Here is a 456,869-nt window from a genome sequence, read left to right as displayed (position 1 = left end):
TGGGTCAAGAAACACGGCGCGCTCGCCGACAAGGCAGCCACCGGCCTGCAGCCGATCTGGTCGATGCCGCATTCCAAGCCGGTCGCGTTCGCGGATGTCCGCGCCAAATCCGAGGAGCGGATTGGCCAGATACTCGGCGAACTCGGCCTCAAGCGCTGAAACAGGAGAATTTGTCATGTCACTAGCAGCACGCGACGCAACGCATTCCAACATCTTCAAGGCGATGAAGGACATCACCTTCGAGCAGACGATTTCGCATCAGTGCGGCGTCACCATGAACGACTCGGTCGAGGCTCGCGCCATCGCCGAATTCATGGGCCAGAAGCCGGGGGTGACCATCACCTACCAGCCGGCACTGATCCGCATCGACGGTGACGGCAAGCTGATCTTCAAGATGGACGCGATCGGCGAATATCTCGGCCGCGAGATCTCGGCCGAGACCTTCGAGGTCAACACCTCCACCCATTACGGCCGCATGGTCCGCGTCGACGACAACACCGTGATCCTGTTCGGCAACATGGACGAGATGTTCGAATACATCGAATAGCCGCCCCAAAAAATCTGGCGCGCCGCTGGGTGCGGCGCGCCGACCGATCAACGCGATTGCTGCGGAGGCAACCATGTACAGAACACCGGAAGGCAAGGACATTTTCGTGGTCGACGGCCACACCCATTTCTGGGACGGCAGCCCGGAAAACCAGAAGAATATCCACGGCAAGCAGTTCATCGAATGCTTCTATGCCTATCACACCGGCTTGAGCCCGAAGGACCAGCTGTGGGAGAAGAGCAAGTTCGAGAAATACAGCGCCGACGATCTCTATCGCGACCTGTTCATCGACGGTCCCGATGATGTGGCGATCGTCCAGTCGACCTACCTCAAGGACTTCTACAAGAACGGCTTCAACACGATCGAGCGCAACGCCGAGGTGGCCAAGCGCTATCCGGAGCGGTTCATCGTCAACGGTGCCTTCGATCCGCGCGACGGCGAGAAGGCGCTGGAATACATCCACTTCCTCAAGGAGACCTACAACGTCAAGGGCGTGAAGATGTACACGGCCGAATGGAACGGCGCTTCCAAGGGCTGGAAGCTCACCGATCCCGATGCCTACAAATGTTTCGAACTCTGCGACAAGCTCGGCATCAGGAACATCCACGTCCACAAGGGTCCGACGATCATCCCGCTCAACAAGGACGCCTTCGACGTCCATGACGTCGACCACGCGGCGACGGATTTCCAGAACCTCAACTGGATTGTCGAGCATTGCGGCCTGCCGCGTCTCGACGATTTCTGCTGGATCGCGACGCAGGAAACCAATGTCTATGGCGGCTTGGCGGTGGCGCTGCCGTTCATCCACGCGCGCCCGCGCTATTTCGGCGAGGTCATCGCCGAGCTCTTGTTCTGGCTCGGGCCGGAGAAGATCCTGTTCGGTTCCGACTACGCGATCTGGACGCCGCGCTGGCTGGTCGAGAAATTCTGGGCCTACCAGATTCCCGAGGACATCGCCGCGGAACGGGGTGTGCAGCTGACCGACGAGATCAAGGAAAAGATCCTCGGCCTCAACGCCGCGCGTCTCTACAATATCGATATCGAAGCCAAGAAGAAGGCGCTCGCCAGTTCGCCCTTCAGCATCGCGGCGGAGTAGGGGCCATGGCAACCGCCAGCATTTCCGGCAGCCGCGAGAAGGAACTCTGGCGGCGCCTTGGTGAGGTCAACGACCCGGAACTCGACGAACCCATCACCGAGATGGGCTTCGTGGAGCGGGGCGAGGTGACGAGCGACGGCAGCGTGGAGATAGATTTCCGCCTGCCGACCTACTGGTGCTCGCCCAACTTCGCGTTCCTGATGCTGGACGGCGTCCGCAAGGCGCTCGACCAGCTTTCCTGGGCGCCGGCCTACCGCGTCAAGCTGCACGACCACATGTTCGCGGAGGAGGTCAATCGCGGCATGGAAGCCGGCAAGAATTTCGGCGACATCTTCGCCGTGCTTGCCGAAGAGCAGGATCTCGGCGGCTTGCGTGAAACCTTCGCAATGAAGGCCTTCAAGCGTCGCCAGGAGGCGGTCCTGCGCGGCCTCCGGCAGCACGGCCTGACCGATGGGGAAATCCTCGGCATGGACCTCCCGGCATACGACGTCGCCCGGTTCGAAGCTGGCGAAGCCGCCAAACAGAAGCCGAGATACAGGGCGGCTCTGCTCGAGCGTTTCCCTGACCGGCGGGCGGCCGATCCTGTGTTCGTGACCTGGGAGGGGCAGAGAATACCGCCTGGCGCGCTCGGTGCCCATCTCGCCGAGCTGCGCGGTGTGCGCATCAACATGGAGTTCAACGGCGCGCTGTGCCGAGGGCTCAAGCAGACCAGATACAAGGAACTGGATGTGGTCGACGGCGAACCGACGCTGGTCGATTTCATTCTGGATCGCGTGCCGGCACGAGCCGCGCCGCCCGCCTGAAGCAGAGCCGACAGCAACGGCCTCCCTCGCACGAGGCCCCCAACCAACAACCCGCCCGTAAGGCGGAAGGAGGAATCATGCCCAAGATAATGCTTCACAATTCCGAGGCCCGCCGTGCTCTCGCCCGCGGTGTCTTCCGGCTTGCCGCCGCCGTCGAGCCGACGCTCGGCCCCAAGGGCATGAACGCCATGATCGACCGGCCGATCGGCACGCCGATGGTGACCCGCGACGGTGTCAGCATCGCCTCCGAGATCGAGCTGCACGACCGTTTCGAAAACATGGGCGCACAGGTCGTCCGCGAGGTGTCGATGCAGACCAACGAGATCGCCGGCGATGGCACCACGACGGCCATCGTGCTCGCCAACGCACTCATCCAGGGCGGCGTCGAGGCCAATGAGCGCGGCGTGAAATCCGTTGATCTGTGCAAGGGCATCGACCTTGCCGTGGCAGCGGTGGTGGCCGCGCTCAAGGCTTCGGCCAAGCCCGCCAAAGGCAACGGCATCCTCGCGTCGGTCGCCAACATCGCGGCGACCAACACCAAGCTTGGCGCGCTGGTGGCGGAAGCGCATCAGCGGGTGGGCGCCGAAGGCGTCATCACCACCGACTTCAGCGTCACCACCGAGACCACGCTCGATGTCGTCGAGGGCATGTCGTTCGAACGTGGCTACCTCTCGCACCACATGGTGACCGACCAGGAGAAGATGGAGGCGGTTCTCGAACGGCCCTACATCCTGATGACCGACCTCAAGATCAAGGACCCCGGGCAGCTCGATGCGGTTCGCCGCATCGCCGACGAGGCCGGCCGGCCGCTGCTGATCGTGTCCGAGGAAATGTCGCCGGAGGTGGTGGTGACGCTGCTCGGCAAGCAGGGACCGGGACGATACCTCGTCGTCCATCCACCGGAATATGGCCACTGGCGCAAGGCGATGATGGAGGATCTGGCCATCATCACCGGCGGCAAGGTGATCGCGCGCGATCTCGGCGGCCGGCTCGAGGATGTCACCGCCGAGGATCTCGGCACGGCCGACCGGGTGAAGACCAGTTCGTCCTACACCTCGATCATTCGTGGCGGCGGTGACCATGCGGCAATCGCCTCGCGCCGCGCCCAGGTGCAGCGGCAGTACGAAGCCTCGCCGCCCAACATCGACCAGGACAAGCTGCGCGAACGCCTGGCCAAGCTCTCCGGCGGCACCGCGATCCTCTATGCCGGCGGTGTCACGCCGGTCGAGCAGAAGCGGACCATCCAGCTGATCGAGGATTCCTTGAATGCGGTGCGCGCCGCATCCGAAGAGGGCGTCGTCGCCGGCGGCGGCTCGGCACTCGCCCAGATCGCGCCACTGCTCGACAAGGTGGCGGCCGGCGTCGACGGTGATGTCGCCGAGGGCGTGCGCCTCGTGCGCTCGGTGCTGTCGCGGCCGTTGTGGCGCATCGCTGCCAATGCCGGCGCCGACCCCGAAGCGGTGGTGATTGAGGTCACCCGCATCAATGGCGGCTATGGCTACAACGCGTCGACTGGTGCGTACCAGAACATGTTCGAGGCAGGCATCATCGATCCGGTCCGTGTCACCTACACCGCGCTCGCCAACGCGGCTTCCGTGGCGACGCTGATCCTGACCACCGAAACGTTGATTGGCGATCTCGCCGAGGACGAGGATCCGACGGCTGGACCGGCGCGTGGCGGCGGCTCCGAAAAGCTCGGCCGCGCCTGAAGCTACCCAGACATATCGAAAGGACACAGCCATGAAAGCTGCCAGACTCTACGAATACGACCCGAAGATGAACGTCCAGCTCAGGATCGAGGAGGTCAAGGCGCCGACGATCACCGCTCCCGATGAGGTGATCGTGCGGGTCGGGGCCGCCGGCCTCTGCCGCACCGACCTGCACATCATCGAGGGTGTGTGGAAACCGACGATGGACCCCGAAGGCACGCTGTTGCCCTACATCATGGGCCACGAGAATGCCGGCTGGGTCGAGGAGGTCGGCAGCGGCGTCAGGTCGGTCAAGCGCGGCGACGCGGTCATCTGCCATCCCTTCCGTTCGTGTGGCATCTGCCTCAACTGCCGCCATGGCGAGGACATGTATTGCGACAACGGCCAATTCCCCGGCCTTGGCATGAATGGCGGTTTCGCCGAGTACTTCATCACCAGCGAGCGCTCGCTGATCAAGCTGAACGCCAACATCACGCCGATCGAGGTGGCGCCACTGGCCGATGCCGGCATCACCGCCTACCGCGCCGCCAAGCGTGCCGCAAAGCTCCTGCGGCCGGGGAGCTACTGCGTGCTGCTGGGCATTGGCGGGCTCGGCCACATCGCGCTGCAATCACTGCACGCGATCTCCGGCTGCCGCATCATCGCAGTCGATCGCGAACCGGCGGCGCGGGTGCTGGCCAAGGACCTGGGTGCCGACTTCATCCTCGATGGCGGGCCGAACGTCGTTGAGGAAGTTAGCCAGATCACCGGCGGCGGCGCGCATGTGGTGATCGACTTCGTCGGCGAACTTGGTGTCGAGAACATCTGCTGGAAGATGGTGCGCAAGGGTGGGCAACTGTTCGTCGTCGGCTATGGCGGCAACATCAACGTGCCGACCGCGCATCTCGTCATCGAGGAGATCAACATCGGCGGCAGCCTGGTCGGCAATTTCACCGAGCTTGTCGAACTGATGGAGCTCAACGCCGACGGTAAGGTGAAGATGCACTACACCGAATACAATCTCGCCAGCATCAACACCGCGCTCGACGATTTCAAGAACCGCCGGTTCACCGGCCGCGGCGTCATCGTGCCCTGAAAACCTTGCACCGCACGCGGCATGGAACGGGTGTCGCGGGCGGTTCGATCTGGCTGCTTGCCGGACCCGGCAAGCATTCCTTTGAGCGCCATGGCTGATGCCATGGCATTTCCGTGCCGGGACGTCGGCGAAGCGCGATCCCGCACGAGTTTCCTTGCTTCGTTAAAACGGGAGGACAACATGGATCTTGTTACAGGGCTGGCCGTCGTCATCGGCATTATGGGTGGCATTGCGACATGGGCGGCGATCACGATCGGCAATCCTTATCTGCTGATCTGGGCGGTGTTTGTCGGCTGGGGAAGTTTCTATCACTGTGGCGGCAAGGAAGCCGGGTTCAAGAACTCGGCGGTTGCGAACCTGTGGGGCGCGATCTGCGCGGCCGGCGCCTTGATCGCGCTGACGTCGATTGGCGTTACCGCGATCATGGCCGGTATTTGCGTCGGCATTTCAATCATAGTCCTGATCCTCGCCGCCAAGCTGCCATTGCTGAGCGCCATTCCGTCAGCGGTCTATGGCTACGCAACGACCGCAGCGCTTTTTCTGCTTGCTGCCGCCGCCTATGGCGAAGGTGCCGGCGGCATCATCAAGGTCGCTGCCGCCGTGGTGATCTCGCTGATCATCGGCAACATCCTCGGCTACGTCTCGGAGAAAGTGACCGGTGCCGTCGTGAAGGCCTGATCATGTCCGCGACCGCTGCCTGAAGGCAATTTCGGTTGACGAATTTCCCCAACCCCGCGGCGCGAATGCCGCGGGTTTTTTGTTGCGAAGGAGCTGGGCCTGGTTCGCGGAACCCCGCAGACGCGGGATTTCCGCTGAGCGCCAATGGACTTGGCTATTGTCGGTACGGGCCCATTCTTTCACATCCTCAAATACTCCATTTCGGAATTCGTCATTCATTCGCGGGACGGGCAGACATATCCATGTCCAGTGACCAACGGCATTCACTCTCAGATCCACCAGGGATTGATGAGCGCCCGTTCTGGTCTTTCTCGTGAGGCGGCAGCGACCTTCGCTTCGTTTCAACGAAACAAGGTCGCATGACCAACGAAAGGTTTCAAAAATGTCTATGTCAAAATGGGCCGCCACCGCTGCGGCCATTGGCTTTCTCTCGGTTGCCACCTCCGCATTTGCCAGCGACGCTGATGTTTACGGTCCCGACATCAGTCTGTCGCAGGCCAAGCAGGTTGCCGCCGGCGCTGTCAAGGAATGCGCAGCCAACAAGTGGCTCATGGCCATCGCCGTCGTCGATACGCACGGCGCCCTGGTCTACTACGAAAAGGCTGACAACACCGAGGTGGCGAGCGCCCAGATCGCCTTGGACAAGGCAGCTTCGGCAGCCGTCTACAAGCGTCCGACGCGCGACTTCTTCGACGTCACGGCCAAGATGGGTCCATTCATGCTGAATATGGACCACGTCATCGCAGCGCCTGGCGGTATTCCGGTCATGAAGGACGGCAAGATCATCGGTGCGGTCTCGGCCAGTGGCGGCACGGGCGCGCAGGACGAGCAGTGCGCCAAGGCTGGTCTCGCCGGCTTTTGATCCTCTTTCTAGCGACGCTCCCGACGGAGCCGCCGCACTCCAAAGGAACTATTGAAATGATGAATCTCAAATCGCTGGGCAGCCGTCTTGCCGCGGCCGCCGCGCTGTCCGTTGCGTTTGCATTGCCATCTCTCGCAAACGCCGCCGAGCTTTACAGCGGAAGCAATTCCGATGTCCGCACGGTTCTCTACTACAAGGCTTCGACGGCTGCTCTCTCCAAATTCCTGCCAGCGGGCTGGGAGCTCAGCCCGTTTGCAACAGCACCTTCCGCCGGCGCCAACCTCCAGGTTGAATTTGTGGACCAGCTTTATGCGGTGGATCCCAAGGGTACCGTCGGGGCTCCGTACCGCTACGTGCTTTTCGGCATCCCTGTTCACAAGACGGGAAGCAGTGAGAACGTGCTGATGTTGTTCGATGGCCTTTCGCGAGGTGGGGCCGGTCCCTACGGCATTGCCGAGACCGCTGCCGACGACGTCAATCGCGGGGTCCATTACAGCTCGAGCCCGACGGCGGTGAGCGAGGCCTGGAACTTCGAAGGGGGTGGTGAGAAGGTTTCACTGGAAACGGAATTCGAACGTGGCCCGGTGACCCTGGAGAAGGGCGACAGTCACGTCCACTCGCAGCTCAAGCCTGAATTCTCGCGCATCTATCGCTACAATGAGGCTGCTGACGTTGTGAAGTCCGGCGCCGCAAACCATGTCCGCAGCCTGTCCTTGAAGGCCGAAGGTGGAAAGTTGACCGCGATGTTCGACGGCAGCGAGAGCCTTGTCGCGGTCGTATCGTTGCCTGTCTATTCCCGCGACATCTTTGTTCCGCAGCCCTGAGCATCGCGTTCCTTGAAGGGTGGCGGCCACCCAAAAGGGTGCTGCTGCCCTCCAAGTTTCCACCGCGCCTGTGACCGTCTCGTTTCAGGCACGTGTTGGCGCGGGCCTGTTCTGCTTCATGAACGCTATGAAGGCAGAAAGGGCTGCAGGAAGCTGCCGGCGGCTGGGATAGTACAAGTAGATCCCAGAGATCTGTGAACCCCACCCGTCGAGGACAGGAACGACGCGCCCCGACCGAAGCTCATCCTGCAGAAGAACGGCTGGCACCAAGCCGATTCCGGCGCCTCCGGCAATCGCACTGGCAACCGCACGAAGATCGTTGGCCACAACTTGCGTGCCGGCGACGGGTTCGGCCTTCTCAGCCCCCTTGTGCAGGGTCCAGGGTCGGATTGTGCCGTCCCACGGGGATCGAAGGCGAACGCACCAGTGATCTGCCAGCGCGCTGGGCGTGCTGGGCTCGCCATGAGCCAGCAGGTAGTCTTTCGTGGCAAGAAGAACTTCGTTGAAGGGATCGGCGATCCGAACGGCGATCATATCCTTCTCGATGCGTTCTCCGACCTGGATGCCCGCGTCGATGCGGTGTTCCACCAGATCGAGGTGAAGATCATCGACGAGGATTTCGAGCTCTATTTCGGGGTGCTTTGTCAGGAAGCGGCCGATCAGAGGGGCAATCAGGACGGTTGTTGCCGTCCGTGAACCTAGAATTCTAAGCCTTCCGCCCGTAGCGTTGCGGAACTTGTTCAATCCGTCGAGGACGCTGTCCAGTCCGCTCAATATCGGGCCTATGTTGGTAAGGAGCTCTTCGCCCGCCGCGGTCAACGACACGCTGCGGGTGGTTCGTGTTAGCAGTCTCACGCCGAGCTTCTCTTCCAGACCCCTCAGCGTCTGGCTGAAGCTGGGTAGCGACACCCCCAGTGCGGCGGCGGCCCTGGTAAAGTTCAACTGCCGAGCAGCCTCCGCGAAGGCGATGAGCTCCCGCAATTCAGGCTTGTGCATTTGTCCTCCTCGCTGGGGCTGCCCGGTTGTGCGTCGCAGGCCGAGCCTTCTGCCCAGGCCGCTTCGGAATGGCAAGGTTGGGCACGACATTGTTTGGTGGGCCCAAAGGGCCCATTCCGCAATCGATAATTCTAACGGCTCATACGTTCAGCTACCTCCTGTGCGAGACGAAGGCGCTCGGGCAACTCCAGGTCGGTGCCCAACCGCGACCAAGGAGCTTCCCGATGAAGACGAAACTGCTGGTTTCCGCTGCGATGATCGGTCTGGCACTTAATCTTGCGCCTGCACTCGCCCAGGAGGGCACGTGGCAGATGGGAACGCCGATGCCAGAGCCTCAGAGCGAGAACTCCAGCGCAGTGGTGGGCAGCCAGTGGTTCGTCATTGGCGGCATCGACGTGCCGGAGGTCATGCCCGTCGGCACGGTCGTGATGTACGACGAAAATAGCAGGACCTGGTCGAAGAGAGCGGCAATGCCCGAGCCGGCCCATCACACGGCAACTGTGGCTTGCGGCGGCAAGGTGTACGTGTTCGGTGGTTTCGTCGGAGCGCCGGGCACCAAGGAATGGCAACCGACGGAAGATGCTTTTGTCTACGATCCGAAGACCGACAGCTGGTCCAAGCTTCCACCCATGCCAACTGCCCGCGGAGCGGCAGCGGCCGTGGTGCTGGACGGAAAGATCTACGTCGTCGGCGGGGCGCATGCCCATGAGGATGGCCGCGACATGAAGGAGCCCCTTTGGGCCGACGTTCCCAACATCGTCGGCAGAACTGTCGAGGCCTACGACCCCGCGTCCAACACCTGGACAAGCCGGGCTCCCATGCAGACCGGCCGCAATCACTTTCTCGCTGCTGCTGTCGGTGGGAAGATTTATGCGATCGACGGTCGAATTGGTCTGCCCTTCGTGACCAAGAGCGACGTCACCGATCTGGTCGAGGAATACGATCCCAAATCCGATTTCTGGACCTACAAGGGCCGCTCCCCCACGCCGCGGGGCGGGGTGTCGGGCAGTGCCTATGGCGGGAAGATCTATGTGACGGGCGGCGAGGGCAAGCGCACATTCTGGGCCTTTGAGGCCTACGATCCCGCAACCGACACGTGGCAGACCCTACCGCACATGCAGATTGCCCGCCACGGCTTCGTAGCCGGTTTCATAGGCAGCGAGTTCCATGTCGCCGGCGGCTCCTTCCAGTCCGACGGCATGCCGGGGATCAATGCTCAGATGAACACCCACGAGTTCTACACCGTCCCCAAGTAGTTCAATTTGATGCCGATGCCGGTCGTGTTCGGGAGTGGTTTGCGCTTTGGTCCCGGCAAGCAGCAGGTCTGACCGCACACAGCTGCTCGCCAGGCAGCGCAACAACTCTGGCGGCATTGCAGGCTAGAGGAAGCCGCGCCGGATCCCGTATTGGCCGAGCTTGCGATACAGCGTCGGCCGTGAAATGCCGAGCCGCAGCGCGACCTTGCTGAGATTGCCGCCCTCCGCGACAAGCGCATTCTTGATCGCCTGGCGTTCCGCATCCTCGAACGAGCACACCGGCGCTTCGAGCATGGCTGCGGGATGGTCGCCGTGTACGGCGTTGCGATCGCCCGCGCTGATTTCTCCGGGAAGGTCCCGCAGTTCGATCGCGCCGCCGCGCGACATTATGTGCAGGCGCTCCACAAGGTTCTTCAATTCGCGCACGTTGCCCGGCCAGCGATAGGCCAGCAGCGCGTCGAGCGCATCGTTCGAAAACGCCAGCGGGTCATTGCCTGCCTGCTTAGCAATCTGCCGGTTGAAATGTTCGATCAGCAGCAGCACGTCGTCGCCGCGCTCGCGCAGGGCCGGGACATGAATCGAGACGGCGCCGATGCGGTAATAGAGATCGCTGCGGAAGCGCCCGGCCGCGACCTCCTGCTTGAGGTCGCGATTGGTCGAGGCGACGAGGCGCACGTCCACCGGTCGACCCCTCGAGTCACCGATGCGGTGGACCACGCGCTCCTCCAGGACACGCAACAGGAAGGGCTGGATTTCGAGCGGCAATTCGCCGATTTCGTCAAGGCTGAGTACGCCGCCATTGGCCTGTTCGAAGATGCCCGGCTTGCCGTCACGCGAAGCTCCGGTAAAGGCGCCGGCGACGTGGCCGAACAATTCGCTGCCGAACAATTCCTTGGTGATCGCGCCGCAGTTCATGGCGATGAACGGATCATTTTCGGTGCGCCGGCTACCGGCATGGACAAGCCGCGCAAACAGCTCTTTTCCGACACCCGTTTCACCTTCTATCAGCAACGAGGTGACACCGTTCGATCCGGCCACTCGGGAGGCGACATCGACGGCAGCAAGCAGTTTCTCGCTTTCGCCGACGATCATCGCCGCGGCTGCCTGCAGGTGCTTGTTCACCTGCCTGCCTGTTACCGTCATGCTGGAGACGGCAGGGACCGAGGGGAACACCAGGGCCGCGCCACGCAGGTCGCCATCGAGCTTCAGCGGCGTGACATGGCAGGATCGCAGATGCGCCGGCAGCGCGTTGGCGAGATCGGTGTCCGAGCCCGAGGCCGGCAGGTTCATGAGCCAGCGACCGCGGCCCGGTTCCATCGGGCCGTCCATCATCTCCGTCGTGTCGCCATTGGGCACGTTGTTGCAGAAGATCGCGCGGCCACGATGGTCGACGATCACCAACCCGTCCTTGCGGCGGTAGCTCGGTGCCGAGGAAATGAAGGCTTCGAGCAGGCGCGTGCGCTGCTCCTGCTGCTGCTCGGCCAGTGCCTTTTCGATTTGCCTGGCGGTGGCGGCGACGAGCGCCGTGTTGTGCGGCCGGAAGATCGGCGAATAGCCCGAAAGGTCGACAACGCCGATGATCTTGCCGTCCAGCGGATCGCGGATCGGCGCGCCGGCGCAGGTCCAGGATTTGATGCCGGCGCAGAAATGTTCGGCCGCGTGGACGAAGATCGGTTCGCCGGTCCACAGCGCGGTGCCGATGCCGTTGGTTCCGACGGCGTCCTCGTTCCATTTGCCGCCGATGCCCAGATGAATGTCCATGCCGTCATGCAAGGTCTTCTTGTCGCCGATGGCGTCGACCAGCACGCCGTCGCTGTCGGCGAGCACCAGCATCGCTCCCGTGCCTTCCAGCAACTGGCCGAGCGACGCGAACGATCGCCGCGCCGCTGAAAGCAGCTCGGCGTTGGCGCGGGTCAGGTATTCGATCTCGTCGCGGTCGCTGCTCAGCGGCGCTTCGATGCCTTGCGCGTTGATGCCGCCGGTGGCGCTGCGATACCAGGAATCGTGGATCAGCGAGCGGACGTGGACCGGATCGCGGGCGCTTGTCGGCTCGTCGGAAAGAAAGCTTTCCCAGGCGCGCATGGTGGCGCGCTCGTCATAATCGATCTTGTCTAGAACCAGCTGTCCGGTGGCCATCGAGGCACGCGTCGGAAGAGCATGGGTTTTCATCTGATCGGGGCCGCTCGCGTGTCTCATTCAGTCATCACAGTACCTTTGAGGTATGCCATTTCTGTATGCTGTCGCGGATTGGACGTGCAAACGTCCGAATGCCGGTCGTCAGTCGATGCCGAGTTTGGCACCGATGTCGGCGGCAAGCTGCTCTTCGGTATAGGTTTCGGTCAGCCGGGACCCATCCAGTTCGGCAAGTGCCTCGGCGATGGTTTCGTCGACCGGCGAGAAAAAGCCGTTCTGCTTCGTCGCCAGGACGAAGACCTGGTCCCCATTCCGGTTGCGGACATCGCCGATATGGTGAAGCTGGCGGCCGGTGTTCTGGTCCTTGGAGATCACGCGGCCATTCATGGTGACGCGGATCGACGGGCTCGCCTCAGTGGCGGACGCCGCGCCGCCGCCGACATGGATGATCAGGCCTTCCGCCTTGGGTTGCTGGCGTGGCTGCCTGGAGGCCGAGTAGCCGCCGCCGCTGATCTGGTCGGCCAGGCGGACGATGGTCGAGCGGTTCTGCTCGATCAGTCGCTTGACCTGCACATCCTCGCGCCGCGGGCCGTCCCGCTTGGAGATGATCTCGACCATGAATCCTCCCAGATTCGCCCGGCGGTGCCGGGGGTGCGGCTCAATCTTCTTTTGTGCGAAGCCTACACCGCCTTTTGCGGGTTCGCCATCCCTGATGGATAGCACCAGAATTCACATTGCTGGTAGCAGGGGGCTGCTACATCCTGCTATGGCACCCCCCAGGAAAACGCACCGGGATGCGATGGCCTTCGATCACCAGCGCTGGTGCACATGGGGCTTGATGTCCTGGTCGTAGATGTCCCGGATCTTGCCCATGAGTTCAGCCGACAGGGGCGGAAGCTCGGCGGCTTCGGCATTGGAACGGGCCTGTGCAGGATTGCGGGCGCCCGGAATGACCACCGTGACCGCGTTGAACATCAGGATCCAGCGCAGCGCGAATTTCGCCATCGTCGTGTCGCCCAAGACAAGCGGTCGGATGCGTTCGACCGCCGCCAGTCCGACCTCATAGGGCACGCCGGAAAAAGTCTCGCCGACATCGAAGGCCTCGCCGTTGCGGTTGAACAGGCGATGGTCCGTTGTCTCGAACTTGGTGTCTGCCTTGAACTTGCCCGACAGCAGACCGCTGGCCAGCGGGACGCGGGCGATGACAGCTACATCGTTCTTTTTCGCCAGGTCGAAGAACAGCTCGGCCGGCCGCTGCCGGAAGGCGTTGAAGATGATCTGCACGCTGACGACGCCGGGGTACTGCATCGCCTTCAGCGCCTCCTCGACGCGCTCGACGCTGACCCCGTAATTGCGGATTTTGCCTTGCTCGACGAGCCGGTCGAGGCGCTCGAACACTTCCGGGTGATAATAGAGGTCGGTCAGCGGGCAATGCAGTTGCACGAGATCGAGCGTGTCGGCCTCGAGATATTTCAGGCTGCGGTCGATCCAGTCGGTGAGGTTCTTCTGGCTGAACCCCTCGACCGTCTGCGCCGGCAGGCGCTTTCCGGCCTTGGTGGCAATGAACGGCCGCTCGCCGCCACGCTCCTTCATCACCCTGGCGATCAGTTTTTCGGAACGGCCGTCGCCATAGACGTCGGCGGTGTCGATGAAGGTGACGCCGGCATCGAGGGCCGCGTGCAGGGCGGCCACCGCGTCGTCGTCATTGACCTCACCCCAGGCAGCGCCGATCGCCCATGAGCCAAAGCCGATCTCGCTGACGTCGCGGCCGGTACGGCCGAATTTCCGTGACTGCATGTCCTGTTCCTAACTGCGGCTTGGTGGTGATTCCTGATCTGCGGGTCGCCTTTTATCGCATGGCAACGCGATTGACATCCCGGTTCGTTGGATTTACCAGATAACAGGGTTGTATGACAACCCGGTAAGACTGCAATGATCTGGAGTCGGGAGGATCTCAAGTTGAAAACCGTTCTGAAAATGGGCGCGTCGGCGGCACTGTGCCTTGGCGCGCTTGCTCATCCGGCATTGGCCGAGGACAACATCGTCAAGATCGGTGTCGTCGCGGCGGAGTCGGGCTCGTTCGTTTCCGCCGGCCATACCTTGCCGGCGGGCGTCGGGCTTGCCGTGAAACAGATCAACGACGCCGGCGGCATCAAGGTCGGCGGCAAGACCTACAAGCTGGAAATGGTCAAGCGCGACGACCGCACCGACATCGCGACCGCAATAGCCGCCACCCAGGAACTGGTGCGCGACGTGAAGGTGCAGGCGATCTTCGGGTCGGAAACGCATGACTTCACGCTGGCCATGGCCAAGATCACCCAGCCGGCAAAGATCATCCATTTCGCCGGCAATTCGACGCTGGCGAAAATATTGACGCCGGACTCGGTCAAGCCGGGCGGCGAGGATCACTATCTGTTCCAGTCCGAGCCGCAGGAGTTCCAGCGGTCCGGATCGACCGCGCGTGGCGTGCTCACCCTTCTCGAGCCGCTGCTCGGCTACAAGCCGAAAAAATCGGTCATGATCGTCGGCAACGACGCTACCGGCCAGTTCCTGTCGTCCTACTATTACAAGGCGCTGAAGGCCGAGGGGCAGGATGTTCCAGACATCATCTTCTATCCGCCTGACACGACCGACTTCTCGCCGTTCCTGACCCGCGCCAAGAGCCTCAATCCGGATATCATCCACTTCTGGTACAATGGCGATTCAACGCTGACGGCACTGCCGCAGGCGCTCGAACTGGGAGCAGCCAAGAGCTACTTCCTGTTCGGCGTCGACCCCGGCATCTGGAAGGAGAAGCAGCTTTCGGCCGATGTGCCGGTGGCGATGAGCTGCGTTCCGGTCTGCTGGGGCGAGTTGTCCAACCCGAAAGCCAAGGCCTATTTCGACGCATACTTTGCAGCGGGCGCGCCGCACGGCGTGACCTCGTCGGTGTCGCTGCTCTACCACGACTATGTCCACTTCCTCGCCGAAGCCTGGGAGAAGGCCGGCAGCTTCGATCCGGACAAGACGGTCGAGGCGCTGCTGACACTCCATCATCAGGGCGTGGTCTCGGATGACCTGACTTTTAATCCGACCCACCAGGTCACCCATGCCACCGAGGTCTGCGCCGCGGCACCCGGCGGCGCGATCTCCTGCTCGATGCAGCAGCCACCGGCTGAAGCGCCGAAAAGCTGATCTGGGAAGCGACCCTTGAGTTGGCGGCGTCACCTGCCGCCAACTCATCCATCTTGAACACCGCCGGGTCGCCACCACGTCAACAGCACCCACCACGTCAACAGCGGAAGCGAGCCGTGGATATTTTCATACAGCAGATCCTCAACGGGCTTTCGATCGCCAGCGTCATCACGTTGATCGCCATTGGCGTGACCCTGATCTTCGGCCTGACCGGCATCATCAACTTCGCCCATGGCGAATTCCTGATGATCGGCGGCATCGTCACCTGGCTTGCCGTCAGCGCCGGCCTTGGCTTCCCGCTGGCGGTGGTGCTGGCGATCCTGGCGGTCGGGCTGATGGGCTACATCCTCGAGCGCGGCCTTTTCCGGTTTACGCTGGAGCGGCCGACCAACGGCTTCATCGTTTCGCTCGGCCTCATCGTCGTGCTGCAGCATGTCGTCGTGCTGTTCTGGAATCCCAACCAGAAGAGCATTCCTCGCCCGCTGACCACGGTCTGGGAGGTCGGCGGCGTGCGCATCGCTTCGGTTCGCGTCATGGTCATCCTGATCACCATCGCGGTGGTGGCGCTGAGCTTCCGGATGATCACCGCAAGCCGCTACGGCCGCGCCTTGCGCGCCAGCGTCGAGGACCGCGATACGGCAGCCCTGATGGGCATTCCGGTGCGCCGCTACATCACCGGCGTGTTCGTGCTCGGCAGTGCGCTGGCCGGGCTCGGCGGCGCGCTGCTGATCGCGCTGTTCCCGATCACGCCGTTCACCGGCGGCACCATGGTCATGAAGGGGTTCGCCGTGGCATTGATCGGCGGGCTCGGCAACATCTACGGCGCCGTCGCCGCCGGTCTCATCCTCGGCATCGTCGAGGGCTTCAGCGCCGGCTACGGCTTCTCGCAATGGACGGATGCGTACTCCTTCGCCCTGATGATCTTGGTGCTGATCGTTCGCCCGCACGGCCTGTTCGGCGGCACCAGCGGACCCAGGATGGCATCATGAAGGAGGGCCTCGACCAGGATCGCGCCGGTTCCAGCCTCAAGGCCTTGCGATCCCTGCTGCCGGTGCTGGTCATCCTGGCGCTGATCGCGCTTGTGCCTTTGTTCTCGCCGAGCAACCGCTTCCTGTCGCTGGCGATCTCGGCCGGCATCAACGTCATCGCGCTCTACGGCCTGTCGGTGCTGTTCGGCCAGACCGGCATCCTGTCGATGGGTCACGCGGCGCTGGTCGGCGTCGGCGCCTATGCGGCGGCGATCCTGGCGCGGGACTTTGGCGTCGGGTTCTGGCTGGCGCTGCCGGCGGCAGCCCTGGCGAGCGCCGTGTTCGCGATGATCGTCGGCATTCCGTCGCTGCGCGTCGGCGGCCATCACTTCGTCATCATGACCTTTGCCTTCGGCCAATTGCTGGCTATCGTGCTCACCAATGGCGGCGACTATACCGGTGCGGCGACGGGGCTCGACCTGGCCGGCCCGGTGACCCTGTTCGGCGCCGACATGAGCGACCTGACGCGCTACTATCTGATGGTGGTGGCTTTCGTGACGGTCGCGGCAATCGCGAGCTGGGCGATCATCAACTCGTCCTACGGCCGCACGCTGCGCGCCATCCGGGAGAACGAGAAACTTGCCGCCTCGCTCGGCATCAATGTCGGCCGCCACAAGATCGGCGCCTTCGTCGTCAGCGGCATCTTTGCCGGCATCTCCGGCGTGCTGCTGGCCTATTTTCTCGGCCACATCTCGCCGTCGCAGTTCTCCTCCTTCCCCAGCATCTATTTGGCGCTGATGGTCATGATCGGCGGCGCCCGCCTGATCGAGGGTCCGCTCGCCGGCGGCATCCTGGTCGCCTTCCTGCCGGAGGTGCTCAACCTCGATCCGGTGCAGTCGCGCATCGTCTACGGCGTCTGCCTGATCGCGGTGATCATGCTGCTGCCCGACGGCCTGATCGGCGGCATCGTGCGTGCGCTTCGCGCGGCGTTTTCCGGCAAGCCGAAACAGGCGGCGGAACAGCGCGACGCGGCGGAGGCGCGGCGATGAGCCCGATCCTGGCGATCAATGGCCTGAGCAAGCAGTTCGGCGGCGTCACGGCATTGGCAGGCGTCGACCTCGCCATCGAAGAGGGAGAAATCCTCGGCGTCGTCGGTCCGAACGGCTCGGGCAAGACGACGCTGTTTAATGTCGTCACCGGCGTCCACAGGCCGAGCGGCGGCAATGTGGTGTTTCGCGGGCAAGACATCACCGGCCTGGCGCCGCATGCCATATCGCGGGCCGGCATCGGCTACACCTTCCAGCAGGCGATGGCCTTTGCCGGCCTTGGCGTGCTGGAGAATGTCCAGATCGCCGGCGAGCATGTCCGGGCGAGGGCGGACGGCACCGCCAATCCGTGGCCGACAGCGCAGGCGCTGCTCGACTTCGTCGGCTTGAAGCCACTTGCGGTTGAAAAAGCAGGCGTCCTGCCATTCGGCAGCCTGCGCCTGCTCGGCCTTGCCTTGGCTCTCGCCACGCGGCCGTCGCTGCTCTTGCTCGACGAACCCGCCGCCGGCCTCAACGACCGCGAGACCACGGCCCTGGTCGGGCTTGTCCGCCAGCTCCCCGGCCACGGCATATCCGTTTGCGTCATCGATCATGACATGAAGCTGATGCAGATGCTGTGCCGGCGCCTCGCGGTGCTCGACTTCGGCTCCAAGATCGCCGACGGGCCGACCGAGGCGGTGCTCGCCGATCCCAAGGTGCTGGAAGTCTATCTGGGGGGCGATCTGTGAACCTGCTCGCCGTTTGCGATGTCGTCACCGGCTACGGGCCGACGATCGTCAACCGCGGCGTCTCGCTCACGCTGGGCGAAGGCGAGATCGTCACCATCCTCGGCCCCAACGGCGCCGGCAAGTCGACGCTGCTCAAGGCGATCGCCGGGCTGATCCGGCCGCGCGCCGGCAGCATCTCCTTCGATGGCGCCGAGGTGACCGGGCTTACCGCCGATGTCATGGCCAGGCGCGGCGTCGTGCTGGTGCCGGAAGGGCGCAAGATCTTCGTCGACATGACGGTCGAGGAGAATTTGCGTCTCGGTGCCTATGCGCGCCGCGACGATGCCGCCGTGGAAACCGATTTCGCAACCATGCTGGCCTTCTTCCCGATCCTGGCCACCAAGCGGCGCGACAAGGGCGGCTCGCTGAGTGGCGGCCAGCAGCAGATGCTGGCCATCGCACGCGGGCTGATGACGCGGCCGCGCGTGTTGTTGCTCGACGAGCCGTCGCTCGGCCTGTCGCCACTGCTGGTCAAGGAGATCAAGGCAATCATCCTCGGCATCGGCGAACGCTTTGGCACCTCCGTGCTGCTGGTCGAGCAGAATGCCGGCCTGGCGCTCTCCGTCGCCTCGCGCGGCTACCTCATGCAGAACGGCCGCATCGTCGTCTCAGGCGCAATCGCCGAATTGCGCGACATGTCGCTGATGCGGGAGCTCTATCTCGGCGGCGTGGCGGGAGCCACGGCATGAGCAAGCGCTCAGTCGTGGCTTGCCCTGTCGCGCAACTCCTCGAAGCGGGCATAGCTCTTGGTCAGATGGCTGCGCATGGCGCGCCGCGCCGCGTTGGCATCCCTGGCCTCAATTGCGGCGAGAATGGCGCGGTGCTCGCGCTGCATCCGGGCCAGATATTTCTCCCGCTCCGGAACGGTCATCCGGTCGAGCCGCGTCCACTGGCGCGGGATCATGGCGCTGCCGAACGTGTCGAACAGCCGGGTGAAATTGGCGTTCCGCGTCGCAGCCAAAATGGCGCGATGGAAACCGAAATCCTCTTCCGAGCCCGACCCGCCGGCGCGCACCGCCGCCTCCAGCGCGTCAAGCCGCGAGCTCATCTGCTCGAGCGCTGCGTCGCTGCGCCTCTCGGCGGCAAGCCCGGTCGCCTCGACCTCGATGCCCATGCGCAGTTCCAGCACGCGCAGCACCTCGTCGATCGATTCGAGGTCGTCCGGCAGGATGGAAAAGGTCCTCGGCAGCGGATCCTTGGCGACGAAGGCGCCGAGACCCTGGCGCGTGGTGATCAGGCCACGGGCGCGCAGCGCGGCAAGCGCCTCGCGCACGACGGTGCGGCTGACGCCGGTGGCAGCGACGATCTCCTGCTCGGTGGGCAGCCGCTGGCCCGGCGCCAGATCGCCGGATTCGATCTGCGCGATCAGGGTGTTGACCAGCCCGGTCCGCAGATTGGGCGCTTGCGGTATGGCGTCGAAAGACATGGGCTCCGCCATCGGGGCACTCCGGTCCGATTCTCCCGCAAGGATTGCATCGACAGGTGCCCGCCGCAAGGTGAGGAAATGTGGTCCGCCGTGCGCGGGCCACGGTTGTTGGAGGCCAGGGTTTGTTGGAGGATGGCATGAAAGAACGCATAGGCTTCATCGGTTTGGGCAGCATGGGTGCCGGCATGGCCGACAATCTGCTGCGCAAGGGTTGGCCGCTGACGGTCTGCGTGCATCGCAGCCGCACTGCCGCCGACCGGTTGATCGCAGCCGGCGCCACCGAGGCGGCAAGCCCGCGCCAGCTCGCCGCCGCCTGCGATGTCGTCATCCTGTGCGTCACCGGCTCGCGTGAGGTCGAAATGCTGATCAACGGGCCGGATGGACTGGCCGCGGCCGGAACGCCGCTGCTGATCATCGACTGCTCGACCTCCAACCCGTCATCGACGACCGCACTTGCAGCCAAACTCGCAGCACTTGGCGTGATGCTGATCGATGCACCGCTGGCGCGCACCCCCAAGGAAGCGACTGAGGGCAAGCTCGACGTCATGGTCGGCGGCCCGGCCGAAGCCGTCGCCCGCGCACGACCAGTACTTGAAGCCTTCGCGGCGCGAGTGATCCACACCGGCCCGACCGGCAGCGGCCACACCATGAAGCTGCTCAACAATTTCGTCTCGATGGGCTACTCGGCGATCTATTCGGAGGCGCTGACGCTCGGCGCCAAGGCCGGGCTGACGCCGCAGGTCTTCAACAGCGTCATCTCGGGCAGCCGCATGGATTGCGGCTTCTACCAGGCCTTTTTCGATTTCGTGCTGACCCGCAACGAGAACGCCCAGCGTTTTGCCATCGTCAATGCGCTCAAGGACATGACCTATCTTGCCTCTTTCGCTCAAGCGGCCGGTGTCGCCAACCCGATCGGCGCGGCGGTGCGCAACGGCTTTGCCACCGCGGTCGCCACTGGCCATGGCGAGAAGTTCGTGCCGGCGCTGTCAGACATCATCGCCGGCCTGAACGGCGTCTCGCTGGTCGAGCCGCCACGGGAAGTGAATCCGGACTGAGCCTATCTTTCCGGCATGGACCTCAAGCCAGCACACCAGGGCGCGTGGACGAATTGGCCTGTGACGGATCAATGAAACTGCGAGAAGAGGTTTCTCTGGGCTGGCGAACGGCCGCCATTAGGGTCAAATCCAGTCACGCTGAACGACCGAGTTCGACCCCATAGCTGCCATCCGAACTTACACGTCTCTGGCAATGTCGTTCTCATTCTGCCGATCTTGTCTATGATCGGGGATGGACGCAAGTTTCAAAGTCTTTGCCAAAGCAACACTTTTGACAGTCATCCTTGCCGTTGGCGGACCGGCGGTCCCGAGTGAACTGACCGCGACGGCTTCCAAGCGGATTTCCATATGCCACGGCTACGGTTGCAACTATCGCACCATGCTTGTGCTTGGCTCCGGCGACTACATTCGTTTGCGCTCTATCCTGCATACGGGCGCGGGTTCAGCCCGTGCCGAACGTTCCGCCATTTCGAAGGCTGTCCGCTATTTCGACCAGCGCATTTTCCGGGCCACCGGTGTCCGCGACTTGCCGCAGTCGGAATTCGGTGCATCGCGTATCAGGGGCCAGATGGATTGTGTCGACGAATCGACCAATACGCATACGCTGCTGATCTATCTTGCCGAGCGAAAACTGCTCACGTTTCACAAGGTCGAGGACAATGCTTCGCGCGGCCTGTTTGTCGACGGACGCTATCCCCATTGGACGGCGGTGATAAGTGATCGCGGCGGGACCGAATGGGTGGTGGACTCCTGGTATGCGGCCATGGGCGGCGCACCGGACATTTTTCCACTGAGCCAGTGGAAGGAACGGGGCGTGCTGAAAAGTGGTGCGCTGGAGTGACGATGCCCCTTAGATGGGAAATCAGTTAGCGGGCGTGCCGAGTGCATTGCCGTGAGCTCATGAATGCTGAAAAAATGACCGAGAAGGGGTGGACAACGGCCTGTCCGCTGCTGGTGATCAGCAGGAACCAGCCGCTCTCCAGCGGCACTATTTCAGCGGCAGGAACAGCTCCGCGACCGTCTCATGCTCCGGCACCTCCGGGAAGAAGGCGAGGCGTTGGCAGTAGAGAGGGAAATCCCTTGCTTCCTCGCCGCTGGCCGGCAGCCAGTCGCGATAAAGGTAGAGCGCGGCGGGCTCCAGATTGTGGGTGTTGCCGACGACGCGCAGCACCGCGCAGCGTCCGCCAGGGATCTCGCCGGCCTTGATCTGCTCGCCGTTCGCCTCGATCGGTTGGTCGGTCCCGACACAAAGGTCCACGCTGTAATCGGCAGGCGACGCAGGACGTCGCTCGGAACGCCAGACATTGAACGTCGGATTTGTCTTGGGCGACAGGCCAGCGGCCTTGCGCCACGCGATGAACCGCTGGATGGTGGCGCCGAGCGTCGCCGGGTCGCCCCGATGCTCCACGATCGCCACAGGCGTCGGGGGCACATCGCGGATCGTCACGTCGTCAGTGGTAAAAGTCTTCTGCATGAGCTTGCTCCTGGCGTTGTCGAGAGGCCCGAAGGCCGCAAGCCACGGCTCCCAGTCGGGAGACTTCCGGAACGACGAAGGCGATTGCCCGAACCGTTGCCGAAAGGCGCGGGCGAAGGCATCCGGTGCGTCGTAACCGGCATCCATCGCTATGTCCGTGACGCTTTGGGTGTCTTGGTAGGCCAGCCGGTACGAAGCGCGCTTCATGCGGGCAAGCTGGACATAGCGATGCACGGACAACCCGAAGGTGGACATGAACTGCCGGTGGAAATGGTATTTCGAGAACGCCGCGACGGCGCTCAACGCTTCCAGGCCCAGATCGTCGTCCAGATGCTGGTCTATGTGGTCCAGCACCCGCTGCATTCGGGCATGGTAATTTGCACGTGCCGTCTTCACCGTCTCTTCCTCCGTGGCGACACCAGCTAGGCCCTTCCGGATGTGTCGCGCTCGACCGATCTTGCGATTTGGCATGGATCGACAGGTGCCTGCCAGCGCCGTTGCATTGGCGCCGCCTCAGGTCGAAAATGCCCCGATGGAAGCAGTCCGATTTCCCAAGCTCACGACACCAAGGCTCGTGCTTCGGGCGCCGAGGAAACGGGATATCCCAGCATGGTTTGCGCGCGCGACGGATGTCGAAGCCGCCTCCCTTGCCGGCGATCCCGTTCCCGACGACACAAGCGCAGGCGAGCGATGGTTCGCCCGTTCGCGTCAGCGGTTCGCTGACGGCAAGGCGATCCAGTGGTCCATAGACCAGGCAGGAGTATCGGACGCGATCGGGTCGATAACCCTGTCCTTCGGCGCAACCGACGCCAAGGCAGCCGCATTGGGATTTGTGCTGGCGCGTGCGCATTGGGGGCACGGACTGGGCAGCGAGGCGGCGCGCGAAGTCCTCCGCTACGCCTTTGAATCTCTGGCGCTTGAACAGGTGACGGCCGAGGCGGCGGCGCGCAATTTCGCGTCGCTGCGGGTATTGGCGAAGCTCGGCTTCAAACATAGCGAGAGCTTCATCGATGAGTCCGACGGCGAGCGCTGCGAGCGTTTTGCGCTCGACCGAGACATCGGATCGTCACTGCTGGCGAGCACGCGATGCCAGCCGATATGACCTGACCGACTTCAATGGTGCAAATGACGCGTTGTAGCGTTCATCTCCGAATCGTCGCAGCGCCCTATCAAGTAGCCGGCATTTTCTATCGACATCCCATGGATGACATCGAGTAGCATGGGCTCGAAATTCCCATGCCCATCAGATCGGGCAGCTTGTGCTTGTCCGTTGCGGGCTCTGTAACGTCAAACGCTGGTATCAGCCGAGTGATCTGAGGGAAATCTTTGGGGACATCGAGGCCGAGCTAGTGGGGGCAACAATGAGGTGCCAACGGTGCGGTAAGAACGGGTACATGCATGCCGAGACACGAAATCCACCGGCGCGGGAACGGCAGGACATTCGGGTTACGCGGCTTGCCGAAATGAGGGTCCGGCGCGTGATCTGGAGGGATGAGAATTGAGAGGCGGCTTTCGACCCTGAACGAAAGTTCGAGAGGCAGCTCACGGGAAATACGATGGCCCTCCAGCGCGAACCCAATGTAATTCTAACATGCGTTCAGGCGTCGAGGGGACGAAGAGAGGCTTCGTGAAAGCGTCAGGGATCTCAATTTCACAACGATCTGCCCCGTCGTCGTAGACAAGCGCCCCTTGCGAAATCCGTAGCGCAATATTCGTAACGCGTCGTGGCTCATTGGACCACCTATCCAGAGCAGCCATACTGTCTGGCATGGCAAGCCCTTGAAACTCTTGCATCGCGCGGATGAGACGTTGCGCTCGTCGCGTTTCAAAAAAGATCAATCTCGGAAGGACGAAAACTGAAAGATCATTTTTGCTTTCCAAGTCTTCAGTATCACCACCCATCAAGCCCATTCGCAGGAGGGTCATCATGCAACTCTGCAATATACGGTGGAAATTTGTGGGCCACGGCGAGAAAAGGAGATGTCCGGGCAGCGTATAGCGCATATTGCCCTTTTTTGTTCGCCGCCACGGCCGAGGACACTCATCGCTGGGGTCAGTTGATTGAACGAGGAGCATGCCTTTTGTTTCGCGGATGACCGGCCAGAAATTTCTCATGGGCGAGCGACGAATTGATTTGTGAAGTTGGGCGATAGCAACAGCAACTGAAGCTGCATTGACCAACTTTTCGATGGCTGCCGACACGTGTTGGCTTTCCTGGCGCATATATTCTTCCGCCAGGCGGCGATTTATGCTTCGGAGATGATCGCGATAGGCCCACATATGCGCTTCATATGTGGCGGTCGTCCGATTAAGTGCCAATCATCCACCTTCCCCCGACCGATTAATGGCGCATGCGACGAATAATCGTCACCGCCACAATCGCAAAAAACAGGGCAAGCGTAAACCACGGTGCGATATCGAATAGTATTCGAAGTCCACCCCACATCTGTGCTTGATCCTTTGGTTATGTCGAGAACCCTAGAGGATTACCATTGGCGACCTTGCCTCTCGCACGACGAATGGCGGCTTAGTTCAACAGTCGTCTGCCAATACTAGGCGCTACCGAAGGCCAGCCATCTAGAACAACGGGCCTTGGCCCGGCAGTGGTGTTAATCCTGCACCGCGACATCTCCTAGGACGACATGGAGTCTCAGGCAACCCGGGATCGAATCGAGCGCGAAACCAGTTGGTTTGCCGGGGCATTTCTTCTGCCGCGCGTCCATATTCCGTGAGTTCTATTCTACCAGGGCGAGCCATTTGAAGGGGCTCAAACAGCGCTGGTTGGTGTCAATGCAGGCGATTGCCCATCGCGCGCGCGACATAGGCGCTATTGATGAAAACCAATACGTTTCCTTCCGCATTCAAATGACCAAAACAAAGCAAAAAGCTCAGGGTCAAATTTCAAACTGATGCACGACCTATCCCGCGGCCTGCTTGCGGACAGCCTTCCGCAACCTTGTGTGCCGCGGCGAAGGCGCTGCCTCTGCCTCACCACCATCGTGCAGTCCAACGCGCAGGGCGGCGCCCGCCAGATGGTCGCGCATGGCCGTCTGTGCCGCCTCAACATCGCCGGCGCGGATGGCGGCCAGGATGCGCTCGTGTTCGCCCAGCGTGATGCGGGCCATGTCGTCCGATTTCTGCTGGTTGCCGGCGGCGAGAATGCTCTCGCGGACCCGCTCGGACACAAACACCAGGAACTGGCCCATGTAATTGTTGCGCGTCGCGTCGGCGACGGTGCGGTGGAATTCGAGGTCGCTGCGCAGCCAGGCGACGCTGCCATAGGGGGCCGCGCGCATGCCGGCCAGCGCATCGCCCATCGCGGTGAGATCGGCTTCGGTGCGCCGCTTTGCGGCAAAGGCCGCCGCCTGCACCTCGAGGATACCGCGCAGTTCGAACAGGTTGCGGAAGGAGTCGGCGCGCTGCAGCGCCTCGTAGTCGATGGTCAGCACCGTCGGGTTGGTGCTCTCCACCACGAAGGCGCCGCGCCCCTGCTGCGACCAGATGCGGCCTTCCGAGCGCAGCCGCGCGATTGCCTCGCGCACCACGTTGCGGCTGACGCCGAATGTCGTCGCCAGCGCCTGCTCGGTCGGCAGCTGATCGCCGGGCTTCAGGCGCCCCTGCGCGATCTCGCGCGAGATCGAACTCGCAACCAGGGTGGAGAGGTGTGGTCCGCGATTGACCTTGTCGAGCTTCAGCGTCATCGCTCACCTATAGACCATGATTGGCCTTGCTTGCCAGAATGCGACCATTGCTCAGGATATGGCGCGGATCGAAGGCTTGCTTGATGCCGGCCGCCAGATCAAGCGTCACCGGGTCGATCCGTTCGAGAAACGCCTTCTGCTTGACCCGGCCGATGCCGTGCTCGGCGCTGATCGAGCCGCCATAGCGGTCGACGACGGCAAAGATCTCGGCCTCCGCCTCTTCGAACAGATGCTCGACCGCGCGCGGTTCCATGCCTTCCGGCGGCACCACGTTGAGATGGATGTTGCCGTCGCCGACATGGCCATAGGTGACGGCCAGCGCGTCCGGTCGCGATTCCGCCAGCGCCGCCAGCGCGTCGGTGACGAAATCGGCGAGTTTGGAGATCGGCACCGAGACGTCGGTGCGCAGATAGCGGCCGCCGCGTCCCTGCCGTTCGACCATGATCTCGCGGTAGAGCCACAGCCGCTCGGCCTGTGCCCGCGTCGATGCCACGATGCCGTCCTCGACGATGTCGGCGACGCCGCCGAGAAAACCCAGCAGCATGGCCGACAGGTCGATCAACCCGCCGGAGGAAACCTCGATCAGCACATAGGCCGGATAGGCTTTGGTCAGCGGATCGGGAAAGTCCACGCCCTCGCGCATGGTGATCTCGATGCCCTGGCGCAGGATCAGTTCGAAGGCGGTAAGAAGATCGCTGCAGTCACGCCGCGCCCGCGCGTAGAGCGCCATGGCGTCCTCGACCGAACGCAAGCCCACCAGCGCCGTCTCGATCTGCGTTGGCTTGGGAAAGAGTTTCAGCGCCGCGGCGGTGACGATGCCGAGCGTGCCTTCCGAGCCGATGAAGATCTGCTTGAGGTCGTAGCCGCGATTGTCCTTGCGCAGCACCTTCAGCCCGTTCCAGATCCGGCCATCGGCCAGCACCACTTCGAGGCCGAGCACCAGGTCGCGCGTCATGCCGTAGCGCAGCACGTTGAAGCCGCCGGCATTGGTGGCGACGTTGCCGCCGATGCGGCAGCTTCCCTGCGCCCCGAAGGTGATCGGCAGCAGGCAGTCGCTCTCTTCGGCGGCGCGCTTGGCATCCTCGAGGATACAGCCTGCCTCGACCACCATGGCGAAGTCGATCGGGCTGATCGAGCGGATCCTGTTCATGCGTTCCAGCGAGATGACGATCTCGCCGCCATCCGCGGCGACCGCAGCACCGACGAGCCCGGTCAGGCCGCCTTGCGGCACGACTGGAATACGCTCCGCATGGCAGTGCCGCATCAGCGCCGACATCTCCTCGACCGAGGCCGGACGCGCGACCGCCAGCGGACGTCCGAAATGGTCGCCGGACCAATCGCGGCTGTAGCGCGCCAGGTCTTGCGTCTCGGTCAGCAGCCCGCCATTCGGCAGCACGCCGGCAAGGGCCGAGATCAGCGATGCTGAGGTGGGTGGCACGACATTCATGACCTGGCTCTGGACCCTCTGGGAAAACGACTGGACAACCACCGTTCTTGTCGTGTTATCATACAACCCTGATTCAGTACATCAAGCATTCCCGCCAACCGTTTGATGTGGATGGTCAGACCAGCAAATCACCTGACGCGGAGGACTTTCCCAATGAGCGACGCCCCGGGCTTTCGCTATATGCACACCATGATCCGGGTTCTCGACCTCGACAGGTCGATTGCCTTCTACACCGAGGTTCTCGGCATGACCTTGCTGCGCCGGGACGACTACCCCGGCGGCAAGTTCACCAACGCCTTTGTCGGCTACGGGCCGGAGGACAAGGAGGCAGTCGTCGAGCTGACGCTGAACTGGGGCAGGGAAGAGCCCTACGAGATCGGCACCGGCTTCGGCCATCTGGCGCTCGGCGTCAACGACATCTACGCCGTCTGCGCCGAACTCGAGAAGCGCGGCGCCAAGATTCCGCGCAAGCCCGGGCCGATGCAGCACGGCACCACCCACATCGCTTTCGTCGAGGACCCGGACGGCTACAAGATCGAGTTGATCGGTCTCGACACGATGTAACGACCTGATCAGGCGGGGCCGCATCGAGCCTTTGATGCGACCCCGTCCGGTCCGCGCTTGCTTGGGAGGCGGTGCGGAGCGTTCTGTCACTTGATGACCGCGATCTTGCTGCGGTCGATGGTGATGGCGACGGCGGCGATGAGCACCGCGCCGAACACCATGTTTTCCAGGAAAATATTGACGCCGACGAAGGTCATCCCGATGCGCACGATCGAGATGATCAGCGCACCGACCGCCGTGCGGGCAACGCCACCCAGCCCGCCGGTGATGGCGGTGCCGCCGACGATGACGGCGGCAATGGCCGGCAGCAGCAGCTGGTTGGCGAGAACGGGCGAGCCGCTCGACAGCCGCGCCGCCAGCACCACGCCGGCGATGGCGGCCAGCATGCCAGAGGCGGCGAAGGCGATGATCTTGGTGCGGTCGACATTGATGCCCGCCGCCCATGCGGCCGGCTCGCCGGCGCCCACCGCGATCGCCTGGCGGCCAAAGCGCGTGTAGCGCAGCGCCAGAAAGCTGGCGATGCCGATGACCGCCGAAATCAGCACCACCACCGGCAGGCCGGCGACCGTGGCGTTGATCCAGGCGGTGTTTTCGCGGCCGCCTTCCTCGATGGTGATGGCGCGGCCGTCGGAGACCCACAGCGCAATGCCGGTGACCACGCCGCCGGTGGCGAGCGTCGCCACGAAGGACGGCACCCGCAGCTTGACATGGACGATGCCGCTCAACGTGCCGAAGGCGAGACCGGACAGGATCGCCACCGGAAAGGCGGCCAGCCCAAGCGAGGGCAGCAACTGCGCCAGGATGACGCTGGCCAGCGAAGCGACCGCCTGGATCGACAGGTCGATGCCGCCGAGCAGGATGGCGAAGGTGACGCCGGTCGCCAGGATGAACAGCACGGCGGTGTTGGCGAACAAGAGCGCAACGGTCTCGCCGGTGAGAAAGCCGGGCGCGGCGATCTCGATGATCAGCAGCAGGGCGACGAGCAGGACCAGCGGAATGGCGCCCTGCGTCCACTTGCCTTCGAAGATGCGCCTGAGGGAGAAATCGTCATTCATCGGCTCACACCATTGCCCGCAGAAGGTCGACCTGGTTCGGCTTGTTGCCCGGGCTGGCGTCGAAGCGCGCGGTGATCTCGCCGTCGCGCATCACCAGCACCTGGTGCGAAAGGCCGATGGTTTCTTCCAGCGTGTCGGAAATCAAAAGGATCGCCACGCCCTGCGCGGAGAGATCGCGCACCAGTTCGTAGACCTCCTCCTTGGCGCCGACATCGAGGCCGCGCGTCGGATGGTCGAGCACAAGGATGCGCGAGCCCGCCGTCATCCAGCGCGCCAGCACCACCTTCTGCTGGTTGCCGCCGCTGAGCTTGCGGCAGGCGGCATCGGGGCCGGGCGCCTTGATGCGCAGCCGCTTGATCCAGTCGGCGGCGAGCCGGCGCTCCTTGCCATAGTCGATGGCGCCATGGCGCATGACGCTCGACAGGTCGGCCAGCGAAATGTTTTCGGCGATCGACAGGAACATCACCAGCCCCTCGAGCCTTCGCTCGCGCGGCACATAGCCGATACCCCTGCGCACCGCCGGTTCCGGCGAGCCGAAACGCACCGCGTCGCCGGCGATCTTCATTTCACCGGCATCGTGCTGGAGGAACCCGCCGATGGTGCGCGTGACCTCTTCGCGGCCGGAGCCGACGACGCCGGCAATGCCGACGATCTCGCCGGCCCTGATCTTGAGATCGACGCCGTGATAGGCGCCGCCCGCGCCCAGCCCTTTTGCCTCGACCATGACCGTCTCGCGCGGTGCCTGCTGGCGGGCCTCGCGGTAATATTCTGCCTGCAGCCCGCGCCCGACCATGATCTCGTGCAGCTCCGGCGCGGTGACATCAGCCGCGCGGTGCTCGGCGACGACCGCGCCGTCCTTCATCGTGTAGACGCGGTCGGAGATTGCCAGCACCTCGTCGAGACGGTGCGAGACGAAGACGAAGCTGGCGCGCGATTTGAGCGACCGCACGCGCGCGAACAGCACCTCGATATCGGCGGCGTTGAGCACCGAGGTCGGCTCGTCGAGCAGGATGAGCAGCTGTCGCTCGACCACTTCTTCCAGGGTCAGCGCCTTGGCCAGTTCGACCATCTGGCGCGCGGCGAAGGTAAGCTCGGAGGTGCGCGCCGTGACGTCGATATCGATGCCGATCTTGGCCAGCTGGCGGCGCGCCGCCGCGTTCATGGCGCGCCAATTGACGATGCCGAAGCGGGTGAAACGATCTTCCTCGCCGAGATAGATGTTTTCAGCGACCGTCAAATTGAGCACCAGCGACTGTTCCTGGAACACCATGCCGATGCCTTGCGGTGCCGCGTCGCGCGGACTGCGCATGCGCAGCTGCTCGCCGTCGAGGGTGAGGCTGCCGCCATCCGGCCGGTAGCTGCCAGCCAGCACCCGCATCAGCGTCGACTTGCCGGCGCCGTTCTCGCCGATCAGCCCGACCACTTCGTTGGGCCGGACCTCGATACTGACGTCGCGCAGAGCCTGGACGCCGGGAAAATTCTTGATGATGCCGGAAGCGCGCAGCATGGCGGTCACTTGACTATTCTGAGGCGGACGCGGTCGAGCGACAGCGCCACCGCGGCGATGATCATCAGGCCCTGCACCGTTTGCTGGATGTAGGGCGAAATGCCGAGCAGGATCATGCCGTTGGCGAGCACGGTGACGATCAGAACGCCGATCAGCGTGTTGACGACGCCACCTTCGCCGCCGGTCAGCGCCGTGCCGCCGACGACGACAGCGGTGACCGCGGCAAACAGCCTGCCATCGCCGATGACGGCATGCGACTGGCCGAGTTGGGCTGCGGCAAGCACGCCGGCAATGCCGAAGAAGAAGCCGGCCAGCGCGAAGGCGGTGACGCGCACGCGCACCACGTTGACGCCGGAGAGCTTGGCGACGTCCTCGTCACCGCCGATGGCCAGGATGTGGCGGCCGAGCTTGGTGTGATACTGGATGATGGCGGCAAGCAGGAACGCGCCGGTGGCGACCCACACCGCCAGCGGCAGGCCAAGGAAGCGGGTCAGCGCCAGATCGCGGATCGAGGCGTCGTTGAGACGGATCGCCGAGCCGCCGAGCATATAGACCGACAGGCCAAGGCCGATGAACCACATGCCGAGCGTCGCCATGAAGGAAGGGATCCGCAGCATGGTCTGGACGAGACCGCTGACGAACCCCATCGCGGTGCCGGCGACGACCGCGGCCAGCACTGCCCACCAGCCATAATCGTTGCCATTGCCGTCATTGGCGGCGAGCAGCACCACCACCATCGCCGCCACCGACAGCGTGCCTTCGACGGAGAGGTCGATGCTGCCCATCAGGATGATGAAGGTCAGCCCCATCGCCAAAGTCAGCGGCACGGCGGCCGAGTTGGCGAGGCGCACCAGGTTGCGCAGCTCGATGAAATTGGGATTGGCGATGGCGATCAGCACGCACAGCACGATCAGCACCGCCAGCGGCGCCAGGCTGCGCCAGCGCCTGCCGCCGAACACGGTGGCGATGCGGCCGGGGATCCCGGGGGTCAGTGTCATAAGCGTCGTCCGCTCGATGTCCGAAACGGACTTCAGGGGTTCTGTATGGATTGTCAAGAAACCGCTTCCCGTCTGCTGATGACAGTGGCCGATGCAATGCACGACGACGATAAAGGGAGCGGGCCGCCAGGGAGCAGCAGCCCGCCCCGGTGGTCAGGTCCGGATGGCTCCAGTCACCCGACCCCACAGATCGTTCCAGTCGATCTCCGGCTTCGCGTCGACATTGGTCTTGTAGTATTCCTCGACATTGTCGTGCGAGATCAGCACCGCCTTGCCGTAGAATTCGCGGTGTTCCGGCGGCTCCTTGACCGGGTCGAACTTGCCGATCTTGGCGTTGTAGCCGATGGCCAGTCCCATGCCGCCCTGCCAGAACGGATCCGAGGTCACGGTGCAGGCGAACTCGCCGGTGCGCACCGCGTCGACCGCCGTCTTGATGCCGTCGACGCCGACGATCGGCACCTTGCCGGCGAGGTTTTCGGCGCGCAGCGCCTCGAGCGCGCCGGAGCCCATGTCGTCATTGGCGGCCCAGATACCCTTAATGTCGTCGCCGAAGCGGGTGAGCAGGTTGCCCATCAGGTCGAAGGCTTCGGTCGATTTCCAGTTGGCGACCTGGAAGTCGAGCAGCTTGATGTCGGGATTGGCGGCAAGGGCCGCGTCGAGACCCTTCTTGCGCTCGATCGCCGCCGTGGTCGAGATCAGGCCGCCGAGGGCGACGATGCCGCCCTTGCCGCCGATGGTCTTGAACAGGATCTCGGCGATGGTCTTGCCGCTCTCGATGCCGTCGAACTCGATGTGGGAAACATAGTTCGGGTTGAAGTCCTTGGGGTGCAGATCCCCGGGCTTGTTCCATTGCGTCACCACATAGGCGCCGGCCTTGGCGCAGGCCTCGACGATCGGGCGTGCATCAGGCGTGTCGTTGGGATCGGAATTGAGCACCATGTTGCCGCCGGTCTTGGCCAGCATCGCCTTGATGTCGGCGATGCCTTTCTCGCTGTTGCCTTCCGAAACCAGCGTCACGTGTTCGAGACCGGCCCATTTGGCGTAGGCCTCGGCGCCGGTCTTCCACACCGCGTGATAGGGGTTGGACAACGAGCGGATCGACGTCACCAAAGTCGGCTTTTCCTGCGCGCGCAAAACTTTTGGCATGGCGAGCGCCGCCATTCCGACGGTGGCGCCCATCATCAGCGTCCGGCGGCTGACTGCGCCGGAAAGCGTTAAACCTGTCCTGTCCTTCATTTGTCGAACCTCCCGATTGAATTCTGTTTCCCGCCCGGCGGCTTGCGCGGGGAGCGCGGCCGGGCCTCCGATCGAGGGATTGCCAAGTTCCTCCACTTGTACGACAACCCTTCAACACGGCAACCATACCCTTTCTCTTGACGCGGCACAAGGGACTTGAGATCGTCGCGCACATGAGGCTGCCGTAATCTGTGGCCGTGGCATCGGAGGAAAAATGCCGGATTTCATCATTGTCGGCGGCGGCTCGGCCGGCTGCATTCTGGCCGCCAGGCTGAGCGAGGATCCGGATATCTCCGTCGTCCTGCTCGAGGCCGGACCGCGCGACACCGACCGCTACATCCATCTGCCGGTCGGCTTCTTCAAGATGACGGCAGGGCCGCTGATCTGGGGCTATGACACGGCGCCCGGCAAGGCGATCGACGGCCGCACCATGGTCTATCCGCAGGCGCGCGTGCTCGGCGGCGGCTCCTCGATCAACGCCCAGGTGTTCACCCGCGGCTGCCCGCAGGATTACGACGGTTGGGCTGTCGACGATGGCTGTGCGGGCTGGAGCTACGCCGAGGTGCTGCCGTATTTCCGCCGCTCCGAGGGCAACGACACCTTCGCCGGCCCGCAGCACGGCATCGATGGCCCGCTCGGCGTTTCCAGCGGTGCGCCGCATCCGCTGACCCAGGTCTTCGTCAAGGCGGCGCAGCAGGCCGGTCTTCCGTTCCGGGCCGATTTCAATGCCGGCCAGCAGGAAGGCACCGGATTCTACCAGACGACGACGCGTCAGGGGAAACGCAGCAGCACGGCGGTCGCCTATCTCAGGCCGGCGCTTGGCCGCAGGAACCTGACGTTGCGCACCGACGCCACGGTCAGCCGCATCGTTGTCGAGAACGGCCGCGCCATCGGCGTCGAGATCATCGTCAATGGCCGCACCGAGCTGCTGCGCGCCGAGCGCGAGGTGATCGTCACCGCCGGCGCCATCGGTTCGCCCAAACTCTTGATGCTGTCAGGCATCGGCCCGGCCGCCCATCTCGACACACACGGCATCGAGGTGATCCACGATCTGCCCGGCGTCGGCCAGAACCTGCATGACCACATGGATGTCGACGTCGTCGCCGAACTCAACGGGCCGCACGGCATCGACCGCTACAAGAAGAAGCGCTGGCAGGCGGTCGCCGGCCTCGAATACGCGCTGTTCGGCAAGGGGCCGGTGGCGTCCAACATCGTCGAAGCCGGCGGCTTCTGGTGGGGCGACCGGGCGGAGAAGACGCCGGATATCCAGTTTCATTTCCTGCCCGGTGCCGGCGTCGAGGAAGGCATCGGCTCGGTTCCCGGCGGCAATGGTTGCACGCTGAATTCCTACCATGTCCGCCCCCGTTCGCGCGGCAGCGTCACGCTCGGATCAGGCGATCTGCGCGATCCGCCCATCATCGATCCCAACCCGTTCGCCGAACGCTACGACCTCGAGCGCGCCGTCGACGGCATCGAGATCAGCCGCGAGATCCTGTCTCAGCCGGCCTTCGCCAGATACATCAGCCGGGAACACCTTCCGGGTGCGGCAACGAAGGGACGCGCGGCACTCGAAGCCTTCGCCCGCGAGCACGGCCGCAGCGCCTACCACCCTGTCGGCACCTGCCGGATGGGCGGCGATGCACAAAGCGTCGTCGATCCCGAACTTCGTCTGCGCGGGCTGCAGGGCCTGCGCGTCTGCGACAGTTCGGTGATGCCAAGCATCGTGTCGTCAAACACCAATGCAGCGGTGATCATGATCGCCGAAAAGGCAGCCGACATGATCGCCGGGCGGAGCCCATTGCCGGCGTAGATAAATCATTCGTCCGGGAACATGGAGCGCGGCGGGAAGTCGGCGCGGCTGTAGTCGACAACGATGAACTTGCCGCCTTGGTATCGCTCGACGACCGGATTGTCCGTCACCTTGCCACGGACGCGCTCGGCCTGGCTGTCGGAACTGTCGAGCGGCGTCCAGCCGATCTTGTGCCTGGCATCGTGCCGCCAGAAGCCACGGCTGTTGTTGGACTGCCCCCAGATCACCGAGCAGCCGACGTGCTCGGCCTCGGCGCAACGCTCGATCAGCCTGACAAAGTCGCCATGCGATATCCAGGTCGACAGGATCCTTTCGTCCGCAACCTCCGGCAGCACCGAGCCGATGCGGATCAGCACGCTTTCGACCGCATGCTTGTCCCAGTACAGTCTAGCCAGCATCTCGCCATATGCCTTCGACAGGCCGTAATAGCCATCCGGTCGCAACAGGCAGTCCTGGTCGAGAATCTCTGTCCGCTCGTAAAGGCCGACGGCGTGCACCGAGGAAGGAAAAACCACGCGTGCCTTCTGGCTGCGCGCCGCCTCGTAGATATGGAAGCTGCCGCGCAGATTGGGGCCAAGCACCGTCTCGAAGGATTGTTCGGTGGATATGCCGCCGAAATGCAGGATCAGCCCGCAGCCCTGGGCGAGATCGTTCACCGTCTGCTGATCCTCGAGATCGGCAATGTCGAAACTTGCCTTGTCCGGCAGCGGGATCGGCAGAGGCACCACATCGGTGAGCCGCAAGGTCCAGCCGAGCGCCGCCAGCCTGGCCGAGAGCAGGCGTCCGATCGTGCCGGAGGCTCCGGTCAACAGGACCGGTTTGTCGCAGAGTGCCAATCCCTGTCCTTTCATGATAGGGAAATCGGGAGACATGTTCGCGCCGGCTTGGCAAGGCGAACGGAGATTGAGCGCGTCATGCGCCCCGTAAATGTCATCATATCACCATACAAATAATGGGTTGCCAAGAACAGCGGTTCGTTTATTGCTTGGTGGCGATGAAACGTTCCTTTGGCCTTCCCCCTCAGATCAGCCGCACGGCGCAGGTGGCCGACTGGTTTGCGCGCGAAATACGCGCCGGCCATCTGACCAGTGGCGAGAAATTGCCGACCGAGCAGGAACTGATCGCGCAATTCGGGGTCAGCCGGACGGTGATTCGCGAGGCGATGGCTTCGCTGCGCTCGGAAGGGCTGGTGGTCAGCCGACAGGGTTCCGGCGTGTTCGTCGCCGACCACGAGGCCAACACCACATTTCGCATCGTCTCCGACGAGCTTCACTCGCTGACCGAAGTCCAGAACGTGCTGCAGCTGCGGCTCGCCGTCGAACTCGAAGCGGCCGGCATCGCCGCCGAGAAGCGCAGCGACGACGACCTTGCCCGCATGCGTGATTGCCTCGATGCCATCGACGCGTCGATCGCCGCCGGCGAGAGCGCGATCGAACCGGACTTTGCCTTCCACCGGGCGATCGCCTCGGCCACCGGCAATCCCTATTTCGAGCGCTTCATGCATTTTCTCGGGCCGGTCATCATTCCGCGCCAGTCGATCCGCCCGCGGACTGAGACGCCGGAGCAGCGGCGGCTCTACCTCGAACAGGTCCAGATGGAGCACCGCCGCATCTATCAGGCCATCGAGCGGCAGAATGTCGAAGCCGCCCGCTTCACCTTGCGCGAGCATCTGGAGGCGGGCCGCGAGCGCTATCGCCGCATGGTCGACGGTTCGGCCAGGTCGTAACACGGCGTCAAACCTGACCTTCGATCCGTTTGCCCAGCCCATCCGATCTCACGCCAGCTCCCCGACCGGCATGCGGCAGGACTGCATGAGGGCCGCGAGCTGCCGCTCCTCATCTATTGTCAGGTCCAGAAGCGGTGACCGCACCGGCCCGCAGTCGATCCCGGCGATGCGGGCGCCGGCCTTGACGATGGAGACGGCATAGCCGGCGCGACGGTTGCGGATGGCGAGATAGGGCAGGAAGAAGCTGCGGATGATGTCGCCGACTTCCGCCGTGCGCCCGGCCCGCAGCGCGTTGAAGAAACGCAGCGCCATCTCGGGCGCGAAATTGTAGATCGCCGACGAATAGGTGGTCATGCCGATGGCCGCGGCGGCACTGGCATGGACTTCGGCCGTCGGCATGCCGCCGATGAAGATCAGGCGGTCGTCCATGCGGTAGCGCAAGGCGGTAAGCAACTCGATGTCGCCGACGCCATCCTTGAGGCCGACCAGATTCGGGCAGTCCTGAGCCAACCGGTCGAGCGTCTCGGGCGTCAGCACCGCATTGTCCCTGTTGTAGGCGATCACGCCGATGCCGACCGAGCGGCAGATGGCGGTCAGATGCCGGCGCAGGCCTTCCTGCTCGGACTTGACCAGATAGGGCGGCAGCACCAGCAGGCCGTCGGCGCCATTGGCCTCGGCGGCCTTGGCGAACTCGACCGCCATATGCGTGCCGTAGCCGACGCCGGCCAGCAGCGGCAGGTGATCGGGAACTTCATCCGACGCAGCGCGGACGACGCGCTTGTATTCCTCGAGCGTCAGCGAGAAGAACTCGCCGGTGCCGCCGGCCGCGAAAAGCCCGCTTGCTCCGGCAGCGCCCTGTTGCGCGACATGGGCGCGATAGCCGTCTTCGTTGAAGGCGCCGTCGTCGTCGAAGAAGGTCAGCGGAAAGGACAGCAGCCCGCGGCCAAGGGATTTGGTCAGCTCGGTGGGTGAGAACGTCAAAACGAATACTCCGTGTATGGGGCCGGCAAATGGATGGTCGGGCCGGCAAAGGTTTTTGCGGCCGTGGCGTTGGGTGGGCTCATAGGATGCCGGGCCGGACTTCGGCGGCGGCGGCGTCGATCGCCTTGCGGCCAAGGCCCGACTTGACGATGCGGATCAATTCCTCCTCGCTGGTGTCGGCAGTGGACGCGTCCAGCGCGACCTCGCCGGAATGCAGGAAGTTGATGCGGTCGCAGACTTCGAAGATCTGGTTGTAGTTGTGGACGATCAGGATCACCGAGACCTGGCGCTGCTGGCGCAGGTTCTGGATCAGGCCCAGGACATGCGCGCTCTCGCGCACACCCAGTGCCGCCAGCGGTTCATCGAGGACCAGGATCTTGGGCGACGAATAGATCGAGCGGGCAACGGCGATGCACTGGCGCTGTCCGCCCGAGAGTAGGTCGACCGTGCTGTTGACGCTGGGGATCGAGATGCCCAGCGTGTCGAGGTAGATCTGCGCCTGTTCGCGCATCTTCCTGTTGTCGAGCAGGTTCAGCCCAAGAATGCGCTTATGGTATTCGCGGCCGAGGAACATGTTGTGGAAGACGCTGAGGTCGCCGATCAGGGCGAGGTCCTGGTAGACGGTCTCGATGCCCTCGGCGCGCGCATCGCGCGGCGAGGCGAAACGCACCTCCTTGCCTTGCGAGACGATCGTGCCGGTGTCGGGCTGGTGAAAGCCTGACAGGATCTTGATCAGCGTCGACTTGCCCGCGCCATTGTCGCCGACCAGGGCCAGAACCTCGCCCTGGCGCAGCTTGATCGAGACGTCGACAAGTGCTGTGACGGCGCCGAAACTCTTGGAGATGTTGGACATTTCCAGCACCACGGGCGCGTCGGGTGCGAGCGGCGGAATGGTCTGCGTGTTCATAGGCGCCTCCTTGTGCGCAGCCGGTCGACCTGGATGCTCAGGATCATCGCCGCGATGATGGCGGCGCCCAGATAGATGTCAGACACGGTGGCCTGGGCGCCGATCATCACCAGGCCATTGTTGAGCGAGGCGACCACGAACGCGCCGATCAGGGCGCCGATGACGGTGCCGGAGCCGCCCAGCAGCGAGGTGCCGCCGATGACTGCCGCGGCGATCGCCTGCAAGGTGAGGAACGGGCTGCCGGCCTGCGGGTCGGCGGATGTGAACTGGGCCGTGTTGATGATGCCGGCAAACGCCGCGCAGCCGCCGGCGATCATGAAGTTGTAGATCTTCATCCGGTCGGTGCGCACACCGATCTCGCGGGCGCCGATGATGTTGCTTCCCGTCGCGATCGTGTGCAGGCCGAAGGTGGTGCGGTTCAGCGCCAGGGCCAGCGCCAGCACGATCAGCACCGTCCACAGGAACGGCGTGAACGCCGTTACGCCGTGCCAGGACAGCAGCGCGTCCGACGGCTGGTAGAGGCTCTGCCCGAAGATCGCGTTGAAGGGCTGTTCGACCGGCGCCACGATCGGCTGGCTGTTGTAGATCGAGACGACGATGCCTTGCAGGAAGAACAGCATGCCGACCGTGGTGATCAGCGACGGCACGCGGAAGCGAACCGTGATGATGCCGTTGATGGCGCCGACCAGCACCCCGATCAACACGCCGATCACCGCGCCGACGGCCAGAGGCACGCCCCAGGTGACCGACAACAGCGCCATGACATAGGGCGCGATCGAGAAGATGGCGCTCAGCGAAAGATCGATCTCGCCGGTGATCATCAGCATGACCTCGGCGGCGGCGATCAGGCCGAGCCGGCCGGTGTCGCGCAGCACGACGCTCATGAACTGCGGCGACAGGAACCCGCCATCGCTGCCGACCTGGAAATAGATCACCAGCACGATGGCGACGACGGCGATGCTGGCCTCGCGATAGCGGGAAAGCAGGATAAGCAGCCTTTCCGTCATCGTGTGCGGAACCTTGACGCCAACGGCGCTCTTTCCGGCTTTTAGGAGTTCGATTGGCGGCACTCTTGTCTTCCTGATTTCGAATTCTGGGCGACGGGACGGATCGGCGGCGGGCGAGCCGGTCGCATGGGCTTGCAGCCGGCGATGTCCCGCCACGTCATCGGAAAATGACGTGGCGGGGTAGGCGTTTCGCTTGGCTGAGTGTCAGGTCGGCTCGACGTCGCTGCGGCCTTCGAAGCGGGACTTGCCGACATAGGCGTCGACATTGTCCTTGGTCACATAGGCCTGGCTGGTGTCGCTGTTGGCCGGGCCGACGAGACCGCCCGACAGCTTATAGAGATACATCTGCTGGACCGGCAGGAAGCCCTGCAGATAGGCCTGCTGGTCGGTGGTGAAGTTGACGTCGCCCGACTTGATGAAGTCCAGCGTCTGCGGGAACAGGTCGAAGCCGGCCACGGCGCCGCCGGCTTTCACCAGCCCATATTTGTTGGAGATGAAGCCGCAGGCATAGGTGTCGGAACCGCCGGTGCCGAACATGCCCTTCACGTCCTTGTGGCTGAGATAATAGCTCTCGACGCGCGAGATTTCCGTTGCCGGATCGGGGCCGGTGTTGACGACATCGTAAGTGACGCCGCTGCCGCTGTCCTTGATCGCCTGGATGTAGCCATCGAGGCGCGGCTGCGTGTTGAGCGAGCCGGGAACGCCGATCGACAGCATGACGTGGCCGCCCTTGGGGATCAGCTTCAGCCACTTCAGCGCCGAGTTGTAGCCCGACTGATAGAGCGGCTGGCCAACATAGGACAGCCGCTTGTTGGGACTGCCGACCGGCACGTCGGCATTGAAGGCGACGACCGGAATGCCGGCCTTGGCGGCCATGTCGGTGGCGGCGTCGAAGGCCGTCGGATCGACCAGGCAGACGGCAATGCCGTCCGATTTCTGCGCGATCGCCGTCTGCATGGCGCTGACCATCTCGGAGACGACGTTCTTCTGCGAACCCGTCCACTGATAGCTGCACCCGAAGGCGGCGCAGGCGTCCTGGATGCCGTAGACCGTCGGCGTGAAGAACTGGTCCAGCGTCACATGGCAGACGAAGTGGAACTTGTAGGGCTTCTTCGGCAGTCCAGCCGATGAATCCGCCGCCTTGGCGGCGCTGATGCCGCCGGCCAGTCCTGCGCCTGCCAGTCCGCTGGCCAGGCCGGCGGCACCGAGACCGAGTTTCCCGGCCAGTGCGAAGGCACTTCGCCGGCTGATGGCGGCATTCACCATCTCCATCTGATTTTTCGTTTCGTCGTCCACTTGGTTCCTCCCTCTTCGTTTTGCGGGCTTGCCCACATTTGTCGTCTGGTTACATTGTTATATGACAACTTTTGTGTCAATGCTTTTTCGACACCGGTTTCACGACGGGCTTTTTGCGATCGCAACACGGTGCGGAAAGGCTGCCGCTTGGCCGGCACGATGGACAGGGATGACAGGAAGAGAAAATGGCTGAAATCGAATTCAGGGCTGTCGCGAAGAACGGCCTGAAGGTGACGACGATCGGGCTCGGCGGCACCGGGCTGGGCAACATGTACCGCGCCGTCGACACCGACGCTGCGGTCAAGACGGTGCACGCGGCCTATGACAATGGCATCCGCTATTTCGATACCGCGCCGGTCTATGGCTTTGGCGTCAGCGAGATCCGGCTTGGGCTGGCGGTCAAGTCGCTGCCGCGCGCCGACATCGTCATCTCGTCGAAGATTGGTTACGACCTCGTCCCGATCCCGCCAGAGGACCTTCAGCCGGCGCTGTGGGACCAGCCCGGATCATTCCGTGCCGAGTTCGACTATTCGCGTGACGCCGTGATGCGCTCGCTCGAGGGAACGCTGAAGCGCCTCGACACCGACTATGTCGACATGGTCTCGATCCATGATCCGGACGAAGCCATTCACTTCGGTCCCGGCGAGGATCCCTATGCCAGAAGCCGTTTCAGGGAAGCCATGGATGGCGCCTATCCGGCGCTCGACGACTTGCGTTCGCAAGGCGTCATCAAGGCGGTCGGCGTCGGCATCAACCAATGGCAGATGCTGTCTGACTTCGTCGTGGCGGGCGCGTTCGACTATTTCCTGCTTGCCGGCCGCTACACCTTGCTCGAGCAGGAGCCGCTGGCGACCTTGCTGCCGCTATGCGAGCAGCGCGGCACCAGGATCATCATCGGCGGGCCCTATAATTCCGGCATCCTGGCGACGGGCGCCGTCAACGGCGCGACCTTCAACACCAGGCCGGCGCCGGAACCGGTGCTTGAGCGCGTCCGCCGCATCGAGGCGATCTGCGCCAGCCACAAAGTATCGTTGCCGGCGGCCGCCCTGCAATTCCCTTTGGGGCATCCGATCGTGTCGAGCGTCATTCCGGGGGCGCGATCGGTCGAGGAACTGAAACAGAATCTGGACTATCTGCGGGAAGATATTCCCTCGGCTTTGTGGGCTGATCTCAGGCAGGCCCAGCTGATTGAAATCGATGCACCCGTACCTGGGGCGTGAGGGCAAACTGGCGGCCGATCGACGCCTGAGGCTTACCGGATCGGCGTCTCGCCGCGAAACAGCGGCTGGTGCGCCCGCATCACGGCGGCAATCCGGTCGGCGACTTTTCGTACCGGCGGGGAGTGACGTTCCTCGTGATGAGTGACGATCCATTGGTCGGTTTCGAGTTCGGGGATAGGCTGGGCGACGCGAACCAGCCGCGGATCGCTGTCGCCGACGAAGCACGGAAAGATTGAAAGACCGGCGCCGGCGGCGACCAGTTCGCGCACCGAATGGCTGTTGTTGCCGCGCACGGCGATGCGGTCGCCGTGATGGGCCTGCAGCCAGCGCGCCGAAGCAATGTTTGCCCCTTCGCCGGTGACGCCGACGAACAAGCCGGCGGCGATGCCGTTGATCAGGTGGCGTCCGGAATAGATGGCGTGGGCGACCTTGCCGCTCTGACGGCCGGCCAGCCACTGCTCGGTCGGTCGCTCGCTGCGGATGCCGATATCGGCGGCACGGCGTCCGATGTCGACCCTGTCGGTGGTGGTGACGAACTCCACCCTGATGCCATCATCGACCGTCCAGATCTCGCCGATGTGGGCGGAAACGAAGGCCGAGGTCCATGGCCCGGCCGAGACGCGGACAATGCGGTCGGGCAGGCTCCCCTCGCGCCAGCGGGTCAGGGACTGCATGGCTGCCTCGACGTCTTCGGCGCGCCGCAGCAGTTCTTCACCGACCGGGGTCAGCCGGTAGCCGGTCTGCTGACGCACGAACAGCGGTTCGCCGATCTGCTTTTCGAGCGCGGTGACGCGTCGCCCAAGGGTGGCAGCGCTGAGCCGCGTGGTTCCCGTCGCCGCGCTCAGGCCACCCAGCCGCGCAACGTCGAGAAACAACCGCAGATCGTCCCAGCCGATATCCATTTTGCAGAAATGAAAAACTCCTTGCGACCGTGGCTGTAGCGCGAAGCGGGCATCACGCGCAAGTATGCAGGCCTTGGAGACGTTGGACAGTCCGGCCTGGCGGGACGGTGACAGGCGCCTCGGCTGGCCAGGAAGCCAGTGCAATCCTTTCGATCGCGCCTGCGCTTTGTCCAGATGCTTTGCGCTTTCGATCAACCCAGGCGCGGGCCTTCTGCGCGCCAAAGGAGACGATCATGTTGGATGAACTTCGACGCCGTTTCGCCTGCTGGCGTGCCTATCGCCAGACACTTGCAAGCTTGAGGCATGTCCCGGACAGCACGCTGGCGGATGCCGGCATTTCTCGCGAAGAGATCCGCAAGCGTGCCCGCCACGCCAGCCTGCATCGTTGAGACCATGGAGGCGGGCATGCAGATGATGGAGCTCTGGGATGGCCGCCCGGTGCCGCGCATCGGGATCGGCACCTGGGCGGCGGGCGGCGCCGCGCGCTGGGGGGATGCGGCGACTATCTATGGCGAAGTGGACGACATCAGATCGCAAGCCGCGCTGGCGATGGCCTATGACATCGGCGCGCGGGTGTTCGACACGGCTGCTGCCTATGGGGCGGGCAATGCCGAGCTGATCCTCGGGCGGGCGTTGAAGGGCAGGGATGAGGCCGTCATCGTCACCAAGGTCGGCTATTTCGGCGATCCCGAAACGCGCAAGATCGCTCCCGAGGATGCCTCTGCCGCGGCGATCCGGACATCGATCGACAAGTCGCGGCAGCGCCTGCAGCGCGATTGTATCGACGTCGCGTTGCTGCATATCAACGAGTATCCGATCGAGCGCGCCGGCGAGGCGTTCGATACGCTCGGCCAACTGCACCAGGAGGGCAAGATCGGTGGCTTCGGCTGGAGCACCGATCACCGCGAACGGCTTGCCGCCTTCGCGGCGCGCGAGGGTTTCGTCGCCGTGGAGAACGACTTCAATGTGTTTACCCCGGCGAACGAGCTGATGGCCGTTGCGGCGCGCGAAAACCTCGTCTCGTTCAGCCGGCTGCCGTTGGCAATGGGCCTGCTCACCGGCAAATACACGCCGGCCATGAAGCTGCCCGCCGACGACGTGCGTGGCGGCAATGCAAAATGGATGGTGTTCTTCAGGGATGGCGCCGCCAACCCGCAATATCTGTCAAGGCTCGCGGCGATCCGCGACCTGCTCACCTCGGGCGGACGCACGCTTGCGCAGGGCGCGCTGGGCTGGATCCTCGCCAAATCGGCGATCGCCTTGCCGGTGCCCGGCTTCACGCGGCCCGAGCAGGTCGAGGACAATCTCGGTGCGCTCGAAAAGGGGCCGCTGCCGGCAGCGGTGATGGCCGAGATCGACGCCGTGCTGAACAGTGCCGAGACCGCCTGCTAAGACCGCGAGGAGTCGTTCTCCGCTTCCATCTCCGCAACATCCTGAAACCTGTCGGCGATGCGGGCGTGCACCCGTCCGCCATTGGCTGCTCCAATGGCAACCAGCACTTCGTCGGCACCCGGCGCGTCGGCGATCTGGAAGTTTGCGGTGAGGAAATGCGAACGCCTGCCATTCTCGCTCTTGTGCATCATCGGCAGTGACATCAGCGCGCCGGCGGCGTTTCTTGTGTTGCAGAATTCGAGATAGGTGGTGCCGCCAACGGCGTCACGGAACAGATTGCCGAACCGCAGCGTGTGGATCAGCGCCGAGGCATGTTCGATCTCGCCGTTGACGCCGACCGCCGCGGCCTTGCCGTAGGATTCGATCTCGCCCGGCGGCATCAGGGCGATCAGGCGCTGCGTAAGTTCGGCACCGACCTTGGGGGCGACGTCGAGGATTTCGGGGCGAAGGTTCTCGACGAAGCCGCGCCCCGCCCACGGGTTCTTCAACACCGCCGCGACGACGATGATGGTGACCGGCTTGCCCGCAGCCTTTCCACCTTCGATCAGAACCTCTTCGATGAAGGTGCAGATTTTCCTGATTTCCATTCGCTTCAACGGCCTTTCCTGCGCAGAATTCTGGTGTCAGGCTAGGAAGCGTCTGGTCGTGCGTCTTCCTCCGCTTCGGAGGAAAATCTGGATGTCTCGCTGTCGGAAGCCGTGTAGCTTCGCAAGGCTGCGAATTGCTTATATCCAGCCTCGATGGATCAGCAGGAACAGATCGGCCCACAGGATCGAGAAGTGAACCACCAGTCGCAAATCCTGTCCTTGCGGGATGCCGCCAGCCTGATCAATTCCGGCGGCGATCTCAGCACCGTGCTGCGCGATCTGGTGTTGGCCGCCTGCCGGCATGCCAAGTGGACGATGGGCTCGATCATGAGCATCGACGCGCCGCATGGCCATGCCTATGTCATCGTTCGTCACGATCCGACCTTGATCCAGCGTCCGCTGCCCGACCGCTGGGAACTCGCCACCAGCCCATCGATCATCGCCCTGCAGCGCAACGAACCGGTCTATATCCGCGATGCGCGGGTTTCGGAGGAATTTTCCGGCTATCGCCGCGAGGCCTTCGAACGCGACTACCGCAGCGTTCTCGTGATGCCGATGAACTGCGTCGACGAGGACGGCCGGCCGATGGTGCTCAGCGTCGTCTCGCGCGAGATCATGGATGTCAGTGCCGACGATCTCGCCTTCATAGGCATGATCGTCCATCTCGGCGAGATCGCCGTCGAGAAACAGCACAAGCTGCGTGCGGAAAAGCGCGCGGCGGAACGGCTCCAGCAGGCGCTGCAGGCCCATACCTCCCTGCTGCAGCAGGCCCTGGCGGAAAGCTCGGTTTCCTCGCTTGCCGGCAAGATCAGCGCGCTTGTCCCCAACCCGGTGGTCGTGGTCGATTTCACGGCGAACCTGATCGTTGCCAGCCGCTCGCCGAGCGAGAAGCATTTCGACGACGCGGCCTGGCAGCTTGCCGCCAACACGACCTTGCACCGGCAGATCATGAAGGCCGCGCGGTCGGCGGTGGATCTGCCGCAGACTGAGCCCCACACTTTCTTTCTCGACGACGGCACGCGCCGTCTGCGCGTCACCGCGAAAATCGAACCGCTGAGCGTCGACGCGGAGGCTGTTGGCGCCCTGGTCATCTTCACCATGCAGCAGCCGTTCAGCCAGCTCGACCTGCTGTTGCTCGACAGCGCCAAGTTCGCGCTCAGCGTCCAGATGATGCGCAGTTTCATCCGCTTCCGTTTCGAAACGCGCACGCTGACGGAGCTGTTCATGGAGGTCGTCGAGCATCGTTGGCACGACGCCGCGGATGTCATGCAGCGGGCGCAGCGGCTGGGCATCGGCCTCGCGTCACCGCAGCAGATGATCGTCATCGACCTGCCTGAAGCCGCGAAAAGCAACGCCGGACGTTCGGTCGACCCGCATCATGCCGTGATCCGGCTGCTGCAGCAGAGTTCGGTCGCGGCAGGCATCATCGTCGTCGACAACGGCCTTGTCTGTCTGATCCCGCCCGAACTGGGTGACGACAAGGAGCGTGTCAACAAACTGCTGCGCAAGATCGCCGAGGAACTCGGCCGCTATTTCGGTCAGGAGCCTTTCGTCGTTCTGTCCGGCCTCTGCGTGAAACTCTCGGACTACCCGGCGGCATGGGACCGCTGCCGACGCATGATCGGCATCGGCCGCTCGTTCGGCCGCACCGGCGTCTTTTCCAGCCAGGATTTCGGCCCCTTGCCGATGCTGGTCGCGGCCGCCGATGTCGAGGACGTTCGCGGCTTCGTGCAGGACAGCGTCGGCGCGATCGCCGACCACGACCGCCAGCATGGAACGCCCTATATGGAGACGCTGTTCGCCTATCTACGCGAGGGCTGCCGCAGCCAGGCCTGTGCCGACGCGATGGGCCTGCACGTGACCACCTTGCGATACCGGCTGGCGCGCATCCAGGAACTGTTCGGCGTCAATCTCGATACGCCCGAGCGGCGCTTTGCCTTTGAACTCGCCATTCGCTTGCGCGAGGTCATCGACAGCCGCGGCTCCACGGAAAAATAACCTCAGTCCAGGCTCCGCCGAGCGGACCGTTTCCGGCTTGGGAACACGACCTCTGCTGACCGGATCGCGCCTTCCCCTCTTGCTCGCAAACACAGCAGGATCTCCGCCGCCTGTTCCTCTCAACAGGAGGAAGAACGGCTGCGAATGAGCGGCTAACGTTTCGTGCAATCCGAAAGGGACCACGAGGCCAGATGCTGACCACCCCGCAACCGACGATCGATCCGATCGCCCTCAGAAGGGCTTTCGGAACCTTCGTGACCGGCGTGACGGTCATCACCACGCGCGACGGCGATGGCACGCCGCGCGGCATGACGGCGAACTCCTTCACCTCCGTCTCGCTTGATCCGCCGCTTCTCCTGGTTTGCGTCGGCAAGGCGGCGGCGAGCTATGCGGCGTTCAACGCCTCCAATTCGTTCGCCGTCAATTTGCTGCACGAGGGGCAGGCCGACGTCTCGACGGTCTTCGCCTCGAAGGCTCACGACAAGTTCGGGTCCGTCAGGCATGACCGTGTCCACACCGGCGCGCCGATCCTCAACGAGTGCCTAACTTGGTTCGACTGCACCGTGCACGACCGCGTCGATGCCGGCGATCATGTTGTGCTCATCGGCGCGGTGCAGGCGTTCGGCACCAGTCCATCGGCGCCGCTCGGCTTCTGCCGGGGCCGCTATGCGTCCGTCAAGGATCCGCTGCCGCCGGGCTGGCTTGCCTCCCACAGCATGATCGTCGGCTACCTGATCGAAGCCGACGGAAACATCCTGCTGCGCTCCGACGGCAAGGGGGGCTGGGTGCTACCCAGCGCCAAGAGCCGGAAAGCGGAAAACGAACTCAAGCTCGAAGGCGGCGATGCGCTGACGCTGCTGCCTGACGAGACGTTCCTCTATTCGGTCTTCGATGTCGCCGACAGCGATCCTGGCTACCTTATCTATCGCGCACGTCTCTCCGGCACCTCGGCCGCCTTCACCATGCCCGCGGGGTTCCGGTTCTTCTCCCTGGCTGATCTTCCATACGAGGACATCCCAGCCGGCGAGATCCGCGCGCTGCTGCGCCGCTACAGCCGCGAGCGGCGCGACGATTCCTTCAGCATCTACATGGATTCGGGCGATGGCGGCCGCCTCGCCAGGATCGAAGGCGCCTCACAGCCATGGTCGCATGGCCCCCGGGACGCGGAACAGGAAAAGCCATGAAAACGACCGTCAAATCGCTCGAGAACTCGCGCCAGGCGCTTTTCATCGGCGGCAGCTTCGTTGCCCCGAAAAGCGGGCAGTACATTGCGAGTTATGATCCGACGACCGGCGAGCCCTGGTATGAACTGGCCGAGGCCGACGCATCCGATATCGATGCGGCCGTAGCCGCCGCGCGAGCAGCCTTTGCCGATCCGGCATGGCGCCGGATGACCCAGACCGACCGCGGCAAGCTTGTGCACCGGCTGGCGCAACTCGTGCTGGACCATGCCGACGAACTGGCGCTGATCGAGACGCGCGACAATGGCAAGCTCATCAAGGAAATGCGGGCGCAGATGCGCGCCATGCCGGATTCCTACAGCTATTTCGCCGGCATGGCCGACAAGCTGCTGGGCGACACCATACCCGTCAACAAGCTCGACATGCTGAACTTCAACCTGCGCGAGCCGCTTGGCGTCGTCGGCATGATCACGCCGTGGAATTCGCCGCTGATGCTTCTGACCGGGACCTTGGCGCCTTGCCTTGCGCTCGGCAACACCGTCGTCATCAAGCCTTCCGAGCATGCCACGGCCTCGACGCTCACGCTGGCCGAGCTGATCATGGAAGCCGGTTTTCCGGCAGGCGTCGTCAATGTCGTGACCGGCACCGGAGCCAGCGCCGGCGAGGCGCTGACACGTCACCCCGGCGTCGCCAAGATCGTCTTCACCGGCAGCACCGCCACCGGCCGGCGCATTGCCACCAACGCTGCGGCCAACCTGGTTCCCTGCCAGATGGAGCTTGGCGGCAAATCACCGCATGTCGTCTTCGCCGACGTGGACATCGAACATGCCGTCAACGGCGTCGTGTCGGGCATCTTCGCGGCGGCCGGTCAAAGCTGCGTCGCCGGATCGCGCTGCTTTGTCGAAGCCAGCGCCTATGACCGCTTCGTGGATGCGCTGGTCGAGCGCACCAGGCGGGTCAGGGTCGGCCATCCCATGGATGATGATACCGACATTGGCCCGCTGGCGCTGTCGGCACAGCTTGCCAAGGTCGAAGCCTATGTCGCGTCGGGCGTCCGCCAGGGCGCCAGGATCGCGGCCGGCGGCCGGCGGCCGCAATCGGCGGACCTTGGTGGCGGCTGGTATTTCGAACCGACCGTCATGGTCGATGCCCGCAACGACATGGAGTTCATGCAGGACGAGATTTTCGGACCGGTGGTCGGCGTCATCCCGTTTTCTTCGGAGGAGGAGATGACCGCGCTTGCCAACGACACGCGCTATGGGCTGGCTTCCGGAATCTGGACCAAGGACATCGATCGGGCGCTGCGTTTTGCCCGCAACATCGATGCCGGAACCGTCTGGATCAACACCTATCGCGCGTCTTCCTTCATGTCGGCGAATGGCGGCTTCAAGGAAAGCGGCTACGGCCGCCGCGGCGGCTTTGACGTGATGCAGGAATTCTCGCGGCTGAAGAACGTGGTCATCGATTACTCCGGGGCCATGCAGGACCCGTTCGTCATCCGCCTGCGCTGAGCCCCATCAAGCCAAAACATCTAACGGGACAAGAACATGAAATTCGCAGTGTCGCTGACCATGGAGCGCTTCTCGCCGGAGACATCGATGGCGACGGTGAAGAACAACCTGCTCGAACTGGCTGTCATGGCCGACGAGGGCGGCTTCGAAACGTTGTGGACGGCGGAGCATCACACGATCGAGTGCACCATTTCGCCCAACCCGCTGATGACGCTGACATGGCTGGCGCAGCACACCCAGCAGATCAGGCTCGGTACCTCGACGCTCGTGGCGCCGTACTGGAGCCCGATCCGGTTGGCCGGCGAAGCCGCGCTTTGTGACCATTTGACCTGCGGCCGGCTGGAGTTCGGCATCGCGCGCGGATCCTACCAGTATGAATTCGACCGCATGGCCGAAGGCATGCCGCAGCAGGAAGGCGTCGCCTATCTGAAGGAACTGGTGCCGGCGGTGAAGAAACTATGGGCCGAGGACTACGCGCATCAGGGCCACTACTGGAATTTTCCGCTTGCCGCCGGCGTGCCCAAGCCGCTGCAGCAGCCGCATCCGCCGATCTGGGTCGCGGCACGTGATCCCGGCACGTTCGACTGGGCTGTCGGCATCGGCGCCAACATCCTGTCGACGCCGCTTTCCGCCCCCGCCGCTGAAATCGCCGTGCTTGGCGAAAAATTCCGCAAGGCGGTCGCCGATCACCCGGAGGTGCGGCGCCCGCGTCTGATGATGCAGCGCCGCACCTGCGTCTATGAAAGGCCGGAGGAATGGGAAGTCGCCGTCCGCCACGCCATTGATTACGGGCGCGCCTTCGAGAACCTGTTCCAGAACATCGGCACGGTGAAGAACGGTTTTCCCGAAGCCGTCCCGTACGAAAGCGTCAAGGGCAAGGACAATTACAACCCCGAGAGCATCCGCAGGAACCTGATGTTCGGCACGCCCGACGAGATCATCGAGAAGCTTGAGGATTACGAGGCCGCGGGCGTCGATCAGTTTTGCCTTGGGCTCACCTTCAACCTGCCGTTCGAGCTGCAGAAGAAGACGATCCGGCTGTTCGTCGACGAGGTCATGCCGCATTTCGCTGCTCGGGATCGTGCCAAGGCCGTCGCGGTGGGGCGCTGACGGCAATGGCGGCCAATTCCTTCGTCCATGGCGACGTCACGCTCAACTACCGTGTCGACGGAAACGGCCCGCAGAAACTGGTCTGCATCCATGGCGTCGGCTCCTATCTGGAAGCGTGGGGCGGCGTGGCCGCCCGCCTGCCGGATCAGTTCACGGTGCTGACATCAGATCTGCGCGGCCACGGCCGGTCGACGCGCATCAAGGGCCGCTACGAGATCGACGACTTCGTCCATGACACGCTGGCCTTGGCCGATCATGTCGGCTTCGCAAGTTTCCACCTGGCCGGCTTTTCGCTGGGCGGCCTGATTGCCCAGCGCCTCGCCCTGACCCATCCCCACCGGTTGCGCCGGCTCGTGCTGCTGGCAACCATCGCCGGACGTCTGCCGGAAGAACGCCAGGCCGTTCTCGGTCGTCTTGCCGCCCTGGCCGCCAGCCAGCCGAGTGCGCACCATGCCGCGTCGCTGTCGCGCTGGCTGACCGAGGAATTTCAGCAGCGCAATCCGGATATGATTGCCGAGCTGCGCCGGCGCGATGCCGAAAACGATCCGGCATGCTACGCCGCCGCCTACCGGGTGCTGGCCGAGACCGACTTTGGCGGCATCCTCGACCAGATCAGGGCGCCGACGCTGATCGTCACCGGCGAGGACGATCAGGGATCCAATCCGCGCATGGCGCGCCACATGCACGATCAGATCCGCGGCTCGCGGCTCGAGATCCTGCCTGGATTGCGGCATTCGATCCTGGTCGAGGCGCCGGCGCAGGTGGCCGGCCTGATGGCGGATTTCCTGACCGAACACGCTGAGCAAGCGGGGGCAGCCAGCCATGGATAGCGACTTCCAGAAAGCCGGCGAAACGGTCCGGCGTACGGTTCTCGGCGACGATTATGTCGACCGGGCGATCGGCAATGCCGACGACCTCTCACGGCCGTTCCAGGAGATCCTCAACGAGTATTGCTGGGGCACATGCTGGACGGACGAGGCGTTCGACCTCAAGCAGCGCAGCCTGCTCAATCTCGGCATGCTCGCGGCGCTGGGGCGGATGCATGAATTCGGCGTGCATTTCCGGGGTGCGATGCGAAACGGTCTCAGCGACGACGAACTCCGCGCCGCTTTGATCCAGATATCAGTCTATTGCGGCATTCCGGCCGGCGTCGAGAGCTTTCGGGTGGCGCGCTCGGTGCGCGACGAGATCAAGGCGCAAACGCGATGATCGGGGCAGGTGGAATGCGTCCTAGCCGGAAGCTCAAGGACAGAGGCCGGCTTACCATCCTTCCGAGCAACCACCACGAAAAACCTCCTCTGGCTCGCCGGAAGACGGTGCCAGACGGCTCGTCTCTAAATTAGCAAACAACAAGGGGAACTGAACATATGAAAACATCTCTCAGATTGACGACGCTGGCGGCCTCGCTGGCCTTGGCTATCGCAGCGCTTCCCGCGCACGCCGGCGCGGTGCTGGACCGCGTGATGGCGGCAGGCACCCTCAAAGTCGCCACCGATGCCAATTGGGCGCCGCAGTCCTTCCTCAACGCCAACAACGAGCTGGACGGCTTTGACGTCGACGTCGCCAAGGAAATCGGCAAGCGCATCGGCGTCAAGGTAGAGTTCGTGACGCCAGGCTGGGACATCATCACGGCCGGCAACTGGGTCGGCCGCTGGGACATGCATGTCGGCTCGATGACGCCGACCAAGAAGCGGGCCGAGATTTTCGATTTTCCCGCTGTTTACTACTACACCCCGGCCGCTGTTGCCGTGCACAAGGACAGCAAGGCCGCGTCGTTGAGCGATCTCGACGGCAAGGTCGTCGGCGCGACGACGACATCGACTTTCGAGGCCTATGCCAAGAAGGATCTGACGCTCGACGCCGCCGGCGCACCGCCTTTCGAGTACAAGCTCAATCCGAAAGAGGTGCACTCCTACGAGAACTCCACCACCGCCTTCGACGATCTGCGGATTGGTGATGGCGTTCGGCTGGACGCTGTCGTGTCGTCGCTGCCCAGTATCCTCGATGCGGTGAAGGCAGGCTATCCGATCAAGCAGATCGGCGATCCGGTGTTCTATGAACCGCTGGCTGTCGCCATCGAACATGGCGATCCCGAATTCTCGGCCAAGATCGCCGATGCGGTGAAGGCCATGAAGGCAGACGGCACGCTCAGCACACTGTCCAAGAAGTGGTACGGGGTCGATTATTCCATCGTAAAATAATCTCGACTTTCGCTGGCGGTCTGCCGTGGGCAGGCCGCCAAATCATCCAAGGGACAGACGATGCTCTATCCGGATACCGTCGAAGCTGAAATTCTCGTGCACAAGCCGTGGTTTATCGCGACGATGTTTGGCGTCGTCTTTGCGATCTTCCTTGCCTTCAACCTGACATCGACCGGCTTTGGCGAATTGATGCGCCCGGTCATCGGTGAGCCGTCCCAGAGTGGTCTCTACGGCAGGTTTGCCATTGCCTTCATCATAGCACTTCTCTTCATCTTCAACGTCGTGTTGATCGGCTTCGCCTCGCTGCGCGTCCAGATAGCCATCGTCTGGGCGGAGCTGCTGCTGCTCTTTCTGGCCTTCTTCCAGACCTTCCATCTCAGTCTGCCCTTCATCTGGCAAAAGCTGCCGTTCCTGATTTCCCAGGGCGTCGTCACGACGCTTTATGTTTCGGCGATCTCCATCATCATCGCCTCGCTGATCGCAATCCTGGGTGCGGTCGCCAAACTGTCCACCAACGGCTTTGCCTATGCCATCGCCAGCTTCTACACCTCGTTCTTTCGCGGCCTGCCGCTTTTGATGCAGGTCTATCTGATTTATCTCGGCCTGCCGCAGCTCGGCTTCGTGGTCGGCGCCGTGCCGGCCGGCATCCTGGCGCTGTCGCTATGCTACGGCGCCTACATGACTGAGATTTTCCGCTCGGGCATCCAGAGCATCGATCGCGGCCAGTGGGAGGCGTCGCGCTCGATGGGCTTCGGCTTTTCGCTGACCATGCGAAGGATCATCCTGCCGCAGGCGCTTCCCGTGATCATTCCGCCGACCGGCAACCAGTTCATCTCGATGCTCAAGGACAGTTCGCTGGTGTCGGTCATCGGCGTCTGGGAATTGATGTTCCTCGCCCGCACGCTCGGCCAGAAGACCTTCCAGCACATGGAGATGCTGATTTCGGCCTCGGTCATCTACTGGATGCTGTCGATCTGCCTCGAACTGATCCAGTCCCGCATCGAACGGCACTACGCCAGGAGCAAGGTGCGATGAGCGCTGCGCCGATCATCGAAGCCAAAGCCGTATCCAAATGGTACGGCAAATTCCATGCGCTGAAGGACATCAACCTGACGGTCCAAAAGGGCGAGCGCATCGTCATCTGCGGGCCGTCCGGTTCCGGCAAGTCGACGCTGATCCGCTGCTTCAATCGCCTCGAAGCGCATCAGGCCGGCGACATCACCGTGAACGGCGTGCACCTCCACCCAGGGATGAAGAACGTCGCCGATGTGCGCAGCAATGTCGGCATGGTGTTCCAGCACTTCAACCTGTTTCCGCACATGACGGTGCTGATGAACTGCATGGCGGGTCCGATGTGGGTCAAGGGTGTCCCGGCAGCCGAAGCGCGCAAGACCGCGCTTCAGTTTCTCGAACGCGTGCGCATCCCCGAACAGGCGAACAAATTCCCGGTCCAGCTGTCCGGCGGCCAGCAGCAGCGCGTCGCGATCGCGCGCAGCCTGTGCATGAAGCCGGCGGTGATGCTGTTCGACGAGCCGACGTCGGCACTCGACCCCGAAATGGTGTCGGAAGTGCTCGACACCATGACCGGCCTTGCCCGCGATGGCATGACCATGGTTTGCGTCACCCATGAAATGGGCTTTGCGCGTGCGGTGGCCGACCGCGTGATCTTCATGGACGCCGGCCAGATCGTCGAGGAAGGCAAGCCGGACAGCTTCTTCGGCAGTCCCCAACATGCCCGCACGAAACTGTTTCTGAGCCAGATACTAAAACACTAGCGCTGCCGGCAGTTCTGATATCACTCTCGCAATCGACTATGCAGCTGCCGTCAGGTTTGGCGCCCGACGGCGAAATTGAAAGCCCCAAGCTGTTCTGCCGGCCAGCTGGCCGTCCGGTCCCGGCAGCAGCGTTCATGAGTTCAGCTTGTCGGCGAACTGAGCCCATCAATGGCGTTCGCCGATCGAATGAACGACCCGAATGGGATATTTCAGGAACGAAAAAATTCAACTGAATCATAGAGTTTGAAAATTTCGTATCTTTGATCACGCTCGATTTCAACGGCGCGGGCGTCATTGTCTCACATATTGACGTTAAATTAACATCGCGATATGGTTCGTTCAGTCCGCAAGGTACCCGCCGCTTTGTATCGCCGTTGCCCCTCGCTTGTTGTTATGTCTGTCGCCCTTGCCCCAGCCTGCAGGATTGTCGTGCAGTGCGCATCGCCAGTTGCTGAAAGAGGCGGTGATCATGCCCAGTTTGCTTGGAATCGATAACGGTCTCACGGTTACCAAGGCGGTGATCTTCGATGCCGATGGCACGCAGTTGTCGGTGGCGCGTCGCCGGGTGCCGCAGTCGATGCCCCATGCGCGCTGGGTGGAGCGCGACATGGCGGGCCTCTGGCAAGCGACCGCCGATGCAATCAAGGAAGCGATCGCCCTGTGTGGCCGGCCTGCGGACGACATCAAGGCGGTGGCGGCGACCGCGCATGGCGACGGTCTCTATCTGCTCGACAAGGATCGCCGGCCGCTAGGGCCAGGCATCCTGTCGCTCGACAGCCGCGCCGGCGAGATTGTCGAAAGATGGTCGGCGGATACGGTCTTCGACGAAGCGCTCGCGCGCACGGGCCAGGCGCCGCATGTCTCGGCGCCATCGGCGCTGCTTGCATGGATCAAGCAGAACGATCCCGATCGCTATGGTCGCATCGGCCACGTGCTGGCCTGCAAGGACTGGCTTCGCTTTTGCCTGACCGGCACGATCGGTACCGACCGTACGGAGGCGAGCACGTCGTTCACCGATTACCGCACCCAGGCTTACGCGCCGGAAGCGATGCAGGTCTTCGGGTTGGCCGACCTTTTCGGCGCGCTGCCGCCGGTTGCGCATTCGGCCGACATCGTCGGTCACGTCACCGCCGATGCCGCCGAAATGACTGGCCTTCGCCAGGGAACACCGGTCGCGTGCGGCCTGCACGACGTGACCGCCTCAGCACTGGGCATGGGCGGCCATGAGGAGGGCGTGCTCGCCATCGTCGCCGGGACCTATTCCATCAACGAAGTCGTCTCTTCAAAACCGCGCGTCGACCGGCGTTGGTTCTGTCGTAACGCCATCGATGCAGGGAGCTGGAACAACATGGCGATCTCGCCGGCCTCGACCGCGAACTACGACTGGTTTCTCGACACGTTCTGCCGCTCGGAACAGGACAGGACAAACGCGGATGGCGGCTCGATCCACGAACTGCTGGCGAGCGAGATCGACGCGGCGCTTAAGAAGCCTTCGACCATCCTGTTTCATCCCTATCTGTTCGGCTCCCCCCATGGTGACGTGGCCAGCGGCAGTTTTGTCGGCCTGCACGGCTGGCACAATCGCGGCGACATGCTGAAGGCGGTTCTGGAAGGCATAGTCTTCAATCATCGCACCCATGTCGAAGCCTTGCGCGAGGGCTTCGCCGTTCGCGAGATCCGCCTGACCGGCGGCGGTTCGCGCAACCCGGCCTTCGTCCAGATGTTTGCCGACGTGCTGGACGCTCCGGTCACCATCACCTCGACCGACGAGGCCGCCGCCTTGGGTGCCGCCCTTTGCGCCGGCGCCGCGGTCGGCATCTTCGCGACGCCGCAGCAGGGCGCCAGGCAGGTCAGCATGACGGCGCGCCAGTATCAGCCGGTGCCCGCCTCCAGTGCTGTGTTCAACGAGCGCTTTTCCCTCTATTGCCGCATCGCCGAGCAGCTGAAGTCGCAATGGCCTGACATCGAAAGGCTGGCGCGGCCGGACACCAGGGGGACCGCATGATCAAGGCCGACGAACGACGCGAAGAGATCGCCGACTATGTGATCAAGCTCGGCCAGGTGCGCATCGACGATCTGGTCGAGCATTTCGGCGTATCGCGCATGACCATCCACCGGCATATCGACCGGCTGGCGCAGCAGGGCGTGCTGCGCAAGCTGCACGGTGCGGTGACGGTTCAGCCTTCCGGTCTCTACGAAAGTGCCTTTCGTTATCGCGTGACGGTCAACAGAGCCGAGAAGGATACGCTGGCGCGGGCGGCACTGGATTATGTCGAAGCCGGACAGGTGGTCATGCTGGACAATTCGTCGACCGCGAACGCCGTCGCCACGCTGCTGCTCGACATCAAGCCGCTGACCGTCATCACCAACAGCGTAGCGACGGCTTCGCTGTTGACCAATGTCGACGACATCGACTTCATCTGTCTCGGCGGCAAGTACCACGGCACCTACAATGCCTATATCGGCATCGTCTGCGAGAACGCCGTGGCGCAGCTTCGCGCCAATGTGCTGATCTGTTCGGCATCGGCCATCACTGGCACCACCGCTTTCATCCAGGATCCCAATGTGGTGCGGGTCAAGCAGGCGATGATGGCCGCATCGGTGAAACGCATCCTGCTGGTCGACCATGCGAAATTCGATCGGATCGCGCTGCATGTCTTCGACGATCTGACCAGTTTCGATGCCGTGCTGACGACCGGGGGGCTGGGCGACGCACAGGCGCAGAGCCTTGAACGGGCCGGCGTGAAGCTGCGCGTCATCGAGACAAAGGCACAATGAGTCCAGCCGACGCAGCAGGTGCGGAAAACCCGGCCAGGCGGCTCGCGGCCATGGCCGGGACCGGCGAGGTCGACGTCGTCATTCTTGGCGCTGGCATCAACGGAGCGGGGCTGTTTCGCGACCTGTGCGCGCAAGGCGTCAGCTGCCTGATCGTCGACAAGGCGGATTTCGGCTCGGGCACCAGTGCCGCGCCGTCGCGGCTCATCCATGGCGGCCTGAAATATCTCGAAACCGGCGAGTTCGGGCTGGTGGCGCAGTCGACGCTCGAACGCAACCTGCTTTTGCAGAACGCGCCGCACTATGTCAGCCCGCTGCCGACCGTCATCCCGATCTTCTCCTGGAGCAAGGGCATGCTGGCGGCGCTGCGAACGCTGTTCGGCTCGACCAGCGCGCCGCGCAGCCGCGGCGCCATTCTGATCAAGATCGGCCTGATGATCTACGATTTCTATGGCTCGCGAAACCAGGTCATGCCGCGCCACCGCATGGTCGGGCGGCGGCAGGCGCTCGGTGAGATGCCGGCGCTCAACCCTTCGATCGTCGCCACCGGCACGTACTACGATGCCAAGATAAGCCATCCCGAAAGGCTGGTGCTCGAACTGATCCTCGATGGGCTGCAGGCCAATGCAGCCTCGGCCAGCGCGAACTACACGGCGCTGGTGAACTCAACCAATGGCGTGCTGACCTTTCAGCCGGAAAGCGGCGCCGCATTTTCGGTTCGGCCGAAGCTGGTGGTGAATGCCGCCGGTCCCTGGATCGACGATGTCAACGCCTTGCTTGGCGCGCCGTCGAAGATGATCGGCGGCACCAAGGGCTCGCACATCCTGCTGAAGCATGACGACCTGGTAAAAAGCCTGGCCGGCCGCATGCTCTACTTCGAGGCCGATGACGGCCGCATCTGCCTTGTCTACGACTATCTCGGCCTGGCGCTGGTCGGCTCGACCGACATCAAGGCCGACAACCCGGACGAGGTCCGCTGCGAACCGGACGAAGTCGAGTATCTGCTCGAGAGTGTGCGGGCCCTGCTGCCGGGCATGGCGTTCGAACGTGACCAGATCGTCTATGCCTATAGCGGCATCAGGCCACTGCCGGCGTCGGAGACATCGGTGCCCGGCCTGATAAGCCGCGACCATTCGGCCCCGGTCGCCGAGCCGAACCGGGACAGGCCCTTCGCGGTCATCTCGCTGGTCGGCGGCAAATGGACGACATTTCGCGGCTTCGCCGAGGAAGTCGCCAACACGATATTCGACCGCCTGCAACGCAGCCGCAAGGTGACGACGCAATCCATGCCGATCGGTGGCGGCAAGGACTTCCCAGCCAATGCCGCAGCGCGCACGGACTGGCTGGCTCGGGCGCGGTCGCAAACGGGCATCGGGGAACGACGTCTCGACCAATTGCTGTCCCGCTACGGAACCCGAGCCCTGGAGATCGCCAGGTACGGGCCGGATGGTGAGGGCCATCTGCCGGACTCCGGCGGCTACGGCAAATCGGAGATCGACTACATCGTCCGCAACGAGTTCGTCGAACATCTGGCCGATATCGTCATGCGCCGCAGCACGCTCGCCATAGGCGGCACCCTGACATGCCGGGACCTGCAGGAGATTGCCGTGATCGCCGGGCGGGCGCTGGGCTGGAGCGCTGAGCGCATTGCGCAGGAAGTCGAGGCCGCCGTTGTGGAGCTCGAAGGCAGGAACCTGATGCGGCTGGACTGATCCCGCCATCGACAGTGCCAATGCCCCTTTCTTGAGGCAATCCGACTGGTTTGCCCATGGCGCCGTCGCATCCGCAAAGCGTCCCAACTCACAGCCGGATTGGGATTTTTATCCCGTTGGGTATATCTGATTAAAAGCAGACACTTAGTGGATAATTCGGCGGCGATGATCTTTGCGTGGCCACCGGCGATGGCATTAAATAACATCGATTGACGTTAAATTAACATCGCCATATGATCAACTAACATGCCGACCTGCTAATGGGCGGAGGTCGCCGATGCGCCGGCAGGAGGATCGGGAGGGCGCGGCTTGTGAATTCCCGCGGCGGCTTGGAAGCCGATCCGCAGAGGGATTGACAGCGATGCAGGGATGTGAAAATTTTTGCACACAAAGATAATAATATCATCTCAGGGAGGAGATGGCTTGAAATCCGGCGGAACCGCTAACCGCGACCACGAGTCCAGTCTCGCCACGCGCGCGGCCTGGCTTCACTATGCGGGCGGTCTCACGCAGGCCCAGGTGGCCAAGCGGCTTGGCCTGACCAGCCTCAAGGCACATCGGCTCATCACCAAGGCCAACCAGGAAGGTCTGGTCAGGGTCTTCATCGACGGCGACGTCGCCGAGTGCGTGGAGTTGGAGCAGCGCCTGACCGCTGCATACGGGCTCGACTATTGCGAGGTGGTTCCGGATCTGGATCAGGAAGACCTGCCGCTCAGGGGTCTGGGCATCGCCGGCGCGCAGTTTCTGAAGCGCGAGATTGATCGCGGCGAAGACATGCTGATCGGCGTCGGTCATGGCCGTACCCTTGCAGCGAGCGTCGAATATCTGACGCGCACCGCCGCCGCCCACATCCGTTTCGTCTCGCTGCTTGGCGGGGTGACGCGAAAATTCGCGGCCAACCCGCACGACGTCATGCATCGGCTGGCGGAGCGGACGGGCGCGCAGGCCTATGTGATGCCGGTACCCTTCGTCGCCAACACCGCCGAGGACCGTGAGGTGCTGCTTGGCCAGCGCGGCATCAGCGATGTCTTCGCTCTCGCAAGCCGGTCCGACCTGATGTTCGTCGGAATCGGGACTGCCGAGCGGGAAGCCTCGCTGGTCGCAACCGGCATGATCGAGCATTCCGAAATCGATGAGGTCAAACGTGATGGCGGCGTCGGCGAGCTGCTCGCCCACTTCTTCGACGACAACGGGCGCCCGGTGGAAACGGCGCTGTCGGACAAAATCCTGGCGCTCCCGCGTGACCAGTTGAAAGGCCGCAGGATCGTCGCCGTCGCCGGCGGCAAGGTGAAAGTGCGGGCGATCAAAGCGGTGCTCGAAAGCCGTTACCTGAGCGGCCTGATCACCGATGAATGCACCGCCCGTGCGCTTGTCGAACAAAGCCAATCCAATGCGGCGTACGGCGCGGCGAAGCACCATGTGAACGGAGGATCGTCAAATGCGTAACAACGGCAAATCCGCTTCACCGGCGGTTGCGTCATGAGCGCGAAGGCCACCACGGCACCAACCCGTCAGACCTCGCCTGGCCTGCGGCGGACCATCGCTGCCGCCGCGGTCCTGGTTCTGCTCGGCGCCATGGCGCTCGACACCAAGGTCGTCAGGATCGGATCCGCGGGCGACGTTCGCAGCGCCGTCTTTTCCGCGGCAGACTATGGCAAGTCGGAGTTTCCCAAGGTGCAGGCCGATGTCGAAGCACGCGCCGCCGACGCGGTGACGGTGGCGACGGCGATCGCCAAGGACAGGGCGACGGCCGAAAAGGAATACGGCGTGCCCGCCGGCGTCGGACCGGTCATCTCGGTCAAGTTCAGCGGCGTCGTCGGCGAGGGAAAATCGGGCATCTACAAGGTCGCCGTCGAAGGCGTGCCGGACACGTTGCAGGTTCGCGTGCAGACGGGCCCGGCGATTAACGGCACCGAACTGCGCGACGCCACCGGCAAGATCACGTTTGGCCAGTTCACCAATCAGATCGAATACCAGGACGCTGGCTCGGCGCTGAACAACGAGATGAAGAAGGAAGTCCTGGCAAAGGTCGATACCAGCGCCCTGACCGGCAAGACCATATCGGTGGTCGGCGCGTTCAAGCTGGTCAATCCGAAGAGCTGGCTGGTCACTCCGGTGAGGCTGGAGGTGCAATGAAACCGGCTGCCGACACCGGGCCCGCGACTGGAGACGCCGTGCTTTCGGCGCGCAACATCGTCATGTCGTATGGCGGCGTTCATGCGCTCAAGGGCGTCAATTTCGACATCCATCGCGGCAAGGTCACCACGCTTTTTGGAGAGAACGGCGCTGGCAAGTCGACGCTGATGAAGATCCTGTCCGGTGTCGTCACGCCGACATCCGGCGACATCGTGCTCGACGGCAATCTCGTCAGTTTTTCCTCGTCCTCGGACGCGCGCGATCGCGGCATCTCGATCATCCACCAGGAACTCAGCCTGGCGCCCAATCTCAGCGTTCGCGACAACATCTTCATGGGCCGCGAACTGCGCACCAGGACCGGCCTCGACTTCGTCGAGGAGTCGCGCCAGGCGCGCGCGCTGATGGCCGACCTCGAGGAGGACATCGACCCGATGACCCTCGTCGAGGATCTGCGCCTCGGCCAGCAGCAGATCGTCGAGATCGCGCGGGCGCTCTCGGTCAACTCGCGCATCCTCATCATGGACGAACCGACATCGGCACTCAGCGCGACCGAGGTGGAAGTGCTGTTCAGGGTGATCCGCGATCTGACCAGCCGCGGCGTATCCATCGTCTACATTTCGCATCACCTCGAAGAGGCGCTGCAGATCACCGATTACGCCGTTGTCCTGCGCGACGGCGCGATAACGGCGACGGCTGAAGCCGGGGACATCGATCTCGAGTGGATCGTCCGCAACATGGTCGGCGAGAATTTCGATCTCGGCTCGCCGCCGACCGGCCATGAATTCGGCGAGGTCGCGCTGTCGATCGAGGATGTCAGCGTCATAGACACTTCGGGCTCGGGCTATTCGGTCGTCGATCACCTGTCGCTGGACGTCAGGGCGGGCGAGATCGTCTGCATCTATGGGCTGATGGGCGCCGGGCGCACGGAATTGCTGGAGGCCGTCGCCGGACGGGTGCCGATGGCGGGCGGCCGTGCGCTGCTGGAAGGCGAGGACGTCTCGGGGCTGAGCATTGCCCAGCGCATCGCCAGAGGCCTTGTTCTGGTCCCCGAGGATCGCCAGCGCGATGGGCTGGTGCAGACGATGACCGTCGGCCGCAATCTTTCGCTTGCCAGCATCGAGGCGTTTGCGAAAGGCCTGTTTCTGTCCCGCTCCAGGGAGCGAGAGCTGGTCGAAGAGTCGATCCGCAAGGTGACCGTCAAGACCGCGGGCGGCAACGCCATGATCGGATCGCTGTCCGGCGGCAACCAGCAGAAGGTCGTCATCGGCAAGATGCTGACGACCAACCCAAAAGTCATCCTCCTCGACGAGCCGAGCCGCGGCATCGATGTCGGCGCCAAGGCCGAGGTCTTCCGCTTGCTGAGCGAGCGTGCCGCGCAAGGCCTGGCGGTCGTCTTCTCGACTTCCGAGGTCAACGAGTGCCTCAGCATTGCGCACCGGATCGTCGTCATGCGCCGGGGCAGGATTTCAGCAGAGTTCGGCGCCAACGCCACCAAAGAGCAGATCATGGCCGCCTCCGGCGAAGCCGTGGTCGCCTGATCACCAGGAATTTCGGAGCCCCGACCATGACCGACGTCAGCCAGGCCAGAAAACAGTCCAGTCCAAGCGCGCGCGGCGAAGGCTTCGATCTCGCCAAGCTGCTGCTCGAGGGCCGGGCTTTCTTTGCCCTGATCGTCATCATCGTCGTCTTCTCGATCCTGTCGCCCTACTACCTCTCGGTGGCGAATTTCCTCACCATGGCCTCGCATGTCGCCATCTTCGGAATTCTCGCGGTCGGCATGCTGCTCGTCATCCTCAATGGCGGCATCGATCTGTCGGTGGGGTCGACGCTCGGCTTGGCCGGCGTGGTTGCCGGCTTCCTGATGCAAGGCGTGACGCTGACCTGGCTGGGCGTCGTTCTCTATCCGCCGGTCTGGGTGGTCGCGGTGATTGCCTGCATGCTCGGCGCCGGCGTCGGGCTGATCAACGGTGTGCTCATCGCGCGCTTTAAGGTTCCGGCTTTCGTCGCCACGCTGGGCGTCATGTACATGGCCCGCGGTCTGGCGCTGCTGATGACCAGCGGCCTGACCTACAACAATCTCGGCGGCAAGCCGGAGCTCGGAAACACCGGCTTCGATGCGCTCGGCTTCAACCGCCTGTTGGGCGTGCCGACCGGCGTGGTGGTTCTCGCGGTCATCGCGCTCATCGGCAGCATCGTCTTGAACCGCACCGCCTTCGGGCGCTGGCTCTACGCATCAGGCGGCAACGAGCGCGCGGCCGAACTGTCCGGCGTTCCGGTCAAGACGGTGCAGGTTTCCGTCTATGTGCTGTCAGGCATCTGTGCCGCCATTGCCGGCCTGATCCTGTCCTCGCAGCTGACCTCGGCTGGACCGACCGCCGGCACCACCTACGAACTGACGGCCATCGCGGCCGTCGTCATCGGCGGTGCGGCGCTGACCGGCGGGCGCGGCAACATCCGCGGAACCCTGCTTGGCGCCTTCGTCATCGGCTTCCTTTCCGACGGTCTGGTGATCATCGGCATCTCGTCCTACTGGCAGACAGTGTTCACCGGCGCGGTCATCGTGCTCGCCGTGCTCCTCAATGCCGTTCAGTATCGCCGCCGCAGCAAGCTCCCAAGCTCGACAGGTGGCCAACCGACTTCTCAGCAACGGGGGAAGGCCGAGCCGGCCAATCCTGCCCAAGGGAAGACTGCCATGTGAACTGGCAGCAATACCGCGTAAATCATTTGGAGGAATGTACATGAAAACAATGCTGAAAAGTCTGCTTGCAGCCGCGATGGTCGTCGGGTTTACGGCCGCCGCGTCGGCCGCAGGCCTGATCTCGATCATCGTCAACGATCCGGCCAACCCCTACTGGCTGACCGAAGGCAACGTCGCCAAGGCCGAGGCCGAGAAGCTCGGCTATACGGCCAACGTCGCCGCCCACAAGGGCGACACCAACACGGAAAGCAACCTGATCGACACCGCTATCACCAACAAGTCCGTTGCGATCATCCTCGACCCGGCCAACGCCGACGGCTCTGTCGGTGCGGTGAAGAAGGCGATTGCCGCCAACATCCCGGTCTTCCTCGTCAACGCCGAGATCAACCAGGAAGGCCTCGCCAAGGGGCAGCTTGTCTCCAACAATGCTCAGGGTGCTGCTCTGGGTGCCCAGCAATGGGTGCAGGCAGTTGGCGAAAAGGGCAAATATGTCGAACTCCTCGGCGCCCCGTCAGACAACAACGCCGCCACACGCTCGAACGGTTACGCGACCGTGCTGAGCCAATATCCGGACCTGGAGAAGGCCGCCTCGCAGGTCGCCGACTGGGATCGTACCAAGGGCCACGACAAGATGCAGAGCATGCTGCAGGCCAATCCCGACATCATCGCCGTGATCAGCGGCAATGACGAAATGGCGCTCGGCGCGGTTGCTGCTCTGAAGGAAGCCGGCAAGCTTTCCGGCATCAAGGTCGGCGGCTTCGACGGCTCTCCGGACGCGGTTGCGGCGATCAAGTCCGGCGAACTGCAGTACACCGTGCTTCAGCCAGTCGCCATCTTCTCGGCCAAGGCCGTGCAGCAGGCGAACTCGTTCATCAAGAGCGGTGCCACCGGTGCCGCGACCGAGAAGCAGCTGTTCGATTGCCTTCTCATCACCAAGGACAATGTCGACAAGTACACCGCACCCTTCGTGCTGTCGGAATGAAACCTGCACAGGGGGTGTCCTTGCGGACACTCCCTGCCTCTTCTACGGCTTGAGACGACACGATTGTGCTTGTCAATTGCCTTCGTAACCAACCGGAATTTGCGGCATGAAAGATCTGCTGATCGGGATCGACGCGGGAACGTCGGTGATAAAATCGGTCGCTTTCGATCTGTCCGGGCGGCAGCTCGCCATGACGTCGGTGACCAACAGCTTCGTCACGCTGGAAGGTGGCGGCGCCGAGCAGGACCTGGATCAGACCTGGCGCGACATGGCACAGACGGTTCGCGACCTGGCGACCAAAATTCCCGACCTCGCGCAACGAACCGCGGCAGTTGCCATCACCGGGCAGGGCGACGGAACCTGGCTGATCGATGGCGACGGCTTGCCTGTCTCGCGCGCCTGGCTGTGGCTTGACGCCCGCGCCGGACATCTGGTGGACGAGATGCGCGCCGATCCCCGCGATCGCACGCGGTTTGACCTGACCGGCACGGGGCTCAATTCCTGCCAGCAGGGCGCCCAGCTTGCCTTTATGAAAAAGAACAATCCGGACATGCTGGAGCGGGCGGCGACCGCACTGCATTGCAAGGATTGGCTCTACTTCAAGATGACGGGCGAACGCGCCACCGATCCGTCCGAAGGAACTTTCACCTTCGGCGATTTTCGCTCGCGCAGCTATTCCGACGAAGTCTTCGACATCCTGGGTCTGACGACGCATCGCCGCCTGTTGCCTCCGATGCTCGAAGGCACCACCGACCATCATCCGCTATCGCGCTCGGCAGCGGGAGAGACCGGCCTGCTTGAAGGTACGCCTGTTGTCCTGGGCTACGTGGATATGGTCATGACAGCGCTCGGAGCCGGGCTCTATGATCCCTCAGGCAATGTCGGCTGTACGGTCATCGGCTCGACCGGCATACACACCCGCTTCGCCCGCACACCCGGTGATGTCGTGCTCAACGACGATGGGTCCGGCTATACGATCGCCATGCCCGTTCCGGGTGCCTTTGCACAGCTGCAGTCCAACATGGCGGCGACGCTCAACATAGACTGGCTGCTTGGCCTTGCGCGCGACGTGCTCACTGCCGGCGGCGCCGAGCTCTCGCGTGACGAATTGCTGAAGGCGCTAGACGTCTGGGTGGAGGGATCGGAACCGGGATCGCTGGTCTACCAGCCTTACATATCGCTCGCCGGCGAACGCGGACCGTTCGTCGACCCTAACGCGCGCGCGGGCTTCATCGGTCTTTCGGTCAAGCACGGCTTCGGTGATCTGGCGCGCGCCGTCCTTGAGGGGTTGGCCTTCGCCGCCCGTGATTGCTACCAGGCGATGGGCGCCGTGCCGAGCGAGATCCGGCTGTCGGGGGGTGCTGCGCGCAGCCCGTCTCTGCGTCGCATCATTGCAGCCGCGACCCGGGCCCAAGTGCGAACGAGCAGCCGCCAGGAAGCAGGTGCGGCGGGTGCCGCGATGATGGCCGCCGTCGGCCTTGGCATCTATGGCTCCATGGAAGACTGCGCTGCCGAGTGGGTGACGCCGCTTCTCGGCGACTGCGATGCCTATGACGAGGCGCTTTCGCAAACCTACGATGCGCTCTTTCCTTCCTTCGTCGCGGCGCACCAGGCGCTTCGGCCGGTGTGGAAGGGCATGGCGCGCCGCACAGGAGCAAAGTCTTGAGCAATACAACAGATGTCGTCGATCTCTTCGTGATTGGCGGCGGTGTCAACGGAGCCGGCATAGCGCGCGATGCGGCAGGTCGCGGGCTGTCCGTCATCCTGTGCGAAAAGGATGATCTCGCGCAGGGAACCAGCTCGCGCTCGGGCAAGCTTGTGCATGGTGGCCTGCGCTATCTGGAGTACTATGAATTCCGGCTGGTTCGCGAAGCGCTGATCGAACGCGAGGTGCTGCTCGAGGCGGCGCCGCACATCATCTGGCCGATGCGCTTCGTGCTTCCGCACAGCCCGGAAGACAGGCCGGCATGGCTGGTCCGGCTCGGGCTGTTTCTCTACGACCACCTTGGCGGCCGCAAACGGCTGCCGGGAACCAGGACGCTCAATCTGGGAACAGCGCCGGAAGGGGCGCCGATCAAGGACGAATTCAAGCGCGGTTTCGAATACTCCGACTGCTGGGTCGACGATGCGCGCCTGGTGCTGCTCAACGCCTTGGACGCCAGGCAGCGCGGCGCCAGGGTGCTCACGCGCACCGCCTGTGTCGCGGCGCGCCGCGAAGGCGGACTGTGGTCGATCGACATGCAGGATGGCCGCACGGGTGCGGTCACGAAAGTCCGCGCGCGGGCGCTGGTCAATGCGGCAGGGCCATGGGTCAACGACATCGTAAGCCGCGTCGCCGGGCAAAATTCCACCCGCAACGTTCGGCTGGTAAAGGGCAGCCATATCGTCGTGCCCAAGTTCTGGGACGGACGGCAGGCCTATCTCATCCAGAACAGCGACAAGCGGGTGATCTTCGTCAACCCCTACGAGAATGATCTGGCGCTGATCGGCACGACCGACATTCCCTACGAAGGCAGGCCCGAGGAAGTGGCAGCCGAGGCAAGCGAAGTCGAGTATCTGATCAAGGTGGTCAATCGCTATTTCAAGCGGCAGCTGACACCAAAGGACGTGGTCCATAGTTTCTCGGGCGTGCGTCCGCTCTATGACGACAATGCCGACAATCCAAGTGCTGTGACGCGCGACTATATTTTCGAACTCGACGCTCCGAATGGCGGCGCGCCGCTGCTTTCGGTATTCGGCGGCAAGATCACCACCTTCCGCAAGCTGTCCGAGCATGCGCTGGAAAAAATCCAGCCGTTCTTTCCGACGATGCAGAAGGCATGGACGGCGACTGCCGCCTTGCCGGGAGGCGACCTGCCGAACGCAGACTTCGAACAGTTCCTGAGCGACCTGCACACCGAGTTTTCGTGGCTCGGCCCGTCGCTGGTGAAGCACTACGCTCGAAGCTACGGCACCCGTGCCAGACAATTGCTCGCCGGGGCACTTGGCGAGGCCGATCTCGGCCGCCGCTTCGGCCCCGATTTTTATGAACGCGAGGCAAAGTTCCTGGTCGCGACCGAATGGGCGGGCACATCAGCCGATATCCTGGAACGTCGTACCAAACATGGCCTGCATATCAATGCAGCCGAGCGGAAGACATTCGAAGACTGGTTCGGTAACATCATGGCGACGGCAGACTGATGGCCTTCACGCTTTCCCTCAACACCAACCCGCTGGTCAACCGCTTTGCCGATCCCGACGACCTGATCGACGCGATTGCCTATGGCATCGGCATCCGCGACGTGCAGCTGACGCACGAATTCGTCAACCCGGGCTGGCCGGCGGCGACGATTGCCAAATTCCTGCGCCGGTTCAACAGCGCGCTTTTGCGGACCGGTGTCAGGATCACCTCCGGCATGACCGGACCCTATGGCCGGCTCAACCATTTCGGCCATCCGGACGCGGATGTCCGGCGCTACTATGTCGATTGGTTCAAGACCTTCGCCGACATTTCCGCCGAACTCGGCGCTTCGGGCATGGGCACGCAGTTCGCCATATTCACCTACAAGGATTACGACGATCCGCAACGGCGGGAAGTGCTTCTCGACATCGCGCTCGAATGCTGGCGCGAGGTTGCCGAACACGCCAGGGCGGCGGGGCTGACATACCTGTTCTGGGAGCCGATGTCGGTGGGCCGCGAGTTCGGCCACAGGATCGAGAGCTGCGTTGCCCTGCAGCGCGCCATCGATGCGGCGAAGCTGCCCATACCGATGAAGATGATGGTGGACATCGACCATGGCGACGTCACTTCGCCCGATCCTGCCGATACCGATCCCTATGCCTGGGCGAAAGCGTTTCCATTGCAATCGCCGATCATCCACATCAAGCAGTCGTCGATGAACAAGGGCGGGCATTGGCCGTTCACGGCCGCCTACAACAAGGATGGCCGCATAATTCCGCAGAAGCTGCTCGACACGGTGCGGCAGGGCGGCGGAACCGACAATGAAATTTGCCTTGAACTTTCCTTCAGGGAGAGGGAACCGGTCGATCATCAGGTGATCGAGATGATCCGTGAGTCGGTGGATTTCTGGGCGCCTTACATCGACAGTGGCCGTGACAGTCTCAAGCCACGGGCTGAATGAATCAAGCGCCGTCCGAATCTCGGATCTAAGGAGAAAAGAATGACCCCATATTGGGTCGGCACGAGCTGGAAGATGAACAAGACGCTGACGGAAGCGCTGGAGTTTGCCGATGCGCTGGCGGCGTTCGTGCCCGGTTTCGATCAGGCGATACAACCTTTCGTCATTCCGCCGTTCACCGCCGTGCGCGAGGTCAAGGCGGCGCTGGCCGCGACCCGCGTGAAAGTCGGCGCCCAGAACATGCATTGGGCTGACGCCGGTGCCTGGACGGGGGAGGTTTCGCCGGTGATGCTCAGGGATTGCGGGCTCGACCTGATCGAACTCGGCCATAGCGAGCGCCGCGAGCATTTCGGCGAAACGGATGCGACTGTCGGATTGAAGACTGCGGCCGCAGTCAGGCACGGTTTCGTGCCGCTGATCTGCGTTGGAGAGACGCTGGCCGAGCGCGAAGACGGCCGCGCCGATGACATTTTGACTGCCCAGGTTCTCGGGGCGCTACACGGTCTGAAGGACGATGAATTGTCGGCAGAAATCCTCTTTGCCTACGAGCCGGTCTGGGCGATCGGCGAGAAGGGTATCCCGGCAAGCGCCGGCTATGCCGACAAGCAGCAGGCGCTGATCAAGCAGGTCGCTGCAAGCCGGTTGCCGGCTGCCCCGCTCGTGCTCTACGGCGGCAGCGTCAATCCTGGCAACGCGGCCGAATTGATCGGCCAGCCGCATATCGATGGCCTGTTCATCGGTCGCTCGGCATGGCAAGCGGAAGGCTATATCGACATTCTGAAAAAGGCGTCGGCCGCCATCGGGCGCTGACCGTCAGAGCAATTCCAGGAAGAGTGTGAAACGGTTTTCCATCCGGACTTGCGTCAACCACTCTACGACAAGAAAGCAAAGGAGTTCATCGCCATGAAAATCGCACTCGGAGCCGACAGCGCCGGCAAGCCGCTGCTCGATGTCATCGCCAAGCATCTCGCCACGAAGCCGGAGCTGCAGGTCGTTGATCTCAGCCAGGCCGGATACTACGCCGATATCGCCGCCAAGGTCGGCCACGAAATTCTGGACGGCAGCTACGACCGGGCCATCCTGTTCTGCGGTACCGGCATTGGCGTCAGCATATCCGCCAACAAGGTCCCAGGTATTCGCGCCGCGTTGACCCACGATACCTATTCCGCCGAGCGCGCCGCCAAGTCCAACAACGCCCAGATCATCACCATGGGCGCCCGCGTCATCGGTCCCGAACTGGCGAAATCGATCGCCGACGCGTGGCTCGCTTCGGAGTTTGATCCGAACGGTCCGTCCGCCGCAAACGTTCAGGCCATCGACAAGCTCGACAGCAAGCGCTGAAGGCGTCGGGACTGACTGGTTGAACTAGACGGTCAAGGCGTCCCGCATCGCCTCGATCATGGTTACGGCGGACGCGGCGCCTGGATCCATATGGCCAAGCGAGCGTTCGCCGAGGCGGGAGGCCCGGCCCTTGGTGGCGATCATCGCCTTCGTCGCTTCCGCGCCTGCCTTTGCCGCCTGCGCGGCAGCCTCGAGACTGCCGGCCAGACCCTTGCCGGAGGCCAGCGCCTCGCCCGCCGCCTGCGCTGCCGGCGCCCATGCATCCATCATCGTCTTTTCGCCTGGCTCGGCCTTGCCGCGATCTTGAATGCCCTTGGCCATGGCCTGGAACATTGCAACTGCGTCGGCGTCGTCGAGCGTTGCCTTGCCCTTGACGGCTGCCGCGCCGCGCATGAACGCGGTGGCATAGAGCGGACCCGAGGAGGCGCCGACGGCACTCAGGAACGATTTTGCCGCCGTGTTGAGCAATGTGGTCGGATCGGTGGACCCGGTATCCAGCGCCGCGACCGCATCGCGTGCCGCTGAAAATCCGAGCTCCATCGCAATGCCGTGGTCGGCGTCGCCGATGATGCCGTCAAGCGCGCACAACCGGTCCCTGTCGGCTGACATGGCGTCTGCAATGGCCGCGAACATGCTGGCAAGCCGGGCAGTGTCGATTGTCGTCATGTTCTTGTCCCTTGCCGCAGAGCAGGTTTAGCCAGCGCGAAACATGGCGCAGTCGCAAGGATGGTCCAGCATCGTCTGCAACTCACCGTCGAGTTGGTGCAGCGTGATCGAGGCGCCGGCCATTTCGAGCGAGGTGCAGTAGTTGCCGACCCACGTCGCATGAATCGACACACCGATATCATCGAGCCTCTGCTTCACCCGCCGGTTCATGATGTAGAGCTCCATCAGCGGCGTCGAGCCGAGCGAGTTGACGAGCACGGCGACCTTGTCGCCACGCGCCGGCGCCATCTCGTCGAGGATCTTGTCCAGCATCTCATCGGTGATCTCGTCGGCCGTCTTCAGCTTTTCGCGGGCGATGCCGGGCTCGCCATGGATGCCCATGCCGATCTCCATCTCGTCCGGCCCGATCTCGAAATTGGGCCGGCGGGTCTGCGGCAGCGAACAGGGCGACAGCGCCACGCCCATGGTGAAGGTGTGGTCGTTGGCCTTCCCCGCGATGCGCTCGCATTCGTCGAATGACAGCATCCGGTCGCAGGCGGCACCGGCCGCCTTGAAGATGAAGAAATTGCCGGCGACGCCGCGCCGCTTGTGCCGCTGGTCACGCGGTGCCGAGGCGACATCGTCGGTGCTCAGCACCGTGCGCACCTCGATGTCGTCCATCGCCGCCATCTCGGCGGCCATGTCGAAATTCATCACGTCGCCGGCATAGTTCCCGTACATGAACAGCACGCCGGAGCCGCCGCTGACCGCCTTGGCGCATTCGAGGATCGGATCGGGTGGCGGCGAGGCGAAGACGTTGCCGATTGCCGCCGCATCGGCCAGCCCCTTGCCGACGAAACCGAGGAAGCTCGGCTCGTGGCCCGAGCCGCCGCCAATGACGAGGCCTACCTTGCCCTGGCGCGGTCCGTCGCGGACGACGATCGAGCGTCGGCTGCCGTCCAGGCTTTTGAGATGGCGGGGATGCGCGGCCAGGATGCCTTCCAGCATCTCGTCTACGGCGCGGTTGCCGTCATTGATGATCTTCTTGGTCTGCACCGGCAGCCTCCCGATTTCGATATTTTTGCAGATGATACCGGGTGTTATCGGGATTTCCACCCGGCTGCGAGCATTTCACGCGCTGAGGTGTCCTCGCGCCGCCACCGTTGACGAGCCATGCCTGGACGGACGCGTCTAGTCGGGTTTCGCCAGACCCGAATTGAACTTGCGCCGGGTGGCGGGTCAAGAATTGGCCGGTCCTTGCGATTGTCTCGGAAAAGTCCCGGCGGTCAACCCGGACCGCGGCCCGAGGACCTGCCTGTCCGCGAAAACGACGTGCGGAGGCGATAGCGGTCGCCGGCATATCGGATCGTTGAGGAGAGCAGCGGCCGGCCGGCCGCATCGACGATGAGCTGGCGCATCACCAGGGTCGATTTGCCCACGTCGATGTCGAGATGGCGCGCCAGTACAGGATCCGCGCCGCGCGCCTCGATCGTCGTTTCGGCGCGGGCCAGGTCGACGCCTGCATCGATCAGCAAGCCGAACAGCGACGCGGTTCGAAAATCGACCCCGCTGAGGTCGGGAACAAGAGCGAGGGCGAAGAACGAGGTGTCGACGGCGACCGGAACCTGGTCGAGGCGCCGGATCCTCTCCAGGTGGAAGAGCGTGGCGCCGGGGGCGATCGAAAGCTCCTCGGCCTCGTCCAGCGAAGCAGGCGCTTCCGCGGCGCGCAACACGTCGGAGGAGGGTGTCAGGCCGAGGCGCTTCGCGGTTTCGCTGAAGGATTCCAGCGTGTTTGGAAACTCCTTCGGCACCTTGGCCGAGACGTACCAGCCGCGCCCGTGTGAAGGCGTCAGCACACCTTCCTCGACAAGGCTTTGCAACGCCCTGCGTAAGGTCACCCTGCTGATCGACATGCGCGTGAACAGATCGCGCTCGGCCGGCAGGCGCGCCCCCGAGGCAAGTTTGCCGGTGGCGATCTCCTGCCGGATCGCATCGGCCGCTTGCCGCCAGAGCGGTTCGGGTCCGTCCGACTGCAGTGGCGAGCCCTCCATCTCAGTCACCCATCCGCCTTCACCTTCTCCCAGACGCCGGTTCGCATCGAACGGTAGCAGGCGTCAATCACCTGGTTGACGATGACGCCGTCCTCGAAGGTTTCCAGTGGCGTTGTCCCCGCCGCGAAGTGTTCCACAAAATGCCGCATCTGTTGTGAAAAACCGTAGGCCCGGGTCTCCTCGGGCACCGGATAGACCCAGCCAGTCTCGGAATCGGCCTTTTCAACCAGATAGCCCACCGGCTTTTCGATAAAGCCCCAGACCGGACCGACCGAAGTGTCGGTGACGATGCGGCCGGCCGAGCCGACCAGTTCGTGGCGAAGCTGCATGCCGCCTTTCTCGATCCATGACGATTCGATCGTGGCGAGCTGGCCGCCGGTGAATTTCAACAGCGCGATCGCGGTGTCTTCTCCTGTCGTCTTGTCGCCATGGACCAGCGTTGCGCCCCACGCCATCACCTCGGTGATCAGATTGTCCTTGCCAAAGAAGTGGCGCGCGCTTTCGACGGTGTGGCAGCCCATGTCGAGCAGGGCGCCGCCGCCTGCGAGCTCGGCGTTCCAGAAATGCGGCGCATGCGGCCCCGAATGCGCTTCGCGGGCGCGCATGGTGAGGAGATTGCCGATGCCCCCCGCCTGTATCATCTGGTGGGCCTTGGCGATGTTGGGGGAGAACACGGCGCATTCAGCATAGCCGTGCCAGATGCCGGCGCGCTGGACGATGTCGAGGATTTCCTGCGCTTCCTTGCCCGTGCGCGCCAACGGCTTGGTGCAGATGACGGCCTTGCCGTGCCCGGCGGCAATCCTGACGGCTTCGAGATGGATCTCGTTGGGCAGAGCGATCACCACGAGCTCGACAGCCGGATCGGCGCAAAGGGCGTCGATATCCCTGTGGGCGGTAACCTTTGGACCCCATTTTTTCGCGAAGGCTTCCGCACGCTCGAAACTGCGCGACGAGCAGGCCACGAGCTCGGCGTTGCGCACGTCGAGCAGCGAGTCCGCATAGGTCTCGGCGATGAAACCCGAGCCTAGAATTCCAACTCCAATCATCAAGTCCTCCCAAATCCAGACCGTGTGCCCTGTCTGTTTGCCGTGCCCGGTCGGGGCACGAGGCCATTCAACAGGAAAAGACAACACAATACCACTTGTCACAACATGTATCAGTAGGTATGGTCCCAGGCAACAGTGCAAAATCGTGAATCCACACGAGGCACCATCTTGAGGGAGAGCAGGAAAATGCGTTCCATGCGTGTATCGATCCCGCTGGCGGCAACGCTTGGCGTGATGTTTTCAGGCGGCGTCGGCGCCGCTTTTGCAGACCCTGTCACCATCACCTTGAACAGCTGGCGCACCGAGGACATCGCGGTCTGGCAGGACACCATCCTGCCCGCCTTCGAAGCCAAGCATCCCGACATCAAGGTCGAGTTCGCGCCGATCAACACCAATGAATACAACGCCGCCGTCCAGTCGCAGATCGAAGGCGGCGCCGGCGGCGACCTGATCACCTGCCGCCCCTTCGACGTGAACCGCGAATGGATCAAGCGCGGCTATTTCGAACCGCTGGAAGGGCTGCCGGGCCTGGAAAACTTCGACAAGACGTCCCGCGCAGCGTGGTCGGGCGCCGACGACAAGGCCTACTGTCTGCCCGTCGCCGCCGTGCTCGCCGGCTTCTACTACAACGCCGACATCTTCAAGGAACTGGGCCTCAAGGTGCCGACCACCAACGCCGAGTTCATCGATGTCCTACAGGCGATCAAGAAGGACGGCCGTTATACGCCACTGGCTTACGGCTCGGCCGAATCCTGGCAACTCGCCTATAATGGTCTCTACAGCATCGGCCCCGCCTACTGGAAAGGCGAGGAGGGCCGGCTCGGCCTGATCGACGGCAAGAAGAAACTGACTGACCCCGAATTCGTCGATGCTATTGCAGCTTTCGAAGCCTGGAAGCCGTTCCTGCCTGCCGGACAGGAGAGCCTGAACTATGCCGACATGACGCAGCTGTTCACGCTCGGTAAGGCGGCCATCCTCCCGGACGGTTCGTGGGACATCAACCAAGCGACCTCGACCGGCCTCAACGTCGGTGTGTTCGGTCCGCCGGTGCCGAAGGCAGGCGACCAGCGCTACCTGCAGGAGATGCCGGACATGGGCATCGGCATCAACGCCAAGAGCACGCACAAGGACGCGGCCAAGACCTTCCTCGACTGGGTTGCCGGTCCTGAATTCCAGGAACTCTACGTCAATGCCGCGCCTGGCTTCTTTGCCATGAGCAGCAAGCCGGTCACTTACAAGAACAAGCTGGCGCAGGATTTCGCCGACCTGAAGAAAGGTGCTGAGCTGACGCCGCGGCTGGCGCTGGATCGCCTGAGCGCCGGCACGCCGCCGCTCGACGACGAGACCTGGCGCTTGCTGCAGGTGATGTTCACCAAGCCGGACGTCACCCCGCAGCAGGTCGCGACCGAGCTTCAGGCCGGACTCGCCTCCTGGTACGGGCCGCAGAAGAAGTAACCTGGGAACGCCTCGCGCATGCCTTGCCAGCCGGCGAGGCATGCGCGAAGCCTCCGGGCACGCCGCGCACCATGCCGGCGTGAACATGAGGTCTTGAGTTGATATCTCCCGCTGCCGCCCACAGAAACCTGTTGCTGTTCGTGCTGCCGGCCCTGGCCGTCTATCTGGTCTTCGCAGTGCTGCCGCTGGCGACCTCGATCGTGATGAGCTTCTTCCAGACCAATGGCGCCTCCGGTGACACCTTTGTCGGCCTCGCCAATTACCAGCGCCTGTTCACTCATCCGACAATCAGCGCCCGCTTCTGGAATGCGCTTCTGAACAACATGCAGTATTTCGCCATCCATCTGATTGTCGAAGTGCCGATGGGACTGCTGCTGGCGGCGTTGCTGACGTCGGGAAAACTGGCGCGGTCGGAAGGCATCTACCGCACGCTGCTGTTCATACCGGCGACGCTGTCGGTGGTCATCGTCGGCTTCGTCTGGCGCCTGATCATCAATCCGCTGTGGGGGCTGGTCGGCTTTCCGCTGCTGGGTACGGAATCGACCGCGCTCACCACCATCTCGCTGATGTCGGTCTGGCAATATTTCGGCATCCCGATGGTCTTCCTCTACAGCGCCCTGCTGGCGGTGCCCAACGAGCTTGTCGAAGCCGCCAACATCGATGGCGCCGGTGGCTGGACGACCTTCTGGAAGATCAAGTTCCCGCTGATCGCGCCGCAGTTCGGCCTGATCGCGATCCTGACCTACATCTGGACGTTCAACGGCTTCGATCTCGTGTTCGCGCTCAACGGATCGGCACCCGGGCCGAACTACAGCACCGATATCCTCGGCACCTATTTCTACCGCACCTTCTTCGGTTCGAGCGGGCAGCTTGCCGATCTCGACCTTGGTGCTGCGGTCGCAACGGTCATCTTCCTCACGGTTCTGTTGGTGACAGCAGCCTATTTCTGGCTGATCCAGCGCCGCCTGAAATCCTACTCGGTCTAGGAGCGGATATGAGCGCCCCGGACCTCACCATTCCCGTTGCCCGCCGTCGCCAGGATCGCGAACCCTGGACGGTCGAGCGCATCATCGTGCACGCGCTGCTGATCCTCTTCGTTGTCCTTGCCATCGGACCGGTGCTGATCGTCATCATCAATTCGCTGAAGACGACGCCGGCGATCTTCGGCGGCCCGTTCGACCTGCCGACGGCCAAGACGTTCAGCCTCGAGGGCTACAGGCGGGTCTTCACCCGTGGCAATTTCATCGTCAATTACCGCAACAGCCTGATCGTCACGGTAACCACGATCGTGCTGACGGTGGTCCTGTCGACGCTCGCCGCCTTCGCCCTGGTCGAATACCGTGTCCGGGTCGCATCGCTGCTCGGCGGCCTGTTCGTGCTTGGCATCATGTTGCCGATCAGGCTCGGCACCATCCCGCTCATCCAGATGATGCTCGCCTGGAAGCTGATGGATACGCTGGCGGCCCTCATCCTCGTCTACACCGCCATGAGCATCCCGATCGCGGTGACGCTGATGGTCACCTATTTCCGCACGGTGCCTACCGATCTCAAGGAGGCGGCCCGCATGGATGGCGCGAGCGAGTTGCGCACCTTCTGGATCGTGCTGCCTTTGGTCAGGCCGGGCCTCGCCGCGGTGGCCGCGCTGACGATGCTGCCGGTCTGGAACGACCTCTGGTTCCCGCTGATCCTGGCTCCAAGCCGGCAGAACCAGACGGTGACGCTCGGCGTGCAGCAATTCGTCGGCCAGTTCATGAACGACTATCCGGCACTTCTCGCCGCGCTGACGCTTGGCGCGGTGCCGCTCGTCCTGCTGTTCACCCTGTTCTCGCGGCAATTCATCAGCGGCCTCAGCAAGGGCTACAGCAAATAGCCAGACGTCCCGAGGAACAGATTTTCGCAAGACTCCAATTTCGAACTGATGGAACATCAAGATGCAGATAGGCAAATACATCCGCCGGCAGCCTTCGACCCTGACCGGTCTGCCCGCCGCCATCGGCGCGGATCTCGACCGGTTCGCCAGCCTGCGCCAGAAGCCGGAGCGGATCGTTCTGCTCGGCACCGGCTCCTCGATGAATGCGTTGCTGGCCGGCGCCGAGGCGCTCGAGGAAGGGACGGGCGCGTCGGTGATCGCCAAGGAGCCGGAAGCTTTCCTGCGCCTGCCGCCCAGGGCATCGGACCAGCCTACACTGGTGCTGGCCGCCTCGCAGTCCGGCATGAGCATCACCACAATCGAAGCGGTGCGCCTGTCCGTGGCGCGCGGTTTTCCGACGCTGGTCATTACCGGTGAGGAGGGCAGCCTCATTACCGAGGCCGGTGCCGAGGTAATCGTCATGCCGATCGGCCCGGAGACGGTCGGCCCCAAGACCATGGGCTATACGGCCACCGTCATCTCGGTGCTGGCGGTTGCCGCCAAGCTCGCCAACAAGACGGTCGATCTGTCCGGACTGCTCGCGCAGCTGGAGCAGACAGCGGAAACCGGTCTGGCCGCGGCGAAGGATCTGATCGCCCGCTTCGGCGTCCCCGATTACATACTTGTCGCCGGACAGGCGACGCATCTCGGCACCGCACTTGAGGCGTCCCTCAAGATTGCCGAGATCAGCGGCGTGCCGACCGCCGCCTTCGACACGGAAGAAGCCCTGCACGGTCATGTCTATGGCACGACGGACAACAGCCTCGTGATTGCCATCGCGCAGACCGACACCGAGGCGAAGGTCGCCGCCAATCTCGGCGAGGCGCTGGCCGAACTGGGGCCGCGAGCGGTCGTCCTCAATCTCTCGGGCCACCCGACCCGTTTCGATCTCGATGTCAGCTGGCCGACGGCGCCGGAACAGCAATGGCTCGCCGGTTGCTGGGCACCAATGCCGCTGCAATGGTATGGCTGCGAACTGGCGATCGCGCGCGGCATCGATCCCGACAAGATGATCTATCCCAACCTCGGGCGCCGGCTCAACGTGCGCATCCGCAAGGAGGCCTGATGGTAACCGCGATCGGAATCGACATTGGCGGCAGCCTGGTCAAGCTCGGCGCCGTCGACGGTTCGGGCAAGGTGCTGGCGCGCGGCACTGTCCCAGTGCATCGGGACATCGAGTTCCCGGATTTCGTCCATCAGGTCACCAAGGCCACCGAGGACCTGACGCGGCAGTTTCCGGACATCGCGGCCATCGGCATTGGTGTGCCGGGCACCCCAAATCCCGAGACAGGCATGCTGAACGGCCGCTGCCCGGCCATCCCCGCGCTGCTGAAGGGTTCGCTGTCAAAGCTGTTCGGTATTCGCTTCGGCGTCCCGGCCATCGTCCGCAACGATGCCGTCTGCGCCACGCATGGCGAGATGCGGCACGGTGCCGGACGTCCCTTCTCCCGCTTTGCGCTGCTGACGCTCGGCACCGGCATCGGCGGCGCCATGGTCATCGACCGCAAGGTCATCGACGGTCCGGACGGTCTGCCGCCGCAGCTCGGCTGCATCTCGCTCGATCCGGCCCGCACCGACATTGCTGATCCGGTGCCGGGCATGGTCGAGAATCTGGCCAGCGCCCGCGCGCTCGTCAACCGCTATCGCCAGCTCAAGCCGGACACCGACGCCACCAACGCCGAGGCGGTCTGCGATCTCGCCAAGCAGGGCGAGCCGATCGCGCTGCAGGTTGTCGATGAGGTCGCGCGCTGGCTCGGCCAGATGATCGGCATCATGTCGAACATGCTCAACATCGAGGCGGCGATCATCGGCGGCGGTCTGGCGCTGGCCGGTCCCTTCTTCACCGACCGCATTGCCCGCAATGTCAGGGATTTCGTGCTGCTCAAGCCCGGCCGCCCGCCGGTGATCGTGGCGGTGGAGCATGGCAACGACGCCGGCGTGATCGGTGCTGCGGCGCTCGCGCTCGACATGTTCGCGCCGACGGCAAAGGAATAGCGCCATGGCGGATGTCGAACTGAGGCAGGTTTCCAAGAGCTTCCAGAATCTGAAGGTCGTGCACGATATCGATCTCGAGATCGCCGAGGGCGAATTCGTTGTCCTCGTCGGACCGTCGGGCTGCGGCAAGTCGACGACGCTGCGCATGGTGGCGGGACTGGACAGGCCGAGCGGCGGCGAGATCCATATCGGCGGCCGGCTGGTCAACAACGTCCAGGCCAGGGATCGCGACATCGCGATGGTCTTCCAGAGCTACGCACTCTATCCACAGATGACCGTCGCGCAGAACATGGCTTTCGGCCTGCGCATCCGCAAAGTGCCGGACGGCGAGGTGACGCAGCGCATCGCCCGTGTCGCCGACATCCTCGATCTCAGCGAACTGCTGCAGCGCAAGCCGCACCAGCTGTCCGGCGGCCAGCGCCAGCGCGTCGCGATGGGCCGCGCCATGGTGCGCCAGCCGAAAGTGTTCCTGTTCGACGAGCCGCTCTCCAACCTCGATGCCAAGCTAAGGGTGAAGATGCGCGCCGAGATCAAGAAGCTGCACCAGATGGTCGCCACCACGACGGTCTACGTCACCCATGACCAGGTCGAGGCGATGACGCTGGCCGACCGTGTCGTGGTGATGAACAAGGGGCGCATCGAGCAGATCGGCCCGCCCAACGATCTCTACCATGAGCCGGCCAGCCGCTTCGTCGCCGGCTTCATCGGCAGTCCCGGCATGAACTTCTTCAAATGCCGCCTGGAAGCGCGCGGCGACCGGCTCGCAGTGGTGCTGACGGATGACACGGCGCTCGCCGTCCCGGCTGCCCGTACCGCACGCTATGCCAGCCATGTCGGACGCGAACTCGAATTCGGCCTGCGTCCCGAACACATCACCGAGCAGCGCGAGCGGCCCGACGTCGTCGACATCAGGGCGCCCGTCGAGGTTGTCGAGCCGATGGGCATGGAGACGCTGCTGCATGTGCTGATCGCCGGCGCGGAGGCGACGGCGCGCATCGATCCGGCTTCGACACCGAAGCCCGGCGAGGTGGCGACGCTCTCGCTCGGCATGGCCCACATGCACCTGCTCGATCCCGACAGCGGCAAGGTGCTCTGAACGCCACCGGCGTATCGCCACGACATGCGAAGGCGTCGGCGCGGCGGATAGCCGGGTCCCTGCCACACTTTCGCGTGTCAAAAAGCAAAAACAATATATTATTTGTTGACAAATATAATTTTGGAGCGAATTTTTAGGCGCGGTTCCGAACAGCCGCGATGGCCTTCGACACGCCCGGCCATCTCACCGCAGTCCCAGGAATTGCCGGTCATGATCGACATCCAAAGCGTGTCAAAATCCTTCGTGACCAGGGACGCCGATCCGGTTCACGCGCTGAACGAGGTCAGCCTCGAAATCTATGACAATGAGTTCTTCACGCTGCTCGGTCCGTCCGGCTGTGGCAAGACGACCCTGCTGCGCCTGATTGCCGGCTTCGAGGCGCCGAGCTCGGGCGCCATCCGCATCGCCGGCAGCGACGTCGCCGCTCTGCCGCCGCAGAAGCGGCCGGTCAACACGGTGTTCCAGAGCTACGCGCTGTTCCCGCATATGAGCGTTGCCGAGAATGTCGCGTTCGGTCTGGAGATGCAGAACGCGCCGAAATCGCTGATCGACGAACGGGTCCGGGAAGCGCTGGAAATGGTGCGGCTCGAGGGCTTCGCCGCGCGCCGCCCGGCGCAATTGTCGGGCGGCCAGCAGCAGCGCGTCGCGGTGGCACGCGCGCTGGCTCCGAAGCCGAGCGTGCTTCTGCTCGACGAACCGCTGTCGGCCCTCGACCTCAAATTGCGCAAGGGCATGCAGAGCGAGTTGAAACGGCTGCAGCGCGAGACCGGCATCACCTTCGTACTGGTCACCCACGACCAGGAGGAGGCGCTGGCCATGTCGGACCGGATCGCAGTGATGCGCAGCGGCGACGTGCTGCAGGTCGGTACGCCGCGGGACATCTACGACAATCCGCAGGATCGCTTCGTCGCCGACTTCATCGGCGAGTCCAACCTGCTGCCGGGCGCAGCCCTTGGCCGCGACCCGGCGAAGACGATCGTCGTGCGTCCCGAACACATCGTTGTGTCGCCGGCTTTGGATGGCGTCAGGGGCCATGCCAGGGGAGCGGTTTCCGCCATCACCTTCCTCGGCTCCGACACACTCTATGAGGTTGTCCTGGAAGAGGGAGCACGGCTGCATTCGCGCTCGCGCGGCGGTTCGGCGCTGGCGACAGGCGACAGGGTCGTCGTCGACTGGGCCCGCGACGTCGAACGCGAACTGGCGAACTGAGGCGGCGATGGGTCCGAACCGCACCTATCTGCTGATTGCCCCCGCCATGTTGGTCATCGGCATCTTCATGGTGCTGCCGCTCTTTCTGGCGGTCGCCTATTCCTTCATGACCGCCAATCCCTATGGCGGCGTCACCGCCCCTGCAACATTCGACGCCTATCTCCAGTTTCTCTATCAGCGCGACTTCGACGACAGCCTGGTGTTTTCCCCGAGCTATGCCCTGATCATCCTGCGCTCGATCTACCTGGCCATTGCCACGACCGGCATCTGCCTTGTGCTCGGCCTGCCGGTTGCCTGGTACATTGTCTGCCAGACGCCGGAGCGCCGGCGGGTCCTGCTGTTCGCCGTGACGCTGCCGTTCTGGATCAACACGCTGATCCGCACCTATTGCTGGATCCTCATCCTGCGTGACGAAGGGCTGGCGAACGGCGCGCTGCGCCATGCCGGCATCATCTCCGATCCGCTGCCGCTGCTATACAATGACGGGTCGATCCTGCTCGGCCTCGTCTACACCTTCCTGCCCTTCATGGTGCTGCCGATCTATTCGACGCTGGAGCGCATAGACCCCAGGCTGATCGAGGCCGCGCACGATCTCTACGCCAGCCGCGCCGCCGTCTTCCGGCGCATCGTCTGGCCGCTGGCGAGACCCGGCGCGCTGGCCGGCGCCACGCTTGTGTTTGCGCCGGCGCTCGGTTCGTTCCTGGCCCCCGACCTGCTTGGCGGCGGCAAGAAGCTTTTGATCGGCAGCCTGATCCAGATGCAGTTCACCTCGTCGCGCAACTGGCCGTTTGGGGCCGCGCTGTCGACCGTGGTGACGGTGGTCGTGCTGACCGTCTTCGTCATCCGTTCGCGCAAGACCCAGGAGGAGCGGCGATGATTGGCGCGAAACCCTTTGACTGGCGGCACACGCCCGGCCTGTCGGCCTACACCGCGCTGATATTCGTGTTCTTCTACGCGCCGCTGCTGATCCTGGTGATCTACGCCTTCAATTCGAGCCGGCTTGTCACCGTATGGGCCGGCTTCAGCTTCAAATGGTTCGTGGCGGTCGCCAACAACGGCTCGATCCGCGACGCCGCCTTCAACAGCGTCATCATCGCGATCGTCGCCACCATTGCCTCGACAGCCATCGCCACTGCCGGCGCGCTGGCGCTGGAACGCGGCCGGCTGCGCTTCGGACGCAGCGCCGCAACGGCGCTGATCGCAATGCCGCTGGTGGTGCCGGAGATCGTCGTGGCAATCACCACGCTGATCTTCTTTTCCGGTGTCGGCATGCATCACGGGCTCATCAACCTGATGATCGCCCACACCGTCTTCTGCATCCCGTTCGCGCTGCTGCCGGTCCAGGCGCGGCTGCGCGACATGGGCGGCACGCTGGAGGAGGCCGGCCGTGACCTCTACGCCGACGAGTGGCGGCTGTTTCGCCGCGTCACGCTGCCCTTGCTGCTGCCGGCGATCTCGGCCGGCGCCATCATGGCCTTCGTCGTCTCGCTCGATGATTTCCTGATCTCGATGATGGTGTCGAGCGCCGGCTCGACCACCTTGCCGGTCTACATCTACGGCATGATGCGGCTTGGCGTGACGCCGGAAGTCAACGCCATCTCCACCATCCTTCTTGCCGTTTCGATCGTCTTCGTCGCGGCGGCCCTGCTCGTCGGGCGGCGCAACAGATTTGCCTGACCATGATCCCGAAACGTGGAAGCCGGTTTTCGGAAAGGATCACGGTCACAACAAGAAAACAAAACCAGAGGAGAACGACCGTGACCAAATGGAAAGAAGGACTTTCGGGAATAGCCCTGGCCGCCGCCATCATGGGGGCGATCACCACCACCGCGCTTGCCGACGCCGGCGAGCTGCACATCTACAACTGGACCGACTACACGTCGGACGAAATGATCAAGAAGTTCGAGGAGGAGACCGGCATCAAGGTCACCATCGACACCTACGATTCGAACGAGACCGCGCTCGCCAAGCTGAGCTCGGGCGCTGCCGGCTACGATGTGATGATCATCAGCAACGACTTCGTGCCGATCTTCGTCAAGCAGAAGCTGTTCCAGGAAGTCGACGCTGCGGCGATGCCGAATTTCAAGAACGTCGATCCAAAATGGCAGCACCGGCCCTGGGACCCGGATTCGAAATACACCGTGCCATGGGTGTGGGGCACCACGTCCTATTCGGTCGACACCGCTGTCTACAAGGGTCCGACCGACAGCCTGAAGCCGCTCTTCGATCCTCCGGCGGAACTCAAGGGCAAGGTCGGTATGTTCGGGTCGCCGACCGAGGTAATGTCGCTGGCGCTCGTCTATCTCGGCAAGGATCAGTGCAACAGCAATCCGGCGGACTTGAAGGAACTCGACGCCTTGCTCGAGGCGCAAAAGCCCTTCGTCAAGGTTTACAATTCCGACGGCATCGTCGAACGCCAGGTCGCGGGCGAGACGGTCATGCACGAGCAGTGGTCGGGCAAGGCGCTGGCGACACGCCAGCAGAAGTCGACTGTCAAATACGTCTATCCCAAGGAAGGCGTTGTCGGCTGGATGGACAATGTCGCCGTTCCCTCTACCGCGCCCAATGTCGACAATGCCAAGAAGTTCCTCAACTTCCTGATGGATCCCGAAAACATCGCGTTGCAGCAGAAATACACCGGCTACCAGAGTGCGATCGCTGGATCGAACAAATATCTGGCGGCGGATATTGGCGGCTCGCCGGAGTTCAACCCGCCGGCCGACCTGAAAATCTCGTTTGCACCGTCATGCGACGAGAAGGCGATCCGCGCCTATGACCGGATCTGGACCAATCTGCGCCAGTAAGACCTGTGACGCAAAACGCCGCCCGTTGTACGGGCGGCGTTTTTACATCCTGTCCGAGGAACTCGAAAATGAAACGCTATGCCCGCACAATTGTCTTGCGCGCCGGCAGGTCGTCGGCTTCGGCGGCCAGCAGGATGTCGGTGGTCACCGCCAGATGTGCCGCCAGCAGTTCGGCTGCCTTCTCGGCGTTGCGGTCGAGCACGGCATTGGCGAGGTCCTGATGTTCCTTGCTGATGTTGCGGGCATTGGGCGCCAACGAGACCGAACGGCGGCGGTAGCGCTCGCTCTGGTCATAAAGCTGGTCGCGCAGCCGCAGCAGCCAGCGGCTATCGCAGCCGCCGACCAGCGCCTTGTGGAAGGCCGCATGCGCGGTCGCCCATTCGTCGCTCGAATGCACCGGATCGTCCGGCGTATGCTCGGGCGTTCGCGACAGCCGGTGCAGGGCCGCGACCAGCTGCGATTCCCAGGCGACATCGCCCACCTCGATGGCGCGGCGGATGCACAGCGTCTCGATCTGGATGCGTGTCTTGGTGAGGTCGAGCAGGTCCTCGGCCGAGATCGGCGCGGCGCGGAAGCCGCGCTGCGGTTCGGCCACGACGAGACCCTCGGAAGTCAGCCGCGACAGTGCCTCGCGGATGGCGCCGAGGCTGACGGACAGCCTGTCGCACAGCTCCTGCACCTTGAGCCGGCTGCCCGGCGCGATCCGGCACGACAGAAGCTCGGCGCGCAGATCCTCATACGCGCCCTGGGTGAGATTGATCGAGCCTTCCCTAGCCATTGGTTCGCCCGCGGCCGAATCTGTCCATCGAATGCCCTCCATACATCATCTCAGGCAGGAATCAGAATGCAAAATAATATATTCTATGTTGACAGATATATAATTTCTGCACAAAGTCCAGCCTTCACAAGCGAGGATGTGGCCAGTGCGATTTGCAGCCTATAAATCGCCGCGGGGACCCGGACTGGCAATCGCATTGCCAGAAGGTGAGTTCCGCGGCATCGACGAAAGCGATGCGATGTTTCCCGGACGATTGGAGGACCTGATCGCCGAAGGCGCGCAGGCGCTGCAGGCGGCGGGCGAGCGGCTGGCCAGCGGACGACGGATCGATCGTCAATCGGTCGAATGGCTGCCGCCGATATCGGCGCCGGGCAAGATCATCTGCGTCGGCCTCAACTATGTCGACCATTCGATCGAGAGCGGCTTCGTGCCGCCGACCTATCCGACTTTGTTCGCCCGCTTCTCGACCAGCCTGATCGGGCATGGCGCGGCCATCCGCCGTCCGGAGGCCTCGATCCAGCTCGACTACGAGGGCGAGATGGTCGCGATCATCGGCAAGGCTGGCCGCCACATCGCCCCCGCCCAGGCGCTGAGCCACGTCGCCGGCTACTCCATCTTCAACGACGCCTCGATCCGCGACTTCCAGACCAAGTCGCCGCAGTGGACCGTCGGCAAGAATTTTGACGGCACCGGCTCCTTCGGGCCGATCTTCGTGACGGCGGACGAATTGCCGCCGGGCGGCAAGGGGCTGCGCATCCAGACACGCCTCAACGGCCAGGTCGTCCAGAACGCCTCGACCAGCGACATGATCTTCGACGTCGCGTCACTGATCTCGATCATCAGCGAGGCGATCACGCTCGAGCCGGGCGACATCCTCGTCACCGGCACGCCGTCCGGTGTCGGCATGGCGCGCAAGCCGCAGCTGTTCATGAAGCATGGCGACGTCTGCGAAGTGGAGCTGGAAGACGTCGGCATCCTGTCCAATGTCGTTGCCGACGACGTCATATCGGCACAAGCCGTCAACCAATAACCCCGCCAACTCCGAAAGGACGATGTCATGACAAGAGTGATGTTTCGAAATGCCATGATCTGGGACGGCACCGGCGCCGATGCCTTTCCAGCCGATCTGCTGGTCGAGAATGGCCGCATCAGCAGCATCGCCCGCACGCCCGGGCAATTGTCCGGCGACGGTGCGACCACCGTCGAGTGCCGCGGCATGACGCTGATGCCGGGTCTTGTCGAAGGCCATGCCCACATCTCCTTCGGCGGCGCGATCAAGGATTCCGATCTCGGCCTGATCCCGCCCGAGGAGCATCTCCTGCTGACCATGCGCAATGCCAAGACGTTGCTCGACCACGGCTTCACCAGCGCCTACAGCGCCGCGACCTCGAAGCTCAGGCTCGACATCGTCATCCGCAACGAGATCAATGCCGGCCGCCTGCCGGGACCGCGCATGCGCGCCGGCAGCCCGGAAATCACGGTGACCGGCGGCCTCGGCGACGAGCGCCAGCAGCATATGTATCACGAGAGCTTCGGCATGATCGCCGACGGCGTCGAGGAAATCACCAAGGCGGTGCGCCTGTGCTGCCGCGAAGGCGCCGACAACATCAAGATCAACATTTCCGGCGACGATCTGAGCCCGGCGGCGCATGGCGGCCTCACCGTGATGAGCGAAGCCGAAGTGATGACGGCGGTCTCGGTCGCGCGCGACTTCGGCAAGAAGATCAACTGCCATGCCCGCGCCGCCGGTTCGGTGAAGCGGGCGGTGAAGTGCGGCGTCGACGTCATCTACCACTGCGAATCCGCCGACGAGGAAGCGCTCGACGCGCTGGAATCGGCCAAGGATCGCATCTTCGTCGGCCCGGCCATCGGCATCATCTACGGCACGCTCTACGAGGGCGAGCCCTTCGGTTTCACCCACGAGATGGCGGTCAAGTTCGGCATGCAGCGCATCCTCGACGACAGCCGCAAGGTCTACACAGAACTGCGCAAGCGCGGCGTGCGTGCGCTGATCGGCGGCGACTATGGTTTCGCGCAGACGCCGCAAGGCACCAACGCGCGCGACCTCAAGCACTTCGTTGACCTGCTCGGCTATTCGCCGAGCGAGGCGCTGCAATGCGGCACGCGGCTCGGCGGCCAGGTGATGGGCCTCGGCGACGAGCTCGGCATGGTCAAGGAAGGCTTCATCGCCGACCTGCTGCTGGTCAATGGCGACCCGCTGAAGGACCTCGATATGATGGTGCACGAGAAGAACCTCGTCGTCATCATGAAGGACGGCGAGCTCTACAAGGACCAGTCGGCGTCGGTCGCCGCGCAGCGTCAGGCGGCCTAGGCATCATGCAGCCCGCGGTGCCGATCGATGTCGACGAGACGAGCGGCATCTGGCGGACGGACGGGCTGCCCATGGTCTACCTGCCCAGGCACTTTCTGGTGAACAACCATCTCGCGGTCGAGGCAGCGCTTGGCCGCGACGCCTACCGCGCCATTCTGCGCGTGGCGACGGCGAAATCCGCGATCGAATGGTGCGAGGCGCAGGTGCAGGGCAAGGGCCTCGATCCCGAGGCGACGTTCCGCTACTATTTCCAGCGCCTGTCGCAACGCGGTTGGGGCCAGTTCTCGATCGACATGCTCGCTGGCCGTCGCGGCAGCATCAGCCTGCGGAATTCGATCTTTGCCCTGGAGGCCAGGCAGGGGCCTGGTCAGCGCGTCTGCTACATGTTCGAGGGCTTTGTCACCGGCGCCTCCTCGTTCCTGCGCGGTCTTGCCGCACCGACGGAAGTCGAATGCGAGGAGACACATTGCGCCTGTGATGGCCGGCACGACCATTGCCGGTTCGACTTCGCGGCGAGGTCCTAACCGACCACCGCTAGAGACCGTGGGGGCCGCAGAATCCAAGCGTCCACTGGATGGTTCCGCAATAGTCGCCCGTGTAGCCGTCGTAACTGCCGTAACCATTATAGTAGCCGTCTACCCAGCCACTATCTCCGCTCCATTCGTCGCCAGTCCAACCGCCGCCGACCCAACCGCCGCGGCGCTCATGTCCGCCGCGAACAGCCTGTCGATGCGCGCCACCGTGATGGGACGCGGCGTGGTGGACAATATGGTGCCTGACGATCGCGGCATCGGCGGTGGTGGTCAATGATGTCGCGCTCGTGGCCAACGCCAGCACGATGGAGCCGATGAATACGATTTGCCTTTTCATGAGGATGTCTCCTGTTGATGCGAGACATAGATGGGGAAGAAAACGACCTCTTGCTCGACACGTTCCTTCACGAAATCGGGACGGCATTCGCCGAAACGCAAATGCACCGGAAATGCACGGTGTAGTCGGGCGAGGGCGGTCCCGACGCCCGACAGGTCACGGTCAAGATTTGTTGACCGCCAACAAGGCAGAAATGGCTACCGCTTCCCGGTTTGGCGGATCATAAGACAGGCCGCGCGATCAGGTCGCGACTGACCGGTCGGATGAGATAATCGTTGCTTCAAAGCGGATGTGCCGACGTTCGCCAAAGCACATAAGCCGCCTGCATGACGGAATTGGCCACAGCATTGGAACAGCCTCAATTTGCCACCGAGCGCGACCCGAGGCTGAGACTGATCATTCCGATAATCGTCGCCATCGCCTTTCTGATGGAGCAGCTCGATTCCACCATCATCACCACCGCGATCCCGGCCATCGCGCGCAGCCTCGACACGACGCCGGTCAGGCTGAACCTGGCGATCACCACCTACATCCTGACGCTGGCCGTGTTCATCCCCGTCAGCGGCTGGTTCGCGGACAGGTTCGGCGCACGACGCGTGTTCGCGCTGGCGCTTTTCACCTTCACTCTTGGCTCCGCGCTGTGCGGCATGGCCAACAGTTTCGGCATGCTGCTGGCGATGCGCGCGCTGCAGGGGTTGGGCGGCGCGATGATGACGCCTGTCGGGCGGCTGATCCTGCTGCGCAGCTTTCCTCGCAGCGGGCTGATCACCGCCATGACCTACATGACCTTGCCCGCCATCATGGGGCCTGTCATCGGGCCGCTGCTCGGCGGCCTGTTGACCACCTATGCCTCGTGGCGCTGGATATTCTACGTCAACGTGCCGTTCGGCTGCCTCGGCATTGTGGCCGCGCTGCGCTTCGTCGACGATTTGCATGAGGAAGCGGTGCAACGTTTCGACTTCGCCGGATTCCTGATGGTGGGATGCGGCGTCGCGCTGCTGCAATTCGGGCTGGAGAGCATCGGCCGGCCGATCATCCCGGTCTCGGCGACGGTGCTGGTGCTGGCCGCAGCGGTCCTGCTGCTGCTCGCCTTCGGTCGCTACGCACGCCGGGTCGTCGCGCCGGCAGTCGACCTGACGCTGTTTCGGTTTCGCTCGTTCTGGGTCGGCACGCTTGCCGGCGGCCTGTGCCGTGTCGGCCTCAACGGCGTGCCGTTCCTGTTGCCGCTGATGCTGCAGGTCGGCTTTGGCATGAGCCCGGTCACCTCCGGCTCGCTGACATTCGTCGGCAGTTTCGGCGCCTTGCTCATCCGGCCACTGCTGTCGCCGCTGTTGCGGCGCTTCGGCTTCAATGTCGTGCTGATCGGCAGCGCGCTGGTCGGGGCCGCCGCTGTGGCCGGCTTCGCCCTGATCGGCGCCGATACGCCGCACTGGATGATCGGCCTCTACGTCTTTGTGTTCGGCATCATCCGGTCGGCGCAGTTCATGACCTCGAACACGCTGTCCTACGCCGACCTGCCAGCGGATAAGCTCAGCCGCGCCACCAGTCTCGGCGGCGTCCTGCAACAGCTCAGCGTTTCCCTCGGCGTTTCAATCGCCGCCATGGTGCTGGGTCTGGTTGCAGGGGAAACACACGTCGTGACACCGGAGCGATTTCACCAGGTGTTCCTGCTGACCGCCATCATCCCACTGCTGTCCATTCCCGGCTTCCTGTATCTGCGCGCCGAGGACGGCGTACAGGTCAGCGGCCACGTTAGGGCAGGCAACTCCCGCAAATGAGGCGGTGACAGGTTTCGACGTGAGGTACTCACTTCGGCCGCGTATACGAGCATACTTATATCCATGCCGGGTGCCTTCGGTTAGGCTGAGCGACGCGTGAAATGGGGAGCACCGGTTGCGAGGATTTGCGGAAAGCGTGATGCAGGGCCCCCGGACCGTGGCCGAGCAGGTCGCCAATGTCCTGCGCGAGGCGATTGCCAATGGCACCATAAAGGCGGGCACTCCGCTTCGCCAGGACGAGCTGGCCGAGCAGTTCGGCTTCAGCCGGATGCCCATTCGCGATGCCCTTCGTCAGCTGGAAGCCGAGGGTATCGTTTCCATTCACCCGACAAAGGGCGCCCATGTCGCCCGGATGGACAGCGCCGAGATCGGTGAAATCTACGCGCTGCGCGAGCTGCTCGAAAGCGAGGCGCTCCGGCTCTCGGTACCCGGCCTCGCCGGCACGAAGCTCGATGAGGCGGAACAGGTGCTCGACCAGATCGACGCGGAGCGCAATGTCGGCCGATGGGGCGCGCTGAACCGGGCCTTTCATCTGGCTCTATACGATGCCTGCGGCAACCGGCGATTGCTCGGCCTGATCGAGGCGCATCACAACGCGGCCGATCGCTATGTCCGTATCCTGTTGTCGAACCTGGACCATCGCAACCGCTCGCAGACGGAGCACCGCGACCTGCTGGCCGCCTGCCGGCGGCGCGACGGCGGCAGGGCCGTAAGCATTCTGACGCAGCATCTTCGCGAAGGAGGCGAGACGCTCGTCAGCGCGATAGAGGGAGATGGCCTGTCGAGAAAATCCTAGGCTGTGTTGAAGGTCCATTGGCGGTGCTGCACTCGCCATGATCCTGGTGGCGGCGATACTGCTACTGCTGCTCGGGATGGAGCGCATCACCGCGCGCGCCACCGGCTCATGGGAATTGGCTGAGTTTCAGCTCTGTGTCGGCTTGCGCTCGACGATGTAGATGTGGTCGGCCGCCAGCACCACCTCGCCGCGCTGGTTGATCACCTCGCAGCGCTCGATCACCCGCCCTGAGTCCGGCCGCTTGGGATCGTCTTCCTTGGCCGCGATGGTGGTGCGCGTGCGGATCGTGTCGCCGATGAACACCGGCTTGATGAAGCGCAGCCGGTCGTAGCCATAGGAAAAGGCGACAGGATTGATGATCGTCGCCGTCAGTCCGACGCCGACCGAGAACACCAGCGTGCCATGCGCGATGCGCTGGCCGAACGGCGTCGTCTTCATGAACTCGGCGTCCATGTGATGCGGGAAGAAATCGCCGGTGTGGCCGGCATGGACGACGAAGTCGGTTTCGGTGATCGTGCGGCCGCTGGTGATGCGCGAGGCGCCGATCTCGTAGTCCTCGAAATACTGGATCTGTTCCATCAGGGTCTTTCCGCGATCGGCGTCGCCGGTGCCGCGCTCGACTGATAGGCGGCTTCGACCAGCGCCATGGTGTACCACGCATCCGCGACCGGACTGATCAGCATTGCGTCTTCTCCGGCCGCAAAACGTTGGACATTGGCCATGCGACCGACAAAGGCGTCGGGAAACCATTCGCCGGCCAACGGCACCGCAATCCAATCGGTCCCGCCTTTCGGATAAATTTCCAGTACATCCGGCTCGCCACGCGGATAGTCGAGATTGAGGCCGAGCTTGAGATAGGCCGCTCCCTCGGTGCCGCAGATGCGGAACTCGCAGGCCTGGTGCCGGCGGCCGAACTTGTGGTCGTGGTTGATCGACAGCGCGCAGCGCAGGGTGTCGCCATAGTCGAGAATGGCGCTGGTACGCGTCTGCGCCACCTTGTGGTTGGGATGGCCGAGCGTCTTGGCGTGCACGCCCTGCGGGTCGCCGAGCAATTGCCGGATCAGGTCGAGATAATGAATCGAATGCATGGCGATCTCGACGCGTGGCGCCTTGAGCAGGAACTCCCACAGCTCCCACGGCGTCGCCAAAGCCAGCCAGGCATCGAAGTCGACGATCTCGCCCAGCCAGCCCTTGCCGATGGCGTCCTTCAGCGCCAGCATCATCGGCGCGAAGCGCAGCTGGAAATTCACCGCCGCTTGCAGTTTTTTGGCACGGCAGAGTTCAAGGATCGCTGTTGCCTCGGTGAGGTTGCTGCCCATCGGCTTCTGGATCAGCGCCACCGCGCCGTCGGGCAATGCGTCAAGCACATCGGCATGGCGCGACGGCGGCGTCGCAAGGTCGAAGATCGCGCCCTCGACGGCGGCAGCCTCCTCGGCCGTGCGATAGGCTGTCACACCCCATTGGTTGGCCAGCTTTTCAGCGCGAGCATGATCGGGATCATAAAGCCCGGCGACCGGAAAGCCTGCCTTCCTGTAGGCCGGGAAATGCGCATCGCCGACGATCGACCCGGCGCCGAAGGTGACGATCGGCCGGGGCGTTGTGGGTCTGGGCCATGACTGGGCGAGTGAGGCTGGGTCGAAGCCGCCGTCAATCATGATGGAAGACCTCGTCCATGGCTGCCCACCATTCGCCCTCCTTGCGTGTCGCCAGCGGCTCCTGGCAAGGCATGCAGACCGCCCACCATTCCTGCGTCCTGGGGTCGGCCGCCATTCTGGCCATGTCGGCCGCATAGTCGGTGCCGTGGTATTCGAAGGTGCTGAACAGCAGGTTCTCCGGCCGCTGCAGGTAGATCGAGTAGTTCTTGATGTTGCAGGCCGAGATCATGGTCAGCACGTCAGGCCAGACGTCGGCATGCAGGCGAACATACTCCTCGACCTTTTCCGGCTTCAGCCCCAGAACCATCCCCATCCGCTGCATGCCGTCTCCTATCTGGTGATCGCCGTGGTGAATTCGGCGATGCTCATGGCCTTGACCGCATCCCAGTCCCAATCGATGCCGATGCCCGGTTCGTCAGGCGCCAGCGCTTGGCCATCCTCGATGCGCATATGCTTGCCGGTCAACTGGTCGAGCTGCGGAATGTACTCGACATAGCGGCCGTTCTGAACAGCGCAGGTCAGGCTGACATGCAGTTCCATCAGGAAATGCGGGCAGACCGGGATGTCGAAGGCTTCCGCCGCGTGGGCGATCTTCAGCCAGGGCGTGATGCCGCCGATGCGGCCGACATCGACCTGCACGATCGAGCAGGCACCTTTCTGCATGTATTCGCGGAAATGGCGGATGGAGTAGAGCGACTCGCCGATGGCGATCGGCGTCGTCGTCGAGTTCGACAGCCGCACATGCCCGTCGATATCGTCGGCCGGCAGCGGCTCCTCGATCCAGGCGAGATCGAGCTCGCGCAGCCTTGCCGTTCGTCGGATCGCCTCGTCGACTGAGAACCCCTGATTGGCGTCGGTCATGATCTCGTAGCCGTCGCCGACTGCCTTGCGCACCGCCGACAGGCGGGCGAGGTCCTCTGACCCGTGCGACTTGCCGATCTTAACCTTCGAGCCGCGAAAACCCTTCGCCTTGGCGGCCAGCGCATCGTCGACCAGCGCCTGCGTCTCGATGTGCAGCCAGCCGCCTTCGGTCGTGTAGAGCGGGCAGCGGTCCTTGGCGCCGCCGGCCAGTTTCCACAGCGGCAGGTTCTGTTTCTTCGCCCGCAGATCCCACAGCGCGATGTCGATCGCCGCGATCGCGATGGCTGTGATCGCACCGATCGTCGTGGCATGCGTGGCGAATTCGAGATCGTGCCAGATCGCCTCGATCATGTCGGCGTCGCGACCGATCAGGCGCGGCGCCAGATGGTCGGACAGCAGCCGCATCACCGACGAGCCGCCGGTGCCGATCGTGTAGCTGTAACCGGTGCCGATCGCGCCGTCGGAATCGGTGATCGTCACGATCGGCGTTTCCTGGCTAACGAAACTCTGGATCGCATCGGTACGCTTGACCTTGGGGACAAGCTCCACCATCCGCAGTTCGACTTTCTCGATTCTGGCCATGTCCGTCAGCTCCGCAATGTCTTCCCGGTGTCGGCGGCAAACAGATGTGCCTGCGACATGTCGAGGCTCATCCCGATACGCTCGCCCGACCGCAGCTGCCTTGGGTTCAGCATGCGCGACACCCAGTCAGTGTCGTTGAACTCTACGAAGACGAGCGTCTCGTTGCCGAGCGGTTCGGTCACTGTGATCGGCAGTTCGATCTGGTGGACGTCAGCAACGCCACCGGAACTGATGCCATGTCCGGTCGGATAGATGTCATCTGGCCGCAGCCCGAACACCACTCTGTCGCCGGTGGCGACATTGGCCTTGAACTGGCCAGGCAGAGGCAGTTTTTCGCCGCTGGCGAAAACCATTTGGCTGTCGTCGATCGTGGCCTCATGCAGGTTCATCGGCGGCGAGCCGATGAAGCCTGCAACAAAACGCGTCGCCGGCCGCCGGAAAACCTCGTCGGGGGTGCCGACCTGTTCGATGTAACCGTCGCGCATGATGACGATGCGGTCGGCAAGCGTCATCGCTTCGACCTGGTCATGCGTGACGTAGATCACCGTCGACTGCACCTTGGCATGCAGTTTCTTGATCTCGGTGCGCATCTGCGTGCGCAGTTTGGCATCGAGGTTGGAAAGCGGCTCGTCGAACAGGAAGACGTCGGGATCGCGCACGATGGCGCGGCCCATGGCGACGCGCTGGCGCTGGCCGCCGGACAGTTGCGAGGGGCGGCGGTCGAGCAGCGTGTCGAGGCCGAGGATGGCCGAGGCTTCGGCGACGCGGCGATCCATGTCCTCCTTGGCTGCGCCGGCGATCTTCAGCGAGAAACCGAGATTCTCGCGCACCGTCATATGCGGATAGAGCGCGTAGGACTGGAACACCATCGAGATGTTGCGCGAGCGCGGTGGCAGGTCGTTGACGACGCGGCCGCCGATCTCGATCGAGCCGGCGCTGATCTCTTCCAGTCCGGCGATCATACGCAGCGTCGTCGACTTGCCGCAGCCGGAAGGGCCGACCAGCGCGATGAACTCGCGGTCGGCAATGTCGAGATCGATGCCGTGCACGATCTCGATATTGCCGTAGCGCTTGGTGAGCTTGGTGAGGGAAACCGGTGCCATTTGATCAGCCTTTCACCGCGCCGGAGGTCAGGCCGCCGACAAGGTGTTTCTGGACGATGTAGGTGAGGGTGAGCGCCGGAATGATCATCACCACGGCGAGCGCGCACATGCCGCGCCAGTCGATGGTGAACTCGGCCGTATAGTCGAGCAGGCCGACCGGCAGCGTCTTGGCGCTCACCGAGCGGGTCAGTTGCGAGGCCAGTGCGAATTCGTTCCAGCAGGTCAGGAAGGCGAAGATGGCGGCGGATGCGATGCCCGGCCCTGCGAGCGGGAACTCGACCTGCCAGAACGCCTGCCAGCGCGTGCAGCCGTCGATCTGCGCTGCTTCCGCGAGGTCCTTCGGCACCTGGCGGAAGAAGCCGTCGATCAGCCAGATCGTGAACGGCACGTTGAGCGCGACATAGGCAAGGATCAGCCCGAAATGCGTATCGATGATGCCGAGCCGCACATAGAGGAAGAACAGCGGCAGCGACAGCGCGATGCCCGGCACCGTGCGCGTCAGCATCAGGCCGAGGAAGACGCTCGATTTGCCGCGGAAGCGGTAGCGCGCAAAGGCGTAGCCGCCGGCCATGCCGATGGCCACCGCGATGATCGTCGATGTCACCGAGATGATCAGAGAGTTGCGGAAATACTCGATCACCGGGATGCCGCCCTTGCCGATGCCGCTGAACATCGCGACATAGGCGTCGAACGAAATCTCCTGCGGGATCCACACCGGCGGCTTGGCCATGATCTCGACCGTTGGCCGCAGCGACGAGAGGACGATCCACAGGCCAGGCAGGCAGATCGTCAGCATCGCCAGGAACAGGCCGATGCGATAGACAATGCCCGTGAGCCGGCGCTTCAGGCGGGCGGAGGAATTCTCGTCCATTCTCACCACTCAGCACCGATCTGCGTGCGCGCCGCGGCGAGCTTGTTGAAGAAATAGACGGTGAAGGCGATCGACAGCAGGATCGAGAAATAGGCCATGGCGTTGGCCATGCCCATGCGCCCATCGCTATAGGCGGTGCGCGCCACCAGCGTCCAAAGCAGCTCGGTACGGCCCGCCGGTCCGCCATCGGTCATGATCTTGACGATGTCGTAGGCGCGCGCGACGTCGAGCGAGCGGATGGTCATGGCGATATAGGCGAAAGGCATGACGAACGGCCACGTCACATAGCGGAATGTCTGCCATGGCGTGCAGCCATCGACACGCGCCGCCTCGATCGGCTCCTTGGGCATGGCCAGCAGGCCGGCGAGGATCAGGATGGCGAAGATCGCCGTCGACGACCAGATTTCGGCGATCGAGATGGCAATGAAGGCGAGGTGGCTTTCGATCAGCCACGGTATCGCATCCTGGGTGATGCCGAGCGACTGCAGGGCATTGTTCACCAGGCCGATATTGTCGTTGAACATGAACTTGAACTGGAAGCCGACGAGGATCGGCGAGAACATCATCGGGAACATCATCAGCGTGCGCAGGATGCGCTGGCCGCGCGTCGCCTTCTCGACCAGCATGGCCAGGCCGAGGCCGAGCAGCATCTCGAGATTGAGCGCGATGGTCAGCAGCAGCACCGTGCGGCCGAACGCCCACCAGAAATCCGTGTTCGACAGGATCGAAAGATAGTTCCTGATGCCGATGAAGACGTAAAATGTCTCGGGCCGAGTCAGACGGAACGGCGTGAAACTGGAATAGAGCGACAAAAGCAGCGGCACGACGACCACCGCTGCCAGCACGATCATTGCCGGAAGCAGCAGCAGGAATGGCGCGGATGGCTTGAAGCCCTTCATCGGGATCCTGTGAGATGTTGCATTCGACTATCGGTGCCTCTTCTTCGTTGAGGCCCGTGCCGGAGAGCGGAACGGCTGTCGTGGATCGACCAAGCGCTCCCGCCCCGGCAAGGCGCGATCGCCTCCCCCATTGCTGATGGGGGAGGCCGTCTAGGGAGCCGCTTCTAGAGCTTGCCGGCGTCTTGGAGGATCTGCGTCGCCTTGGCGGCGGCTTCGTCCAGTGCCTGCTTGGAGGTCTTGTCGCCGAGGATCGCCGCCTGCAGCTCGGGGTAGACGGCGTTCGAGATTTCGATCCATTCAGGCGTCTGCGGCACGGCGAAGGCGTGCTTGGCCTCTTCCTGGAAAGCCGCAAGAACCTCCTTCTTGTAAGGGTCGTTTGCTGCTTGCTGGAGATCCCAGTCCCACACCGCGGTGCGGGTCGGCAGCGGACCTGCGGCGGCCTCGAGCTTCTGGCTGTCCTCGTTGGTCAGCCACCACACCAGGGAAGCCGCGGCCTCCTTGTTGGGGCAGTTCTCGGTCACCGAGAAGCCATGGAAGCCGGACCAACCGGTGCGCTTGCCGGAAGAACCCTTCGGCGCAACCTTGACGCCGACATTGCCGGCGACCTTCGACGATTTCGGATCGTTGAAGAAGCCGGCCCAGCCCGGCCAGTCGAGATTGATGGCGACGGTGCCGGAAGCAAAGCCCTGACCGAGATCGTCCCACAAATAGTTGGTCGTCCCGGCCGGCACTGCCTTGGCCTTGTAGAGGTTGACGAACCAGTCGAGCGCCCGGATGCCGGCCTCGGAGTTGAAGACCGGCTTGCCGTCCTTGTCGAGATATTCGCCGCCTTCGGCGACCACCATCTCGTAGAAGCGGCCGTTGATCGCCTCTTCCTTGCCGGCGAACTGCGTGCCGTAGAAATTGGGCGGGTTGGCGAAGAATTCTGCCTGGTCGGTGACTTCCTTCCAGGTGTCCGGCGGCACCAGGTCGTAGCCGTATTTCGCCTTGAACTTGGTCTTGTTGTCGGCGTTCTCGTACAGGCTCTTCTGGTAGTAGAGCGCCGAAACGTCGAACTGCGCGCGAGGCAGCATCTCCAGCTTGCCGTCGATGGTCGCCGCCTTGATCGTCGAAGGCACGAAGGCGTCGATCTCTTCCTTGGGCAACAGCTTGCTGAGATCGGTGTAGAGGCTCGTATACTGCGGCGCGAACGACGAATGGTTCCAGCCGACGCACCAGTTGGTGCTGCCCGAAGCGATGTCGGACTTGAGCTCCTTGTCGATGTCGAAGCCGTTCTTCTTGGTCAGGATGTTGACCTTGGCGCCGGTCAACTTCTCCCATTCGGGGATGCGCTCGTAGAGTTTTTCATATTGCTGGCCACCGATCAGCTTGGCGTCGATGGTGACGCCTTCGAACTTGCCGGGCAGGTCGCCGGCAAGGGCAGTGCCTGCACCGAATGCAAGCAACAATGCGCCGGCGGACACGCCGGAAAGCAGTCTGTTCATTGGTATCCTCCCTTGGTGCGCCTCAGCGGCGACCGCAACTCGTCTGATGACAAGAAGTGCTACATTCATATACAAACAAAACATTTATGGATACGTCAAGGCGAAATTTGTTTCCGTCGGCAGCATTCCTGCGTATATGAAGAATCGAATTCACTGGAGAGATGACCCATGGACGACAGCGAAGACGAGCGCTATCGCGCGCCTGCGCTCGACAAGGGGCTCGACATCCTCGAACTGCTGGCGGGCGTCGACGGTGGCCTGACGCAGGCCGAGATCGCCAAGAAACTCGACCGTAGTCCCAACGAATTCTACCGCATGCTGGACCGGCTGGTGCGGCGCGGCTACGTCACCAGGCTGGATGGCGACCGCTATTCGCTGACGCTGAAGCTGTTCGGCCTGGCGCAACTGCACGCCCCGGTGCGGCGGCTGGTTTCCTATGCCACGCCGCTGATGCGTGAACTCGCCGAAACGTCTCAGCAGGCCAACCAACTCGTTGTTTTTGATCGCGGTTCCGCCGTCGTGATCGGCCAGCAGGAGGCGCCGAATTACTGGGGTATCTCGATCCGGGTCGGCTCCCACATCAGCCTGTTCGACACCGGGTCGGGTCATGTGCTGCTCGCCTTCCGTTCGCAGGAAGAGCGGCAGATGATGATTTCCGAACATGTCCGCAGCACCGACAAGACGGCGCAATCGGCCGAGTTCTTCGCCCGGCTCGACCAGATCCGCGACCGTGGCTACGAGATGATGGCCTCGATGCAGACCGCCGGTGTCTTCAACCTGTCGGCGCCGGTGCGCAGTTCCGACGGCAAGGCGATCGCGGCGCTGTCGATTCCCTACATCACCGTCGTCAACGCGCCTTCTGCGCCAGACATCACCAGGACCATCGAGTTGCTGCTGGTCACGGCCGAAAAGCTGTCGCACCTGGCCGGATCGGCCGTCGGCTCATCTACGTAAATTCTTATTTGAATGAAGAATTCCTCTGTGAGATGATTTGAAAAAGCCCGGAGGAGGGGCCACCATGATCATCGACACCCATCTGCATCTCATCGATCGTTCGGTGCTGCGCTATCCCTGGCTTGCTGGGGTGCCGGCGCTCAACCGCGATTTTTCCTACGACGAATACGTCGTGGAAGCCCACCGCGTCGGCGTCGAACGCGTGCTGCATATGGAGGTCGATGTCGATCCCGCCGACATCGAGGCCGAGACCGCTCGTGTCGAAGGATTGTCGCGTCAGCCCGGCAGCATGCTGGCCGGAGTGATCGCGTCTTGCCGGCCGGAAGAGGCGGATTTTGCAACCTATCTCGAACGGCAGCGAACAAATCCCTTCGTCAAAGGGTTCCGCCGTGTCCTCCATGTCGTGCCCGACGATCTCTCGGAAGGCGCGCTGTTTCGTGACAACATCAAGCGGCTTGGCGGCACCGGCCTGACCTTCGATCTTGTCGTGCTGCCGCACCAGATTCCCAAGGCGATCACGCTTGCCGACCTGGCGCCCGACGTCCAGTTCGTCCTCGACCATTGCGGCGTCCCCGACATCAAGGGCAATGGCGAGCATCCATGGCGCGAACACATAAGCGAGATTGCGCGGCGTCCGAACGTGATCGCCAAGGTTTCCGGTGTCGTCGCCTATGCCGACCCCGGCAGCTGGACGGCCGAGACGCTGCGGCCTTATGTCGAACATACCATCGGTGCGTTCGGCTGGGACCGCGTCGTCTGGGGCAGCGACTGGCCGGTCTGCACGCTCGGCGGCGGCCTGTCGACCTGGGTGGCGGCGACCCATGCGCTGCTTGCCGGTTCCAGCGTCGATGAACGCGACAGGCTGTTGTCCGCGAATGCCCGCAAGCTGTGGCGGCTCGACTAGTCGGGCCCGTTTACGTTCCACCAGCAGCACCGGGCGCCGGAAAGCTCTCCCGGAACAGGCGATTGAGGTCTGCAACGACCTGGGCGGCCTGATGCCCGGAGGTCATGCCGGAAAGGATGCGGTCGGACGCCGCCTGCTGGAACGCCATATAGCCGTCGTGGCGCGGCCGCACCCATGCGCCCTCCAGCGTCGCACGCGTGTCCCTGTAGAAATCGCCGGTCCCGGCGTTGACGGTCTGATCCTCCCAGGCCTCGGCATGGCCTGGCTGACCGCCCGCGGCGGCATAGGTGCTGCGCTGCACGTCGCCGGTGGCGACCCAATAGGCGAAGTCGGTCGCGGCATCTTTCGCCTTGGAAAAGGCTGACACCGCGATGCCGGTGCCACCAAGCGCCGAACCGACAGGGCCGGTGGAACCGATCATCGGAATATCGGTGAAGGCCAGGCGATGCGCGCGAAATCCCGCTACCGCATAGGAGACGTAGCCATAGATCAGCGGCGTGCAGACGATCCTGGAATCCGGCTCTGCCATGCGTTCCGAGACGGCGATCGGATCCATGTCGAAGCAGGCCGGCTCGACCAGTGCCGCGATCTCGCGCATCGTTTCGAAGACTTCGCATCCGGTCCCGATGTCAATGAGATCGCGGGACGGATCGGTGGCGCAGGGATGGCCGAGATTGCCGGCCAACGTGTAAAAGGTCATCAGTGAATGGGGCGGCCGCAACGGCAACAGCACGCGTCCTTGCCGCGCGAGTTCGAGCACGTCGCTCCAATGCGATGGCGGTGCACCGAGCGCATCCGGTCGCCATGCCTGGACTTGGCTGGCCGCATCGATCGGGAAGGCCCATTGCCGACCTTGCCAACTGTAGCTCGGATAGGATTGGCCGACGCTGCCCGAGGCAAGCGCCGCGCGCTCCGCTTCGCGGCCGGCGACATCCAGCGGCTCAAGGCAGCCCTCCGCCGTGATCTGGCCGACATGCGGATGGTCGATGACGATAAGGTCATAGGCCCGCGCCAGTTCCTCGACCGGGAAGGACTCGAAATCCTGCAGCGAGCGCTTGTCCCATTCGATCGCAACGCCGGTCATCTGCTTCCATAGGGACGAGCAGGCGACCATCGGATCGTAGCCGCGCGGATGGCTCCAGGTCATGCCCCTGAGGGTGGGCTTGAGCGGGCCCACGCTCACAGCCCGAACTCCTCGCGGATTGCCGCACTGTGCTCGCCGATGCGCGGTGCTGCCCGGTCGACCTTGGCCCTGATACCATCGACCCTGAGCGGCGAGCTGGTGGTCAGGATCGACACGTTGTCCTCGCGCGTCACCGTCTGCAGCATGTCGAGCGACTGAAACCCCTCGCTTGCCAGCATTTCCGGCCAGGTCAGCACCTTGGCGCACCAGATGTCGGCCGGCTCGAGGATTTCAAGCCACTCGTCAATGGTCTTCGTGGCGATCCTTTGCGCGATGATCGCCTTGATGTCGTCGCGCGCGGTGAACCAGGATGCCGGTTTGTCGCGATAGGGCGCCAGTTCGCTGAGCGCCAGCAGGTCGGCCAGTTTGGGGATCGGCGTCATGGCGATAGCGAGATAGCCGTCCTTGGCCGGATAGACGCCATAGGGCGCCGACAGATAGGCGTGCGCGCTGCGGAAGTTGGAGCGCCTGGGCAAGCGGCGGCCATCGTTGAGATGCGTCGTCAGCACCTCGAACTGGAAATCGACCAGCGCTTCCAGCAGGCTGGTCTCGATATGGCTTCCCTGGCCGGTGATGCCGCGCCGCACCAGCGCCGCCAGGATGCCTTGCGCGCAGGCGGCACCCGCCAGCATGTCGCCGATGGCAAGGCCGAACGGCACCGGCCCCTGGTCCTCGTCGCCGTTCAGCCACATCACGCCGGAGCGCGACTGGGCAAGCAGATCCTGGCCCGGCCGCTTGACCCATGGGCCGTCCTCGCCATAACCGCTGATCGAGGCATAGACGAGCCGCGGGTTGATCTTGCGGACCGCCTCGTAGTCGAGCCCCAGCCGTTCGATGACGCCCGGCCGGAAATTCTGGATCAGCACGTCGGTCTTGGCCAGAAGAGCTCGCAGCGCCTTGAGGTCGGCCTCGTTCTTGAGGTCGATAGCAAAACTTTCCTTGGCCCGGTTGATGGCATGGAAGATGGTGGAATCGCCGCCGATCTCGGTATCGCTGAGGTAGAGCCGGCGCGACAGGTCGCCGCCATCCGGACGCTCGATCTTGATGACGCGGGCGCCGAGATCAAGCAGCCTGAGCGAGCAGTAAGGCCCGGACAGGAACTGGCTCAGGTCGACGACGACGAGACCGGCTAGCGGCAATTCGGCTGCTGCCGGCATCGCTATTTCTCCGTCTTGCCGACAAAGTCGGCCGGGTTGCGGTATTTCACCGTCTGCAGATGTTCGCAATAGAGAACGAGTTCGCCTTCGCCCTTGAACACCTCGTAGCTGGCGCGAACCAGCCCCATCTCCTTATAGCGGGGCTTCTTGTCGAGGTTGGAGCGGATCGAATAGATCGTGTCACCAATGAAGACAGGCTTTATGAAACGGAGTTTATCGTAGCCATAGGAAAAGGCGTTGATGCAATTGGTGGCGACCAGCCCGAGACCGGCCGAAAAGACGAAGGCACCGGCGATCAGCCGCTTGCCGAAAATGCCTTCGGTCTCGGCAAACATCTGGTCCTGCACATAGGGGTGGATGTCGAGCACCAGCGTGTTGAAAAGGTGGCTGTCGCCTTCCGCCATAGTGCGCCGCAGCGAGCGGATTTTCTGGCCGACGGGCCAGTCCTCGTAGAACCAGTTTTCGGCGTTCCACACCGGCAGGGCGGCGTGTTCTTCAGGCATATTGTTGGGATACGTCGAGGCGACGCCGACAGTGGGCGCGAAGTCGGTCATGGCTGGATCCGCCAGCCGTGCGCGAGGTACGGCACGACTGTCTGAACACGCATCAAAGCGCCTGAATGCACGACGTCTCCTCCCGTCAATCTTCTTTTGTAAATAGTATTTTCACATATGGGGTTGCGTTGCAAGCGTGAACAGGTGAAATTTTGGCGGCTCCCGCGCACCCAAGCGCTGGCGGGCAGGGAGGAAACATGGGTGACACCTGTCTGGTCTTTGTCGGCAGCCTGAACCGTGAGGCGCCCTATTTTCAGGGCGCGCGCGGCGTCGGTCTCGGTGTCTACAGCGTCGATGAAACGACGCTTGAAGTGCAAAAACTGGCCGAGACCAATGACGTCGACAATCCGACATTCCTGTCGGTGACGCCAGATGGCACACACGTCTATGCCAATTCGGAAGTCTTCACCTGGCGCGAGGGAACCGTCTCCGCCTACAGCTTCGATCGTGCTTCGGCCACGCTTACCTATTTGAACAAGCAGCCTTCGCTGGGCAGCATCACCGCGCACAACACCATCACCCGCGACGGGACGAAGCTGCTGGTCGCCAATTACGGCATGGGCGAGGGCGGCCAGGACCGCGCGGTGGCGATCTATGGCTTCGAGAAGAACGGCGCACTGTCAGCGCCGCTGGCCAGCGTTTCGCATAAAGGCGCAGGCCCCAACGCGGCACGTCAGGAACGTTCGCACGCCCACAGCGTCACCGAAACCATCGCTGGGGGAACAGCCATCGTCGCCGACCTCGGCATCGACCGGCTGGTGTCCTACCGGATCGGGCGCGATGGCAGCTTGAGCAAATCAGCCGAATCCGCTTTGCCACCAGGCTCTGGTCCGCGCCATCTCGCCCTGCACCCGAACGGTCGCTTCGTCTTTGTCATGAACGAGCTGGATTCGACGGTGCTGTCGATGGCGCTGGACGAAGCGAGCGGCAAGCTCACGATCATCGATGCCAAGCCGGCGGTGCCGGCGCAGGCGCGCGACAGCAACCACTGCGCCGATATCCAGATCTCGCCGGACGGCCGTTTTGTCTACGGCTCCAACCGTGGCCATGACAGCGTGGTCATCATGGCGGTCGACCAGCAGACCGGTACGCTGAGCCTGGTCGGCCATGTGCCTTGCGGTGGTGCGACACCGCGCAACCTGGCGCTGACGCCGTCAGGTGGCCATCTGTTCTCGGCCAACCAGAATGCCGACCGCATCTCGATCTTTGCCCGCGACGCCGAAAGCGGCATGCTGACCGACACCGGACAGGCCATCGAGATCGGCACGCCGATGTGCGTCAAGATCGTGCGTTGAGCGCGCGCAACTGATCTGCATCGAAGCCTCGGACAAAACCGACCAGGGCTCAAGCCTGTTGTATTGCCGACAGCTTCCAGTTCGAGCCATTCTCACGCATGAATGTCCACAGCTCGGTCGTCTCTGTCGGATGATCATCGTCGCCCTCGACGACCTTGCCGCTGGCCCGTTCGCGCGTCACGTCACGAGACTCGTAGCGCAATGCGGCCGTGGCGTAGTCGCGGTCATCCTCGCGCCAGCTTTCCGCGATGTCGGCCTGCAGCAAGGTGACGTCCGTTACCTCGTTCCTGAGACCTTTCTGGGCATTTTCGGCCAGCTCTTCGGACAGATAGGACACCATCTCGGGGGTCACCGCCCGGCGCAGAGCGGCATGGTCTTCGCGCCCGAATGCTTCCTGGACATCAGTCAACAGCTGCTGGAATGCATCGAGGTCGGTCTGGGCCAGCGTGATCTCCTCAGAACCGGTGGCCGGGGAGCCTCCATCCGAACTGCCGCCGAAGCCGGGAATTGTGAAGGAGCGTTGAGTGTCAGTCTGCGGCTCTGCCGTTGCGCGGTTCTCAAATCTCGAAACTTGGGCATTGGAAGCTTGGGCATTGCCGGCACCGGCGAGGGCAGGACCACCCGCGGATTGCGACCGGAAGAAGCGAATAGCCAGCATGATTGCGCCACCTATGAGTAGGGCCTGAAGCAAGAAACCGAACATGCCGGCCAGGCCGCCGAAGCCCTGGCCCACGAGCAGGCCGATCAGGCCGCCGAGCAGCAGGCCGCGCATCATTGTTCCACCGAAGCCGCTCATGAAGCCGGGCCTCTGCAGGCCGGCCTGCGGTTGCCGGGCCGCTGTGTTCACGCCGGTGTTGGGCGTCATCGAACGCTCGACCGGAGCGGTCGGCGCTGGTGCGGTTCTGGTCGGTGGTGCCGATTGGAACGTCCGCGTGCCACGGCTGCCGAAACTGCCGCCGCGGCGAGCCTCGGCATGATCCATCGCGACCATCGAGAATGCAAGGAACAGGCCTGCAAAGAGGACGGCAAATCGGCTCGTGCGAGAAATCATCGGGGATGAACCTTTATCGATGTAGTTTCGGAAAATTTCAGCAATCGCCGCCCCGGGTAACCGGGCGTCATGCTGTCAATCGAACAACTCTTCGAAAAATGATTTCTTCCGCTTCGGATAGCGGTGACCCTGCGAACGGGAATAATCGTCGCCGCCGCCCTGGCCATGTTGCGGCTGGGCGAATGCTGCCGGGTGTGGCTGCGGCGCGGGCGCCGCTTCCCTGCCGGAACGCTCAATTATCTTGTCGAGTTCGCCTCGATCAAGCCAGACGCCGCGGCACTGCGGACAGTAATCGATCTCGATACCCTGGCGTTCGCTCATCACGAGCGCGACGCGGCAGGAGGGGCAAACCATACCAAGGAGGGAAGATGTCATGCGGGGCTCCGAACCAAAAAGGAATGAGCCCGCTTGACCGAAAAGGATGGAAACGGGCCCGTTATAGCGGTCCGACATCACAATCGCCAAAAGCGACAGTCAGAGGGGCCCGGCCCGCACCAGACAATTAAGAACGCAGAGCCGCGCCTTCAAGGGTGATGTTGCCTGCAAGAATGATTTGTTGCCATCGCAGGCTTTGGTCATGTCTGAGCGTGGCGGTCCGGTGCCTGAACTGATGACGGGGATTGCTCAGACCGTAACGACGATCTTGCCGAACTGCTCGTTCGATTCCAGGAAGCGATGCGCCTCGACGATCTGCTCGAAGGGGAAGGTTCTGTCGATGATCGGCTTCAGCGCTCCGGCCTCCAGGCCTTCGAGGATGAATGCCTTTGCGGCTTCCAGTTTCGCAGGATCGCCGGTGATCTCGTGAACCAGGTAGCCGCGCAGCGTCAGTGTCTTGGTCAGTACGGCGGGCAGTGGGAATGGCGTCGGCTCGCGGCTCAAGCCACCATACTCGATGAGAATGCCGCCCCGTGACATCCCCGCCGTCAGCGGCTCGAAGATCGGCCCGCCGATCGGATCGAACACGACGCGCACGCCCTGCGGCCCGGCGAACTCGTTCAGCCGTGCCGTAAGATCCTCCTCCGCTGAGGCCACGACAAAAGCCGCGCCGGCATCAATCAGGGGCTGCCTCTTAGCCGATGTCCGCGTCACCGCAATCGCGGTCGCACCAACCCTGTTGGCGATCTGGATCGCGGCAAGCCCGACACTGCTCGATGCAGCGGTGATGACGACAGCATCTCCGGCATGCAGATTTGCGATATCGATCAGCGCGCCATAGGCGGTGAGATATTGCATCCATACGGCGGCCGCCATTGGCCAGTCGAGCGACGAAGGGTGCTTGACCACGAGCCCGGCGGGATAGGTGGCAATCTCGCCATAGGCGGGCCAGCGGACCATCGACTGCGGCGGGATGACACTGACGCAGTCGCCTGGCGCGAAATCCTTCACACCGTCGCCCACCGCCTCGACGATACCAGCCGCTTCCAGGCCAAGCCCAGAGGGCAGCGTCGGCGTCTCGATATAGGCGCCCGCACGCAGCAGCGCCTCGGCGCGATTGAGGCCGAGCGCCTTGACTCGGATTTGAACTTCGCCCGGTCCGGGTCGAGCAAGCCTAACATCCTCGATACCGAGAACCTCGGGGCCACCATGCTGGTGAAAGCGAACTACACGTGCCATTCGGAAACTCCAAATTATCTGTACCGAATGAGCTATGCAGCCAAGGTTCTCAGCGATAAATTGCTGTACAGATAGAACAGTAGAAATCAGGAGTTCCGAATTATGGATCGGCTCGAGAGCATGGCGGTGTTCGTCAGGGCGGTCGACCTCGGCTCGTTCGCGGCCACGGCGATCGCGCTCGATCTGTCCGGACCGATGGTCGGCAAGCATGTCCGGTTTCTCGAGGAACGGCTGGGCGTACGGTTGCTCAACCGCACCACGCGCCGGCAGAACCTGACCGACTTCGGACGTGCCTACTATGAACGCTGCCGCATCGTGCTGGCCGAAGCCGATGCCGCCGACGCGCTCGCCGCCGACCAGTTTTCAGAACCACGAGGGAAACTGCGCGTCACCATGCCGGCGCATTTCGGCCGCCACTGCGTGACCCCCGTGCTGCTGCGATTGGCACGGCAACATCCGATGCTGGAACTCGACCTGTCGCTCAGCGACCGCTTCGCCGATCTCGCCGAGGACGGCTACGATCTTGCCATCCGCACCGGTGTCCTGGACGACAAGGCCGGGGTGATCGCGCGCCGCGTCGCCCGGCAGGGCATGGTCGTCTGCGCGGCGCCCACCTATCTCCAACGCCACGGCGAACCGCGACGGATCGGGGATCTCGCCGACCACCATGCCATCGTCTACCGCCGGCTTGGCCAAATCGTTCAGCCGTGGCTGTTTGCGCGCGAGGGACAACGCGTGCAGGAGATCACGCCAACCGGCCGGCTGCGGCTCGACGATCTCGATGCCATCGCCGATGCCGCCGCCGAAGGCGTGGGTCTTGCCTGGCTGCCCTACTGGCTGGTCCGCGAGCGCATCCAGGCTGGCGCGCTGGTGGCGCTGCTGCCGGATGAGCCGCGATATCTCTACGACTGTTATGCACTTTGGCTGCAGACGCCGCATCTGCCTTTGAAGGTGCGGCTGGCCGTCGATGCATTGGCGGCTGCCTTGCCGAAATCGATGGGCTGACGGCAAGCGTCGCCATCGGACGTCTGCGCGGCTCAGGCTTTTTCCGCTACAGTTTGCAGTAAGGTGTTACCGGTGCGATGACGCCGAAATCCCTAGCGATCTCATAGCCGATGCCGTCGGCTATTCTCTCGACCATTGCAATCCGGAGTAGATGCTCGTGTCTCAGTCCTCGCCTGCAAATGCCTTTGCCGATGCCAGCACTTCGTCACAGCAGCACGCCCTGCTCGAGCGCCGCGCCAGGCTGCTTGGGCCGACCTATCGCGCCTTCTACCGCAACCCGATCCATCTGGTGCGCGGCAGCGGCGTCTGGCTCTACGATGCCCAGGGCCGGAAATTCCTCGACGCCTACAACAATGTCGCCTCGATCGGCCACTGCCATCCGCGCGTCGTAGAGGCGCTGTCGGGGCAGGCTGCGACGCTCAACACGCATACACGCTATCTCAGCGAGATCATCCTCGACTATGCAGAGAAACTTCTCGGCACCTGTCCGCCCCATCTCGGCCACGCCCTGTTCACCTGTACCGGCAGCGAGGCCAATGACCTCGCCATTCGCATCGCCCAGCATTCCAGCGGTGGCACCGGGGTGATCATCACCGACTTCGCCTATCACGGCGCTACGATCGCGACGGCGCAATTGTCGCCGGCCGCGGTTGGGACGAAAGCCGTGCCCGCACACCACCGCACTGTCGCAGCGCCGGACACGTTCCGCGACCGTGGCCGCGCCGCGCGCGATTTTGCCAAGAATGTCGCCGCCGCCATTGAAGACATGCGGGCGGGAAATATCCGTCCGGCGGCTCTGCTTCTCGACTCGGCCTTTTCCAGCGACGGCATTTTCTTTCCCGATGCGGCGGTGATGCGCGAGGCGACGGATCACGTCAAAAAGGCAGGCGGCATCGTCATTGCCGATGAGGTCCAGTCCGGCTTTGGCCGGCTCGGCCAGGGCATGTGGGGTTTCGCCAATTATGGCATCGAGCCTGACATCATCACGATGGGCAAGCCGATCGGGGATGGGCATCCGATGGGCGCGGTGATCGTGCGGCCGCAGCTTGTCGCCTCCTTCGGCTCGAACACCGGCTATTTCAACACGTTTGGCGGCAATCCGGTTGCGGCCGCCGTCGGCATCGCCGTTCTCGAGGTGATCGAGGGCGAGGGGCTGATCGAGAATGCACGCATGGTCGGCGCCTATACGGCTGACCTGCTGCGCACTCTGAAGACACGGCACGGCATGGTTGCCGATGTCAGGCACAACGGCCTTTATTTCGGCGTCGAGTTGATGGCGGGGGGCGACGAGGCACTGGCCGCCACCAAGACATCGGCGGTTGTTGAAGCCATGCGCGAAGACGGTGTGCTAATCTCGTCGTGCGGTCCACGCCGCAATGTGCTGAAGATCAGGCCGCCTCTGCCCTTTGCCAGGGACAATGCCGAGCAACTGGCCGAGACGCTCGATCGCGCACTGTCCCTGCACGACCAGTCGTAATTGACCTATCTCGTCTCGTCCAACCAGTCGCGCAGCATGCTCCAGCCGAGCAGCATGTTGGGCGCATGCCGAAGCAAGCCATGGAACGGGATCTGTGCCGGCAGCGCGAACGGTAGCGGCAAATCACGGGCATCGGCTCCAGAGGCCCAGTCGGCCAGCACCTTGCCCATCGCCGTCGTCATGGCAATGCCGCGCCCGTTGCAGGCGCGACCGGCGATGAGCCCGGGCCCAAGGTCCAGGAGGTGCGGCAGGAAATCCGGCTCGACCGCGGCCATTCCCGACCAGCTATGGGCAAGCGGCGGCAACTCGGGCAGGTCGAGATGCCGGCCAAGCCGTCGCCAGATCGCCTGCGGTACGCGCGTGTCGGCGCCGGCGCCAAGGATATGCATGCCGCCGCTGATCAGCCGGTTTCCGGCGTCGAAGCGGAAGGTGAAGAGATTGCGCCTGGTGTCGCCGACGCCTTGCCCACCGGGCAAGAGACGCGTGCGGATTTCGCGCGGCAGTGGCGCGGTGGCGATCTGGAAAACCTTGAGCGGAATATAAGTTCGATGCAGCAACGGATTGAGCGACACGCCATAGGCGTTGGTGGCGATCAGCACCTTACCGGCGCGCACCGAGCCTGATGGCGTCTCCAGCGTCCAGCCATCCGCCGTGCGATCGACCGATGTGACCCGCGTCTGCTCGAAGATGCGCGCGCCGGCCTTCTCGGCCGCATCGGCCAGCCCGCGGGCGTATTCGACTGGATTGAGCACGCCGCCAGAACGATCCATCCAGCCGCCGACATAGCCCTTGGCGCCCGTCAGTGCTTCGACCTCCTGCCGGTCCAAGGTGACGGCCGGGCGGCCGCGCTGCGCCCATTGCCCGGCGCGGGATTTGACCTTCTCGAACGCGGCGAGCGAATGCGCCGGCTGGATCCAGCCGCTCTGCACTGCGTCGCAATCGATGCCGTGCCGGCGGATCAGACCGAAGACCAGATCGGCGCTGCTCGCGGCGAAATCGATCAGCCTTTCGCCACGCTCGGGTCCGAGATGGGCCAGTATGTTGACCGGGTCCATCCTGGCAAAGTTCGGCACGACGAAGCCGGCATTCCTGCCGGTCGCACCCCAGGCGATGACTTCGGCCTCGAGAACGGCAACGGAAAGCCCTTTGCCGGTGGCGTGCAGCGCTGTCGATAGGCCGGAAAAGCCCCCGCCGACTATGGCGAGGTCGACATCGAGCCCGCCTTGCAGCGCCGGCCGGTCACGGTGGTTGCGGCTGACAGCACGCCAGAGCGAAGCGTCATGCGCTTCCTGCCGGACCACCGCATTCATAACTGGGAATTGCTCTTGGTCGCAACGATCTTCGCCCGCTTGCCATACCATGGCCGCCGCGGCCGGTCGCCGAACAGGCCGTTCGGTCGGATCAGCAGGATCACGCACAGCATGACGCCGATGGCGGCGATCTGCAGGGCGGCGGCGCGGGCCTGTTGTTCCGGCGGAAACAGCACGCTGGTCAACGTGCCAGATCCGGCCCATATCGCCCAGACCAGGATGCTGCCGATGACGGCGCCGAGATTGCTGCCCGAGCCGCCAACGATCAGCATCACCCAGACCTGGAAGGTCAGGATCGGCAGATAATTGTCCGGTGCGATGAAGCCGGTGAAATGCGCTTGCAGCGCGCCGGCCAGCGCCATGATGGCGCCGCCGACGGCAAAGGCCTGGACGCGATAGAAACGCGCGCTCTTGCCCAGCGAGATCGCCGCCCGCTCGTCCTCGCGCAGCGCCTTCAGCACGCGCCCCCAAGGGCTGCGCGACAGGTGCTCCAAGGCGAGATAGGCAACCATCGTCACCACCGAGACGACGGCAAGGTTGGACAAGTTGAACAGCAGGGGTGTCTCGGCGAGGCTGCCGAAGGGGCGCGGGATGAAGCCGATGCCGAACGGGCCACCGGTCAGCCTCTGCGCGTTGAGCGCGACCAGTTGCACGACGACGGCGACGCCGAAGGTGGTGATTGCCAGATAGTCGGATCGCAGACGCAGCGTCGCCATGCCGGTAAGTGCTGCGGCGATGCCGCCGACGACCATGGCACCGAGCCAGCCGATAACGATCGGCAGGCCGAAGCCGCCGAGCCGCGCGGCATCGTCAGGGGTGGTCAGCAGGGCCGAGGTGTAGGCGCCGATGGCGACGAAGCCGGCGAGGCCGACATTGAACAGGCCGGTCAGTCCCCATTGCAGATTGAGCCCCAGCGTGACCAGCGAAAAGATCAGCGCGGTGGTCAGGAAAAAGGCGCCGTAGCCGAGCAGATCCATCAGCGTTCCCTCACACCAAACAGGCCGATCGGCCGCACGAACAGCACCGCCATCAAGATGATGAAGGAGACGGCGGCGCGCCATTCGGCGCCGATCATCTGTACTGCGCCGGCTTCGGCGAGCCCGATGATCAGGCCGCCGAGCACGGCGCCGGGAATGCTGCCGATGCCGCCGAGAATGGCTGCGGCGAACATCGGCAGCAGCATGTCGAAGCCCATGAACGGGCGGATCTGCACCAGAATGCCGATCATCACGCCGGCGACGCAGGCCAGAGCGCCGCCGATGATCCAGGTGACGCGCACCACGCTGGCGACGTCGATACCGACGATGCGGGCCAGTGCCGCGTTCTGGCTCAAGGCCTGCATCGAGCGGCCGGTCTGCGTCCGCGTCATCAACAGATGCACACCGAGCACCAGCACAGCAGTCAGCAGCAACAAGGCGATCTGGTCGGGCGTGATGCGGATGCCAAAGCCGACCGGCATGGCGATCTGGATCGCCCGGCTGAAATAGGTCGGCCGCGAGGTGAAGGTGAATTCGAGCAGGCTTCTGAGCGCCATCGAGGCACCGAAGCTCGCCATAACCACGATGATCGCCTGGCCCTGCGAGCGCAGCCGCGCGAACAGCACCTTGTCGAGCAGCAGCGCCAAGAGGGCGGTGAATGCCATGCCGACGACCAGTGCGACAATGAGCGGCCAGCCGAAGGACAGCGGAGCGATCGGCGCCACTTTGCCGAAGGTAGCGCCGATGGCGCTGACGACGGCCAGCGTCGCATAGGTGCCCCAGGCCATGAAGTCGCCATGGGCGAAGTTGGAGAACCGCAGGATCGAATAGGTGAGCGTCACGCCGATGGCGCCAAGGCCGATCATCGAACCGGTCAGCAGTCCGTCGACGACGAATTGCAGGCTCATGCCGCGCCTCCTTTCCCGGTCTGCGACGTCTTTTCTGCCTTGAGGGGGCGCTGGCCGAGATAGAGTTCGGCGACGACCGGGTCGTTCCACAGTTCGGAGGCAATGCCCTCGTGCCGGTCTTTGCCTTCAACCAGCACATAGGCGCGGTCGCCGATGGCAAGCGCTGCCTTGGCGTTCTGTTCGACCAGCAGGATGGTGACGCCGGACTTGCGGATGCCGGCCAGCATCTCGAACACCATCGACACGAATTTCGGCGACAGGCCGGCCGACGGCTCGTCCAGCACCAGCACCTTGGGATGGACGATCAGCGCCCGCGCGACGGCGAGCATCTGCCGCTGTCCGCCCGACAGATTGCCGGCGGCGGTGCGGCGCTGACGGAAGAGGTCGGGGAAGGCACCATACATCTCCTCGATGCGGGCAGGGATTTCACGCCGCTCGAGGATGCCGCAGGCAACCTTGAGATTGTCTTCGACCGACATCAGCGGGAAGATGTTTTCGGTCTGCGGCACGAAGGCAAGACCGAGACGCACCATGGTGTGGGCCGGTGCGGCAGTGATGTCCTTGCCGTCCAGGAACACCTTGCCGCCGGTGATCGGGACGAGGCCGGCAATCGCCTTGATGAAGCTCGACTTGCCGGCGCCATTGGGGCCGAGCACGACGACGATCTCGCCCTTGCTTACGGTGATCGAGGCGCCGCGCACGATCGGCACGCCGGGCTCGTAGCCGGCCTCGAGACTGCGGACATCGAGGACGATATCATTCATGCCGTGCCTCCGAGATAGGCCTCGATGACTCGCGGATCACGGGCGACCTGTTCCGCCGTGCCTTCGCTGAGCAACTGGCCGCTCGCCATGACGAGGACGCGATGGCAGAGCCGCGTCACCATGTCGATGTTGTGCTCGATCAGCAGGAAGGTGATGCCGCGCGCGTTGATGTCGCGGATGCGGTCGATGATGACTTCGAGCAGCGTTGCGTTGACGCCCGCCGCCGGTTCGTCGAGCAAAATGATCGCCGGGTCGGCCATCATGACGCGGGCGAGTTCGAGCAACTTGCGCTGGCCGCCGGAAAGCACGCGCGCCGGCTCATGCGCAAGGTGGGTGAGGGTGACGAGTTCCAGCAATTCGAGCGCCTTGGTCCTGGCGGCTCTCTCCTGCGCCGCCACCCGCCATGGCGTGACGAAGTTGGCGAGCAGTCTTTCGCCGGCCTGACCCTGCGCCGCCAGCATGATGTTTTCGATCAGTGTCAGATTGGGCAGCGGGCGCGGGATCTGAAAGGTGCGGCCAAGGCCGCGGCCGATGCGCAGATGTGCGGCTTCGCCCGAAACGCGCGTGCCGTTGAGAAGGATCTCGCCGCTGGTCGGCAGGATGCTGCCGGCGAGCAGATCGAACATCGTCGTCTTGCCGGCGCCGTTCGGCCCGATCAGGCCGAGGATTTCTCCCGCCCTGACATCAAACGAGACATCGTTGACGGCGACGAGGCCGCCGAACCGCCTGACGACGTTGCTTGCCGTCAGAACCGCCGCATGGGTCTCCTGCCCCTGCTGTTCCGCTGCCTCGCTCATCAAACCCTCTGGCCGAAGACGATCGTTGCCGTCTCCTGATTTTTGATTTGTGATCACACTTGCTTTGATCACGCTATTCGGCTTTAATTTCCTCTGCAAGCCGAAAACCGCCAAGAACGGAAATCCATGCAAAAGGCTGCCATCGAAAAGAACAACGAGGCGATCGCGGCGCAGCTTGCGCCGGTCGGCCGCGAAACCGTGCAGGATCGCGTCTATTCGGAGCTACGCCGCGCCCTGATCGGCGGCCTGTTCGAGCCGAGCCAGGTGCTGACCATTCGTGGGCTCGCCGATGCGCTGGTCACGTCGACCATGCCGGTGCGCGAGGCGCTCGGCCGGCTGATCACGGAAAAGGCGCTGGAGGCGCTGCCTAACCGTTCGGTGCGGGTGCCGCCGATCACTCTGGAACGCCTCGACGATCTCTTGCGTGCTCGCATCCTGATCGAGGGCGAGGCCATCGCGCTGGCCGCCGCCCGCATGGGGCCGCGCCAGATAGCCACCATCGAAACCATTCTCGGCGAATGGGATGAGATGCGGGCGCTGAAACACAAGAAGGATGTCGATCGAGAAGTGACGCTCAACCAGAGCTTTCACTTCGAGATCTACCGCTCCTGCGGCTCGGCCGTGCTGATCCCGATGATCGAGAGCCTGTGGCTGCAATCGGGCCCCTGCATTCGTGTCGCCATCTACGCCTTCTCGGAAGCCGGCGAGGTCGACACAGCCCAGTATCACCGGCGCATCGTCACCGCGCTGGCCAGGCAGGATGCGCAGGCGGCACGGGAATCGCTGGTTGCCGACATCAGCCGGCCCTTCACCTTCCTGCGCAGCAAGCTGCAATCCGCCGCCGCGAAAGACCAGACATGACCGCCATCAGGATCACCGAGCCGCGCTCAAAGCTATCCGTGACGGCGCTGTTGCTGCCGGAGAAGGCGCCGGAAAACGCGGCCTTCCTCTCGGCATATCTCGGCTCCCCACGCGTCGTCCCGGGCATCCATGCGATGTGGACAGGGCCGGAAATCTCCTGTCCGGTTCCCGCCGCCGATCTCGAGGGGCAGGCCTATGCCAGGCCCTTGCCGGCCGAGAACGCGACGCTGACGCCGCAGCCGGGCGACATCGTGCTGTCCTATGTGCCGCCGCGCATGTGGGGCGGCAATCCCAATGCGATCTTCGACATCGGTCTCTACTACGGGCAGGGCGCGCGGCTCTTGTTTCCGATCGGCTGGCTCGCCGGCAGCGTGGTGGCGCAAGTGCGCGCCGAAGAGCGCGACCGGTTCGCCGCCGCTTGCGGTGTCATCCGCCGCAATGGCGCCTGCGACGTCACCTTCAGCCTGGTGGAGGTCTGAAATGGCCGGCGACGGTTTCGAACTCTTCGATCTTCGCGTCGAGGCGGTCATTCCGGAGGGCAAGCCGATCTATTGCGGCGCCAAAGCCGGCGACTATTTCGAGCTGAAGGGCGAGATGCTGTCGATGCCGGCCGGCCAGGGTTTTTCGATCTATTCGATATCGGCCGTGTTGCCGCTGCTGGCCGCCAAGCAGCGCCCCACCCACCCCAATGACTGGATGACATCGGACGCCGAGATCGCTTGTCCCGATCCCAATTGCGCCAGCCGGCTGAGGATCGTCAGGGGGGCCAAGCGGCGGTTCAGCCATGCCGAGACCACGGCCGTGCCGCTGCCGAAGGAGAATGACGACAAATGAGTGCCAAGACCTTCGAACTCGGCCCCGGCTACACGATCTCGCGTGTCATTCGCGGCGGCTGGCAACTGGCCGGCGGGCATGGTGCCATCGACCGCCAGCAGGCGGTGGCCGACCTGATCGCCACCTTCGATGCCGGCATCTGGACCTATGATTGCGCCGACATCTACACCGGCGTCGAGGAACTGATCGGGGCCGCGCGCCTGCGGCTGGCCGGCGAGCGCGGCCTCGACACCGCCGCCAGGATGAAAGTGCACACCAAGCTGGTGCCCGACCTCGAACGGCTAGCCGGCATCAGCCGCGACTACATCAGGGCCATCGTCGACCAGTCGCTGCGCCGACTGAAGACCGAGCGGCTCGATCTCGTGCAGTTCCACTGGTGGGATTATGCGCAGCCTCGCTATGTCGAGGCGATGGGCTGGCTCAACGAGCTTCGGCTTGAGGGTAAGGTGCGCAATCTCGGCACCACCAATTTCGACACGCCGCGGCTCGCCGAAATCCTCGCTGCCGGCATCCCGCTGGTCAGCCAGCAACTGCAATATTCCGTGCTCGACCAGCGGCCGGGCAACAGCCTTGCCGCACTCGCCGCGAAAAACGGCGTCTCCTTCCTCTGCTATGGATCCGTCGCCGGCGGCTTCCTCAGCGACAGATGGCTAGGTGTGGCCGAGCCTGCCACGCCGCTCGAAAACCGCTCGCTGGTCAAATACAAGCTGATCATCGATGACTTTGGCGGCTGGGACCTGTTCCAGCAACTGCTCCAAGTCCTGAAGGCCGTCGGCGACCGCCACGGCGTCGATATCGCCACCATCGCCAGTGCCTGGGTGCTTGAACAGCCGCAAGTGGCGGCCGTCATCGTCGGCGCCCGCAACCAGGCGCATGCGCTGGCCAACGCCGGCATCATGGACGTTGCGCTCGATGCCGAGGACCGGGCGCGGATTGCGGCCGTCATTGCACAAGGCTCCGGCCTCGAGGGTGATGTCTACACGCTGGAGCGCGACCGCCATGGCCGCCACGGTTCGATCATGCATTACAACCTCAATGCGGGGAAGCAATGAGCGGCGAACCCTCCCTGTTTTCACGCGCAAGCGCCGAAGTCGTCGACCTGCATCGCTTCTTCGTCGACTGGTTCGTCGCCGCGCGGGCCAACACAGTGGACTTCACTCGCTTCGAGCGTGTCATGGGCGAAGGCTTCGCCATGGTCGCGCCGGACGGCCAGATCCTCGATCGCGACGCGGTCGTCGATCATGTCCGCACCAGCCGCGCGACTTGCGACGACGGCTTCTCCATTTCGATCGACGACATCCGGCCTGGCTGGCAGGATGCCGACACGATCGTCATCCTCTACGTCGAGGCGCAGCTGCGGGGCGGCCAGCACAGCCGCCGCCAATCCAGTGCCGTTTTCACCACCAGTTCATCGGCGCCCAACGGCGTCCTATGGCGACATCTGCATGAAACCTGGCTGCAGGTGCCGGAACGCTGAACAGGCCAGAGCATCGGACCAAAAAGTGCGAAGCGGTTTCTGGGCAAAATCCGATGCTTGAACAAAGACACATGTAATCCAGTTCGTGTAGCTCAAAGGGGAACAACAATGAGAAAGACGATACTCCAACTCACCACCGCGCTCGCTCTCGTGACGATGGCAGGTGCCGCACAAGCCGCCGACTGCAAGATCACCGTCGGCCTCGTCATGGAATTGACCGGCCCGGCAGGCGAATACGGCCAGGCCGGCGCCAAATCGGTCGAGATGGCCTTCCGTGACATCAACGCCGCCGGCGGCGTGCGCGGCTGCGACCTGGCGACCGACACGCGCGACAGCCAGAGCCAGGGCAACATCGCGGTCGATGCAGCCACCCAGCTGGTTCAGGTCAAGAAGGTGCCGGTGATCATCGGCGGCATCATCTCGTCTGTGTCGATCCCGATCCTGACCTCGGTCACGGCACCGGCCAAGATCGTCCAGGTGTCGCCGGCATCATCCTCGCCGACGCTGACCGCTCTCGGTCGCGACGGCAAGACCAACGGCATCTTCTTCCGCACCATCACCTCGGATGCGCTGCAGGGCGTCGCCGCCGCCAAATATGCCATCGACAAGGGCTTCAAGAAACTGTCGATCATCCATGTCAACAACGACTTCGGCGTCAACATGGTCGCCGAATTCTCGCGTGCCTACAAAGCGCTCGGCGGGACAATCATCTCCGACACGCCCTACAACGAAAAGCAGTCGAGCTATGCTTCTGAGGTGACGGCGGCGATGGCCGGCGAGCCGGACGGGCTCTACCTCGTCAGCACCCCGGTCGACGGCGCAACGGTTGCCCGCACCTGGATCTCGCAGGGCGGCGTGCAGAAATTCCTGCTCAATGACGGCATGAACAGCCCGGACTTCATCGAGTCCGTCGGCGCCGATTATCTGAAGGAAGCCTATGGCACGTCGTCCGGCACCAGCCCGACCGCCTCGACGGAGTATTTTACCAAGAACTACAAGGAATTCTCCGGCATCGAGCCATCCAATCCGGCGGCCGACCGTTCCTATGATGCCGGCGCCATCGTCGGGCTGGCCATCGCCATTGCCGGCTCCGAGGACCCGGCCAAGATCAAGGATGCGATGTACAAGGCGGTCGACCCGGCCGGCACGCCGATCTTTGCCGGCAAGGAAGAGTTCGCCAAGGCACTCGGGTTGATCAAGGACGGCAAGCCGATCCGCTACGAAGGCGTCATCGGCCCGGTCGCCTTCGACAAGTATGGCGACATCACCGGCCCGTTCCGGTTGTGGAAAATCGTCGACGGCAAGGTGACGACCGACGGTGAAATGACCACCGACGACGTCAACGCGCTGCAGGCCAAACTTCAGTAAGACGGCCCTATTGTCCGGCGTCGATCCATCGTGATCGACGCCGGGCGGCCGCCTGTCCCGCATTGTCCAAGGAGGATCATGCGGACGATGTCGCTTGCATGGAGGATTTGACCGGCAGGCGATCGTGATTAGGATTGGCCGATGTCGCCTGAAACCCAAAAGCTTCTAACTGCTCTCGACGGTCGGCTGGGCGCGGGCAGTGTGCTCGCTGGCTCCGACGTTGACCAGCGTTATCGCGACGATCCCGACGGCAAGTTCGGTGCTCTCCCGGAAGTGGTGCTGCGCCCGCGTGACACCGACGGTGTCGCGGCAGCACTCGCCGCATGCAACCGCCTCGGCCAGCCGATTGTCGTGCAGGGCGGGCGCACCGGGCTGACCGGCGCCGCGCGTGTGCAGCCGGGCGAGGTCGTGCTGTCGCTGGAGCGCATGACCGGCCTTGCCGTTCCGGATCGCCAGGCTGCCAGCATCGTCGCCGAAGCGGGCGCAACGCTGCAGGCGGTGCAGGAAGCAGCCGACGGCGCCGGGCTGATGTTCGGCGTCGATATCGGCGCGCGGGGATCGGCCACGGTTGGCGGCAATGTTGCCACCAATGCCGGCGGTATCCGCGTGCTGCGCTACGGCATGTACCGGGCGCAGGTGCTCGGTCTGGAAGCCGTGCTTGCCGATGGCAGCGTGCTGACATCGCTAAAAGGTCTGCCCAAGGACAATTCCGGCTACGACCTCAGCCAGCTCTTCATCGGCTCGGAAGGGACTCTTGGCGTCGTCACACGTGCCGCGCTCCGGCTGCATCCGAAGCCGGTGTCCGAGGTGAACGCCTTCTGCGCCCTCTCTTCGCTCGATGCGGCGATTGCCCTGCTTGGGCTGCTACGGCAAAAGCTCGGCCCACTCCTGTCCGCCTATGAGGTCAACTTCGCCCCGCTCTATGACGCCATGGTCGCCAGCATGGACATGCCGGCACCGCTGCCGGCGGGCTCATCCGTCTACGTGCTGGCCGAGATCCAGGGCAGCGAACCCGAACGTGACGGCGAGCGCTTCGCCGAGGTCTTGATGCAGGCGGTCGAGGATGGCGTGGTCGACGACGTCGTCCTCTCGCAGTCGCCGCGCGAAGTCCGGACGCTGTGGGCCGTGCGCGAGGACGCCAATCGCGTCCTGTTTTCGATCAAGGGCTTGGTCGGGGTAGACATCAGCATCCCGCTGGCGCGGATGGGAGCTTTCCTGCGGAACGCGGATGCTGCCATCCATGCCATGGATTCCGGCGCCGACATCTATGTCTTCGGTCATCTCGGCGACGGCAACCTGCACTACCAGGTTCGCACGGCGGATCCGGCGGCGGCATACGACATCGTCTATCGCGCCGTGGCGGCTGCCGGCGGCGGCGTTTCGGCCGAACATGGCATCGGCCTCGACAAGAAGAAGTGGCTGCATCTGGTCCGCAGCGACGCCGAGATCGCCACGATGCGGCGACTGAAGGCAGCCCTTGACCCCAGGAACATCCTCAATCCGGGGCGGGTCTTCGACCTCAGCCCTCCGGGTCAGAACGGATAATGCTGGCCCGGATCCTCGATCGTTACCCAGCGCAAATCGGTGAACTCGGCGATCGATGCCTTGCCGCCGAAGCGGCCGTAGCCCGAGCCCTTGACGCCGCCGAACGGCATCTGTGCCTCGTCGCCGACGGTCGGGCCGTTGATGTGGCAGATGCCGGCTTCGATGCGCGCTGCCACCGCCATGGCGCGCTTGATGTCGCGGCTGAAGATGGCTGACGACAGGCCGTATTCGGTGTCGTTGGCGACACGCACGGCCTCGTCCTCACCCTTTACCCGGATCACCGGCTTGACCGGCCCGAAGGATTCTTCGGCATAGACGCGCATCGCCGGCGTGACATGGTCGAGCAACGTCGCTTCCACCACGGTACCGCTGCGCTTGCCACCCGCGACCAGTTTGGCACCCTTGGCGACAGCATCGGCGATGAGTTCCTCCATCTTGTCGGCCGCCTGGCTGCTGATCAGCGATCCCAGCACGACATGGCCGCGCGGATCGCCCGCCGGCAGCTTGGAGGCGCGAGCCGCGAGTTTTGTCACGAACTCGTCGGCGACCTTGTCGTCGACGATCAGCCGTTCGGTCGACATGCAGATCTGGCCCTGATGCATGAAGGCGCCGAAGATGGCGGCGTTGACCGCCGCATCGATGTCGGCGTCGTTTAGCACCAGCAACGGCGCCTTGCCGCCGAGTTCGAGCAGCGCCGGCTTCAGGTGCCGGCCGGCGAGTTCGGCGATGATCCTGCCGACCTTGGTCGAGCCGGTGAAGTTGACGCGTTTGACCCAGGGATGCGCGACCAGTGCCTCGACGATGCCGGCGGCATCCTTGGGATCGTTGGTGACGACATTGATGACGCCCTTCGGCAGGCCGGCCTCGACCAGCACCTGCCCGATCAGCCGGTGCGTGCCCGGGCACATTTCGGATGCCTTCAGCACCACCGTGTTGCCGCAAGCGATCGGCATCGCGATGGCGCGGGTGCCGAGAATGACCGGCGCATTCCATGGCGCGATGCCGAGGCACACACCGGCCGGCTGGCGGATCGCCATGGCCAGCGTACCCGGCTTGTCCGAGGGGATGATCTCGCCCGAAATCTGTGTCGTCATCGCCGCCGCTTCGCGCAGCATGTTGGCCGCCAGCATGACGTTGAAGCCGGCCCAGGGTCCGGTTGCGCCGGTTTCTTCCATCATCAGCCTGGTGAACTCGCCGACTTTCGAGGCCATGACATCAGCCGCCTTGCTCAGCAAGGCGCGGCGCTCACCCGGCCCGGTCTTCGACCACGCCGGAAAGGCGGCTGCTGCGGCTTCGACCGCGGCATTGGCATCGGCAACGCTGGCCGCTGCCGCGCGGGTCGCCAGCCTGCCGGTGAACGGGTCCATGCGCTCGTAGGAGGCCGAGCCGGACGCATCCCTTTTATCGCCGTCGATTAGAAGTCCGATATCCATGACTGTCTCCCTCGCTCCGTTCGGAGCGTCCTCGTTGGTTTAGAATCCGAACATTTCGGCATTGATCGAGGCTTCGAGGCCACCATCGACAGGCACGTTGGCGCCGTTGATCCAGCGCGCGCCGTCCGAGCACAGGAACAGCACAACCGGCGCGATGTCGCCTGATGTGCCGGCGCGTCCGACCCTGGCAATGTCGCTGTCGACGCGGGCATCGCCGAGCACGGTGCGGAACTGTTTCAGGATCGGTGTTTCGACCGGGCCGGGGCTCACCGCGTTGACGCGGATGCCGCGGCGCTTGAACAGGTCCTGGTGCGCCGCGCGGAAAGTCCACAAGAGCAGCAGTTCCTTGGAGACGGGATAGCCTTCCTCGTTCCTGACGGCGTGGTCGCAGACCACCTCGGCGACATCCGGAAAACCTTCGATGCCGACCATCGAGGCGGCGCGGTTGAGATTGGCGCGCCAGCCATAGCCGGCGATCGAGGCGACGTTGACGATGGCGCCGCCTTCGCGAAGTCTGGTGGCGAGACCTTCCGAAAGCGCCCGCAGCCCGAAGAAGTTGACGGCCAGCGTCGATGCCGCGCCGGTGCTGCCGGAGAGGCCGGCGACATTGCAGAGCGCGTCGATGCGCTGCGGCAGGCGCGCGATGAGATCATCGACGCCGGCCTTGGTGGAGATGTCGGCCTTGACGAAACTGCCAACCGCCGCAGCCGGCTCGCGCACATCGACGCCGATCACATCGGCGCCGAGCTGGCCGGCGAGTTCCGCCGTGCGCGCGCCGATGCCGGAGGCGACACCGGTGATGAGGATGGTCTTGCCGAAAAGCATGGTCATGCCTTCTCCCGAAATGTTGTGGCTTGCTGTGGCGAAGACGTCGCGTCGCCATCGGTGGGATCCGTGGGAAGCCTGACGCGGTAGCCGACCGGCAGCAGGCGCAGGCCAAAACGCTCTTCGATCGTCCCCCACAGGCCGCGCGGCAGGAAGAGCGAGAACAGCACGGCCGTGGCGCCAAGGCCGACCAGATACCAGACGCCGGTGCCGCCGAACCACGTCTCGATGAGGAAGAACACCAGCGCGCCGAGTATGGCACCCTCGAAAGTGCCGATGCCGCCGACCAGCACCATGAAGATCATGTAGGCGGTCCATTGGACGTTGAAGTAGGTTTTCGGCTGGAAGGTGATCGAGGTCGCCAGCCACAACGCGCCGGCAATGCCGATGCCGAAGGCGGCAAGCACGAACAGCAGCCGCTTGGTACCGGTGACGCGCACGCCGACCGAGGCGGCGGCGTCCTCATTGTCGCGGATCGCGCGGATCGCGGCACCGGTGCTGCCGCGCAGCAGGCCAAACAGGATGGCCAGCAGCGCGGTCATCGACGCCAGCGCCAGCCAGTAGATCGTTGCCCGCCTCGTGCCGGCATCGTAGACATTGAGCGAGATCAGCGAGGTGCCGGTTTCGCCCTGCACCAGCCGGTCGAGATTGACCAGCAGATGCGTCAGTGCCGCGATCACCCACATGCCGATGGCGAACTCGCCGTTTCTGAGCCGCAGCATGAACAGCGACAGCGGGATGGACACCATGCCGACGACAATTCCCGAGGCGAACAGCGCCAGGAACGGGTTGAGGCCTGCATCGGCAAGCCGGATGGCGAAATAGGCGCCGAGCCCGAAGAACACCTGCTGGCCGACCGAGACCAGGCCGCCGAAGCCGGCCAGTGCGTTCCACATCGCCGCCAGGATCACATAGATGAACAGCGCCGTCATCCGGTCGACCGCGCCGGCCGACAGGACCTGCGGTGCGATCGCAAGCAGCGCGATGATGACGGCGACGGCAATCGCAGCGATCCGCGACGTCGCGGTGCCGCGCTCGATGATAGGCATGGGGACGGAAGCGCTCATGGCGTCTTCCCGGATGGCAGGCGCAACAGCCCGCGCAAGCCGATGCCGGACGCGGACAGCCGCACGAACAGCACGACGAGGAAGACAGCGTGGCCGCCGATCAGAAACCCTTGCGGATGCACTTGCGCGCCGAGCGTCTGCGCCAGCGCCAGCACGATGCCGCCGATCAAGGTTCCCCACAGCGAACCGGCGCCGCCGATCACCGCCGCCTCGAAGGCGAACAGCAATTGCGGCGTGCCGGCATAGGGATCGAAGGTGGCGCGCATGCCCAGGAACGCGCCGGCAAGACCAACCGTGACCATGGCGATGGCGGCGGCAATGGCGTTGGCACGGCGCGCATCGACACCAACCAGGCCGGCGGTGTCAGGGTCTTCCGACGTGGCGCGGATCGAGCGGCCAAGCCGGGTGCGGGTAAGGAACAGCTGCAACCCGCCAAGCAGGATCACGGCGGTAGCGAACATGATCACGGCGAGCTTGCCGACATAGATGCTGCCCGGCCATTCCCAGGAATCATAGGACAGGCTGCCGATATAGGGCGCCAGCGAACGGGTGTCGGCGCCGAACTGTTCGAACAGCAGATTGTCGATGACGATGGCGAGGCCGAATGTCGTCAGGATCGGCAGCAGGGCACCACCGCGCGCGCTGCGGTCGAGCAGGAAGCGCTGCAGCGCCCAACCGATCGCCGCCATCAGCGGCAGGACGATGAGCAGGCCGACAAAGGGCGAGATGTGAAACCGCGAGGCCAGCCACCACAGCGCATAGGCCGCGAACACCGCAAGGCTGCCATGGGCGAGGTTGATGATGCGCATCACCGAAAACATGAACGACAGGCCGCAAGCGATCAGCGCATAATAGCCGCCGAGAAGGATGCCCTGGATGATCTGGTTGCTCATGCCGGAACGCTCCCGGTGCTTTTCCGGTGCAGGCCGAAATAGGCTTTCGTCACCTCGTCGCGCGAAACCTCCATGCTCGGCCCTTCGAGCGCGACACGCCCTTCGAGCATGCAGATGACCCTGTCGGATACCGCAAGCGCCCGATTGAGGTCCTGTTCGACCAGGATGATCGTGGTGCCCGAAGCCATCAACCCTTGCAGCGCCGCATAGACACGATCGACGATCAGCGGCGACAGGCCGAGCGAAACCTCGTCGAGCAGCAGCACGTCCGGATTGCTCATCAGAGCGCGGCCGATCGCCGTCGCCTGCTGCTCGCCTCCCGAGAGGTGGCCCGTCCTGGCATGGCGGCGCGGCTTCAAATTGGGGAACATCTCCAGCACCTTGTCGACGCTCCAGTCGCCCGGCCGGCCGGCGGTCTTGCCGAGCAGAAGGTTCTCCTCGACCGTCATCTGCACGAACAGTTTTCGCCCTTCCGGCACCAGCGCGATACCCATGCCGACACGTCGGTGCGACGGCACGCTGGTGAGATCGGCGCCGTCCAGCAGCACGCGGCCAGCCGCCGGCTGATGCGCGCCGGCGATCGCCCGGAGCAGCGTCGTCTTGCCGGCGCCATTGGCGCCGACCAGCGCCAGCGTTTCGCCGCGTTCGATGCTGAAGCTGACGCCACGCACCGCCTGCAGCAGGCCGTGTCGGACAACCAGGTTCTCGACCGACAGCAGGCTCATTTCGGGCCTCCGCCAAGATAGGCGCGAACGACCTCGGGGTCGGCCATCACCGTCTGCGGCTCGCCGTCGGCGATGATCTTGCCGGCGTCCATGCAGATCAGCCGCTCGGCCACCTGCAGCAAGATATGCACGATGTGCTCGATCCAGACGATGCCGATCTTGCGCCGGCGCAATTCCTTGATCGTGTCGACCAGTTCGCCGGCTTCGCCATCGGTCAATCCGCCGCCGATCTCGTCCAGCAGCAGCAGCGTCGGTCTTGCAGCGAGCGCCCGCGCCAGTTCCAGCCGTTTGCGGTCAAGCAGCCCGAGCGTCTCGGCGCGCCGGTTGGCGACGCCCAGCATGCCGCACAGTTTCAGCGAGCCGAGTGCTTCCTCATAGGCCTGGTCGCGGCCGAGGCCGGCGCCATGCGAGGCGGCGACGAAGACATTCTCGAAGGTGGTCATGCCGCTGAACGGTTTTGGCACCTGGTGCGTGCGCACCAGCCCGAGCCGGCAGCGCTGCGTCGCCGATAGCGGCGTGACATCGCCGCCCTTGAAGCTGACCGTGCCTGAGCTTGGTGGAAAGGCCCCGGCCAGCACGCTGAGCAGCGTCGTCTTGCCGGCGCCGTTGGGGCCGACGATGCCGACCGCCTCGTCAGCCGCCATGGTGAAATCGACAGCATCCAGCACAACGAGTGCGCCGAAGCGCTTGTGGATACCGGCGGCCGCGAGGATCGCCTGTTGTTTCGGATGGGTCACCAGGCGATCCTCGTCAGCGGTCCATCAGCCGTTGTAAGGCAGAAGCTTGGCTTCGACGGGCACTTTCGGGTCCGTGGCGTTTTCGGTCACGACATAGTCGAGCGGGAACTTGCTGCCTTCCTTGGCGGCCACCCATTGGGTGCCGATGATCGGGCCAGGCGAGACGTTGGCCACCGGGCCGCTGGTGAAGTCGACCTTGCCGATCATCGTCTCGGTCTTGAGCTGGCTCAGCGCCTTTGCCACTGCCGCCTTGTCCTTGGCGTCGCTGCTTGCCTTCAGAGCCTCGAAGCCGGCGTCGAGCAACGACATCGAGGCGCCGAGCTGCTGCGTCCATTGTTTACCGCTCGCCGCCTCATAGCCGTCGGCCAGTTCGGTGCCCAAAACGCCGGTCAGCGGCGACTTGTACGGGAAGGCCTTGTGCCAGTAGGCGGCGCTCGAAATCTTCATGCCGAGATCGCCGAGCGCCTCGATGTCAGACGGGAACAGCCCGGTCTTGGCGACCTGGCAGATCTTGATCTGCTTGATCAGGCCTTGCTGTGCCGCCTGGCGCCAGAACGCGGCGAAATCCGGCGGGATCGGGAAGGAATTGAAGATCTCGACGCCTTCCTGCTTGAACAGCGCGATCTGTGAGGAATAGTCGGTGGTGCCGGTCTCATAGGCGCCGGGATCGACGATGGTGAAGCCTTGCTTGGCCAGCAGCGGCGCCAGGTTGGCGCGGATGGCGTTGCCGTCGGCGTCGTTTGGATACATGACGCCGACCTTCTTGTTGGTCTCGATCAGATTCCATTGCGAGATGTAGGTCTTGAAGAACTCGCCGACGCCGAAGCCGAAATGATAGGTCCATTTGAACGGCGAGGGCGCGCCGGGCTTGGCGCCACGGCCGAAATACCATGCCTCCCAGGGCATGACTGTCGACAGGCACGGCACGCCGGCGGCTTCGCAGGCGTCGGCCACCGGATTGATCACCTCGGGCGTCGACACCGCCAGCATCAGGTCGATGGCCTGGTTGTTGATCAGGTCCTTGGCCAACTGACCGGCGCGTGACGGATCGGACTGCGTGTCCTGGTCGAGGATTTCGACGCTGTATTTCTTGCCGCCGATGTCGAGGCCGCCGCCCAGCGCCTTGCGGGCCAGATCGAGCACATAGCCGTCGGTCTGGCCGAAACCGGCGAGCGGACCGGTGCGCGGGCTGACGAAGCCGACCTTGAGCGTGTCGCCGGCCTGCGCAAAGGCACTGCGGCTGCCAAGCGTGAGCGCCGCGCCGCCGGCGATCGATGTAGCGATGAACTGGCGTCGCGACATGCCTGGAATGGTGGCTCTGCTGGCGTGGGTCATCTGTTCCTCCCTCTGTGGTGGCGCATTGCGGCAACCACCGGTTCGTTCAACGCTTGAGACGGTGATCCACCGCCACCTTTCCCTGCCATGCATCGATGGCCGCATGGCAGTTCGCCCCGATCTGGCAAGGCTGCAGCGCTGTGTGGCCGATGGCGACGAATGGCACGATTTTTGATCCTCCATCGTCACAGTGCACTACGGGTTTGGTTCGGTAAAATGATATTTTGCGGTGTTTCATTAACCTCTGGGTTAGGAAACCGCGCAGCTGAAACGACGTCCGGTTGGAAGTTTCGCGTCGTCAGCTGCCTTGCCTTGCCGCCTCGCGGATGGTCTGCAGCAGGATGGAGAAGGCCGGCGAGGGTGCCGTGTCCGTCCTCATCGTCAGGCCGACCGGCCCTTTGGTCTCCTCGGTGTTGACCGGCAACGCGACGAAGGCGCCACTGCCGAGTTCGTTGGCAACGACACCGGCCGAAATGATCCAGATGGCGTTGCTCTGTCGCAGAAAGGCACGGCCGAAGGAGTCCGAGACGGTTTCGATCTCGGTTGCCGGTGCCGTCATGCCGTTGGTGATGAACAGCCGGTCGACGAAGGGACGGATGACCGATTCCCGCGTCGGCATGAGCATCGGGAATTCGTCGAGCCGCGCGAACACATCCTGCTCCGGATCAAGCAGCGGATGTCCCGACCGCACCACGAACAGCACCTGTTCGGAATAGAGGTGCTCGAAGAAGAAACCGGTCATGTTCTCGGGCGCTGCCAGCCGCCCGACAACGAGATCGAGTGCGCCGGTGCGCAATTGTTCGAGCAGCACCGCGTTCTCGCCGGTGACGATCTTGATCGCTGCACCGGTGCCCTCCTTGAGGAACAGGGTCATGGCAAGCGGCATCACCCGCGCCGAGACCGTCGGCAGCGCGCCGATCCGGATCGGGTGACGGTTGATCGCCCCGTCCTGCCTGACGGAATCGACCCCTTGCTTGAGCGCCGTGATCGCCGTGCCGGCATGGCGAAGGAAGATCTCGCCGATGCGCGTCAGCCTGATGCCGCGGCCATCGCGTTCGACCACCGCCACGCCGAGCGCCTCTTCCAGCTCCCGCAACGTCTTGGTCACCGCCGGTGGGCTGACATGCAGAAGATCGGCCGCTCTCGCCACGCTTCCCTGCCGCGCAACTTCCAGGAATGCCTGCAGGTGACGGAAGCGGATGCGGCTCTCGGACACGGTTTTGATAACCCCTGAGTTAATGAAATGGCGCAAAATATCATTTTACCGAACCAAATGCCTTGTGCAATGTGGAGATGGAGGACCGAAATCGTGCCATTTGTCACCATCGGCGGCATGACGCTGCACCACCGTCGCATCGAGGCGAACGGCAGTGCTCGCCCGGTCGTGTTCATCAATTCGCTCGGCACCGACTTCCGGATCTGGGACCAGGTCCTGTCGATTCTGGGCGGAGAAATGCCTCTGCTGGTCTACGACAAGCGCGGCCACGGGCTCTCCGATATCGGCGACATCAGGTCGATCGACGATCATGTCGATGATCTCTGCGCGCTCATCGATCATTTCGGGCTGGGCAAGGTCGTGCTGTGCGGCCTGTCGGTCGGCGGCATGATCGCGCAAGGATTTTATAACAGGCGCCCTGAAATGGTCGAAGGCCTGATCCTGTGCGACACAGCCCACAAGATCGGCACGACGGACAGCTGGAACACACGCATCGCGACGGTCGAAAGCAAGGGCATCCAGGCCATTGCCGATGGCGTGCTCAAGGTGTGGTTCACCCCCGCCTTCCACTCGGCGCGGCTGGCCGAGTTGGACGGCTATTGGAACATGATGACCCGGCAAGCGCTTGCCGGTTACATCGGGACCTGCACGGCAGTGCGCGACGCGGATTTCACTGACGCAGCACGCCGCATCGCGGTGCCGACGCTTTGCATTGCCGGCGATCAGGACGGCTCGACGCCTCCTGACCTTGTCCGCTCGCTGGCGGCTCTCATTCCCGGCGCGCGCTTCGAGATCATCCGCGACGCCGGACACATTCCTTGTGTCGAACAGCCCGAAGCGCTGGTCGCCCTGATCCGCAATTTTATCGCATCGCTTGCCCCTGGAGCAGAAACCCATGGATGAAGTCCCCGGCAACGCCGCCAGATATCGCACGGGCCTCGCGGTGCGGCGGTCCGTGCTCGGCGACCAGCATGTCGACCGGGCCGAGATTGCCGCCACCGATTTCGACCAGCCTTTCCAGGAACTGATCACCGAGGCCGCCTGGGGAACGGTGTGGGCACGGCCGGCCTTCACCAAGCGCGAACGCTCGATCGTCACGCTGGCGCTGCTGGCCGCACTCGGCCATGATGAGGAGGTCGCCATGCATGTGCGCGCCACCGTCAACACCGGTGCCTCGCGCGACGATATCTGCGAAGCGTTCCTGCATGTCGCCATCTATGCCGGGGTGCCGGCCGCCAACCGTGCCTTCAAGATCGCCAAGGACGTGTTTTCGGAAATGGACGGAGCCAGGAATGCCCGCTGAGTCCGGCTCGAACCGGAGGCCCGAGACCGGCGCCTTCTTCCAGCGCGACCGGACCTGGCATCCGCCGGCGCTGACGCCGAACTACAAGACCTCCGTGCTGCGCTCGCCGCAGAAGGCGCCGCTCGCCTTCGACAACACGCTGTCGGAAATATCCGGCCCGGTCTTCGGTCACGCCATGCTCGGCGAACTCGACGCCGACCTGATCCACAATTTCGCCAGACCCGGCGAGAGCGCCCTCGGCGAGCGCATCATCGTCTATGGACGGGTGCTCGACGAACGCGGTGTAGGCGTGCCTGGCGCGCTGCTCGAATTCTGGCAGGCCAATGCCGGCGGCCGCTACCGCCACAAGAAGGACGGCTATCTCGCGCCGCTCGACCCGAATTTCGGCGGCTGCGGCCGCGCCATCACCGGTGAGGATGGCGGCTATGCCTTTCGCACCGTCAAGCCCGGTCCTTATCCCTGGCCGAACGGGCCGAACGACTGGCGGCCCTCGCACATCCATTTCTCGGTCTTCGGCCACGGCTTTGCCCAGCGGCTGATCACGCAGATGTATTTCGAGGGCGACCCGCTGATCTGGCACTGTCCGATCGCGCGCGGCATCCCCGACAGGGCGGCCATCGAAACGCTGATCGCCACGCTCGACATGCAGGCGACGATCCCCTTCGACGCGCGTGCCTACAAGTTCGACATCGTGCTGCGCGGGCGCCGCTCGTCGCTGTTCGAAAACAGGCTGGAGGGCAATTAATGGCCCAGTCGCTCGACCGGCTCAGGGAAAGCCCTTCGCAGACCGCCGGACCCTACGTTCATATCGGGCTCACGCCCAATTTCTGCGGCATCGGCGGCGTCTATGCGAGCGATCTTGGTGCGGCCATGGTCAACGACAAGACCAGGGGCGAGCGCATCGGCCTGCGCATCCGGGTGCTAGACGGCACCGGCACGCCGCTGAAGGACGCGCTGATCGAGATCTGGCAGGCGGACGCGGACGGGCTTTACAATTCGCCGGCGGAACTGCGCGGCACGGCCGATCCGAACTTTTTCGGCTGGGCCCGCTGCCCGACCGACATGGACACCGGTCTGTGCGCGTTCGACACGATCAAGCCGGGCCGCGTTCCGTTTAGGGATGGCCGCCTGATGGCGCCGCACATCACGCTCTGGATCGTCGCCCGCGGCATCAATCTCGGCCTGCACACAAGGCTCTATTTTTCCGACGAGGCAGAGGCCAATGCCGAGGATCCGATCCTGGCGCGCATCGAGCACCGCATTCGCGTGCCGACGCTGATCGCCGAGCGCACCGGCGATATTTATGTCTTCGACATCCATCTCCAGGGGGAGAAGGAAACGGTCTTCTTCGACAGCTGATGCTCAGGAGACACAAGATATGACCGTATCGCCCTTCGACCATCCATTGCTCTCCGCTCTTCTCGGCGACGAGGAAGCGAGCCGGCATTTTTCCGTCGAGGCGGAAATCGAAGCGATGCTGGCCTTCGAGCGTGCGCTGGCCGAAGTGGAGGCGGAAAACGGGATCATCACCAAAGTTGCGGCGGCAGCGATCGTGGCGGGGCTTGGCACGTTCCGGCCCGACACCGCTTTGCTGCGGGCCGGTGTGGCCAGGGACGGCGTCATCGTGCCGGAGCTGGTGCGCCAGATCAGGGCGGCGGTCGGCGAACCGCATGGCGCCTCCGTTCATTTCGGCGCGACCAGCCAGGATGTCATCGATACGGGCCTGATGCTTCGGCTGAAATCCGTCGTCGAGCATCTCGGCCTGCTGCTGACCGAGACCGTCATGCGCCTCGCCTCGATCGAAGAGCGCTTCGGGGGCAGGGCGCTAATGGCGATGACGCGGATGCAGCCGGCGATCCCGATCACGGTGGCGGATCGCATTGCCGCATGGCGGGCGCCGCTACAGCGCCATCAATCGCGATTGGCAGAGCAGTCCCGGCGATTGCTCGTCGTGCAGTTCGGCGGTGCGGCCGGCACGCTCGAAAAACTCGGCGACAAGGCGCCAGCCGTCCGTGCGGCGCTTGCCTTCAGGCTCAGCCTCGGCAATGCGCCGCAATGGCAGAGCCAGCGCGATGCGCTCGCCGATTTTGCCGGCTGGCTGTCGCTGGTAACGGGTAGCCTCGGCAAGTTCGGCCAGGACATTGCGCTGATGGCGCAAGGCGCAACCGACATCGCGCTTTCGGGCGGCGGCGGCTCGTCGGCCATGCCGCACAAGCAGAACCCGGTGAAGGCCGAGGCGCTGGCGGCGCTGGCCCGCTTCAACGCCACGCAGCTTTCCGGCATGCATCAGGCGCTGGTGCATGAGCAGGAGCGGTCGGGCGCCGCCTGGACGCTGGAATGGCTGCTGCTGCCGCAGATGGTGGTGGCGACAGCCGCATCGCTGCGGCTTGCCGCCGAACTGGCCGGACAGATCGAAAGTCTCGGGCACTGATGCGCACACAGGTTCTCATTGTCGGGTCCGGACCGTCCGGCCTGCTGCTCGGCCAGCTTCTCAGCACGATCGGCGTCGAGACTGTCATTCTGGAACGCTCGAGCCGCGACCACGTGCTTGGCCGCGTGCGCGCCGGCGTGCTCGAACAAGGCACCGTCGAACTGCTGGAGGAAGCGGGTGTCGCTGCACGGCTGCACGCCGAGGGGCTGCCGCATTCCGGCATCTCGCTCGCCTTCGACGGACGCCTGCACCGCATCGACCTCGAGGCGCTGACGGGAAGGCACGTCACTGTCTATGGCCAGACCGAAGTGACGCATGATTTGATGGACAAGCGCGCTGCGGCAGGACTGACCACGATCTACGAGGCGGCGAACGTTACGCTGCACGATTTCGACGGCGAGGCGCCTTTTGCCACCTATGACGAGGACGGCGTCACGCATCGCATCGACTGCGACTTCATCGCCGGCTGCGATGGCTACCACGGCGTCAGCCGCAGATCGGTACCCGAACCTGCGCTGAAAACCTTCGAGCGCCACTATCCGTTCGGCTGGCTCGGCGTGCTGGCTGAAGTGCCGCCTGCCGATCACGAACTGGTCTACGCCAATCATGAGCGGGGTTTTGCGCTGTGCTCGATGCGTTCGACGCACCGCAGCCGCTACTATGTGCAGTGCCCCGAGGGCGACCGTGTCGAGGCGTGGTCCGACGGCCGCTTCTGGGACGAATTGCGCCGCCGCCTGCCGGAGCAGACGGCAGCAGGCGTCGTCACCGGTCCATCCTTCGAAAAATCGATTGCGCCGCTGCGCTCCTTCGTGGCCGAGCCGTTGCGTTTCGGCAGGTTGTTCCTGGTCGGGGACGCCGCCCATATCGTGCCGCCGACCGGCGCCAAGGGCCTCAATCTCGCCGCCAGCGATGTGCGTTATCTCTTCACCGGTTTGCGCGATTTCTACGTTGAGAAATCGCGTGCCGGCATCGACGCCTATTCAGGCAAGGCGCTGGCGCGGGTCTGGAAGGCGGTCCGCTTTTCCTGGTGGATGACGACGATGCTGCATCGCTTTCCCGACACCGGCGATTTCGGTCAGCGCATCCAGGAAGCCGAGCTCGACTACCTCGTGCACTCGCGTGCAGCGTCGACTGCGCTGGCCGAGAACTATGTCGGCCTGCCTTACTAGTTTTTCGTATAGTCAGGCCCAAACCGTGTCGGCAGGCCGTCGGCGAGTTTCAACCAAGGGAGCTTCTCCTCAAAAGCGACATGCAGCGTGGGCGCAAATTTTTCCGGCTCCTCCATCGCTGCGGCAAAAAAATGTATGACACCGGACATGTTCTTTGAGCGGAAGGACAGCGGCGAGCCACATTTATCGCAAAATGTTCTTTCCACACCGGGAGAAGAGTTGAATACCTTCGGTGACTTGCCCAGCCATCGCCATTGGCTGTCCAAGACGCCAATGTAGGTGGTCATCGGCGCAGAACATTGCCGCCGACAACTTTCACAATGACAGCTCACGCATGCTTGTGCCGGGCCATCGACTTCAAAAGCAATAGCGCCACATAAGCAATGACCACGCATGCAAATTCTCCATGAGTCAACTGACCTGACCAATACTTTGTACCGGGAGTAGTGAGAGAGTCGCCATGAGATGCGCCGAGCTGGCGCTCAATTGCGACATTCGGCGCTAGCGATTGTTCTCGCGTGCGAGAGGAGTTGTTTCTAAGCTGCATTTACTACCGCCTTGGTGGCAATATTGAAATGCTCGTAGAGTTTCTCCGCCGGGCCGCTGGCGCCAAGGCCCGTCATACCGATGAAAGGGCCGGCGGCGCCTTCTTGTCGAGCACGGCCTTGGCGGCCATCAGATTGTCGCTTCGCTTTTATGAGTTGCAGCCTAATGCATGTCGCCCAAAAAGTGGTCCCGGTTTTGGGGCAACGAAATGCAAAAAACGAAACCTTAAGGCGCGGCGCGCTTTAAGGGCCGCACCGCCGCGATCATCATTCAGCGTCATCCTGCCTGGCAAGATCCGACAGAATCGGCCGCTGCCCCTTGAGGATTTTGACCTCAGCCTCGGGCAAGGTGAACCATCCGGCTCTGTCGACTTCCGGGAATTCCTTCATCGATCCCGACCTTGGCGGCCATTCCATGGTGAAAGTGTTGCTCCTGATGGTGGCCACGTCGATGTCGATACGCGCCTCGACGGACCAGGCCGTGACGATCTTTCCGCCCGGTTGCTTGTAGTCGCCGAGCCGCGCGAAGGGGCCATCGACCTTGACGCCGAGCTCTTCCTCGGTCTCGCGTTGCGCTGCCGCCAACGCGTCCTCGTTCTCACCGACGAGACCCTTCGGTATCGACCACGCGCCGTCGTCCTTCTTCGCCCAGAACGGTCCGCCTGGATGAACCAGCAGCACCTGAAGACTGCCGTCGCCTTGACGGTAGATCAGCAACCCCGCACTGCGTTTTGCCATTTTTTAATGTCCGTTTGTGAATCTGGTTGCGAAGGCGGCGGTCTACCGATTCTCCTGGATCATGGCTGCCGACCTTGCGCCAGATGATTGCGACGCTATGTCAGGTGCGGCTGCATTGCTCCTCGTCCGCGAGTCCGGCAATCTGACACCATCGCTTGTTTGGCGGCTCGAAGGCTAGATAGGGCGTGACGATGCAACTCGGTCTTATTGGCTACTATAGCGACTTCGTGGTGTATCCACTGGTGATCGCCGTGCTGGCAGTGGTCGGGTTGTTCGAGGCCGGCGAAGAGAGTGCGCCAGGCTGGATAGGCACGGTCCTCGCCTGTCTCGGCCTCTGGACGCTGACCGAATACCTCTTGCACAGGTTCGTCCTTCACCACATTCCCTACATCAAGGACCTGCATGATCGTCACCATGTCGAGGAGCGCAGTTCGGTGGGTACGCCGACCTGGCTCAGCCTCGGAGTGCATGCCCTGGTCGCGTTTGTGCCCGTTTGGGTGGTCTCGGACTTCGCAACCGCGAGCGCGGTAAGCTGCGGGCTGATGCTGGGATATCTCTGGTACATCAGTGTCCATCACATGATTCATCACTGGCATCCCACCCATCCGAGCTATCTCTACACGCTCAAGCGCCGCCACGCCGTGCACCACCATGTCGACGAAAACGCCAATTTCGGCGTGACGTCGATATTCTGGGATCGGGTTTTCGGCACGGCGCGGCTCTGAGAGCCCGTTTGGAAATTGAGGTGGCGGTTGGCCGAGTCGAGTTCATACTGTCGATGATGAGGCCGGTCGCGTGGAATGGTCGAATTGGTCAACGCCGGAGGATGGATGGAGGGTGGATGCCTTTGCGGCGCGGTGCGCTATATCGTTGAGAGCGAACCGATCAGCAGCGGCATCTGCCATTGCGAGACCTGTCGGCGCGCTGCATCGGCGCCCCGGCGCCCCTTCATTGGTGTGCCATCGGCAGGTTTTCGCTACACCCGCGGTGCGCCGGTCGACTACGCCTCTTCACCCGGCGTCACCCGCGGCTTCTGCGGCCGATGCGGGTCACCTCTGACCTATCGCCGGGACGACTCACCCGACGAACTCGACGTAATGACAGTCAGTTTGGACAACCCGAGCGCGATCCCTCCAACCTTCCATGTCTGGACGAGCGAGGCTCTCGACTGGGACCTGTTGACGGGAGATCTCACGAGCTACTCGCGATCACGCAACGGCTAAAGGCCGGGGTGGCGTGCCTCAGCCCTTCAACGCCTCTTGCCGCGGCCGCCGGGAGTTTTGGCTCCGCGAGGGCCGCTCTGAACCGGCGTGTTGTTCTGGTTTTCGTCGGACAGTTTTCGCCAGCGGGCAAGACGTTCCGGATCGAGCGTACCGGCCTTCAAGGCAGCCTGCACCGCACAGCCCGGCTCATGCACATGCGTGCAGTCACGGAACTTGCAGAGCGGCGCGAGCTCGGTGATTTCGGCAAACAGCGTGTCGATGCCGTAGGCGACGTCGCTGACCTGCAGCGTTCGCATTCCCGGCGTGTCGATCACCCAGCCGCCACCGGCGATGGCGTGCAACGATCGGGACGTGGTGGTGTGGCGTCCTTTGGCGTCGTGTTCGCGGATGTCTCCGGTCTGTTGCGGCAATTGCTGTGCCGATCCGGCCAGCGTGTTGACCAGCGTCGATTTGCCGACGCCGGAAGAGCCGACCAGCGCGACCGTCTGGCCCGCGCCGCACCAGGCAGCCAAGGCGGTTGCCGCATCTGATGTGCGGGGGTTCAGCGTCACGACCGCCAATCCACGCTGCAGCGCCGCAGCCTGCCTCTCATACATCTCGGCGTCAGCGACGGTATCGGCTTTGGTCAGCAGGATCACCGGCGTCGTTCCAGCCTCGTTGGCCAGCGCCAGATAGCGCTCGAGCCGGGCGGGATTGAAGTCGGCATTGCAGGAGGTGACGATGAACAGCGTGTCGACATTGGCCGCGGCAAGTTGCGGCACCCTGCCACCCTGGGTGCGGCGTTCCAGCACGGTCTTGCGCGTCAGGCGGCGCTGCACAAGGCTGTCATGCGCATCGACGAGCACCCAGTCGCCGACGGCATAGTCACCGGTGTTCGCCTGCGCCGGCAGCGTCAGGTCGATTGGTCCTGCCTGAGACAGGCCGGTCAGGCGGTCGCGATGGACTGTGGCGATCCGCGTCGGGACGAGATTGGCTTCGCCGGGCTCGAGCTGGTCGCCGAAAAAATCCGTCCAGCCCAGACTGGCAAGCGATGGCGTTGAGCGCTCCGTCACGGCTTTGACCAAGGGTACGGCGTCGCAGACATCGGACAGTATCCCTGGCGGGTGGGCGCGAATGGGGTGGGGCGGATTGCCCCGCCCGTGTATGGGCGGCATGGCGGCATTTGGCAAGCCGGGCCGTGGCCACAGGCGAGCAGGAAGCTTCTGCTCGGCACCTATCCCGATCCTGGCTGCTACCGCCCCAGCAGATTGCGCTCGACGGTTCTCAGATGCGCCAGCATTGCCTGGCTGGCGCTCTCGGGATCGCGCCGCAGCAGCGCATCGAGAACCATCTGGTGCTCGCTGCAATAGACGCTGCGCCGCTCTTCCGAAAACGATCGCTTCTTCATTTCGAACCATGGCGCCTGATTGCGCAGGATGCGCATCAGATTGTGGATCTCCTTGAGGAAGTCGTTGCGCGAGCAAGCGAAGATGCGGTGGTGGAACTCGGCATCCCAGTGCTCGAATGTCGGCATGTCCTGGGATTCGGAGGCGATCTTGTGCGCTTCGCGCACAGCGTTGAGTTCGGTGGCGCTGGCATTGGTGGCGGCGAACGATGCTGCCGCCGGCTCCAGCAATTGCCTGATCTCCATCATGTCGGCCGGGCTGGTGCCTTCCATCCGCCCGACGGTGGCCGCCATCGAGCCCGGATTGGTGGCGGTCAGGAAGGTTCCGCGCCCGACATGCCGCACCACCGTGCCATCATCCTCGAGGAAGGAAACGGCGCGCCGCACGGTGTTGCGCGCGACGCCGAATTCGCTCGCCAGATCGCGCTCCGGCGGCATACGGCCATTCTCGATCCATTCGCCTGAAGAGATGCGTTTCTTCAGGGCAGTGGCGATATCGTTGGCGACGAGCTTTGGCATATTTGGCTGCTTTTATCTGATCCGGTATTGAACCATAGATATCAGCTTCCGAAGCCTTCGTCCATTCGGCCGGATTGCCGGCATCCCCGCAGAAGTCCATTGGCTTGCCAACGAATGCGTTTGGTCAGACCAAGTCAGATTCCGCTTGCGGCCTAAACCAATCGGCGATAGCGTGTAACGAAAGAGCGAAAAATTGGCTCAGTATTGGTTCAGGGAGGATGCGGATGCGGGTCGCGACTTTTTCGATCGCCGGCGAACGTCGCGTGGGTCTTGTCGACCTTGATGCCCAGACCGTCGCGCCTTTCGATTTTGCCGTCGATCAGGCCAAGGCCGGCATCCTGGCCTTGATCGAGGGCAATGGCGCCGGCATGCCACGCACCCTGTCGCCGATCCCGCTGGCGCAGGTCGAGATCGAGGCGCCGATCCCGCAGCCGCGCCGCAACATTTTCTGCGTCGGCAAGAACTATCACGAGCATGCGCAGGAGTTCGCGCGCAGCGGCTTCGATTCCAGCGCCGGCGCCGGCGCGATCCCGAAACACCCGATCATCTTTTCCAAGGTTCCGGAATCGGTCGTCGCCAACCATGCCAGTGTGCTGATCGATTCCTCCGTCTCGACGGCGATCGACTACGAGGCCGAACTCGCCGTCATCATCGGCAAGGGCGGGCGCGGCATCTCGAAGGCGGATGCGCTCGACCACGTCTGGGGCTACACCATCGTCAACGACGTCACCGCCCGTGACCTGCAAGGCAAATACAGCCAGTGGCTGATCGGAAAGTCGCAGGACACGTTCTGTCCGATGGGGCCGTGGGCCGTGACCAGGGATGAGCTCGACCTGGCGACCGCCGGCATCCGCTGCTTCGTCAACGGGGATCTGCGCCAGGATTCCCGGATATCGCTGCTCATCTTCGACATTCCGACCATCATCACCACGCTGTCGCAGGGCATCACGCTGAAGTCCGGCGACATCATCGCCACCGGCACGCCGGTCGGCGTCGGCATCGGCTTCGATCCGCCGAAATATCTCAAGGCCGGCGACGTCGTGCGCATCGAGATAGACGGCATCGGCACGCTGGAAAACCGCTTCGCGGAGTATGCGCAATGACGACGGTGACAGTTGGCCCGGTCGTTGCGGAAGTTGTCGGCGAGGGCGCTGCCGTTGTGATGATCCATGGCCTCGGCGGCACCTCGAACATGTTCCAGCCGCAGATGGCGGCGCTTTCCGGCTACCGCGTTATCCGGCTCGACCTGCCGGGCTCCGGCCGTTCGCCGCGCCCGATCGAACCGTTGACCATCGAACTGATGAGCGAGGCCGTGGTCCGCGCAATGGCCGGCATGGGCGTCACTACAGCGCATTTCGTCGGCCATTCGATGGGCACCATCGTCTGCCAGCAGATTGCGGCAACGCAGCCCTCGCTGGTCGCCTCGCTGGCGCTGTTTGGCGCCCTTGCCGAGCCGGCGGAAGCAACGCGACAAGGTCTTGCCAACCGGGCACGGCTGGCGCGCTCGGGCGGCATTGCTGATATCGCCGACCAGATCGTCGCCAATGCGATCTCGGCGCACACCAGGGAAACCTCGCCTGCCGCTGTCGCCTTCGTGCGGGAATCGATCACCGGCCAGGATCCAGAATCCTACGCCCGCACCTGTGAGGCCTTGGCCAAGGTGAGCGCGGTCGATGCGCGGCGGATCTCGGCGCCGACGCTGCTCGTCACCGGCGACGCCGACACGGTCAATCCGGCGGGTGTCGGCCAGGCGCTTGCCGACAAGATCAAGGGCGCCGTATTCTCGTCACTGGATCGGTGCGGGCACTGGGCCACGGTGGAAAGCCCGCGCGAAAGCAGCCAGAAGCTCGCCGATTTTTTGAGACGGGTTGATAGGTGACGATTTTGGATCGGGCGTAGAACTACGCGCTCGGCAAGTTGGGAGGCTTGTGATGGCAGACGACAGCTGGAACGGCAACGGTTCGAGCAGCACGCTCTTCACCAATGTGCGCGTGCTCGACGCCACCGGTGAATATCCCTACACCGGCGAGGTGCTGGTGCAGGGCAACCGCATCAAGCAGATCACCAAGGGCTCGTCACGCTTCGGCTCGTCCTCGTCGTCTTCCTACAGCGGCGGTGCACCAGGGGGCGTCACGACGATCGACGGCATGGGCGCGACGCTGATGCCCGGCATGATCGACGCGCATCTGCATCTATCCTGGAACAATGCGCCGGGCATCGATCCCATCCAGATGATGGAGATCGAAGAGCACATGCTGGTCACCATGGAAATGGCCAAACTTGTGCTCGATGCCGGCTTCACCGCCGGCCGGGGTGCGGCCGCCGCCAAGCCGCGTCTCGATGTCGTCGCCAAAAAATTCATCAACCAGGGCCGCTTTCCCGGCCCGCGCTATCTCGCCGCGGGTCCTGAGATCACCACGGTCGGCGGCCTCGGCGATTCCGCGCCGTCGCACATTCCGCACGAAGGCCTCAATCTCGGCATCGTCGTTTCTGGCCCCGAGGAAATCCGTCGCACCGTGCGCCAGTTGATCAAATACGGCGTCGATTCCATCAAGCTGAACCTGTCCGGCGAGAGCATCACCGGCATGGGCGCCGAGGAGACGCCGATGTCGGAAGAGGAGGTTGCCATGGCGGCCTCCGAGGCGCGCTGCCGCAACAAAGTGCTGTCGGCGCATGCGCGCTCGTCCGGCTCAGTCAAGCAGTGCGTCCGCCATGGCATCCAGAACATCTACCATGCCTCCTTCGCCGACGAGGAAGCGCTCGACATGCTCGAGGCGGTCAAGGACAAGCACTTCGTCGCGCCCGGCATTGCCTGGCTGATCAACACCGCACGCCATGCCGAGCAATGGGGCATCAAGCCGGGCTCGCCGCTGTCGCTCGAATATGAGCGCGAACTCGAAATGTGCATCGAGACGATGAAGAAGATGCACAGGCGCGGCATCCGCGTCTGCATCGGCGGCGACTACGGCTTTGCCTGGACACCGCAGGGCACCAACGCCAAGGACATCCAGACCTTCGTCGAGATGCTCGGCTTCTCGCCGATGGAAGCCATCCAGGCCGGCACCAAATATGGCGGCCAGATCATGAACATGGGCGACGAACTCGGCCTGATCAAGGAAGGCTATCTCGCCGACATCCTGCTGGTCGACGGTGATCCGATCGCCGACGTGCGCATCCTGCAGGACAAGAACCGCATCCTTGCCATCATGAAGGACGGCAAGTTCCACAAGGCGCCGCGCATGAACGAGCAGCGCCGGCGGCTGACTGCATGAGCCTGCTCGACCAGCCATCCTCGTCGCCGCTTGCCGGCAGCGGCATGACCGGGCGGCAGGCCCGGGGTCTCGTCGGCCTGCTTGCCGCCGCCGTCATCGCATGGCTGGTCTTTGCCGTGTGGCCGGACTGGCTGAACGCGATCCTGATCTCGAAGAAGGCTTTCGTCAGCGCCATCCTCAACGGCATCACGCTGGCCGGCCTGTATTTCCTTGTCGCCAGCGGTTTCACACTGATCTTCGGCCTGATGCGCAACGTCAATCTGGCGCATGGCTCGCTCTATCTGCTCGGCGCCTATATCGGCTACGAGGTCACCAACCGCACCGGCTACTGGCTGCTTGGCGTCGCCGCCGGCTTCGCCGTGCTGGCCCTCGTCGGGGTCGTCATGCAGGTCTTCGTCTTCCGCCGCCTGGAGGGTGACGACCTGCGCCAGACCCTGGTCAGCATCGGCATCTCGATCGTCGCCGCCGACCTGATGCTGGCAGTCTGGGCTGGCGGCACCTATCAGATCACCACGCCCGAATGGCTCGACGGCGCCCTGACGCTCCCGATCATCACCGCGGTGCGCTCCAACGGTGCCTCGGTCTTTCTCACCTATCCGCTCTACCGTGTCGTCGTGCTGGCGGCGGCCATCGTCATCGGCGTCGGCCTCTGGCTGATGCTGCACCGGACACGCGTCGGCATGATGATCCGCGCCGGCGTCGACGATCGCGCCATGCTGCAGGCGTCCGGCGTCAATGTGCATGCGGTGTTCGCCATCGTCTTTGCCGTCGGCGCCGGGCTTGCCGGCTTTGCCGGTGTCGTCGGGGGTTCAGCGCTTTCCGTCGCGCCCGGCGAGGATGTCCGCTACCTCCTGGCCTCGCTGGTTGTCGTCATCGTCGGCGGCATGGGCTCGATTTCAGGGGCCGCGATCGGCGCGCTGCTGATCGGCCTCGCCGAACAGATCGGCCTCGTCTACTTCCCGACCTACGGCATCGTGCTCACCTTCGTCATCATGGTGGTGACGCTGGCGGTCCGGCCGCAAGGCATCATGGGGAAGGCGAGATGAGCCTGGCCATCGCCACCGGCAGCGCGACGCAACAGAACTGGCTGGAGAAGCTCGGCGCCGGCCACATAATCCTTGCCGCAGCACTTGTGCTTTACCCGCTGGTGGCGTCGGACTTCTTCCTGACCCAGATCGGCGGGTATTCCCTGGTCTTCGGCATGCTGGGTCTGTCGCTGATGCTGCTCGCCGGCTATGGCGGCATGGTCAGCCTGGCGCAGATCACGGTCGCCGGCATTGCCGCCTACGCCATCGCCATCCTCGGCAACAACAATTCCAACGTCCTGGGCTTCGGCTGGCCGTGGTGGCTCGCAGTGCCCTTCGCGGTTGTTGCGGCGGCACTGGCCTCAGCGCTGATCGGCTGGATCTCGGTGCGCACCGAGGGCATCTACACCATCATGATCACGCTGGCGATCGCCACCGCGACTTACTATTTCGCCCAGCAGAACTACGCCATCTTCAACGGCCATTCCGGCTACGCCGGCATCCGCGCCCCGGCGTTCTGGGGCCTCAACTGGCGCGATCCCCGGCCTTTCTACTACCTTTGCCTCGGTCTGGCGGTGCTGTCCTACGCAGCCGTGCTCTACGGTTCGCGCTCAACCTTCGGCATGACCTTGCAGGCGATCCGCGACAATCCGCGCCGCATGCGCGCGCTTGGCTATCACGTCACCGCGCACAAGGTCTTCGCCTGGCTGCTGGCCGGCGTCATCGCCGGACTGGCGGGCGTGCTGCTGGTCTGGTTCAACGGCCGCGTCTCGCCGGGCACCATCGGCGTCGATGCCGCGATCGACGTGCTGATCATTGCCGTCATCGGCGGCCTTCGCCATCCGATCGGGCCATTTCTCGGCGCGATCGTCGTCGTCCTGATGCAGACCTTCGCCATCGACATCGTCGGTGCCGAGCGTTTCAACACGCTGATCGGCATGGTGTTCCTGGTGATCGTCTTCGTCTCACCGGATGGAATTCTTGGGTTGTGGGGGAGGATCAAGCCACATCTTGCCCAGGAGTCCTTGCGTCCCGGCTCGTAGCGGCCGGAACGGATGAACCACTGCAAAACGAAATCAACGGGAGGAAAAATCATGAGGATGCATAGACGTACAATGCTGGCCCTGGCGGTGTTCACCGGGCTGACCGCCTCTTCGATGGCGCTCGCCGCCGACGACACCATCAAGATCGGCCTGCTCGCCACCTTCGAGGGACCGTTCACGGTGCTCGGCGAGGACGGTGAGCGCGGCGCCATGACGGCGGTTGCCGAGATGAACGGCACCGTCGCCGGCAAGAAGATCGAGATCGTCAAGGGCTCGTCCGACGCGTCGCCCGACAGCGCCGTGCGCGCCGCGCGCAAGCTGGTCGAGCAGGACGGCGTCAAGGTGCTGGTCGGTCCGCTTTCGGGCGACGAAGGCCTCGCGGTCAAGGACTACGCCAAGACGCAGCCGAACGTGACCTTCATCAACGGCACCTCGGCCGCACAGGACACCACGCTGCGCGATCCGGCGGAAAATTTCTTCCGCTTCTCGACCGATGGCGCCCAGTGGATGGCCGGCCTCGGCACCTATGCCTTCAAGGACAAGGGCTACAAGAAGGTCGCCACCGTCGCCGAGGATTATTCCTTCCCCTACACGCAGGTGTTCGGCTTCATGGCCGAGTTCTGCAAGGCCGGCGGCCACGTGCCGTCGAAGTCCTGGGTGCCGATCGGCAACAAGGACTTTTCTTCGGTCATCGCGGCGATCCCGGAAGACGTCGATGCGATCTACGTCGCGCTCGGCGGCGCCGACGCCGTCAACTTCCTGACCCAGTACCAGCAGGGCGGCGGCTCCGCACCGCTGATCGGCGGTTCGATTACCGTTGACCAGACAGTGCTGACCTCGAAAGGCAAGCTGCGCGACGTGCTGAAGGGCACACCCTCGGCCGGGCCGACGGCAGACACCAATGACGCGCCGGCCTGGAAGACGTTCGTCGAGGCCTACAAGAAGCAGCCAGGCGCGTTTCCCTCGCCCTCGCTCTTCGCCCATGGCTACTATGTCAACATGAAGGCGACGCTGCTCGGCCTCGACCAGGTCGGCGGCGATGTCTCCGATGGTGGCAAGAAGCTGCGCGATGCGCTGTCGAAACTGTCCTTCGACACGCCGACCGGCAAGGTGTCGCTCGACAAGAACCGCAACGCCATTGCCGACATCTTCCTGACCGAAGTCACTGAAGGTGCCGACGGCAATCTCCTCAACAAGCTGGTCAAGGTCGTGCCGCAGGTCAACCAGACGCTCGGCATTCCCGAAGACGAGTTCATGAAACTCGGTGCGGTCAACCGCGACAATCCGAGCTGCCCGTAACACATCGGAATTCGAGTGTAGCGCCAGTGACCGAAAGCTTCTCAGCAAACCGTCTCCAGAGCACCGGCGCCTATGCGCTGGAGCTCGATGGCGTGGCGCGGCATTTCGGGGCGCTGGTGGCGCTCTCGGGCATCACTATGAGGATCGCGGCCGGTGAACGGCGCGCGGTCCTCGGCTCCAACGGCGCCGGCAAGACGACCCTGTTCAATGCCGTGACCGGCGATTTCCTGCCGACGGCAGGGCGCATCCGCTTCTTCGGCGAGGACATCACCGATCTGCCGCCGCATGAGCGCATCCGCCGCGGACTGCGGCGCACCTATCAGATTTCGCAATTGTTCAAAGGCCTGTCGGTCCTCGATTCCATCTTTCTCGCTTGCCGTGGCGTCTCGCGCCGGCGGTTTTCGCTGCTGCGCCCGACGGTCACCGACGTCAACATGGTGCAGGCGGAATCGATCCTCAACGCCGTGCATCTCGAAGCCTATCGCGACACTCTGGTGGCGACGCTGAGCCATGGCCAGCAACGCCAGCTGGAGATCGCGCTGGCGTTGGCCGGTGCACCGCGCTTCATCTTGTTCGACGAGCCGGCGGCCGGCCTTTCGCCGACCGAACGCCGCGACCTCGTCGCCATCCTCAACGCGCTGCCGAAACACATCGGCTACATCATCATCGAACACGATCTCGACGTTGCCCTGCGCGTGTCGGAATATGTGTCGATGATGCACAATGGCCGGCTGTTCAAGGAAGGCACGCCGCAGGAGATCGAGGCCGATCCCGAGGTCCAGGAGATCTATCTCGGGGGCAAGCATGGCTGAGCGCCAGACCGCCTCCGGCAAACCGGCCAAGGCTATCCTCAGGATAGACGACCTGCAGGTCTTCTACGGCGAAAGCCATGCGTTGCAGGGCGTTTCGCTGACGCTGGAAAGCGGCGTGCTATCGGTGGTCGGCCGCAACGGCATGGGCAAGTCCACGCTCTGCAACACCATCGTCGGCTTGAAGCGCGCGAAGTCCGGTTCGATCCGTTTTGACGGCCGCGAGATCACCGCTTTCGAGCCGCATGAGATCCACCGCCTCGGCGTCGGCTATGTGCCGCAAGGCCGCCGCGTCTGGCCGAGCCTGACCGTCGACGAACATCTGCGGCTTGCTGGTGGTATCAGGCGCGATGCCAGCTGGACGGTCGAGCGTGTCTACCAGACTTTTCCGCGCCTGGCCGAACGCCGGACAAACGGCGGCTCGCAATTGTCAGGCGGTGAACAGCAGATGCTGGCGATCTCCCGCGCGCTGCTCAGTGACCCGAAGCTGCTGGTCATGGATGAGCCGACCGAGGGGCTGGCGCCGATCATCGTCGACCAGGTCGAACAGATGCTGGTCGATCTCGCCGCCGAGGGCGAGATGGCGGTTCTGGTCATTGAACAGAACATCGGCGTCGCGACCGCGGTGTCGAACCAGGTCGCCATCATGGTCAACGGCCGCATCAACCGGCTGATGGACGCCAGGGCACTCGCCGCCGACCGTGAATTGCAGCAGCGGCTGCTTGGTGTCGGCCGCCATGCCGAGGAAACGCCCGTCACGCCGGCCGAAGCCGCCCAGGCAAAGCAACAACTGGCGGAGGTCTATCGTGTCGACCGCACTGGCGCCGGCTCGGCCGAACCGATGCCGCAGAGCGGCGTCTATCGTCCGGTCACCGACTTGCCCAACCGCTGGAACGTGCCGGTCACCGAGATGCGTCAGGCGGCGGTCGACAAGGCAGCGCCGCAGGTCGATTTGAAGAAGGTCTTCGCCATTCCCTTTGCCGAGCGCATCGGCCGCACAGTGCTGGTCGTCGGCACCTTCGACACCAAGGGCAAGGAATTGCGCTTCGTCGCCGACCGGCTGAAGTCGCTGGGCATCCCGGTGCGCACCGTCGATCTGTCGACATCGGGCAAGCCGACCAGCGCCGACGTGCCCGCCATGCAGGTGGCCGGCATGCACCCACGCGGCTCGTCCGCCGTTTTCACCAACGATCGCGGCGGCTCGGTCAGCGCCATGGCGGACGCCTTCGCCCGCTGGATCGAGCGTGAGCCGCGCATCGGCGGCGTCATCTCCGCCGGCGGCTCCGGCGGCACCACGCTGGCCACATCAGGCATGCGTGTGCTGCCGGTCGGCATCCCCAAGCTGATGGTCTCGACGGTGGCGGCCGGCGATGTCGCCAAATATGTCGGCGGCGCCGACATCATGATGTTCCATTCGGTCGCCGATGTTCAGGGGCTGAACTCGATCACCGAACAGGTGCTGTCCAATGCCGCGCATGCGATGGCCGGCATGGTCGCCCAACTGCCCAGTGCCGAGGCGTGGGAAGCAAAGCGCAAACTGGCGCGGCCGGCTGTCGGCATCACCATGTTCGGCGTCACCACGCTCGCCGTGCAAGCGGTGACCAAGCGGCTTGAAGCCGACTATGACTGCCTCGTCTTCCATGCCACCGGCATCGGCGGACGCGCCATGGAAAATCTCGGCGATTCCAGGCTGCTTTCGGCCTTTCTCGACCTGACCACCACGGAAGTGGCCGACATGATCGTCGGCGGCGTGTTCCCGGCGACCGAGGATCGCTTCGGCGCTGCGATCCGCACCGGACTGCCCTATGTCGGCTCGACCGGTGCGCTCGACATGGTCAATTTCGGCCCGCGCGACAGCGTGCCGGAGAAATTCCGCAGCCGCAAATTCGTCATCCACAATCCGAACGTCACGCTGATGCGCACCACGCGCGACGAGAACCGCGCCTTCGGCGAATGGATCGGCGCGCGGCTCAACGCCATGAATGGCCCGGTGCGCTTCCTGCTGCCCGAAGGCGGCGTCTCGATGCTCGATGCGCCCGGTCAGCCTTTTCACGATCCCGAGGCCGACAACGCGCTGTTCGAGGCCATCGAGAAGACGGTTCGCCGCACACCTTTGCGCCATGTCGAACGGGTGCGGGCGAACATCAACGATACGCCTTTCGTCGACGCGGTGCTCTCTGCGTTCCATGCGATCACGCCGAAGCTGCAGAGGCGGGCATGAAGAATTGGACTTCGCCACCGTGCGGGTGGATGTTTGAAAACACTGCCGGTCGCCCCGTGCCGACCGTATTGTCTTGGGGAGGATAGATCATGGACGCGCAAACCTTTGGCGCTTTCCTGTTGTGGCTGATCATTGCCGCAGTCGTCGTGGTGATCGCCGTCTACATCTTGCGCTGGCTCTATCGCCGCTCGACCAAGGAGACGGCGTTCGTGCGCACCGGCTTCATGGGCGAGAAGGTGGTGGTGAATGGCGGCGCCTTCGTCATTCCTGTGCTGCACGAGATCACCCCGGTCAACATGAATGTGCTGCGCATCGAGGTGCGCCGCGAGGATGGTTTTGCGCTGATCACCAAAAACCGCATGCGCGTCGACCTGATCGCCGAGTTCTTCGTCCGTGTCGGCGCCAGCCGCGAACTGGTCGCCGCTGCCGCGCAGACGCTTGGCCGCCGTACGCTGCAGCCCGACAGTTTGCGCGAACTGCTGGAGGGCAAGTTTGCCGGCGCCCTGCGCACCGTCGCGGCCCAGATGACGCTGGAAGAGATGCACGAACTGCGCGGCGACTATGCCGCGAAGGTGCGCGGCCTCGCCTCGGAATCGCTCGCCGCCAACGGGCTTGAGCTGGAGAGCGTCGCCATCGTCGATCTCGACCAGACCAGCCTTGAATATTTCGATCCGTCCAACGCTTTCGATGCCGAAGGCCTGACGCAACTGACGGAATCGATCGAGACCCGTCGCCGGATGCGCAACGAGATCGAGCAGCGCACGCTGGTCGACATCCGCAACCAGAATCTCGACACCCAGCGCAAGGTGCTGGAGATCGACCGCGACAGCGAATATGCGCGCCTCGAACAGGAGCGCGAAGTCGAGATCCGCCGTGCCGCGCAACGCTCCGAGCTCGCCATCGATCGCGCGCTGCGCGACCAGGAATCCGAGCAGGCACAGCTTTCGTCGCGCGAAGCCGTCGAGAAATCGCGTCTCAACCAGGAGCGCAACATCACCGAGGAGCGCATCAAGAGCGAGGAAGACACGCAGCGCCGCGAGATCGCGCGCCGCCGTTCGCTCGACGAGACCGAGATGAAGATGCGCGAGCTGACCGAGCGCGAGCAGATCGCGCTCGAACTGTCGCTGGAGAAGGCCCGGATCGAGCGAGAGGGCACGCAAAGCCAGCTCGAGATCGAGCGCAGGAAGCGGCTTGAGGTCGCCGAACTGGAGCGCCAGATAGCGCTCGCCGAAAAGGCGCTTGAGGTGACCAGGGCAGAGGCGGAAAAGCGCCGCGCCGAGATCGTCGAGAACCAGGCGACCGAGACGGCGCGGATCGCGCAGGAGCGTGTCGTCGACGAGGTGCGGATTGAACGGGAGCGGCATCTCGAAGCGCTGCAGATCGCCAAGCGCCAGGCCTTCGAGGAGGCCGAGATTTCAGCCGGCGAAGAGGTCGAGCGCGCCCGCATCACCACCGAGCGCGGCATCGAGGAAGCGCGCCTGATCAAGGATCGCGACATTCGCCAGCTTGGCGTCGATCGCGACCAGACGATCGAGATTGCCGAAATCCAGAAGGCCATCGACGTCGCCAAGAAGACGCAGGAGCGTTCGTCGGCGATCGCGGCTTCCGAAGCGGTTCGCGCCAAGGCCATCCAGGCCGAGGAACAGGCCTTCACGGCCCGTGAGCGCGAGATCGCCGAGCGCCGCAAGCTGACCGATCTGATCGGCGCGCAACGCGAAGCCGAGCGTGACGCCCTGCGCATAGTCTCAGCCGCGGATGCCGAGATGAAGGCGGCGAAGAGCCTCGCTGAAGCGCAGAAAATCGCAGCCGTGGCCTCGGCCGAGTCTGAGAAGATCCACGCCCTTGCCGCGGCCCAGCGCTACGAGGTCGACGCGGCCGGTCATCGTCAGCTCAACGAGGCCGAGAACATCCTTTCCGAAGGCGCGCGGGCAGGGCGCCTGCGCGGCAAGCTGCTCGACCACATGGAGGGCATCATCCGTGAGAGCGTCAAGCCGATGGAGAAGATCGAAGGCATCAAGATCCTGCATGTCGACGGCATCAACGGCGGCCAGGGCAGCAACCGCAACGTCACGGACGAAGTCATCGACTCGGCGCTGCGCTACCGCGTGCAGGCGCCGATGATCGACAATCTGATGAAGGAGATCGGCATCGAGGGCGGCTCGCTCGGCCGCATGACCGACGTGCTGCGCGACGCCAAGGACATTGCGAGCCTGACCCGCGACAAGAAGGGCAAAGGCAAGGCCTCCAAGGACGACGATGACGACCGCGACCACTGACCAGATGATCGTACGTTTGCAGATGCGTTGCGGCAGACGGTTCTCGATGATGCCGGCGGCTGCCTGACATGACCAAGGTCTATGTCTCCTCGGTCATCCCCGCGCCGGCGGCGGACGTCTGGAAGGTCGTGCGCAACTTCAATGGTTTACCGGGCTGGGCGCCGTTCGTTGCCGAGAGCCGCATCGAGCAGAACGCACAAGCCGACCAGATCGGCTGCATCAGAAGTTTCACGCTCAGGGATGGCGGGCGCATTCGCGAAAGGCTGCTGGCGCTGTCGGATTACGATTTGTCCTGCAGCTACGCCATCCTGGAAAGCCCGATGGCGGTGGAGAACTATGTCGCCACCCTGTCGCTGACGCCGATCACCGATGGCAATTTGACGCTCGCCGAATGGCAAGCGGAGTTCGACTGTGCGCCTGATCGGGAGGCGGCCCTTATGCACCAGATCGGCACCGGCGTGTTCCAGACGGCCTTGACCGCGTTGAAACACCGGTTCGGGCGCTGACATCAGCCAATGGTCAGGGTTTGCCAGAGCACGATCATCGACGCACCGATCGACGAAGTCTGGGCGATCCTGCGCGATTTCAACGGCCATGACCGCTGGCACCCGGCAATTTCCTTCAGTGAGATCGAGGGCGGTGAGCCGGTCGATGCGGTAGGCTCGGTGCGTCACTTCCGGCTCGCCGACGGCGGCGAGTTGCGCGAACAATTGCTGGCGCTGTCCGACAAGGACCGAAGGCTGAGCTATTGCCTGCTCGAAGCGCCGCTGCCGCTGATGGGCTATGTCGCCTCGGTGCGGCTGAAGCCGGTGACCGACGGGAACGCGACCTTCTGGGAATGGCGTTCCGAGTTCAACCCGCCCGCGCATCGTCGCGACGAGCTGGTCAGGTTGGTCACCGAAGGCATCTATCAGGCTGGCTTCGCGGCCGTGCGCGATCTCCTGCGGCGCAGAAATGTCGGCTCGCCGGTCGATGCGAGACCACCTCGGGCGGTTGCCGCGCCGATACCGTCGGCAAGCCTGCCGCGTGGCACGTCAACGCTTGCTCCGGGCCAGGCCGCGACAACCGGGGCGATCGTCGTCGAGCGCTATGGCGGACCGGAGGAGTTGCAGCTGAAGGAAATCGGCCTGCCGCCGCCAGCGCCGAACGAGGTCCGGATCCGCCACACGGTGATCGGCGTCAATTTCATCGATGTCTATTGCCGCACCGGTTTTTTCGATCTGTTGCAGCCGCCTGGCGTGCCGGGCATGGAGGCAGCCGGCGTTATCGAACAGGTTGGCTCTGCGGTGTCTGGCTTCGCCGTCGGCGACCGCGTCGCCTACGCCTGTCCTCCGGTTGGCGCCTATTGTGAGCGGCGCAACATGGCGCCCGAATTGCTGATCCATCTCTCCGACGATATTTCGGACGAGATCGCCGCCGCCGGCCTGCTCAAGGGGGTTTCCGCCAGTTTTCTGTTGCACGATGTCCATGTCGTGAAGCGCGGCGACATCGTTCTCATTCATGCGGCGGCAGGAGGCATCGGCCAATTGCTGGTGCAATGGGCGCGCCACCTCGGCGCGACGGTGATCGCAACGGTGTCCAACGACGACAAGGCGCACATCGTCGAGCGCCTTGGCGCGCACCACGTCATCGTCTATTCTCGCGAGAATTTCGCTGAAGCCGTCATGCGGCTGACCAATGGCGCCGGTGCCGATATCGCTTACGACGCGGTCGGCAACGACACCTTTGCCGGTTCGATTGCGGCCCTTGCCGTGCGCGGCCATCTCGTCAGTTTCGGCCAGGCCTCGGGGCCGGTCGGCAATTGGGACATCGGCCGCTTCGCCACCAAGTCGCTGACCATTTCGCGGCCCAACTACGCCCACTACACCGACACGCCGGAAAAGCTCACGCCACACGTCACCAGGTTTTTCGGCGCACTTCGCCAAGGCATCGTCGGGGTTGAATCGCCGACGCACTACGATCTTGCCAACGCCGCCGACGCGCACCGCGATCTGGAATCCCGCCGCACGACGGGAGCCTTGGTTCTGCTGCCGCAGCCTTGATTGAGGGTCGCCAATTTCAGGGCGTCAATAAAGAATTTGACGCTCGTAATGTTTTTGGGTTGTATTGGAAACTGTGAAGATTTGACTGGATAAGTTCGGCCAAGCATTGCCGCTCCCGGACAAGGGCCGCATGACTGGTGACAGCCGATCGTTTCGGTCGGCGATCGCTGCAAGAGGATCGGGAAGTCGATGGCGGAGAAGACGCACCGCACGATGGATGACTTCGCCCGGGCATGTGGTGTGTCCCGGCCGACGCTGTCGAAATATTTTGACGATCCGGCGAGCGTCAAGCCGGGGACACGCGCCCGTATCGAAGCGGCGTTGCGTTCCTCGGACTATCAGCCAAACCTGTTCGCCCGCAATCTCAACCGCAAACGCACGCGCAACATCGGCATCGTCGTGCCGACGATCACCGATCCGTTCTATGCCGAGATGGTCAGCCGCATTGAATTTCGCTGCCGCGACGAGGGCTATTGGCCGATCGTCATTTCCTCGCATGGCTCGCAGAAGCTGGAGGCGGAGTCGGTCAGGACGCTGCTGTCACTGAAGGTCGCCGGCGCGATCATCGCTCCGCTGGGCCTGGCCTCCGATCGGAGTGTTTTCGACAAACTCGGACAGGACATTCCGATCGTCTATTTCGACACCTATATCGAGGACGACACGCCTTTCGTCGGTAACGACAACCACCAGAGCACGTCGACCATGGTCGACTATCTCAACCGGTCCGGAGAACCGCCTGTCTATGTCGACATTCCGCATGTCAACCACAATTCGGGCGAGCGGTTGCAAAGCTACATCGCGACGATGCAAGCCGCCGGTTTGGAACCTGTCGTCATCGACGCGGCGCGTGACTATACCTGGGACTTCGAGCGCATCGGCCATGAATGGATGGAAAGGACGCTCGATGTTGGCGGTCTGCCCGGCCGCACGATCCTGTGTGCCAATGATCGTCTCGCCTTTGGCGTGATGGCGGCCGCGTTCTCGCGCGGACTGAAGATCGGCCGCAGGCCCGACAGCGATCTGCGTGTTGCCGCGCATGACGATCATCCATTGAGCCGCTACACTTGTCCGGCACTGACCACCATGGCGCAGGATTTCGCCGCCATGGCCGGCCGCAGCGTCGAGATCCTTCTGGCCCTGCTGGACGAGGCCAACCCGCCAAAGAAGGACTTGGCGCGCACGGTCAAGCTCGGCGCGACCCTGGTGATGCGTCAGTCGGCCTGAGCAGCCACCGTCAGCGACCCTTCTCGAATCGGCGCCAGGCCGCCACCGCCTCGGCAACCGCTTGCCGCGCGGCGGGGGTATGGCGTCCCATCGAGACGAAACCATGGATCTGACCCGGCCATCGCCGCAAGATCAGCGGGACGCCTGCGGCTTGCAGCCGCGCTGCATAGGCCGCGCCTTCGTCGGCAAGGATGTCGCAGCCGGCAAGTGCTACGAAAGCCGGCGCTACGCCGGCGAGATCGGGCGCCAGCAAAGGCGAGACGCGCCAGTCGACGATGTCGTCCGGCGTTCGCACATAGTGGTCGCGGAACCAGGCCATGGTTGTTGCCGTAAGCCCGAAGCCGTCGCCGAAGCGTTGGTAGCTGTTGGCCATCTGCCGCGCATCGGTGTTCGGATAGATCAGGATCTGCGCGGCAAGCGACGGCGCCAGTCCATCGCGGGTAAGCAGCGCCAGCACGGCGGCGAGATTGCCGCCGGCGCTGTCGCCGGCAACGCCGAGGCGGGACGGGTGGATGCCGAGCTCGGCGGCGTTCTCCGCCATGAAGCGCAGTGCCGCCAGACAATCCTCCAGCCCAGCGGGAAATCTATGGTCAGGTGCCAGGCGATAGTCGGGACAGACAATGACGGCGCCACCGAGATTGGCCAGCCAGCGGCAGATCTCGTCATGCGAATCGAGATTGCCGACGACCCAGCCGCCGCCATGCAGATAGAGCAGCGCCGGGGCTCCGCTTTGCGGCGCACTGACGCCGCGATGGACGCGGATCGTCACGGGCCCGTTCGGCCCGTCGATCTGCAATTCCGAGGTCGCAGCGGTCGGCTCCTGCTCGCCTTGTAGCGTCGGGAACGAAGCGTTGTAGGCGGCGCGCGCCGCCGCCACGCTGTCGGTCTCGAACGGCTCGCCACCGGCCGTACGGCCGATTTCGAGGACGCGCAGCGCCTCCTGGTCAAGCGTCATCGTCATATCCTCAGGCCAGCAGGTCGCTCGCCTCTTCCTCTGTCAGCAGGGCAGGCTGGGTGACATCCCCCGCGACCGCGACCGAGCCCCGTCTCTCCCCGGAATGCAGGACAGCCTCCATGATTTCCAGCACGTGCAGGGCGAGGGTGCCTGAGGCGCGTGGCGCGTTGCCGGTTTGAAGCGAGCGCACAAGATCGGCGACGCCAAGCATGCGGTAATTGGCGCGATCGGGCGCCGCATAAGGCCAGTTGCGGGCGCCGTAGAGGTCGCCTTCGCTGGCGAAATCCTTCCAGTCGGCGCCGCGTTCGGACAGCGACACGGTTCCGCCGAACGTATCGGGATCGGGCAGGCGCAGCGAGCCTTCGGTGCCGTGTAGTTCGATCGGGTGGTTGGAGTGGCGGAAGACATCCCACGAGGCGCCGAAAGTGACCGTCGCGCCTGAGCGGAATTCAAGCAGCGACAGCACGTTGGTCGGCGTGCCGACCTTGAATGTGGTGTTCTTGAACGGCCCGTCGGCGGTGATCAGCCGTTCCTCCTGGCCACGCGTCGCCATCGCCATGATGCGCTCGACCGGACCGAGCAGGTTGACCAGCATGGTCAGATAGTAGGGGCCCATGTCGAACACCGGGCCACCGCCTGGCTGGTAGTAGAATTGCGGATTGGGGTGCCAGTGCTCCATGCCGCGGCCCATCATGAAGGCGGTGCCGGTGACCGGTCGGCCGATGGCGCCGGCGTCCATCAGTCGGCGCGCCCGGCGACCGGCGGCACCCAGGAAAGTGTCGGGCGCCGAGCCGAGCAGCAGGCCGCGCGACTTCGCCTCGCTGACCAGAAGCTGCCCGTCGGCAGCCAAAGTGGCGAGCGGCTTTTCGGTGAAGACGTGCTTGCCGGCCGAAAGCGCCGACATCGTGACGTCGAAATGCACAGCGGGGATGGTGAGGTTGAGAACGAGGCCGATTTCGGGATCGGCAAGCAGGGCATCGACGCCCATGGCCCGGATGCCGTATTCCCGCGCCCGCAGGGCGGCCGCGTCCGCCGAGATGTCGGCGCAGGCCTTCAATTCCACGCCGCCAAAAAGTGCTGCGTTGCGCATGTAGGTCATGGCGATGTTGCCGCAGCCTATGACCCCTACACCAAGCTTTTCCATTATTCCTCCAGTCGGCCGCCGTCCGTCATTCTCCATGCCGGATCGGCGATTCTTCGTCCACGTGGCGATACTTCGCACACGGCATGAGCACATTGATGCGCCATTATGCAGTTTAATTCTTGACGCGCGACAATTTTTTATAAATCATGTGCGAAGTTGGACGGGCGGGAATGGCTGCCGTCAACTCTGGGAGGACTACAAATGAACGAGTCAAGGAAGGGGCCGCGCAGCGGCTCCAAGTCGATTGGGCATGTCACCATTGCCGATCGCCGGCAATTTCTCATCGGTTCCGCCGGCCTTCTCGGCGCGGCGGCGCTCGGAGCGGGAACCTCGCTCGGCATTGGCCGGGCTCGGGCACAGAGCCGGGCCGAAATCTCGTTTGCCAGCGCCGCCTTCTTCGGCAAGGAGACCTTCGGCGACCTGATCAAGGCTTTCAACGAATCGCAGGACCGTATCCTGGTCAAGAACATCGAACTGCCGCCGCCGAGCTCCTCGACCGAGGTCTACCAGGGTCTGGTCCAGCAGCTCGCCCGCCGCACCGGCACGCCTGACGTCTTCAGCCAGGACGTGATCTGGATCGCCGGCTTTGCCGCCGCCGGATGGGCGCTGCCTCTGGACGAGTATTTCCCGGCCGACAAGCGCAGCGCATACTTCACCGGAACCCTCAACGCCTGTACCTATGGCGGCAAGCTTACCGCCCTTCCCTGGTTCATGGATTCGGGCATGTTCTATTACCGCAAGGATGTGCTGGAAAAGCATGGCGGCAAGGTTCCGGAAACCTGGGCCGATATGGCAACCATTGCCGCCGCCGCGCAGAAGGCCGGCGATATCGATTTCGGCTATCTCTGGCAGGGCAAGCAGGCCGAGGTTCTGGTCTGCGACGCGGTCGAGATCATCACCTCCAACAACGGCGCCATCCTGGCGCCCGACGGCAAGTCGTCGCTGATTAATGAGAAGGGCGCGGTGGAGGCGATCCAGTTCCTGCACGACACGATCGTCACCAACAAGATCAGCCCGCAGGATGTGCTATCCTGGGATGAGGAACCGTCGCGTCAGCCCTTCACCTCGGGCAAGGGGTTGTTCATGCGCAACTGGTCCTATGTCTATCCGATCGCCCAGGACGCCAAGGCTTCCCAGGTGGTCGACAAGGTCGGTGTCGCGCCGCTGCCGTCGTTCCCCGGCGGCAAGAGCTCGGCCTGCCTCGGCGGCTACCAGCTGGGCGTCAATGCCAACTCGAAGCAGCGCGAAGCCGCGATCGAACTCTTGACCTGGCTATCGTCGACCGAGACCCAGCACCGCATCGCACTGAACTTCGGCCTCGCACCAACGCGGCCGGCGCTGTTCCAGGACGCACAGATCAAGAAGGAACAGCCATTCATGGCCAGCCTCGAGAAAGTGTTCACCGGCGCCACGGCGCGGCCGATCACGCCCGAATACGCGAAAGTGACGCTGGCCCTGCAGTCCGGCATCTCCAAGGCGCTGGTCTCGGGCAACGTCCAGGCCGAGATGGACGCGACGGCGGCGCAAATCAACAAGATCGTAGGCTGAACCAATGTCCGCGGCGGCCACCATTCCTGGCATCGGCCGGCCGCGGCGCTCTGGCAAGGCGCTTCCGGGCGCCTTGTGGGCCTTGCTGCTGCTGACGCCGGCCTTCGTGTCGCTGGCGTCGGTTTCCTTCTACCCGATCGTCAACGGCCTCTACCTGTCGCTCACCAACACCTCGCTGATCACGCAGGAACAGGATTTCACCGGCTTCTCCAACTACGTGGAACTGTGGGGCGACCCGCAGTTCTGGAATGCCTGGTGGCACACGATGTGGTTCACCGCCGCCTCGACCGTGCTGGAGACGGTGATCGGGCTCGGCATGGCGCTCATCCTGTGCGAAGCCTTCAAGGGGCGCGGCCTCGTCCGCGCGGCCATGCTGGTGCCGTGGGCGATGCCCACCGTCGTCACCTCCAAGATGTTCGGCTGGCTGTTCGACGGCCAGAACGGCATCGTCAATTACATCCTTCTGCATGCCGGGCTGATCGACCAGAATGTCAACTGGTACGGCTCCACCGACACGGCGATGATCACCATCATCATCGCCGATGTCTGGAAGACGACGCCGTTCATGGCGCTGCTGCTACTGACCGGGTTGCAGACCGTGCCCAATTCACTGATCGAGGCGGCGCGCATGGATGGCGCCAAGGGCTGGATCACCTTCTGGTATATCCGTCTGCCGCTCCTGATGCCGACCTTGCTGATCGCCGGCCTGTTTCGCGCGCTCGATGCCTTCCGCGTCTTCGATCTCGTCTATGTGCTGACCGGCGGCGGCCCGGCCGATTCAACCGAAACGCTGTCGACGCTGTCCTACAAGGTGCTCTTCTCGACGCTGCAGTTCGGCTACGGCTCGGCCGTCTCCACGGCGATGTTTGTCACCGAGGGCATCATCGCGCTGGTGTTCTGCCTGTACCTCATCCGCCAGATCAGGAGGGCGCAATGAACGACACGCGCTCGCCGCTGCAAACAGTCATCATCTATCTCGGCGCCTTGCTGATTCTCGTCTGGTCGGGCGGTCCGTTCATCTGGCAGTTCTCGACCTCGTTCCAGCTCGACAAGGCATTGACGTCAGGCTCGCCGTCGCTGATCCCGCATCCCTTCACGCTGGAGCACTACTACAACGCCTTCGTCGAGAAACAGCTTCACCGCTATGTCTGGAACTCGCTCGTGGTCTCGCTGGCGACGACCTTCCTGTGCCTGTTCGTCGGTTCGCTGGCCGCCTTCGCGCTGTCGCGGCTCAACATCAAGGGCCGCTTCGGCATCCTCATGGTCATCCTTTCTGTATCGATGTTCCCGCAGATCGCGCTCGTCGGACCGCTCTATCTGGTCGCCACCAATCTCGGTCTGCTCGACACCTACACGGCGCTGATCATCACCTACCTGGCGCTCGGCCTGCCACTGGTGACCTGGGTGCTGTTCGGTTATTTCGAGACGCTGCCGCGCGAGATCGACGAGGCGGCGCGCATGGACGGCGTCAGCGTGCCCGGCCTGCTCTGGCGCATCATCCTGCCGATGTCGCTGCCGAGCCTGGTGACCACCGGCCTGCTTGCCTTCATCACCGCGTGGAACGAATTCCTGTTCGCGCTCGCCTTCACCTCCAACATCGACCGGCAGACGATCCCGGTCGGCATCGCCAACTTCACCAACCTCTATTACGTCCCCTGGGGCGATATCGCCGCGGCCTCCGCCGTCGTGACCGTGCCCTTGATCCTTCTGGTGCTGTTCTTCCAGCGTCACATCATCGAAGGCCTGACCCAGGGCGGCGTCAAGGAATGAACGACATGACGAAGACGAAGCTCAAGGTCGGCTGCCAGACCTTCACCTGGGAAATGCTGGGCAAGGCCTGGACCGGCGGCCCCGATGACCTGTTGAAAGCGATAGAGGATGGCGGCTACGCTGGCATCGAAATCACCGACACCATGATCGGCCGCTATGCCGACAAGCCCGTCGAATTCGCTGCCGCGCTCGGCGCCCGGGATCTCGCCCTCGTCTCCTTCGCCTTTGGCTCGAAGAGCGGTTTCACGCTGAAGGAGGCGCTGGAAAGTGACCTCGAAGCCGCCCGGCGCTGGACAGGCTTTGCCGCGAACTTTCCCGGCGCGCTGGTCTCGATCGGTTCGGCGACAGTCGTTTCCGAGGGCCCTCGCACCGACAAGGTCGCGATCGCTGCCGAATTCTACAACCGCGCCGCCGAGATCGGCCGCAAGGCCGGTGTCGACGTCGCCGTGCATCCGAGTTCGCACCACAACACGCTGCTGTTCGACCGCGCCGACTACGACGCGATCTTTGCCTTGCTCGACCCCGACCTTGTCGGCTGGGTGCCGGATACCGGCCACATCCTGCGCGGTCACAAGGACATTTCAGACACGCTACGCACCTACCGCGATCGCATCCGCTACATTCACCTCAAGGATGTCGACGCCAAGGGCACATGGGCGATGCTCGGCAAGGGCGTCTGCGACACCCCGGCGGTCATCGAGATCGCCGGCACGGCGCCGCACTTCACCGGCTGGCTGGTGCTCGAAGAGGAGTCCGACACGGCCGCCGCCGATCCCGCCGGCGCGGTCAAGACCAACCGCCAGACAATGCGCTCTTACGGCGCCTGAAGAACGAGACGATGATCAAGAAACAGGACAGACGCCTCAGGGTCGGCGTGCTCGGCTGCGGCCCCATCGCGCAGTTCGCGCATCTGCAATCCTGCGTGAAGGCCAGCAATGCCGACCTCTACGCCATCTGCGATGCGGCACCCGACCTGCTCGCCCGCATGGGTGCCACCTACGAGCCGCGGAAAATGTATGCCGACTATGAAGCGATGCTCGCCGATCCGGAGCTGGAGGCGGTGATCGTCGCCACGTCGGACGCCTATCACGTCCCGATGTCGATCAAGGCGCTCGATGCCGGCAAGCATGTCTTGTGCGAAAAGCCGATCGGCACCTCAGTCGAGGAAGGCGAGGCGCTCGCCGCGGCGGTCAGGCGCTCGGGCAAGGTGCTGCAGGTCGGCCATATGAAGCGCTTCGACCCGGCGCTGCAGGCGGCGCGCGACTTCGTCCGCGACGAGATCGGCGACGTGCTGGCGCTGAAGGCGTGGTACTGCGATTCCACCCATCGCTACACCAACACCGATGCCATCCAGCCGCTGCCCGTCACCAGCAAACTGGCGAGGAAACCGAGCGGCAATCCGAAGGCCGATCTCAGGCAGTATTTCATGCTGGCGCACGGCTCGCATCTCGTCGACACGGCGCGCTTCCTGTGCGGCGATATCGTCGCCGTGCGCGCCCGCCTCAACGAGCGTTTCGGCGCCTATTGCTGGTTCGTCGAGACCGAGTTCGCCAGCGGCGCGCTCGGCCATCTCGATCTCACCGTCGCCGTACGGATGGACTGGCACGAAGGTTTCCAGCTCTACGGCGAGAACGGCTCCGTCATCGCCAAGACCTTTAACCCCTGGTACTTCCGCGCCAGCGAAGTCGAGATCTTTCACGAGAAGACCGCCACCGCCCATAAGCCACTCGGCGCCGATGGCCACTTCTTCCGCCGCCAGCTCGAAGGTCTTGCCGAAACGGTGCTGGACGGCGCGCCGATGCGCGGCGCCAATGTCGAGGATGGCATCGCGTCGATCCGCGCCATGGTCGCCATTGCCCGCTCGGTGGAGACCGGCGAGCGGGTGGAACTCGCCTCGGTTTCGGGGGCGGTCTGATGCGTCTCGGCATTTTCGCCAAGACATTTGCCGGCACCGACCCGGCCGCCGTGCTGGCGGCCGTGCGGCATGCGGGCTATGAGACCACGCAGTTCAATCTCGCTTGCGCCGGCCTGCCGTCGATGCCGGATGTCGTGCCGGCGAACGCCGTCGCGGCGATCCGTGCCGCCGCGCAATCGGCCGCTGTTTCACTCGCAGCGCTATCGGGCACCTACAACATGGCGCATCCCGACAAGGCCGTCCGCGACGACGGCCTCAGGCGCCTCGCCGTCGTCATCGAGGCGGCTGCCATCTTGGATATTCCCCTGGTCACGCTCTGCACCGGCTCGCGCAACGCCGCCGATCAATGGGCGTACCATCCGGAAAATGCTACTCAGGCCGCCTGGTCCGACATGGCCACCGAGATGGAGAAGGCGTTGGCACTGGCCGAAGCCGCCGGCGTCGATCTCGGCATCGAGCCCGAGCAAGCCAACATCGTCACCTCGGCGAGGGATGCGACCCGGCTGATCGCCGAGATGGGGTCGCGGCATCTGAAGATCGTGCTTGATCCGGCAAACCTGTTCGAGCACGCGACGCCCGACGAAGCGCGCGCCGTCGTCGCCGCCGCGATCGACGAGGCGGCCGGCCACATCGCCATGGCACATGCCAAGGATCGCCATGGTGACGGCCGCTTTGCCACCGCCGGGCAAGGCATCGTCGACTTCCCGGATTTCGTCGGCCGGCTGAAGGCGGTCGGCTTCGACGGGCCGCTGGTTACGCACGGGCTGTCTGCAGACGAAGCTCCTGGTGTCGCCGCCTTCCTGCGGAAGCTCCTCTGATGGGTGCTGCGCCAACGATCATGCTTCGCGACGATGCATCACTTCGTGTCTTCGATACGGGGCAGGGCAGGCTTCCCGTCGTTTTCCAGCATGGTCTCGGCGGCGATGCCACCCAGGTGGCGCAGAACTTTCCCGACAGCTCGTCCTATCGCCGGCTGACCGTCGAGTGTCGCGCACAAGGTGGCTCTGGCGCCGGCGGCAGGCGGCCCTTTTCGATCGCCATGTTTGCCGACGACGTGCTGGCCGCCGCCGACGCGGCCGGGCTCGACCGTTTCATCGCCGGCGGCATCTCTATGGGGGCGGCAATTGCCTTGCAGCTTGCTGCCCGGCACCCGGATCGTGTCACCGGTATCGTGCTTGTGCGCCCTGCCTGGGCGTTCGATGCGTCGCCGCGAAACATGCACCCTTACGCGGAAGCCGCGGAGCTCATCCGCGACCGTCCGCTGGACGAGGCGCGCAACGTCTTTGCAACCTCCGCGACAGCGGACCGCTTTCGCAGGGAAGCGCCGGACAATCTTGCTTCCCTGCTCGGCTTCTTCGAGCGCGAGAATGCGACTGTCTTCGCCGAGGTGATGCAGGCGATCGCAAACGATGGGCCTGGCGTCACGCGGGCAGCGGCCGCCGCCATCGCGATCCCGACGCTCGTCGTCGGCAGCGGCATCGATCTCGTCCATCCGCTGGCGACTGCCCAGGAGCTTGCCGAAACCATCCCCAACGCGGTCTTCAGCGAGGTGACGCCGAAGGCCACCCACAAGGATCGCCATTTCGCCGAGGTCCGCGCGGCTATCGCGGGCTTCCTCGATGCAAATTTCAACAACCAGGACCAGTCATGATCTCGAAACCTCTCTCCGGACCGGCCGCCATCGCCGCACTGCCGCGCGATCGCATGATCGCTGAATTCTCGCTGTGGTCCGCCGACCTCGTCAATTTCGAGAGCGACCTGAGGCGCATCGAGCCCTATGTCGATCTTCACCACATCGATGTGGCGGACGGTCATTTCGCCCCGTCCTTCTTGTTCTTTCCCGATCTCGTCGCCCGCATTGCCAGGCTGACGGCCAAACCCATCCATGTCCATTTGATGGTCGATGCGGAGATAGTCGAGGCGCAGACGCGCCAGTTCATCGAGGCCGGCGCCGACATGATAAGCGTCCATGCCGAGAACGGCGAGGCGGGATTGCGCGCCGTTCGGCTGGCGCGGGAACTCGGTGCCGAGGCCGGCGTCGTGCTCAGGCTGGAGACGCCGGTCGAGACGGTGGCGCCTTTCATCTCCGAGGTCGCTTTCGTCACGCTTCTTGGAACGGCAATCGGCGTCAAGGGCCAGAGCCTGTCCGACAAGGCTTGTGAAAGGTTGGGCGCTGCCCGCGCGATCCTGAGAGAGGCCGGCCGCGAGGCGGCCGTGGTTCTTGCCGCCGATGGTGGCATCCGCCACGAGACCGTGCCGTTGCTGCGTGCCGCCGGCGCCGAAACCGTGGTTCTCGGTTCGCTCGCCTTTGGCGACAAGGATCTGGCCGGCCGCATCGGCTGGCTGCATGGCCTGAAGGTCGCGGCATGAGCAACGAAGCCGCTCTCGCGATCGATCTTGGCGGCACCGAGCTTCGTGCCGCCCTGGTCGACCGTGACGGCAAGATTCTGGCGTTCGCCGCGGTGCCGACGCAGGCGCAGGCTGGCCCGGATGTGGTGATCGGCCAGATCGAGGCGCTGGCCGCGACCGTCCATGCCGAGGCACCGGCGCTCTCAATCCTCGGCGTCGGCGTCGGCGCACCGGGACCGCTCGATCCGCTGGCCGGCATCGCCGTCGGACCGCCGACGCTCGCCGGCTGGCTCGACGTGCCGCTTGCCGACATCCTCGAGCGGCGGCTCGGCCTGCCGGTGCGGCTGGAAAACGACGCCAACGCCGCGGCACTCGGCGAATGGCGTTTCGGCGCCGGTCATGGCGCCCGCTCGCTGGTCTTCGTCACGGTTTCCACCGGCATCGGCGGCGGTGTCGTCGTCGACGGGCGCATCCTGCATGGCCGCCGCGGCCTCGCCGCCGAGATCGGCCACATGACCATCACCAATGAAGGCGAGCGTTGCGTGTGCGGCGTCGTCGGCTGCTTCGAAGCCATCGCCTCGGGCACGGCACTTGGCCGCCGCGCCAATGCCGCGACAGCTCCATCGGATGGCTCGACGCTACGGCGCCTCTCGGACAACGGTGACGTGACAGGCCGTCACGTGGTCGAAGCGGCGCGGCTGCAGGATGACCTTGCCTTGGCCCTGCTTGACGAGGAAGCACGCTGGCTGGGCATCGGCTTCACCAATCTGCTGCATCTCTATTCGCCCGACGTCCTGGTCGTTGGCGGCGGCATTGCCAATGGCCTCGACCTCATGGCGCCTGCCATCGAGGCGACCATCAGGCAGCGGGCCATGCGAGCCTATCGCGACGTTCCGGTCGTTCAGGCCCAGCTTGGCCGCCACGCCGGGCTGGTCGGCGCGGCCAGCCTTGTCCTGTTCGATGATGGCGGTACGTTGGCGGCACGCATGCCTGTGGGCCCAAGCACATTTCCGGACACGAGGAGGGACTTCAATGGCTGAGCTCAAGCTGCGCGGCGTGCGCAAGTCCTATGGCAATGCGGAGGTGATCAAGGGCGTCGACCTCGATGTCGGCGACCGCGAGTTCGTCGTCTTCGTCGGCCCATCCGGCTGCGGTAAGTCGACGCTGCTGCGCATGATCGCCGGCCTCGAGAAGATCACCTCCGGCGAGCTGATGCTTGATGGTGCGCGCATCAACGACGTCGATCCCTCCGAGCGCGGCCTCGCCATGGTTTTCCAGTCCTATGCGCTCTATCCGCACATGACGGTCGCCGAGAATATGGGCTTTGCGCTGAAGATCGCCGGCCTGCCGGTGACCGAACGCGACGCCAAGGTCAAGGCGGCGGCCGAGGTGCTGCAGCTGTCGCATCTGCTCGAGCGGCGGCCGAAGGAGCTGTCCGGCGGCCAGCGCCAGCGCGTCGCCATCGGCCGCGCGATCGTGCGCCAGCCGAAGGTCTTCCTGTTCGACGAACCGCTGTCGAACCTAGACGCCGCACTGCGCGTCAACATGCGGCTGGAGCTGATGCAACTGCATGAACGGCTCGCCGCCACCATCGTCTACGTCACCCACGACCAGACCGAGGCCATGACCATGGCCGACAAGATCGTCGTCCTCAATGGCGGCACCATCGAGCAGGTCGGAACACCGCTCGACCTCTATGCCAGGCCAGCCAATGTCTTCGTCGCCGGCTTCATCGGTTCGCCGAAGATGAACATGCTGCCGGTGCGGGTTCTCTCAGCCAACAGGGATGGCGTTGCCGTCGCCCTGCCGGGCGGATCCAGCCTGGTCGTTCCGGTCGAGGCGGGCGCGCTTGCACAAAACAGCGAGCTGCTGCTCGGCATCCGGCCGGAGCATATCCGCATCGCCAATGCCGGCCAGTTCAAGGGCGAGGCAGTGCTGGCCGAGCGGCTTGGCGGCCTGACCATCCTGCATGCCGACATCGGCGAGAAGACAAGGCTGGTCGTGCAGACCGAGGGCATCGACACGACGCCGCTGCACAGCCCCATCGCCATGCAGGCCGACCCCTCCCGCTGCCATCTCTTCGCCGCCGACGGCAAGGCGCTGGCACCTCTGGGCAAAACCGGCACCGCCTGACATCGTCGTGACCTGAACGGCAACGGCCGGAGGCTGTGAGCCTCCGGCCGTTGGTTTGGCATTGACGCGCGCAGTTTACTCGGCGGGAACGATATCAGCAGGCAGGCTGTCGTCGGCCGTGCCCGCCAGTGCCCTGGCCAACTTGGCTTCGTCGAGTTCGCCTTCCCAGCGTGCCACCACCAGCGTGGCGACGGCGTTGCCGACGAAGTTGGTCAGCGCCCGGCATTCCGACATGAAGCGGTCGACGCCGAGGATCAGCGCCATGCCGGCGACCGGCACCGCCGGAACGACCGACAGCGTCGCGGCAAGGGTGATGAATCCGGCCCCGGTGATGCCGGCGGCACCCTTGGAGGAAAGCATGGCAACCAGCAGCAGCAGGATCTGGTCGCCGATCGACAGATGGGTGTTCGTCGCCTGCGCGATGAACAGCGCCGCCAGCGTCATGTAGATGTTGGTGCCGTCGAGGTTGAAGGAATAGCCGGTCGGGATGACCAGGCCGACCACCGAGCGCTTGGCGCCGGCCTTCTCCATCTTTTCCATCAGCGAGGGCAGGGCGGCTTCCGACGAGGAGGTTCCCAGGACGAGCAGCAGCTCTTCCTTGATGTAGCGGATCAGCGACAGGATGGAGAAACCATTGTAGCGGCAGACGGCGCCCAGCACGACGAACACGAACAGCAGCGACGTCACGTAGAAGGTGCCGACCAGCATGGCGAGGTTGATGACCGCGCCGATGCCGTATTTGCCGATGGTGAACGCCATGGCGCCGAAGGCACCTATAGGGGCTGCCTTCATCAGCACGCTGACCAGCTTGAAGATAGGTGTCGTCAGCGCCTGCAGGAAATTGAGGACGGGCGTGCCCTTGTCGCCGACCAGCGCCAGCGAAATGCCGAACAGCACCGAGAAGAACAGCACCTGCAGGATGTCGCCGTCGGCGAAGGCGCCGACGATGGTCGACGGGATGATGTTCATCAGGAACCCGGTGACCGACTGATCATGCGCCTTGGCGGCGTAGGTGTTGACGGTCGAGGCGTCGAGCGTCGCCGGATCGATGTTGAAGCCGGCACCCGGCTGCACGACATTGGCCACGACAAGGCCGATGATCAGAGCCAGCGTCGAGAAGGTGAGGAAGTAGAGCATCGCCTTGCCGGCGACACGCCCGACCTTCTGCAGGTCGCTCATGCCGGCGATGCCGGTCGCCACGGTCAGGAAGATGACCGGGGCGATGATCATCTTGACCAGCTTGATGAAGGCGTCGCCGAGCGGCTTCATGCTCTCGCCGACCGACGGATAGAAGTGACCGAGCAGGATGCCGACGGTGATCGCGACGAGCACCTGCACGTAGAGTTGGGCATAGAAAGGCTTGCGCTGCGCGGCGAGCGCGCCTGATTGGTCTGCGATGTGCATCGAACTCTCCCTGCCGGATGGGGCGGAAATGCACCGCCCTGCGTGACTTCTCCCATCGCGGCGCTCCGGTCGCACGCCGCTGCAAGGACTTTTGCAAGCGCTGTGCCAGATCGGTGAAAGGCCGGAATCCCGGGATTTCGGCGGTTGTCCGGTGCTTTGCGGCAAATGCTTGTGCGGATTTCCGCACAGGCAACGTTTGCCTGGGCGGAATTTCGCATTACACTGGCCGCAAGGCCGCGAAGAAAAGGGGCCGCGAGGAAAGAGGGAGAGGGCAGACGTCGCAAGCAGGCACCAATAGCGGATCCACGGGGTTTGCCGGCCGTGAACTGCTGCGCGAGGCGGTGGCCCGGCTGCGCGATGGCCGCTGGCTTGTCGTGCTTGTCGCCCTGGCGATTCTGGCAGGTGCGATCGCCATTGCCGGGCGCATCGCATCCGGCCAGGCGGCCGACAATCTGCGCGACACAGCACTTGCCGCCTTGCCGCTGGCGGCGGGAACCCTGACCGGCGAAATCGAAAAGCAGCGCCTGGTTCCATTGGTGCTGGCCCGCGACGATGCCGTGCGCGGCGCGCTGCGCCGGGCCGGAAAGATGGAAGAGGCGGCGCTCAACGACAAGCTCAAGGCGATTGCCGGCGATGCATCGGCGTCCGCCATCTACGTCATCGACACAGCCGGCATTGCGATCGCCGCCAGCAACGCCGGCGAGCCGACGAGCTTTGTCGGCATCGACTATAATTTTCGTCACTATTTCAAGGAGGCAATGGCCGACGGCGCCGCCAGCCAATATGGCCTCGGCACGATCAGCGGCCGGCCGGGTCTTTACCTCGCGAGCCGCGTCGACGATGGCGCCAAGCCGCTTGGCGTTGCTGTCCTGAAGGTCGAACTGGATCGCGTCGAGACCAATTGGCGCTCCAGCGGCTTTCTTGTTTTCGTCACCGACGAACGCGGCGTGGTGCTGGCCACAAGTCAGCCAGAATGGCGGTTTCGTGCCCTGGCGCCCCTCTCGGCGCAGGACGCCGCAATTGCCCACGAACAGCTTCAGCTGGCCGATGCCGGCTTCGAACCGCTGCCTCTGCGGCGTGGCGCTGGCGACGGCCTGGCGACGATCGACAGTTCTGGAAAGCCGCGCCAGTTCGTCGAAGTGGTGCAGGACCTGCCCGGCGCGGTGCCCGGCTGGCGTCTGTGGCTGCTCACCCCCGCCGACGCTGCCCTGTCGTCCGCTGCCAACACGGCGCGACTGACCACGCTGCTCGGATTGCTGCTTATGGGCCTGATTGCCTTCGTGCTCACCCGGCGCCGGCGCGCCCGCCGGCTGAGGCAGGAGGCATTGGCGCGCATGAATGCCGAACTGGAGAGCCGGGTCAGCACGCGCACGGCAGAGTTGACACGTTCCAACACAGCACTCGCCGGGGAAATCGCCGAGCGCGAGAATGCCGAAGCCAAGGTGCGCCGGCTGCGTGATGATCTCGCCCAGGCCAACCGGCTTTCCATCCTCGGCCAGATCGCCGCCGGCGTGGCGCATGAGATCAACCAGCCGGTCGCCGCCATCCGGACCTATGCCGAGAATGCGGGCCGCTTTCTCGACACTGGCAAGACCGAGCCGGCCACCGGCAATCTGACATCGATCATTTCAATGACCGAACGCATCGGCGCGATCACCAGCACCTTGCGCACCTTCGCCCGCCGGCCGGGCGTCGCCGCTTCGCCATTGCCGGTGCGCGAGGCGATCGACGGCGCGCTGTCGCTTTTGTCCGGCCGCATCCGCGATTCCGGCGTGACCATCGTCAAGCCGCGCGGCACCGCCTCGCCGGTGGTCATGGCCAGCCGCATCCGGCTCGAGCAGATCCTGGTCAACCTGTTGCAGAACACGCTGGACGCGATGAAGGACCAGCCAGATCCCCGTGTCGAGATCGATATCGCCGAGCGCGACGACAGGGTGCTGATTTCGGTGCGCGACAACGGCCCCGGCCTCGGTCCGGAGGCGGCCGGAAATCTGTTCATGCCGTTCCAGACCACCAAGGAGAAGGGGCTTGGCCTCGGGCTGGTGATCTCGCAGGAGATCGCCCAGGAATTGGGCGGCACGCTGCGTCTCGATCCCGGCAGCGCCAGCGCCTCCGGCAGCACCGGCGGCGCATCCTTCACCATCGACTTGAGGCGAATCGAATGACAGAGGCATCAGGGCTGGTGGCGCTCGTCGACGACGATGCGGATCTGCTTCACGCCACCACGCAACTGCTTGAGCTGGCCGGCTTCAGGGTGGTTGCGCTCGACGCCGCCGAGGCCGCGCTTGCCGTCGTCGACAGGAATTTCGAGGGCGTGGTCGTCAGCGACATCCGCATGCCGGGCATGAACGGGCTGCAGCTGTTCGATCGCATCAAGGCGATCGACCCAGACATACCGGTGATCCTGGTCACCGGGCATGGCGACGTCGATCTCGCGGTGGCCGCGCTCAAGGATGGCGTCTACGATTTCATCCCGAAACCCTATGCCGGCGATCGCCTCGTCGAGGCGTTGAGACGGGCTTCGGAGAAGCGGCGGCTGGTGATGGAGAACCGGCGGTTGCGCGAGGCCGCGGCGCAGGCTGCCGACGGTCTGCCGCTGATCGGCGAGGCGCCCGCCATCAGACGGCTGCGTGAGACCTTGCGCCAGATCGCCGACATGGATGTCGATGTGCTGGTGGAAGGGGAGACGGGGACCGGCAAGGAAGTGGTGGCGGACCTCCTGCACAAATGGGGCCGGCGTTGCGCCAAGCCCCTTGTGGCGCTGAATTGCGGTGCCCTGCCGGAGACCGTCATAGAAAGCGAGCTGTTCGGTCACGAGGCCGGCGCGTTCACCGGCGCGCAGCGGCGACGGATCGGCCGCATCGAGCATTCCAGCGGCGGCACGCTGTTTCTCGACGAGATCGAATCCATGCCGCCGGCCCTCCAGGTCAAGCTGCTGCGCGTGCTCGAAACGCGCAGCGTCACCCCGCTTGGCTCGAACGAGACCCGGCGTGTCGACCTGAGAGTCGTCGCGGCGACCAAGGTCGATCTCGGCCGACAGGATCTGCGCGGCGATTTTCGCGAGGATCTCTATTTTCGCCTCAATGTGGTGACGTTGCGCATCCCGCCGCTGCGGGAACGGCGCAGTGACATCCCGATGCTGTTCGGCCATTTCCTCGGCAAGGCCTCGGAACGGTTCGGCCGGCCGGTCGCAAAGGTGAACGCTGCTGTCAGCGACCATCTCCAGTCGCATGCCTGGCCGGGCAATGTGCGCGAACTTGCGCATTTTGCTGATCGCGTCGCGCTTGGTCTTGGTCCGGATGACGACACGAGGGCGGTTCACGCGCACTTGCCGGAGCTTGAGGCCTCACTGCCCGAACGGGTCGGCCGCTACGAGGCGCAACTCATCCGCGACGCGTTGCGCGATCACGGTGGTGATGTGCGCAGCGCCATCGACGCGCTCGGCGTGCCGCGCAAGACCTTCTACGACAAGCTCAAGCGCTACGGCATTGCCGCATCCGAGTTTCGCAATGGTGGCGATCCGGATCCGCACCCTGTTCGGAGCCAGATATAGACATTGCGCGGGGCAACGCCTTTTCGTAACGCGTCGTTCGTATCCAACTGCACATCTCGGAAAAAGCCATGAACACGACACTAGAATCGACGGCAAATCCCTTGCCGGAAGACCTCACCTTTCTCGCCGAACGCTTGACGGCGTTCAACGACGGCGATGTCGGCGCGTCCGAAAGGAAGGCCCTGGCTGTGTTCGTGCGCGACGAGCATGGCGCGGTCGTCGCGGGCATCTCCGGCTACACCGCCTGGGGCTGGCTCTATGTGCAGTGGCTGTGGGTCGATGAACGACTGCGCGGCCAGCACATGGCCGGCAGCATGCTGGACGCGGCCGAACAGGAAGCCGTGGGGCGCGGCTGTCGGAATGCCTGGATCGATACCTTCAATCCCAATGCCGCCAAGGTCTATCAGCGCCAGGGCTATCGGCCCTTCGGCACGCTTGCCGATTTCCCTGTCGGCCGCAGCCGCATCTTCCTGCAGAAGACGCTGTCGCCAGCTTGATCAGCCCGCAAGGCGTCCGCCGCGCATCGGCTGCGGCGCGCCAGTCGTGCTCGGGAAGCTGATCGGCAGGCCCCTCAGCACGCGAACCGCGAGGAAGGCAAAACACTCCGCCTCCACCGCGTCGCCGCTCCAGCCAAGGCTTTCGGCCTGCACCACCTCGACACCGGCGCGGCTGGCCAGCATCGCCATCATCGTCGGGTTGTGGCGGCCGCCGCCGCTGACCACGAGTGTTTTCGGCCGGCTTGGCAAGAGGTCGAGCGCCTTGCCGACAGCTGCGGCGGTGAAGGCAGTGAGCAGGGCCGCACCATCCTCGGCATTCAGGCCGTCCGCCATCGCGGCGCCGAAGTCGAAGCGGTCCAGCGATTTCGGATAGGGCTTGGTCAGATAAGGATGCTGCAACAGCCTGGCGAGCCGTGCCTCGTCGACCATTCCCGCGCGGCCAAGCGCGCCGTCGCGGTCCATTTCTCCCAACCCTTTCGACTTGATGAAATCGTTCAGCGGAGCGTTCGCCGGCCCGGTGTCGAAGGCGACGACATTGTCGGCGCCATCCCACCAGGTGATGTTGGCGACGCCGCCGAGATTGAGCACGGCCACCTCGCCGCTGGCGCCGGCGCTGCGCATCAGTGCGGTGTGATAGGCAGCCGCCAATGGCGCGCCTTGCCCGCCGGCACGCATGTCGGCCGAGCGGAAATCGTAGGCGACCTTGGTGCCGAGGATTGTATGCATGAGTTCGCCATCGCCGAGCTGCCGGGTCTGGCCGAGCCGGCCTACCTGTGGTGCGCGATGCAGCACGGTCTGGCCATGAAAGCCGACGACGCCGATGTCGGCTATCGTCATGCCATAACCTTCGACGAGTTCCTTGACCGCAGCCGACTGGGCACGTGTCAGGGCCTCTTCCGCCTTGCGAAAGATCGCCGGCTCCGGTCCGGTGAAATTCCAGGCCCTTGCCGCGGTCAGCGTCTCTTCCAGCAGCGAGCGGATCGATTGCGGGTAAGGCATCAGCCGATAGGTGCCGAAATCGTCGATGCGCTCGCCATCGGTCTTGATCAGTGCGACGTCGATATTGCCGTCAAGCACGGTGCCGGTCATCAGGCCGACGGCCCAGATTGGTTCCATCATCTAGCTCCTAAAGTCCATTGACGAGATCGCCGACCGCCTGTCGCAGCGAAGCGATGCCGCTGTCGAAATGACGTGTCGGATGGATCCGGTTGGTGAGCAAGGTCCACGCCTTGCCTCTGTCGAAGTCGATCCACAGTCCCGTGCCGGTAAAGCCGGTGTGGCCAATGGTTCCCGGACTGCACAACGTCCCGCCGGACCAGCCCTCGTAGGGGCGCTCCCAGCCATGGGTACGGGTGGCGGACAAGGGCGTTCGCATCAGCGCGATCGAACGCCCGGAAGCGCCGGTGCCATCCAATAGCCCCTGCGCGAAATCGAGGACGGAAGCGGCCGTTCCGAACAGGCCGGCGTGACCCGCGCCTTGCAGCGCCGAGCAATTGTCGTCATGGACCTCGCCGGACAGCACGCGATGGCGCCAGGTGCAGTCCTCGGTCGCGGCTGACGCATCCGGTTCGGCGGAGAAAGCAAAACCGGGGCCGGGATCCATGTCCCGGATCGTCTTTCCCGTCAGCCGCTCAAGCGCAAAGCCGAGCAGGATGAAGTTGATGTCGGAATAGACCGGGTCGCGGGCGCGCCATTCGCGCTGCAGGATGAAGGCACGCAGCAGTTCGGGGTCACGCCCATAGGTGTAGATCGGCTCGACGGCGGGAAACGGCGTCTGGTGGCCGAGGCACTGGCGGAACGTCGCTTTCCGCTCCCAAGCCTCTTGATCATACTGGCGAAGGTCCGGCAGGACCGAGATCACCGGCGCATCGAGATCGATAACAGCGTCTTCCGCCAGCGCCAGGATGCGCGGCGTCGTGAAGATCACCTTGGTCAAGGACGCCAGGTCGAACCAGGTTTGGTCGTGCATAGGGCGCGGCTTCGGCACCAACTGCGCGGAGCCGACCGATCGGACTACGCGTTCGCCATTTCTGTCGACAATGCCGAGCACGCCGCCGGGGATCCGCCCGGCGGCCACTGCGGCTTCCAACGGTGCGAAGGCGCGGTCGACGAGCTGGGCGAGGTCGCTCAATGCCGGGCTCCGTCTGAAAAGTAGCGCTGTGTCCCGCCAGCCATCACGCCTCCGCCCTCGCGCGATGATCAGGCCCAAACTGCTCCCATCTCGCCGGCGCCGGCTCAAACCCCTGCGGGCGCACCAGCGAGGGAACCTGGCGCGTGTCGAGTTCGAAATGTTCGTGGCGGCGGTCGATGGTCGGAACGGCGGCGATGAGCTTCTTCGTATAGGAATGCTTCGGCTTCGACAGCACCGAGGCCGCGTCGCCGATCTCGACGATCTGGCCGGCATAGATGACGGCGATGCGATGAGCGATCCGTTCGACGACAGCCATGTCGTGCGAGATGAATAGGTAGGCGAGGCCAAACTCGCGCTGCAGGTCGACCAGCAACTCCAGCACCTTGGCCTGCACCGAGACATCGAGCGCGGACACCGCTTCGTCGAGAACCACGACGGACGGGTTGAGCATCAGCGCGCGGGCAATGCACAGCCTTTGCCGTTGGCCGCCGGAGAATTCGTGCGGATAGCGCTCCAGACTGTTCTTTGGCAGGCCGACGCGTTCCAGCAGGCTCACCATCCTGGCTCGCGTTTCAGCCTTCACCCGGCCACCGGTGGCGATCACCGGTTCGGCCAGAATGCTCTCGATGGTCAGCCTTGGATTGAGCGAGGCATAGGGGTTCTGGAACACCATCTGCACGGGCAGGGCGCTCTGCTCGGCCGAAGCCTTTCGCACGCCGACCGAGAAGCTGCCGCGTGTCGACCGCACCAGCCCCAGGACGGCGCGCGCTGTGGTTGATTTGCCCGAACCGCTCTCGCCGACGATGGCCAGTGTTTCACCTGGCATCAGGTCGAAGTCGATGCCATCCACGGCATGCACCGCGCCGGTGGCGCGGCTGAAGAAACTGCTCTTGAGGGGAAATCGTACAACCAGGTTATCGACCTTCAGGGCCGGTTCCGTGCTTGCGTCCTTGTCGCGCTGCCCGTCCGCGCGCGTCGCGCTGCCGTTGGCGAAATGCGGCACGGCATGCAGCAGATGCTGCGTATAGGGATGCTGCGGAGTGTCGAGGATCTGGTTCAGTTCACCTTGCTCCACGGCCTGGCCGTTCTGCATCACCATCACCTTGTCGGCGATACCGGCAACCAGGCCGATGTCGTGGGTGATGAAAATCATCGACATGCCGGTTTCCCGCTTCAGCTCGGCCAGCAGCGCCATGATCTGCGCCTGCACCGTCACGTCGAGCGCCGTCGTCGGCTCGTCGGCGATGAGCAGGCGTGGATTGCAGGCCAGCGCAATGGCGATCATCACCCGCTGCAGCATGCCGCCTGACAGCTGGTTGGGTGTGTATTTCAGTCGCCGCGCGGCATCGGGAATGCGCACGCGGTCGAGCGCATCCCTGGCCGCTGCGGTTGCTTGTCTTCCGGTCAGCCCACGGTGCAGGCGAAACGATTCCTCGATCTGCCTGCCGATGGTCAGCACCGGGTTGAGCGAGGTCATCGGCTCCTGGAAGATCATGCCGATCTCGGCGCCGCGAATGCCGGTCAGCTGCGGCTCGGTCGCGGTCATCAGGTCGAAGACGCTGCCGTCGGCCCGTTTCAGCTTCATGGTGCCACCGGTGATGCGACCACCGCCAAAATCGATGAGGCGGTTGATCGACAGTGCGGTGACGGATTTGCCCGAGCCGCTCTCGCCAACGATGGCCAGCGTCTCGCCGTCGGCGAGGTCGAAGCTGACGCCGCGCACCACCTCATTGGCTTGCGGATTGCGGCCGAAGCCGACGCGCAGATCCGCAACGGACAGCAGCGGGGTCATGCCGGCGCCCTCCGCATCTTCGGGTCGAGGATATCGCGCAAGGCGTCACCAAGCAGATTGAAGCCGAGGATGCTGATCATGATCGCCAGACCCGGGGAGATCATCAGCCAGGGCGCCGTCTCCATCAGATTGCGGCTGTCGCTCAGCATCAGGCCGAGCGAGGCGGCGGGCGGCTGCGTGCCGAGCCCCAGGAAGCTCAGGCCCGCTTCCGTCAGTAGCGCCCAGGCCAGCGCCAGCGTCACCTGGACGGTCAATGGCGCCACCAGATTGAGCAGCAGATGCCGCGTCACGATGTAGCTCGAACTGCTGCCGAAGGTGCGCGCGGCGTCGACGAATTCGCGCGCCTTGAGCGACAAAGCAGGGCCACGCACCACGCGGGTGAAGATCGGCGTATAGACGATGCCGATGGCAACGACGCTGGTCCAGGTGCCCGGCCCGGCGACGGTGACGATGAGCAGCGCCAGAAGGATTGCCGGGAAGGCCAGCAGCACATCCATGATCCGCATCACAACGCCGTCCCAGCGGCGTCCGAGCCAGGCGGCGGCCAGCCCCAGCACGGTGCCGGCAAGCGTCGCGAAGGCCACCGAGAAGAAGGCAACGGTGAAGGATTGGCCGACGCCCGCCATCAGCCGGCTGGCCACGTCGCGGCCGAACAGGTCGGTGCCCATCCAGTAAGCGCCGTTGGGTGCATGCAGCCTGTCGACCCTGTATTGCGTGATGGGATTGTGCGGCGTCAGCCCCAGCATGCCGAGGATGGCGATCAACAGATAGGCGCCGACGATGATGCCGCCGATGCGGCCGCTGCCGTGGCCGAAGATGGCGCGCAGGATGCGCATCATGGCTCTCCCAGACGGATGCGCGGATCGAGCGCGACATAGGCGAGGTCGACCAGGAGATTGACGATCATGAAGTTGAAGGCGATGAACAGCACGCTGCCTTGCACCAGCGCGTAATCGCGCTGCAGGATTGCGTCGAGCACCATGCGTCCAAGCCCCGGCAGGGCGTAGATCTGCTCGACGATGACGGCGCCGCCCAGCAGGTAGCCGAATTCTATGCCGCTGAGGGTCACGACAGGGATCAGCGCATTGGGCAGGGCGTGCCGCCAGATGACACTGCGCGCCGAGGCGCCCTTGCTGCGCGCGGTGCGGACATAGTCGTCGCTCAGCACGTCGAGCATTGCCGAGCGCGAGATGCGGGTGACCGACGCGGCGAAGGCGAAGCCGAGCGTGATGGCGGGCAGGATAAGCTGGCTGAGATTGCGCAAGGGAGCCTGCCACAGCGGCGCGAATTCACCCATCGCCGGCAGCACGCCGAAGCCGGCCGACAGCGCGTAGATGATCAGCAGGCCAAGCACGAAGCTCGGCGTCGACTGGCCGATCATCGCGGCGATGCGCACGCCGAGATCCGATAGTTTCTCATTGTGCGTGGCGGCAAAGATCCCCGCCGGCATGCCCACGGCAAGCGCGATGATCATCGACAGGATGGCCAGTTCGAGCGTCAGCGGGAAGCGCTCGAGGATGACGTCGAGCACCGGCCGGCCATAGGTGACCGAGATGCCGAGATTGCCGTGCAGGATGCCGCCTATCCAGCGCCAGTACTGGACGAACCAGGGCTGGTCGATGCCGAAGTAGGCGGCGAGCGAGTCGCGTTGCGCCGGCGTCAGCAGGCCGGCTTCGGTCCCCAGCATTGCCGTGATCGAATCGCCCGGCACCATCCGGATCGCAACGAAGACCAGGATGGACACGCCAAGCAGGACGAGAGGAAACGTCGCCAGTCGTCGCATCAGATAATTCACGCGAAGAGTACCTCTCGTCCAATGCCGGCGGCTACTGCTGGATGGTCACCTTGCTCAGGCTGAACAGCGTGCCCGTCGGCGTCGGCACGAACCCCGCAATGTTCTTCTGCTGCGCCGTATAGCTGTACGAGGTGTAGAGCCAGATCCATGGCGACATCTCGGCGAGATGCTTCTCGAACTCGGCGAAGATCACCTTGCGTTTTGCCGGGTCGGTCTCGGCGCGGCCTTTCTGCATCAGGCTGTCGAGCGTGTCGTCGATGTAGTTCGCCACCTTCTGCAAATTGCCTGATTTGGTCCAGTAGCGGTTGTACATGGTGTAGGGGTCGGCGCGGCCGCCGTTGAGCGCGATGGCCATGTCGAAGTCGCCCTTCAGCCAGGCGTCGACATAGACGTTGAGCTCCATCATCTTGATGTCGAGCTTGACGCCGATTTCGGCCAGCTGCGACTGGATGACCTGGGCTTCCGCCGCCGCCGTCGGCGGCTCGCCGGTGGCGCCGATCACCGTCGCCGCAAAGCCGTCGGCATAACCGGCCTCGGACATCAGCTTCTTGGCCTTTTCGACGTCGCGCTTGTAGCAGAACAGCTGGCTCGGATCGGTCGCCAGCGCCGGGATGGTCAGCGGCCCGGTGACCTTGCCTTCGCCGAGTGAAGCGGTGTCCAGCACCTCCTGCCGGTCGATGGCGCAGGAGATGGCCTGGCGCACCTTGAGCTCGGTCATCGGTTTGCGCGACGGATTGAGCTGCAGCACGTGGTAGGACAGAACCGGCACCCGGTTCAGTTGCAGGCTGGCTTCCTTCGGCACCAGCGTGGCGACGAGCGGGTCGTTGAGCAGCGCGAAATCGATCTGCTTGGTGCGCATGGCGGCCAGGATCGCGGCTTCGTCGGGAAGCACGCTGATCTCGATGCCGTCGACGCCGGTCGCGCCGCCCGCCCAGTCCTTGTTGGCGCTCAGCACCTCCTTGGCATTGGGGTCCCATTTGTCGAGCTTGAAGGGTCCTGAGCCGACCGCCTTGGTGCCGATCGAGCCGGCCTTGATTTCGCTTGCCGGTACGATGGCTGCGTTGACGTCGCTCATCGCCGTCAGGATCGGCGCATCCGGCTGCGACAGATGAAACACGACGGTCGTCGCATCGGGCGTGTCGATGCTGGCGATCGACAGGAAGTTGGCGCGCGCGGCCGCGCCCGTCTTCTCGTCGAGGATGCGCTCGAACGATGCCTTGACGTCGGCCGGGGTCACAGCCGTGCCGTCCTGGAATTTCGCCTTGGGATCGAGCTTGAAGGTCAGCTCCTTGCCATCCTTGGAGAATTCCCAGGAGGTGGCGATGGCCGGGATGATCTGCAGGCTGGCGTCGACCCGCACCAACGGCTCATAGATCAGCTCGAGCAGCCGCAGCGACGAAAAGGCCGTCTGCTTGTGCGGGTCGAGCCCGGTCGCGTCCTGCGACCAGGCCATATGCAGCGTCGCAGCATTCGCCTGCGTTGAAACCGCGGCCAGGCCGAGCATCGCGGCCAGCGTGATGCCTGACAGCAGCTTTCTTGTGAGGTGAACCATTCTCGTCTCCCATCTGATTGAACTTGATGCCTTGCAGTTTCTGCGGACCGCTTCCAGACACACATGGTTTGGAGTATCGGCCCAGTCTATGCGGCTTCACGCCGTCTTGTCTCAAGCGGCTTTGCCGTCTTGTCCCATACGGCCCTGCCGTCGTGTTCATGCAGCTTCATGCTGTCGCGTTGCTGATTGCCTTTCGCAGGAAGCCTCCGGCCCTGCCGAGAGCCGCTCGCGCCTCCTCGACGCCCATGCCGGTGATCGTCACCAGGATCGCCAGCTTCACATCATTGCCGGTCTTGCCGAGCACGTGTTTTGCCTGCTGTGCCGTGCAGCCGGTCGTCTGCATGACTATCCGGATCGCCCTGGCGACGAGCTTCTTGTTTGAGGGGTTAAGGTCGACCATCAGGTTCTGGTAGCTCTTGCCGATGCGGACCATGCTGGCGGTGGTCAGCATGTTGAGCACCAGCTTCTGCGCGGTTCCCGACTTCAGCCGGGTCGAGCCGGTGAGCACTTCCGGACCGACAACCGGCGAGATGGCAATGTCGGCGATGCCGGCAATGGTCGAGGAGGGATTGCAGGATAGGGCGACCGTCGTTGCGCCCACTTGCCTGGCATAGTTCAGCCCGCCGATGACATAGGGTGTGCGCCCACTGACGGCGATGCCGACCACCACATCGTCTGACGTAAGCCCGATCTCCTGCAGCGCCTTCGCGCCCATTTTCGGATCGTCCTCGGCGCCTTCCGTCGACCGCACCAGGGCGTCGGGCCCGCCGGCGATCAGGCCGACGACCATGCCTTCGGGCACGCCGAACGTCGGCGGACACTCCGAAGCGTCGAGAACCCCGAGCCGGCCGCTGGTGCCGGCGCCCATATAGATCAGCCGCGCGCCATTCTGGAAGGCAAGCACGATGCGGTCCACCGCGGCCGCGATTTCCGGCACGACCTTCTTGACCGCCGCCGGGACAGCCCTGTCTTCGTCGTTGATCTTGCGCAGCACGTCGATGGTCGGCAGCAGGTCGATGTCCATCGTCCTTGGGTTCCGGCCTTCGGAAACCAGCCGGTCCAGCTCGGACATCAACCCTTGTTCGGTCATCTCTTGCTTTCAAATCATGCTGCACGGCCGGCGTCGAGCATGGCTCCTTGACCGGCACCTGCGCGCACGGACCTGGGTCCGTTCTCGCTACCTGTTTCTTTTGTTAACTTTTTAGAATTGATTATTCGCATCGTCAACAGACATATGGAATATATTATTCCTATGTGGACAGAGCGCTATCGCCCGCCGCAGGACCGTTTTGCGAGGATGATCGCGCCCGAGACGGCGTCGCCGTCAGCCGGCTTCAGGCGGCGCCTCACATCGGGGGCGAGCCATGGCTCGAGCGGGCTGGACAGGCCGCCCAGCAAGGTCACGCGCGGCGCGCCCTGCTCGAACAGCACCCGCACCAGCGTGTCGATCTGCTCGGCCGCACTTTGCACGATGCGCCGCCCGATCGGATCGCCCTGGTCGGCATGGCGCATCACCATCGGCGCGAGGACCGCGTAGTCCGTGGCGCTGGCGCGGTCCATCCAGGCGACCGCTTCCATCGGGTCGCCTTCGAAGCGCTGCATCACCTCGGCCAGCAACGCTGTCCGCTCGTGCCGGCCGTCATGGGCGCGCAAGGCCAGTTGCACGGCCCTCAATCCAAGATCGGCGCCGCTGCCTTCGTCGGAGATCGGAAACCCGTAGCCGCCGACGCGCAGGTCGCGGCCGTCGACAAAGCCGAGGCCGATCGAGCCGGTGCCGGCAATGACGATGGCGCCGTCCTGGCCGGAATGGGCGCCAAGGCAGGCACCGACGCCGTCGCTGACGAAATCGATGCTGGCAAATGGATGCGCAATCGCCCGCAACACTTCCAGCGCGCCCTTGCGGCCGATGCCGGCAAGGCCAATGCCGGCGCTGATGCGGGCGGTCTCGGCGGGTCCGAACCCTGCCTCTTCGATCGCCGTCCCGAAAGCTTTCGCAATCGAGGCCCAGGCAGCGTCGATGCCGAGCCGGGTTGTCGCCGGGCCCGACAGGCCCTGTCCCAGCACGTTTCCCTGGGCATCCTCGATGCGCGCCCGGCAGCCGGTGCCGCCGCCGTCGACACCGAGAAAATAATGATCCGCGCCACTCATGCGCTCAGCCGCTCGATGTCGGCGCCGCACAGGCGGAGCTTGCGATCCAACTGCTCATAGCCACGGTCGAGGTGATAGACCCGGTTGATGGTCGTCTCGCCCTCGCACACCAGCGCCGCCAGCACCAGCGACACCGAAGCACGCAGGTCGGTGGCCATCACCGGAGCGCCATGCAGTTTCTCGCCACCACGCACCAGCGCCGTGGTGCCCTGCAGCTTGATGTTGGCGCCGAGCCGCATCAGTTCGGGAACATGCATGAAGCGGTTTTCGAAGATCGTTTCACGCAACAGCGACGCGCCGTCGGCGCAACACATCAGCGCCATGAACTGCGCCTGCAGATCGGTCGGAAACCCCGGATAGGGTTCCGTCGTGAGGTCGACCGCCTTGAGCGGCCGGTCGCGGGACACGATGAGCCCGCGGTCGCCCGGCCAGACGCTGACACCGGTGGCCTCCAGCAGTTGCACCACCGAGGCCATATGTTCGAGCCGGGCATGCGTCAGTTCGAGCTGTCCGCCGGTAATCGCCGCGGCGATGGCATAGGTGCCGGCCTCGATCCGGTCCGGGATAATGTCGTGCCTGGCAGCCTGCCAGGTCGTGTCGCCAGCGATCAGGATGCGGTGCGTGCCGGCGCCTTCGATGCGCGCGCCCATGGTGTTGAGACACGCGGCGAGATCGGCCACTTCGGGCTCGCGCGACGCGTTGAGGATTTCGGTTTCGCCCTTGGCCATGGTCGCCGCCATCATGGCAGTTTCCGTTGCCCCGACCGACGGCGAGCTCAAGACGATGCGCGTGCCGGTCAGCCCGTTCGGCACTGACGCGACGATCGAGCCGTTTTCGATGGCTATCCTGGCGCCCAGTGCTGCGAGCGCCGCGACATGCATGTCGACCGGCCGCGCGCCGATCGCGCAGCCGCCCGGCAGCGAAACCCGCGCATGGCCGAACCGGGCCAGCAGTGGCGCCAGCACGAGCACCGTCGCCCGCATTTTTCGCACCGTGTCGTAGGACGTCTCCTTGGAAACGGCGGAGCTGGTGTCGATCGTCGCGGCATGGGCCGAGCGCGTCACTTCGGCGCCGTGCAGCCGCACCACGCCGAGCATGTTTTCGATATCGGTCACATCGGGCAGGTTGGTCAGTTCGAGCGGGTAGGGGCTGAGCAGGGCCGCCGCGATCTGCGGCAGGGCGGCGTTCTTGGCGCCGGATATGGTGACCGCGCCTTCCAGTCTTTGTCCGCCGACGATCCGCAGTCTGTCCATGGGCTGAAACCTTGTGCGCGGAGCCGGGCCGCCGTCTCGCTCCGGAGTCCTGCTCCGAATCCTGGATTGGCTTGGGTCCAGGTCGAGAATTAATTGTGCGTTCTTGGCTGTCAATCAGAATTGGAATATTTTATTCCTATCGTGGCACGCGGTCAGCCCGGGTTGACTGTGCGGCTTGCCGGCCTGAAACGCGTATAGGGAATCCCGTGTCCGTTCTGAACAGGATCAATGCGAAGCTCGACGGCATGGCGCCTGGCGATCGTGAGATCGGCCAGTACATCGTCGACAATCCCGACCAGATGCTGCGTTTGTCGACGGCGGCACTTGCGGCCGAGATTGGACGCAGCCAGTCGAGCGTCGTCAAGTTCAGCCAGAAGCTCGGCTATGCCAGCTACCAGGAGCTCAAGCTCGCCGTCAGCGAGGCCAAGGCGCAGGAATGGCAAGTGCCGGCCGGCGTGATCCACGGTTCGATCGAGGTCGGCGACAGCTACCAGGTTATTCTGAAAAAGCTGGTCGGCAGCAAGCTTCTGTCGATACAGCGGACCGTCGCCGCCAACACCGAGCGGATCATTTCCAGGGCGCTGGAACTATTGGATGGCGCGCGCCGCATCCATCTGGTCGGTGTCGGCGCCTCCTCGCTGGTGGCGCGCGATTTCTCCTACAAGCTGATGAAGCTCGGCCGCAATGTGCTGCATGACAGCGACAGCCACGTCCAGATGGCCAATGTCTCGACGCTCGGGCCTGGCGATGTGCTGTTTGCACTCTCCTATTCCGGCGCCAGCATCGAAACCTTGCGCATCGCCGAGCTTGCCCGCAAGCGCGGCACGACGGTGATCGCTGTCACCGGCCTGCACGACAATCCGCTGAGCCGGGTTGCCGACATCTGCCTCTACACCATCGCCGACGAGGAGCGTGCGCGCTCCTCATCGATCACCGCGCGCGACGCGCAGCTGACGCTGACCGACCTGCTGTTCATCCTGCTGGTGCAGAAGCAGCCGGACGCCAACGAGTATGTTCACAACAGCGAAGTGGCGGTCTCGGTGCTGAAGGCCGATCGGTCTTCGTAGTTTGCTCAGGACGGAGGGCATTCCCGCCGTCATCTTGAATTGAGCCTGCCTCTCCCGCGATCTGCCTGAGGCTTGCACGTGCGGCTTTTGGTATCCACATCCACCTGACACCAAAATCGCAGCAAAGGCTTTTCTTGCCTCTTGTCGCCGAAGGCGCGACGTTGCGAAACACCGGAGGAAAAAATCATGACATCCGATGTGGCCGTCATTGCAGGTGCGGGCGCTGGCCTGAGCGCCTCGCTTGCGCGTCTTCTCACGAGAGAGGGCTTCCGTGTGGTTCTGGCGGCCCGCGACGTCGAGAAGCTCCGCGCCCTGGTCGACGAGACCGGCGCACTGGCCGTCAAGACGGACGTCGCCGATCCAGCTTCCGTTGCAAATTTGTTCGACGCCGCCGACAAGGCCGGTCCGCTTGCACTTGCGGTGTTCAACGCCAGCGGGCGCACGCGCGGCCCGATCGCCGATCTCGATCCCGATGCGGTCAGGCAGGCGCTGTTGGTCGGCGCTTATGGCGGCTTCCTGGTCGGCCAGCAGGCGGCTCGGCGGCTGCTGGCGCGGGGCTCGGGATCGATGCTGTTCACCGGTGCCACCGCCAGCCTCAAGGGGTTTTCCGGCTCGGCCGGCTTTGCCATGCCGAAATTCGGCCTGCGCGGACTGGCGCAATCCATGGCCCGCGAGCTTGCGCCCAAAAACATTCATGTCGCGCATTTCATCATTGACGGTCAGATCGAGCCGCCCGGACAGGCAGCCGGTCCCGACAGGCCGGACCACCGCCTGTCGCCAGACGCGATCGCCGAGGCCTATCTCGCGGTCCATCGTCAGCACCGCAGCGCTTGGAGCTTCGAAGTCGAGCTCAGGCCGTGGGTTGAGGCGTTCTAGTCGAACCTAGACGCTTTCGAGATATGTCTCGATCTCGAAATCGCTGACATTGAGGGCGAACGTATTCAACTCCTGGCGTTTGCAGGCGATGAAAGAGTCGCGCAGGATTGCCGGAAAGATCTCAGCCACATGTGTCCCGCTTTCAAAGGCCGCAATTGCCGACGCCCAGTCGGGCGGCAGCTTGGCCGGCACAATCCCTTGCCCGTCGCTGCCGGTCGGGTCGCCGGGCGACATCTGTCTTTCAATGCCGATCAGCGCGGCGCCCAATATGGCGGCAAGCACCAGATAGGGATTGGCATCCGCGCCCGAAACGCGATGCTCGATGCGACGCGCACCCGTCGGACCGCCGGGAATGCGGATCGCGACCATGCGGTTCTCATAGCCCCAGGCCACGGCGGTCGGCGCGTAGGATCTCGGACGCAGCCTGCGGTATGAATTGAAGTGCGGTGCGAACACCAGCGTGCTCTCGGCCATCGCCGCGAGAAGGCCGCCGACCGCATGGCGCATGATTTCCGAGCCCTGATCCGTGCCGTCGTCAAAAACGTTGCGCCCCTCGGCGTCGACCAGGCTGAAATGGACGTGAAAGCCGTTGCCGGCGCGGTCGCCATAGGGCTTGGCCATGAAACAGGCGGCAAAGCCGTGCTTGCGGGCGATGCCCTTCACCGTGCGCTTGAACAACACGGCATCGTCAGCCGCCCGCAGCGCGTCGGCGACGTGGTTCAGGTTGATCTCGAACTGGCCGACGCCATTTTCCGCAATGGCCGTGTCGACGGGAATGCCTTGCGTTCTGCAGGCTTCGTAGACGTCGTGGATGAAGGATTCGAAGTCGTCGATCTCATCGATCGACAACGCGGCGTCGGAATCGAGACGGCGCCCGGTCACCGGTGAGACCGGCCCGACCGGCCGCTGCGACTGCGGATCGACCAGATAGAATTCGAGTTCCGTCGCCGCGACCGGGGTCAATCCCAGGGCCTTGTAGCGGTCGAGAATGCGGGCCAGCGCCCGCCGCGGATCGCCAAGATATGGCGCTCCGGTTTCATCGGCGAGCCAGAGTGGGACAAGCGCGGTGGGATGCGCCGTCCAGGCCACCGGCAGAATGCCGCGCCCCGTCCATTGGCAAAGTCCGTCGGCGTCGCCGGTCGAGAAAACCAGCGTGTTGCCTTCGATGTCCTCGCCCCAGATGTCGAGGCCGATCAGGGAATAAGGCATGCGCAGCTTGCCTTCGAGCGCCTTGCGCGCCTGCTCGACCGGGATGCGCTTGCCGCGCATGACGCCGTTGAGGTCGCACACAGCCGCCCTCAGGCTCTGGATGTCGTTTCGGGTTTCAAGCCAGTTCAAAACGTCCGCAATTGCATCGCTCAATTTCTAACCTCTGGTTTCGAAGGTGCCGTAACCTTCCCGGCTACGCAGTCCCTGGTAAAGATGGCTTGTGAGTTCTTGAAAACCAAAATCCGACCGCCGCCGGAGGTTTTCTTATCTTTTCAAGTCACTAGCCGGGATGTCGGGAGGCATTTCAAAACCAATTGCGCGATCTGCGATCGCAATATAGAGGCAAGGGTATGGAAAGCCAAGTGGCATTTGAACGGTGCGTATTACCAGGTGCAACCCGGCCACTTGATAAGCACGCTGTGCCCGTAGGCAGCCTCCTTATCGTCAAATGATTTGACGACCGACCATACCGGATTGCCGTTGTCGTCGGTTTCGTTGTTCACCATGACCGAAACGATATGGTCCGGATACTTCGCGCTCTCGACCGCCGTCAACCTGTCGCGAACGCGCGTCTTTTCCTCGTCGGTCAGATGTCGTTTCATGGAAGAAACCTCCACCACTTTCCGCCGAGCATACAGGAGTTCGGCCCGCCATGCGACAGCAGGCGAGCTTCGACGACGTGCCTCCATATACGGCTGGATGCTCTCGGTCGAAAGTGATCAAAGCGGGCAATTATGTGCTAGTCTCGCGCGCTATTAAATGGATGGTGGGTGGTGGCAATGCTGGAAGCGGACAAGGTGTTCACGGGCTCGATTCCGGAAAACTACGACCGCTATATGGTGCCGTTGATTTTCGAGCCGTTCGCCGCGGATCTTGCGCGAAGGGCGGCGTCCTTGTCGCCAAATGCCGTTTTGGAAATCGCCGCCGGCACCGGGGTGGTCACCCGCGCATTGGCGCCAAAACTGTCCGGTGGCGCAAGCTATGTCGTAACCGACCTCAACCAGCCGATGCTCGACTACGCCGCGTCGCGACAAGCTCCCGACAGTCGCATCACATGGCGCCAGGCGGACGCCCTGGCACTGCCCTTTGAAAATGCGGTCTTCGACCTCGTTTGTTGTCAGTTCGGCGCGATGTTCTTTCCCGACCGCTCATCTGGCTACCGCGAAGCAAAGCGGGTCCTGAAGCCCGGAGGCCATTTTTTGTTCAACGTCTGGGATCGCATTGAGGAGAATGTATTCGCCAATGATGTGACGAATGCGCTCGCAGAGATTTTCCCGAACGATCCGCCGCGTTTTCTGGCCCGCACGCCACACGGCTATCACGATACGGCACAGATCCACAGCGACCTGGAGGACGCGGGCTTCGCCCAGGTGGCGATCGAAACGAGAGCCGAACAAAGCCGCGCATCCTCGCCGCGCGTTCCGGCCGTTGCCTATTGTCAGGGAACTGTTCTTCGCAGCGAAATCGAGGCCAGGGACGCGGGAGGACTGGAAACTGCAACCGACTACGCCGCAGCCACGATTGCAAACAGACATGGCCGCGGCGAGGTTGCCGCCAAAATTCAGGCCCACGTCATCATGGCTGTGGCCTAGTTTCTGGCTTTCGGAAACCTGGCCTGCTGAAGGATATGTGTCGCGCCTTCGCCGATGTCCCGAACGATGGCCGCGCGCGCACGCTCGCCGTCCTGGGCCTCGAGCGCCGCGACGACTTCCTCATGGTAGTCGATGTCGAGAATGGAGGCGAGATCGTCCTCGAAACCCATGGCCAGGTTTCTCAGAAACGGGCCGACCTGCATCCAGACGGTCTCGATCAGGAAGATCATCTGCTCATTGCCGCAATGGCGGTAGATCGAGAATTTGAAGTCGTGGTTCTTCCGCAGATAGTCGTCGATATCGCCCTTGCGGGCAGCCAAAGTCAGGTCTGTGCAGTGGCGTCGGATCGTCCGTAGATTGTTGCCGTTGATGAGCTTTGTCGCAAGTTCAGTCGCCGAGCCTTCGAGGATCGTCCGCACAGCGGTCAACTGTGAAAACCGTTCGGCTGAAATGACAGGCACTTCGACGCTGCCGTTCGGCATCGGGCTGAGCGCCCGCAGCGCCTGCAGCCGCATGAAGGCGCTGCGCACCGGCATGTCGCTGGTGCCGAGTTCCTTGGCGAGCTTGCGTGAGGTCAGCTTCTGGCCAGGCAGGAACTGGCCGGACATCAAGGCCCTGACAAGCTCCAGATAGACTTTCTCGTGCAAGGGGACGGTGTCGACGGCGATCAACCCGAATTGTGTTCTGTCGGCCATTGGCGGGGGCGCTACTTCATTCGTTCTGAAATTGACCCTGACGACATCAGCCGCAGACAATCTGGTTGGCCGAACGCGGCACGAACGCCGAAGTCAGCGATTTATCAAGCACATGATAGCCGCTTCGATCATTGCGCGGCAAGCCGTGTTGGCAAAGCCGGCCACGGCGTCCGGCGTCTGTGCCACGGTGTGCAAAACCGTCATCACAAATCTTGACCGTTCCCGCACTTGCACCTCTGGCCGCTCTCTGGCTTTTTGAGGTACCCATCCGAACGGACTGATTCGCGTCATGCCGCTCGATTGCAATGTCCCAAGGCAGTCTGCGGGTGGGTCGTGAAGCGCGCGCGATTGGCGAAGGAGAAACAGGCATGGCCGAGTTCAAGAAGCCCGAAATCTCCGAGATGAGACCCAAGATCACCGTTATCGGCGTCGGCGGCGGCGGCGGCAATGCCGTCAACAACATGATCGCGGAGCAGCTTCAGGGGACCGAATTCATCGCCGCCAACACCGACGCTCAGGCGCTGACCATGTCGAAGGCCACGCGGCTGATCCAGCTTGGCGCTCATGTCACCGAAGGATTGGGCGCCGGGTCGCTTCCCGAGATCGGCCGCGCCGCGGCCGAGGAATCGCTCGACGAGATCATGGACCATCTGGCCGGCACGCATATGTGTTTCGTCACCGCCGGAATGGGCGGCGGCACCGGAACCGGCGCTGCTCCGATCATTGCCCAGGCGGCGCGCAAGGCCGGCATCCTGACCGTGGGCGTCGTCACCAAGCCTTTCGCCTTCGAGGGCCGGCGCCGCATGCAGATGGCCGAAGAAGGCATCGAGCGGCTGCGCGAGAGCGCCGACACGGTGATCGTCATCCCGAACCAGAACCTGTTCCGGATCGCCGACGCCAAGACCACCTTCGCCGATGCGTTCGTCATTGCCGACCGCGTGCTCTATTCCGGCGTCAGCTGCATCACCGACCTCATCGTCAAGGAAGGCCTGATCAATCTCGACTTCGCCGATGTGAAATCGGTGATGCGCGACATGGGCCGCGCCATGATGGGAACCGGCGAGGCCTCCGGCGAGGGCCGGGCGATGAAAGCGGCGGAAGCGGCGATCGCCAACCCGTTGCTCGACGAAGTGTCGATGAAGGGCGCCAAGGGCGTACTGGTCTCGATCTCGGGCGGCAGGGACATGACCTTGTTCGAGGTCGACGAGGCCGCCACCCGCATCCGCGAAGAGGTCTACGAGGACGCCGACATCATCGTCGGCGCGATTTTCGACAAGAGCATGGAAGGCCGCTTCAGGGTCTCGGTGGTGGCGACGGGGCTCGACCGTTCGTATGGGGCCGAGGATGCCGATGCCGGCATAGCCCGCGACCACGTCGGCCAGCCGCCAGCGCGGACGCTCCAGTAGGGCGTACCTCGCATCATATCCTCGCCAGGCATACCTTTTCGAGGGGCGTTCGCCGAACGGCAGCGCCCATTGCCCGCAGATCAGCTTGGCGACGCAAATTAACGTGGCCAGCTGTATCGATCTCTAGCAGACTGCTGCTACAAGAATCCTTCACAGACGGCCATCTATACTGGCAACCGGCATTCGTTCGAGCGACGAGAGGCGCGGCTTGGAATTTGACTTGAAAACCATCGAGGCGCTTGCGCCCGACCAGGCGTCGTTGAGCGCCGCTTCCAAATTGACCAAGCAATCGAACTGGCCACGACTCGAAAAGAACGAACAGCTCGCTCTCATCTGGGGGGAATGCCAGGGTTCCGGCTCCAATCCCTACCGTGTGGTCGTCGACACCGGCGACCATGGCTACAAATGCACCTGCCCGTCGCGGAAATTTCCCTGCAAACACACCTTGGCGCTGATGTGGATCGCCGCCACCGCGCCAGCCGGTTTTGCCGCCGCTGGGTCGACGCCGGAATGGGTGAACGATTGGCTGGGCCGCCGCAGGAAGGCCGCGTCGCAACCTGTGGAACCGACACAAGGTGTGGGCGGCAAAAGCATCGGCGAAGCCGCGCGCGACGAAAGCGCCGTTGTCGAAGATGCGACAGCGATTGAACGCCGCGAGGCAGCGCAGCGCAAGCGGGCAGAAGACACGCGATCTTCCGTGTCGGCGGCGCTGGATGAACTCGATCAGTGGATCGCCGACCAGTTGCGGCTTGGCCTTGCCGGTTTTGTCGACAACAGCAGCGATCGTTGCCGCCGGATCGCCGCGCGGCTGGTCGACATGAAGGCGACGGCACTTGCCAGCCGCATCGACGAGATACCGTCACGGTTGATGGCGTTGCGCAGCGAGGAACGGCCGGACGTGGCGATCCGCGAACTCGGCAAGCTTGTGCTGCTGGCCAAGGCCTGGCGATCGGCACCTGATGACCCGGAACTGAGGCGGCTCGTATCGACCTCCGAGAGCCGCGAACAGGTGCTAGCGAATCCCGATGCGATCGAGGTCGAAAGCGTCTGGGAGGTGCTCGGCGAGAAGATCGAGTCGCGCCGTGACGGTCTTGTCAGCCATTCGACCTGGCTGCTCGACCTGAACAGCGCCACCTCGCAATTTGCCCTCCTGCTCGACTATTTTCCGGCGTCGGCCGGTCGCCGGTCGAACGCGTTCACGCCAGGTGACCGTTTCGATGCCCGGTTGGTCTTCTATCCGGCGCGTCAGCCGCTACGGGCGTTGGTGGCGGATCGCAAGGGCGACGTCCCGTCCGGCGAGTGGCCGGATTTCAGCCTTGGCGCATCGGATCCGCTCGCGGCTCACATTGCTCGCCAGGACGAAGCGCCCTGGCTCACCGACTGTCCTGTCATGCTGCCACCCGGCGCGATCCTGCTGGACGATCGGGGTGCCGCCTGGTGGCAGGCCGCCGGCGATCCGCACGGCATCGCCTTGCCGATCGCCGACACTGTCAATCCAACGCTGCTTGGGCTGGACCTCAAGGCAACGGCCGCGCTTTGGAACGGCAGCCGGCTTGACCTGCTGGCGGCGCAAAGTGGGTTCGGGAGGCTTGATCTGTCATGAATGAGAGCGAGCAGACCGGCCTGGCGACCATGCGCGATTGTTGGATCACCGGCGGCACCACCTTCGATTTGGCTCCGGCCGCATGGAAGGAGATCGCCGGCAGCGCAAACCCCGACGAGCGCGAACGCCGGTTGCTGGCAATCGCCGCGCAGGCCCTCGAAATTGCCTTGCGGCCGGCCGCTCCGAAGACGCTGAAGCGTCGCCCGCCACTGCCTGAACTTGGCCTACCGATGCTGCCGGAGCGGCTGCGGCCGCTTTTGCGAGCCGCGCTGAAACACGCCAGCGACACAAGAGGCAAGACGCGCGTCGTGGCGCTCGTCGCCAGCCGCGGCTTCGTGCTGCATCCGATGGACTGGATGCCTGCCGCCTCGGATCACAACAGTCCGGACGTCTATGCGCCCTGGATCGACTGGCAGTCAGGCGTGGACGGCGAAAAACATACAAGCCAGGAGCAACTGACGGCGGAAAACTGGGACGACTTCTATCCCGCCGCGCGCCGTACCGCGCTGGCCGACATGCGTCGCACCGCACCGGCTTCGGCCCGGATGCTGATCGAGACCAAGGGACCTGGCGAGCCGGCGGAGGTCAGGCTCGCGCTCATCGAACTGATGCGCTTCGGCCTCGGCACCGATGACGTGCCGTTCCTGCAGAGCCTCTCCACCGATCGTTCCGGCAAGGTGCGCGAACTGGCCGGCCGGCTGCTGGCAAGGCTGGGAGAGCACGGCCAGCCTGGTGATGGCGGGCCGGAAGATCCGACCGCCGAACTCGCCGCCTTCATCGCAGAAGGCAAATCCGGCTTCATCCGCCGCCGCACCACCTACGCGCCGGCAAAACTCAAATCGCCGGCACAGGAGCGGCGCCGCGCCGAACTGTTCGAAAGCTGCAACCTGGTTGATCTTGCCGCGCGCTTCGGCGTCACCGAATCCGATTTCATCGGGGCGTGGCAATTCGGCGCCGACAACAATGCCGATATCCTTGTCGCGCGAATGGTTGCCGCCTCAGGCAGCGACGCTGCGGTGACGCATATGGCCGATACGCTTGTCGCCGAAGGCGGCAAGCCGGCGCTTTTCGTCCTCCACCTCATGCCGCGTCTGGACAGCCGCAGGAAGCGTGTCCTGGTCAGGCTGATCCTGAAAGACACGCAATATCTTGGTGCGCTCAACCTGGCCGAGGGCCTCGAAGCAAGCTGGCTGGAATGGGCCGACCTGACAAACGGCCAGACGCTCCCGGCGCTGCGCTCCGCTGTTGCGGGAAACGATGACGCCGTGAAGCGAGGCGTCGACCAGCTGCTGGAAACGATGGGCCATCTCGCCACGGCGGCAGCGGCGGAAAAATTGATCGGGGACGTTGTTGCAGCCGGTATGGCTCCGGCGGCGCCTTCGCTCGGTCTTCTGCGTCTCAACGCATCACTGGCCGGGCCTGGAACCGACACATGATCAATCCGGAGAACAGCAAATGAACGCAGCCATCCGTCTCCCGGTCGAGCAGGCCTACGCCGCCGAATTGCAAGCGCTCGCACGCAATGACGACCGGCAGAGACCTGCCGGGTGGAGCCTCTCGCCGAAGGCCGTGTTGACTTACCTGCTCGGCGGCAAGGCTGACGACGGGACGCTGATAACGCCGAAATATGTCGGGCGGCGCCGGCTGATGGAGACCGCCGTGGCGACGCTCGCCACCGATCGCGCGCTGTTGCTGCTCGGTGTTCCCGGCACGGCGAAATCCTGGGTGTCGGAGCATCTCGCCGCCGCCATCATGGGCGACTCGACGCTGATCGTGCAGTGCACCGCCGGCACCGATGAGAACCAGATCCGCTATGGCTGGAACTATGCGCAGCTTCTAGCCAAAGGCCCGAGCCAGGAGGCGCTGGTGCCGACACCGCTCTACCGCGCCATGCAGGACGGCAAGCTGTGCCGCCTCGAGGAACTGACGCGCATGGGCTCCGATGTGCAGGACACGCTGATCACCGTGCTTTCCGAAAAGATGATGCCGATCCCGGAACTCAACACGTCGATCTACGCGCAGCGCGGTTTCAACATTATCGCCACCGCCAACAACCGCGACAAGGGCGTCAACGAATTGTCATCGGCACTGAAGCGCCGCTTCAATGTCGTCGTGTTGCCATTGCCCGAGGACATGGCGGAAGAAGTGGCGATCGTCTCCAAGCGGGTCGGCGAAATGGCTGGCGGTCTCGACCTGCCGGTGCCGAAGAATGTCGGCGAGGAGATCGCCCGCGTGCTGACCATCTTCCGCGAATTGCGCTCCGGTGCGACATCGGACGGCAAGGTCACGCTGAAGACGCCATCCGGTTCGCTGTCCACGGCCGAGGCGATCGCCACAATGGTTGGCGGCCTCAGCCAGGCGGCCTGGTTCGACAGCGGCAAGCTCGGCGCCGAAGGCCTGGCGGCCAGCCTTGTCGGCGCGATCATAAAGGATCCGGTGCAGGACAAACTGGTGCTGGAAGAATATCTGGAAACGGTCCTCAAGAAGCGGCCGGACTATGCCGGTTATTACGCCGCCTTGAACGCGGCGATCTGAGGCCATGGCGCTGAGCGACGTTTCCTATTTCGGCATACGCCATCACGGGCCCGGCTCCGCCGACAGCCTTGTGCAGGCGTTGCAGGAGTTGAAACCGGTCGCCGTGCTGATCGAAGGGCCGGCTGACGCCTCCGCGCTGCTGCCACTGCTTGCCCGCCCCGAAATGCAGCCACCGGTGGCGCTGCTCTGCTATCCGGAAGACGATCCGGCCTCGACGAGCTTCTGGCCTTTCGCCGAATTCTCACCGGAATACCAAGCGGCCCTGTGGGCTGTCGGCAACAACGCGGCATTGCGGTTCATCGACCTGCCTTCATCGGCCCGGATTGCGCCTGTCGACGACGCGGAAAATGCCGATGCCGCTGAAGCGGAACCCGACGTCGACAACGAGACGGCGCCGCATGTGCGCGACCCGATCGGGACGCTGGCGCAGGCTGCCGGCTATGAGGATGGCGAGAGCTGGTGGTCTGACATCATCGAGCAGAATCCGCAACCGGGCCCCATCTTCGCTGCGATATCCGACGCCATGACGACGCTGCGCGACGGCGAAGGTCCGCTTGCCGCCTTCGAGGCCAGGCGGGAAGCGCATATGCGGCTTGAAATCACCGCCGCGCGCAAGGAATTCGATGGGCCGATCGCTGTCGTTTGCGGCGCCTGGCATGTGCCGGCGTTGCAAGCGACGCGATCGCAGAAGGAGGACCAGGCGCTTCTCAAGGGGCTCGCCCGGCGCAAGAGCATGATGACCTGGGCGCCATGGACGGGGCCGCGTCTGGCGCTCGGTTTCGGCTATGGCGCCGGCGTCGTCGCGCCCGGCTGGTGCAAGCATCTGTGGCGCACGCGAGGCCGGCACGACGCGGCGACGCTGTGGCTCGCGATGATCGCGGCGGTGCTGAGAGCGAAGGGGCATATGGTCTCCACCGCCTCGCTGATCGAAGCCGAACGGCTGGCCCGCACGCTGGCCGCAATCCGTGAGCGGCCAAAGCCTGGTTTCGAGGAATTGCGCGACGCCGCGATCGCCGCCCTGTTCAACGGCGAAGCGCTGCTGTGGGCGCTGGTCGAAGCCGAACTGCTGCTGGGCGCGGATGTCGGTGAAATTCCACCCGACACGCCACTGGCGCCGCTGATCGAGGACCTGCAGCGCAACCAGAAGACGGCGCGGCTGAAGCCCGAGGCGCTGGAGCGCGAACTGTCGGTCGACTTGCGCAGCGAAAGCGGGCTGTTTCGTTCGACATTGCTGCACCGGCTGAACGTGCTTGGCGTGCACTGGGGTAAATTGACCGACAGCGGCGGCAGCCGCGGCACGTTTCGCGAGCGGTGGATGCTGTCGTGGGAGCCGGAATATGCCGTTCGCCTGGTCGAGAACCTGGTCTATGGCCCGACCATTGAAAAGGCCGCCAACGGCCGGCTGATCCAGATGATCGGCGCGGCGACGTCTCTCGATGCGATGGCCGCACTGGTTCAGGGCGCCATCACGGCAAACCTGTCGGAAGCGTCGGCGGCCGGCCTCGTGGCCTTGGAGGAACGGGCGGCGCGCAGCAGCGAATGCCTGGAAATCCTGGCATCGGTGCCGCCGCTCGCCGACATCATCCGCTATGGCGAGGCGCGCAAGACGCAAACGGCTCGCCTTTCCGGTCTGCTGGAGCGGCTGATCATCGAAGGCGGGATCGCGCTTGCCTATGCTGCTCGCGACCTCGATGCGCAGGCTTCCACGACACTGGTCGGCGCCATGCGCAAGGCCGACGAGGCGATCAAGCTGGTCGAGCCTGGACAGGACGTGCTGGACGCCTGGCGCAATGGACTGGCTGCGGTGCTGGATGGATCGCGATCGACGGCATTGGTAGCTGGCTGTGCCGCGCATCTTCTCTACGAAGCCGGCCATCTGTCGGCCGACGCAGCAGCGGGTCTGATCGCACGGCGCCTGTCGCCGGGAACGCCGGTCGCCGAGGCGGCAGGATTCTTCGAAGGGTTCTTCAGCACCGCCGGTCAACGGCTCATCTATGATGAAGGCCTGCGCGGCGCGGTCGATGCCTGGCTCGTATCCCTCGACGAGGACGCCTTCATCGCTCATCTGCCGCTGCTGCGCCGGGTCTTTTCGCATCTGGACTCCATGGAACGGCGGCGGTTGATCGAGGCGGTGCTCGGCCGCGCCAGGCGCCTACCTGCGGGCCTTACACCGACGCCGGATGGTGGCGAGGCGTGGCGCCGTCACCTGCAACGGCTTGGACCCTTGCTGATGGGCGGGAATGGCGATGGATGACGAGGCCGAGATAGGCGAAGCGTCGACCGATGACGGACGGGAGCGCCGCTGGCGACTGGCGATCGGCGCCGATGACGAGAAATCGCCTTCTCTTTCCGACACTGACAAGCGGCTTTCGGCGGCACTCGATGCACTCTATGGCGATGGCGCCGGCGATGCCGCCGCCGATCCGCGCAAGCGGCGCGGCGGGCTCGGCCGCTCGGCGCCGCGGGTGGCGCAGTGGATGGGCGATATCAGATCGTTCTTTCCCGCGCAGGTCGTGCAGATCGTCCAGAAGGATGCCTTCGAGCGCCTCAACCTGAAGCAGATGCTGATGGAGCCGGAGTTCCTCAAGGCGATCGAGGCGGACGTCAATCTCGTTGCCGACCTGATTTCGCTGCGCTCGGTTATGCCGGCCAAGACCAAGGACATCGCGCGTACGATCATCGCCGATATCGTCGCCAAGCTGATGCAGCGGCTGGAGCAGAAGACGGCCGAGGCGATCCGCGGTGCGGTCGACCGGTCGCAGCGCACCAACCGGCCCCGCCAGCGCGACATCGACTGGCCGCGCACCATCTCGGCCAACCTCCGCCACTACCAGCCCGAGCACAAAACCATCGTGCCTGAGAAGCTGGTCGGCTTCTTGCGCAAGCAGCGCCGGCTGGTCGATCTGGACGAGGTCGTGCTGTGCGTCGACCAGTCAGGATCGATGGCAAGCTCGGTGATCTACGCCTCGATATTCGCCGCGGTGCTGGCCTCGTTACCCGTCGTGCGGACCAGGCTCGTCTGCTTCGACACGACCATCGTCGATCTCACAGATGAGCTCAGCGATCCCGTCGAAGTCCTGTTCGGCGTTCAGCTTGGCGGCGGAACCGACATCAATCAGGCCATCGCTTATTGCGCGGATCGCATCGAACGGCCGACCAAGTCGCACATGGTGCTGATCACCGACCTTTATGAAGGCGGCAACGGTCAGGAATTGCTGCAGCGGCTTGCCGCGCTGGTTCGTTCCGGCGTCAATGTCGTGGTGCTTCTGGCGCTGACCGACCAGGGCAGACCCGGTTACGACCCAAAGATGGCGGGTTCGGTGGCCGCGCTCGGCATTCCGGTCTTTGCCTGCACGCCGGATCTGTTTCCAGACATGATGGCGGCGGCATTGCGGCGCGAGGATATTGGCGCATGGGCGGCCGGCGCCGACATCAAGCTGGTCCGCGCCGAGACCGAGACGCCGGAGTGAAACAGCCGGCACCAGGGTTGCCAGGATGATCCTGGCAACTCTGGGAGAGGTTCGTCCGGCTCAGCCGAACTTCGGGTCGAGGCTGCCCGATTTGTAGCGCTTGGCCATTTCGGCGACCGGCAGCGGCTTGATCTTCTGCGCGTTGCCGGCGGTGCCGAACTGCTCGAAGCGCTCCTTGCAGAGCTTCCTCATCGCCGCCATTGCCGGCGTCAGATATTTGCGCGGGTCGAACTCGCTCGGGTTCTCGGTCAGCACCTTGCGGATCGCGCCGGTCAGCGCCATGCGGTTGTCGGTGTCGATGTTGATCTTGCGCACGCCATGCTTGATGCCGCGCTGGATCTCCTCGACCGGCACGCCCCAGGTCGGCTTCATCTGGCCGCCATATTTGTTGATGATCTCCTGCAGATCCTCCGGCACCGAGGACGAGCCGTGCATGACCAGATGCATGTTCGGCAGCCGGCGATGGATTTCCTCGATGACGTTCATGGCCAGCACTGCGCCGTCCGGCTTGCGCGAGAATTTGTAGGCGCCGTGGCTGGTGCCCATGGCAACCGCCAGCGCGTCGACATGGGTGTCTTTGACGAACTCGACAGCCTGCACGGGGTCGGTCAGAAGTTGGTCGTGGCTGATCGCGCCTTCGACGCCGTGGCCGTCTTCCTGCTCGCCGCCACCGCTCTCCAGTGAGCCGAGCACGCCGATCTCGCCTTCGACGGAAACGCCGCCCCAATGCGCCATGTCGACGACACGGCGGGTGATGCCGGAATTGTAGGCGTAGTCGGCCGGCGTCTTGCCATCTTCCTTCAGCGACCCGTCCATCATCACAGAGGTGAAGCCGTACTGGATCGCGGTGACGCAGGTGGCTTCGTTGTTGCCATGGTCGAGATGCATGCAGACCGGGATGTCAGGGTGGATTTCGACCAGCGCATCGATAAGCTTGGCCAGCACCACGTCATTGGCATAGGCGCGGGCGCCACGGCTCGCCTGCAGGATGACCGGTGACTTGGTCTCTTCGGCGGCCTCCATGATGGCGAGGCCCTGTTCCATATTGTTCATGTTGAAAGCGGGCACGCCGTAGCCGTATTCGGCGGCGTGGTCGAGCAATTGTCTTAGTGTTATGCGAGCCACCCAATAGTCTCCCGTATCTGGTTTCAAGCGCAACGTCGCGGGCCGACCGGTCGCCGGTCGGCCCTGATGCTTCTGGCCGGATTTCAGGGCAACCGCAACCATAAGAGGCCTCGTCGACCGCAATTCTTGTTGCAGGGCTGAAATCCGGCTTCTTTTGGTGATCTCAGGCCGCGATCAATTCCCGCGCGGCCAGGATCTGCACGCAGGCATTGGCCGCTTCCTTGCCCTTGACGGTGAAGTGCTCGAAGAAGAAGCGGTGATGCTCGGCGCTGTCATGGTAGTTGTGCGGGGTGAGCACCGCCGACAGCACCGGCACGCCGGTCGACAATTGCACGTTCATCATGCCGTCGATGACGGCACTGGCGACGAATTCATGCCGGTAGATGCCGCCATTGACGACGAAGGCGGTGCCGAGGATCGCGGCATAGCGGCCGGTCTCCGCCAGGGTCTTGGCGTGCAGCGGAATTTCGTAGGCGCCGGGCACGTCGAAGACATCGACGGCGAAGCGCTCGCCTGCGATCTCCGCCAGTTCCGCCTCGAAGGCCAGCACGCACTGGTCGACGATGTCGGCATGCCAGCGCGCGCGAATGACGGCGATGCGGGTCGTTTCATAGTCTTTATGGGTATGCTGATTCATGGGTCCATCCTTCCGTTTCGAACCAGAATCAGGACGCACGATACGAAATCCGGCCCGCCGAGGCGGTCCGTCTTCCGTTCGTTCTCTTCCATCCGGACTGTAACCGTCGGCTCCGGAATCACACCGGAATCTGCTGACCTCTCCGATAAGTGGAGAGCGCTCGCGGGCTTGGCCGAAACCCTTACCGCCGGTGGGGACTCTCACCCCGCCCTGAGAACATTAACGCCGTTTGTATGGAAGGGCAGGGCGCCGCTGTCAATCGCGTGAAGGGCTGATAGCCGATACAGTCTGTCAATTAGTCGTGCGCCATGCAGCCGCCGCAGCGGCAACCAGCATGAGCAGTGCGGCAACCATCGCACAGATGGCAAAACCGAAAGTCGAGTAGAGCGGGCCGAAGCCAGTGGTGCCGACAAACACCGCCAGATAGGTCACTGCGCTGTTCAGTCCCATGATCGTGCCGCGCCGCGTGGGATCGAGCGCCGACAGGCGCATCACCAGGACGTTCAGGCCGAAGTGGTTGGCCAGTCCCCATACCGCCACAATGGCGATGGTCAGGCCGAAGCTGCCGCTGGCCGCGGCAATCGCGACGTAGACGGTGGCGACCAGAAGATAGGCGAACGGCATGACGCGACGCGCACCCAGCCGATCGATGACACCGTCGAGGAGGGCGGCCGTGCCGAAGCCGATGCCATAGGCAAGTGCTGCCCAGCCGTTGGCACTCACCGGTCTCCCCAATCCGCTGTGCAGGTGATCGCCGAGATAGCCATAGACGCCATAGAAGGCGGTCATGAAGGCGGCGCAGGCGACCAGAAGCGGTACGATGCCGGGAATGCCGAGCGCCTCCAGCGGCGTCGGCGCCGGGCCGCTCTTCCTGGCGTCGCTCAGCGACGTCATTGTGAGACCGGCCAAGGCAAGCATTGCAAGCAGTGCGACCGCTGCGAAAACGGCACGCCAATGCACGAGATCGGCAAGCACGGCCGACAGCGAAACGCCGGCGACCATGCTCAAGGTCCAGCCGGTCAGCACGACACCGATCGTGCCGCTTTCGCGGCCCGGCGGCGCGATGGCCGCCGCACTGGCATAGATTGCCGGCATGGCGATACCGGCGGCGATGCCGGCGACAGACTGGGCCACGACCAGCGCCGCGACCGTCGGTGCCGCGGCACTGGCGACCAGTGCAATCGCCAGCAACAACAATGCGCCCTGCAACATCCGGCGTGCGCCAACCCGGTCGATATAGCGCGCCAGGAACAGGGCGCTTGCGGAGGTGCCGAGGCCGAACGCGGCCGCCGCAATCATCACGACCGGCACGCTTGTCGCAAACGACGAGGCCACGGCCGGTGCGATCGGGCCCAGCACAAGCGAATTCGAGCCGATCACCGCGATGCAGCCAGTCAGGAGATAGGCGAGAGCCGGGATCGGCGCCCGGGCGTTTGTAGCCAATGATGCAACTTGATCAGCGTTCGACATAAGACCATAGTGACCGCATTGAATTCTGTAGCAACCGGGAATTTCAACATGGATGAAGAAACAGATGGCATTCTGCAGAACAGGTCTGCGGCCCGTGACCTCGACGCAATCGACCGAAAAATATTAGGCGTCCTCGTCGACGACGCGACGGTCAGCTACGCCGAGCTCGGCGATCGTGTGGGGCTTTCACCGCCGGCCGCGCATGAGCGGGTCAAGCGCCTGCGGCGCAGCGGCGCCATCCGCAGCACAGCCGCCATCATCGATCCCAAGGCGGTGAAAAAGCCGTTGCTCGCCTTTGTCCATATCGACACCAGAGGCTGGGGAAAGACCCCGGAACTGATGGCGGTTTCGCAGTATCCGGAAGTCGAGGAAATCCATACCGTCGCCGGTGATACATGCATGCTGCTGAAGGTCCGCACCGAAGACACCAGAGCGCTCGAAGGACTTCTGGCACGCCTCTACGAGACGCCGGGTGTCACGTCGACGCGCAGCTATGTGGTGCTGTCGACCTATCTCGAGCGGCCGGTACAGCCGGGCGTGACCGCGACGTGGCCGACGCCCAAGCACATGGCCGAGCCACTGTACTAGGAGGGCGGGACCGAAACTCGCGGCGTTTGGTGCTACACGCGCTCGGGGAACATCGCCTTCAAGCCTTCCCGCGACGCCTTGGCGACACCGCGTTCGGTGATCAGGCCGGTGACCAGCCGCGCCGGCGTCACGTCGAAGGCCGGGTTCGCCGCGGGCGTCGCCTCGGGCGAGATGCGCACCTGGGCGATCTCGCCGGCGGCGGTCTTGCCCCAGACCAGCGAGACCTCGTCGGCCGAGCGCTGCTCGATCGGGATTTCAGCAAGCCCATCATGCACCGTCCAGTCGATGGTCGGTGACGGCAAGGCGACATAGAACGGCACGTCATTGTCGGCGGCGGCAAGTGCTTTGAGATAGGTGCCGATCTTGTTGCAGACATCGCCGTCGGCGGTGGTGCGGTCGGTGCCGACGATGACCATGTCGATCTCGCCGCGTTGCATCAGATGGCCGCCGGCATTGTCGACGATCAGCGTGTGCGGCACGCCGTGGCCGGCCATTTCCCAGGCGGTCAGTTGGGCGCCCTGGTTGCGCGGCCGTGTCTCGTCGACATAGACGTGGACGGGAATGCCGGCCTCTGTGGCCAGATAGATCGGCGCGGTCGCGGTGCCGTAGTCGACGGTCGCCAGCCAGCCGGCATTGCAGTGGGTCAGGATGTTGACCGGTTCGCCCTTCGGCTTGCGCGCCGCGATGGCCTTGATGATGGCGAGGCCGTTCTCGCCGATGGCGCGGTTGAGGCCGACATCCTCGTCGGCGATTTCGCCGGCGCGGTGGTAGGCGGCCTTGGCGCGTTGCTCTGTTGGCAGCGGCTTGAGGAAGCGCCGCATCTCGTCCAGCGCCCAGCGCAGGTTGATCGCGGTCGGGCGCGTCTCGTGCAAGGTTTCCCAGACGGCGTCGAGCGCTGCATCGGACGGATCGTCCGCCATCTGCATGGCGACGCCATAGGCGGCAGTGACGCCGATCAGAGGCGCGCCGCGCACCCACATGTCGCGGATCGCGGTGGCGATGCCGGCCACGCTGCCGATCCTCTCGACGCGGAAATCATGCGGCAGCCAGCGCTGGTCGATGATCTCCACCGAACGCCCGTCGTCGCTCAGCCAGATGGTGCGATAGTGGCGGTCGCCGACGTTCAAATGCTGCTCTCCTGTTCGATCAGCGCGGCCAGAGTGTTGACCTCGTCGATGCTGTGGATCTGGCGCCGGTTGACGGCGAGGTGGCGGCCGAATTTCAGCGCCTTCGCCTCACAACTGGCGCGCAAATCCTCGTCGGCAATGGTCTCGAAGTCGGCATTGTGGGCGAGGCCGAGGATGCGCCGGTGGACCTCGATGCCGGCAAAGCCCAGGAGGTCGGTCCAGATCTGATGCAGCACATGGTCGAGCGCCTGTTCCGCGCCGAGCCTGTCGCCCTGATCTTCGAACAGGCTCTTCTGGTAGAGCATGCCGGTGCGCTCGGTGCGCCACAGATGCGAGAACTCGGCGCGGAACACCGCCCATGTCTCGACCGTCACCTCGAGTAGATAGGCGCGCATGGCGTCGCGCTTGCCGTTCTGCTCGTGTCCACGCTGCGAGAAGAAGGACATCCAGAAATTGGCGAGCAGCATGCCGACATCGAACGCCATTGGACCGTAGAAGGCGAACTCCGGATCGATCATCCGCGTTTGGCTGTCGGTGACCATGATCGATCCGGAATGCAGGTCGCCATGCAGCAGTGTTTCGGCATTGGCGGCGAAGATATGCTTCAGCCGCTGCGCCTCGACCTTGAGGTCGCGGTCGGCGCGCAGTTCGGCGACGAGAGCGTCCAATTGCGGGCTCGTATGCCGGTTCATCCTGGCGTCGAAATAGGGATCGGAGAACACCAGGTTCTCGGTGATGTCGCAGAGTTCGACATTGTCGGCGAACAGCGCCAGATCGGCCTTGCGGTCCTTGGCTGCCATATGCAGGTCGGAGCCGCGAAACAGGGTGCGCGCCATGAACAGGCCGATATCCCTGGCAATGTTTGGCAATTGCCGGCCTTCGATCAGTGCCCGCCGCAGGATGATGTGCGGCGACAGATACTCCATGATGATGAGCGCCTGGCCTTCATCGAAATGATGGATCGCCGGCACCGAGCCCGGCGCGCGCGCCTCTTGCCGGGTCAGCGCGTGGTATTCGAAGAAGGAGCGCTTGAGCGGCAGCGGCCAGCTGTCGCCGACCAGGCGGACATAGGGCAGGGCCTGCTTGACCACCGCTGCACCGCTGGCGCCCTCGACGATGAAGACGAGGTTCAGATTGCCGTCGCCGACCTCGCGGACCTTCCAGGCGCTGGAGTCCTTGCCGATCCGCGCGCGCAACGCCTCGTTGTCGCCAAGGCGGGTTGGCAGCGTCTCGACCGACAGTGCTTCGAACGGCAATTTCCCAGTCATCGTCATCCTCCCGCTTATGCGCCCCGAACATAACGGAGGCATGGCGGCCGGGCCAAGCTAGGAAGCGATCTGGCAATTGTCAATCGTGTTGACAATTGCCGATGTTGCCCATAGCGTCATGTCAGGGAGGAACGCATGGTCGGCAATGCCGTGTTCCGCGCAGAGGGGCTGAGGAAATCCTTTGGCCAGAACGAGGTGCTTGGCGGCGTCTCGCTGGAGCTGCACGCCGGTGAAGTGACCGTGCTGATGGGCGCCAACGGCGCCGGCAAGTCCACCCTCGTCAAGATCATCAGCGGCGTCTATGAGCGCGGCGACGGCACCATGGGCCTCGCCGGACAGGCCTTCGCGCCGAGCACGCCGGCGGAGGCGATCCGCGCCGGCGTCGTCACCGTTCACCAGAACATCAATGACGGCGTCGTCGCCGATCTCGATGTCGCCACCAATTTGACCCTCGACCGCCTGAGTGGCAGCGGCGCCCCGTTTCTGTTCAATCCGGCTCGCGTGCGTCGCGAGGCGAGGGCCGTTGCCGACCGCATGGGGCTGGCCATCGACCTCAAGGCGCGCGTCACCGATCTTTCGCTGGCCGATCGCCAGATGGTTGCGATCGCCCGCGCGCTCGCGCATCAGCCGAAAGTGCTGATCCTCGACGAGCCGACCTCCTCTCTGTCCAGCGCCGAGGCTGACCGGCTGTTTGCGCTGATCGACAGACTGCGCGAGCAGGGCGTCGCGATCCTCTACATCTCGCACCGCATGTCTGACATCAGGCGGCTTGCCGACCGCATCGTCTCGATGCGCGACGGCATCATCTCAGGCGTCTTCGACAAGAAACCGCTCGATTATGAAGGCGCGGTCAACGACATGCTCGGCCGCAAGATCCAGCTTGACCAGATCGTCGTCAGGGATTCGGCCAAGATTGTTCTCAAGATCGATGGTTTGCGCATAGCGCAAGGCACCAGGCCGATCTCGCTGACGCTCGGCGATGGCGAGGTCGTCGCCATCACCGGCCTCGTCGGCGTCGGCAAGACGGCGCTGGCCGAGACGCTGTTTGGCGTGCGCAAGCCGCTCGCCGGCACCATGATGCTGAACGGCAAACCCTATGCGCCGCAATCGACGGGCGAGGCGATCGCCGCCGGCGTCTTCCTCGTCGCCAAGGACCGCGGCGAGAACGGCATCGTCGGCGGCTTCAACATCCAGGAAAATATCAGCCTGCCGTTTCACAAGCGCATGTCGCGTCTCAGTGTTCTCAGGCGCCGTCTGGAACGCGCCACCGCGCGCCGGCAGATCGAGGACCTGGGCATTGTCTGCCGCTCCGAGAAGGACGAGATGTCGGCGCTGTCCGGCGGCAACCAGCAGAAAGTGATGGTCGCCCGCTGGATGGCGCAGGAGGCAGGGCTGTTCATTCTGGACGAGCCGTTTCAGGGCGTCGACATTTCCGCCCGGCGCGACATTGCCGCCAAGCTCAGGGCGAGTGCAAACGGCCGCGCCACGCTGCTGTTCGTCACCGAACTCGACGAGGCGCTGGAGACCGCCGATCGCATCCTGGTGATGTCGGAGCAGACCATCGTCGGCGAACACCGCAACGCCGATGTCGATCTCGATCGCCTGCTGGCCGAGGTCGCCGGCGGACCGCTGCACAGCGCCGCCTGAGCGCGGCGGCAAATAGGAATTGGAATGGAGAGACCATGGGTTCGAGTTGGGTAAAAATCGCAGCGGCGTTGGGGAGCGCTGAATGACGCTGCGCGACCATGCCATCCGCTACGGCTTCATCGTGCTCTTGTTCGGGCTCGTCGCCTATTTCGCGATCGCCGCCGACGGTTTCGTTTCGCCGCAAAGTGCCGTCTTCATCTTCCAGTCGGTCGCCATCACCGGCGTGCTGGCGCTCGGCGTCACCGCCACGCTCGTCGTCGGCGGCTTTGATCTGTCGATCGGTTCGGTTGCCACTTCAGCCATGATGGCGGCGGCTTATGTCATGGTGGTGCTGGAGCAGAACGCTCTCGTCGCGGTCGTCGCCTGCCTGCTGATCGGCGCCATTGTCGGCCTGATCAATGGCTGGCTGATCGTCTACATGCGGGTGCCGGATCTCCTGGCGACGCTCGGCATGATGTTCCTGCTCGTCGGCCTGCAGCGCATCCCGACCGAGGGCCGTTCGATCGCCACCGGCATGACCATGCCGGATGGTTCGGTCGCCAATGGCAAGTTCAGCGACGCTTTCCTGGCGCTCGGCCGCCACCGCTTCGATTTCTTCATCCCGAACCTCATTCCGGTGTCGGTGGTGGTGCTGCTCGTGCTCGCCGTGCTGATCTGGTTCTTCCTCGAATACACGCGTTTCGGGCGCATGATGTATGCGGTCGGCAGCAACGAGCGTGCTGCCGAACTCGCCGGCGCGCCTGTCAAGGCATACAAAATCTGGGCCTACGTTATTTCAGGAGTTTTTGCCTCGATCGGCGGCATTTTGCTCGCCGCCCGGCTTGGACGCGGTGACATCGCCTCGGGTAATAATCTGCTGCTCGACGCTGTCGCCGCGGCGCTCATCGGCTACGCGGTGCTTGGCGCCGCCAAGCCGAACGCCTTCGGTACTGCCGTCGGCGCGCTGTTCGTCGGCATCTTGCTGCAAGGCCTGACGATGATGAACGCGCCTTACTACACGCAGGATTTCGTCAAGGGCGTGGTTCTGGTCGTCGCCCTTGTCTTCACCTTTGCCCTTTCGGGCAGGGGCGGGAGATAGCATCCGGCCGGATAGGATTTTGAGTTCAACAAGAGTGGAGGAAACAAGGTGAACATCACAAGAAGACTTCTGGGAAAGGCAGCGCTCGGGCTGGCCGGCGCAACCATGCTGATGCAGTTCCCGGCGCTGGCCGCGGACAAGCCGGCGCCTTTCGACAAGCCCGGTGTCAAGATCGCGCTGGTGCGCTATCTCTCGACCGGCGACTTCTTCCAGGCCTATCTCAGCGGCGTCGAGGCACAGGCCAAGGCACTCGGCGTCGACCTGCGCGTGCTCGACAGCCGCCAGGACGCCGCCCTTCAGTCCGACATGGTCGACCAGGCCATCGCGCTTGGCGTGCAGGGCATCATCATCCAGCACGGCCTGACGGAATCGATGAAGGACGCCGCGCAGCGCGCGGTCGACGCGGGCATCAAGGTGGTCGCCTTCGACGTCAATGTCGAGAACCCCAAGATCCCGCAGATCGAGCAATCCGACCGCGACCTGGCCCGCCTCGCGCTCGAGCAGGCGGTGAAGGACAATGGCGAGAGCTGGAAGGCCGGCTATGTCTATGTCGCCGGCATCGCGCCGCTCGACCGCCGCAACGAGACCTGGGTCGACGTCAAGAAGAAGTATGCCGGCATCAGCGAAGTCGCGATGTTCGGCACGCTCGACAACCCGATCGCCAATTCCGTCGCCAACCAGGCGCGTTCGGTGCTGTCGGCTCACCCCGACATCAAGGTGATGTTCGCCCCCTATGACGAATTCGCCAAGGGCGTGAAGATCGCCGTCGACGAAGCGGGCTTGAACAAGGGCATCAAGATCTACTCGGCCGATATCTCGACGTCCGACATCGCGGCGATGCGCGAGCCCGACAGCGCCTGGGCGGCAACCGCCGCGACCAACCCGGCCGTCGTCGGCCAGGTCTCGGTGCGTGCGCTGGCACAGCTGCTCGCCGGTGAAGACCCCGGCCACAACGTCGTCGTGCCACCGACGCTGATCACCCAGAAGGACCTCATCGACAAGGACATCAAGAACATGGAAGACCTGTCGGCCAAGCTGCCGCAGTTCGCCCATGCCGATGTCGCGATGCCGGCATGGATGCCGAACCCGAACGCCAAGTAGGTTTCGCTACCGAAGGCCGCTTGCCGGAGCTTGTTGCAGGCGGCCTTTTTGCCGAATATTGCAGAGCCGGATTGCAGATACCGGCTTTAAGGTTCGGTTCGTAGATGGAAGCACAGGCGGTAGTCGAGGAAACCCTGTCCGGCGCCGTCGCCGGAAAATTGTTTCGATGCCCGCAGGCCACCACCGGCGTCGTGGTGCTGGGTGGATCGAGTGGCCGTGTCGATGTTGGGCGCGCGAGGCTCTTTGCAAACGCGGGGTCATCGGCCTTGGCGCTGCAGTGGTTTGGCGGTGAGGGCCAGGTCCCCGGCATCTGTGAGATCCCCCTCGAAACGTTCTTCGCGGCAACCGATTGTCTCCTTGAAACAGGATGCCGCCGCATCGTCTATGTCGGCACCTCCAAGGGCGCCGAGGCCGCATTGCTCGCGGCAGTCCATGACCAGCGGATCAACGCTGTGGTCGCAATCAGCCCATCATCCGTGGTTTGGGGAAATATCGGTGCGGGCCGGGACGGTGTCAGCTGGCCTGAACGATCCTCATGGTCGCTCAACGGTATTCCCCTGCCGTTTGTGCCGACAGATCCAGACTGGACACCAGAGTATGTCGATGGCCTGGTCGCTTACAGGGGGCTTTTCGAACGCTGCTTGAAAACCTTCAAGCGCCAAGCAAATTCGGCGACCATCTCCGTGGAAACCGCATCGGCCGAGATTCTGCTGGTCGCGGGTGGCGACGATGCACTGTGGCCTTCCCTATCGTTCGCGACAGATATTGTTCACCGGCGCAGTCAGGCAGGCAAGGTCACAGATCTCGTTTCGTCGCCAGATGCGGGTCACCGCATTCTCTTGCCAGGCGAAAATACACCACGCTCCGCATTGCATGCACACGGAGGCAATGACGAAGCCGATTCGAGGCTGGGCAGAAAGGCTTGGGAAGGCATCCGGGAACTGCTGTAGCTGCAGCTCTCGAAAGCCCTTCGCGCCTGTCTCGGCAGGTTTGCCTACCGCAACGCCGCGGCGATGTTGCCGCCGTCCACCGTCGTCACATCGGCGGTGGTCCGGTCGGCCAGCGCGTGGTGCAGGAACGCCTGCGCCACGTCCTGCGCCGTCACTTCCTGGCCGAGCAGATTGCCGGACATGTACTCCTTCTCCGAGACGCCACGCGCGCCCGATCGGCTGGCGATCATGGCGTCGGTCAAAAGACCCGAGCGGATGCGGTCGGCGTTGACGGCGTTCGAGCGGATGCCGTGCGCGCCATAGTCGAGCGCGTATTGCCTGGACAGGAACAGCGTCGCTGCCTTCGGCACGCCATAGGCGCCGAACTTCGGCCCGGGATTGACCGCCTGCTTTGAGGTGTTGAACAGGAGCACGCCGCCGGTGCCCTGTTCTAGCATGATGCGCACCGCATTCTGCGCCACCGACTGGTGGGCGAAGAAATTGAGCTCGAAACTCCTGCGCAAAAGCGCATCGTCGAGTTCGCCGATCCGCCCTTCCCAGGCAGCACCCGCATTGGAGACCAGGATGTCGACGCCGCCGAACACGGCAACCGCCCTGTCGAAGGCGGCACGCACCTGCGCCGGATTGGTGATGTCAGCGGCAACGCCGATCGAGTTGTTGCCGGCCTTCTTGGCGGCGTCGGCGGCCTTTTCGGCATCGAGATCGACAACGACGGCATGGGCGCCATTGTCGGCGAACAGCTTGGCCGTCGCCGCACCAATCGCACCGGCGCCGCCGGTGATCAGCACCACCTGGCCAGTCAGCGGCTTCGGCTTGTTGGAAGCGAGCTTGGCCTGTTCCAGCGACCAGTATTCGAGCGGAAACAGGTCGGCCTTGGAGAGCGGATGGAAACGGCCAATCGCTTCGGCGCCGCGCACCGCCTCGATCCACATCTCGCCGACATCCGACGCGATCTTTGCGTCCTTCAGCGTGCGGCCGTGGCCGAACATGCCGAGGCCCGGCACCAGCGTCAGCCGCGGCATCTGGTCGAGCATGGTGCGCTTGACGTCGTCGAGGGCATCGTTGGTTTCGAAATAGGCTCGGTAGTCCCTGGCGAAGACCTCGACGTGATCCTTGATCACGGCCTTGTAGTCGCCGACCTTGTCGGCATCGGGCGCCGGCAGCGCCATCGGTCCGGTCTTGATGCGGATTGACAGATCGGGCGTCGAAACGCCGCGTCCGGCCAAGTCGGCGATCTCAGCCGAATTGATGAAATCGACGATCGCGTCCGAGGTGCGGAAGTCGCTGATCATGCGGTCGAAGCGGCCTTCGCCACGTGCCACGGCGACGGCGCCGCGCAGTGTCGGCGCGATGGTGGCCGGCGTCGCGAGCTTTGCCGGCAATGCTGGCTTCGCCGCTTGCGGCTTGGCGTTTTTGGCGACGTAGTCCTCGGCGACGTTCACATAGTGGATCATCCGGTCGTAGGCCTGCCTGGCATCGTCGCCGAAGGTGAAGATGCCATGCTTGTCGAGAATCAGGCCCTCGACGGTTGGATCGGCGTCGAAGATGTCGGCGGCCGCCTTGGCGAGGTCGAAACCGGGCATGATGTAGGGCACATAGCCCATCTTCGCGCCGAACACCGTCTTCACCAGCGGCTTGCTGTCTTCCTGGTCGACGATGGCCAGAATGGCGGTCGAGTGCGTGTGATCGACGAATTTGTGCGGCAGGAAGGCGTGCAGCAGCGTCTCGACCGACGGGTTGGGCGAGGACGGGTCGATGAGATTGGCGCGTTGCAGGGCAACCATGTCCTCGTCGGCCAATTTGTTTAGCGAGCGCGCCTTGAGCAGCGGCTTGAGCTTGACCGCCGGCAGGCCCTGCGGCTCGATGACGCCCATGTCCCAGCCGCTGCCCTTGACGCACAACACGTCCCACTGGTCGCCGACAAGATCGGTGGCAGTCGTCTTGCAGGAGGTGTTGCCGCCGCCATGCAGGACCAGCCGCGGCTCGCCGCCCAGCAGCCGCGTCGTGTAGACGCGCAACGCCAGGTCGCGCTCGACACCCTTCCTTGCATAGTCGGCAACGAGTTTCTCGGCTGCGTCGTCATTCCACAGGTTCTTCATGTTCGCTTCGTCCGATTGCTGTCTTGGATGGTGAAACAGGAATGCCGCGACGCTGTGATGACAATGCGCCGGCGGCGGAGATGGTGGTTTCCTAGGAGGCCTTTTCTGTCGTGGCAGCCGCATGGTCCAGCAGCCGCTGCGCCATGCGTGCGCCGACCACCAGATGCGTGCAAAGTCCGCCAGCGATTGCCGCGAGAAGCGGTTCGAATTTGCTGTCCTCCTGCACGACCATCAGGCGCCTGGCGATCGCACGCAACGAGGCAAGTTCGGCGGAGATCACCCGGCGGTTGTAGCTGCAGTCGAGCACCTTGCCCTCGGCGTCGATGATCTGCCCGGCAATGACGCCGGCAGCGCCTCGGCTGCGCAGCTCCGCCATCTCGCCTGATGTCAGCGCGCCGCATTTGACCAGATGGCTGTCGGCGTCGACCGCGCCGACCGAGTACAGCGCCAGATCGCATTCGCCGACGCCGGACAATTGCTCCCGGATCACCGGCTCGGCGCGCAGCGCGCGCGCCAGCTCTTCCGTCGACAGCACCAGCGGCGCGTAGAAATTGAGCCCCTTGGCGTTGAGCCGCCGCGCGATCTCCATCGTGCACTGGTCGGGCCGGTAGGAATAGGGCGCGCCGAGATTGCCGCACAGCTGCACCACGGTGACATCCTGCAGGTCGGCATAGGACATGATGTCGGCGATCGTGTAGACGGTGCGGCCCCAGGCGACGCCGATGCGATCGCCCTTCTTGACCAGCTCGAGAAAGACGCTTGCCGCCAGCACGGCGATTTCCGTCGACGGATCGGCGATATGGTCGTTTTCCGGCGCGATCCAGACGGCGTCGAGGCTCAGCGCATCCTCGACCTTGCGCGCCAGCACATCGTCGGTGAAAAGCTGGGTCGAGGTCGAGATGTTGACGATGCCGGTCTCGCGCGCCTTGCGCAGATACATGGCGACCGAGGCGCGGGAAATGTTAAGCTGGCTCGCCACCTGGTCCTGCCGCAGGCCATGGGCGTAGTAGAGCCAGGCGGCCTTGTGGATAAGCTGTTCTGCCGGTCGGATCGCCATGCCGTCTCCTCGGCTGACATTATTCACGGCCATCGACAAAAGTCAAACAAGGCCAAGGCATACGATGCCCTTTCGCGCGCTGAATCTAGATCATCATTGTGCCAAATGCGCTCTATCGTGGCATCGTTGGTGGTGACGCGGCCCGAGCCTGTTATTAGAAGGTCTCGAAGAAGAAACTCGGGGAGGACGGGATGGGCAATCCTTACGAACAGGATCTCGACAAGAACGCGGCCAACCACCAGCCGCTGACGCCGCTCACCTATCTGGAGCGCGCGGCAAAGACCTATCCCGACCATGTCGCCATCATCCATGGCCGCCAGCGCATAGACTATCGCACGTTCTGGCGCCGGTCGCTGAAACTTGCCTCGGCGCTGCACAAACGCGGCATCGGCAAGGGCGACACCGTCACTGTCATGCTGTCCAACACGCCGCCGATGCTGGAGGCGCATTTCGGCGTGCCGATGACCAAGGCGGTGCTGCATTCGCTCAACACCCGCCTGGATGCCGCCGTCATCGCCTTCCAGCTCGATCATGCCGAGACCAGGATCCTGATCGTCGATCGCGAGTTCTCCGGCGTCGTCAAGCAGGCCCTGGAGCTGGCCAAAGTCAAGCCGCTGGTCATCGACTACGACGATCCCGACTACGCCACCGACGCGCCCTATCCCAAAGGCGAGCGCTTAGGCGCGCTCGACTATGAGGACTTCGTTGCTGGCGGCGACGAGGATTTCGCCTGGTCGATGCCCGACGATGAGTGGGACGCGATCTCGCTCAACTACACCTCCGGCACCACAGGCAATCCGAAGGGCGTCGTCTACCACCATCGCGGTGCGGCCCTCATGGCCTACACCAACACCATCCATGCCGGTATGGCCAAGCATGCCGTCTATCTGTGGACGCTGCCGATGTTCCACTGCAATGGCTGGTGCTTTCCATGGACGCTCGCCGTCCAGGCCGGCACCCATGTCTGCCTGCGCTGGGTGCGGCCGAAGCCGATCTACGATGCGATTGCCGACCATGGCGTCACCCATCTGTGCGGCGCGCCGGTCGTCATGTCGGTGCTGATCAATGCGAAGGACGAGGACAAGCGCGAATTCCCGCAGACCGTCACCTTCAACACGGCCGCTGCTCCGCCGCCGGAGGCCGTGCTGTCGGGCATGGCCGATGCCGGCTTTGCCGTCACCCATCTGTACGGCCTGACCGAGACCTATGGTCCGGCGGTCGTCAACGAATGGCATGGCGCCTGGGACGATCTTGAAAAGGCCGAGCGCAGCGCCAAAAAGGCACGACAGGGCGTGCGCTATGCAGCGCTCGAGGGCCTGACCGTCATGGATCCCGAGACGATGCGGACGACCCCGGCGGATGGCGAGACCATCGGCGAGGTCATGTTCCGCGGCAACATCGTCATGAAGGGCTATCTGAAGAACCGCAAGGCCAGCGACGAGGCCTTCGCCGGCGGCTGGTTCCATTCCGGCGATCTCGGCGTCATGCATGCCGATGGCTACATTCAGCTCAAGGACCGCTCCAAGGACATCATCATCTCGGGTGGCGAGAACATCTCGTCGATCGAGGTCGAGGATGCGCTCTACAAGCACCCCTCGGTTGCCTCCTGTGGCGTCGTCGCCAGGGCCGACGACAAATGGGGCGAGGTGCCGGTCGCTTATGTCGAACTGAAACTGGGCAAGGTGGCGACCGAGGCCGAGATCATCGAACACTGCCGTGCGCTGCTTGCCCGTTTCAAAGTGCCGAAGGCAGTGATCTTCGCAGAAATCCCGAAGACCTCGACGGGCAAGATCCAGAAGTTCCGGCTGCGGGAAATGGCCAAGGTCGCATGAAGTCTCCGATAGCCTCTCGCGAAAATATTTCCTGTCGCCCCGCATCCTCGGGCCGCTTCGTGACGTCTGTTGGATGTCACCAGCTGTCACCAATCGTACAGGTACGTCGAAATCGCATTGACAGGTCGCCCATTTCGATTTACGAGTGACGAAAATCGAAATTCGTCACTCGTAAAGCAACAGGGACCCATGTCCGAAGCCGCCAACATAGTTTCCGACGTCGCCCGACAGGAAAATGTGACGCGCATTCTCGACTGCGCCGAGCGCCTGTTCCGGCACTATGGCTACGGCAAGACCAATGTCGCCGACATCGCGCGCGAACTCGGCATGTCGCCGGCCAACATCTACCGGTTCTTCGCCTCCAAGGTCGAAATCCACCAGGCCGTCTGCGGCCGGATGCTCGGCGCCAGCTACAAGATGGCCTACGAGATTTCGCGCCTGCCGATCAGCGCCGAGGAGAGGCTTCGGCGCTACGTGCATGCACAATACAAGATGACGCTGGAGGTCATGCTCGACGAGCAGAAGGTCCATGAAATGGTCATCATCGCGCTCGAACGGGACTGGGGCGTGATCGACAAGCATGTCGACAGCGTTCACGATCTGTTCGCCGAGATTATCCGCGATGGCATCGAGGCCGGTGAGTTCAGGGAACAGGATCCGGTGATCGCGTCGCGATGCTTCGGCGCCGCCACTGTCATCCTGTGCCATCCGCAGATGGTGGCGCAGTGCCTTGCCAAGACCAATCGGGCGATGCCCGACGACCTCATCGACTATGCAATCAAGGCCTTGAGATAGCCCTGCACGCGGGTGCCGGTATCGACCATTCATCTCCAGTTGGAGTACCAAGATGTCTTTGTCCCGTTCCATCCTTCGCAAGCTGCCAGTCGCCGGCCTGATCGTCGCGGCGCTCGGGCTTGCCGGCTGCTCGCAGGAGAAAGCCGAAGTCAAGGACATCATCCGTCCCGTCAAGGTCGTCGAGATTGCCCAGGCGCATGACACCCGCACGCTCTCCTATTCCGGGTCGGTGCGAGCCCGCACCGAAAGCGCCCTGGCATTCCGCGTCAACGGCAAGATCACGGAGCGCCTTGTCGACATTGGTCAGCATGTGGCCTCGGGCGATGTGCTCGCCCGCATCGATCCCATTGATTACGACCTTTCGGTCAAAAGTGCCCAGGCCGCCCTCGATGCCGCCGAGCGGCAGGTCGAGACGGTCGAACTTGCCCGCAAGCGCGCCGAGCAGCTTTTTGCCAAGAACTTTGCGCCGAAATCGCAGCTCGAACAGGCCACGCTCACCTATGACCAGGCGGTTGCCACGCGCGACTCCGCCCGCTCGTCGCTTGACCAGGCCAAGAACCAGGCCGGCTACACCGACCTCAAGGCCGACAGGGACGGCATCGTCACCGCGGTCAATGCTGATGTCGGCCAGGTGGTCGGCTCCGGCACGCCGGTGGTCACCGTTGCCGTCGACGGCGAAAAGGAAGTTCTGATCGCCGTGCCGGAGATGGAGATCGCCGAGTTCAAGCCGGGCAAGGTCGTCAAGGCGGGCTTCTGGTCCGACGACAGACTGGCGCTCGAGGGCAAGGTGCGCGAAGTCGCCGGCAGCGCCGATCCGCAGTCACGCACCTTCGCTGTACGCGTCAGCCTGCCTGGGGATTCGCGCGTGCTTCTCGGCATGACCGCCAACATCGAAGCGTCGGCGGCCAACGAACGGCAGCTCGTTTCGATCCCGCTGAGCGCACTGGCCGAGCAAGGCAGCCAGTCGATTGTCTGGACCGTCGATCGTGGCGCCGACACCGTTCATGCCCGTCCGGTCAAGGTCGCCGAATTCGCCGCCGATGGCGTACGGGTTGCAGAAGGTTTGAAGCCCGGCGATGTCGTGGTCGCTGCCGGCACGCAGTTCATGACCGAAAACCTGAAGGTGAAACTCGCCGGCGACACTGTGCTGCAATCTGCTTCCGTGGCCGGCGATGGCAGCGACGCCAGGCAGGTGCGCTGACGACAGACAACCGGCTGCACGTTCCCGCAGCCGCTGGTTTCCGGGCGGCAAGCGCCCTGACCGAGACGCTCGATTGATGTGACCCCCCGCGCATCAAGCCTCGCGTCCCACTGCGACGAGTGTTTCTCCGCTCGGAGCCTTGCCGCCCGGAAGCCACTACCGAACCTCGATCTTGTTGAAATAGATGGACCAGCATCGATGACCAATTCCACGGACGAGAAGCGGCCCTTCAACCTGTCGCGCTGGGCAATCGGCCATCCCGCCATTGCGCGGTTCCTGTTCGGCCTGATCATCATTTCCGGCGCGCTCGGCTTGATGCGGATGGGCCAGAAGGAAGATCCCGATTTCACCTTCCGGGTGATGGTCGTCCAGGCGGTCTGGCCGGGCTCCTCGATCCAGGAGATGGAAGACCAGGTCGTCAACAAGATCGAACGCAAGCTGCAGGAAACGCCGCATCTCGACTTCGTGCGCTCGTTTACCCGAGCCGGCAGCGCCATCATCACGGTCCAGATCAAGGGTGACACCAACGCCGCCGAGGTGACGGACGCCTTCTACCAGGTACGCAAGAAGGTCGGCGATATCGCCGGCGACCTGCCGCAAGGCCTGCTCGGCCCCTATTTCAACGACGAGTTCGGCGACACCTTCATCACCCTGCATTCGATCAGTGGTGACGGCTTCAGCTATCCCGAGCTGAAGAAGTTCGCGATCCAGGCTCGCGACATGCTGCTGACCACGCCAGGCGTCGAGAAGGCCGTCATCATCGGCGACCAGCCGGAAAAGCTCTACATTGACGTCTCGTCCAAGGCGCTCGCCGAACGCGGCCTGACGCTGACCGATCTGCAGAACGCGATCAAGGGACAGAACAATGTCGACCCCGCCGGCTCCGTCGACACCGGCACCAATTCGGTGCGCATCTCCGTCGAGGGCGATGTCAGCAAGGTCGAGGACATCCGCAACCTGCGCCTGCGCGCCGGCGGCCAGGTCACCCGGCTCGGCGACATCGCCACGGTGACGTCGGGGCTGGAAGATCCCTACCAGCGCAAATACCGCTTCAACGGCCATGAGAGCGTGCAGCTCGGTGTCGTCATGGCCAAGGGCTTCAATGTCAGAGACGTCGGCAAGGATGTCGAGGCAACCTACAAGCGCTTCGAGGAAGCACTGCCCTATGGCGTTGCGGTCGACCAGATTTCCGACCAGCCCGAGGTCGTCAAGGATGCCGTGAACGAGTTCATGGAGGCGCTCGGCGAAGCGCTGCTGATCGTGCTCGTCGTCTCGTTCCTGTCGATCGGCTGGCGTTCCGGCCTGGTTATTGCCATCGCCATTCCGCTGGTCCTGGCCGCCACTTTCGCCATCATGTACGAAATCGGCATCGATCTGCAGCGCATCTCGCTCGGCGCGCTGATCATTGCGCTCGGGCTGCTCGTCGACGACGCGATGATCGTCGTCGAGATGATGGAGCGCAAGCTGGAGGAGGGGCTGGTCAAGATCGAGGCGGCGAGTTTCGCCTATTCCTCGACCGCCTTCCCCATGCTGACCGGCACGCTGATCACCACCGCCGGCTTCATCCCGGTCGGCTTCGCCGCCTCCACGGCCGGCGAATATGTGCGCACGCTGTTCTATGTCGTCGGCATCGCGCTGATCGTGTCCTGGTTCGTCGCGGTCTATTTCACGCCGTGGCTCGGCAACATGATCCTGAAGCAGCGCAAGCATGCCGGCAGCCATCACGATGTCTTCGACACGCGTTTCTACCGCCGGCTTCGCTCGACCGTCGGCTGGGCGGTGCGCCATCGCATCATCGTCTTGGTGATGACGCTGGTTACCTTCGGCACCAGCCTGTGGGCGTTCCAGTTCATCCCGCAGAACTTCTTCCCGCAATCGTCGCGGCCGGAAATCCTCGTCGACCTCTGGCTGCCGGAAGGCACCAGCATCAAGGAAGTCGAGGCGCAGGCCAAGGCGCTCGAAACCAAGATGATGGACGACAAGGACAAGCGTTTCATCGCCACCTATATCGGCGAAGGCGCGCCGCGCTTCTTCCTGCCGCTTGACCAGCAGCTGACCAATCCGAACTTCGCCCAGCTTCTGGTGATGGCCAATGACGAGCCGGCCCGCGAACGGCTGATCGTCAAGCTGCGCACGGTTCTGGCTGAAGACTTCCCGTCGATCCGCGCCAAGGTCGACCGCCTGTTCCTTGGCCCGCCGACCGGCTGGCCGGTGCAGATGCGCGTCATGGGTCCGGATCGCCAGGAGGTGCGCCGCATCGCCGATCAGGTGAAGGCAAAGTTCCGCGAAGATCCGTTGCTTGGCGCCGTGCATGACGACTGGCTGGAGCCGGTGCCGGCAATGAAGCTGGTCATCGACCAGGATCGCGCCCGCGCACTCGGCGTCACCTCGCAGCGCATCCGCCAGATGCTGCAGGCGACGATGACCGGCGCGCCGCTCGACGACTTCCGTGACGGCGAGGAGACGGTGTCCATCGTAGCCCGCGAGCCGGATGCCAGCCGCAGCCTGCTGTCCTCGGTCGACTCCGTCTACATCCCGACCGATTTCGGCGGCTTCGTGCCGCTGTCGCAGGTGGCCAAGGTGGTGCCGGTGCTGGAGCAAGGCATCGAATGGCGGCGTAACCGCCTGCCAACCATCAGCGTGCTGGCGACGCTCCCCGACGGCGTGCAGTCGAACGATGTCGTCACCAAGCTGTACAAGGACATGCAGGGCCTGCGCGACGGACTGGCACCCGGCTACAAGATCGAGATCCAGGGCGGTGCCGAGGATTCGGCCGAAAGCCAGGCTTCGATCGCCGCCAAGGCGCCGATCATGCTGGCCATCATCGTCGTGCTGCTGATGATCCAGCTGCAGAATTTCGGCAAGGCGATGCTGGTGCTGGCGACCGGTCCGCTCGGCATCATCGGTGCAGCCGCGGCCCTGCTGATCAGCGGCGCGCCGTTCGGCTTCGTCGCCATCCTCGGCGTCATCGCGCTGCTCGGCATCATCATGCGCAACTCGATCATCCTTGTCGACCAGATCGACCAGGATATCGCCACTGGCATGGATCGCTATGAAGCGATCATCGGCTCGGCCGTGCGACGCTTCCGGCCGATCGTGCTGACGGCAATGACGGCGGTGCTGGCGCTGATCCCGATCTCGCGCGCCGTGTTCTGGGGGCCGCTTGCCTATGCCATGATGGGCGGCATCATGGTTGCCACCGTGCTGACCATTCTTGTTCTCCCCGCCGGCTATGCCTTGTTCTTTGGGCGGGAGCCCAAGAAGGCGGTGGATGCCGAACAGATGCCTGAACCAGAGGTGCCTGCCGAAAGGCCGCAACTGGCGCTGGCCGCCGAATAGATTTGCGGGCCGGACGCTGTCGTCCGGCCCGCAAATCTGCATTCCCTTCCACCGCTTCATAACCCGGTCTCTCGCTGGCCCACCCGGCCGGCACTGGCCGTGAGCGGTATTCGGCGCCAAAAAGCGCGAAGCGGGATTGCGCCTTAAATCGCCTTGTTGTACGAACGTTCAACAAGGCGATTTAACGAGTACCTGCCGTGGTACGAACCGAGTTCCCCTTTGCCGTCGAAACCGTCGATCCGCTCTGGATCACGCTGGCCGACGGCACGCGAATCGCCGCCACTTTGTGGCGCCCGCGCACCGACGCCCAAGTGCCTGTCGTCGTCGAAATGGTGCCCTATCGCCGCCGCGACGGCACAGTGGCCCGGGACATCGACATCCACCCCTGGCTTGCCGGTCACGGCATCGCTTGCGCCCGCATCGATATCAGGGGCTCGGGCGATTCCGATGGCGATCTGGCCGACGAATACCTGCCGCGCGAGCAGGAAGACGCCTGCGAGATCATTGCCCATCTGGCCGCGCAATCCTGGTGCAATGGCAATGTCGGCATGACCGGCATTTCCTGGGGCGGCTTCAATGCGCTGCAGGTGGCGGCGCGCCGGCCGCCGGCCTTGAAGGCCATCATCACCAACTGCGCCACCGACGACCGCTATGCCGACGACATCCACTATATGGGCGGCGCGCTGCTCACCGAGCAGGAGATGTGGTCCAACTTCATGCTGGTCAAGAAGGCGATGGCGCCCGATCCTCAGATCGTCGGCGGCGCCTGGCGCGCCATGTGGACCAGCCGTCTGGCGGCGACCAGCTCACTGTCGGAAACCTGGCTGGCGCATCAGCGTCGCGACGACTATTGGCGGCAAGGGTCGGTCTGCGAAGATCACGCAGCGATCGAATGCGCGGTCTTGGCTGTCTGCGGTTGGGAGGACAGCTACTCCAACTTCGTGCCGCGCCTGCTCGAACATCTGCCCGGACCGAAGCTTGGCATCGTCGGTCCGTGGTCGCATGCCTATCCCTGCCGCGGTGCGCCCGGGCCGCTGATCGGTTATCTGCAGGAGGCGTTGCGCTGGTGGCGCCATTGGCTTTGTGGCGAAGACACCGGCATCATGGACGAGCCCCTCTACCGCGTCTGGATAACCGGCGAGGAGCGGCCGCAACCCTTTTATCTTCCCGACCATGCCGGTAGCTGGGCCGCCGAGGATCAGTGGCCGTCGCCGCGCATCGAGCGCCGCGCCTTGCACCTGAACTCCGCCGGGCTGGGCAGCGAACCCGCGCCGGGTGCCATGCTTTCGGTACGCTCGCCGGCCACCGCCGGCCGCGATTGCGGCCGCTGGGGCGGCTATGGAGGCTCTTGCCCGGACATGGCCATCGACCAGCGCCGCGAGGACGGGCTGGCGTTGTGCTTCGATACGCCACCGCTCGATGACGACGTGACCTTGCTCGGCGCGCCGGAACTCGATCTGCTCGTCACCGTCGACCAGCCGCATGTCAACCTTGCCGCCCGGCTCTGCGACGTCTATCCGGACGGCACCTCGGCGCTGATGACTTATGGCGTGCTCAACCTCAGCCATCGCGACAGCCACGAGCACCCGACGCCATGTCCGGTCGGAACGCCGTTCCGCGTGCGGCTGAAGCTCAACGATTTCGCCCGCACCGTGCCCAGGGGCCACCGCATCCGGCTGGCGCTGGCCAACCAGCATTGGCCGATCCTGTGGCCGCAGCCGAGATTGTCGACCCTATCGGTGGCGAGCGGCGACAGCACGGCAATGCTTCCGGTGCGTCCGCCGTCGCCGCGCGACCGCGACGTCCGCTTCGAGCGGGCTGAAACGGCGCCGCCGGTTCCTACGACCACTCTGGATGACGGCTTCGACCGCCGCATCGTCACCGACGATGTCGGCGCGGGCATACAGACCATCGCGCTGTCCTCCGACCATGGACGCAGGCGCTATGACGATCGCGGCATCACCGTGTCCTCCGCCAACAGCGATACGATGAGCATCCGTGCCGACGATCCGCTGTCGGCCAGGCTCGTCACCGAATACCGCTGGGCCATCGCCAGCGGCGATGCCGACACCGACGCGACGGCGGTCACCGAGCTGACATCGGATGAAACCCATTTCAACCTGAGCTGGCGGCTCGAGGCGCGAGAACGAGGCAAGCTCGTCCACAGCGCCTCGGCAACGCGGCGCATCAGGCGCGATTTCGCCTGACAGGAGCGGAGAGGGGACCATGCTTGCATATGCAGTGAAGCGCATCGGTCTCGGCCTCCTGATCCTCGTGCTCGTCATGGTCGCCATGTATGCGGCCGTCTTTCTGGTGCCGGGCGATCCGGCAACCGTGGCGCTTGGTCCGCGCGCCACGCCGGAGCTGAAGCGGCTGCTGATCGAGCGCATGGGCCTCGACCAGCCGGTCTGGTGGCAGATCGTCGAATTCTTCCGCAACGCGCTGACCGGCAATCTCGGTTTTGACGTATGGTCGAACCGGCCGGTCTCCACCTTGGTGATGGAGGCGCTGCCGAACACGCTGATCCTCGGTCTGACGGCGCTCACGGTCGCGCTGCTCATCGGCGTTCCGCTCGGCTGCCTGTCGGTGATGCGGCGCGGCACGCTAGCAGACGCGGTGATCGGCGTGCTCTCGGTCGGCGTCATCGCCGTGCCGTCCTTCGTCGTCGCCATCTATTCGCTGCTGCTCTTTGCCGTCACGCTGCGCTGGCTGCCGGCCATCGGCGCCGGCGAGGCGGGCGACATTGTCAGCCAGGCCAAGGCGCTGATCATGCCGGCCGCGGCAATAGCGCTCGGCTGGATCGGCTACATCGCCCGCATGGTGCGTGCCTCGATGATGGAGGTGATGGGCGAGCCGCACATCCGCACCGCGCGCTCCTTCGGCCTGCCGGAGTGGAAGATCGTCTCCAAATACGCGCTGCGCATCGCCATCATCCCGACCATCTCGCTGGTCGCCGTCGGCCTCGGCAGCATCCTGTCCAGCGCCGTCTTCGTCGAGGCGGTGTTTGCTCGCCCCGGCATCGGCAAGCTGATCACCGACGCCGTCAACACCCGCAACTATCCGGTCGTCATGGGCACCGTGCTGATCATGACCGCCATCTACGTCTCCATCACCATCGCCGCCGATCTGTTGATTGCGCGGCTCGACCCGAGGGTGCGCGATGTCTTCCGTGGCTGACGCCTCGCTGTCCCTTCCGGACCGACAACGGTTTCCGCTGCTGCGCGCGCTGCTTGCCGACCCGTTCACCTGCGTGGCGCTTGTGCTGGTCACCGGCTTCCTCACCACTGCCGTCTTCGCGCCCTGGCTGGCGCCGTACTCTCCGCTCAAGATCGATGTGCTGCACAAGCTGCAATCGCCGTCGGTCGGGCACTGGTTCGGCACCGATCATCTCGGCCGCGATCTCCTGTCGCGCGTCATCTATGGCGCGCGCACGGCGCTGACCATCGCCATGGTGTCGGTGGCCATCGCCGGTGCGATCGGCCTGTTGCTCGGGCTGATCGCCGGCTACGGGCCGCGCTGGCTCGACGCCATTCTGGTGCTGACCTTCGACAGTCTGAACTCGCTGCCGATGATCATGTTCGCGCTCGCCATCATCACCGTGCTCGGCGCCGGCACCGGCACGCTGATCATCGTCATCGCCGCGACCTCGTTCCCGAGCTATGCCAGGCTGATTAGGGCGCAGACGCTGGCGCTGAAGAACAGCGACTACATCCTTGCCGAGCGCCTGCTCGACGCCAGCGCCACGCGCATCATCTTCATCCACCTCCTGCCCAATGTCGTCGGCCCGCTGATCATCCTTTTGTCGATGGACATCCCGGTCGTCCTCATGGTCGAGGCGGGCTTGAGCTTCCTCGGCCTCGGTGTGCGGCCGCCGACGCCGTCCTGGGGCTCGATCCTCTATGACGGCTACACCAGCATCCGTTCGGCGCCCTTCATGGTCATCTTCGGCGGCCTGCCGCTGGTGCTGGCGACGCTCGGCTTCACCTTCCTCGGCGAAGGCCTGCGCGACTATCTCGACCCGCGCCTGCAATTGCGGAGGCCGGCATGAGCGGTTCGCTCGCCGCCAGCGACCTCAGCGTCCGCTACGAGACGCCGCATGGCAGCGTGCACGCCCTGCGCCATGTCGACATCGAGGCGCATCCCGGCGAGGTGATCGGCATTGTCGGCGAGAGCGGCTGCGGCAAGTCCACGCTGGTCACCGCGCTGGCCAACCTGCTGCCGGCCAACGCCCGCATCGACGGCTCGATCAGCTACAACGGCGTCGACCTGGCAAAGCTCGACGCGCTCCGCCAGCGCCTGCTGCGCGGCGACGAGATCGCCCTGGTCAGCCAGGATCCGATGACCGCCTTCAACCCGGTGCTGACCATCGGCGACCAGCTCGTCGACTTCCAGCATCACCGCAAGGATCTCGGCCGTGCGCAGAAGCGGGCGCGGATCGCCGTCATGCTCGGCCGCGTCGGCATCGCGGACGCGGAACGGCGGATGGACTGCTATCCGCACGAACTCTCCGGCGGCATGCGCCAGCGGGTGGCGATCGCCGCGGCGCTGCTGACCGATCCCGGCCTGCTCATCGCCGACGAGCCGACGACGGCGCTCGATGTCACCATGGAGGCGCAGATCATCCATCTGCTGCGCGAACTCCGGCGCGAATACAACGGCATCATCATCGTCGTCTCGCACCATCTCGGCGTCATCGCCGAACTCTGCGACCGGGTCTACGTCATGTATGCCGGCGAGGTGGTCGAGGGCGGCGAGGTCGACGCGATCTTCCATGACGCCAGGCATCCCTACACGCAGGCGCTGCTCGCTTGTGATCCGGCCCGCTTTCCCGAAAGGCTGGATCGGCTGCCGACCATTCCCGGCTCATTGCCCAACCTGACGCAGCCGCCATGCGGATGCGTCTACGCGCCGCGCTGCGACCGCGCCTTCGCGCCCTGCGGCTCAGTCGCGCCACCAGTGGTTAAACTGTCCGCCTCGCATAGGGCGCGCTGCCATGCGGTGGCGCCATGAGCCCGCTGCTCTCCATCGACGATCTGTCGGTAACCTTCGCCCGCAGCAACTTGTTCAGCCGCCTGATCAACCCATTCCCGTTGCCGGGCTTCAACGTCATCGACGGCGTGACGCTGTCGCTGATGCCGGGCGAGACGCTTGGGCTGGTTGGCGAGTCCGGTTCCGGCAAGACCACGCTGGCGCGCACCATTCTTGGCCTTGTGCGGGCTGCGGCGGGCCGCATCGTCTTCGAGGGCAGGGACGTGCAGACGCCGGCCGATTTCCGCGCCATGCGCCGGCGCTCGGCGATGATGTTCCAGGACCCGGTCGCCTCGCTCAGCCCGCGTCTGCGCATCGGCACGCTGCTGACCGAGCCGCAGGTCATCCAGGGGCTGCCGATGCCGGACCGTCGCGCCGCGGCAAAAGCGCTGCTGGCGCTGGTCGGGTTGCCGGCCTCCTTCGTCGACCGCTTCCCGCATGAACTTTCCGGCGGGCAGGCGCGCCGGGTCGGTGTGGCCCGCGCCCTGGCGATGAAGCCGCATCTGCTGCTCGCCGACGAACCGACCGCCGGCCTCGATGTGTCGGTGCAGGGCGACGTGCTCAACCTGATCGGCGAGCTGAAGCGCGAACTCGGTTTCGCCGCCATGATCGTCACCCACAATCTGGCAATGATCCGCCATGTCAGCGATCGGCTCGCCATCATGTATCTCGGCCGGCTTGTCGAGACCGGGCCGACGCAGGATGTGTTCTCGGCGCCGATGCATCCCTACACCGCGACGCTGATCCAGTCCGAGCCGATACCCGACCCGCGCCGGCGCAGCCACACCCCGGCCGTCACGGGCGAGATTCCAAGCTTGTTCCGCCGGCCCTCGGGCTGCGAATTCCACACGCGCTGCCCGATCGCGCGCGATCGTTGCAAGACCGAGGCACCGGCCTATCGACCGATGGGCACCGACCGGATGGTGCGCTGCCATTTCCCGCTGGAGACAGGCGGGCAAGAACGGGAAGCCTTCTCACGCGCTTCCGCAAACCAAAGGGGAAACTGACATGACGCAATGGAACATGGACAGACGTGCATTCCTGAAAGCGGCCGGTGTGCTGGGCGCCGGCCTGGCGATGAAGCCGGGTTTCGCCTGGTCGGCCGCCGGCGACACGTTGCGCATCCGTATGGAGGGCGATCTCCAGACCCTCGACCCCGCCTTCATGATCGGCGGAATCGAGGATGTCATGATGCGCGGCATCTATGTTTCGCTGAACCGGCTTGGCGATCTCAGGGAAGGTTCGCCCTGGTCGCCCTGGGGTGCGGAGAAGCTTGAGCTGAAGGATCCGAAAACCATTGCCTTCACGCTGATCGACGGATTGAAATGGTCGAACGGTTTTGGCCCTGTCACCGCCGAAGACGTGAAATTCTCGTATGAACGTATTGCCGATCCGAAGCTGTCATCGCCCTGGGCCTACCAGTTCGAGAAGCTCGATCGCGTCGAAGTCGTCGATGCCAGGTCCGGCATCATCCATCTCAAGGACCCGTACCAGCCGATCTTCGTCACCAGCCTGCCCTATTATGGCGGCCACATCATCTGCCGCGCCGGCACCGAAAAGGCAGGCGGCAAGTTCACCACCGAACCGCCGGCGACCTGCGGCCCCTACCTCTTCTCGGACTGGCAGCAGAAGCAGAAGGTGACACTGACCGCCAATCCTGACTGGCCGGGGCCAAAGCCGGACTTAGGCAAGGTCGAGATCTACATCGTCGCCGATGATCAGGCAGCACAGCTTGCCTATGAGGCCGATGCCTTCGACTACACCAAGATCGCCATTTCGGCGACCAAGGCGGTCAAGGCCAGCCCGCCCGCCAACACCAAGGTGATCGAAGCGCAGTCGACCCGCTATGTCTGGCTGACCATCAACCTGCTGAGCCCGCGGCTCAAGGACCTGAAGGTCCGTCAGGCCGTGCAGTATGGCGTTGACGTCGGCCAGATCCTGACCGGCGTCTATGACGATCTCACCAAGCGCTCCACCGGCGTCGTCCAGCCTGGCACCAAATTCGCGCGGGCCAGCAATCTGATCGCCGCACCCGACTATGAGAAGTCCGCCGCCCTGCTCACGGAGGCCGGCGTCAGCAACCTGTCGCTGACTTTGACGGTCATGAACGATTCCATTCGCACCGCGACCGCGCAAATCATCCAGGCCAGCCTCGAACAGGCCGGCATCAAGGTCGAGATCCAGCCTTACGACGAAGCCGCGTTCTGGGGCGTCGGCGACAAGACGCAGGGTGACGGCTACAAGAACATCGATCTGGCACTGATGGATTTTGCCGGCGGCGTCGACCCTTCCGAAAACCTGGTCTGGTTCCGTCCCGACCAGATCGGCGTCTACAACTGGTCCGGCTTCGACAGCCCTGAGTTCGAGACCGGCTATCAGCAGCTGGTTGCGGAGAGCGACGAGGCCAAGCGCATCGCATTGTCCAACCGCATGGAGGACCTGATGGAGCAATCCGGCGGCTTCGTCTTCATCTGCCACCAGCCGCTGGTCGTCATTCACAAGAACGGTTTCGAGCCGGTCATCTATCCCGACGGCCATCCCAATCCGGTGCTGTTCAAGAAGGCATGATCACTTCCGTGGACAGAGAAGATGTGATCGTTTAGCTGGGCTCGATGACGGACAGAGAACCAGCACCTGAAAAACGCAAGCGCGGCGCCAAGAAGTCGCCGCCGCGCTTCAGCCGCGAACAGGCGGATGTGCGGCGCTCGATGCTGGTCGAGGCGGCGACGCGATGCCTGTCTGTCGGCGGCATCGGCGCCTTCACCATCGACCGCATCTGCAAGGAGGCCGGCGTCTCGCGCGGCCTCATCAACCATCACTTCGAAGGCCTCGATGGCTTGCTGGTCGAGGTCTACAAATCCTCGCTCTATGCCAGCGTCAACAACCAGATCGCCGAAGCCAAGCGGCGCCGCGCCGAGACGTCCGACTGGTCGCCGCAGGCAGCGCTCGCCGCTTTGGTGCACTCCAATTTTTCGCCCGATTATTTCAGCCGTGACAATCTGCTGATCTGGCTTTCGCTGTGGGGCGAGATTGCCGTCAACCCGCGCCTCAAGGCGGCGCATCGCGAACTCTACGACGCCTATAGGGCGGAACTCGCCGAGGACATCGCTGCGGTTGCCATCCCGCGCGGCAGGCAAGTCGACGCCCCGACGCTGGCGCGCAATTTCATCGCGCTGGTCGACGGGCTCTGGCTCGAATGGTGCCTCGACGAAAGCGTCGTGACACCGCAGGCGGCGGAGGCCGCCGGATTCGAGATGCTCGAGGCGCAGGTCGGGCCGCTGCGCGATTCCTAGTCTAGTTCAGCGGCGAACCACCCTCACGTTTGCGGCGCTCCATATAGTCGCGCAACGCCTCGTCAATGCCGGGATCGATCGGCGGCTGTTCATATTCGGCGACCATGCGCTTCCAGACGACATTGGCGCGCTCGCGCGCCGTGATCTGGCCGCGCTCCATCCAGGTGTCGTAGTTGTCCCAGTTGGAGACCAGCGGCGAATAGAAGGCGCGCTCGTAGCGCTGCATCGTGTGCGCGGCGCCGAAGAAATGCCCGGCCGGACCGACCTCGCGCACCGCTTCCAGCGCCAGCGTGTCGATGTCGACCACCGGCGGGTCGAAATAGGCGCACATCATCTGCAGCATCTCGGCATCGATGACCAGTTTCTCGAACGATGCGGTCAGCCCGCCGCCGAGCCAGCCGGCCGCATGCAGCACCAGGTTGGCGCCGCCCATCAGGCAGCCCCACAGCGACATCGCGCTCTCATAGGCGGCCTGCGCGTCGACCGAATTGGCGGCGGTGACATTGCTGGAGCGGAACGGCACGCCGATCAGCCGGCACAGCTGGCCGGTGATCTGCGCCGCCTGTGTGTATTCGGGCGTGCCGAAAGCCGGAGCGCCGGTCTTCATGTCGACATTGGAAGTGAAGCCGCCATACATCACCGGCACGCCGGGTCGTACGGTCTGCGTCAATACGATGCCGGCCAGTGCCTCGGCATGCTGCTGCGACAGCGCACCGGCCAGCGTCACCGGGCTCATCGCTCCGGCCAGCGTGAACGGCGTGATGACATTGACCTGGCCATGCTCGGCCAGCGCGATCAGGCCTTCGGCCATCGGCTCGTCGAGTTGCAGCGGCGAGTTGGTGTTGATGATGCCGGTGAACACCGGCATCTCCTGCGCCAGGTTTTCGCGCGTCGTGCCGAGCGATATCGCCACCATCTCCAGCGCGTCGATGGCGCGCCCGCGGCCAAGCGCCTGCGGCTGCCAGTTCTTGTCGAGCAACGTGATCTCGGCATAGTAGAGGTCGAGATGGCGGGTGTTCTGGTGCAGGTCGAGCGGCTCGAACGGCCCGCCACCTTCCTGATGCAGCACGTTGAACGACTGAATCAGCTTCAGGTAGTCGCACATCTCGGCATAGGTGCCGGGACGGCGTCCGCGATCATTGTCCATGACATAGGCCGGTCCGCCGACCGACGACAGGATACAGTGCCGCCCGCCGACCTTGACGTTCTTCGCCGGATTGCGGGCCCGCAGTTCGAACGATGACGGCGCCATGGCGACGCGCTCCATGACCATGGCACGGTCGAAGCGCACCCGCATCTCGGCTTCGTCGACATCACAGCCGGCGGCGCGATAGAACTGGCGTGCCTGCGGCTGCAGCACACGCATGCCGATCTCCTCGAGGATGGTGAGGCCCATCTCGTGGATCGTCTGAACCTGGTCGGCCGACAGGATTTCGATCGGCGCATAGGGCCGCGTCAGCTGCTTCCACGGCCGCTGTTCGATGCCGCCGATCTCGCGCTGCGGGCGGCCGGGTCTGCGACGTGCCGTGATGCGCTCCATGGTTTCTAGAACTCCTTGTTTGACGCAATTCCGAACGGAAAACCGCTTCACACTTTTCCTGGAATTGCTCTATTCGGCTGCCGTCCGCATGTCGAAGTCCGCTACTTGATCGACGATCGGCGTGTCGCGGCGGTAGGGCTGCCAGCGGATTTTTGCGCCGATCTCCTGCGCAAGCTTGTGGCCGCTGTGGACCGCATGGGCGATGGCGCCCGGCGCCAGCGCATCGCCGATACGATCGACACTTTTGATGCCGGCCGCCGCAAGCGCGTCCGCGCGTTGCGTCAGCGCCTCGAAGAGTTCCCCGCGCGGCAGCCTGAGCCCGACGATCAGCACCGAGCGGCAGGCGACGCGGACCTCTTCGCCGGTGAACAGATGCGCCAGCGTCGCCGTCTCGCCGTCGAAGGATTTCAGCAGATGCAATGTCGTCACCGGCACCTTGCGCCGCGCCAGGGCGCGATGCACCAGCGGCAACTCGTTGGTCATGATCGTCCAGGCGGACGCCTGGCCGGCCGGGGTCACATAGCTGACGGGAATGCCGTGTGCTGCCAGATGTTCGGTGAGGACGCCGCCCATGGTGTAATTGTCGAAATCGAAGACCAGGGTCGGTCCCTGCGGAAGCCGGCCGGCGGCGATGTCGTCCGGTGTCAGCACATCGGGATGATCAAGCCGGCCGACCGGAATCTCCAGCGAGGAATAGAGCATGTTGGTCCAGCGCGCGCCGGTCGCCAGCACAACGCGGTCCGGCGCCAGCTCGATGATCTCGTCGGCGCCCAAAACACTCTCGGGATAGAGCGAGACGTTGCTCATCTCGTTGAGGCGCCCGAGGCGGTAGTCGACGACGCGATTCCAGGCCGACAGTCCGGGCAGCGTCTTCTCGAAGGTCAGCCGCCCGCCGAAGGTTCGGCTGCCGTCGGCGAGCATCACCTCATGGCCGCGCCGGCCGAGCGTCAACGCGCATTCCAGCCCGGCCGGTCCGCCACCGACAATCAGGATCCGTTCGGGCGCGTCGGTGCGCTCGACACGCTCGGGATGCCAGCCACGCCGCCATTCCTCGCCGGCGGTCGGATTCTGCGTGCAACGTACCGGCACGCCGTCATGCCAGCTCGAAATGCAGATGTTGCAGCCGATGCATTCGCGGATTTCAGCCTCGCGGCCCTCACGGATCTTGTTCGGCAGGAAGGGGTCGGCGATCGAAGGCCGCGCGCCGCCGATGAAGTCCAGCACGCCGCGCCGGATCTGCGAGACCATGGTGTCGGGCGAGGTGAAGCGGCCGACGCCGACCACCGGCTTTTTCGTCAGCGACTTGACGAAATCGATCACCGGCTCGTGGCTGCCTTCGCCGCTGAAACGCGACGCCGAACAGTCGGTTGGACTGGAATCCATCTTGACGTCGAACAGGTCCGGCAGGTCGGCGAGCAGTTCGACCAGCTCGTGCGCCTCGGAGGGCTGGTTGCGGCCGGGCCGGCCGCGCAGTTCCTCGAGGCTGACCCGCAAGGCGACGCCGCAGTCCTTGCCGACTGCATCCTTGGTGACTTCGATCATCTCGCGCACGAAGCGCACCCGGTTCTCGACCGGTCCGCCGTATTCGTCGCCGCGATGGTTGTATTCCGGCAGCAGGAACTCGTAGCCGAGATAGCCCATGCCGGCATAGACATAGACGATGTCGAAGCCCGCCGTGCGCGCCTTGCGCGCAGCTTCTGCCTGGCATCTCAGCACCTCGCGTATGTCGGCCCTGTCCATGGTCTTCGGCCGCAGATTGCCCATGAAGCCGACATGGGTGGCCATCCAGGGAATTCCCGACGGCGACAGCGGCGGCAGGCGGCTTGTCCTGTTCATCACCGATGCACCGCCGTGCCACAGCTCCACGCCGGCAAGCGCGCCATGGCGATGCACCGCCTCCGTCATCAGCGCATGCGCGCGGATGTCGTTGTCGTCCCACATGGTGGCGAAAGGCAGCGGCGTGTCGTCCGAGCTCGGGTCGATCGAACAGGCGCCGGTGCAGATCACCCCCCATCCGCCCTCGGCCTTCGCCTCGCGAAAGGCCGCGCGCACCCGCGGCAAGGCGTTGGTCATGCCGCTTGCGTGCGGCACTTGATAGAAGCGGTTCGGCGCGGTGACCGGCCCGATCCGCATCGGCTCGAACAGGATTTCGTAGCGGGGATTGCAGGTCATCGGGGCTTCGCGAATATGCTTGTTGAACGATCGTACAACAAGCATATTCGCACGCCGGCTGCTGCGCAATGGGCGGGAGGGCAAACAACAAAAAATCCATCCCGGCTTTCGCAGGGATGGATCTGAGATCGATGGGAGGATGTGGACCGGGCATCCTTGGACACCCGGTCCAGCGAGGTCAGATGACGAAATACCAGTTGGCGAGCAGCATCACCACCACGCCGGCAACCAGCGTCAGGTAGGGCAGCATTCCCGCCTTCTTGACCGCCAGATCGGACGAACTCATGCCGAGGTCGGCCAGCATATGGTCGGGGAACTTGCCACCATCCTGGATGTAGTGGCGATAGCAGAACACCGGGATGATCAGAGCGGCGGTGATCAGTCCGGCCCACAGTGCCATCGGGTTCCACACCTTGGCGCCGGCGCCCATGAAGATCGCGTTGACATAGGCGAAGATGGCGCCGACGCCGAGCAGCCAGCTCGGCGCCCTCCACGGCCGCGCGATATGGCCGTTGTCGATGCGATGGATCCAGCCGGCGTTGAGGTTGAGGAAGTTGAAGATAATGTAGCCGCAGTTCGACACGGCGAGGATGAAGAAGAAGCTCGTCGCGTCGGCCGATGCGATGGCCAGCACGATCAGGTTGAAGACGAGGTCGGTCCACATGGCGCGGGTCGGCGCGCCATGCTCGTTGACGTGGCTGAGATAGCGCGGCAACCAGCCGTCGACGGAACCCTGGTAGAGCGTGCGCGACGAGCCTGCCATCGCGGTCATGATGCACAGCACCAGTGCGAGGATCATCAGCATCACCAGCAGGCTGTGGATCAGCGCTCCGCCGCCGACCATGCCGGCCAGCGCATCGGCGACGCCGGAGCCGTCGACGATCGGTGTTGCCAGCATGCCGTTCAGGCCGAGCACGCCCTGGAAGGTGAACGGCACCAGGATGAACAGCAGCATGCACAGCAGGCCGGAGTAGAAGATGGCCTTGAACGTGTCGGTGCCGGGGTTCTTGAACTCGGAGGTGTAGCAGACAGCGGTCTCGAAACCGTAGGTCGACCAGGCGGCGATGAACATGCCGCCAAGAACCAGCGTCCAGCCGGCGATGTTCCAGGCGCCGGGCTCTGGCGCATAGGCGGCGGCCAGCGGCACCAGTGGCGAAAAATTCGCCCAGTTGATCTGGCCGGTGACGATCGGCACGACGCCGACGATCAGCATCGGGATGATGACCAGCAGGCCGATGTATTTCTGCACATTGGCGGTGCCCAGAATGCCGCGATGCTGGATCGAGAAGATGATCAGCATCAGCACCGCGCCGATGAAGAAGGTCGCGTTGAGGGTGAAGGAGACCGGGCCCAGCGTGTGGCTGAACAGCGTCCAGTTGCGGATCGCCGGCGTGGCGGCCGCGGTCACTGCCGTGATCGCATCGGCGGCGCTCGTTCCTGCATGCGCCGCGATATAGGCGACGACATCGGGCGAGGCGTCGGTGAACAGCGGCACCGGCGCCAGCGCGTTGAGGATATAGGCGGCGGCGATCGAGCAGCCGAGCGACAGCACCGGCGACCAGGCGAACCAGTTGCACCACACCGAGAGCGGCGCAATGAACTTGGAATAACGCAGCCAGGCTGTGGCGCCATAGATCGAGGCACCGCCCGACTTGTTCGGGAACAGGCCGGCGATCTCGGCATAGGTGAAGGATTGCAGGAAGCCCATGATCATGGAAGCGATCCAGATCGCGAAGGCCAGCGTTCCGGTCGTGCCGGCAATGCCGCCGATCGAAAACAGGACGAGGGCAGGCACGCCGCTCGCCACCCAGAAGGCGCCGCGCCAGTCGATATTCCGGTGCAGCTTACCCTCCGCAGGCTGCTCCAAGGCAGTCGTTATCGTGGTCATGTGTTTGGCTTCCCCATTTTGATGTTCCCCGTTCGTGACGGCCGCGACTGCGCGAGGCTTCATCATCGACGCATGCGTTGAGCAACTGCCGGTGTTTCCACTCAGTCGCATTTTTTTCTTAACAGTAAACATTGATCCGGCGCGCTTTCACGTCAAGCGTTTTGTGAAACCGTGCACATCACGCTTGCGAAACATGTCAGCTTCGCACTGTTCGGGGCGGGATTGTTCGAAAGAAGGACCAGGGGCCTGAAACGAAAAACCCGCCTGAGGCGGGTCGCGGCGCAAATCAGCACCATGCCTGAATCAATAGCATAACTGCCGGCACTTGTCGATCGAAATGCCTGGCCACGGCCATCGTTCAGACTGCCGGCGTGGCTCTCACTGTCTTGTGAGATACGCGCGGTCAGGAGCGCGGTCTGGTCTTCTGCGGATCGTAATGGGCAAAGGCGACGACCCGCGCCGGCAGCCGCTTGGCATGGCCGTCGAGCTTGCCGATCTCGACCTCGGTGCCGATGGCGGCATGGGTGACGTCGAGCCTCGCCAGCGCGATGGTCTTGCCGAGCACCGGCGAGCGCATGCCTGAGGTGACCACGCCGATCTGGGCGCGGCCGACATGCACGCAATCGCCATGGCCGACATCGACATTGGCATCGATGTCGAGACCGACCAGTTTTGTCTGCGGGTTTTCCTTGCGCCGGATCAGCGCCTCGCGGCCGATGAAGTCGTCGGTCTTGCTCTTCAACGGCACGGTAAAGCCGATGCCGGCCTCGAACGGGTCGGTGTGGTCGGAGAATTCATGGCCGGCGAAGATCAGCCCGGCCTCGATGCGCACCATGTCAAGCGCCTGCAGCCCCATCGGCTTCAGCCCATGCGGCTGGCCAGCTTCCCAGATGGCGTCGAAGACTTTTTCGGCGTCGCGCGGATGGCACCAGATCTCGTAGCCGAGCTCGCCGGTGTAGCCGGTGCGCGAGACGACGACCGGGATGCCGTTGCCGCCACCGATGCGGGCGACGGCGAACCGGAACCATTCCAGCTCCTCGATCGACGGCTGCAGCGGCGAGGTCCAGATGACCTCCCTCAGGATGTCGCGGCTCTTCGGGCCCTGCACGGCGACATTGTGCATCTGGTCGGTCGACGACCGCACCAGCACGTTGAGACCAAGCTTCTTGGCGGTCTCGCGCAGCCATTCGCCGGACAGATCGTCACCCCCGACCCAGCGGAAATTGTCCTTGCCGAGCCGCAGCAGCGTGCCGTCGTCGATCATGCCGCCATGCTCGTAGCACATGGCGGAATAGACGACCTGGCCGACGCCGAGTTTCTTGACGTCGCGGGTCAGCGTGTATTGCAGCAACGCCTCCGAATCCGGGCCGGTGACCTCGAACTTGCGCAGCGGCGACAGGTCCATGATCACTGCGTCCTGCCGGCAGGCCCAGTATTCGGCGATCGGCCCTTCCTTGGCGAAGGAATTGGCAAGCCAATAGCCCCGGTATTCGACGAAGTTGCGGGTGTGCTTGGCAAAGCTCGAATGAAAGGCTGTCTCGCGGGTCATTTTCGGTTCCGAATCAGGCGTCATGCGTCTGGCGATCGCTCGCGAGAATTTGTGCTGGCCGGAATAGGTCCGCACATGGATGTCGGTCAGGTTCCAGCCATTGGCCGGCGTCGTGTCGTCGGGGCAAGCGGAAGAAACGCAGACGATGTCGGTCAGCGCCCGCAGCAGCACATAGTCGCCCGGCCGCGACCATGGCTCGTCGGACACCATGACGCCATGCGCGTCGATCGCCGTGTTGAAGAAGAAGTTGATCGCCATCCAGCCGGCGCGTGGCGTGACGCCCTTGTCGGACAGCGCGCGATTGAAATTCTCCGAGCAGTTGGTGTGGCCGGGATAGCCGATGTCGTCGTAGTATTTGGCGGCGCAAGCGAGCGCGAAGGCATCGTGCCGGCCGCATGTGTCCTGCACCACCTCGACCAGCGGCTCCATGTCCTGGTCGTAGTATTTCGAATGCAGGCCAGGCATCGGGTAGCTCGCACCCATCAGCGTGCGGGTCGTCGTCACGTCGAGCGGATGGTCGCGGCGCTTGTCCAGCTTGCGCGCCGAAAAGCACTGGAAGTCGGTGCATTGGCGGCCGTCGACATCGATGATCTGCAGATAGTCGCCGGCCTTGACGAAATAGGATTCGGCCGTCGCCGAGTGGACGCGCAGGTCGAGCACCGGATCGGCGAGCGGATCGGCCAGTTGCGATCTCGCCGCAGGACGGACGGTGGCGCGCCGGACGATGACGCTGAGCGGCGTCGCCGTGTCGTGGCCATCGACCAACATCGGCCCGCCGGGCGCGGCGATGACCATCGCGCCGTCGCGCGCGATGGTGAAACCCTGCTCGGTGTCGGCTGGTGTGGTGCCGCCGAACACGCGCAGCGCTTTTGCCTGATCGAGTTGCACCTGCCGGCGCGCAAGCCCGCGCCGAAGGGATGCGAGACTGTCGTCGCCCTCGGCCAGCAATGCCTTGATGCCGGCGGCATTGCTGTTCGATGTCTCGCCGAAAATGCCGGGATCGGTCGCGCCGGTCTTGTCCCAGGCCAGCACCTCGCAGGCTTGCCCGCCCTCGACATTGCGCACGCTGATCGTGTCGCCGGCCTCGACTTCGATGAGCACCGCGCCGTTGCCCTGGATTGTATAGCGCTCCATGCCTGGCGGCAGCGCGATCTGGCCAGGCCTCAGGATGAGGCTCGGCCGGGGCGGTCCGGCGGCGATTGCGGGGTAGGGCGACTGGCTCATCTCAGCCTTGCATTCGAGACATCGGTTCGAGAAACAAGTTTGCCTGTACGTGAAATTATTTTAGCAGGAAGAATAGGCAGCGAGGCTCGATTTGGCAAGGCGAAGGTGGTGTGCGGTTCTGCCTTCTCCCACATGGTGAGAAGGGAAGGCGGCGCGAAAGTTACGCCAATTCCTCCAAATGCGCGATCTCAACTCCATACTCAGCCGCGGCATCAAGCATCGTCTGCCACAGGCTTTCGGCAAAGGTCGCAAACACCAGCAGGTTGAACACGGCCTGCCCATCCGGCCGATCGCCGCAGCGCCAGAGCGTGACGCTGGTATGATCCATCGACGTTGCGGCAGCTGCGCCAACCGGGAATGCGCCTGTGTGCAGATCGATCGACGACAGCTTGGCCAGCATGGTGCGGGCCTTGGCCCCGGCAATGCTGATCAGGGCGCGGGCATGCGACTGGTCCGACAGCGAGGCGGGGCCGGACAATGCCGGCGCCAGCGTGTCCATCGTGTGCTTGCCGCCCTTCGACAGGACGAAGAACTGATCCGGCCCGGACCAGATGAGCGTGGCATCCGAGGTCTGCGCCGCCTTCGGTGCAGCCGGGGCAGGGACGCCGAAGCGGGCCTTGGCCGCCTCAGTCAGTTCGGCCGTTTTGCCGCGCCGCGCCATCACCTGGATCAGCTCGAAATTGCGGATTTCGGTCAACGAGACGCCGGCCTCGATATCGCGTGCGCCATGCGCGCCGTCGACGAGCGCATGCTCGAGCGGACTGCGGGGAGACCAGGAAAACTCAGCCACGCTGGCGCCCTCCATCCGGATCGTAGAAGACGGGATTGCAGAGCTCGACGTCATAGTCCTCGCCGCGCAGCGGGTCTTGCGCATGTACGATCTCGCCGATCCGTTCGCGGCCGCGCTCGACCAGGCCGAGCCCGATCCACTGGTTAAGCGTTGGCGAGAAGCAGACCGAGGTGACGTAGCCCTGGTCATTGCCCGGGCCAGGCGTCTGCCCCTTCGGGATGATGTGCGCGCCGGAGCGCAGGCGGCGTGCCTTGTCAACGGGCTTGATGCCGACCACGACCTGTCGATCGGGCGCGACCAGCGCCTCGCGTCCGGCCATGACGCGGCCGACAAAATCCTTCTTGGTCGACATCATCTTGCCGAGGCCAAGATCGGCGGCCGTCGTCGTGCCGTTCAGTTCCGGCCCGGCGACGTGGCCCTTTTCGACGCGCATGACACCGAGCGCCTCGGTGCCGTAAGGCGTGACGCCGAATGGCGCGCCGGCCAGCATCAGATTTTGTGCCATGGCATCGCCAAAGCGGGCCGGCACGGAAATCTCGAATGCCATTTCGCCGGAAAACGAGATGCGGAACAGCCGCGCCTTGATGCCGCCGCGCAGCCCAACTTCGCGTGCGCCCATGAACGGAAAGCCTTCATTGGACAGGTCCTCCGCCGGATCGACGATCTCCTTGAGCAGGTCACGGGTCTTCGGCCCGGCGATCGAGAATTGCGCCCACTGGTCGGAGACCGAAGTCAGCTGCACGTCGAGTTCCGGGAACAGCACCTGCCGGCAGAATTCGAGATGCTGCATCACCAGCCCGGCCTTGGCCGTCGTGGTGGTCAGGAAATAATGATCCTCGGCCAGTCGCGACGTGGTGCCGTCGTCATAGACGATGCCGTCCTCGCGCAGCATCAGCCCATAGCGGGCCTTGCCGACGGCGAGATTGGAGAAGGTGTTGATGTAGACGCGGTCGAGGAAGGCGCCGGCATCCGGGCCGTGCACGTCGATCTTGCCGAGCGTCGAGACATCGCAGAAGCCGACGCCGCCGCGCACCGTCTTGACCTCGCGGGTCACCGATTCCAGCCAGTCCTTCTCGCCGGCGCGCGGATACCATTGCGCCCGCTTCCACAGCCCTGTGTCGACGAAAACAGCACCCTGTTCGGCGGCCCAGTGATGCGACGGCGTCAGCCGAGTCGCGTGGAACGTCTCATCGCGATGATGGCCGGCGAAGGCGCCGATGGCGACCGGTACATAGGGCGGGCGGTAGATCGTCGTACCGGTCTCCGGAATGGATCGGCCGCTGACCGCAGCCATGATGGCGAGGCCGGCGACATTGGAGGTCTTGCCCTGGTCGGTGGCCATGCCGAGCGTCGTGTAGCGCTTCAGATGCTCGACCGATTCAAAGCCTTCGCGTTGCGCCAGTTCGATGTCGGACGCGGTGACGTCGTGCTGGTAATCGACAAAGGCCTTGCCCTTGCCGGCGACATGCCAGAGCGGTGTGAGCGAGAAGGCCTCGCTGTCGGCGACAGGCGCCGTGCCGACCTTGCCGTTGTGCCCTGCGTCGTGCGCCGCTGCGCTGCCGGCGGCGAAGCCTTCGGCCAGGCAGGCGCCGAGCCCGAACGCGCCATTGGCGGCACCGGCGGCGACCATGCCGGGCGGCGCGCCATCCGGCACGAAGGCGGCGATGCTATCGAGCCATTTCGGCCGGCCGCGATGATAGGAGGTCAGTCCGACGGCCGGGTTCCAGCCGCCGGAAACGGCAAGCCCGTCGGCCTCAACTTCGGCGCGTGCGCCGCCCGTGAGTGAGACCGCGATTTTCCTGACACCATCCTTGCCGCCATCGACGCCGCTGACGGAGCCGTGCAGCACCGGGAAGCCACCCTTGGACGCCAGCGAACGATGGGCGGGTGATACGTCAGGCCTCGCGTCGATGACCGCCGCTATCTGCAATCCGGCACCGAGTGCGGTCTCGACCGTGCGCCAGCCATCCTCATTGTTGGTGAAAAGCGCGATGCGTTTCGCCGGTGTCGCAGCGTAGCGCGCGACATAGGTGCGCATGGCGGAAGCCATCATCACGCCGGGCGTGTCGTTGCCGGCAAAGACGATCGGCCGCTCGATGGCGCCGGCCGCCACCACGCAGCGCCTGGCCACGATCCGCCACAGCCGCTGGCGCACCTGGTGCTCCGGCGGCGAGGGCAGATGGTCGTTGACCCGCTCTATCGCGCCATAGGTGCCGCCGTCATAGACGCCGAACAGCGTCGTGCGGGTCATGATGCGGACATCGGGCATTGCCGCCAGTTCGCCCAGCGTCCGCGAAAGCCATTCCGCTGCCGGCAGGCCATCGATCGTGCCTCCGTCAGACTGCAGGCGGCCACCGAGCGAAAAATCCTCCTCGCACAGGATGACACGGGCACCCGAGCGTCCGGCAGCCAGTGCCGCGGCCAGGCCGGCTGGGCCGGAGCCGGCGATCAGCACGTCGCAATGCGCCCACGCCTTGTCATAGTGGTCGGGATCGGCAATGCCTGCCGCGCGGCCAAGACCGGCGGCGCGGCGGATCGCCGGTTCGTAGATCGCTTCCCAGAACTTGGCCGGCCACATAAAGGTCTTGTAGTAAAAGCCGGCGACGAAGACCGGCGCGAACAGCTGGTTCACCGACATCACATCGTGGCGCAGCGACGGCCAGCGGTTCTGGCTGGCGGCCTCGAGCCCTTCATAGAGTTCGGCCGTCGTCGCCTTGGTGTTCGGCTCGCGTCTTGCGCCAGCGCGCAGTTCGACCAGCGCGTTGGGCTCTTCCGATCCAGCGGTCAGGATGCCGCGCGGGCGATGATACTTGAACGAGCGGCCAACCAGCTTGACGCCATTGGCAATCAGCGCGGAGGCCAGCGTGTCGCCCTGGAACCCGGAGAAAGTCTTGCCGTCGAAGCGAAAATTCAGCGGCGCCGAGCGGTCGATGAGGCCGCCTGTATCCAGCCGGTTTGTCTGCGCGCCGGCCATCACGCGCCAACCTTCGCGGCACCGGCGCCAGCCACCGGCTCAACCGAAGAAATCTCGTGTGTCAGCGTGTTGCGGCCAACCTTCAGCCAGGCCCGGCAGCCGCCGCTATGGTACCAGTGTTCGCCGGTCTCGCCGGCGACATTGTCGCGCAGATAGACATAGTCGAAGACGTCGTCCTCCGAAGCGCCGGCCGCTGGCCGCACCGGCTTGGCATCGCCCAGATAGGTGAACTCGCCGAGTTCGCGTTCGCCGCAGAAGGGACAGACAATGCGCATGGTTTCCTGTCCGTCCTCAGTGCAGGTTCGGTTGGGCGCCCTGGCCCTTTTCGTCGATCATCGCACCGCGCCGGAAGCGGTCGAGGCGGAACCGTGCGGCTTCTTCATGCGGCGTGTCGCGGGCCAGCAGATGGGCAAAGACAAGACCTGATCCCGGCGTCGCTTTGAAGCCGCCATAGCACCAGCCGGCGTTGAGGTAGAGCCCATCGACCGGCGTCTTGTCGATGATCGGCGAGCCGTCCATCGACATGTCCATGATGCCGCCCCACTGGCGCAGCAGGCGCACGCGGCCGATCATCGGCATCAGCGCCATGCCGCCTTCGCAGACATCCTCCATCACAGGCATGTTGCCGCGCTGGGCGTAGGAATTGTAGCCGTCGATGTCGCCGCCGAAGACCAGCCCGCCCTTGTCCGACTGGCTGACGTAGAAATGCCCGGCGCCGAAGGTCATGACACCGGGGATCAGCGGCTTGATCGCCTCGGAGACGAAGGCCTGCAGCACATGGCTCTCGATCGGCAGGCGCAGGCCGGCCATCGCCGCGACGCGCGAGGAACTGCCGGCCACCGCCATGCCGACCTTGCCGGCGCCGATCTTGCCGCGCGAGGTCTCGACGCCGGTCACCTTGCCGTTGGCGTCGCGGACAAAGCCGGTCACCTCGCAGTTCTGGATGATGTCGACGCCGAGCGCGCTTGCCGCATGGGCGTAGCCCCAGACCACGGCATCGTGGCGCGCCGTGCCGCCACGCCGTTGCAGTAGCCCGCCCTGCACCGGAAAGCGCGCATTGTCGAAGTTCAGGAACGGGATCATCTTCTTGACCGCGGCGAGGTCGAGCAGTTCGGCGTCGATGCCATTGATGCGCATGGTGTTGCCGCGCCGCGCATAGGCGTCGCGCTGCGCATCGGAGTGGTAGAGGTTGATGACGCCGCGCTGGCTGACCATCGTGTTGTAGTTGAGGTCCTGCTCCATCCGCTCCCACAGCTTCATCGACAATTCGTAGAAGCCGGTGTTGCCGGGCAGGCCGTAATTGGAGCGGATGATGGTGGTGTTGCGGCCGGCATTGCCGGAGCCGATCCAGCCTTTTTCGAGCACGGCGACATTCTTGATGCCGTACTCGCTGGCGAGGAACCAGGCGGTGGCCAGGCCATGGCCGCCGCCGCCGATGATCACCACGTCGTAGCGGTCCTTCGGCGTGGCATCGCGCCAGGTGCGCTGCCAGTTCTTGTGGCCGGAGAGCGCGGCGCGGGCGAGCGAGAAGATCGAGTATTTCATCAGTTCATTCCGAGGTCGCTCGCACCACGCAGGCTGCTAGATATCCCTAGATGTCCAGCGTGTGGTCGCGCTCCCATTGCGTGAAGTGCGAAGCATAGGAATTCCATTCCTGGTGCTTCAGCTTTAGGTAGGCCGACGAGAATTCCTCACCCAGCGCCGCCTTCAGCGATTTGTCCTTGTCGAACTCGCGCAAGGCGTCGAGCAGGTTGAGCGGCAGCTTCGGTGCGCCCTTCACCGTATGGCCGTGCTGGTACATGTCGATGTCGTAGCGCTTGCCGGGATCGGCCTTCGAACGAATGCCGTCGAGGCCGGCGGCGATGATGACCGCTTGCAGGAGGTAAGGGTTGGCCGCGCCGTCGGGCAGGCGCAGTTCGAAGCGGCCGGGGCCGGGCACGCGCACCATGTGGGTGCGGTTGTTGCCGGTCCAGGTCACGGTGTTCGGCGCCCAGGTGGCGCCCGAAATGGTGCGCGGCGCGTTGATGCGCTTGTAGGAATTGACCGTCGGGTTGGTGATCGCCGCAAGTGCCGAGGCATGCTTCATGATGCCGCCAAGGAAATTCTTGCCCTTGGCCGACAGCCCGAGCTCCATCGAATTGTCGGCGAAGACATTGGTCTTGCCGGCCTTGTCCCAGACCGAGATATGGGCATGGCAGCCATTGCCGGTCAGGCCCTGGAAGGGTTTGGGCATGAAGGTCGCGCGCAGACCATGCTTTTCCGCGATCGACTTGACCATGAACTTGAAGAAGGAGTGCTTGTCGGCGGTCGCCAGCGCATCGTCGAACGCCCAGTTCATCTCGAACTGGCCGTTGGCGTCCTCATGGTCGTTCTGGTAGGCGCCCCAGCCGAGCGCCAGCATGTGGTCGCAGATCTCGGCGATGACATCATAGCGGCGCATCACCGCTTGCTGGTCGTAGCAGGGCTTCGACGCGGTGTCGTATTCGTCGGAAATTGTCTTGCCGTCCGGCGAGATCAGGAAGAACTCTGCCTCGACGCCGGTCTTGACGTGCATGCCGTCACTGGCAGCTTCGGCGATCAGTCGCTTCAGCGTGTTGCGCGGCGCCTGGTCGACCTCCTTGTCGTCCATGATGCAGTTGGCGGCGACCCAGGCGACTTCCGGCTTCCACGGCAGCTGGATGACCGAATCCGGATCCGGCACCGCCAGCATGTCGGGATGCGCCGGCGTGAGATCCAGCCAGGTGGCGAAACCGGCGAAGCCGGCGCCGTCCTTCTGCATGTCGGCGATCGCCTGCGCCGGCACCAGCTTGGCTCGCTGGCCACCGAACAGGTCGGTGTAGGAAATCATGAAATATTTGACGTTTTTCGCCCTTGCGAATTCTGCAAGATCAGCTGTCACGGAAGTTCCCCATTTTTTTGTCGATTGTTGGTGGGCTTCGGCCCTTCTTGATTAGAAGCCGTTCTTCCCCGGTATCCAGTTGGTGCCGGCCAGCGGTACGCCGGCCATCGCGGCTGCCTCGATCGTCAGCGCGACGAGGTCCTCGGGTTCGAGATTGTGCAGGCTGTTCTTGCCGCAGGCGCGGGCGATGGTCTGAGCTTCCAGTGTCATCACCTTCAAATAGTTCGCCAGCCGGCGTCCGGCGGCGACCGGGTCGACGCGCTTCATCAGTTCCGGGTCCTGCGTGGTGATGCCGGCCGGATCGCGGCCCTCGTGCCAGTCGTCATAGGCGCCGGCCGTGGTGCCGAGCTCGTTATACTCAGCTTCCCAACGCGGATCATTGTCGCCGAGCGCGACAAGGGCAGCAGTGCCGATGGAGACCGCATCGACGCCGAGCGCCAACGCCTTGGCGACGTCGGCGCCGTTGCGGATGCCACCGGAGACGATCAGTTGCACCTTGCGGTGCATGCCGAGATCCTGCAGCGCCTGCACCGCCGGCCTGATGCAGGCGAGCGTCGGCTGGCCGACATTCTCGATGAACACTTCCTGCGTCGCGGCGGTGCCGCCCTGCATGCCGTCGACGACGACGACATCGGCGCCGGCCTTCACGGCAAGGGCGGTGTCGTAGTAGGGGCGGGCGCCACCGACCTTGACGTAGATCGGCTTCTCCCAGTCGGTGATTTCGCGCAGTTCGAGGATCTTGATCTCGAGATCGTCGGGCCCGGTCCAGTCGGGGTGGCGCGAGGCCGAGCGCTGGTCGATGCCTTTCGGCAGCGTGCGCATTTCGGCGACGCGGTCGGAAATCTTCTGGCCGAGCAGCATGCCGCCGCCGCCCGGCTTGGCGCCCTGGCCGACGACGACCTCGATCGCATCGGCGCGGCGCAGGTCGCGCAGGTTCATGCCGTAGCGCGACGGCAGGTATTGATAGACCAGCGTCTTCGAATGGCCGCGCTCTTCCTCGGTCATGCCGCCATCGCCTGTCGTGGTCGAGGTGCCTGACAGCGTCGCTCCGCGCCCAAGTGCCTCCTTGGCCGGGCCGGACAGCGAGCCAAAGCTCATGCCGGCGATGGTGATCGGGATCTTCAGCTCGATCGGCTTCTTGGCATGGCGCGAACCCAGCACCACGCTGGTGTCGCAGCGCTCGCGATAGCCTTCGAGCGGATAGCGCGAGATCGAGGCGCCGAGGAACAGCAGGTCATCGAAATGCGGCAGCTTGCGCTTGGCGCCGGCGCCACGGATGTCGTAGATGCCGGTCGCCGCGGCGCGGCGGATTTCAGAAAGCGTGTAGTCGTCGAAGGTCGCGGATTTGCGCGGCGTCGTCGGCGGGTTCCTGTAGGTCATGCTGCCTCAATACGCGTCGGCGTTGTCGATATTGAAATTGTAGAGCGTGCGCGCCGAGCCGTAGCGCTTGAACTCTGCCGCTTTGACGCCGGTCACGCCGGCGCGATCAAGCAGGCCCTGCAGCAGTTCCAGATGTTCGGCCCGCATCTCCTTGGCGATGCAGTCGGCGCCGAGGCTGTCGACCTTGCCGCGCACGAACAGCCGCGCCTCGTAGATGGAATCGCCCAGCGCATCGCCGGCATCGCCCAGCACCACCAGATTGCCGGACTGCGCCATGAAGGCCGACATGTGGCCGATATTGCCGTGCACGACGATGTCGATGCCCTTCATCGAGATGCCGCAACGCGACGAGGCATTGCCTTCGATGACCAGCAGCCCGCCCTTGCCGGTGGCGCCGGCATACTGGCTGGCATCGCCTTTCACCGTGATCGAACCCGACATCATGTTTTCGCCGACGCCGGGTCCCGCCGAACCATGTACGGTAATGGTGCTGCCGGAATTCATGCCGCCGCAGTAATAGCCGACGCTGCCACGCACATCGATGGCAACAGGCTGGTCGACGCCGACGGCGACCGAATGATTGCCTTTCGGGTTCAGCACTTCCCATGCCGTTTCATTCGAGCCGGGAGCCAGATTGTGCAGCGCCTGGTTGAGTTCGCGCAGCGACATCTGGTCGAGGTCGAAGATTCTCGATGCGTGGTCGGGCGCCGCCGTCTTTGAAAGCTTGGTTGCCGGCATGAACTCAATGCTCCCAGAAATAGACGGTTGCAGGCTCGGGTTCCCAGACCCTCGCATTGTCTATGCCGGGCAATTTGGTCAGCGCGCGATACTCCGAGCCGAAGGCGACATACTGGTCGGTTTCGGCCATCACGGCGGGCTTGCAGGCGATCGGGTCGCGCACCACGCCAAAACCGTTCTTGGTGCCGACGACGAAGGTGAAGAATCCGTCGAGGTCGGAGAGCGTGCCTTCCAGCGCTTCGCCCAGATTCTTGCCATGCGCCATCTGCGACGAGAGATAGGCGGCCGCCACTTCGGTGTCGTTTTCGGTTTCGAAGGTCATGCCCTCGCGGATCAGTTCGCGGCGGACATTGTTGTGGTTGGACAGTGACCCATTGTGCACTAGGCACTGGTCGGCGCCGGTCGAGAACGGATGCGCGCCCATGGTCGTCACCGCCGATTCCGTCGCCATGCGGGTATGGCCGATGCCGTGGGTGCCGGTCATGCTGCGGACGTCGAAGCGGTCGACGACTGCCTCAGGCAAGCCGACTTCCTTGTAGATCTCGACCACGTCGCCGGCGCCCATGATGCGGATGTCGGGGCGCAGCACCTGGATGGCTTCGCGCGCCTCGTCGATCTTGGCCGGCGTGGTCCTGACCACGGCATGGGTGGATTTCACGGCGATCGTTACCGGCGTGGCGATGGCCTTGGCGAGTTCAGCCTCGAGGCCGTGGAAATCGCGTTCCGGCTTGGCCGACTGGATGGTGATCTTGGCCTCATTCCTGGAAGGCGCGCCATAGATGGCGATGCCGGCGCTGTCCGGACCCCGATCGCTGAGCGAGATCAGCATCTGCGACAGCATCGAGCCCAACTGGGGTTCGAGCGCCTTGTCCTTCAAAAACAGTCCGACAATTCCACACATGTCAGCCTCCCGGTGTTTACAGCTATGAGATGATGTATCGAATGAGTCCCCCGAATTCAATCACATGAAAAAAATTTTCCTCTAGTTACGTATGCGGCTCAATGCCGCTCTGCGCACTATCGTTGCCTCGCTGGGCATTGTGAACCCATTTGGCGGTGCGGATACGGGCGATCTTGTAGGCGTCGAGGATCGACAGCGCATAGATCAGGAAGCCGCCGGCATGACGTCCGACGAAGCTGGCGTCCGCTGGTGCGATCTTGGCGGTGACCCACGCCAGGATCACCATGAAGAAAAGAAACTGCAGGCCGCGCACCGGCACGCCGAGCATGACGTGTCCGCTTGCCGGCAGCACGATTGCCGCGCCGAGAACCAGATACGGGCTAGGAGGGGTAGAGGCGGTGGCGGAATTGGTCATGCGGCTTGCCGTTCGCTTTGGTTGATGGCGTCGCGAAGCGCCGACATTGACACCAGCAGTCTCTCGATCAGCGTTGGATCGAGTGTCGCATCACCAAATTCGGCTTGCCGGAAGACGCCGTAGCGCGCCCGCTCAGCCTCGGCCAGCAGCCAGACAATGCGTATCCCCTTGGGCGTGATCAGCAGTTCCTTGGCGCGCCCTTCGGAGAAGATCCCGGTATGGCTGGCGATGATACCTTGCGGAAAACGCGCACCCCTGCGGTCGGTGCGCAGCACGGCCTCGGCTGGAAATCCCGGAGCCTTCGGCAGGGTATGGTCGAGATGATCGAAATTGGAGAAGGTCGTCGGCGAGCCCGGCCGCATCATCATGTCGAAGGTGCCGGGCACAGACACGGGCTCGGTGATCGAGACGCTCAGCCAGCGCGCCGGGAGTTTTCGCGTTGCCAGCGTATCGACGATGGTGCGCAGCTGGACGCGCCGACCGTTCCAGGAACCCTCCCAGGTGATGACACCCGCGGTGCCGTCGGAAACATCAGCTGCGTCGGCAATGACGGTACGAATGCTGGCATGGTCGATGGCGAGCGCCACTGACGCCCTGTTGCGGCTGGCGCGTGCCAGCCAGGCAAGGTGGAGGACAAGGGCCAGGACAATTGCCCCGGCAAGCAGTGCTGATGTCACCTCGGACATTTTATCATGCCAGGCCCGTCCGGGATTCGGACGGGCCTACTCCCATCAATAACCCTGCGGCTTCGGCCACGGCATGGTGAACTGATCGCCGCGCCGCACGAATTTGTAGCGGTAGAAATGGAACCATAGCGAGATCAGGAAATAGAAGGCGACCATGGCGATCAGCTGCGAGCCGAAGCCGAGGAAGATGGCGAAGAAGGTCACCACGCACAGGCAGAACAGCACGATCGCCGGCAGCGGATGGAACGGATGCGTGTAGCCGCGGCGGATCGAGCCGAGCGGCCATTTCTTCCTGAACATGATGATGTTGATGCTCATGAACGTATATTGCAGCACACCCGACAGGATGGAGAAGGTGATCGCCTGGTTGAGGTCGGCGATGAAGGCGAAAGCGAGCGCGATCGGCAGCAGGAACAGGATCGAGCGATAGGGCGTGCGATATTTCGGATGCACGGCCGAGAACCAGGTCGGCAGATAGCGGTCGCGGCCGAGCGAGAACCAGGCGCGCGCCGCGTCGTTGATGCAGCCATTTGCGGAGGCCAGCGCGGCAAGCAGTGTCGCGATGAACAGCAGGTTCTCGAGCAGCGGGCTGCCGGTCAGCTTGCCGGCGTCCCACAGCGGGTAGTAGGTGATGCCGAGATACTCCCACGGCATCATCGAAGCGCAGACATACCAGGTCATGGCGGCGGCGATCAAAAGCGTGATCATGCCGGCCATCGTGCCGTAAGGCAGCGAGCGCGCAGGCGAACGCACTTCCTCAGCCGCCTGCGTGGTCCCCTCGATGCCGAGATAATACCAGATGCCGAACTGGAAGGCGGCGATGACGCCGATCCAGCCATAGGGCAGGGCGTTGCCGGGAGTGACCAGTTCATTGAGCTTCAGCACCGCTCCTTGCGTCCACGGGCTGACCGAAAAGAACAGGATGACGATCGAGATGTAGGCGATTGCGGTGATGACGAAGTTGACGTTGAGCGTCATCAGCACGCCGCGATAATTCAGCCACGCCAGCACCACGATGGTGGCGGCGATGAAGGAATTGTGGGTGAGCCCTTCGACCCCCGCCTTGGCGACGATGGTGTCGCCGAGCAGGATGGCGTCGGACACTTCGAGCATCGTGTAGGCAAAGACCAGGAACAACGCGACATTGAAGGCCATCAGCGGCCCGACGATGTGCTTGGCCTGCGCATACTGGCCGCCGGCGGCGGCCACGGTCGATGTCACCTCGGAATCGATCATCGCGACCGAGGTGTAGAGCAGCCCGACGACCCAGCAGACGATCAGCGCGGCGAGTGCGCCGCCCTTGTCGGCGGCAAAGTTCCAGCCGGTGAATTCGCCGACGAGCACGATGCCGACACCGAGCGCCCAGACATGTGCCGGGCCAAGCACGCGCAGCAGTGAAACCCTGTCTCCGTGGACTGCCGGTTCAAGTGTGACCGTCATTGTTCAATCCCCACTCAGATCCGGTGTTTTTCGGAAACGGCCTCAAGCTCGCCTTCGCGCGACGAGGTCAGCACCTCTTCGGAGAAGGTCGTGTCGATCTTGAACCAGTCGTAGAGCATCCACAAAGCGAGCACGATCGAGATGCCCCAGCATGCGTAAGAGAGTGCCATCCACATGATCGTGTCCCCGGATTACTTGTCGTCGAATTTTTCGTTGATGACGTCACGGTATTCGCGGTCGGATGCGCGGAACAGGAAGACGAAATAACCGATCAGCACCGCGGCCATGACGATCAGCGTCGGCCAGTCGATGACATAGTGGAAGCGGTTCTGGATGATGTCGTGCGCGGTCTCGGGCGTGTAGCCGAGCTTTTCCCAGATCGAGGCCATGGTCGGGTTCTGGCCCAGCGCTTCCCAGGTCTTGGCGTCGAGCGCGTCGATGGACTTCGCCGCACCGGCGAGGCCCATCTTGAGGGGCAGCCACAGCGCCACGAAAATGGCGACCACGACCACGACGATATCGAAAATCTGCCCGGCCTTGCTTTGCTCCGGCGGTGTATAGCGCGGCATCTCTTCTACCCCTCAGGACTTGCGGTTGCGGAACGCATCGGCGTTCTTGATGTCGAGCCCGTAGATGAAGTCTTTGTCTTCCTTGTAGTGATTGACCATCGCCAGGATCGCCGCGGTGTTGAAGATCAGCACGGCGGCGGCCGCGGCGGCGACGACCACCCTGATCCCCATATTGGGGATGTACGGCCACGTCATGAGGAGGACGAAGAGGATCGTCGCCCACAGGCAGACGATCAGGAGCACGGATCCGCGCACGTCGGAGCGGTACAGCGCTTCGATGCGCTGCTGCATGTCTGACATCGGCTTTCCCCTTTTTCCGACGCCCGGTTCCGAATCCACCGTGCGTCGCCCTCTTTCAAGAGAGTGAAATTTTTTTCATAAATTCAGGCCGAATTCCGCAATTGTCAAGGCGAATTTACGCGGCGTTAACTGTTTGCTTCGCGCAACGAATTTTGCCTGACAATGAAATTAATTGCTTATGGGTATTGCGGCGCCCGAATGTTTGCGGTCAATATTCGGCCAAAGCTCCCGCCGTTGCGCAGGGGGCAGGGAACAGCAAAAAGATTTTTCGAAACGGAGGACGAGCGGATGACGGCATCCTGGAGATTTTCGACCCTGGCGGATCGCCATCGCGCGCTTGGTTCGAAGCTCGAAGACTGGAGCGGTATGGGAACCGCCTGGACCTACGACAAGGATGCCGATGAGGAGTACATCGCCATCCGCACCAAGGCCGGGCTGATGGATGTTTCCGGTCTCAAGAAGGTCCACATCACCGGGCCGCACGCCTCGCATCTGATCGACCTGGCGACGACGCGCGACGTCGAGAAGATCTATCCCGGCAAGTCGGCCTATGCCTGCATGCTGAACGAGGCCGGAAAATTCACCGACGACTGTATCCTCTACCGCACAGGACCGAATGCCTGGATGGTCGTGCATGGCTCGGGCACCGGACATGAGGAATTGCAGCGCGCGTCCGTCGGGCGTGACGTCTCATTGCGCTTCGACGACAATCTGCACGATTTGTCGCTGCAGGGCCCGACATCGGTCGACTATCTGGCCAAGCATGTGCCCGGCATTCGGGATCTCAACTATTTCCATCACATGCAGACGCAGCTGTTCGGCTTTCCAGTGATGATTTCGCGCACCGGCTACACCGGCGAGCGCGGCTACGAGATCTTCTGCCGTGGCCAGGATGCCGGCACGATCTGGGACAGGATCCTCGACGAGGGCAAGAGCGCCGGCATCATTCCGTGCCGCTTCACCACGCTCGACATGTTGCGCGTCGAAAGCTACCTGCTGTTCTACCCCTACGACAATTCGCAGAAATACCCGTTCGACAATGAAGGTCCCGGCGACACGCTGTGGGAGCTCGGCCTCGACTTCACGGTCAGTCCCGGCAAGACCGGGTTCCGCGGCGCTGAGGAGCACTACCGCCTCAAGGGCAAGGAACGTTTCAAGATTTTTGGCGTTCTGCTCGACGGCAAGGAGCCGGCCGACGAGGGCGCGCCGGTCTATCGCGACGGCAAGAGGGTCGGCGTGGTGACCTGCGCCATGTATTCGCCGCTGGTCAAGAAATCGATGGGCATCGCCCGGCTCGATGTCGACTGCGCGGTCAAGGACACCAAGCTCGAAATCCGCAACAAGAGCGGTGCCATCAAGGCGACCGCGCAGCCGCTTCCGTTCGACGACCCGAAGAAGACCAAGCGCACGGCAAAAGGTTGAGGCATAATCAACAGCGAGGGGTTCGAGGCACGAAGACTTAAATGGCAGCCAAAAGCATCATCAGCCGGCCCGTTTACGGAACCCTGTCCCCACAGCCCGGCAAGCACCATCTTTTCGTGGCGGATGCGGAAGGGGCACTGGCGATAGCGGAAATGGCCGAACGAGCCCCGCCAGGGTTTTTCGACGGCGCAGAAATCGTCTTCATTCCCGGCCCTGACGGCAAGCATGCTGCCGCGCTCGAAGCGTTGATGCCGGCGCAATTTCATGAGGCGCCGTCCTTTGCCAGTCTGCTGCCGCGGCTCAGGCAGACGCTGGCCAATGCGCATATGGGGCTGCGCCTCTACCTATCCGGCACCGAAGGGCTGATCGGCCAGGCCATGCAGGTGGCCCTTGAGGCCGGCATCGACCACACTTCGATCCAGACCGAGCATCGCGGCTCGCTGGCGCGGCGCATGCAGTGCGTGCACTGCAAGGGCATCACCGAGAACGTGACGACGCAGCCGGCGACATGCGCGCATTGTGGCCTGCTGCTTCTGGTTCGCGATCACTATTCCAGGCGCATCGCGGCGTTCCAGGGCGTCTGCATCAATGCCGAGGACCGCAGCGAGATTCCTCCGATGGAGGAGATTTTCCGATGAGCACCGGCACCACCAAGCTTGATGTCGTGGTCAGCGATGTCGTCGCGGTCAACGACCTGGTCACCCGGTTTCATTTCCGCCGCCGCGACGGCCAACTTTTGCCGACCTTTTCCGGCGGCGCCCATGTCGTCGTCGAGATGCGCGACGGCGAACGCACCCGGCTCAATCCCTATTCTTTGACGGGCTCGCCGCTCGACACGCGCGAATACACGATCAGCGTGCGCCGCGACGATGTCGGCCGTGGCGGCTCGCTGTTCATGCACAGGAATGTCAGGCCGGGCCATGAGATGGTGGTCAGCTATCCGGTCAATCTGTTCTCGCTCGACCTGCGCGCCAGAAAGCACCTGATGCTGGCCGGCGGCATCGGCATCACGCCGTTCATGGCGCAGACCGCTCAACTGGCGGCGGAAGGCGGCAATTTCGAACTGCACTACACCTGCCGCACCGCCTCGCTCGGCACCTATGCCGATGTGCTGCGCGAGCGCTACGACCGCCGGGTGCGGCTCTATCATGATGACCTTGACGAGCGCATCGAGCTCGACCGCCTGTTGTCCTCACAGCCGCTCGGCACGCATCTCTATGTCTGCGGCCCGGCCGGCATGATCAACTGGGTGCGTGATCGCGCCGCCACTCTGGGCTGGCCGTCGGAGACCGTGCATTTCGAGCATTTCGCCGCACCCCAGCCCGGACTGCCGTTCGACGTGACGCTTGCCGTCAGCGGCAAGATGATCCGCGTCGACGAACAACAGAGCCTGCTCGAAGCGATCGAGGCGGCCGGCGTCGACCCGCCCTATCTCTGCCGTGGCGGCGTCTGCGGCCAGTGCGAAACCAATGTCATTTCTTCGGACGGCAAGTTCATCCACAACGACCACTGGCTGAGCGAGGAAGACCACCGCTCGGGCTGCAAGATCATGCCGTGCGTGTCGCGCTTCGAGGGCCGGTCGCTGGTTTTGGAAAGATAGGAGGCGAGCTTGGGCATCACCTTTCGCAAGGAAACGTTCCGCGACGACTTCACCTTCAAGAACAGCCCGGAGCACATCAGGCGGTTCCCGTTTCCGTTCCACGAAGACGCCTACATGTATGCGGTCAACATCGAGCCGCATGTCGTCGGACCGAAGGACAGCGTGCTGGAAAACCTGATCGACGTCGACGAGCACTATGTCGCCGAGATGCAGGACCGCGCGCTGGTGCTGGCCGAGGATCCGCTGCGTTGCCAGTCGCTGCCGCACATGACGCTGGCCGGCTGGGACCTGCTCGAACTCCTGATGGAGCAGCAGGCGCTCGGTTATCCCGAGCATTTCACGCTGACCCGCGACGGCGATCGCTGGCGCTGGATCAACCGGCCGCTCGGCATCGACGATACCTTCACCTTCGGCGACACCTCGACGCTGCCTTACGGGCCGATGGAATACATCACGCGGCAGAGCCAGGGCGATTTCTGCATCCTCGACCAGCGCGACGGCAATCTGTGGATGGACGCCGGCATGGTCACCACGCAGGCCGACTGGTCGCTCGATTTCGACATCGGCATGAACTTCTTCGAGTGGCATGCGCCGGTGCCGCTGGCGCATGAGAAGGGGATTTTCACCCGCGCGCTGAAATTCCTCACCAACATTCAGCAAGGCAAGCCGGCACGGCGCCTGAACTGGACGATGACCATCAATCCGCGCCTTGATACGAGCCCGGAGAACTATCACAAATGGGGTCCGGACCGGACCACGGTGACGCCGGAGAATGTCGGCGACAAGGTACATCTGCGTGTCGAGCTGCAGAGCTTCTGGCGGTTGCCGCGCTCGAACGGCATCGTCTTTCCGATCCGCTGCTACCTGATCAAGATGGACGAACTGGTGACGCAGCCTAAATGGGCACGACGCCTGCACCGCGTGATCCGCGACCTTCCGGACGAACTCGCCAACTATAAGGGCCTGACGCGCTACCGGCCGACGCTGGTCGAGTGGCTGTCGAAGCTCGATGACGGCAGCCCGACAAGCCCAGGCTTTGGGCCGGATTAACCCGCGCTGTTCTGCGGATAACAGATGATCGAGAGGTAGCGCATCGGCAGCCGTGTCAGCTGTTCGGGACCGTGCGGCGCATCGGCATCGAAGAACAGGCTGTCACCGGGCTTCATCGGATAGAGGTTGCTGCCGTGCCGGTAAACGACCTCGCCTTCGAGCATGTAGAGGAACTCCATGCCTTCATGCTGGAAGGTCGGAAACACGTCCGAATCCTCGGTCAGCGTGATCAGGTAGGGCTCGACGACGACGCCGCTGGTGTTGGAGCCGATATGGCCGAGCAGATTGTACTGGTGGCCGGCGCGCGTGCCGCGGCGCTCGACATCCAGCCCTTCACCGGCCTTGACGAAGACGGCGCTGCGCTCTTCCTCGAAGCGGCGGAAGAAGGCGGTGACCGGAACGCCCAGCGCCCGCGACAGCGCCTGCAAGGTGGTCAGCGACGGCGAGGTTATGCCGTTCTCGATCTTCGACAGCATGCCCAGCGAAATGTCGGTGGCGACCGCCAGATCGGCGACGGTGATGCCGAGCTTCTTGCGGAACGCCCGCACCTCGCGGCCGATCGCGACCTCCAGCACCTTTTCCCTTGTGTCGCGAATGGCATGCGGGTTCTGCGTCAGCGGCGCCCGGATGGTTTTCCCGTCCGACGAAACCTTGGGCAGCGGCTTGGCCTTGGCACCGGCAGGACCGGTACCAGGCTTGGGATCGGAAATCTTTTTCGCCATGTTGCCCCCGACTCTGCGGATTTATTTCACTCTAGGTGAACATGTCAGGTGCCGATACATGAGCGCAACCGCGACGGCAAGTCGCCTGAAGGTGCATGCCCATGATCCGGCGTTTGGCCGTGCCCGCTTTTTTGCGGGAAATCCACCTTGCCGAAACGCTGTTTCGGCATGAGGCTGTTGACAGCACGAAAGGGCCAATTACTGTCCTGTGAGTGAAATTTGTTTCGTAAGAGCAATTCCAGGAAAAGCGTGAAACGGTTTTCCCGGGAAAGGCTCATAGTGCTTTCCCTTGGGAATTGCGTCAAAACAAAAGTCGAAATCAGACCGGGAGGCCTGCAATGAAAAGTCGCGTTGCCGTTATCGGAGCCGGGCCGTCCGGGCTGGCACAGCTCAGGGCCTTCAAGTCGGCCGCCGACAAGGGCGCCGACATTCCCGAGATCGTCTGCTTCGAAAAGCAGTCCGACTGGGGCGGCCTGTGGAACTACACCTGGCGCACCGGCCTCGACGAGCATGGCGACCCCGTGCACGGCTCGATGTACCGCTACCTCTGGTCGAACGGACCGAAGGAGTGCCTGGAATTCGCCGACTACACCTTCGAGGAGCATTTCGGCCGGCCGATCGGCTCCTATCCGCCGCGCGCCGTGCTGTGGGACTACATCAAGGGCCGCGTCGAAAAATCCGGCGTGCGCAAATGGGTGCGCTTCAACAGCCCGGTGCGCATGGTGACCTTCTCCGAGGCGACGAAGAAATTCACCGTCACCGCGCATGACCGCACCAAGGATGTCACCTACTCGGAAGAATTCGACAATGTCGTCGTCGCCTCCGGGCATTTCTCGGTGCCCAACGTGCCCTATTTCGAAGGCTTTTCGACCTTCAACGGCCGCATCCTGCACAGCCATGATTTTCGCGACGCCATGGAATTCAAAGGCAAGGATATCCTGATCATCGGCCGCTCCTATTCGGCCGAGGACATCGGTTCGCAATGCTACAAATACGGCGCCAAATCGATCACCTCCAGCTACCGCTCGAAGCCGATGGGCTTCAAATGGCCGGAGAACTGGAAAGAGGTGCCGCTGCTGCAGAAGGTCGTCGGCAAGACCGCGCATTTCAAGGACGGCACCACCAAGGATGTCGACGCCATCATCCTGTGCACCGGCTACCTGCATTCCTTCCCGTTCCTCACCGAGGAACTGAAGCTGAAAACCGCCAACCGCATGTGGCCGGACGGACTCTATGAGGGCGTCGTCTGGGAGAAGAACCCGAAGCTGTCCTTCATCGGCATGCAGGATCAGTTCTACACCTTCAACATGTTCGACGCGCAGGCCTGGTTCGCGCGCGACGTCATCATGGGCCGCATCACATTGCCGTCGGCCGAGGCGATGGCAGCGCACGGCGCGAAGTGGCGGGCGCGCGAGGAAACGCTGGAAGATGCCGAGCAGATGATCTGGTTCCAGGGCGACTACACCAGGGAATTGATGGAGCAGACCGACTATCCCGGTTTCGACGTCGAGGCGGTCAACCAGACCTTCATGGAGTGGGAGCACCACAAGGCGGAGGACATCATGAGCTTCCGCGACCACGCCTATCGCTCGCTGATGACCGGCACCATGGCGCCGCTGCACCATACGCCCTGGCTGCAGGCGCTGGACGACTCGATGGAGAGTTATCTCGAGGTGAAAGGCGTGGCGGCGGAGTAGCCGTCGCGCCTCATTCTACCCCAGCCTCGCTCGTGCCTTCGCCGTCCAGGCGCTGAACAGCCGGTCTGCGACGATGCCGATGAAGGCGATGGCGAGGCCTGCGACGATGCCGCGGCCGGAATCGGCCTTGGACAGCGCAATGAACACCTCTTGGCCGAGATCGCGTGTGCCGACCATGGCGCAGATGATGATCATCGCCAGCGCCATCAGGATCGTCTGGTTGACGCCGAGCATGATTTCGGGAAGCGCCAACGGCAATTGCACGCGAAAGAAGGTCTGGCGCGGCGTGCAGCCCGAAACTTTCGCCGCCTCGATCAGCGCCGGCTGCACCTGCCGGATGCCGTGATTGGTGTAGCGGATGGCCGGCACCACGGCGAAGGCGACGGTTGCGATCATCGCGGTGACGTCGCCGACCCGGAACAGCATCACCACCGGGATGATGAAGCAGAAAGACGGCAGCACCTGCAGCGTGTCGATGACCGGCGCGACGATCTTTTCGAAGCGGTCGCTGCGCGAGGCCATCAGACCGATCGGGATGCCGATCAGGCACGCGATGAAGGCCGAGATGCCGCAGAGATAGACCGTCGCCATGGTCTTTTCCCACAGCCCGGTGACGGCGCAGAAGGCGGTCAGCGCGGCGACGAGAATTGCCAGCCGCAGGCCGGAGAGCTGATAGCCGGCAAGGCCGAGCAGGAACACCGCGCCCAGCCAGGGAAACCCCTCGCAGAAGGCGCGCACCGGGTTCAGCACGTTGAGGATCAACGCAACGCGAAACGCCTCGATCGTGTCGAAGAAGTTGATCGTCACCCAGTTCACCGCCGCCTTCCACAGCGGTGCGGTGGTGAAGGTGATCGCCTTCGGCACCGCCGCGAAGGCCGGCACGAACAGGCCAAGCAGCGTGGTGACGACAAGGATGGCGATGGCCAGCGTCAGATTGGGGTAGCGCCGCCAGAAGCTCGGGCTCACCTCCCGATGGACCTGGCCCTTTGCTTGTTTGTGCGCGATCGCCTGGCTCAGCCGGTCGAGTGCGATGGCCAGCGCGACGATGGCGAGACCGGCTTCCATCGCTTCACCGACCTTCAGCGCGCGCAGCGCCAAAAGCACGTCGTAGCCGAGGCCGCCGGCGCCGATCATCGAGGCGATGATCACCATGTTCAGCGCCAGCATGATCACCTGGTTGACGCCGACCATCAGCGTCGGCCGCGCCGAGGGCAAAAGCACCCGCCACAGTTTCTGCCGCGCCGTGCAGCCGGCCATTTCGCTGAAATCGTCGATCTCGGAGGGCACCCGCGACAGCCCCAGCATCGTCGCCCGCACCATCGGCGGCGTGGCGAAGATGGCGGTCGCGATCATCGCCGAGACCGGGCTGTTGCCGAACAGGAGCAGCATCGGAATGAGATAGGCGAAAGTCGGGATCGTCTGCATCAGGTCAAGGGCAGGGGAGACGATGAGCCTTTCCGCCCACGGCTTGCGCCAAGCCCAGATACCCGCGAACAGGCCGGTGACAATGCAGAACGGCACGGCGATGGAGATCAGCGCCAGCGTCAGCATGGCGCTGGTCCATTGGCCAAACAGCGCGATATAGAGGAAACAGCCGCCGACCAGCATGCCGAGCTTCCGGCCGCCGACGGCATGCCCGGCAAGGAAGGCGGCGGCGCAGACGCCGACCCAGGACAAGCGCGGCAACACATAGGCGTCGGCGCCATGGCCGATCTTGAAGTTCTTGGCCAGCAGATTGAGCGCAAAGTCGAGCGGCACGCCGAGCACCGCGGTGATCGAGCGCGTCAGCCACGACAGGTTCGACTTGATCCAGCGCATCAACGCGCTGACCCAATCGGCGACCGGCACGATCGCACTGGCCGGATAGTTGACGGCCCAGGGCAGGCTGTCCTGCAGCAGGAACACGACAAGCACGGCGGCAAGCGCCGAGGCCCAGACCAGCAGCCAGAGCTGGACCGGCCGCGCCCTTGCCTCGCTGGCACCAGTCGTCACCGTCATGCGCCGGCCCTCGAACGATCGATGCCGGCCAGCAGATCGATCACCGCTTGCGGCGTCACTTCGCCTATCGGCTTGCCGGAGCCGTTGACCACCGCGAACGGCTTGTTGGCGGAGACGATGCTGGCCGAAAAACTTGCGATCTTGGCCTCCGGCGAGACCGTGCCGCCATGCTCGGTGCCGTCGCAGGCGCGCATCAGGCTGCGCGCCGAAATCACCTTGGCGCGGTCGACGTCGCGGGTGAATTCGGCGACATAGTCGGTTGCCGGGTTGACCACCAGTTCCTCCGGCGTGCCGATCTGGATGACCTCGCCGTCCTTCATGATGGCGATGCGGTCGGCCAGCCGGATCGCTTCGTCGAAATCATGGGTGATGAAGACGATGGTCTTGTGCAGCATGGTCTGCAGCCGCATCAGCTCATCCTGCATCTCGCGGCGGATCAATGGATCAAGGGCCGAGAACGGTTCGTCGAGGAACCAGATTTCCGGTTTGGTCGCGAGGCTGCGGGCGATGCCGACACGCTGCTGCTGGCCGCCGGAAAGCTCGCGCGGATAGAAATGTTCGCGGCCGCGCAATCCGACCAGCTCGATGACCTCATGCGCCCGCGCTTCGCGTGTCGCCCGGTCCTGCCCCTGGATGCTGAGCGGAAACGCGATGTTTTCCAGTACGTTGAGATGCGGCAAGAGTGCAAAATTCTGGAAGACCATGCCCATCCGATGCCGCCGCAGCTCGATCAATGCAGCGTCGGAAATCTTGAGCAGATCCTTGCCTTCGAACTCGACCTTGCCGTGGGTCGGCTCGACCAGCCTGGACATGCAGCGCACCAGCGTCGACTTACCAGAACCCGACAGGCCCATGATGATGAAAATCTCGCCCTGGCGGATCTCGAGGTCGACGGCGCGCACGGCGCCGACCAGCCCGGCCGCGGCGACGTCGGCCATACTGGCCTTGCCGTCGCGTTCGCGGATGAAATTCGCCGCGTTCGATCCGAACAATTTCCAGACGTTGCGGCAGGCAAGCTTTATCGGACGGGCATCCTTGCCCGCCGGTGTCGGTACCTGTTCAGTCCTATCCGTCATCCAAACGTCCTTCTGGAACATCAACACTTGAGGCCCGGCTGATCAACAGCCGGGCCTCATTTTTCCAGTCGGAAACGATCACTGCGCCCAGGCTTTCCAGTCTGCCTCGTGCGCCGCGATCCAGGCGGCGGCGACATCTTCCGGCGTCTTGCCGCCGAGGTCGATCTCGCCGCTCATCTTGTTGAGCTCGTCAGTGTCGATCGTGTAGGCCTTCGCCACCTTGTAGGCGACCGGCCATTTGTCCTTCATGCCCGACCAGGAGTATTTCCAGATCTCGCCATGCGGCTTGCCGCAATCATATTTGGCGTCGGGGTTCACGCCCCATTTCGGGTCATTGTAGCATTCGGGCGTGTATTCGGGGAATTGCACCCACTCGCCCTTGTATTTGGCCGGCGCCCAGTGCGGCGAATAGATCCACAGCATGATCGGCGCCTTGCGCTGATAGGCCGATTCCAGCTCGGCGAACATCGCCGCGTCGGTGCCGGCATGGATGACGGTGAAGGGCAGTTTCAGCGCCTCGACACGCTCGTCGTCAAAGCCTTCCCACGTCACCGGGCCGCCGAGATAGCGCCCCTTCGGCGCGGTCTCCGCCGTTGAAAATGCTTCGGCGCATTTCGGGTCCTTCAGCGCTTCCCAATTGGGCAGGCCCGGGCATTTTTCCTTCATGTATTCGGGAAACCACCACTCTTCCTTGGCCTTGGGTCCGAGCTTGCCGAGCCGTTCGGTCTGGCCGGTCGCATCGGAGGCTTTCATGGCTTCTCCGGCGGTCGTGTCCCAGAACTCCAGGCCGACGTCGAGGTCGCCATTGGTGAGACCGGTGGTCAGGCTGGAGAGATAGTCGGCGGTCGGATATTCGACAGTATAGCCGAGCTTTTCCAGGATGCCGCCGAGGATCTTGGCGTTCAGATTGACGCTGGTCCAGTCGAACAGCGCGATCTTGATCGGGTCGTTGGATTCGGGTGCTGCGGCTTGGGCGGAAGGTGTCAGCAGGCTTAGGGTCGCGAGCGCGACGGCGCCCATCGACAATTTCGAGATCTGGCTGCGAAATGACATGCTTGTTCTCCTTCAAGCTGTGAAAATTATCGTTCGTTCCCTTCTTGCGGCTTTTCTTGATTGTGTTGGAAAGGCTGGTCGTTGCGCAAGGCCGTCGGCGCCGAATTGTCGCCCTGGCTTTGGCCAAGGCAGGCAAGATGGTGCTCAATTCTGCTGATGGTCGAATGGGACTGGGGGGTCAGCGTCATGGCTGCCGACGGATCGCTGCGGAAGCGATCACCTGCGGGTCAATTGCCAGTCTTGCGGCGCCCTGCAAGGTGCGAGCCATCAAGGTCCCATGATCTCGGCTGTCGGCCCGGCAAGCCCCATCTCGCCAGGACCGTTTCATAGGATGAAATTATATATACCAACGTTCATGTCGCGCAACGACTAACGCCCGTGGGTTGCAAAATTTCAGACCGCGGGCAAAGGCGGGCCGCCGAATGGCAGATCCTACCAGCAGACGTAGCCGCCATCGACAATCAGGTCGAGGCCGGTAACGAAGCTCGACGCGCGGCTGGCCAGGAACACCGTCGGTCCGACCATTTCCTCCGGCGCCGCCATGCGTCCCATCGGTGTGTCGCGCTTGAAGATCTTGATCTCTTCAGCCACCTCCGGCCGTTTGTTCATAGGCGTCAGCGTGTAGCCCGGGCTGACGACATTGACGCGCAGCCCGCGATCGGCCCACTCCATGGCGAGGCTCTTCGACATGTGGATAACGGCAGCTTTCGAGGAGTTGTAGTGCGCCTGCGTCAATCCCCGGTTGACGATGGTACCCGACATCGAGGCGATGTTGATGATCGAGCCCTTGCGCCGCGCCAGCATCTTGCGGGCTTCGGCCTGGCAGGACAGGAACACGCCGGCGACATTGACCTCGTGCACCTTCTGCCATGTCTCCAGCGACAGCGTCTCGGCCGGTTCCGAACCGGCAATGCCGGCATTGTTGACGGCGACGGTCAGCGCGCCGAGTTCGCTCTCGACGCGATCGATCGCCGCCGCGAGATCGCTTGGCGATGTCACCGTGCCGGTCAGCACCAGCGCCTTGCGGCCGAGTGCCGTGATCCGGTGAGCGGTCTCGTCCAGGCCACCCTTCGAGGCATGGCCGAAACAGGCGACATCGGCGCCCGCCTCGGCCAGTCCGATCGCGATTGCCTGGCCGATGCCGCTGCCAGCACCGGTGACCAGCGCGACATCGCCGTCAAGCTTGAAAAGATCCATCGATAGCCCTCCCTGTCTCGGGGAGGGTATGCGCTGAGCCGTGCTTCGATCAAGCGCCCTGCGCGCAAGGTGCGTTGTTGCTCAGAAGTAGCCGTCCGACGCGGCTGTCGCTTCCTTGGGGATTTCGACGCCGTCGACCAGGATCTTGTCGACCAGTTCGTGGTGGAAGCAGACCAGTCCCTTGATGCGTTCCGCCTCGTGCACCGGCTCGGGATAGTACCAGACCAGATTCTCGTGGCGCTTGGCCTTCGTCGTTACGTGATAGTAGCTGGAGATGCCCTTGTAGGGGCAGCGCGAGATGTAGCGGCTGGGCGCGAACATATCGAGCCGCGTATCGGCGATCGGCAGATAGTGGCGCACCGGATGACCGGTCTCGAACAGGAACACGCCACGGCGTGAATCGGCGACCTGTTCGCCGTCGAGAATGACCTGCACGCGCCGCGACGACGGCAGGCAGTCGACGCGGCGGAACGGATCGCGGGCGTGGACGAAGATTTCCTCGTCCTCCTCGAACCAGTGGCCCATCTTGCTCCAGTAAAACGACATATGGTCGGCGAGCGGCGGACAGCCTTTCACCGGATCGGCGTAGCGCCAGGCCGCGTCCTCGACCAGGGTCACGCCGGTGTTGAGCGAATAGTGGGTCGCGACGCCCTTGAACGGGCTCTCGGTGGTCGTCGTGCTCGGCAGAAGAAACTCCTCGCGCACGTCGCGCATCGGGAAATAGTAGACCGGCAGATGGTCGGACTCGTAGAGCACCAGCGCATTGACCGTGTCGGCGACCGTCATCGACCCAACCTGTACCCGCAGCCGCTTCTGCGTCGGCATGGTGAAGGCCACATAGCCCGGCTCGAACTCATATTGGGTGATGCTGTCGAGCAGCGGAAAATGCGGCCCGCGGCCGCGCAGATGGCGCTTGCGAATGGTACTCTCCCGGTTCTTTTCTTTTGTGATCGAGCGTTGGCGCACGATCAACTCAATGACACGCGATCGAGCAGCAGCCCGGCGGCGATCGGTGGCAAGCCGCTGACATTCTTGCGCACCGGCACCAGCAGATCGGGGAAATAGCTGAAAATGACCGGTGTCTCGTCGAGCAGCAGCTTCTGGATGTCGGAGGCGGCGCTGCGCTGCGCGCCGATGTCGAGCGCCTTCAGATAGCTGGTGACCATGCCGTCATAGGCCGGGTTCTTGAAATGCGCCGCGTTCCAAGGGCCGTCGCTGACCAGCGGGCTTTTGAGGAAGACGTTCGGCACGCTGCGATGCGCGTAGTCGGTGATGCCGAGTGGGCTGTCCAGCCAGTCCGACTGGCCGAACACCGCCTTGCCATAATATTTGTCCTGGTCCTCGATGTTGAGCGCGATACGGGCGCCGATTTCCTTGGCGAAGTTCTGGAACAGCTGCGCGTAGCCGGGGATGTCGGAATAGCGCAGCGTCGTCAGCGTGATGTCGAAACCGCTGGCCGCGCCGGCTGCTTCGAGCAACTGCTTCGCCTTGGCGATATCCTGGACGCGCTGCGGCACCGTCGTGTCGGTCGCGGGGAAGGCCGGCGCGAACGGGCTGTCATTGCCGGTCGCCGCCATGCCGCGGCACAGGCCATCGACCAGCTTGGAGCGATCGATGCACAAAGCGAGCGCCTGGCGTACGCGCTTGTCGGTGAACGGGCCGGTGTCGCAGCGCATGTGCAACTGGCGATGCGCGGTCGAGGCGACACGCAGCACGTTGATGTCGGGGCTGTTGAGCACGACCTGGCTGACGTCGAGCGGAACGGCGTCGAGAATGTCGACCTCGCCGGCCTGCAGCGCCAGGATGCGCGGCTGCACGTCGCCGTAGAACTTGAATTCGAGACGGTCGGGCAACGCCTTCTCGCCCCAATAGTCGGGGTTGCGGACAAAGGTCGCGCCGACCTTCGGCGTGTAGGTCTCCAGCCGGAACGGCCCGGTGCCCTCGAAGGTCTTTTCGTAGTCGCCCTTGTAGCTCGCCGGCAGGATGACGGCGTTGTAATTGTCGATCGACACCGAATAGGGAAAGCTGCCGTTCGGCGCATCGAGATGGAAGGCGACGGTGTGATCGTCGACCTTCCTTGTACCGCCCTTCGACAGCAGGCCCTTGAACACCGACAGCGCGTTCGAGGCGCCGCTGGGATCGGCCAGCCGGTCGAAGGTCGCGACGACGTCGTCGGCCTTGAAGTCCTCGCCATTGTGGAATTTCACGCCCTTGCGCAGCTTGAATGTCCAGACGCTGCCGTCCTCGTTCGGCGCCCAGCTTTCCGCCAGCACCGGCTTCAAGGTGAGATCCGGCTGGGTGATGCAGAGAAACTCGGCGGTCTGGAAAACCAGCTGGTAGCTGCCGCTGTCATAATAGGTGACGGGATCGATGGCGCCGCCCGGCGTGGCGACGCCGGCGCGCACCGTGCCGCCCGGCTTGCCCTCGGCGCGGGCCTGCTGCGTGCCGAGGCCGGCAGCAGCGACGAGGCTGCCCAGGAATGGCAGCGAGAGGCCAAGCACGCTGCCATGGCGCAGGAAATCGCGCCGGCCCATCCTGCCGGCCAGCAACTCGTCGACAGCGGAGTTTTCGATTGCTGTGAGATTTCCGCGAGCGGCGTCGATCATCCTGAAATGCTTTGGCATGGCTGCATTCCTCGCTTGTCTTGGGGTTTTGCCATCTAGTTCATTGTTGACTGCCGCCGGAAAGCGATATTTTTTGATAGGGGCCATCGAAATTTTCGATGCTTGGATGAAGCATGGACACTGAAAATCTGCGCAGTTTTCTCGAAGTTGCCACCCATGGCAGCTTCACCGTCGCGGCCAGCCGGCTGAACCTCGCCCAGTCTACCGTCAGTGCGCGCATTCGCGGGCTGGAGGAGCAGTTGGGGCGCCGGCTTTTCGTGCGCGACCGCGACGGCGTCACGCTGACGCCGGCCGGCCGGCAGTTCCTGCCGCACGCCTCGTCCATCACCCGCACCTGGGAGCAATCGCGGCAGGACATCGCCGTTCCCGATGGCTACGAGACCTTGCTGCGGTTGACCGCGCCCGCCTATCTGTGGGACCGCATCACCTCGCCATGGGTCGAGTGGATGCGTGCCAGGCGGCCGAACGTGGCGCTGCGGCTGGAGGGCAGTTTCCCGGATCTGGCCATCGACCAGCTGGCGGAAGGTCTGCTCGACATCTGCATCCTCTATCTGCCGCGGCCACATCCCGGCATCGTCTACGAAACGCTTGCCGTCGATCAGGTCGTGCTTGTCCAGCATGCGGCGCAGACGAAGCCGTGGACGGAGAACTACATTCTGATGGATTGGGGGCTGGAGTTCCGCATCGAGCACGACCGCGCCTTTGCCGGCATGGTCAAGCCGGCCATCTCAGCTGGACTGGTCTTCATCGGGCTGCAGCATGTGCTGTCGCAGCAAGCGGCAGCCTATCTGCCGCTCAGCGCCGTCAGCGGTCATATCGAGCGCGGCGAAATGCGGCGCATCGACAACGCGCCTGTGTTCCAGCGGCCAATCTATCTCGCCTATCCCTCGAATCCTGTCTCGTCGGATGTTCTGGATGTCGCGCTCACCGGGCTGCGCACGCTGGCAAGGGACTGGGCGGAAGGTCAGGGCTTTTCGGAAGGCGACCGTTCCCTGAGCATGTCCGGCCGGACGTGACGGGCGGGTCACGGAGCTTCTATGCCGGCTCGGTCATCGCCGCCTTTTGGAGCCGGGCAAGTTCGGGGTAGGGAATGTGGCAGCGGATCGAGTGGCCGGGCTGCGCTTCGCTCAGCGGCGGTTCCTGCTGCTCGCAGATCGGACCGATCTTGCGCGGGCAGCGTGTGTGGAACACGCAGCCCGACGGCGGGTTGGTGGCGCTGGGGATTTCGCCGTCGAGGCGAATGCGCGCCGTCTCGGTCTGGTCGAGCTTGGGCACCGCCGACAGCAGCGCTTCGGTATAGGGATGATGCGGGCCGGAAAAGACGTCTTCCGACGGTCCGAGTTCCATGATCCGGCCGAGATAGAGCACGGCGATCTTGTCCGAGAGGTAACGCACCACGGCAAGATCATGCGAGATGAAGATGTAGCTGACGTCTTCCTTCGACTGCAGGTCGGCGAGCAGGTTGAGAATGGCCGCCTGGACCGACACGTCGAGCGCCGAAGTCGGCTCGTCGCACACCACGATGCGCGGGTCGCCCGCGAAGGCGCGCGCGATCGCGACGCGCTGTTTCAGGCCGCCCGAAAGCTGGCGCGGCTTGACGGCGAGATGCCGGTCGGTGAGCCGCACGGAGCGGACGAGATCGTTGAGGCGAGCATCAAGTGCCTTGCCGCTCAAGCCTGCCAGCCGCTTCAGCGCGCGGCCGATCAGGTGCCGGATGGAATGCGAGCGGTTGAGCGCCGAGTCCGGATTCTGGAAGACGATCTGCATCGCCTTGATCTGGTCGTCACCGCGGTTTTCAAGCCGCGGCGCCAGCGCCTTGCCTTCGAGCTCGATGGTGCCGCCTGCATCGGGCGGCACCAGGCCGAGCAGCAGCCGGGCGAAGGTCGTCTTGCCACTGCCGGATTCGCCGACCAGTCCAAGCGTTTCGCCGGGGCGCAAATCGAGCGATACATCCTTCACCGCGCGCAGCGCATGGCCATGACTGGCATAGGTCTTGTTCAGCCCCGCGACCCGCAGCACCGGCACGGCTACCGCCTTTGGTGCAGGCGCCACATCGCTCGGCGTCGCGCGCGGCAGCGCCTGCGCCTTCTCGTGATAGAAGCAGCGCGACAGCCGGCCGCCCAAATCGTAAAGCGGCGGCAATTCGCTGCGGCAGCGGTCGTCGGCGAGCGCGCAGCGATCGGCGAAGGCGCATCCCTTGATGTCAGCGCCAATGCCGGGCAGGAATCCTGGAATGGTGTCGAGCCGACCCTGGTCCTTGCGCTGGCCGCCGCGCGGCAGGCAGCGCAGCAGCGCCACCGTATAAGGATGGCGGGGATCGTTGAACACGACCTCGGTCGGCCCTTCTTCGACCAGCATGCCGGCATAGAGCACGCCGACCCGGTCGCACATGTTGGAGACGACCGCGAGGTTGTGGCTGATGAACAGGATCGAGGCCGACAGTTCCTGCCTGAGCTGCGCGATCAGGTCGAGCACCTCGGCTTCCACCGTCGCATCGAGGCCGGTCGTCGGCTCGTCGAGGATCAGCATCGATGGATCGTTGGCCAGCGCCATGGCAATCGCCACGCGCTGCTGCATGCCGCCCGAAAGCTGGTGCGGGTAGCGTTGCATGACGCTGACCGGGTCGGAGATGCGCACCCGGTTCAGCATGGCGATGGCCTTGTCGGTGGCCGCCTGTCCCGTAAGGCCGCCAAGCTCGAAGATTTCGGTCAGCTGCCGGCCGACGCGGATCGACGGGTTCAGCGCCTTGCCCGGGTCCTGGTAGACCATCGAGACGCTTTCGGCCCGCGCCCGCCTGAGCGCTTCGGCGTCGAGCTTCATGACGTCCTGGCCGTCGAGCGAGATCGCGCCGCCGGTGATCGAGCCGTTTCTTGGCAGGTAGCGCACGACGGTGAGCGCCACGGTGGATTTGCCGCAGCCGGACTCGCCGACCAGCCCGTAAGCTTCGCCCTGGCCGATGTTGAGGCTGAGGTTGCGCAGCACCGCGCGATTGCGGCCGGCAACGCGGTAGGCTACCGACAAATCGTGCAGTTCGAGGGCGTTTTCTGCCTTGGCGGGCTTAGTCATTGAGCGCTCCGTGAACGCCGTCGGCCGCCAGATTGACGCCAATCACCAGCGAGGCGATGGCCAGCGCGTCGAACAGCACCGTCCACCAGAAGCCGCCGCCGATCATGCCGTAATTGTTGGAGATCGAGAGCCCCCAGTCGGGTGAGGGCGGTTGGATGCCGAAGCCCATGAAGGAGAGCGTGGCGACCGCGAAAATGGCATAACCGAGCCGCACGGTTGTCTCGACCAGGATCGGCGGGATGACGTTCGGCAGGATCTCGACGAACATCGTATGCAGCGCACTTTCATGCCTGAGCTGTGCTGCGGCGACATAATCGAGTTCGCGCTCGGCCAGCACAGCGGAGCGCACCGTGCGCGCGATGATCGGCGCAAAGCTGAGGCCGATGACGACGATGACCGTCGTCTTGGATGTGCCGAGCGCCACGATGGCCAACAGCGCGACGATGACCACCGGGATCGCCATGAAGGCTTCGAGGATGCGGCTGACGACATCGTCGACGAGGCCGCGAAAATAGCCGGTGACGAGGCCGAGCGCCGTGCCGGCCACGGTTGCCAGCAAGGTCGCCAGTGGGGCGACGGTCAGGATGTCGCGCGAGCCGACGATGACGCGCGAGAAGACGTCGCGGCCGATCTGGTCGGTGCCGAACCAGTGTTCGGCCGAAGGTGGTGCCAGGGCGTTGATGATGTCGTCGGCGAGCGGGTCATAGGGCGCGAAATGTTCGCCGAAAATCGCGCAGGCAACCCAGAACAGCACGATGGCGAAACCGGTCAGGAAGGTGCCGGAGCGCAGCAGCGACAACAGCACCTCCGCCAGCGGCCCGCGCCGGCGCGTGTCGTCGGGGGGCGGGGAGGTGGTTTGAACGGCGCTCATTGGTCTGACCCCAGCCGGATGCGCGGATTGAGCACGGAATAGAGGAAGTCGGCGACAAGTGTCGCCACCGCATAGACGATGCCGATGGTGAGAATCCCCGATTCCAGCATCGGGAAATCCTTGCCGCGCGCCGCGGTGAAGATCAGCGAGCCGATGCCCTGGTAGCGGAACAGCGTTTCGATGACGACGAGACCGCCGATGAGATAGCCGGTCTGCGTCGCGATGACGGTGATGGTCGGCAGCAGTGCGTTGCGCAACACATGCCGCCAGATCACCGTGCGCCATGGCAGGCCCTTCAGCACCGCTGTCCGCGTGTAGTCGGAATCGAGCGCCTCGATCATGCCGGAGCGCGCCATGCGGGCGATATAGCCGAACAGCACCAGGAACAGCGGCAGCGCAGGCAGGATCAGGTAGTAGAGCTGGGTGAAGAAGCCGGCATTGCGCGGCCATGCGGCTGAGATCGGCAGCCAGCGCAGCCAGACGCCGAAAACCAGGATCAGGATGATGCCGGTGACGAATTCCGGCAGCACCGTCACCGACAGGCCGCCAAGGCTGATGATGCGGTCGAGCGGCCGGTTGAGGTTGAGCGCGGCAACGACGCCGCCAAGGATGCCGATCGGCACCACCAGCACGAAGGCGACCGCCGCCAGCTTCATCGAATTGCCGAGCGCATCGATGACGAAGGGCGCGACCGGCGAGCGGAAGATGTAGGACGTGCCCATGTCGCCCTGGACGAAATTCGAGATCCAGCCCCAGTACTGTGCCAAGAGCGGTCGATCGACACCGAGTGTGTGATTGAGCGCGTCGACGGCACGCTGGTCGGCGAACGGGCCCAAAATGGCGCGTCCGACATTGCCGGGCAGCACCTGGCCGCCCAGGAACACCATGATGCTGAGCAGGAACAGCGTCACCAGCGACAACGAGACACGCCGGGCAAGGAAGGAGAGAATGGCTAAGACTCCTTGTGGAGCCAGCCCCCGTGAGGGAGCTGGCTGTTACAGGATTGGCTTTCCCTTTCCGTTCAGGCCTTCGATGCCTTGTCGAGGAACAGCTGCGACATCGCCGTCGGTTGCACACCGGCCACGCCTTTCGCCGTCGCTGTCAGATAGTCGTAGAAATAGCCGAAGATGACCGGCGTTTCTTCGAGCAGCAGGTTCTGGATCTTGCCCGCCGTCGCCTTCTGCGCCTCGAGGTCGAGCGCGGCGATGTAGCTGGTCGCCAGCGTGTCGTAGTCCTTGTTCTTGAAGTGCGCCGCGTTCCAGGTGCCCTCGCTCTTCAAGGGCGCGGCCAGGAAGACATTCGGAACGCCGCGATGACCGTAGTCGGTGATGCCCATCACCGAATCCAGCCAGTTCGACTTGCCGAACACCGCATCGCCGTAATAGGCGCCCTGGTCGAGGATGTTGAGCTCGAGCTCGATGCCGATCTCCTTGACCCAGTTCTGGATGAGCTGGGCGTATTCGGGGATTTCCAGGTAGCGCTCGGTCGTCAGCGTCACCTTGAAGCCCTTGCCGGCGCCCGCGGCTTCCATCAGCTGCTTTGCCTGGGCGATATCCTGCTTGCGTTGCGGCACGCTCGCATCGGTCGAGGGATAGGCCGGCGCGAACGGGCTGTCATTGCCGGGCGAAGCACGGCCTTTCATCAGGCCGGCAACCAGCTTGTCGCGGTCGAGGCTGAGTGCAATGGCGCGGCGCACGCGCGGGTCCTTGAAGGGATCGGAATCGCAGCGCAGATGCAGTTGCTGGTGCGCGACCGACTTCAGGCTGATGATGTCGATACCCGGATCGTTGAGCAGTGCGACGCCGGCCAGCACCGGCAACTGGTTGATGATGTCGACCTGTCCGCCCTGCAGTGCCAGGATTTGCGGCTGCGTGTCGGCGAAGAAGGTGAACTCGGTGCGCTCGGGCAATGCCTTCGGTCCCCAATAGTCTTCGTTGCGGACGAAGGAAGCGCCGACCTTTGCCGTGTATTTCTCGATCTTGAACGGCCCGGTGCCGTCGAAGCTCTTCTCGTAGTCGCCCTTGTAGCTCGCCGGGATGATGACGGCGTTGTAATTGTCGGACGACAGCATGTAGGGGAAGTTGCCGTTCGGGGCGTCGAGATGGAATTCCACCGTGTAGTCGTCGACCTTCTTGCTGGCGCCCTTCTGCAGGATGCCGGAGAACACCGAAAGCGCGTTGGACGAGTTTGCCGGATCGGCAAGGCGGTCGATGCTGGCCACGACGTCGTCGGCTTTCATCTCGCCGCCGCTGTGGAATTTCACGCCCTTGCGCAGCTTGAAGGTCCATACCGTGCCTGTGTCGTTCGGCTTCCAGCTCTCGGCCAGTGCCGGCTGCAGCACGAGGTCGGGGCCGTCGACGCAGAGGAACTCGGCAACCTGCTGCATGACCAGCAGGCCGCCGGCGTCCGCGATGGTGACCGGGTCGATCGTCGCCGCCGGCACGCTGCTGGCGACACGTATGGTGGCGCCGGGCGCGCCCTGGGCGCGCGCCAGCGACGGCATGCCGCCGAGGCCGGCTGCCATGCCGATACGGCCCAGCAGCGGCAGCGACAGGCCGAGCAGGCTGCCGTGACGGATGAAGTCGCGGCGGCTGACCCTGCCGTCGACGAGGCCATCGATCAGGTGATTTTCAAGCGGCGAACGATTGCGCCGGATCAGGTCGAGAATGTGATAGTTCTTGCTCATGGGTTTCTACCCTTTCCCCTATGTTCTTATGATCGACGAATTTTTGTGGATTGTTCCATATCCGATCGTCAGAAAGGCCTGCTGACCGGGACTGTAGCATGCGATTTTGTCCGGTCCATCCAGTCGTTGGCGTGGATGCGCCGGATTCCTGGCTGCACTGCTTCCACCGTCCTTGTCCGACCTTCCCGACTGAAGTCGCGGCGGTTGGCTTCTCGTCTGTTGGCAGTTCGTCTTGGCCACTTGCCGTCATCTAGTTCAGCGGCAAACGGCGATAGGTTCCGGGCTTTGCCGGGTCATGATACTTGTTGCAGGGTCCTTTCTCGGTAAAGTCTCTGTGACAGGCGGCGAGGTTTTCCCGCGACAACGTGATGCCGAGACCGGGACCTTCCGGCACCCGAACGACGTTGTTCTTCGGTGAAAACGGCCCTTCCTCGGTGACATCCATCGGCAGCATGCGAAACAGCGACTGGTTCGGCTCCCTGATCCAGCCGAGTGCCGCGCACAAATGCAGATAGGCCGCGCTGCCGATGCCGCTGTCGCCGCTGTAGCACCAGAAATCGATGCCGGCGTGCTCGCAGGCGCCGACGAAACGCAGCAGGCGGCCGATGCCGCCATGCGTCGTCGGGTTGCCGACGAAGGCGTCCGGAACCCTGGTTTCCATGGCGCGGGCAATGTCGATGTTGTGGGTCGAAAACGGGATCGAGCAATGGCGCCGCAACTCGCGCATCTCCTCGATGGTCGCAACTGGGTCCTCCCAGTTGCGCACGCCGAGATCTTCGAGCGGCCGCGCCAGCCGCCGCGCCGTCGCCAGCGAATAGGCCTGGTTGGAATCGATGCGGATCATTGCATCGTCGCCGAGTTTGCCGCGGATCAGTTCGACCATTCTGAGCGAGACTTTCGGGTCCTCAGTCGAGAACTTGCCTTCGAAGAACGTCGTCCCGTGGGTCTCGTGCATTTCAACACAATAGTCGGCGACTTCTTCCGGTGTCGTCTCGCCCTTCACCTTTGGGCCGTCACCGCGCAGCGAAAAATAGTCGGTGAACGGGATATCCTTGCGCACAGCGCCACCGAGCAACTGGTAGAGCGGCTGGTTCCATGCCTTGCCGCGCAGGTCCCAGAACGCCATCTCGATGGCGCCGAAGGCCATGATGCGGGTCCGGTCGTTGATCGACTGCACGCCGGTCCAGTAGGGCAGGCAGACATTTTCGGCGCCGGCGATGTCGAAGCCATCGCGGCCGACCAGCCGTGGCGCCAGAACATCATTGATGATCGCGGCTGCCGCCGGTGTCGGCGCCTCGCCGAGGCCGATCAAGCCATCCTCGGTCTCGACCTCGACAATGGTCGGCGAAAATCCGTCGAGCTCGCCGAACACCCAGGCATAGGGCGCCTCGAGGCGCAGGTTGATCGGCGTGGCGGTGATGCTGCGGATTTTCATCTCAGCGGCCGACCTCGAAGAACGGCGCGCCGAGCAGATCGGGAACGACATCGATGCCAAGGCCGGGGCCATCGGGGATGCCCATGCGGCTACCGGTGACCGGCGGCTTGTTCGATGCCGTGCGCACCGTCACCCATTCGTGGAAGGCGATGGCGTGCAACCGGCGCTCCTCGGGCGTCGACAGCGACAGGTGCGCCATCGCCGCGGTGTCGATCTCGGCACCGCCAGTGTCCTCGACGGTGATCATGAAACCGAGGTCGACAGCGAGATCGCGGATCTGCCGCGTCTTCGTCACGCCGCCGAGCCGCGAGATCTTCAGCGTCAGCCCGTCGGCGGCACCCTTGCGATGAATATCGAGCATGTCGTCGAGCGAGGCGACGGATTCGTCTAGCACCATCGGCTTGTCGAGCGAACGGCGCACCGACATGCACTCATCGATGGTGGTGCAGGGCTGCTCGAATGTGTAGTCGATGGCGCGCGTCGCATCAGTGAACTGGCGCGCCTGGTAAGGCGTCCAGCCGGCATTGGCGTCGCAGAAGATGACCGTGCCTTTCGGCACCGAAGCCGCGACCGCGGTCACGCGCTCGATGTCATCATGCACATTGCCGCCGACCTTGACCTGCAGCCGGTGGAAACCGTCCTTGACGATCCGTTTGGCCAGTGCCGCCATGGCGTCGACGCTGCCGTGGGTGACGACCTTGTAGAGCTCCGCGGTCTCGCTCTCCCGGCCGCCGAGCAGCGTCACCAGCGGCACATCGGCGGCCCGCGCCGCCAGATCCCAGCACGCCATGTCGAGCGCCGACTTGATGTAGGGATGGCCCTTGAACACCGTGTCCATCAGTCGGCCGATGCCGGCCAGCCCGCGCGGATCGTGGCCGATGAGATGCGGCGCGATCTCGACCACGCCGGCGCGCACGCCAGCCGCGAAGGCGGGCGAGTAGAAATTGCCGAGCGGCGCCATCTCGCCCCAGCCGGTCAAACCGCTGTCGGAAGTAATGGACACAATCACTGCGTCGAAGGCGTCGGCAACGCGTCCCTTGGACATGCGGTAGGGCCCGTCCACGAAGGGCTGCACGACGTGATAGGCCTTGATGCTCTTGATCTGCACGTTGTCTGTCCGTTGTCTGTTATGTCGGGATGGGCTGCCAGACTGACCGGGCTCAGCTGCCTCCCGGGCCGCTGCGCGCGGGGCTGGCGCGATCGGCTCTGCCGCCCTTGGACGTCCGCTGTTCGAGGCTGCGCGCATAGGCAATCAGTTCCTCGTAATCGAGGCCGATATGCTCCCTGGCATGGCGCTGGGCGGCGCGCATGTCCTTGCCCTTCAGCAGCCGCACATAGGTCTCGTGCACATCTTCGGCCGGCACCGGCTCGTTGCGAGCATGCTGGTGGAGCGCAAAATACATCTGCAGCCGGCTGGTCAGCCGCTGCCAGGTCTCGAGCAGCACCGAATTGTCGGCCCATTCATAAATCAGTCCGTGCAGTTGCAGCGCCGTCTCGATCTGGCGCGTGGTGTCGAGCGCGCGCGTCGCCTGCTTCACGGCCTCGTGACGCTGTTCAAGCTCGTCGAAGAAGCGCTGGTCGCGCAGCGGCCAGGTCTGTTCGATGGCAAACTCGTCCATCACCTTGTTGAACGAATAGGCGTCGTCGATGTCCTTGGCGGTGACATCGATGACGAAGGTGCCGGCATAGGGGATGCTGGTCAGGATGCCTTCCTGCACCAGCTCGCGCATCGCCTCGCGCAGGGGCGCACGGCTGACCCGCATCTGCTCGGAAATCCGGAGCTCGTTGAGCTTCTGGCCTGGTTCCAGCTGGCCGGTCAGGATCGCGCGTCGCAACAGCGCGACGATCTCGGCGCGCCGCGTGGTGTCCGCGATCGGACTGAAATCCGCCTTGCTCATTCGGCCACTCCCAAGGAAACCGAGAGCAAGACAAGCAGATTGTCGACAATCTAACAAGAGGTCATTTTCGGATTCTTGGGGACCGCTGGCGTGTCGCCTCTTCGGCCTCAGGCCGCGCGGCCGTAGAAGCCGACCCGTTCCTCGTCGCTGAACATGACGCCGGGCTTCTCGTAGTATGAAAACACCGCGATCATGCGTTCGCGTTCGCCTTCGACGGTGGTGACGCGATGCGCGGTGTTCTTGCCGCGAAAGACGTTGAGCGTGCCGGGCTTCATGCGCAGGATCTTGGCCTCGGGGTCGCGCCCTTCGAGCAATCTGGCGACGCCGGCATAGTTCGGGTTGTCGTCCGACCGCAGGTCGGTGCGGTATTCGAGGTCGCCGCCGCGTAGCGACTGCTGCAGGAGAAGGGTGGTGGTGAATTCCGAACGGTCGAAATGCCAGTTCAAGGCCTCGCCGGCGCGATAGGCCATCACATTGGTACGCGCCAGCGGATCCTGCATGACATGCAGCTTGGTCTTGCCCATCGCCGCCGCCAGGAAGCGCAGCAGCGGTTGGTATTCGTAGATGGCAAGCACGACACTGCCGGGGATCTGGTCGGCACAGACGGTGTGGCTGATGGTCTCGACCTTGCGCAGCGCCGGATGGTCGGGCGCAAGCTCGGGAATGTCCGGCTTGAAGTAGATGTTGTGCATGCGCTTGTGCACGTGCGACCGCGCAGCCATGACCGGCTGGATTTCCCGCACGGCCTTTTCAGCAACGCCGGGCCGCAAAAACCCCTCGAGATTGAACATGCCGTCGGCTTCGAGCGCGGCGATGGATTGGTCGACGAGGCGCTGCCATTCGGCGCTGCCTTCGCGGTCGAGCGGATAGCGGTCGAGATCGAGGATGTCTTTCATGATCATGGCTCCGAGGTTTCGAGCCTATGAGACGGCAAAAAAATCTTTCTCTCAACGCGGAAAATTATTAGGATTGGGCAAGAAAAACTTTTGGGAAGATTGGCGTGGAACGGTTACCGCCACTGAATGCGATCAAGGCCTTCGAGGTTGCGGCGCGGGCCGGCAGCTTCACCTTGGCTGCGGCCGAACTCGGCGTGTCGTCGGCGGCGGTCAGCCAGCAGATACGCAACCTCGAAACCTGGTTCGGCAAGCAATTGTTCGTGCGCAGTGGCAACCGCATCGCGCTGACCGACGCCGGCCACGCCATCTATCCGCAGACCGCGCGGGCACTCGGCGACATCGCGGCGATCGGCCGGCGCATGCTGGAAGGTGGCTTGCGGACGCGTCTTGTCGTCAGCGTGCCGTTTTCGCTGGCCGAGCTGTGGCTGGCGCCGAAGCTGGCCGTGCTTCTCGATGCCTTCCCGCAAATGGCGATCGACGTCCGGGTCGAGGACGATCCAGTCGACCTGATGCGCCAGAACATCGACCTGCGCATCAGCTATGGCGATTATCACTATCCCGGATTGAAACTCGTCCGGCTCGTCCATGATGACGTCCTCCCGGTCTGCGCGCCGGAATTCTGGCATAGGCACGGCAATGGCGATCCGGGCCTGGCGGATCTGCACGAGAGCCTGTTCATCCACACCAATTGGGGGCCGAACTATGCCTCGCACCCGACCTGGGCCGATTGGTTCGCGGCCTCCGGAGGCGGTCGCTTGCCCGACCCGTCGCACGGGCGGCGCGTTGGCCTGTCCAGCCTCGCGATCACCTCGGCGAGGCTGGGTCTCGGCATCGCCCTTGGCCAGCGGGTCATGGCGCGCGCCGACCTGGAGGCCGGCCGGCTGATCGCGCTGTCATCCGTCTCGGTCCGCCTTGGCCACCCCTATTGCGCGTTCATGCCGCCGGCCAAGGCTGATCGTGCCGATGTCGCCGGTCTGGTCGAACTGCTCATGAAAACGGCGCCCCCGACCTGACCGGTCGAAGGCGCCGTTGAAGCCAGACCTGACGGGGGTGTTCAGGTGGCCGGCTTTTCCGGCAGCGGAGAGATCGGCATTCCGGGTCCGATCTTCTGCAGATTGCCTGTTATCACCTGATCGCCTTCGGCCACGCCGCTCAGGATCGCCACCTGATCGCCGCTGGTCGGTCCGAGCGAGACCAGCCGCTGGTCGACCGTATTGCCCTTGCCGACGACATAGAGATATTTGCCGAGCTGGCTCGAGCCGAGCGCCGTCTGCGGCACCATCAGCGCATCGGCCTGCTGCTTCACATGCAGCCGGACGCGAACATACTGGCCCGGCAGCAGCGTGAACTTGCCGTTGCCGATCGTCGCCCGCGCCGTGATGGTACCGGTCGAACGGTCGACCGTATTGTCGATGAAGGTGAGTTCGCCCTTCTGGCTGGCTTCGGTCTCGCCGGGAAGCAGGACTTCGACTTCGATCGGACCAGCCGCACGGGCCTGTTCGATCTGGGCCAGATCCGTCTCGCTCGGATTGAAGGTGACGTAGATCGGGTCGAGCTGCACCAGCGTGTTGAGCACGGTCCCGGCAACGCTGACCAAGGTTCCGACCGAGGCCTGGTTGCGCCCCAGGCGTCCGGCAAACGGCGCACGGATTTCGGCATAGCTCAGATTGAGCTCCGCCGTGCGGACCGCCGCCTGGTTGAGAGCCAGCGACGCCTGTGCTTCGCGCAAGGTGCTGGTGCGCTGGTCGAAGCCGTCCTTGGCGAGGTAGCCGCTCTTGGCAAGCTCGGTGCCGCGACCGAGATTGGACCGGGCATAGTCGAGCGTTGCCGTGTCGCGCTGCACCTGCGCCTTCGCCTGGTCGAGTGCCGCCTGGAAGTCATCAGGTGAGATCTTGTAGAGAAGATCGCCTTGGCGGACGTCGACGCCGTCAGCCGCGGTCTGCTCCTGCAGATAGCCTGGAATCCTGGCCTGCAAGGTGATGTTGCGGATCGGCTCCGTCCGCGCGGCATAGTCGAGGTAGATCGGGATCGTCTTCTTGACGACGCTGATCACCGGCACCGGCATGACGAACGCCGCGGGGGCGGGCGCCGCACCGGCGGTGCCGGCATTGAGGCTGACATTGCCCATGTCGAGCAGGTGGACGCTGGCCACCGAGATCGCTCCCAGCGCGACAGCCGTTCCCAACGCGATTTTCCATTTACGCATGATTAGTCTCCAATCTTATTCGGCCGCTTCCGCCAGGGGAGGGAAGGCGGGTTCGGCAGTTGGTTCAGTGTGTTCAGCGGCGGGCTCGTCATTGCCACGGCGTTCGCGCAGCTGTTCGATGACCGCGTAGAAGACCGGCACGAACACCAGCGACAGGATGGTCGCCGCGACCATGCCGCCAAAGACGGTGGTGCCGATCGACTGACGGCTTGCTGCACCGGCGCCGGTCGCGAACATCAGCGGCAGCACACCGAGGATGAAGGCAAAGGCCGTCATCAGGATCGGCCGCAGCCGCAGTCGTGCAGCCTCCATCGCCGCGTCGACGATGCTGAGGCCCTCCTCGCGTCGTCGCCGGGCGAATTCGACGATCAGGATGGCGTTCTTGGCCGCCAGGCCGATCAGCATGACGAAGCCGATCTGCGAGTAGACGTCGATCTGCATGCCACGCGCCCACAGCACCACGAACGCGCCGAACAAGGCGAGCGGCACCGCCAGCAGCACCATGAACGGCATCGCCCAGCTCTCATACTGCGCCGCCAGGATCAGGAAGACGAAGACGATGGCGAGGCCGAAGACGACGGACGCGATCGACCCTGCCTTGAGCTCCTGGAAGGTGATGCCGGTCCATTCGAAACCGAAATCCCTGGGCAGGGCGGTGGCCGCGGCCCGTTCCATCGCCGCGACCGCCTGGCCCGAGGAAAAGCCCGGAGCGGCGCCGCCATTGATCGAGGCCGACGCGTTGTTGTTGTAATGCGGCACGGTTTCCGGGCCAACGAACGGCACGAGCTTGCCAAGTGTACTCAACGGCACCATGCCGCCGGAGGCATTGCGCACATAGAGCCGCGAAATGTCGGCCGCACCCGCACGTGCATCCTTGTCGGCTTGTATGGTCACCCGGAAGGTGCGGCCGAACAGGTTGAAGTCGTTGACGTAGAGCGAGCCGAGATAGATCTGCAGCGTGTTGAACACATCCGGCAGGTTGAGGCCGAGCAGTTTCGCCTTGCTGCGATCGAGATCGTAGTTGAACTGCGGCGTCGAGGTCGAGAACGGCGAAAACAGCTGCTGCGGATTGATCTCCGGCTGCTTGCGCGCCTCTGCGATCACGGCTTGCGTCGCATCGTTGAGGGCTGAACTGCCGCGGCCGGTGAGATCCTCGACGACGAACTCGAAGCCGCCTGTGGTCCCGATACCCGGGATCGAGGGCGGATCGAAGCTCAGCGCAAAGGCTTCCGGAATTTGCAGCAGCTTGCCGCGCACGTCGGCGACGAGCTTCGACGCGCTCTGGTCGGGGCTGCGCTCCTCCCAAGGCTTCAGGATGGCGAATTCGACCGCCGAATTCGACTGCGCCGCACTGGTCAGGAAGTTCAGGCCGCTGATCGAGCCGACGATGTCGACGCCGGGCGTCGCCTGCAGGATGTCGCGCGCCTTCTTCGCCACCGCGTCGGTGCGCTCCAGCGAAGCACCGTCGGGCAACTGGATGACGACGAAGAAGTAACCCTGGTCCTCGACCGGAAGGAAGGTCGAGGGCAGGCGCTGCCAGACGAAATAAGTGGCGACCAGACCGGCCGCGAACAGGCCAAGCATGATCCAGCGCAAGCGGATCAGTATGCGCACGCCATGGGCATAGGCATGCGACAGCCGGTCGAAGCCGGTGTTGAACCAGCGGAACAGCACGAACTGGGTTGGCGGTCGATGCCGCAGGAAGGCGGCACTGAGCGCGGGGCTGAGCGTCAGCGAGTTGAAGGCGGAGATGCCGACGGAGATCGCCACCGTCAGCGCGAACTGGTTGTACAGCTTGCCGGAGACGCCGGGAATGAAGGCGACCGGCACGAACACCGCCATCAGCACGGCGGTGGTGGCGATGATCGGACCGGTGACCTCGGCCATCGCGGCCTTGGTCGCCGCCAGCGGCTTGAGCCCGGCCTCCAGCTGTCGTTCGACGTTCTCGACCACGACGATGGCATCGTCGACGACGAGGCCGATCGCCAGCACCATGCCGAGCAGGCTCAACATGTTCAGCGAGAAGCCAAGCATCTCCATGACGACAAGCGTCGCCACCAGCGATACCGGAATGGCGATGGTCGGGATGATCGTCGTGCGCCAGCTTTGCAGGAAGAGGAACACCACGGCGACGACCAGGACCAGCGCTTCAGCGAGCGTGATCAGCACGTCATGCATCGACGCCGAGACGAAGCGTGTCGTGTCGTAGTGCATCGCGTAAGAGACGCCCTTGGGGAAACGGCCCGACAGCTCCTGCATCTTGTCCTTGACGCGCTGTTGCAGATCGAGCGCGTTGGAGCCTGGCATCTGGTAGACGGCAAGCACGACGGTCGGATCCTTGCCGAAAAAGGCCGATGATGAATATTGCAGGGCGCCGAGCTCGATACGGGCGACGTCGCGCAGCCGCACCAGTGAGCCGGTGTCGGTGTTGGCGCGCACGACGATATCGCCGAACTCCTTGGGATCGCTCAACCGGCCGACGGCATTGACCTGCATCTCGAACGCCGTGCCGGCGGGCGCCGGCGACTGGCCGATCTTGCCGGCCGCCACCTGGACGTTCTGCTCGGCAATCGCATTCTGGACGTCGACGGCGGTGATGCCGAGATTGGCGAGCTTGTCCGGGTCGAGCCAGACGCGCATCGAATAGCGCCGCTCGCCGAAGATCTGCACATCGCCGACACCGGGCAGCCGCTTCAACGGATCGACCACCTGCAGATAGGCGAGATTGCTCAGCGCCACCGGATCGACCGAACTGTCCGGCGAAGTCAGGTTGACGATGAGGACGAAGTTCGGATTCTGCTTCTTGATCGTCACACCGCCCTGATTGACGATCGCCGGGAGCGACGAGGCGGCCTGCGAGACGCGGTTCTGGACGTCGACGGCGGCGGTGCTCAGGGAGTAGCCGACATCGAAGGTGATGGTGATGGTCGAGGAGCCGTCATTGGAGCTCGTCGACGACATGTAGGTCATGCCTTGCACGCCGTTGATCTGCTGCTCAAGCGGCGTCGTCACGGTATCGGCAACCACCTGCGCGCTGGCGCCTGGATAATGGGCGCTGACCACGACCTGCGGTGGTGTGATGTCGGGAAACTGCGAGACAGGCAGCAGGAAATAACAAATCGTCCCGGCGAGCACCATGATGATGGCGATCGCCGAGGCGAAGATCGGACGGTGGATGAAAAAGTTTACCACGACACACAGGCCTCCCCGGCTGCTCTTGCCTTGCCGAAGGCACTGGCAACCCTGGACAGCCTTTGGCCGCGCCCCTCACCAGGCTCTTCCAGCGAACGCAGCAACGGCACCTCGCGGCGCTGCGCATCGGCGAGCGAGCGCAGCATTCTCTCGAAGGCGCGCGGGTCGACGCCATCTGCTTTCATGACCAGCCGGATCATCGGATCCCGGACGGCTTCATCTATGGTAAGATCGCGGCGCTGTGGCATTGGCCGGCTCCTTGTCTGTCGATTCGCAGCCCATGCTCGCAAACCGTTTTTCATCTCTTCACCGGCCAAAGCCGCATGACCTGCAATTTTCGCCATCTCGATCTCGCTCATGTTGATCTGGTAGGACCAGTTCACAGCCTTGTGATTGACGAGTGGCGATATAGGTGTTACCAGTAAGTAACATTCGTGACGTTACAGACCGGTAACACCCTAGTCAAGAGGCGTACCGAGGGATTTTTGGGAAACCAAGGAGGTTTTGATGGAAGACGGCACTGTGGAACGCGCTCGCCCCCGGGACAGGATCCTGGAGACGGCGCAGGACATGTTTCACAAGCATGGCATCAAGGGCGTCGGCATCGACGCGATCACTGAGGCCGCCGGAACCAACAAGATGACGCTCTATCGCCATTTCGATTCCAAGGACGACCTCATCATCCAATGCCTGCGCGCCACCGCCTGCAAGGCTGGTGCGATGTGGGAAAAATTCGAAATCGAACACCCCGGCGACAAGCTGGCTCAACTGCATGCCTGGGTTCGTGTTGCTGCCGATATGCTCAGGGCGGACGGCCGCGGCTGCGACATGGCCAATGCCGCCGTCGAGTTGAGCGAGACCGACCATCCGGCCAGGCGCGTGATCAAGGAACTCAAGGAGGCCCAGCGCGATCGCCTCGTGACGCTGTGCAGGGATGCCGGCATCGGCCAGGCCGAGCTACTTGCCGATACGCTGTCGCTTCTGCTCGAAGGCGCCCGTGTCAGCGTTCAAAGTGTCGGTACGGAAGGCCCCAGCGCGCAGTTTGTCCGCATGGCTGAAGGGCTGATCGTGTCCTTCCGCGGCACTTCAGCCGGCTGAATTCTTCGCAGCTGTTGACTGCCCCATCCGATCTCGTAGCCGAGAATGAAGACGCCTCACGTCTTTTGGCGTGAGCAGCGCTGCAACCGTCGTTGACCGGAACGAAAAAAGCCCGCTGCCGGGAGGAGGTGGCAGCGGGCTCGATTTCGAATGTGGCGCGGGAGGAGGTGCACCCCATTCAGCGTCGGCATCGCATCTGGGAGGAGTAGATGGCCGACAACTCCAAACTAGAGGTTGCCCAACGATTCGGCAATCGTGGATCGTGCATAGCAGCTGTGCAGATTTGCTGTATCACCCGCGAAAGTTGTCGAGTGTGACCGAAAAAGCTCAGGTGGGGTTCACTGCACCGGAACGTTTTCCCTGAAGATCAGGCGCGGTTCGATGAACTTCCTTGTCAGATAGGGCGCCGAGGATGCAATCGAGCCAAGCAGGCGAATGACCGACTGTTCGGCGATCAGCCTGGCATTCTGGTCGATGACGACATCGAGCAGGTCGTCGACGAGATAGCCCCGAGTGTCCCGGGTGAGGTCGTGACAGATGAACACCGGCTTGCGATTGGGCCTGGCGTCCCGGATCGCCTTTGCAACACCCGAATGTCCGGCTCCGACGCAATAGATGCCGAGCAGTTCGGGCTCGTTGTGCAGCGCCTTCATGGTCGCGGCATAGCTGACGTCGGGCTCGTCGTTGATTTCGACGGCGCTGCTGACGGTCAGGTTGGGAAACTCCTCGTTGAGCACCGAGCGGAACCCCATTTCGCGTTCTTCATGACCGCGATAGGAGCGCGAGCCGACGACCATCGCCAGATGGCCGGTCCGGCCGCCGAGGAATCGTCCCATCAACAGCGCCGCCGTTCGCCCCGCCACCCGGTTGTCGATGCCGACATAGGCCGATCGCGGGGCTGCCGGCACATCGGACACCAGCGTCACCAGGCGCATGCCGGCATCGACGATGTCGCGCAGGATGTTGCGCGTGCGCGGATGGTCGACGGCGATGACACCGACGCCATTGGCCCTGAGCGAGAGGTTTTCGACGGCGGTCTGCAGTGCGTTCGGCGAGATTCCGGCGAGGTTGTGGATCCGGCACGAGGCGACAAGCGGCAGCCGCGCGGCGTAGTCCTCGATATGTCCGGCGAGATCGCGCATGAAGGCATTGCTGCCGATCGGCAGCAGGAATTCGAGATGGGCAGGCCGCGACGGCAGCGTCACCTGGTCGGCGACCGGCAGGTAGCCGAGCTGCTTGGCGGCCTCCATGACGCGTTGCCGGTTGGCGGCACTCGCGCCTGGCCGGTTGTTGAGCACCCTGTCGACCGTTGCTGTCGACAGCCCGCAATTGCGGGCGATATCCGAGACGGTGGCTTTCATGCCGCAACCCACAGCCCGCAATTGCGGGCGATATCCGAGATGGTGGCTTTCATGCCGCAACCCTATGTGCCGATGCGATGCCGCGCCAGACGAGCGATGCGATTTGAGGTGACGGATGATTGCCACCCGTCAGCCGGATGATCATTCGACTGCCTCGACAAGACGTCTTTCGCCCGTTCTCAGGTGAAGGCTTGCCGTCTGTCTCAGTGCGATGGCTTGCCATCGGCGATGGCATCGCGGATTTCCTTGTCCGACATGCCGGTGATGATCCGTTCGACTTCCGCCACGCTGGTCTTCTTCGGGTCGATGTCGTCGGCGACCACCTTGCCCCGGCGCATGACGACGATGCGGTCGACCACCTGGAAGACATGGTGGATGTTGTGGGCGATGAAGATGCACGAATGGCCGGAATCGCGAGCGCTGCGCACGAAGCTCAGCACGCCCTGTGTCTCGGCAACGCCGAGATTGTTGGTCGGCTCGTCGAGGATGATGAGGTCGCTGTCGAAATGCATGGCGCGCGCGATCGCCACCGCCTGCCGCTCGCCGCCGGAGAGCGAGCCGATCGGTGTCGTTGGCGGGATGTTCTTCGAGATACCGACCTGCTTGAGCAGATCGCGCGCGACCGTGTTCATGGCGTCCTGGTCCATCCGGTTGAGGAAACGCGGCGGCTTGATCGGCTCGCGTCCGAGGAACAGATTGCGGGCGATCGACAATTGCGTGACCAGTGCCGAGTCCTGGTAGATCGTCTCGATGCCGTGGGCGATGGCATCGCTGGTGCTGCGCAAATTCACTTTCTTGCCGCGGATGAAGATGTCGCCGCTGGTCAGCGGAACGGCACCCGAGAGCACCTTGATCAGCGTCGACTTGCCGGCGCCATTGTCGCCGAGCAGGCCGACGATCTCCCGTTCATTGACATGGAAACTGGCGTCCTCGAGCGCCTGCACGCGGCCATAGGACTTGCGGATGTTCTGCATGCGGATCAGTGGCTCGGCCATGGTTCAAGTCCCTGCCTGATGCCGGCGTTCCAGCCATGAATGGAGCGCCATCATGCCAAGGATGATCGCCCCGATGAAGATGTTGTAGGCGAGGCCCGGCACGCCGATCAGCACGATGCCGTTGCGCATGACGCGCAGGATCAGGATGCCGAGCACGGTGCCGATGATCGTACCGCGCCCGCCGGTCAGCGCCGTGCCGCCGATCACCACCATGGCGATGACTTCGAGCTCATAGCCGGTGCCGCTGTTGGGGTTGGCGGCGGAAGTGCGCAAGGAACTGATGACGCCGGCAAGCGAGGCCATCAGCGATGACAGCACGAACAGGCCGATCTTGACGCCGCTGACATTGACGCCGCGGGCGCGCGCCGCATTGGGATTGCCGCCGGCCGCCTGGATCCAGTTGCCGGTACGGCTTTGCGTCAGGACATAGCCGAGCGCGATGGCCGCCGCGATGAACCAGAACAGCGACATGTAGATGCGGAACGGTCCGATGAAGAAGTCGCCGACCAGCGCCTCCGCCAGCCAGCTGCCTTCCGCGCTCCAGGTGCGCTGCGGAAAGCCGTCTGTGACGAAAAGGGCGGTGCCGCGCACCACCAGCAGCATGCCGAGCGTCACCAGGAAGGACGGGATCTTGAGCTGTGTGACGAACCAGCCGTTGACCAGCCCGATGAAGGCGGCGACCAGCAGCGCTGCGACAAAGCCGACCTCCAGCGACGTGAGGCCGCTGTTGAACAGCGTCCACATCAGCACCGGCGAGAAGCCGAACAACGAACCGACCGAAAGGTCGAACTCGCCTGACGTCATCAACAGCGTCATCGCCAGCGCGATCAGGCCGAGTTCGACCGTGAAGGCCAGCGTGTTCGATATGTTCTGTGGCGACAGGAAGTCGTGGTTGATGCTCCAGAAAACGGCGATCTCGATGACGAGCAGCACCAAGGGGCCGAATTCAGGCCGCGCGATCAGGCGTTGGATGAGTGAACGATGTTCCACGAGCAACCTGCGACAGGATTGGAAAGGCTGGGCCTTGCGCATCCGCATGCGAAGGGCTCGGCGAAAAGGAAGAAGCCAGTCGCGACCGCCGAAGCAGTCGCGACCGTCTGAGTTTGAGGTCTTACTTGCCGGACAGAATCTTGTCGTAGACCGCGGCGGTGTCCTTTTCGTAGAGCGCGCCGGTGATCACGTTGAAGCCCGGAGGAATGCCGCTGGCGGCCATGTTGGCCAGGGAGAGTGCGACATAGCTGGTTGCCTGCGGATCCTGCCACTGGCCGGCATTGACGTAGCCGTTCAGCACTTCCTGGGTGGTGTCGAGCGAGTTGCCCCAGCCGACAACCGGAATTTCGCCAGGCTTGATGCCGACCTGGTCGAACACCCGCTTGATCGAGCCGGTGACCAGATCGCCGAGGCCGATGATCGCCTTGACCTTGGCCTTGTTGGCGGTGAGGTAGTCGACCATGCGGTTGATCACTTCGGCCTGGTCGAGCGTCGCTTCGGTCACTTCATAGGTGATGCCGAGCGGCCCGAAGACGCTCTTGATGCCTTCCTCTTCCTGGACGCCATAGGTGGCGCCGGGGACCTCGACCGGCATCCAGACAAAGTCGCCTTTCTTCACCAGGCCCTTGTCGACCAGATACTGCGCCCAGTGCTTGCCGAAGGTGACGTTGTCGCCGCCGACATAGGCGTTGAAGTTGGCCTTCGGGTCAGGCGTGTTGAAGTTGATGATCGGGATGTTGGCCGCGCGGGCTTCCTTGACGATCTCGACAAGGCTGCCCGGATCGGGACTCGTGGTGACGATGCCATCGGCCTTGGCGGAGAGGGCGGCGCGAACCGCTTCCTGCTGCGAGGCCACGTCGCCATTGTGGAACGAGGTGTTGACGGTGTTGCCGGTGTCCTTGGCCCATTGCTTGGCGCCAGCCAGGAAGTAGGTCCAGACCGGGTCAGCCGGGCCGCCATGCGAAATCCAGTAAAACGTCTTGGCCTGTGCCGCTGCCGGAACAATCGTCAGCGCCACCAACAGGCCATATAGAACGAGTCTTAGCCGTGTCAGCATTTGATTTCCTCCCGTTGTAGATGGTCAGTTCCGAATCCGTCCCTTGTCCCGGCGACCGCCGGATTGCGTCTTTTGCCAGCGCCGGTTGGATGCATCAGAGCATTCCCTTTTTCGACGGATGGCAAGCCTCCATCTGCAGATGTAGTTGGCGCCTGACGAGGCGCCATCAACGGTCCCATCAGATTGCATCAGTTGAGGTGATTTTTCGCGGCAGTCGCAGGGTTGGCGTCGACGATGCCGCCGGCGCCGACCTGGATCACTCCGGCAAGCCCCGCCATCGTGCCCATCAGCACCAGCGTCAGCCGCCGCACCTTGGCGGTCGGAATGCCGGCATGGGCGGCGGCTTTTTGGGCGAAGGCCGACTAAATGAAATCCGCCTTCGCCAGATCGCGCATCAGATGGCTGGCGCCGTAGGTCCAGTGCGGGCAGTCGGGCGACAGCCGCACCCGGTTGACCAGCGCGCCGAATTTCTCCGACGAGATCGTGACGATATCGCCGACCTTGTGGGTGAAGCCCTTGCCCTTTTCGCCGCGATCCTTCGACGGCACGAACATGGTGCCGAGATAGAGCGCCAGCCCGTCCGGATACTGGTGGTGCGGGCCCATGGCGGCGGCAACCAGCTCTTCCGGCGAGCGGCTGATCTCGGCCATCGAGCTCGCGCCCTCCAGCGAAAACCCATCCTGGCCCTCGACCTTCAGGCGCACCACGGCCCGCTTGACGTCGTCGATCGAGAAGGTGTCGTCGAACAGGCGGATGAAGGGGCCGAGGGCGGCCGAGGCATTGTTGTCCTTCGCCTTGCCGAGCAGCAGCGCCGAACGCCCTTCGACGTCGCGCAGATTGACGTCGTTGCCGATGGTCGCGCCGACGATCCTGCCGCTGCTGGCGGCGAGCATGGCGATCTCGGGCTCGGGATTGTTCCAGGTCGACACCGGGTGCAGGCCGACATCGGCGCCGAAACCGACCGAGGCCATCGGCTGGCACTTGGTGAAAATCTCGGCATCGGGGCCGATGCCGACTTCCAGATATTGCGACCAGGCACCGCGTGCGATGAGCTTGGCCTTGATCTCCATCGCTTCAGGCGAGCCCGGCTTCAGCTTCGACAGATCGTGGCCGATCAGCCCGGCAATGTCGGCGCGGATGGCGTCCGCCTTTTCCGCCGAACCGCGCGCCTGTTCCTCGATCACCCGTTCCAGCAGGCTGACGACGAAAGTGACGCCCGAGGCCTTGACCGCCTGCAGGTCGGCCGGCGACAGGAGATAGGGTTTGTTCGCATCCCGCGTCGCCTCAAAACTGTTGGCGGCGATGGCGTCGAGCGAGCCGATCGGCGTGCCCTTGGCCGACCGCACATGGCCGGCAGGATCTGGCATCTCGCAGACATCCCGCACGGTTGGTGCCGTGCTCGACGTGATGTCGAAGACGGTGCCGTCGCGCACCGTGACCACCAAAGGGTGGGGCGCGGCCGGTGATCGGGTGCGGCCGAGAAAGACACCGTCGTCTGGCAGAAAGATCATGTTCGCAACTACTCTCTCGTCACAGGGCAGAATGATTCAACATTGTGAAGTGCCATGGTCTGTTCTTCAAGTCGGCATGTCTCTGCGCCGACGGCGCCGAACGCCGCCTCGCGCTCCCGATTCATTGCCACAGCTCATCCCAGCGTAGACGCAAATGCCCGCTTGTCGATCTGCCATGTTCCAGCCTGGTTAGGCCGCTGCCATGATGGGCGTCCACGGCATGTGAAACCGGTTCGAAACAGAAGAAATCGGCATCTCGTGCTGGCGAATAGAGAACGAAGATGTTCAGCGACGGCGATGCCTCGATCGTAACGACGATAGCGTCATCGGGCTGGACAATCGAGGCGCGGCCATCCCAGCCTTCGAAGGCATTGTTGACCCAGGTGTCGGGAAGCGGCACAGCTCTAGAAAAATCCCAGTCCGTACGGGAGGCAACCGACACAACAGTCGTCGGCAGGTGGCGTTCGTCCTCCAGCCAGACCCTTGTCGCCGATGCTTGGAGCAAGGTATGGGGGCTGCGCGGAAACCACGGATGGAAGCCGAGCCCGTAGGGCAGGCGCATGGCGGCCCGGTTCTCGACTGTCAGGACCGCAGCCAGCGCGCCATCCTCCAGTGCGTAGCGGACGCTTGCATGGTAGCGGTAAGGCCCGATTGCCCCGTTTTCCAGAACCAGCTCCATTTCGGTGCTGGTTCGTCGTGTCAGCCGCCACGGTCTTTGAAAGCCATCGCCATGGAGCGGGAACGGTTCGCCTTCGACATTGGGTTCGATCGCATGGAAGCGCCCTTCGAACTCGAAGCCCCCGCCGGAAATACGGTTCGACCATGGAACCAGCAGTTGCGATCCGAACTTCAGCAGGCCCGTCGATGGCTTGATGAGAGGGGTCGGCGGCCTGCCGGGGCGCAGGGCATCGTAACGCAGGATGGCAGCCCCCTCGCAGGGCCGCACGACGAGGCTGGCGCGCCCATCGGCAAGTTCGACCGCTTCGGTGCTCGTCATGGGCGGACCGTCACGGCTACCAGCCGCCGTCGACATGGATGTTCTGACCACTGATCATGTCCGAGCCCGGGGAAACGAGGAACAGTACGAGATCGGCGACATGCTGCGGCTCGATGCGGCGTTTCAGGCTCTGGTTGGTCAGGATCCAATCGTTGTATTCCTTGAGGCGCTCTCCGAAAACGCGCTCCTCCGCCTCTGAAACGACGGCGCCGGGCGACACCGCGTTCACGGTGATGCCGTGCGGTCCCAATTCCCGCGCCAGCGACTTCGTGAGACCGAGCATGGCGCCTTTTTCGAGGCAACATAGGGCACATAACCGTCCCAGCGGCCGTTCAGCGTCACTGAACAGAAATTGACGATCCTCCCGTGGCCCTTGGTCTTCATGCCGGGAGCGCAGGCACGCACCAGCGCGAAGGCGGCGGAGGAATTCACGCGGATCTGGTCCTCGTATTCGGCGAGCGAAAATTCCTCGAACGGACGGTTGATGATGAGCGCCGCATTGTTGATCAAGATGTCAATCGCGCCTTCTTCGTTGGCGAGCGCCTTGACCACGGCCTCGGCTTCGGCCAAGCGGTTTAAGTCGCATCCGACATAGACGATCGCACCGTTGTTGGCCGCCGCCAACTCAGCTGCGATCTCGGGTCCTTCGACAGTCTCCGGGCGATCCAGCAAAAGCACGCGAGCGCCGGCACGAGCAAGCGCCGCAGCCTGGGCACGGCCGAGCGAACCCAGACCGCCCGTCAGGAGTGCCACTTTGCCGGAAAGGTTCGTCATGGCCATCACCCACGTCTCAAAGCACGCTGTGGACTTCGTCGATGGAGGTATCCTCGATGCGCTTGTCGAGCACGACCTCGCCGCGCGCCATCGCGACCACACGATCACAGCAATCGAAAACATGATGCATGTTGTGGCTGATGAAAACGCCTGTCACCCCTTGTGCCTTTAGACCACGAACGAAGCCGATAACCTTGTTGGTCTCCTTGACCGAAAGGTGATTGGTCGGTTCGTCGAGGATCATCACCTTCGACTTGAAATGCATGGCGCGCGCGATGGCGACACCCTGTCGCTGGCCGCCTGACAATTCACCGACCAGCGCGTCGGGTGAGCGAAGATGTAGGTCGACATTCGCAATCGCCTTGATGCTTTCGCTGCCCATCTTCTTCTGGTCGAGGACGCCAACACCGAATACGGAAAACCGAGTTGGTTCCCTGCCGATAAACAGGTTCCTGGCGATCGACATGGTCGGAACCATGGAATTGTACTGGTAGATGGTCTCGATGCCGAGGTTCATCGCATCGCGAGGGCGGGCGATCCGCACCGGTTTGCCTTCGACCAGTATCTCGCCCTCGTCGGCTGTATGGACGCCTGACAGGATGTTGATGAGCGTCGACTTGCCGGCGCCATTGTCGCCAATAAGCCCGAGCGCCTCGCCCCGTTTGAAGTCGAGGCTCACGCCCTTCAGCGCATGGACGCCCGAGTACCATTTGTGAAGATTGCGGACGGAGATGATCGCGTCGTCCATGCATCAATTCTCCATCTTGATCGCCTTGGCACGCTTGCGCATCCAAGCATTGGCGACGACCGCGAAGATAGTCAGCAAACCGATCGCGAATTTGAACCAGTTCGCGTCGACCTGGGAGAGCACAAGCCCATTGTCGATGATGCGGATGAGGATCGTGCCGATGATACCGCCTGCGACAGTGCCGATGCCGCCAGCGAGCGAGGCGCCGCCGATGACAGCCGCTGCGACTGCCTGGAGTTCCAACCCCTCGCCTATGGAGGGCAATGGAGAGCCCAGTCTCAGCACTTGCAGCATGCCGGCGAAACCGGACAGCATCGAGCAAAGCATGAAGCAGGCGAGTTTTACCCTGGCGGTCGGGATGCCCATCGAGGCGGCAGCGGGAAGGAAGCCGCCGGTGGCCTTTATCCAGTTACCGAAATTGGTTCTGGAGAGCATCAGCGATGTCAGCACTGCAATTCCGGCGAACCATAGGAACGACATGCGGAACATGTGGCCGGGACCGACAAACGAGGTGAACAACCAGTTTGGCAAGTCGGCGGGAAGCAGCGGTGGAAACCCGCCCGAGACCACGATCGTCAGCGACCGGGCGATGAACAACATGCCGAGCGTGGTGATGAAGCTCGGGATCTCGAACCAGATCGTCACATAGCCGTTGATGAAGCCGATCACCGCGCAAACGACAAGGCCGGCCAGCAAGGCAAGCGGGAAAGGGACGCCCTCGACCATGAGGACGGCCATCGACATGGGCATTAGCGCGAATACGGACCCAACCGACAGGTCGAACTCGCCGCTGATCATCAGGATGGTGACGCCGATGGCGACGAGGCCCGTTTCGGGTAGAATGCCGAGCATGCCGCGAAGGTTGTCCTGGTTGAGGAACACGCCATTGGAGCGAACCTCGAAAATCACCACCAGAATTACCAACAGGATCAGTCCCGCCAATTCCGGCTTTTCCAGATAGGTCTTGAAGATGCGTTTCAAGGCAGGCTCCAGAAGTTCGAGGCAAGGGACGCCCGACGGCGCGAGTGCCGCCGGGCGAACATATGGTTACGTTGGCCTAACGCAGGCCTTGCGCGGAAAGCGTCATGATCGCGTCGGCCTGATCCGGACGCACGATGCCCTGGCCCGTGTCGATGTCGGAGGGTGCCAGACCCACCTTCTTGTTCAGGTAGGCTTCCATCACCGGCATGAAGCCCTGCATGTAGGGCTGCTGGTCCACCAGGGCCTGCACATAGCCCTTCTGCATCTGCTGCAGAACCTCAGGCACCAGATCGAAGCCGCCAAGAAGGACCTTGCCGGGCGCGACGCCGCGATCCTGCAGCGACCGCGCAACGCCCGCGCACCAGAAGCCGGTGTCGAAATAGGCGGTGGTGTCGGGATGCGCATTGAGATAGGCGCCGACACGATCGGACGTGACCGCAAGGTCCGTTCCGCTGTCGATCCGCTCCCATGAGACTTGGCGGTCGGGATGGGCCGCCTTGTATTCCTCCAGGAACTGCATCACGCCTGCGCCGCGACTTTCCGACCAGTTCTGGCCTGGTGCGGAAATGCCGACCAGAACCTTGATTGGCCCTTCTTTCGGGAAGCTGTCGGAAATCGCCTTGCCGAGCGAATAGCCTGCCGGCTTGAAACCTTGCCCTATGAAGGCCTGCCGCGCATTGCCCTTGGCGCCTTCGGTGTCATCGACATTGACGGCAATCACCAACACACCGGCATCGCGCGCCTCCTTGATGACGTCGTCGAACGCCTTGTTGTCGACGATCGAGGTCAGCAAGGCATCCGGCTTGGCGGCAAGTGCAGCGCGCATATTGGCGAGTTGCTGCTCGACCGAACCTTCGGTCTGGGTGAAGATCATGTTGCACTTGGCCTCGACCTTGCCGCAGGCATCGTCAAAGCCCTTCTTCACTGCTTGCCAGAAGGTATTTGAGGCGGACGAATGGTGCGTAAAGACGATGTTGAGCCCGTCAGCGCTGGCGACGGAAGGCCCGGCGAGCAGCGTGGTGGCGAGCAAAAGTGTTGCAGTCAGTCGTTTCATTGCTATTCCTCCCGTTGAGTATTTTTCAGATGTCCGCCTTGTCTGAGACACGGCGATGGACGGTGTAGGCCCGACCGAGGTCGGGATTGAGTTCCAGCCCGAGACCCGGGCCGGGTGGCACGGTGATCATGCCGTCCTTGACTTCCGGTAGCGCAGTCACAAGATCGCGATACCAGGTCCGGTAAAATGCCCGCACGCTCTCCTGCACGAGTGCGTTGGGCGCGTTGAGAGACAAATGGGTGGACGCCGCCAGAACCACCGGTCCGGTGCAGTCGTGCGGGGCGACTGGCAGGTGCCAGGCCTCCGCCATCGCTGCAATCTTGCGTGCCTCCGAAAGCCCGCCGCACCAGGAGATGTCCAGCATGACGATGCCGGCAGCCCCGGTCTCCAGAAGGTCGCGGAACGCCCAGCGACTGCCCAAGGTCTCTGACGCCGAGATCGGCGCCGGGCTCGCGGCCTCATAGCGCTTGAGATCGGCGAGGCTATCCATGCGGATGGGATCCTCGTGCCAGTACGTGCCATAGGGTGCCAGCGCTTTGGCGATCTTGATCGCCGGTAGGAGCTGCCACATGGAGTGGAACTCGACCATGATGTCGATCTTGTCGCCGACGGCTTTGCGAACCTTCTCGAAAGGCTGCAGCGCGGCTTTGAGGTCGGCGGCGGTAATATCCTGCCCCCGGCTCTTCTCGGCGGCATGGTCGAAAGGCCAAATCTTCATGGCCGTGATACCGTCTTCAAGGAGTTCCGCCGCCAATTCGTCGGCGCGGTGGAGAAACCCGTTCAGATCGTCATAACCCTGCCTTGTGCCGAGACCGTAGTTTGCCGTGGTCTGTCCCTTGCCGTCCTTGATATATTCGGTACCGGCGCAGGTGTTGTAGGTACGAATGGACTGCCGCGAAAAGCCTCCCAGAAGTTGCGCAATCGGCTGGCCAGTCGCCTTGCCGAAAATATCCCAGAGCGCGATGTCGAAGGCGGAATTGCCGCGGACTTCGACGCCGCTTGAGCGGAAGCCGAGATAACCAACCAGATCCGCGGAAAGCAGATCGATCTGCAGCGGATCGCGGCCGATCACGCGTGGCGCGACATATTCGTGGACGTATTCCTCGACCGTGCGCGCCATGAAGAAGGTTTCGCCAAGGCCAGTGATGCCTTCGTCGGTATGCACCTCGACCCAGAGCAGATTGGGCCGCTCTTCGATGCGGATGGTCTCGATCGAGTGGATTTTCATGCGATCCCCGCATCGATCAGCGCCTTGACGCTCTTGTCGAAATGCGCGGCCATATGTTCGGCGGCAAGTTGCGGATTTCCCTCGACGATCGCCCTGGCTATATCTCCGTGGCCCTCGATCATCTTGATCTGCTCTTCCTCGGTGGCGCGCGTACGCCAGCCGATTACCCAGGTGCGTCTCGTGACACCGCTGAAGGCGGTGATGATCAACGAGAACACCGGGTTGTGAGAGGCCCGCGCGATGACCTCATGGAACGCGATATCGTGTTCCATGACGATCTCGGGCACGCGATAGTTCTCGCGCATCAGCCGCGCGCATTTTTGTATTTCAGCCGCCTCCACGTCGGTCCGCCGGAGTGCGGCGAGGGCCACCGTGCGCATTTCGATGGTACGGCGCACATCATAAACCTGATGGACGCTGATCTGTTCGGTGGTGATGCCATGCTCGATCACCATCGACATCGCACCAGTGTCGAGCTTGGCGACGCTGGCGCGCCGACCGGCGCTCATATCGATCAGGCGCATTGCCGACAGCGATCGAAACGCCTCCCGTACCACTGTCCGCGAGACGCTAAGCTTGCGGGTCATATCGGCTTCGCTGGGCAGAAGGTCGCCAGGGCCGAGGCCTTCAACACGGATGTGTTGAGTGATGGCCTGAATGGCGGCGCTCACCAAGCCGGGACTGGTCTCCTCTGGCGTCATGCTGCGATCGCTCACCATTTACCCCAAACCTGTATGACATGTTTTCTTGAAATGTGTATATCTTTGTGAAATTCTGTCTGTCAAGTGCCGCCAACGGCGCGATAAACGAGGCGCGGCAGGGATAGCGGAGAGATGCAGGCAATTTTCGTATTCGATGCTCAGGATGTCGTCGGGGAGAGCCTGATCTGGGACCAGGACAGGAAGGCTCTGGTCTGGGTGGATATCATCGGACGGCGCATCCACCAGCTCGATCCGGGCACTCTCGACCACCAGAGCTGGCAAGCACCGGACCTCGTAACCTCGATCGGCCTGCGCAGGGACGGTGGTGCAATCGTCGGGCTGCGAAAGGACGTGGCTCTGTGGGATTTCGGCGAAACCTTCAGGACGATCGCAACCATCGAACCGGATAGCCAGGACACCCGGCTGAACGAAGGCGTGGTCGCTCCGGACGGCTCATTCTGGATCGGCACCATGGAAAACAATATCGGCCCCGACGATCTTCCGCGCGATATTTCGCGAGAGGCGGGGCGGATCTATCGCGTCGACATCGCCGGCGTTGTAAAGGCGCTCAGCCCCGATCGCTTCGGTATCACCAACACAATGGTCTGGACGGCGGATGACACCTTCGTCACGGCGGATACGACGAAGAACCAGCTTTTCCGCTATCATTGGGATAGGATGCAGTCGCGAATAACCGACAGGCGCCTTTTCTTCTCCGGCTTTTCGCGCGGTCTGCCGGATGGGTCGTGCATCGATGCGGAGGGCTATGTCTGGAATTGTCGCGTTGCGGGGGGCGGCTGTCTCGTCCGCATCTCGCCCGGGGGAGTTCTGGACAAAGTCGTGGAACTGCCTTGCAGCTGGCCGACGAGTTGCGCTTTTGGTGGCGAGAATTTCGATACTCTCTTCGTCACCTCGGCGCGATTTACGATGAGCGGGCTACACTTGCGGGCAAATCCGCAAGAGGGCGGATTGTTCGCGGTGCGCACAGGCGTTCAAGGCACGCCGACCAACCGGTTCGGATGAGAGGGCTTTTACCCAACGCTCCCCAAGACGGAAGACTTGCTGGACCTGCGGCGGCAATTTCCACAATTGCGGGCAAGGACCGCACGTTTTGATAGCAGGAGGAGCGTTGTTTCATCCGATGCTAGTCGCGGTGCCGGGAAACCCACGGCTCGATCTGTGAACTGCCGGATTAACCCACTTTCAAAATAGTGAAATCATATCTAGGATTTTCATTTTGCCAATGAATCCTAGGTGAAGCCTTGCCCACACCGTTCTCCGATCCGATCTGGCGCAAGCCGCAAGCGGCGTCCACGGCTCAGTCGCTTTTTCCCAGCGGCGATCGTGTCGATGTCGTCATTGTCGGTGGCGGCATCATGGGGCTGTCGACGGCCTTGCATGCGTCCCGGCTTGGCTTGTCCGTACAGGTGCTGGAGGCCGGCGAAATCGGCCAGGGCGCGTCGGGGCTCAATGGCGGCCAGGTCATTCCCGGCCTGAAATACGATCCTGAATGGCTGCTCGAGCATTTTGACCCAGAGCGCGGCGAGGCACTGGTCAACTTTGCCGCTTCGACCGCAGATGCGGTTTTCGAACTGATCCGCGATGAAAAACTGGGGGTGCCGTTCGTCCGCAATGGCTGGATCCAGGCGGCTCATACCGAGGTTGCGCTGAAGGCAGCGGCAAATCGTGACCGGCAATGGCGGGCACGCGGCGCCGACGTCAAGCTTTTGAGCCAGGCCGAGATTGCCGCGATGACCGGCGCTCAAGGGTATCTTGGCGGCTGGCTCGATCGCCGCGCCGGTGTGATCGATCCGCTCGCCTATACGTCGGAACTGGCACGGATCGCGGCGGTGGCTGGTGCAGGGATAGCGGAGCGCCAAAAGGTCGTGCGGCTCGCCAATGCCGCCGGCGTTTGGCGTATTTCGACCGAAAACGGCCTTGAATTGCAGGCGAAGGCGGTCGTGCTGGCGACCAACGCCTATACGGACGGTTTGATCCCTGGCCTCGCCGAGACGATCGTGCCGCTGCATTCCTTCCAGATCGCCACGGCACCGCTGCCGCCCAACCTGGCGGCCACGATCCTGCCGGAAGGGCAGGCGGTGTCGGATTCCAGGCGCATCCTCGTCTATTACCGCAAGAGCGCCGACGGCCGGCTGGTGCTCGGCGGACGTGGTCGCATGGCCTTGCCGACCAGCCCCGGTGACTGGGCGCATCTCGAGCGCGCATTGCTGCGGCTGTATCCGGCACTATCCGGTGTCGCGATCGAAAAGCGCTGGTTCGGCCGGGTGGCGATGACGCCGGACCACCTGCCGCACATCCACGAACCGGAGCAAGGCCTTTTGGCCGTGGTCGGTTGCCAGGGGCGTGGCGTTGGCCTGATGACGGCGCTTGGCGAGCGCATCGCAACCTATCTTTCCAGCGGTGACGCCAGGCAGTTGCCATTCCCGGTCTCGCCGATCCGGCCGATCCCATTCCACGCCTTCCGGCAGGTCGGCGTCGCCGCGACCATTGCCTGGTATCGTCTGCTCGACGCACTGGAACGTTGACGCAGCAATTCATGCCAATGGGATCGTCTTTTGGGGATTCCGCTTGACAGTTTCATGAATATGAAAAAATCTTAGGTAATTTCAAATTTCGACAGGCAGGTCGATGTCGACCATTGTTGCAGCACAAGCGCCCGCGGCCCGGTCTTCATCGAGCTTCCGCGTCGCCATGTTGCTGCCGGGCGCGCTGGTCACCTTCCTGCTGATCCTGTTTGCCCTCGGCCTGGTGCTTTTCCTCGCCTTCCGCGGCAATGACGGTTCGCTGCTCGGCGCCGGCTTTACCGTGGCGAATTTTGTCACCGTGGTTTCGGATCCACTGTACTGGACGGTGACGCTGCGCTCGCTGATCATTGCCGCGCTGGTCACGTTGGCCACGGTCGTCACCGCCTATCCCGTCGCCTACTACCTCGCCTTCCATGCCGGTCGGCGGCGCGGCCTGCTGCTGTTCCTGGTGACGCTGCCGTTCTGGACCAGCTATCTCCTGCGCGTCTTCGCCTGGAAGATCGTGCTTGCCTACAATGGGGTGCTGAACTCGGCGCTGATCGAAAGCGGCATCTGGTCCGAGCCGACTTTGGCCTTTCTCAACACGCCGGCTGCCGTCGTCGTCACGCTCGCCCATGCTTACGCGCCCTTCGCCATCCTGCCGATCTATGTGGCATTGGACACCATCCCGAAGTCGCTGATCGAGGCGGCTTCCGATCTTGGCGCCAGACCCTTCACCTCTTTCCGCCGGGTCGTGCTGCCCAATTCGATGCCGGGCGTGCTGGCGGCCGCACTTGTCGTCTTCGTGCCGACGGTCGGCGACTATGTCACGCCCGCGCTCGTCGGCGGCCCGGCCAGCACCATGATCGGGTCGCTGATCCAGGCTGAGTTCGGCAAGGCCAATGACTGGCCGTTTGGCGCAGCACTGTCTGTCGCCGTCATGCTGGTCATTCTTGCCGTGGTGCTGGTCGCACGCTTCACCGACCGCAGATTTGGCAGCCGCACATGAGCATCGCGCGCACACAAGGTGGCGGCCGCTGGCTTGGCGTTTACGTCGTCGCTTATCTGGTCTTTCTCTATTTGCCGGTGCTGCTGATCCCGCTGTTTTCCTTCAACAACTCGATCCAGGCAGCGTTTCCGCTGCAAGGCTTTACCTTGCAATGGTACGCGACGCTGTACGGCAATTCGGCGCTGTCCGGTGCACTTTTGAACAGCCTCGTCATCGCCGCCATTGCCGCCACTGGCGCAACGCTGTGCGGCATCACCGTGTCCTACATGGATCTCTATGGCCGCTCGCCGTTGGCTGCCACCATCAGCGCCATCGCGCGGCTGCCGATCCTGATCCCGGGTGTCATCGTCGGCATTTCGCTGCTGATCCTCATCAACCTCATAGGTCTCGGTCCATCGCGCATTGCCATCGTTCTCGGCCACATATTGGTGGCGCTGCCGACGACGGTGGTGATCATGCGCAGCCGCTTCGCCGCCATCCCGAAAACCATTCGCGAGGCGGCACTCGACCTCGGCGCTTCCGACTGGACGACCTTCCGGCGGGTGATGCTGCCGCTCAGCCTGCCGGCCATCGCCTCGGCCTTCATGCTGGCCTTCCTGATCTCCTTCGACGAGTTCATCGTCGTCTTCTTCCTTGCCGGCACCGAGCCGACGCTGCCGCTCTACATCTGGAGCCAGCTTCGGTTCCCGAAATCGCTGCCGGCGGTCATGGCGCTGGGCACGTCGATCCTGGCGGTCTCCTTCGTCATCGCCGCAATCGCCGAAATCCTGCGCCATCGCGGCCTGTCCGCAACGGCGCCAAGACCCGTCGATCCACCACAACCAAAACAAACCAAGAGAGGAGAACTGCAATGGCATTCGACCTGATATCCGGAAAGATGGCCCGAACCGGCCTGGCGGCCCTGGCATTGGCGCTGTCGTCGACCGTCGCTTTTGCCGGCGACAAGCTGCAATATTTCACCTGGTCGGGCTATGAATTGCCCGACTTCAACAAGGGCTTCCTTGCCGCACACCCCGATGGTGTCGAGGCCTCGATCTTCGGTGACGACGATGACGCTTTCACCAAGGTCAAGGCCGGCTTCCGCCCTGACATCGCGCATCCCTGCTATGACAAGGTGGCGCGCTGGAACAAGGAAGGCCTGCTGCAGCCGATCGACACCAAGCGCATCAAGAACTGGGATTCGATCTTCCCGGTGTTCAAGAACCTGCCTGACCTGCAGGCCGGCGACGGCAAGGTCTGGATGGTGCCGTGGGACTGGGGCAACACCTCGATCCTCTACCGCACCGATCTGGTGAAGAACCCGGAGGCAAGCTGGAACCTTCTGTGGGACAAGCAATATGCCGGGCGCATGGCGACCATCGACGCCGTGCACGACACGCCGATCGTTGCGGCGCTTCTGGCCGGCGTCAATCCGTTCGACATGACGCCCGAGCAAATGGACAAGGTGGCCGATAAACTGCGCGAGCAGCGCCCGCTGCTCTCCAACTACACCACCGACATGACCTCGGTCGAACAGGCGCTGGCCAGCGGCCAGCTGGTCGCCGCCATGACCTGGAACGCGTCCGCCACCTCGCTGAAGAAGCAAGGGGTGCCGGTCGAATTCATGAAGCCGAAGGAGGGCATGCTGACCTGGGCCTGCGGCTTCGTCATGCTGAAGGACGCCAAGAATGTCGATCTCGCCTATGATTTCATCAACAGCCGGCTGGATGCCGACTCGGGCAAATACCTGATCCAGTCCTATGGCTATGGCAGCTCGCTGAGCTCTGCCTTTGCCACCGTGCCGAAGGAGGAGCTGGAAAAGCTGCAGCTGCCGTCCGACCCGGAGGTGATGCTGAAGACCACCATCTTCACCGGGCCGATGAAACAGAATGACGACCTCGCCAAGATGTTCGAAAAGGTCAAGGCAGGCGGCTGAGCCTGGTTCTTCCTTCTCCCCTTGAGGGGTGAGCAGCCGGTTCGCGTAAGCGAATTCATCGTGCCAGTGGCACGATGAAGGGCCGGCGAACGCCGGGACGCTACGAAGCAGCGGGGGACCCGGCAGGGTGGATCGGCTACCACGCCCGGCCCTTCGCAGGCTCAGGGCGTTCGAAGCTCGAAAAGCCAAGCAATTGGCTTTTCGTTCGCTGCGCGAACCGCTTCTCACCCCACAAGGGGAGAAGGGAAAAAACGAGGACGAACGAATGGATATGCTGGACGAAGCGGCTGGAAAGCCGAAGGACGATGCCGATGTGCGGGTCGGCCGGCGCGTGCGGGCGCTGCGGCTGGAACGCAACCTGTCGCTGGCCGATCTCGCCGCCAGGGCAGGCGTGTCGATCGGGGCGCTCAGCCAGATCGAGCGCGGCATGTCCTCGCTGCGCGTCAAGGTGATCTGGCCGCTCGCCGCCGCCCTCGACATCGAACCGTCGGCGCTGATCGCCGACGGCAACGATGCCGTCAACGACCTCTATTGCGTGCGTGCCAACAGCCGCCGCGCGATTCCCGTGAAGTCCGAAGGCATCGCCAAGGCGCTGCTGTCGCCGCCGGGCGCGACACTGACCGGCATGCTGGTGACGGTGGACGCCGGCGGCGGCACCGCAGAGGCCTATGCCCATGCCGGCCATGAATTCGGCTACGTCCTTTCGGGTGAGGTCGAGCTGGTTGTGGATTCGACAAAATACGGGCTGAAGACCGGCGACAGTTTTGCCTTCAAGAGCACGCTTTTGCATGCCTTCCGCAATCCGGGTGCCGAGCGCTGCCAGATCCTCTGGGTCAACACCACGAAGCCCTCCGAGGTTCGCGATGGCGCCTGATCCTCTCGTCCGGCTGCAGGCGGTCTCGAAGCTGTTTCCCGGCGGCATCGTCGGACTCGACGCCGTCGATCTCGACATCGTCCGCGGCGAGTTTCTCACCCTTCTTGGTCCGTCCGGCTGCGGCAAGACCACCAGCCTGCGCGTCATCGCCGGCTTCGAAAGTCCATCGAGCGGCAAGGTGCTGCTCGACGGCCGCGACATCACAGCGCTCAGGCCCTACGACCGGCCGGTCAACACCGTGTTCCAGGACTACGCGCTGTTTCCGCATATGAACGTTGCCGAGAATGTCGGCTTCGGCCTGTCCTTGCGAAAACTATCCGGCGCCGAGCAGGCAAAACGCGTCGGCGAAGCCCTCGACATGGTCGGTCTGGCCGACAAGCTTGGCGCCCGCGTCTCCGAACTTTCGGGTGGCCAGCGCCAGCGCGTCGCGCTCGCCCGTGCCATCGTCTGCGAACCGCGCGTGCTGTTGCTCGACGAGCCGCTGTCGGCGCTCGACGCGCATCTGCGCGAACAGATGCAGGTTGAATTGAAGCGGCTGCAGTCCCGGCTCGGCACCACCTTCGTCATGGTCACCCACGACCAGACCGAAGCGCTGTCGATCTCCGATCGCATCGTCGTCATGAACAAGGGCCGCATCGAGCAGATCGCGCCGCCGGCGACACTTTACGACCGGCCCGCCACCACATTCGTCGCCAGTTTCATCGGCACCATGAACCTGTTGCAGTCGCGTTTTATCGGACGCGATGGCGATCGCTTGCGGTTCGCCGCCGGTACCTTGCCGCTGGAAGCGACCTCCGAATCCGGCGAGGCTCCCGCCGAGGGCGCCATGCGCATCGTCGGCGTGCGGCCCGAGGATTTGCTGGCGGCCACCGAAGCGGCGACCGGCACAGCGCCGGCCCGCGTCAACAGCATCGTCTTTCATGGCCGCACCTTGCGCCTGCATGCCGAACTCGGGCAGGGCGCACCTGTTGTCATCGACGCGCCACGCCAGGCCGAGGGTTTTCAATTCAGCGTCGGCGATGTGGCGCATATCAGCCTGCGCCGTGGCGCCAACTGCCCTATGCTGCCAAGCTAGTTTCACACGGCAAATGGCTGGCACCGGTGGCATCGGTGCCCTCGTTGTTTGAACGGCCAGGACGATGCCGTGGCCGCGATGTAGAACCTCAAATCGTCGTCGCATATCCGCGCGAAATCATCATCCTGACATGGCTTGTCAGCTACAAGCGGATTGACGATGGCAGGCCGTCGAGCTGTCCCCTACTTGCACTACGTCTGAACAGGAGGATCACATATGACCATCGCGGAAATTGCCAAGGATTTCACCGAACTCCTACAGCAGGGCGACCACCAGGGTGCTGCTGAGAAATACAATGCCGACGATATCGCCAGCTACGAAGCCATGGAGGGGCCGATGGCCGTCAGCCATGGCAAGGCGGCCCTCAAGCAGAAGGGCCAGTGGTGGCAAGAGAACCACGAAGTCCATGGCGGTTCGGTCGAAGGCCCCTATGTCAACGGCGACCAGTTCGCGGTGCGCTTCAAGTTTGACATAACCCCCAAGGCTACGGGCGAGCGTGTCACCATGGATGAGGTCGGCTTGTATACGGTCAAGAACGGCAAGATCACCGAAGAGCGCTTCTACTATTGAGGCCGGAAATACCCCGGCTTCCGGGAACCTGCTCTCTTCGCTGCAGTGTTGAAAAATAAGCATGGCGGCCGGGACAATGCTGGCCGCCATCCGAGAGGCTCAAATCGTCTTCACGTATTCTGCAAGCTGATCGGCCACCGTGCCCCAGCCGTCGAAGAACCCCATCTCTTCATGGTTCTTGCGGGTGGCCTCGTCGCAGTGGATGGCGGTGGCGGTGTAGCGCGTGCCCTTGCCGTCCGGCTGCAAGGAAATGACCGCGGTGATGAACGGCTGCCCCGACGGCCGATAGCCCGGCAGCAGCGCGTCCGTCCACACCAGCCGCTCGTTCGGCACGATTTCGAGATAGCAGCAATGGCGGTCGTTGACCTCCTTGCCGTCGGGCGACTGCATGCGCGTCCGAAACAGCCCGCCCGGCCTGAGGTCGATCTCGCAGTCGGTGACGCTCCATGGCTTTGGCGTGAACCACTGCTTGACGTGCTCCGGCGTCGTCCAGGCCCGCCACAGCAACTCGCGTGGCGCATCGACGACGCGCTCCAGCACGAGATCCAGTCTGGGATCCGGCTTGAAGGGATAGCTCATTTTTCTTTCTCCTTGAGGGTCATCACATAGGCGTCGAACTGGTCTAGGCGCCGCTCCCACAGCGTGCGCTGTTCGGCGAGCCAGTTTTCGGCCAGCTTCAGCGGCTCAGGCACCAGTTGATAGGTCCTGACCCGGCCGGTCTTTTGCGAATGCACCAGCCCGCAGCCTTCAAGAACCCTGAGATGCTCGATGAAGGAAGGCAGTGCCATGTCGAAAGGCTCTGCGAGGTCGCTGACCGAGGCGGGGCTGCGGTTCAGCCGCTCCACCACGCGTCGCCGCGTCGGGTCGGACAGGGCGCGAAAGATGCCGTCGATCGGTGGCGGGCTCGGATTGGCGGTCTGGAGGTTGGTCATTGGTCGGTCCTGGGCTGCCGTCAAAATGGCTCGAAAAATACTTAGGAAAATTCCTTAGTGTTTGCAAGCACAAAATCACGGGGCGCCCGAGAGCCCGCTGGCAAAGCGAAGCGAGCGTCCTTACTCTGCAGTCAGATTCGAAGTTTCGAGGGACCCGGTTTGACGATCACCATGTACGGCATCACCACCTGCGACACGATCAAGAAGGCGCGCGTCTGGCTGGAAGGTCATGAGGTGCCCTACCGCTTTCACGACTACAGGGCGGAAGGGCTGGAGGCGAAGCGGCTGGATGGCTGGGTCGGCAAGGTTGGCTGGGAAATCCTGCTCAACAAGGCAAGCACGACCTTTCGCGAACTGGCGGACAAGGACAAGCAGGGCCTCGACGAGAAGAAGGCCAAGGCGCTGATGCTGGCCAAGCCGACAATGATCAAGCGGCCAGTGCTGGAACTGGGCGAGAGGATTCTGGTCGGCTTCAAGCCGGATGTTTATCAGCAGGCGGTGGGCGGGAAGTAGAGCCGAGCTCGCCTCCGCCGCGTTCCCTGTCCCGCCGACTCGCGGAATTCAATCGCCTGAACCCGTCCCCTGCAGATAGCCCGCCAGCGCCACCGCATTGTTGTGGGCTTCGTCCCGGGCGCCGTAGAGCAGAGTCACCCGACCCTTGCCGAGCATGGCCCGCAACTGCCCGACCACTTCGCCATTCCTGTCCAACTCGGCGCGATATCGCTTCTGGAATTCCATCCAGCGCTCCGGCTCATGGCCGAACCATCCACGCAGGGCATCGCTCGGTGCGATATCCTTCAGCCACAGCGCCAGCGCCGCGTCCTCTTTGCTGACGCCGCGTGGCCAGATCCGGTCGACCAGAACCCGTTGCCCATCGTCGGTCGCCGGCGGCTCGTAAATCCGTTTGACCACGAGGTCGAACGCCACCGGACCCTCGTAAGTCCCTGTCAGGCCCACTCGCCCTTGCGCATCACCGGCACGCGGGCGCCGTCCTTGTGGACGCCGTCTATGTCTATCTTGTCGGAGCCGATCATCCAGTCGATGTGGATGAAACTCTTGTTGCCACCACGTTGGGCGATCTCGTCCTGGCTGAGCGAGGCGCCGTTGACGAAGCACTTCGAATAGCACTGGCCGAGCGCGATGTGGCAGGCGGCGTTCTCGTCGAACAAAGTGTTGAAGAACAACAGGCCGCTCGCCGAGATCGGCGAGGAATGCGGCACCAGCGCCACCTCGCCGAGACGGCGCGCGCCTTCGTCGGTGTCGAGCACCTTTTTCAGCACGTCCTCGCCCTTCGACGCCTTTGCCTCGACGATCCTGCCCTCCTCGAAACGCACCGAGATCTCGTCGATCAGGGTGCCCTGGTAGGACAGCGGCTTGGTCGAGGAGACATGGCCTTCGACGCGTCTTGCATGCGGCGTGGTGAAGACCTCCTCGGTCGGGATGTTCGGGTTGCAGGTGATGCCGTTCTTGGCGGTCGAGGCGCCGCCCATCCATTCGTGGCCGTCCGCCAGCCCGACGGTCAGGTCGGTGCCCGGCCCGGTGAAATGCAGCGCATGGAAATTATGGCCATTGAGCCATTCGGTGCGGCCGCGAAGCGCTGAATTATGCGCCTTCCAGTTGTCGATCGGGTCTTCGACATCCACCCGTGAGGCCGCGAAGATGGCGTCGGCGAGCTTCGCCACCGCAACATCGTCGGTATCGCCGGGGAAGACCTGCCTGGCCCAGGCGAGGTCCGGATAGGCGACGATGTTCCAGTTGATGTCGAAGCCGGTGATCTTTTCCAGCGCCGGCTGGTAGGCCATCGAATTCGCCTTGTTGGCGCGCGCCACCTTCGCCGGATCCTGCGCCGACAACAGCGACGGATCCTCGCCGCGCACGGCAAGCCTGGCCGCATTGTTGGCGAAGGCCTTCGCCATGCCTTCATAAAGCCAGCCGGCGGCCCGGTCGAAGCTGGCATCGGCACCGAAGCGATAGCGCGCCAGCGTCATCTCGTCGTCGTTGAAGATCGGCGTCACCAGCCCGGCGCCGGCCTTGTAGGCATGCTCGACGATCCGCCTGGTCAGCGGCAGCGCCGCAATCGATGACGTCAGCACTAGGTCCTGTCCGGGCTGCAGCTGCAACCCAACCTTGATGGCGACTTCCGCCAGCCTGTCGAGCTTCACCGGGTCGATCGATGCGGAAACGCCGCGCGAATGTGTGGTCATGATCCTGCCTGCCGTAGTTTGATGTCTGACTCTACATAGACCGGCGCCACGGTGCTTTCCACCGCGATCCCGCCGGCGGGTGCGGTGGCTGCATTCGCCGACCCGAACTGTGCCATCGTCGCCTCGATCTCTTCCTTGATCCAGACCTTGAAATCCCGGACCTTGCGGCTTTCGGCCTTGGCGGAGGAGGTCACCAGCCAATAGCCGAGACCGCTCTGGGCGCGGATTCCGAACGGCGCCACCAGCCGACCGTCGGCGAGAGCATCAGCCGTCAGCAATTGCCAGCCGAGCATCACGCCGTGACCGGCAATCGCCGATTCCAGGCACAGCATCGGATCGGTGAAGCGCGCGCCCTTCAGGAAGGTGACGGGCGGAACGCCGGCTGCTTCGAACCAGCTCTCCCAGTTGATCATTGCCCTTTCGTCGGTGATGGCGCAGGTCTGGGCGAGATCCTCGATCGATTTCAGTTTTCTGGCGATCACCGGGGCGCAGACCGGGAAGATTTCCTGCGCCAAAAGCAATTCCGCGCGCCCGCCCGGCCATCTGCCGTCGCCGAGCCGGATGGCGATGTCGATGTCGGAGTGATCGAGATCGGCCAGCCTCACCGACGCGTCGATGCGCAGCAGCACGTTGGGATGCCGGGTGAAGTGACGCGACAATCGCGGCAGCAGCCACTTCGAGGCAAAGGCCGGCGCCACCGAAACCACCAATGTGCACTGCGTCGCCTCGTCGGCCAGCGCCACGGCCTGGGCAAGCTCGCGAAACCCCGCACCGAGGCGGGCCGCGAAGACGGCGCCGAATTCGGTCAGCACGAGTCCGCTCGCCGTCCGCTCGAACAGCGCCTGGCCGAGCTGCTTTTCGGAGCGGCTGATCTGCTGGCTGACGGCACTGACGGAAACGTTGAGTTCTGCTGCCGCCGCCGCAAGGGAGCCGAGACGGGCGACGGTTTCCACGGCGCGAAGGCCGTTGAGATGGACTCGATTGAGCATAGCCATACAGATTTTCTAAACCGATCCGGCCGAAATCTCAATTGAAAGACACATCGAAACGGCAGACTTTATCGGGGGAGACAGACCCGCGGAGCCGAAAATGCTGAGCATGTTGTCATCGCTGAAAGTTCTGTTCGCAACGGATGCTCCGCATGAGCCAGGCCGGGAGAGCGAGACGCAGAGATGGCTGACCGATCCACTTTCGCATCCCGTGCTCAACACCATGTCGGAGCGCGAATTGGGTGATGTGCCGTTCAGGTTGACGGCGCAGCGGACGGTGTACGAGACCGCCTCATTGCGTGCCGGTTTTGGTGGACGCTGCTGAGAGCCTGTTTGAAAATTCTACTCTAGCGGCCATCGGATGGCGTTTTCTGCGCTTCCGTTGCTCACGGACCAAAGTTCGCTGCGCTACGGCTTCGAAACCACCACCATATGACTCGCCGGAGCGAATTTCGAAGCGGTCTCCGAGCGGAGTCACGCGTGAGGCTTAAGGAAAAGTCGTAGCGAGCGCCGCGTGCTGCAACCGCGCTGGCACAACAGATCGCGGATTGTTCCAGCGATCCCTGCATTTATTGTGCGCGGCGATGACATCCGCCACCTCGACAGCGCTGCGTTTCGCCTTCGCCGGCATGATCGCCATGGCCGTCGCCATGGGCATCGGCCGCTTCGTCTACACCCCGATCCTGCCCGGCATGATGGAGGAACTCCATCTGTCGCCGGCCAATGCCGGATGGATCGCCTCCGCCAACTATCTTGGCTACCTCGTCGGCGCGCTTGCCGCCGCCGGAGGCTGGGCGCATGGACGTGAGCGCCTGTTGATGCTGGCCGGTCTCGGCGCCAGCACGGTTCTGGCAGCCCTGATGGGACTGTCCGATACCATGATCTCGTTTCTCGTCATCCGCTTTCTGGCCGGGCTGGCCAGCGCCTTCGTCATGGTGTTCATGGCCAGCATCGTTTTCAGTCATATAAACGCCGCCGGCCGCAGAGACCTGCAGGCGTGGCATTTTGGCGGTGTTGGCCTCGGCATCGCGATCTCCGCGGCGATGATGGCGGTGCTGGTCACCGAGCATGCCGGCTGGGCGGCGGGCTGGCTGTGGTCGGCAGCAATTTCGGCTTGCGGTTTCGTCGTCGTGGCGCTGCTGGTGGACGAGGGGCCGCTCGCCAATGGCCAAGCCGGCCCTGAGCCGGCCCTGCCGAAAGACCGGTCGCTCGTGAAGATCATCATCGCCTATGGCCTCTTCGGCTTCGGCTATGTGGTGACGGCGACATTCCTGGTCGCCATCGTCCGGCAAGGCGGCGGCAGCCGCGTCTTCGAGGCCATGGTGTGGATGGTCGCCGGCCTTGCCGGCTTTCCCTCGACCTGGCTGTGGCAGAAGATCGCGGCACGGATCGGGCTCCATGCCACCTATGCGCTGGGATGTTTCGTCGAAGTTGTCGGCGTCACCGCCAGTGTGGCCGTCGGCGGACGTACCGGGCCGGTTCTTGGCGGCCTGCTGCTCGGCGGCACCTTCATTGCCATAACCGCGCTTGGCCTGCAGGCCGCGCGGCAACAGGCGCCAAGGGCGCCTCGGCGTATCTTTGCCTTGATGACGGCCTCTTTCGGCCTTGGCCAGATCATCGGCCCGATCGCCGCCGGGCTGCTGGCACAGGCGTCAGGTGATTTCTTCCTCGCCTCGATCACCGCCGCTGCCATGCTGGTCGTTTCCGGCGCCGTCACATGGTCGGCTGCGCCAAAATCGCCATGATTGTGGGTTTGCTCGATGCCGGACATCGGGCAGGCATTTGCTTTCCAGCTAATGTGTGACTTTATGCCCGCTGATATCAGCTGATTTGCGCATAGATCGAGGAATTCCCCACAGTGTTCGTATCCTTCTTCCCGCAGCCGAAGTTGTTTTTCTCTTCGGCCGCCATCTGGAGCCTTGCGGCAATCCTGTTCTGGTTTTTCGGTGGTGAACAGCTGGGCGCGGTTTTCGGACTGCCGCCCGCCGCGGCTGGCGCGCCGCCGATCATCGGTATCGCCGTGCTCTGGTCGCCGCCCTTCCTGTGGTTTTATCTCTATTTCGTGTTCTGCGTCGCCGTCTTCTATGCGTTCTGGAGCTGGTATTCGCCGCACCCCTGGCAGCGCTGGTCGATCCTGATGACGGCGGTCATCCTGTTCTTCATCTATTTCAATGTGCAGGTCAGCGTCGCCGTCAACGCCTGGTACGGGCCTTTCTTCGACTACGTACAGGGGCTGATGTCGGGGACTGGAAAGTCGACCAACGGAGAGTTTTATATCGGATTGGCCGACTTTTCGTGGCTCGCGCTGGTCGGCATGAATGTGCAGGTGGTCAATGCCTTCATCGTCAGCCACTGGATCTTCCGCTGGCGCACGGCGATGAACGATTACTTCGTCGAGAACTGGGGCAGGCTACGCCATATCGAGGGCGCCTCGCAGCGTATCCAGGAAGACACGATGCGGTTCTCGCAGATCATGGAAGATCTGGGCTCCAGTTTTGTGCAGTCGATCATGACCCTGATCGCCTTCCTTCCAGTCATGATTCAATTGCAGGCCCATATCACCGAATTGCCGATCATCGGCGCGATTCCCCAGCCACTGGTTGTCGCAGCGTTGGCCTGGTGTCTGTTCGGAACGATCTCGGTGATGATTGCCGGCATGAAACTTCCAGGACTGCAGTTCCGCAACCAGCGTGTCGAAGCCGCCTACCGCAAGGAACTGGTGTACGGCGAAGATCATGCGGACAGGGCCCAGCCAGCCACCACGGCCGAGCTGTTCGCCAATGTTCGTCACAATTATTTCAGGCTCTATTTCCACTACATCTATTTCAACGTTGTCCGGTACACCTACCTGCAGGCTGACAACATTTTCGCGCTGCTGATCCTGGGTCCGTCGCTGGTGGCGCACAAGATCACCTTCGGCGCGCTGAACCAGATCTCGAACGCCTTCGGCAAAGTAACGGGCTCGCTGCAGTTTCTGCTCACCTCCTGGTCGACCATCGTCGAGCTGCAATCGGTCCACAAACGCCTGCGCGCCTTCGAGGCGACCCTGCAAGGCGAGCCGCTGCCCGAGATCGACCAGCGTTATCTGGCAAGACAGGGCGCCGAGGACCCAGCCTAAAGACCGAGGTTTGGAAATCGAACCGGTTGGCGGCTCAGCCGCCGACCGAAGCCTGCTTCTGGGCCGCGTCCTGCCGCGAAACATAATCGCGAAAACTGATGCATTCGACATCGGCCTTGACGCAGACCTCGCCGGCAAAACGCTCCAGCGCGTTCCAATAGGCGCCGTCATTCATCAGCGCGAAGTGGAAGCCGAGTTCCAGCGGAACGCGCTTGCCCTGATATTGCTCATCGAAGGCGGCACGGAAGGCGTCATAGGTCCGGTTCGCGAATTCGTTCGCCTTGCTCGGCCGCTCGAAGCCGCCGGAATGTCTGACATAGAGATTGTAGTCCATGGCGATCACCGGCCTTGATTCCGGTCCTTCCGGAATCTGCGGCAGCGAAAAGTGCGTGATGCCGTGGCTGGCCGCCGGCCGGGCAGGGCCCTGCGAGACGCCGCTAGCATCGAATTGATAGCCGGCCGTCGGCAACGCCTCGTAAAGCGCCTTGCTTGTCGACAAGTAAGGCGCGCGGAAGCCAACAACCGTATGCCTTGCGAAATCACGCCAGCCCTTGGGCTCGGGCGCGATACCGTTGATCGCATAGGCGTTTTCGAGAATGTGCTCGAACGAACCGAACTCCTTCAGCCAGTCGGCCTTGCTCCAGTCCTTGCCGTCGAAATGGCCGCAGCCGTGGCTGGCGATGTCGTGACCTTCCGAGGCGGCAAGTCCGATCTGCTCGAGCCGCTCGGTCACCTCCTGCTTGGAGGCGGCAAAGCCGATGTTGGATTTGCCGGCCGTTTTGCCGGGCGCCGTATATTCCTTGCGCGTCTCAGGCGACAGCAGGAAGACGCAGGAGAGAAAATAGGTGAAATGCGCGCCGGTGCGCTGCGCCAGTGCCCGGCTGCGCTTCCACTGCGAAATGTCGCGGGCGCTGTCGAACGAGATAATGACGACCTGCCTGGGCTTTGCCGGCGCTGGCGGCGCGGGCGGATCGGCCAAAGCCCCACCGGCAGTGGCGAGCGAGGCGATGGAAAACACAACAACGCGAAACGGACGGTACATCGGCAATCTGCACTCAGGGAATGTCTGGAAGCCGGCTATCGCTCAAATGTGGCGTAGGTGCGATTGGCCTTTTTGGCAACCAGCCTCGGGAATAGGCGATTTTCCGGTTGAACCCCTTCCATGCCGACAAAATTTCGCTAAAACGCGGGCTGACAACGGCCCGAGAGGGCAGGAATGGTTTTGATTGATGTCCGACGACAGTTTTATCCGTGAAGTCAACGACGAGATGCGTCGCGAACAGGCGCAGAAGCTGTGGGACCGTTTCGGTCCCGCTTTGCTTGTCCTCGCGATCCTCGTGGTGCTCGGCACCGCCGCCTTCGTCGGTTATCGCTATTGGGACGAGACGCGCGCCAACCGCTCGGGCGATGCATTTTCGCAGGCGCTGAAGCTCGCCAATGACGGCAAGAACGACGAAGCGCTGACCGCCCTCGACCAGTTGGAGAAGGACGGCTACGGCGCCTATCCGCTGCTCGCCCGCATGCGCGGCGCGACCGTCAAGGCCAACAAGGGCGACGTTGCCGCCGCCGTCAAGGATTTCGACGATGTCGCCGCCGACACGGCCATTCCCTCGGGCATTCGCGACATGGCGCGCCTCAGGGCAGCGCTGCTGCTTGTCGACAATGGCTCCTTCGCCGACGTCTCCAGCCGTGTCGAGGCGCTTACATCCGATACCAACACGCTGCGCCACACGGCGCGCGAGGCGCTCGGTCTTTCCGCCTGGAAGGAAGGCAAGACCCAGGATGCGCTGAAGCTGTTCGACCAGATCGCCGCCGATGACGGCGCCCCGCGCAACACCCGCGAGCGGGCAACCTTGATGTCCGAGCTGATCCGCGGGTCGGGCAGTGCGTCGTGACCTTCAAAGTCGCCATCATCGGCAGACCTAACGTCGGCAAATCGACTCTTTTCAATCGGCTGGTGGGAAGGAAGCTGGCGCTTGTCGACGACACGCCGGGCGTCACCCGTGATCGCCGCGTCCATGCCGCCAAGCTTTACGACCTGCATTTCGACGTCATCGATACCGCCGGCTTCGAGGATGCCGCCGCCTCGACCTTGCCCGGACGCATGCGAGCGCAGACCGAGATCGCGATCCGCGAGGCCGACCTGATCTTCTTCACGGTCGATGCCAAATCCGGCCTGATGCCCGACGACAAGACGTTCGCCGAGATCGTGCGCAAGTCCGGCAAGCCGGTGGTGCTGGTCGCCAACAAGGCCGAGGCGAAGGGCGCCCAGGGCGGCATGCTGGAGGCCTGGGAACTCGGTCTTGGCGAGCCGATCCCGGTGTCTGCCGAACACGGCCAGGGCATGCCCGATTTGCGCGACGCTGTGATCGGCGCGCTTGGCGAGGCACGTGCCTTCGGCGAAGAAGAGGATGGTGTCGGTGAGGAACTCGCCGCCGGCGAGGTGCTGATCGGCGAGGACATCGTCGACCCGGATGCCGAAGATGTGCATTGGTATGACGACACCAAGCCGATGCGCATCGCCGTCGTCGGCCGCCCGAATGCCGGCAAATCGACGCTGATCAACGCGCTGATCGGCGAGGAGCGGCTGTTGACCGGGCCGGAAGCCGGCATCACCCGTGATTCCATCTCGGTCGACTGGGACTGGCATGGCCGCCGCCTGAAGCTGTTCGACACGGCCGGCATGCGCCGCAAGGCCAGGATCCATGAAAAGCTGGAAGTGATGTCGGTGCAGGATGGCTTGCGCGCCATCCGCTTCGCCGAGATCGTCATCATCGTGCTCGACGCCACCATTCCCTTCGAGAAGCAGGATCTGCAGATCGCCGACCTGATCATCCGCGAGGGCAGGGCGCCGGTGATCGCCTTCAACAAATGGGACGTGATCGACCACCCGCAGGAGCTTCTGGCGGAGCTGCGCGAGAAGACCGAGCGGCTGCTGCCGCAGGTGCGCGGCATCCAGGCCGTGCCTGTCTCGGCCGAAACCGGGCGCGGCCTCGACAAGCTGATGGATGCGGTGCTGAGGACCCACAAGGTGTGGAACAGCCGCGTCTCGACCGGCAAGCTCAACCGTTGGCTGGAGAGCATACTGGCGCATCATCCGCCGCCTGCCGTCGCCGGCCGCCGGCTGAAGGTCAAATATGTCACCCAGGCCAAGACGCGGCCGCCGGGCTTCGTCGTCCAGTGCTCGCGGCCGGATGCGATGCCGCAATCCTATGTCCGCTATCTCTCCAACAGCCTGCGCGAGGCCTTCGACATTCCCGGCGTGCCGATCCGCATTGCGCTGCGCACCTCCGACAATCCGTTCGCCGGCAGGGCCAAGAAGCGCAGCTGAGCCGCGGCGCCGGTCCGGCGCCATGATCACGCTACGTTGCGCAAACCGTGGTCGTTGGCCCGCCCATTTTCGGGCAGCGCCTGCCGTGCCGCCTGAAGCAATATGTCGGCAAGGCGAGCGACTACCGGCTCGGGCTCGGCGTCCTTGCGATGCAGGAATAACGCCATTTTGGGCAGCTTCGGCAACCCGGCGATCTCCGGTGTCATCGCGCTGACACTGGCCGGCAGGCCGATGTCGGTGCGGATCGTCAGCCCCAGTCCCGCCGCGACGGCTGCCCAGATGCCGCCGAGGCTCGGGCTGGAAAAGGCCATCCGCCACGACAGGCCGGCGCGGTCGAGCGTTTCGGTTGCCACCGTGCGCAAAAGGCAGGGTGCTTCGAGCGCCACCAGCGGCAGTGGCTCACCGTCGCGCAGGCTGGTCTCGATGCGCTTTGCCGGGCCGATCCAGCGCATCTGCACGTCGGCGACATGCTCGCTGTAAGGCAGCGTCTCGCCGCTGTGCCAGGCGAGAGCGATGTCGAGGTTGCCTGACATGATCCTTTCGGCGAGGTCGTAGCTGCGTGCGATCCTGGCTTCGATCTTGACCTTGGGATGAGCGCGGGCGAAGCGGCCGAGCACGTCAGGCAGCACCGCCTCACCGAAATCCTCCTGCAGCCCAAGCCGTACCCAGCCTTCCAACTCGACGTCATGGATCGCGGATGCCGCTTCGTCATTGAGTTCGATCAGACGGCGCGCATAGCCGAGCATGGTCTCGCCGGCTTCGGTCAAGGCGAGGCCACGTCCCGACTTGCGGAAGATCGGCGTCGCCGCCTGCTCCTCCAGTTTCTTCAACTGCGCGCTGACCGCCGACGTCGACCGGCCAAGCCGGTCGGCGGCCTTGGCGAAGCTGCCCAGTTCCATGCCGGTGACGAAGCTGCGGAGAACGTCGAGGTCGAATGTTACGCGTCGCATGGAAATAATCCTGATTTTCGGGACAATCGGTCAAATACTTCCCGATATTCAGCACGAAGCTATGGCGGTAAAAACGGAGCGTCAAGGTCCGGATGCAGTGGACCATCAAGGGAAATTCAGCCATGTCGCTCGTCGCTACGGATTTGGAATGCAACCAGGGCAGGCCTCGGCAGCAGGCGAGAGCAGCCGCCGGTGCCGCGACAGTCCGCTCCAATCATCGCTGGAAGGTGCTGGGCATCGGCGTTGCCGCGAATGCCAGTTTCTCCGCGACTTTCTCCGGCATTCCGGCGACGGCGGTCTTCTTGCGCTCCGGCTATCAGCTCGGCAACGGCCAGCTCGGGCTGGTCCTCGGTCTCCTCGGCCTGGGTGTGGCGCTGAGTGAGCTGCCATGGGGATTGCTCACCGATCGCTGGGGCGATCGCCGCGTGCTGCTCACCGGGCTCGGCGCCACCGCGGCATGGTTGTTTCTCATGGCATTCCTGGTCGTGCCGTCGCCGGCACACCTTCCCGGGGTTGCGCTTCTGGCCGCCGCGTTGCTTGTCACCGGTCTGCTCGGCGGCAGCGTCAACGGCTCGAGCGGCCGCGCCATCATGGCCTGGTTCCGTGAAGGCGAGCGCGGCTTCGCCATGAGCATCAGGCAAACTGCAGTGCCACTCGGCGGCGGGCTCGGCGCCCTTGTCCTGCCGTCGCTCGCCTCGACGCATGGTTTTGCCTCGGTCTATGGGTTGCTGGCCGCATTCTCCGCCGTCACGGCGCTCTTCGCCTGGCGCTGGTTGCGCCAGCCGCCAATCGGAGAAGACGCGACGTCCGCCAGCGACGCGATGGTGTCGGCTGGCCCGACACCGCTGCGCAACCCCGACGTCTGGCGCATTGCAATGGCCATCGGCCTGCTCTGCGTCCCGCAAGTGGCGGTGCTCACCTTCGCCTCCGTCTTCCTGCATGATTTCGGCGGCATGGGAACGGCAGTGATCAGCGCCAGCCTGGCAGCCGTGCAGGTCGGCGCCATGGTCATGCGCGTCTGGAGCGGCCGCTTCACCGACCGTCACGGCAACCGCCGCGCGTTCCTGCGCCTTTTCAGCATGCTGAGCGCGGCCGCTTTCGCCACCCTCACGCTGCTTGTGTTTGTCGCGGCCGCCATTCCTGGCTGGCAGCCGGTGCTCGCGGCGACGATCGTTGCCGCCTTAATCGTCGCCGGCATCTGTGTCTCGGCATGGCACGGCGTTGCCTACACCGAGCTTGCCACGCTTGCCGGTGCCAGCAATGCCGGGACGGCGCTCGGCCTCGGCAACAGCTTTGTCTTTGTCGCCTTCTTCCTGGTGCCGATCGCCATCCCCGGGCTTCTGGTCGTTGGATCATGGACGGGAGTCTGGCTGTCGGCCGCCGTCTGTGCGCTGATCGCCCGGCCGCTCTTCCTGCGGCCGGCCTGAATTCACAGGCCGGCCGCAAAACCGCCCGACTTCGGAACCACGACCTTGAGCCGACTGAGAAAACCCGATCGAACCCGTTAACGTCCCATCAAGGTTAATGCATCATTTTGCTCTCCAGTGGGGTCAGTCGCGTTCCTGGAGAGAGTTCCGTGCATCGACGTGTGTTGAAGCGGCTTTTTGCCGCCGCCGGTGAGAGAAAACGTGGCTTTCTGCCTCCGTTCGTAATCGGTCTCGGAATCTGGATCGGCTTTCCGACCATCGTTGCCTACCAGGACATGACGAGCCTTGTCTCCGGCCTCGAAGCGCCAAACACCCGCTGGAACTCCTATGTCGAGAAATCCGTCGCCGGCTCGACCCATGCGGCCGAGATGCCGTTCGTCGATTCCGACGTCACCGGCTCCATTTCCGGATCGGGTGTCCATCTGGCCGGTATCGGCAACGTGTCGTTTCGTGGCAAGGGCGGCAAGGTCAGCGGCACGCCCGACGAGGATCGTGTCGTGCGCGCCGACAAGAAGGGCCGCATCGTCCAGATGTCTCCCGTGGCGCCACCGAAGAACTTCAATGCCGGCTCGATCTTCGAGCGCACCTCCTCCTTGCTGCGGCCCAGCATGGACAGCGGCCTGAAGATGGCCTTCGCCAAGCCGCAGATCAAAGGCAAGGAAATCCAGATCGCCGCGGCATTCCATGCGCGCGAGGACAAGAAGCCGGATCCCGGCGTGCCGGCCATGCTTGCCGCGCTGGTCAACAACGACCATCCGGACGTACTGGCGACCGCCTACGCGCAGGCCGAGCCCGACTATGCCAAGGCGTCACCCTTCGAAGCCCTGCTTCAGGACGAGCAGCCCAATGACGGCCGCTTCATCCCGCCGATGGCCAAGGGCGATCACTCGTGGATCCAGAATCCGCTGCCTGCGAGTGTCTTCTCCAACAAGGAGCAGGCATGCCTTGCCAACGGTATCTATTTCGAGGCCAGGAGCGAATCCGTGCGCGGTCAGGCCGCCGTCGCCCAGGTCATCCTCAATCGCGTCCGCAACCCGGCCTATCCGAATTCGATCTGCGGCGTCGTCTACCAGAACGACAGCTGGTTCAACCGTTGCCAGTTCTCTTTCGCCTGCGATGGCAGGAGGAAGCGCATCGATAGTCCTGCCGCCTACAAGACCGCGCAGGATATCGCCATGGCCGTCACCGCCGGCAAGATCTTCATCCCCGAGGTCGGCTCGTCGACCCACTACTACGCCCAATATGTCCATCCCGGCTGGGCGCGCACGATGCAGAAGATGACCAAGATCGGCCTGCATATCTTCTACCGGACCTATGGCGGCGGCTGGAGCTGAGCGCCGAACGATTGCTGATCTTCTCGCGCCGCATGCAGTCGATCAAAGAGCCATTGCCGGGGGGATTCGTGCAACGCATCCGCGTCATCGTGGCGGGCACGATGTCGCACCTTTATAAACAATTGATTTTGTTGCCTAAAATACATGGCAATGAACTTCCGCCCGTGGCTTGACTGGCGCAAACCCTCTAACTATGTTGCCGGCGACTTTAGAAGCGGACGGACGGTGACGGTCTGACCGGGCAGGGGGGTTGCGATGGCCGATGAAAACAGGCCAGACGGAACCGGAGAAACCGGCCGCGGCAAGCAGCATGAAGCCGACATCCGCGACGACGATCTTGAGCGCCGCCGGCGTGAACTTGGAGCATCTCTTGCGACAAGGCGGCCGGACCGGCTCGAGGGGAAAGACGACGCGAAAGCGGGCAGTGTGGCCGGTTATGGCCAGGCGCTCAAACTCTCCAGCGAGTTCATCGCGGGAGTGGTGGTAGGGGCCGGCATCGGCTGGATCATCGACCGTCTGGCGGGGACATCGCCATGGGGTCTGATCGTGTTTCTGCTGCTTGGTTTTGGCGCCGGCGTGCTCAATGTCATGCGTTCCGCGGGCGTTGTGGCAGAATTCGGACAGGGCGATAAATCGCGCCCCGACCAAGACGACAAGAAATGACCGCGCTTTCATGTGCGGTAATGGTAACGAGGCCGTACGCGGCATTGACGGGGTTTGAACGTGGCAGCTGACAAGGTCGATCCGATCCACCAGTTCCATATCAACAAGCTGATACCGATCGAGATCGGCGGCTACGACCTGTCTTTCACCAATTCGGCGCTGTTCATGGTCGCGACCGTGGTCGTTGCCGCCGCATTCCTGTTTCTCACGACGTCGAGCCGCAGCCTGGTTCCCGGCCGGCTTCAGTCGGTCTCCGAGATGGCCTACGAATTCGTCGGCAACATGTTGCGCGATGCCGCCGGCACCCAAGGCATGAAGTTCTTCCCGTTCGTGTTCTCGCTGTTCATGTTCGTGCTGGTTGCCAATCTGCTTGGCCTGTTCCCGTATTTCTTCACCGTCACCAGCCACATCATCGTCACCTTCGGCCTTGCCGCCCTGGTGATCGGAACCGTGGTCGTCTACGGCTTCATGAAGCACGGTCTGGGCTTCCTCAAGCTGTTCGTGCCGCATGGGGTGCCGGTCTTCCTGCTGCCGCTGGTGGTGCTGATCGAGGTGATCTCCTTCGTGTCGCGCCCGGTCAGCCTCTCGGTTCGTCTGTTCGCCAACATGCTCGCCGGCCACATCACGCTGAAGGTGTTCTCGGGGTTCGTCGTCAGCCTGAGCGCGCTCGGCGCGGTCGGCGTGGCCGGTTCGATCCTGCCGCTGGCAATGGCGGTGGCGTTGACGGCGCTTGAACTGCTGGTCGCCTTCTTGCAGGCCTACGTCTTTGCGGTGTTGACCTGCATGTACCTCAACGACGCCCTGCATCCCGGGCACTGATACCGATCAAGAGTTTCCGGCATTGGCGCCGGATGGAATCGCAACGGAATTTTAGATCCAAAGGAGTTGAACAAATGGACGCAGAAGCAGCAAAGTACATCGGCGCCGGCATCGCTTGCCTGGGCATGGGTGGCGCGGGCATTGGCCTCGGCAACATCTTCGGCAGCTATCTGGCGGGCGCACTGCGCAACCCGTCGGCCGCTGATGGCCAGTTCGGCCGTCTGATCTTCGGCTTCGCCGTGACCGAAGCTCTGGGCATCTTCTCGCTTCTCATCGCGCTTCTGGCCCTGTTCGGCTGAGCATTGGGAAGATTGGACAGGCCGGCCGCGCAAGCGGCAGGCCTGAATTTCGGGGATAGTCCATGTTCGTGACATCTGCCTTCGCGCAAGAGTCCGCACCTGCAGCCGACACCAGCCACGCTGCGACGGAAGGCGACACGCATTCCGGCACGAGCGTGCCTGCCGAAGCGCACGGCACGTTTCCGCCATTCGATCCGGCGACGTTCCCGTCGCAGCTTCTGTGGCTGGCGATCACTTTCGGGCTGTTCTACCTCTTCCTGAAGCGGGTCGTGATGCCGCGCGTCGGGGGCATCATCGATGTCCGCAACGATCGCATCACGCAGGACCTCGATCAGGCAGCCAAGTTGAAGGGCGAGGCCGACGCCGCTGTTGCTGCCTACGAGCAGGAACTGGCGGAAGCCAAGACCAAGGCCAACGCGATCGGCCAGCAGGCCAACGATGCGGCCAAGGCCGAGGCCGAAACCGTACGCAAGAAGATAGAGGCAGCCCTCGACGAGAAGCTTGGCGAGGCCGAAGCCCGCATTTCTTCCATCAAGGCCAATGCCATGAAGGAAGTCGGCAGCATCGCCGAGGACACCGCTTCGGCAATCGTCGAGGCACTGGTTGGCGGCAAGGCCAGCAAGGCCGAGATCGCGGCCGCGGTCAAATCCGTGGCCCGGTGAGGAGCGCATCATGGATTACACATCTCTCGCGACGCTTTGGGCCACGATAGCCCTCTTCATCTTCCTCGGTGTTGCCGTCTACATCAAGGTGCCGGGCATGATTGCCAAGGCACTCGATGCCCGCGCCGACAGGATCAGCAATGAACTGGATGAAGCGCGCCGGCTGCGCGAGGAGGCCCAGCAATTGCTCGGCCAGTATCAGAAGAAGCGCAAGGAAGCCGAGCAGGAGGCCGCCGACATCGTCGCCGCTGCCAAGCGCGAGGCCGACATGCTTGCCGCCGATGCGCACAAGAAGACCGAGGACTATGTTACCAGGCGCACCGCGCTTGCCGAACAGAAGATCGGCCAAGCCGAACGTGACGCCATCAGCGAAGTCCGCGCCAGCGCCGTCGACATCGCCGTCGAGGCCGCGCGCACGCTGCTCGCCGGCAAGATCGACGCCAAGGCGGGTGCTGACCTGTTCAAGGCATCGCTGGTGGATGTGAAGTCCAAGCTCAACTGAGCTCTCTTATCCCGAGCAAAGTATCGAAGCCGCCCGGGAAACCTGGCGGCTTTTTTGTTGCGGGCAAACCATCCGATCAATCCAGGCCGGCAAGGCTCTCTTCTTCCGCCACTTCCGTCCCGCCAAGCCTGAACGGCGCGAAGGACACGCGGTGCAGTCGCGCCACTGGACCATGCACCTCGATTGCCGTGCGATGGCGGGCCGTGGCGTAGCCCATGTGGACCTCGAAGCCGTAGCGGTCGTGATGGTTGCCGCAGCCGCACATCATGCGGTCGCGCATCACCTTGGCGACGATCGACGCGGCGGCGATCGATTGCGAGCGCTGGTCGCCTTTGATCAGCGCGCGGCCGGCGCAAGGCAGCCCCGGCGGCACGTCGCGCCCGTCGGCCAGCGCGAGCTTCGGCTGAACCGACAAGCCGATCACCGCACGGCGCATCGCCTCAAGGCTGGCCTTGAGGATGTTGCTGCCGTCGATGCCCTCGGCACTTATGGATGCCATCGACACACCCAGTGCAGAGCCGAGAATTCGCACGAACAGCGCTTCGCGTTGCAGGTGGCTGAGGCGTTTGGAATCGTCGAGCCCATCCGGAATGTTGGCGGGGTCGAGCACCACTGCGGCGGCGACCACCGGCCCGGCCAGGGGACCACGTCCGGCCTCGTCCATTCCCGCCACCGGCCACAGACCGTCGGCCATCGCCTTCGTCTCGAAGGAGAAGTCGGGTTTCTCGATGATCTCAAAGAGAAGCGGAGAATCGGAACGCGCGCGAGCCATGTTGCGGCGAGGTTCGCATCGGCTCCGATTCTCCGCAAGTCCCTCCGGGTCGGGTGGGGCGCCGGACCGGGAGGGCACCGTCTGCAGGCCGGGGCAGGCCGGACGGGATTCTTGTGCTGCGTCAGATCAATCCGCCGCAGGAAACTGCATTTTCAAAGCAGCGTCAGTTGCACCTGGTCTTTTCCGGCGGCAACGAACTGGTCGGTCCGAAGCGTGCGCCGCTCGACGTTGAGGCCGAGCCGCTTGGCGGTGATCTCGAAGCGCCGGCCGATCTGCCAGGCATAGGGACCGGCGCCCTTCATGCGCTTGCCCCATTCCGAATCGTAGTCCTTGCCGTCGCGCATCGAGCGGATCAGCGACATCACGTGACGGTAGCGGTCGGGATAGTGACGCAGCAGCCAGTCCTTGAAGATGGGACTGACCTCCAGCGGCAGGCGAAGTATGACATAACCCGCCTCGCGTGCGCCGGCGGCGCGCGCCGAATCCAGAATGCGTTCCATCTCCTGGTCGGTCAGGCCGGGAATGATCGGCGCGACCATGACCGAAGCCGGAATGCCGGCATCCGAAAGCTGTCGGATGGCTTCCAGCCGCTTGGTCGGCGTCGAGGCACGGGGCTCCATCGTCCTGGCCAGCATGCGATCGAGCGTCGTCACCGACAGCGCCACCTTGGCCAGCCCGCGCTCGGCCATGCGCGACAGGATATCGATGTCACGTGTCACCAAAGCGGACTTGGTGACGATGCCGACCGGATGACCGCGCGCTTCCAGCACTTCGAGGATCTCGCGCATGATCCGGTATTGTTTCTCGATCGGCTGGTAGGGATCGGTGTTGGTGCCGATGGCGATGGTGCGCGGCTGGTAGCCATCCTTCGACAGTTCCTTGTCGAGCAAGCGCGCCGCATCCGGCTTGGCGAACAGCTTCGATTCGAAATCGAGACCCGGCGACAGGCCCATGAAACTGTGTGTCGGCCGCGCGAAGCAGTAGACACAGCCATGCTCGCAGCCGCGATAGGGGTTGATCGAACGGTCGAAGGAGATGTCCGGCGATTCGTTGCGGGTGATGATGGTGCGCGGCTTCTCGACCTGCACTTCGGTCTTGAAGGGCGGCAGTTCCTCCAGCGAATTCCAGCCATCATCGAAGACATGCCGGCTGACCGGCTCGAACCGGCCGGACGGATTGATGCCCGCCGACCTGCCGCGATTGCGGTCCGGACGGACACGCATGCCACTCTGCTCGATCATCGCATTGGCCATCTCGGCTCTTCCTGCCCCGAAAGCTGCAATGTCGGCGCGCACGATCTGTTCCATCTTCGCCCGCTCCCAAGGACTGTCCATGTTGTGTCGAATCGTTCTGTTCATGAAATTATTCCTATTTAGTCGATGAGAACAAAGCAAGAACTTTTTGGGGTGCATTGCAAAAACTGGCGCTGCGTTCGGCTTTCCGCTATTCGGCTAATGATGCTCAGTGTTCTGATCGAGACCCGCAATGACGAGGAGGGCCTAGCCCGTACGCTCGGCTCGCTGATTGGCGGCGCGGTCGAGGGCGTGGTGCGTGACGTCATCGTCTGTGACACGGGTTCCACCGACCAGACGCATCGAGTTGCCGAGCATGCCGGCTGTCAGTACGTGACCGGCGGTATCGCTGTCGGCATCCGCCAGGCCAAGGGCGACTGGCTGCTGCTTCTGGAGCCGGGCGCGCGGCTGGTGGAAGGCTGGATCGACGCGGTTGTTGCCCACACGGCGAGGCAGACCATGGCGGCGCGGTTCTCGCGGGCGCGCGGCAGCCGGACACCGTTCCTGGCCCGGATCTTTTCGGGAAACCGCGCCTTGGCCGACGGGTTGGTGATTCGCAAGCAGCAGGCCGCGGCAGCGGCCAAGAGTGGCGGAAGCGCCGAGGCCATCGCACGCGGCCTTGCGACAAAGCGGCTCGAGGCCGAAATCTGGGTGGCGCCGCCGAAGCAAGAGCACCGCTCGCCGACGTGATTTTTTGCAGCTGCTCTGTCCATTGTGCATTGCACAAAATCTGATGCGGGGTTAGCTTCCCGTTCAGGCGGGTGAATGGGTTTGGGTCATGCCGAGTGGTGAGCACCCGATGCGGCATCGGTGTCGCCCTCATAGCCGAGGACCCAATGAATCTTTCAACCCCCGACAAATCCGGCACGGCCAGTCTCGAGGCTATTGCGCGCAACGGCAGCCTGCTGCGGCGCATCGCCGTGCGTATTCCGACCTATCTGACGGACCTGCGCGAAAACCCCGCCTGGCTGCCGATGTTCGTGCTGGCGCGCACGATGCCTGGGCGCCGGGTGCATTGGCTCGGCGCAAAACGTGCCCGTCCGGCCGACAATGCGGGGGATACGATGTTTGCCGGCGTCGACCGCCAAGCAGTGGTCGACGCGCTGCGTTCCGACGGGCTGTTTTCAGGCCTGGTCCTGCCGCCGGCGATCCACGAAGAGATCTCGGATTTCGCCCGGCGTACGCCTTGCTTCGGCAATTTCGACCGCCGTCTCGAATTCATGCCGGGTGAACATGCCGAGGCCGAGAAGCGCTTTGGCCGCTCGCTGCTCAGCGGGCATTTTTTCGAGCGCATCCTCGACTGCCAGGCGGCACTCGCCATCCAGCGCGATCCGCTGCTTCTCGACATCGCCGCGCACTATCTCGGCGGCCAGGCGAAACTGATCACGACGCGCGTCTGGTGGAGTTTTCCGACCGGTTCAGCTTCGGACGCCGACAAGAACCTTGCCTCGCTCGGCAAGTATCATTTCGACCTCGACGACTGGCGCATGCTGAAATTCTTCTTCTACCTCAAGCCGGTCGACGCCGACACCGGTCCGCATGTCTATGTCCGGGGCAGCCACAAGCGCCGCAGCCTCAAGCACCAGCTCACCCTGCTGGTCGGCCATCCTGCGCAAGAGGTTCTGGATGTCTATGGCGAGCAGAGCCCGGTGACGCTGACCGGCGACGCCGGCCTCGGCTTCGTCGAGGACCCGTTCGGCTTCCACATGGGCACCGTGCCGGCGCGTACGCCGCGCCTGATGATGGAAGTCGGCTTCGGCGTGTCGCCGCCGTCACGCCGGCGCTTTCATGGCGAGCCGGTCATCCGTTGAAGGGAACTATCCGAAGCACATTTGGACAGGCATCCAGCGAGCGCGGCGTCTGGCCTGGCGCTGCTCTCTGCTTTCGGCATCGAAGGCGACGGACACCGGTTCCCGATTGAACCGCTCTCGGTCGTCCAGGGCGTTGATGATGACGACCGCCCTGGCGTCGTCATCATCCCCTGCGATGGCAGCGACATAGACGCCGCACTCCCGGCAGATCAAATAGTCGGCCGTCCTCAGCCCAAACCGATATGTCCGCAATTGCGTTCTGTCCTTGACCGAGATGGTCAATCTGCCGGCCGGATCGGCGACGGCGCGCGAACCATGCTTGACGCAGAACGAGCACTGGCAGGCGAGAACTTCGATTTGCGACGGGTCGAGCCCGGTTGAAAATCCAAGGCGAACGTTGCCGCAATGGCATCCGCCAGTATGCACATTCATCGTACCTGCCTTGTCGTGACGGCGATGATCGCCTTCACGCAGGGTACTTTTCCCGGGGTTCGGTTTGAATGGGGTTTCGAAGGCGCCGGTATTGTTCTGCCTTGCAAATGCGGCGTGGAGCCGGCGCTTTGCCTCGGCTTTTACGGAGCCGATTTTCCGCGCCGCTGGTGTTCGTCCAGGCGCGGCATGATCTCGACGAAGTTGCAGGGCATGTGCCGGTAGTCGAGCTGCGCCTTGAGGATGCCGTCCCAGGCGTCCCTGCAGGCGCCGGGCGAGCCCGGCAGCACGAAGACGAAGGTGGCGTTGACGACGCCACCGGTCGCCCGGCTCTGGATCGTCGAGGTACCGATCTTGTCGTAGGAGATGCGGTGGAACACTTCCGAAAAGCCGTCCATGCGCTTTTCGAAGATCGGCTCCAGCGCTTCCGGCGTCACGTCGCGGCCGGTGAAGCCGGTGCCGCCGGTGGTGATCACGACATCGATCGCCGGGTCCTTCGACCAGCCGAGCACCTTGTCGCGGATTTTCTCGCGGTCATCGGTGACGATATCGCGGGCGGCCAGGATGTGACCGGTTTCAGTGATGCGATCGGCCAGCGTCTGGCCGGATTTGTCGTCGGCAAGCCTGCGTGTGTCGGACACGGTCAGCACCGCTATGCGGATCGGGATGAAAGGCCGGCTCTCGTCAATCCTGGCCATCTCAATCGGCCTCCGATGTCATGCTGCGCGTCGCGGCGACGAACCAGTCGGGCTGGCGGCTGCGGATGTCGGCGGCGGCGCGTTTGGCGACATTGCCGGTCTCGAACAGGCCGAAGCATGTCGCGCCGGACCCGGACATCCGCGAGAATCCCGATCCAGCCTTGTTGAGCCAGGAAAGCGCTCTGCCGATGGCGGGCTGCATCGTCAGCGCTGCAGGCTCAAGATCGTTGCGGGTGATCTCCAGCCAGTTGCGCAGGCTATGGAAATCGATGCTGCGCGGCAGCGGCGGCAGTGGCTCGTTGTCGCGGCGGGAAAGCGCTGCGAAGACCTCGGCGGTCGAAAGGGCGGTGCCCGGATTGACCAGCACCAGCCCGAGCGCCGAAAAATCCGGGACCATCGTCAACTCGTCACCAATACCGCGCGCGACCAGCGGCTTGGCCGCCAGGCACATCGGCACATCCGCACCAAGCGAAAGGCCGATCCGCGCCAGATCGGTGGCATCGATATCCAGGCCCCATGTCTCTGACAGCCCGCGCAGCACGGCCGCCGCGTCGCTCGAGCCGCCACCGACGCCGGAGGCAATCGGCAGGTTCTTTTCAAGCCGGATGGCGACCGGCGGGGTTCTCTTGGATCCGGCTTCCCTTCGCAGGGCATCGCGAGCCTTGAGCACCAGATTGCTGGCGTCGAGAGGAACGGCCGGCGCATAACGGCCGGACACGGCAAAATCATCGCTGTCGGCGAGCGCGATCTCGACTCTGTCGCCAAAACGCGTGAACACCGCCAGGCTTTCGATCAGGTGATAACCGTCGGGGCGCCTGCCGGTGACATGCAGCGCCAGATTGATCTTGGCATGTGCGTGCCAGGTACGCGACCCGATGTCGGTGTCCACGGCGTCAGTCGTATGCGGGATGATGGTCAGTCCTTGGCCAGCCGGTATTCGCCGGTCTTGGGATCCTTGACAAGCGTACCCATCGCGCCGTTGGCAGCCTGCTTTTCGGTACGCCGCACCTTGGCGGTCACGCGCTCGGCTTCGCGGATGAAGGTGCGGTAGCCGAAATAGGCGGCGACGCCAACGACGGTGAAGAAAATGATCTGCGGCATGCCAAAACTCCTCCCACGCTGGGCCGGCGAAGGCGGCCGGTCGGGTCGGTTGATGCATGTCGCCCAAAAGTGGATCCGGTTTTGGGAAAGCGACATGCATGAGACTTCAAGCGCTTATGCTAGACGGTTTTGCCGGGTTTTCAAAGCCCGAACCGTGCCCACAAAGCGCGCTCTTCCGCCGCATCGATGACGCCGCTGGCGGCTGCCGCCGCGATATCGGGCGCCGAAAAGCCCTTGCTCGAGCCGAACAGGCCGAAGCGGCTGAGGAAACCGCGCGGCGTCGTGATCAGCCTGAGCTGGGTTTTCGCTCCGAAACGGGTTTTCAGCACCGTGCGCATGTCGCCGAGCGCGTCGACGAGGCCGAGTTCGAGGCCCTTCATGCCGGTCCAGAACAGGCCGGTGAACAGGTCCGGATCGTCCTTCAGCTTCGTGCCGCGCCTCTCCTTGACGAGGTCGATGAAGGTGCCGTGCACCTCAAGCTGCAGCGCCTTCAGGCGCTCGACGTCTTCCTTCTTCTCCGGCTTGAACGGATCGAGCACAGCCTTGTTCTGGCCGGCGGTGTGGACGCGGCGCTCGACACCGATCTTCTTCATCAGCTCCGGAAAGCCGAATGAGGCCGAGACCACGCCGATCGAACCGACGATCGAGGACGGATCGGCGAAGATCTCGTCGCCGGCGACCGCGATCATGTAGCCGCCCGATGCCGCGACATCCTCGACGAAAACCAGCACCTTTTTGTCCTTCTCGGTCGCCAGGTCGCGGATGCGCTTGAAGATCAGCCGCGACTGCACCGGCGAGCCGCCGGGCGAATTGATCGAGATGGCGACCGCCGGCGCATCGTAGGAAAACGCCTTTTCGATGAGGCCGGCGGTGGAGGCAAGCGACAGGTTCTGCCGGAACTGACCGCCCGACATGATCGTGCCGTGCAGCCGGATGACCGGAATGGTGACGACCGTGGAGCGCCAGGATTTCGGCAGCAGGCGGTTGAAAAGTCGTTTCACGTGGGCGCGGTCTCCGGTCGATGGGTTGCTGGCATGTAGGGATTCCCGGGCCAACGGCAATGTGGCGGGGCAGAATAGCTCAGTCTCCGAACAACGAGGCGAGGCCGTTGGTGATCATTTCGCTGCGTTCATCAGGACCGTGGCCCGATTGCGCGTGAAGCATCAGGGGAGGGCGGATGGCGAGTTTCCCCCGCGCCCCGAGCGCTGCCCGCACCACGATGCGGATCGCCGCCGCGTCGGGGCGTGGGTGGACGGCGAGCATCTCGGCGTCGCCGAAGCGCCCGGCGAGCGCATCGAGAATGGAGCTGAACTGATCCGGCCGGGCGATCACGGCAAGCCCGCCGCGCGGCCTGACCACCGCCGCCGCGCTGCGGATCCAGCTCTCGAACAGCCCGTCCTGCATGACATGCGCTTCCTTTCTCAGGCGATCTGGCGTGGCGCGGTCCCGTGCGGCGTTGAAAGGCGGGTTCATGATGACGAAGTCGAAGTCATTGTCGGCGAGGCCGGCGGCCGCCCGGGCTCGACCCGATACGGTGACATCAGCGACCAGCACGGAGGCACGATCGCTGAGATGGGCATTGCCGGGATGGGCAAGAGTGGCCGCGGCGAAGGCTGCCATTTCCGGCGCGCGTTCGACAAGCACGGCCACGGCCGCCGGGCAGCGCGACAGCACCGCCAGGCTCGCGGCCCCGGCGCCGGCTCCGAAATCGGCGAGACGTCCGCCAAAAGACGATGGCACGGACGCCGCGAGCATCATCGCATCCATGCCGGCGCGATGCCCTCCCTGCTTGGGCTGCACGAGCCAGAACCGGCCGCGATGGAAAGCATCGACCGTGTGGGCCGGAGTGTCCGGGGCAAGGGTGGCCGGTGCGGCAGGCATTATTTTCCGCGGATTTCGTTGGCGATGCCGGCATCCGTCAGGATGCGCCGTGCCGCGTCGGCCTTGTCGGCGTCGACCATGACGCGTCGCGGCAGGATGCCGAGCGAGCCGTCGAGCACGCTCATGTTCTGGTCGGCGACGAAGCAGCCGATGCCGGCATCGCGCATCAGCGATTCGACAAAGGAGATGATGACGGCGTCGTTGGTGCGAATGAGCTCTATCATCGGGCGAAACTCTCAGTTTGCGGCGCATATGTAAACGGGCAGGCGGATTTCCTGGCCAAAGCCGACCTCCCTTTCGGCGTCGGTTGACAGGCTGTCATCGCCGCCGCGCCAATTCGCCACTTGCCGTGGCCGTGTCTGCCGCCCTAGAGTCCATACAGGGACCAAGGGTGCCGTCGCACGCGTTATACCAAGACGGGAGTGATTGTCGTGGGTGTCGTTCTCAACATCGAAAACGGGAAGCGGGAACCCGCATCCATCAAGGATTTGATCGACCTGACGGCGGCCGATATGGGACGCGTCAACGAATTGATCCTGTCCAAGGCCGGTTCCGACGTCGAGATGATCCCGGAGGTTGCCAACCATCTGATCTCGTCCGGCGGCAAGCGGCTCCGGCCGATGCTGACGCTCGCCGCCGCGCAGATGTTCGGCTATGCCGGCGAAGGCCATGTCAAACTCGCTACGGCCGTCGAGTTCATGCATACGGCGACGCTTCTCCACGACGATGTCGTCGACGAGAGCGGCATGCGGCGCGGTAAGAAGACCGCCCGCATGATCTGGGGCAACCAGGCGAGCGTACTGGTCGGCGATTTCCTGCTCGGCCAGGCCTTCCGCATGATGGTCGATGTCGGCTCGCTGGAAGCGCTCGACATCCTGTCGAGTGCGGCCTCGATCATCGCCGAGGGCGAGGTGATGCAGCTTGCCGCAGCCAAGAACCTCGAAACCACCGAGGACGAGCATTTCGCCGTCATCAAGGCCAAGACCGCAGCGCTGTTTTCGGCCGCTGCAGAGGTTGGCCCGGTGATTGCCCAGGCGACCCGCAATGACCGCGCCGCGCTGCGCTCTTACGGCATGAATCTCGGCCTTGCCTTCCAGCTGATCGACGATGCGCTGGACTATGGCGGCACCAGCAAGGATCTGGGCAAGAATGTCGGCGACGATTTCCGCGAGGGCAAGGTGACGCTTCCGGTCATTCTCGCCTACCGGCGCGGCACCAAGGCCGAGCGCACCTTCTGGAAGCGCGCCATCGAGGACAATGTCACCGATGACGCAGGCCTGGAAAAGGCGATCGGTCTGATGACCCGCCACGGCGCCATTGCCGACACGATCGGGCGCGCCCGCCATTTCGGCGAGATCGCCCGCGATGCGCTGGCGCCGCTGGAGGCGACGCCGCAGAAATCGGCGCTGATCGACGTCATCGATTTCTGCATCAGCCGGGTGAACTGAGCGGCTGGCGTTTCGCCGGCTCCCTCTGGCCTGTTGTGGGGAGGAAGGTCGCGAATCCCGGTCTTGCCGTCTCGACAAGCTGCCCCGCCGCAAATTATCTATAAAACATGGCAAAGGGCACAGACGACACCATCGCCGTCCGCATCAGCAAGGTACTGGCGGACCGCATCATCTCGGGCGCGATCGAGCCCGGGGCTCGTCTTCGGCAGGATCACATCGCCGAAGAATTTCAAACCAGCCATGTGCCCGTGCGCGAGGCCTTCCGCCGTCTCGAAGCGCAAGGGCTGGCCGTCGGTGAGCCGCGCCGTGGCGTGCGTGTCGCGTCTTTCGATCTGGGCGAGGTCAAGGAGGTCGCCGAAATGCGAGCGGCACTTGAAGTGCTGGCGCTGCGCCATGCCGCGCCGCACCTGACGTCAGCCATTCTCCATCTGGCCGAGGAGGCGACCAAGGCCGGCGATAAGTCCCGCGATGTCAGGTCGTGGGAAGAAGCCAACCGCGCCTTCCACCGGCTGATCCTGGCGCCATGCGGCATGCCGCGCCTGCTCGCCACCATCGACGATCTGCACGCGGCGAGTGCCCGCTTCCTGTTCGCGGCATGGCGCTCGGAGTGGGAGACACGCACCGATCAGGACCACCGCGCGATATTGGCCGCCTTGCGGCAGGGAAATACCGAATCGGCAGCAGCCACGCTGGGGCGGCATGTCCAATGGATCGGCCGCAAGCCGGTCAGGACCGCCTCCGGAACGACGCGAGAAGCCTTTGCCATCGTCGGCTGATGCATGCCGCCCAAAAGTGGCGCCGGATTTGGGACAACGACAAGCAAAAAACACCGTCCAAAGCGCGTCGCGACGCGCTTTGGGCGGTCTCTGCAGAGGGAGGACTTGCTATCTCACCGGAATTGTGGATTCGATAATAGATCGAATACAGAAATTATCTATAATTTGCAATGAGCGAAGGAATCCCAATGACAGATGTCGCATTCTCGTCCCACAACGCGTCGTTCAGCCCGCTCCGGCTTCAGGGTCGCTCTCTCGGCTGGCAGGTCGGGGCCGTCGTGCTCGGCACTTTGTTCCTGGCGCTGTCGTCCTACATCGAAGTGCCGATGGTGCCGGTTCCCGTCACCATGCAAACCTTCGCCGTGACGCTGATCGGCGCGCTCTATGGCTGGCGGCTTGGCGCCATCACCATCGCCGCCTGGCTGGTCGAGGGCGCGGTCGGCTTTCCGGTTCTGGCTGGAGGGGCAGCCGGTGTGCAGCATTTCGTCGGGCCGACGGGCGGCTATCTTTTCGCCTTCCCGATTGTCGGCGCGCTCGTCGGCTGGCTGGCTGAACGCGGCTGGAACGGCAACAGGGTGGTGCTCGCCTTCGCCGCCATGCTGCTCGGCAACCTTGCCTGTCTGGTGCTCGGAACAGCATGGCTCGCCATCATGATCGGCGCCGAAAAGGCCATCACCTTCGGCTTCCTGCCGTTCATCGTCGGCGGATTGCTGAAGTCGGCCCTCGGTGCCGCGACGCTGATGGCCCTTCCCGGCAGCAAGGCGAAATCGGGCAATCCGTGACGATCAGGCTGCGCGCCCATCACCTCCTTTGCCTGCTCACCTATGTGGGCAAGGGATACAGCCCCGCCTTCACCGCCAATTACGACAGGATCGCGGAGCGTCTGAGCCGGGGCGAGGACATCCTCCTCGTTTCCGGCCCGGACGACGTCTGCGCCCCGTTGCTCGACCAGCCGGAACCGCACTGCCTGCGCGAAAGCGCCGCCGAGCGGGACCAACTGGCGGCGCAGGATGTGGCGGATCTGCTGGCGCGGCCAATCCGGGCTGGTGACCGCCTCGATCTCGATGCGGCAATCCTGGCACGGATGCGGCAGGCATTTTCGGCCGGCCTCGTCCGCAAGGCCTGCGGCGGCTGCGAGTGGAATGGGCTGTGCAGCTCGATTGCGGCCGGCGGTTATCGTGACACGCAGGTGCAGCGGCCTGCCTTGCCGGGCAAGCATTGATATCGGCGAGGGAGTCTCGCGGTCGAATCTGTGATATGGTCGGCTCCGCGCAGGGTCATGGCCGGAACTCGAAACCGGAAAACTGTCCCTTGTCGCCATGGTTTGTTAATCGGGTGCCCGGATTGTGAATTCGAGGCGGATTGAAGCGCGACCCCAAAAAGGCCATGCTTTGCCCGGAAAGATCGAGTCTACGTCGATCCCGCTGACGCGGAGATGACGCCTGGCTGAAAGGGATACGATGCAGCAAGGACGTGCGCGCTGGCTGACAAGGCTGGCAATTGTGACGGGCATGGCGATCTCGACTTTGCCGGCCTATGCCAAGCAAACCACCGAACCGGTCAAGATCACGTCGTTCTCGGGAGCCTATCTGGCCGCCCGCATCGCCGAAGGCGACAATGACCTCGACAATGCCATTGCCTATTACAAGCAGGCATTGGCCTTCGATCCGAGCGACACCGGCCTGCAGCAGAGCCTGATGCTGTCGCTGATCGCTCAAGGGCGCTTCGACGAATCGCTGGTCTATGCCGACAAGCTCAAGGAAGTTCCCGATGTCGAGCGCTTCTCGCGCCTGGCGCTGGCGGTCGATTCCTTCCACAAGAAGGATTTTACCAAGGCACAGTATTGGCTCAAGCTCTCACTGGAATCGGACCTCGACCGGCTGATCTCCGGGGTCATGTCCGGCTGGGCCGAACAAGGCGCCGGCCAGCCCAGCGATGCGATGGCTTCCATCGACAAGCTCCAGGGCCCGGATTGGTTCGGCCTGTTCAAATCCTTCCATCGCGCGCTGATCGCCGACGCCTCTGGCATGCCTGAAAAGGCAGAGGCGATCTACGCCGCGACGATGCAGGATACGGCCGCTGGTGGTGCGGCTCCCGAAACCTGGATGCGCAACGCACAGGCCTACGCGTCGTTCCTGGCCCGCAAGGGCGACAAGGCCAAGGCGCTGTCGGTGCTCGATCAGGCCGAGGCGTTTTCGCCCGGCAAGCTGGAAATCGTCGCTTTGCGTGACAGGATCAGCAAGGGCGACAAGATCGCGCCTTTCGCTGCCGGTCCGTCGGACGGTGCGTCGGAAATCCTGCTTGATCTCGCCACGGCGCTCAATCGTGGTGGCGGCGAGCCGTTCGTCCGCCTCTATCTGCAATATGCCCTTGCCCTGAAGCCCGACAGCGACGCAGCCCTCGTGCAACTCGCCGCGGTGTCCGAGCAGCTGAAGGACGGCGAGGGCGCCATCGCGCTCTATCGGCGGATCCCCACTCTTCGCCGCTGAAGGAGCTTTCGGACCTGCAACTCGGCCTCAACCTTGCCGATCTCAATCGCCAGGACGAGGCGATCACGCATCTCAAGGCATTCGTCGATGCGCATCCCGACGACATGCGCGCCTATCTGGCGCTTGGCGGCGTCTATTCGTCGAAGGATGATTTCCGCTCGGCGGCCGATCTCTACGACAAGGCAGTCACGGTGCTGAAAACGCCGACGGCGGCCAACTGGAACATTTTCTACCAGCGCGGTATCGCCTATGAGCGGCTGAAGGAATGGCCCAAGGCCGAGCCGAACTTCCGCAAGGCGCTGGAACTGTTCCCCGACCAGCCGCAGGTGCTGAACTATCTCGGCTATTCCTGGGTCGACATGAACACGAACCTCAAGGAAGGCCTGGCGATGATCCAGAAGGCCGTCGATCTCAGGCCGAGCGACGGTTACATCGTCGATTCGCTGGGCTGGGCCTATTTCCGCCTCGGCCGGTTCGACGACGCGGTGCGCGAAATGGAACGCGCCGTGTCGCTGAAGCCGGAGGATCCGGTTCTCAACGACCATCTCGGCGATGCCTACTGGCGCGTCGGCCGCAAGCTGGAAGCCACCTTCCAGTGGAACCAGGCGCGCGACCTGAAGCCGGATCCCGATGTGCTGGCCACCTTGCAGCAGAAGCTGATGAAGGGCTTGCCGCCGATCGAATCCAACACGGCGCAGGAAACCCCCAAGGTCAAGCCTGAGCCGGTGCCTGCCCCGAAGGGGTGAAATCGGTTTTCAGAATGCAAACGGGGCTCTTTTCGGAGCCCCGTTTTCGTTTGGACTCCAGCCGCTCAAAACTCACACGCGCAATGTGCTGGAAACTACCTCAGAACAGCTTTCGATAGACGACGAAGCCGGAACGTTCGCCGACCTTGTCGTAAAGCTTCATCGCCGTGTGATTGGTCTCATGCGTCAGCCAGTACACCCGGCCCGAACCGGCAACCTGGGCACGCTCGTAGACGCCCTCAATCAGCGCCCGGCCGATGCCTTTGCCACGAGCGGACTGCGTGGTGAAAAGATCCTGCAGATAGCAACTAGGCGCGATCGCCGTTGTGCTGCGGTGGAAGAGGTAGTGCACGAGCCCGAGAAGCTGTCCCTCGCTCTCGGCAACCAGCGCATGCATCGGCTCATAGGCATCGAAGAAACGCGACCATGTCATGGCGGTGATGTCGCGTGGCAGAGCCGTCTCGCCGGAGCGGCCATAAAATGCGTTGTAGCCGTCCCACAGCGGCAGCCACTGGTCGAAATCTTGGCGCGTGATGGGGCGGATGATGATCGGGCTGGGCATGGCTGAGCCTGTTGTGGTTGACGCGGACGAGGCATGGAACTGATCGCAGGCGCCAATGGCCGGCAATGGGCCAGCAGCTCGCAATGCATTCAACATCTTCGGCAGGGCGCGGCAGTCCGCGTCGGCGCGGCTTGCTTGACGCTTCGCCGCCGGGTCTCTAGGACGTGCCGGCAAGCTAGCCTTTGCTGTCGAGGCCCCCGTGACGAATGAAATCCCCGCCCATATGCATCCCAGCCGCTCGTTCCAGGGGCTGATCCTGACCTTGCACAATTACTGGGCGGACTATGGTTGCGTCATCCTGCAGCCCTACGACATGGAGGTCGGCGCCGGCACCTTTCACCCGGCGACCACGTTGCGCGCACTCGGGCCAAAACGCTGGAACGCCGCCTACGTCCAGCCTTCGCGTCGCCCCAAGGATGGCCGGTACGGCGAGAACCCGAACCGGTTGCAGCACTATTACCAGTATCAGGTGATCCTGAAGCCGAACCCGCCGAACCTCCAGGAGCTCTACCTCGGCTCGCTGGCGGCGATCGGCGTCGATCCGCTGCTGCACGATATCCGCTTCGTCGAGGACGACTGGGAAAGCCCGACGCTGGGTGCGTGGGGCCTTGGCTGGGAGTGCTGGTGCGATGGCATGGAAGTGTCGCAGTTCACCTACTTCCAGCAGGTCTGCGGCATCGAATGCGCACCGGTGGCGGGCGAACTGACCTACGGGCTTGAGCGGCTGGCCATGTATGTGCAGGGCGTCGACAACGTCTACGACCTCAACTTCAACGGCCGCGAAGGCGCCGACAAGGTCACCTACGGCGATGTCTTCCTGCAGGCCGAGCAGGAATATTCGCGCCACAATTTCGAATACGCCAACACGGCAATGCTGCTGCGCCACTTCGAGGACGCCGAGGCCGAGTGCAAGGCGCTGCTCGATGCCGGTGCGCCGGCGTCCAACGACAATCTGCCGATGCACCGCATGGTCTTCCCGGCCTACGACCAGTGCATCAAGGCCAGCCATGTCTTCAATCTGCTCGATGCGCGCGGCGTGATTTCGGTCACCGAACGGCAGAGCTACATCTTGCGGGTGCGCAATCTGGCGAAAGCCTGCGGCGAGGCGTTTTTGAAGACGCAGGCCGGCGGACGGGCGGCCTGAGTTCAGGCACGCTTCGTCATGTCGAGGGAAGCGTTGACCGGCAGTGCGTTCTGACCGCTGGCACCGTCGATCGTGCGCAATGCCTGCCTCACACCCGGCATCGAGAAAGCGCCGTGGGCCTGCGCGGTGAAGCAGGCGCTGAGCGCGAGGATCTGCAGTAGTCTTGATGCCGTTTTCATGGTCGTTCAGCCCAATAGTTCCCTGCCTGAGCGTGGGTCGCTTCAGCGCTGCATTCGGTTCATGGAAATCTTTGATCCAAGGACGGGCGGGATCGCCTCGTACCGACAGGGCCGCCAGAATTTCCGGAAATCAGTCGAAGTCGGCGATCGCCGCGCGGAAAGGGTGACAGCGGCCAGCCGAGTTGCTATGCCCCGCGCGGACCATTTTTGCCGCGTGAGCCCCATCCATGCCTGACCTGCTTCTAGAACTTCGCTCGGAAGAGATTCCTGCCCGCATGCAGCGCAAGGCGGCGGGTGATCTCAGGAAGATGCTGACCGACGGTCTGGTCGAGGCAGGGCTGACCTATGAGGCGGCGCGCGAGTACTGGACGCCGCGGCGGCTGGCGCTCGACATCCGTGGGCTCAACGCGCGCTCGAAGGATGTAAGCGAGGAGATCAAGGGGCCTTCGACGACCGCGCCTGAGCAGGCGGTCCAGGGTTTCCTGCGCAAAGCCGGGCTTTCGTCGATCGCCGAGGCGCATGTCCATTCCGACCCGAAGAAGGGTGACTTCTATGTAGCCCACATTTCGAAGCCGGGCAGGACGGCGGAAGAGGTCATTGCCGAAATGGTGCCGGGCATCATCCGCAGCTTTCCGTGGCCGAAATCGATGCGCTGGGGGCCGGCCTCGGCCAAGCCCGGCTCGCTGCGCTGGGTGCGGCCGCTGCAATCGATCCTGTGCACCTTCGGCCCGGAGACCGAGGAGCCGGTGGTGGTCGATTTCGAAATCGACGGTATCCGCTCTGGCAACATCACCTACGGCCACCGCTTCCATGCGCCTGAAGCCATCACGGTGCGCCGCTTCGACGACTATGTCTCCAAGCTGGAAGCGGCGAAGGTCGTGCTCGACGCCGACCGGCGCAAGGAAATCATCCTTGCCGATGCCCGCAATCTTGCCTTCGCCAATGGGCTCGATCTGGTCGAGGACGACGGGCTGCTGGAGGAAGTGTCTGGCCTGGTCGAGTGGCCGGTGGTGCTGATGGGCGAGTTCGAGGAGGCTTTCCTGGCCATTCCGGCCGAAGTGATCCGGCTGACCATCCGCGCCAACCAGAAATGCTTTGTGACGCGGCCGCAGGGTGTTGCCGAAGATCTTTCCAATCGCTTCATCCTCACCGCCAACATCGAGGCCAGGGATGGCGGCAAGGAAATCGCTCACGGCAACGGCAAGGTGGTGCGTGCCCGCCTGTCCGACGCGCTCTATTTCTGGACGACCGACCAGGGCGATTTGCCGGATCTCGGTGAGCTCGAGGCATCGGCGGAAAAATTCGGGCTCGACCTGAAGAAGCCGCTCGACCAGCGCATGGCCCGCCTCGACCATCTCGGCGTCACCTTCCACGCCAAGCTCGGCACGCAAGGTGAGCGGGTGGAGCGGATTGCCCGGCTGGCGGAAGAACTGGCGCCGATCGTCGGCGCCGATCCCGAGCTCGCGCGCCGCGCCGCGGTCCTCGCCAAAGCCGATCTCACCACAGAAGTCGTCGGCGAATTTCCAGAACTGCAAGGCGCCATGGGCCGCAAATACGCGCTGCTGCAGGGTGAGCATCCATCCGTGGCCGCCGCCGCTGAAGAACACTACAAGCCGCAAGGCCCGTCCGATCGCGTGCCGAGCGATCCGGTTTCGATCACTGTCGCGCTCGCCGACAAGCTCGACACGTTGGCCGGCTTCTGGGCCATCGATGAAAAGCCGACAGGGTCGAAGGATCCCTATGCACTGCGGAGGGCGGCGCTCGGGGTGGTGAGGATTGTTCTCGAAAACAAGATCAAACTCTCCTTCAGCACCGCCATTGCTGCGACGGTCGCGGCGGCACTTTTTGCCTATGAACGTTTGGGTGAGGGCACCGAGCGTCGTGGCGTCGTGGCGATGCTGGATGCGCGGATTCAAGACTACCGAGGGGAAAGTCGTCTGCTGCCGGAAGCGGGTCTTGTCGCCGAGTTGGTGAAGAGCGGTCTATCCGAAACCTTTGGCACTGCTGACTCGGAACGAGAGTTCTTCGACGGGCAGCGTATAATGGAACTGCAGGCCTCTTTGGCTCCGTTCACCGATGACCTCCTCGCTTTCTTCCATGACCGCCTGAAGGTCTACCTGCGCGACCAGGGCGCTCGGCACGATCTCATCGACGCCGTCATCACACCGCAGTCCGACGACCTCTTGCAGATCGTCCGCCGGGTCGAGGCGCTTGGCGCCTTCCTCGAAAGCGAGGACGGCAGCAACCTGCTCGCCGGCACCAAGCGCGCGGCCAACATCCTGGCCGCCGAGGAGAAGAAGAAAACGGCGGTCGCCGACCATGTTGAGCCGGCGCTGTTTCGCGAGGATGCCGAGAAATCGCTGTTTGCGGCGGTGAATCTGGCTGAGAAGCAAGCCGGCGAAGCGATTCAAAACGAAGACTTTTCCGGCGCCCTGCTGGCGCTTAGCGTGTTGCGCGAACCGGTTGATTCATTCTTTGAGCGTGTTCTCGTGAATGATGAGGACGAGGCGGTGCGCGCCAACCGCCTGGCGCTGCTTGCCCGCATCCGCGCGGCCACCGGTCAGGTCGCGGATTTCTCGAAGATCGCCGGCTGAGAAGCATGATCCCGATAAGTCTGTAGGCCCAAGAAGATTTTCTTTGCCGCCGGCCGTTCGAGCCGGCTTACAGTCATATGACGATGATCTCTCCGTGGCAAAAGGGACATGTTCCCCAACCCACGGAGGCTTCCATGAATTCCGATCACGAAATCGAAGTGACAGAAGAAACTTCGGCTCCCGCCGAGGCGCTTGAATCCGCTTCCGAAACCGCCCTCGACCATGCCGCTGCCGCCACGGTCGAAGCGACCGATCTGTCGGATGACGATGAAGATGGCGACGATGAAGACGGCGAAGACTCTGACGAAGACGACTCCGAAGCCGCCACGCTCTCGGGTGACGACGAAGACGAAGACGATGAGGACGAAGACGACGCCGATGAAAGCGTGAAGCTGAAGGCGACGACGAGAAATCTGAAGAAGGCGAATCCGAGGAAGACGACGACACGGAAAAAGCCGCCTGATTTTCAGCTGCTCCGTCTATCGATGGCAGGGCGGCCCTAACGCGCCGCCCTTTTCTGTCAGATGCTAGCCTTCTCAGTTTTCCAGAATGCTGACGCGCACGCTGTTTTCGTAGACGTCGACCTGGATCAGCGGTTCGCCGTTGACGATGGCGCGTTTGGTCGAGGAACTCATCGCGCCGGAGCGCTGCAGCATGCGTTGCAAATCGGCGCGCTGGTCGTTGGTCCTGAACCAGCCATCACCCTCGTCGTCGCTGTCGCGACGGTGGAATTTGTGCCAGTTGGCGCGATCCTGCCGCACCATCTGCGCCGCGCTCTCCAGCGCATAGCCGTCACTTGCCTGATGATCCCTGTCTGAAATGCGCGCGACATAGGATCCCAGCATGTCATCGGCATGAGCCGCGCCGGCGCCAAGCAATGATGCCAGCAGAAGTCCTGCCGCGGTGACAGTTCTGAATGTTCTCATGATCAACCCCCTTTGAACGACGAAATCCCGTCTGCCAGAGCCGCTTGACGAATTTCAGGCGCTGGCGTCCAGCGGCGACGACAAACGGGAGCGGAATTCGTCCGGCAATGGTGCGCCGGGCACCAGATCGCAGTCAAGCCGCGCCGTCGGGCTACTTGGCTTTGCCGGACGCGGGCATATGTTGAGCTGCTGGCTGCGCCGGCGCGCTCGGTGGTGTGGCAGATTTTGTCCCGGCGTCTCCGGCAGGGGCGGCGGCGGCGGTGGCCGTTGCCGGCGCGGTGCCCGTTGCAGGCGCCGTGCCCGTCGCCGGCGCGGCGGCTTTCGCAGGTGCGGCGGTTGGCATCGGCGCCGAAAAGGCGGGACCGACGACGCCGCCGCGAATGACCATCGGGTTCTGCTCAAAGCCATGGCGGGCCTCGGGCTTGTCCGGGATCGCTGCCACCTTCTCGTCGGTGACGTCGGGCTGTGTTTCGCCCAGCCCCACCACCGATTGCACCGCCTTGGCGGTGTCGGCGGTCTTCAGCGGTTTGGCGGCATCGAGCCTGATGATGGATGGCGTCGAGGACGGCACACCTGGAAAAACCAGCGACGACGCCTGTGCCCCGCCGGTCACCACCGCAAGAACAGTCCCCAGCAGGATACGCACAGACACGATGATCGCTCCCCTTTGCCCAGAAGCCGCACAGTAGCGGGCCGGAATTGATGCCGGCTTTCGCGGAAACATAGCATTTTAGGGATTGATAAATCGCCAATGTCCGGACTTGCCCAACAGCCGCCATCGTACTACGCAGCCGGCATCTGCGAGGTGACGAGAGTGGCTGAAATACTTGCCGTCGGCGAGGCGTTGGAGCGGGCGCTGGCGCTGCTTCGGAGCGGCGATGTCGTCGCCATCCCGACGGAAACCGTCTACGGGCTTGCCGGCGACGCCACCAACGGCATCGGTGTGGCACGCATTTTCGAAGCAAAGGGGCGGCCGCGCTTCAACCCGCTGATCGCCCATGTCGCCGACATGGCGATGGCCGAACGCATCGCACTGTTTGATCCGCTGTCGAAAAAACTGGCGCTGGCTTTCTGGCCGGGGCCGCTGACGCTGGTGCTGCCGCAGCGGCCCGGCAACGGCATCCATCCGCTGGTAACGGCCGGGCTCGATACGATTGCCTTGCGCATGCCAAGGGGCTTTGGCGGCGATCTCATCGCCAGGCTCGGCCGCCCGCTTGCCGCGCCCAGCGCCAATTCATCCGGCAAGATCAGCGCGACGACAGCACAGGCGGTGGCGGCGGATCTCGGCGCCAGGATCAAGCTTGTGGTCGATGGCGGCGCGACACCGGTCGGACTGGAATCGACCATCGTCAAGGCCGAAGGGGAAAGATTGCGGCTGCTCCGGCCCGGCGGCATTGCCGCCGAAGACATCGAGGCGGCTATCGGCATGAAGCTCTTGCGTGGCGGTGCCACCGGCGTCGAGGCGCCGGGCATGCTTGCCTCGCATTATGCGCCGGGTGCTGCGATGCGGCTCAATGCTGGGACAGTCGGTGCGGGCGAAGCCCTGCTCGGCTTCGGCAGCCGGCGAGCCGAAGGCTGGCGTCGCGCCGCCGCTTTCCTCAATTTGTCCGAAGCCGGTGACCTGCGCGAAGCGGCGAGCAATCTTTTCGCTTACATGCAGGATCTCGATCACAGCGGTGCGCGGACCATCGCGGTCGAGCCGGTTCCGTTCGACGGGCTTGGCGAGGCGATCAACGATCGACTCTCGCGAGCAGCCGCCCCTCGTGACAACACACAGCCTGCAACATAGTTTTCCCACATGACCGAAATCTCAGAAAAGCTCGAGCCCGCTCTCATCGATCGCTTCGCGGCGATCGTCGGTGACAAATATGCGCTGCGCGACGAACACGATATCGCGCCCTACCTCATCGAGCGGCGCGGGCTCTGGCATGGCGCGACATCGCTGGTGTTGCGGCCGGGCAGCGTCGAGGAAGTCAGCCAGATCATGCGGCTGGCGACCGAGACGGGAACGCCAATCGTGCCGCAGAGCGGCAACACCGGGTTGGTCGGCGCCCAGGTGCCGGACAGGTCCGGCCGCGAAATCGTGCTGTCGCTGTCGCGCCTGAACCGAATTCGCGAGATCGATGTCCGGTCCAACACGGTGACGGTCGAGGCCGGCGTCATCCTGCAGACGCTGCAGGAAGCGGCGGACGCCGCCGACCGGCTGTTTCCGCTGTCGCTGGCGGCGCAAGGCTCCTGCCAGATCGGCGGCAATCTGTCGTCCAATGCAGGTGGCACCGGCGTGCTTGCCTATGGCAATGCGCGCGAACTCTGCCTCGGTGTCGAAGTTGTGCTGCCGACCGGCGAGGTGTTCGACGATTTGCGCAAGCTGAAGAAGGACAACACCGGCTACGACCTGAAGAACCTGTTCGTCGGCGCCGAGGGCACGCTCGGCGTCATCACCGCCGCCGTGCTCAAGCTGTTCCCGAAGCCGAAGGGGCGAGAGGTCGCGTTCGTCGGCCTGTCGTCGCCCGAAGCCGCGCTTTCCCTGTTCAGCCTGGCAATGGACCGCGCCGGAGGGGCCCTTACCGCCTTCGAGCTGATCGGCAGGCGGCCATACGACTTCACCCTGGCGCATGCCCAGGGCGTGGTGCGGCCGCTGATTGAGGATTGGCCGTGGTATGTGCTGATGCAGATTTCGTCCGGCCGTTCATCGGAGGATTCGAGAGCGTTGATCGAGGACGTGCTCTCGGCAGGCCTTGAACAGGAATTCGTCGGCGATGCCGTCATCGCGGCAAGCCTTGGCCAAGGGGACGCCTTCTGGAATTTCCGCGAGGTGCTGCCCGAAGCGCAGAAACCGGAGGGTGCCTCGATCAAGCACGACATTTCCGTGCCGATCGCATCAATCCCGCGTTTCATCGAAGAGGCCGCCGGTGCGGTGGCGTCGGTGAGTGCCGGCGCCCGCGTGGTCTGCTTCGGCCATATGGGCGACGGCAATCTGCACTATAACATCTCGCGGCCTGTCGACGGCGACGACGAGGCGTTTCTCACTCTCTATCACACCATGAACAAGGCGGTGCACGACGTGGTGCGCAGCCTGCACGGGTCGATCTCGGCCGAGCACGGCATCGGCCAGTTGAAGCGCGACGAACTGATCGCCACCGCGCCGCCGATGGCGATCGACCTGATGCGCCGGGTGAAGGCTGCCTTCGACCCGGCCGGTATCATGAATCCCGGTAAGGTTATCTGATCCTTTCAACATCTTGTTGCTGGTGGCATTCCGATAACCATCCCTGAGATCAGCAAAATTTAACCGACTTTCTTAAGCGGGGCGGTAAGGAGCCCGCGCTACTGTCTGCTCACAAACGAGGCTGGAAAAACCGGCCCGGAGAGAACCGGACACCGGCTCTCAGGAGACAGACAGGAAGGCACTCAATGAACACCGGACTGAAGCCAGTCTGGGCGGGACGCAACATGCGTCTCGACCCATTCCGCCTGCCGCAGGTGGTAAGCTACGCCACACGCGACAACTATGGCGACGTGACCTTCACCATCGACCAGCGTGGGGCTGTGATCCGCCGCATGCTCGAGATGAGCGGTTTGCCGGCGATCATCGCGCTGCCCGCCAATGCGTTTCGCGGCGTCGCCGCCCGTGCGATGGAGGATCCGGACGGCAACGTGACGGTGACGCTGGAACTCCTGCACAACGATCCGATGCTGTCGGTGCCGCTGCTGGTGGCCGATGATCTCGAGGACGTCGCCGCCGACTGGCGCGCCTGGGCCGACGCCTACCGTCTGCCGATGCTGCTGATCGAGTCGGACGGCGTTGCCCGTACCCTCGAAGAATCGCTCGGCGCCGCCATCAAGACGCTGCCGCCACAGGCTCGTCGCAAGGGTCGCGTTTCGAACATGCGCCGCCCGCGCTTCCTCGCTCGCCGCAGGGCCGGCGACCTTGGTCTCAGGCTGGTCATCGACGGCCAGGAGATCATTTCGCGAGACTGAGCATGATCCATTGGGACATGCTCGAAAAGCGAAGCCGCTAAACCAGCGGCTTCAGCGCCACCCACACAGCACCGCCGATCAGGCCAAGGAAGATCAGCCAGCCGACCTGGTTGTTCGACCGGAACAGCCGCAGGCACTGGTCCGGATTGTCGATATCCAGCACGGCGATCTGCCGGGCCATATGAGCGCCGGCGGCGATCAGTCCGGCCAGCGCCGGCACCGGAGCCTGGGCCGATGCGAAGGCGATGGCGAAGCAGATCAGCGTGCCGCCATAAAGCCCTGCCAGCCATGATTTGGTGTTGTCGCCGAACAGGCGTGCCGTCGAGCGCACGCCGACAATGGCGTCATCTTCCTTGTCCTGGTGCGCATAGATCGTGTCGTAGCCGATCACCCACAGGATCGAACCGATGTAGAGCATGATGGCCGGCCCATCGAGATCGCCGAACTCGACCGCCCATCCCATTAGCGCGCCCCAGGAAAAAGCAAGCCCGAGTACCAGTTGCGGCCAGTTGGTTATCCGTTTCATGAACGGATAGACGGCGACGATGGCCAGCGAACAGATGCCGAGCAGAATGGCGAAACTGTTGAACTGTATCAGCACCACCAGGCCAACCAGCGCCTGCAGGATGAGAAACACCCATGCCCGCCGGCGTGTGGCCTTGCCCGATGGCAGCGGCCGCGAGCGTGTCCGCTCGACCTTGTTGTCGATGTCCTCGTCGACCAGGTCGTTGTAGGTGCAGCCGGCGCCGCGCATGGCGATGGCGCCGATCAGGAACAGCACGAGATACAATGGCGCCGGCAGCAGCGAGAGCAGCGGATCGCCGGGACGCGGATAGGCGCTCGCCGCAAGTGCCGCCGACCACCAACATGGCCACAGGAGCAATTGCCAGCCGATCGGCCTGTCCCACCGCGCAAGCTGCGCATAGGGCCATATCGAGCGCGGCAGCACACTGTAGACCCAATGGCCGTTCGGCGCATCGGCGACACGGCCCTGGGCCGCTTTCGACTGGATCGGTTCCATCATGCTGGATTGGCAGCAGACTGGAAGGCCGTCAAGCAGTCTCGCTTGCGGACGCGAAGATGTCATGGGAGGCGAACCAGACCTTGGCCACATCGATGAACGCCAGCGTCGCATTCGATACGCGCTGGTGCGTGTCATAGGTGAGCAGGATCCGCTGCTTGGGCAGCGGATCCGACAGCGGTTTGCAGATCAGCGGCAGGCCGTCATAGCTGCGGTCGCCATGCGGGCGGGTGTAGCTGACGGCGACGCCGAAGCCGTTGGCCACCATGCTGCGCTGGAGTTCGAACGAACTCGTCGTTGTGTCGGCCACCGGAGAGAGGCCGCGGCTGCGAAAGAGGTCGAGCATATGCTGCCAACTGTGCGGCTGATCCGTCGTGATCAGCGGATAGGCGGCCAGATCCGCCAGGCTGACCTCGGGACGATCCGCCAGGGCATGGCCTGCCGGCAACAAGGCATGGGGGCGAAGTTCGCGCAGCAGGATACGGGCGAAATGTGTCGGCAGGCTGAGATCATAGGTGAGGCCGAGATCGATGGCGGCATCGCCAAGCCGCCGCGCCAGCGTCTCGAACGTCTCGTCGCGAACGACGATTTTCACGGCCGGATAGCGTTCGGAGAAGGCACGGATCAGGGCCGGTGCGAAGAAAGGGGCCAGGTCCTCGAAACAACCCAGCACCAGTTCACCGCCGACAGCCGATTTGCTTGAGCCGAGGCCGACGAGTTCGTCCGTCTCGGTGAGAACCTGTCTTGCCTTCGCCACGACAGCGCGGCCGAACGATGTCGGCGACACGCCGCTGCCTCGCTGGCGGACGAACAGTTTCTGGCCGAAATTCTTTTCGACGGCGTCGATGGCCACCGAAATCGAAGGCTGCGAGACGTTTAGGATCTTCGCGGCGCCAGTGACGCTGCCATGGCGCGCAACGGCGACCAGATAACGCAGCTGCGTGAGGGTCACATTCATAGGGTGATCCTATGTACCAAATGAGAAGTTATTATTTTACTGAATGAAAGAGGGTTGCGATAGTCGGTTATTCCAAGAGGAGAACGCCATGGCTTCCCAGATCCACACCCAGACAATCGACACCCAGGTCATCGACGCAAAGACGATCGCCGACTATCAGCGCGATGGCGCTGTCTGCATCCGTGGCGCCTTCAAGGGCTGGGTCGACACGATTGCCGCCGGCATCGAGCGCAACATGCAGAACCGTAGCGCCACCGCGTCCGACATCGCCAATGGCCGCGGCAGTTTCTTCGACGACTATTGCAACTGGGAGCGCATTCCCGAATTCGTCAGCGTGGTGCGGGACTCGCCTGCCGCCGAGCTGGCGGCGGCGGTGATGCAGTCGCGCACCGCGCAGTTCTTCCACGATCACGTGCTGGTCAAGGAACCCGGAACGCAGAAGCCGACGCCCTGGCATCAGGACATCCCCTACTACTTCGTTGATGGCCAGCAGACGGTAAGCTTCTGGATTCCCATCGACCCGGTTAAGGAGGCGACGCTGCGCCTGATCGCCGGCTCGCACAAATGGGACAAGATGATCCTGCCGGTGCGCTGGCTCGACGACAGCAATTTCTATGCCGGCGATGGCGACTATATGCCGGTGCCCGATCCGGACAAGGACCCGTCGATGAAGGTTCTCGAATGGGAAATGGAGCCGGGCGACGCCATCCTGTTCGACTTCAGGACCGCTCATGGCGCGCGCGGCAACATGACTTCGGCGCGGCGCCGGGCGCTGTCATTGCGCTGGGTCGGCGACGATGCGCGTTATGTCGAGCGGCCGGGGCGCACCTCGCCGCCCTACCATGGCCACGGCATGCAGCCGGGACAGCGGTTGCGCGAGGACTGGTTTCCGGTCGTCTTCCAGGGTTAAAGGGACTTGCCAGAAAATCGCCGGCGGCGTGCGCCGCCGATTTTCGGCAGGGGTAACGTTCCCGTGCGCAATTCCGATCAAAGCACCCTGATGCCTTGACCCATCGTCCAGAGAGCAATAGCGGGTGCTCTGCAGGATTATAGGCATCAAGAGGTGGCCATGAACGTTCTTCTTCTCGGCTCCGGCGGCCGCGAACATGCGCTGGCCTGGAAGATCGCCGCATCGCCGCTGCTGACCAGGCTTTATGCGGCTCCCGGCAATCCGGGTATCGGCAGTGAGGCCGAACTGGTGAAGCTGGACATTGCCGATCACGTCGCCGTCGCCGCCTTCTGCAGGGACAAGAAGATCGACCTCGTCGTGGTCGGTCCGGAGGGGCCACTGGTCGCCGGCATTGCCGACGATCTGCGTGCGGAAAACATTCGCGTCTTCGGCCCCTCCAAGGCTGCCGCCCGGCTGGAAGGCTCAAAGGGGTTCACCAAGGATCTCTGCGCCAGATACGACATCCCGACCGCCGCCTATGGCCGTTTCGGCGATCTGGCGTCCGCCAAAGCCTATGTCGAAAAGACAGGCGCGCCGATCGTCATCAAGGCCGATGGCCTGGCCGCCGGCAAGGGCGTCACCGTCGCCATGACGCTCGGCGAGGCACAGGCGGCACTCGATGCCTGTTTCGACGGGTCTTTCGGCGCCGCCGGCGCGGAAGTGGTGGTCGAGGAATTCATGACCGGTGAGGAGGCAAGTTTCTTCTGCCTCTGCGACGGCACCACGGCGCTGCCCTTCGGTACCGCGCAGGACCACAAGCGCGTCGGCGATGGCGATGTCGGCCCCAACACTGGCGGCATGGGCGCCTATTCACCGGCGCCGGTGATGACGTCGCAGATGATCGAGCGCACCATGCGCGAGATCATCGAGCCAACCATGCATGGCATGGCCGAGTTGGGCGCGCCTTTCTCCGGCATTCTCTTCGCCGGACTGATGATCACCGACAAGGGGCCGAAGCTGATCGAATACAACACCCGTTTCGGCGATCCGGAATGCCAGGTGCTGATGATGCGGCTGAAGGACGATCTGCTGGTCCTGCTCAATGCCGCCACCGATGGCCAGCTTGCGCACAGTTCGGTGCGCTGGCGCGACGAGGCGGCACTCACCGTGGTGATGGCGGCCAGGGGCTATCCCGGAACGCCCGAGAAGGGATCGGTCATCCGCGGTGTCGAAGATGCGGCGGGCGACGGCGTCCAGATCTTTCATGCCGGAACGGCCATCAATGGCGGCGCCCTGGTTGCCAATGGGGGCCGCGTCCTCAACGTCACGGCATCAGGCGCTACTGTCGGCGAGGCGCAGAAACGCGCCTATGCCGCGCTCGACCGTATCGACTGGCCGGATGGGTTCTGCCGCCGCGACATTGGCTGGCAGGCCGTGGTGCGCGAGCAGGCAAACTGAAGATCCGGAACACCAATGCGTGTCGCCCAAAAGTGACCTCGGTATTGGGACAACGACATGCGTGAAAACAAGGACCTAAATCGCATCGCCTGAATCCGATCAAACGGGGTGCGCTTTAGTCTCTATCGCAAACCGCGATCGATCTCGGTCGAAGCGGTGCTGAGCGGATCGGCCGCGGCAAAGGCGGCGTCGAGTTGTGCGGGCGACCGCTGGTCGGTCCGCTTCCAGGCGACATATTGGACAATGCCGAAGCCCGGCCGTCGCGGCACCGTCTTCACGACAGGCATGCGGAAGCCATCACGGAATTTCGTCCAGCGCGTGCCCAGCGCCGCGACCATGTCCTCGAAGGTCGGCGGCGCCGCCACAGAGGCGTAGGTGATGGTGACATTGCCGGCAAGGCCCGCTTCGCGTGAGACCGGCAGCGGTATCGAGGCGAGATAGTCGGGCGGTACATCGATGAGCCCACCGAACGGCCATTGCGCGCGCAACGTGGCGGCGTCCGTCGGCGCGACATTGACGTCGATGTCCTTGGGCGTGCCGGCGACCCTGTAAGGGCAGCGGAACCGGCCGCAATTGGCTTGCGCCGAAAACTGCCACAGCGCGTAGCCCTGCCAGTTGCCCATCGGAAAATGCACGTCGATGTCGGACTTGTAGCGGGCATACCAGAGCGGCAGCCGCGACAGGAGCCGGTATCTATAGCTGTTGTCGGCAATGTACTGGGCCGTCTTGCCATTGGAATAGAGCACCGGGAAGCGGCCGATGCGACGATGCACCTGGCGCACGAACTCCTCGGCATCATCGAGCGACATCCACTGTGTCGGGTCATTGCCCTCGATGTCGAGAGCCAGCAGATCGTCCGGCGCGGGTTCGGCGAAATCGAGGAAATTATTGGCCTGTTCGACCGGATTGCCGGGGCGGGCGAGGTGATAGGCGCCCCATTTTAGGCCCAGCGCCTTGGCGACCACCTTGCGCGTCTGGAACAGTTCGCGCGTCACCGCGTGGCGTTTCCAAAGCGCCTTGCAGAGTTTTACCTCGGTGTCGTCGCCGAAACAGAAATAGGGCGGCGGCAAGCCGTCGGATGCCTTGTTGATGAAGCCGACGATCCGCTTGTCGGTGGCGAGTTGGGCCCAGTCGATGGAATTGTATTCGTAGGCGTCGATGACCAGGGCGCGGTCAGCATTCTTCCAGGGCTCGGAGAAATCCGAGGACTTTGCCACCGTCGACAACGTCATCGTCGCCGCAAAAGCGAGAAGCGCTGTGCGGCGAAGGAGGTGCGCCGTCCTTTTCAAACAGGGAATCCCCGTTGACCAAGGCAAAATCCTGGACCGTCATGGTTAAGGAAGTGCTTATGCAGGCTGGCGCCGGCAAAGCTACCGCCGGATGAGCGGCCGAAACTCGAATGGATCGGGCGCCGGCTCTTGCGGCGACGGGCCTTCGGCTGCGCGTTTGCGGTGGTGGGCTAGAGAACATTGCGGCGAGCACAATATGCCGCGATCCGACCAATAGGCGGCGCCGTCTTCCAGTCTGCCCTGATGATAGCAGAACCCTGCCGCGCGATAGGGCAGGCCGCATTCGATGCAGCGATAGGCGTCGGGTCTGGCAAGCATGGGTGGTTCCGGTTCGTTGGTCCTGGCCTGTTGTCGCTCGGCTTGATCCGGCGCTAACCCGAATCTAATACGCGCCGGCGCGTTTGCAAAATCCGCGTGACAAAGTTTGACGTTTACGTAAAAAGAAGGTGGGAGACCGCTCAAAAGGCGGATGGTTTTGCGGCAGTGCGGGTCCTAGGATCGACGAGCCGATGCATCAGGAGGAGCGAGCGGCATGTATCGGGCACCGGTCGAGGATATCGCTTTCACGCTCAAGCACGTGGCCGGCATGAAGTCGGCCCTTGATGCCGGCACCTTCGGCGATCTCGGCGAGGATCTGGTCGATGCCGTTCTCGGCGAGGCCGGACGATTCGCCACCGAGGAGGTCGCGCCGCTCTACAAGATCGGCGATGAGCAGGGTGCGGTGCTGAAGGACGCTGCCGTCACCACGCCGCCCGGCTGGAAGGAACTCTATCGCCGCTGGATCGATGGCGGCTGGAACGCACTGTCCGGGCCCGAGGCGTATGGCGGCCAGGCGTTGCCGACCATGCTCGGCGTCGCCGCGCTCGAAATGTGGAACTCCGCCGCCATGGCCTTCGGCATCGGCCCGACGCTGACCATGGGCGCCGTCGAGGCGCTCGACAAGCACGCCTCCGAAGAACTCAAGGCGAAATATCTCGAAAAGCTCGTCTCCGGCGAATGGATGGGCACGATGAACCTGACCGAGCCGCAGGCCGGTTCGGACCTCAATGCCTTGCGCGCCCGCGCCGAGCCGGCGGGTGACGGCACCTACCGCATCTTCGGCCAGAAGATCTTCATCACCTATGGCGAGCACGACTTCACCGACAACATCATCCATCTGGTTCTGGCGCGGCTGCCCGATGCGCCGGCCGGCACGCGCGGCATATCGCTGTTCCTGGTGCCGAAATTCCTGGTCGGCGACGATGGATCGATGGGCGCGCGCAACGATGTCTTCTGCTCGGGTCTCGAGCACAAGCTCGGCATCCATGCCTCGCCAACCTGTACCATGATCTACGGCGACGGCTTCGGGGGCGCTGCGCCCGGCGCCATCGGCTGGCTGATCGGCGAGGAGAACAAGGGCCTCGCCTGCATGTTCACCATGATGAACAACGCCCGCCTCGCCGTCGGCATGCAGGGCGTCGCGGTCGCGGAAACCGCGACGCAAAAGGCGATCGCCTATGCCAATGAGCGCCGCCAGGGCAAGGCGGCAAGCTATGCTGGCGCCGGCATGGCGCCGATCGTCCATCACCCCGATGTGCAGCGCAATCTCCTGACCATGAAGGCGCTGACGCAGACGGCGCGCGCCATCAGCTATTGCTGCGCGCATGCTATCGACCTGGCGCGTGTATCAACCGGTGACGAGGCGGCGCATTGGCGCGATCGCGCCAATCTGTTGACGCCGCTGGCGAAGGCGTTTTCGACCGATGTCGGTGTCGAGGTCGCCTCGCTCGGCCTCCAGGTGCATGGCGGCATGGGCTTCATCGAGGAGACGGGCGCGGCCGCCCTCTATCGCGATGCGCGCATCGCCCCGATCTACGAAGGCACCAACGGTATCCAGGCCATCGATCTGGTCATGCGCAAGCTGCCGCTGGGCGGCGGCGAACATGTGTATGATTACATCGTCGAACTTGCCGCGATCGCCAATGCCGTGCGGATCTCCAATCTGCAGGGTTTCGGCCGCACCGCCGATGCCCTCGACGAGGCGCTTGCCGAGTTGACGCACGCGACCCGCTTCCTGCAAAAACTGTCGGCCGATGGCCAGTCGGACGAGGCGCTGGCCGGTGCTACGCCCTATCTCAGGTTGATCTCGCTTGCTGCCGGCGGCGCCTATCTGGCGCAGGGCGCTCTTGCCGATCCGGGCCGGATCGCGCTTTGCCGCTTCTTCGCCGAAAACCTGCTTGGTGAGGCACGTGCGCTGAAGGATCGCATCATCGGGGGCGCCGAAAGCCTGGCCGCTGCTGGCAAGGCGCTCATCTCTGCCTGACGTTCACAAGGAAGAAACCGTGACAGACCATATCCTCGTCGAGCGCCAGGGCGCCATTCAGATCATCCGCATGAACCGCCCGGACAAGAAGAACGCCTTGACCCGCGCCATGTATGCGAAAATGTCGGCTGCGCTGGCCGAGGGTGACGCCGACCCCGCGATCCGCGTCCATGTCTTCCTCGGCGTGCCCGGCGCCTTCTCCTCCGGCAACGACCTTGCCGATTTCATGGTCGTCGCCACCGGCGGCGACGGTGGCACGGAGGTCTGGGACTTCCTGATGGCGCTGGCCGGGGTCGAGAAACCCATTGTCTCCGGCGTCGACGGCATCGCGGTCGGCATCGGCACGACGCTCAACCTGCATTGCGACCTGACCTTCGCAACGCCGCGCACCGTGTTCAGGACGCCTTTCGTCGACCTCGGCCTGGTGCCCGAGGCGGGATCGAGCCTGTTGGTGCCGCGCATCCTGGGGCAGCAAGCTGCCTTCGCGCTGCTCGGCCTTGGCGAGGGCTTTTCGGCTGAGCGGGCGAAGGCCGCCGGCCTGATCTACGAGGTGGTCGAGGAAGCGGCGCTGGAGGCCTCGGTGCTGGCGGCTGCCGGCCAGATCGCCGCCAAGCCGCCGCAGGCGCTGAAAATCGCACGCGACCTGATGCGCGGCTCGCGTGACGACCTCGTCGCCCGCATCGGCGAGGAAAGCGAACATTTTCGTGCGCGGCTGAAGTCGGATGAGGCGCGCGCCGCGCTCACGGCGTTCATGACCAGAAAGAAGGCCTGAGCCTCTCTTTCAGGGATAAAGCCTCGTCTTGTCCCAACCGTCCCCGGTCTTGCGTGAAAAGACGACGCGGTCATGCAGCCGGAATGGTCGATCGTGCCAGAACTCGATGGTCGTGGGTACGATGCGGAAGCCGGACCAATGTTTTGGCCGCGGGATTTCGCCGATCGCATAGCGGGCCGTGTATTCGGCCACCGCCTTTTCCAGCGCAAAGCGGCTTTCCAGCGGCCGCGACTGTTTCGAGGCCCAGGCGCCGATACGGCTGCCGCGCGGCCGCGTCGCGTAATAGGCGTCGGCTTCGGCCTCGCTGACGATCTCCACCGGACCGCGCACCCGCACCTGCCGGCGCAGAGATTTCCAATGGAAACACATCGCCGCCTTCATGCTGCCAAGAATTTCCTGGCCCTTGGCGCTCTCGAAATTCGTGTAGAACACAAACCCGCCTTCATCGAAGCCCTTGAGCAGCACCATCCGCACATCCGGCATGCCGTCGGCATCGACGGTCGCCAGGGCCACGCCGTTGGGGTCGTTCATCTCGCTTTTGGTGGCGTCCTCCAGCCATGCGGCAAAGAGGCGAAACGGCTCTGCAGCCTCGGTAAAGTCACTGGTTGTTAACTCTGTGTCACTCATAGTTTTTCTCAAATTGTCACGAAGCCAAGATTCTTATGGCGCAGGGGGGAGGTTGCCGATTGTCGCGTATCGCGCAAGCTTTTGACAGCAGGCAAGGCAGCCTAATTGCTTCAGCCAGCGCCAAGGCCGCGATCGTGATGATCGTTCTGCCGCTTGCCGCCTGCGGCGCGGGTGGCTTCAGCCTGGAAAAAGCCGAAGTCGATCGCTCGATTCTGACCAGCAGCACGTCCGCCCCATTATCCGCGCCGGTCAGTTCGGATCGCGACTCCGACCAGACGACGATCGGCAATGCGGTGTCCTCGGCCGACATCGAACAACTCGACGGCCAGGCCGTGCCCTGGGCGAATGCCGGCACAGGGTCACGTGGTTCCATCACCGAACTGGCGGAATTGAAGGACAAGGGCCAGACATGCCGCCGTTTCAGGGCCTCGCGCGAAAGCTTTGATGGCGTTGCCATGTTCGAAGGCGAACTCTGCCTGGCCAGTGCCGGCGGCTGGCACATGCAGGACTTCAAGGCGCTTTGACTTTCCGTTTTTGATATGCTGCTCGGGCACTGGAATTTCTTCCTATGCGAGCGCATATAGGAGGCAACCACAGTTTCACTCCTTCTCCAGGGCAGTAAGCATGCGCGACCCCTATGAGGTGCTGGGCGTTGCCAAGAACGCATCGGCCAAAGACATAAAATCGGCGTACCGGAAACTCGCCAAGAAGCATCATCCGGACCAGAATCCGAATGATCCCAAGGCGAAGGACCGTTTTGCCGCGGCCAACCAGGCCTACGAGATCGTCGGCGACGAGAAGAATCGCGCCGCGTTCGACCGCGGCGAGATCGACGCCGACGGCAAGCCGCGTTTCCAGGGTTTCGAGGGTGCCGCCGGTGGTGGTGATCCCTTCGGCGGGTTTCGCCGGCAGCAAGGGGCCGGCGGTTCGCGATTCGAATTCCGTTCGGGGCGTCCGGGCGGTGATCCGTTCGACGGCAACAGCGATATCTTCAGCCAGATTTTCGGCGACGCCTTTTCGGGCGCGCGGGGCGCCGGCACCGGCGACCGCCGGCAGCCTGCGACCGCTGCCGATCTGAACGTGACGCTCGACGTCACCATCGAGGAAGCGGCGACCGCCGAAAAGGTGACGGCGATGTTTCCCGACGGCCGCAAGGTGGCGGTCAAGCTGCCGGCCTATGTCGAGGACGGCCAGACCATCCGGCTGAAGGGGCAAGGCGAGCAAGGGCCGGGCCAGCCGGGCGATGCGCTGGTCAAGATCCATCTGCGCCGGCATCCGCGCTACCGCATCGAGGGCCGCGACCTGCATGCCGATCTGCCGGTGGCGCTGGCGGATGCTGTGCTCGGCGCCAAGGTGCCCGTCGAGACCCCGACCGGCAAGCTCGCGGTCAACATTCCCGCCTGGTCGAGTTCTGACAAGGTCCTGCGGCTCAAGGGCAGGGGCCTGCCGGAGAAGGCCGGCGGCCATGGCGATCTCTATGCCCATGTGCGGATCATGCTGCCGGAAGGCGGCGATAGCGCGCTCGAAGCGCTGTTGCGCAGCCAAAAAGGCTGATTGCGGCTTTTGTCCCCCGAACTGTCCGGTTTGAACGCTTGAAGGGGCCCTGTGCCTGTGCGATAGGGCACTCCACAAAGCAGGAATCTTGCGGAGAGCGCTCACATGGCGGGTGGACAGGGCCTAATGGCCGGCAAGCGCGGCCTTATTCTTGGCGTCGCCAACAACAGATCGATCGCCTATGGCATCGCCAAGTCGTGCGTCGACCATGGCGCCGAGATCGCGCTCACCTATCAGGGCGAAGCGTTCAAGAAGCGCGTCGAGCCGCTGGCGGCGGAACTCGGCGCCTTTGTGGCCGGCCATTGCGACGTCACCGATCCGGCGAGCCTGGATGAGGTTTTCGCCAATGTCGCCAGGCATTGGGGCAAGCTTGATTTTCTCGTCCACGCCATCGCTTTTTCCGACAAGGACGAGTTGACCGGCCGTTACGTCGAGACGACGCGCGACAATTTCCTGCGCACCATGGACATTTCGGTCTATTCCTTCACCACCATTGCCAAGCGCGCCGAAGCCCTGATGACCAATGGTGGCTCGCTGCTGACGCTGACCTACTATGGCGCCGAAAAGGTGATGCCGCACTACAACGTCATGGGTGTCGCCAAGGCGGCACTCGAGGCCAGCGTGCGTTATCTGGCCGTCGATCTCGGCGCCAAGAAGATCCGCGTCAACGCCATCTCGGCCGGACCGATCAAGACGCTTGCCGCATCCGGCATCGGCGATTTCCGCTACATCCTGAAGTGGAACGAATACAATTCACCGCTGAAGCAGACGGTGACGCAGGAGGAAGTCGGCGATTCCGGCGTCTATTTCCTGTCCGATCTGTCGCGCGGCGTCACCGGTGAAGTGCATCACGTCGATTCGGGCTACCACGTCGTCGGCATGAAGGCGGTGGACGCGCCGGATATTTCGACGGTCAAGGAATAACACCCACCAACCGTCGTCCATCCCGACCCTGCACCGGAAGACCTGATGTACCCGCTGGTTTACATCGTGCGCCACGGCCAGACCGCGTGGAACGCCGAGTTCCGGCTTCAGGGCCAGGCCGACACGGACATCAATGCGCTTGGCCGCGAACAGGCAACCGGCAACGGCGATCTGCTGGCCAAACTCGTCCACAACCCCCAGGATTTCGATTTCGTCGCAAGCCCGATGCGACGGACGTGCGAAACGATGCAGCGTATCCGTGCCGCGATGAAGCTCGATCCGGACGCCTATCAAACCGATCCTCGCCTGGTCGAAGTCAATTTCGGCGATTGGCAGGGGTTTACCTTTGCCGAACTCAAGGCGCGGTATCCGGACGCGCGCCGGACGCGCGCGCTGGACAAATGGAACTTTCAGCCGCCCGGCGAGGGCGCGGAGAGTTACCAGATGCTGCTCGAACGGGTGAAGCCCTGGTTCGACGCGATAGAACGCCAGACGATCTGCGTAACCCATGGCGGGGTCATGCGGACCTTGTTCCGCTTCGTGCTTGGGATGGCAGAGAATGAGGCAGCGAACCTGGAGACCCCGCAGGACCGCGTGCTCAAACTCGAAGGCAAGAGCCTGGAGTGGCTATAAGCCACCTTGGAGTAATCCAGGAAAAGTGCGTAGCGTTTTCCGTTCGGAAGTACCCAAAAACAAAAGGTTAGCGCGGCTCAGCGAAAAAGCTGAACCGGCGCCACTGCATCCAATTCAGGTTGGAAGCTCTAATTGGCGGAACTGTCCGGCAGTTCCATGTCGGTGATGACGTTTTCGCCATTGGTCTCATCATAGGCGATGACGATGTCCATGCCCGGCTTCAGCGCGTCGAGATCTGTCTCGGCATTCAGCTTGTAGGATTTGCCGTCGTCCAGCGTCAGCGTCAGCGCATCCTTGTCGATCTTCTTGATCAGGCCTTCGGTCTGGCCGGCGAAAGCGGCGGTGGACAGCAGCAGCGTGGCGGCGACGGCGCCAATCAGGGTACGCATTATCGTTCCTCGTTATCATTGCACCGGCATGGCGGCGGCAGGCGGTGGCTGGCGGATGGAAGAGAGCAGAAACCAACCGAATGTGTCAAAACTAAATCCGCCAGATCACAGTTTGACCCCTGTGAAAAACGCCAATAGAAGGCAGGCTGCAGCGCCGCGCGTCTTCCTGGGCGGTCAAGGGACGCTGTAGCGCTTTTTGATTTGCGGGTGATCCTTTCCGAAATCGCGCCGATTTTCGGGATCATGCGCCAAGCCGGCTCCGACGCCGGGCAGGGTCGTTTTATGTCTCACAACACGTTCGGCCACCTTTTCCGCGTCACCACCTGGGGTGAAAGCCACGGCGCCGCACTCGGCTGCGTGGTCGACGGCTGTCCGCCCGGCATCCGCTTTACTCAGCGAGACATCCAGGCCGAACTCGACAAGCGCCGGCCGGGCCAATCACGCTTCGTCACCCAGCGCCGCGAACCCGACGAGGTAAAGGTGCTGTCGGGCTTCATCCTAGACGAGGACGGCGAGACGATGATCACCACCGGCACGCCGGTGTCGATGCTGATCGAGAATGTCGACCAGCGCTCGAAGGACTATGGCGAGATCGCCCGCCAATACCGGCCCGGCCATGCCGACTACACCTATGACGTCAAATACGGCGTGCGCGATTATCGCGGCGGCGGCCGCTCTTCGGCACGCGAGACGGCGGCGCGCGTGGCGGCCGGAGCCTTGGCCCGCAAGGTGGTGCCGGGCATGGTGGTGCGCGGCGCACTGGTGTCGATGGGCGAAAAATCAATCGATCGCGCCAACTGGAACTGGAATTTCATCGGCGACGCGGAAAATCCGTTCTTCACCCCCGATCCGGCTTCCGTTCCGGTCTTCACGCAGTATCTCGACGGCATTCGCAAGGCGGGTTCATCGGTCGGCGCGGTCATCGAGATCGTTGCCGATGGCGTTCCGGCAGGCCTCGGCGCGCCGATCTACGCCAAGCTCGACCAGGACATTGCGTCCGGCCTGATGTCGATCAACGCCGTCAAGGGCGTCGAGATCGGCAACGGTTTCGAGGCCGCCCATATCACAGGCGAACAGAATGCCGACGAGATGCGCATGGGCAATGACGGCAAGCCGGTGTTCCTGTCGAACAATGCCGGCGGCATCCTCGGCGGCATTTCGACCGGCCAGGAAATCGTCGCGCGTTTCGCCGTCAAGCCGACCTCATCGATCCTGACGCCGCGAAAGTCGATCGACAAGGATGGTCACGACGTCGAGATCATGACCAAGGGCCGTCACGATCCATGCGTCGGCATCCGCGCCGTGCCGATCGGCGAGGCGATGGTTGCTTGCGCCATCGCCGATCATTATCTGCGTCATCGTGGACAGACCGGACGCGTCTGACCTTCAACCTTGCCAGCGAAGCGAGCATCCATGCCTTACGACCAGAAGAAAATCGTCGAAGCCCTGCGTGCTTTCGAACGCGGTGAGATCGTCGTCGTCATGGACGATGATGGGCGCGAGAATGAGGGCGACCTGATCGTCGCCGCCGTCCATTGCACACCGGAGAAGATGGCGTTCATCATCCGTCACACCTCCGGCATCGTCTGCACGCCGATGCCGCGCGAGGAGGCCAAGCGGCTCAATTTGTCGCCGATGGTGGCCGACAACGATTCCGCCCACACCACCGCCTTCACCGTCAGCGTCGATTTCAAGCATGGCACGACGACCGGCATCTCGGCCGAGGACCGCACGCTGACCGTGCGCAATCTCGCCAACGGCAACGTCGGCGGCTCGGATTTCGTCCGTCCCGGCCATATCTTCCCGCTGATCGCGCGCGAGGGCGGCGTGCTGATGCGCTCGGGCCATACCGAAGCCGCGGTTGACCTGTGCAAGCTCGCCGGCCTGGCGCCGGTCGGCGTCATTTCGGAACTGGTCAATGACGACGGCACCGTCAAGCGCGGCCCGCAGGTTTCGGCCTTTGCCGAGGAGCATGGCCTCAAACAGGTTTCGGTCGCCGACCTCATCGCCTACCGCCAACGCAAGGAAACGCTCGTCGAACGCGTGGCTTGCTCCGAAATCGACACGCTCGGCGGCAAGGCGCAGGTCTTCACCTACACGCTGCCCTGGGACTCCATGCATCATGTCGCCATTGTCTTCGGCGACATCCGCGACGGCGAGGAGGTGCCGGTGCGCCTGCACTCCGAGGATGTGGTGACCGATGTCTTCGGCACCACCCATCGGCTCGACGGCATCATGAAGGCGATGGGTGAGCGCAGGCGCGGCGTCATCGTCTATCTGCGCGAGGGCTCGGTCGGCGTCGCCCATCAGGAACGCAAGCGGCCGGCTTCGACCGATCGCGAGGATCACGAAGAGGCGCGCCGCCGTGAGAACGAGTGGCGCGAGATTGGTCTCGGCGCACAGATCCTCAAGGATCTCGGCATATCCTCGATCAACCTGATCGCTTCACGCGAACGCCACTATGTCGGTCTCGAGGGTTTTGGCATCCATATCGCCAAGACCGAGATTCTCTGAAGGGCAACCGCAGGGGATAGCGCGCGGCCCGTTCGAACCGGGCGCTTCGGGGATCATTCTGCAGGAACGACGCCTGCTTCGCATCCGTCCAGGTCGCATTTAGGCGTGGCAAGGCTGCGCTGGCCAAGCAACACGGTGGCCAGTGCGATTGTGCCTGAAGCCACCGACACCCAGAACCCGTTCTGGGCGCCGAATGCATCCACCACCGAACCGGCCGCGAACGAGCCCAGCGCCATGCCGATGCCGATCCCGGTGGTCACCCAGGTGATGCCCTCGGTCAGCATCGCCTCCGGCACGTGCCGCTCGATCAAGCCGAATGCCGTGATGAAGGTCGGTGAGATCGCCACGCCGCTGACGAAGACGGCCAGCGCCAGAAGCGGCACCGTGTCGGCGGCGAGCAACGGCAGCGCTGTGAGCGCGATGACGGCGACGGCGATGGCAAGTTGACGCTGCAGGGCCATTTTCAGGTTGAGCGCCCCGACGATGATGCCGAGCACGAACGATCCCAGCGCGTAGACGCCGATGACCAGGCTCGCGGCGGCCGGCTGGCCAAGCTCCTTGGTGATCGCCACGGTGCTCACTTCCGTCGTCGCGAAGGTTGCGCCGATGAAGATGAGGGCGAAGGTGATGATCTGCACCGGCCGCAGGCGGATTGCCGAGCCGCGCGAACCATGTTCCACCGGCCGCACTTGCGGCTCGGTCGAACGCTGCAGGATGAAGGCCGTCGAGCCGACGGCGAGGAACAGCGAACTCGCCAGCATTCCGGCTTCCGGGAACAGGGCGGAGCTGAGGCCCACCGACAGCGATGCCCCGGCAATGTAGACCAGCTCGTCCGCCGCCGACTCGAAGGCGAATGCGGTGTTCATTTCGGGCCGTCCGCGGAAAATCTCGGTCCAGCGTGCGCGCACCATTGCCGGGATGCTGGGCATCGCCGCGGCCAGCAGCGCCGACACGAACAGCGTCCATACCGGCCAGTTCTGATTGGCCGCCGCAATCAGGACGGCAAAGGCGAGCACGGAGATGATCGTGGTCGGCACCACGATCCGCGTCTGGCCAACGCGATCCACCAGCCTTGATATTTGCGGCGCCACGAAGGCGTTGGCCAGTGCGAATGTCGCTGAGACGGCGCCGGCCAGCCAGTACTCGCCACGCGTCTGCGACAGCATCGCCACGATGCCGATTGGCGCCATCGCGATCGGCAGGCGCGCCATGAAGCCCGCGGCTGCAAAGCCCTTGGCGCCGGGAGCGCGAAAGATTTCCGCATAGGGATTTTGCATGGTCCGGTTCCTCGACAAAGGAAGATTCGACAATTACATACGAAGCGTATGATTGTTAGATAGATCATACGCCGCGTATGTCAATTGGCATACGAAGCGTATGTTAGTAGGTCCAGAAGCCATGCACAAACCTCGCAAGGAAATGATCGCCGAGACGCGCGCCAAGCTGATCGCGGCGGCCCGCCACGCCTTCGGCACGATCGGCTATGCTGAAGCCTCAATGGATGATTTCACTGCCTCGGCCGGGCTGACGCGCGGCGCACTCTATCATCACTTCGGCGACAAGAAGGGATTGCTGCAGGCGGTCATCGCCGAAATCGACGGCGAGATGGCGGCGCACGTGAACGAAGTGGCGTCGAGAGCGCCGACCCGCTGGCAGCATTTCGTCGACGAATGCACGACCTATATCGAGATGGCGTTGGAACCGGAAATCCAGCGCATCATGTTCCGGGATGGCCCAGCCGTGCTGGGAGATCCGGCACAATGGCCGAATGCCAATGCATGCATCGCTTCAATGACCAGCCATCTGACGATGTTGCAGGAGGAGGGGGTTGTCGTCTCCAGCCTCGACCCCGAGACTGCCTCGCGGCTGATCAACGGGGCGAGCAGTCAGGCGGCGCAACGGATCGCCAATTCGAGCGACCCCGAAGCGACGTCGAAGAAGGTGGTGACGGCGTTCAAGCAACTGCTCGAAGGCCTGCTCAAAAAGCCTGATCCGCAGCCGAACTGAAATCCCCATAGGCGGTCCGGCGCCATTGCCCGCAATTGACAATAGCCGGTTTGAGCGCATCCTCTCGCGCCATCTCTGAAGCGGAGATTCGGGGCATGTGGGATTTCGATATCGGCAGGTCGGTGTCCATCATGATGCGGACCTGGCCCTTCATTGTCTTTCGCATGATCGTCTATTTCGGCATCACGCTGGCCTACATCATTGCGACCGGTGCGGGCGCCTCCGTTGGCTATGGTATCGGCCATATCTCCACCGATCCTGACGAGCCGCTGTCATTTGCCTTGTGGGGCGGCGTGGTCGGGTTCGGTATCGTCTCGATCGCCGTTTATTGGATCCGCGAATACATCCTCTACGTCGTCAAGGCCGGCCATATCGCCGTCATGGTCCATCTGATCGACGGCCGCGATATTCCCGACGGCCAGAACCAGATTGCCTACGCCAAGGACATCGTCACCCGGCGTTTTGCCGAAGCCAGCATCCTTTTCGTCGTCGACCAGCTGGTCAAGGGCGCCATCCGCGCCATCACCGGCCTGATCGGCGGCGTCGCCGCTTTCCTGCCGATCCCGGGCTTGAGCGGCCTGGTCTCCTTCATCAACACGGTGATCCGCCTGTCGCTGACCTATGTCGACGAGATCATCCTGGGCTACAACATCCGCATCAATTCAGCCTCGCCGTTCGAGACGGCGCGGCAAGGCGTCGTGCTCTACGCCCAGAACGGCAAGATCATGGTCAAGAACGCCGTCTGGCTGGCGGTCGTCATGTGGGGCGTGTCGTTCGTCATCTTCCTGCTGATGCTGGCTCCGGCCGGTGCCATTCTTTTCCTCATGCCCGGGCAGCTCGCGGGCTGGGCCTTCGTGCTCGCCATTGTCTTCGCCTGGGCTTTCAAGGCCGCGTTCATCGAACCCTTCGCCATCGCCTGCCTGATGCAGGTCTATTTCAGGACCATCGAGGGCCAGGTGCCCGATCCCGAGTGGGACGCCCGGCTGGCCGAAGCGTCGTCGAAATTCAGGGAACTCAAGGACAAGGCGCTGGCCTCCTTCGGTGGCTCGCGCTGGGGCACGGCCGGCGCGACAGGCTGATCAGCGGCGGTCGCCGTCGCCGGTGCGGCGCCGACAGCGTTGAGGCGCGTTACGGTCGATTTGAGCGGCGCTTCGCCTTGCCCGGAAAAAATCTCGCTCATGATCAGCTCCGGCAACGGCAGGCGGCGTCCCCAGCCGTGCGTTTCAAGGTCCGGTTTTGGCGCGAACTCCGAGACGCGGCCGACGCAGAGATAGGCGACCGGGGTCACATGCTCTGGAATTGACAGCAGGTCTTTCAACGCTTGCGCCTCGATGATGCTGACCCAGCCGACACCAACACCTTCGGCGCGCGCCGCCAGCCAGAAGTTCTGCACCGCGCAAACCGTGCTGTAGAGGTCCATCTCCGGATTGTGCCAGCGCCCCAGCGGCGAACCCTTCGAGCGCTGGCGGTCGCAGGTGATGCAGATGTTGAGCGCGCTTTCGCAGATGCCTTCCAGCTTGAGCTTGCGGTAGAGCGCCTGTCGCTCTTCCGCGATGGCTGGCAACTCCTGTTCGCGCGCCGCCAGGAACAGGTCGCGCACCTTCTGCCGTCGCTCGGTGTCGCGAATGACGATGAAGTTCCATGGCTGCATGAAGCCGACCGATGGGGCGTGATGGGCCGCAAGCAGCAGCCGCGCCAGCACATCATCTTCGAGCGCGGTGGGCAGGAAATGGCTGCGGACATCGCGCCGCGTGAACATGGCGCGGTAAACCGCGTTGCGTGCACTTTGGTCAAATCCGTCGCCAACTGGAGCGGTCATGTGTTCCGGCATCGCGTGTCCCCTTGCGATTGCAGTAGATGTCATCCGCCTGACCATGCGGACGACGATACCTGCCAGGCCGGTCTTCTGGCTCGGGATCAACCCGCGTCCGGTGCCTTCCCGTCATCGACAGTGGCATTTACCGGCGCGGTCCCCCTCACAGCGTTGGGCACGCCACGGAATTCAACCGTGTTCCCGATTCTCTCGCTTGCGGCGAGCACCAGGCAGTGGCGGCGACCTTACGCCGAAGCACTGGCGACGCCAATGCCCGTAGCGACACCAATGGACGCAGGCGTGATTTTCCCCAGTCATCAACCGCCTGCGCATGGCCTTTGTCGATCCGGGTCACTAGATTAGGGCGATGACCACCCGTCTCTACAGCCATCCGATCTTCCTCGAGCACATCACGCCGCCCGGCCATCCCGAGCGGCCCGACCGCTTGCGCGCCATCGAGCGTGTGCTCGACGACGAGGCTTTTGCCACGCTCGATCGCGTCCAGGCGCCGGAGGGCGACGAGGCCACCATCCTCTACGCGCATCCCGCCGATTTCGTCGCCCGCGTCCGCGCATCCATTCCCGACACGGGCATTGCCCGCATCGACGCCGACACCACCGCCAGCCCGAAGAGTTGGCAAGCGGCGATCACGGCGATTGGTGCTGCCAACGCTGCCGTGGACGACGTTTTCACAGGCCGCGCCGACAATGTCTTCGTCGCCGCGCGGCCGCCCGGCCACCATGCCGAAAAGACCACGGCCATGGGCTTCTGTCTCTTCAACACGGCGGCGATTGCGGCGCGCCATGCACAGAGGAAACATGGCGTCGAGCGCGTTGCCGTCGTCGACTGGGACGTGCATCACGGCAACGGCACGCAGGATATTTTCTGGGACGATCCGACGGTGCTCTATTGCTCGACGCACCAGATGCCGCTCTATCCCGGCACCGGGGCAAAGAGCGAAACCGGCGCCGGCAACATCGTCAACGCACCGTTGGCGCCGCAGACCGGCAGCGAGGTTTTCCGCGACGCCTTCCTGTCGCGGGTCCTGCCGGCGCTCGACAATTTCGCGCCGGACCTGATCATCATTTCGGCCGGGTTCGACGCTCATCACCGAGATCCATTGGCCGAGATCAACCTGACCGAGGACGATTTTGACTGGGCGACCGGCCAGTTGATGCAGCGCGCCACGCGCCACAGCGGCAACCGGCTCGTCAGCTTGCTCGAGGGTGGCTACGATCTGCAGGGACTGGCATTTTCGGTCGCCGCCCATGTCGGGCGACTGATGAAAGGATGAATGATGGCTGGTGAGACCAACGAAGACATCAAGGCGATGAGCTTCGAACAGGCACTCGACGCGCTGGAGAAGATCGTCGATGATCTGGAGCGTGGCGACGTGCCGCTCGACCAGTCGATCCGCATCTACGAGCGCGGCGAGGCGCTGAAGGCACATTGCGACCGGTTGCTGAAGGCCGCCGAGGACAAGGTCGAGAAGATCAGGCTGTCGCGCGACGGCAAGCCGGTTGGAACGGAGCCGCTCGACGCCGACTGAGGCATGCTCCCGAACGATGGCCTTGCCTCATCGGTTTTTGGACATGATCATGATCGAGGATGGAATTCGTCCCGATTGAAACGGCTTCAGGAAGAGGAGGTTCGCAAACGATGTGCAGAAACATCAAGACCCTGTTCAATTTTGATCCGCCTGCAACCCAAGACGAGGTGCGCGACGCAGCCCTTCAGTTTGTCCGCAAATTGAGCGGAACGACACGGCCCTCGAAGCAGAACCAGCACGCGTTCGACCACGCCGTCGAGGCCATCGCGGCATCGGCGCGTGAGCTTCTCGATTCCCTCGAAACCCATCAGCATCCTCGCAATCGCGAAGAGGTGGCGGCCAAGGCGCGGGCAAAAGCCGCGGTCCGTTTTGCCTGACGCAAGTAGGCGCGGCCGCTGACAAGGAGAGTGCATGAGCTTCTTCCCTGGGAAAGACCCTGAAGTCGGCGATGACTTTGCCAGCGATCAGATCGAGCTGATGGTCATCCCGAACGCCAAGGACATTGGCGGTTTCCAGGTGCGCCGCGCGCTGCCGACCGCCAAAAGGCGGCTGGTCGGGCCCTTCATCTTTTTCGACCGCATGGGCCCGGCGATCCTGCGCGCCGGCCAGGCGCTCGATGTCCGTCCGCACCCGCATATCGGGCTGTCGACGGTGACCTACCTGTTCGACGGCAAGATCCGGCATCGCGATTCACTCGGCACCGAAATGGTTATCCAGCCCGGCGACGTGAATTTGATGACCGCCGGCCGCGGTATCGTTCATTCGGAACGCACGCCCGAGGAACTGCGCGGCGCGCCGATGTCGGTCTCAGGCCTGCAGACATGGCTGGCATTGCCGGACGGCAAGGAAGAAGTGGCCCCGGTGTTCGAAAACACCGCAGCGCTTCGACTTCCCGAGATCGATGCCGAAGGCGTCAGCGGGCGCATCGTCATCGGTGATTTCCAGGGGCTGCGGTCCCCGGTGAGGGCCGACTCCGAGACGCTTTATGCCGATTTGCGTCTGGCGCCCGGTGCCAGCGTGAAAATTCCCGCCGACGCGGAAGAGCGCGCCATCTACACCCTCGAAGGCGAGGTCTCGATTTCGGGCGACGTTTTCCCGGCCGAGCGCTTGCTGGTGTTCCGGCCCGGTGACGAGATCGTTGTGTCGTCGCAGACAGGCGCGCATTTCATGCTGTTCGGCGGCGCCTCGCTCGGCTCGAAGCGTTACATCTGGTGGAATTTCGTCTCGTCGTCGAAGGAGCGCATTGAGCAGGCCAAGCAAGAATGGAAGACGGGCCGCTTCGACATCGTTCCCGGCGATGAGGAAGAATTTATCCCGCTGCCGGAAAGCTAGGGCATGATCCCGAGAATGGGAACCGGTTTTCGGACGAGATCATGCCCAACAGATAGAACCACAGCCTGATCCGCGTCACTGACACGCATTTACTTTCGCCGGCCGGCGGCCTATCCCGCCCATGAACAGAAAGCCCGAGCAGGCCTACCCGTGAACGCAACGCCGCATACGCCGCTCCTCGACAAGGTCCGCATCCCTGCCGACCTGCGCACGCTTGCCGAGAGCGAACTGCCACAACTGGCATCCGAGCTTCGCGCCGAGCTGATCGACGCGGTGTCCCGCACCGGCGGCCATCTTGGCGCCGGCCTTGGCGTGGTCGAGCTGACGGTGGCGCTGCACTATGTCTTCAACACCCCGGATGACCGGCTGATCTGGGATGTCGGCCATCAGGCCTATCCGCACAAGATCCTGACTGGCCGCCGCGACCGTATCCGCACCTTGCGTCAGGAGGGCGGCCTGTCCGGCTTCACCCGCCGCGCCGAGAGCGAGTACGATCCCTTCGGCGCCGCCCATTCCTCGACATCGATATCGGCCGGCCTCGGCATGGCCGCCGCTCGCGACCTCTCCGGCGGCCGCAATAACGTCATCGCCGTCATCGGCGACGGCGCCATGTCGGCCGGCATGGCCTACGAGGCGATGAACAATGCCGGCGCGCTCGATGCCCGGCTCATCGTCATTCTCAACGACAACGACATGTCGATCGCGCCGCCGACCGGCGCGATGAGCGCCTATCTGGCGCGTCTGGCCTCGGGCAAGACCTATGTCGGCCTGCGCGACTTCGGCAAGAAACTGACGTCCTATCTCGGCAAGCGCGCCGATCGTGCGATCACCCGGGCGGTCGAGCATGCGCGCGGCTATGTCACCGGCGGCACGCTGTTCGAGGAACTCGGCTTCTATCATATCGGCCCGATCGACGGTCACAATCTGGAGCATTTGATCCCGGTCCTGAAGAATGTCCGCGACAATGGCGAAGGCCCGGTGCTGATCCATGTCGTCACCCAGAAGGGCAAGGGCTACGCGCCGGCCGAGGCCGCCGCCGACAAATATCACGGCGTCAACAAGTTCGACGTCATCACCGGAGCGCAGGCCAAGGCGCCGGCCAACGCACCGGCCTACACCAAGGTGTTCGCCGAAAGCCTGGTCCAGGAAGGGCGTGAGGATGACCGCATCGTCGCGGTCACCGCCGCCATGCCGAGCGGCACCGGCCTTGACCTGTTCGGCGAAGCGTTTCCGTCGCGGACCTTCGATGTCGGCATCGCCGAACAGCACGCGGTGACCTTCGCCGCTGGCCTCGCCACCGAAGGTTACAAGCCGTTCGCCGCGATCTATTCGACCTTCCTGCAGCGCGCATACGACCAGGTCGTCCACGACGTCGCGATCCAGAAATTGCCGGTGCGTTTTCCCATCGACCGCGCCGGCTTCGTCGGCGCCGATGGCGCCACCCATTGCGGCGCCTTCGACACCACCTTCCTGGCAACCTTGCCGGGTTTTGTGGTGATGGCGGCGGCCGACGAAGCGGAGCTGCGCCACATGGTGCGCACCGCGGCGAGCTATGACGAGGGCCCGATCGCCTTCCGCTATCCGCGCGGCAACGGCGTCGGCGTCGACATGCCGGAGCGCGGCGCGATCCTCGAAATCGGCAAGGGCCGTATCGTCAGGGAAGGCAGCAAGGTCGCACTGCTGTCCTTCGGCACGCGGCTGCAGGATTGCCTGATTGCCGCCGAGGAGCTTGGCGCGGCCGGGCTTTCCACCACGGTCGCCGATGCCCGTTTCGCCAAGCCGCTCGACGAGGATCTGATCCGGCGGCTGGCCCGCTCGCACGAGGTTCTGGTGACGGTGGAAGAGGGCGCCGTCGGCGGCTTCGCCAGCCACGTGCTGCAGTTTCTCGCCCATGAAGGCTTACTGGAAAGCGGCCTGAAGGTGCGCCCGCTGGTGTTGCCCGACGTATTCTCCGACCACGCCAAGCCGGAAAAGATGTATGCCGATGCCGGGCTGGATGCCGCCGGCATCGTGCGCACAGTGTTCGTCGCCCTCGGCCATACAGCCAGCGCCCAGCGCGCCTGAATCAAAATCTCAAGGGCTTGAATCAGTTTGCCGGCTTGATGTCTTAACGCCTTGTTAAGGCTGCCGTTTGGCGCTTTGCTTACCCTGTCTCTTGGCCGTTTTTCAACGGCGCCCTGCTAGACCGTGATCAGGCAGGGAGACAACAACAATGAGAACGCTTCTGTGCGGCGTGGCGCTTTCAGCGGCCATCGTCGCACCGGCCGCCGCCGAAACGCGCTATGATCGCAGCCTTGAAAAGGCGGCCATGGGCATCATCGCCGGCAAGATGGGCGATATCCGCGGCGGCTTTTCCTACAAGCAGGTGCCGCAACTGGTCGTCCTGCCGGATCCCGGTCCGGCGCCTGTGGGCGCGCCCGAGCCTCCCCGCGAGCAGGCTTCGGGGGATCGCGGCGACGGCTTGTCTCCAGCCGTCGATCGCCAGGTTTCGCGAACCATTTTCTAGGGCATGTCGCCCGTTCAAGCGGCGCGCTAGAACCACATGTCGCGCGCAGCGGCCATCGCGCGGCAGGTCGTCGTAAGTGTCGAGACCATCGAAATGGTCGATCGGCAAGTCGGCGACGGCTTCCGGCGGTGCAAGCCTGACATTGACGGGGATTCGAGTGCGGCCAGTGGGGCTGGAGCGCAAGCCACGCCAGGCGAGCACGCATGCGCAAGTGGGACAGAACAGGATCTCGAACGAAGGCGCATTCTTTCCGGCGCGCGTATTGTGCTGGACCCGATGCTATGCGCGCAAGCGGCGCAGCGGCTTGATGGGTTCGCACGGCTTCCAACGATGTACCCGCCCCAATGTCCTTGCCTTCGCGACCAGCTTTCGCCATGAAGGCCGATGAACTTGCCTTTGCCAGCCAGCGCCCGCCAGCGGCTCGACGACCTGCTCGTCCAGCGCGGGCTGTTTGCCAGCCGCTCGCGCGCTCGCGACGCGGTCGAACGCGGTACGGTGACCGTCGACGGTGTCATTGCGCGCAAGCCCGGCCAGAACGTTCTGCCGCAATGCCTGATCGCCATCGATGATCCTGCGCAAGGCTACGTGTCGCGCGCGGCGCTCAAGCTGATCGGCGGGCTCGACCATTTCGGCCTCGATCCCGCTGGCCGCGAAGCACTCGACATCGGCGCTTCGACCGGCGGCTTCACCCAGGTCCTCCTTGAGCGCGGTGCGGCCCACGTCACCGCCATCGATGTCGGGCATGGCCAGATGCATCCCGATATCGGCAACGATCGGCGTGTGACTGTCATCGAGGGCCTGAACGCGCGCGATCTCACAGTCGCCGATCTGGCCGGCCGGATCCCGGATTTCATCGTTTCCGATGTCAGCTTCATTTCGCTGAAACTGGCGCTGCCGCCGGCGCTCGCCATCGCGAAGGTAGGTGCCGCCGCCATGTTTCTGGTCAAGCCGCAATTCGAGGCGGGCCGCGAAGCGATCGGCAAGGGCGGCCTGTTGAAGGATCCCTTCGATGCCGCCCGTGTCGCCGGCCTGCTGCAGGATTGGCTGGACGCCGTTCCCGGCTGGCGCTCGCTGGGGATGCATTTGTCGCCGATCGAAGGCGGCGACGGCAACCGCGAATTCCTGCTCGGTGGGATCAAGGATCGATGAGCGCGCGCTTCAGCATCAGGAAACTCGGCGCCCAGGGCGACGGTATCGCAGAGACCGAGAGCGGCGATCTGTTCATTCCCTTCACGCTGCCCGGCGAGGTCGTCAACGCCGCGCGCGAAAGGGATCGCGCCACGCTCATGGCGGTGCTGGAAGCCTCGCCGCTGCGCATCGAACCCGCCTGCCGCCATTTCACCGAATGCGGCGGGTGCGCCCTCCAGCATTTCGAAGCCGAAGCCTACCGCCAGTGGAAACGCGAAAAGGTGGTGCACGCCCTGAAGGGCAAGGGCATCGATTGCGAGGTCGGCGAACTGGTCGCCTGCGTGCCGCACACGCGCCGCCGTGTCGTGCTCGCCGCACGGCGCACCGATACAGGCATGCAGCTCGGCTTCAATCGCCATCTGTCGCCGGAAATCATCTCCATTTCGGAATGCCCGATCTCGGTGCCCGAGATCGTCAGCGCACTCGATCGGCTGAAGGCGCTCGCCGAACTGGTCTGCGCCACCACCAAATCGTTCCGGCTGGCGGTCACCGTGACCGGTTCGGGCCTCGATGTCGCGCTTCACGAATCCGGCAAGCTCGGCGAAAACCAGCGTCGTGTCGCCTCCAACTTCGTCCTGGCTCAGGGGTTTGCCAGGTTGTCGATCGACGACGAGATCATCATCGAGCCAAGGAAGCCTGTCGTCATGTTCGGCAGTGTCGCTGTCGCCGTGCCGCCGGGCGCCTTTCTGCAGGCAACCGAGGCCGCCGAACAGACCATGGCCGATATTGTCGGCGGACATCTCAAACGTGCCAAGAAGGTCACCGATCTTTTCGCCGGCTGCGGCAGCTTTGCCTTGCGGCTGGCGGCGAAGTCGGAAGTCCATGCGGTGGAGGGCGATGCGGCAGCCCTTTCGGCGCTCGACCGGGGATCACGCTTCGCGAGCGGTCTGAAGCGGGTGACGGGCGAACGCCGCGACCTGTTCCGGCGGCCGCTGACCTTCAAGGAATTGAATGCCTTCGACGGCCTGGTATTCGACCCGCCACGCGCCGGCGCCGAAGACCAGTCGAAGCAGATCGCGCGCTCGGATGTCCCCTACGTTGCCGCGGTGTCCTGCAATCCTGTGACGCTCGCTCGCGACCTGCGCATTCTGCTCGACGGCGGCTACACCTTGAAAAGCGTGACGCCGATCGACCAGTTCCTGTGGTCGCCGCATGTCGAGGCGGTGGCGCTGCTGGAGAAGCCGAGAAAGAGGCGGTAGCCGTGGGTTTCGGCTCCTACTAGCTTGGCGACAGTCGTTTCGACGTGCCGCCCCGTTGGTTGATCGACACCCATGTGTTTGGGTTCTGCTGGGACTGGCGTTTGAGGAAGTAATAGCCCGTCGCATTCCAAGGTCTGATCTCATTGACCAGATTGTCCAGGACAAGATCGCCCTTGTCGGTTTTCACTGTCAGGATGGTGTGGCCCTCATTGTCCAGGTCGCGCACCACGGTCATCAGCAGCGCCTGCCGCGGGAATCCCGCCTCCTGAAGAAGCTTGCGCTTGTAGAGGGCGTAGATCTTGCAGTCGCCCTTGCCGTCCACGGGGTAATCCCAGTGGTCCGCCATCGTGCCCCAGTGATCGAAATTGCTGACGGGTTTGATGGCGCTGTTCGCCTTCTGATTTATCCGCTTGAGGATGCGTAGGTTCTGCGCCGTCAGCTTGACATTCGCGGCCGGCAGAGCGCGTACCTTGCACTCTTTTGGTCGACGATGGCAGAAATCGACCCAACCGTAGGGGACGCTGGTGCTTGCACCAACGGTGGCGGAGCGCAGCCCTTCCGTTGAAGATTGCGTCGATCGCGACTTGAACAACGTCGACTGTGCTGCCGCCGGGCTGGCTTGCAGCGATGTCGCACCAATTAACGAAACGAAGCCAAGTAGGAAAGACGAAGTCAGGACGCCGGAGATATGCCGCATTGCCAAAACCACCACCGCAACAAGGAAGCTGGTGCTGCGTCCGTGCGCAAAAGGCAGCCCAGGCAGTTGAAGACATAACAATTTCCTAATGTCGATTGTGTTCACTTCAAGGTGCTGAGAGGGATTAGCTGGAAAATGCCGTCTCTCCCCCAGACCCCGTCAGGATCGAGGAACGTTGCGACGCCGATCCCGCCGAAATGCCGGCTCCTGTCAAGATGACGACCTTGGATGGTTGGTTGCATTCGGAAACATCGTTTGGAAGGCGATGTTCCATCCCGGCATGCTCAAACCCTGGTGCCACCCACCGTCATCTGGTTCATGCGCAAATGCGGCTGGCCGACGCCGACCGGGACGCCCTGTCCGGCCTTGCCGCACATGCCGATGCCGGTGTCGAGCTTCATGTCGTTGCCGATCATGGAAACGCGGTGCATGGCGTCCGGCCCGTTGCCGATCAGCATGGCGCCCTTGATCGGCTGCGTCACCTTGCCGTTCTCGATCATGTAGGCCTCGGTGCAGCCGAACACGAATTTGCCCGAGGTGATATCGACCTGGCCGCCGCCGAAGGACACGGCATAGATACCGTTCTTGACCGAGGCGATGATTTCGTCCGGCTCCATGTCGCCCGCCGTCATAAAGGTGTTGGTCATGCGCGGCATCGGCTGGTGCGCATAGCCTTCGCGCCGGCCGTTGCCGGTGGCCTTCATGCCCATCAGTCGGGCATTCTGGCGGTCCTGCATGTAGCCGACCAGCTTGCCGTCCTCGATCAGCACGTTGCGAGCTGAAGGCGTACCTTCGTCGTCGACGGTGAGCGAGCCGCGCCGCTCCGGCATGGTGCCGTCATCGACGACCGTCACGCCCTTGGCGGCGACCTGCTGGCCCAGCAGGCCGGCGAAGGCCGAGGTCTTCTTGCGGTTGAAGTCGCCTTCCAGCCCATGGCCGACGGCCTCGTGCAGCATGACGCCCGGCCAGCCGCTGGACAGCACGATGTCGAAGGTGCCAGCCGGCGCCGGTATGGCCTCAAGATTGACCAGCGCTTGCCTGAGCGCCTCCCTGGCGGCGTGCTTCCAGCTGTCCTCGACAAGGAAGTCGCCAAAGGCCTTGCGTCCGCCCATGCCGTAGGAGCCGCTCTCCTGTCGGTCGCCGTCGCCGACGACGACCGAAACACTGACCCTGACCAGCGGGCGGATGTCGCGCACCACCTGGCCATCGGCGCGCACGATCTCGACATGCTGCCAGGACGAGGTCAGCGAGGCTGAAACCTGGCGCACGCGCGGGTCCTCGGCGCGCAGCCAGGCGTCGATTTCCTGCAGCAGCTTTGCCTTGGCCTCGAAGGAGGGCGAGGGGATCGGATTCTCGTCGCCATAGAGATGGCGGTTGGTGCGGGCCGGTGCTGCGGCGAGTGTGCCGGAATAGCCGCCCTTGACGGTTGAAACGGCGTCGGCGGCGCGCAGCAGCGAGGCTTCGGAAAGGTCGCTGGAATGGGCATAGCCACTGGCTTCGCCGGCGACCGCACGCAGGCCAAACCCCTGGTCGGTGTTGAAGTTGGCGGTCTTCAGCCGGCCATTGTCGAACATCAGCGCTTCGCTCTCGCTGTATTCGAGGAACAGCTCGCCGTCATCGGCGCCGTTTATGGTGTCGGCAACGATCTGCTTGATGCGATCGTCTGAAATGTCGAATTGGCCGATCAGGCTGTTCATGGCGCGGGCCCTTCAATAAGCGGTTTTACCGGATGTAGGCGCCAGGGCGCCGTTCGGCAATCCTCACGATGGAACACACAGATCCTATGTCAGGCGGCGCGCCATCACGATTTCGTCGATCTCCCGGCCCTCATGAAGAAAGCCTGCAGGTATGCAGCCAATTTCCTGAAAACCTTCGCGTTGATAAAATCGTATGGCGGCGGGATTTTCCGCGCTTACAGCCAACTCGACCTGCCTTATGCCCAATGCGCGCGCATGATCGAGCAGCAGATTGAGCATCGCGACGGCGTGTCCGCCGCCACGCTCGCTGTCGCGCAGATAGACCATGATGATGGTGGCGCGGTGCGCCATCTTGCTGCCCTGCTGCCGCATCAGGCCCATTATGCCGACAGGCTCTTCGCCCCGGAAGCTGACGACGACCGGGTTGGTCGTCAGGCGCCGACGCCACTCCTCGTCAGGGAGACTTTCCCAATCCGATACGCTGCTGGCGAAGGCTTCGGGAGCAACACGCAAGGCCTCCAGGCGAATTCGCTTGAAGATCTCGAAATCGTCCGGATCGAGCAGTTTCAAGGCCAAACAGTCAGGCTCAGGGCAGGGCGGCGAAACCGTCGGCGAAACCCTTGAGGTCGACCGGGATGCCGATGCCTTCTTCCGGGGTCTGGAAGACGATGAAGGTGGCCGACGTGCCGGTCTTCAGCGTGTCGAGCAGCGGTTTTTCAAGAATGACCTCGGCGTAGCAACCATCCTGGAAGCAGCGCACGAAATAGGCGCGGCCGATGTCCTTGCCGTCGACATTGAGGCCGAGCCCGTTGGGCAAAAGCACGCCTAGTGGCGCCAGCACGCGCAGGATCTCGGCCTTGTTGTCTGCGGTGCGCAGCACGACCACCGACAATCCCATCTCGGGTCGGTCCTCGGCGACGACGTTCTGCATCATCACGCACTGCTCGGAGGTGGCGCCGGCCGGCGTGTCGCAGATGATCGACCATGCGCCATGCGTCGAGCGGACAGTCCCGCTCGGCTGCGCGGCATTGGCCTGGCTAGACAAGCCCATAAAAGACAGGCCGATGACGGAAGGGCCGATTGCGGACAAGGCGGCGAGAAAGATGACCCTCGCCAGGATTCTCGAAAGCGCAAGTCTCGAAAGCCAAGGGTTCATGACGGCTCCATTGCGAATCACGGCACTTTAAGCCGCGCCAAAGCCAAGTAAAGGATGAGACCGCAACCGGTCTGCCCCGAAAAAGCCAATACGGCGCTTTTTCCCTGCCAATTTCGCCCGAATTGCGACGGTCGGCACGCCCGGCCCGCAGGAATGGTGCGGTGGGCCGAACATACGCGATTCGGGGCCGTTGCCGTTACCTTCAAAGGCACATCCGCGCTTGCGCGCAAAAATGCCGCACGGTTTCGCCCGCTCCTTTCTTGCGGAGGGAAAAAGAGTATGGTTTGAACCACCTTGAGACTGTCGGGATTCCCGTCCCGGCATTGTTCGTTATTCTCGTGGGGCACGCCGCGAGGAACTGGGAGACGATGAGGGCGATGAGAAGATTCCTAGCAGGCGCAGTTGCCGCCGCCACGTTTTTCGCCGGCGCATCCGCCCATGCCGATCAGCCCAAGGACTGGGAAACCGGCTTCCAGGCGCCGGCAACCGACATGATGCGGCAGATCGAGTGGTTCGGGAACTACACGATGTGGTTCATCGTCCCGATCACCATACTGGTGCTGTGTCTGCTTGCTTATTGCATCTTCAAATTCCGCGCGAGCGTGAACCCGGTTCCCTCCAAGACCAGCCACAACACGCTGATCGAGGTGATCTGGACCGTCGGCCCGGTCGTCATTCTGCTCTGCATCGCCATTCCTTCGTTCCAGCTGCTCACCGCGCAATACACGCCGCCGGAAGACGCCAAGCTGACGATCAAGGCAACTGCCAACCAGTGGAACTGGGACTACGAATACCAGGTCGACAAGACGCTCTCCTTCAATTCCGCGATCCTGCAGGAAGCAGACCGGGCCAAGGCCGGCAAGGAAGACCGCGCGGCCTATCCGCGCCTGCTCGCCGTCGACAACGAGATGGTCGTGCCGGTCAACACCATGACCCGCGTGCTGGTGACCGCGGCGGACGTCATCCACTCCTTCGCCATGCCTGCCTTTGGCATCAAGATGGACGCGGTTCCCGGGCGGACCAACGAGACCTGGTTCAAGGCCGACAAGGAAGGCCTCTACTACGGCCAGTGCTCGCAGCTCTGCGGCAAGGACCATGCCTTCATGCCGATCGCCATCCGCGTCGTCTCCGACGCGCAGTACAACAGCTGGCTGGCAGCAGCCAAGACCGACCTGCCCGGGGCCAACAAGGCGCTGATGGCCGAGGTCGATGGCGTGAACAAGGTAGCGGCCGCCGGCAACTGATGCCGCGGCCAGAAAAGATCAGGGAACGGAGCGGAACATGGCAGGCGCTGCAGCTCACGACGACCACGACCACAAGCCGTATCACGGCTGGGTCCGGTGGGTGTATTCCACCAACCACAAGGACATCGGCACGCTCTATCTGATCTTCGCGATCTTCGCCGGCATCGTCGGCGGTGCCCTGTCGGTCGCCATTCGCATGGAGCTGCAGGAGCCGGGGATCCAGATTTTCAGCGGCCTCGCACAGATGGTCTACGGCATGAACGGTGACGCCGCGATCGACGGCGGCAAGAGCATGTACAACGCCTTCGCCACCGCGCACGCGCTGATCATGATCTTCTTCATGGTCATGCCGGCCCTGATCGGCGGTTTCGCCAACTGGATGGTGCCGATCATGATCGGTGCGCCTGACATGGCCTTCCCGCGCATGAACAACATCTCCTTCTGGCTACTGCCGCCGGCTTTCATCCTGCTGCTCGGCTCGATGTTCATGCCGAGCGCACCTGGCGCCTACGGCGTCGGTGGCGGCTGGACGCTCTATCCGCCGCTGTCGACCTCGGGTCAGCCCGGACCGGCGATGGATCTGGCGATCCTGTCGATCCACATTGCCGGCGCCTCGTCGATACTCGGCGCCATCAACTTCATCACCACCATCTTCAACATGCGTGCGCCGGGCATGACGCTGCACAAGATGCCGCTGTTCGCCTGGTCGGTGCTGGTCACCGCTTTCCTGCTGCTGCTGTCGCTTCCGGTGCTGGCCGGCGCCATTACGATGCTGCTCACCGATCGTAATTTCGGCACGACGTTCTTTGCACCCGACGGCGGTGGCGATCCGATCCTGTTCCAGCATCTGTTCTGGTTCTTCGGTCACCCTGAAGTCTACATTCTGATCCTGCCGGGCTTCGGCATCATCAGCCACATCGTCTCGACCTTCTCGAAGAAGCCGGTGTTCGGCTATCTCGGCATGGCCTACGCGATGGTGGCGATCGGCGCTGTCGGCTTCATCGTCTGGGCACACCACATGTATACGACCGGCCTGTCGCTCGACACGCAGCGCTATTTCGTCTTCGCCACGATGGTCATCGCGGTGCCGACGGGCGTGAAGATCTTCTCCTGGATCGCCACGATGTGGGGCGGGTCGATTTCGCTGAAGCCACCGATGCTGTGGGCCCTCGGCTTCATTTTCCTGTTCACCATCGGTGGTGTCACCGGCGTCCAGCTGGCCAACGCCGGTCTCGACCGCTCGCTGCACGACACCTATTTCGTCATCGCGCACTTCCACTACGTGCTGTCGCTGGGCGCGGTCTTCGCCATCTTCGCAGGCTGGTACTACTGGTTCCCGAAGATGACCGGCTACATGTATTCCTTTGCCATCGCCAACACCCATTTCTGGGTCACCTTCATCGGTGTCAACCTGATCTTCTTCCCGCAGCATTTCCTCGGCCTTGCCGGCATGCCGCGCCGCACCATCGACTATCCGGACGCGTTTGCCGGCTGGAACATGGTGTCGTCCTACGGCTCGTATATCTCGGCGGTCGGCGTGGCGATCTTCCTCTATGGCGTGTTCGAGGCTTTCCAGAAGAAGCGCGTCGCCGGTGCCAATCCGTGGGGCGAAGGTGCCACGACACTGGAATGGCAGCTGCCTTCGCCGCCGCCTTTCCACCAGTGGGAGCAACTGCCGAAGATCAAATAAGGCGGCAGCCTCCATGGAATCGAAACCGCCGGCCTGCCGGCGGTTTTGGCCAAACGGAATGATGGACTTGAGTACGCATGGCCCTAGTCGACGAAACCAGCATTGACGAAGCGGGCTTCCGCATGTCGGAAGCGACGGCGGGCGATTTTTTCGCCCTGCTGAAGCCGCGTGTCATGTCGCTGGTGGTGTTCACGGCTTTCGTCGGGATGGTCGCCGCGCCGGTGACGATCAATCCGCTGCTGGCGGTGATCGCGATCCTGTCGATCGCGATCGGTGCCGGCGCCTCCGGTGCGCTCAACATGTGGTACGACGCCGACATCGACGCGGTGATGACGCGCACCGCGGGTCGTCCCGTCCCGGCCGGCCGCATCCTTCCCGGTGAGGCGCTGGGCTTCGGGCTGGTGTTGTCTGTGCTGTCGGTGATGACGCTCGGCGTGCTCGCCAACTGGCTGGCGGCGACGCTTCTGGCCTTCACCATCTTCTTCTATGCTGTCGTCTATACGATGTGGCTGAAGCGCTGGACGCCGCAGAACATCGTCATCGGCGGCGCCGCCGGCGCCATTCCGCCGGTGATCGGCTGGGCTGCGATAACCGGGAGCGTCAGCCTGGAAAGCTTTGTCCTGTTCCTGATCATCTTCCTGTGGACGCCGCCGCATTTCTGGGCGCTGGCGCTGTTCAAGTCCGAGGACTATGCCCGCGCCGGCATTCCGATGATGCCGAACGTCGCCGGCCATGCCTCGACCCGCCGTCAGATTTTCGCCTACGCACTGGTGCTGGCGCCGGTCGGCGTGCTGCCGTGGCTGCTGGGCTACACCACACCGGTCTATGGCGTCGCCGCCGTGCTGCTCGGGTTGGGTTTTGTCTGGTACGCGTGGAAGGTGCTTGATATGGCCGACGACGACCGCGTGATGAAGCCGGCCAAGGCCTTGTTCGCCTATTCGCTGCTCTATCTCTTCGCCATCTTCGCCTCCTATCTCGCCGATAGCGTCGTCGAGCGCGCGCTTGCAATGGGTGGAGCATGACCATGATCGAAGAAAAGCTCGAGCTGGTCACGCTGACCGAGCGGCAGAGGAAGGCCAGACGCAACCGCTCTGTCGCCATCGGCCTGGCTTTGGCGGTGCTGGTCATCATTTTCTACATCGCGACGATCGTGAAGTTCGGCCATCACGTCTCCGGATCGATGTGAGGACGACGATGAGCCGCGCGACAGTCACTGACCCAACGAAGAAGAACACAAACCGCATCGTCGCGTTCGTCTGTGTGGCCTTCTTCGGCGGCATGATCGGCATGGCCTATGCAGCGGTGCCGCTCTACAAGATGTTTTGCCAGGCGACGGGCTATGGCGGCACGACGCAGCGTGCCGAGAAGCAATATGCCGGTCGCGTGCTCGACCGTGAGATCACCGTCCGTTTCGATGCCAACATCGCCGGCGTTCCCTGGGATTTCCAGCCGGTTCAACGGTCGATGACGATGAAGATCGGCGAGACGGTGCAGGCGCACTATCAGGCCACCAACAAGTTCGATCGCCCCGTGACCGGCCGCGCCACATTCAACGTGCAGCCGGAACTGGCGGGACCCTACTTCAACAAGGTCGAGTGCTTCTGCTTCACCGATACGACGCTGAAGCCCGGCGAGACGCTGGACATGCCGGTCGTGTTCTATGTGGATCCCGACATCGTGAACGTACCGGAACTGAAGGACGTGAAGACAATCACTCTGTCCTATACGATGTTCCCGGTCGAGAAGAGCAAGCCGGTCGCGTCGTCGGAGCCGGTCCAGGGCAATAGCAAGACAATTTCGAATACCGAAGCAAATCTCGGGGGTTGATATGGCAGACGCGCACGCAAAACCACACCATGACTACCATCTCGTCGACCCGAGCCCATGGCCTTTCCTGGGGTCCATCGGCGCATTGGTGACCGCGATCGGCGGCGTCTGCCTGATGCAGTATCTCAAGGCCGGCGATTTCCCGATCTTCGGTTTCAACATCGCCAATCCGTGGCTGTTCTTCATCGGCCTGGCGATCGTCCTCTACACCATGTTCGCCTGGTGGTCGGACACGATCAAGGAAGCGCACGAGGGCCATCACACGCGTGTCGTGTCGCTGCACCTGCGCTACGGCATGATCATGTTCATCGCATCCGAGGTGATGTTCTTCGTTGCCTGGTTCTGGGCATACTTCGATGCCAGCCTGTTCCCGAGCGAGGCTCAGCAATACGCCCGCACCGCTTTTACCGGCGGTGTCTGGCCGCCGAAGGGCATGGAAGTTCTCGATCCCTTCCACCTACCGCTCTACAACACCGTCATCCTGCTCTTGTCGGGCACCACGGTCACCTGGGCGCACCATTCGCTCATCCATGGTGATCGCAAGGGGCTGATCAACGGCCTGGTGCTGACCGTCGGCCTCGGCATGCTGTTCACCATGGTGCAGGCCTACGAGTACATGCATGCTCCGTTCGCCTTCAAGGATTCCATCTATGGCGCCACCTTCTTCATGGCGACCGGCTTCCATGGCTTCCATGTCATCATCGGCACCATCTTCCTGCTGGTCTGCCTGATCCGGGCGATGAAGGGTGATTTCACCCCCAAGCAGCATTTCGGCTTCGAGGCGGCCGCCTGGTATTGGCACTTCGTCGACGTGGTCTGGCTGTTCCTGTTCGCATCGATCTATGTCTGGGGATCGGTCGGCGCGGTGATCGAAGGTCACTGATACCGGTCTGAGGAGATGAGGCGGCCGCGGCGACGTGGCCGCCTTCTTCTTTTCGGCGCAATGATCGCCGATCGATGGCCAATGCGGCTGACTGTTCTCTGTGCCATCTACGCGTGCATGATCGCGATAGCTCCGGCCTTTGCCGCCGAGAGGGTCGATCTGGTGCGCGTGCACAAGGCGGAACGGCTGCTGGAACTGGTCGGCGACGGCAAGGTGCTGCGCAGCTACAGCATCGCGCTCGGCGGCGATCCCATCGGCCACAAGCACCAGGAAGGCGATCAGCGCACACCCGAGGGGCGCTATGTCCTCGATTGGCGCAACCCGAACAGCATCGCCCACAAGTCGATCCATATCTCCTATCCCAATGCCGACGATCTGACGGCCGCCAAGGCACGCAATGTCGACGCGGGCGGCATGATCATGATCCACGGCCAGCCAAATGGTTTCGGCTGGTGGGGCTGGCTGCTTCAATTGGTCGACTGGACCGATGGCTGCATTGCGGTTACGGACTCCGACATGGACGAAATCTGGGCAATGGTGGCCGACGGCACACCGATCGAGATCGAGCGGTAAGCAATGAGCGACGACAAGGCGATCTGGCCGCCGATCGATCCGATCTCGGCCGGCCTGCACGGCCGCTGCCCGCGCTGCGGCGAGGGGCGGCTGTTTTCCGGCTTCCTCACCGTCGGTAAGCGCTGCACCAATTGCGGCCTCGATTATTCCTACGCCGATGCCGGCGATGGGCCGGCGGTCTTCGTCATCCTGATCATCGGCTTCATCATCGTCGGCCTGGCGCTCTGGGTTGAAGTCACGCTGAGCCCTCCGCTCTGGCTGCATCTGCTGGTCTGGATTCCGCTGGCTGTTGTGCTGTGCCTGACGGCGCTGCGGCTGATCAAAGGCGTGCTGCTGACGCTGCAATACCGCAACAAGGCGGCCGAGGGCCGGCTGGATCACGGCGAATGACCGAGGCATCCGTTAGAACTGGCGGCCGTTCGCGGCCAAGGACGGCATTGCTGCTCGGCCTTGGCCTGGTTCTGATGCTGATCCTGCTGGCGCTCGGCACCTGGCAGGTCCAGCGCCTGCAGTGGAAGGAAGGCCTTCTGCAGACCATCGATCAGCGGACGCACTCGGTGCCGCGGCCGCTCGCCGAGGTCGAAAAAGAATTCGCCTGGACCGGAGACGTCGACTATACGCCGGTGACCGTCAGCGGCACTTTCCTGCATTCCGGCGAACGGCATTTCTACGCGACCTGGGACGGCGACGCCGGCTTCAACGTCTACACTCCGCTGGCCCTCGACGATGGCCACTTCGTCCTGATCAATCGCGGCTTCGTGCCCTACGACCTGAAAGATGCCGCCAAGCGCGCGAAGGGGCAGGTGACGGGCAAGGTGACGATCACCGGCCTCGCCCGCAACCCGCTGCCGGCAAAGCCGTCGATGATGCTTCCCGACAACGACGTGGCCAAGAACATCTTCTACTGGAAGGATCGCGACGCCATGGCGGCGAGTGCCGGGCTGCCGGCGGGCGCCACGCTGGTGCCGATCTTCATCGATGCCGACAAGACGCCAAATCCGGGCGGGTTGCCGGTCGGCGGCGTCACCATCATCGACCTGCCGAACAGCCATCTGCAATATGCGATGACCTGGTATGGCCTTGCCGCCGCGCTCGCCGCCGTGCTCATCCTGCGGCTTCGCCGTCCCGTGAAAGAGGAATGAAGGCTATCGCTGCCCTTGACAGGGCGGGGGTAGGCACCTCATTTCGGCTTTGATCAACCGGCCCGGATTTAATGCTTCAGACAACCACCAAGCCACCCCTGACGATCCGGCTCTGCCAGCCGCGCGGTTTTTGCGCCGGCGTCGACCGCGCCATCCAGATCGTCGTGCTGGCGCTGAAGAAATATGGCGCACCGGTCTATGTCCGCCATGAGATCGTGCACAACCGCTACGTCGTCGAGGGACTGCAAAGCCTTGGCGCCGTATTCATCGAAGAGCTCTCCGAGATTCCCCCTGAGCATCGGGAGTCGCCGGTCGTGTTCTCGGCGCATGGCGTGCCGAAATCGGTGCCGGCGGATGCCCGGGCGCGCAACCTCTTCTATCTCGACGCCACCTGTCCGCTGGTGTCGAAGGTCCACAAGCAGGCGATGCGCCATCAGCGGCTGGGCCGCCATGTGCTGCTGATCGGCCATGCCGGACACCCCGAGGTGATCGGCACAATGGGCCAACTGCCGGACGGCGCGGTGACGCTGATCGAGACCGAGGCCGACGCGGCGAAGCTTGCGCCTGCCGATCCGCAGGCGCTCGGCTTCGTTACCCAGACCACGCTGTCGGTCGAGGACACCGCCGGCATCATCCGTGCCTTGCAGGATCGCTTTCCAGACCTGCATGCCCCGGCTGCGGAATCGATCTGCTACGCCACCACCAACCGCCAGGAGGCGGTCAAGGAAACCGCGGCCGGCGCCGATCTCTACCTGATCGTCGGAGCGCCCAATTCCTCCAATTCGCGGCGTCTTGTCGAAGTGGCGGAGCGTGCCGGCGCCTCGATGTCGCTTCTCGTGCAGCGCGCCGCCGAGATTCCGTGGAATGACATCGCCGGCATCTCGACGCTCGGTCTGTCGGCAGGGGCATCGGCACCGGAGATCATCGTCGATGAGATCATCGACGCGTTCCGCCAGCGCTTCGATGTCACGATCGACCTGGCCATCACGGCCACGGAAACGGAGGATTTTCCGGTCATGCGGGTACTGCGCGATGTCGAACTGACGCGGGCCGACATGGCCTTCGTCAATGGAGCCGCGTAAGGCACATGGCGGTCTACACCGACGTTGCCGAAGGTGAACTCGGCGCATTCCTCAAGCACTATCCGGTCGGCGATCTCCTGTCCTACAAGGGCATCGCCGAAGGCACGGAAAACTCGAACTTCCTGCTGCACACCTCCAGCGGCTCCTACATCCTGACGCTCTATGAAAAGCGCGTCGAGAAGGCGGATCTGCCGTTTTTCCTCGGACTGATGGACCATCTCGCCAAAAAAGGCGTGTCCTGTCCGCTGCCGGTGACCGCGCATGACGGCAGCGTCATCGGCACGCTCGCCGGCCGGCCGGCGGTCATCATCACCTTTCTCGAAGGGCTTTCGCTGCGGCGGCCGGCGGCAACGCATTGTGCCGAGGTCGGCAAAGCCCTGGCGGCCCTGCATCTGGCCGGAGCCGATTTTTCGATGACCCGTCCCAATGCGCTCGCCATCGACGGCTGGCGCAAGCTTTGGAATGCGTCCCGCGACCGCGCCGACGAGGTTGAGCCTGGCCTGGCCGCCGAGGTCGATGCCGACTTCGCCGACTTCGAGCGGAACTGGCCGAAGGACCTTCCCGAAGGCATCATCCATGCCGATCTTTTCCCGGATAACGTGTTCTTCCTCGGCGAAAGGCTGTCCGGTCTGATCGATTTCTATTTCGCCTGCGACGACCTCTACGCCTACGATGTCGCCACCTGCCTCAACGCCTGGTGCTTCGAGAAGGATTTTTCCTTCAACCTGACCAAGGGCAAGGCATTGCTGGCCGGCTATCAGAGCGTGCGTCCCCTGAGCGAACAGGAAAATGCGGCGCTGCCGATGCTGGCGCGCGGATCGGCGCTGCGCTTCATGCTGACCCGGCTCTACGACTGGTTGACCGTTCCCAATGGCGGGCTGGTGATGAAACGCGATCCGACCGAGTATATCCGCAGGATGCGGTTCCATCGGGCGATCAGATCTCCTTCGGAATATGGATTGGCATGAACAAACAGGTTGAGATTTTCACCGACGGCGCCTGTTCGGGCAATCCCGGCCCTGGCGGCTGGGGTGCGATCCTGCGCTTCAACGGCACCACCAGGGAGCTCTCCGGCGGCGAAGCGGAGACCACCAACAACCGGATGGAACTGCTCGCCGCCATTTCGGCGCTCAACGCGTTGAAGGAACCCTGCACGGTCGATCTCCACACCGACAGCAAATACGTCATGGACGGCATTTCCAAGTGGATCCACGGCTGGAAGAAGAACGGCTGGAAGACCGCCGACAAGAAGCCGGTCAAGAATGGCGAACTCTGGCAGGCGCTGGATGAGGCCAACAGGCGCCACAAGGTGACCTGGAACTGGGTCAAGGGCCACGCGGGCCATGCGGAGAACGAACGCGCCGACGAACTCGCGCGCGAAGGCATGGCACCGTTCAAGAAAGGCCCGGTCAAGCCTGCTGCTGCGCCAAGGCCAACTGCGCAGGCAACCCAGCCGGCAGTGGCGAAGGCACGGCGCTCGACCCAGAGTTATTGAACTCCGGGAGGGGGCGGCTCTCACGCAGGAAGACGTCTATCGTGCCGATCCTGTACTATGTCACCCATCCCCAGGTTCAGGTCGATGCCAACATTCCCGTGCCGGAATGGGGTCTATCCGACATCGGACGCGCGAGGGCGATTGCGATGCTCGATCAGCCCTGGGTTGGATCGATCGGGCGTATCGTGTCGTCGGCTGAGCGCAAGGCGATGGAAACCGCCGAAATCCTCGCAACGCATCTCGGCCTCGCCATCGAAGTGAGGGCCCGGACGCATGAGAATGACCGATCGGCAACGGGCTTCCTGCCGCCGCCGGAGTTCGAAGCGGTCGCGGACCAGTTCTTCGCCAATCCGCACAAAAGCGTTCGCGGATGGGAGCGGGCCATCGATGCCCAGCAGCGGATCGTGAGCGAGGTCGACGCCGTGCTCGGTACCGCTGGCGCCGACGACATAGCTTTCGTGGGCCATGGCGGCGTCGGAACGCTCCTGCTGCTCGCCCTCGGCGGCCGAAAGATCAGCCGCGAAGCCGATCAGCCGGCGGGCGGCGGCAACTACTTCGCGTATGACATCGCCGCACGCCGCGTTATCCACGGCTGGCGGCCGATCGACGCGCCGATGCAGCGTCGCGACGATTGACCGGACTACCGGATCAGCAGCGCCGTGCCGTAGAGCCCGAGCGCGAACACCGTGTGCGACACCAGGTTAAGCGCCCGGATCTGCATCGGGTTGGGGCGCTTCGAGGCAGCCCAGCCGGCGCCCATGCCGGGAGCCAGCAGAAACCAGCCGGCGCCCACGGTGACCATGCCGAGGATGAAAGCCGGCAGGAAGGTCGGCGCCGCCAGCCAGGCCGCTCCCGCCAACGCCACCAGGATGATGCCGTAGGCGATGCCGACAAGATAGTGAAAGGCCCAGCCCAGCACCACTTCGTGCGTGTAGGGCGCCGCGTCGCCAATATCGTCGTGAAAGACCTTGTCGCGGAGATGCCAGACCCATCGACCGACCGGTCCCCAATTCGGCCGCGGTTGACCGAATGCCTTGTGGAGGAAGAAGGCCCAGATATCCATCAGCGCGGTGGCGCCGATGCCGATCGCGATGGTGCGCCAGAAGATGTCAAACATCGTTGGACCTCCCCAAAATCCGACAGTTCAGAAACAAGCTCGGTCGCCGGGCGCAAGCGACCGTTGCGACGTCACGCCCGAAATCATCGCCGGGGCGTTAGAGCTGTCCCAGAATGTGAGCCGCGCCGGACTCGTCGACACCGGGCTTGGTCTCTACATTGAGCGCGGTGACCTTGCCGTCCTCGACGATCATCGAAAACCGCTTCGAGCGCAGTCCCATGCCACCTGCGGACAGGTCGTTATCGAGGCCGACTGCCTTGGCGAAATCCCCACTGCCGTCGGCGAGATAGAGGATCTTGCCCTCGCCGCCGGTGAAGCGCGCCCAGGCGCCCATGACGTGAGCGTCGTTGACCGAAACGACGGCGATGGTATCGACGCCGCGTGCCAGGATGGCGTCACGGTTCTCGAGATAGCCGGGCAAATGGTTGTTGCTGCAGGTCGGCGTGAAGGCTCCAGGAACCCCGAAAAGCACGACCTTCTTTCCCGAGAAAATCTCGGCCGACGTGATCGGCTTCGCGCCATCGGCGGTCATCGTCTTGAAGGTCGTTTCAGGCAGCTTGTCGCCAACGGAAATGGTCATGAATTTCTCGCTTGGAAAATGGGGAAGGGGCGTGTGCTTGCGTAGCGAACTCGGCGGCCTTCTGCAACCATCGAGGCGGCTTCAGTACATGATGCGGCGCGCTTTAAGGAAACGGCAAAAGCCCTTCGACCGCGCCGGTCGAACTCGTCAGCGTATAGTGAAGCCCGCCATCCGTCGGCGTCGTCGAAGGGCGGTCGAGGATCGGCACGGTGAAGATCAGCTTGCCGTCCTTTTCGCTGCGGGCAGGGGTCCCGAACATGTAATCCCGCTCGCCGGCGACAAAGAAATCAGCCGCCTCCGGATCGCCGGGAAAGCTTGCCTCGACAACCAGTGTTTCATGGTCGCCCGGCAGCACATTGATGCCGAAGTCGGACCTTGCGGGTGTCGGCAACGCCGCGAAGCTCGCCTTCACCAGCGCCGTGTCTTCGGCATTGTCCGGATCGGAGCCGGGGTCGACGGTCAGCCGCGTCTGCACCGGAATGCAGATCGTTTCGCAAATGCCGAGAAAGATGTCGGCGTCGATCACGGCGGGATCCTTCGCCGCCGACAGGGTGAACACCACCGGCAGCGAAACCGGATAGTCGTAGCCTGCCCATTTGCCATAGCCTTCGTCATGACGCTGCGGCGCCGGGAAGGAAAGCTGGGCGTCGGCGATGTTTGTGCTGCCTGAAATGTCGAGCTGCGGTGGCACGCCGGCGTCGCCCGGATCGCGCCAGTAGGTCTTCCAGCCGGGCTTGAGTGCTATGTCGAGAACGCCCTGGATGCGGCCGGCGGCATCGGCTTTGCCGCTTGTCACCAGCCGGACCTTGCCGCCTTCGCTGTTGTACCACGATGATGAGGAGGCGGCGGCGGGAAGAGCGGTCGCCAATCCGATGGCGGCGCCGAGCAGCAGGATTTTCAAGCTTTGCATGGCGGTGATTTGATCGTCCGTTCGTGGCCGCGCAATGATTTCGTACCCTTGCCGGTATCATATTTGCGTGACCTTGAGGGAAGGAATGCTCGAGCCGGCGGTATGGGCTTTGGTCGAATCACGCACGGCGCATCTTTTCGGCGCTTTGGAAACGCGTTACGCTCGCCGTCATGGACTTGTTGCGCCACAAGAAGACAGCCGCCAGCCGCGGCTTTCTCGACGATCAGTTCCTGATTGCCATGCCCGGCATGAAGGACGACCGTTTCACGCGCTCGGTCATCTACGTCTGCGCGCACAGCGATGAAGGCGCGATGGGGCTGATCATCAACCAGACACAGCAGATGCTGTTTCCCGACCTGCTCGTGCAACTGGGCATCATGAACGAACAGGAAGCGATCCGCTTGCCGGCGCAGGCGCGCGATTTCGTCGTGCGCAACGGCGGACCCGTCGACCGCAGCCGGGGCTTCGTCCTGCATTCGGGCGACTACCGGGTGGAATCGTCGCTGACCGTTTCGGACGACATCTGCCTGACCGCGACCGTCGACATATTGCGCGCCATTTCGTCTGGCCGTGGCCCCCGTCACGCGCTGATGGCGCTCGGCTATTCCGGCTGGGGCGCTGGCCAGCTGGAGACCGAGATCGCCGAGAATGGCTGGCTGACCTGTCCGGCCAATGCCGAGCTTCTGTTCGACACCGACATCGAGCGCAAATACGACCGGATCCTCGCCTCGATCGGCATCGATCTGGCGCATCTCAGCCTTGCCGCGGGACACGCCTGACCTCATCACAGAGGCTCTCAGGCTTGTGTCAGTGGATACTGTTCCTTCAGCGTCTTCAGCACCTGGTCGCCCGGCATCGGTGCGCCGAACATGAAGCTCTGCACATATTCGCAGCCCATCTGGCGCAGTTCCAGCGCATCGCTTTCGTCCGAAATGCCCTCGGCGACCACGGACAGGCCGAGTTCATGTGCCATGTTGACCATGGATTTGAGCAGCACCGCGCGCTTGGGGGTGTTGTCGTCGACGAAGCTCTTGTCGATCTTGATCGTGTCGAAAGGGAAACGCGTCAGATAGGCCAGCGAGGAATAGCCGGTGCCGAAATCGTCCAGCGACAGGCCAATGCCGAGCTGCTTCAGCTTGGTCAGCACATGGGCGGTCTGCTCTGGATTGTCCATCACCAGCGATTCGGTGAGCTCGAGCCGAAAGCAGCGCGGCTTCAGATTGGCGCGTGCGATGACCGAGCGGACATCGCTGACCAGATCGCGGCGGATGAGCTGGCGGCTGGACAGGTTGACCGAGACTGACAGCGGCGCGTCGCCGATCTGCTTTTGCCATCCGGCGAGATCTTCCGCCGCCTGCTGCATGGCGAACAGGCCGAGTTGCACGATCAGCCCGCAGTTTTCGGCGACCGGGATGAAGTCCGCCGGCGGGATCATGCCGCGGCGCGGATGATCCCAGCGCAGCAGGGCCTCGAAGCCGGCGACGCTGCCATCCTCCAGCCGCACGATCGGCTGGTAGGCGAGCGTGAATTCGCGCCGTTCGATGGCGCGTCGCAGGTCGGATTCGAACTGCAGCCTGTCGGTGCCGACGGTGCGGAAAGCCGGGCGGAACGGCTCGATCCTGTCGCCGCCGAAGCGCTTGGCCTGATGCATGGCAAGCTCGGCATCCTTGACCATGTCCTCGGCCGACATCTGGGGCGAGTTCCAGGTGATCAAGCCGATCGACGCCGTCAGCACGATCTCGCGCTTGGCGAAGGTGATCGGGTTGTTGATCGCGTGCTTGATTGCATCCGCCACCGCCGCGATGCGGGCCGGGTCCTGCTCGGACAACAGCATTAGCGCGAACTGGTCGCCGGCAAAGCGCGACAGCGAATCCTTCGGCTTGAGCAGCCGGTGCAGCCGACGCGCAATGGTCAAAAGGATGGTGTCGCCGGCCGAGATGCCGAGCCCGTCATTGACCTGCTTGAAGCGGTCGATGTCGATGACGAATACGGTTGGGCGCACTTTCTCTTCGGTACGGGCGATCGATATGATCGCTTCCAGCCGGTTCATCAAAAGTTCGCGGTTCGGCAGCCCGGTCAAATTGTCGTGTACGGCGTCGTGCAGCAGCCGTTCCTCGGACTTCTTCTGCTCGGTGACGTCGACCATGGTGCCGACGCAGCGGATGACTTCGCCGTCCGACCCGATCACCGGGCGAGCCCGCAATGAAAACCAGTGATAGTGGCCGTCGGCGCCGCGCAGGCGGAAGTTCTGCGACACCCGGCCGCGCCGGTGTTCCAGCACCACGTCGAGCGTCGTGCGGAAGGTGTCGCGGTCGTCGGCATGCAGCACCGGCAGCCAGTTGCGCGCGGCACCGCCGAGACTGTTGGGCGCCAGGCCGAGCTGGATGCTGACATCGGGCTTGGTGACGACGCGGTCGCGCAGCACGTCCCAGTCCCACACCGTATCGCCCGATCCGGCGACGGCCAGCGCCTGCCGCTCTAGGTCGGAGAACAGGCCCTGGTGCAGCGCACCGCCGGCAAAGGCGTGCTGCATGACGGTGAAGCCGATCAAAAGGATGATCAGGATCAGCCCGCCGCCCAACGCCGGCTGGGCGATGTCGTTGTCGAGCATGCCGGTGATCGCCATCCACGACCCGCATAGCCATAGCAGCACCATGACCCAACTGGGCACCAGCATGATGGCGCGGTCGTAGCCGCGTATGCCGAGGAAGATGATCAGCCCGAGCCCGGTCAACGCGGTGGCGGCGAAGGACAGCCTGGCGATGCCGGCGGCGACCGCCGGATCGACGATGGCGACGCCGGCGATCAGCACCAGTCCGAGGATCCAGACCAGCGCACCATAGCTGAAATGGCCGTGCCAACGGTTGAGATTGAGATAGGCGAACAGGAAGACCACGAAGGTCGCCGCCAGCGCCACCTCCGTCCCCGCTCGCCACATCTGCTCGTTGCCGGGCGATATCTCGATGATCTTGTTGAGGAAACCGAAATCGACGCAGATATAGGCAAGCACCGCCCAGGCGAGTGCCGCGGTCGCCGGGAACATCGACGTTCCCTTGACCACGAAAAGGATGGTCAGGAACAGCGCCAGCAGGCCGGCGATGCCGATGACGATGCCGCGAAACAGCGTGTAGGAATTGACCGAGTCCTTGTAGGATTCCGGATCCCACAGATAGACCTGCGGCAGCTTTGGCGAGGCCAGCTCGGCGATGAAGGTGATCACCGTGCCCGGGTTCAGCGTCACCCGGAACACGTCGGCGTCGGGGCTGGTCTGGCGGTCGAGCGCGAAGCCCTCGCTGGGCGTGATGGCGGCGATGCGGGTCGAGCCCAGATCGGGCCAGAAGATGCCGGAGTTCACCAGCCGGAAATGCGGCGCGACGATCAGCCGGTCGAGCTGCTGGTCGGTGGTATTGGCCAGCGCGAACACCGCCCAGTCGCCGGTCGACCGCGCATCGTTGGCCTCGACCTCGATGCGCCGCACGATGCCGTCCGGCCCGGGAGCGGTCGACACCTGGAAATTCTCGCCCTGGTTCCGGTAGATCTCGACGGCGCCCGACAGGTCGAGCGCGACGTCGTCGCGGGCAATCTTGATCGGCTCGACGGCGAAGGCCGACGATACCGCGCACAGCGTCAGGATTGCCGCAAGGACAAAGGCGAACAGCGGCCCGTTTCGCAGGAAATTCGTCAAAATCAGTCCTTCGTTCCCGCGCCCGGCGGATCGTCCGCGATCCGGGCGTAGAGGTAGTGGTCCTGCCAGATGCCGTTGATCCTGAGATAGGATCGCAGAAGTCCTTCGCGCCGGAATCCGGCTTTTTCAAGCACGCGGATCGACCGGGCGTTGTCGGGAATACAGGCCGCCTCGATCCGGTGCAACCTCAGCGTATCGAAGGCGAAGCGCGCCACCACCTTGACCGCGTCGGTCATCAGTCCACGGCCGCCGAAGCGCTCGCCGATCCAGTAGCCGACATGGCCGCTTTGCGAGACCCCGTGGCGTATGTTGCCGAGCGTGATGCCACCCGCCAGTCTGCCGCTGCTTTTCTCGAAGATGAAGAAGGCGATCGCCGTTCCCTGGGCATAGTCCTCGCGATAGCGGCTGATGCGCAGCCGCCACGCGGTGCGGTCCAGTTCATCGGGAGTCCAGCGTGGCTCCCATGGTTCGAGGAAGGCACGGCTTTCGCCGCGCACCGTCGCCCATTCGCGATAGTCATTCGTGAAGGGCACGCGCAGCGTTACGCGGTCGCCCTTCAGCGCCGGTAGATCGCGGCGAAAGAAAGGGAGCGCGAACACGACGCTTTGGGGGCTTAGACGGCGAGCTTGCGGGCCGTGGTCTGCGTGCCCGCAAGCGACTCGAGGATCGCCTCGTATGGCGCCAGCGTACCCACAGGCCCGACAGCGGTCAGCGTCGGCTTGGTCGAGAACAGCCGTGACGACAGGTCGGTCAGCCGCTCGATCGTCAGCGCCGACAGCCGCTCCATCAATTCCTCCTTGGCGATCGGCCGGCCGAACAGAAGCAGCTGCCGTGCGATCTGCGAGGCGCGGCTGGCCGGGCTTTCGGCGGACATGATCAGCCCGGCGCGATACTGGGCGCGGGCCCGGTCGAGTTCTTCCTGCAGGATGTTCTCGCCGGCCTTCTGCAGTTCGTCGATGATGACCGGTACCAGTTCGGCGATGTCGCTCTGGCCGGTCGCGGCATGGACGCCGAAGACGCCGGTGTCGGAAAAGCCCCAATGGAAAGCATAGACCGAGTAGCACAGGCCGCGCTTTTCACGGACTTCCTGGAACAGACGCGACGACATGCCGCCGCCAAGGATCATCGACAGCACCTGCGAGGCATAGAAGTCGCGCACATGATAGGCGCGTCCCTCGAAGCCCAGCACGATCTGCGCGTCCATCAGGTCGCGGTCCTCGCGGAAGTCGCCGCCGACATATTGCGCATATTGCGGGATGGTGCTGTCGGCCTTGCTGCGGAAGCCGCCGAGTTGTTTTTCGACCTCGCGCACGAAATTGTCGTGCTTGATGTCGCCGGCAGCGACGATCACCATGCGCTCGGCGCCGTATTGCCGTTCGATGAAATCGTGCAACTGCTTCGAGGTGAAGGATTTGACGGTTTCCGGCGTGCCCAGGATCGAGCGGCCGATGGTCTGGTGGCGAAAGGCCGTCTCGGTGAAACGGTCGAAGACGATGTCGTCGGGCGTGTCGTGCGCGGCGCCGATCTCCTGCAGGATCACATGCTGCTCGCGTTCGAGCTCCTGCGGGTCGAACTCGGACTCCTGCAGGATGTCGGCAAGAATGTCGACGGCCAGCGGCACGTCGTCGGAGAGCACCCTGGCATAGTAGGAGGTGGTCTCGACGCTGGTGGCGGCATTGATCTCACCTCCGACGTCCTCGATCTCCGAGGCGATTTCGAAGGCGCTTCGCCTTTTCGTACCCTTGAACGCCATGTGCTCGAGCAGATGGGCCATGCCATGCTCGTCGTCGCGTTCATTGCGGGCACCTGACTTGACCCAGGCACCAAGGGCAACCGATTCGATGCTTTGAAGGGTTTCGGTGGCGACTGTCAGGCCGTTCGACAGACGGCTTACCTCAACACCCATATGGCTACTACTCCCTAACGCGCCGCCCGCGCGCGGCGGCCGACGTAATCTTCCACCATTTTCAGGTCGGATGGAAGTACCGTGTATTTTTCCTCTGATGTCATCAACCCACCTAGCCATGCGGGCAGTGCCGGCGACACGCCACTGGCGGCTTCGACGGCGGACGGAAACTTTGCCGGATGGGCGGTGCCCAGCACCACCATCGGCACGGCGCCTGTCGCCTTGCCCGCCGCGACATGCACGGCTGCCGCGGTGTGCGGATCGAGGAGATAGTTGCTGGCGGTCAGCGTCGAGCGGATGGTGGCGGCGACCTCGTCCATCGTTGCGCGGCCGGCATCGAATTCCGACCGCATGCTGGCGATTTCCCGGGCTTCGATGGTGAAAGCGCCGGACTGCTTCAGGCCGTCCATGTAGCGCCGCACGGTCGCCGCCTCACGGCCGGAGGCCTCGAACAGCAAACGTTCGAAATTGGACGACACCTGGATATCCATCGACGGCGACGTGGTCGCAAAGACGCCTTTGGTGCGGTATTCGCCGGTCGCGAAAGTCCGCGCCAGGATGTCGTTGTCGTTGGTGGCGATGACCAGCCGCTCGATCGGCAAGCCCATCTTCTTGGCGGCGTAGCCGGCGAAGATATCGCCGAAATTGCCGGTCGGCACCGTGAAGGAGACCGGCCTGTCCGGCGCGCCGAGCGACAGCGCCGAAGAAAAATAATAGACGATCTGGGCCATGATGCGGGCCCAGTTGATCGAATTGACGCCTGAAAGCGCAACCCGGTCGCGAAAGCCGTGATCGTTGAACATGTCCTTGAGCAGACCCTGGCAATCGTCGAAATTACCTTCGATCGCCAGCGCATGGACGTTTTGCGCGGTCGACGTCGTCATCTGCCGCTGCTGTACCGGCGAGACGCGGCCATGCGGGAAAAGGATGAAGATGTCGGTGCGGCTGCGCCCGGCAAAGGCATCGATGGCGGCCCCACCGGTATCGCCCGAGGTGGCGCCGACGATGGTGGCGTGCTGATCGCGTTCGGTAAGCACATGGTCCATCAGCCGGGCCAGAAGCTGCATCGCCACGTCCTTGAAGGCGAGCGTCGGCCCGTGGAAAAGTTCCAGGACGAAGGTGTTGGGGCCGGTCTGCACCAGCGGGCAGACGGCTTCGTGGCGGAAGGTGGCATAGGCTTCGCGAACCAGACGTTCGAAGACGGGCGCCGGAATTTCGTCGCCAAGGAACGGCGACAGCACGCGGATCGCAAGGTCGGGATAGGCGAGGCCGCGCATGGCGCGGATCTCGGCTGCGGAAAACCGCGGCCACTCACGCGGCACATAGAGCCCGCCATCGCGCGCCAGGCCAGCCAGCACGGCATCGGAAAATCCAAGCACGGGCGCTTCGCCGCGGGTACTCACATATTGCATGTCACAAATCCGTTACTGCTTGACATTTCCGTTCACCACAAGGTGGTTAATTTCTGCGCTGGCTCAGTCGCATTTTTGCCGCGCGGTTGATATACGTCACCAGCTTTGCGAGAGGGAAGTGCAGTTCATGGCGTTTCATACATTCAGCGGTCGCTTTTTGGCGGGACTTGCGCTCACCGGCTTTATGCTTGCCGCCGCCGGCTGCCAATCGAGCGACAATGGCGTCCTGAACTTCGGTTTCGGCAAGAAGGATCCGACGGCGCCACCGCCACCACAGGATCCAAAGGTCCTGGCCAGCCAGTTGCAGGCCTATTGTCCGAGAGTGATGGTGCGAGACGGTACGGCCTTCTTCAACACCTATTCCAAGGACGTCCAGAAGCCCAAGTCGAGAAGAAAGGCCGACGCAGCAGAGGACCAGGCTGCAACCGACCCGGCTGCGACACCGCCTGACAATTCGGACAAGATCATCTACCAGGCATCGATCAGCGACGTGACCCGCGACTGCGTCCGCGCCAATGGCCAGTTGACGATGAAGATCGCGGTCGCCGGCAAGATCGTGCCGGGACCGAAGTTTTCTCCCGGCACCATCACCATGCCGATCCGTGTCGCCGTGATGCATGGCACGGATGTTCTCTATTCGCAGATCCACCCGTATCAAGTCCAGGTCACCGATTCGTCGGTCGCGACGCAATTCGTCTTCACCGATTCCAACGTTGTCGTGCCTGAGCCGACGGCGCAGGACTATCAGGCCTATGCAGGCTATGATGAAAACGCGCCGAAGACGACGGCGGACAAGCCGAAGAAGAGGAAGAGAACCGCCGCGACGAACTAAGTCTCGGCAGTTGTACGAGGCGTGCGTCGCTGCGTACGCCTCTCAGGCGTCCGCCGACCACTCCGACAGCGCCGCGATCACGCTTTTCAACTCCGCCCAGCGACGGATGACCGTCTCGGCGCCGGCCTCGGTCAGCGCGTCGGCATGGCCAGGATAGCTGTGGCTGGCACCGGTGAAGCCGATCACGCGCATGCCGGCCGTCCGGGCGCCGTGGACGCCGTGCACGGAATCCTCGATAACGAAAGTGTTTGCCGGATTGGCGTTGAGTTTTTCCGCCGCAAACAGGAACACGTCGGGCGCCGGCTTGGTCTTCTTGCTTGGTATCTCCAGGGCCGAAAAGATCCGGCCGGCGAAAAACGGCAGCAGGTGCACCTTCTCCAGCATGAATTCGATCCGCTCGGAGCGCGAATTCGAGCAGATGCAGTGCGGCACCGTGACCGCCGCGACCGCATCGCGCACGCCGTCGATGGCGCGCACGTCGCTGCGCAACTTGCGGTCGACCAGGTCTTCGGCGCGGTCGATCAGCGAGGCCTGGAAGGGAATCTTCGACTTTTCCTCGACCCGCATGTCCTTGAAGGTCAGTCCGGCATAGGTCTCGGCAATCTCCTCCGCCGAGATTTCGTATCCGGCCAAGGTTATCAATTCAGCCTCGACCCGCGCGGCGATGATTTCTGAATCGACGAGCACGCCGTCGCAATCGAAGATGACAAGGTCTGGCTGGGGCATGGTGATCCGGACAATGGGAGGATGAAGGGGCCTCGGAAGGCTCAGGCGGCGCGGCATACACCAACAGGGCGACCTTCGCAAATTCGCCAGTCCGCAGGTTTGACCTTCACCGAATATTTACGCTGATCGGTAACCATAACAGAGAGTAAAACTGTAACGCGTGCCTTGGGTGTCAGAATGTCAGCCGTGCGTCTTCTCGACGAGCTATCCCACGCTCCCCAGCAATCCGAATGGCTGGACACGATCCTCAAGGGCGACTGCGTCGCCGCGCTCGATCGGCTGCCGGAAAAGTCGATCGACGTCATTTTCGCCGATCCGCCCTACAATCTGCAGCTCGACGGCGACCTGCACCGGCCCGACCAGTCGAAGGTCGACGCCGTCGACGACGATTGGGACCAGTTCGAGAGCTTTGAGGCCTACGATGCCTTCACCCGCGCCTGGCTGCTGGCGGCGCGCCGGGTTCTGAAGCCCAATGGCACCATCTGGGTGATTGGCTCCTATCACAACATCTTCCGGGTCGGCGCCAAGATGCAGGATCTCGGCTTCTGGATCCTCAACGATGTCGTCTGGCGCAAAACCAATCCGATGCCGAATTTCCGTGGCCGCCGTTTCCAGAATGCACATGAGACGATGATCTGGGCCTCGCGCGACCAGAAGGGCAAGGGCTATACCTTCAACTACGAGGCGATGAAGGCGTCGAACGACGACATCCAGATGCGTTCCGACTGGCTGTTTCCGATCTGCACCGGCGGCGAGCGGTTGAAGAACGACAATGGCGACAAGCTGCACCCGACGCAGAAGCCGGAGGCGCTGCTCGCCCGCATCATGATGGCCTCGACCAAACCGGGCGATATTGTGCTTGATCCGTTCTTCGGCTCCGGCACCACTGGCGCGGTGGCCAAGCGCCTCGGCCGCCATTTCGTCGGCATCGAGCGCGAGCAGGCCTATATCGACGCCGCCAATGAGCGCATCGATGCGGTGCGGCCGCTAGAAAGCGCCGACCTGACCGTGCTGACCGGCAAGCGTGCCGAGCCGCGCGTCGCCTTCGTCAGCCTCATCGACACCGGGCTGGTGATGCCCGGCGCGACGCTTTACGATGCCAAGAAGCGTTGGGCGGCCAAGGTGCGCGCCGATGGCACGGTGGCGATCGGCGACAGCGCCGGCTCGATCCACAAGATCGGCGCCGAAGTGCAGGGCCTGGACGCCTGCAACGGCTGGACCTTCTGGCACTATGAGCGCAGCGGCGGCCTGACCCCGATCGACGAGCTTCGCCGCATTGCGCGGCTCGGCATGGAGCGGGCAGGGGCCTGAACCCCTGCCAACTGCCGCTCATTCTCGTTGATTCAAAATCTCATCGGATCGCTGGAAGCGATTCAAATCACGCCTTTATGCCGAGCCGTTCAAGGTCTGCTTGAAGCTTCTGCGCATCGGTGAACAGCACCGATTGCCAGCCGGCCGCCTTGGCGCCGTCGACATTCTTCTGGCTGTCGTCGATGAACAGCGTGGCCGACGGCTCGAGGCCGAACGCGGCGACGTGATGATCGTAGATACCCCGATCCGGCTTGATCATGCCGACTTCGCCGGAGATGGTGACGCCGCGCGGCCGTTCGAGAAAATCAAAGCGCTTGCGCGCCTCGGCCAGCGTGTCGCTGGCGAAATTGGTCAGCATGGTAACGTCGTGGCCGCTCTCGATCAGGCCGAGCATGATGGCGACGCTGTCCTCATAGGCATGCGGCACCATGTCGTGCCAATAGCGGCGGAAATTGCGGATGTTTTCCGCGTGGTCGGGATGCTCCGCGATCAGCAGCGCCTCGGCCTCTTGCCATGTCCGGCCACGGTCCTGCTCGATGTTCCAGTCGTGTGTGCAGACATTGTCGAAAAACCACTTTCTCTCTTCGGCATCCGGAATGAGGCGGCTGAACGGGATATTCGGATCGTAGTGGATCAGCACCTTGCCGATGTCGAAAACGATGTGGCGGATTTCAGTCATGCAGGCCTCTTTGCAGTGTGTGGCGACGGCTTTTTCGTCGCGCCGGGTATCGCAGCCTCTATTGCCTTTTTCATGACAGTGGGCAGCGCCTCGCCTGAAATGTCCGATGACAGCGACCAGAAATGACCGGCCGGCGTCTCGCCCTTCGTGTGGGCAAGGAACACGTCGAGCTCGAGCGCGAAATGGGTGAAGACATGCACGATCCGCCCCGCGAGCTTCCAGTTGCCGGCAAAGGGTGCGGCTGCTTGCGTGGTGTCGCCATCGATCCGCGCGGTCCAGCCCGTCGTCGGCACCTCGGTCATGCCGCCGAGCAGGCCTTTTTCCGCGCGTTTGCGCAGAAGAATGGCACCGTCGCCCCGCACGGCGACGAAGGCGGCGCCGCGCCGCAGCGGCTTGTCGGCTTTTGGCAGCCGGACCGGGAAGTGCTCGGGATCGCCTGAAACGACGGCGCTGCAGTCTTCGCGAAGCGGGCACAGCATGCAGCGCGGCCGGCGCGGCGTGCAGATCGTGGCGCCGAGATCCATCATCGCCTGGGCGAAGTCGCCCGGCCTTGTCCATGGCACCATGCGCTCGACATGGGCGCGTATCTCGGCCTTGGCCTCGCTCAGCGGCGTTGTGATCGAAAACAGCCGGGAGACGACGCGTTCGACATTGCCGTCGACAACGGCGGCGGGGCGGTCGAAGGCGATCGCCGTGATGGCGGCCGACGTATAGGCGCCGATGCCGGGCAGTTCCCGCAAGGCCGTCTCGGTGTCGGGAAAGCGGCCGCCACGCCGGGCCACCAGGTCGGCGCAGGCCTTGAGATTGCGCGCGCGGGAGTAGTAGCCGAGCCCGGCCCAGGCCTTCATCACGTCTTCGGTCGGCGCCGCGGCCAGCGCCTCGACATCAGGCCATTTCTCGATGAAGACGCGAAAATAGGCCTTCACCGCTTCGACCGTGGTTTGCTGCAGCATGACTTCGGACAGCCAGATACGGTAGGGATCGGGCCTCGCCCCGCGCGCATGCTCGCGCGGCGTGATACGCCACGGCAACTCGCGATGGTGCACATCGTACCAGCCGAGCAAGCGCGACGCGATGTCGTCACTCACTCCGGATGCAGCTACGCTGCTATCTCCGGATGTGGCTCCGCCACTATCCCCGGATGTGGCTCGGTCACTATCTCTGGATGCGGTCTTGCGGGTCTGGTCTGCTGGTGCCATTGATCGGGAATTGGCCTTGGCCGATATGAAGGTCGTAGCTGGAGAACGTACATGGCAGGGAGAACGCCCTACGGCAATCCCGTCCCGGTCAGCGATCTGGCGACCAAGATTCTCGACCCGGTGCTGCGCAAGCGGGCCGGCATTTCGATTGGCCTCGTCCAGTCGTGGGAAGAGATTGCCGGGCCACGGCTGGCCAGCCGTTCGCGTCCCGAAAAAATCCAATGGCCGCGCCGCATGCATGAAGATGATCCGTTCGAGCCGGCGGTGCTGGTCATCGCCTGCGAAGGCATGGCGGCGCTGCACCTGCAGCACGAGACCAGCGAGATCATCAACCGGGTCAACGCCTTTCTCGGCTTCACCGCGATCAGCCGGATCAGGATCCTGCAGAAGCCGGTGACAGTGGACAAGGGGAAGCACAAGCCGACCTTCAGGCCGCTGACCGCGGCCGAGAAGACGAAATTGTCCTCGACCGTCGGCCTGGTCGACGATGATGGGCTGCGCGCCTCGCTGGAAAGGCTCGGCGCCACCATTCTGGGGGAAAAGAAGTCATAGATTTGTCGTCAATATCTCGGATTTGTCTTCAATATCTCGCATTCGTGATCGTCCCAGTCAGGTTTCGCGATTGGATTGGGGACGGAGATGCCTTAATTCGCGCCAACTCTCGCCTTTTCGTGCCTTTGCATTGCAAAATCCAACCCTTGTCAGGTGATTCGTATGAACCGTCCCCCGTTTGGCCAAAGTCTGTCTCGCAGAAACGTCCTGTCTTCGCTGGCCGCCATTCCGGCGGTCGCCCTGCTCGCCGCCTGCAGCGACTCCAGCGAGGAAGCCAAGGCGGCGGATGTGAAGCCCGCGGCCCCGGCCGCGCCTGCGAAGCCGGCCACGCCGGCCGCCGCTACCGCGCCGGAAGCCCAGGGCACCGTGGATATGGCGGAACTGCTGAAGCCGGGCGCGCTGGCCGACAAGCAGCTTGGCAAGGACGACGCCAAGGTCACCATCGTCGAATACGCCTCGATGACCTGCCCGCATTGCGCGCATTTCGCCGAGACCACCTTTCCGGACCTGAAGACCAAATACATCGACACCGGCAAGGCCCGCTACATCCTGCGCGAATTCCCGTTCGATCCGAGCGCCGAGGCCGGTTTCATGCTGGCGCGCTGCGCCAAGGATAACTATTTCCCGATGGTGGATGTTCTGTTCAGGCAGCAGGCGAACTGGGTTGGAGTGCCCAATACCAAGGATGCGCTGCTGCAAATCTCGAAGCTCGCCGGTTTTACACAGGAGTCATTCGAAGCCTGCTTGACGGACCAGAAACTTCTGGACGATGTGAGATCGGTCCAGAAGCGCGGCGCCAATGAATTCAAGGTCGACTCGACACCGACCTTCTTCATCAACGGTAAGACCTACAAAGGGGCGATGTCGATTGAGGAAATGTCGGCCATCATCGACCCTCTGCTCTGACGTCCAGGCAGCGCCGAAGCGGCGGCGCTTCGGCGTGCGCGCCCCTTTGTCGTGCCGCAGCTCTAGTGGGCGGCGCGAATGAAGTTTTCGCGCCTCCGCCTCCTCGGTTTCAAATCCTTCGTCGAGCCCGGCGAGTTCGTCATCGAACGCGGCCTGACGGGAATTGTCGGGCCGAATGGCTGTGGCAAGTCGAACCTGGTCGAGGCGCTGCGCTGGGTGATGGGCGAAAGCTCGTACAAGAACATGCGCGCGTCCGGCATGGACGACGTCATCTTTTCCGGCTCGGGCACGCGTCCGGCGCGCAACACCGCCGAAGTCACGCTCTTCCTCGACAATAGCGACCGCTCGGCGCCCGCAGCCTTCAACGATGCCGACGAACTGCAGGTGTCGCGCCGCATCGAGCGCGAAGCGGGCTCGCTCTACCGCATCAACGGCAAGGAGGCGCGCGCCAAGGATGTGCAGCTTCTCTTCGCCGACCAGTCGACCGGCGCGCGCTCGCCGTCGATGGTCGGGCAGGGCCGTATCGGCGAACTGATCCAGGCCAAGCCGCAAGCGCGCCGCGCCCTGCTGGAAGAGGCAGCGGGCATTTCCGGTCTGCACACCCGTCGTCACGAGGCCGAGCTGCGGCTGAAGGCGGCCGAGCAGAACCTTGAACGCCTGGACGATGTCGTCGGCGAACTGGAAAGCCAGATTGAAAGCCTCAAGCGCCAGGCGCGCCAGGCGTCACGCTTCAAGAACCTTTCGGCCGATATCCGCAAGGCCGAAGCGACGCTGCTGCATCTGCGCTGGACTCTGGCCAAGACACAGGAGGGCGAGGCGCGTTCGGCGCTGGCCGTTGCCACGGCGCTGGTCGGCGACCGCGCCGCCGCCCAGATGGCCGCCGCCAGGGAGCAAGGCATCGGCGCCCACCGCTTACCGGACCTGCGTGACGCGGAAGCCGCCGCTGCCGCTGCCTTCCAGCGCCTGTCGATCGCCAAGTCGCAGATCGAGGAGGAAGCCGGCCGCATCCGCGCCCGTCAGAGCGAGATTGAGCGCCGGCTGCAGCAACTCGACGGCGATATCGCGCGCGAGGAGCGGATGGTCCGTGACAATGCGGATATCCTCGAACGCCTTCGCACCGAAGAAGCCGCGCTCAATTCTGAAAATGCCGGTGCCGCCGAGCGCGAGGCCAGCACCCGCGCGGCTTTCGAGCAGGCCGCTTCGACGCTTGCGGCAAGCGAAGCCAAGCTCGCCGCACTGACCGCCGAACGAGCCGAGGCTGCCGCCTCGCGCAACCAGATCGAGCGGACGCTGCGCGACACTGCCGAGCGCCGCGACCGTTTCGGCCGTCAGCTCGCCGATGTCGACCGGGAACTGTCGGAGATCCTCTCCAAGGTGGCGGGCCTGCCGGATCCTGCCGAGAAGCGCTTGCTGGTCGAACAGGCCATGGCGCTGCTGGATGAGGCCGAGGCAGCCGTGGCGGAGGCCGAGCAGTCGGTCATCGATGCCCGCGCCACTGAAAGTGCGGCCCGGCCGCCGTTACAGGACGCCAGGGCCGAGCTGGCGCGCATCGAGACCGAAGCGCGCACGCTGGCCAAGATCCTCAACGCCGCCAGCGGCGATCTCTTCCCGGCAGTGCTGGAGCAGATCAGCGTCGATCGCGGCTTCGAGACAGCGCTGGGTGCGGCGCTTGGCGAAGACCTCGACGTGCCGCTCGACCGCAGCGCGCCGGTGCATTGGGGCGAAAGCGGGATCCAGCCCGGCGACGCCGCGCTGCCTGAAGGCATCAGGAGCCTCGCCAGTGTCGTCCATGCGCCGGCACAGCTCGCCCGCCGCCTGGCGCAGATCGGTATCGTCGAGACCGGCGATGGCCGCCGGCTGCAGGCACTTCTTGCCCCTGGCCAGCGGCTGGTCAGCCGCGAGGGCGCGCTCTGGCGCTGGGATGGCTTCACCGCCAGTGCCGACGCGCCGACCGCCGCCGCGCAACGGCTGGCGCAGAAGAACCGGCTGGCCGAGCTCGATGCCGAAGCGGTGCAGGCGACACTCGTCCTGCGCCAGGCCGAGGAGGCGCTTGCCCAGGCCGAACAGGCACTTCGCCTGGCGAGCGAGACCGAGCGCAATGCGCGCCAGGCCGGACGTGACGCCCAGCATCGGCTGGACGCCGCCCGCAATGCGCTGGCCGAGGCCGAAAAGGCCGGCGGCGAACTGTCGAGCCGGCGCGCGGCCCTCGATGAGGCGCGCGCCCGCATCGTCGACAGCCATGAGGAGACCTCGGCGGCCTTCGCCGAGGCCGAAATGCTGCTGCAGGACGCGCCTGATCTCGGCGACCTGCAACTGCAGCTCGAACAATCCTCGGCCAATGTCGCTCGCGACCGCGCCACGCTTGCCGATGCGCGTGCCGTGCACGAGGGTCTGCGGCGCGAAGCCGAGGCGCGCACGCGCCGGCTCGATGCCATCGGCACGGAGCGCAGCAACTGGCTGGAGCGGGCCGAAAACGCCTCGACGCAGATCGCATCGCTTGGCGAACGCAAGGCCGAGGCGGAGGCCGAGCGCGAGCGACTGGCGGATGCGCCCGACGAAATCGACGCCAAGCGGCGCGCCTTGCTGTCGCAACTCACCGAGGCCGAGACCTTGCGCAAGGCGGCCGCCGACCGCTTGCAGGAGGCCGAAAACCGGCAATCCGAAATGGACAAGGCGGCCACCGGCGCCATCCAGTCGCTGGCCGAGGCACGCGAAACCCGCGTCCGTGCCGAAGAGCGGCTGACGGCGGCCGACGAACGCCGGCTGGAGATCGAGGCGCGCATCCAGGAAACACTGAACACGCCGCCGCATCTGGTTATCCGACATACTGGTCTGGAGGCCGACAGCCCGATGCCGGAAATGGCCGAGATCGAGCGTCAGCTTGACCGGCTGAAGATCGAGCGCGAGCGGCTTGGCGCCGTCAATCTGCGCGCCGAGGAAGAGCAGAAGGAGCTTTCCGACCGGCTGGAGACGCTCGTCTCCGAGCGCGAGGACATCATCGAAGCGATCCGCAAGCTCAGGCAGGCGATCCAGAGCCTGAACCGCGAAGGCCGCGAGCGCCTGCTTGTCGCCTTCGACGTGGTCAACGGCCATTTCCAGCGGCTGTTCTCGCATCTGTTCGGCGGCGGTACGGCGGAGTTGCAGCTAATCGAGTCCGATGATCCACTCGAGGCCGGGCTCGAAATCCTGGCCCGCCCGCCCGGCAAGAAGCCGCAGACCATGACGTTGCTGTCCGGCGGCGAGCAGGCGCTGACGGCGATGTCGCTGATCTTCGCCGTGTTCCTGACCAACCCGGCGCCGATCTGCGTGCTCGACGAAGTCGACGCGCCGCTCGACGATCACAATGTCGAGCGCTTCTGCAATCTCATGGACGAGATGGCCGCCACCACCGAGACGCGCTTCGTCATCATCACCCACAACCCGATCACCATGGCACGCATGAACCGGTTGTTCGGCGTAACCATGGCCGAGCAGGGTGTCAGCCAGCTCGTCTCGGTCGACCTGCAGGCCGCCGAGGCAATGCGCGAGGCGAGCTGAGCCGCCGGCCTGAGGGCCGCCGCAAATTCCGGATTCGACAACTCCTGTCATGAACGGGTTCAGTCGAGGGCGCTTTAAGTCTTTGCTTTTCTGCCTGCCGCAGCCAGCCCCCGCACGTTTTGCGCACCTGTGGCCGGCCTAAAAATAGGTTCTCGGCTGGACGAGGTTGTTCTGCTGGCGAAGATAGAAACAATAGAAGCCGAATGCGGCAGCGAACCACATGAAGGCCTCGCCCATCGCCAGCCGGTTGTTCGAATTGCTGAGGATGGTGAGGGCGAAGAAGACCAGCGTCGAGATGTAGCAGGGCCATGCGGCCGGAGCGATAAGCCTGGCCCGCACGGCCAGCAGGACCTGCCTGGACGACCAGGTGTAGAGAAAGGCGAAGAACGCCAGCCCGACCACACCATAGCGCACGGCTATCTCCAGATACCCGTTGTGGAAGACGTTGAAGATCATGGGATGATAAGTCCTGTTCTGCCATTCCGTGAGCCAGCTGGAGCTGGCTCCGAAGATCGGGTGGCGTTTCCAGACCTCGATCGCATCGGCCCACAGCATCAGCCGTTCCTTGGCCGCAAGCGGAACCGTGTTGCTCGCGATGGCGCGGTCGAAGGCCGGGAGGACGCCGCGGCTCAAAACATCCGCAACCAGGCTCTTGACGAAGATCATGGTGTCGCCCGCGGTGGACCAGAAGATGTTGTGGGCGGCGACGAAGCCGGCTGCCACGATCGCCAGCACGCCGCCCCCGACCATCAGCTCGCGGCGATGGCCTCTCGCCAGGGTCATGACCGCCACCAGGAGCAGGGCGAGTGCGAGCGCGAGCCAGACGCCCTTTGACCGCAGCGCGATGATGTTGACGAGGGCAAACAGGAGGACGGCTGCCGACAGCGCCCAGTGCAGGCTCCTGGTTGTCTTGCCCAGGTCTGTTCTTTGGGCCGTGTAGGCCATGAACTGCAGCGTGCAAAGGAAGACGAAACCCGCCGCCACCGACGCGTGAATGGGATTGTTGAAAAGCCACGGCTCCGGTCTGATGCCATGAAGTATGGCCGAATAGCCGGTGTCCGCCGCCAGGAAGACAAGACTGAGGATCATGAACCAGAGCACGAGCCGCGCCGGCCGCCTGGCAAACAGCAGGAGGGCGAAGCCGGTCGTCGCATAAAACAGCGGAAACAGGTAGATGCCCTCGGCGCCACCCAGCTGATGGGTGCCGAAATAGACGACCGCCAGTCGGATGAAGACATAGAGCGACCAGCCCACGCACAGACCGCCGACCCACCCGATCAGCGGTTTGCTGTAGGTCCACAAATCCACCCTGAACCAGCGGATGGCGGCGACCAAGGCCAGCGCCAGGCCCGCATAGCGGTAGGTGTCGGCCTCGCGCCAGGCCGAGGAGACCAGAGCGAGAATGGCGAATGACGCGAGCACCAGAAGCAGGGTGTTGCGCGGCGCGTCATCCCTGGCGTAGTCCGGTGTTTCCAGCGGTAACGGCGGCCGCAGCAGGACGTGATGCAGGCGGCACAGCTCGTCCCTGGCCCGCGACACCCCGGCGACCCACCGGCCCGGCCAGGGCAACCGCGCGAATTTGTAGCTGCCCGAGGGGCCGGCTATGCCGGAAACCTTGCTGCTGGCGGCGAAGCCAAGCACGTTCTGGCGAACCGAATAGACTTTCAGGCCAGTGTCCCAAAATCGTTCGAGTGCGACGTCCCACGGCATTTTCATCACGGCGAGCGCCGACAACAGCCCCTGCGCGCCCTCCCGCGTCACCAGGTAGGCGGCGGCCGAGCCCTGCGGGCCATGCAGCGCGCGGCCGATCTCGTCGCCTTGCGTCGTCCCGACGGCGCGCATGAAGAAGCTCATGCGATGGTTGGTCAGCTTGATGACGTCGAAATCCGGCACCGCGGCGATGATGGCCTCGATGCGCTGCATGGTGTTTTCGCCGAAGAGGACGTCGTCCTCGACAATCAGGCCATGGGCGCTGCCATTGGTCAGGAACGTTTCCAGCGCCTGGATATGGCTGCGGTAACAGGCATATTCGCCGGGCAGAATATCGCGCCCGCTCAGCCTGCGTGCGGTTGGAAGATCGATCTCCGTCCAATCCGCTTTGGCAAGGGCGCGGCCGTCGATGGCGGCAATGCGGTGCAGGGTCAGGCCGGCCGCTTCGGCGCTGGCGAGCAATCCGCTCCAGCGGTCGGTCTCACGATCGAGGTTGATGGCGAAGATGGGAAGGTTCATTGAAGTTCCATTTTCGGCCGCCACCCGTCCTGGTCGAATCTGCGACGACCTTGTATGGAAAAGGGGGAGATGTTCAAGGCTATACTGTTCAGACCATGTGCATGCTTTCGGAGCTTGAAAAGATCGTCAAAGTTCGCCTGAACCATCACACGGCCGCCACGCGCCATGGTCGCCGAAAGGCAGTGCTGAGTGGCGGACGATGCACAAGCCCTCTGTGCATGACCATGAAACAGGTGATTGCGGCCAACGCTACGATCAAAGCCGAAGATCACTGATCGGAAAGGCGCTTTCTGCGATTGGCCTGTCCACGACGATTGGCCGTAGCGAAACGGGGGGCCGGCGCGCCCGCTTGCGGGGGGCGTGAGACGGACGCGCCAACGTCACCGACAACGCCGAGCCATCTTTCTGACGCACACGACCGGGGGGTGGGTTGCGCCGGTAGTCATGCGGTTGCCACACCGAGATGGTCTTGGGTTGTAGGTCCGGTCCGGAGGGCGGGACCACCGCAAAATCTAACACAGGTGCAAGTGACTTGGCTGTTCCATACAGAACAGGTCCTCAACGCTCCTTGCCCCTGAGGCGAGGATTGTCGTGCAGCACCACATTCAGGAGAGAGTTGTGAACCTCCAAATCTCCATTGTAGTGGATGAACCCGAGCTTGCGGAACTTGTTCATGAACGTGCTCACGCGCGACCTTGTGGTGCCGACCATCTCCGCGAGCGTCTCCTGGCTTATCTTCGGTATGACAAGCTGAGGGCTCCCTTCCTTGCCAAAGTTCGCCATCAGAAGGAGCAACCTCGCCAGACGCTTCTCACTCGAATTGAAAAGCTGGTCCACCAAGTCCTCTTCAACGCGGGCGTTCCTCGCCAGCAAATATGAAATGAACATCGCTGAGAACTTCGGCTCCTCCCGGAGCACGCGCGCGATGGATGCTTTGTCCAGTCGCATAACGACGCTGTCCATTATCGCAAAAACTGTCGCCAACCGCAGCGGCTGACCAGACAAGCAGCCTTCGCCGAAGAAGTCCCCGCTCTCGTGCAGAGCGACGATCGCTTCCTTGCCCTGCTCCGATACGATGCAGACTTTGATCTTGCCCTTTTGGATGTAGAAGACGGAATCCGCCGGGTCGCCCTGCGAATAGACAGTCTCATTCTTGCGATACGTCGCTACGGTCCTTCCGCCGTCCACGGTATTGAGGAAGACGTTCACGTCGAACGGGCGCTTGTTGGTCCTGGCCACGACATGTCTCAAGTTCGGTAAGGTGATATTCTAACAGAAAATGCCTCGGTTGAGGAACAGTCAAGCAGCCCTGTGTCGGGGCGAAGGCGCATAAGCGCCGACACCCATTCTGTTGCCGGTCATCTTTTCACGAGACCCCTCAGGCAGCGGTATATCAAACGACATGGCAAACGAGCTGCAGTTAATCGTGGGCCTCGGGCGGAAGCAGGCGCGAAAAAGCCCGCGTTCCAGAGGGAAGGGGGAAGGCGGGCTCTTTGACAAGCTAAGGCTTGGGCTTCTCAGGTCGGCCATCAACTCGCGAAGAGAAACAGGTGACCTTGAATGCCAGGCGTTTGGAAATCGAATTCAACGCAAGTCATTGGTTTTGCTTAAGAAACATGATGGCTGGGGCGCCAGGATTCGAACCTGGGAATGTCGGTACCAAAAACCGATGCCTTACCACTTGGCGACGCCCCAATTGCCGTCAGAGTCGCTTGTGCGGCGCGTTCTTAGCAGAGCAGCCAAAAAGCACAATCCTTATGAGCGATGGCGAGAACGCCCAAATTGGGCAGGCAACTCAGTGCTGCCAGATGACATGCATCGGCTATTCAGCCCACACCGCCATCTCGTTTCCGGCCGGATCGACAAAGTGGAAGCGGCGGCCGCCGGGGAATGAAAAGATCGGCTTGACGATCGTGCCGCCCGCGCTTTCAACGGCGCTGAGGGTTGCTTCCAGATCGCTGCTGTAGAGCACCGGCAGAGGCTTGGCCGGTGCTTCCTCGGCGTCGGCCTGGAAGCCTCCGTCCAGCCCTTCGGCAAACGCCGAGTAGGTCGGCCCGTAGTCGGTAAACGACCAGGCGAAGGCGGCGCTGTAGAAAGCCTTCAGCCGGTCCAGCGTTCCGCCGGTCGCCGGCATTTCCAGATAGTCGAGTTTTCCGGGCAGTTTCATGCGGCACCTATTTGTTCTTGTTATGTTCTAAATCAAAAACCCTGCGAAGGCAAGTCTTTTTGACGCATCCGCCGACATGGCTTTTGCTTAATCGATTGTAGCGGCCGGATGGCTTGCCAACGCCTTGCCTTTCGCACTGCAGCATCATATCGCTCCACAGTCGGACGCGGCGGAACTTTCCGTTTCGCCAATCTTTCCAATCTCCTGCAACCGGAGAGCAAAGCATGACCAAGTGGGTTTTCACCTTTGGCGATGGTGCGGCGGAAGGCCGTGCCGGCGACAAGAATCTGCTGGGCGGCAAGGGCGCCAACCTGGCCGAGATGTGCAGCCTGGGCCTGCCGGTGCCGCCGGGCTTCACCATCACCACCGAGGTCTGCAACGCCTACTATGCCAATGGCCGCACCTATCCAGAAGGCTTGGAAGCGGATGTCGCGGTCGCGCTCGACCAAATCGGCCGGCTGACCGGCCGCCGGTTCGGCGATCCGTCGAAACTGCTGCTGGTGTCGGTGCGTTCGGGGGCTCGCGCCTCGATGCCCGGCATGATGGATACCGTGCTCAACCTCGGGCTGAACGACGAGACGGTCGAGGCGCTGGCCGCCGATTCCGGCGATGCGCGCTTTGCCTATGACAGCTACCGCCGCTTCATCCAGATGTATTCCGATGTCGTGATGGGCCTCGACCATGAGGTGTTCGAGGAAATCCTCGAAGACCAGAAGGGCGGGCTCGGTCATGAGCTCGACACCGAACTGACGGCGCTCGAATGGCAAGGCGTCATCGCGCTCTACAAGGCCAAGGTCGAGGAAGAACTCGGCAGGCCGTTTCCGCAGGATCCGCATGAGCAGCTCTGGGGCGCCATCGGCGCCGTGTTTTCGAGCTGGATGAACAACCGCGCCATCACCTATCGGCGCCTGCACGACATTCCCGAAAGCTGGGGCACGGCGGTCAATGTCCAGGCCATGGTGTTCGGCAATATGGGCGAAACCTCGGCCACAGGCGTTGCCTTCACCCGCAATCCGTCGACCGGCGAAAAGATGCTCTATGGCGAGTTCCTGGTGAACGCGCAGGGCGAGGACGTCGTTGCCGGCATCCGCACGCCGCAAAACATCACCGAGGCAGCGCGCATTGCCGCCGGATCGGACAAGCCGTCCTTGCAGAAGCTGATGCCGGACGCCTTCCAGTCCTTCGTCACCATCTCCGACCGTCTGGAGAAGCACTACCGCGACATGCAGGATCTCGAATTCACCATCGAGCGCGGCAAATTGTGGATGCTGCAGACCAGATCCGGAAAGCGCACCGCCAAGGCGGCGTTGAAGATCGCGGTCGAAATGGCTCGCGACAAGCTGATTACCAAGGAGGAGGCGGTCGCTCGCATCGATCCGGCCTCGCTCGACCAGCTGCTGCATCCGACCATCGATCCGAAGGCCGCGCGTGACGTCATCGGCATCGGGCTGCCCGCTTCTCCCGGTGCCGCCACCGGCGAGATCGTGTTTTCCTCCACTGACGCCGAGGAGTTGAAGACGCAAGGCCGCAAGGCGATCCTAGTGCGCATCGAAACCAGTCCCGAAGACATTCACGGCATGCATGCGGCGGAGGGCATCTTGACCACGCGCGGCGGCATGACCAGTCACGCCGCGGTCGTCGCGCGCGGCATGGGCAAGCCTTGCGTGTCGGGCGCCGGCTCGCTGCGTGTCGACTACAAGGCCGGCACGCTGATGGCGATGGGCTCGACCTTCCGCAAGGGAGACATCGTCACCATCGACGGCAGCAATGGCCAGGTGCTGAAGGGTGCCGTGTCGATGCTGCAGCCGGAACTGTCCGGCGATTTTGCCGCCATTATGGAGTGGGCGGACGCCGTGCGCCGCATGAAGGTGCGCACCAATGCCGAAACGCCGCTCGACGCGCGCATGGCGCGCTCCTTCGGCGCCGAAGGCATCGGGCTTTGCCGCACCGAGCACATGTTCTTCGATGGCGACCGCATCGTCGCCATGCGCGAGATGATCCTGGCCGACACCGAAAAGGACCGGCGCACGGCGCTCGCCAAGCTGCTGCCGATGCAGCGCTCGGATTTCCTTGAACTGTTCGAGATCATGGCCGGCCTGCCGGTGACGATCCGCCTGCTCGATCCGCCGCTGCACGAATTCCTGCCCAAGACCGAGGCGGAAGTCGCCGAGGTCGCCGCGGCCATGAAGGTGTCGCCGGACAAGCTCCGGCAGCGCACCGAGGCGCTGCACGAGTTCAACCCGATGCTCGGTCATCGCGGCTGCCGCCTGGCTGTCTCCTATCCCGAGATCGCCGAGATGCAGGCGCGCGCCATTTTCGAGGCGGCCGTCGAGGCCGGCAAGAAGGCGGGCGCGCTTGTGGTTCCGGAGATCATGGTGCCGCTGGTCGGCCTGGTGAAGGAACTCGACTACGTCAAGGCGCGCATCGATGCCGTCGCCAAGAGCGTCATGGAGGAAACCGGCGTCAAGATCGACTACCTCACCGGCACGATGATCGAACTGCCGCGCGCCGCGATCCGCGCCCATGTCATCGCGGCTACGGCCGAGTTCTTCTCCTTCGGCACCAACGACCTGACCCAGACCACATTCGGCATTTCGCGCGACGATGCGGCCTCGTTCCTGGAGACCTACCGCCAGAAGGGCATTATCGACCAGGATCCATTCGTCTCGCTCGACATCGACGGCGTTGGCGAACTGGTGCGCATGGCTGCCGAAAAGGGCAGGGCGACGCGGCCCAACATCAAGCTCGGCATCTGTGGCGAACATGGCGGCGACCCGGCCTCGATCCGCTTTTGCGAAGAGGTTGGCCTCGACTACGTGTCCTGCTCGCCCTATCGCGTGCCAATCGCGAGGTTGGCGGCCGCGCAGGCGGCGGTGCTGGTTGCTAGATCGAATCCGGGAAAAGTGTGAAACGGTTTTCCCGGGAAAAGCGCGTCGCGATTTCCCTCAGGGAATTGTGTCAAAAACAGTTGGAGGCAGGCCGCGGATAGGATCCAGTCAGGTCGAGCTTACCGTTTTGTAAGGCAAGTCACACGAACGTGCTGACGGCATCGCCTAGTCTCGACAATATCTCGACAATGTTTCCGGGTATTTTGCGGGCATCCCGCCAATTGCCCGGAAACAGATATTGCAGACGTCACCCACGCCGTTTCACTCGATCTTGATCATCCAAACGAAGTTCATTGGAGATCTCGTCTTGGCCTCGGCGCTCTCCGAAAACCTGCGGCTGGAATTCCCCGGCGCCAGGCTCGTATTTCTGTGCGAGGCCCGCTTCGCGAGCTTCGTGATCGCCCACGGCATCGCTTCCGAGGTGGTCACATTCAGGCGCGCCCACATGCGCGGCACCCCCCTGGAGCGTGGGAAAGAGCTCTACGCCATGGTGCGGGCGTTGCGCCGCTTCCGCTTCGACCTGACGATCGACCTGACCGATTCAAAGACGTCGCGCATCATCACCGGGCTCGTCAACGCAAGGACCCGCGTCGGCTACAATCCGACCGAGAGACCCTTGCGTCTGTTGGAGCGGCAGCCTGCCAATGTCTTTGCCGAGCCCTTTGGTTTTGGTGGCCAGCATTTTCTGTACCGCTATCTTTCGCCACTCCAGGCGCTTGGCCTCGGTCTCCACGTGACGGTTCCAAGCATTCAACCGCTGCCGTTCGAGACGGCGAAAGCGTTGGCGTTGCTGGACAGGCATCATCTTCACCCAACCGCCTTCATCGCTGTGCATGCGGGTGCAAGCTTCGAGGGGCGACGTTGGCCACCTGAGCGGTTTGCCGCGGCGATAAGCGAGATTGCGGTCGAAACCGGCCTGGATGTCGTCCTGGTTGGCGGCCCGGACGAGCGAAAGATTGCCGAACGGATCGTCGCCGAGACGGCGTCACCTGTCGTCAATCTCGTTGGAACGCTGTCGCTTGAAGCGTTGCTGGCGGTGCTGGAGCAGGCCCGGCTGTTTCTCGGCAATGAGAGCGGCCCGATGCACATGGCTGCAGCAGCCGGAATCCCGGTTGTCGGGCTCTTCGGCTTGACGCCGCCGTCGCAGTGGGGTCCCGTTGGCGTGCCGAGTATAGCGCTTCGGCCGCCGATGCCTTGCAACTGCGTGGCCAGCGACCGATGCGGCCAGCCGGATTTCGGCAAGGCCTACTGCGTCTGGCGACTGGAAGTCCAACCTGTTGTCGATGCGGTGCGCGAACTCCTTTCGCGCACCGGCGTGAAGCTGGAGCGCGCCATCTGAGTTCACGCGTAGCGCGGACAACAACCGCTATCGCGGTCGCGGAATGGGCCGTTCTCCGCACGGACGGTCAAATTGTCGCGCCGGGCGCTTTTCTGCTATTGACCATCCCGATTTCCGCCTTCATGCGGGTCTTGGGATACCCGCTTGAAACGACCGTCAGGAATTCGGTTTGATGCACCTGCTGCAAAAAAATCTCTGCATGATCGCCATGTCGCTGGCCGTCATGTCCAGCGGCCATGCCGCGCCGCTGGTGGAGCCCACGCTGCACATCAGGCCGGAGGCAGGCGGAGCCGGCCGCGTTGCGCTCACGCTCGATGCCTGCGGTGGACAGACCGACAACCGGATCCTTTCGGCACTGGTCGAAAACAAGATCCCGGCCACTATTTTCGTGACCGGCATCTGGCTGAAGCGAAACGCCGCCGCCATCGAGATCATGCGGGCGCATCCCGACCTGTTCGAGCTGGAAAATCATGGCGGCCATCATATCCCGGCGGTCGACACGCCGCAGAAGATCTACGGCATCCGCAGCGCCGGCAGCCCTGACGCCGTTCTGGCCGAGGTCGAGTCGGGTGCCGCGGCTCTTGCCACGACCGGTGAGCCGGCGCCGAAATGGTTTCGTGGCGCGACCGCCGAATACAGCCCGTCGGCCATCGCCATGATCCGCAAGCTCGGCTTCAAGATCGCCGGCTTCTCGATAAACGGCGACGGTGGCTCTTTGCTCGGCGCCAAGGAAACCGCACGGCGCATTGCAGCGGCAAAGGACGGCGACGTCATCATCTCGCACATCAACCAGCCGACCCATGCGGCCGGTGAAGGCGTGGTGCAGGGGCTTCTGGCGCTCAAGGAAAAAGGGCTGACCTTCGTACGGCTCGACGATGCCGACGGCATTGGCAACAACGGCACCACGGACTGAGAGTGCGTTGATATCAGCCGGCCTTGCAGACGGCTGATACGTGCGCTTCCGGTGCTCACCTAAATTGGCAATCACGGCGCCACGGATTGACCGAAAACCAGGCCTGTAGGCGCTCTTGTTACTTTTGAAGCTCAGCCCGGCTTGGCTTCGATGCTGACCTTGCTGGCGTAGAACGCGCCGTGGTTGCGGATTTCAGCCATCTCGTCGAAAGGCCGCTCGTAAGCCCACATTGCGTTCTGGCCGGCCTCGCCGGCAGGCAGCACGCTCCAATAGCTGGCATCGCCCTTGTAGGGACAATGGCTCGAGTGTTCCGTGCTGGAGAGCTTGGCGAAATCGATATCGGCGAACGGAATGTAGAAGACCGCGGGATAGGGGGCCTCGGTCAGCACCCTGGCTTTCGTGGAGGAGGCGACAACTATGTCGCCGGCGCGCACAGTGACTGTGCCGATGTAAGGCTCGATGGCAATGACCTTGTCCCGATTGCGTTGAAAGCCGGGTGCCGGGTTGGCGATCTGATCCATGCGGGGGTCTCCTTGCCTCGACCTTAAGGTGTGTCGCGCAAGCGCATTGCGCAAGGGCCGGCTGTCAGCAGTGACACACAAGTCGCTTGCCCGGGCCTGGGGCCGGCGGATCACGCCCTTGAAGGCTCGTCCGCTTTGATGGTCAGGCGGCGGCCTTGAACGCGTCCATGAGTCCGGCATAGGCGGCTGCGATGCCGGCCACCGGGTTGCTGCTTCTCGATACGGTCTCCACCTTCAGGTGGCCACCACCGGTTGGCAAGGTGAGCAGCAGGAACTGGCGATTGCCGCCGTCGCCGATGGATGCGGCCGCGACGTGCTGGCCTGAGCCTTCGTTCTGGACGCACATCTTGAACAGCAGCGTGCCGCCGACCGCTTCGAGCGCGCCGCCGACAACTTGAACAAATTCGTCTTCGGAAACGGTCTTCGTATCCGGCCCAAGATCGGCCAGACTTTCGGCAAGCGTATTTTCAAGCGCCTTGTCGTCGAGCTGCGCGTCCATGCGAACCTCTTTCAGCCGCCAATCGCCCCTTGCCCGTTAACGAAGCTTAACGCCGACGATGGCCGGATTGTGGCGGCGGTTTTCCCGGCCATGCCGATCAATGCAGCGCTTGCCTGTGCTGGTGGCTGGACAATCCGCCGGTTCGCTCCACAATGGCACGAAAAGCATAGCGCAAAGCGTAGGGGAGGAAGCAATGCTGGGACTGATGCAGGAATGGCCGCTGCTTTGCCATAAACTCATCGACAATGCCGAGCGGCAGCATGGTGTGCGCGAGATCGTGTCGCGCTCGATCGAGGGGCCGATCGTTCGCACCAGCTATGCCGACATCCATCGCCGCGCCCTTAAGGTCGCCCAGTGGCTGGAACGTGACGGCTATCGCCTGGGCGACCGTATCGCCACGCTTGCCTGGAACACGGCGCGCCACATCGAGGCCTGGTACGGCATCATGGGCATCGGCGCCATCTACCATACGCTCAATCCGCGCCTGTTTCCCGAGCAGATCGTCTGGATCATGAACCATGCCGAGGACAAGGCTGTCTTCGTCGACCTGACCTTCATGCCGCTGCTCGAGAAGATCGCCGGCGCCGTCAAGTCGCTGAAACAGGTCATCGTGCTGACCGACAGGGCGCACATGCCGCCGACGACACTGCCGAACGTGGTTGCCTATGAGGAATGGCTTGATGAGGCGGATGGCGACTTCGCCTGGAAGACCTTCGACGAAGGCACGGCCGCCGGCATGTGCTACACGTCGGGGACCACGGGCGATCCGAAGGGCGTCGTCTACAGCCACCGTTCGAACGTTCTGCATGCCATGATCGCCGCCATGCCCGACGCCATGGGCCTGTCGTCGCGCGATACCATCTTGCCGGTCGTGCCGATGTTCCACGCCAATGCTTGGGGTCTCGGCCAGAGCGGGCCGATGATCGGCGCCAAGCTGGTCATGCCCGGCTGCAAGATGGACGGCGCCTCGATCTATGAACTGCTCGACACCGAGAAGGTGACCTTCAGCGCTGCCGTGCCGACCGTATGGATGATGCTGCTGCAGCATCTGGAGGACACCGGCAAGAAGCTTCCCTATTTGAACAAGGTGGTCATCGGCGGTTCGTCCTGCCCGCGTGCGATCATGACCAGGTTTCAAGAGAATTACGATGTCCAGGTCATCCATGCCTGGGGCATGACCGAAATGTCACCGCTCGGCACGCTGTGCACCTTGAAGCCGGACTATGCCGGTCTCCAGGGTGAAGCCCGGCTTGATGTGCAGCAGAAACAGGGCTACCCGCCCTTCGGCGTCGAAATGAAGGTGACCGACGACGACGACAATGCACAGCCCTGGGATGGCAAGACATTTGGCCGCTTGAAAGTGCGCGGACCGGCCGTTGCCCGCGCCTACTATGGCGGTGTTGGCTCGGAGCAGTTCGACGGGGACGGTTGGTTCGATACCGGCGACGTCGCTCATATCGACGCCGGCGGCTATATGCAGATCACCGATCGCGCCAAGGACGTCATCAAGTCCGGCGGCGAATGGATTTCAACCATCGACCTCGAGAATCTGGCTGTCGGTCACCCCGATGTCGCAGAGGCAGCAGCCATCGGCGTCCATCATTCGAAATGGGGCGAGCGGCCGTTGCTGGTCGTTGTTCGCAAGCCGGGCAAGGAGCCGACCAAGGCGGACATTCTCGACTTCATGGATGGCAAGGTCGCCAAATGGTGGATGCCGGACGATGTCGCCTTCGTCGGCGAAATACCGCACACCGCCACCGGCAAGATCCAGAAGATCACCTTGCGTCAGCAATTCAGGGACTATCGCTTGCCGACGGATTGACGTGAATGTTGCGTGTTTCGGCTTCAAGCCGCCACCAAAAGGTTCTAGAGCAATTCCAGGAAAAGTGTGAAACGGTTTTCCGTCCGGAATTGCGTCAAAACAAATAGACAGAGTGGTTCGGCGTTTCCATGAAACGGTGAACCGCTCTAAGTCTTCGTTCGGGTTGGGGCAGCGCAGAAAACAATGGTTAGCATTCCCGAACGGCAAACGTCGAGGGCGGCCGGCTGGTCGCGGCGCACCGGGGCCTTTTCAGCGGTGTTGCTGCTGACCGTTTTCGTCGGCCATCGCTTCGACCTCGTCGAGACGCCTGTTTTCCTGTGGGTGCTGGGTATTGTCGCGCTGCTGGCGGCCCTGGCGTTGTTGTTTGCCGGGTTTGCCTTTTCGCGGCTGTGGAACTTTGGCGACCTTGGCGGCCGCGACCTGACAGTCGGTGCGTTGCTGGCGCTGCTTGTGCTCGTACCCTATGGCGTTGCCGCCTACTGGGCGACGATCTATCCGCCGCTCAGGGATATCTCGACGGATTTCGACGAGCCGCCCGCGCTCGACGTCAGCGACCGGACGAAGGACATGAATGTGCTCTCGCCGTCGACGCCAGGCGAACAGCGGTTGCAGACCGAGAGCTATCCGCTGGTCAGCGGACGCAGCTACGACCTGCCGTTCGACACTGTCGTGGATGCCGTCGAAACCGTGCTAGACCGGCGCGATTGGGATCTTACCGAACCTTATCCGGACCTCAGGGGACAAAGCGAGGTGACGATTGCCGCGGTGGCCAAAGGTTTCGTCCTCGGTCTTCCCGCCGACGTCGCGATCCGCGTGACCGATGACGGGGACACGATCATCGTCGACATGCGGTCAGCCTCTCGCTACGGCCGCTACGACCTCGGCGACAATGCCGCGCGTATCGTTGATTTCCTCGCCGAACTGGACCAGGAAGTCGCCGGCCAGGTCGGCGCGGCTCCGGCCGAATGAACCCAAAGGCATCCTGCGGCCAATCGCTGACGCCGTGGAATTGGTAGGTAAGTTTGCGGCGGACTATTCGGCCGAGTCAAATCTGCCTTCCAGCAGGACAGTCGCCACCGGTCCAAGCGGATCGGCGATCCGGCTCTCCAGCAGCTCGATGAGTTTGTGCCCGACATCCGCCATATCCACGGATTGAACGTCGATCTTCGCCGGCAGGAAGCGGGCCAGCCGCGTGTTATCACGGGCGACGATGTGGACGTCTCTGCCCGGCACCAGACCTCGCCTGCCGAGAGCGTGCAACGCTCCCAAGAGTCCCAATTCGTTGGCGCATGCCAAGCCGGTCGGTGGATCTGACGATGCCAGCAATCGATCGAACCAGTCTGCGCTGGATTCCATCGTGAACGTGCCGTGGCCGATCAGCGATTGGTCGACTGGAATGCCGGCTTCGGCCATAGCCTTTTCATAGCCTGAAAGGCGCATGGCGCTCGCCTGATCCTTCGGCACGAGGAGTTGCAGGGCAACGCGTCGGCATCCTTTGTCCAGAAGCCGCCGGGCGGCATCGTAGGCGATCTGCTCATTGTCGATGTCGACATAGGGATAGGCGATATCCAGATCGGTTCTTCCAAACGCGACGAACGGTATGCGTCGATCGAGCAGCAGCTCGACGCGGGGATCGCCCGAGACCATGCGCGTGATGATCAGGCCGTCTGCACTGCGCGCCTGGAGCAGTTGCTCTACACTTGCGACGGGATCGTCGTCGGGCGTCGTGGAATAGATCGACAGACTATAACCCGCTTGCCGCGCCGCCAGCGTCATGCCTTCGATCAGAGGAAGCTTTGCCAGGTCGGACAGGTGTTCGCTTGTCTCCATCGGGAGCACTGCCGTCAGCGTCAGGGTTCGTCCGGTTCTGAGCGCACGACCGTGGTGATCCGGTACATAGCCTACCCTCAGCGCCACCTCCTTGACACGTGCGATGGTCAAGGGATGCACTTCCGGACCATCTTTCAGTGCGCGCGACACGGTGGTCACCGAAAGGGAAAGTTCCGCCGCGATCTGTTTTAGATTGGCCATGTCGCCCGACTATGTTGCGAAAACGCCGGCTGGTTTGCTTGGCATCGTAACGTTACCGGATTCGACCCAACGGTCAAATCCGGGCTCACCAAGCCTGCTCGAATTCTACTTGACTTTTAACTCTCTCGCGGCAATCGTAACGTTACGATTGCAAAAAAATCGACATAAACGACATCGCTCGATCCTGGGAGGAGAACACATGTCCTGGCTACCACGCATTTTTTTGACGGCAATCGCAGTCTCGGCTGCAATGCCCGTCTCTGCCCAAACAGTCACCATCACGACCGCAGGCGGGGACTACGGCAACGCCATTAAGGAGGCCATGTGGGCACCCGCTGCAAAAGAGCTGGGCTATGAGGTCCGCGAAGAGACGCAGAGCGACGGCCTGGCCGCCCTGAAGATGCAGGTCACCGCTGGGGCGGTCACGACGGACATCATCCACCTCGGTTCGCCGGAAGGCGCGCAGGCGGCCACGCAGTCGTTGCTGGAGCCGCTCGACTACAAGATCATCGATCCCAAATCCGTGCCGGCCGGCGCAAAGTCCGACTACTGCTATCCGTTCGACTCCTATGGCACCGTCATGTCATGGAGCACCAAGACCTATGGAGAGAATCCGCCGAAGACCTGGGCGGAGTTCTGGGACGTCGCCAAATTCCCGGGCCGGCGAGCGCTACGCGCCAATGCGCAGGACCTGATCGAAATCGCGCTGCTCTCCGATGGCGTGGCGCCGGCGGACGTCTATCCCACGCTCAGCACGCCGGATGGCCTGGAGCGCGCTATCAAGCGGCTCGAAGCGATCAAGCCGAATGTCTCTGTCTGGTGGACATCGGGAGCCCAATCCGCGCAGTTGCTGAAGGACGGCGAGGCGGATCTGGTCGTCACGTGGAACGGACGAGCGCAGACCGTGAAAGCAGATGGCGGCGCGGCTGACTACACGTTCAAGGGCTCCGTCGTCGGCACGGACTGCCTCGGGGTACCGAAGGGAGCGCCGAACAAGGAAGCGGCCATGAAACTGATCGCCGCCATGACGCAGCCAGCACGGGTGGCGAAGCTGACCGATTTCATTGCATACGGCCCGGTCAACCCTGCAGCATACGAGGGGGGCCTTATCCCGAAGGACCGTCTGAAGACCCTGGCGACTGCGCCGGAAAATGCAGGCACGTCGGTGTTCTCGAATGCCGACTGGTGGGTCAAGAACGGCGAGGCCGCTCAAAAGGCCTTCGACGAAATGATGAACTAAGGCTCAATTCGTCATCTTAAAGCATGATCCCGAAAAGTGAATCCGGTCTCGCTGGAGTCTGTGATGAAGTCGTTCCCGATCACCATCGACAGCGTGCGCAAGGCCTACGGGTCCTTCGTCGCGCTGGACGATGTTTCGCTCGACATTCGCGCTGGCGAGTTCCTCACCCTTTTGGGGCCTTCCGGATCGGGCAAGACCACGCTGCTCATGGCTCTGGCCGGCTTTGTCCGGCCCGATCGAGGTAAACTCCTGCTGGGGGATCGGGACATCACTCGCTTGGCCCCCAACAAGCGCGACATCGGCATAGTGTTCCAGAACTACGCCCTGTTTCCCCATATGAACGTCCTGGCCAATGTCGAGTACCCGTTGGCGCTGCGCAAGACACCGAAAGCCGAAGCCCGTCAGCGGGCCCTCGACGCCTTGGCCCGCGTGAAACTGGAAGGTCTGTCTGAGCGCAACATTGCCGCCCTGTCCGGTGGTCAGCGCCAGAGGGTGGCGCTGGCGCGGGCCATCGTCTTCGAACCGCGCGTGATGTTGATGGACGAGCCGCTGTCGGCGCTCGACAAGAATCTGCGCGAGACCATGCAGCATGAGATCCGGCGGCTTCACGATGATCTGGGGGTCACCACGGTCTATGTGACGCACGACCAGCGCGAAGCGTTGACCATGTCCGACCGGGTCGCGGTTATGAATACCGGCCGCATCGAGCAAATCGACCCGCCGCAGCGAATTTACGATCGTCCATCGACCCGCTTCGTCGCGGAGTTCATGGGCGAGGCCAACATCATGGCGCCGGGTGCAGTGCGCAAAATCGGCGGCGCTGACGCATCACGCGAGACCCTGGTGATCCGCGCGGAAAGCTTCCATCTCGATGCGAAGCTGGTCGGGCAGGACGGCGTGGCGCTCGAAGGAACGTTGCGCGCCAAGGCATTTCGCGGCGAAAACTGGCTTCTCACTCTGGCGCTTGACGGTGGTCAAGAGGTTCTTGCCAGTATTCCGGCAACGCTGGCCGCCGGCTGCGCCGAACTTGCTACCGGCCAGCGGGTGACCGCGTATGCGCCAGCGGAGAAGATTCATGCCCTGCCGGAAGCGGGAGCGTGACCGTGACCGTTACCTTGGATCCCGGGCTCGCGGCGGACGCGCGGCGTGAGCGCCGGTTCTTCCTCTCGCTTTCTTTGCCGGCGCTGTTCATCGTTGGGCTTGCGGCGATACTGCCCATCCTTTGGATCATCCGCGAATCCTTCCTCACCACGGGGGGGGAGTACACCGTCGGCAACTACGAGAAGGTGCTTTCGAGTGGCCTGACATGGTCGGCACTCCTCACAACCCTTGAACTTTCCCTCGGCACACTGGCGATCTGCATTTTTCTTGGTATCCCCCTGGCCCTCGCTCTGGCCAGCGCCAGACCAAGGGTGGCCAACGTGCTGATGGCCTTCGTCATGCTGCCATTGTGGACCTCTATTCTGGTGCGTACGTATGGCTGGCTGGTGCTCTTGCGCCGCGATGGCTTGATCAACGCAGCCTTGACAGGTTCAGGCCTCACAGCGGAGCCATTGCCGCTGGTCTACAATTTCACCGGGACGCTCATCGGAATGGCTCACTACATGCTGCCGCTGTTCTTGCTGCCTGTTTATGCCGCCATGCGCGATATCGACGCAAATCTCGTTCGCGCCTCGGCGAGCATGGGAGCCACCCTCGGACAGGCGATCCGCACGGTCGTTCTGCCCCTTTCGGCCGGCGGCATCTTCTCGGGTTCGATCATCGTCTTCATCTACACCATAGGTTTTTTCATCACGCCGGCGGTGCTTGGCGGCGGCAAGGTAAATCCCCTTTCCACCCGGATCGAGCGCACGCTGTCGACCTTTCAGGATTGGGGTTCGGCGAGCGTTCTGGGGATTCTGCTTCTCGTTCTTATGTGCCTGATCGGCGTGATGTTCCTGACGGCAAGGCGACTGTTGATGCTCAACAGGGTCGACACAGCCCATGCTTGAAGCTTATCCGGACAACAGGTTGGCCCGCATCCTCCTGTGGAGCTTTTCCGCGCTCGTCTTGTCGTTCTTGATGCTGCCGACGCTGGTGGTTGTGCCACTCTCGTTTTCGGCCTCCAATCTTCTCGAGTTTCCGCCGCGCGCATACTCGTTTCGCTGGTACGAGAATTTCTTTGGTTCGGCGACATGGATGGCTGCGCTCAGGGTGAGCCTGATCCTCGGGACACTGACAGCGATGATCGCAGTACCCCTGGGGCTGTTGGCCTGCATCTCGATGAATCGGCTCGGCGGAAAGGCCGCGGTAAGCATTCAGGGCGTTCTGCTCACCCCGTCCATCGTGCCGGGAATCCTGCTGGCGATCGGTCTCTTTTTCGTACTGGCAGCGCAACATCTGGTTGGAACGCTGTTCGGCGTGCTGGTCGGGCATGTGGTGCTGGCCATTCCGGTCGCCTGCATTGTGTTGTTGCCCGCTCTCGCCCGCTTTGACTGGAATCAGGTTCAGGCGGCGCGTAGTCTTGGTGCAAATTGGGCGCGAGCCATTGGCGGCATAATTGTTCCGCAACTTCAGATCAGCTTGTTGTCGGCCACATTGATGGCCTTCCTGACTTCGCTCGACGAGTCCGTCATTTCGATCTTCGTCGCAAGCGGCCAAAACAGTACGCTGCCGAAGCTCATGTTCCTGTCGCTGCGCGATCAGATCGATCCGACCATCGCGGCGATCTCGACAGTGTGGACCGCCATCGTCGTGGCCGCTGTCTTGATCGTGACCCTTCGCCAAAAACCCTGACTGAGACTGGAAAGATGCCTATCAATCATCATCTAGCCGACGATCTGGCGGATCATTCAATACCCCAGGTGGGATTGGCGATCATTACCGGGTCGGCAAACTGGGGGCTTGCTTTCCCGGAAGATGTCGAAGTCGATGGCGTGCGCACCTTGCGGCGCGACATGAGTTTTGAAACGCCTTTCGGTCGCACCGACAACTGGAAGCTGCTTGAGTTCGATGCATCAATCACCGCCGAAGGCAAAACGAAACGTGCGTTGTGCATGTATTCGCACGGCAATCCCCGGGACCACATCGATCATTCCTGCCATCGCCGGGCCTTCTGGGTATTGATGCGCGCGGGTGTCAGGCAAGTCCTCTCCTGCTCGACCATTGGCGCCGTCAACAAGGCGATCAAGCCCGGCGACATGGTGGTGAACGCCGATATCATCGAGCTGACGCAGACCCCGTTTTCACTCCTTCCCGGCCGTCAGAGCTTCGACTGCTCCGGCAAGCAGATCGTATGTCCAAGATGTGCGGCAGTTCTGGCCGAAACGGCCCGCCGTCATTGGCCAGCCGAATTCCGCGTTCATGGCATCGAACAGCAGTTGGTCGCGGCCCACTGTTACGGGCCGCGACTGACCACTCCGGCCGAAGCCTTGGCGTTTCGAGGCATGGGAGCGGATGTGCTCAATCATTCGATCGCCCCCGAGGCGACCTTGTCGCGAGAGATCGGCGCGTGTTTCGTGCCCTGTGCGTTCGTGACGGCAGGTTTCAACGACTACATGGACCGTAATCGGCAGCAGCTTCTGCAGGAGGACGTGTTGCCGAACCTCTCAATGACAGCCTCGCGGGTCGCGCTGGAGACCGCGGCACGGCTTCCTGCCAATCCTGAATGCTCTTGCCAGGGCTTGAAGTCGCCTCAACCAGCAGGGCGTTCCAGCCGTTTCTAATTGTATGAGGGTGTAGATTGAACTCGTGCCGAAGTCTTAGCCAACCGGCCTGAAAATGCCGTCAATGGCCGGTGCGGCGTCTGTCACGACCAGACCGCGCGCTACCAGGTCCTCGAGATGGGCAAGCACCGACAATCCGGCAGCACCATGCAGCCGCGGGTCGGTATCGCGATAGATCGCCTTGACCATGTCTGCGATCGTCCGGTCGCCGGCTCTGACCCGCTCCAGGATGGCGCGCTCGCGCATCTTGCGATGCGTTTTCAACCCGCGCATGAAACCACGCGGTGCCGTCACCGGTCCGCCATGTCCGGGCAGCAGCAAGCGGTCTCCACGTTCGATCAGCCGGTCCAGCGAGGCCATATAGTCGGCCATCGCCCCATCCGGCGGCGCGACGATGGAGGTCGCCCACGCCATGACATGATCGGCCGAAAACAGGATCCCGGTTCCTTCCAGCGCGAATGCCGCGTGATTGGCCGTGTGGCCCGGGGTCAGAACCGTCCTGATCGACCAGCCGTCGCCGTCGACCACCTTGTCGTTGGGCAATGCGATATCGGGAGCGAAGGCCGTATCGGCACTGGCGTCGAGCGCGTTGGTCTCGCCGATATGCAGGGATCTTGCGGGGCGATGCGGTCCCTCTGCCAGTACGGCGGCGCCGGTGCGCTCTTTCAGCCGGGCCGCCAGCGGGGAATGATCGCGATGCGTGTGGCTGACGAAGATATGGCTGACCGGCCGGCCTGCGATCTCGTCGAGCAGCGCCTGCAGATGCGCCTCGTCATCCGGCCCCGGATCGATCACCGCCAGCGTGTCGCGGCCAATGATGTAGCTGTTGGTGCCGTGAAAGGTGAAGGGGCTTGGATTGCGGGCCGTGATGCGCTGGATATCAGGCGCGACGCTCACCCCCTGGCCATAGACGGGGTCGAAGCCGGTGTCGAATTTGAGAGCCATGGCAGGTGCATCGGTGCTTTGTTTGAGGAGACGGCAAAACCGATTGCCGCTTAACACGCAAGCCAATATAGGAGAACGCGAGGCCGCGAACATAAGATGCGGCAATCGGATTGGGGAAATATCATGGCAATTGCAACGACGATGGGTCCGCTTGTGTCTCTGGCTTTGCCGCAGAAGGGCGCGGCGCGGCTGGCAACGCAGCTTTTCCTGGCGATCGCCGGAACGCTGCTGCTGACCCTGTCGGCCAAAACCAAGGTGATGCTCGGACCGGTCGACATTTCAATGCAGACGCTGGCCGTGTTGCTGATCGCCGCCGCCTTCGGCTTGCGTCTCGGCGTCGCCACCTTGCTGCTCTACATGGCGGAGGGCGCGATGGGCTTTCCGGTCTTCCAGAGCACCCCGGAAAAGGGTATCGGCATTGCTTACATGCTCGGCTCCACCGGCGGCTATCTCTGCGGTTTCGTGGTCATGGCGGCGATTGTCGGCTGGGCCGCCGATCGCGGCTGGGACCGCCATCCGATCAAGCTTTTCAACGCGATGCTGGTTGCCGAAGTCGTCATGATGGCCATGGGCTTTGCCTGGCTGGCGCTGCTGATCGGCCCCGAAAAGTCGTGGCAGTTCGGCGTCGTGCCGTTCATCGTCGGCGATTTGATCAAGGTTGCCCTGGCGGCAAGCCTGGTGCCGGCCGTGTGGTCGCTGCTGAAGCGCGGCTGAACCCAGGGGGCGATCGAGGACCGGACGGGCGCTTCGGATGAAGGTTCTGGTCACCGGCGCGGCCGGCTTCATCGGCTATCACGTGTCGAAGCGTTTGCTGGAGCGCGGCGACGAGGTTGTCGGCATCGACAACGTCAACAGCTACTACGATCCGCAGATCAAGGAGGCGAGGCTGCGGCTGCTGGAGGAGGTGAGCCGCAAGACCAATGCTGGCTATCATTTCATCCGCGGCAATCTTGCCGACAAAAGCGTGGTCGACGGCTGCTTTGCCGACCACGCCTTCGACCGGGTGGTCCATCTCGCCGCCCAGGCCGGGGTTCGCTACAGCCTGGAAAACCCGCATGCCTATGTCGAAAGCAACATCATCGCATACACCAACATGCTCGAAGCCTGCCGCAGCAGCGCCGTTGCGCACCTGACCTATGCCAGCACCTCGAGTGTCTACGGCGCCAACACCGACATGCCGTTTTCGGAGCATCGGCCGGCCGACCATCCGCTGCAGTTCTACGCCGCGACCAAGCGCGCCAACGAGCTGATGGCGCATAGCTACAGCCATTTGTTCGGGCTGCCGACGACCGGGCTTCGCTTCTTTACGGTGTATGGTCCCTGGGGGCGCCCGGACATGGCGCTTTTCCTGTTCACCAGAAGCATTCTTGCCGGCGAGCCGATCAAGCTGTTCAACAACGGCAACCACACGCGCGACTTCACCTATGTCGATGATATCGCCGAAGGGGTTGTTCGGGCCAGCGACAGCCCGGCTGCCCGCAATGCCGCCTGGGACTCCAGCCGTCCGGATCCGGCCACGAGCAGCGCGCCCTGGCGCATCTTCAACATCGGCAACAACAAACCGGTGAAGCTGACGGCCTATGTCGAGGCGCTGGAAAACGCCCTTGGCAGGAAAGCCATCATCGAACTGCTGCCCCTGCAGGCCGGCGATGTGCCCGATACCTTTGCCGACACATCGGCGCTGGAGCAGGCGGTCGGCTACCGCCCAGTGACGACGGTGACCGAAGGGGTAGGGCGGTTTGTGGACTGGTACCAGGCGTATTTTGGACAGACCTAGCTGAGGTCGCATCCCGGCGCCAAATAGTCCGGCCGTTTGTCAGGCGCCGAGATTGACAAGCCATTGCATGGAACCTAAGCACAGCGGCTTATGTCAGGGCTGGGGGTTTCGGCATGTCAAGGAGAGCCGCTTGAAAGGAATTATCCTTGCTGGAGGCAGTGGAACGCGTCTTTATCCGCTAACATTGGCAGTCTCCAAGCAAATCCTCCCGATATACGACAAGCCGATGATCTATTATCCGCTGAGCGTTTTGATGCTCGCGGGTATTCGCGAAATTCTGGTTATTTCAACGCCGCGGGATCTGCCGGTTTTCCGCGAGTTGCTTGGCGACGGATCGAACTTCGGGCTTGATCTGTCCTATGCCGAGCAACCGCAGCCCAACGGGCTTGCGGAAGCCTTCATCATCGGCCGTGATTTCATCGGCAAGGACAGCGTGTCGATGATCCTGGGCGACAACATCTATTTCGGCGAAGGCCTGTCGCAGCTCTGCCGTGCGGCGGCGTCGCGCGAAAAGGGGGCTTCGGTGTTCGCCTATCATGTCGAGGATCCCCAGCGTTATGGTGTCGTTTCCTTCGACAAGGTCACCGGAACCGCCCTGACGATCGAGGAAAAGCCTGCCCAGCCGAAATCCAACTGGGCTGTCACCGGCCTCTATTTCTATGACAACGATGTCGTTGACATCGCCCCCGCGATCCGCCCGTCGGCGCGTGGCGAGCTCGAGATCACGGCGGTCAACAACGTCTATCTCGATCGTGGCCAGTTGCATGTGCACCGGTTGGGGCGCGGTTACGCCTGGCTCGACACCGGCACCCATGACAGCTTGCACGAAGCGTCCTCCTTCGTGCGCACGATCGAACATCGCCAGGGCATCAAGGTCGCCTGCCCGGAGGAAATCGCCTTCGAACAGGGCTGGCTGACGGCGGACGATGTCCTCCGGCGCGCCACCCTCCTGGGAAAAAACGAGTATGCCGCCTACCTGCGCCGGCGTGTCGTCGAGCGGTTGGAGGAGTAAATGCTGGAGGTCAGGTCCCTTGGCATCGAAGGCGTGCTGGAAATCATTCCGAAACGACATGGCGATGCACGCGGTTTCTTTGTCGAAACCTATCAGGCCGAGCGCTTTTCGCAGGCCGGCATAGACTTGCGTTTCGTCCAGGACAACCAGTCCTATTCCGCCGCGGGAGGGGTCCTGCGCGGGCTGCACTACCAGCTTGCGCCGCGAGCTCAGGACAAGCTGCTGCGTGTCCTCCGGGGTGCACTGCTGGACGTGGCGGTCGACATTCGCCGCAGCTCGCCAACCTTCGGAAAATGGGTTGCGCTCGAAATTACCGCTGAAAAGGGCAACCAGATCCTGGTGCCAAAGGGCTTTGCGCACGGCTTCGTGACGCTCGTGCCCGACACCGAAGTCCTGTACAAGGTGACTGATACCTATTCGCCCGCACACGACCGTTCGATCCGTTTCGACGATCCTGCCATCGGCATCGACTGGCCGACATTGGCTGGCGGGTTCCAGCTTTCAGACAAGGACCTCAAGGCGCCGGTTCTGGCCGCCGCCGAGGTGTTTGCTTGAGGGGTTGTATGAGGACAGCAGCATGAATTTTCTAGTGACAGGCGGTGCCGGCTTCATTGGTTCGGCGGTGTGCCGGCATCTGTGCGCCAACCCGGCCTATCGCGTGACCAATCTCGACAAACTCACCTATGCGGGCAACCTGGCCTCGCTGCGGCCGATCGAGAATGCGCATAATTACCGCTTTGCCCATGCCGATATCTGCGACGAGAGGGCGGTGCTCGACATCCTCCGCCGGGACGATATCGACATCGTCATGAACCTCGCCGCCGAGAGCCATGTCGATCGCTCGATCGACGGACCGGGCACGTTTATCGAAACCAATATCGTCGGCACTTACCGGATCCTCAATTCCGCGCTGGAATACTGGCGCGGCCTGCCCGAAGAGAGGAAGAGCCGCTTCCGCTTCCACCACGTCTCGACCGATGAGGTGTTCGGCGATCTTCCTTTCGATGGCGGTATGTTCGTCGAGGAGACGCCCTATGCGCCGTCTTCGCCGTATTCCGCCTCGAAGGCGGCGTCGGACCATCTGGTGCGGGCCTGGCACGAAACCTATGGCCTGCCGGTCGTGCTTTCCAACTGCTCGAACAATTACGGGCCCTATCACTTTCCCGAAAAGCTCATCCCCCTGGTCATCCTCAATGCGCTCGACGAAAAGCCGTTGCCGGTCTACGGCGCCGGCGCCAATGTGCGCGACTGGCTGTTCGTCGAGGACCATGCGCGCGCGCTGGAACTGGTTGCCACCAAAGGTACGCCAGGCGAGAGCTACAATGTCGGCGGCAATTCGGAGCGGACAAACCTGAGCGTAGTCGAGACGATCTGCGATCTGCTCGACATCAGGCGTCCCCGTTCCGGAGGCAAGAGCTATCGCGACCTGATCTCTTTCGTCACCGACCGCCCCGGCCACGACCGCCGCTATGCCATCGACGCATCGAAAATAGGGCGGGACCTCGGCTGGACGCCCAACGAGAACTTCGACAGCGGCCTGGCGAGAACCGTGGACTGGTTTCTGGACAACAAATGGTGGTGGGGGCCGATCCGCGAACAGCACTATGCTGGTGAAAGATTGGGCGAAGTGCGCAAGGGGGTAGCGTGAGGCTCGTTGTCACCGGACGTGAAGGCCAGGTTGTGACAAGCCTTCTGGAGGCCGGCCAGGGGCGCGCCGGCGTGGAAGTCGTCGCCATTGGCCGTCCGGAGCTCGACCTGGCAAAACCCGACACCGTCATCGACGCCATTGCGGCCGCGAAGCCCGATATCGTCGTGTCGGCTGCCGCTTACACGGCCGTGGATCAGGCCGAGGATGAGCCCGATCTGGCATTTGCAGTGAACGCTGTCGGCGCCGGCAAAGTGGCCGAAGCCGCGGCGCGGCTTGGCATTCCCGTCATCCATCTTTCGACCGACTATGTCTTCGACGGCAGCGCTTCCGGTGCCTATGTCGAAACCGACGCAACCGCCCCGCAAGGCGTCTATGGCGCCTCCAAGCTTGCCGGAGAACAGGCGGTCGCAGCCGCCAATCCGCGCCATCTGATCCTGCGCACGGCATGGGTCTACAGCCCGTTCGGCAAGAATTTCGTCAAGACGATGCTGCGGCTTGCCGCCGACCGGGATGAAATCGCCGTGGTCGCCGATCAGTGGGGAAACCCCACCTCCGCGCTTGATATCGCCGACGCGATCCTGCACTCGGCGGCGATGCTGCATGGCGACAAGAGCTTCGCTGCGTTCGGCGTCTATCATCTGGCCGGCACAGGCGAGGCCAACTGGAGCGGCTTTGCCCGCCATATCCTGGACACAAGCCGAGTGTCTGGTGGCCCTTGGGCGCGGGTACGGGACATTGCTACGATGGACTATCCGACCAAGGCACGACGCCCCGCCAATTCCCGGCTATCGAGCGCGAAATTCGCCTCTGTCTTCGGATGGAATGCACCGGACTGGCGGCTATCGACGGAAGCAGTGGCGCGTCGTGTCCTGGTCTGAGAGACGGGATGGGCATTGAAGCATGAAGAAGTTCCCATCGCCGGAAAATGCAGAAGCCGTCCCACTGGCGGTCGACCCGACGGCGCTCGGCCCTAAGCCGGACGGCGAGATGCCACTGAGCGTCCGGACCAAGGCGAATGCCGCGCTTGGAGCGCGCGCCCCTTCACTTCGCGATCTGTACGAGGCCCATAGCGGCAAGGTGTCGGACAAGTGGTCTTCCTATCTGGACGCATATGACCGGATTCTTTTGAACTATCGCAACAGGCCGGTTCGGCTGCTGGAAATTGGCGTTCAAAACGGCGGTTCGCTCGAAATCTGGCCGCGATATTTCCCGAATTCGGAGCTTATTCTTGGCTGCGATATCGACATGGCTTGCAGCGGTCTGGTTTTCGACGATGAGAAGATCTCCGTGGTTATCGGCGATGCCAACACTGATGAGATAGAAAGAAAAATTGTTGCAAAATCCGCGACATTCGACATCATAATTGATGACGGATCGCATACATCATCAGACATAGTGCGTTCTTTCGCCCGTTATTTCCCTCATCTTTCTGATGGAGGGGTTTACATAGCGGAAGATTTACATTGCAGCTACTGGCAGGAATTCGAGGGCGGTCTCTATGATCCTCTTTCGTCGATGTCGTTCTTCAAGCGCCTGCTCGATGTGGTCAACCATGAGCATTGGGGGCTGGCCCGCTTTCGGGCGGATGCCTTAGCCACTTTCTCCGATAGGTATAAAACCGTATTCGGGGAAGCTTCGCTGGCATCCATTCATTCCGTCGAGTTTTTGAACTCGCTCTGTATTGTGACCAAGCGACCAAGTCAGGAAAATGCTCTCGGGGTTCGCAATGTGCAAGGCCGGGTTGCGATCGCCGACAAGGGAATGATCCCTCTTGGCGGCACGACGAACAAAGCGCTCGATCAAACCGGAAATCCATGGTCCTTGTCGTCGACGACCATGGAAGAGGAAATTGAGACCAACAGGGCGTTGGTGACGAACCGCGCGGCGCGCATAGAGGAACTCTCCCACGAGATAGCCGAAACACGCGAGCAGGTCCGGAGCGGCAACGACGAGATCGCTCAAATGAGGGCACGTCTCGCCGAGAGAGTTCAAGAGATCCAGATCTTGCAGGCAGACATATCCGTTGTGCGTACGACGGCAAGCGCACTGCAGGCCGAGCGCGACAGCGAGACCGCACGAGTCCAAGCGGTGACGGCTGCGCTCAAGGCAAAAATAGAGCAAAGTGAACGCGTTGTTCAAGAGTTCAAGCACTCGACGAGTTGGCGGATAACTGCTCCGCTGCGAGCGCTATCCGGGAATGTCAGGTGGTTGCTGAAGATGGTCGCCGCGGTTTTTCGTTGAGAGCGAAATTGAATGGGAGACAGGCGGCTCTGCTGCTGGCCCCTCCATCAGCAATCCGTTTCTTCAGAATCGGCGCAACATCAAATCACGGGATGTTTTTCATTCGCGCGACGACTGGTCGTTCCGGCGGCGCCGGCTTGTGGCGTTTGGGACGCACCCCGGACCGATCCAGCACTCCGCCTGCCAAGCCGTCGAATTTCCGGTTGCGCAGTCTGAAGGTGTATGCGAGGCGCCCTGGGGAGGCCTGACTGAAACCTTGCATTCATGGCTCTCCCGAGTGAATTCGCTGTGAACGCCATCAACGCAGCGCCGCCCTGAACCCTCCCGCACCGTTGTTGACAACTGCAAAAACAGGTTATTTTGCCAAAGCAGGTAGCGCGCGGGAGCAAAGTTCTCTAGGTCCATAGCGAAGACGGCAGCTGATCGATCTCGAGAAAAGAGGGTGGATTGTCAAAGCTTATTATTCAAATCCCATGCTTGAATGAGGAGGGGACACTCGCTGTCACGCTTGCTGATCTCCCGCGTCAGGTCGCGGGCTTCGATACAGTGGAATGGCTCGTAATCGACGATGGCTCCACCGACCGCACGGTCGAGGTTGCCCGGGAAAACGGTGTGGATCACGTGGTCTCACTGCCCCATAACCAGGGGCTTGCCAAAGCCTTCATGACCGGTATTGAAACCGCGCTAAAACTAGGTGCCGATGTAATTGTCAACACCGATGCGGACAACCAGTACGATGCCTCCTGCATTCCCGATCTTGTCCGGCCCATATTGGAAAAAAAAGCTCAGATCGTCATCGGCGCAAGGCCGATCAGTGAGATAGAGCATTTTTCGCCCATCAAGAAATTTCTGCAGAAGCTTGGAAGCTTCGTTGTCAAGATTGCCAGCGGCACGACGGTTCCCGACGCGCCGAGCGGGTTCCGCGCCATTCATCGCGACGCGGCGATACAGCTCAATGTCTTCAACCGCTATACTTATACGCTGGAAACGATCATCCAGGCGGGACGACGGAACATTCCCATTACCTCGGTACCGATCCGCGTGAACGGCGATCTCCGGCCCTCGCGGCTGGTCAAGAGCATACCAAGCTATGTGCGACGCTCGCTGATAACGGTTGTGAGGATTTTTGTCGTCTATAGTCCGCTGCGCTTCTTCTCGGTGTGCGCGGCTGTCGTCGCCACACCGGGGTTGATCGGGATCGTCCGGTTCCTTTTCCACTACTGGATGGGCGAAGGCAGTGGCAACATCCAGTCGCTTGTTTTGTCCAGCGCCTTGCTTGCGCTTGCCGGCATCCTCGCCATGAGTGGCGTCATTTCCGAACTGATCGCAGTCAATCGGCAATTACTTGAAGAAATCAGGATCAGGCAACTGCAGCAGGAGCATGGTGGCAAGGCCCGCATCCGGTCATTTGCATTAGAGCACAAAGAGCCAAAGTTTAAGAAAGATAATATAGGCGGAGCAATATAGATGAATGAAACGCCGCTGGCTTACGACAATGTTCCGGGTAATTTCTACGACAAGTACAATACTCAGAATCCGATCGCACGATACCTCATGCAGGGCTTTCTAAGCAACTTCGATATGATGACGGCCGAGACAGGCGTTCGCGATGCCTACGAGGTTGGCTGTGGCGAAGGAAATTTGTCTATTCGTCTTCATGATCAGGGGTGGAATGTCCGTGGGAGTGACCTGGAAGCGGTCAGTGTTTCGGAGGCCAATCAGCAGTGCGCCAAGCGCGGTATAGCTCCGATATTTGAAACCCGCTCGCTTTTCGACCTGAGGCCGGAAGGGGACTCCGCCGAATTGGTGATATGCTGTGAAGTCCTCGAGCATGTTCCAAATACAGAGCAAGCGCTATCTGTGCTTAAATCGCTGGCAAAACCATATCTTCTTGTCAGCGTGCCGAGAGAGCCGATCTGGAGAGTGCTTAATATTGCCAGGGGAAAATATATAACAGAGCTTGGAAATACGCCAGGCCATATCAATCACTGGTCATCCTCATCTTTCGTTGATTTGCTAAGCAAGTCGCTCAAAATCATCAAGGTCAGCAAGCCGTTTCCTTGGACGATGGTCCTTTGCCGCTGTGACTGAGACAATGCAGACGGCACAGCCGGTCAAAAGCAGCAAGCTAAAGTCCATAGTTCGCCTTGGCGGGCTGGCCGTCAGTCTTGCAGCGCTTGTCTTCGTGGGGCTGGCGATCCATCGCTCCTTCGGTGATTTGCAACAACACCTTATCTCGCCACTCTTTTTGATCGCCATATTGGGCTGCGCTAGCGCTTATGCCGTCATTCTGCAACTGGTCGGCATCGCCTGGTACCGCTTCCTGGTTCTCGTCGATGGACCGTCGTTTGGATTGGGCCGTGCGCTCGGAATTTTTGGAAGGACGCAGATTTACAAATACCTGCCGAGCAACGTGATGCATATGGTTGGCCGTTTTGCCCTTGCCCGCAGTGCCGGGGCGTCCAACAGGGCTCTTGCCGTTGCTCAGATAGGGGAATTGTCCATCACTGTTCTCGCCGCCGGGGCGTTGGGCGTATTGCTGGCGTGGCCGATTTTTCAAGGTGCATATGCTCGGTATGGTCCCGACAATCCTGCTTTGACAATGGGATTGATCGCCGCCGGTCTTTTGACGCTTGCGATCGGGATGGGACTTTTATTCCGCTCCAGGTTGGCGGACATCGGGGGCAGGGCGCTTGTCGTATCTGCCGAAGCTTTTGTCCTCTATGTACTGTTTTTCATTGGCAATGGGTTGCTGATCGTTGCGCTTTTCAGGACCCTGAACGATGGGGGGCAAATGGCGGAGTTGATCGGCATAGGAGCCGCGGCCTGGCTCATTGGCTTTGTCGTTCCGGGAGCGCCGGGCGGACTTGGCGTGCGCGAGGCCGTCCTGATCATGGGGCTTACTGCCGCGGGTCTGCCGCCTCCATCGGCTACCGCGGTTGCCCTGGGCAACCGCCTTGTCACCGTTCTCGGAGACTGCCTGATCGCCTTTGTGGCGTTGATATTGCGAAAGCGGAAAAGCGCATGAATGTGCTAATGACGGAAACATCCACGCAAAACAAATCCTTGCTGAGGCAGCCCTCATTTTTGCGGCATGCCGTCTCGATGGCGCTTCTTTTCGCTCTCGTCCTGGGGATCGTAGGCGTGAACCCTGCTCGGCAAACACTGGCACCGATGGATGTGTTGTTGTCCTATCCGGGATGGGACAATGCCGGGATCGACTCTCCAATTGTCAATCTGGAGCGCTCTGACGCGCTGGATCACCGGCTGCCAAACTGGCGGGAGTTCAGGCGAGAGTTGCGGGAAGGGCATATCCCGCTGTGGAACCCCCTCCATCAACTGGGTGCAACCGGCATTCAGGCGGCGATTTATGAAGGCCTTTCAATACCGTTTCTGATTTATGCCCTCACGCCGAATGAGGCCATGGGATACACGTTCGCTATCCTGGCCAATTATCTCCTGGCTGCTTTCGGCGCGTATTTTCTGCTTTTTTTCATGTTCAGGAATCATGTGGCCGCGATTTTCGGCGCCATGGTCTTTGCATTTTGCGGTTTCAACATCGCCTGGGCGCATTGGCCGCATCTGACAACCAGCGCTCTTATTCCGTGGGTTCTCGCCTGCCAGCTTCGGTATTGGCAGACGGGCCGCTTGGGCTGGGCTCTGGGGTTCGCTGTCAGCTTAGCCCTGATGGCGCTGGCCGGCTTCCCATTTGTGGCCGTCCTGGGAGGCATCTCCTCCTTGATACTGGCGATCGTGGTTCTCGCTGTCGAACTCAGGAGCACCGGCATCAATCAGACGATGGTCAGGCGGGCAATCGGGCTGGGATGCGCAGGTGTTGCGGGCGCGTTCCTTGCCCTTCCTGGGCTTCTGGGGGTCAAGGACATCCTCGACGGAACCGATTTGTCGATCCGAGTGGGTGGAACGATATTCACGCCCTACGACATCATTAACATGTTTGGATTTGATTTTAGCAACCATCTTGGCGTCGAGCGGACGTTTTCGGCGGGGCTGCCCGCTGCAATCCTTACCCTTCTTGCTCCATATTTTATTTTCAGGAAACCCAATCTGTTTGCTGTTTTTGGGTTGCTCTTGGCCATCTTTACCATGGCGACTGCATTCGGCGCGGCGCCCGCCAGTCTGGTAAGGCTAATTCCATCATTTGATTATAATGGTTGGAATAGAGTGACATTATTGTTCGGACTGTCGGCAGCAATATTGTCGTCGTATTCCATTGCTTGTATGTTGCCGGCCAAATTTGAACAGACTTACAGGTTTCACTTTGTAATATTGATATGCCTTCTTCAGGCGGTCAATCTCGGGTATTCATTCAGGCAATTTAATGCGCGACCTGATATTGCGACGTTCTTTCCAGATACGCCGTCTATATCCTATGTATCATCAAAGATACTTCCAGGTCAAAGTGTTCTTGCGGACGAAAGTTTCCTTTTCTCAGGATCTTTGTCAAATTATCGATTGCCGGAATTGTTTGCTCACGGTTTTCGTACCGACGCGCAAAAGCCGATAGCCGCTGACATAGTGCCTTCTCATCAGGTGACATATACGGCCTCGATATTTCAGTGCTCCGACATTAATTTCTCCAGTCGGGATATTGTCTATGCTGCTGTTCGCTTCATCCTCGGCAAGGAAGGCTGCACCTCGGCGGTTTATGAAACCGTCGGAACCGGCCAGCGACCGACTGCCGCCCTTAACAGTGGCGCACTTCAAGGCAACGTGACGATCGACAAGCCGGTTAGCGTGATGAACGTCCAGGTGTTGTTCGGAACCTATGATCAGGACTATGCCCCTTCGGCATTGACATTGGATCTCTACAAGGATGGACGCCTCGTGGCTCATTCCGAAATACCGCCGGAGGCGGTGCGCAACAACCTGTTCGCCACCTTCGGTTTCAGTCAAGACGTGCCGCTTGTGGCCGGAACGTATCGATACGTCATTTCGATGACCAAACCCGATAGCCAGAAGCCACTCAGCGCCTGGGTTTTCGAAACCGCCGGGGGGGCAACTTATCAGGTTGGGTCGAAGGTGTTTCCCGGCATGCCAATAATAAAGATTTTCGAGAAGATCGATCTTCCCCAGAATTTCTCGATCGCGTCGGTCGAGCCGGGGATCAGTGTTATCGAAAATCACGCGGTTTCGGGTTCCGGCTATTATGTGAATAGGCTGAGCGGGCAGCCGGACGCGGATTTTGGCCCTGTGCAACTCGCGGCGTACGAACCGGACGACCTGACAGTGGACTATTCGGGGGCAGCCCGTGGATGGGTCGTTTTCCCCATTCGCACCAACAAATATTGGCGAGCCACGCTGGATGGAAGACCGGTAGAACTGAACAAATTCTTGGATTTTTTCCCTGCCGTCGAGGTGAACGGACCAGGCAAAATTCGTTTCTATTACGACAGCAGTCATTTGCTGAAAACGCTGGAGCTTTGCATCGCCGGCTTTGCAGCCTCGGTCATTCTCCTAATCGCGTTGACGCGTAGATCTTCCAGGCCACGAACAGGCACTGGGTAATTGGTCGCCCGGAGATGACTTGCCGAACTCGGGCATTGGTTGAGGCAAAATTCAGTTACTCGGGCGTCGCGCCTTGATGGTCATTGACCCGTGCGGCCGAAACAGGTTGATGGCCAGATCCAGTGGCAAGAACATCACCGACAAAGCCGTATGCATGACCCCGCGGCCGCGCCGAGCAGATTCCTTGAACAGCGAGTTGGCGAGAGAAATAGCCCACCACGCATAGGCGCCGGATACGCGCTCGGTCTCCAGCCCACCAATCCTCATCGCCGTGACGACGTTTCGATGGTTGAACAACGTCAGGTGGCGAGGATAGTGATATCCTCCCCAACGCCGCCCGAAAACGTATCGATCGAGCGACAGATGGTTCGGCGTGATGACGAGCGCGCCGCCGCCAGGCCGTAGCAGCCGCCGCATATGCTCGATGAACCCAACGGGATCGACGACATGCTCAATCAGGTTTGAGCAATAGATCGCATCGAACGAGCCGTCCGGCAGGTCCACTTCCTCGATCTGGCCAAGGTGGAAGTCGATGCGTGGGTTGGCGCTCAGGCCGAGATCCTTGATGTCGATGCCGCACACGGACGCTTTTGGATTTATTTCCAGGATGCTTTCCAGGAGGGAGCCGTTACCGCAGCCGACCTCAAGGATGCGAGGAGCGGGCAATTTCGCAACAGCCAGCACCTTCCTGGCGTCGCGAGCTACGATCGCGCGTTTCAAGGCGCCGAACACCGAACTCTTTGGCTTCGAATAGGCCAGGTAGTCGTCGGGATATAGTGACGGAATCTCAGCCGCAGGCACCTTTGGGATCTGCATCACAAACCCGCAATCAGTGCATTCGAAATAGTTGGATTGCCGCGGAACCGCGTATTCATAGTCTGCGATCGAGGTGTAGATCGGCGACATTTGCCCGGGTTTGTGTTCGGCGGCGCACAGCAGGCAGATGTCGCTCAAATCTTGATCCCTTTCGGCTCATTGCGATCGTGGGACAACTCCAAGAGCTTTCCGATGTAGCTGGGCGACAGGAGCTCACCGCGATCATCGTAAAAGCGCACCTCCTCGCGCAGGAATCGGTGCATTTTCGACAGCCGATAGGGAGGAACCATCGGCCAGCCGTGGTGCTCCAGATGGTAGTTGAAGCTCTGCGGAGCGAAGTAGGTGTTCTCAAGAACGGTCGCCAGCGTGGTCACCGTCATATCGTCCTCGCCCGGGTGCTCGGCCATAAAACGTAGGCGGCTGAGCAGTGGGTTCCATGTCACAGCGAGGTATAGCCAGGCGGCATATTCCCACCATAGCCCTGAAACAACCATCACAGTGGCCAGGACAAGCTGGCAGGCGAAGATATGCTTCATCGACCAGAGCTTTCCGGATGAACCGCCTTGCTTCCTTGCAGGGGTATCCGACTTCTTTGCAGGGGCGTCCGATTTCGCGAAATATTTTAGAAAGAGACGCACAGATTCCAGGCCGAGGACGTAGCGGGCGATCATCCAGGCGAGGCCGCCGTCGGCGCTCACCGTCGCGAAGCTGACATGCTCGGGATCATCCTTGCTGCCATTGTGTGCGTGATGTTTCATATGGATCTTGCGATATCTCGCGACTTCCATGCCGATCCACCCGGCCGCAAGCCAGTTGGTCAAGGTGTCATTCCTTGATGGGTTCCGGCTGTAAAAATAGTGCGCGGCGTCATGAATCAGCGTCTGAAAATGACGTTGTGCGGCGAGAAGAAGTAGTGCCGCGACAGGCACGGCAACCCAGAGGGGGCCAATCATCAGACCGGCCAGCATGGCAAGCATGATCAATATGAAGGGCTTTGCCGCGTAGGCGATTATCCAGAACGTGCTGCGCTGGAGCAATTCTTCGGGGACCCTTATCTCTTTCAGATTCGACGAATAGAGATGAGCCTTCGGATGAGCGACGTTCAGCCCTGTGCTCCCTAAACGGCGTTATTTGGCACCTCTTTAGCCTGAACAAACTTCGCCTGTCCAATCTTCAAAACTTCAAATTCGAATTTTCAGCCTGCCCGCGAAGGCGGCCTGATCAACAGAGGCCCGCCGCAACTTGGTGTCGGCGCTGCCGCGGCGTTGAGCGGACGCTTGGTACACCTTTCCGCAGGCTGGCACGGATGCCGAACTTGCCGCACAAGCCCGATTCGACTGGAATTGACATGTTGTGCCTATTCAAACGAGATCGACGCTGATAACGCACAGCCGGGCCAATGAAACTTGGAATGCTGTTTGAATGTCCAGAATATGTATGGTGACCGGTGGAGCCGGATTCATTGGATGTGCGCTGTCCACCACCTTGGCCAACCGTTTCGACCGTGTAATTGTCATCGACAGTTTGCATCCGCAGATCCATGCTGAACGGAAACGTCCCGCCGAACTTGACCCTCGCGTTGAACTCATGGTTGCCGATGTGACCGAGGCGTCTACCTGGGTGCAGGCATTGGAAACCGCCCGGCCGGAAATTGTGGTGCATCTGGCGGCTGAAACGGGCACGGGGCAGTCGCTCACAGAGGCTTCTCGCCACGCGATTGTGAATGTCCTTGGCACAACCCGCATGCTGGATGCTTTCGCTGCGGTGTCGCACGTCCCCGAGCGCTTTGTTCTGGCTTCGAGCCGCGCCGTCTATGGAGAAGGGGCGTGGCGGTCCAAGACGGCAGGCGCGGTAACGTATCCGGGTCAGAGATCGAAGCAGCAGCTTGAGCGCGCGGAGTGGGATTTTCCCGGGCTTGAATCTCTCCCCATGGACGCGGAAAAAACCATCCCGAATCCAACCAGTATTTATGGAGCAACGAAACTAACCCAGGAACAGATATTGCGAGCCTGGGCCCTGTCGTTCGGAACGATCGTCAACGTGCTTCGCCTTCAGAACGTATATGGTCCTGGCCAGTCTTTGACGAATAGCTACACGGGAATTGTGTCGTTGTTCATCAGGATGGCCAAGGAAGGCAAGAGCATTCCGATCTACGAGGACGGTGATATTGGACGGGACTTCGTTTTCATCGATGATGTGGCATCGGCCCTCGACAAAGCCACAGCCACGGATCTGTCACAGTCGCTCGCCTATGATGTCGGTACCGGTTCCAAGACCACGGTTCTCGACCTGGCGAGGATCATCGCAAAGCGGTATGGGGCGCCGGAACCGCGCGTCAACGGCATGTTCCGCAACGGCGACGTGCGCTGCGCTGTCGCCAACATTGGCAGGACGGTCCGCGAACTGGAATGGCGACCTTTGAAAAGTGTGGACGAGGGGATCGGCCAGCTTTCCGAATGGATAGATTCACAACTCGGCTAAAATTTGGGCCTTGCATCTAGAATTGGTTTGGCAATCTGGATTTCTTGAGGAACGAGAAATGAGCTCTGTATTGCGCCGGGTTGCTGTGTTTTCTCTGTATAATGAACGTGGCGTCGCAGACGACTATGTCATATTTCTACTCACAAAGCTGCGAGAATTGGTCGAGAGGGTTGTTGTTGTTTCCAATGGGAATCTTTCAAAACATTCTGTCGTCGCGGTGGAAAAGGTATGTGACCAGCTTCTGATCCGTGAGAACGAGGGATTTGATATCGGGGGATACAAAGCCGGAATGGAAGCCATCGGCTTCGATGAACTTTCCAAGTATGACGAACTCATCCTGCTGAACGACACTTGCTACGGACCTCTTTTCCCCTTTTCGGAAATGTTTTCGGAAATGGAAAGCCGGGATTGTGATTTCTGGGGCAGCTCTGCCCACAAGGAAATGACGCCAAATCCATTTACCGGAACGGGTCATTTGCCCTGGCATCTTCAGACGTTCTTCATCGCCATCCGGAAAGAGATGCTGAAATCGGAAGCGTTCAAGAGATACTGGAAGAATTTACCGGAGATAAGAACGTACGTGGATGCCGTTCTGCTTCATGAATCGCAATTCACGAGGCATTTTACAGATCTTGGCTATTCGGCGGAAGCGTATGTCGATCCGGAGAAATATGGCTCGCACTATCCCGCGTTCATCAACGTTGATGAAGCAATCATCAATAGATTTCCACTGCTAAAGCGACGTGCGTTTTTTAATGATCCAACTTTCCTGGAGCATAATGCGATCGATCTGCCACGCACTTTGCGGGTGCTTAAAGAAACATCCGAATATGATCTTAATCTGATTTGGCGAAATGTTCTACGCGTTTCGGAACTGAGAAATCTCAACAGCAACGCCGCACTGATGAGTGTCTTGCCGGACAAGCGGATCAAAAACGCCGATGCCCCTGCCGACTACGGCAAGGTGGCTGTTTGCGCGCATATCTACTACGCCGACATGATCGACGAGATGCTGGATCTGACCGGGAACATTCCAGTTCCCTATGATTTCATTGCCACCACCGATACGCCGGAAAAGAAGGCTGAGATTGAAGCCGCACTGGCGAAGCGCTCCGGCATAGAGAAAGCCATCGTCCGCGTCGTCGAGCAGAACCGCGGGCGCGACATGTCGGCGTTTTTCATCGCCACGCGCGATCTGCTGGTCGACGATCGTTATGACCTTGTCTGCCGCGTGCACAGCAAAAAAACCCCTCAGGTGCAGGCATCCAAGGGCAATCTGTTCAAGCGTCACATGTTCGAGAATTTGCTGAACAGCCGTGGCTACGTTCAAAACGTCTTGGACATGTTCCACGACAACCCTTCGATCGGGTTCGCCATTCCGCCGATGATTCATATCTCGTTTCCAACCATGGGGCACTCATGGTTTCGCAACAAGCCCAGGGTTGAAGAAACCGCGCGCCTGTTGAACATCGACGTCAAGTTCGATGACACCACTCCGGTGGCTGCCTATGGCGGCATGTTCTGGTTCCGGCCACGCGCCTTGCGCAAAATTTTCAAACACAAGTGGAAATGGGAAGACTTCGATCCCGAGCCATACTTTGACGACGGCGATCTGGCTCATGCGCTTGAGCGGCTGATGGCCTATGCGGCTCAGGATGCCGGGTACACCACACAGCACATTGTGTGCTCGCATCAGCTTGCGCACACCTACGCCATGTTGGAATTCAAGCTGCAAAAGCTTGCAAGCGCGATGCCGGGCGACTTCCCGTGGCAGTCCCATATACTGTCTGAGTGGAAAAAAGCCGGCTACCCCATGGGCAACCATCCGTCGGCGGCTGGGGCTGTGACGGCGACGCCAATCACGGAGACAGTGGCCCTGACGTCGGTGAAGCACTCTTTGGCCAAACTCAATCTGGCCATCAAGAGCTCTCTGAAATTCAGAGTGCCCTTCATCTTCAAAATACTCAGGCCATTCTATCGCGGCACGAGGGCAGTTTTGAAGCCTGGTTCGCGGCGTGATGAACAGCGCAAGACGCGACAATAGAATTAGTGATATTTATGGTATAAATTGGCAGGAGTATCAATTTGCGCCGTATTGCAGTGTTTTCTCTCTACAACGAACGCGGAATTGCAGATGACTATGTCATCTTTCTGCTCGAGAAACTGCGAGAGGTTGTCGACAAGGTCATTGTCGTTTCCAACGGGGACTTGTCCAAACATTCCGAAATAGCGGTGAAAGCCAGCTGCGATCAGCTTCTGGTGCGCGAGAATGAGGGATTCGACGTTTGGGGATACAAGGCTGGAATTGACGCCATCGGCTATGATGCTCTTTCCAAATACGACGAACTAATTTTGCTGAATGACACCTGTTACGGCCCCCTTTTTCCATTCTCGGAAATGTTTTTGGAAATGGAAAGCCGGGATTGTGACTTCTGGGGCAGCGCCGCTCATAAGGAAATGACGCCAAATCCATTTACCGGAACGGGCCATCTGCCCTGGCATCTCCAAACCTACTTCATCGCCATCCGAAAAGGCATGCTGAAATCGGATGCCTTCAAGAAATACTGGACGAACTTGCCGGAAATAAAAACGTACGTGGATGCCGTTCTGCTTCATGAATCACAGTTCACGAGGCATTTTACAGATCTTGGCTATTCGGCGGAAGCGTATCTCGATCCGGAGAAATATGGCTCGCACTATCCGGCGTTTATCAACGTGGATGAAGCAATCATCAACCGATTTCCACTGCTAAAGCGGCGTTTATTCTTTCATGACCCAGCTTTCCTCGAGCATAACCCTGTCGATTTGCCACGCGCTTTGCGAGTGCTCAAGGAGACATCCGACTACGACATGAATCTGATTTGGCGCAACGTTCTACGCATTTCGGAATTAAGGAACCTCAACACCAACGCGGCGCTGTTGAGCGTTCTGCCAGACCAACGGATCAAAGGCGACGATGCTCCCGCCGACTACGGCAAGGTGGCCGTTTGCGCGCATATTTACTACACCGAAATGCTCGACGAGATACTGGATCGGACCGGGAACATTCCGGTTCCCTGTGATTTCATTGCCACCACGGATACGCCGAAGAAAAAGGCCGAGATCGAAGCCGCCCTGGCAAAACGCCCTGGCATAAACAAGGCCATCGTCCGCGTCGTCGAACAGAACCGCGGCCGCGACATGTCCTCGCTTTTCATCTCCCTGCGCGACCTGCTGGTCGGCGATCGTTATGATTATGTCTGCCGCTTGCATACGAAAAAGTCGCCCCAGGTGCAGGCGTCGAACAGCAACCTGTTCAAACGGCATTTGCTCGACAATTTGTTGAATAGCCGTGGCTACGCTCAAAACGTCTTGGACATGTTCCACGACAACCCTTCGATCGGTCTCGTCATTCCGCCGATAATTCATATCTCTTACCCGACCATGGGGCATGTCTGGTTCGCCAACAGGCCCAAGGTCGAGGAAACCGCGCGCCTGTTGAAGATCGACGTCAAGTTCGATCCAGACACTCCGGTGGCCGCCTATGGCACCATGTTCTGGTTCCGGCCACGCGCCTTGCGCAAATTGTTCGAACACAAGTGGAAATGGGAAGACTTCAATGCCGAACCGGATCATCTCGATGGCGGTCTGGCTCATGCGCTCGAGCGGCTGACCGCGTATGCAGCCCAGGATGCGGGTTACACAACGCACCACATTGTGTGCGCGCATCAGGCGGCGCACAACTACGCCATGCTCGAGTTCAAGATGCAAAAACTTGTCGGCGCGTTGCCGCTAAACGACTTTCCGTTGCACTATCAAATGTTGTCTGAGTGGAAGAACGCCGGTTATCCGTTGGGAGCGTCAGCGATGCATATGTCAGCGATGCAGATGCCCGTGACGCTGACGTCAGTGAAGCACTCTCTGGCTGAACTCAATTTTGCCATCAAAACCTCTCTGAAGTTCAGGGCGCCAATGCTGTTCAAAATTCTAAGGCCGATCTATCGCGGCATGAGGGCGGTCTTGAAACCAAATTCCCGGCGCAACGGCGGATAGCGGAAAAGAGCTGCGCTTTTCCTGGTATCACCCGTCTCAGGCGCCAATCCACTCATCCATCAGTGGAATTTCAGCCTCAAGCGCGGCCGCTACGTCAAATCCCAAGCGTACCACATGAAGCCGAACCAACCGAGGAATTCAACATGGACGCCGCTCCGCCAGAGTTCAACCGAAACGATCTCGCTTCCCTTGTTGGTCGCGAATCAACCCTCGAGCTGGGGCCTTTCACGAATCCGACCCTGCGTGGCCCAAATGTAAAATATTTCGACGTCATGGACAAACAGGGACTGATCAAGAGGGCAGATGCGATCGGCTATGCTTACTCTAGCCCTGTCGATATTCACTATGTCTCCAGCAATGGTGACTTGAGTATCGTGGGCGAGACTTTTGATTTTTGCCTGAGCAGTCACTGCGTCGAGCATCAACCGGATTTGATCTACCATCTGAACCAGGTGGCGAGGATTCTCGTGCCAACGGGCAGATACCTCCTGATTATCCCGGACAAGCGCTATTGCTTCGATCATTTCATTCCAGAGAGCTCAATTGCAGATTTCATCAATGCTCGGGGCAACAGGGTTCACAGCGCAAAGAGCGTCATCGAACACATAGCTCTAACGACGCACAATGACGCGGCTCGCCATTGGATCGGAGATCACGGGGTGCCAAAATTTCGGCATGACCTGACGACTGTTTCTTCGGCCATGGGCGGGTACGACAATTCCGGCGGGGCCTACATCGATGTGCACGCTTGGCAGTTTACGCCCCAAAGTTTCCGGACGGGAATAGAGGTACTATCCAATCTCGGCCTCATCGGGTTGGACGTGGAGCAAATCTATCCCACGCCGCACAACACTTTTGAATTCTGCGCAATTTTGAAGCGACGGCTGGGGGCCGAAAGCTGACTGGAAAAACCGCCGGAACAGAAATCAACTGCTGCCAATGGTATGCTGCCTGCTGGCAATCATAGATCCCGCAGTGTCGATGGTGGCGCCGGACTTAACGTAGCCGTTGCCGAAATGATGCCCACGCAAAGCCGACAGGTTGCGCAGCCATGGTGTTCCAAGTAGGGGTGCTGCTAGAGTTCCGATGAGGTTATCAATTGGCAGGCAGCTACAACGCAGCCCCGAACCGGGTGCCCTTCTTGGACGCCTTGCGTGGGCTGGCGGCCATTTGGGTCGTCGTTGTGCACGTAGCGATGCTACCATCTCCGCGTCTTCAAGTTGCACCGTTTCTCGATCTGTTCGTCGTAAACGGCACCATGGGAGTGGATCTGTTTTTCGTGGTGAGTGCGTTTTCACTCTGCCTCAGTATGCCGGTTCATGATCGCGAAGTTCGCCCGATGCTGGGGTTCGCGCTGCGGCGGTTTTTCAGGATTGCTCCCCTATTTTACCTGATTATCGTGGTCATGTGCATCCACAACTTCAGCGGCGTAAAGATCGATGGAAAATCGATCCTATTGAATATGACATTTCTGTTTAACTTGGTTCCAGGTTACCAGACTTCCATTGTTCCAGCGGGTTGGACGGTTGGAGTGGAAATGATATTTTACATGATATTCCCCTTGTTGTATCGATCTGCTAAAGGTGTAATTCTGTCGGTTTTTGTGTTTTTTGTTTCTATAAGCATAGCGACTATTTTCTTCATGAATGTAAACTTGTTTGTTGCTGATCCGTTTAATTACTATATATATTCAATTCTTTATCGTGCGCCAATTTTTACGTTCGGCCTTATCGCATTTTACTTGTTGCCGATATTGGAGAAGCGTCCGGAAAGGAAACGGATAGGATTGGCTCTTCTGGCGTTTGTGCCTGTGATGTTTTTTGCAATCACCGCAAATAAGGTCGCTATTTTTGATAAATATTATTGGGAAGGGGTGATGTTTGGCGCGTTGGTCATCGGGCTGGGCCTTTTCCCGGTCGCTCTGATCGTCAATCCTGTTTCGGCATGGCTGGGGAGAATCAGTTACTCGGTCTATCTTCTTCACAGCCTCTTTATCGTCGTGCTCATTCCGACCATGAGGTCGATCCAGGGGTTGGTCGCGGATCAGACGATTGCCTTCATGCTCAGTCTGATGATGACCTTGGCCTTGGTGATCCCGGCCGCCTTCCTGCTGAATTACTTTGTTGAGGATCCAATCAACAAGTGGGGCAAGGGTTTTTCGTCTCGGGTTGCCGGCCGCAAGAAGGTCGACCCGATTCCAAGGGGGGAGGCGGTCCTCGCGGAGTCTTCAGGGGGGTAGCGGATTGTTCCGTCCTAAGGCTTCCTTGGGGTGCTCGCTCTGGAGATCTGGGGCATGGCCAAGGCAAGGGTTCATTCAACAAGCTACACGTGAGCGCCGAAGAGATTGCATTTCTGCGGCCTTTTTTATCGGCACCGAATGGTTTAATGCGTGCGCCTGACACCCTGCGGGATGGCGCCCATTCTAACCAGCGGCCTTGGAATGCCTGTTTTTTCGACGCTGTCACGGACCTCTATGAAGCGACCCGGAAACATCATCGCTCGATGACGTTTGCTTGGCAGCATGTGGTCAGCGCCACCATCGATCCCATATCGGAGCGTCCTGCAGCATTCCGGATATTGATGTATCGAGGACCGCTTTCCAGTTTGATTTTTAGGTGCCGTTTGCACCCGAGAGAGATAGGTCGATGAGACGTCTGGCAATTGCATTTTACTACGACCAATACGGCAAGATGGATGATTATTATTTTCACCTGATTGCGTCGATCAGGCCTTTTGTCGAGAAACTGCTGGTGGTCTGCAACGGTCCGGTGGACGAAGAGGCCCAGTCTCGCCTTTCCGAAGCTGCCGACAGCTTCCTGATCAGGGAAAACAAAGGGTTCGATGTATGGGCCTATCGGACGGCGCTCGAACATATCGGCTGGGACGAACTTTCACACTTCGACGAGATTTTGCTCTTCAACCACACTTTCTACGGGCCGATTTTCCCTTTCTCGGAAATGTTCTCCGAGATGGACCAACGCCAATGTGACTTTTGGGGGATCTCCGCTCACGGCGCGATACGGCCCAATCCGATCGACGTCAGAAAAGCGGAACTGCCCTTCCATCTCAACTCCCATTTCATCGCCGTGCGGCGGTCCTTGCATCAGTCGAAGGCGTTTCGTGACTATTGGACCCAGATGGTGCCCATCAACTCCTATATGGATTCAATCGCGAAGCACGAGACGGTGTTCACAGGGCATTTCCAAGCCTTGGGCTACACATGTTCGGTGTTGCTCGATCCCGAACGATATAAGACGGCATATCCAGTTCTGATGGAGCCGGACAAAACGCTGGAGGATCGGAGCCCGATCCTGAAGAAGCGGCTGTTTTTTCAAGACACGCTGTTTCTCGAGCGCGAGGCCATCAACCTGCCGCGTGCCTTGGAGATAGTAGAGAAGCAATCGGATTATGATTTGTCGCTGGTATGGAAGAGCGTTGGCCGCCTGGGCCCGCCTCGTACGCTAAATGGCAATGCCGCGTTGCTCTCCGTCCTGCCGGATACACGTATTGGTGCGCAAAGGAATTGGGACGACTATCGGATAGCGGTTCTCGCGCATGTGTATCACGTCGACATGATCGATGAGATTCTAGGCTACGCCGAAAACGTGCCGAAGGGCTACGACCTGATCGTCACGACCGACAATGCCGACAAGCAGGCGTTGATCCAGCAAGCAATCGCGAAGGCACCGAACGTCGGAAATGCCGTCGTTCTGGTTGTCGAGAATGACGGCAGGGATACCTCCGCTCTCCTCATCGGGTGTCGGGACTACGTGCTTGAGGACCGCTACGACCTGATCTGCCGGATCCATTCCAAGCGATCTGCCCAAGACGGTACAAAGGGGGAGTTGTTGTTCAAACTTCACACCTTTGAGAACCTACTTCACACCCCTGGATATGTTGAAAATCTGCTTGAGCTTTTTGCTAAGAATCCAGCGCTTGGCCTCGCCATACCGCCGATGATCCATGTTGGCTATGCGACCATGGGAAACTCATGGTTTGGCAACAAAGGCAACGTTGCAAAGCTGGCCAAACAGCTCGGCCTGATCGTGCACCTGGACGACAATTCGCCCGTTGCGCCTTATGGTGGAATGTACTGGTTTCGTCCTGCAGCTCTAAGGAAGCTTTTCGAACATAGATGGAGCTGGGACGATTTTGCCAACATGGATTATCGGGATGGGAGTTTGGTCCACGCCATAGAGCGGCTCATCGCCTATGTCGCAATCGACGCCGGATATACCTTCCGACACGTAGTGACCGCGGGTCACGCAGCTCACAACTACGTGATGTTGGAGGCCAAGTTGCAAGCATTGTTAGCGAATGGATCGCCGGCGGAATTCGGCAACCTGGGAGTGGCAAGATCCTTTCGTGGCCTCGTCTTCTCGATCAAGAGAGCAATTTTGTTTAGATCGCCAACAGCGTTCAGGGCCCTCAGGCCGCTCTTTCGCGGTCTGCGATGGATAACCACACTTGGTCGCGGCGCGACAAACTGAGCTCAAGCCTGGGCAATTCGCCCGGGCAAGGCGCCACTTGGCCTGAATGGATGGCGTTCAAAGCGAATTCACTCGGGGAGACATGCGTTTAAGGTTTCGGCACCCATGCAGAAGCCAGCCAGATCTTCGACGCACACTGCCAGGCACTCGGTGACATATGCCACCTGTTCGCAGGAACTCCTTCAAAGCCGCGGATACGAGGCAAACAATCGCCAGGCGAACTAAGTCAGCGACTCCACCCGGCCGGCTTGAAGTGTCAGTCTCTTCGTGCAAACGCGCTCGATCAGGGTGTGATCGTGACTGGCCAGCACGATGATGCCGGCCTTTTCCGCCAGTTCGTCCATCCGCCGTTTGGCCTTTTCCTGGAACGACGCGTCGCCGGCGCCAATCCATTCATCCATCAACAGAATTTCAGGCTCGAGCGTGGTCGCCGCTGCAAATGCCAGACGTGCCGCCATGCCCTGGCTGTACGCCTTGAACGGCAGGTCGATGAAGTCGCCCAATTCGCTGAAATCGATTATTTCTTCCATCTTCTCTTCGATCTCGGCCGCGGTCCAACCGCTGATCAACCCCCTCAGCACGATGTTCCTGCGCCCGGTGGCCTCGGGACGAAACCCTATGCTGATGTTGAACAGGGCATCGACCTTGCCCGCGATCGATATGGTGCCGCCCGATGGCTGATAGATTCCATAGAGAACCTTGAGCAGGGTGGTTTTGCCGGCGCCATTCGGGCCGACAAGCCCCAACCGGTCGCCCGCCTTGAGTTCGAAGCTGACATCATCGAGCGCCTGCACGACCTGCCTTGTGCCCGACTTTGCTATGTTGCCGCCGAGAGCGCTCCGACGTCGGCCAGGCGCCGAAAGCGTCAACTTTTCAAACAGCCGATACACGAGGCTGACATTGTTCAGTTTGATAGAGGTCATGGAACTCAGATCAGGAAAACGATGCGCTTGCGATAACGGCCCAGCAGCAGCAACGCAAGGGCCCAGACGCCGAGGCAGACGTAACCCGTTACCATCAAGGCGTGCGTCGGAAATATGCCCGCCGTGATCGGCTCGCGCACGCCCTCCAGGAAATAGGTGAACGGGTTCCAGTGGTAGGCATATTTTTGAACGCCTTCTTGCCCGCCATAGACCCAGAAGACCGGCGTGAAGAACATGCCCACCCGCATCATGTTCCCGACGATGAACTCACTATCGGGAAAGAAAGCACCCAGGAACGCAAAGAGCGTGACGAGTGCGGGAGTTGCCAAGATGATAAGCAACAGGCCCAGCAACGACAGCAGCCAGTTTGTGTTGATCCCGTAGCCGGCCAGCAGCAGGATAAGAACGCAACCCGCCATAGAATAACCAGCCCGGATGATGCATTGCATCGTCAATCGCATCACATATACGAACAACGGCAGCGTGGTGCCTTGAATGAAGCTCGCTTCGCGCTGGAAGAGGGACACGCTCATGGTGATGGTTTCGCTGAGATAGAACCACACCAGCATGCCGATGGCTACATAGGCTATGTAGCTCGGGTCGCCTGCGTCTTTGGTCACGAAAACAAAGACAAATGTGCCGACGAAAGCGAAATAATTGACCAGCATCCAAAGCGGTCCCAGGGTCGTGCGTCTGTGCTGGTCGCCGATGTCCTCGTGGGCGAGCGCGATCCAGACCCGGTGCAACCTCATGGCCTTCGAGATGTCGTCAAGCGCGCCGGTTAATGCCGAAATCATTGTTGGGAGTGTCGCAATCTGTTGTTCCGGCGCTTCATCTCTTCCAGCCCGTTCGAATCTTCAGGCCCATGATGAACCGCCACCGACCTCTTAATAGCCATTGCGACGTGCTTATGGCAACGCACTGCGTTTTAATGTCGCGAATAGGGCGTCAGGTCAGATCCGAAGACCTCTCGCACTTTTGAAAAAAACATCTGGCTATGACTTCGGGCCCGCAGTATGCGATACAGCACCGGCGGGGGCCGGGGATGGCACTTTGAGAAAGGTGATCGGCCACGAATGGTCTTCGTGTTCGCACTTTTGGTGATATCCATGTCGGGTGAGCCTGGAGTCTAGTGCCGTCCAATGAATTCTTACCTCGAAGCTGTACTTGGACTCAGGCCGGGGATGCGGCGCGCCTTCATCATGGTCCAGGACGTGGTCATGGTCCTGGTCGCCGTGGCGCTCAGCCTTGTGCTTTCGCGGTCGAATCTTTCGTTCGATCCGCTCTCCAACCAGGGTTTGGCAACCTGGGCGGGCATTGTTGTCATCGGCCATTTTCTGTTCAGGTATTGTGGTCTCTATACGACCGTCTGGCGCTTCGCCTCGACGCCCGACTTTTTCAATATCCTGAAGAGCTGCGCAATTTTGACGCTCGCTCTGTATGCCGCTTCGATGCTGGTTCGCTCTTTCCAGCCAGTGCAAGGGCTCAATGAGCGTCAGTTCATCGTCTTCTTCCTGGTCTCCTTCACCGTCATATCGGCGCCACGGCTGTTCTACCGCTTCCTGCGTGACGGTGCGAGCTGGGGCATACTGAGCAGCAAGACCGACAAGGCGCAGGCCAAGCAAGCGTTGTTCGTTGGCCGGCTCGGAGAAGCCGACCTGATCATTCGCTTCACGCGCACGGCGGAGCCTGCGGACTATTCCATCGCCGGGATCATGGCGACCGAGCGCGGCGTGCCATCGGGCACACGGATTCAAGGCGTTGCCGTGGTTGCGACCCAGCCGCGTCTGATCGACGTCCTGGAAGACTATGCGAGCGGCACCAAGAGCCTGGACTTGCTGATTTTCGGCAGCGGCGCCGAGCGGGAGATCGAGGAATATTCGGAGCTCGTCCGCGTCGCCCGGCACGGCGACATAGCCGTCGTGCAGTTCTCCGGTCTCTCGGAACTGGAACAGCACGGGAAGCTGGTTCTCGACGCCGTCGAGATGGAAACGATCCTGCGCCGTCCGACAGTGCCGTCCGATGTCGAGCGTATCGGTGCTTTTGTTGGCGGCAAGCGTGTTCTGGTAACAGGCGGTGCCGGGTCGATCGGCCGAATCTTGGTCAAACGATCGTTGGAGCTGGGGGCGGAGGCGGTGCTCGTCGCCGACAACTCCGAGTTCGGCATCTTCCAGTTGAGCCAGTACATTGACGAGAAGCACCACGACCGTCTCAAGGTCCGCATCGTCGATGTCGCGGACCGGCGCCAGATAACGCGTGTCGTCACGGAATTCAGACCGGACATCGTTTTTCACGCCGCGGCGCTCAAGCATGTTCCGCTGCTCGAGGAAAACTGGGATTCGGCCATCCAGACCAATGTCTTCGGCACGCTTGTCTGTGCCGAGGTCGCCGCCAAGTGCGGGGTTGCGCAGTTTGTCCTGATATCGAGCGACAAGGCGGTGGATCCCTCATCGGTGCTTGGCGTGACAAAACGGGCTGCCGAACAGATCGTCAGCGCCTTGCACGGGACGCCCTCGATCGAGCCGGGTGCGCGTCGATCGGTCACCAAGTTCGTAGCCGTCCGGTTCGGCAATGTCTTTGGCAGCAACGGTTCGGTGGCGACCATATTCCAGGCGCAGATCGAGGCCGGTGGACCTGTCACCATCACGGACAAGCGCATGACACGCTATTTCATGACCGTGGCCGAGGCCGTCGATCTCGTCATCATGTCGGCGGCCGATGCCGCGTCGCGGCACAGCGGCGAAGATTATGCCGTCTACATGCTCGACATGGGCAAGCCGGTGCCGATCCTTGAAGTGGCCGAGACGATGATCCGTCTGGCCGGAAAGAGCCCATACACGGACATTCCAATCCGGTTCACCGGTATAAGGCCGGGCGAAAAGCTCCACGAAACGCTGCACGGCGAAGATGAGGAACTCGTCGAACTTGGCATTTCGAAGATCTTTGGCCTGAGCACGGATGTCGTGGAATGGTCGGATGTCCAGGCCGCGCTCACGACGCTGCAGCAGTCGGTGAAGAACCAGGACAAGGCTGCTGCACTCGCCGTGCTGGCAGGCCTTGACCGCGCCAAGAAGGCCAGGGGGACCATTCATCAGGACGTGATCCCGAAAACGGCCGGGCAGGCGACCTAACTCAATTCGGAAAGCGATCTTGATCGTGGATCGGACAAGCCCGGCCATTCCTGGGCACTTGCAGGATGTTGGAAGCTCGTGAGCAAAGAAGATCTGCGCATCGCAGTCCTGATGGGCACGAAAGACGGCGCCGCCTTCATCGATGAGCAGCTGCAATCCCTGCTTGCGCAGTCGCACCCCCTGGTCGACCTGTGGATCTCCGACGACGGCTCTCTCGATGGCACCATCGCCATCATCGAGACATGGAAATCCCGCTGGCCCAAGGGTCGAGTGACCCTGATGGAGGGGCCGCGGCAAGGGTTCGCCGCCAATTTCCGATCGATGATCCTCGACCGGCGCATCGATGCGGACTGCTATGCCTTCTGCGACCAGGACGATATCTGGGAGCCCGACAGGCTGGAGAGCGCCATCAGCTGGATGCAGGCCTATGACCCAAAAACCCCGCTGATGTTTTGCTCGCGGACCGCGACCATGACAGAAACGGGAAGCTTGGTCGGCCATTCGCCGCTGTTTCGCCGGCCGCCATCCTTTCGCAACGCGCTTGTGCAAAGCATCGCCGGCGGCAACACCATCCTGCTCAACGCCGCGGCACGCGACCTGTTGGCCAGGGCCTCCGCGCGGACCGGGTTCGTCAGCCACGACTGGTGGGCCTATCTCATGGTGACCGCCGCTGGCGGCATCGTCCGCTACGATCCGCGGCCGCTGGTTCGCTACCGGCAGCATGCGGCAAACCTGGTTGGCGCCAACGTGTCGTGGAGGGCAAGGTTTTCCCGGCTTGGTCGTCTGTTCAAGGGCGAGTTTGCAGGCTGGACGGATCGCAATCTTGACGGACTTGCCGTCAATCGCGACCTGCTGACCGGGGATGCCGCGGCGTGCGTCGACCTGTTCACAAACGGGCGGCAGGGCAGTCTTTTCCAGCGTTTGCGCAGCTTGCGCAAAACGGGTGTCTATCGGCAAACTCTTACCGGCACGCTGGGGCTCTATCTTGCGTTCATCCTGGGTCGCATCTGAGCATCGAACGGCTGCACGGTGTGCTTGGCCAGGCGATGACCTCATGCTACGTCGACCGGATTGACGGGCTTCGTCTGCGGCGTTGCCTCGGGGCTTTGGCAGGGAGCACGATCGGCCGTTCATGAAGGCAACCAAGCAAATCGTCGATCTTGCCGGTGCGGCTCTGCTGCTGGTGGTCACATCGCCTGTTCTGGTGCTCGCCGCCATTGCCGTTCGGGCATCGTCGCCCGGTCCGGTCATTTTTTCGCAGACGCGGGTTGGCCGCGACGGCCTGCCTTTTCGCTGTCACAAGTTGCGGACGATGTACGTCGGAACGCCGTCATTGCCGACGCACGAGGCGCCCGCGAATTCCGTGACGTCGGTTGGTAAGGTCTTGCGGAAGTTCAAGCTCGATGAGCTGCCGCAGTTCTGGAACGTTTTGAAGCGCGAGATGAGCCTGGTCGGCCCGCGTCCCTGTTTGCCCACTCAAACGGAACTGATCGAGTGTCGCAGGCGGCTGGGTGTTTTGGCGGCACTTCCGGGCATTACCGGCCTGGCCCAGATCAGGGGCATCGATATGTCGAACCCCGAGCTTCTGGCCGAAACGGACGCCGCCTATCTCAGGACGGCATCGTTCTGGCTCGACCTTCGGATCATGTTTGGAACGCTCTATCGCAGCTGAGCAGACCAAGATCCCACAAGTGGAAGCCGGTTTCTGCAAAAAAGATATGGCTCAAGCAAGAAGTCGAGCTTTGCTGACCCGGGCTAGCTCGGCGAGCCGCTCCAGCGTGCCGGTTTCAGGGGCCCACCCCTGCGACATCAGCAGGGCTGGGTCGCATATCTGCGTCGCGGTCATGCTGTCCCAAAACGCCCGGCTGCCCAGAACGGCCGCGGCCGGTCGTATCAGGCCGGCCGGTATCGCGATCAGACGCTTCGGTCGTCCGAAACCGCTGCGAAAGGCGGCGATGATGGCGGTGACCGCGACCGGCGGCACATCGGCGCCAACATAGATCGGGCGAAGCGTCCCCGAATGGATCAGCAGGTGCGACACCGCTCGTGCCGCAGCCTCGGAGGACATCAGCGAGCGGATTCCCGTCAAGGCGCCCGTGGGCAGCGGTAGCGCCGTATCAGCCAGGCGCATCAGTGTCCCCAGGTTTCCCTTCATGCCGCTTCCATAGACCGGAGGCAGGCGCAACACGGCGGCATCGGAACGGCCGTGCGATGCATAGGCTTCCAGAACCTTGATCTCGCCTTCGCGCTTCGAGCGCCCGTAGACGCATTGCGGGGCAGGAAGCGTGTTCTCGTCGATCGTTGCGCTGACGCGAGCGCCGATCACGGCCCGGATCGAGGAGAGGTGGATGAAACGTCCGCTCGCCTGTACGGCCGCGGCATGCGCCAGCCGCGCGCTCAATTCCACATTTGCCGCCCGATAATCGGCTTCGGTGGCATTGCCCTGGTCATTGTTCAAGCCGGCACAATGGACGACGTGGTTCACGTCCCTGGTCAGTTCCAGGAAGGCTGCGGCCGGCGCATCGAAACCGGGCATCGGCACAGCCTCGGTTCCCGAACCAAGCCTCTCCGGGTGACGGGAGGCGAGGCGAAGCTCGGCACCGGCCTCGCGAAGGTGGTGCGCGACAAGACGTCCGATGAAACCCGTCGCGCCTGTCACCAGGACTTTCATTGCCTTGCTCGCAACAGCTCTTGGGTGGTTGGTGGAAGTGCTTGCTCTTCAGGCAACGGAGCCTGACGTCCGGAGGCAAGATATGTTCCGCACACCAGGAAGACCATCAGCACCGAGTCTAGAATGTCATGGCCGACAAGGATGCCCGTCATCCCCGCCGTGAGATAGGTGATCACGACGATGACAATCATGGTGGCGCCGAACCGTTCGGCCGGATCGCCGCTGTTTCGCAACACCCGCGCGGCGTTTCCAGCGGCAGCGACAAAGATCGCCGCCAGCGTCGCGGCACCCAGAATTCCTGCTTGCACCAAGGCGGTCAGGAAGCCGTTGTGGAAATGGTTGAAGCCTGTGTCCATTGCGAACTGATCATGAAAGCCCTGCTTGATCAAAAGCTGACTCGCACCCACACCATGTCCGAACACTGGCATGTCATGGAATGCCTTGAGGCCGATGTCCCAAAGCGCAACGCGTATACCCAACGACGTGTCGTAGTTGCCGTGGGTGCCCATCTCATCCCAATCGGAATGCAGAAAGTCGACGCGCCCGGAGATCGCCTGGAAGCCGAAAGCGGCGATCACGATGCCGACTGCCACAAGCAGATGCAGCAGGCGAACGGCATTCCTGCCTCTGAGCCTGTGTCGGTTGATCAGCAGAACCGCGATGCCGGCAATCAGCAGGGCCAGCCAGACAATACGCGAACCGGAATAGATGATGGCGATCGTCCCGGCCAGCGCGGCGTAGAAGAGGGGGCTTCGGGCTCGCTCTATGCCTGACAAGGCACCGGCCACACAGACCACCACGGCAAGGCAGAGGACGGTTGCGAAGACGATCGGATTTCCGGCCCCGCCCTCGGCCCTGACCCCAACCCAATACTGCTGGATGACGGCCATGAGCAGCGCGACAAAACAGGCGACCATGCTGCTGAGCACGACAATGCGGGCAAGCGTGGTTTTGTGCGTGATGCTCCAGGTCGAATAGGAGACAGGGAAAAACAGGAAGGTGACGAGCGGGATAAGGTGTGGCGCATCTCTGACGAACGAGTTGTTGACGATGGAAGCCACGAGATTGGCCGCGCAGTAGGCGTAAATCGCGACCGTCAGCCAGATCATGGGCCGGTCGGCGTTGAAGCGCCTTTTCCCGGAGGCAATCAGCACGACGGACGCGAGGGCTCCGCCATTGAAAACAAAACTGACCACCGATCCCAGAACCGGTGGAAAAAAGAAGCACAGGATGGAGAAGTAGATGTTCACGCGCGAGGGCGTGAGCTGCTGTCTTATGGATGAAAGCCGGTTCAATGCTCTAGGTCGCAATTCTCTGGGAGCGATAGGTGTCATTAGCGGAAACGGATATGACCGCTTCGAATTTGCACGTGTTCCATCATGCGTCGCGCTCGTCTTCAACGGCCGGTATAGCGGCTGGGCCCCTTTTTCGATAGTCCGGCAAGGCGGGGCTGCCATCAGAAATCGACGGCCACCCGACGGGCGCCTGCGGGTGGCAACTTGCGCGTTCAGCCAGGCAATATTTTTCCCGGCTTTTCTTGTCGGCTCGCCCTGTGAGCAGGAATTTCCGGGTTTTGTGACGCGTATGGAAAATTCATTCCCGAACCGCGCGCCGCCGGGCAGTCTTGCATTGTTCTCGACAACCGCGATCTGCTAGAACGCCGGCACGAAAGAGATTGTCCAGAAGCAAGGCTTGAACCGGGCGCAAAAAGCTCGATGATTTGAGGCAAGGTCTTCTGTCGGAAGGCACGAAAGAACGCTCACAGTCCATGACCATAGCGCTTACGCATCTGCAGCGGCTTGAAGCCGAGTCCATCCACATCTTCCGCGAGGTTGCGGCCTCCTTCGCCAAACCGGTCATGCTCTACTCCGTTGGCAAGGATTCGTCCGTGCTGATGCATCTGGCGATGAAGGCGTTTTATCCCGCAAAGCCGCCGTTTCCCTTCCTTCACGTCGACACGACGTGGAAATTCCGCGAGATGATCGCCTTTCGCGATCAGATGGCGCAGAAATTGGGCTTCGATCTGCTGGTTCATGTCAACGAAGATGGCGTGCGCGATAACATCAATCCGTTCGATCACGGTTCAAACACACATACCCATGTGATGAAGACCGTGGCGCTGCGCCAGGCGCTCGACAAATACGGTTTCGACGCGGCCTTTGGCGGCGCCCGCCGCGACGAGGAGAAATCCCGCGCCAAGGAGCGCATATTCTCCTTCCGCAACGCTCAGCATGTGTGGGACCCGAAGAACCAGCGACCCGAGATGTGGAAGATATTCAACACCCGCATCGCATCGGGCGAATCGATCCGCGTCTTTCCGCTGTCGAATTGGACCGAGCTCGACATCTGGCAGTATATTCTGCAGGAAAACATCCCGATCGTGCCGCTCTATTTCGCCAAGCAGCGGCCGGTGGTCGAGCGCGACGGCATGCTGATCCTGCGCGATGACGAGCGCATGAAACTGCGGCCCGGCGAGACGGTGGAAAACCGGCTTGTGCGGTTCCGCACGCTCGGCTGCTATCCGCTGACCGGCGCCATCGAATCGGATGCCGACACGCTGGAAGCCATCGTTGGCGAAATGCTGACCGCACGCACCTCCGAACGGCAGGGTCGCCTGATCGACCGCGATGAAGCCGGCTCGATGGAAAAGAAGAAGCGCGAGGGGTATTTCTGACCATGCGCCACATCATGGCAAAGAGCCTCGCACCCACCGACGGCGTCCGCGACTATCTGGCGGCGCAGGAGAAGAAGTCGCTGCTGCGCTTTCTGACTTGCGGCTCCGTCGACGATGGCAAGTCGACGCTGATCGGGCGCCTGCTTTCGGACACCAAGCAGATTTTCGAGGACCAGCTCGCCGCGCTCGAACGCGATTCGCGCAAGCATGGCACGACCGGCGACGACATCGATTTCGCGCTTCTGGTCGATGGCCTCGAGGCCGAGCGCGAGCAAGGCATCACCATCGACGTCGCCTATCGCTTCTTCGCCACGCCGAAGCGCAAGTTCATCGTTGCCGACACGCCCGGCCATGAACAATACACCCGCAACATGGCGACCGGCGCCTCGACCGCCGATTTGGCGATCGTGCTGATCGACGCCCGGCAAGGGGTGCTGCGCCAGACAAGGCGCCATTCGATCATTGCCTCGCTGCTCGGCATCCGGCACATCGTGCTGGCCGTCAACAAGATCGATCTCGTCGGGTTCGACCAGGCGATCTTCGAACAAATCACCGAGGCCTACCGGCAATTCTCGCGCGATCTCGGTTTCCAGACCATCGTGCCGATCCCGATGTCCGCCCGCTACGGCGACAACGTCTCCCGCCGCTCGGAAAGCATGGAATGGTATTCCGGCCCGACGCTGATCGAGCATCTCGAAACCGTTTCGGTGGACGAAGCGGTGGTCGAACTGCCGTTCCGGTTTCCGGTCCAGTATGTCAATCGTCCCAATCTCGACTTTCGCGGCTTTGCCGGCACGATCGCGTCGGGCTCGGTCGCGCCCGGCGACGAAGTGGTTGTCGCCAAGTCCGGCAAATCCTCGCGCGTCAAGCGGATCGTCTCGTATGGCGGCGACCTCAGCCAGGCCGCGGCCGGTCAGGCCGTCACCCTCGTCCTTGACGACGAGGTCGAGATCTCACGCGGCAACATGCTGGTTTCGCCTGCCGCACGGCCGCAGGTTGCCGACCAGTTCGCCGCCAACATCGTCTGGTTCGACGAGCATGCGCTGCTGCCCGGCCGCTCCTACATCCTGCGCACCGAGACCGACCAGACCAGCGCCACCATCACCGACCTAAAATACCGGATCAACGTCAACGACTTTGCCCATGAGGCGGCCAAGTCGCTTGAAATGAACGAAGTCGGCATCTGCAACATCTCGACGCGGACACCGATCGCCTTCGATCCCTTCGCCGAGAACCGCACCACTGGCGCATTCATCCTGATCGACCGCATCAGCAACGCCACGGTCGGCGCCGGCATGATCCTCCACTCGCTGCGCCGCGCCGAAAACATCCATTGGCAATCGCTCGATGTCGGCAAGCGCGTCCGTGCCGACATGAAGAACCAGCGGCCCGCCGTATTCTGGTTCACAGGATTGTCGGGCTCCGGCAAGTCGACCATCGCCAACCTGTTCGAAAAGAAGCTGTTCGCCACCGGCCGCCATACATATATCCTGGATGGCGACAACGTTCGTCACGGTCTCAACCGCGATCTTGGTTTCACCGACGCCGATCGCGTCGAGAACATCCGGCGTGTCGCCGAAGTGGCGCGTTTGATGGCCGATGCCGGACTGATCGTCATCGTTTCGTTCATCTCGCCGTTCAGCGCCGAGCGGCGCATGGCACGCGAATTGATGGCCGACGGCGAATTCATCGAGGTGTTTGTCGACACGCCTTTCGAGGAATGCGCCAGGCGCGATCCGAAGGGCCTCTATGCCCGCGCGCTGAATGGCGAGATCAAGAATTTCACTGGCGTGGATTCGCCCTACGAAGCGCCGGAAGAACCGGAAATCCATCTGAAGACGCTCGGCAAATCGGCCGAAGAGATGGTAGACGCCCTGGAACACTGGCTGAACGAGCGAGACATTGCCGAAGACCAATACGACAACGGCGGCGGCATCTGACGACAGGCTGATGCTCGAAATCTTCGAGCGGCTGGCCCTGGCGGCCGGACGCGAGGTGATGCGTGTCTTCCACGCCGGCTGTGCGGTCGACCGCAAGTCCGACGCCTCGCCGGTGACCGAGGCGGACCGCGAGAGCGAGAAGATCATTCTCGCCGGACTGCGCGCCGCATTTCCCGACATTCCCTGCGTGGCCGAGGAGGAAGCATCCGCCGGCATCGTGCCACCGGACCTGGATGGGGCCTTCTTTCTCATTGATCCGCTCGACGGCACCAAGGAATTCGTCAACCGTCGCACCGACTTCACCGTCAACATCGCGCTTGTCCGTCACGGCGTGCCGGAAGTCGGTGTCGTCTTCGCCCCATGCAGTGGCCGTTTTTTTTCGGGGCGGCCGGGCAGGGCGGAAGCCATCGAGGTCGACGGCGACTACCAGATCGCAAACCGCCGGCCGATCTCGGTGAGAACGGCTGTGCAGCCATTGGCCGTTGTCGCCAGCCGCTCCCACAACACGCCGGAAACCGAAGCCTATATTCGCGATCTCGGTGCGGCCGAAATCGTCTCGGTCGGTTCGTCCTTGAAATTCTGTCTTCTTGCCAGCGCCGAAGCGGATGTCTATCCGCGCTTCGGACGCACCATGGAATGGGACACGGCGGCGGGCGATGCCGTGCTGCGCGCGGCCGGCGGCATGACGCGCACGTTGGACGGCCGGCCCCTGGTCTACGGCAAGCGCAAGCAGAGCGATGACGAGGATTTCGCCAATCCGCATTTCATTGCCAGCGGCAAGGTTGGCGCCAGCGGCAGGACAGGCGAGGTCAGCCCCAACTGAGGCGGCTCGACAGCTTTACTCGGCTGCGGCCATCGCCGAATTCGAGCCGATATAGTTGCGGATCGTCTCGATGATCCGGTCCTGGTCGGCTTCGCTGAGATAGGGATGCATCGGCAGGCAGAGGATCCGCTTCGGCAGGTCCTCCGACACGGCAAGGCCGGTCGGCGTGCGCGGATAGTCGCGATAAGCGACCTGGGCATGCAGCGGCTTGACATAGTAGATGACCGACGGAATGCCCTTTTCGCCGAGATGCGCCCTCAGCCCATCACGCTTGGGTGTCTCGATCGCATACTGCGCCCAGGCAGACCGGCTGCCGTCCAGATTGCGGGCGGCGGTGACGATATCGCCAAGCCCTTCGGCGTAGCGGTTGGCCACCACCTGGCGGGCAACCATTTCGTCTTCGAGGATGGCCAGCTTCTCGATCAGGATCGCGGCCTGTATCGTGTCGAGCCTTGAATTGATGCCGACGCGGACATTGTCGTACTGTGTCTCGCCCTTGCCGTGGAACGCGAACGATCTGAGCTGCTCGGCCAGCGCATCGTCATTGGTGAACATCGCGCCGCCGTCGCCATAGCAGCCAAGCGGCTTTGCCGGGTAGAAGCTGGTCGAGCCGACCGCGCCGAACGAGCCGCACATCTTGCCGTCGGTTGAGCCGCCCATCGACTGGGCGGCATCCTCGATCACCATCAGCCCTTCGCGGTTGGCGATCGCCATGATGGCATCGTAATCGGCGGCGAGGCCGAACAGATCGACCGGAATGATTGCCTTCGGCTTCAGCCTTCCTTCCTTCTTGATCATCGCGATGGCCGCCTCGAGGCTGGCAATGTCGATGTTGTAGGTGTGCGGGTCGACATCGACGAACACCGGCTCTGCCTTGGCCAACGCCACCACTTCGGCGGTGGCGGCAAAAGTGAAGCTTGGCACGAACACGGCGTCACCCGGGCCGACACCGGCGGCAAACAACGGCAACAGCAGCGCATCGGTGCCGTTGGCGCAGGCCACGACATGCTTGGTCCCGACATAGGCGGCGAGCTTGTTCTCGAATTCGGTGACTTGCGGGCCGAGGATATAGCGGCCTTCTTCGACGACACGGTCGATCGCGGCCTTCAGCCGGTCGCGGATTCGTTCGCGCTGCGCGCCAAGATCGATGAACTGCATGTCGGCCTCAAAACGGGTTAGCCAGATAACCGGCCGCTGGTATCAGAGTTGCGCCGGCCGAGAAAGCTGCGGCAGCAAAACCGCGAATTGCCTAGGTGTCGCAGTCTGTTACCTCGGATTTCCCGCTTGATCGCGCGAGATGCCTGAAATCCGGGCTTCGGCAGCTGCCGCCACCGGTTTATATCGGATCGGCGCGGTCACGCGAAACATAAAGTGATCGACAATCCCAACGCTTCCAGGCAGTTTGGCGCCTTGTCAGGCGATCTCATGCCGCCAGGGCGGATTGGCGCCGGCCCGCGACACGGTCACGGCCGCCGCCTTGTTACCGAGCGCCAGTGCCTTGCTGATGGCGTCCTGCGAGAGGCCGGCGATTGCCGTCTTTGTCAGCAGGCCTTGTTCCTGCAGCGAGGCGAGGATGCCGGCATTGAATGTGTCGCCGGCGCCGACCGTGTCTATCACCTCGACCCTCTCCGTCATCACCGTGACGGCGTGTTCCTTGGTGTAGCCGATGGCGCCTTCGCTGCCACGCGTGACGACGATCAGCTTGGGGCCGCGATCCAGCCAGTTGCGGATGACATCCTCGTGCGAGCCCGCTTCGCCGAACCAGTTCAGATCTTCGTCCGACAGTTTCACGATGTCGGCCATCGCCATCATGGCGCGGATGCGCCTGAGGTGCTTGGCCTTGTCCGGGATGAAGTTCGGCCGGATGTTGGGATCGAGCATCATGACCCGGCTTTCATGCTCGCGCTTCATGAATTCCTCATAGGCACTGCCGGCAGGCTCAGAGATCAGGCTGATGGCACCGAACAGCATGGCTTCGATCTCGCTGCCGAGCTGCGGCAGGTCGTCGATGGTCAGCATGCGGCCGGCGGTGTTCTCGTCGTAGAATGTATAGGTGGCCTGGCCGTTGTCCAGTTTGACGAAGGCCAGCGTGGTCGGACGTGGCGAGGTGTGCGCGTAGGTGGAACTGACCTTGCTCGCCCCAAGTGCGT

At 63.1% G+C, this 456,869-nt stretch carries 432 protein-coding genes, 1 tRNA gene, 4 pseudogenes and 2 riboswitches (2 of these 439 only partly in view); of the genes and pseudogenes, 249 read left to right on the top strand and 188 right to left on the bottom strand.

What is annotated here, in order from left to right:
* From AC1RZR_RS29870 to AC1RZR_RS29830, 9 genes are all read left to right on the top strand, one after another.
* A protein-coding gene (locus AC1RZR_RS29870) for an aromatic/alkene monooxygenase hydroxylase subunit beta (protein WP_481826869.1) crosses the window boundary here: on the top strand, positions 1-159 show its end. 900 nt of this gene lie to the left of the window's left edge; 159 of the gene's 1,059 nt are visible here — the last part of the coding sequence; the start codon falls outside the window, past its left edge; it ends in the stop codon at positions 157-159.
* Between the two features lie 16 nt (positions 160-175).
* Positions 176-547 (top strand): MmoB/DmpM family protein, encoded by a 372-nt coding sequence (locus AC1RZR_RS29865; protein WP_096455128.1) that lies wholly within the window; start codon positions 176-178, stop codon positions 545-547.
* 73 nt (positions 548-620) lie between these two features.
* Positions 621-1,643, top strand: coding sequence for an amidohydrolase family protein (locus tag AC1RZR_RS29860; RefSeq protein WP_477273387.1), 1,023 nt, complete (start codon positions 621-623; stop codon positions 1,641-1,643).
* Positions 1,644-1,648: 5 nt separating this feature from the next.
* Positions 1,649-2,446, top strand: coding sequence for an iron-sulfur cluster assembly protein (locus AC1RZR_RS29855; protein ID WP_481826868.1), 798 nt, complete (start codon positions 1,649-1,651; stop codon positions 2,444-2,446).
* Positions 2,447-2,523: 77 nt separating this feature from the next.
* Entirely contained in the window at positions 2,524-4,155 is a 1,632-nt protein-coding gene (groEL, locus tag AC1RZR_RS29850; RefSeq protein WP_481826867.1) for a molecular chaperone GroEL, read from the top strand.
* Positions 4,156-4,186: 31 nt separating this feature from the next.
* Entirely contained in the window at positions 4,187-5,230 is a 1,044-nt protein-coding gene (locus tag AC1RZR_RS29845; RefSeq protein ID WP_111547135.1) for an NAD(P)-dependent alcohol dehydrogenase, read from the top strand.
* A gap of 180 nt (positions 5,231-5,410) precedes the next feature.
* Positions 5,411-5,908: a DUF1097 domain-containing protein gene (locus tag AC1RZR_RS29840; protein ID WP_167458681.1), complete on the top strand. Its 498-nt coding sequence runs from the start codon at positions 5,411-5,413 to the stop codon at positions 5,906-5,908.
* Between the two features lie 382 nt (positions 5,909-6,290).
* On the top strand, positions 6,291-6,770 hold the full coding sequence (locus AC1RZR_RS29835) for a GlcG/HbpS family heme-binding protein (protein WP_481826866.1): 480 nt from the start codon (positions 6,291-6,293) through the stop codon (positions 6,768-6,770).
* Positions 6,740-7,594 carry a hypothetical protein gene (locus AC1RZR_RS29830; RefSeq protein ID WP_481826865.1) on the top strand — a complete coding sequence of 285 codons (855 nt, stop codon included), beginning with the start codon at positions 6,740-6,742 and terminating at the stop codon, positions 7,592-7,594. Before AC1RZR_RS29835 ends, AC1RZR_RS29830 begins: the two co-directional genes overlap by 31 nt.
* An 84-nt stretch (positions 7,595-7,678) precedes the next feature.
* On the opposite strand, the gene AC1RZR_RS29825 is transcribed toward AC1RZR_RS29830, so the two are convergent.
* Positions 7,679-8,590: a LysR substrate-binding domain-containing protein gene (locus tag AC1RZR_RS29825; RefSeq protein WP_481826864.1), complete on the bottom strand. Its 912-nt coding sequence runs from the start codon at positions 8,588-8,590 to the stop codon at positions 7,679-7,681.
* Positions 8,591-8,814: 224 nt separating this feature from the next.
* Between AC1RZR_RS29825 and AC1RZR_RS29820 the strand changes: the two genes are divergently transcribed.
* Complete coding sequence (locus AC1RZR_RS29820; protein ID WP_481826863.1) at positions 8,815-9,846, top strand: Kelch repeat-containing protein; 1,032 nt, start codon at positions 8,815-8,817, stop codon at positions 9,844-9,846.
* A gap of 123 nt (positions 9,847-9,969) precedes the next feature.
* Here the strand turns inward: AC1RZR_RS29820 and AC1RZR_RS29815 are convergent, their stop codons facing one another.
* The 3 genes from AC1RZR_RS29815 to AC1RZR_RS29805 form a co-directional block, all read right to left on the bottom strand.
* Positions 9,970-12,042, bottom strand: a complete 2,073-nt coding sequence (locus AC1RZR_RS29815) for a sigma-54-dependent Fis family transcriptional regulator (RefSeq protein ID WP_477273402.1) — start codon at positions 12,040-12,042, stop codon at positions 9,970-9,972.
* Between the two features lie 81 nt (positions 12,043-12,123).
* Positions 12,124-12,597, bottom strand: a complete 474-nt coding sequence (locus AC1RZR_RS29810; protein WP_481826862.1) for a hypothetical protein — start codon at positions 12,595-12,597, stop codon at positions 12,124-12,126.
* Positions 12,598-12,789: 192 nt separating this feature from the next.
* On the bottom strand, positions 12,790-13,776 hold the full coding sequence (locus AC1RZR_RS29805; RefSeq protein WP_481826861.1) for an aldo/keto reductase: 987 nt from the start codon (positions 13,774-13,776) through the stop codon (positions 12,790-12,792).
* A 162-nt stretch (positions 13,777-13,938) separates the two neighbouring features.
* Here AC1RZR_RS29805 and AC1RZR_RS29800 point away from each other — a divergent pair, with 162 nt between their 5' ends.
* From AC1RZR_RS29800 to AC1RZR_RS29780, 5 genes are all read left to right on the top strand, one after another.
* Positions 13,939-15,153, top strand: a complete 1,215-nt coding sequence (locus AC1RZR_RS29800; protein ID WP_481826860.1) for an ABC transporter substrate-binding protein — start codon at positions 13,939-13,941, stop codon at positions 15,151-15,153.
* A 116-nt stretch (positions 15,154-15,269) separates the two neighbouring features.
* Complete coding sequence (locus AC1RZR_RS29795) at positions 15,270-16,142, top strand: branched-chain amino acid ABC transporter permease (RefSeq protein WP_096455234.1); 873 nt, start codon at positions 15,270-15,272, stop codon at positions 16,140-16,142.
* Positions 16,139-17,170: a branched-chain amino acid ABC transporter permease gene (locus tag AC1RZR_RS29790; RefSeq protein ID WP_481826859.1), complete on the top strand. Its 1,032-nt coding sequence runs from the start codon at positions 16,139-16,141 to the stop codon at positions 17,168-17,170. Before AC1RZR_RS29795 ends, AC1RZR_RS29790 begins: the two co-directional genes overlap by 4 nt.
* The gene (locus AC1RZR_RS29785) at positions 17,167-17,895 is read left to right on the top strand and encodes an ABC transporter ATP-binding protein (RefSeq protein WP_477273412.1); all 729 of its coding nucleotides are present in this window, start codon (positions 17,167-17,169) and stop codon (positions 17,893-17,895) included. Before AC1RZR_RS29790 ends, AC1RZR_RS29785 begins: the two co-directional genes overlap by 4 nt.
* Positions 17,892-18,623 (top strand): ABC transporter ATP-binding protein, encoded by a 732-nt coding sequence (locus tag AC1RZR_RS29780; RefSeq protein WP_481826858.1) that lies wholly within the window; start codon positions 17,892-17,894, stop codon positions 18,621-18,623. Before AC1RZR_RS29785 ends, AC1RZR_RS29780 begins: the two co-directional genes overlap by 4 nt.
* A gap of 8 nt (positions 18,624-18,631) precedes the next feature.
* Here the strand turns inward: AC1RZR_RS29780 and AC1RZR_RS29775 are convergent, their stop codons facing one another.
* Positions 18,632-19,372: a FadR/GntR family transcriptional regulator gene (locus tag AC1RZR_RS29775; protein ID WP_481826857.1), complete on the bottom strand. Its 741-nt coding sequence runs from the start codon at positions 19,370-19,372 to the stop codon at positions 18,632-18,634.
* 125 nt (positions 19,373-19,497) lie between these two features.
* On the opposite strand from AC1RZR_RS29775, the gene AC1RZR_RS29770 reads away from it, so the two are divergent.
* Both AC1RZR_RS29770 and AC1RZR_RS29765 read left to right on the top strand, forming a co-directional pair.
* Complete coding sequence (locus AC1RZR_RS29770) at positions 19,498-20,415, top strand: NAD(P)-dependent oxidoreductase (protein ID WP_481826856.1); 918 nt, start codon at positions 19,498-19,500, stop codon at positions 20,413-20,415.
* 232 nt (positions 20,416-20,647) lie between these two features.
* Positions 20,648-21,256 (top strand): hypothetical protein, encoded by a 609-nt coding sequence (locus tag AC1RZR_RS29765; protein ID WP_481826855.1) that lies wholly within the window; start codon positions 20,648-20,650, stop codon positions 21,254-21,256.
* Positions 21,257-21,403: 147 nt separating this feature from the next.
* Here the strand turns inward: AC1RZR_RS29765 and AC1RZR_RS29760 are convergent, their stop codons facing one another.
* Positions 21,404-22,252, bottom strand: coding sequence for an AraC family transcriptional regulator (locus AC1RZR_RS29760; RefSeq protein WP_477273423.1), 849 nt, complete (start codon positions 22,250-22,252; stop codon positions 21,404-21,406).
* A gap of 169 nt (positions 22,253-22,421) precedes the next feature.
* Between AC1RZR_RS29760 and AC1RZR_RS29755 the strand changes: the two genes are divergently transcribed.
* A complete protein-coding gene (locus tag AC1RZR_RS29755) occupies positions 22,422-22,991 on the top strand; it encodes a GNAT family N-acetyltransferase (RefSeq protein ID WP_481826854.1) in 570 nt (189 codons plus the stop codon).
* A gap of 440 nt (positions 22,992-23,431) precedes the next feature.
* On the opposite strand, the gene AC1RZR_RS29750 is transcribed toward AC1RZR_RS29755, so the two are convergent.
* Entirely contained in the window at positions 23,432-24,169 is a 738-nt protein-coding gene (locus AC1RZR_RS29750) for a hypothetical protein (RefSeq protein ID WP_477273427.1), read from the bottom strand.
* 477 nt (positions 24,170-24,646) lie between these two features.
* Here AC1RZR_RS29750 and AC1RZR_RS29745 point away from each other — a divergent pair, with 477 nt between their 5' ends.
* Complete coding sequence (locus tag AC1RZR_RS29745; RefSeq protein WP_477273429.1) at positions 24,647-24,799, top strand: hypothetical protein; 153 nt, start codon at positions 24,647-24,649, stop codon at positions 24,797-24,799.
* Between the two features lie 8 nt (positions 24,800-24,807).
* Here AC1RZR_RS29745 and AC1RZR_RS29740 read toward each other — a convergent pair whose 3' ends face one another.
* Together AC1RZR_RS29740 and AC1RZR_RS29735 are read right to left on the bottom strand one after the other, a co-directional pair.
* A complete protein-coding gene (locus tag AC1RZR_RS29740; RefSeq protein ID WP_481826853.1) occupies positions 24,808-25,590 on the bottom strand; it encodes a FadR/GntR family transcriptional regulator in 783 nt (260 codons plus the stop codon).
* 7 nt (positions 25,591-25,597) lie between these two features.
* Positions 25,598-27,037: an FAD-binding oxidoreductase gene (locus AC1RZR_RS29735; protein ID WP_481826852.1), complete on the bottom strand. Its 1,440-nt coding sequence runs from the start codon at positions 27,035-27,037 to the stop codon at positions 25,598-25,600.
* 153 nt (positions 27,038-27,190) lie between these two features.
* Here AC1RZR_RS29735 and gloA point away from each other — a divergent pair, with 153 nt between their 5' ends.
* Positions 27,191-27,601 carry a lactoylglutathione lyase gene (gene gloA / locus AC1RZR_RS29730; RefSeq protein ID WP_258609516.1) on the top strand — a complete coding sequence of 137 codons (411 nt, stop codon included), beginning with the start codon at positions 27,191-27,193 and terminating at the stop codon, positions 27,599-27,601.
* An 86-nt stretch (positions 27,602-27,687) separates the two neighbouring features.
* Here the strand turns inward: gloA and AC1RZR_RS29725 are convergent, their stop codons facing one another.
* The 4 genes from AC1RZR_RS29725 to AC1RZR_RS29710 form a co-directional block, all read right to left on the bottom strand.
* Positions 27,688-28,656 carry an ABC transporter permease gene (locus AC1RZR_RS29725; protein WP_481826851.1) on the bottom strand — a complete coding sequence of 323 codons (969 nt, stop codon included), beginning with the start codon at positions 28,654-28,656 and terminating at the stop codon, positions 27,688-27,690.
* A gap of 4 nt (positions 28,657-28,660) precedes the next feature.
* Entirely contained in the window at positions 28,661-30,163 is a 1,503-nt protein-coding gene (locus AC1RZR_RS29720; protein WP_481829145.1) for a sugar ABC transporter ATP-binding protein, read from the bottom strand.
* A 5-nt stretch (positions 30,164-30,168) separates the two neighbouring features.
* Positions 30,169-31,161 carry an ABC transporter permease gene (locus AC1RZR_RS29715; RefSeq protein ID WP_481829144.1) on the bottom strand — a complete coding sequence of 331 codons (993 nt, stop codon included), beginning with the start codon at positions 31,159-31,161 and terminating at the stop codon, positions 30,169-30,171.
* 153 nt (positions 31,162-31,314) lie between these two features.
* Positions 31,315-32,397: a sugar ABC transporter substrate-binding protein gene (locus AC1RZR_RS29710; RefSeq protein WP_477273439.1), complete on the bottom strand. Its 1,083-nt coding sequence runs from the start codon at positions 32,395-32,397 to the stop codon at positions 31,315-31,317.
* A 214-nt stretch (positions 32,398-32,611) separates the two neighbouring features.
* Between AC1RZR_RS29710 and AC1RZR_RS29705 the strand changes: the two genes are divergently transcribed.
* Entirely contained in the window at positions 32,612-34,207 is a 1,596-nt protein-coding gene (locus tag AC1RZR_RS29705; RefSeq protein ID WP_481826850.1) for a GMC family oxidoreductase, read from the top strand.
* Between the two features lie 5 nt (positions 34,208-34,212).
* Here the strand turns inward: AC1RZR_RS29705 and AC1RZR_RS29700 are convergent, their stop codons facing one another.
* Positions 34,213-35,058, bottom strand: coding sequence for an NAD-dependent epimerase/dehydratase family protein (locus AC1RZR_RS29700; protein WP_481826849.1), 846 nt, complete (start codon positions 35,056-35,058; stop codon positions 34,213-34,215).
* Positions 35,059-35,201: 143 nt separating this feature from the next.
* On the opposite strand from AC1RZR_RS29700, the gene AC1RZR_RS29695 reads away from it, so the two are divergent.
* Complete coding sequence (locus AC1RZR_RS29695) at positions 35,202-35,933, top strand: FadR/GntR family transcriptional regulator (protein ID WP_379092337.1); 732 nt, start codon at positions 35,202-35,204, stop codon at positions 35,931-35,933.
* 48 nt (positions 35,934-35,981) lie between these two features.
* Here AC1RZR_RS29695 and kdgD read toward each other — a convergent pair whose 3' ends face one another.
* The 4 genes from kdgD to AC1RZR_RS29675 all read right to left on the bottom strand — a co-directional run bounded on the left by kdgD (position 35,982) and on the right by AC1RZR_RS29675 (position 40,124).
* Positions 35,982-36,914, bottom strand: coding sequence for a 5-dehydro-4-deoxyglucarate dehydratase (gene kdgD, locus AC1RZR_RS29690; RefSeq protein WP_477273446.1), 933 nt, complete (start codon positions 36,912-36,914; stop codon positions 35,982-35,984).
* Between the two features lie 79 nt (positions 36,915-36,993).
* The gene (locus AC1RZR_RS29685; protein WP_477273448.1) at positions 36,994-37,821 is read right to left on the bottom strand and encodes an ATP-binding cassette domain-containing protein; all 828 of its coding nucleotides are present in this window, start codon (positions 37,819-37,821) and stop codon (positions 36,994-36,996) included.
* Positions 37,818-38,891 (bottom strand): ABC transporter permease, encoded by a 1,074-nt coding sequence (locus AC1RZR_RS29680; protein ID WP_481826848.1) that lies wholly within the window; start codon positions 38,889-38,891, stop codon positions 37,818-37,820. The genes AC1RZR_RS29685 and AC1RZR_RS29680 overlap by 4 nt, the downstream gene beginning before the upstream one ends.
* Positions 38,892-39,032: 141 nt before the next feature.
* Positions 39,033-40,124, bottom strand: a complete 1,092-nt coding sequence (locus tag AC1RZR_RS29675; protein ID WP_481826847.1) for a sugar ABC transporter substrate-binding protein — start codon at positions 40,122-40,124, stop codon at positions 39,033-39,035.
* Positions 40,125-40,309: 185 nt separating this feature from the next.
* Between AC1RZR_RS29675 and AC1RZR_RS29670 the strand changes: the two genes are divergently transcribed.
* Complete coding sequence (locus AC1RZR_RS29670; protein WP_481826846.1) at positions 40,310-41,344, top strand: aldo/keto reductase; 1,035 nt, start codon at positions 40,310-40,312, stop codon at positions 41,342-41,344.
* A 32-nt stretch (positions 41,345-41,376) separates the two neighbouring features.
* Here AC1RZR_RS29670 and AC1RZR_RS29665 read toward each other — a convergent pair whose 3' ends face one another.
* Positions 41,377-42,246 (bottom strand): LysR family transcriptional regulator, encoded by an 870-nt coding sequence (locus AC1RZR_RS29665; RefSeq protein ID WP_481826845.1) that lies wholly within the window; start codon positions 42,244-42,246, stop codon positions 41,377-41,379.
* A 233-nt stretch (positions 42,247-42,479) separates the two neighbouring features.
* Between AC1RZR_RS29665 and AC1RZR_RS29660 the strand changes: the two genes are divergently transcribed.
* Together AC1RZR_RS29660 and AC1RZR_RS29655 are read left to right on the top strand one after the other, a co-directional pair.
* Complete coding sequence (locus tag AC1RZR_RS29660; RefSeq protein ID WP_477273458.1) at positions 42,480-42,635, top strand: YjiS-like domain-containing protein; 156 nt, start codon at positions 42,480-42,482, stop codon at positions 42,633-42,635.
* Between the two features lie 16 nt (positions 42,636-42,651).
* A complete protein-coding gene (locus tag AC1RZR_RS29655) occupies positions 42,652-43,638 on the top strand; it encodes an aldo/keto reductase (RefSeq protein ID WP_481826844.1) in 987 nt (328 codons plus the stop codon).
* On the opposite strand, the gene AC1RZR_RS29650 is transcribed toward AC1RZR_RS29655, so the two are convergent.
* Entirely contained in the window at positions 43,635-44,225 is a 591-nt protein-coding gene (locus AC1RZR_RS29650; protein ID WP_477274109.1) for an amino acid synthesis family protein, read from the bottom strand. The genes AC1RZR_RS29655 and AC1RZR_RS29650 overlap by 4 nt on opposite strands.
* Positions 44,226-44,417: 192 nt before the next feature.
* Between AC1RZR_RS29650 and AC1RZR_RS29645 the strand changes: the two genes are divergently transcribed.
* The 22 genes from AC1RZR_RS29645 (at position 44,418) to derI (ending at position 69,763) form a co-directional block, all read left to right on the top strand.
* Positions 44,418-46,223: a helix-turn-helix domain-containing protein gene (locus AC1RZR_RS29645; protein ID WP_481826843.1), complete on the top strand. Its 1,806-nt coding sequence runs from the start codon at positions 44,418-44,420 to the stop codon at positions 46,221-46,223.
* 191 nt (positions 46,224-46,414) lie between these two features.
* Positions 46,415-47,407: a flavin reductase gene (locus AC1RZR_RS29640; protein ID WP_481826842.1), complete on the top strand. Its 993-nt coding sequence runs from the start codon at positions 46,415-46,417 to the stop codon at positions 47,405-47,407.
* Positions 47,404-48,915, top strand: coding sequence for an aldehyde dehydrogenase (locus AC1RZR_RS29635; protein ID WP_481826841.1), 1,512 nt, complete (start codon positions 47,404-47,406; stop codon positions 48,913-48,915). The genes AC1RZR_RS29640 and AC1RZR_RS29635 overlap by 4 nt, the downstream gene beginning before the upstream one ends.
* A 36-nt stretch (positions 48,916-48,951) precedes the next feature.
* Complete coding sequence (locus tag AC1RZR_RS29630) at positions 48,952-50,025, top strand: LLM class flavin-dependent oxidoreductase (protein WP_481826840.1); 1,074 nt, start codon at positions 48,952-48,954, stop codon at positions 50,023-50,025.
* Positions 50,026-50,030: 5 nt separating this feature from the next.
* A complete protein-coding gene (locus tag AC1RZR_RS29625) occupies positions 50,031-50,855 on the top strand; it encodes an alpha/beta fold hydrolase (protein ID WP_481826839.1) in 825 nt (274 codons plus the stop codon).
* Positions 50,848-51,234, top strand: a complete 387-nt coding sequence (locus AC1RZR_RS29620; RefSeq protein WP_481826838.1) for a carboxymuconolactone decarboxylase family protein — start codon at positions 50,848-50,850, stop codon at positions 51,232-51,234. The genes AC1RZR_RS29625 and AC1RZR_RS29620 overlap by 8 nt, the downstream gene beginning before the upstream one ends.
* Positions 51,235-51,392: 158 nt before the next feature.
* Complete coding sequence (locus AC1RZR_RS29615) at positions 51,393-52,226, top strand: transporter substrate-binding domain-containing protein (RefSeq protein ID WP_481826837.1); 834 nt, start codon at positions 51,393-51,395, stop codon at positions 52,224-52,226.
* A gap of 60 nt (positions 52,227-52,286) precedes the next feature.
* A complete protein-coding gene (locus AC1RZR_RS29610; protein ID WP_477273476.1) occupies positions 52,287-53,261 on the top strand; it encodes an amino acid ABC transporter permease in 975 nt (324 codons plus the stop codon).
* Positions 53,258-54,001, top strand: a complete 744-nt coding sequence (locus tag AC1RZR_RS29605; RefSeq protein ID WP_481826836.1) for an amino acid ABC transporter ATP-binding protein — start codon at positions 53,258-53,260, stop codon at positions 53,999-54,001. Before AC1RZR_RS29610 ends, AC1RZR_RS29605 begins: the two co-directional genes overlap by 4 nt.
* A 469-nt stretch (positions 54,002-54,470) precedes the next feature.
* Positions 54,471-56,006 (top strand): FGGY-family carbohydrate kinase, encoded by a 1,536-nt coding sequence (locus AC1RZR_RS29600; protein WP_481826835.1) that lies wholly within the window; start codon positions 54,471-54,473, stop codon positions 56,004-56,006.
* Positions 56,003-56,779 carry a DeoR/GlpR family DNA-binding transcription regulator gene (locus AC1RZR_RS29595; protein ID WP_481826834.1) on the top strand — a complete coding sequence of 259 codons (777 nt, stop codon included), beginning with the start codon at positions 56,003-56,005 and terminating at the stop codon, positions 56,777-56,779. The genes AC1RZR_RS29600 and AC1RZR_RS29595 overlap by 4 nt, the downstream gene beginning before the upstream one ends.
* Entirely contained in the window at positions 56,776-58,488 is a 1,713-nt protein-coding gene (locus tag AC1RZR_RS29590) for a glycerol-3-phosphate dehydrogenase/oxidase (RefSeq protein WP_481826833.1), read from the top strand. Before AC1RZR_RS29595 ends, AC1RZR_RS29590 begins: the two co-directional genes overlap by 4 nt.
* A 423-nt stretch (positions 58,489-58,911) precedes the next feature.
* Complete coding sequence (locus tag AC1RZR_RS29585) at positions 58,912-59,934, top strand: sugar-binding transcriptional regulator (protein ID WP_481826832.1); 1,023 nt, start codon at positions 58,912-58,914, stop codon at positions 59,932-59,934.
* Between the two features lie 33 nt (positions 59,935-59,967).
* Complete coding sequence (locus AC1RZR_RS29580; RefSeq protein WP_481826831.1) at positions 59,968-60,624, top strand: DUF2291 family protein; 657 nt, start codon at positions 59,968-59,970, stop codon at positions 60,622-60,624.
* Positions 60,621-62,162, top strand: coding sequence for a sugar ABC transporter ATP-binding protein (locus tag AC1RZR_RS29575; protein WP_481826830.1), 1,542 nt, complete (start codon positions 60,621-60,623; stop codon positions 62,160-62,162). Before AC1RZR_RS29580 ends, AC1RZR_RS29575 begins: the two co-directional genes overlap by 4 nt.
* 26 nt (positions 62,163-62,188) lie before the next feature.
* Positions 62,189-63,322: an ABC transporter permease gene (locus AC1RZR_RS29570; RefSeq protein WP_477273492.1), complete on the top strand. Its 1,134-nt coding sequence runs from the start codon at positions 62,189-62,191 to the stop codon at positions 63,320-63,322.
* Positions 63,323-63,362: 40 nt separating this feature from the next.
* Complete coding sequence (locus AC1RZR_RS29565) at positions 63,363-64,304, top strand: D-ribose ABC transporter substrate-binding protein (RefSeq protein ID WP_481826829.1); 942 nt, start codon at positions 63,363-63,365, stop codon at positions 64,302-64,304.
* 106 nt (positions 64,305-64,410) lie between these two features.
* The gene (locus AC1RZR_RS29560; RefSeq protein WP_481826828.1) at positions 64,411-65,970 is read left to right on the top strand and encodes an FGGY-family carbohydrate kinase; all 1,560 of its coding nucleotides are present in this window, start codon (positions 64,411-64,413) and stop codon (positions 65,968-65,970) included.
* The gene (locus AC1RZR_RS29555; protein ID WP_481826827.1) at positions 65,967-67,484 is read left to right on the top strand and encodes a glycerol-3-phosphate dehydrogenase; all 1,518 of its coding nucleotides are present in this window, start codon (positions 65,967-65,969) and stop codon (positions 67,482-67,484) included. The genes AC1RZR_RS29560 and AC1RZR_RS29555 overlap by 4 nt, the downstream gene beginning before the upstream one ends.
* Positions 67,484-68,425, top strand: coding sequence for a sugar phosphate isomerase/epimerase family protein (locus tag AC1RZR_RS29550; protein WP_481826826.1), 942 nt, complete (start codon positions 67,484-67,486; stop codon positions 68,423-68,425). Before AC1RZR_RS29555 ends, AC1RZR_RS29550 begins: the two co-directional genes overlap by 1 nt.
* 39 nt (positions 68,426-68,464) lie before the next feature.
* The gene (locus AC1RZR_RS29545) at positions 68,465-69,232 is read left to right on the top strand and encodes a triose-phosphate isomerase (RefSeq protein WP_481826825.1); all 768 of its coding nucleotides are present in this window, start codon (positions 68,465-68,467) and stop codon (positions 69,230-69,232) included.
* A gap of 93 nt (positions 69,233-69,325) precedes the next feature.
* The gene (gene derI / locus AC1RZR_RS29540; protein ID WP_111547084.1) at positions 69,326-69,763 is read left to right on the top strand and encodes a D-erythrulose-4-phosphate isomerase; all 438 of its coding nucleotides are present in this window, start codon (positions 69,326-69,328) and stop codon (positions 69,761-69,763) included.
* Between the two features lie 24 nt (positions 69,764-69,787).
* Here the strand turns inward: derI and dhaL are convergent, their stop codons facing one another.
* From dhaL to AC1RZR_RS29520, 4 genes are all read right to left on the bottom strand, one after another.
* Positions 69,788-70,429 carry a dihydroxyacetone kinase subunit DhaL gene (gene dhaL, locus AC1RZR_RS29535; protein ID WP_481826824.1) on the bottom strand — a complete coding sequence of 214 codons (642 nt, stop codon included), beginning with the start codon at positions 70,427-70,429 and terminating at the stop codon, positions 69,788-69,790.
* Positions 70,430-70,456: 27 nt separating this feature from the next.
* Complete coding sequence (locus tag AC1RZR_RS29530) at positions 70,457-71,464, bottom strand: dihydroxyacetone kinase subunit DhaK (protein ID WP_477273504.1); 1,008 nt, start codon at positions 71,462-71,464, stop codon at positions 70,457-70,459.
* Positions 71,465-71,694: 230 nt separating this feature from the next.
* Positions 71,695-72,459, bottom strand: coding sequence for a GntR family transcriptional regulator (locus tag AC1RZR_RS29525; protein WP_477274111.1), 765 nt, complete (start codon positions 72,457-72,459; stop codon positions 71,695-71,697).
* A 5-nt stretch (positions 72,460-72,464) separates the two neighbouring features.
* Positions 72,465-73,505, bottom strand: coding sequence for a Gfo/Idh/MocA family protein (locus AC1RZR_RS29520; RefSeq protein ID WP_481826823.1), 1,041 nt, complete (start codon positions 73,503-73,505; stop codon positions 72,465-72,467).
* Between the two features lie 195 nt (positions 73,506-73,700).
* On the opposite strand from AC1RZR_RS29520, the gene AC1RZR_RS29515 reads away from it, so the two are divergent.
* From AC1RZR_RS29515 to AC1RZR_RS29470, 10 genes are all read left to right on the top strand, one after another.
* The gene (locus AC1RZR_RS29515) at positions 73,701-74,960 is read left to right on the top strand and encodes an ABC transporter substrate-binding protein (RefSeq protein WP_481826822.1); all 1,260 of its coding nucleotides are present in this window, start codon (positions 73,701-73,703) and stop codon (positions 74,958-74,960) included.
* Between the two features lie 98 nt (positions 74,961-75,058).
* The gene (locus tag AC1RZR_RS29510; protein WP_379092222.1) at positions 75,059-75,946 is read left to right on the top strand and encodes a carbohydrate ABC transporter permease; all 888 of its coding nucleotides are present in this window, start codon (positions 75,059-75,061) and stop codon (positions 75,944-75,946) included.
* A gap of 8 nt (positions 75,947-75,954) precedes the next feature.
* Positions 75,955-76,830, top strand: coding sequence for a carbohydrate ABC transporter permease (locus AC1RZR_RS29505; protein WP_481826821.1), 876 nt, complete (start codon positions 75,955-75,957; stop codon positions 76,828-76,830).
* A gap of 61 nt (positions 76,831-76,891) precedes the next feature.
* Positions 76,892-77,935 carry an SIS domain-containing protein gene (locus AC1RZR_RS29500; RefSeq protein WP_481826820.1) on the top strand — a complete coding sequence of 348 codons (1,044 nt, stop codon included), beginning with the start codon at positions 76,892-76,894 and terminating at the stop codon, positions 77,933-77,935.
* Positions 77,935-78,864 (top strand): ROK family protein, encoded by a 930-nt coding sequence (locus AC1RZR_RS29495; RefSeq protein ID WP_481826819.1) that lies wholly within the window; start codon positions 77,935-77,937, stop codon positions 78,862-78,864. Before AC1RZR_RS29500 ends, AC1RZR_RS29495 begins: the two co-directional genes overlap by 1 nt.
* Positions 78,865-78,868: 4 nt before the next feature.
* A complete protein-coding gene (locus tag AC1RZR_RS29490) occupies positions 78,869-79,960 on the top strand; it encodes an ABC transporter ATP-binding protein (RefSeq protein WP_481826818.1) in 1,092 nt (363 codons plus the stop codon).
* 210 nt (positions 79,961-80,170) lie between these two features.
* Positions 80,171-81,169 carry an ABC transporter ATP-binding protein gene (locus tag AC1RZR_RS29485; RefSeq protein ID WP_477273521.1) on the top strand — a complete coding sequence of 333 codons (999 nt, stop codon included), beginning with the start codon at positions 80,171-80,173 and terminating at the stop codon, positions 81,167-81,169.
* 7 nt (positions 81,170-81,176) lie between these two features.
* A complete protein-coding gene (locus AC1RZR_RS29480) occupies positions 81,177-82,046 on the top strand; it encodes an ABC transporter permease (protein ID WP_481826817.1) in 870 nt (289 codons plus the stop codon).
* Positions 82,043-82,846, top strand: a complete 804-nt coding sequence (locus tag AC1RZR_RS29475) for an ABC transporter permease (RefSeq protein WP_481826816.1) — start codon at positions 82,043-82,045, stop codon at positions 82,844-82,846. Before AC1RZR_RS29480 ends, AC1RZR_RS29475 begins: the two co-directional genes overlap by 4 nt.
* Positions 82,847-82,926: 80 nt before the next feature.
* Positions 82,927-83,973, top strand: coding sequence for an extracellular solute-binding protein (locus AC1RZR_RS29470; protein ID WP_481826815.1), 1,047 nt, complete (start codon positions 82,927-82,929; stop codon positions 83,971-83,973).
* A 76-nt stretch (positions 83,974-84,049) separates the two neighbouring features.
* On the opposite strand, the gene AC1RZR_RS29465 is transcribed toward AC1RZR_RS29470, so the two are convergent.
* Positions 84,050-84,751, bottom strand: coding sequence for a GntR family transcriptional regulator (locus AC1RZR_RS29465; RefSeq protein WP_379092199.1), 702 nt, complete (start codon positions 84,749-84,751; stop codon positions 84,050-84,052).
* 196 nt (positions 84,752-84,947) lie between these two features.
* Between AC1RZR_RS29465 and AC1RZR_RS29460 the strand changes: the two genes are divergently transcribed.
* From AC1RZR_RS29460 to AC1RZR_RS29450, 3 genes are read left to right on the top strand one after another with little or no spacing between them, the layout of a single operon-like run.
* Positions 84,948-85,781 (top strand): fumarylacetoacetate hydrolase family protein, encoded by an 834-nt coding sequence (locus AC1RZR_RS29460; protein ID WP_481826814.1) that lies wholly within the window; start codon positions 84,948-84,950, stop codon positions 85,779-85,781.
* A gap of 27 nt (positions 85,782-85,808) precedes the next feature.
* A complete protein-coding gene (locus tag AC1RZR_RS29455) occupies positions 85,809-87,083 on the top strand; it encodes a metal-dependent hydrolase family protein (protein WP_481826813.1) in 1,275 nt (424 codons plus the stop codon).
* A gap of 5 nt (positions 87,084-87,088) precedes the next feature.
* Entirely contained in the window at positions 87,089-87,607 is a 519-nt protein-coding gene (locus AC1RZR_RS29450; RefSeq protein ID WP_481826812.1) for a DUF5943 domain-containing protein, read from the top strand.
* Between the two features lie 10 nt (positions 87,608-87,617).
* On the opposite strand, the gene AC1RZR_RS29445 is transcribed toward AC1RZR_RS29450, so the two are convergent.
* Complete coding sequence (locus AC1RZR_RS29445; protein ID WP_481826811.1) at positions 87,618-87,953, bottom strand: hypothetical protein; 336 nt, start codon at positions 87,951-87,953, stop codon at positions 87,618-87,620.
* A 347-nt stretch (positions 87,954-88,300) separates the two neighbouring features.
* Between AC1RZR_RS29445 and AC1RZR_RS29440 the strand changes: the two genes are divergently transcribed.
* Together AC1RZR_RS29440 and AC1RZR_RS29435 are read left to right on the top strand one after the other, a co-directional pair.
* Complete coding sequence (locus AC1RZR_RS29440) at positions 88,301-89,731, top strand: DHA2 family efflux MFS transporter permease subunit (RefSeq protein ID WP_481826810.1); 1,431 nt, start codon at positions 88,301-88,303, stop codon at positions 89,729-89,731.
* Between the two features lie 157 nt (positions 89,732-89,888).
* Positions 89,889-90,527, top strand: coding sequence for a GntR family transcriptional regulator (locus AC1RZR_RS29435; protein WP_477273542.1), 639 nt, complete (start codon positions 89,889-89,891; stop codon positions 90,525-90,527).
* A 126-nt stretch (positions 90,528-90,653) separates the two neighbouring features.
* On the opposite strand, the gene AC1RZR_RS29430 is transcribed toward AC1RZR_RS29435, so the two are convergent.
* From AC1RZR_RS29430 to AC1RZR_RS29395, 8 genes are all read right to left on the bottom strand, one after another.
* Complete coding sequence (locus tag AC1RZR_RS29430; protein ID WP_481829143.1) at positions 90,654-91,109, bottom strand: MaoC/PaaZ C-terminal domain-containing protein; 456 nt, start codon at positions 91,107-91,109, stop codon at positions 90,654-90,656.
* Positions 91,106-92,179: a Gfo/Idh/MocA family protein gene (locus AC1RZR_RS29425; RefSeq protein ID WP_481829142.1), complete on the bottom strand. Its 1,074-nt coding sequence runs from the start codon at positions 92,177-92,179 to the stop codon at positions 91,106-91,108. Before AC1RZR_RS29425 ends, AC1RZR_RS29430 begins: the two co-directional genes overlap by 4 nt.
* Positions 92,175-92,504: an L-rhamnose mutarotase gene (locus AC1RZR_RS29420; protein ID WP_481826809.1), complete on the bottom strand. Its 330-nt coding sequence runs from the start codon at positions 92,502-92,504 to the stop codon at positions 92,175-92,177. The genes AC1RZR_RS29425 and AC1RZR_RS29420 overlap by 5 nt, the downstream gene beginning before the upstream one ends.
* An 8-nt stretch (positions 92,505-92,512) precedes the next feature.
* Positions 92,513-93,625: a mandelate racemase/muconate lactonizing enzyme family protein gene (locus AC1RZR_RS29415; RefSeq protein WP_481826808.1), complete on the bottom strand. Its 1,113-nt coding sequence runs from the start codon at positions 93,623-93,625 to the stop codon at positions 92,513-92,515.
* A gap of 5 nt (positions 93,626-93,630) precedes the next feature.
* Positions 93,631-94,728: an ABC transporter ATP-binding protein gene (locus AC1RZR_RS29410; RefSeq protein ID WP_481826807.1), complete on the bottom strand. Its 1,098-nt coding sequence runs from the start codon at positions 94,726-94,728 to the stop codon at positions 93,631-93,633.
* A 4-nt stretch (positions 94,729-94,732) separates the two neighbouring features.
* A complete protein-coding gene (locus AC1RZR_RS29405) occupies positions 94,733-95,599 on the bottom strand; it encodes a carbohydrate ABC transporter permease (protein WP_095080845.1) in 867 nt (288 codons plus the stop codon).
* Between the two features lie 2 nt (positions 95,600-95,601).
* Positions 95,602-96,498: a carbohydrate ABC transporter permease gene (locus tag AC1RZR_RS29400; RefSeq protein WP_473602544.1), complete on the bottom strand. Its 897-nt coding sequence runs from the start codon at positions 96,496-96,498 to the stop codon at positions 95,602-95,604.
* Between the two features lie 164 nt (positions 96,499-96,662).
* Positions 96,663-97,982, bottom strand: a complete 1,320-nt coding sequence (locus AC1RZR_RS29395) for an ABC transporter substrate-binding protein (protein ID WP_379092163.1) — start codon at positions 97,980-97,982, stop codon at positions 96,663-96,665.
* Between the two features lie 168 nt (positions 97,983-98,150).
* Between AC1RZR_RS29395 and AC1RZR_RS29390 the strand changes: the two genes are divergently transcribed.
* Entirely contained in the window at positions 98,151-98,936 is a 786-nt protein-coding gene (locus tag AC1RZR_RS29390; protein WP_378923386.1) for an IclR family transcriptional regulator, read from the top strand.
* A 64-nt stretch (positions 98,937-99,000) separates the two neighbouring features.
* Positions 99,001-99,840, top strand: coding sequence for an amidohydrolase family protein (locus tag AC1RZR_RS29385; protein WP_481826806.1), 840 nt, complete (start codon positions 99,001-99,003; stop codon positions 99,838-99,840).
* 10 nt (positions 99,841-99,850) lie between these two features.
* Here the strand turns inward: AC1RZR_RS29385 and AC1RZR_RS29380 are convergent, their stop codons facing one another.
* Genes AC1RZR_RS29380 through AC1RZR_RS29370 form a run of 3 tightly spaced genes read right to left on the bottom strand, consistent with a single transcriptional unit; the run spans position 99,851 to position 102,734 of the window.
* Positions 99,851-100,987 carry an extracellular solute-binding protein gene (locus AC1RZR_RS29380; protein WP_481829141.1) on the bottom strand — a complete coding sequence of 379 codons (1,137 nt, stop codon included), beginning with the start codon at positions 100,985-100,987 and terminating at the stop codon, positions 99,851-99,853.
* Between the two features lie 32 nt (positions 100,988-101,019).
* Positions 101,020-102,180: a CaiB/BaiF CoA transferase family protein gene (locus AC1RZR_RS29375; protein ID WP_481826805.1), complete on the bottom strand. Its 1,161-nt coding sequence runs from the start codon at positions 102,178-102,180 to the stop codon at positions 101,020-101,022.
* A 2-nt stretch (positions 102,181-102,182) separates the two neighbouring features.
* Positions 102,183-102,734, bottom strand: coding sequence for a MaoC family dehydratase (locus tag AC1RZR_RS29370; protein ID WP_477273557.1), 552 nt, complete (start codon positions 102,732-102,734; stop codon positions 102,183-102,185).
* A 197-nt stretch (positions 102,735-102,931) separates the two neighbouring features.
* Here AC1RZR_RS29370 and AC1RZR_RS29365 point away from each other — a divergent pair, with 197 nt between their 5' ends.
* On the top strand, positions 102,932-104,029 hold the full coding sequence (locus AC1RZR_RS29365; RefSeq protein ID WP_481826804.1) for a lactonase family protein: 1,098 nt from the start codon (positions 102,932-102,934) through the stop codon (positions 104,027-104,029).
* Positions 104,030-104,078: 49 nt separating this feature from the next.
* Here AC1RZR_RS29365 and AC1RZR_RS29360 read toward each other — a convergent pair whose 3' ends face one another.
* The 3 genes from AC1RZR_RS29360 to AC1RZR_RS29350 form a co-directional block, all read right to left on the bottom strand.
* On the bottom strand, positions 104,079-105,080 hold the full coding sequence (locus AC1RZR_RS29360) for a Tim44 domain-containing protein (RefSeq protein ID WP_477273561.1): 1,002 nt from the start codon (positions 105,078-105,080) through the stop codon (positions 104,079-104,081).
* Positions 105,081-105,155: 75 nt separating this feature from the next.
* Positions 105,156-105,455, bottom strand: a complete 300-nt coding sequence (locus AC1RZR_RS29355; protein WP_477274119.1) for a TFIIB-type zinc ribbon-containing protein — start codon at positions 105,453-105,455, stop codon at positions 105,156-105,158.
* Positions 105,456-105,704: 249 nt separating this feature from the next.
* Positions 105,705-106,694, bottom strand: a complete 990-nt coding sequence (locus tag AC1RZR_RS29350) for a zinc-dependent alcohol dehydrogenase family protein (protein ID WP_481826803.1) — start codon at positions 106,692-106,694, stop codon at positions 105,705-105,707.
* Positions 106,695-106,796: 102 nt separating this feature from the next.
* Here AC1RZR_RS29350 and AC1RZR_RS29345 point away from each other — a divergent pair, with 102 nt between their 5' ends.
* Positions 106,797-107,699, top strand: coding sequence for a LysR family transcriptional regulator (locus tag AC1RZR_RS29345; protein ID WP_481826802.1), 903 nt, complete (start codon positions 106,797-106,799; stop codon positions 107,697-107,699).
* Positions 107,700-107,850: 151 nt separating this feature from the next.
* Complete coding sequence (locus AC1RZR_RS29340; protein WP_481826801.1) at positions 107,851-109,176, top strand: aspartate aminotransferase family protein; 1,326 nt, start codon at positions 107,851-107,853, stop codon at positions 109,174-109,176.
* Positions 109,177-109,181: 5 nt separating this feature from the next.
* Here the strand turns inward: AC1RZR_RS29340 and AC1RZR_RS29335 are convergent, their stop codons facing one another.
* Genes AC1RZR_RS29335 through AC1RZR_RS29315 form a run of 5 tightly spaced genes read right to left on the bottom strand, consistent with a single transcriptional unit; the run spans position 109,182 to position 113,932 of the window.
* A complete protein-coding gene (locus AC1RZR_RS29335; protein WP_481826800.1) occupies positions 109,182-110,486 on the bottom strand; it encodes an NAD(P)/FAD-dependent oxidoreductase in 1,305 nt (434 codons plus the stop codon).
* Positions 110,483-111,466 (bottom strand): branched-chain amino acid ABC transporter permease, encoded by a 984-nt coding sequence (locus AC1RZR_RS29330; RefSeq protein WP_481829140.1) that lies wholly within the window; start codon positions 111,464-111,466, stop codon positions 110,483-110,485. Before AC1RZR_RS29330 ends, AC1RZR_RS29335 begins: the two co-directional genes overlap by 4 nt.
* Entirely contained in the window at positions 111,463-112,371 is a 909-nt protein-coding gene (locus AC1RZR_RS29325) for a branched-chain amino acid ABC transporter permease (protein WP_477273571.1), read from the bottom strand. The genes AC1RZR_RS29330 and AC1RZR_RS29325 overlap by 4 nt, the downstream gene beginning before the upstream one ends.
* Complete coding sequence (locus AC1RZR_RS29320; RefSeq protein ID WP_481826799.1) at positions 112,368-113,135, bottom strand: branched-chain amino acid ABC transporter ATP-binding protein; 768 nt, start codon at positions 113,133-113,135, stop codon at positions 112,368-112,370. The genes AC1RZR_RS29325 and AC1RZR_RS29320 overlap by 4 nt, the downstream gene beginning before the upstream one ends.
* Positions 113,132-113,932 carry an ABC transporter ATP-binding protein gene (locus AC1RZR_RS29315; protein ID WP_481826798.1) on the bottom strand — a complete coding sequence of 267 codons (801 nt, stop codon included), beginning with the start codon at positions 113,930-113,932 and terminating at the stop codon, positions 113,132-113,134. Before AC1RZR_RS29315 ends, AC1RZR_RS29320 begins: the two co-directional genes overlap by 4 nt.
* A gap of 126 nt (positions 113,933-114,058) precedes the next feature.
* On the opposite strand from AC1RZR_RS29315, the gene AC1RZR_RS29310 reads away from it, so the two are divergent.
* From AC1RZR_RS29310 to AC1RZR_RS29280, 7 genes are all read left to right on the top strand, one after another.
* A complete protein-coding gene (locus tag AC1RZR_RS29310; protein WP_481826797.1) occupies positions 114,059-114,793 on the top strand; it encodes a GntR family transcriptional regulator in 735 nt (244 codons plus the stop codon).
* The gene (locus AC1RZR_RS29305; RefSeq protein WP_481826796.1) at positions 114,790-115,272 is read left to right on the top strand and encodes a DUF3830 family protein; all 483 of its coding nucleotides are present in this window, start codon (positions 114,790-114,792) and stop codon (positions 115,270-115,272) included. The genes AC1RZR_RS29310 and AC1RZR_RS29305 overlap by 4 nt, the downstream gene beginning before the upstream one ends.
* Position 115,273: 1 nt before the next feature.
* Entirely contained in the window at positions 115,274-115,627 is a 354-nt protein-coding gene (locus AC1RZR_RS29300; RefSeq protein WP_481826795.1) for a TIGR04076 family protein, read from the top strand.
* Positions 115,624-116,679, top strand: coding sequence for an aldo/keto reductase (locus AC1RZR_RS29295; RefSeq protein WP_481826794.1), 1,056 nt, complete (start codon positions 115,624-115,626; stop codon positions 116,677-116,679). Before AC1RZR_RS29300 ends, AC1RZR_RS29295 begins: the two co-directional genes overlap by 4 nt.
* Complete coding sequence (locus AC1RZR_RS29290; protein WP_481826793.1) at positions 116,676-117,104, top strand: hypothetical protein; 429 nt, start codon at positions 116,676-116,678, stop codon at positions 117,102-117,104. The genes AC1RZR_RS29295 and AC1RZR_RS29290 overlap by 4 nt, the downstream gene beginning before the upstream one ends.
* A gap of 108 nt (positions 117,105-117,212) precedes the next feature.
* Positions 117,213-118,472 (top strand): ABC transporter substrate-binding protein, encoded by a 1,260-nt coding sequence (locus AC1RZR_RS29285; RefSeq protein ID WP_481826792.1) that lies wholly within the window; start codon positions 117,213-117,215, stop codon positions 118,470-118,472.
* A 141-nt stretch (positions 118,473-118,613) separates the two neighbouring features.
* On the top strand, positions 118,614-120,017 hold the full coding sequence (locus AC1RZR_RS29280; protein ID WP_481826791.1) for an FAD-binding oxidoreductase: 1,404 nt from the start codon (positions 118,614-118,616) through the stop codon (positions 120,015-120,017).
* On the opposite strand, the gene AC1RZR_RS29275 is transcribed toward AC1RZR_RS29280, so the two are convergent.
* The 8 genes from AC1RZR_RS29275 to pcaQ all read right to left on the bottom strand — a co-directional run bounded on the left by AC1RZR_RS29275 (position 120,005) and on the right by pcaQ (position 128,248).
* Positions 120,005-121,450, bottom strand: coding sequence for an aldehyde dehydrogenase (locus AC1RZR_RS29275; RefSeq protein WP_481826790.1), 1,446 nt, complete (start codon positions 121,448-121,450; stop codon positions 120,005-120,007). The two genes, AC1RZR_RS29280 and AC1RZR_RS29275, sit on opposite strands and share 13 nt — an antisense overlap.
* A 39-nt stretch (positions 121,451-121,489) precedes the next feature.
* On the bottom strand, positions 121,490-122,275 hold the full coding sequence (locus AC1RZR_RS29270) for a coniferyl-alcohol dehydrogenase (RefSeq protein WP_481829139.1): 786 nt from the start codon (positions 122,273-122,275) through the stop codon (positions 121,490-121,492).
* Between the two features lie 2 nt (positions 122,276-122,277).
* The gene (locus AC1RZR_RS29265; protein ID WP_481826789.1) at positions 122,278-123,342 is read right to left on the bottom strand and encodes a branched-chain amino acid ABC transporter permease; all 1,065 of its coding nucleotides are present in this window, start codon (positions 123,340-123,342) and stop codon (positions 122,278-122,280) included.
* Entirely contained in the window at positions 123,339-124,235 is an 897-nt protein-coding gene (locus tag AC1RZR_RS29260) for a branched-chain amino acid ABC transporter permease (protein WP_481826788.1), read from the bottom strand. Before AC1RZR_RS29260 ends, AC1RZR_RS29265 begins: the two co-directional genes overlap by 4 nt.
* The gene (locus AC1RZR_RS29255) at positions 124,232-124,960 is read right to left on the bottom strand and encodes an ABC transporter ATP-binding protein (RefSeq protein WP_481826787.1); all 729 of its coding nucleotides are present in this window, start codon (positions 124,958-124,960) and stop codon (positions 124,232-124,234) included. The genes AC1RZR_RS29260 and AC1RZR_RS29255 overlap by 4 nt, the downstream gene beginning before the upstream one ends.
* Positions 124,957-125,700, bottom strand: a complete 744-nt coding sequence (locus tag AC1RZR_RS29250; RefSeq protein ID WP_481829138.1) for an ABC transporter ATP-binding protein — start codon at positions 125,698-125,700, stop codon at positions 124,957-124,959. Before AC1RZR_RS29250 ends, AC1RZR_RS29255 begins: the two co-directional genes overlap by 4 nt.
* 21 nt (positions 125,701-125,721) lie before the next feature.
* Entirely contained in the window at positions 125,722-126,999 is a 1,278-nt protein-coding gene (locus tag AC1RZR_RS29245) for an ABC transporter substrate-binding protein (protein WP_481829137.1), read from the bottom strand.
* 331 nt (positions 127,000-127,330) lie between these two features.
* Entirely contained in the window at positions 127,331-128,248 is a 918-nt protein-coding gene (gene pcaQ, locus AC1RZR_RS29240) for a pca operon transcription factor PcaQ (protein ID WP_481826786.1), read from the bottom strand.
* Between the two features lie 93 nt (positions 128,249-128,341).
* Between pcaQ and pcaD the strand changes: the two genes are divergently transcribed.
* Genes pcaD through pobA form a run of 6 tightly spaced genes read left to right on the top strand, consistent with a single transcriptional unit; the run spans position 128,342 to position 133,151 of the window.
* Complete coding sequence (gene pcaD / locus AC1RZR_RS29235; RefSeq protein ID WP_481826785.1) at positions 128,342-129,151, top strand: 3-oxoadipate enol-lactonase; 810 nt, start codon at positions 128,342-128,344, stop codon at positions 129,149-129,151.
* Positions 129,144-129,551 (top strand): 4-carboxymuconolactone decarboxylase, encoded by a 408-nt coding sequence (gene pcaC / locus AC1RZR_RS29230; RefSeq protein ID WP_477273604.1) that lies wholly within the window; start codon positions 129,144-129,146, stop codon positions 129,549-129,551. The genes pcaD and pcaC overlap by 8 nt, the downstream gene beginning before the upstream one ends.
* The gene (pcaH, locus tag AC1RZR_RS29225) at positions 129,541-130,296 is read left to right on the top strand and encodes a protocatechuate 3,4-dioxygenase subunit beta (protein ID WP_481826784.1); all 756 of its coding nucleotides are present in this window, start codon (positions 129,541-129,543) and stop codon (positions 130,294-130,296) included. The genes pcaC and pcaH overlap by 11 nt, the downstream gene beginning before the upstream one ends.
* Positions 130,296-130,910 carry a protocatechuate 3,4-dioxygenase subunit alpha gene (gene pcaG / locus AC1RZR_RS29220; protein ID WP_481826783.1) on the top strand — a complete coding sequence of 205 codons (615 nt, stop codon included), beginning with the start codon at positions 130,296-130,298 and terminating at the stop codon, positions 130,908-130,910. The genes pcaH and pcaG overlap by 1 nt, the downstream gene beginning before the upstream one ends.
* Before the next feature lie 19 nt (positions 130,911-130,929).
* Entirely contained in the window at positions 130,930-131,982 is a 1,053-nt protein-coding gene (locus AC1RZR_RS29215) for a 3-carboxy-cis,cis-muconate cycloisomerase (RefSeq protein ID WP_477273610.1), read from the top strand.
* Positions 131,982-133,151, top strand: a complete 1,170-nt coding sequence (gene pobA / locus AC1RZR_RS29210; RefSeq protein ID WP_481826782.1) for a 4-hydroxybenzoate 3-monooxygenase — start codon at positions 131,982-131,984, stop codon at positions 133,149-133,151. The genes AC1RZR_RS29215 and pobA overlap by 1 nt, the downstream gene beginning before the upstream one ends.
* On the opposite strand, the gene AC1RZR_RS29205 is transcribed toward pobA, so the two are convergent.
* Positions 133,148-133,546 carry a GFA family protein gene (locus AC1RZR_RS29205; RefSeq protein ID WP_481826781.1) on the bottom strand — a complete coding sequence of 133 codons (399 nt, stop codon included), beginning with the start codon at positions 133,544-133,546 and terminating at the stop codon, positions 133,148-133,150. The genes pobA and AC1RZR_RS29205 overlap by 4 nt on opposite strands.
* A gap of 417 nt (positions 133,547-133,963) precedes the next feature.
* A complete protein-coding gene (locus AC1RZR_RS29200) occupies positions 133,964-134,434 on the bottom strand; it encodes an NUDIX hydrolase (protein ID WP_481826780.1) in 471 nt (156 codons plus the stop codon).
* A 191-nt stretch (positions 134,435-134,625) separates the two neighbouring features.
* Here AC1RZR_RS29200 and AC1RZR_RS29195 point away from each other — a divergent pair, with 191 nt between their 5' ends.
* Positions 134,626-135,159 (top strand): sterol desaturase family protein, encoded by a 534-nt coding sequence (locus AC1RZR_RS29195; protein ID WP_477273618.1) that lies wholly within the window; start codon positions 134,626-134,628, stop codon positions 135,157-135,159.
* A 75-nt stretch (positions 135,160-135,234) separates the two neighbouring features.
* The gene (locus AC1RZR_RS29190) at positions 135,235-135,657 is read left to right on the top strand and encodes a GFA family protein (RefSeq protein WP_481826779.1); all 423 of its coding nucleotides are present in this window, start codon (positions 135,235-135,237) and stop codon (positions 135,655-135,657) included.
* A 26-nt stretch (positions 135,658-135,683) separates the two neighbouring features.
* Here AC1RZR_RS29190 and rsgA read toward each other — a convergent pair whose 3' ends face one another.
* The gene (gene rsgA / locus AC1RZR_RS29185; RefSeq protein ID WP_481826778.1) at positions 135,684-136,721 is read right to left on the bottom strand and encodes a ribosome small subunit-dependent GTPase A; all 1,038 of its coding nucleotides are present in this window, start codon (positions 136,719-136,721) and stop codon (positions 135,684-135,686) included.
* Between the two features lie 167 nt (positions 136,722-136,888).
* Positions 136,889-137,560: a FadR/GntR family transcriptional regulator gene (locus AC1RZR_RS29180; protein ID WP_481826777.1), complete on the bottom strand. Its 672-nt coding sequence runs from the start codon at positions 137,558-137,560 to the stop codon at positions 136,889-136,891.
* Positions 137,561-137,784: 224 nt separating this feature from the next.
* Between AC1RZR_RS29180 and AC1RZR_RS29175 the strand changes: the two genes are divergently transcribed.
* From AC1RZR_RS29175 to AC1RZR_RS29120, 12 genes are all read left to right on the top strand, one after another.
* Positions 137,785-138,663, top strand: a complete 879-nt coding sequence (locus tag AC1RZR_RS29175) for a fumarylacetoacetate hydrolase family protein (RefSeq protein ID WP_481826776.1) — start codon at positions 137,785-137,787, stop codon at positions 138,661-138,663.
* Positions 138,660-139,439, top strand: coding sequence for an alpha/beta fold hydrolase (locus AC1RZR_RS29170; RefSeq protein ID WP_481826775.1), 780 nt, complete (start codon positions 138,660-138,662; stop codon positions 139,437-139,439). Before AC1RZR_RS29175 ends, AC1RZR_RS29170 begins: the two co-directional genes overlap by 4 nt.
* Before the next feature lie 52 nt (positions 139,440-139,491).
* Positions 139,492-140,832, top strand: coding sequence for a metal-dependent hydrolase family protein (locus AC1RZR_RS29165; protein WP_481826774.1), 1,341 nt, complete (start codon positions 139,492-139,494; stop codon positions 140,830-140,832).
* Between the two features lie 44 nt (positions 140,833-140,876).
* Positions 140,877-141,878 (top strand): branched-chain amino acid ABC transporter permease, encoded by a 1,002-nt coding sequence (locus tag AC1RZR_RS29160; protein WP_481829136.1) that lies wholly within the window; start codon positions 140,877-140,879, stop codon positions 141,876-141,878.
* Positions 141,875-142,900: a branched-chain amino acid ABC transporter permease gene (locus AC1RZR_RS29155; protein WP_481826773.1), complete on the top strand. Its 1,026-nt coding sequence runs from the start codon at positions 141,875-141,877 to the stop codon at positions 142,898-142,900. Before AC1RZR_RS29160 ends, AC1RZR_RS29155 begins: the two co-directional genes overlap by 4 nt.
* Before the next feature lie 51 nt (positions 142,901-142,951).
* Positions 142,952-144,199, top strand: a complete 1,248-nt coding sequence (locus AC1RZR_RS29150; RefSeq protein WP_481826772.1) for an ABC transporter substrate-binding protein — start codon at positions 142,952-142,954, stop codon at positions 144,197-144,199.
* Between the two features lie 26 nt (positions 144,200-144,225).
* Positions 144,226-145,011 carry an ABC transporter ATP-binding protein gene (locus AC1RZR_RS29145; RefSeq protein WP_477273636.1) on the top strand — a complete coding sequence of 262 codons (786 nt, stop codon included), beginning with the start codon at positions 144,226-144,228 and terminating at the stop codon, positions 145,009-145,011.
* Positions 145,004-147,229: an ABC transporter permease gene (locus AC1RZR_RS29140; protein WP_481826771.1), complete on the top strand. Its 2,226-nt coding sequence runs from the start codon at positions 145,004-145,006 to the stop codon at positions 147,227-147,229. The genes AC1RZR_RS29145 and AC1RZR_RS29140 overlap by 8 nt, the downstream gene beginning before the upstream one ends.
* Positions 147,230-147,318: 89 nt before the next feature.
* Positions 147,319-149,505, top strand: a complete 2,187-nt coding sequence (locus AC1RZR_RS29135; protein ID WP_481826770.1) for a flotillin domain-containing protein — start codon at positions 147,319-147,321, stop codon at positions 149,503-149,505.
* 68 nt (positions 149,506-149,573) lie between these two features.
* On the top strand, positions 149,574-150,011 hold the full coding sequence (locus AC1RZR_RS29130; protein WP_481826769.1) for an SRPBCC family protein: 438 nt from the start codon (positions 149,574-149,576) through the stop codon (positions 150,009-150,011).
* 9 nt (positions 150,012-150,020) lie between these two features.
* Positions 150,021-151,547, top strand: coding sequence for a zinc-binding dehydrogenase (locus AC1RZR_RS29125; RefSeq protein ID WP_481826768.1), 1,527 nt, complete (start codon positions 150,021-150,023; stop codon positions 151,545-151,547).
* A 189-nt stretch (positions 151,548-151,736) separates the two neighbouring features.
* The gene (locus AC1RZR_RS29120; RefSeq protein ID WP_481826767.1) at positions 151,737-152,771 is read left to right on the top strand and encodes a LacI family DNA-binding transcriptional regulator; all 1,035 of its coding nucleotides are present in this window, start codon (positions 151,737-151,739) and stop codon (positions 152,769-152,771) included.
* A 10-nt stretch (positions 152,772-152,781) separates the two neighbouring features.
* Here the strand turns inward: AC1RZR_RS29120 and AC1RZR_RS29115 are convergent, their stop codons facing one another.
* Together AC1RZR_RS29115 and AC1RZR_RS29110 are read right to left on the bottom strand one after the other, a co-directional pair.
* On the bottom strand, positions 152,782-153,726 hold the full coding sequence (locus tag AC1RZR_RS29115; RefSeq protein WP_481826766.1) for an alpha/beta hydrolase: 945 nt from the start codon (positions 153,724-153,726) through the stop codon (positions 152,782-152,784).
* 10 nt (positions 153,727-153,736) lie between these two features.
* Complete coding sequence (locus AC1RZR_RS29110; protein WP_481826765.1) at positions 153,737-154,870, bottom strand: Gfo/Idh/MocA family protein; 1,134 nt, start codon at positions 154,868-154,870, stop codon at positions 153,737-153,739.
* Positions 154,871-155,071: 201 nt separating this feature from the next.
* Here AC1RZR_RS29110 and AC1RZR_RS29105 point away from each other — a divergent pair, with 201 nt between their 5' ends.
* From AC1RZR_RS29105 to AC1RZR_RS29060, 10 genes are read left to right on the top strand one after another with little or no spacing between them, the layout of a single operon-like run.
* The gene (locus AC1RZR_RS29105) at positions 155,072-156,418 is read left to right on the top strand and encodes an ABC transporter substrate-binding protein (RefSeq protein ID WP_481826764.1); all 1,347 of its coding nucleotides are present in this window, start codon (positions 155,072-155,074) and stop codon (positions 156,416-156,418) included.
* A gap of 4 nt (positions 156,419-156,422) precedes the next feature.
* Positions 156,423-157,355, top strand: coding sequence for a carbohydrate ABC transporter permease (locus AC1RZR_RS29100; RefSeq protein ID WP_477273654.1), 933 nt, complete (start codon positions 156,423-156,425; stop codon positions 157,353-157,355).
* A complete protein-coding gene (locus AC1RZR_RS29095; protein WP_477273656.1) occupies positions 157,352-158,188 on the top strand; it encodes a carbohydrate ABC transporter permease in 837 nt (278 codons plus the stop codon). The genes AC1RZR_RS29100 and AC1RZR_RS29095 overlap by 4 nt, the downstream gene beginning before the upstream one ends.
* 5 nt (positions 158,189-158,193) lie before the next feature.
* Positions 158,194-159,015: a sugar phosphate isomerase/epimerase family protein gene (locus AC1RZR_RS29090; RefSeq protein ID WP_481826763.1), complete on the top strand. Its 822-nt coding sequence runs from the start codon at positions 158,194-158,196 to the stop codon at positions 159,013-159,015.
* An 11-nt stretch (positions 159,016-159,026) separates the two neighbouring features.
* The gene (locus AC1RZR_RS29085; RefSeq protein ID WP_477273660.1) at positions 159,027-160,103 is read left to right on the top strand and encodes a Gfo/Idh/MocA family protein; all 1,077 of its coding nucleotides are present in this window, start codon (positions 159,027-159,029) and stop codon (positions 160,101-160,103) included.
* Positions 160,103-160,921, top strand: a complete 819-nt coding sequence (locus tag AC1RZR_RS29080) for a sugar phosphate isomerase/epimerase family protein (RefSeq protein WP_481826762.1) — start codon at positions 160,103-160,105, stop codon at positions 160,919-160,921. The genes AC1RZR_RS29085 and AC1RZR_RS29080 overlap by 1 nt, the downstream gene beginning before the upstream one ends.
* Complete coding sequence (locus tag AC1RZR_RS29075; protein ID WP_481826761.1) at positions 160,921-161,754, top strand: alpha/beta fold hydrolase; 834 nt, start codon at positions 160,921-160,923, stop codon at positions 161,752-161,754. The genes AC1RZR_RS29080 and AC1RZR_RS29075 overlap by 1 nt, the downstream gene beginning before the upstream one ends.
* Positions 161,751-162,473 (top strand): ribulose-phosphate 3-epimerase, encoded by a 723-nt coding sequence (locus AC1RZR_RS29070; RefSeq protein ID WP_481826760.1) that lies wholly within the window; start codon positions 161,751-161,753, stop codon positions 162,471-162,473. The genes AC1RZR_RS29075 and AC1RZR_RS29070 overlap by 4 nt, the downstream gene beginning before the upstream one ends.
* Positions 162,470-163,492 (top strand): ROK family protein, encoded by a 1,023-nt coding sequence (locus AC1RZR_RS29065; protein WP_477273668.1) that lies wholly within the window; start codon positions 162,470-162,472, stop codon positions 163,490-163,492. Before AC1RZR_RS29070 ends, AC1RZR_RS29065 begins: the two co-directional genes overlap by 4 nt.
* Positions 163,485-164,585 carry an ABC transporter ATP-binding protein gene (locus AC1RZR_RS29060; RefSeq protein ID WP_477273670.1) on the top strand — a complete coding sequence of 367 codons (1,101 nt, stop codon included), beginning with the start codon at positions 163,485-163,487 and terminating at the stop codon, positions 164,583-164,585. Before AC1RZR_RS29065 ends, AC1RZR_RS29060 begins: the two co-directional genes overlap by 8 nt.
* Positions 164,586-164,660: 75 nt before the next feature.
* On the opposite strand, the gene AC1RZR_RS29055 is transcribed toward AC1RZR_RS29060, so the two are convergent.
* Positions 164,661-165,989 (bottom strand): dicarboxylate/amino acid:cation symporter, encoded by a 1,329-nt coding sequence (locus AC1RZR_RS29055; RefSeq protein WP_477273672.1) that lies wholly within the window; start codon positions 165,987-165,989, stop codon positions 164,661-164,663.
* Between the two features lie 341 nt (positions 165,990-166,330).
* On the opposite strand from AC1RZR_RS29055, the gene AC1RZR_RS29050 reads away from it, so the two are divergent.
* From AC1RZR_RS29050 to AC1RZR_RS29040, 3 genes are all read left to right on the top strand, one after another.
* Positions 166,331-168,154 carry a sensor histidine kinase gene (locus tag AC1RZR_RS29050; protein ID WP_481826759.1) on the top strand — a complete coding sequence of 608 codons (1,824 nt, stop codon included), beginning with the start codon at positions 166,331-166,333 and terminating at the stop codon, positions 168,152-168,154.
* Entirely contained in the window at positions 168,151-169,542 is a 1,392-nt protein-coding gene (locus tag AC1RZR_RS29045) for a sigma-54-dependent transcriptional regulator (protein WP_477273676.1), read from the top strand. Before AC1RZR_RS29050 ends, AC1RZR_RS29045 begins: the two co-directional genes overlap by 4 nt.
* A gap of 68 nt (positions 169,543-169,610) precedes the next feature.
* A complete protein-coding gene (locus AC1RZR_RS29040) occupies positions 169,611-170,039 on the top strand; it encodes a GNAT family N-acetyltransferase (protein ID WP_477273678.1) in 429 nt (142 codons plus the stop codon).
* Here the strand turns inward: AC1RZR_RS29040 and AC1RZR_RS29035 are convergent, their stop codons facing one another.
* The 9 genes from AC1RZR_RS29035 to murA all read right to left on the bottom strand — a co-directional run bounded on the left by AC1RZR_RS29035 (position 170,040) and on the right by murA (position 180,710).
* Positions 170,040-171,155, bottom strand: a complete 1,116-nt coding sequence (locus tag AC1RZR_RS29035) for an anhydro-N-acetylmuramic acid kinase (RefSeq protein ID WP_481826758.1) — start codon at positions 171,153-171,155, stop codon at positions 170,040-170,042.
* A gap of 10 nt (positions 171,156-171,165) precedes the next feature.
* Entirely contained in the window at positions 171,166-172,170 is a 1,005-nt protein-coding gene (locus AC1RZR_RS29030; RefSeq protein ID WP_477273682.1) for a serine hydrolase domain-containing protein, read from the bottom strand.
* Between the two features lie 43 nt (positions 172,171-172,213).
* Entirely contained in the window at positions 172,214-173,962 is a 1,749-nt protein-coding gene (locus AC1RZR_RS29025; protein WP_481826757.1) for an ABC transporter ATP-binding protein, read from the bottom strand.
* Complete coding sequence (locus AC1RZR_RS29020; protein WP_477274131.1) at positions 173,959-174,798, bottom strand: ABC transporter permease; 840 nt, start codon at positions 174,796-174,798, stop codon at positions 173,959-173,961. The genes AC1RZR_RS29025 and AC1RZR_RS29020 overlap by 4 nt, the downstream gene beginning before the upstream one ends.
* The gene (locus AC1RZR_RS29015) at positions 174,798-175,757 is read right to left on the bottom strand and encodes an ABC transporter permease (RefSeq protein WP_477273686.1); all 960 of its coding nucleotides are present in this window, start codon (positions 175,755-175,757) and stop codon (positions 174,798-174,800) included. The genes AC1RZR_RS29020 and AC1RZR_RS29015 overlap by 1 nt, the downstream gene beginning before the upstream one ends.
* Before the next feature lie 31 nt (positions 175,758-175,788).
* The gene (locus AC1RZR_RS29010) at positions 175,789-177,309 is read right to left on the bottom strand and encodes an ABC transporter substrate-binding protein (protein WP_481826756.1); all 1,521 of its coding nucleotides are present in this window, start codon (positions 177,307-177,309) and stop codon (positions 175,789-175,791) included.
* Positions 177,310-177,475: 166 nt separating this feature from the next.
* Positions 177,476-178,399 (bottom strand): N-acetylmuramic acid 6-phosphate etherase, encoded by a 924-nt coding sequence (gene murQ, locus AC1RZR_RS29005; RefSeq protein ID WP_481826755.1) that lies wholly within the window; start codon positions 178,397-178,399, stop codon positions 177,476-177,478.
* 176 nt (positions 178,400-178,575) lie between these two features.
* Positions 178,576-179,457, bottom strand: a complete 882-nt coding sequence (locus AC1RZR_RS29000) for a glucosamine kinase nucleotide-binding domain-containing protein (protein ID WP_477273693.1) — start codon at positions 179,455-179,457, stop codon at positions 178,576-178,578.
* Entirely contained in the window at positions 179,454-180,710 is a 1,257-nt protein-coding gene (gene murA, locus AC1RZR_RS28995; protein ID WP_481826754.1) for a UDP-N-acetylglucosamine 1-carboxyvinyltransferase, read from the bottom strand. The genes AC1RZR_RS29000 and murA overlap by 4 nt, the downstream gene beginning before the upstream one ends.
* 206 nt (positions 180,711-180,916) lie before the next feature.
* Here murA and AC1RZR_RS28990 point away from each other — a divergent pair, with 206 nt between their 5' ends.
* A complete protein-coding gene (locus AC1RZR_RS28990) occupies positions 180,917-181,777 on the top strand; it encodes a MurR/RpiR family transcriptional regulator (protein WP_477273697.1) in 861 nt (286 codons plus the stop codon).
* A gap of 186 nt (positions 181,778-181,963) precedes the next feature.
* A complete protein-coding gene (locus AC1RZR_RS28985; protein WP_481826753.1) occupies positions 181,964-182,653 on the top strand; it encodes an SDR family NAD(P)-dependent oxidoreductase in 690 nt (229 codons plus the stop codon).
* Between the two features lie 6 nt (positions 182,654-182,659).
* Here AC1RZR_RS28985 and AC1RZR_RS28980 read toward each other — a convergent pair whose 3' ends face one another.
* Both AC1RZR_RS28980 and AC1RZR_RS28975 read right to left on the bottom strand, forming a co-directional pair.
* Entirely contained in the window at positions 182,660-184,015 is a 1,356-nt protein-coding gene (locus AC1RZR_RS28980) for a glutamine synthetase family protein (protein ID WP_481826752.1), read from the bottom strand.
* 230 nt (positions 184,016-184,245) lie between these two features.
* Positions 184,246-184,464: a hypothetical protein gene (locus AC1RZR_RS28975; RefSeq protein WP_481826751.1), complete on the bottom strand. Its 219-nt coding sequence runs from the start codon at positions 184,462-184,464 to the stop codon at positions 184,246-184,248.
* A 177-nt stretch (positions 184,465-184,641) separates the two neighbouring features.
* Between AC1RZR_RS28975 and AC1RZR_RS28970 the strand changes: the two genes are divergently transcribed.
* A complete protein-coding gene (locus tag AC1RZR_RS28970; protein WP_481826750.1) occupies positions 184,642-185,454 on the top strand; it encodes a class I SAM-dependent methyltransferase in 813 nt (270 codons plus the stop codon).
* On the opposite strand, the gene AC1RZR_RS28965 is transcribed toward AC1RZR_RS28970, so the two are convergent.
* Positions 185,451-186,149, bottom strand: coding sequence for a GntR family transcriptional regulator (locus AC1RZR_RS28965; RefSeq protein WP_481826749.1), 699 nt, complete (start codon positions 186,147-186,149; stop codon positions 185,451-185,453). The two genes, AC1RZR_RS28970 and AC1RZR_RS28965, sit on opposite strands and share 4 nt — an antisense overlap.
* A gap of 368 nt (positions 186,150-186,517) precedes the next feature.
* Between AC1RZR_RS28965 and ftsZ the strand changes: the two genes are divergently transcribed.
* The 6 genes from ftsZ (at position 186,518) to AC1RZR_RS28935 (ending at position 195,163) form a co-directional block, all read left to right on the top strand.
* The gene (gene ftsZ / locus AC1RZR_RS28960) at positions 186,518-187,555 is read left to right on the top strand and encodes a cell division protein FtsZ (RefSeq protein ID WP_477273710.1); all 1,038 of its coding nucleotides are present in this window, start codon (positions 186,518-186,520) and stop codon (positions 187,553-187,555) included.
* Positions 187,556-187,775: 220 nt separating this feature from the next.
* Positions 187,776-189,158 (top strand): SWIM zinc finger family protein, encoded by a 1,383-nt coding sequence (locus AC1RZR_RS28955; RefSeq protein ID WP_481826748.1) that lies wholly within the window; start codon positions 187,776-187,778, stop codon positions 189,156-189,158.
* Entirely contained in the window at positions 189,155-190,594 is a 1,440-nt protein-coding gene (locus AC1RZR_RS28950) for a DUF5691 domain-containing protein (protein ID WP_481826747.1), read from the top strand. The genes AC1RZR_RS28955 and AC1RZR_RS28950 overlap by 4 nt, the downstream gene beginning before the upstream one ends.
* 19 nt (positions 190,595-190,613) lie before the next feature.
* Entirely contained in the window at positions 190,614-191,693 is a 1,080-nt protein-coding gene (locus AC1RZR_RS28945) for an ATP-binding protein (RefSeq protein WP_111546965.1), read from the top strand.
* A 4-nt stretch (positions 191,694-191,697) separates the two neighbouring features.
* On the top strand, positions 191,698-193,947 hold the full coding sequence (locus tag AC1RZR_RS28940; RefSeq protein WP_481826746.1) for a DUF5682 family protein: 2,250 nt from the start codon (positions 191,698-191,700) through the stop codon (positions 193,945-193,947).
* Positions 193,940-195,163, top strand: a complete 1,224-nt coding sequence (locus tag AC1RZR_RS28935) for a VWA domain-containing protein (RefSeq protein WP_477273720.1) — start codon at positions 193,940-193,942, stop codon at positions 195,161-195,163. Before AC1RZR_RS28940 ends, AC1RZR_RS28935 begins: the two co-directional genes overlap by 8 nt.
* A gap of 60 nt (positions 195,164-195,223) precedes the next feature.
* Here AC1RZR_RS28935 and fba read toward each other — a convergent pair whose 3' ends face one another.
* From fba to AC1RZR_RS28920, 3 genes are all read right to left on the bottom strand, one after another.
* Positions 195,224-196,288, bottom strand: a complete 1,065-nt coding sequence (fba, locus tag AC1RZR_RS28930; protein WP_023729260.1) for a class II fructose-bisphosphate aldolase — start codon at positions 196,286-196,288, stop codon at positions 195,224-195,226.
* Positions 196,289-196,451: 163 nt separating this feature from the next.
* Positions 196,452-196,925, bottom strand: coding sequence for a 6,7-dimethyl-8-ribityllumazine synthase (locus AC1RZR_RS28925; protein WP_481826745.1), 474 nt, complete (start codon positions 196,923-196,925; stop codon positions 196,452-196,454).
* Positions 196,926-197,001: 76 nt separating this feature from the next.
* Positions 197,002-197,147, bottom strand: a riboswitch (FMN riboswitch).
* 69 nt (positions 197,148-197,216) lie between these two features.
* Positions 197,217-198,395 carry an MFS transporter gene (locus tag AC1RZR_RS28920; RefSeq protein WP_481826744.1) on the bottom strand — a complete coding sequence of 393 codons (1,179 nt, stop codon included), beginning with the start codon at positions 198,393-198,395 and terminating at the stop codon, positions 197,217-197,219.
* Between the two features lie 48 nt (positions 198,396-198,443).
* Here AC1RZR_RS28920 and AC1RZR_RS28915 point away from each other — a divergent pair, with 48 nt between their 5' ends.
* The gene (locus AC1RZR_RS28915; protein ID WP_481826743.1) at positions 198,444-198,983 is read left to right on the top strand and encodes an Lrp/AsnC family transcriptional regulator; all 540 of its coding nucleotides are present in this window, start codon (positions 198,444-198,446) and stop codon (positions 198,981-198,983) included.
* A gap of 32 nt (positions 198,984-199,015) precedes the next feature.
* Here AC1RZR_RS28915 and mtnA read toward each other — a convergent pair whose 3' ends face one another.
* Positions 199,016-200,110, bottom strand: coding sequence for an S-methyl-5-thioribose-1-phosphate isomerase (gene mtnA / locus AC1RZR_RS28910; RefSeq protein ID WP_481826742.1), 1,095 nt, complete (start codon positions 200,108-200,110; stop codon positions 199,016-199,018).
* Entirely contained in the window at positions 200,107-201,378 is a 1,272-nt protein-coding gene (gene mtnK, locus AC1RZR_RS28905) for an S-methyl-5-thioribose kinase (RefSeq protein ID WP_481826741.1), read from the bottom strand. The genes mtnA and mtnK overlap by 4 nt, the downstream gene beginning before the upstream one ends.
* A 135-nt stretch (positions 201,379-201,513) precedes the next feature.
* On the opposite strand from mtnK, the gene AC1RZR_RS28900 reads away from it, so the two are divergent.
* The 4 genes from AC1RZR_RS28900 to AC1RZR_RS28885 all read left to right on the top strand — a co-directional run bounded on the left by AC1RZR_RS28900 (position 201,514) and on the right by AC1RZR_RS28885 (position 206,154).
* Positions 201,514-203,025, top strand: a complete 1,512-nt coding sequence (locus AC1RZR_RS28900; protein WP_481826740.1) for a sugar ABC transporter ATP-binding protein — start codon at positions 201,514-201,516, stop codon at positions 203,023-203,025.
* Positions 203,026-203,107: 82 nt separating this feature from the next.
* A complete protein-coding gene (locus tag AC1RZR_RS28895) occupies positions 203,108-204,103 on the top strand; it encodes an ABC transporter permease (RefSeq protein WP_481826739.1) in 996 nt (331 codons plus the stop codon).
* A gap of 48 nt (positions 204,104-204,151) precedes the next feature.
* Positions 204,152-205,204: a substrate-binding domain-containing protein gene (locus AC1RZR_RS28890; protein WP_477273737.1), complete on the top strand. Its 1,053-nt coding sequence runs from the start codon at positions 204,152-204,154 to the stop codon at positions 205,202-205,204.
* Positions 205,205-205,308: 104 nt separating this feature from the next.
* On the top strand, positions 205,309-206,154 hold the full coding sequence (locus tag AC1RZR_RS28885; protein ID WP_481826738.1) for an acyl-CoA thioester hydrolase/BAAT C-terminal domain-containing protein: 846 nt from the start codon (positions 205,309-205,311) through the stop codon (positions 206,152-206,154).
* 44 nt (positions 206,155-206,198) lie between these two features.
* Here AC1RZR_RS28885 and AC1RZR_RS28880 read toward each other — a convergent pair whose 3' ends face one another.
* Both AC1RZR_RS28880 and AC1RZR_RS28875 read right to left on the bottom strand, forming a co-directional pair.
* A complete protein-coding gene (locus AC1RZR_RS28880; RefSeq protein WP_481826737.1) occupies positions 206,199-208,253 on the bottom strand; it encodes a bifunctional aldolase/short-chain dehydrogenase in 2,055 nt (684 codons plus the stop codon).
* Positions 208,254-208,344: 91 nt separating this feature from the next.
* Positions 208,345-209,310, bottom strand: coding sequence for a sugar-binding transcriptional regulator (locus tag AC1RZR_RS28875; RefSeq protein ID WP_481826736.1), 966 nt, complete (start codon positions 209,308-209,310; stop codon positions 208,345-208,347).
* 191 nt (positions 209,311-209,501) lie between these two features.
* On the opposite strand from AC1RZR_RS28875, the gene AC1RZR_RS28870 reads away from it, so the two are divergent.
* From AC1RZR_RS28870 to AC1RZR_RS28820, 11 genes are all read left to right on the top strand, one after another.
* Positions 209,502-211,142 (top strand): acyl-CoA synthetase, encoded by a 1,641-nt coding sequence (locus AC1RZR_RS28870; RefSeq protein WP_481826735.1) that lies wholly within the window; start codon positions 209,502-209,504, stop codon positions 211,140-211,142.
* A gap of 189 nt (positions 211,143-211,331) precedes the next feature.
* A complete protein-coding gene (locus AC1RZR_RS28865) occupies positions 211,332-211,937 on the top strand; it encodes a TetR/AcrR family transcriptional regulator (RefSeq protein WP_481826734.1) in 606 nt (201 codons plus the stop codon).
* A gap of 52 nt (positions 211,938-211,989) precedes the next feature.
* Positions 211,990-213,138, top strand: coding sequence for an efflux RND transporter periplasmic adaptor subunit (locus AC1RZR_RS28860; RefSeq protein WP_477273749.1), 1,149 nt, complete (start codon positions 211,990-211,992; stop codon positions 213,136-213,138).
* Positions 213,139-213,336: 198 nt separating this feature from the next.
* Entirely contained in the window at positions 213,337-216,477 is a 3,141-nt protein-coding gene (locus tag AC1RZR_RS28855) for an efflux RND transporter permease subunit (protein WP_481826733.1), read from the top strand.
* A 197-nt stretch (positions 216,478-216,674) separates the two neighbouring features.
* The gene (locus AC1RZR_RS28850; RefSeq protein WP_481826732.1) at positions 216,675-218,684 is read left to right on the top strand and encodes a CocE/NonD family hydrolase; all 2,010 of its coding nucleotides are present in this window, start codon (positions 216,675-216,677) and stop codon (positions 218,682-218,684) included.
* A 19-nt stretch (positions 218,685-218,703) separates the two neighbouring features.
* On the top strand, positions 218,704-219,654 hold the full coding sequence (locus AC1RZR_RS28845; protein WP_379105498.1) for an ABC transporter permease: 951 nt from the start codon (positions 218,704-218,706) through the stop codon (positions 219,652-219,654).
* A complete protein-coding gene (locus AC1RZR_RS28840; protein WP_481826731.1) occupies positions 219,647-220,525 on the top strand; it encodes an ABC transporter permease in 879 nt (292 codons plus the stop codon). Before AC1RZR_RS28845 ends, AC1RZR_RS28840 begins: the two co-directional genes overlap by 8 nt.
* Positions 220,522-221,487 carry an ABC transporter ATP-binding protein gene (locus tag AC1RZR_RS28835; protein WP_481826730.1) on the top strand — a complete coding sequence of 322 codons (966 nt, stop codon included), beginning with the start codon at positions 220,522-220,524 and terminating at the stop codon, positions 221,485-221,487. The genes AC1RZR_RS28840 and AC1RZR_RS28835 overlap by 4 nt, the downstream gene beginning before the upstream one ends.
* Positions 221,484-222,512, top strand: a complete 1,029-nt coding sequence (locus AC1RZR_RS28830) for an oligopeptide/dipeptide ABC transporter ATP-binding protein (RefSeq protein ID WP_481826729.1) — start codon at positions 221,484-221,486, stop codon at positions 222,510-222,512. Before AC1RZR_RS28835 ends, AC1RZR_RS28830 begins: the two co-directional genes overlap by 4 nt.
* A gap of 1 nt (position 222,513) precedes the next feature.
* Positions 222,514-224,073, top strand: a complete 1,560-nt coding sequence (locus AC1RZR_RS28825) for an ABC transporter substrate-binding protein (RefSeq protein ID WP_481826728.1) — start codon at positions 222,514-222,516, stop codon at positions 224,071-224,073.
* Positions 224,074-224,117: 44 nt separating this feature from the next.
* A complete protein-coding gene (locus AC1RZR_RS28820) occupies positions 224,118-224,798 on the top strand; it encodes a TetR/AcrR family transcriptional regulator (protein WP_477273765.1) in 681 nt (226 codons plus the stop codon).
* Between the two features lies 1 nt (position 224,799).
* Here AC1RZR_RS28820 and AC1RZR_RS28815 read toward each other — a convergent pair whose 3' ends face one another.
* The 18 genes from AC1RZR_RS28815 to AC1RZR_RS28730 form a co-directional block, all read right to left on the bottom strand.
* The gene (locus tag AC1RZR_RS28815) at positions 224,800-226,338 is read right to left on the bottom strand and encodes a trimethylamine methyltransferase family protein (RefSeq protein WP_477273767.1); all 1,539 of its coding nucleotides are present in this window, start codon (positions 226,336-226,338) and stop codon (positions 224,800-224,802) included.
* A gap of 69 nt (positions 226,339-226,407) precedes the next feature.
* Positions 226,408-228,510 (bottom strand): oxidoreductase, encoded by a 2,103-nt coding sequence (locus AC1RZR_RS28810; RefSeq protein ID WP_481826727.1) that lies wholly within the window; start codon positions 228,508-228,510, stop codon positions 226,408-226,410.
* A gap of 178 nt (positions 228,511-228,688) precedes the next feature.
* On the bottom strand, positions 228,689-230,398 hold the full coding sequence (locus tag AC1RZR_RS28805; RefSeq protein WP_477273771.1) for a trimethylamine N-oxide permease: 1,710 nt from the start codon (positions 230,396-230,398) through the stop codon (positions 228,689-228,691).
* 403 nt (positions 230,399-230,801) lie between these two features.
* On the bottom strand, positions 230,802-233,171 hold the full coding sequence (locus AC1RZR_RS28800) for a trimethylamine N-oxide demethylase (RefSeq protein WP_481826726.1): 2,370 nt from the start codon (positions 233,169-233,171) through the stop codon (positions 230,802-230,804).
* 160 nt (positions 233,172-233,331) lie between these two features.
* The gene (locus tag AC1RZR_RS28795; RefSeq protein ID WP_481826725.1) at positions 233,332-233,961 is read right to left on the bottom strand and encodes a sarcosine oxidase subunit gamma; all 630 of its coding nucleotides are present in this window, start codon (positions 233,959-233,961) and stop codon (positions 233,332-233,334) included.
* Positions 233,954-236,935, bottom strand: coding sequence for a sarcosine oxidase subunit alpha (locus AC1RZR_RS28790; protein WP_481826724.1), 2,982 nt, complete (start codon positions 236,933-236,935; stop codon positions 233,954-233,956). The genes AC1RZR_RS28795 and AC1RZR_RS28790 overlap by 8 nt, the downstream gene beginning before the upstream one ends.
* Positions 236,935-237,210 carry a sarcosine oxidase subunit delta gene (locus tag AC1RZR_RS28785; RefSeq protein WP_481826723.1) on the bottom strand — a complete coding sequence of 92 codons (276 nt, stop codon included), beginning with the start codon at positions 237,208-237,210 and terminating at the stop codon, positions 236,935-236,937. Before AC1RZR_RS28785 ends, AC1RZR_RS28790 begins: the two co-directional genes overlap by 1 nt.
* Before the next feature lie 16 nt (positions 237,211-237,226).
* Positions 237,227-238,480 carry a sarcosine oxidase subunit beta family protein gene (locus tag AC1RZR_RS28780; protein WP_481826722.1) on the bottom strand — a complete coding sequence of 418 codons (1,254 nt, stop codon included), beginning with the start codon at positions 238,478-238,480 and terminating at the stop codon, positions 237,227-237,229.
* 46 nt (positions 238,481-238,526) lie between these two features.
* Positions 238,527-239,834 carry a type III glutamate--ammonia ligase gene (glnT, locus tag AC1RZR_RS28775; RefSeq protein ID WP_481826721.1) on the bottom strand — a complete coding sequence of 436 codons (1,308 nt, stop codon included), beginning with the start codon at positions 239,832-239,834 and terminating at the stop codon, positions 238,527-238,529.
* 51 nt (positions 239,835-239,885) lie between these two features.
* On the bottom strand, positions 239,886-241,214 hold the full coding sequence (locus AC1RZR_RS28770; RefSeq protein WP_111546931.1) for an FMN-binding glutamate synthase family protein: 1,329 nt from the start codon (positions 241,212-241,214) through the stop codon (positions 239,886-239,888).
* Positions 241,215-241,220: 6 nt separating this feature from the next.
* Positions 241,221-241,952, bottom strand: coding sequence for a GltB/FmdC/FwdC-like GXGXG domain-containing protein (locus AC1RZR_RS28765; RefSeq protein ID WP_481826720.1), 732 nt, complete (start codon positions 241,950-241,952; stop codon positions 241,221-241,223).
* A 4-nt stretch (positions 241,953-241,956) separates the two neighbouring features.
* Entirely contained in the window at positions 241,957-242,853 is an 897-nt protein-coding gene (locus AC1RZR_RS28760; protein ID WP_481826719.1) for a class II glutamine amidotransferase, read from the bottom strand.
* Positions 242,854-242,938: 85 nt separating this feature from the next.
* Positions 242,939-243,268, bottom strand: a complete 330-nt coding sequence (locus AC1RZR_RS28755; protein WP_481826718.1) for a hypothetical protein — start codon at positions 243,266-243,268, stop codon at positions 242,939-242,941.
* The gene (locus AC1RZR_RS28750; RefSeq protein ID WP_481826717.1) at positions 243,265-243,954 is read right to left on the bottom strand and encodes a hypothetical protein; all 690 of its coding nucleotides are present in this window, start codon (positions 243,952-243,954) and stop codon (positions 243,265-243,267) included. Before AC1RZR_RS28750 ends, AC1RZR_RS28755 begins: the two co-directional genes overlap by 4 nt.
* Positions 243,955-243,999: 45 nt before the next feature.
* The gene (locus AC1RZR_RS28745) at positions 244,000-245,394 is read right to left on the bottom strand and encodes an APC family permease (RefSeq protein ID WP_477273793.1); all 1,395 of its coding nucleotides are present in this window, start codon (positions 245,392-245,394) and stop codon (positions 244,000-244,002) included.
* 14 nt (positions 245,395-245,408) lie between these two features.
* Positions 245,409-245,570, bottom strand: coding sequence for a hypothetical protein (locus AC1RZR_RS28740; protein ID WP_477273795.1), 162 nt, complete (start codon positions 245,568-245,570; stop codon positions 245,409-245,411).
* A gap of 15 nt (positions 245,571-245,585) precedes the next feature.
* Positions 245,586-245,963 carry a hypothetical protein gene (locus tag AC1RZR_RS28735; RefSeq protein ID WP_481826716.1) on the bottom strand — a complete coding sequence of 126 codons (378 nt, stop codon included), beginning with the start codon at positions 245,961-245,963 and terminating at the stop codon, positions 245,586-245,588.
* 12 nt (positions 245,964-245,975) lie between these two features.
* Entirely contained in the window at positions 245,976-246,263 is a 288-nt protein-coding gene (locus tag AC1RZR_RS28730; protein WP_481826715.1) for a hypothetical protein, read from the bottom strand.
* 288 nt (positions 246,264-246,551) lie between these two features.
* Between AC1RZR_RS28730 and AC1RZR_RS28725 the strand changes: the two genes are divergently transcribed.
* Genes AC1RZR_RS28725 through AC1RZR_RS28710 form a run of 4 tightly spaced genes read left to right on the top strand, consistent with a single transcriptional unit; the run spans position 246,552 to position 250,335 of the window.
* The gene (locus AC1RZR_RS28725) at positions 246,552-247,685 is read left to right on the top strand and encodes an aminomethyl transferase family protein (RefSeq protein ID WP_477273801.1); all 1,134 of its coding nucleotides are present in this window, start codon (positions 246,552-246,554) and stop codon (positions 247,683-247,685) included.
* 41 nt (positions 247,686-247,726) lie between these two features.
* Entirely contained in the window at positions 247,727-248,323 is a 597-nt protein-coding gene (locus tag AC1RZR_RS28720) for a dimethylamine monooxygenase subunit DmmA family protein (protein WP_477273804.1), read from the top strand.
* A complete protein-coding gene (locus AC1RZR_RS28715; RefSeq protein ID WP_481826714.1) occupies positions 248,320-249,285 on the top strand; it encodes a PDR/VanB family oxidoreductase in 966 nt (321 codons plus the stop codon). The genes AC1RZR_RS28720 and AC1RZR_RS28715 overlap by 4 nt, the downstream gene beginning before the upstream one ends.
* Positions 249,286-249,294: 9 nt before the next feature.
* On the top strand, positions 249,295-250,335 hold the full coding sequence (locus AC1RZR_RS28710; protein WP_477273808.1) for a heme-dependent oxidative N-demethylase family protein: 1,041 nt from the start codon (positions 249,295-249,297) through the stop codon (positions 250,333-250,335).
* On the opposite strand, the gene AC1RZR_RS28705 is transcribed toward AC1RZR_RS28710, so the two are convergent.
* Both AC1RZR_RS28705 and AC1RZR_RS28700 read right to left on the bottom strand, forming a co-directional pair.
* Positions 250,332-251,057, bottom strand: a complete 726-nt coding sequence (locus AC1RZR_RS28705; RefSeq protein WP_477273810.1) for a helix-turn-helix domain-containing protein — start codon at positions 251,055-251,057, stop codon at positions 250,332-250,334. The genes AC1RZR_RS28710 and AC1RZR_RS28705 overlap by 4 nt on opposite strands.
* Positions 251,058-251,101: 44 nt before the next feature.
* Positions 251,102-251,335, bottom strand: coding sequence for a hypothetical protein (locus AC1RZR_RS28700; RefSeq protein WP_477273812.1), 234 nt, complete (start codon positions 251,333-251,335; stop codon positions 251,102-251,104).
* A gap of 60 nt (positions 251,336-251,395) precedes the next feature.
* On the opposite strand from AC1RZR_RS28700, the gene AC1RZR_RS28695 reads away from it, so the two are divergent.
* Entirely contained in the window at positions 251,396-252,754 is a 1,359-nt protein-coding gene (locus tag AC1RZR_RS28695; RefSeq protein WP_481826713.1) for a trimethylamine monooxygenase, read from the top strand.
* Positions 252,755-252,769: 15 nt separating this feature from the next.
* Here the strand turns inward: AC1RZR_RS28695 and AC1RZR_RS28690 are convergent, their stop codons facing one another.
* From AC1RZR_RS28690 to AC1RZR_RS28665, 6 genes are all read right to left on the bottom strand, one after another.
* Complete coding sequence (locus AC1RZR_RS28690; protein WP_481826712.1) at positions 252,770-254,752, bottom strand: ABC transporter permease; 1,983 nt, start codon at positions 254,750-254,752, stop codon at positions 252,770-252,772.
* On the bottom strand, positions 254,749-255,828 hold the full coding sequence (locus AC1RZR_RS28685; RefSeq protein WP_477273818.1) for a quaternary amine ABC transporter ATP-binding protein: 1,080 nt from the start codon (positions 255,826-255,828) through the stop codon (positions 254,749-254,751). The genes AC1RZR_RS28690 and AC1RZR_RS28685 overlap by 4 nt, the downstream gene beginning before the upstream one ends.
* Before the next feature lie 78 nt (positions 255,829-255,906).
* A complete protein-coding gene (locus tag AC1RZR_RS28680) occupies positions 255,907-256,881 on the bottom strand; it encodes an ABC transporter substrate-binding protein (RefSeq protein WP_379105554.1) in 975 nt (324 codons plus the stop codon).
* A gap of 432 nt (positions 256,882-257,313) precedes the next feature.
* Positions 257,314-258,078: an SDR family oxidoreductase gene (locus AC1RZR_RS28675; protein WP_477273820.1), complete on the bottom strand. Its 765-nt coding sequence runs from the start codon at positions 258,076-258,078 to the stop codon at positions 257,314-257,316.
* Between the two features lie 81 nt (positions 258,079-258,159).
* A complete protein-coding gene (locus tag AC1RZR_RS28670) occupies positions 258,160-258,957 on the bottom strand; it encodes a DUF427 domain-containing protein (RefSeq protein ID WP_481829135.1) in 798 nt (265 codons plus the stop codon).
* Positions 258,958-259,046: 89 nt separating this feature from the next.
* Complete coding sequence (locus AC1RZR_RS28665) at positions 259,047-260,702, bottom strand: ABC transporter substrate-binding protein (protein WP_481826711.1); 1,656 nt, start codon at positions 260,700-260,702, stop codon at positions 259,047-259,049.
* Positions 260,703-260,815: 113 nt separating this feature from the next.
* On the opposite strand from AC1RZR_RS28665, the gene AC1RZR_RS28660 reads away from it, so the two are divergent.
* Positions 260,816-261,718 (top strand): LysR family transcriptional regulator, encoded by a 903-nt coding sequence (locus AC1RZR_RS28660; RefSeq protein WP_481826710.1) that lies wholly within the window; start codon positions 260,816-260,818, stop codon positions 261,716-261,718.
* Between the two features lie 19 nt (positions 261,719-261,737).
* Here AC1RZR_RS28660 and AC1RZR_RS28655 read toward each other — a convergent pair whose 3' ends face one another.
* The 8 genes from AC1RZR_RS28655 to AC1RZR_RS28620 all read right to left on the bottom strand — a co-directional run bounded on the left by AC1RZR_RS28655 (position 261,738) and on the right by AC1RZR_RS28620 (position 271,554).
* Positions 261,738-263,768, bottom strand: coding sequence for a dipeptide ABC transporter ATP-binding protein (locus AC1RZR_RS28655; RefSeq protein WP_481826709.1), 2,031 nt, complete (start codon positions 263,766-263,768; stop codon positions 261,738-261,740).
* Positions 263,761-264,639, bottom strand: coding sequence for an ABC transporter permease (locus AC1RZR_RS28650; RefSeq protein ID WP_477273828.1), 879 nt, complete (start codon positions 264,637-264,639; stop codon positions 263,761-263,763). The genes AC1RZR_RS28655 and AC1RZR_RS28650 overlap by 8 nt, the downstream gene beginning before the upstream one ends.
* Positions 264,636-265,589 carry an ABC transporter permease gene (locus AC1RZR_RS28645; RefSeq protein ID WP_477274135.1) on the bottom strand — a complete coding sequence of 318 codons (954 nt, stop codon included), beginning with the start codon at positions 265,587-265,589 and terminating at the stop codon, positions 264,636-264,638. Before AC1RZR_RS28645 ends, AC1RZR_RS28650 begins: the two co-directional genes overlap by 4 nt.
* 71 nt (positions 265,590-265,660) lie before the next feature.
* A complete protein-coding gene (locus AC1RZR_RS28640; RefSeq protein WP_481826708.1) occupies positions 265,661-267,325 on the bottom strand; it encodes an ABC transporter substrate-binding protein in 1,665 nt (554 codons plus the stop codon).
* A 250-nt stretch (positions 267,326-267,575) separates the two neighbouring features.
* Positions 267,576-268,760, bottom strand: a complete 1,185-nt coding sequence (locus tag AC1RZR_RS28635; RefSeq protein ID WP_481826707.1) for a mandelate racemase/muconate lactonizing enzyme family protein — start codon at positions 268,758-268,760, stop codon at positions 267,576-267,578.
* Position 268,761: 1 nt separating this feature from the next.
* Positions 268,762-269,868, bottom strand: a complete 1,107-nt coding sequence (locus AC1RZR_RS28630; RefSeq protein WP_477273834.1) for a mandelate racemase/muconate lactonizing enzyme family protein — start codon at positions 269,866-269,868, stop codon at positions 268,762-268,764.
* 52 nt (positions 269,869-269,920) lie between these two features.
* Positions 269,921-270,658 (bottom strand): GntR family transcriptional regulator, encoded by a 738-nt coding sequence (locus AC1RZR_RS28625; RefSeq protein WP_481826706.1) that lies wholly within the window; start codon positions 270,656-270,658, stop codon positions 269,921-269,923.
* 107 nt (positions 270,659-270,765) lie between these two features.
* A complete protein-coding gene (locus AC1RZR_RS28620; RefSeq protein WP_481826705.1) occupies positions 270,766-271,554 on the bottom strand; it encodes a HalD/BesD family halogenase in 789 nt (262 codons plus the stop codon).
* Positions 271,555-271,658: 104 nt separating this feature from the next.
* Here AC1RZR_RS28620 and AC1RZR_RS28615 point away from each other — a divergent pair, with 104 nt between their 5' ends.
* Positions 271,659-272,567, top strand: a complete 909-nt coding sequence (locus AC1RZR_RS28615; RefSeq protein ID WP_481826704.1) for a LysR substrate-binding domain-containing protein — start codon at positions 271,659-271,661, stop codon at positions 272,565-272,567.
* 41 nt (positions 272,568-272,608) lie between these two features.
* Here the strand turns inward: AC1RZR_RS28615 and AC1RZR_RS28610 are convergent, their stop codons facing one another.
* Genes AC1RZR_RS28610 through AC1RZR_RS28600 form a run of 3 tightly spaced genes read right to left on the bottom strand, consistent with a single transcriptional unit; the run spans position 272,609 to position 277,311 of the window.
* Complete coding sequence (locus tag AC1RZR_RS28610; RefSeq protein ID WP_477273842.1) at positions 272,609-273,760, bottom strand: efflux RND transporter periplasmic adaptor subunit; 1,152 nt, start codon at positions 273,758-273,760, stop codon at positions 272,609-272,611.
* A 15-nt stretch (positions 273,761-273,775) separates the two neighbouring features.
* Positions 273,776-276,952, bottom strand: coding sequence for an efflux RND transporter permease subunit (locus AC1RZR_RS28605; RefSeq protein ID WP_481826703.1), 3,177 nt, complete (start codon positions 276,950-276,952; stop codon positions 273,776-273,778).
* Entirely contained in the window at positions 276,946-277,311 is a 366-nt protein-coding gene (locus AC1RZR_RS28600) for a hypothetical protein (RefSeq protein ID WP_477273846.1), read from the bottom strand. The genes AC1RZR_RS28605 and AC1RZR_RS28600 overlap by 7 nt, the downstream gene beginning before the upstream one ends.
* Positions 277,312-277,459: 148 nt before the next feature.
* On the opposite strand from AC1RZR_RS28600, the gene AC1RZR_RS28595 reads away from it, so the two are divergent.
* Positions 277,460-278,050 (top strand): TetR/AcrR family transcriptional regulator, encoded by a 591-nt coding sequence (locus AC1RZR_RS28595; protein ID WP_379105582.1) that lies wholly within the window; start codon positions 277,460-277,462, stop codon positions 278,048-278,050.
* Between the two features lie 338 nt (positions 278,051-278,388).
* On the opposite strand, the gene AC1RZR_RS28590 is transcribed toward AC1RZR_RS28595, so the two are convergent.
* From AC1RZR_RS28590 to AC1RZR_RS28530, 13 genes and pseudogenes are all read right to left on the bottom strand, one after another.
* Positions 278,389-279,411 carry a LacI family DNA-binding transcriptional regulator gene (locus tag AC1RZR_RS28590; RefSeq protein ID WP_477273849.1) on the bottom strand — a complete coding sequence of 341 codons (1,023 nt, stop codon included), beginning with the start codon at positions 279,409-279,411 and terminating at the stop codon, positions 278,389-278,391.
* 203 nt (positions 279,412-279,614) lie between these two features.
* Positions 279,615-280,406 carry an ATP-binding cassette domain-containing protein gene (locus AC1RZR_RS28585; protein ID WP_477273851.1) on the bottom strand — a complete coding sequence of 264 codons (792 nt, stop codon included), beginning with the start codon at positions 280,404-280,406 and terminating at the stop codon, positions 279,615-279,617.
* Between the two features lie 3 nt (positions 280,407-280,409).
* Positions 280,410-281,396, bottom strand: coding sequence for an ABC transporter permease (locus AC1RZR_RS28580; RefSeq protein WP_111547193.1), 987 nt, complete (start codon positions 281,394-281,396; stop codon positions 280,410-280,412).
* A gap of 121 nt (positions 281,397-281,517) precedes the next feature.
* Entirely contained in the window at positions 281,518-282,453 is a 936-nt protein-coding gene (locus AC1RZR_RS28575; protein WP_477273853.1) for a substrate-binding domain-containing protein, read from the bottom strand.
* A gap of 188 nt (positions 282,454-282,641) precedes the next feature.
* Entirely contained in the window at positions 282,642-282,764 is a 123-nt protein-coding gene (locus AC1RZR_RS28570) for a hypothetical protein (protein ID WP_481826702.1), read from the bottom strand.
* 51 nt (positions 282,765-282,815) lie between these two features.
* Positions 282,816-283,964 (bottom strand): fumarylacetoacetate hydrolase family protein, encoded by a 1,149-nt coding sequence (locus tag AC1RZR_RS28565; RefSeq protein ID WP_481826701.1) that lies wholly within the window; start codon positions 283,962-283,964, stop codon positions 282,816-282,818.
* A gap of 121 nt (positions 283,965-284,085) precedes the next feature.
* The gene (locus AC1RZR_RS28560; protein ID WP_481826700.1) at positions 284,086-284,961 is read right to left on the bottom strand and encodes an aldose 1-epimerase; all 876 of its coding nucleotides are present in this window, start codon (positions 284,959-284,961) and stop codon (positions 284,086-284,088) included.
* Positions 284,962-284,977: 16 nt separating this feature from the next.
* A pseudogene (locus AC1RZR_RS28555) lies at positions 284,978-285,735 on the bottom strand (SDR family oxidoreductase).
* 16 nt (positions 285,736-285,751) lie between these two features.
* On the bottom strand, positions 285,752-286,483 hold the full coding sequence (locus tag AC1RZR_RS28550; protein WP_481826699.1) for an ATP-binding cassette domain-containing protein: 732 nt from the start codon (positions 286,481-286,483) through the stop codon (positions 285,752-285,754).
* Between the two features lie 3 nt (positions 286,484-286,486).
* Positions 286,487-287,464, bottom strand: coding sequence for an ABC transporter permease (locus AC1RZR_RS28545; RefSeq protein ID WP_477273865.1), 978 nt, complete (start codon positions 287,462-287,464; stop codon positions 286,487-286,489).
* A gap of 76 nt (positions 287,465-287,540) precedes the next feature.
* Positions 287,541-288,518, bottom strand: a complete 978-nt coding sequence (locus AC1RZR_RS28540; protein ID WP_481826698.1) for a sugar ABC transporter substrate-binding protein — start codon at positions 288,516-288,518, stop codon at positions 287,541-287,543.
* Positions 288,519-288,543: 25 nt separating this feature from the next.
* A complete protein-coding gene (locus AC1RZR_RS28535; RefSeq protein WP_481826697.1) occupies positions 288,544-289,746 on the bottom strand; it encodes a mandelate racemase/muconate lactonizing enzyme family protein in 1,203 nt (400 codons plus the stop codon).
* Complete coding sequence (locus AC1RZR_RS28530) at positions 289,743-290,465, bottom strand: FadR/GntR family transcriptional regulator (RefSeq protein WP_477273871.1); 723 nt, start codon at positions 290,463-290,465, stop codon at positions 289,743-289,745. The genes AC1RZR_RS28535 and AC1RZR_RS28530 overlap by 4 nt, the downstream gene beginning before the upstream one ends.
* 114 nt (positions 290,466-290,579) lie before the next feature.
* Between AC1RZR_RS28530 and AC1RZR_RS28525 the strand changes: the two genes are divergently transcribed.
* The 8 genes from AC1RZR_RS28525 (at position 290,580) to AC1RZR_RS28490 (ending at position 298,415) form a co-directional block, all read left to right on the top strand.
* Positions 290,580-291,470 (top strand): SMP-30/gluconolactonase/LRE family protein, encoded by an 891-nt coding sequence (locus AC1RZR_RS28525; protein WP_481826696.1) that lies wholly within the window; start codon positions 290,580-290,582, stop codon positions 291,468-291,470.
* A 239-nt stretch (positions 291,471-291,709) separates the two neighbouring features.
* The gene (locus AC1RZR_RS28520; RefSeq protein ID WP_481826695.1) at positions 291,710-292,993 is read left to right on the top strand and encodes an NAD(P)/FAD-dependent oxidoreductase; all 1,284 of its coding nucleotides are present in this window, start codon (positions 291,710-291,712) and stop codon (positions 292,991-292,993) included.
* 103 nt (positions 292,994-293,096) lie between these two features.
* Complete coding sequence (locus tag AC1RZR_RS28515; RefSeq protein WP_481826694.1) at positions 293,097-293,981, top strand: ABC transporter permease; 885 nt, start codon at positions 293,097-293,099, stop codon at positions 293,979-293,981.
* On the top strand, positions 293,978-294,847 hold the full coding sequence (locus AC1RZR_RS28510; protein WP_481826693.1) for an ABC transporter permease: 870 nt from the start codon (positions 293,978-293,980) through the stop codon (positions 294,845-294,847). Before AC1RZR_RS28515 ends, AC1RZR_RS28510 begins: the two co-directional genes overlap by 4 nt.
* Positions 294,832-295,896 carry an ABC transporter substrate-binding protein gene (locus AC1RZR_RS28505; RefSeq protein WP_481826692.1) on the top strand — a complete coding sequence of 355 codons (1,065 nt, stop codon included), beginning with the start codon at positions 294,832-294,834 and terminating at the stop codon, positions 295,894-295,896. The genes AC1RZR_RS28510 and AC1RZR_RS28505 overlap by 16 nt, the downstream gene beginning before the upstream one ends.
* A 265-nt stretch (positions 295,897-296,161) precedes the next feature.
* Positions 296,162-296,770, top strand: coding sequence for a cupin domain-containing protein (locus AC1RZR_RS28500; protein WP_481826691.1), 609 nt, complete (start codon positions 296,162-296,164; stop codon positions 296,768-296,770).
* Positions 296,760-297,845, top strand: coding sequence for an ABC transporter ATP-binding protein (locus tag AC1RZR_RS28495; RefSeq protein ID WP_481826690.1), 1,086 nt, complete (start codon positions 296,760-296,762; stop codon positions 297,843-297,845). Before AC1RZR_RS28500 ends, AC1RZR_RS28495 begins: the two co-directional genes overlap by 11 nt.
* 216 nt (positions 297,846-298,061) lie before the next feature.
* Complete coding sequence (locus AC1RZR_RS28490) at positions 298,062-298,415, top strand: nuclear transport factor 2 family protein (RefSeq protein ID WP_111546893.1); 354 nt, start codon at positions 298,062-298,064, stop codon at positions 298,413-298,415.
* Between the two features lie 99 nt (positions 298,416-298,514).
* On the opposite strand, the gene AC1RZR_RS28485 is transcribed toward AC1RZR_RS28490, so the two are convergent.
* Together AC1RZR_RS28485 and AC1RZR_RS28480 are read right to left on the bottom strand one after the other, a co-directional pair.
* The gene (locus AC1RZR_RS28485; protein ID WP_481826689.1) at positions 298,515-298,994 is read right to left on the bottom strand and encodes an SRPBCC family protein; all 480 of its coding nucleotides are present in this window, start codon (positions 298,992-298,994) and stop codon (positions 298,515-298,517) included.
* Positions 298,991-299,347, bottom strand: a complete 357-nt coding sequence (locus AC1RZR_RS28480) for an ArsR/SmtB family transcription factor (RefSeq protein WP_481826688.1) — start codon at positions 299,345-299,347, stop codon at positions 298,991-298,993. Before AC1RZR_RS28480 ends, AC1RZR_RS28485 begins: the two co-directional genes overlap by 4 nt.
* Before the next feature lie 159 nt (positions 299,348-299,506).
* On the opposite strand from AC1RZR_RS28480, the gene AC1RZR_RS28475 reads away from it, so the two are divergent.
* Positions 299,507-299,860, top strand: a complete 354-nt coding sequence (locus tag AC1RZR_RS28475; RefSeq protein ID WP_477273894.1) for an ArsC family reductase — start codon at positions 299,507-299,509, stop codon at positions 299,858-299,860.
* 48 nt (positions 299,861-299,908) lie between these two features.
* Here the strand turns inward: AC1RZR_RS28475 and AC1RZR_RS28470 are convergent, their stop codons facing one another.
* From AC1RZR_RS28470 to AC1RZR_RS28460, 3 genes are read right to left on the bottom strand one after another with little or no spacing between them, the layout of a single operon-like run.
* Positions 299,909-300,274 carry a DUF488 domain-containing protein gene (locus AC1RZR_RS28470; protein ID WP_477273896.1) on the bottom strand — a complete coding sequence of 122 codons (366 nt, stop codon included), beginning with the start codon at positions 300,272-300,274 and terminating at the stop codon, positions 299,909-299,911.
* Between the two features lie 20 nt (positions 300,275-300,294).
* Entirely contained in the window at positions 300,295-301,551 is a 1,257-nt protein-coding gene (locus AC1RZR_RS28465; protein ID WP_481826687.1) for an aminopeptidase, read from the bottom strand.
* Complete coding sequence (locus AC1RZR_RS28460; RefSeq protein WP_481826686.1) at positions 301,548-302,546, bottom strand: LysR substrate-binding domain-containing protein; 999 nt, start codon at positions 302,544-302,546, stop codon at positions 301,548-301,550. The genes AC1RZR_RS28465 and AC1RZR_RS28460 overlap by 4 nt, the downstream gene beginning before the upstream one ends.
* Positions 302,547-302,640: 94 nt before the next feature.
* On the opposite strand from AC1RZR_RS28460, the gene AC1RZR_RS28455 reads away from it, so the two are divergent.
* From AC1RZR_RS28455 to sbmA, 3 genes are all read left to right on the top strand, one after another.
* Positions 302,641-302,865, top strand: coding sequence for a hypothetical protein (locus tag AC1RZR_RS28455; RefSeq protein ID WP_379105623.1), 225 nt, complete (start codon positions 302,641-302,643; stop codon positions 302,863-302,865).
* A gap of 259 nt (positions 302,866-303,124) precedes the next feature.
* Positions 303,125-304,285 (top strand): YbfB/YjiJ family MFS transporter, encoded by a 1,161-nt coding sequence (locus tag AC1RZR_RS28450; protein WP_481826685.1) that lies wholly within the window; start codon positions 303,125-303,127, stop codon positions 304,283-304,285.
* A 113-nt stretch (positions 304,286-304,398) separates the two neighbouring features.
* Positions 304,399-305,658, top strand: a complete 1,260-nt coding sequence (gene sbmA, locus AC1RZR_RS28445; protein WP_477273904.1) for a peptide antibiotic transporter SbmA — start codon at positions 304,399-304,401, stop codon at positions 305,656-305,658.
* Between the two features lie 34 nt (positions 305,659-305,692).
* Here the strand turns inward: sbmA and AC1RZR_RS28440 are convergent, their stop codons facing one another.
* Entirely contained in the window at positions 305,693-306,700 is a 1,008-nt protein-coding gene (locus tag AC1RZR_RS28440; protein ID WP_481826684.1) for a polysaccharide deacetylase family protein, read from the bottom strand.
* 187 nt (positions 306,701-306,887) lie between these two features.
* Between AC1RZR_RS28440 and AC1RZR_RS28435 the strand changes: the two genes are divergently transcribed.
* The gene (locus AC1RZR_RS28435; protein WP_481826683.1) at positions 306,888-307,553 is read left to right on the top strand and encodes a tetratricopeptide repeat protein; all 666 of its coding nucleotides are present in this window, start codon (positions 306,888-306,890) and stop codon (positions 307,551-307,553) included.
* Positions 307,550-308,989, top strand: a complete 1,440-nt coding sequence (der, locus tag AC1RZR_RS28430) for a ribosome biogenesis GTPase Der (RefSeq protein WP_481826682.1) — start codon at positions 307,550-307,552, stop codon at positions 308,987-308,989. The genes AC1RZR_RS28435 and der overlap by 4 nt, the downstream gene beginning before the upstream one ends.
* A gap of 26 nt (positions 308,990-309,015) precedes the next feature.
* On the opposite strand, the gene AC1RZR_RS28425 is transcribed toward der, so the two are convergent.
* The gene (locus tag AC1RZR_RS28425; protein WP_481826681.1) at positions 309,016-309,939 is read right to left on the bottom strand and encodes a LysR substrate-binding domain-containing protein; all 924 of its coding nucleotides are present in this window, start codon (positions 309,937-309,939) and stop codon (positions 309,016-309,018) included.
* Between the two features lie 122 nt (positions 309,940-310,061).
* On the opposite strand from AC1RZR_RS28425, the gene AC1RZR_RS28420 reads away from it, so the two are divergent.
* The 8 genes from AC1RZR_RS28420 to AC1RZR_RS28385 all read left to right on the top strand — a co-directional run bounded on the left by AC1RZR_RS28420 (position 310,062) and on the right by AC1RZR_RS28385 (position 315,645).
* Positions 310,062-311,366, top strand: coding sequence for an MFS transporter (locus AC1RZR_RS28420; protein WP_481826680.1), 1,305 nt, complete (start codon positions 310,062-310,064; stop codon positions 311,364-311,366).
* A gap of 149 nt (positions 311,367-311,515) precedes the next feature.
* Positions 311,516-312,700, top strand: coding sequence for a cell wall hydrolase (locus AC1RZR_RS28415; protein WP_481826679.1), 1,185 nt, complete (start codon positions 311,516-311,518; stop codon positions 312,698-312,700).
* A gap of 11 nt (positions 312,701-312,711) precedes the next feature.
* Positions 312,712-312,873, top strand: coding sequence for a hypothetical protein (locus tag AC1RZR_RS28410; protein WP_481826678.1), 162 nt, complete (start codon positions 312,712-312,714; stop codon positions 312,871-312,873).
* 82 nt (positions 312,874-312,955) lie between these two features.
* The gene (locus AC1RZR_RS28405) at positions 312,956-313,363 is read left to right on the top strand and encodes an AtpZ/AtpI family protein (protein ID WP_481826677.1); all 408 of its coding nucleotides are present in this window, start codon (positions 312,956-312,958) and stop codon (positions 313,361-313,363) included.
* Positions 313,364-313,423: 60 nt separating this feature from the next.
* On the top strand, positions 313,424-314,182 hold the full coding sequence (locus tag AC1RZR_RS28400) for a F0F1 ATP synthase subunit A (RefSeq protein WP_027142301.1): 759 nt from the start codon (positions 313,424-313,426) through the stop codon (positions 314,180-314,182).
* A gap of 74 nt (positions 314,183-314,256) precedes the next feature.
* Positions 314,257-314,481: a F0F1 ATP synthase subunit C gene (locus AC1RZR_RS28395; protein WP_006206606.1), complete on the top strand. Its 225-nt coding sequence runs from the start codon at positions 314,257-314,259 to the stop codon at positions 314,479-314,481.
* A gap of 62 nt (positions 314,482-314,543) precedes the next feature.
* Positions 314,544-315,143, top strand: a complete 600-nt coding sequence (locus AC1RZR_RS28390) for a F0F1 ATP synthase subunit B (protein WP_477273923.1) — start codon at positions 314,544-314,546, stop codon at positions 315,141-315,143.
* Between the two features lie 10 nt (positions 315,144-315,153).
* On the top strand, positions 315,154-315,645 hold the full coding sequence (locus tag AC1RZR_RS28385; RefSeq protein WP_379105645.1) for a F0F1 ATP synthase subunit B: 492 nt from the start codon (positions 315,154-315,156) through the stop codon (positions 315,643-315,645).
* Positions 315,646-315,721: 76 nt separating this feature from the next.
* Here the strand turns inward: AC1RZR_RS28385 and rnhB are convergent, their stop codons facing one another.
* Together rnhB and AC1RZR_RS28375 are read right to left on the bottom strand one after the other, a co-directional pair.
* On the bottom strand, positions 315,722-316,417 hold the full coding sequence (gene rnhB / locus AC1RZR_RS28380; protein ID WP_477273925.1) for a ribonuclease HII: 696 nt from the start codon (positions 316,415-316,417) through the stop codon (positions 315,722-315,724).
* Between the two features lie 152 nt (positions 316,418-316,569).
* On the bottom strand, positions 316,570-317,724 hold the full coding sequence (locus AC1RZR_RS28375) for a PA0069 family radical SAM protein (protein WP_379020047.1): 1,155 nt from the start codon (positions 317,722-317,724) through the stop codon (positions 316,570-316,572).
* Between the two features lie 150 nt (positions 317,725-317,874).
* On the opposite strand from AC1RZR_RS28375, the gene AC1RZR_RS28370 reads away from it, so the two are divergent.
* On the top strand, positions 317,875-318,399 hold the full coding sequence (locus tag AC1RZR_RS28370; RefSeq protein ID WP_481829134.1) for a glycosyltransferase family protein: 525 nt from the start codon (positions 317,875-317,877) through the stop codon (positions 318,397-318,399).
* Positions 318,400-318,545: 146 nt separating this feature from the next.
* Positions 318,546-319,520, top strand: a complete 975-nt coding sequence (locus AC1RZR_RS28365; RefSeq protein ID WP_481826676.1) for a hypothetical protein — start codon at positions 318,546-318,548, stop codon at positions 319,518-319,520.
* A gap of 6 nt (positions 319,521-319,526) precedes the next feature.
* On the opposite strand, the gene AC1RZR_RS28360 is transcribed toward AC1RZR_RS28365, so the two are convergent.
* The 7 genes from AC1RZR_RS28360 to AC1RZR_RS28330 form a co-directional block, all read right to left on the bottom strand.
* Complete coding sequence (locus AC1RZR_RS28360) at positions 319,527-319,952, bottom strand: GFA family protein (RefSeq protein WP_481826675.1); 426 nt, start codon at positions 319,950-319,952, stop codon at positions 319,527-319,529.
* A 140-nt stretch (positions 319,953-320,092) separates the two neighbouring features.
* Positions 320,093-320,647, bottom strand: coding sequence for a molybdenum cofactor biosynthesis protein B (gene moaB / locus AC1RZR_RS28355; protein WP_477273931.1), 555 nt, complete (start codon positions 320,645-320,647; stop codon positions 320,093-320,095).
* 1 nt (position 320,648) lies between these two features.
* The gene (locus AC1RZR_RS28350; protein WP_481826674.1) at positions 320,649-321,536 is read right to left on the bottom strand and encodes a 4-(cytidine 5'-diphospho)-2-C-methyl-D-erythritol kinase; all 888 of its coding nucleotides are present in this window, start codon (positions 321,534-321,536) and stop codon (positions 320,649-320,651) included.
* Positions 321,537-321,562: 26 nt separating this feature from the next.
* Positions 321,563-321,748: a membrane protein gene (locus AC1RZR_RS28345; protein ID WP_027023000.1), complete on the bottom strand. Its 186-nt coding sequence runs from the start codon at positions 321,746-321,748 to the stop codon at positions 321,563-321,565.
* Between the two features lie 140 nt (positions 321,749-321,888).
* Positions 321,889-322,749, bottom strand: a complete 861-nt coding sequence (locus AC1RZR_RS28340) for a S49 family peptidase (RefSeq protein ID WP_379105658.1) — start codon at positions 322,747-322,749, stop codon at positions 321,889-321,891.
* Between the two features lie 79 nt (positions 322,750-322,828).
* Entirely contained in the window at positions 322,829-323,629 is an 801-nt protein-coding gene (locus AC1RZR_RS28335; protein ID WP_481826673.1) for a tRNA1(Val) (adenine(37)-N6)-methyltransferase, read from the bottom strand.
* A complete protein-coding gene (locus AC1RZR_RS28330; protein WP_023759075.1) occupies positions 323,629-323,853 on the bottom strand; it encodes a putative signal transducing protein in 225 nt (74 codons plus the stop codon). The genes AC1RZR_RS28335 and AC1RZR_RS28330 overlap by 1 nt, the downstream gene beginning before the upstream one ends.
* A 207-nt stretch (positions 323,854-324,060) precedes the next feature.
* Between AC1RZR_RS28330 and AC1RZR_RS28325 the strand changes: the two genes are divergently transcribed.
* The 5 genes and pseudogenes from AC1RZR_RS28325 (at position 324,061) to AC1RZR_RS28305 (ending at position 329,088) form a co-directional block, all read left to right on the top strand.
* Positions 324,061-325,077 (top strand): polyprenyl synthetase family protein, encoded by a 1,017-nt coding sequence (locus AC1RZR_RS28325; RefSeq protein ID WP_379105662.1) that lies wholly within the window; start codon positions 324,061-324,063, stop codon positions 325,075-325,077.
* Positions 325,078-325,184: 107 nt separating this feature from the next.
* Positions 325,185-325,853: a GntR family transcriptional regulator gene (locus AC1RZR_RS28320; RefSeq protein WP_477273938.1), complete on the top strand. Its 669-nt coding sequence runs from the start codon at positions 325,185-325,187 to the stop codon at positions 325,851-325,853.
* Positions 325,854-326,041: 188 nt separating this feature from the next.
* Entirely contained in the window at positions 326,042-326,635 is a 594-nt protein-coding gene (locus AC1RZR_RS28315) for a biotin transporter BioY (RefSeq protein ID WP_481826672.1), read from the top strand.
* Entirely contained in the window at positions 326,632-327,075 is a 444-nt protein-coding gene (locus tag AC1RZR_RS28310; RefSeq protein ID WP_481826671.1) for a DUF1284 domain-containing protein, read from the top strand. The genes AC1RZR_RS28315 and AC1RZR_RS28310 overlap by 4 nt, the downstream gene beginning before the upstream one ends.
* A 238-nt stretch (positions 327,076-327,313) precedes the next feature.
* Positions 327,314-329,088: pseudogene (locus AC1RZR_RS28305) on the top strand (tetratricopeptide repeat protein).
* 100 nt (positions 329,089-329,188) lie between these two features.
* Here AC1RZR_RS28305 and AC1RZR_RS28300 read toward each other — a convergent pair.
* Entirely contained in the window at positions 329,189-329,650 is a 462-nt protein-coding gene (locus AC1RZR_RS28300) for a GNAT family N-acetyltransferase (RefSeq protein WP_481826670.1), read from the bottom strand.
* Positions 329,651-329,873: 223 nt separating this feature from the next.
* Here AC1RZR_RS28300 and AC1RZR_RS28295 point away from each other — a divergent pair, with 223 nt between their 5' ends.
* Entirely contained in the window at positions 329,874-330,794 is a 921-nt protein-coding gene (locus AC1RZR_RS28295; RefSeq protein ID WP_481829133.1) for a glycine--tRNA ligase subunit alpha, read from the top strand.
* 2 nt (positions 330,795-330,796) lie between these two features.
* Here AC1RZR_RS28295 and AC1RZR_RS28290 read toward each other — a convergent pair whose 3' ends face one another.
* A complete protein-coding gene (locus AC1RZR_RS28290) occupies positions 330,797-330,973 on the bottom strand; it encodes a hypothetical protein (RefSeq protein ID WP_477273948.1) in 177 nt (58 codons plus the stop codon).
* Between the two features lie 227 nt (positions 330,974-331,200).
* Here AC1RZR_RS28290 and glyS point away from each other — a divergent pair, with 227 nt between their 5' ends.
* The gene (gene glyS / locus AC1RZR_RS28285; protein ID WP_481826669.1) at positions 331,201-333,567 is read left to right on the top strand and encodes a glycine--tRNA ligase subunit beta; all 2,367 of its coding nucleotides are present in this window, start codon (positions 331,201-331,203) and stop codon (positions 333,565-333,567) included.
* Positions 333,568-333,701: 134 nt separating this feature from the next.
* Positions 333,702-334,070 (top strand): ATPase (modular protein), encoded by a 369-nt coding sequence (locus AC1RZR_RS28280; protein WP_481826668.1) that lies wholly within the window; start codon positions 333,702-333,704, stop codon positions 334,068-334,070.
* 33 nt (positions 334,071-334,103) lie between these two features.
* On the opposite strand, the gene AC1RZR_RS28275 is transcribed toward AC1RZR_RS28280, so the two are convergent.
* Both AC1RZR_RS28275 and AC1RZR_RS28270 read right to left on the bottom strand, forming a co-directional pair.
* Positions 334,104-334,493: a hypothetical protein gene (locus tag AC1RZR_RS28275; protein WP_481826667.1), complete on the bottom strand. Its 390-nt coding sequence runs from the start codon at positions 334,491-334,493 to the stop codon at positions 334,104-334,106.
* A gap of 151 nt (positions 334,494-334,644) precedes the next feature.
* A complete protein-coding gene (locus tag AC1RZR_RS28270; protein ID WP_481826666.1) occupies positions 334,645-335,145 on the bottom strand; it encodes a hypothetical protein in 501 nt (166 codons plus the stop codon).
* Between the two features lie 162 nt (positions 335,146-335,307).
* On the opposite strand from AC1RZR_RS28270, the gene AC1RZR_RS28265 reads away from it, so the two are divergent.
* The 3 genes from AC1RZR_RS28265 (at position 335,308) to AC1RZR_RS28255 (ending at position 338,474) form a co-directional block, all read left to right on the top strand.
* Positions 335,308-336,282: an L-threonylcarbamoyladenylate synthase gene (locus AC1RZR_RS28265; protein WP_481829132.1), complete on the top strand. Its 975-nt coding sequence runs from the start codon at positions 335,308-335,310 to the stop codon at positions 336,280-336,282.
* A 9-nt stretch (positions 336,283-336,291) separates the two neighbouring features.
* Positions 336,292-337,722: an FAD-binding oxidoreductase gene (locus AC1RZR_RS28260; protein ID WP_481826665.1), complete on the top strand. Its 1,431-nt coding sequence runs from the start codon at positions 336,292-336,294 to the stop codon at positions 337,720-337,722.
* Between the two features lie 185 nt (positions 337,723-337,907).
* The gene (locus AC1RZR_RS28255; RefSeq protein ID WP_379105689.1) at positions 337,908-338,474 is read left to right on the top strand and encodes a DUF6101 family protein; all 567 of its coding nucleotides are present in this window, start codon (positions 337,908-337,910) and stop codon (positions 338,472-338,474) included.
* Positions 338,475-338,511: 37 nt separating this feature from the next.
* Here the strand turns inward: AC1RZR_RS28255 and ubiA are convergent, their stop codons facing one another.
* Entirely contained in the window at positions 338,512-339,495 is a 984-nt protein-coding gene (gene ubiA / locus AC1RZR_RS28250; RefSeq protein ID WP_481829131.1) for a 4-hydroxybenzoate octaprenyltransferase, read from the bottom strand.
* Between the two features lie 31 nt (positions 339,496-339,526).
* Entirely contained in the window at positions 339,527-340,453 is a 927-nt protein-coding gene (locus tag AC1RZR_RS28245) for a LysR family transcriptional regulator (RefSeq protein WP_481826664.1), read from the bottom strand.
* An 88-nt stretch (positions 340,454-340,541) separates the two neighbouring features.
* Between AC1RZR_RS28245 and AC1RZR_RS28240 the strand changes: the two genes are divergently transcribed.
* Together AC1RZR_RS28240 and purD are read left to right on the top strand one after the other, a co-directional pair.
* The gene (locus tag AC1RZR_RS28240) at positions 340,542-341,363 is read left to right on the top strand and encodes a phytanoyl-CoA dioxygenase family protein (protein WP_481826663.1); all 822 of its coding nucleotides are present in this window, start codon (positions 340,542-340,544) and stop codon (positions 341,361-341,363) included.
* Between the two features lie 159 nt (positions 341,364-341,522).
* Positions 341,523-342,800 carry a phosphoribosylamine--glycine ligase gene (purD, locus tag AC1RZR_RS28235; RefSeq protein WP_481826662.1) on the top strand — a complete coding sequence of 426 codons (1,278 nt, stop codon included), beginning with the start codon at positions 341,523-341,525 and terminating at the stop codon, positions 342,798-342,800.
* Positions 342,801-342,922: 122 nt separating this feature from the next.
* Here the strand turns inward: purD and AC1RZR_RS28230 are convergent, their stop codons facing one another.
* Both AC1RZR_RS28230 and AC1RZR_RS28225 read right to left on the bottom strand, forming a co-directional pair.
* Positions 342,923-344,032, bottom strand: a complete 1,110-nt coding sequence (locus AC1RZR_RS28230) for a glycoside hydrolase family 25 protein (RefSeq protein ID WP_481826661.1) — start codon at positions 344,030-344,032, stop codon at positions 342,923-342,925.
* A 138-nt stretch (positions 344,033-344,170) separates the two neighbouring features.
* Complete coding sequence (locus AC1RZR_RS28225; RefSeq protein ID WP_481826660.1) at positions 344,171-344,407, bottom strand: hypothetical protein; 237 nt, start codon at positions 344,405-344,407, stop codon at positions 344,171-344,173.
* Positions 344,408-344,621: 214 nt separating this feature from the next.
* Here AC1RZR_RS28225 and AC1RZR_RS28220 point away from each other — a divergent pair, with 214 nt between their 5' ends.
* Both AC1RZR_RS28220 and AC1RZR_RS28215 read left to right on the top strand, forming a co-directional pair.
* Positions 344,622-346,391 carry an acyl-CoA dehydrogenase family protein gene (locus AC1RZR_RS28220; protein ID WP_481826659.1) on the top strand — a complete coding sequence of 590 codons (1,770 nt, stop codon included), beginning with the start codon at positions 344,622-344,624 and terminating at the stop codon, positions 346,389-346,391.
* A gap of 19 nt (positions 346,392-346,410) precedes the next feature.
* Positions 346,411-347,163, top strand: a complete 753-nt coding sequence (locus tag AC1RZR_RS28215) for a crotonase/enoyl-CoA hydratase family protein (RefSeq protein ID WP_481826658.1) — start codon at positions 346,411-346,413, stop codon at positions 347,161-347,163.
* Between the two features lie 9 nt (positions 347,164-347,172).
* Here AC1RZR_RS28215 and pdxH read toward each other — a convergent pair whose 3' ends face one another.
* The gene (gene pdxH, locus AC1RZR_RS28210; RefSeq protein WP_477273975.1) at positions 347,173-347,790 is read right to left on the bottom strand and encodes a pyridoxamine 5'-phosphate oxidase; all 618 of its coding nucleotides are present in this window, start codon (positions 347,788-347,790) and stop codon (positions 347,173-347,175) included.
* A 59-nt stretch (positions 347,791-347,849) separates the two neighbouring features.
* On the opposite strand from pdxH, the gene AC1RZR_RS28205 reads away from it, so the two are divergent.
* From AC1RZR_RS28205 to AC1RZR_RS28190, 4 genes are all read left to right on the top strand, one after another.
* Positions 347,850-348,314 carry an RT0821/Lpp0805 family surface protein gene (locus AC1RZR_RS28205; RefSeq protein ID WP_477273977.1) on the top strand — a complete coding sequence of 155 codons (465 nt, stop codon included), beginning with the start codon at positions 347,850-347,852 and terminating at the stop codon, positions 348,312-348,314.
* A gap of 100 nt (positions 348,315-348,414) precedes the next feature.
* Positions 348,415-349,344, top strand: coding sequence for a DnaJ C-terminal domain-containing protein (locus AC1RZR_RS28200; RefSeq protein WP_481826657.1), 930 nt, complete (start codon positions 348,415-348,417; stop codon positions 349,342-349,344).
* A 105-nt stretch (positions 349,345-349,449) separates the two neighbouring features.
* Positions 349,450-350,268: an enoyl-ACP reductase FabI gene (gene fabI, locus AC1RZR_RS28195; RefSeq protein ID WP_056581092.1), complete on the top strand. Its 819-nt coding sequence runs from the start codon at positions 349,450-349,452 to the stop codon at positions 350,266-350,268.
* Between the two features lie 45 nt (positions 350,269-350,313).
* Positions 350,314-350,901 (top strand): histidine phosphatase family protein, encoded by a 588-nt coding sequence (locus AC1RZR_RS28190; RefSeq protein WP_477273982.1) that lies wholly within the window; start codon positions 350,314-350,316, stop codon positions 350,899-350,901.
* Positions 350,902-351,029: 128 nt separating this feature from the next.
* Here the strand turns inward: AC1RZR_RS28190 and AC1RZR_RS28185 are convergent, their stop codons facing one another.
* Complete coding sequence (locus AC1RZR_RS28185) at positions 351,030-351,290, bottom strand: DUF1344 domain-containing protein (protein ID WP_379105717.1); 261 nt, start codon at positions 351,288-351,290, stop codon at positions 351,030-351,032.
* 282 nt (positions 351,291-351,572) lie between these two features.
* Between AC1RZR_RS28185 and aroC the strand changes: the two genes are divergently transcribed.
* Both aroC and ribB read left to right on the top strand, forming a co-directional pair.
* Entirely contained in the window at positions 351,573-352,673 is a 1,101-nt protein-coding gene (aroC, locus tag AC1RZR_RS28180) for a chorismate synthase (RefSeq protein ID WP_481826656.1), read from the top strand.
* Positions 352,674-352,703: 30 nt separating this feature from the next.
* A complete protein-coding gene (ribB, locus tag AC1RZR_RS28175; protein ID WP_379105720.1) occupies positions 352,704-353,804 on the top strand; it encodes a 3,4-dihydroxy-2-butanone-4-phosphate synthase in 1,101 nt (366 codons plus the stop codon).
* Between the two features lie 53 nt (positions 353,805-353,857).
* On the opposite strand, the gene AC1RZR_RS28170 is transcribed toward ribB, so the two are convergent.
* Positions 353,858-355,081, bottom strand: coding sequence for an MFS transporter (locus AC1RZR_RS28170; RefSeq protein WP_481826655.1), 1,224 nt, complete (start codon positions 355,079-355,081; stop codon positions 353,858-353,860).
* Between the two features lie 121 nt (positions 355,082-355,202).
* Between AC1RZR_RS28170 and AC1RZR_RS28165 the strand changes: the two genes are divergently transcribed.
* Together AC1RZR_RS28165 and AC1RZR_RS28160 are read left to right on the top strand one after the other, a co-directional pair.
* On the top strand, positions 355,203-355,811 hold the full coding sequence (locus tag AC1RZR_RS28165) for a TetR/AcrR family transcriptional regulator (RefSeq protein WP_477273988.1): 609 nt from the start codon (positions 355,203-355,205) through the stop codon (positions 355,809-355,811).
* 95 nt (positions 355,812-355,906) lie between these two features.
* Entirely contained in the window at positions 355,907-356,890 is a 984-nt protein-coding gene (locus AC1RZR_RS28160) for a hypothetical protein (RefSeq protein ID WP_481826654.1), read from the top strand.
* Positions 356,891-357,012: 122 nt separating this feature from the next.
* Here AC1RZR_RS28160 and bluB read toward each other — a convergent pair.
* Positions 357,013-357,630: pseudogene (gene bluB, locus AC1RZR_RS28155) on the bottom strand (5,6-dimethylbenzimidazole synthase); the annotation flags it as partial.
* 60 nt (positions 357,631-357,690) lie between these two features.
* Positions 357,691-357,870, bottom strand: a riboswitch (cobalamin riboswitch).
* Positions 357,871-357,991: 121 nt separating this feature from the next.
* On the opposite strand from bluB, the gene AC1RZR_RS28150 reads away from it, so the two are divergent.
* The 6 genes from AC1RZR_RS28150 to AC1RZR_RS28125 all read left to right on the top strand — a co-directional run bounded on the left by AC1RZR_RS28150 (position 357,992) and on the right by AC1RZR_RS28125 (position 363,011).
* Positions 357,992-358,918, top strand: coding sequence for a histone deacetylase family protein (locus AC1RZR_RS28150; RefSeq protein WP_379105723.1), 927 nt, complete (start codon positions 357,992-357,994; stop codon positions 358,916-358,918).
* Positions 358,919-358,921: 3 nt separating this feature from the next.
* Entirely contained in the window at positions 358,922-359,173 is a 252-nt protein-coding gene (locus tag AC1RZR_RS28145) for an exodeoxyribonuclease VII small subunit (protein ID WP_027035956.1), read from the top strand.
* Between the two features lie 110 nt (positions 359,174-359,283).
* Positions 359,284-359,550 (top strand): DUF2277 domain-containing protein, encoded by a 267-nt coding sequence (locus tag AC1RZR_RS28140; protein WP_481829130.1) that lies wholly within the window; start codon positions 359,284-359,286, stop codon positions 359,548-359,550.
* A gap of 34 nt (positions 359,551-359,584) precedes the next feature.
* On the top strand, positions 359,585-360,505 hold the full coding sequence (locus AC1RZR_RS28135; RefSeq protein WP_481826653.1) for a pirin family protein: 921 nt from the start codon (positions 359,585-359,587) through the stop codon (positions 360,503-360,505).
* A gap of 150 nt (positions 360,506-360,655) precedes the next feature.
* The gene (dxs, locus tag AC1RZR_RS28130; protein WP_477273995.1) at positions 360,656-362,569 is read left to right on the top strand and encodes a 1-deoxy-D-xylulose-5-phosphate synthase; all 1,914 of its coding nucleotides are present in this window, start codon (positions 360,656-360,658) and stop codon (positions 362,567-362,569) included.
* 148 nt (positions 362,570-362,717) lie between these two features.
* Positions 362,718-363,011 (top strand): hypothetical protein, encoded by a 294-nt coding sequence (locus tag AC1RZR_RS28125; protein ID WP_481826652.1) that lies wholly within the window; start codon positions 362,718-362,720, stop codon positions 363,009-363,011.
* A gap of 26 nt (positions 363,012-363,037) precedes the next feature.
* Here the strand turns inward: AC1RZR_RS28125 and AC1RZR_RS28120 are convergent.
* Positions 363,038-363,251: pseudogene (locus AC1RZR_RS28120) on the bottom strand (GFA family protein); the annotation flags it as partial.
* Between the two features lie 144 nt (positions 363,252-363,395).
* Between AC1RZR_RS28120 and AC1RZR_RS28115 the strand changes: the two are divergent.
* Together AC1RZR_RS28115 and AC1RZR_RS28110 are read left to right on the top strand one after the other, a co-directional pair.
* Positions 363,396-364,160 carry a TlyA family RNA methyltransferase gene (locus AC1RZR_RS28115; protein WP_481826651.1) on the top strand — a complete coding sequence of 255 codons (765 nt, stop codon included), beginning with the start codon at positions 363,396-363,398 and terminating at the stop codon, positions 364,158-364,160.
* Positions 364,157-365,398 (top strand): class I SAM-dependent RNA methyltransferase, encoded by a 1,242-nt coding sequence (locus tag AC1RZR_RS28110; RefSeq protein ID WP_481826650.1) that lies wholly within the window; start codon positions 364,157-364,159, stop codon positions 365,396-365,398. The genes AC1RZR_RS28115 and AC1RZR_RS28110 overlap by 4 nt, the downstream gene beginning before the upstream one ends.
* 19 nt (positions 365,399-365,417) lie before the next feature.
* Here AC1RZR_RS28110 and AC1RZR_RS28105 read toward each other — a convergent pair whose 3' ends face one another.
* The 4 genes from AC1RZR_RS28105 to AC1RZR_RS28090 form a co-directional block, all read right to left on the bottom strand.
* Positions 365,418-366,200, bottom strand: a complete 783-nt coding sequence (locus AC1RZR_RS28105; RefSeq protein ID WP_481826649.1) for a transglutaminase-like cysteine peptidase — start codon at positions 366,198-366,200, stop codon at positions 365,418-365,420.
* Positions 366,201-366,379: 179 nt separating this feature from the next.
* Positions 366,380-367,792, bottom strand: a complete 1,413-nt coding sequence (gene tldD / locus AC1RZR_RS28100; protein WP_477274004.1) for a metalloprotease TldD — start codon at positions 367,790-367,792, stop codon at positions 366,380-366,382.
* Positions 367,793-367,876: 84 nt separating this feature from the next.
* Positions 367,877-368,368, bottom strand: a complete 492-nt coding sequence (locus AC1RZR_RS28095; protein ID WP_477274006.1) for a GNAT family N-acetyltransferase — start codon at positions 368,366-368,368, stop codon at positions 367,877-367,879.
* A gap of 10 nt (positions 368,369-368,378) precedes the next feature.
* Positions 368,379-368,948, bottom strand: a complete 570-nt coding sequence (locus AC1RZR_RS28090; RefSeq protein WP_477274008.1) for an invasion associated locus B family protein — start codon at positions 368,946-368,948, stop codon at positions 368,379-368,381.
* Between the two features lie 377 nt (positions 368,949-369,325).
* Here AC1RZR_RS28090 and coxB point away from each other — a divergent pair, with 377 nt between their 5' ends.
* From coxB to AC1RZR_RS28025, 13 genes are all read left to right on the top strand, one after another.
* Positions 369,326-370,192: a cytochrome c oxidase subunit II gene (gene coxB / locus AC1RZR_RS28085; protein ID WP_481826648.1), complete on the top strand. Its 867-nt coding sequence runs from the start codon at positions 369,326-369,328 to the stop codon at positions 370,190-370,192.
* Between the two features lie 37 nt (positions 370,193-370,229).
* Positions 370,230-371,882 (top strand): cytochrome c oxidase subunit I, encoded by a 1,653-nt coding sequence (ctaD, locus tag AC1RZR_RS28080; protein WP_379105753.1) that lies wholly within the window; start codon positions 370,230-370,232, stop codon positions 371,880-371,882.
* A gap of 77 nt (positions 371,883-371,959) precedes the next feature.
* A complete protein-coding gene (locus AC1RZR_RS28075; RefSeq protein WP_477274013.1) occupies positions 371,960-372,904 on the top strand; it encodes a heme o synthase in 945 nt (314 codons plus the stop codon).
* Complete coding sequence (locus AC1RZR_RS28070) at positions 372,901-373,068, top strand: cytochrome c oxidase system small membrane protein (RefSeq protein WP_481831534.1); 168 nt, start codon at positions 372,901-372,903, stop codon at positions 373,066-373,068. The genes AC1RZR_RS28075 and AC1RZR_RS28070 overlap by 4 nt, the downstream gene beginning before the upstream one ends.
* Before the next feature lie 8 nt (positions 373,069-373,076).
* On the top strand, positions 373,077-373,709 hold the full coding sequence (locus AC1RZR_RS28065; protein ID WP_477274015.1) for a cytochrome c oxidase assembly protein: 633 nt from the start codon (positions 373,077-373,079) through the stop codon (positions 373,707-373,709).
* Between the two features lies 1 nt (position 373,710).
* Positions 373,711-374,592, top strand: a complete 882-nt coding sequence (locus tag AC1RZR_RS28060; RefSeq protein WP_477274017.1) for a cytochrome c oxidase subunit 3 — start codon at positions 373,711-373,713, stop codon at positions 374,590-374,592.
* 81 nt (positions 374,593-374,673) lie between these two features.
* Positions 374,674-375,165: a L,D-transpeptidase family protein gene (locus AC1RZR_RS28055; RefSeq protein ID WP_477274019.1), complete on the top strand. Its 492-nt coding sequence runs from the start codon at positions 374,674-374,676 to the stop codon at positions 375,163-375,165.
* Between the two features lie 3 nt (positions 375,166-375,168).
* A complete protein-coding gene (locus AC1RZR_RS28050; protein WP_379105762.1) occupies positions 375,169-375,555 on the top strand; it encodes a DUF983 domain-containing protein in 387 nt (128 codons plus the stop codon).
* Entirely contained in the window at positions 375,552-376,307 is a 756-nt protein-coding gene (locus AC1RZR_RS28045; RefSeq protein WP_481826647.1) for an SURF1 family protein, read from the top strand. Before AC1RZR_RS28050 ends, AC1RZR_RS28045 begins: the two co-directional genes overlap by 4 nt.
* A 71-nt stretch (positions 376,308-376,378) precedes the next feature.
* Positions 376,379-377,389: a 4-hydroxy-3-methylbut-2-enyl diphosphate reductase gene (gene ispH, locus AC1RZR_RS28040; protein WP_477274024.1), complete on the top strand. Its 1,011-nt coding sequence runs from the start codon at positions 376,379-376,381 to the stop codon at positions 377,387-377,389.
* 5 nt (positions 377,390-377,394) lie between these two features.
* Entirely contained in the window at positions 377,395-378,357 is a 963-nt protein-coding gene (locus AC1RZR_RS28035) for a homoserine kinase (RefSeq protein ID WP_477274025.1), read from the top strand.
* Entirely contained in the window at positions 378,354-378,884 is a 531-nt protein-coding gene (rnhA, locus tag AC1RZR_RS28030; RefSeq protein WP_477274027.1) for a ribonuclease HI, read from the top strand. The genes AC1RZR_RS28035 and rnhA overlap by 4 nt, the downstream gene beginning before the upstream one ends.
* A 41-nt stretch (positions 378,885-378,925) precedes the next feature.
* On the top strand, positions 378,926-379,519 hold the full coding sequence (locus AC1RZR_RS28025) for a histidine phosphatase family protein (protein WP_481826646.1): 594 nt from the start codon (positions 378,926-378,928) through the stop codon (positions 379,517-379,519).
* 5 nt (positions 379,520-379,524) lie between these two features.
* On the opposite strand, the gene AC1RZR_RS28020 is transcribed toward AC1RZR_RS28025, so the two are convergent.
* From AC1RZR_RS28020 to AC1RZR_RS28010, 3 genes are all read right to left on the bottom strand, one after another.
* Complete coding sequence (locus AC1RZR_RS28020) at positions 379,525-380,001, bottom strand: DUF2938 domain-containing protein (RefSeq protein WP_481826645.1); 477 nt, start codon at positions 379,999-380,001, stop codon at positions 379,525-379,527.
* Between the two features lie 97 nt (positions 380,002-380,098).
* Positions 380,099-380,581, bottom strand: a complete 483-nt coding sequence (locus AC1RZR_RS28015) for a peroxiredoxin (RefSeq protein ID WP_379105777.1) — start codon at positions 380,579-380,581, stop codon at positions 380,099-380,101.
* Positions 380,582-380,684: 103 nt separating this feature from the next.
* Positions 380,685-381,491, bottom strand: a complete 807-nt coding sequence (locus AC1RZR_RS28010) for a protein-disulfide reductase DsbD domain-containing protein (protein ID WP_477274033.1) — start codon at positions 381,489-381,491, stop codon at positions 380,685-380,687.
* A gap of 170 nt (positions 381,492-381,661) precedes the next feature.
* Here AC1RZR_RS28010 and AC1RZR_RS28005 point away from each other — a divergent pair, with 170 nt between their 5' ends.
* A complete protein-coding gene (locus AC1RZR_RS28005; protein WP_091576862.1) occupies positions 381,662-382,270 on the top strand; it encodes a YqgE/AlgH family protein in 609 nt (202 codons plus the stop codon).
* Positions 382,271-382,287: 17 nt separating this feature from the next.
* Here AC1RZR_RS28005 and AC1RZR_RS28000 read toward each other — a convergent pair whose 3' ends face one another.
* From AC1RZR_RS28000 to thrC, 4 genes are read right to left on the bottom strand one after another with little or no spacing between them, the layout of a single operon-like run.
* Positions 382,288-385,176, bottom strand: a complete 2,889-nt coding sequence (locus AC1RZR_RS28000) for an EAL domain-containing protein (RefSeq protein WP_481826644.1) — start codon at positions 385,174-385,176, stop codon at positions 382,288-382,290.
* 2 nt (positions 385,177-385,178) lie between these two features.
* Positions 385,179-385,775: a GNAT family N-acetyltransferase gene (locus AC1RZR_RS27995; RefSeq protein WP_477274036.1), complete on the bottom strand. Its 597-nt coding sequence runs from the start codon at positions 385,773-385,775 to the stop codon at positions 385,179-385,181.
* A gap of 14 nt (positions 385,776-385,789) precedes the next feature.
* Complete coding sequence (locus AC1RZR_RS27990; RefSeq protein WP_477274038.1) at positions 385,790-387,082, bottom strand: M16 family metallopeptidase; 1,293 nt, start codon at positions 387,080-387,082, stop codon at positions 385,790-385,792.
* Positions 387,083-387,096: 14 nt separating this feature from the next.
* Complete coding sequence (gene thrC / locus AC1RZR_RS27985) at positions 387,097-388,494, bottom strand: threonine synthase (protein WP_481826643.1); 1,398 nt, start codon at positions 388,492-388,494, stop codon at positions 387,097-387,099.
* A gap of 127 nt (positions 388,495-388,621) precedes the next feature.
* On the opposite strand from thrC, the gene AC1RZR_RS27980 reads away from it, so the two are divergent.
* The gene (locus tag AC1RZR_RS27980; RefSeq protein WP_481826642.1) at positions 388,622-389,326 is read left to right on the top strand and encodes a hypothetical protein; all 705 of its coding nucleotides are present in this window, start codon (positions 388,622-388,624) and stop codon (positions 389,324-389,326) included.
* Between the two features lie 42 nt (positions 389,327-389,368).
* Here the strand turns inward: AC1RZR_RS27980 and AC1RZR_RS27975 are convergent, their stop codons facing one another.
* The gene (locus tag AC1RZR_RS27975; RefSeq protein WP_481826641.1) at positions 389,369-390,052 is read right to left on the bottom strand and encodes an HAD family hydrolase; all 684 of its coding nucleotides are present in this window, start codon (positions 390,050-390,052) and stop codon (positions 389,369-389,371) included.
* Between the two features lie 177 nt (positions 390,053-390,229).
* Between AC1RZR_RS27975 and AC1RZR_RS27970 the strand changes: the two genes are divergently transcribed.
* A complete protein-coding gene (locus AC1RZR_RS27970; RefSeq protein ID WP_379105792.1) occupies positions 390,230-391,363 on the top strand; it encodes a site-specific DNA-methyltransferase in 1,134 nt (377 codons plus the stop codon).
* A 67-nt stretch (positions 391,364-391,430) separates the two neighbouring features.
* Here the strand turns inward: AC1RZR_RS27970 and AC1RZR_RS27965 are convergent, their stop codons facing one another.
* Positions 391,431-392,042 (bottom strand): HAD family hydrolase, encoded by a 612-nt coding sequence (locus AC1RZR_RS27965; RefSeq protein ID WP_481826640.1) that lies wholly within the window; start codon positions 392,040-392,042, stop codon positions 391,431-391,433.
* Positions 392,039-393,241 carry an A/G-specific adenine glycosylase gene (mutY, locus tag AC1RZR_RS27960; protein WP_481826639.1) on the bottom strand — a complete coding sequence of 401 codons (1,203 nt, stop codon included), beginning with the start codon at positions 393,239-393,241 and terminating at the stop codon, positions 392,039-392,041. Before mutY ends, AC1RZR_RS27965 begins: the two co-directional genes overlap by 4 nt.
* Before the next feature lie 51 nt (positions 393,242-393,292).
* On the opposite strand from mutY, the gene AC1RZR_RS27955 reads away from it, so the two are divergent.
* The 3 genes from AC1RZR_RS27955 to smc all read left to right on the top strand — a co-directional run bounded on the left by AC1RZR_RS27955 (position 393,293) and on the right by smc (position 398,236).
* The gene (locus AC1RZR_RS27955) at positions 393,293-393,793 is read left to right on the top strand and encodes a DUF721 domain-containing protein (RefSeq protein WP_481826638.1); all 501 of its coding nucleotides are present in this window, start codon (positions 393,293-393,295) and stop codon (positions 393,791-393,793) included.
* 162 nt (positions 393,794-393,955) lie between these two features.
* Positions 393,956-394,699 carry a DsbA family protein gene (locus AC1RZR_RS27950; RefSeq protein WP_477274053.1) on the top strand — a complete coding sequence of 248 codons (744 nt, stop codon included), beginning with the start codon at positions 393,956-393,958 and terminating at the stop codon, positions 394,697-394,699.
* Positions 394,700-394,777: 78 nt separating this feature from the next.
* On the top strand, positions 394,778-398,236 hold the full coding sequence (smc, locus tag AC1RZR_RS27945; protein ID WP_481826637.1) for a chromosome segregation protein SMC: 3,459 nt from the start codon (positions 394,778-394,780) through the stop codon (positions 398,234-398,236).
* A 138-nt stretch (positions 398,237-398,374) separates the two neighbouring features.
* On the opposite strand, the gene AC1RZR_RS27940 is transcribed toward smc, so the two are convergent.
* Entirely contained in the window at positions 398,375-400,465 is a 2,091-nt protein-coding gene (locus tag AC1RZR_RS27940) for an O-antigen ligase family protein (RefSeq protein ID WP_481826636.1), read from the bottom strand.
* On the opposite strand from AC1RZR_RS27940, the gene AC1RZR_RS27935 reads away from it, so the two are divergent.
* Positions 400,465-400,740, top strand: coding sequence for a hypothetical protein (locus tag AC1RZR_RS27935; RefSeq protein WP_477274059.1), 276 nt, complete (start codon positions 400,465-400,467; stop codon positions 400,738-400,740). The genes AC1RZR_RS27940 and AC1RZR_RS27935 overlap by 1 nt on opposite strands.
* Before the next feature lie 283 nt (positions 400,741-401,023).
* On the opposite strand, the gene AC1RZR_RS27930 is transcribed toward AC1RZR_RS27935, so the two are convergent.
* The 3 genes from AC1RZR_RS27930 to AC1RZR_RS27920 all read right to left on the bottom strand — a co-directional run bounded on the left by AC1RZR_RS27930 (position 401,024) and on the right by AC1RZR_RS27920 (position 402,632).
* Positions 401,024-401,704 (bottom strand): Crp/Fnr family transcriptional regulator, encoded by a 681-nt coding sequence (locus tag AC1RZR_RS27930; protein WP_477274061.1) that lies wholly within the window; start codon positions 401,702-401,704, stop codon positions 401,024-401,026.
* A 381-nt stretch (positions 401,705-402,085) separates the two neighbouring features.
* Positions 402,086-402,160, bottom strand: a tRNA-Gln gene (locus AC1RZR_RS27925).
* A gap of 127 nt (positions 402,161-402,287) precedes the next feature.
* Positions 402,288-402,632, bottom strand: coding sequence for a VOC family protein (locus tag AC1RZR_RS27920; RefSeq protein ID WP_477274063.1), 345 nt, complete (start codon positions 402,630-402,632; stop codon positions 402,288-402,290).
* A gap of 224 nt (positions 402,633-402,856) precedes the next feature.
* On the opposite strand from AC1RZR_RS27920, the gene ppdK reads away from it, so the two are divergent.
* The 3 genes from ppdK to AC1RZR_RS27905 all read left to right on the top strand — a co-directional run bounded on the left by ppdK (position 402,857) and on the right by AC1RZR_RS27905 (position 407,772).
* On the top strand, positions 402,857-405,541 hold the full coding sequence (gene ppdK / locus AC1RZR_RS27915; protein WP_477274065.1) for a pyruvate, phosphate dikinase: 2,685 nt from the start codon (positions 402,857-402,859) through the stop codon (positions 405,539-405,541).
* A gap of 214 nt (positions 405,542-405,755) precedes the next feature.
* A complete protein-coding gene (locus AC1RZR_RS27910) occupies positions 405,756-406,859 on the top strand; it encodes a glycosyltransferase family 9 protein (protein ID WP_481829129.1) in 1,104 nt (367 codons plus the stop codon).
* A 172-nt stretch (positions 406,860-407,031) separates the two neighbouring features.
* On the top strand, positions 407,032-407,772 hold the full coding sequence (locus AC1RZR_RS27905; protein WP_481826635.1) for a polysaccharide deacetylase family protein: 741 nt from the start codon (positions 407,032-407,034) through the stop codon (positions 407,770-407,772).
* Positions 407,773-407,903: 131 nt separating this feature from the next.
* Here AC1RZR_RS27905 and AC1RZR_RS27900 read toward each other — a convergent pair whose 3' ends face one another.
* Positions 407,904-408,293, bottom strand: a complete 390-nt coding sequence (locus AC1RZR_RS27900) for a DUF427 domain-containing protein (protein ID WP_481826634.1) — start codon at positions 408,291-408,293, stop codon at positions 407,904-407,906.
* A gap of 142 nt (positions 408,294-408,435) precedes the next feature.
* The gene (locus AC1RZR_RS27895; RefSeq protein WP_477274071.1) at positions 408,436-408,792 is read right to left on the bottom strand and encodes a hypothetical protein; all 357 of its coding nucleotides are present in this window, start codon (positions 408,790-408,792) and stop codon (positions 408,436-408,438) included.
* A gap of 193 nt (positions 408,793-408,985) precedes the next feature.
* Between AC1RZR_RS27895 and AC1RZR_RS27890 the strand changes: the two genes are divergently transcribed.
* Positions 408,986-410,614: a fatty-acid--CoA ligase gene (locus AC1RZR_RS27890; RefSeq protein ID WP_481826633.1), complete on the top strand. Its 1,629-nt coding sequence runs from the start codon at positions 408,986-408,988 to the stop codon at positions 410,612-410,614.
* A 183-nt stretch (positions 410,615-410,797) separates the two neighbouring features.
* Positions 410,798-411,583 (top strand): DUF1499 domain-containing protein, encoded by a 786-nt coding sequence (locus AC1RZR_RS27885; protein WP_477274075.1) that lies wholly within the window; start codon positions 410,798-410,800, stop codon positions 411,581-411,583.
* A gap of 63 nt (positions 411,584-411,646) precedes the next feature.
* On the opposite strand, the gene AC1RZR_RS27880 is transcribed toward AC1RZR_RS27885, so the two are convergent.
* Positions 411,647-412,645 carry a LacI family DNA-binding transcriptional regulator gene (locus AC1RZR_RS27880; protein ID WP_481826632.1) on the bottom strand — a complete coding sequence of 333 codons (999 nt, stop codon included), beginning with the start codon at positions 412,643-412,645 and terminating at the stop codon, positions 411,647-411,649.
* On the opposite strand from AC1RZR_RS27880, the gene AC1RZR_RS27875 reads away from it, so the two are divergent.
* The 5 genes from AC1RZR_RS27875 to AC1RZR_RS27855 all read left to right on the top strand — a co-directional run bounded on the left by AC1RZR_RS27875 (position 412,644) and on the right by AC1RZR_RS27855 (position 417,589).
* Positions 412,644-413,885 carry an ABC transporter substrate-binding protein gene (locus AC1RZR_RS27875; protein ID WP_481826631.1) on the top strand — a complete coding sequence of 414 codons (1,242 nt, stop codon included), beginning with the start codon at positions 412,644-412,646 and terminating at the stop codon, positions 413,883-413,885. The two genes, AC1RZR_RS27880 and AC1RZR_RS27875, sit on opposite strands and share 2 nt — an antisense overlap.
* A gap of 63 nt (positions 413,886-413,948) precedes the next feature.
* Entirely contained in the window at positions 413,949-414,986 is a 1,038-nt protein-coding gene (locus tag AC1RZR_RS27870; protein WP_481829128.1) for an ABC transporter ATP-binding protein, read from the top strand.
* 74 nt (positions 414,987-415,060) lie between these two features.
* Positions 415,061-415,876 (top strand): ABC transporter permease, encoded by an 816-nt coding sequence (locus tag AC1RZR_RS27865; protein ID WP_481826630.1) that lies wholly within the window; start codon positions 415,061-415,063, stop codon positions 415,874-415,876.
* On the top strand, positions 415,869-416,660 hold the full coding sequence (locus AC1RZR_RS27860; RefSeq protein WP_481826629.1) for an ABC transporter permease: 792 nt from the start codon (positions 415,869-415,871) through the stop codon (positions 416,658-416,660). Before AC1RZR_RS27865 ends, AC1RZR_RS27860 begins: the two co-directional genes overlap by 8 nt.
* Before the next feature lie 14 nt (positions 416,661-416,674).
* The gene (locus tag AC1RZR_RS27855) at positions 416,675-417,589 is read left to right on the top strand and encodes a phosphorylase family protein (protein WP_481826628.1); all 915 of its coding nucleotides are present in this window, start codon (positions 416,675-416,677) and stop codon (positions 417,587-417,589) included.
* Positions 417,590-417,625: 36 nt separating this feature from the next.
* Here the strand turns inward: AC1RZR_RS27855 and AC1RZR_RS27850 are convergent, their stop codons facing one another.
* A complete protein-coding gene (locus AC1RZR_RS27850; RefSeq protein ID WP_481826627.1) occupies positions 417,626-418,534 on the bottom strand; it encodes an MBL fold metallo-hydrolase in 909 nt (302 codons plus the stop codon).
* A gap of 123 nt (positions 418,535-418,657) precedes the next feature.
* On the opposite strand from AC1RZR_RS27850, the gene AC1RZR_RS27845 reads away from it, so the two are divergent.
* The 11 genes from AC1RZR_RS27845 (at position 418,658) to AC1RZR_RS27795 (ending at position 430,738) form a co-directional block, all read left to right on the top strand.
* Entirely contained in the window at positions 418,658-419,248 is a 591-nt protein-coding gene (locus AC1RZR_RS27845) for a biotin transporter BioY (RefSeq protein ID WP_481826626.1), read from the top strand.
* 37 nt (positions 419,249-419,285) lie between these two features.
* Positions 419,286-420,311: an NAD-dependent epimerase gene (locus AC1RZR_RS27840; RefSeq protein WP_481826625.1), complete on the top strand. Its 1,026-nt coding sequence runs from the start codon at positions 419,286-419,288 to the stop codon at positions 420,309-420,311.
* Positions 420,312-420,441: 130 nt separating this feature from the next.
* Positions 420,442-421,323, top strand: a complete 882-nt coding sequence (rfbA, locus tag AC1RZR_RS27835; RefSeq protein ID WP_477275853.1) for a glucose-1-phosphate thymidylyltransferase RfbA — start codon at positions 420,442-420,444, stop codon at positions 421,321-421,323.
* Positions 421,324-421,878, top strand: coding sequence for a dTDP-4-dehydrorhamnose 3,5-epimerase (gene rfbC, locus AC1RZR_RS27830; protein WP_481826624.1), 555 nt, complete (start codon positions 421,324-421,326; stop codon positions 421,876-421,878).
* Between the two features lie 22 nt (positions 421,879-421,900).
* Positions 421,901-422,971: a dTDP-glucose 4,6-dehydratase gene (gene rfbB / locus AC1RZR_RS27825; RefSeq protein WP_477275855.1), complete on the top strand. Its 1,071-nt coding sequence runs from the start codon at positions 421,901-421,903 to the stop codon at positions 422,969-422,971.
* Complete coding sequence (rfbD, locus tag AC1RZR_RS27820) at positions 422,968-423,849, top strand: dTDP-4-dehydrorhamnose reductase (protein ID WP_481826623.1); 882 nt, start codon at positions 422,968-422,970, stop codon at positions 423,847-423,849. The genes rfbB and rfbD overlap by 4 nt, the downstream gene beginning before the upstream one ends.
* A gap of 22 nt (positions 423,850-423,871) precedes the next feature.
* Positions 423,872-425,212: a class I SAM-dependent methyltransferase gene (locus tag AC1RZR_RS27815; RefSeq protein WP_481826622.1), complete on the top strand. Its 1,341-nt coding sequence runs from the start codon at positions 423,872-423,874 to the stop codon at positions 425,210-425,212.
* A 447-nt stretch (positions 425,213-425,659) separates the two neighbouring features.
* Complete coding sequence (locus tag AC1RZR_RS27810) at positions 425,660-426,679, top strand: glycosyltransferase family 2 protein (protein WP_481826621.1); 1,020 nt, start codon at positions 425,660-425,662, stop codon at positions 426,677-426,679.
* Positions 426,680-427,303 carry a class I SAM-dependent methyltransferase gene (locus AC1RZR_RS27805; RefSeq protein ID WP_481826620.1) on the top strand — a complete coding sequence of 208 codons (624 nt, stop codon included), beginning with the start codon at positions 426,680-426,682 and terminating at the stop codon, positions 427,301-427,303. It abuts the gene before it with no gap.
* A gap of 4 nt (positions 427,304-427,307) precedes the next feature.
* A complete protein-coding gene (locus AC1RZR_RS27800) occupies positions 427,308-428,240 on the top strand; it encodes a hypothetical protein (RefSeq protein ID WP_481826619.1) in 933 nt (310 codons plus the stop codon).
* Positions 428,237-430,738: a hypothetical protein gene (locus AC1RZR_RS27795; protein WP_481826618.1), complete on the top strand. Its 2,502-nt coding sequence runs from the start codon at positions 428,237-428,239 to the stop codon at positions 430,736-430,738. Before AC1RZR_RS27800 ends, AC1RZR_RS27795 begins: the two co-directional genes overlap by 4 nt.
* 51 nt (positions 430,739-430,789) lie before the next feature.
* Here AC1RZR_RS27795 and AC1RZR_RS27790 read toward each other — a convergent pair whose 3' ends face one another.
* Together AC1RZR_RS27790 and AC1RZR_RS27785 are read right to left on the bottom strand one after the other, a co-directional pair.
* Complete coding sequence (locus AC1RZR_RS27790; protein WP_481826617.1) at positions 430,790-431,692, bottom strand: class I SAM-dependent methyltransferase; 903 nt, start codon at positions 431,690-431,692, stop codon at positions 430,790-430,792.
* Positions 431,689-432,591, bottom strand: coding sequence for a fatty acid desaturase (locus AC1RZR_RS27785; protein ID WP_481826616.1), 903 nt, complete (start codon positions 432,589-432,591; stop codon positions 431,689-431,691). The genes AC1RZR_RS27790 and AC1RZR_RS27785 overlap by 4 nt, the downstream gene beginning before the upstream one ends.
* A gap of 400 nt (positions 432,592-432,991) precedes the next feature.
* Here AC1RZR_RS27785 and AC1RZR_RS27780 point away from each other — a divergent pair, with 400 nt between their 5' ends.
* From AC1RZR_RS27780 to AC1RZR_RS27755, 6 genes are all read left to right on the top strand, one after another.
* Complete coding sequence (locus AC1RZR_RS27780; protein ID WP_481826615.1) at positions 432,992-434,035, top strand: NAD-dependent epimerase/dehydratase family protein; 1,044 nt, start codon at positions 432,992-432,994, stop codon at positions 434,033-434,035.
* A 58-nt stretch (positions 434,036-434,093) separates the two neighbouring features.
* A complete protein-coding gene (locus tag AC1RZR_RS27775; protein WP_481826614.1) occupies positions 434,094-436,079 on the top strand; it encodes a rhamnan synthesis F family protein in 1,986 nt (661 codons plus the stop codon).
* Positions 436,080-436,120: 41 nt separating this feature from the next.
* Positions 436,121-438,067 (top strand): rhamnan synthesis F family protein, encoded by a 1,947-nt coding sequence (locus tag AC1RZR_RS27770; RefSeq protein ID WP_481826613.1) that lies wholly within the window; start codon positions 436,121-436,123, stop codon positions 438,065-438,067.
* Positions 438,068-438,210: 143 nt separating this feature from the next.
* Positions 438,211-438,969, top strand: a complete 759-nt coding sequence (locus AC1RZR_RS27765; RefSeq protein WP_481826612.1) for a class I SAM-dependent methyltransferase — start codon at positions 438,211-438,213, stop codon at positions 438,967-438,969.
* Positions 438,970-439,166: 197 nt separating this feature from the next.
* Positions 439,167-440,306, top strand: coding sequence for an acyltransferase family protein (locus AC1RZR_RS27760; protein WP_481826611.1), 1,140 nt, complete (start codon positions 439,167-439,169; stop codon positions 440,304-440,306).
* Positions 440,307-440,712: 406 nt separating this feature from the next.
* The gene (locus tag AC1RZR_RS27755; protein WP_481826610.1) at positions 440,713-442,557 is read left to right on the top strand and encodes a rhamnan synthesis F family protein; all 1,845 of its coding nucleotides are present in this window, start codon (positions 440,713-440,715) and stop codon (positions 442,555-442,557) included.
* A gap of 221 nt (positions 442,558-442,778) precedes the next feature.
* Here the strand turns inward: AC1RZR_RS27755 and AC1RZR_RS27750 are convergent, their stop codons facing one another.
* On the bottom strand, positions 442,779-443,351 hold the full coding sequence (locus AC1RZR_RS27750) for an ABC transporter ATP-binding protein (RefSeq protein ID WP_379105869.1): 573 nt from the start codon (positions 443,349-443,351) through the stop codon (positions 442,779-442,781).
* A 134-nt stretch (positions 443,352-443,485) separates the two neighbouring features.
* Complete coding sequence (locus tag AC1RZR_RS27745; RefSeq protein ID WP_481826609.1) at positions 443,486-444,277, bottom strand: ABC transporter permease; 792 nt, start codon at positions 444,275-444,277, stop codon at positions 443,486-443,488.
* Between the two features lie 345 nt (positions 444,278-444,622).
* On the opposite strand from AC1RZR_RS27745, the gene AC1RZR_RS27740 reads away from it, so the two are divergent.
* The 3 genes from AC1RZR_RS27740 (at position 444,623) to AC1RZR_RS27730 (ending at position 448,283) form a co-directional block, all read left to right on the top strand.
* Entirely contained in the window at positions 444,623-446,611 is a 1,989-nt protein-coding gene (locus AC1RZR_RS27740) for a UDP-N-acetylglucosamine 4,6-dehydratase (RefSeq protein WP_481826608.1), read from the top strand.
* 78 nt (positions 446,612-446,689) lie between these two features.
* Entirely contained in the window at positions 446,690-447,622 is a 933-nt protein-coding gene (locus tag AC1RZR_RS27735; protein ID WP_481826607.1) for a glycosyltransferase family 2 protein, read from the top strand.
* A 121-nt stretch (positions 447,623-447,743) separates the two neighbouring features.
* The gene (locus AC1RZR_RS27730) at positions 447,744-448,283 is read left to right on the top strand and encodes a sugar transferase (protein WP_481826606.1); all 540 of its coding nucleotides are present in this window, start codon (positions 447,744-447,746) and stop codon (positions 448,281-448,283) included.
* Between the two features lie 51 nt (positions 448,284-448,334).
* On the opposite strand, the gene AC1RZR_RS27725 is transcribed toward AC1RZR_RS27730, so the two are convergent.
* Entirely contained in the window at positions 448,335-449,282 is a 948-nt protein-coding gene (locus AC1RZR_RS27725; protein ID WP_481826605.1) for an NAD-dependent epimerase/dehydratase family protein, read from the bottom strand.
* Positions 449,279-450,577 carry an O-antigen ligase family protein gene (locus AC1RZR_RS27720; RefSeq protein WP_481826604.1) on the bottom strand — a complete coding sequence of 433 codons (1,299 nt, stop codon included), beginning with the start codon at positions 450,575-450,577 and terminating at the stop codon, positions 449,279-449,281. Before AC1RZR_RS27720 ends, AC1RZR_RS27725 begins: the two co-directional genes overlap by 4 nt.
* On the opposite strand from AC1RZR_RS27720, the gene AC1RZR_RS27715 reads away from it, so the two are divergent.
* The 4 genes from AC1RZR_RS27715 (at position 450,525) to cysQ (ending at position 454,719) form a co-directional block, all read left to right on the top strand.
* Entirely contained in the window at positions 450,525-450,938 is a 414-nt protein-coding gene (locus AC1RZR_RS27715; RefSeq protein ID WP_481829187.1) for a hypothetical protein, read from the top strand. The genes AC1RZR_RS27720 and AC1RZR_RS27715 overlap by 53 nt on opposite strands.
* 112 nt (positions 450,939-451,050) lie before the next feature.
* Positions 451,051-451,956, top strand: a complete 906-nt coding sequence (gene cysD / locus AC1RZR_RS27710) for a sulfate adenylyltransferase subunit CysD (RefSeq protein WP_477275895.1) — start codon at positions 451,051-451,053, stop codon at positions 451,954-451,956.
* A gap of 2 nt (positions 451,957-451,958) precedes the next feature.
* A complete protein-coding gene (gene cysN / locus AC1RZR_RS27705) occupies positions 451,959-453,896 on the top strand; it encodes a sulfate adenylyltransferase subunit CysN (RefSeq protein WP_481826603.1) in 1,938 nt (645 codons plus the stop codon).
* Between the two features lie 10 nt (positions 453,897-453,906).
* Entirely contained in the window at positions 453,907-454,719 is an 813-nt protein-coding gene (gene cysQ, locus AC1RZR_RS27700; RefSeq protein ID WP_481829127.1) for a 3'(2'),5'-bisphosphate nucleotidase CysQ, read from the top strand.
* A 15-nt stretch (positions 454,720-454,734) separates the two neighbouring features.
* Here cysQ and AC1RZR_RS27695 read toward each other — a convergent pair whose 3' ends face one another.
* Together AC1RZR_RS27695 and AC1RZR_RS27690 are read right to left on the bottom strand one after the other, a co-directional pair.
* Positions 454,735-455,877, bottom strand: coding sequence for a DegT/DnrJ/EryC1/StrS family aminotransferase (locus AC1RZR_RS27695; RefSeq protein WP_477275899.1), 1,143 nt, complete (start codon positions 455,875-455,877; stop codon positions 454,735-454,737).
* A gap of 255 nt (positions 455,878-456,132) precedes the next feature.
* Positions 456,133-456,869 carry the 3' portion of a carbohydrate kinase family protein gene (locus AC1RZR_RS27690; RefSeq protein ID WP_477275901.1) on the bottom strand. Its footprint extends 187 nt past the window's final position, so only the last 737 of its 924 coding nucleotides appear in the window; the start codon falls outside the window, past its right edge — the gene reads right to left on this strand; its stop codon occupies positions 456,133-456,135.

This window comes from Mesorhizobium bavaricum (assembly GCF_056781655.1).
This window is presented reverse-complemented; position numbering and strand designations above follow the sequence as displayed.

Bases quoted from the DNA above. Each gene is read 5' to 3' on its own strand.
- AC1RZR_RS29865 (WP_096455128.1), top strand. From the start codon at position 176: ATGTCACTAGCAGCACGCGACGCAACGCATTCCAACATCTTCAAGGCG.
- AC1RZR_RS29860 (WP_477273387.1), top strand. From the start codon at position 621: ATGTACAGAACACCGGAAGGCAAGGACATTTTCGTGGTCGACGGCCAC.
- AC1RZR_RS29855 (WP_481826868.1), top strand. From the start codon at position 1,649: ATGGCAACCGCCAGCATTTCCGGCAGCCGCGAGAAGGAACTCTGGCGG.
- groEL (WP_481826867.1), top strand. From the start codon at position 2,524: ATGCCCAAGATAATGCTTCACAATTCCGAGGCCCGCCGTGCTCTCGCC.
- AC1RZR_RS29845 (WP_111547135.1), top strand. From the start codon at position 4,187: ATGAAAGCTGCCAGACTCTACGAATACGACCCGAAGATGAACGTCCAG.
- AC1RZR_RS29840 (WP_167458681.1), top strand. From the start codon at position 5,411: ATGGATCTTGTTACAGGGCTGGCCGTCGTCATCGGCATTATGGGTGGC.
- AC1RZR_RS29835 (WP_481826866.1), top strand. From the start codon at position 6,291: ATGTCTATGTCAAAATGGGCCGCCACCGCTGCGGCCATTGGCTTTCTC.
- AC1RZR_RS29825 (WP_481826864.1), bottom strand. From the start codon at position 8,590: ATGCACAAGCCTGAATTGCGGGAGCTCATCGCCTTCGCGGAGGCTGCT.
- AC1RZR_RS29820 (WP_481826863.1), top strand. From the start codon at position 8,815: ATGAAGACGAAACTGCTGGTTTCCGCTGCGATGATCGGTCTGGCACTT.
- AC1RZR_RS29815 (WP_477273402.1), bottom strand. From the start codon at position 12,042: ATGAGACACGCGAGCGGCCCCGATCAGATGAAAACCCATGCTCTTCCG.
- AC1RZR_RS29810 (WP_481826862.1), bottom strand. From the start codon at position 12,597: ATGGTCGAGATCATCTCCAAGCGGGACGGCCCGCGGCGCGAGGATGTG.
- AC1RZR_RS29805 (WP_481826861.1), bottom strand. From the start codon at position 13,776: ATGCAGTCACGGAAATTCGGCCGTACCGGCCGCGACGTCAGCGAGATC.
- AC1RZR_RS29790 (WP_481826859.1), top strand. From the start codon at position 16,139: ATGAAGGAGGGCCTCGACCAGGATCGCGCCGGTTCCAGCCTCAAGGCC.
- AC1RZR_RS29785 (WP_477273412.1), top strand. From the start codon at position 17,167: ATGAGCCCGATCCTGGCGATCAATGGCCTGAGCAAGCAGTTCGGCGGC.
- AC1RZR_RS29775 (WP_481826857.1), bottom strand. From the start codon at position 19,372: ATGGCGGAGCCCATGTCTTTCGACGCCATACCGCAAGCGCCCAATCTG.
- AC1RZR_RS29770 (WP_481826856.1), top strand. From the start codon at position 19,498: ATGAAAGAACGCATAGGCTTCATCGGTTTGGGCAGCATGGGTGCCGGC.
- AC1RZR_RS29765 (WP_481826855.1), top strand. From the start codon at position 20,648: ATGGACGCAAGTTTCAAAGTCTTTGCCAAAGCAACACTTTTGACAGTC.
- AC1RZR_RS29760 (WP_477273423.1), bottom strand. From the start codon at position 22,252: ATGCAGCGGGTGCTGGACCACATAGACCAGCATCTGGACGACGATCTG.
- AC1RZR_RS29755 (WP_481826854.1), top strand. From the start codon at position 22,422: ATGGAAGCAGTCCGATTTCCCAAGCTCACGACACCAAGGCTCGTGCTT.
- AC1RZR_RS29750 (WP_477273427.1), bottom strand. From the start codon at position 24,169: ATGTGGGCCTATCGCGATCATCTCCGAAGCATAAATCGCCGCCTGGCG.
- AC1RZR_RS29740 (WP_481826853.1), bottom strand. From the start codon at position 25,590: ATGACGCTGAAGCTCGACAAGGTCAATCGCGGACCACACCTCTCCACC.
- AC1RZR_RS29735 (WP_481826852.1), bottom strand. From the start codon at position 27,037: ATGAATGTCGTGCCACCCACCTCAGCATCGCTGATCTCGGCCCTTGCC.
- gloA (WP_258609516.1), top strand. From the start codon at position 27,191: ATGAGCGACGCCCCGGGCTTTCGCTATATGCACACCATGATCCGGGTT.
- AC1RZR_RS29725 (WP_481826851.1), bottom strand. From the start codon at position 28,656: ATGAATGACGATTTCTCCCTCAGGCGCATCTTCGAAGGCAAGTGGACG.
- AC1RZR_RS29720 (WP_481829145.1), bottom strand. From the start codon at position 30,163: ATGCTGCGCGCTTCCGGCATCATCAAGAATTTTCCCGGCGTCCAGGCT.
- AC1RZR_RS29715 (WP_481829144.1), bottom strand. From the start codon at position 31,161: ATGACACTGACCCCCGGGATCCCCGGCCGCATCGCCACCGTGTTCGGC.
- AC1RZR_RS29710 (WP_477273439.1), bottom strand. From the start codon at position 32,397: ATGAAGGACAGGACAGGTTTAACGCTTTCCGGCGCAGTCAGCCGCCGG.
- AC1RZR_RS29705 (WP_481826850.1), top strand. From the start codon at position 32,612: ATGCCGGATTTCATCATTGTCGGCGGCGGCTCGGCCGGCTGCATTCTG.
- AC1RZR_RS29700 (WP_481826849.1), bottom strand. From the start codon at position 35,058: ATGAAAGGACAGGGATTGGCACTCTGCGACAAACCGGTCCTGTTGACC.
- AC1RZR_RS29695 (WP_379092337.1), top strand. From the start codon at position 35,202: ATGAAACGTTCCTTTGGCCTTCCCCCTCAGATCAGCCGCACGGCGCAG.
- AC1RZR_RS29685 (WP_477273448.1), bottom strand. From the start codon at position 37,821: ATGAACACGCAGACCATTCCGCCGCTCGCACCCGACGCGCCCGTGGTG.
- AC1RZR_RS29670 (WP_481826846.1), top strand. From the start codon at position 40,310: ATGGCTGAAATCGAATTCAGGGCTGTCGCGAAGAACGGCCTGAAGGTG.
- AC1RZR_RS29665 (WP_481826845.1), bottom strand. From the start codon at position 42,246: ATGGATATCGGCTGGGACGATCTGCGGTTGTTTCTCGACGTTGCGCGG.
- AC1RZR_RS29660 (WP_477273458.1), top strand. From the start codon at position 42,480: ATGTTGGATGAACTTCGACGCCGTTTCGCCTGCTGGCGTGCCTATCGC.
- AC1RZR_RS29655 (WP_481826844.1), top strand. From the start codon at position 42,652: ATGCAGATGATGGAGCTCTGGGATGGCCGCCCGGTGCCGCGCATCGGG.
- AC1RZR_RS29650 (WP_477274109.1), bottom strand. From the start codon at position 44,225: ATGGAAATCAGGAAAATCTGCACCTTCATCGAAGAGGTTCTGATCGAA.
- AC1RZR_RS29640 (WP_481826842.1), top strand. From the start codon at position 46,415: ATGCTGACCACCCCGCAACCGACGATCGATCCGATCGCCCTCAGAAGG.
- AC1RZR_RS29635 (WP_481826841.1), top strand. From the start codon at position 47,404: ATGAAAACGACCGTCAAATCGCTCGAGAACTCGCGCCAGGCGCTTTTC.
- AC1RZR_RS29630 (WP_481826840.1), top strand. From the start codon at position 48,952: ATGAAATTCGCAGTGTCGCTGACCATGGAGCGCTTCTCGCCGGAGACA.
- AC1RZR_RS29625 (WP_481826839.1), top strand. From the start codon at position 50,031: ATGGCGGCCAATTCCTTCGTCCATGGCGACGTCACGCTCAACTACCGT.
- AC1RZR_RS29620 (WP_481826838.1), top strand. From the start codon at position 50,848: ATGGATAGCGACTTCCAGAAAGCCGGCGAAACGGTCCGGCGTACGGTT.
- AC1RZR_RS29615 (WP_481826837.1), top strand. From the start codon at position 51,393: ATGAAAACATCTCTCAGATTGACGACGCTGGCGGCCTCGCTGGCCTTG.
- AC1RZR_RS29610 (WP_477273476.1), top strand. From the start codon at position 52,287: ATGCTCTATCCGGATACCGTCGAAGCTGAAATTCTCGTGCACAAGCCG.
- AC1RZR_RS29605 (WP_481826836.1), top strand. From the start codon at position 53,258: ATGAGCGCTGCGCCGATCATCGAAGCCAAAGCCGTATCCAAATGGTAC.
- AC1RZR_RS29600 (WP_481826835.1), top strand. From the start codon at position 54,471: ATGCCCAGTTTGCTTGGAATCGATAACGGTCTCACGGTTACCAAGGCG.
- AC1RZR_RS29595 (WP_481826834.1), top strand. From the start codon at position 56,003: ATGATCAAGGCCGACGAACGACGCGAAGAGATCGCCGACTATGTGATC.
- AC1RZR_RS29590 (WP_481826833.1), top strand. From the start codon at position 56,776: ATGAGTCCAGCCGACGCAGCAGGTGCGGAAAACCCGGCCAGGCGGCTC.
- AC1RZR_RS29580 (WP_481826831.1), top strand. From the start codon at position 59,968: ATGAGCGCGAAGGCCACCACGGCACCAACCCGTCAGACCTCGCCTGGC.
- AC1RZR_RS29575 (WP_481826830.1), top strand. From the start codon at position 60,621: ATGAAACCGGCTGCCGACACCGGGCCCGCGACTGGAGACGCCGTGCTT.
- AC1RZR_RS29570 (WP_477273492.1), top strand. From the start codon at position 62,189: ATGACCGACGTCAGCCAGGCCAGAAAACAGTCCAGTCCAAGCGCGCGC.
- AC1RZR_RS29565 (WP_481826829.1), top strand. From the start codon at position 63,363: ATGAAAACAATGCTGAAAAGTCTGCTTGCAGCCGCGATGGTCGTCGGG.
- AC1RZR_RS29560 (WP_481826828.1), top strand. From the start codon at position 64,411: ATGAAAGATCTGCTGATCGGGATCGACGCGGGAACGTCGGTGATAAAA.
- AC1RZR_RS29550 (WP_481826826.1), top strand. From the start codon at position 67,484: ATGGCCTTCACGCTTTCCCTCAACACCAACCCGCTGGTCAACCGCTTT.
- AC1RZR_RS29545 (WP_481826825.1), top strand. From the start codon at position 68,465: ATGACCCCATATTGGGTCGGCACGAGCTGGAAGATGAACAAGACGCTG.
- derI (WP_111547084.1), top strand. From the start codon at position 69,326: ATGAAAATCGCACTCGGAGCCGACAGCGCCGGCAAGCCGCTGCTCGAT.
- dhaL (WP_481826824.1), bottom strand. From the start codon at position 70,429: ATGACGACAATCGACACTGCCCGGCTTGCCAGCATGTTCGCGGCCATT.
- AC1RZR_RS29525 (WP_477274111.1), bottom strand. From the start codon at position 72,459: ATGGAGGGCTCGCCACTGCAGTCGGACGGACCCGAACCGCTCTGGCGG.
- AC1RZR_RS29520 (WP_481826823.1), bottom strand. From the start codon at position 73,505: ATGATTGGAGTTGGAATTCTAGGCTCGGGTTTCATCGCCGAGACCTAT.
- AC1RZR_RS29515 (WP_481826822.1), top strand. From the start codon at position 73,701: ATGCGTGTATCGATCCCGCTGGCGGCAACGCTTGGCGTGATGTTTTCA.
- AC1RZR_RS29505 (WP_481826821.1), top strand. From the start codon at position 75,955: ATGAGCGCCCCGGACCTCACCATTCCCGTTGCCCGCCGTCGCCAGGAT.
- AC1RZR_RS29500 (WP_481826820.1), top strand. From the start codon at position 76,892: ATGCAGATAGGCAAATACATCCGCCGGCAGCCTTCGACCCTGACCGGT.
- AC1RZR_RS29495 (WP_481826819.1), top strand. From the start codon at position 77,935: ATGGTAACCGCGATCGGAATCGACATTGGCGGCAGCCTGGTCAAGCTC.
- AC1RZR_RS29490 (WP_481826818.1), top strand. From the start codon at position 78,869: ATGGCGGATGTCGAACTGAGGCAGGTTTCCAAGAGCTTCCAGAATCTG.
- AC1RZR_RS29485 (WP_477273521.1), top strand. From the start codon at position 80,171: ATGATCGACATCCAAAGCGTGTCAAAATCCTTCGTGACCAGGGACGCC.
- AC1RZR_RS29480 (WP_481826817.1), top strand. From the start codon at position 81,177: ATGGGTCCGAACCGCACCTATCTGCTGATTGCCCCCGCCATGTTGGTC.
- AC1RZR_RS29475 (WP_481826816.1), top strand. From the start codon at position 82,043: ATGATTGGCGCGAAACCCTTTGACTGGCGGCACACGCCCGGCCTGTCG.
- AC1RZR_RS29465 (WP_379092199.1), bottom strand. From the start codon at position 84,751: ATGGCTAGGGAAGGCTCGATCAATCTCACCCAGGGCGCGTATGAGGAT.
- AC1RZR_RS29455 (WP_481826813.1), top strand. From the start codon at position 85,809: ATGACAAGAGTGATGTTTCGAAATGCCATGATCTGGGACGGCACCGGC.
- AC1RZR_RS29450 (WP_481826812.1), top strand. From the start codon at position 87,089: ATGCAGCCCGCGGTGCCGATCGATGTCGACGAGACGAGCGGCATCTGG.
- AC1RZR_RS29445 (WP_481826811.1), bottom strand. From the start codon at position 87,953: ATGAAAAGGCAAATCGTATTCATCGGCTCCATCGTGCTGGCGTTGGCC.
- AC1RZR_RS29420 (WP_481826809.1), bottom strand. From the start codon at position 92,504: ATGCAGCGGATGGGGATGGTTCTGGGGCTGAAGCCGGAAAAGGTCGAG.
- AC1RZR_RS29415 (WP_481826808.1), bottom strand. From the start codon at position 93,625: ATGGCCAGAATCGAGAAAGTCGAACTGCGGATGGTGGAGCTTGTCCCC.
- AC1RZR_RS29410 (WP_481826807.1), bottom strand. From the start codon at position 94,728: ATGGCACCGGTTTCCCTCACCAAGCTCACCAAGCGCTACGGCAATATC.
- AC1RZR_RS29405 (WP_095080845.1), bottom strand. From the start codon at position 95,599: ATGGACGAGAATTCCTCCGCCCGCCTGAAGCGCCGGCTCACGGGCATT.
- AC1RZR_RS29400 (WP_473602544.1), bottom strand. From the start codon at position 96,498: ATGAAGGGCTTCAAGCCATCCGCGCCATTCCTGCTGCTGCTTCCGGCA.
- AC1RZR_RS29395 (WP_379092163.1), bottom strand. From the start codon at position 97,982: ATGAACAGACTGCTTTCCGGCGTGTCCGCCGGCGCATTGTTGCTTGCA.
- AC1RZR_RS29390 (WP_378923386.1), top strand. From the start codon at position 98,151: ATGGACGACAGCGAAGACGAGCGCTATCGCGCGCCTGCGCTCGACAAG.
- AC1RZR_RS29385 (WP_481826806.1), top strand. From the start codon at position 99,001: ATGATCATCGACACCCATCTGCATCTCATCGATCGTTCGGTGCTGCGC.
- AC1RZR_RS29380 (WP_481829141.1), bottom strand. From the start codon at position 100,987: ATGACCTGGAGCCATCCGCGCGGCTACGATCCGATGGTCGCCTGCTCG.
- AC1RZR_RS29375 (WP_481826805.1), bottom strand. From the start codon at position 102,180: ATGCCGGCAGCAGCCGAATTGCCGCTAGCCGGTCTCGTCGTCGTCGAC.
- AC1RZR_RS29370 (WP_477273557.1), bottom strand. From the start codon at position 102,734: ATGACCGACTTCGCGCCCACTGTCGGCGTCGCCTCGACGTATCCCAAC.
- AC1RZR_RS29365 (WP_481826804.1), top strand. From the start codon at position 102,932: ATGGGTGACACCTGTCTGGTCTTTGTCGGCAGCCTGAACCGTGAGGCG.
- AC1RZR_RS29360 (WP_477273561.1), bottom strand. From the start codon at position 105,080: ATGATTTCTCGCACGAGCCGATTTGCCGTCCTCTTTGCAGGCCTGTTC.
- AC1RZR_RS29355 (WP_477274119.1), bottom strand. From the start codon at position 105,455: ATGACATCTTCCCTCCTTGGTATGGTTTGCCCCTCCTGCCGCGTCGCG.
- AC1RZR_RS29350 (WP_481826803.1), bottom strand. From the start codon at position 106,694: ATGGCACGTGTAGTTCGCTTTCACCAGCATGGTGGCCCCGAGGTTCTC.
- AC1RZR_RS29345 (WP_481826802.1), top strand. From the start codon at position 106,797: ATGGATCGGCTCGAGAGCATGGCGGTGTTCGTCAGGGCGGTCGACCTC.
- AC1RZR_RS29340 (WP_481826801.1), top strand. From the start codon at position 107,851: ATGCTCGTGTCTCAGTCCTCGCCTGCAAATGCCTTTGCCGATGCCAGC.
- AC1RZR_RS29335 (WP_481826800.1), bottom strand. From the start codon at position 110,486: ATGAATGCGGTGGTCCGGCAGGAAGCGCATGACGCTTCGCTCTGGCGT.
- AC1RZR_RS29325 (WP_477273571.1), bottom strand. From the start codon at position 112,371: ATGAGCCTGCAATTCGTCGTCGACGGACTGCTGACCGGTTCGATGATC.
- AC1RZR_RS29320 (WP_481826799.1), bottom strand. From the start codon at position 113,135: ATGAATGATATCGTCCTCGATGTCCGCAGTCTCGAGGCCGGCTACGAG.
- AC1RZR_RS29315 (WP_481826798.1), bottom strand. From the start codon at position 113,932: ATGAGCGAGGCAGCGGAACAGCAGGGGCAGGAGACCCATGCGGCGGTT.
- AC1RZR_RS29310 (WP_481826797.1), top strand. From the start codon at position 114,059: ATGCAAAAGGCTGCCATCGAAAAGAACAACGAGGCGATCGCGGCGCAG.
- AC1RZR_RS29305 (WP_481826796.1), top strand. From the start codon at position 114,790: ATGACCGCCATCAGGATCACCGAGCCGCGCTCAAAGCTATCCGTGACG.
- AC1RZR_RS29300 (WP_481826795.1), top strand. From the start codon at position 115,274: ATGGCCGGCGACGGTTTCGAACTCTTCGATCTTCGCGTCGAGGCGGTC.
- AC1RZR_RS29295 (WP_481826794.1), top strand. From the start codon at position 115,624: ATGAGTGCCAAGACCTTCGAACTCGGCCCCGGCTACACGATCTCGCGT.
- AC1RZR_RS29290 (WP_481826793.1), top strand. From the start codon at position 116,676: ATGAGCGGCGAACCCTCCCTGTTTTCACGCGCAAGCGCCGAAGTCGTC.
- AC1RZR_RS29285 (WP_481826792.1), top strand. From the start codon at position 117,213: ATGAGAAAGACGATACTCCAACTCACCACCGCGCTCGCTCTCGTGACG.
- AC1RZR_RS29280 (WP_481826791.1), top strand. From the start codon at position 118,614: ATGTCGCCTGAAACCCAAAAGCTTCTAACTGCTCTCGACGGTCGGCTG.
- AC1RZR_RS29275 (WP_481826790.1), bottom strand. From the start codon at position 121,450: ATGGATATCGGACTTCTAATCGACGGCGATAAAAGGGATGCGTCCGGC.
- AC1RZR_RS29270 (WP_481829139.1), bottom strand. From the start codon at position 122,275: ATGCTTTTCGGCAAGACCATCCTCATCACCGGTGTCGCCTCCGGCATC.
- AC1RZR_RS29265 (WP_481826789.1), bottom strand. From the start codon at position 123,342: ATGAGCGCTTCCGTCCCCATGCCTATCATCGAGCGCGGCACCGCGACG.
- AC1RZR_RS29260 (WP_481826788.1), bottom strand. From the start codon at position 124,235: ATGAGCAACCAGATCATCCAGGGCATCCTTCTCGGCGGCTATTATGCG.
- AC1RZR_RS29255 (WP_481826787.1), bottom strand. From the start codon at position 124,960: ATGAGCCTGCTGTCGGTCGAGAACCTGGTTGTCCGACACGGCCTGCTG.
- AC1RZR_RS29245 (WP_481829137.1), bottom strand. From the start codon at position 126,999: ATGTCGCGACGCCAGTTCATCGCTACATCGATCGCCGGCGGCGCGGCG.
- pcaC (WP_477273604.1), top strand. From the start codon at position 129,144: ATGGATGAAGTCCCCGGCAACGCCGCCAGATATCGCACGGGCCTCGCG.
- pcaH (WP_481826784.1), top strand. From the start codon at position 129,541: ATGCCCGCTGAGTCCGGCTCGAACCGGAGGCCCGAGACCGGCGCCTTC.
- pcaG (WP_481826783.1), top strand. From the start codon at position 130,296: ATGGCCCAGTCGCTCGACCGGCTCAGGGAAAGCCCTTCGCAGACCGCC.
- AC1RZR_RS29215 (WP_477273610.1), top strand. From the start codon at position 130,930: ATGACCGTATCGCCCTTCGACCATCCATTGCTCTCCGCTCTTCTCGGC.
- pobA (WP_481826782.1), top strand. From the start codon at position 131,982: ATGCGCACACAGGTTCTCATTGTCGGGTCCGGACCGTCCGGCCTGCTG.
- AC1RZR_RS29205 (WP_481826781.1), bottom strand. From the start codon at position 133,546: ATGCGTGGTCATTGCTTATGTGGCGCTATTGCTTTTGAAGTCGATGGC.
- AC1RZR_RS29200 (WP_481826780.1), bottom strand. From the start codon at position 134,434: ATGGCAAAACGCAGTGCGGGGTTGCTGATCTACCGTCAAGGCGACGGC.
- AC1RZR_RS29195 (WP_477273618.1), top strand. From the start codon at position 134,626: ATGCAACTCGGTCTTATTGGCTACTATAGCGACTTCGTGGTGTATCCA.
- AC1RZR_RS29190 (WP_481826779.1), top strand. From the start codon at position 135,235: ATGGTCGAATTGGTCAACGCCGGAGGATGGATGGAGGGTGGATGCCTT.
- AC1RZR_RS29180 (WP_481826777.1), bottom strand. From the start codon at position 137,560: ATGCCAAAGCTCGTCGCCAACGATATCGCCACTGCCCTGAAGAAACGC.
- AC1RZR_RS29175 (WP_481826776.1), top strand. From the start codon at position 137,785: ATGCGGGTCGCGACTTTTTCGATCGCCGGCGAACGTCGCGTGGGTCTT.
- AC1RZR_RS29170 (WP_481826775.1), top strand. From the start codon at position 138,660: ATGACGACGGTGACAGTTGGCCCGGTCGTTGCGGAAGTTGTCGGCGAG.
- AC1RZR_RS29165 (WP_481826774.1), top strand. From the start codon at position 139,492: ATGGCAGACGACAGCTGGAACGGCAACGGTTCGAGCAGCACGCTCTTC.
- AC1RZR_RS29160 (WP_481829136.1), top strand. From the start codon at position 140,877: ATGACCGGGCGGCAGGCCCGGGGTCTCGTCGGCCTGCTTGCCGCCGCC.
- AC1RZR_RS29155 (WP_481826773.1), top strand. From the start codon at position 141,875: ATGAGCCTGGCCATCGCCACCGGCAGCGCGACGCAACAGAACTGGCTG.
- AC1RZR_RS29150 (WP_481826772.1), top strand. From the start codon at position 142,952: ATGAGGATGCATAGACGTACAATGCTGGCCCTGGCGGTGTTCACCGGG.
- AC1RZR_RS29140 (WP_481826771.1), top strand. From the start codon at position 145,004: ATGGCTGAGCGCCAGACCGCCTCCGGCAAACCGGCCAAGGCTATCCTC.
- AC1RZR_RS29135 (WP_481826770.1), top strand. From the start codon at position 147,319: ATGGACGCGCAAACCTTTGGCGCTTTCCTGTTGTGGCTGATCATTGCC.
- AC1RZR_RS29130 (WP_481826769.1), top strand. From the start codon at position 149,574: ATGACCAAGGTCTATGTCTCCTCGGTCATCCCCGCGCCGGCGGCGGAC.
- AC1RZR_RS29125 (WP_481826768.1), top strand. From the start codon at position 150,021: ATGGTCAGGGTTTGCCAGAGCACGATCATCGACGCACCGATCGACGAA.
- AC1RZR_RS29120 (WP_481826767.1), top strand. From the start codon at position 151,737: ATGGCGGAGAAGACGCACCGCACGATGGATGACTTCGCCCGGGCATGT.
- AC1RZR_RS29115 (WP_481826766.1), bottom strand. From the start codon at position 153,726: ATGACGCTTGACCAGGAGGCGCTGCGCGTCCTCGAAATCGGCCGTACG.
- AC1RZR_RS29110 (WP_481826765.1), bottom strand. From the start codon at position 154,870: ATGGAAAAGCTTGGTGTAGGGGTCATAGGCTGCGGCAACATCGCCATG.
- AC1RZR_RS29105 (WP_481826764.1), top strand. From the start codon at position 155,072: ATGAACGAGTCAAGGAAGGGGCCGCGCAGCGGCTCCAAGTCGATTGGG.
- AC1RZR_RS29100 (WP_477273654.1), top strand. From the start codon at position 156,423: ATGTCCGCGGCGGCCACCATTCCTGGCATCGGCCGGCCGCGGCGCTCT.
- AC1RZR_RS29095 (WP_477273656.1), top strand. From the start codon at position 157,352: ATGAACGACACGCGCTCGCCGCTGCAAACAGTCATCATCTATCTCGGC.
- AC1RZR_RS29090 (WP_481826763.1), top strand. From the start codon at position 158,194: ATGACGAAGACGAAGCTCAAGGTCGGCTGCCAGACCTTCACCTGGGAA.
- AC1RZR_RS29085 (WP_477273660.1), top strand. From the start codon at position 159,027: ATGATCAAGAAACAGGACAGACGCCTCAGGGTCGGCGTGCTCGGCTGC.
- AC1RZR_RS29080 (WP_481826762.1), top strand. From the start codon at position 160,103: ATGCGTCTCGGCATTTTCGCCAAGACATTTGCCGGCACCGACCCGGCC.
- AC1RZR_RS29075 (WP_481826761.1), top strand. From the start codon at position 160,921: ATGGGTGCTGCGCCAACGATCATGCTTCGCGACGATGCATCACTTCGT.
- AC1RZR_RS29070 (WP_481826760.1), top strand. From the start codon at position 161,751: ATGATCTCGAAACCTCTCTCCGGACCGGCCGCCATCGCCGCACTGCCG.
- AC1RZR_RS29065 (WP_477273668.1), top strand. From the start codon at position 162,470: ATGAGCAACGAAGCCGCTCTCGCGATCGATCTTGGCGGCACCGAGCTT.
- AC1RZR_RS29060 (WP_477273670.1), top strand. From the start codon at position 163,485: ATGGCTGAGCTCAAGCTGCGCGGCGTGCGCAAGTCCTATGGCAATGCG.
- AC1RZR_RS29055 (WP_477273672.1), bottom strand. From the start codon at position 165,989: ATGCACATCGCAGACCAATCAGGCGCGCTCGCCGCGCAGCGCAAGCCT.
- AC1RZR_RS29045 (WP_477273676.1), top strand. From the start codon at position 168,151: ATGACAGAGGCATCAGGGCTGGTGGCGCTCGTCGACGACGATGCGGAT.
- AC1RZR_RS29040 (WP_477273678.1), top strand. From the start codon at position 169,611: ATGAACACGACACTAGAATCGACGGCAAATCCCTTGCCGGAAGACCTC.
- AC1RZR_RS29035 (WP_481826758.1), bottom strand. From the start codon at position 171,155: ATGGAACCAATCTGGGCCGTCGGCCTGATGACCGGCACCGTGCTTGAC.
- AC1RZR_RS29025 (WP_481826757.1), bottom strand. From the start codon at position 173,962: ATGACCCCGCTGCTGTCCGTTGCGGATCTGCGCGTCGGCTTCGGCCGC.
- AC1RZR_RS29020 (WP_477274131.1), bottom strand. From the start codon at position 174,798: ATGCGCATCCTGCGCGCCATCTTCGGCCACGGCAGCGGCCGCATCGGC.
- AC1RZR_RS29010 (WP_481826756.1), bottom strand. From the start codon at position 177,309: ATGGTTCACCTCACAAGAAAGCTGCTGTCAGGCATCACGCTGGCCGCG.
- murQ (WP_481826755.1), bottom strand. From the start codon at position 178,399: ATGACCGAACAAGGGTTGATGTCCGAGCTGGACCGGCTGGTTTCCGAA.
- AC1RZR_RS29000 (WP_477273693.1), bottom strand. From the start codon at position 179,457: ATGAGTGGCGCGGATCATTATTTTCTCGGTGTCGACGGCGGCGGCACC.
- murA (WP_481826754.1), bottom strand. From the start codon at position 180,710: ATGGACAGACTGCGGATCGTCGGCGGACAAAGACTGGAAGGCGCGGTC.
- AC1RZR_RS28985 (WP_481826753.1), top strand. From the start codon at position 181,964: ATGACATCCGATGTGGCCGTCATTGCAGGTGCGGGCGCTGGCCTGAGC.
- AC1RZR_RS28975 (WP_481826751.1), bottom strand. From the start codon at position 184,464: ATGAAACGACATCTGACCGACGAGGAAAAGACGCGCGTTCGCGACAGG.
- AC1RZR_RS28970 (WP_481826750.1), top strand. From the start codon at position 184,642: ATGCTGGAAGCGGACAAGGTGTTCACGGGCTCGATTCCGGAAAACTAC.
- AC1RZR_RS28965 (WP_481826749.1), bottom strand. From the start codon at position 186,149: ATGGCCGACAGAACACAATTCGGGTTGATCGCCGTCGACACCGTCCCC.
- ftsZ (WP_477273710.1), top strand. From the start codon at position 186,518: ATGGCCGAGTTCAAGAAGCCCGAAATCTCCGAGATGAGACCCAAGATC.
- AC1RZR_RS28950 (WP_481826747.1), top strand. From the start codon at position 189,155: ATGAATGAGAGCGAGCAGACCGGCCTGGCGACCATGCGCGATTGTTGG.
- AC1RZR_RS28945 (WP_111546965.1), top strand. From the start codon at position 190,614: ATGAACGCAGCCATCCGTCTCCCGGTCGAGCAGGCCTACGCCGCCGAA.
- AC1RZR_RS28940 (WP_481826746.1), top strand. From the start codon at position 191,698: ATGGCGCTGAGCGACGTTTCCTATTTCGGCATACGCCATCACGGGCCC.
- AC1RZR_RS28935 (WP_477273720.1), top strand. From the start codon at position 193,940: ATGGATGACGAGGCCGAGATAGGCGAAGCGTCGACCGATGACGGACGG.
- AC1RZR_RS28925 (WP_481826745.1), bottom strand. From the start codon at position 196,925: ATGAATCAGCATACCCATAAAGACTATGAAACGACCCGCATCGCCGTC.
- AC1RZR_RS28920 (WP_481826744.1), bottom strand. From the start codon at position 198,395: ATGTCGAACGCTGATCAAGTTGCATCATTGGCTACAAACGCCCGGGCG.
- AC1RZR_RS28915 (WP_481826743.1), top strand. From the start codon at position 198,444: ATGGATGAAGAAACAGATGGCATTCTGCAGAACAGGTCTGCGGCCCGT.
- mtnK (WP_481826741.1), bottom strand. From the start codon at position 201,378: ATGACTGGGAAATTGCCGTTCGAAGCACTGTCGGTCGAGACGCTGCCA.
- AC1RZR_RS28900 (WP_481826740.1), top strand. From the start codon at position 201,514: ATGGTCGGCAATGCCGTGTTCCGCGCAGAGGGGCTGAGGAAATCCTTT.
- AC1RZR_RS28895 (WP_481826739.1), top strand. From the start codon at position 203,108: ATGACGCTGCGCGACCATGCCATCCGCTACGGCTTCATCGTGCTCTTG.
- AC1RZR_RS28885 (WP_481826738.1), top strand. From the start codon at position 205,309: ATGGAAGCACAGGCGGTAGTCGAGGAAACCCTGTCCGGCGCCGTCGCC.
- AC1RZR_RS28880 (WP_481826737.1), bottom strand. From the start codon at position 208,253: ATGAAGAACCTGTGGAATGACGACGCAGCCGAGAAACTCGTTGCCGAC.
- AC1RZR_RS28875 (WP_481826736.1), bottom strand. From the start codon at position 209,310: ATGGCGATCCGACCGGCAGAACAGCTTATCCACAAGGCCGCCTGGCTC.
- AC1RZR_RS28870 (WP_481826735.1), top strand. From the start codon at position 209,502: ATGGGCAATCCTTACGAACAGGATCTCGACAAGAACGCGGCCAACCAC.
- AC1RZR_RS28865 (WP_481826734.1), top strand. From the start codon at position 211,332: ATGTCCGAAGCCGCCAACATAGTTTCCGACGTCGCCCGACAGGAAAAT.
- AC1RZR_RS28860 (WP_477273749.1), top strand. From the start codon at position 211,990: ATGTCTTTGTCCCGTTCCATCCTTCGCAAGCTGCCAGTCGCCGGCCTG.
- AC1RZR_RS28855 (WP_481826733.1), top strand. From the start codon at position 213,337: ATGACCAATTCCACGGACGAGAAGCGGCCCTTCAACCTGTCGCGCTGG.
- AC1RZR_RS28845 (WP_379105498.1), top strand. From the start codon at position 218,704: ATGCTTGCATATGCAGTGAAGCGCATCGGTCTCGGCCTCCTGATCCTC.
- AC1RZR_RS28835 (WP_481826730.1), top strand. From the start codon at position 220,522: ATGAGCGGTTCGCTCGCCGCCAGCGACCTCAGCGTCCGCTACGAGACG.
- AC1RZR_RS28830 (WP_481826729.1), top strand. From the start codon at position 221,484: ATGAGCCCGCTGCTCTCCATCGACGATCTGTCGGTAACCTTCGCCCGC.
- AC1RZR_RS28825 (WP_481826728.1), top strand. From the start codon at position 222,514: ATGACGCAATGGAACATGGACAGACGTGCATTCCTGAAAGCGGCCGGT.
- AC1RZR_RS28820 (WP_477273765.1), top strand. From the start codon at position 224,118: ATGACGGACAGAGAACCAGCACCTGAAAAACGCAAGCGCGGCGCCAAG.
- AC1RZR_RS28815 (WP_477273767.1), bottom strand. From the start codon at position 226,338: ATGGAGCGCATCACGGCACGTCGCAGACCCGGCCGCCCGCAGCGCGAG.
- AC1RZR_RS28810 (WP_481826727.1), bottom strand. From the start codon at position 228,510: ATGACCTGCAATCCCCGCTACGAAATCCTGTTCGAGCCGATGCGGATC.
- AC1RZR_RS28805 (WP_477273771.1), bottom strand. From the start codon at position 230,398: ATGACCACGATAACGACTGCCTTGGAGCAGCCTGCGGAGGGTAAGCTG.
- AC1RZR_RS28800 (WP_481826726.1), bottom strand. From the start codon at position 233,171: ATGAGCCAGTCGCCCTACCCCGCAATCGCCGCCGGACCGCCCCGGCCG.
- AC1RZR_RS28790 (WP_481826724.1), bottom strand. From the start codon at position 236,935: ATGGCCGGCGCGCAGACAAACCGGCTGGATACAGGCGGCCTCATCGAC.
- AC1RZR_RS28785 (WP_481826723.1), bottom strand. From the start codon at position 237,210: ATGCGCATTGTCTGTCCCTTCTGCGGCGAACGCGAACTCGGCGAGTTC.
- AC1RZR_RS28780 (WP_481826722.1), bottom strand. From the start codon at position 238,480: ATGAAATACTCGATCTTCTCGCTCGCCCGCGCCGCGCTCTCCGGCCAC.
- AC1RZR_RS28770 (WP_111546931.1), bottom strand. From the start codon at position 241,214: ATGACCTACAGGAACCCGCCGACGACGCCGCGCAAATCCGCGACCTTC.
- AC1RZR_RS28765 (WP_481826720.1), bottom strand. From the start codon at position 241,952: ATGCCGGCAACCAAGCTTTCAAAGACGGCGGCGCCCGACCACGCATCG.
- AC1RZR_RS28760 (WP_481826719.1), bottom strand. From the start codon at position 242,853: ATGTGTGGAATTGTCGGACTGTTTTTGAAGGACAAGGCGCTCGAACCC.
- AC1RZR_RS28755 (WP_481826718.1), bottom strand. From the start codon at position 243,268: ATGACCAATTCCGCCACCGCCTCTACCCCTCCTAGCCCGTATCTGGTT.
- AC1RZR_RS28750 (WP_481826717.1), bottom strand. From the start codon at position 243,954: ATGTCCGAGGTGACATCAGCACTGCTTGCCGGGGCAATTGTCCTGGCC.
- AC1RZR_RS28745 (WP_477273793.1), bottom strand. From the start codon at position 245,394: ATGACGGTCACACTTGAACCGGCAGTCCACGGAGACAGGGTTTCACTG.
- AC1RZR_RS28740 (WP_477273795.1), bottom strand. From the start codon at position 245,570: ATGTGGATGGCACTCTCTTACGCATGCTGGGGCATCTCGATCGTGCTC.
- AC1RZR_RS28735 (WP_481826716.1), bottom strand. From the start codon at position 245,963: ATGCCGCGCTATACACCGCCGGAGCAAAGCAAGGCCGGGCAGATTTTC.
- AC1RZR_RS28730 (WP_481826715.1), bottom strand. From the start codon at position 246,263: ATGTCAGACATGCAGCAGCGCATCGAAGCGCTGTACCGCTCCGACGTG.
- AC1RZR_RS28725 (WP_477273801.1), top strand. From the start codon at position 246,552: ATGACGGCATCCTGGAGATTTTCGACCCTGGCGGATCGCCATCGCGCG.
- AC1RZR_RS28720 (WP_477273804.1), top strand. From the start codon at position 247,727: ATGGCAGCCAAAAGCATCATCAGCCGGCCCGTTTACGGAACCCTGTCC.
- AC1RZR_RS28715 (WP_481826714.1), top strand. From the start codon at position 248,320: ATGAGCACCGGCACCACCAAGCTTGATGTCGTGGTCAGCGATGTCGTC.
- AC1RZR_RS28705 (WP_477273810.1), bottom strand. From the start codon at position 251,057: ATGGCGAAAAAGATTTCCGATCCCAAGCCTGGTACCGGTCCTGCCGGT.
- AC1RZR_RS28700 (WP_477273812.1), bottom strand. From the start codon at position 251,335: ATGAGCCTTTCCCGGGAAAACCGTTTCACGCTTTTCCTGGAATTGCTC.
- AC1RZR_RS28695 (WP_481826713.1), top strand. From the start codon at position 251,396: ATGAAAAGTCGCGTTGCCGTTATCGGAGCCGGGCCGTCCGGGCTGGCA.
- AC1RZR_RS28690 (WP_481826712.1), bottom strand. From the start codon at position 254,752: ATGACGGTGACGACTGGTGCCAGCGAGGCAAGGGCGCGGCCGGTCCAG.
- AC1RZR_RS28685 (WP_477273818.1), bottom strand. From the start codon at position 255,828: ATGACGGATAGGACTGAACAGGTACCGACACCGGCGGGCAAGGATGCC.
- AC1RZR_RS28680 (WP_379105554.1), bottom strand. From the start codon at position 256,881: ATGTCATTTCGCAGCCAGATCTCGAAATTGTCGATGGGCGCCGTCGCG.
- AC1RZR_RS28675 (WP_477273820.1), bottom strand. From the start codon at position 258,078: ATGGATCTTTTCAAGCTTGACGGCGATGTCGCGCTGGTCACCGGTGCT.
- AC1RZR_RS28665 (WP_481826711.1), bottom strand. From the start codon at position 260,702: ATGCCAAAGCATTTCAGGATGATCGACGCCGCTCGCGGAAATCTCACA.
- AC1RZR_RS28660 (WP_481826710.1), top strand. From the start codon at position 260,816: ATGGACACTGAAAATCTGCGCAGTTTTCTCGAAGTTGCCACCCATGGC.
- AC1RZR_RS28655 (WP_481826709.1), bottom strand. From the start codon at position 263,768: ATGACTAAGCCCGCCAAGGCAGAAAACGCCCTCGAACTGCACGATTTG.
- AC1RZR_RS28650 (WP_477273828.1), bottom strand. From the start codon at position 264,639: ATGAGCGCCGTTCAAACCACCTCCCCGCCCCCCGACGACACGCGCCGG.
- AC1RZR_RS28640 (WP_481826708.1), bottom strand. From the start codon at position 267,325: ATGAGCAAGAACTATCACATTCTCGACCTGATCCGGCGCAATCGTTCG.
- AC1RZR_RS28635 (WP_481826707.1), bottom strand. From the start codon at position 268,760: ATGAAAATCCGCAGCATCACCGCCACGCCGATCAACCTGCGCCTCGAG.
- AC1RZR_RS28625 (WP_481826706.1), bottom strand. From the start codon at position 270,658: ATGAGCAAGGCGGATTTCAGTCCGATCGCGGACACCACGCGGCGCGCC.
- AC1RZR_RS28620 (WP_481826705.1), bottom strand. From the start codon at position 271,554: ATGAAAGACATCCTCGATCTCGACCGCTATCCGCTCGACCGCGAAGGC.
- AC1RZR_RS28610 (WP_477273842.1), bottom strand. From the start codon at position 273,760: ATGCGTAAATGGAAAATCGCGTTGGGAACGGCTGTCGCGCTGGGAGCG.
- AC1RZR_RS28600 (WP_477273846.1), bottom strand. From the start codon at position 277,311: ATGAGCGAGATCGAGATGGCGAAAATTGCAGGTCATGCGGCTTTGGCC.
- AC1RZR_RS28595 (WP_379105582.1), top strand. From the start codon at position 277,460: ATGGAAGACGGCACTGTGGAACGCGCTCGCCCCCGGGACAGGATCCTG.
- AC1RZR_RS28590 (WP_477273849.1), bottom strand. From the start codon at position 279,411: ATGAAAGCCACCGTCTCGGATATCGCCCGCAATTGCGGGCTGTCGACA.
- AC1RZR_RS28585 (WP_477273851.1), bottom strand. From the start codon at position 280,406: ATGGCCGAGCCACTGATCCGCATGCAGAACATCCGCAAGTCCTATGGC.
- AC1RZR_RS28575 (WP_477273853.1), bottom strand. From the start codon at position 282,453: ATGCTGACACGGCTAAGACTCGTTCTATATGGCCTGTTGGTGGCGCTG.
- AC1RZR_RS28565 (WP_481826701.1), bottom strand. From the start codon at position 283,964: ATGATCTTTCTGCCAGACGACGGTGTCTTTCTCGGCCGCACCCGATCA.
- AC1RZR_RS28560 (WP_481826700.1), bottom strand. From the start codon at position 284,961: ATGACGAGCACCGAAGCGGTCGAACTTGCCGATGGGCGCGCCAGCCTC.
- AC1RZR_RS28550 (WP_481826699.1), bottom strand. From the start codon at position 286,483: ATGGACGACGCGATCATCTCCGTCCGCAATCTTCACAAATGGTACTCG.
- AC1RZR_RS28540 (WP_481826698.1), bottom strand. From the start codon at position 288,518: ATGAAACGACTGACTGCAACACTTTTGCTCGCCACCACGCTGCTCGCC.
- AC1RZR_RS28535 (WP_481826697.1), bottom strand. From the start codon at position 289,746: ATGAAAATCCACTCGATCGAGACCATCCGCATCGAAGAGCGGCCCAAT.
- AC1RZR_RS28530 (WP_477273871.1), bottom strand. From the start codon at position 290,465: ATGGTGAGCGATCGCAGCATGACGCCAGAGGAGACCAGTCCCGGCTTG.
- AC1RZR_RS28525 (WP_481826696.1), top strand. From the start codon at position 290,580: ATGCAGGCAATTTTCGTATTCGATGCTCAGGATGTCGTCGGGGAGAGC.
- AC1RZR_RS28515 (WP_481826694.1), top strand. From the start codon at position 293,097: ATGTCGACCATTGTTGCAGCACAAGCGCCCGCGGCCCGGTCTTCATCG.
- AC1RZR_RS28510 (WP_481826693.1), top strand. From the start codon at position 293,978: ATGAGCATCGCGCGCACACAAGGTGGCGGCCGCTGGCTTGGCGTTTAC.
- AC1RZR_RS28505 (WP_481826692.1), top strand. From the start codon at position 294,832: ATGGCATTCGACCTGATATCCGGAAAGATGGCCCGAACCGGCCTGGCG.
- AC1RZR_RS28500 (WP_481826691.1), top strand. From the start codon at position 296,162: ATGGATATGCTGGACGAAGCGGCTGGAAAGCCGAAGGACGATGCCGAT.
- AC1RZR_RS28495 (WP_481826690.1), top strand. From the start codon at position 296,760: ATGGCGCCTGATCCTCTCGTCCGGCTGCAGGCGGTCTCGAAGCTGTTT.
- AC1RZR_RS28490 (WP_111546893.1), top strand. From the start codon at position 298,062: ATGACCATCGCGGAAATTGCCAAGGATTTCACCGAACTCCTACAGCAG.
- AC1RZR_RS28485 (WP_481826689.1), bottom strand. From the start codon at position 298,994: ATGAGCTATCCCTTCAAGCCGGATCCCAGACTGGATCTCGTGCTGGAG.
- AC1RZR_RS28480 (WP_481826688.1), bottom strand. From the start codon at position 299,347: ATGACCAACCTCCAGACCGCCAATCCGAGCCCGCCACCGATCGACGGC.
- AC1RZR_RS28465 (WP_481826687.1), bottom strand. From the start codon at position 301,551: ATGACCACACATTCGCGCGGCGTTTCCGCATCGATCGACCCGGTGAAG.
- AC1RZR_RS28460 (WP_481826686.1), bottom strand. From the start codon at position 302,546: ATGGCTATGCTCAATCGAGTCCATCTCAACGGCCTTCGCGCCGTGGAA.
- AC1RZR_RS28455 (WP_379105623.1), top strand. From the start codon at position 302,641: ATGCTGAGCATGTTGTCATCGCTGAAAGTTCTGTTCGCAACGGATGCT.
- AC1RZR_RS28450 (WP_481826685.1), top strand. From the start codon at position 303,125: ATGACATCCGCCACCTCGACAGCGCTGCGTTTCGCCTTCGCCGGCATG.
- AC1RZR_RS28440 (WP_481826684.1), bottom strand. From the start codon at position 306,700: ATGTACCGTCCGTTTCGCGTTGTTGTGTTTTCCATCGCCTCGCTCGCC.
- AC1RZR_RS28435 (WP_481826683.1), top strand. From the start codon at position 306,888: ATGTCCGACGACAGTTTTATCCGTGAAGTCAACGACGAGATGCGTCGC.
- AC1RZR_RS28425 (WP_481826681.1), bottom strand. From the start codon at position 309,939: ATGCGACGCGTAACATTCGACCTCGACGTTCTCCGCAGCTTCGTCACC.
- AC1RZR_RS28420 (WP_481826680.1), top strand. From the start codon at position 310,062: ATGTCGCTCGTCGCTACGGATTTGGAATGCAACCAGGGCAGGCCTCGG.
- AC1RZR_RS28405 (WP_481826677.1), top strand. From the start codon at position 312,956: ATGGCCGATGAAAACAGGCCAGACGGAACCGGAGAAACCGGCCGCGGC.
- AC1RZR_RS28395 (WP_006206606.1), top strand. From the start codon at position 314,257: ATGGACGCAGAAGCAGCAAAGTACATCGGCGCCGGCATCGCTTGCCTG.
- AC1RZR_RS28390 (WP_477273923.1), top strand. From the start codon at position 314,544: ATGTTCGTGACATCTGCCTTCGCGCAAGAGTCCGCACCTGCAGCCGAC.
- AC1RZR_RS28385 (WP_379105645.1), top strand. From the start codon at position 315,154: ATGGATTACACATCTCTCGCGACGCTTTGGGCCACGATAGCCCTCTTC.
- rnhB (WP_477273925.1), bottom strand. From the start codon at position 316,417: ATGGCTCGCGCGCGTTCCGATTCTCCGCTTCTCTTTGAGATCATCGAG.
- AC1RZR_RS28375 (WP_379020047.1), bottom strand. From the start codon at position 317,724: ATGGAACAGATCGTGCGCGCCGACATTGCAGCTTTCGGGGCAGGAAGA.
- AC1RZR_RS28370 (WP_481829134.1), top strand. From the start codon at position 317,875: ATGCTCAGTGTTCTGATCGAGACCCGCAATGACGAGGAGGGCCTAGCC.
- AC1RZR_RS28365 (WP_481826676.1), top strand. From the start codon at position 318,546: ATGAATCTTTCAACCCCCGACAAATCCGGCACGGCCAGTCTCGAGGCT.
- AC1RZR_RS28360 (WP_481826675.1), bottom strand. From the start codon at position 319,952: ATGAATGTGCATACTGGCGGATGCCATTGCGGCAACGTTCGCCTTGGA.
- moaB (WP_477273931.1), bottom strand. From the start codon at position 320,647: ATGGCCAGGATTGACGAGAGCCGGCCTTTCATCCCGATCCGCATAGCG.
- AC1RZR_RS28345 (WP_027023000.1), bottom strand. From the start codon at position 321,748: ATGCCGCAGATCATTTTCTTCACCGTCGTTGGCGTCGCCGCCTATTTC.
- AC1RZR_RS28335 (WP_481826673.1), bottom strand. From the start codon at position 323,629: ATGCCTGCCGCACCGGCCACCCTTGCCCCGGACACTCCGGCCCACACG.
- AC1RZR_RS28330 (WP_023759075.1), bottom strand. From the start codon at position 323,853: ATGATAGAGCTCATTCGCACCAACGACGCCGTCATCATCTCCTTTGTC.
- AC1RZR_RS28320 (WP_477273938.1), top strand. From the start codon at position 325,185: ATGGCAAAGGGCACAGACGACACCATCGCCGTCCGCATCAGCAAGGTA.
- AC1RZR_RS28315 (WP_481826672.1), top strand. From the start codon at position 326,042: ATGACAGATGTCGCATTCTCGTCCCACAACGCGTCGTTCAGCCCGCTC.
- AC1RZR_RS28300 (WP_481826670.1), bottom strand. From the start codon at position 329,650: ATGCCCAGCCCGATCATCATCCGCCCCATCACGCGCCAAGATTTCGAC.
- AC1RZR_RS28295 (WP_481829133.1), top strand. From the start codon at position 329,874: ATGCATCCCAGCCGCTCGTTCCAGGGGCTGATCCTGACCTTGCACAAT.
- AC1RZR_RS28290 (WP_477273948.1), bottom strand. From the start codon at position 330,973: ATGAAAACGGCATCAAGACTACTGCAGATCCTCGCGCTCAGCGCCTGC.
- glyS (WP_481826669.1), top strand. From the start codon at position 331,201: ATGCCTGACCTGCTTCTAGAACTTCGCTCGGAAGAGATTCCTGCCCGC.
- AC1RZR_RS28280 (WP_481826668.1), top strand. From the start codon at position 333,702: ATGAATTCCGATCACGAAATCGAAGTGACAGAAGAAACTTCGGCTCCC.
- AC1RZR_RS28275 (WP_481826667.1), bottom strand. From the start codon at position 334,493: ATGAGAACATTCAGAACTGTCACCGCGGCAGGACTTCTGCTGGCATCA.
- AC1RZR_RS28260 (WP_481826665.1), top strand. From the start codon at position 336,292: ATGACCGAAATCTCAGAAAAGCTCGAGCCCGCTCTCATCGATCGCTTC.
- AC1RZR_RS28255 (WP_379105689.1), top strand. From the start codon at position 337,908: ATGAACACCGGACTGAAGCCAGTCTGGGCGGGACGCAACATGCGTCTC.
- ubiA (WP_481829131.1), bottom strand. From the start codon at position 339,495: ATGGAACCGATCCAGTCGAAAGCGGCCCAGGGCCGTGTCGCCGATGCG.
- AC1RZR_RS28245 (WP_481826664.1), bottom strand. From the start codon at position 340,453: ATGAATGTGACCCTCACGCAGCTGCGTTATCTGGTCGCCGTTGCGCGC.
- AC1RZR_RS28240 (WP_481826663.1), top strand. From the start codon at position 340,542: ATGGCTTCCCAGATCCACACCCAGACAATCGACACCCAGGTCATCGAC.
- purD (WP_481826662.1), top strand. From the start codon at position 341,523: ATGAACGTTCTTCTTCTCGGCTCCGGCGGCCGCGAACATGCGCTGGCC.
- AC1RZR_RS28230 (WP_481826661.1), bottom strand. From the start codon at position 344,032: ATGACGTTGTCGACGGTGGCAAAGTCCTCGGATTTCTCCGAGCCCTGG.
- AC1RZR_RS28225 (WP_481826660.1), bottom strand. From the start codon at position 344,407: ATGCTTGCCAGACCCGACGCCTATCGCTGCATCGAATGCGGCCTGCCC.
- AC1RZR_RS28220 (WP_481826659.1), top strand. From the start codon at position 344,622: ATGTATCGGGCACCGGTCGAGGATATCGCTTTCACGCTCAAGCACGTG.
- pdxH (WP_477273975.1), bottom strand. From the start codon at position 347,790: ATGAGTGACACAGAGTTAACAACCAGTGACTTTACCGAGGCTGCAGAG.
- AC1RZR_RS28200 (WP_481826657.1), top strand. From the start codon at position 348,415: ATGCGCGACCCCTATGAGGTGCTGGGCGTTGCCAAGAACGCATCGGCC.
- fabI (WP_056581092.1), top strand. From the start codon at position 349,450: ATGGCGGGTGGACAGGGCCTAATGGCCGGCAAGCGCGGCCTTATTCTT.
- AC1RZR_RS28190 (WP_477273982.1), top strand. From the start codon at position 350,314: ATGTACCCGCTGGTTTACATCGTGCGCCACGGCCAGACCGCGTGGAAC.
- AC1RZR_RS28185 (WP_379105717.1), bottom strand. From the start codon at position 351,290: ATGCGTACCCTGATTGGCGCCGTCGCCGCCACGCTGCTGCTGTCCACC.
- aroC (WP_481826656.1), top strand. From the start codon at position 351,573: ATGTCTCACAACACGTTCGGCCACCTTTTCCGCGTCACCACCTGGGGT.
- ribB (WP_379105720.1), top strand. From the start codon at position 352,704: ATGCCTTACGACCAGAAGAAAATCGTCGAAGCCCTGCGTGCTTTCGAA.
- AC1RZR_RS28170 (WP_481826655.1), bottom strand. From the start codon at position 355,081: ATGCAAAATCCCTATGCGGAAATCTTTCGCGCTCCCGGCGCCAAGGGC.
- AC1RZR_RS28165 (WP_477273988.1), top strand. From the start codon at position 355,203: ATGCACAAACCTCGCAAGGAAATGATCGCCGAGACGCGCGCCAAGCTG.
- AC1RZR_RS28160 (WP_481826654.1), top strand. From the start codon at position 355,907: ATGTGGGATTTCGATATCGGCAGGTCGGTGTCCATCATGATGCGGACC.
- AC1RZR_RS28150 (WP_379105723.1), top strand. From the start codon at position 357,992: ATGACCACCCGTCTCTACAGCCATCCGATCTTCCTCGAGCACATCACG.
- AC1RZR_RS28145 (WP_027035956.1), top strand. From the start codon at position 358,922: ATGGCTGGTGAGACCAACGAAGACATCAAGGCGATGAGCTTCGAACAG.
- AC1RZR_RS28140 (WP_481829130.1), top strand. From the start codon at position 359,284: ATGTGCAGAAACATCAAGACCCTGTTCAATTTTGATCCGCCTGCAACC.
- AC1RZR_RS28135 (WP_481826653.1), top strand. From the start codon at position 359,585: ATGAGCTTCTTCCCTGGGAAAGACCCTGAAGTCGGCGATGACTTTGCC.
- AC1RZR_RS28125 (WP_481826652.1), top strand. From the start codon at position 362,718: ATGAGAACGCTTCTGTGCGGCGTGGCGCTTTCAGCGGCCATCGTCGCA.
- AC1RZR_RS28115 (WP_481826651.1), top strand. From the start codon at position 363,396: ATGAACTTGCCTTTGCCAGCCAGCGCCCGCCAGCGGCTCGACGACCTG.
- AC1RZR_RS28110 (WP_481826650.1), top strand. From the start codon at position 364,157: ATGAGCGCGCGCTTCAGCATCAGGAAACTCGGCGCCCAGGGCGACGGT.
- tldD (WP_477274004.1), bottom strand. From the start codon at position 367,792: ATGAACAGCCTGATCGGCCAATTCGACATTTCAGACGATCGCATCAAG.
- AC1RZR_RS28090 (WP_477274008.1), bottom strand. From the start codon at position 368,948: ATGAACCCTTGGCTTTCGAGACTTGCGCTTTCGAGAATCCTGGCGAGG.
- coxB (WP_481826648.1), top strand. From the start codon at position 369,326: ATGAGAAGATTCCTAGCAGGCGCAGTTGCCGCCGCCACGTTTTTCGCC.
- ctaD (WP_379105753.1), top strand. From the start codon at position 370,230: ATGGCAGGCGCTGCAGCTCACGACGACCACGACCACAAGCCGTATCAC.
- AC1RZR_RS28075 (WP_477274013.1), top strand. From the start codon at position 371,960: ATGGCCCTAGTCGACGAAACCAGCATTGACGAAGCGGGCTTCCGCATG.
- AC1RZR_RS28070 (WP_481831534.1), top strand. From the start codon at position 372,901: ATGACCATGATCGAAGAAAAGCTCGAGCTGGTCACGCTGACCGAGCGG.
- AC1RZR_RS28065 (WP_477274015.1), top strand. From the start codon at position 373,077: ATGAGCCGCGCGACAGTCACTGACCCAACGAAGAAGAACACAAACCGC.
- AC1RZR_RS28060 (WP_477274017.1), top strand. From the start codon at position 373,711: ATGGCAGACGCGCACGCAAAACCACACCATGACTACCATCTCGTCGAC.
- AC1RZR_RS28055 (WP_477274019.1), top strand. From the start codon at position 374,674: ATGCGGCTGACTGTTCTCTGTGCCATCTACGCGTGCATGATCGCGATA.
- AC1RZR_RS28050 (WP_379105762.1), top strand. From the start codon at position 375,169: ATGAGCGACGACAAGGCGATCTGGCCGCCGATCGATCCGATCTCGGCC.
- AC1RZR_RS28045 (WP_481826647.1), top strand. From the start codon at position 375,552: ATGACCGAGGCATCCGTTAGAACTGGCGGCCGTTCGCGGCCAAGGACG.
- ispH (WP_477274024.1), top strand. From the start codon at position 376,379: ATGCTTCAGACAACCACCAAGCCACCCCTGACGATCCGGCTCTGCCAG.
- AC1RZR_RS28035 (WP_477274025.1), top strand. From the start codon at position 377,395: ATGGCGGTCTACACCGACGTTGCCGAAGGTGAACTCGGCGCATTCCTC.
- rnhA (WP_477274027.1), top strand. From the start codon at position 378,354: ATGAACAAACAGGTTGAGATTTTCACCGACGGCGCCTGTTCGGGCAAT.
- AC1RZR_RS28020 (WP_481826645.1), bottom strand. From the start codon at position 380,001: ATGTTTGACATCTTCTGGCGCACCATCGCGATCGGCATCGGCGCCACC.
- AC1RZR_RS28015 (WP_379105777.1), bottom strand. From the start codon at position 380,581: ATGACCATTTCCGTTGGCGACAAGCTGCCTGAAACGACCTTCAAGACG.
- AC1RZR_RS28010 (WP_477274033.1), bottom strand. From the start codon at position 381,491: ATGCAAAGCTTGAAAATCCTGCTGCTCGGCGCCGCCATCGGATTGGCG.
- AC1RZR_RS28005 (WP_091576862.1), top strand. From the start codon at position 381,662: ATGGACTTGTTGCGCCACAAGAAGACAGCCGCCAGCCGCGGCTTTCTC.
- AC1RZR_RS27990 (WP_477274038.1), bottom strand. From the start codon at position 387,082: ATGGGTGTTGAGGTAAGCCGTCTGTCGAACGGCCTGACAGTCGCCACC.
- thrC (WP_481826643.1), bottom strand. From the start codon at position 388,494: ATGCAATATGTGAGTACCCGCGGCGAAGCGCCCGTGCTTGGATTTTCC.
- AC1RZR_RS27980 (WP_481826642.1), top strand. From the start codon at position 388,622: ATGGCGTTTCATACATTCAGCGGTCGCTTTTTGGCGGGACTTGCGCTC.
- AC1RZR_RS27975 (WP_481826641.1), bottom strand. From the start codon at position 390,052: ATGCCCCAGCCAGACCTTGTCATCTTCGATTGCGACGGCGTGCTCGTC.
- AC1RZR_RS27970 (WP_379105792.1), top strand. From the start codon at position 390,230: ATGTCAGCCGTGCGTCTTCTCGACGAGCTATCCCACGCTCCCCAGCAA.
- AC1RZR_RS27965 (WP_481826640.1), bottom strand. From the start codon at position 392,042: ATGACTGAAATCCGCCACATCGTTTTCGACATCGGCAAGGTGCTGATC.
- mutY (WP_481826639.1), bottom strand. From the start codon at position 393,241: ATGGCACCAGCAGACCAGACCCGCAAGACCGCATCCAGAGATAGTGAC.
- AC1RZR_RS27955 (WP_481826638.1), top strand. From the start codon at position 393,293: ATGGCAGGGAGAACGCCCTACGGCAATCCCGTCCCGGTCAGCGATCTG.
- AC1RZR_RS27950 (WP_477274053.1), top strand. From the start codon at position 393,956: ATGAACCGTCCCCCGTTTGGCCAAAGTCTGTCTCGCAGAAACGTCCTG.
- smc (WP_481826637.1), top strand. From the start codon at position 394,778: ATGAAGTTTTCGCGCCTCCGCCTCCTCGGTTTCAAATCCTTCGTCGAG.
- AC1RZR_RS27940 (WP_481826636.1), bottom strand. From the start codon at position 400,465: ATGAACCTTCCCATCTTCGCCATCAACCTCGATCGTGAGACCGACCGC.
- AC1RZR_RS27920 (WP_477274063.1), bottom strand. From the start codon at position 402,632: ATGAAACTGCCCGGAAAACTCGACTATCTGGAAATGCCGGCGACCGGC.
- ppdK (WP_477274065.1), top strand. From the start codon at position 402,857: ATGACCAAGTGGGTTTTCACCTTTGGCGATGGTGCGGCGGAAGGCCGT.
- AC1RZR_RS27905 (WP_481826635.1), top strand. From the start codon at position 407,032: ATGCACCTGCTGCAAAAAAATCTCTGCATGATCGCCATGTCGCTGGCC.
- AC1RZR_RS27900 (WP_481826634.1), bottom strand. From the start codon at position 408,293: ATGGATCAGATCGCCAACCCGGCACCCGGCTTTCAACGCAATCGGGAC.
- AC1RZR_RS27895 (WP_477274071.1), bottom strand. From the start codon at position 408,792: ATGGACGCGCAGCTCGACGACAAGGCGCTTGAAAATACGCTTGCCGAA.
- AC1RZR_RS27890 (WP_481826633.1), top strand. From the start codon at position 408,986: ATGCTGGGACTGATGCAGGAATGGCCGCTGCTTTGCCATAAACTCATC.
- AC1RZR_RS27885 (WP_477274075.1), top strand. From the start codon at position 410,798: ATGGTTAGCATTCCCGAACGGCAAACGTCGAGGGCGGCCGGCTGGTCG.
- AC1RZR_RS27875 (WP_481826631.1), top strand. From the start codon at position 412,644: ATGTCGCCCGACTATGTTGCGAAAACGCCGGCTGGTTTGCTTGGCATC.
- AC1RZR_RS27880 (WP_481826632.1), bottom strand. From the start codon at position 412,645: ATGGCCAATCTAAAACAGATCGCGGCGGAACTTTCCCTTTCGGTGACC.
- AC1RZR_RS27870 (WP_481829128.1), top strand. From the start codon at position 413,949: ATGAAGTCGTTCCCGATCACCATCGACAGCGTGCGCAAGGCCTACGGG.
- AC1RZR_RS27860 (WP_481826629.1), top strand. From the start codon at position 415,869: ATGCTTGAAGCTTATCCGGACAACAGGTTGGCCCGCATCCTCCTGTGG.
- AC1RZR_RS27855 (WP_481826628.1), top strand. From the start codon at position 416,675: ATGCCTATCAATCATCATCTAGCCGACGATCTGGCGGATCATTCAATA.
- AC1RZR_RS27850 (WP_481826627.1), bottom strand. From the start codon at position 418,534: ATGGCTCTCAAATTCGACACCGGCTTCGACCCCGTCTATGGCCAGGGG.
- AC1RZR_RS27845 (WP_481826626.1), top strand. From the start codon at position 418,658: ATGGCAATTGCAACGACGATGGGTCCGCTTGTGTCTCTGGCTTTGCCG.
- AC1RZR_RS27840 (WP_481826625.1), top strand. From the start codon at position 419,286: ATGAAGGTTCTGGTCACCGGCGCGGCCGGCTTCATCGGCTATCACGTG.
- rfbC (WP_481826624.1), top strand. From the start codon at position 421,324: ATGCTGGAGGTCAGGTCCCTTGGCATCGAAGGCGTGCTGGAAATCATT.
- rfbB (WP_477275855.1), top strand. From the start codon at position 421,901: ATGAATTTTCTAGTGACAGGCGGTGCCGGCTTCATTGGTTCGGCGGTG.
- AC1RZR_RS27815 (WP_481826622.1), top strand. From the start codon at position 423,872: ATGAAGAAGTTCCCATCGCCGGAAAATGCAGAAGCCGTCCCACTGGCG.
- AC1RZR_RS27805 (WP_481826620.1), top strand. From the start codon at position 426,680: ATGAATGAAACGCCGCTGGCTTACGACAATGTTCCGGGTAATTTCTAC.
- AC1RZR_RS27800 (WP_481826619.1), top strand. From the start codon at position 427,308: ATGCAGACGGCACAGCCGGTCAAAAGCAGCAAGCTAAAGTCCATAGTT.
- AC1RZR_RS27795 (WP_481826618.1), top strand. From the start codon at position 428,237: ATGAATGTGCTAATGACGGAAACATCCACGCAAAACAAATCCTTGCTG.
- AC1RZR_RS27780 (WP_481826615.1), top strand. From the start codon at position 432,992: ATGGTGACCGGTGGAGCCGGATTCATTGGATGTGCGCTGTCCACCACC.
- AC1RZR_RS27775 (WP_481826614.1), top strand. From the start codon at position 434,094: ATGAGCTCTGTATTGCGCCGGGTTGCTGTGTTTTCTCTGTATAATGAA.
- AC1RZR_RS27765 (WP_481826612.1), top strand. From the start codon at position 438,211: ATGGACGCCGCTCCGCCAGAGTTCAACCGAAACGATCTCGCTTCCCTT.
- AC1RZR_RS27755 (WP_481826610.1), top strand. From the start codon at position 440,713: ATGAGACGTCTGGCAATTGCATTTTACTACGACCAATACGGCAAGATG.
- AC1RZR_RS27745 (WP_481826609.1), bottom strand. From the start codon at position 444,277: ATGATTTCGGCATTAACCGGCGCGCTTGACGACATCTCGAAGGCCATG.
- AC1RZR_RS27740 (WP_481826608.1), top strand. From the start codon at position 444,623: ATGAATTCTTACCTCGAAGCTGTACTTGGACTCAGGCCGGGGATGCGG.
- AC1RZR_RS27730 (WP_481826606.1), top strand. From the start codon at position 447,744: ATGAAGGCAACCAAGCAAATCGTCGATCTTGCCGGTGCGGCTCTGCTG.
- AC1RZR_RS27725 (WP_481826605.1), bottom strand. From the start codon at position 449,282: ATGAAAGTCCTGGTGACAGGCGCGACGGGTTTCATCGGACGTCTTGTC.
- AC1RZR_RS27715 (WP_481829187.1), top strand. From the start codon at position 450,525: ATGTTCACGCGCGAGGGCGTGAGCTGCTGTCTTATGGATGAAAGCCGG.
- cysD (WP_477275895.1), top strand. From the start codon at position 451,051: ATGACCATAGCGCTTACGCATCTGCAGCGGCTTGAAGCCGAGTCCATC.
- cysN (WP_481826603.1), top strand. From the start codon at position 451,959: ATGCGCCACATCATGGCAAAGAGCCTCGCACCCACCGACGGCGTCCGC.
- cysQ (WP_481829127.1), top strand. From the start codon at position 453,907: ATGCTCGAAATCTTCGAGCGGCTGGCCCTGGCGGCCGGACGCGAGGTG.
- AC1RZR_RS27695 (WP_477275899.1), bottom strand. From the start codon at position 455,877: ATGCAGTTCATCGATCTTGGCGCGCAGCGCGAACGAATCCGCGACCGG.